General features: G+C 63.6%; 382 protein-coding genes, 4 tRNA genes and 1 pseudogene (2 of these 387 only partly in view). 229 read left to right on the top strand and 158 right to left on the bottom strand.

Annotated features, from left to right (window positions below; translation table 11 throughout):
• The 8 genes from GEV02_RS03715 to GEV02_RS03680 form a co-directional block, all read right to left on the bottom strand.
• Positions 1-71, bottom strand: the 5' portion of a protein-coding gene (locus GEV02_RS03715) for a DUF3526 domain-containing protein (RefSeq protein WP_174998946.1). 1,420 nt of this gene lie to the left of the window's left edge; only the first 71 of its 1,491 coding nucleotides appear in the window; the start codon lies at positions 69-71; its stop codon lies beyond the left edge, outside the window.
• Positions 31-735, bottom strand: a complete 705-nt coding sequence (locus GEV02_RS03710; RefSeq protein WP_152836576.1) for an ABC transporter ATP-binding protein — start codon at positions 733-735, stop codon at positions 31-33. Before GEV02_RS03710 ends, GEV02_RS03715 begins: the two co-directional genes overlap by 41 nt.
• Before the next feature lie 9 nt (positions 736-744).
• Positions 745-3,039, bottom strand: coding sequence for a TonB-dependent receptor (locus GEV02_RS03705; protein WP_152836574.1), 2,295 nt, complete (start codon positions 3,037-3,039; stop codon positions 745-747).
• A gap of 9 nt (positions 3,040-3,048) precedes the next feature.
• Positions 3,049-4,296, bottom strand: a complete 1,248-nt coding sequence (locus GEV02_RS03700; protein WP_152836572.1) for a GTP-binding protein — start codon at positions 4,294-4,296, stop codon at positions 3,049-3,051.
• Between the two features lie 209 nt (positions 4,297-4,505).
• On the bottom strand, positions 4,506-4,931 hold the full coding sequence (locus GEV02_RS03695) for a Fur family transcriptional regulator (RefSeq protein ID WP_070266572.1): 426 nt from the start codon (positions 4,929-4,931) through the stop codon (positions 4,506-4,508).
• 50 nt (positions 4,932-4,981) lie between these two features.
• Positions 4,982-6,163 (bottom strand): NO-inducible flavohemoprotein, encoded by a 1,182-nt coding sequence (gene hmpA / locus GEV02_RS03690; RefSeq protein ID WP_152836742.1) that lies wholly within the window; start codon positions 6,161-6,163, stop codon positions 4,982-4,984.
• Positions 6,164-6,270: 107 nt separating this feature from the next.
• The gene (locus GEV02_RS03685; RefSeq protein WP_152836570.1) at positions 6,271-8,535 is read right to left on the bottom strand and encodes a TonB-dependent receptor; all 2,265 of its coding nucleotides are present in this window, start codon (positions 8,533-8,535) and stop codon (positions 6,271-6,273) included.
• Between the two features lie 74 nt (positions 8,536-8,609).
• Positions 8,610-8,918, bottom strand: a complete 309-nt coding sequence (locus GEV02_RS03680) for a DUF2946 family protein (protein WP_235922634.1) — start codon at positions 8,916-8,918, stop codon at positions 8,610-8,612.
• 137 nt (positions 8,919-9,055) lie between these two features.
• Between GEV02_RS03680 and GEV02_RS03675 the strand changes: the two genes are divergently transcribed.
• Positions 9,056-11,125 carry a TonB-dependent receptor family protein gene (locus GEV02_RS03675; RefSeq protein WP_152836566.1) on the top strand — a complete coding sequence of 690 codons (2,070 nt, stop codon included), beginning with the start codon at positions 9,056-9,058 and terminating at the stop codon, positions 11,123-11,125.
• A 187-nt stretch (positions 11,126-11,312) separates the two neighbouring features.
• Positions 11,313-12,059, top strand: a complete 747-nt coding sequence (locus GEV02_RS03670; RefSeq protein ID WP_152836564.1) for a Crp/Fnr family transcriptional regulator — start codon at positions 11,313-11,315, stop codon at positions 12,057-12,059.
• A gap of 3 nt (positions 12,060-12,062) precedes the next feature.
• Here GEV02_RS03670 and GEV02_RS03665 read toward each other — a convergent pair whose 3' ends face one another.
• The gene (locus GEV02_RS03665) at positions 12,063-12,290 is read right to left on the bottom strand and encodes a hypothetical protein (protein WP_008448261.1); all 228 of its coding nucleotides are present in this window, start codon (positions 12,288-12,290) and stop codon (positions 12,063-12,065) included.
• A gap of 169 nt (positions 12,291-12,459) precedes the next feature.
• On the opposite strand from GEV02_RS03665, the gene GEV02_RS03660 reads away from it, so the two are divergent.
• On the top strand, positions 12,460-13,908 hold the full coding sequence (locus GEV02_RS03660; RefSeq protein ID WP_152836562.1) for a SulP family inorganic anion transporter: 1,449 nt from the start codon (positions 12,460-12,462) through the stop codon (positions 13,906-13,908).
• Here GEV02_RS03660 and GEV02_RS03655 read toward each other — a convergent pair.
• The 7 genes from GEV02_RS03655 to GEV02_RS03625 all read right to left on the bottom strand — a co-directional run bounded on the left by GEV02_RS03655 (position 13,898) and on the right by GEV02_RS03625 (position 23,122).
• The gene (locus GEV02_RS03655; protein ID WP_152836560.1) at positions 13,898-14,350 is read right to left on the bottom strand and encodes a DUF29 domain-containing protein; all 453 of its coding nucleotides are present in this window, start codon (positions 14,348-14,350) and stop codon (positions 13,898-13,900) included. The two genes, GEV02_RS03660 and GEV02_RS03655, sit on opposite strands and share 11 nt — an antisense overlap.
• Positions 14,351-14,407: 57 nt before the next feature.
• Positions 14,408-16,786: a hypothetical protein gene (locus GEV02_RS03650; RefSeq protein WP_152836558.1), complete on the bottom strand. Its 2,379-nt coding sequence runs from the start codon at positions 16,784-16,786 to the stop codon at positions 14,408-14,410.
• Complete coding sequence (locus GEV02_RS03645) at positions 16,783-17,514, bottom strand: hypothetical protein (RefSeq protein ID WP_152836556.1); 732 nt, start codon at positions 17,512-17,514, stop codon at positions 16,783-16,785. Before GEV02_RS03645 ends, GEV02_RS03650 begins: the two co-directional genes overlap by 4 nt.
• Positions 17,515-17,576: 62 nt before the next feature.
• Positions 17,577-19,016 (bottom strand): catalase, encoded by a 1,440-nt coding sequence (locus GEV02_RS03640; RefSeq protein ID WP_152836555.1) that lies wholly within the window; start codon positions 19,014-19,016, stop codon positions 17,577-17,579.
• A gap of 169 nt (positions 19,017-19,185) precedes the next feature.
• Positions 19,186-19,713, bottom strand: a complete 528-nt coding sequence (locus GEV02_RS03635) for an OmpA family protein (RefSeq protein WP_152836553.1) — start codon at positions 19,711-19,713, stop codon at positions 19,186-19,188.
• Positions 19,714-19,822: 109 nt separating this feature from the next.
• Positions 19,823-21,985: a UvrD-helicase domain-containing protein gene (locus GEV02_RS03630; RefSeq protein WP_152836551.1), complete on the bottom strand. Its 2,163-nt coding sequence runs from the start codon at positions 21,983-21,985 to the stop codon at positions 19,823-19,825.
• A gap of 3 nt (positions 21,986-21,988) precedes the next feature.
• On the bottom strand, positions 21,989-23,122 hold the full coding sequence (locus tag GEV02_RS03625; protein WP_152836550.1) for a LacI family DNA-binding transcriptional regulator: 1,134 nt from the start codon (positions 23,120-23,122) through the stop codon (positions 21,989-21,991).
• Positions 23,123-23,314: 192 nt separating this feature from the next.
• On the opposite strand from GEV02_RS03625, the gene GEV02_RS03620 reads away from it, so the two are divergent.
• From GEV02_RS03620 to GEV02_RS03590, 7 genes are all read left to right on the top strand, one after another.
• Positions 23,315-24,565, top strand: coding sequence for an Hsp70 family protein (locus GEV02_RS03620; RefSeq protein ID WP_152836548.1), 1,251 nt, complete (start codon positions 23,315-23,317; stop codon positions 24,563-24,565).
• Between the two features lie 15 nt (positions 24,566-24,580).
• A complete protein-coding gene (locus GEV02_RS03615; RefSeq protein ID WP_070266585.1) occupies positions 24,581-25,201 on the top strand; it encodes a 3'-5' exonuclease in 621 nt (206 codons plus the stop codon).
• 55 nt (positions 25,202-25,256) lie between these two features.
• A complete protein-coding gene (locus tag GEV02_RS03610) occupies positions 25,257-25,607 on the top strand; it encodes a hypothetical protein (protein WP_328595706.1) in 351 nt (116 codons plus the stop codon).
• A gap of 76 nt (positions 25,608-25,683) precedes the next feature.
• A complete protein-coding gene (locus tag GEV02_RS03605; RefSeq protein WP_152836546.1) occupies positions 25,684-27,165 on the top strand; it encodes a porin family protein in 1,482 nt (493 codons plus the stop codon).
• Between the two features lie 10 nt (positions 27,166-27,175).
• Entirely contained in the window at positions 27,176-28,081 is a 906-nt protein-coding gene (locus tag GEV02_RS03600; RefSeq protein WP_152836545.1) for a metal ABC transporter substrate-binding protein, read from the top strand.
• Positions 28,078-28,860 carry a metal ABC transporter permease gene (locus GEV02_RS03595; protein WP_152836543.1) on the top strand — a complete coding sequence of 261 codons (783 nt, stop codon included), beginning with the start codon at positions 28,078-28,080 and terminating at the stop codon, positions 28,858-28,860. Before GEV02_RS03600 ends, GEV02_RS03595 begins: the two co-directional genes overlap by 4 nt.
• A gap of 104 nt (positions 28,861-28,964) precedes the next feature.
• Positions 28,965-30,350 (top strand): tetratricopeptide repeat protein, encoded by a 1,386-nt coding sequence (locus GEV02_RS03590; RefSeq protein ID WP_152836541.1) that lies wholly within the window; start codon positions 28,965-28,967, stop codon positions 30,348-30,350.
• Positions 30,351-30,378: 28 nt separating this feature from the next.
• Here GEV02_RS03590 and GEV02_RS03585 read toward each other — a convergent pair whose 3' ends face one another.
• Complete coding sequence (locus GEV02_RS03585) at positions 30,379-32,199, bottom strand: GGDEF domain-containing protein (RefSeq protein WP_328595705.1); 1,821 nt, start codon at positions 32,197-32,199, stop codon at positions 30,379-30,381.
• 161 nt (positions 32,200-32,360) lie between these two features.
• Between GEV02_RS03585 and GEV02_RS03580 the strand changes: the two genes are divergently transcribed.
• From GEV02_RS03580 to GEV02_RS03555, 6 genes are all read left to right on the top strand, one after another.
• Entirely contained in the window at positions 32,361-33,005 is a 645-nt protein-coding gene (locus GEV02_RS03580; protein ID WP_152836540.1) for a methylamine utilization protein, read from the top strand.
• Positions 33,006-33,019: 14 nt separating this feature from the next.
• On the top strand, positions 33,020-35,437 hold the full coding sequence (locus tag GEV02_RS03575) for a putative bifunctional diguanylate cyclase/phosphodiesterase (protein WP_152836538.1): 2,418 nt from the start codon (positions 33,020-33,022) through the stop codon (positions 35,435-35,437).
• 138 nt (positions 35,438-35,575) lie between these two features.
• Complete coding sequence (locus GEV02_RS03570) at positions 35,576-36,658, top strand: DUF5694 domain-containing protein (RefSeq protein ID WP_152836537.1); 1,083 nt, start codon at positions 35,576-35,578, stop codon at positions 36,656-36,658.
• Between the two features lie 157 nt (positions 36,659-36,815).
• Positions 36,816-38,987 carry a prolyl oligopeptidase family serine peptidase gene (locus GEV02_RS03565; protein ID WP_152836535.1) on the top strand — a complete coding sequence of 724 codons (2,172 nt, stop codon included), beginning with the start codon at positions 36,816-36,818 and terminating at the stop codon, positions 38,985-38,987.
• A complete protein-coding gene (locus GEV02_RS03560) occupies positions 38,984-41,500 on the top strand; it encodes a zinc-dependent metalloprotease (protein WP_328595704.1) in 2,517 nt (838 codons plus the stop codon). The genes GEV02_RS03565 and GEV02_RS03560 overlap by 4 nt, the downstream gene beginning before the upstream one ends.
• A 182-nt stretch (positions 41,501-41,682) precedes the next feature.
• Positions 41,683-42,885 (top strand): ammonium transporter, encoded by a 1,203-nt coding sequence (locus GEV02_RS03555; protein WP_152836534.1) that lies wholly within the window; start codon positions 41,683-41,685, stop codon positions 42,883-42,885.
• Between the two features lie 10 nt (positions 42,886-42,895).
• On the opposite strand, the gene GEV02_RS03550 is transcribed toward GEV02_RS03555, so the two are convergent.
• The gene (locus GEV02_RS03550) at positions 42,896-43,471 is read right to left on the bottom strand and encodes a helix-turn-helix domain-containing protein (protein ID WP_008448302.1); all 576 of its coding nucleotides are present in this window, start codon (positions 43,469-43,471) and stop codon (positions 42,896-42,898) included.
• A 160-nt stretch (positions 43,472-43,631) separates the two neighbouring features.
• Between GEV02_RS03550 and kbl the strand changes: the two genes are divergently transcribed.
• The 6 genes from kbl (at position 43,632) to moaD (ending at position 50,439) form a co-directional block, all read left to right on the top strand.
• Positions 43,632-44,837 (top strand): glycine C-acetyltransferase, encoded by a 1,206-nt coding sequence (gene kbl, locus GEV02_RS03545; protein ID WP_152836532.1) that lies wholly within the window; start codon positions 43,632-43,634, stop codon positions 44,835-44,837.
• A gap of 26 nt (positions 44,838-44,863) precedes the next feature.
• Positions 44,864-45,835 carry an NAD-dependent epimerase/dehydratase family protein gene (locus tag GEV02_RS03540; RefSeq protein WP_152836530.1) on the top strand — a complete coding sequence of 324 codons (972 nt, stop codon included), beginning with the start codon at positions 44,864-44,866 and terminating at the stop codon, positions 45,833-45,835.
• A 31-nt stretch (positions 45,836-45,866) separates the two neighbouring features.
• On the top strand, positions 45,867-47,270 hold the full coding sequence (locus GEV02_RS03535) for an L-serine ammonia-lyase (protein WP_152836528.1): 1,404 nt from the start codon (positions 45,867-45,869) through the stop codon (positions 47,268-47,270).
• Between the two features lie 212 nt (positions 47,271-47,482).
• Positions 47,483-48,961, top strand: a complete 1,479-nt coding sequence (gene thrC, locus GEV02_RS03530) for a threonine synthase (RefSeq protein ID WP_152836527.1) — start codon at positions 47,483-47,485, stop codon at positions 48,959-48,961.
• A gap of 3 nt (positions 48,962-48,964) precedes the next feature.
• Positions 48,965-50,185 carry a molybdopterin molybdotransferase MoeA gene (locus tag GEV02_RS03525; RefSeq protein WP_152836526.1) on the top strand — a complete coding sequence of 407 codons (1,221 nt, stop codon included), beginning with the start codon at positions 48,965-48,967 and terminating at the stop codon, positions 50,183-50,185.
• Entirely contained in the window at positions 50,185-50,439 is a 255-nt protein-coding gene (gene moaD, locus GEV02_RS03520; RefSeq protein ID WP_152836524.1) for a molybdopterin converting factor subunit 1, read from the top strand. The genes GEV02_RS03525 and moaD overlap by 1 nt, the downstream gene beginning before the upstream one ends.
• Positions 50,440-50,466: 27 nt before the next feature.
• Here the strand turns inward: moaD and GEV02_RS03515 are convergent, their stop codons facing one another.
• The gene (locus GEV02_RS03515; protein ID WP_235922633.1) at positions 50,467-50,700 is read right to left on the bottom strand and encodes a hypothetical protein; all 234 of its coding nucleotides are present in this window, start codon (positions 50,698-50,700) and stop codon (positions 50,467-50,469) included.
• Between the two features lie 57 nt (positions 50,701-50,757).
• Between GEV02_RS03515 and GEV02_RS03510 the strand changes: the two genes are divergently transcribed.
• Complete coding sequence (locus GEV02_RS03510) at positions 50,758-51,993, top strand: TIGR03862 family flavoprotein (RefSeq protein ID WP_152836523.1); 1,236 nt, start codon at positions 50,758-50,760, stop codon at positions 51,991-51,993.
• A 4-nt stretch (positions 51,994-51,997) separates the two neighbouring features.
• Here GEV02_RS03510 and GEV02_RS03505 read toward each other — a convergent pair whose 3' ends face one another.
• The 5 genes from GEV02_RS03505 to hpnD form a co-directional block, all read right to left on the bottom strand.
• Positions 51,998-52,804, bottom strand: coding sequence for a head GIN domain-containing protein (locus GEV02_RS03505; RefSeq protein ID WP_152836521.1), 807 nt, complete (start codon positions 52,802-52,804; stop codon positions 51,998-52,000).
• A gap of 12 nt (positions 52,805-52,816) precedes the next feature.
• Positions 52,817-53,617 (bottom strand): DUF1700 domain-containing protein, encoded by an 801-nt coding sequence (locus GEV02_RS03500; RefSeq protein ID WP_152836520.1) that lies wholly within the window; start codon positions 53,615-53,617, stop codon positions 52,817-52,819.
• Between the two features lie 4 nt (positions 53,618-53,621).
• Positions 53,622-53,759, bottom strand: coding sequence for a hypothetical protein (locus tag GEV02_RS32765; RefSeq protein ID WP_008448316.1), 138 nt, complete (start codon positions 53,757-53,759; stop codon positions 53,622-53,624).
• 116 nt (positions 53,760-53,875) lie between these two features.
• Positions 53,876-55,282, bottom strand: coding sequence for a hydroxysqualene dehydroxylase HpnE (gene hpnE, locus GEV02_RS03495; RefSeq protein ID WP_328595703.1), 1,407 nt, complete (start codon positions 55,280-55,282; stop codon positions 53,876-53,878).
• Positions 55,275-56,108 (bottom strand): presqualene diphosphate synthase HpnD, encoded by an 834-nt coding sequence (gene hpnD, locus GEV02_RS03490; protein ID WP_152836519.1) that lies wholly within the window; start codon positions 56,106-56,108, stop codon positions 55,275-55,277. Before hpnD ends, hpnE begins: the two co-directional genes overlap by 8 nt.
• Before the next feature lie 88 nt (positions 56,109-56,196).
• Here hpnD and GEV02_RS03485 point away from each other — a divergent pair, with 88 nt between their 5' ends.
• The gene (locus tag GEV02_RS03485; protein ID WP_152836517.1) at positions 56,197-56,607 is read left to right on the top strand and encodes a VOC family protein; all 411 of its coding nucleotides are present in this window, start codon (positions 56,197-56,199) and stop codon (positions 56,605-56,607) included.
• Between the two features lie 57 nt (positions 56,608-56,664).
• Complete coding sequence (locus GEV02_RS03480) at positions 56,665-57,003, top strand: hypothetical protein (RefSeq protein WP_152836516.1); 339 nt, start codon at positions 56,665-56,667, stop codon at positions 57,001-57,003.
• Here GEV02_RS03480 and GEV02_RS03475 read toward each other — a convergent pair.
• Complete coding sequence (locus tag GEV02_RS03475; RefSeq protein ID WP_152836515.1) at positions 56,992-57,189, bottom strand: hypothetical protein; 198 nt, start codon at positions 57,187-57,189, stop codon at positions 56,992-56,994. The two genes, GEV02_RS03480 and GEV02_RS03475, sit on opposite strands and share 12 nt — an antisense overlap.
• 94 nt (positions 57,190-57,283) lie before the next feature.
• Complete coding sequence (gene hpnC, locus GEV02_RS03470) at positions 57,284-58,126, bottom strand: squalene synthase HpnC (RefSeq protein WP_008448327.1); 843 nt, start codon at positions 58,124-58,126, stop codon at positions 57,284-57,286.
• A gap of 156 nt (positions 58,127-58,282) precedes the next feature.
• Here hpnC and GEV02_RS03465 point away from each other — a divergent pair, with 156 nt between their 5' ends.
• From GEV02_RS03465 to GEV02_RS03400, 14 genes are all read left to right on the top strand, one after another.
• Positions 58,283-59,407, top strand: coding sequence for an efflux RND transporter periplasmic adaptor subunit (locus tag GEV02_RS03465; RefSeq protein WP_328595702.1), 1,125 nt, complete (start codon positions 58,283-58,285; stop codon positions 59,405-59,407).
• Positions 59,404-62,493, top strand: coding sequence for an efflux RND transporter permease subunit (locus GEV02_RS03460; RefSeq protein WP_152836514.1), 3,090 nt, complete (start codon positions 59,404-59,406; stop codon positions 62,491-62,493). Before GEV02_RS03465 ends, GEV02_RS03460 begins: the two co-directional genes overlap by 4 nt.
• A gap of 163 nt (positions 62,494-62,656) precedes the next feature.
• Positions 62,657-62,743: transfer RNA gene (locus GEV02_RS03455), tRNA-Leu, on the top strand.
• A gap of 32 nt (positions 62,744-62,775) precedes the next feature.
• Complete coding sequence (tig, locus tag GEV02_RS03450; RefSeq protein WP_008448335.1) at positions 62,776-64,116, top strand: trigger factor; 1,341 nt, start codon at positions 62,776-62,778, stop codon at positions 64,114-64,116.
• A 74-nt stretch (positions 64,117-64,190) separates the two neighbouring features.
• Positions 64,191-64,808, top strand: coding sequence for an ATP-dependent Clp endopeptidase proteolytic subunit ClpP (gene clpP / locus GEV02_RS03445; RefSeq protein ID WP_020703301.1), 618 nt, complete (start codon positions 64,191-64,193; stop codon positions 64,806-64,808).
• Between the two features lie 173 nt (positions 64,809-64,981).
• On the top strand, positions 64,982-66,250 hold the full coding sequence (gene clpX, locus GEV02_RS03440; RefSeq protein ID WP_008448338.1) for an ATP-dependent Clp protease ATP-binding subunit ClpX: 1,269 nt from the start codon (positions 64,982-64,984) through the stop codon (positions 66,248-66,250).
• Between the two features lie 283 nt (positions 66,251-66,533).
• The gene (lon, locus tag GEV02_RS03435; RefSeq protein WP_152836513.1) at positions 66,534-68,945 is read left to right on the top strand and encodes an endopeptidase La; all 2,412 of its coding nucleotides are present in this window, start codon (positions 66,534-66,536) and stop codon (positions 68,943-68,945) included.
• Positions 68,946-69,157: 212 nt separating this feature from the next.
• Complete coding sequence (locus GEV02_RS03430; protein ID WP_008448340.1) at positions 69,158-69,430, top strand: HU family DNA-binding protein; 273 nt, start codon at positions 69,158-69,160, stop codon at positions 69,428-69,430.
• Positions 69,431-69,479: 49 nt separating this feature from the next.
• Positions 69,480-69,555: transfer RNA gene (locus tag GEV02_RS03425), tRNA-Val, on the top strand.
• A gap of 38 nt (positions 69,556-69,593) precedes the next feature.
• Positions 69,594-69,670, top strand: a tRNA-Asp gene (locus GEV02_RS03420).
• Between the two features lie 27 nt (positions 69,671-69,697).
• Positions 69,698-69,774: transfer RNA gene (locus GEV02_RS03415), tRNA-Asp, on the top strand.
• A 235-nt stretch (positions 69,775-70,009) separates the two neighbouring features.
• Positions 70,010-70,600 (top strand): PEP-CTERM sorting domain-containing protein, encoded by a 591-nt coding sequence (locus tag GEV02_RS03410; protein WP_152836512.1) that lies wholly within the window; start codon positions 70,010-70,012, stop codon positions 70,598-70,600.
• A gap of 192 nt (positions 70,601-70,792) precedes the next feature.
• On the top strand, positions 70,793-72,703 hold the full coding sequence (locus GEV02_RS03405; RefSeq protein WP_152836510.1) for a SurA N-terminal domain-containing protein: 1,911 nt from the start codon (positions 70,793-70,795) through the stop codon (positions 72,701-72,703).
• A 231-nt stretch (positions 72,704-72,934) separates the two neighbouring features.
• The gene (locus tag GEV02_RS03400) at positions 72,935-73,444 is read left to right on the top strand and encodes an FxDxF family PEP-CTERM protein (protein WP_152836509.1); all 510 of its coding nucleotides are present in this window, start codon (positions 72,935-72,937) and stop codon (positions 73,442-73,444) included.
• Positions 73,445-73,526: 82 nt separating this feature from the next.
• On the opposite strand, the gene mnmH is transcribed toward GEV02_RS03400, so the two are convergent.
• Entirely contained in the window at positions 73,527-74,579 is a 1,053-nt protein-coding gene (mnmH, locus tag GEV02_RS03395; protein WP_152836508.1) for a tRNA 2-selenouridine(34) synthase MnmH, read from the bottom strand.
• Positions 74,576-75,238, bottom strand: a complete 663-nt coding sequence (locus tag GEV02_RS03390; RefSeq protein WP_152836507.1) for an arylesterase — start codon at positions 75,236-75,238, stop codon at positions 74,576-74,578. The genes mnmH and GEV02_RS03390 overlap by 4 nt, the downstream gene beginning before the upstream one ends.
• Positions 75,239-75,269: 31 nt before the next feature.
• Here GEV02_RS03390 and GEV02_RS03385 point away from each other — a divergent pair, with 31 nt between their 5' ends.
• Positions 75,270-75,989, top strand: coding sequence for an ABC transporter ATP-binding protein (locus GEV02_RS03385; RefSeq protein ID WP_152836506.1), 720 nt, complete (start codon positions 75,270-75,272; stop codon positions 75,987-75,989).
• A 61-nt stretch (positions 75,990-76,050) separates the two neighbouring features.
• Positions 76,051-77,592: a S41 family peptidase gene (locus GEV02_RS03380; RefSeq protein WP_152836504.1), complete on the top strand. Its 1,542-nt coding sequence runs from the start codon at positions 76,051-76,053 to the stop codon at positions 77,590-77,592.
• Positions 77,593-77,595: 3 nt separating this feature from the next.
• Here GEV02_RS03380 and GEV02_RS03375 read toward each other — a convergent pair whose 3' ends face one another.
• Positions 77,596-79,101, bottom strand: a complete 1,506-nt coding sequence (locus tag GEV02_RS03375; protein ID WP_152836503.1) for an NAD(P)H-hydrate dehydratase — start codon at positions 79,099-79,101, stop codon at positions 77,596-77,598.
• Positions 79,102-79,198: 97 nt separating this feature from the next.
• Here GEV02_RS03375 and GEV02_RS03370 point away from each other — a divergent pair, with 97 nt between their 5' ends.
• From GEV02_RS03370 to GEV02_RS32760, 3 genes are all read left to right on the top strand, one after another.
• Positions 79,199-82,831, top strand: a complete 3,633-nt coding sequence (locus tag GEV02_RS03370) for a hydantoinase B/oxoprolinase family protein (protein WP_152836502.1) — start codon at positions 79,199-79,201, stop codon at positions 82,829-82,831.
• Positions 82,828-83,361, top strand: coding sequence for a GNAT family N-acetyltransferase (locus tag GEV02_RS03365; RefSeq protein WP_152836501.1), 534 nt, complete (start codon positions 82,828-82,830; stop codon positions 83,359-83,361). The genes GEV02_RS03370 and GEV02_RS03365 overlap by 4 nt, the downstream gene beginning before the upstream one ends.
• A 128-nt stretch (positions 83,362-83,489) precedes the next feature.
• Positions 83,490-83,633, top strand: coding sequence for a hypothetical protein (locus GEV02_RS32760; RefSeq protein ID WP_168167389.1), 144 nt, complete (start codon positions 83,490-83,492; stop codon positions 83,631-83,633).
• On the opposite strand, the gene GEV02_RS03360 is transcribed toward GEV02_RS32760, so the two are convergent.
• Complete coding sequence (locus tag GEV02_RS03360) at positions 83,634-85,274, bottom strand: response regulator (protein WP_152836500.1); 1,641 nt, start codon at positions 85,272-85,274, stop codon at positions 83,634-83,636.
• A gap of 268 nt (positions 85,275-85,542) precedes the next feature.
• Here GEV02_RS03360 and purL point away from each other — a divergent pair, with 268 nt between their 5' ends.
• Positions 85,543-89,592: a phosphoribosylformylglycinamidine synthase gene (gene purL / locus GEV02_RS03355; RefSeq protein WP_152836499.1), complete on the top strand. Its 4,050-nt coding sequence runs from the start codon at positions 85,543-85,545 to the stop codon at positions 89,590-89,592.
• 42 nt (positions 89,593-89,634) lie between these two features.
• Here the strand turns inward: purL and GEV02_RS03350 are convergent, their stop codons facing one another.
• Positions 89,635-90,270: a hypothetical protein gene (locus GEV02_RS03350; protein ID WP_152836498.1), complete on the bottom strand. Its 636-nt coding sequence runs from the start codon at positions 90,268-90,270 to the stop codon at positions 89,635-89,637.
• A 77-nt stretch (positions 90,271-90,347) separates the two neighbouring features.
• Here GEV02_RS03350 and GEV02_RS03345 point away from each other — a divergent pair, with 77 nt between their 5' ends.
• Positions 90,348-91,385: an AraC family transcriptional regulator gene (locus tag GEV02_RS03345; RefSeq protein WP_152836497.1), complete on the top strand. Its 1,038-nt coding sequence runs from the start codon at positions 90,348-90,350 to the stop codon at positions 91,383-91,385.
• On the opposite strand, the gene GEV02_RS03340 is transcribed toward GEV02_RS03345, so the two are convergent.
• From GEV02_RS03340 to GEV02_RS03310, 7 genes are all read right to left on the bottom strand, one after another.
• On the bottom strand, positions 91,338-92,006 hold the full coding sequence (locus GEV02_RS03340; RefSeq protein ID WP_152836735.1) for a DNA alkylation repair protein: 669 nt from the start codon (positions 92,004-92,006) through the stop codon (positions 91,338-91,340). The genes GEV02_RS03345 and GEV02_RS03340 overlap by 48 nt on opposite strands.
• Positions 92,007-92,179: 173 nt before the next feature.
• Positions 92,180-92,956, bottom strand: a complete 777-nt coding sequence (locus tag GEV02_RS03335; protein WP_152836496.1) for a peptidylprolyl isomerase — start codon at positions 92,954-92,956, stop codon at positions 92,180-92,182.
• A 102-nt stretch (positions 92,957-93,058) separates the two neighbouring features.
• Positions 93,059-93,838 (bottom strand): peptidylprolyl isomerase, encoded by a 780-nt coding sequence (locus GEV02_RS03330; protein WP_152836495.1) that lies wholly within the window; start codon positions 93,836-93,838, stop codon positions 93,059-93,061.
• A gap of 122 nt (positions 93,839-93,960) precedes the next feature.
• The gene (locus tag GEV02_RS03325) at positions 93,961-94,245 is read right to left on the bottom strand and encodes a BolA family protein (RefSeq protein ID WP_152836494.1); all 285 of its coding nucleotides are present in this window, start codon (positions 94,243-94,245) and stop codon (positions 93,961-93,963) included.
• Positions 94,242-94,871 carry a septation protein A gene (locus GEV02_RS03320; RefSeq protein WP_152836493.1) on the bottom strand — a complete coding sequence of 210 codons (630 nt, stop codon included), beginning with the start codon at positions 94,869-94,871 and terminating at the stop codon, positions 94,242-94,244. Before GEV02_RS03320 ends, GEV02_RS03325 begins: the two co-directional genes overlap by 4 nt.
• A 13-nt stretch (positions 94,872-94,884) precedes the next feature.
• Positions 94,885-95,280, bottom strand: a complete 396-nt coding sequence (gene msrB / locus GEV02_RS03315) for a peptide-methionine (R)-S-oxide reductase MsrB (protein ID WP_152836492.1) — start codon at positions 95,278-95,280, stop codon at positions 94,885-94,887.
• Positions 95,281-95,294: 14 nt separating this feature from the next.
• Positions 95,295-96,692 carry a protein adenylyltransferase SelO gene (locus GEV02_RS03310; protein WP_235922629.1) on the bottom strand — a complete coding sequence of 466 codons (1,398 nt, stop codon included), beginning with the start codon at positions 96,690-96,692 and terminating at the stop codon, positions 95,295-95,297.
• A 223-nt stretch (positions 96,693-96,915) separates the two neighbouring features.
• Here GEV02_RS03310 and GEV02_RS03305 point away from each other — a divergent pair, with 223 nt between their 5' ends.
• Positions 96,916-98,562 carry a 3-(methylthio)propionyl-CoA ligase gene (locus GEV02_RS03305; RefSeq protein WP_152836490.1) on the top strand — a complete coding sequence of 549 codons (1,647 nt, stop codon included), beginning with the start codon at positions 96,916-96,918 and terminating at the stop codon, positions 98,560-98,562.
• A 10-nt stretch (positions 98,563-98,572) separates the two neighbouring features.
• Here the strand turns inward: GEV02_RS03305 and GEV02_RS03300 are convergent, their stop codons facing one another.
• The 7 genes from GEV02_RS03300 to GEV02_RS03270 form a co-directional block, all read right to left on the bottom strand.
• Positions 98,573-100,006 carry an MDR family MFS transporter gene (locus GEV02_RS03300; protein ID WP_152836489.1) on the bottom strand — a complete coding sequence of 478 codons (1,434 nt, stop codon included), beginning with the start codon at positions 100,004-100,006 and terminating at the stop codon, positions 98,573-98,575.
• Complete coding sequence (locus GEV02_RS03295; protein ID WP_152836488.1) at positions 100,003-100,452, bottom strand: MarR family winged helix-turn-helix transcriptional regulator; 450 nt, start codon at positions 100,450-100,452, stop codon at positions 100,003-100,005. The genes GEV02_RS03300 and GEV02_RS03295 overlap by 4 nt, the downstream gene beginning before the upstream one ends.
• A gap of 119 nt (positions 100,453-100,571) precedes the next feature.
• Positions 100,572-101,264 (bottom strand): DUF4197 domain-containing protein, encoded by a 693-nt coding sequence (locus GEV02_RS03290; protein WP_152836487.1) that lies wholly within the window; start codon positions 101,262-101,264, stop codon positions 100,572-100,574.
• A gap of 64 nt (positions 101,265-101,328) precedes the next feature.
• The gene (locus tag GEV02_RS03285; RefSeq protein ID WP_152836486.1) at positions 101,329-102,858 is read right to left on the bottom strand and encodes a chemotaxis protein CheW; all 1,530 of its coding nucleotides are present in this window, start codon (positions 102,856-102,858) and stop codon (positions 101,329-101,331) included.
• The gene (locus GEV02_RS03280; protein ID WP_152836485.1) at positions 102,845-103,411 is read right to left on the bottom strand and encodes a chemotaxis protein CheD; all 567 of its coding nucleotides are present in this window, start codon (positions 103,409-103,411) and stop codon (positions 102,845-102,847) included. Before GEV02_RS03280 ends, GEV02_RS03285 begins: the two co-directional genes overlap by 14 nt.
• A 7-nt stretch (positions 103,412-103,418) precedes the next feature.
• A complete protein-coding gene (locus tag GEV02_RS03275; protein WP_152836484.1) occupies positions 103,419-104,246 on the bottom strand; it encodes a CheR family methyltransferase in 828 nt (275 codons plus the stop codon).
• A 2-nt stretch (positions 104,247-104,248) separates the two neighbouring features.
• Positions 104,249-105,946, bottom strand: coding sequence for a methyl-accepting chemotaxis protein (locus tag GEV02_RS03270; RefSeq protein WP_152836483.1), 1,698 nt, complete (start codon positions 105,944-105,946; stop codon positions 104,249-104,251).
• A 391-nt stretch (positions 105,947-106,337) separates the two neighbouring features.
• Between GEV02_RS03270 and GEV02_RS03265 the strand changes: the two genes are divergently transcribed.
• Both GEV02_RS03265 and GEV02_RS03260 read left to right on the top strand, forming a co-directional pair.
• A complete protein-coding gene (locus GEV02_RS03265) occupies positions 106,338-108,425 on the top strand; it encodes a 3-hydroxyacyl-CoA dehydrogenase NAD-binding domain-containing protein (RefSeq protein ID WP_152836482.1) in 2,088 nt (695 codons plus the stop codon).
• A 179-nt stretch (positions 108,426-108,604) separates the two neighbouring features.
• Positions 108,605-109,255, top strand: a complete 651-nt coding sequence (locus tag GEV02_RS03260) for a PEP-CTERM sorting domain-containing protein (protein WP_152836481.1) — start codon at positions 108,605-108,607, stop codon at positions 109,253-109,255.
• 158 nt (positions 109,256-109,413) lie between these two features.
• On the opposite strand, the gene GEV02_RS03255 is transcribed toward GEV02_RS03260, so the two are convergent.
• Positions 109,414-111,111, bottom strand: a complete 1,698-nt coding sequence (locus tag GEV02_RS03255; protein ID WP_152836480.1) for an MFS transporter — start codon at positions 111,109-111,111, stop codon at positions 109,414-109,416.
• A 196-nt stretch (positions 111,112-111,307) separates the two neighbouring features.
• Here GEV02_RS03255 and GEV02_RS03250 point away from each other — a divergent pair, with 196 nt between their 5' ends.
• The 7 genes from GEV02_RS03250 to GEV02_RS03220 all read left to right on the top strand — a co-directional run bounded on the left by GEV02_RS03250 (position 111,308) and on the right by GEV02_RS03220 (position 118,386).
• Positions 111,308-112,486 (top strand): acetyl-CoA C-acyltransferase, encoded by a 1,179-nt coding sequence (locus tag GEV02_RS03250; protein ID WP_070266649.1) that lies wholly within the window; start codon positions 111,308-111,310, stop codon positions 112,484-112,486.
• 3 nt (positions 112,487-112,489) lie between these two features.
• On the top strand, positions 112,490-114,391 hold the full coding sequence (locus GEV02_RS03245; RefSeq protein WP_152836479.1) for an acyl-CoA dehydrogenase: 1,902 nt from the start codon (positions 112,490-112,492) through the stop codon (positions 114,389-114,391).
• A 26-nt stretch (positions 114,392-114,417) separates the two neighbouring features.
• Entirely contained in the window at positions 114,418-114,720 is a 303-nt protein-coding gene (locus GEV02_RS03240; RefSeq protein WP_152836478.1) for a Dabb family protein, read from the top strand.
• Positions 114,721-114,819: 99 nt separating this feature from the next.
• Positions 114,820-115,602 (top strand): SDR family oxidoreductase, encoded by a 783-nt coding sequence (locus tag GEV02_RS03235; protein WP_152836477.1) that lies wholly within the window; start codon positions 114,820-114,822, stop codon positions 115,600-115,602.
• Positions 115,603-115,604: 2 nt separating this feature from the next.
• A complete protein-coding gene (locus tag GEV02_RS03230; RefSeq protein ID WP_152836476.1) occupies positions 115,605-116,612 on the top strand; it encodes an NADP-dependent oxidoreductase in 1,008 nt (335 codons plus the stop codon).
• A complete protein-coding gene (locus tag GEV02_RS03225) occupies positions 116,612-117,517 on the top strand; it encodes an SDR family oxidoreductase (protein WP_152836475.1) in 906 nt (301 codons plus the stop codon). Before GEV02_RS03230 ends, GEV02_RS03225 begins: the two co-directional genes overlap by 1 nt.
• Positions 117,517-118,386: a hypothetical protein gene (locus GEV02_RS03220; RefSeq protein WP_152836474.1), complete on the top strand. Its 870-nt coding sequence runs from the start codon at positions 117,517-117,519 to the stop codon at positions 118,384-118,386. Before GEV02_RS03225 ends, GEV02_RS03220 begins: the two co-directional genes overlap by 1 nt.
• 32 nt (positions 118,387-118,418) lie before the next feature.
• Here the strand turns inward: GEV02_RS03220 and GEV02_RS03215 are convergent, their stop codons facing one another.
• A complete protein-coding gene (locus tag GEV02_RS03215; RefSeq protein WP_152836473.1) occupies positions 118,419-119,495 on the bottom strand; it encodes a tartrate dehydrogenase in 1,077 nt (358 codons plus the stop codon).
• Between the two features lie 81 nt (positions 119,496-119,576).
• Between GEV02_RS03215 and GEV02_RS03210 the strand changes: the two genes are divergently transcribed.
• From GEV02_RS03210 to GEV02_RS03200, 3 genes are read left to right on the top strand one after another with little or no spacing between them, the layout of a single operon-like run.
• Positions 119,577-120,509 (top strand): LysR substrate-binding domain-containing protein, encoded by a 933-nt coding sequence (locus GEV02_RS03210; protein WP_328595701.1) that lies wholly within the window; start codon positions 119,577-119,579, stop codon positions 120,507-120,509.
• Positions 120,506-120,940, top strand: coding sequence for a GNAT family N-acetyltransferase (locus GEV02_RS03205; protein ID WP_152836472.1), 435 nt, complete (start codon positions 120,506-120,508; stop codon positions 120,938-120,940). The genes GEV02_RS03210 and GEV02_RS03205 overlap by 4 nt, the downstream gene beginning before the upstream one ends.
• Positions 120,941-120,951: 11 nt before the next feature.
• Entirely contained in the window at positions 120,952-121,434 is a 483-nt protein-coding gene (locus GEV02_RS03200) for an SRPBCC family protein (RefSeq protein WP_152836471.1), read from the top strand.
• On the opposite strand, the gene GEV02_RS03195 is transcribed toward GEV02_RS03200, so the two are convergent.
• The 5 genes from GEV02_RS03195 to ygfZ all read right to left on the bottom strand — a co-directional run bounded on the left by GEV02_RS03195 (position 121,431) and on the right by ygfZ (position 127,371).
• Positions 121,431-124,337: a TonB-dependent receptor domain-containing protein gene (locus tag GEV02_RS03195; protein WP_152836470.1), complete on the bottom strand. Its 2,907-nt coding sequence runs from the start codon at positions 124,335-124,337 to the stop codon at positions 121,431-121,433. The two genes, GEV02_RS03200 and GEV02_RS03195, sit on opposite strands and share 4 nt — an antisense overlap.
• Before the next feature lie 131 nt (positions 124,338-124,468).
• The gene (locus tag GEV02_RS03190) at positions 124,469-125,272 is read right to left on the bottom strand and encodes a type 2 periplasmic-binding domain-containing protein (RefSeq protein WP_152836469.1); all 804 of its coding nucleotides are present in this window, start codon (positions 125,270-125,272) and stop codon (positions 124,469-124,471) included.
• 59 nt (positions 125,273-125,331) lie between these two features.
• The gene (locus GEV02_RS03185; protein ID WP_152836468.1) at positions 125,332-126,075 is read right to left on the bottom strand and encodes an NRDE family protein; all 744 of its coding nucleotides are present in this window, start codon (positions 126,073-126,075) and stop codon (positions 125,332-125,334) included.
• Complete coding sequence (locus GEV02_RS03180) at positions 126,066-126,353, bottom strand: DUF4936 family protein (RefSeq protein ID WP_152836467.1); 288 nt, start codon at positions 126,351-126,353, stop codon at positions 126,066-126,068. The genes GEV02_RS03185 and GEV02_RS03180 overlap by 10 nt, the downstream gene beginning before the upstream one ends.
• A gap of 1 nt (position 126,354) precedes the next feature.
• Positions 126,355-127,371, bottom strand: coding sequence for a CAF17-like 4Fe-4S cluster assembly/insertion protein YgfZ (gene ygfZ, locus GEV02_RS03175; RefSeq protein WP_152836466.1), 1,017 nt, complete (start codon positions 127,369-127,371; stop codon positions 126,355-126,357).
• Positions 127,372-127,528: 157 nt separating this feature from the next.
• Here ygfZ and mltG point away from each other — a divergent pair, with 157 nt between their 5' ends.
• The 5 genes from mltG to GEV02_RS03150 are packed head-to-tail and all read left to right on the top strand — an operon-like array spanning position 127,529 to position 131,169.
• On the top strand, positions 127,529-128,518 hold the full coding sequence (mltG, locus tag GEV02_RS03170; RefSeq protein WP_152836465.1) for an endolytic transglycosylase MltG: 990 nt from the start codon (positions 127,529-127,531) through the stop codon (positions 128,516-128,518).
• A gap of 3 nt (positions 128,519-128,521) precedes the next feature.
• Positions 128,522-129,145 carry a dTMP kinase gene (gene tmk / locus GEV02_RS03165; protein WP_152836464.1) on the top strand — a complete coding sequence of 208 codons (624 nt, stop codon included), beginning with the start codon at positions 128,522-128,524 and terminating at the stop codon, positions 129,143-129,145.
• A gap of 42 nt (positions 129,146-129,187) precedes the next feature.
• A complete protein-coding gene (locus GEV02_RS03160) occupies positions 129,188-130,219 on the top strand; it encodes a DNA polymerase III subunit delta' (RefSeq protein WP_152801698.1) in 1,032 nt (343 codons plus the stop codon).
• A 10-nt stretch (positions 130,220-130,229) separates the two neighbouring features.
• On the top strand, positions 130,230-130,613 hold the full coding sequence (locus GEV02_RS03155) for a PilZ domain-containing protein (RefSeq protein ID WP_008448417.1): 384 nt from the start codon (positions 130,230-130,232) through the stop codon (positions 130,611-130,613).
• A 34-nt stretch (positions 130,614-130,647) separates the two neighbouring features.
• Positions 130,648-131,169, top strand: a complete 522-nt coding sequence (locus tag GEV02_RS03150) for a GNAT family N-acetyltransferase (RefSeq protein WP_152836463.1) — start codon at positions 130,648-130,650, stop codon at positions 131,167-131,169.
• A gap of 3 nt (positions 131,170-131,172) precedes the next feature.
• Here the strand turns inward: GEV02_RS03150 and GEV02_RS03145 are convergent, their stop codons facing one another.
• Positions 131,173-132,177, bottom strand: coding sequence for an alpha/beta fold hydrolase (locus GEV02_RS03145; protein ID WP_152836462.1), 1,005 nt, complete (start codon positions 132,175-132,177; stop codon positions 131,173-131,175).
• A 68-nt stretch (positions 132,178-132,245) separates the two neighbouring features.
• Here GEV02_RS03145 and GEV02_RS03140 point away from each other — a divergent pair, with 68 nt between their 5' ends.
• From GEV02_RS03140 to GEV02_RS03120, 5 genes are all read left to right on the top strand, one after another.
• A complete protein-coding gene (locus GEV02_RS03140; RefSeq protein ID WP_152836461.1) occupies positions 132,246-133,025 on the top strand; it encodes a TatD family hydrolase in 780 nt (259 codons plus the stop codon).
• A 7-nt stretch (positions 133,026-133,032) separates the two neighbouring features.
• Complete coding sequence (locus GEV02_RS03135; RefSeq protein ID WP_152836460.1) at positions 133,033-133,704, top strand: ankyrin repeat domain-containing protein; 672 nt, start codon at positions 133,033-133,035, stop codon at positions 133,702-133,704.
• 135 nt (positions 133,705-133,839) lie between these two features.
• A complete protein-coding gene (locus GEV02_RS03130) occupies positions 133,840-134,763 on the top strand; it encodes a methyltransferase domain-containing protein (RefSeq protein WP_070266671.1) in 924 nt (307 codons plus the stop codon).
• Positions 134,764-134,822: 59 nt separating this feature from the next.
• Positions 134,823-135,071: a hypothetical protein gene (locus GEV02_RS03125; RefSeq protein WP_152836459.1), complete on the top strand. Its 249-nt coding sequence runs from the start codon at positions 134,823-134,825 to the stop codon at positions 135,069-135,071.
• A 132-nt stretch (positions 135,072-135,203) separates the two neighbouring features.
• Positions 135,204-135,404: a hypothetical protein gene (locus GEV02_RS03120; RefSeq protein WP_152836458.1), complete on the top strand. Its 201-nt coding sequence runs from the start codon at positions 135,204-135,206 to the stop codon at positions 135,402-135,404.
• A gap of 1 nt (position 135,405) precedes the next feature.
• On the opposite strand, the gene GEV02_RS03115 is transcribed toward GEV02_RS03120, so the two are convergent.
• From GEV02_RS03115 to GEV02_RS03100, 4 genes are read right to left on the bottom strand one after another with little or no spacing between them, the layout of a single operon-like run.
• Positions 135,406-136,065, bottom strand: coding sequence for a glutathione S-transferase family protein (locus GEV02_RS03115; protein ID WP_152836457.1), 660 nt, complete (start codon positions 136,063-136,065; stop codon positions 135,406-135,408).
• An 18-nt stretch (positions 136,066-136,083) separates the two neighbouring features.
• Positions 136,084-136,542, bottom strand: a complete 459-nt coding sequence (locus tag GEV02_RS03110) for an SRPBCC family protein (RefSeq protein ID WP_174998944.1) — start codon at positions 136,540-136,542, stop codon at positions 136,084-136,086.
• Positions 136,529-136,885, bottom strand: a complete 357-nt coding sequence (locus GEV02_RS03105; protein WP_152836455.1) for an ArsR/SmtB family transcription factor — start codon at positions 136,883-136,885, stop codon at positions 136,529-136,531. The genes GEV02_RS03110 and GEV02_RS03105 overlap by 14 nt, the downstream gene beginning before the upstream one ends.
• A gap of 60 nt (positions 136,886-136,945) precedes the next feature.
• The gene (locus GEV02_RS03100; protein ID WP_152836454.1) at positions 136,946-138,019 is read right to left on the bottom strand and encodes a phospholipase A; all 1,074 of its coding nucleotides are present in this window, start codon (positions 138,017-138,019) and stop codon (positions 136,946-136,948) included.
• 195 nt (positions 138,020-138,214) lie between these two features.
• On the opposite strand from GEV02_RS03100, the gene fusA reads away from it, so the two are divergent.
• The gene (fusA, locus tag GEV02_RS03095) at positions 138,215-140,326 is read left to right on the top strand and encodes an elongation factor G (protein WP_152836733.1); all 2,112 of its coding nucleotides are present in this window, start codon (positions 138,215-138,217) and stop codon (positions 140,324-140,326) included.
• Here fusA and GEV02_RS03090 read toward each other — a convergent pair whose 3' ends face one another.
• Positions 140,327-140,818, bottom strand: a complete 492-nt coding sequence (locus GEV02_RS03090) for a hypothetical protein (RefSeq protein ID WP_152836453.1) — start codon at positions 140,816-140,818, stop codon at positions 140,327-140,329. It abuts the gene before it with no gap.
• Between the two features lie 144 nt (positions 140,819-140,962).
• Between GEV02_RS03090 and GEV02_RS03085 the strand changes: the two genes are divergently transcribed.
• Positions 140,963-142,087 (top strand): NAD(P)-dependent alcohol dehydrogenase, encoded by a 1,125-nt coding sequence (locus tag GEV02_RS03085; protein WP_152836452.1) that lies wholly within the window; start codon positions 140,963-140,965, stop codon positions 142,085-142,087.
• A gap of 7 nt (positions 142,088-142,094) precedes the next feature.
• Positions 142,095-143,633 (top strand): GMC family oxidoreductase, encoded by a 1,539-nt coding sequence (locus GEV02_RS03080; protein WP_152836451.1) that lies wholly within the window; start codon positions 142,095-142,097, stop codon positions 143,631-143,633.
• Here the strand turns inward: GEV02_RS03080 and GEV02_RS03075 are convergent.
• The 5 genes from GEV02_RS03075 to GEV02_RS03055 form a co-directional block, all read right to left on the bottom strand.
• Complete coding sequence (locus GEV02_RS03075; protein ID WP_235922627.1) at positions 143,617-144,426, bottom strand: sterol desaturase family protein; 810 nt, start codon at positions 144,424-144,426, stop codon at positions 143,617-143,619. The two genes, GEV02_RS03080 and GEV02_RS03075, sit on opposite strands and share 17 nt — an antisense overlap.
• Before the next feature lie 69 nt (positions 144,427-144,495).
• On the bottom strand, positions 144,496-145,218 hold the full coding sequence (locus GEV02_RS03070) for a PEPxxWA-CTERM sorting domain-containing protein (protein WP_152836449.1): 723 nt from the start codon (positions 145,216-145,218) through the stop codon (positions 144,496-144,498).
• A gap of 216 nt (positions 145,219-145,434) precedes the next feature.
• Positions 145,435-146,496 (bottom strand): acyltransferase family protein, encoded by a 1,062-nt coding sequence (locus GEV02_RS03065; RefSeq protein WP_152836448.1) that lies wholly within the window; start codon positions 146,494-146,496, stop codon positions 145,435-145,437.
• An 11-nt stretch (positions 146,497-146,507) separates the two neighbouring features.
• Positions 146,508-147,653 (bottom strand): DUF5009 domain-containing protein, encoded by a 1,146-nt coding sequence (locus GEV02_RS03060; RefSeq protein WP_152836447.1) that lies wholly within the window; start codon positions 147,651-147,653, stop codon positions 146,508-146,510.
• The gene (locus tag GEV02_RS03055) at positions 147,640-150,378 is read right to left on the bottom strand and encodes a TonB-dependent receptor (protein WP_152836446.1); all 2,739 of its coding nucleotides are present in this window, start codon (positions 150,376-150,378) and stop codon (positions 147,640-147,642) included. Before GEV02_RS03055 ends, GEV02_RS03060 begins: the two co-directional genes overlap by 14 nt.
• A gap of 169 nt (positions 150,379-150,547) precedes the next feature.
• Between GEV02_RS03055 and GEV02_RS03050 the strand changes: the two genes are divergently transcribed.
• The 3 genes from GEV02_RS03050 (at position 150,548) to GEV02_RS03040 (ending at position 154,033) form a co-directional block, all read left to right on the top strand.
• Complete coding sequence (locus tag GEV02_RS03050) at positions 150,548-151,204, top strand: response regulator transcription factor (protein ID WP_152801662.1); 657 nt, start codon at positions 150,548-150,550, stop codon at positions 151,202-151,204.
• On the top strand, positions 151,201-152,577 hold the full coding sequence (locus GEV02_RS03045) for a sensor histidine kinase (RefSeq protein WP_152836445.1): 1,377 nt from the start codon (positions 151,201-151,203) through the stop codon (positions 152,575-152,577). The genes GEV02_RS03050 and GEV02_RS03045 overlap by 4 nt, the downstream gene beginning before the upstream one ends.
• A gap of 61 nt (positions 152,578-152,638) precedes the next feature.
• Positions 152,639-154,033, top strand: coding sequence for a DUF2799 domain-containing protein (locus GEV02_RS03040; RefSeq protein WP_152836444.1), 1,395 nt, complete (start codon positions 152,639-152,641; stop codon positions 154,031-154,033).
• A 3-nt stretch (positions 154,034-154,036) separates the two neighbouring features.
• Here GEV02_RS03040 and GEV02_RS03035 read toward each other — a convergent pair whose 3' ends face one another.
• A complete protein-coding gene (locus GEV02_RS03035) occupies positions 154,037-156,217 on the bottom strand; it encodes a TonB-dependent receptor (protein WP_152836443.1) in 2,181 nt (726 codons plus the stop codon).
• A gap of 122 nt (positions 156,218-156,339) precedes the next feature.
• Here GEV02_RS03035 and GEV02_RS03030 point away from each other — a divergent pair, with 122 nt between their 5' ends.
• Positions 156,340-157,452, top strand: coding sequence for a PepSY-associated TM helix domain-containing protein (locus GEV02_RS03030; protein ID WP_152836442.1), 1,113 nt, complete (start codon positions 156,340-156,342; stop codon positions 157,450-157,452).
• On the top strand, positions 157,449-157,622 hold the full coding sequence (locus GEV02_RS32755) for a hypothetical protein (protein WP_174998941.1): 174 nt from the start codon (positions 157,449-157,451) through the stop codon (positions 157,620-157,622). Before GEV02_RS03030 ends, GEV02_RS32755 begins: the two co-directional genes overlap by 4 nt.
• Here GEV02_RS32755 and GEV02_RS03025 read toward each other — a convergent pair.
• Entirely contained in the window at positions 157,619-159,295 is a 1,677-nt protein-coding gene (locus GEV02_RS03025; RefSeq protein WP_152836441.1) for a S53 family peptidase, read from the bottom strand. The genes GEV02_RS32755 and GEV02_RS03025 overlap by 4 nt on opposite strands.
• A 168-nt stretch (positions 159,296-159,463) precedes the next feature.
• Here GEV02_RS03025 and GEV02_RS03020 point away from each other — a divergent pair, with 168 nt between their 5' ends.
• On the top strand, positions 159,464-160,048 hold the full coding sequence (locus GEV02_RS03020; RefSeq protein ID WP_235922626.1) for a sigma-70 family RNA polymerase sigma factor: 585 nt from the start codon (positions 159,464-159,466) through the stop codon (positions 160,046-160,048).
• On the top strand, positions 160,045-160,983 hold the full coding sequence (locus GEV02_RS32750; protein WP_174998939.1) for a hypothetical protein: 939 nt from the start codon (positions 160,045-160,047) through the stop codon (positions 160,981-160,983). The genes GEV02_RS03020 and GEV02_RS32750 overlap by 4 nt, the downstream gene beginning before the upstream one ends.
• Here the strand turns inward: GEV02_RS32750 and GEV02_RS03005 are convergent.
• Positions 160,976-163,879, bottom strand: a complete 2,904-nt coding sequence (locus GEV02_RS03005; RefSeq protein ID WP_152836438.1) for a VIT domain-containing protein — start codon at positions 163,877-163,879, stop codon at positions 160,976-160,978. The genes GEV02_RS32750 and GEV02_RS03005 overlap by 8 nt on opposite strands.
• 164 nt (positions 163,880-164,043) lie before the next feature.
• Here GEV02_RS03005 and GEV02_RS03000 point away from each other — a divergent pair, with 164 nt between their 5' ends.
• Genes GEV02_RS03000 through GEV02_RS02980 form a run of 5 tightly spaced genes read left to right on the top strand, consistent with a single transcriptional unit; the run spans position 164,044 to position 167,749 of the window.
• Entirely contained in the window at positions 164,044-164,994 is a 951-nt protein-coding gene (locus GEV02_RS03000) for a phosphate acetyltransferase (RefSeq protein ID WP_174998937.1), read from the top strand.
• 4 nt (positions 164,995-164,998) lie between these two features.
• Complete coding sequence (locus tag GEV02_RS02995; RefSeq protein WP_152836437.1) at positions 164,999-166,192, top strand: acetate/propionate family kinase; 1,194 nt, start codon at positions 164,999-165,001, stop codon at positions 166,190-166,192.
• A complete protein-coding gene (gene fabI / locus GEV02_RS02990) occupies positions 166,189-166,965 on the top strand; it encodes an enoyl-ACP reductase FabI (protein ID WP_152836436.1) in 777 nt (258 codons plus the stop codon). Before GEV02_RS02995 ends, fabI begins: the two co-directional genes overlap by 4 nt.
• A gap of 23 nt (positions 166,966-166,988) precedes the next feature.
• Entirely contained in the window at positions 166,989-167,276 is a 288-nt protein-coding gene (locus GEV02_RS02985) for an RNA-binding protein (protein ID WP_152801644.1), read from the top strand.
• Entirely contained in the window at positions 167,276-167,749 is a 474-nt protein-coding gene (locus GEV02_RS02980; RefSeq protein ID WP_152836435.1) for a GNAT family N-acetyltransferase, read from the top strand. The genes GEV02_RS02985 and GEV02_RS02980 overlap by 1 nt, the downstream gene beginning before the upstream one ends.
• On the opposite strand, the gene GEV02_RS02975 is transcribed toward GEV02_RS02980, so the two are convergent.
• Positions 167,723-169,912, bottom strand: coding sequence for a patatin-like phospholipase family protein (locus GEV02_RS02975; protein ID WP_152836434.1), 2,190 nt, complete (start codon positions 169,910-169,912; stop codon positions 167,723-167,725). The two genes, GEV02_RS02980 and GEV02_RS02975, sit on opposite strands and share 27 nt — an antisense overlap.
• A 66-nt stretch (positions 169,913-169,978) precedes the next feature.
• On the opposite strand from GEV02_RS02975, the gene GEV02_RS02970 reads away from it, so the two are divergent.
• Genes GEV02_RS02970 through GEV02_RS02945 form a run of 6 tightly spaced genes read left to right on the top strand, consistent with a single transcriptional unit; the run spans position 169,979 to position 174,718 of the window.
• A complete protein-coding gene (locus GEV02_RS02970) occupies positions 169,979-170,323 on the top strand; it encodes a hypothetical protein (protein ID WP_152836433.1) in 345 nt (114 codons plus the stop codon).
• 53 nt (positions 170,324-170,376) lie between these two features.
• Entirely contained in the window at positions 170,377-170,673 is a 297-nt protein-coding gene (locus tag GEV02_RS02965) for a hypothetical protein (protein ID WP_152836432.1), read from the top strand.
• Position 170,674: 1 nt separating this feature from the next.
• Positions 170,675-172,033 (top strand): TolC family protein, encoded by a 1,359-nt coding sequence (locus tag GEV02_RS02960; protein WP_152836431.1) that lies wholly within the window; start codon positions 170,675-170,677, stop codon positions 172,031-172,033.
• On the top strand, positions 172,030-173,421 hold the full coding sequence (locus GEV02_RS02955) for a multicopper oxidase family protein (RefSeq protein ID WP_152836430.1): 1,392 nt from the start codon (positions 172,030-172,032) through the stop codon (positions 173,419-173,421). Before GEV02_RS02960 ends, GEV02_RS02955 begins: the two co-directional genes overlap by 4 nt.
• Before the next feature lie 11 nt (positions 173,422-173,432).
• Complete coding sequence (locus GEV02_RS02950; RefSeq protein ID WP_152836429.1) at positions 173,433-173,816, top strand: copper resistance protein CopC; 384 nt, start codon at positions 173,433-173,435, stop codon at positions 173,814-173,816.
• A complete protein-coding gene (locus tag GEV02_RS02945) occupies positions 173,816-174,718 on the top strand; it encodes a CopD family protein (protein ID WP_328595700.1) in 903 nt (300 codons plus the stop codon). Before GEV02_RS02950 ends, GEV02_RS02945 begins: the two co-directional genes overlap by 1 nt.
• 15 nt (positions 174,719-174,733) lie before the next feature.
• Here GEV02_RS02945 and GEV02_RS02940 read toward each other — a convergent pair whose 3' ends face one another.
• The 3 genes from GEV02_RS02940 to GEV02_RS02930 all read right to left on the bottom strand — a co-directional run bounded on the left by GEV02_RS02940 (position 174,734) and on the right by GEV02_RS02930 (position 180,369).
• A complete protein-coding gene (locus GEV02_RS02940) occupies positions 174,734-177,952 on the bottom strand; it encodes a di-heme oxidoredictase family protein (RefSeq protein WP_152836428.1) in 3,219 nt (1,072 codons plus the stop codon).
• A gap of 248 nt (positions 177,953-178,200) precedes the next feature.
• A complete protein-coding gene (locus GEV02_RS02935; protein ID WP_152836427.1) occupies positions 178,201-178,629 on the bottom strand; it encodes a TOBE domain-containing protein in 429 nt (142 codons plus the stop codon).
• A gap of 111 nt (positions 178,630-178,740) precedes the next feature.
• Positions 178,741-180,369, bottom strand: a complete 1,629-nt coding sequence (locus tag GEV02_RS02930) for a methyl-accepting chemotaxis protein (RefSeq protein ID WP_328595699.1) — start codon at positions 180,367-180,369, stop codon at positions 178,741-178,743.
• A gap of 184 nt (positions 180,370-180,553) precedes the next feature.
• Here GEV02_RS02930 and GEV02_RS02925 point away from each other — a divergent pair, with 184 nt between their 5' ends.
• The 5 genes from GEV02_RS02925 to GEV02_RS02905 all read left to right on the top strand — a co-directional run bounded on the left by GEV02_RS02925 (position 180,554) and on the right by GEV02_RS02905 (position 188,086).
• Positions 180,554-184,345 carry a response regulator gene (locus GEV02_RS02925; protein ID WP_152836425.1) on the top strand — a complete coding sequence of 1,264 codons (3,792 nt, stop codon included), beginning with the start codon at positions 180,554-180,556 and terminating at the stop codon, positions 184,343-184,345.
• Positions 184,342-186,036 carry a chemotaxis protein CheB gene (locus tag GEV02_RS02920; protein ID WP_152836424.1) on the top strand — a complete coding sequence of 565 codons (1,695 nt, stop codon included), beginning with the start codon at positions 184,342-184,344 and terminating at the stop codon, positions 186,034-186,036. The genes GEV02_RS02925 and GEV02_RS02920 overlap by 4 nt, the downstream gene beginning before the upstream one ends.
• Positions 186,029-187,273, top strand: a complete 1,245-nt coding sequence (locus GEV02_RS02915; protein WP_152836423.1) for a hybrid sensor histidine kinase/response regulator — start codon at positions 186,029-186,031, stop codon at positions 187,271-187,273. The genes GEV02_RS02920 and GEV02_RS02915 overlap by 8 nt, the downstream gene beginning before the upstream one ends.
• Before the next feature lie 79 nt (positions 187,274-187,352).
• A complete protein-coding gene (locus GEV02_RS02910) occupies positions 187,353-187,676 on the top strand; it encodes an ArsR/SmtB family transcription factor (RefSeq protein WP_152836729.1) in 324 nt (107 codons plus the stop codon).
• Positions 187,673-188,086: an SRPBCC family protein gene (locus tag GEV02_RS02905; RefSeq protein ID WP_152836422.1), complete on the top strand. Its 414-nt coding sequence runs from the start codon at positions 187,673-187,675 to the stop codon at positions 188,084-188,086. Before GEV02_RS02910 ends, GEV02_RS02905 begins: the two co-directional genes overlap by 4 nt.
• A 52-nt stretch (positions 188,087-188,138) precedes the next feature.
• Here GEV02_RS02905 and GEV02_RS02900 read toward each other — a convergent pair whose 3' ends face one another.
• Complete coding sequence (locus GEV02_RS02900; RefSeq protein WP_152836421.1) at positions 188,139-188,630, bottom strand: hypothetical protein; 492 nt, start codon at positions 188,628-188,630, stop codon at positions 188,139-188,141.
• A gap of 33 nt (positions 188,631-188,663) precedes the next feature.
• On the bottom strand, positions 188,664-189,581 hold the full coding sequence (locus GEV02_RS02895; RefSeq protein ID WP_174998935.1) for a hypothetical protein: 918 nt from the start codon (positions 189,579-189,581) through the stop codon (positions 188,664-188,666).
• Between the two features lie 467 nt (positions 189,582-190,048).
• Between GEV02_RS02895 and GEV02_RS02890 the strand changes: the two genes are divergently transcribed.
• The gene (locus tag GEV02_RS02890) at positions 190,049-192,247 is read left to right on the top strand and encodes an OsmC domain/YcaO domain-containing protein (protein WP_152836419.1); all 2,199 of its coding nucleotides are present in this window, start codon (positions 190,049-190,051) and stop codon (positions 192,245-192,247) included.
• Here GEV02_RS02890 and GEV02_RS02885 read toward each other — a convergent pair.
• The gene (locus tag GEV02_RS02885) at positions 192,244-193,434 is read right to left on the bottom strand and encodes a serine hydrolase domain-containing protein (RefSeq protein WP_152836418.1); all 1,191 of its coding nucleotides are present in this window, start codon (positions 193,432-193,434) and stop codon (positions 192,244-192,246) included. The genes GEV02_RS02890 and GEV02_RS02885 overlap by 4 nt on opposite strands.
• Between GEV02_RS02885 and GEV02_RS02880 the strand changes: the two genes are divergently transcribed.
• The 3 genes from GEV02_RS02880 (at position 193,341) to GEV02_RS02870 (ending at position 195,386) form a co-directional block, all read left to right on the top strand.
• Positions 193,341-194,000: a MarR family winged helix-turn-helix transcriptional regulator gene (locus tag GEV02_RS02880; protein ID WP_235922623.1), complete on the top strand. Its 660-nt coding sequence runs from the start codon at positions 193,341-193,343 to the stop codon at positions 193,998-194,000. The two genes, GEV02_RS02885 and GEV02_RS02880, sit on opposite strands and share 94 nt — an antisense overlap.
• Positions 194,001-194,085: 85 nt before the next feature.
• Positions 194,086-194,340 (top strand): nuclear transport factor 2 family protein, encoded by a 255-nt coding sequence (locus GEV02_RS02875; protein ID WP_235922620.1) that lies wholly within the window; start codon positions 194,086-194,088, stop codon positions 194,338-194,340.
• 482 nt (positions 194,341-194,822) lie between these two features.
• On the top strand, positions 194,823-195,386 hold the full coding sequence (locus GEV02_RS02870) for a hypothetical protein (RefSeq protein WP_152836417.1): 564 nt from the start codon (positions 194,823-194,825) through the stop codon (positions 195,384-195,386).
• A 98-nt stretch (positions 195,387-195,484) separates the two neighbouring features.
• Here the strand turns inward: GEV02_RS02870 and GEV02_RS02865 are convergent, their stop codons facing one another.
• The 3 genes from GEV02_RS02865 to GEV02_RS02855 all read right to left on the bottom strand — a co-directional run bounded on the left by GEV02_RS02865 (position 195,485) and on the right by GEV02_RS02855 (position 197,907).
• Complete coding sequence (locus tag GEV02_RS02865) at positions 195,485-195,934, bottom strand: GNAT family N-acetyltransferase (RefSeq protein WP_152836416.1); 450 nt, start codon at positions 195,932-195,934, stop codon at positions 195,485-195,487.
• Between the two features lie 162 nt (positions 195,935-196,096).
• Complete coding sequence (locus tag GEV02_RS02860) at positions 196,097-196,795, bottom strand: hypothetical protein (RefSeq protein ID WP_152836415.1); 699 nt, start codon at positions 196,793-196,795, stop codon at positions 196,097-196,099.
• Between the two features lie 68 nt (positions 196,796-196,863).
• Positions 196,864-197,907, bottom strand: a complete 1,044-nt coding sequence (locus tag GEV02_RS02855; protein WP_152836414.1) for a DNA-binding protein — start codon at positions 197,905-197,907, stop codon at positions 196,864-196,866.
• Between the two features lie 212 nt (positions 197,908-198,119).
• Between GEV02_RS02855 and GEV02_RS02850 the strand changes: the two genes are divergently transcribed.
• From GEV02_RS02850 to GEV02_RS02840, 3 genes are read left to right on the top strand one after another with little or no spacing between them, the layout of a single operon-like run.
• Positions 198,120-198,890, top strand: coding sequence for an abortive infection family protein (locus GEV02_RS02850; RefSeq protein WP_328595698.1), 771 nt, complete (start codon positions 198,120-198,122; stop codon positions 198,888-198,890).
• Positions 198,891-198,894: 4 nt separating this feature from the next.
• A complete protein-coding gene (locus GEV02_RS02845) occupies positions 198,895-199,857 on the top strand; it encodes a site-specific integrase (protein WP_152836413.1) in 963 nt (320 codons plus the stop codon).
• A 48-nt stretch (positions 199,858-199,905) separates the two neighbouring features.
• Entirely contained in the window at positions 199,906-200,451 is a 546-nt protein-coding gene (locus tag GEV02_RS02840) for a hypothetical protein (protein WP_152836412.1), read from the top strand.
• A gap of 11 nt (positions 200,452-200,462) precedes the next feature.
• Here GEV02_RS02840 and GEV02_RS02835 read toward each other — a convergent pair whose 3' ends face one another.
• Entirely contained in the window at positions 200,463-201,245 is a 783-nt protein-coding gene (locus GEV02_RS02835; protein ID WP_152836411.1) for a hypothetical protein, read from the bottom strand.
• 180 nt (positions 201,246-201,425) lie between these two features.
• Here GEV02_RS02835 and GEV02_RS02830 point away from each other — a divergent pair, with 180 nt between their 5' ends.
• The 5 genes from GEV02_RS02830 to modC all read left to right on the top strand — a co-directional run bounded on the left by GEV02_RS02830 (position 201,426) and on the right by modC (position 205,282).
• Positions 201,426-201,794 carry a winged helix-turn-helix domain-containing protein gene (locus GEV02_RS02830; RefSeq protein ID WP_152836410.1) on the top strand — a complete coding sequence of 123 codons (369 nt, stop codon included), beginning with the start codon at positions 201,426-201,428 and terminating at the stop codon, positions 201,792-201,794.
• A gap of 142 nt (positions 201,795-201,936) precedes the next feature.
• Positions 201,937-202,707 carry a molybdate ABC transporter substrate-binding protein gene (gene modA, locus GEV02_RS02825; protein WP_152836409.1) on the top strand — a complete coding sequence of 257 codons (771 nt, stop codon included), beginning with the start codon at positions 201,937-201,939 and terminating at the stop codon, positions 202,705-202,707.
• Between the two features lie 12 nt (positions 202,708-202,719).
• The gene (locus tag GEV02_RS02820) at positions 202,720-203,529 is read left to right on the top strand and encodes a sulfite exporter TauE/SafE family protein (RefSeq protein ID WP_152836408.1); all 810 of its coding nucleotides are present in this window, start codon (positions 202,720-202,722) and stop codon (positions 203,527-203,529) included.
• A 2-nt stretch (positions 203,530-203,531) separates the two neighbouring features.
• Complete coding sequence (gene modB / locus GEV02_RS02815; RefSeq protein WP_152836407.1) at positions 203,532-204,215, top strand: molybdate ABC transporter permease subunit; 684 nt, start codon at positions 203,532-203,534, stop codon at positions 204,213-204,215.
• Positions 204,212-205,282 (top strand): molybdenum ABC transporter ATP-binding protein, encoded by a 1,071-nt coding sequence (modC, locus tag GEV02_RS02810; RefSeq protein WP_152836406.1) that lies wholly within the window; start codon positions 204,212-204,214, stop codon positions 205,280-205,282. Before modB ends, modC begins: the two co-directional genes overlap by 4 nt.
• A 159-nt stretch (positions 205,283-205,441) precedes the next feature.
• Here modC and GEV02_RS02805 read toward each other — a convergent pair whose 3' ends face one another.
• Positions 205,442-206,071, bottom strand: a complete 630-nt coding sequence (locus GEV02_RS02805) for a hypothetical protein (RefSeq protein ID WP_152836405.1) — start codon at positions 206,069-206,071, stop codon at positions 205,442-205,444.
• A 94-nt stretch (positions 206,072-206,165) separates the two neighbouring features.
• On the opposite strand from GEV02_RS02805, the gene GEV02_RS02800 reads away from it, so the two are divergent.
• The 3 genes from GEV02_RS02800 to GEV02_RS02790 are packed head-to-tail and all read left to right on the top strand — an operon-like array spanning position 206,166 to position 207,361.
• Positions 206,166-206,672, top strand: coding sequence for a MerR family transcriptional regulator (locus GEV02_RS02800; protein WP_152836404.1), 507 nt, complete (start codon positions 206,166-206,168; stop codon positions 206,670-206,672).
• Positions 206,669-207,016 carry a YnfA family protein gene (locus GEV02_RS02795; RefSeq protein ID WP_408014841.1) on the top strand — a complete coding sequence of 116 codons (348 nt, stop codon included), beginning with the start codon at positions 206,669-206,671 and terminating at the stop codon, positions 207,014-207,016. The genes GEV02_RS02800 and GEV02_RS02795 overlap by 4 nt, the downstream gene beginning before the upstream one ends.
• 39 nt (positions 207,017-207,055) lie before the next feature.
• Complete coding sequence (locus GEV02_RS02790; protein WP_152836403.1) at positions 207,056-207,361, top strand: hypothetical protein; 306 nt, start codon at positions 207,056-207,058, stop codon at positions 207,359-207,361.
• 110 nt (positions 207,362-207,471) lie between these two features.
• Here the strand turns inward: GEV02_RS02790 and GEV02_RS02785 are convergent, their stop codons facing one another.
• Together GEV02_RS02785 and GEV02_RS02780 are read right to left on the bottom strand one after the other, a co-directional pair.
• The gene (locus GEV02_RS02785) at positions 207,472-208,554 is read right to left on the bottom strand and encodes a cation transporter (protein ID WP_235922617.1); all 1,083 of its coding nucleotides are present in this window, start codon (positions 208,552-208,554) and stop codon (positions 207,472-207,474) included.
• A 56-nt stretch (positions 208,555-208,610) separates the two neighbouring features.
• Complete coding sequence (locus GEV02_RS02780; RefSeq protein WP_152836402.1) at positions 208,611-209,015, bottom strand: MerR family transcriptional regulator; 405 nt, start codon at positions 209,013-209,015, stop codon at positions 208,611-208,613.
• A gap of 148 nt (positions 209,016-209,163) precedes the next feature.
• Between GEV02_RS02780 and GEV02_RS02775 the strand changes: the two genes are divergently transcribed.
• The 6 genes from GEV02_RS02775 (at position 209,164) to GEV02_RS02750 (ending at position 217,716) form a co-directional block, all read left to right on the top strand.
• On the top strand, positions 209,164-209,499 hold the full coding sequence (locus GEV02_RS02775) for a hypothetical protein (RefSeq protein ID WP_152836401.1): 336 nt from the start codon (positions 209,164-209,166) through the stop codon (positions 209,497-209,499).
• Positions 209,500-209,570: 71 nt separating this feature from the next.
• Positions 209,571-210,929 carry a TolC family protein gene (locus GEV02_RS02770; protein ID WP_152836400.1) on the top strand — a complete coding sequence of 453 codons (1,359 nt, stop codon included), beginning with the start codon at positions 209,571-209,573 and terminating at the stop codon, positions 210,927-210,929.
• Positions 210,926-212,161 carry an efflux RND transporter periplasmic adaptor subunit gene (locus GEV02_RS02765; protein ID WP_328595697.1) on the top strand — a complete coding sequence of 412 codons (1,236 nt, stop codon included), beginning with the start codon at positions 210,926-210,928 and terminating at the stop codon, positions 212,159-212,161. The genes GEV02_RS02770 and GEV02_RS02765 overlap by 4 nt, the downstream gene beginning before the upstream one ends.
• Before the next feature lie 9 nt (positions 212,162-212,170).
• Positions 212,171-215,368 (top strand): efflux RND transporter permease subunit, encoded by a 3,198-nt coding sequence (locus GEV02_RS02760; RefSeq protein WP_152836399.1) that lies wholly within the window; start codon positions 212,171-212,173, stop codon positions 215,366-215,368.
• Between the two features lie 28 nt (positions 215,369-215,396).
• Positions 215,397-216,605, top strand: a complete 1,209-nt coding sequence (locus GEV02_RS02755; RefSeq protein ID WP_152836398.1) for an MFS transporter — start codon at positions 215,397-215,399, stop codon at positions 216,603-216,605.
• A 340-nt stretch (positions 216,606-216,945) separates the two neighbouring features.
• Positions 216,946-217,716, top strand: coding sequence for a DUF4158 domain-containing protein (locus GEV02_RS02750; protein WP_152836397.1), 771 nt, complete (start codon positions 216,946-216,948; stop codon positions 217,714-217,716).
• 89 nt (positions 217,717-217,805) lie between these two features.
• Here GEV02_RS02750 and GEV02_RS02745 read toward each other — a convergent pair whose 3' ends face one another.
• The 8 genes from GEV02_RS02745 to GEV02_RS02710 all read right to left on the bottom strand — a co-directional run bounded on the left by GEV02_RS02745 (position 217,806) and on the right by GEV02_RS02710 (position 229,688).
• Entirely contained in the window at positions 217,806-220,967 is a 3,162-nt protein-coding gene (locus tag GEV02_RS02745; RefSeq protein ID WP_152836396.1) for an efflux RND transporter permease subunit, read from the bottom strand.
• Positions 220,964-222,526, bottom strand: coding sequence for an efflux RND transporter periplasmic adaptor subunit (locus tag GEV02_RS02740; protein ID WP_152836395.1), 1,563 nt, complete (start codon positions 222,524-222,526; stop codon positions 220,964-220,966). Before GEV02_RS02740 ends, GEV02_RS02745 begins: the two co-directional genes overlap by 4 nt.
• Positions 222,523-223,845, bottom strand: coding sequence for a TolC family protein (locus GEV02_RS02735; protein ID WP_235922614.1), 1,323 nt, complete (start codon positions 223,843-223,845; stop codon positions 222,523-222,525). Before GEV02_RS02735 ends, GEV02_RS02740 begins: the two co-directional genes overlap by 4 nt.
• 77 nt (positions 223,846-223,922) lie before the next feature.
• Positions 223,923-224,318 (bottom strand): hypothetical protein, encoded by a 396-nt coding sequence (locus tag GEV02_RS02730; protein WP_152836394.1) that lies wholly within the window; start codon positions 224,316-224,318, stop codon positions 223,923-223,925.
• A gap of 141 nt (positions 224,319-224,459) precedes the next feature.
• The gene (locus tag GEV02_RS02725) at positions 224,460-225,986 is read right to left on the bottom strand and encodes a TniQ family protein (RefSeq protein WP_152836393.1); all 1,527 of its coding nucleotides are present in this window, start codon (positions 225,984-225,986) and stop codon (positions 224,460-224,462) included.
• Positions 225,983-226,996 carry an AAA family ATPase gene (locus GEV02_RS02720; RefSeq protein WP_152836392.1) on the bottom strand — a complete coding sequence of 338 codons (1,014 nt, stop codon included), beginning with the start codon at positions 226,994-226,996 and terminating at the stop codon, positions 225,983-225,985. The genes GEV02_RS02725 and GEV02_RS02720 overlap by 4 nt, the downstream gene beginning before the upstream one ends.
• A 14-nt stretch (positions 226,997-227,010) precedes the next feature.
• Positions 227,011-228,981 carry a hypothetical protein gene (locus GEV02_RS02715; protein ID WP_152836391.1) on the bottom strand — a complete coding sequence of 657 codons (1,971 nt, stop codon included), beginning with the start codon at positions 228,979-228,981 and terminating at the stop codon, positions 227,011-227,013.
• A complete protein-coding gene (locus GEV02_RS02710; protein ID WP_152836390.1) occupies positions 228,978-229,688 on the bottom strand; it encodes a hypothetical protein in 711 nt (236 codons plus the stop codon). Before GEV02_RS02710 ends, GEV02_RS02715 begins: the two co-directional genes overlap by 4 nt.
• An 845-nt stretch (positions 229,689-230,533) precedes the next feature.
• On the opposite strand from GEV02_RS02710, the gene GEV02_RS02705 reads away from it, so the two are divergent.
• The 17 genes from GEV02_RS02705 (at position 230,534) to GEV02_RS02625 (ending at position 260,601) form a co-directional block, all read left to right on the top strand.
• The gene (locus GEV02_RS02705; protein ID WP_152836389.1) at positions 230,534-232,126 is read left to right on the top strand and encodes a hypothetical protein; all 1,593 of its coding nucleotides are present in this window, start codon (positions 230,534-230,536) and stop codon (positions 232,124-232,126) included.
• Positions 232,127-232,776: 650 nt separating this feature from the next.
• Complete coding sequence (locus tag GEV02_RS02700) at positions 232,777-234,954, top strand: phosphocholine-specific phospholipase C (RefSeq protein ID WP_152836388.1); 2,178 nt, start codon at positions 232,777-232,779, stop codon at positions 234,952-234,954.
• A 19-nt stretch (positions 234,955-234,973) separates the two neighbouring features.
• Positions 234,974-235,654: a PEP-CTERM sorting domain-containing protein gene (locus tag GEV02_RS02695; protein WP_152836387.1), complete on the top strand. Its 681-nt coding sequence runs from the start codon at positions 234,974-234,976 to the stop codon at positions 235,652-235,654.
• 141 nt (positions 235,655-235,795) lie between these two features.
• Positions 235,796-237,025, top strand: a complete 1,230-nt coding sequence (locus GEV02_RS02690) for a hypothetical protein (RefSeq protein WP_152836386.1) — start codon at positions 235,796-235,798, stop codon at positions 237,023-237,025.
• Positions 237,015-238,973 (top strand): hypothetical protein, encoded by a 1,959-nt coding sequence (locus GEV02_RS02685; protein WP_152836385.1) that lies wholly within the window; start codon positions 237,015-237,017, stop codon positions 238,971-238,973. Before GEV02_RS02690 ends, GEV02_RS02685 begins: the two co-directional genes overlap by 11 nt.
• A complete protein-coding gene (locus tag GEV02_RS02680) occupies positions 238,970-241,600 on the top strand; it encodes an SNF2-related protein (protein WP_152836384.1) in 2,631 nt (876 codons plus the stop codon). The genes GEV02_RS02685 and GEV02_RS02680 overlap by 4 nt, the downstream gene beginning before the upstream one ends.
• Positions 241,601-241,787: 187 nt before the next feature.
• Entirely contained in the window at positions 241,788-243,185 is a 1,398-nt protein-coding gene (locus GEV02_RS02675; RefSeq protein ID WP_152836383.1) for a hypothetical protein, read from the top strand.
• Between the two features lie 84 nt (positions 243,186-243,269).
• Positions 243,270-244,652, top strand: coding sequence for a hypothetical protein (locus GEV02_RS02670; RefSeq protein ID WP_152836382.1), 1,383 nt, complete (start codon positions 243,270-243,272; stop codon positions 244,650-244,652).
• A gap of 274 nt (positions 244,653-244,926) precedes the next feature.
• The gene (locus GEV02_RS02665; protein WP_152836381.1) at positions 244,927-247,257 is read left to right on the top strand and encodes a sigma-54-dependent transcriptional regulator; all 2,331 of its coding nucleotides are present in this window, start codon (positions 244,927-244,929) and stop codon (positions 247,255-247,257) included.
• Positions 247,247-248,452, top strand: coding sequence for a DUF917 domain-containing protein (locus tag GEV02_RS02660; protein WP_152836380.1), 1,206 nt, complete (start codon positions 247,247-247,249; stop codon positions 248,450-248,452). The genes GEV02_RS02665 and GEV02_RS02660 overlap by 11 nt, the downstream gene beginning before the upstream one ends.
• On the top strand, positions 248,449-249,168 hold the full coding sequence (locus GEV02_RS02655; protein WP_152836379.1) for an aspartate/glutamate racemase family protein: 720 nt from the start codon (positions 248,449-248,451) through the stop codon (positions 249,166-249,168). The genes GEV02_RS02660 and GEV02_RS02655 overlap by 4 nt, the downstream gene beginning before the upstream one ends.
• Positions 249,169-249,427: 259 nt before the next feature.
• A complete protein-coding gene (locus GEV02_RS02650) occupies positions 249,428-250,981 on the top strand; it encodes a hypothetical protein (RefSeq protein ID WP_152836378.1) in 1,554 nt (517 codons plus the stop codon).
• Positions 250,982-251,162: 181 nt separating this feature from the next.
• Positions 251,163-252,878: a flavin monoamine oxidase family protein gene (locus GEV02_RS02645; RefSeq protein WP_174998933.1), complete on the top strand. Its 1,716-nt coding sequence runs from the start codon at positions 251,163-251,165 to the stop codon at positions 252,876-252,878.
• 43 nt (positions 252,879-252,921) lie between these two features.
• Positions 252,922-254,916, top strand: coding sequence for a lipoxygenase family protein (locus tag GEV02_RS02640; protein WP_152836376.1), 1,995 nt, complete (start codon positions 252,922-252,924; stop codon positions 254,914-254,916).
• Positions 254,917-254,960: 44 nt separating this feature from the next.
• Positions 254,961-257,069 carry a thiamine pyrophosphate-binding protein gene (locus GEV02_RS02635; protein ID WP_152836375.1) on the top strand — a complete coding sequence of 703 codons (2,109 nt, stop codon included), beginning with the start codon at positions 254,961-254,963 and terminating at the stop codon, positions 257,067-257,069.
• 19 nt (positions 257,070-257,088) lie between these two features.
• Positions 257,089-258,780 (top strand): flavin monoamine oxidase family protein, encoded by a 1,692-nt coding sequence (locus GEV02_RS02630; RefSeq protein WP_152836374.1) that lies wholly within the window; start codon positions 257,089-257,091, stop codon positions 258,778-258,780.
• A 12-nt stretch (positions 258,781-258,792) separates the two neighbouring features.
• The gene (locus GEV02_RS02625) at positions 258,793-260,601 is read left to right on the top strand and encodes a M61 family metallopeptidase (RefSeq protein ID WP_152836373.1); all 1,809 of its coding nucleotides are present in this window, start codon (positions 258,793-258,795) and stop codon (positions 260,599-260,601) included.
• Between the two features lie 16 nt (positions 260,602-260,617).
• Here the strand turns inward: GEV02_RS02625 and GEV02_RS02620 are convergent, their stop codons facing one another.
• Positions 260,618-261,784 carry an FAD-dependent oxidoreductase gene (locus tag GEV02_RS02620; RefSeq protein WP_152836372.1) on the bottom strand — a complete coding sequence of 389 codons (1,167 nt, stop codon included), beginning with the start codon at positions 261,782-261,784 and terminating at the stop codon, positions 260,618-260,620.
• A 98-nt stretch (positions 261,785-261,882) separates the two neighbouring features.
• Here GEV02_RS02620 and GEV02_RS02615 point away from each other — a divergent pair, with 98 nt between their 5' ends.
• Entirely contained in the window at positions 261,883-262,674 is a 792-nt protein-coding gene (locus GEV02_RS02615) for an AraC family transcriptional regulator (RefSeq protein ID WP_152836371.1), read from the top strand.
• On the opposite strand, the gene GEV02_RS02610 is transcribed toward GEV02_RS02615, so the two are convergent.
• Positions 262,619-263,920: a PepSY-associated TM helix domain-containing protein gene (locus tag GEV02_RS02610; RefSeq protein WP_152836370.1), complete on the bottom strand. Its 1,302-nt coding sequence runs from the start codon at positions 263,918-263,920 to the stop codon at positions 262,619-262,621. The two genes, GEV02_RS02615 and GEV02_RS02610, sit on opposite strands and share 56 nt — an antisense overlap.
• Positions 263,920-266,052, bottom strand: a complete 2,133-nt coding sequence (locus tag GEV02_RS02605; RefSeq protein WP_152836369.1) for a TonB-dependent siderophore receptor — start codon at positions 266,050-266,052, stop codon at positions 263,920-263,922. Before GEV02_RS02605 ends, GEV02_RS02610 begins: the two co-directional genes overlap by 1 nt.
• A gap of 289 nt (positions 266,053-266,341) precedes the next feature.
• On the opposite strand from GEV02_RS02605, the gene GEV02_RS02600 reads away from it, so the two are divergent.
• On the top strand, positions 266,342-267,103 hold the full coding sequence (locus GEV02_RS02600; protein WP_235922606.1) for a substrate-binding periplasmic protein: 762 nt from the start codon (positions 266,342-266,344) through the stop codon (positions 267,101-267,103).
• A gap of 31 nt (positions 267,104-267,134) precedes the next feature.
• Positions 267,135-269,408 (top strand): TonB-dependent receptor, encoded by a 2,274-nt coding sequence (locus GEV02_RS02595; RefSeq protein WP_152836367.1) that lies wholly within the window; start codon positions 267,135-267,137, stop codon positions 269,406-269,408.
• Here the strand turns inward: GEV02_RS02595 and paoC are convergent.
• From paoC to GEV02_RS02575, 4 genes are all read right to left on the bottom strand, one after another.
• Positions 269,405-271,609, bottom strand: a complete 2,205-nt coding sequence (gene paoC, locus GEV02_RS02590) for an aldehyde oxidoreductase molybdenum-binding subunit PaoC (protein WP_152836366.1) — start codon at positions 271,607-271,609, stop codon at positions 269,405-269,407. The genes GEV02_RS02595 and paoC overlap by 4 nt on opposite strands.
• A gap of 4 nt (positions 271,610-271,613) precedes the next feature.
• Complete coding sequence (locus tag GEV02_RS02585; protein ID WP_152836365.1) at positions 271,614-272,567, bottom strand: FAD binding domain-containing protein; 954 nt, start codon at positions 272,565-272,567, stop codon at positions 271,614-271,616.
• Positions 272,564-273,205, bottom strand: coding sequence for an aldehyde dehydrogenase iron-sulfur subunit PaoA (gene paoA, locus GEV02_RS02580; protein WP_152836364.1), 642 nt, complete (start codon positions 273,203-273,205; stop codon positions 272,564-272,566). The genes GEV02_RS02585 and paoA overlap by 4 nt, the downstream gene beginning before the upstream one ends.
• Before the next feature lie 109 nt (positions 273,206-273,314).
• Positions 273,315-274,127, bottom strand: coding sequence for a ferritin-like domain-containing protein (locus tag GEV02_RS02575; protein WP_152836363.1), 813 nt, complete (start codon positions 274,125-274,127; stop codon positions 273,315-273,317).
• Between the two features lie 129 nt (positions 274,128-274,256).
• On the opposite strand from GEV02_RS02575, the gene GEV02_RS02570 reads away from it, so the two are divergent.
• From GEV02_RS02570 to GEV02_RS02540, 7 genes are all read left to right on the top strand, one after another.
• The gene (locus tag GEV02_RS02570; protein WP_152836362.1) at positions 274,257-274,784 is read left to right on the top strand and encodes a sigma-70 family RNA polymerase sigma factor; all 528 of its coding nucleotides are present in this window, start codon (positions 274,257-274,259) and stop codon (positions 274,782-274,784) included.
• A complete protein-coding gene (locus GEV02_RS02565; RefSeq protein ID WP_328595696.1) occupies positions 274,775-275,764 on the top strand; it encodes a FecR family protein in 990 nt (329 codons plus the stop codon). Before GEV02_RS02570 ends, GEV02_RS02565 begins: the two co-directional genes overlap by 10 nt.
• Before the next feature lie 93 nt (positions 275,765-275,857).
• Complete coding sequence (locus GEV02_RS02560) at positions 275,858-278,287, top strand: TonB-dependent receptor (protein WP_152836361.1); 2,430 nt, start codon at positions 275,858-275,860, stop codon at positions 278,285-278,287.
• Positions 278,287-279,207, top strand: a complete 921-nt coding sequence (locus GEV02_RS02555; protein WP_152836360.1) for an alpha/beta hydrolase — start codon at positions 278,287-278,289, stop codon at positions 279,205-279,207. Before GEV02_RS02560 ends, GEV02_RS02555 begins: the two co-directional genes overlap by 1 nt.
• Positions 279,207-279,482, top strand: a complete 276-nt coding sequence (locus GEV02_RS02550) for a hypothetical protein (RefSeq protein ID WP_152836359.1) — start codon at positions 279,207-279,209, stop codon at positions 279,480-279,482. The genes GEV02_RS02555 and GEV02_RS02550 overlap by 1 nt, the downstream gene beginning before the upstream one ends.
• Positions 279,479-279,772 carry a hypothetical protein gene (locus GEV02_RS02545; RefSeq protein WP_152836358.1) on the top strand — a complete coding sequence of 98 codons (294 nt, stop codon included), beginning with the start codon at positions 279,479-279,481 and terminating at the stop codon, positions 279,770-279,772. The genes GEV02_RS02550 and GEV02_RS02545 overlap by 4 nt, the downstream gene beginning before the upstream one ends.
• 9 nt (positions 279,773-279,781) lie before the next feature.
• Positions 279,782-281,338 carry a PepSY-associated TM helix domain-containing protein gene (locus tag GEV02_RS02540; RefSeq protein WP_152836357.1) on the top strand — a complete coding sequence of 519 codons (1,557 nt, stop codon included), beginning with the start codon at positions 279,782-279,784 and terminating at the stop codon, positions 281,336-281,338.
• Positions 281,339-281,345: 7 nt separating this feature from the next.
• Here the strand turns inward: GEV02_RS02540 and GEV02_RS02535 are convergent, their stop codons facing one another.
• From GEV02_RS02535 to GEV02_RS02515, 5 genes are all read right to left on the bottom strand, one after another.
• Positions 281,346-281,693, bottom strand: coding sequence for a hypothetical protein (locus tag GEV02_RS02535; protein ID WP_152836356.1), 348 nt, complete (start codon positions 281,691-281,693; stop codon positions 281,346-281,348).
• Between the two features lie 27 nt (positions 281,694-281,720).
• Positions 281,721-282,749 (bottom strand): S66 peptidase family protein, encoded by a 1,029-nt coding sequence (locus GEV02_RS02530; protein ID WP_152836355.1) that lies wholly within the window; start codon positions 282,747-282,749, stop codon positions 281,721-281,723.
• Positions 282,749-285,505 carry a TonB-dependent receptor gene (locus GEV02_RS02525; protein WP_328595695.1) on the bottom strand — a complete coding sequence of 919 codons (2,757 nt, stop codon included), beginning with the start codon at positions 285,503-285,505 and terminating at the stop codon, positions 282,749-282,751. The genes GEV02_RS02530 and GEV02_RS02525 overlap by 1 nt, the downstream gene beginning before the upstream one ends.
• Positions 285,506-285,700: 195 nt before the next feature.
• A complete protein-coding gene (locus tag GEV02_RS02520; RefSeq protein ID WP_152836354.1) occupies positions 285,701-286,591 on the bottom strand; it encodes a LysR family transcriptional regulator in 891 nt (296 codons plus the stop codon).
• Between the two features lie 25 nt (positions 286,592-286,616).
• On the bottom strand, positions 286,617-287,501 hold the full coding sequence (locus GEV02_RS02515) for an N-acetylmuramic acid 6-phosphate etherase (protein ID WP_152836353.1): 885 nt from the start codon (positions 287,499-287,501) through the stop codon (positions 286,617-286,619).
• 149 nt (positions 287,502-287,650) lie between these two features.
• On the opposite strand from GEV02_RS02515, the gene GEV02_RS02510 reads away from it, so the two are divergent.
• Positions 287,651-288,919 carry a serine hydrolase domain-containing protein gene (locus GEV02_RS02510; protein WP_152836352.1) on the top strand — a complete coding sequence of 423 codons (1,269 nt, stop codon included), beginning with the start codon at positions 287,651-287,653 and terminating at the stop codon, positions 288,917-288,919.
• Between the two features lie 4 nt (positions 288,920-288,923).
• On the top strand, positions 288,924-290,162 hold the full coding sequence (locus GEV02_RS02505; protein ID WP_152836351.1) for a D-amino acid dehydrogenase: 1,239 nt from the start codon (positions 288,924-288,926) through the stop codon (positions 290,160-290,162).
• A 3-nt stretch (positions 290,163-290,165) separates the two neighbouring features.
• Here GEV02_RS02505 and mmsB read toward each other — a convergent pair whose 3' ends face one another.
• From mmsB to GEV02_RS02480, 5 genes are read right to left on the bottom strand one after another with little or no spacing between them, the layout of a single operon-like run.
• Positions 290,166-291,053 (bottom strand): 3-hydroxyisobutyrate dehydrogenase, encoded by an 888-nt coding sequence (gene mmsB, locus GEV02_RS02500; protein ID WP_152836350.1) that lies wholly within the window; start codon positions 291,051-291,053, stop codon positions 290,166-290,168.
• A 14-nt stretch (positions 291,054-291,067) separates the two neighbouring features.
• Positions 291,068-292,180 (bottom strand): enoyl-CoA hydratase/isomerase family protein, encoded by a 1,113-nt coding sequence (locus GEV02_RS02495; protein ID WP_152836349.1) that lies wholly within the window; start codon positions 292,178-292,180, stop codon positions 291,068-291,070.
• Positions 292,173-292,958 (bottom strand): enoyl-CoA hydratase, encoded by a 786-nt coding sequence (locus GEV02_RS02490; protein WP_152836348.1) that lies wholly within the window; start codon positions 292,956-292,958, stop codon positions 292,173-292,175. The genes GEV02_RS02495 and GEV02_RS02490 overlap by 8 nt, the downstream gene beginning before the upstream one ends.
• Entirely contained in the window at positions 292,955-294,115 is a 1,161-nt protein-coding gene (locus GEV02_RS02485) for an acyl-CoA dehydrogenase family protein (protein WP_152836347.1), read from the bottom strand. The genes GEV02_RS02490 and GEV02_RS02485 overlap by 4 nt, the downstream gene beginning before the upstream one ends.
• A 5-nt stretch (positions 294,116-294,120) precedes the next feature.
• Complete coding sequence (locus GEV02_RS02480) at positions 294,121-295,623, bottom strand: CoA-acylating methylmalonate-semialdehyde dehydrogenase (RefSeq protein ID WP_152836346.1); 1,503 nt, start codon at positions 295,621-295,623, stop codon at positions 294,121-294,123.
• Between the two features lie 140 nt (positions 295,624-295,763).
• Between GEV02_RS02480 and GEV02_RS02475 the strand changes: the two genes are divergently transcribed.
• The 15 genes from GEV02_RS02475 (at position 295,764) to GEV02_RS02405 (ending at position 312,586) form a co-directional block, all read left to right on the top strand.
• Positions 295,764-297,134: a short-chain fatty acyl-CoA regulator family protein gene (locus GEV02_RS02475; RefSeq protein ID WP_152836345.1), complete on the top strand. Its 1,371-nt coding sequence runs from the start codon at positions 295,764-295,766 to the stop codon at positions 297,132-297,134.
• A 51-nt stretch (positions 297,135-297,185) separates the two neighbouring features.
• A complete protein-coding gene (locus tag GEV02_RS02470; RefSeq protein ID WP_152836344.1) occupies positions 297,186-298,664 on the top strand; it encodes a sensor domain-containing diguanylate cyclase in 1,479 nt (492 codons plus the stop codon).
• Positions 298,665-298,804: 140 nt separating this feature from the next.
• Positions 298,805-299,326, top strand: coding sequence for a PRC-barrel domain-containing protein (locus GEV02_RS02465; RefSeq protein WP_152836343.1), 522 nt, complete (start codon positions 298,805-298,807; stop codon positions 299,324-299,326).
• 108 nt (positions 299,327-299,434) lie between these two features.
• Positions 299,435-300,511 (top strand): ABC transporter substrate-binding protein, encoded by a 1,077-nt coding sequence (locus GEV02_RS02460; RefSeq protein WP_152836342.1) that lies wholly within the window; start codon positions 299,435-299,437, stop codon positions 300,509-300,511.
• 70 nt (positions 300,512-300,581) lie between these two features.
• Positions 300,582-301,298 carry a type 2 periplasmic-binding domain-containing protein gene (locus tag GEV02_RS02455; RefSeq protein WP_152836341.1) on the top strand — a complete coding sequence of 239 codons (717 nt, stop codon included), beginning with the start codon at positions 300,582-300,584 and terminating at the stop codon, positions 301,296-301,298.
• A 74-nt stretch (positions 301,299-301,372) separates the two neighbouring features.
• Positions 301,373-302,803: a circularly permuted type 2 ATP-grasp protein gene (locus tag GEV02_RS02450; protein ID WP_152836340.1), complete on the top strand. Its 1,431-nt coding sequence runs from the start codon at positions 301,373-301,375 to the stop codon at positions 302,801-302,803.
• A gap of 10 nt (positions 302,804-302,813) precedes the next feature.
• Positions 302,814-303,767, top strand: a complete 954-nt coding sequence (locus GEV02_RS02445) for an alpha-E domain-containing protein (RefSeq protein ID WP_152836339.1) — start codon at positions 302,814-302,816, stop codon at positions 303,765-303,767.
• Positions 303,768-303,784: 17 nt separating this feature from the next.
• Complete coding sequence (locus tag GEV02_RS02440; protein ID WP_152836338.1) at positions 303,785-304,588, top strand: transglutaminase family protein; 804 nt, start codon at positions 303,785-303,787, stop codon at positions 304,586-304,588.
• Between the two features lie 42 nt (positions 304,589-304,630).
• On the top strand, positions 304,631-305,506 hold the full coding sequence (locus GEV02_RS02435; protein ID WP_152836337.1) for a proteasome-type protease: 876 nt from the start codon (positions 304,631-304,633) through the stop codon (positions 305,504-305,506).
• A 95-nt stretch (positions 305,507-305,601) separates the two neighbouring features.
• On the top strand, positions 305,602-306,012 hold the full coding sequence (locus GEV02_RS02430) for an Hpt domain-containing protein (RefSeq protein ID WP_152836336.1): 411 nt from the start codon (positions 305,602-305,604) through the stop codon (positions 306,010-306,012).
• Positions 306,013-306,577: 565 nt separating this feature from the next.
• Positions 306,578-306,997: a hypothetical protein gene (locus GEV02_RS02425; RefSeq protein WP_152836335.1), complete on the top strand. Its 420-nt coding sequence runs from the start codon at positions 306,578-306,580 to the stop codon at positions 306,995-306,997.
• A gap of 103 nt (positions 306,998-307,100) precedes the next feature.
• Positions 307,101-308,012 carry a LysR family transcriptional regulator gene (locus GEV02_RS02420; protein ID WP_152836334.1) on the top strand — a complete coding sequence of 304 codons (912 nt, stop codon included), beginning with the start codon at positions 307,101-307,103 and terminating at the stop codon, positions 308,010-308,012.
• Positions 308,013-308,117: 105 nt separating this feature from the next.
• On the top strand, positions 308,118-310,046 hold the full coding sequence (locus GEV02_RS02415) for a serine protein kinase (protein ID WP_152836333.1): 1,929 nt from the start codon (positions 308,118-308,120) through the stop codon (positions 310,044-310,046).
• 9 nt (positions 310,047-310,055) lie between these two features.
• On the top strand, positions 310,056-311,201 hold the full coding sequence (locus GEV02_RS02410) for a DUF444 family protein (RefSeq protein WP_152836332.1): 1,146 nt from the start codon (positions 310,056-310,058) through the stop codon (positions 311,199-311,201).
• Positions 311,198-312,586: a SpoVR family protein gene (locus GEV02_RS02405; protein WP_152836331.1), complete on the top strand. Its 1,389-nt coding sequence runs from the start codon at positions 311,198-311,200 to the stop codon at positions 312,584-312,586. The genes GEV02_RS02410 and GEV02_RS02405 overlap by 4 nt, the downstream gene beginning before the upstream one ends.
• Here the strand turns inward: GEV02_RS02405 and GEV02_RS02400 are convergent.
• Both GEV02_RS02400 and GEV02_RS02395 read right to left on the bottom strand, forming a co-directional pair.
• A complete protein-coding gene (locus tag GEV02_RS02400; protein WP_152836330.1) occupies positions 312,543-313,604 on the bottom strand; it encodes an SDR family oxidoreductase in 1,062 nt (353 codons plus the stop codon). The genes GEV02_RS02405 and GEV02_RS02400 overlap by 44 nt on opposite strands.
• On the bottom strand, positions 313,604-314,884 hold the full coding sequence (locus tag GEV02_RS02395) for a nucleotide sugar dehydrogenase (RefSeq protein ID WP_152836329.1): 1,281 nt from the start codon (positions 314,882-314,884) through the stop codon (positions 313,604-313,606). The genes GEV02_RS02400 and GEV02_RS02395 overlap by 1 nt, the downstream gene beginning before the upstream one ends.
• A gap of 185 nt (positions 314,885-315,069) precedes the next feature.
• Between GEV02_RS02395 and prsT the strand changes: the two genes are divergently transcribed.
• The 3 genes from prsT to GEV02_RS02380 are packed head-to-tail and all read left to right on the top strand — an operon-like array spanning position 315,070 to position 320,871.
• Positions 315,070-317,730 (top strand): XrtA/PEP-CTERM system TPR-repeat protein PrsT, encoded by a 2,661-nt coding sequence (gene prsT / locus GEV02_RS02390; RefSeq protein ID WP_174998931.1) that lies wholly within the window; start codon positions 315,070-315,072, stop codon positions 317,728-317,730.
• A 7-nt stretch (positions 317,731-317,737) separates the two neighbouring features.
• Positions 317,738-320,137: a hypothetical protein gene (locus tag GEV02_RS02385; RefSeq protein WP_152836327.1), complete on the top strand. Its 2,400-nt coding sequence runs from the start codon at positions 317,738-317,740 to the stop codon at positions 320,135-320,137.
• The gene (locus GEV02_RS02380) at positions 320,119-320,871 is read left to right on the top strand and encodes a S1 family peptidase (protein WP_152836326.1); all 753 of its coding nucleotides are present in this window, start codon (positions 320,119-320,121) and stop codon (positions 320,869-320,871) included. The genes GEV02_RS02385 and GEV02_RS02380 overlap by 19 nt, the downstream gene beginning before the upstream one ends.
• 5 nt (positions 320,872-320,876) lie before the next feature.
• Here GEV02_RS02380 and GEV02_RS02375 read toward each other — a convergent pair whose 3' ends face one another.
• A complete protein-coding gene (locus tag GEV02_RS02375) occupies positions 320,877-321,533 on the bottom strand; it encodes an N-acyl amino acid synthase FeeM domain-containing protein (RefSeq protein ID WP_235922600.1) in 657 nt (218 codons plus the stop codon).
• Between the two features lie 206 nt (positions 321,534-321,739).
• The gene (locus tag GEV02_RS02370) at positions 321,740-322,345 is read right to left on the bottom strand and encodes an XrtA/PEP-CTERM system exopolysaccharide export protein (RefSeq protein WP_152836324.1); all 606 of its coding nucleotides are present in this window, start codon (positions 322,343-322,345) and stop codon (positions 321,740-321,742) included.
• A 155-nt stretch (positions 322,346-322,500) separates the two neighbouring features.
• On the opposite strand from GEV02_RS02370, the gene GEV02_RS02365 reads away from it, so the two are divergent.
• From GEV02_RS02365 to GEV02_RS02305, 13 genes are read left to right on the top strand one after another with little or no spacing between them, the layout of a single operon-like run.
• Complete coding sequence (locus GEV02_RS02365; RefSeq protein ID WP_152836323.1) at positions 322,501-324,027, top strand: XrtA system polysaccharide chain length determinant; 1,527 nt, start codon at positions 322,501-322,503, stop codon at positions 324,025-324,027.
• 9 nt (positions 324,028-324,036) lie between these two features.
• Entirely contained in the window at positions 324,037-324,801 is a 765-nt protein-coding gene (locus tag GEV02_RS02360) for an XrtA-associated tyrosine autokinase (protein ID WP_152836322.1), read from the top strand.
• Entirely contained in the window at positions 324,785-326,314 is a 1,530-nt protein-coding gene (locus tag GEV02_RS02355; protein ID WP_152836321.1) for a TIGR03016 family PEP-CTERM system-associated outer membrane protein, read from the top strand. The genes GEV02_RS02360 and GEV02_RS02355 overlap by 17 nt, the downstream gene beginning before the upstream one ends.
• Before the next feature lie 12 nt (positions 326,315-326,326).
• On the top strand, positions 326,327-327,445 hold the full coding sequence (gene wecB / locus GEV02_RS02350) for a non-hydrolyzing UDP-N-acetylglucosamine 2-epimerase (protein WP_152836320.1): 1,119 nt from the start codon (positions 326,327-326,329) through the stop codon (positions 327,443-327,445).
• A complete protein-coding gene (locus GEV02_RS02345) occupies positions 327,445-328,278 on the top strand; it encodes an XrtA system polysaccharide deacetylase (RefSeq protein WP_152836319.1) in 834 nt (277 codons plus the stop codon). The genes wecB and GEV02_RS02345 overlap by 1 nt, the downstream gene beginning before the upstream one ends.
• Positions 328,275-329,306 carry a FemAB family XrtA/PEP-CTERM system-associated protein gene (locus tag GEV02_RS02340; protein ID WP_328595694.1) on the top strand — a complete coding sequence of 344 codons (1,032 nt, stop codon included), beginning with the start codon at positions 328,275-328,277 and terminating at the stop codon, positions 329,304-329,306. The genes GEV02_RS02345 and GEV02_RS02340 overlap by 4 nt, the downstream gene beginning before the upstream one ends.
• A gap of 4 nt (positions 329,307-329,310) precedes the next feature.
• Positions 329,311-330,531, top strand: coding sequence for a TIGR03087 family PEP-CTERM/XrtA system glycosyltransferase (locus GEV02_RS02335; RefSeq protein WP_152836318.1), 1,221 nt, complete (start codon positions 329,311-329,313; stop codon positions 330,529-330,531).
• The gene (gene xrtA, locus GEV02_RS02330) at positions 330,528-332,102 is read left to right on the top strand and encodes an exosortase A (RefSeq protein ID WP_328595693.1); all 1,575 of its coding nucleotides are present in this window, start codon (positions 330,528-330,530) and stop codon (positions 332,100-332,102) included. Before GEV02_RS02335 ends, xrtA begins: the two co-directional genes overlap by 4 nt.
• Complete coding sequence (locus GEV02_RS02325) at positions 332,086-333,258, top strand: TIGR03088 family PEP-CTERM/XrtA system glycosyltransferase (protein ID WP_152836317.1); 1,173 nt, start codon at positions 332,086-332,088, stop codon at positions 333,256-333,258. Before xrtA ends, GEV02_RS02325 begins: the two co-directional genes overlap by 17 nt.
• A gap of 10 nt (positions 333,259-333,268) precedes the next feature.
• On the top strand, positions 333,269-335,194 hold the full coding sequence (locus GEV02_RS02320) for an XrtA/PEP-CTERM system amidotransferase (protein WP_152836316.1): 1,926 nt from the start codon (positions 333,269-333,271) through the stop codon (positions 335,192-335,194).
• Positions 335,195-335,196: 2 nt separating this feature from the next.
• On the top strand, positions 335,197-336,405 hold the full coding sequence (locus GEV02_RS02315; RefSeq protein ID WP_152836315.1) for a TIGR04063 family PEP-CTERM/XrtA system glycosyltransferase: 1,209 nt from the start codon (positions 335,197-335,199) through the stop codon (positions 336,403-336,405).
• A complete protein-coding gene (locus GEV02_RS02310; protein ID WP_152836314.1) occupies positions 336,402-338,873 on the top strand; it encodes a glycosyltransferase in 2,472 nt (823 codons plus the stop codon). Before GEV02_RS02315 ends, GEV02_RS02310 begins: the two co-directional genes overlap by 4 nt.
• A 13-nt stretch (positions 338,874-338,886) precedes the next feature.
• Positions 338,887-339,633 carry a class I SAM-dependent methyltransferase gene (locus tag GEV02_RS02305; protein WP_152836313.1) on the top strand — a complete coding sequence of 249 codons (747 nt, stop codon included), beginning with the start codon at positions 338,887-338,889 and terminating at the stop codon, positions 339,631-339,633.
• Here GEV02_RS02305 and GEV02_RS02300 read toward each other — a convergent pair.
• From GEV02_RS02300 to GEV02_RS02280, 5 genes are read right to left on the bottom strand one after another with little or no spacing between them, the layout of a single operon-like run.
• A complete protein-coding gene (locus GEV02_RS02300; protein WP_152836312.1) occupies positions 339,630-340,811 on the bottom strand; it encodes a hypothetical protein in 1,182 nt (393 codons plus the stop codon). The genes GEV02_RS02305 and GEV02_RS02300 overlap by 4 nt on opposite strands.
• Positions 340,812-340,813: 2 nt before the next feature.
• A complete protein-coding gene (locus GEV02_RS02295; RefSeq protein WP_408014843.1) occupies positions 340,814-342,298 on the bottom strand; it encodes an MBOAT family O-acyltransferase in 1,485 nt (494 codons plus the stop codon).
• Entirely contained in the window at positions 342,288-343,361 is a 1,074-nt protein-coding gene (locus tag GEV02_RS02290) for a glycosyltransferase (RefSeq protein WP_235922598.1), read from the bottom strand. The genes GEV02_RS02295 and GEV02_RS02290 overlap by 11 nt, the downstream gene beginning before the upstream one ends.
• Before the next feature lie 10 nt (positions 343,362-343,371).
• On the bottom strand, positions 343,372-344,817 hold the full coding sequence (locus GEV02_RS02285; protein ID WP_152836311.1) for a lipopolysaccharide biosynthesis protein: 1,446 nt from the start codon (positions 344,815-344,817) through the stop codon (positions 343,372-343,374).
• Between the two features lie 9 nt (positions 344,818-344,826).
• Positions 344,827-346,908 (bottom strand): glycosyltransferase, encoded by a 2,082-nt coding sequence (locus tag GEV02_RS02280; RefSeq protein ID WP_235922594.1) that lies wholly within the window; start codon positions 346,906-346,908, stop codon positions 344,827-344,829.
• Between the two features lie 99 nt (positions 346,909-347,007).
• Between GEV02_RS02280 and GEV02_RS02275 the strand changes: the two genes are divergently transcribed.
• Together GEV02_RS02275 and GEV02_RS02270 are read left to right on the top strand one after the other, a co-directional pair.
• Complete coding sequence (locus GEV02_RS02275; protein WP_152836310.1) at positions 347,008-348,303, top strand: putative O-glycosylation ligase, exosortase A system-associated; 1,296 nt, start codon at positions 347,008-347,010, stop codon at positions 348,301-348,303.
• Positions 348,300-349,190: a polysaccharide deacetylase family protein gene (locus GEV02_RS02270; protein ID WP_152836309.1), complete on the top strand. Its 891-nt coding sequence runs from the start codon at positions 348,300-348,302 to the stop codon at positions 349,188-349,190. The genes GEV02_RS02275 and GEV02_RS02270 overlap by 4 nt, the downstream gene beginning before the upstream one ends.
• Here GEV02_RS02270 and GEV02_RS02265 read toward each other — a convergent pair.
• The 3 genes from GEV02_RS02265 to GEV02_RS02255 are packed head-to-tail and all read right to left on the bottom strand — an operon-like array spanning position 349,167 to position 353,814.
• A complete protein-coding gene (locus GEV02_RS02265; RefSeq protein ID WP_152836308.1) occupies positions 349,167-350,999 on the bottom strand; it encodes an asparagine synthetase B family protein in 1,833 nt (610 codons plus the stop codon). The two genes, GEV02_RS02270 and GEV02_RS02265, sit on opposite strands and share 24 nt — an antisense overlap.
• The gene (locus GEV02_RS02260) at positions 350,996-352,234 is read right to left on the bottom strand and encodes a pyridoxal-dependent decarboxylase, exosortase A system-associated (RefSeq protein ID WP_152836715.1); all 1,239 of its coding nucleotides are present in this window, start codon (positions 352,232-352,234) and stop codon (positions 350,996-350,998) included. The genes GEV02_RS02265 and GEV02_RS02260 overlap by 4 nt, the downstream gene beginning before the upstream one ends.
• The gene (locus GEV02_RS02255) at positions 352,234-353,814 is read right to left on the bottom strand and encodes an acyl-CoA ligase (AMP-forming), exosortase A system-associated (protein WP_152836307.1); all 1,581 of its coding nucleotides are present in this window, start codon (positions 353,812-353,814) and stop codon (positions 352,234-352,236) included. Before GEV02_RS02255 ends, GEV02_RS02260 begins: the two co-directional genes overlap by 1 nt.
• A 157-nt stretch (positions 353,815-353,971) precedes the next feature.
• Between GEV02_RS02255 and GEV02_RS02250 the strand changes: the two genes are divergently transcribed.
• Genes GEV02_RS02250 through GEV02_RS02225 form a run of 6 tightly spaced genes read left to right on the top strand, consistent with a single transcriptional unit; the run spans position 353,972 to position 358,460 of the window.
• Complete coding sequence (locus GEV02_RS02250; RefSeq protein WP_152836306.1) at positions 353,972-354,691, top strand: GNAT family N-acetyltransferase; 720 nt, start codon at positions 353,972-353,974, stop codon at positions 354,689-354,691.
• On the top strand, positions 354,682-354,924 hold the full coding sequence (locus GEV02_RS02245) for an acyl carrier protein (protein WP_152836305.1): 243 nt from the start codon (positions 354,682-354,684) through the stop codon (positions 354,922-354,924). The genes GEV02_RS02250 and GEV02_RS02245 overlap by 10 nt, the downstream gene beginning before the upstream one ends.
• The gene (locus tag GEV02_RS02240; protein ID WP_328595692.1) at positions 354,921-355,742 is read left to right on the top strand and encodes a hydrolase 2, exosortase A system-associated; all 822 of its coding nucleotides are present in this window, start codon (positions 354,921-354,923) and stop codon (positions 355,740-355,742) included. Before GEV02_RS02245 ends, GEV02_RS02240 begins: the two co-directional genes overlap by 4 nt.
• A complete protein-coding gene (locus GEV02_RS02235; protein WP_152836304.1) occupies positions 355,739-356,572 on the top strand; it encodes a hydrolase 1, exosortase A system-associated in 834 nt (277 codons plus the stop codon). The genes GEV02_RS02240 and GEV02_RS02235 overlap by 4 nt, the downstream gene beginning before the upstream one ends.
• Complete coding sequence (locus tag GEV02_RS02230; protein ID WP_152836303.1) at positions 356,566-357,816, top strand: glycosyltransferase; 1,251 nt, start codon at positions 356,566-356,568, stop codon at positions 357,814-357,816. The genes GEV02_RS02235 and GEV02_RS02230 overlap by 7 nt, the downstream gene beginning before the upstream one ends.
• Entirely contained in the window at positions 357,813-358,460 is a 648-nt protein-coding gene (locus tag GEV02_RS02225; protein WP_152836302.1) for a tetratricopeptide repeat protein, read from the top strand. Before GEV02_RS02230 ends, GEV02_RS02225 begins: the two co-directional genes overlap by 4 nt.
• Positions 358,461-358,463: 3 nt before the next feature.
• Here the strand turns inward: GEV02_RS02225 and prsR are convergent, their stop codons facing one another.
• The 3 genes from prsR to GEV02_RS02210 are packed head-to-tail and all read right to left on the bottom strand — an operon-like array spanning position 358,464 to position 363,248.
• A complete protein-coding gene (gene prsR / locus GEV02_RS02220; protein ID WP_152836713.1) occupies positions 358,464-359,810 on the bottom strand; it encodes a PEP-CTERM-box response regulator transcription factor in 1,347 nt (448 codons plus the stop codon).
• Between the two features lie 16 nt (positions 359,811-359,826).
• Entirely contained in the window at positions 359,827-361,866 is a 2,040-nt protein-coding gene (gene prsK, locus GEV02_RS02215) for an XrtA/PEP-CTERM system histidine kinase PrsK (protein WP_174998929.1), read from the bottom strand.
• Positions 361,866-363,248 carry a TIGR03013 family XrtA/PEP-CTERM system glycosyltransferase gene (locus tag GEV02_RS02210; protein WP_328595691.1) on the bottom strand — a complete coding sequence of 461 codons (1,383 nt, stop codon included), beginning with the start codon at positions 363,246-363,248 and terminating at the stop codon, positions 361,866-361,868. The genes prsK and GEV02_RS02210 overlap by 1 nt, the downstream gene beginning before the upstream one ends.
• Positions 363,249-363,432: 184 nt before the next feature.
• On the opposite strand from GEV02_RS02210, the gene nadB reads away from it, so the two are divergent.
• Both nadB and GEV02_RS02200 read left to right on the top strand, forming a co-directional pair.
• The gene (gene nadB, locus GEV02_RS02205) at positions 363,433-365,046 is read left to right on the top strand and encodes an L-aspartate oxidase (RefSeq protein ID WP_152836301.1); all 1,614 of its coding nucleotides are present in this window, start codon (positions 363,433-363,435) and stop codon (positions 365,044-365,046) included.
• A gap of 10 nt (positions 365,047-365,056) precedes the next feature.
• Positions 365,057-365,593: a GNAT family N-acetyltransferase gene (locus GEV02_RS02200; RefSeq protein ID WP_152836300.1), complete on the top strand. Its 537-nt coding sequence runs from the start codon at positions 365,057-365,059 to the stop codon at positions 365,591-365,593.
• Positions 365,594-365,641: 48 nt separating this feature from the next.
• Here GEV02_RS02200 and GEV02_RS33225 read toward each other — a convergent pair whose 3' ends face one another.
• Positions 365,642-366,424, bottom strand: coding sequence for a PEP-CTERM sorting domain-containing protein (locus GEV02_RS33225; protein WP_235922592.1), 783 nt, complete (start codon positions 366,422-366,424; stop codon positions 365,642-365,644).
• 105 nt (positions 366,425-366,529) lie between these two features.
• On the opposite strand from GEV02_RS33225, the gene GEV02_RS02190 reads away from it, so the two are divergent.
• Positions 366,530-366,694 carry a hypothetical protein gene (locus tag GEV02_RS02190; protein ID WP_235922590.1) on the top strand — a complete coding sequence of 55 codons (165 nt, stop codon included), beginning with the start codon at positions 366,530-366,532 and terminating at the stop codon, positions 366,692-366,694.
• On the opposite strand, the gene nadC is transcribed toward GEV02_RS02190, so the two are convergent.
• The 8 genes from nadC to queE all read right to left on the bottom strand — a co-directional run bounded on the left by nadC (position 366,691) and on the right by queE (position 374,035).
• Positions 366,691-367,557, bottom strand: a complete 867-nt coding sequence (gene nadC, locus GEV02_RS02185) for a carboxylating nicotinate-nucleotide diphosphorylase (protein ID WP_152836299.1) — start codon at positions 367,555-367,557, stop codon at positions 366,691-366,693. The two genes, GEV02_RS02190 and nadC, sit on opposite strands and share 4 nt — an antisense overlap.
• Complete coding sequence (gene nadA, locus GEV02_RS02180) at positions 367,554-368,699, bottom strand: quinolinate synthase NadA (RefSeq protein ID WP_152836298.1); 1,146 nt, start codon at positions 368,697-368,699, stop codon at positions 367,554-367,556. Before nadA ends, nadC begins: the two co-directional genes overlap by 4 nt.
• Positions 368,700-368,783: 84 nt before the next feature.
• Positions 368,784-370,385 carry an ABC-F family ATPase gene (locus GEV02_RS02175; RefSeq protein WP_152801288.1) on the bottom strand — a complete coding sequence of 534 codons (1,602 nt, stop codon included), beginning with the start codon at positions 370,383-370,385 and terminating at the stop codon, positions 368,784-368,786.
• Between the two features lie 121 nt (positions 370,386-370,506).
• A complete protein-coding gene (ldcA, locus tag GEV02_RS02170; protein ID WP_152836297.1) occupies positions 370,507-371,427 on the bottom strand; it encodes a muramoyltetrapeptide carboxypeptidase in 921 nt (306 codons plus the stop codon).
• A gap of 10 nt (positions 371,428-371,437) precedes the next feature.
• Positions 371,438-372,382, bottom strand: a complete 945-nt coding sequence (locus GEV02_RS02165; RefSeq protein ID WP_152836296.1) for an alpha/beta fold hydrolase — start codon at positions 372,380-372,382, stop codon at positions 371,438-371,440.
• 72 nt (positions 372,383-372,454) lie between these two features.
• On the bottom strand, positions 372,455-372,958 hold the full coding sequence (gene tadA, locus GEV02_RS02160; protein WP_152836295.1) for a tRNA adenosine(34) deaminase TadA: 504 nt from the start codon (positions 372,956-372,958) through the stop codon (positions 372,455-372,457).
• Entirely contained in the window at positions 372,951-373,397 is a 447-nt protein-coding gene (gene queD / locus GEV02_RS02155) for a 6-carboxytetrahydropterin synthase QueD (protein WP_008448718.1), read from the bottom strand. The genes tadA and queD overlap by 8 nt, the downstream gene beginning before the upstream one ends.
• Before the next feature lie 2 nt (positions 373,398-373,399).
• Positions 373,400-374,035, bottom strand: coding sequence for a 7-carboxy-7-deazaguanine synthase (gene queE / locus GEV02_RS02150; protein WP_328595690.1), 636 nt, complete (start codon positions 374,033-374,035; stop codon positions 373,400-373,402).
• 144 nt (positions 374,036-374,179) lie between these two features.
• Here queE and GEV02_RS02145 point away from each other — a divergent pair, with 144 nt between their 5' ends.
• Positions 374,180-375,001 carry a sensor histidine kinase gene (locus tag GEV02_RS02145; protein WP_235922588.1) on the top strand — a complete coding sequence of 274 codons (822 nt, stop codon included), beginning with the start codon at positions 374,180-374,182 and terminating at the stop codon, positions 374,999-375,001.
• A 19-nt stretch (positions 375,002-375,020) separates the two neighbouring features.
• Entirely contained in the window at positions 375,021-376,013 is a 993-nt protein-coding gene (locus GEV02_RS02140) for a sensor domain-containing diguanylate cyclase (RefSeq protein WP_152836292.1), read from the top strand.
• Here the strand turns inward: GEV02_RS02140 and GEV02_RS02135 are convergent.
• From GEV02_RS02135 to GEV02_RS02120, 4 genes are read right to left on the bottom strand one after another with little or no spacing between them, the layout of a single operon-like run.
• Positions 376,010-377,734, bottom strand: a complete 1,725-nt coding sequence (locus GEV02_RS02135) for a DUF4214 domain-containing protein (RefSeq protein WP_152836291.1) — start codon at positions 377,732-377,734, stop codon at positions 376,010-376,012. The genes GEV02_RS02140 and GEV02_RS02135 overlap by 4 nt on opposite strands.
• A gap of 47 nt (positions 377,735-377,781) precedes the next feature.
• Positions 377,782-378,030, bottom strand: coding sequence for a hypothetical protein (locus GEV02_RS02130; protein ID WP_152836290.1), 249 nt, complete (start codon positions 378,028-378,030; stop codon positions 377,782-377,784).
• Positions 378,031-378,032: 2 nt separating this feature from the next.
• The gene (locus tag GEV02_RS02125; RefSeq protein WP_152836289.1) at positions 378,033-378,815 is read right to left on the bottom strand and encodes a DNA/RNA non-specific endonuclease; all 783 of its coding nucleotides are present in this window, start codon (positions 378,813-378,815) and stop codon (positions 378,033-378,035) included.
• 32 nt (positions 378,816-378,847) lie between these two features.
• Positions 378,848-379,810, bottom strand: coding sequence for a helix-turn-helix transcriptional regulator (locus GEV02_RS02120; protein WP_152836288.1), 963 nt, complete (start codon positions 379,808-379,810; stop codon positions 378,848-378,850).
• Positions 379,811-379,894: 84 nt separating this feature from the next.
• Here GEV02_RS02120 and GEV02_RS02115 point away from each other — a divergent pair, with 84 nt between their 5' ends.
• Complete coding sequence (locus tag GEV02_RS02115) at positions 379,895-380,530, top strand: LysE family translocator (protein ID WP_070357233.1); 636 nt, start codon at positions 379,895-379,897, stop codon at positions 380,528-380,530.
• 189 nt (positions 380,531-380,719) lie between these two features.
• Entirely contained in the window at positions 380,720-382,150 is a 1,431-nt protein-coding gene (locus GEV02_RS02110; protein ID WP_152836287.1) for an aldehyde dehydrogenase family protein, read from the top strand.
• Here GEV02_RS02110 and GEV02_RS02105 read toward each other — a convergent pair.
• Positions 382,125-382,358 carry a hypothetical protein gene (locus tag GEV02_RS02105; RefSeq protein ID WP_152836286.1) on the bottom strand — a complete coding sequence of 78 codons (234 nt, stop codon included), beginning with the start codon at positions 382,356-382,358 and terminating at the stop codon, positions 382,125-382,127. The genes GEV02_RS02110 and GEV02_RS02105 overlap by 26 nt on opposite strands.
• A gap of 336 nt (positions 382,359-382,694) precedes the next feature.
• Between GEV02_RS02105 and GEV02_RS02100 the strand changes: the two are divergent.
• Positions 382,695-383,789 (top strand): annotated as a pseudogene (locus tag GEV02_RS02100) (methyl-accepting chemotaxis protein); the annotation flags it as partial.
• On the opposite strand, the gene GEV02_RS02095 reads toward GEV02_RS02100, so the two are convergent.
• Positions 383,786-384,436, bottom strand: a complete 651-nt coding sequence (locus GEV02_RS02095) for an HAD family hydrolase (RefSeq protein ID WP_152836284.1) — start codon at positions 384,434-384,436, stop codon at positions 383,786-383,788. The pseudogene GEV02_RS02100 and the gene GEV02_RS02095 sit on opposite strands and share 4 nt — an antisense overlap.
• A gap of 93 nt (positions 384,437-384,529) precedes the next feature.
• Between GEV02_RS02095 and GEV02_RS02090 the strand changes: the two genes are divergently transcribed.
• Positions 384,530-386,896 carry a diguanylate cyclase domain-containing protein gene (locus GEV02_RS02090; RefSeq protein ID WP_152836283.1) on the top strand — a complete coding sequence of 789 codons (2,367 nt, stop codon included), beginning with the start codon at positions 384,530-384,532 and terminating at the stop codon, positions 386,894-386,896.
• A gap of 8 nt (positions 386,897-386,904) precedes the next feature.
• Here GEV02_RS02090 and GEV02_RS02085 read toward each other — a convergent pair whose 3' ends face one another.
• Positions 386,905-387,546: an FABP family protein gene (locus tag GEV02_RS02085; protein WP_152836282.1), complete on the bottom strand. Its 642-nt coding sequence runs from the start codon at positions 387,544-387,546 to the stop codon at positions 386,905-386,907.
• A 29-nt stretch (positions 387,547-387,575) separates the two neighbouring features.
• The gene (locus GEV02_RS02080; protein WP_152836281.1) at positions 387,576-387,995 is read right to left on the bottom strand and encodes an ATP-binding protein; all 420 of its coding nucleotides are present in this window, start codon (positions 387,993-387,995) and stop codon (positions 387,576-387,578) included.
• Between the two features lie 40 nt (positions 387,996-388,035).
• Between GEV02_RS02080 and GEV02_RS02075 the strand changes: the two genes are divergently transcribed.
• Together GEV02_RS02075 and GEV02_RS02070 are read left to right on the top strand one after the other, a co-directional pair.
• Positions 388,036-388,488 carry a FecR family protein gene (locus tag GEV02_RS02075; protein WP_152836280.1) on the top strand — a complete coding sequence of 151 codons (453 nt, stop codon included), beginning with the start codon at positions 388,036-388,038 and terminating at the stop codon, positions 388,486-388,488.
• A gap of 3 nt (positions 388,489-388,491) precedes the next feature.
• Complete coding sequence (locus GEV02_RS02070; protein ID WP_152836279.1) at positions 388,492-389,079, top strand: OmpA family protein; 588 nt, start codon at positions 388,492-388,494, stop codon at positions 389,077-389,079.
• Here the strand turns inward: GEV02_RS02070 and GEV02_RS02065 are convergent, their stop codons facing one another.
• The 3 genes from GEV02_RS02065 to GEV02_RS02055 are packed head-to-tail and all read right to left on the bottom strand — an operon-like array spanning position 389,080 to position 392,533.
• Positions 389,080-391,206, bottom strand: a complete 2,127-nt coding sequence (locus GEV02_RS02065; RefSeq protein WP_152836278.1) for a CHASE2 domain-containing protein — start codon at positions 391,204-391,206, stop codon at positions 389,080-389,082.
• A gap of 8 nt (positions 391,207-391,214) precedes the next feature.
• A complete protein-coding gene (locus GEV02_RS02060) occupies positions 391,215-392,183 on the bottom strand; it encodes an MBL fold metallo-hydrolase (protein ID WP_152836277.1) in 969 nt (322 codons plus the stop codon).
• Positions 392,180-392,533: an STAS domain-containing protein gene (locus tag GEV02_RS02055; RefSeq protein ID WP_152836276.1), complete on the bottom strand. Its 354-nt coding sequence runs from the start codon at positions 392,531-392,533 to the stop codon at positions 392,180-392,182. The genes GEV02_RS02060 and GEV02_RS02055 overlap by 4 nt, the downstream gene beginning before the upstream one ends.
• A 156-nt stretch (positions 392,534-392,689) precedes the next feature.
• On the opposite strand from GEV02_RS02055, the gene GEV02_RS02050 reads away from it, so the two are divergent.
• Entirely contained in the window at positions 392,690-393,988 is a 1,299-nt protein-coding gene (locus GEV02_RS02050) for an NCS2 family permease (protein ID WP_152836275.1), read from the top strand.
• Here the strand turns inward: GEV02_RS02050 and GEV02_RS02045 are convergent.
• Positions 393,978-394,262, bottom strand: a complete 285-nt coding sequence (locus GEV02_RS02045; RefSeq protein WP_152836274.1) for an ACT domain-containing protein — start codon at positions 394,260-394,262, stop codon at positions 393,978-393,980. The genes GEV02_RS02050 and GEV02_RS02045 overlap by 11 nt on opposite strands.
• Positions 394,263-394,388: 126 nt before the next feature.
• Here GEV02_RS02045 and GEV02_RS02040 point away from each other — a divergent pair, with 126 nt between their 5' ends.
• The 6 genes from GEV02_RS02040 to GEV02_RS02015 all read left to right on the top strand — a co-directional run bounded on the left by GEV02_RS02040 (position 394,389) and on the right by GEV02_RS02015 (position 400,943).
• Positions 394,389-394,847, top strand: coding sequence for an Lrp/AsnC family transcriptional regulator (locus GEV02_RS02040; protein WP_008448759.1), 459 nt, complete (start codon positions 394,389-394,391; stop codon positions 394,845-394,847).
• 341 nt (positions 394,848-395,188) lie between these two features.
• Positions 395,189-396,130: a hypothetical protein gene (locus GEV02_RS02035; RefSeq protein ID WP_328595689.1), complete on the top strand. Its 942-nt coding sequence runs from the start codon at positions 395,189-395,191 to the stop codon at positions 396,128-396,130.
• A gap of 15 nt (positions 396,131-396,145) precedes the next feature.
• A complete protein-coding gene (locus GEV02_RS02030) occupies positions 396,146-396,556 on the top strand; it encodes a type 2 periplasmic-binding domain-containing protein (RefSeq protein ID WP_152836272.1) in 411 nt (136 codons plus the stop codon).
• A 93-nt stretch (positions 396,557-396,649) separates the two neighbouring features.
• On the top strand, positions 396,650-397,462 hold the full coding sequence (locus tag GEV02_RS33660; protein WP_152836271.1) for a beta/gamma crystallin-related protein: 813 nt from the start codon (positions 396,650-396,652) through the stop codon (positions 397,460-397,462).
• Between the two features lie 95 nt (positions 397,463-397,557).
• A complete protein-coding gene (locus tag GEV02_RS02020) occupies positions 397,558-398,613 on the top strand; it encodes a GGDEF domain-containing protein (protein WP_152836270.1) in 1,056 nt (351 codons plus the stop codon).
• A 128-nt stretch (positions 398,614-398,741) separates the two neighbouring features.
• Complete coding sequence (locus GEV02_RS02015) at positions 398,742-400,943, top strand: putative bifunctional diguanylate cyclase/phosphodiesterase (RefSeq protein ID WP_152836269.1); 2,202 nt, start codon at positions 398,742-398,744, stop codon at positions 400,941-400,943.
• Here the strand turns inward: GEV02_RS02015 and GEV02_RS02010 are convergent.
• A complete protein-coding gene (locus tag GEV02_RS02010; protein WP_217433109.1) occupies positions 400,917-401,792 on the bottom strand; it encodes a PEP-CTERM sorting domain-containing protein in 876 nt (291 codons plus the stop codon). The two genes, GEV02_RS02015 and GEV02_RS02010, sit on opposite strands and share 27 nt — an antisense overlap.
• 274 nt (positions 401,793-402,066) lie before the next feature.
• Between GEV02_RS02010 and GEV02_RS02005 the strand changes: the two genes are divergently transcribed.
• Positions 402,067-402,993, top strand: coding sequence for a hypothetical protein (locus GEV02_RS02005; RefSeq protein ID WP_152836268.1), 927 nt, complete (start codon positions 402,067-402,069; stop codon positions 402,991-402,993).
• A gap of 63 nt (positions 402,994-403,056) precedes the next feature.
• On the opposite strand, the gene GEV02_RS02000 is transcribed toward GEV02_RS02005, so the two are convergent.
• The 4 genes from GEV02_RS02000 to GEV02_RS01985 all read right to left on the bottom strand — a co-directional run bounded on the left by GEV02_RS02000 (position 403,057) and on the right by GEV02_RS01985 (position 408,404).
• Positions 403,057-403,920, bottom strand: coding sequence for an outer envelope protein (locus tag GEV02_RS02000; protein ID WP_152836267.1), 864 nt, complete (start codon positions 403,918-403,920; stop codon positions 403,057-403,059).
• A 90-nt stretch (positions 403,921-404,010) separates the two neighbouring features.
• On the bottom strand, positions 404,011-405,312 hold the full coding sequence (locus tag GEV02_RS01995; protein WP_152836266.1) for an NCS2 family permease: 1,302 nt from the start codon (positions 405,310-405,312) through the stop codon (positions 404,011-404,013).
• Positions 405,313-405,525: 213 nt separating this feature from the next.
• On the bottom strand, positions 405,526-407,151 hold the full coding sequence (locus GEV02_RS01990) for an HAL/PAL/TAL family ammonia-lyase (protein ID WP_152801226.1): 1,626 nt from the start codon (positions 407,149-407,151) through the stop codon (positions 405,526-405,528).
• Between the two features lie 14 nt (positions 407,152-407,165).
• Complete coding sequence (locus tag GEV02_RS01985; protein ID WP_152836265.1) at positions 407,166-408,404, bottom strand: urate hydroxylase PuuD; 1,239 nt, start codon at positions 408,402-408,404, stop codon at positions 407,166-407,168.
• Between the two features lie 222 nt (positions 408,405-408,626).
• On the opposite strand from GEV02_RS01985, the gene GEV02_RS01980 reads away from it, so the two are divergent.
• From GEV02_RS01980 to GEV02_RS01945, 8 genes are all read left to right on the top strand, one after another.
• On the top strand, positions 408,627-409,565 hold the full coding sequence (locus tag GEV02_RS01980) for a LysR family transcriptional regulator (RefSeq protein WP_152836264.1): 939 nt from the start codon (positions 408,627-408,629) through the stop codon (positions 409,563-409,565).
• Between the two features lie 142 nt (positions 409,566-409,707).
• A complete protein-coding gene (locus GEV02_RS01975) occupies positions 409,708-411,462 on the top strand; it encodes an allantoate amidohydrolase (protein WP_152836263.1) in 1,755 nt (584 codons plus the stop codon).
• Between the two features lie 11 nt (positions 411,463-411,473).
• On the top strand, positions 411,474-412,964 hold the full coding sequence (gene xdhA, locus GEV02_RS01970; RefSeq protein WP_152836262.1) for a xanthine dehydrogenase small subunit: 1,491 nt from the start codon (positions 411,474-411,476) through the stop codon (positions 412,962-412,964).
• Positions 412,961-415,348: a xanthine dehydrogenase molybdopterin binding subunit gene (gene xdhB / locus GEV02_RS01965; protein WP_152836261.1), complete on the top strand. Its 2,388-nt coding sequence runs from the start codon at positions 412,961-412,963 to the stop codon at positions 415,346-415,348. Before xdhA ends, xdhB begins: the two co-directional genes overlap by 4 nt.
• Positions 415,349-415,350: 2 nt before the next feature.
• Entirely contained in the window at positions 415,351-416,451 is a 1,101-nt protein-coding gene (xdhC, locus tag GEV02_RS01960; RefSeq protein ID WP_152836260.1) for a xanthine dehydrogenase accessory protein XdhC, read from the top strand.
• Between the two features lie 228 nt (positions 416,452-416,679).
• On the top strand, positions 416,680-418,002 hold the full coding sequence (gene guaD / locus GEV02_RS01955) for a guanine deaminase (RefSeq protein ID WP_152836259.1): 1,323 nt from the start codon (positions 416,680-416,682) through the stop codon (positions 418,000-418,002).
• A gap of 35 nt (positions 418,003-418,037) precedes the next feature.
• Positions 418,038-418,226, top strand: a complete 189-nt coding sequence (locus GEV02_RS01950; protein ID WP_152836258.1) for a 4-oxalocrotonate tautomerase — start codon at positions 418,038-418,040, stop codon at positions 418,224-418,226.
• A gap of 115 nt (positions 418,227-418,341) precedes the next feature.
• A complete protein-coding gene (locus GEV02_RS01945) occupies positions 418,342-419,022 on the top strand; it encodes a substrate-binding periplasmic protein (RefSeq protein WP_328595713.1) in 681 nt (226 codons plus the stop codon).
• On the opposite strand, the gene GEV02_RS01940 is transcribed toward GEV02_RS01945, so the two are convergent.
• A complete protein-coding gene (locus tag GEV02_RS01940) occupies positions 419,019-419,969 on the bottom strand; it encodes an NAD(P)H-binding protein (protein ID WP_152836256.1) in 951 nt (316 codons plus the stop codon). The two genes, GEV02_RS01945 and GEV02_RS01940, sit on opposite strands and share 4 nt — an antisense overlap.
• A 95-nt stretch (positions 419,970-420,064) precedes the next feature.
• On the opposite strand from GEV02_RS01940, the gene GEV02_RS01935 reads away from it, so the two are divergent.
• Positions 420,065-420,964 carry a LysR family transcriptional regulator gene (locus tag GEV02_RS01935; RefSeq protein WP_152836255.1) on the top strand — a complete coding sequence of 300 codons (900 nt, stop codon included), beginning with the start codon at positions 420,065-420,067 and terminating at the stop codon, positions 420,962-420,964.
• Positions 420,965-420,972: 8 nt separating this feature from the next.
• On the opposite strand, the gene GEV02_RS01930 is transcribed toward GEV02_RS01935, so the two are convergent.
• Genes GEV02_RS01930 through gcl form a run of 7 tightly spaced genes read right to left on the bottom strand, consistent with a single transcriptional unit; the run spans position 420,973 to position 428,767 of the window.
• Positions 420,973-421,719, bottom strand: a complete 747-nt coding sequence (locus tag GEV02_RS01930) for a 4'-phosphopantetheinyl transferase family protein (RefSeq protein WP_152836254.1) — start codon at positions 421,717-421,719, stop codon at positions 420,973-420,975.
• Positions 421,703-422,557 carry an urea transporter gene (locus GEV02_RS01925; protein WP_152836253.1) on the bottom strand — a complete coding sequence of 285 codons (855 nt, stop codon included), beginning with the start codon at positions 422,555-422,557 and terminating at the stop codon, positions 421,703-421,705. The genes GEV02_RS01930 and GEV02_RS01925 overlap by 17 nt, the downstream gene beginning before the upstream one ends.
• Complete coding sequence (gene pyk / locus GEV02_RS01920) at positions 422,554-423,993, bottom strand: pyruvate kinase (RefSeq protein WP_152836252.1); 1,440 nt, start codon at positions 423,991-423,993, stop codon at positions 422,554-422,556. The genes GEV02_RS01925 and pyk overlap by 4 nt, the downstream gene beginning before the upstream one ends.
• A gap of 14 nt (positions 423,994-424,007) precedes the next feature.
• Positions 424,008-425,276 carry a glycerate kinase type-2 family protein gene (locus GEV02_RS01915; protein WP_152801198.1) on the bottom strand — a complete coding sequence of 423 codons (1,269 nt, stop codon included), beginning with the start codon at positions 425,274-425,276 and terminating at the stop codon, positions 424,008-424,010.
• Positions 425,276-426,163 (bottom strand): 2-hydroxy-3-oxopropionate reductase, encoded by an 888-nt coding sequence (locus GEV02_RS01910; protein WP_152836251.1) that lies wholly within the window; start codon positions 426,161-426,163, stop codon positions 425,276-425,278. Before GEV02_RS01910 ends, GEV02_RS01915 begins: the two co-directional genes overlap by 1 nt.
• A 37-nt stretch (positions 426,164-426,200) precedes the next feature.
• Positions 426,201-426,980 carry a hydroxypyruvate isomerase gene (gene hyi, locus GEV02_RS01905; protein ID WP_152836250.1) on the bottom strand — a complete coding sequence of 260 codons (780 nt, stop codon included), beginning with the start codon at positions 426,978-426,980 and terminating at the stop codon, positions 426,201-426,203.
• An 11-nt stretch (positions 426,981-426,991) separates the two neighbouring features.
• A complete protein-coding gene (gcl, locus tag GEV02_RS01900; protein WP_152836249.1) occupies positions 426,992-428,767 on the bottom strand; it encodes a glyoxylate carboligase in 1,776 nt (591 codons plus the stop codon).
• 131 nt (positions 428,768-428,898) lie between these two features.
• Between gcl and GEV02_RS01895 the strand changes: the two genes are divergently transcribed.
• From GEV02_RS01895 to GEV02_RS01820, 16 genes are all read left to right on the top strand, one after another.
• Positions 428,899-429,807 carry a LysR family transcriptional regulator gene (locus tag GEV02_RS01895; protein ID WP_152836248.1) on the top strand — a complete coding sequence of 303 codons (909 nt, stop codon included), beginning with the start codon at positions 428,899-428,901 and terminating at the stop codon, positions 429,805-429,807.
• A 475-nt stretch (positions 429,808-430,282) separates the two neighbouring features.
• Positions 430,283-435,391, top strand: coding sequence for a non-ribosomal peptide synthetase (locus GEV02_RS01890; protein WP_174998927.1), 5,109 nt, complete (start codon positions 430,283-430,285; stop codon positions 435,389-435,391).
• 30 nt (positions 435,392-435,421) lie between these two features.
• Positions 435,422-438,772 (top strand): non-ribosomal peptide synthetase, encoded by a 3,351-nt coding sequence (locus tag GEV02_RS01885; protein ID WP_152836246.1) that lies wholly within the window; start codon positions 435,422-435,424, stop codon positions 438,770-438,772.
• Complete coding sequence (locus GEV02_RS01880; protein ID WP_152836245.1) at positions 438,769-443,340, top strand: non-ribosomal peptide synthetase; 4,572 nt, start codon at positions 438,769-438,771, stop codon at positions 443,338-443,340. Before GEV02_RS01885 ends, GEV02_RS01880 begins: the two co-directional genes overlap by 4 nt.
• Entirely contained in the window at positions 443,337-444,683 is a 1,347-nt protein-coding gene (locus GEV02_RS01875; protein ID WP_152836244.1) for an MFS transporter, read from the top strand. The genes GEV02_RS01880 and GEV02_RS01875 overlap by 4 nt, the downstream gene beginning before the upstream one ends.
• A 45-nt stretch (positions 444,684-444,728) precedes the next feature.
• Positions 444,729-445,598 carry a DUF6875 domain-containing protein gene (locus tag GEV02_RS01870; protein ID WP_152836243.1) on the top strand — a complete coding sequence of 290 codons (870 nt, stop codon included), beginning with the start codon at positions 444,729-444,731 and terminating at the stop codon, positions 445,596-445,598.
• Positions 445,595-446,953 (top strand): FAD-dependent oxidoreductase, encoded by a 1,359-nt coding sequence (locus tag GEV02_RS01865; protein WP_152836242.1) that lies wholly within the window; start codon positions 445,595-445,597, stop codon positions 446,951-446,953. The genes GEV02_RS01870 and GEV02_RS01865 overlap by 4 nt, the downstream gene beginning before the upstream one ends.
• Positions 446,950-448,512, top strand: coding sequence for a glycosyltransferase family 87 protein (locus tag GEV02_RS01860; RefSeq protein WP_152836241.1), 1,563 nt, complete (start codon positions 446,950-446,952; stop codon positions 448,510-448,512). The genes GEV02_RS01865 and GEV02_RS01860 overlap by 4 nt, the downstream gene beginning before the upstream one ends.
• Positions 448,513-448,522: 10 nt before the next feature.
• On the top strand, positions 448,523-450,763 hold the full coding sequence (locus GEV02_RS01855; protein ID WP_174998925.1) for a carbohydrate binding family 9 domain-containing protein: 2,241 nt from the start codon (positions 448,523-448,525) through the stop codon (positions 450,761-450,763).
• 12 nt (positions 450,764-450,775) lie between these two features.
• Complete coding sequence (locus GEV02_RS01850; RefSeq protein ID WP_152836239.1) at positions 450,776-452,449, top strand: NTP transferase domain-containing protein; 1,674 nt, start codon at positions 450,776-450,778, stop codon at positions 452,447-452,449.
• Complete coding sequence (locus GEV02_RS01845; RefSeq protein ID WP_152836238.1) at positions 452,446-452,856, top strand: GtrA family protein; 411 nt, start codon at positions 452,446-452,448, stop codon at positions 452,854-452,856. The genes GEV02_RS01850 and GEV02_RS01845 overlap by 4 nt, the downstream gene beginning before the upstream one ends.
• Positions 452,853-453,551 (top strand): glycosyltransferase family 2 protein, encoded by a 699-nt coding sequence (locus GEV02_RS01840; RefSeq protein WP_152836237.1) that lies wholly within the window; start codon positions 452,853-452,855, stop codon positions 453,549-453,551. The genes GEV02_RS01845 and GEV02_RS01840 overlap by 4 nt, the downstream gene beginning before the upstream one ends.
• A complete protein-coding gene (locus tag GEV02_RS01835) occupies positions 453,548-454,159 on the top strand; it encodes a phosphatidylinositol-specific phospholipase C/glycerophosphodiester phosphodiesterase family protein (RefSeq protein WP_152836236.1) in 612 nt (203 codons plus the stop codon). The genes GEV02_RS01840 and GEV02_RS01835 overlap by 4 nt, the downstream gene beginning before the upstream one ends.
• Entirely contained in the window at positions 454,156-456,162 is a 2,007-nt protein-coding gene (locus GEV02_RS01830; RefSeq protein WP_152836235.1) for a DUF2029 domain-containing protein, read from the top strand. The genes GEV02_RS01835 and GEV02_RS01830 overlap by 4 nt, the downstream gene beginning before the upstream one ends.
• A gap of 6 nt (positions 456,163-456,168) precedes the next feature.
• Positions 456,169-456,921, top strand: a complete 753-nt coding sequence (locus GEV02_RS01825) for an HAD family hydrolase (RefSeq protein ID WP_152836234.1) — start codon at positions 456,169-456,171, stop codon at positions 456,919-456,921.
• Complete coding sequence (locus tag GEV02_RS01820; protein WP_152836233.1) at positions 456,918-457,913, top strand: class II aldolase/adducin family protein; 996 nt, start codon at positions 456,918-456,920, stop codon at positions 457,911-457,913. Before GEV02_RS01825 ends, GEV02_RS01820 begins: the two co-directional genes overlap by 4 nt.
• Here GEV02_RS01820 and GEV02_RS01815 read toward each other — a convergent pair.
• Together GEV02_RS01815 and GEV02_RS01810 are read right to left on the bottom strand one after the other, a co-directional pair.
• Entirely contained in the window at positions 457,889-458,536 is a 648-nt protein-coding gene (locus tag GEV02_RS01815) for a PEP-CTERM sorting domain-containing protein (RefSeq protein WP_152836232.1), read from the bottom strand. The two genes, GEV02_RS01820 and GEV02_RS01815, sit on opposite strands and share 25 nt — an antisense overlap.
• A 12-nt stretch (positions 458,537-458,548) precedes the next feature.
• Positions 458,549-458,953 (bottom strand): hypothetical protein, encoded by a 405-nt coding sequence (locus tag GEV02_RS01810; RefSeq protein ID WP_152836231.1) that lies wholly within the window; start codon positions 458,951-458,953, stop codon positions 458,549-458,551.
• Between the two features lie 126 nt (positions 458,954-459,079).
• Here GEV02_RS01810 and GEV02_RS01805 point away from each other — a divergent pair, with 126 nt between their 5' ends.
• The gene (locus GEV02_RS01805; protein WP_152836230.1) at positions 459,080-459,826 is read left to right on the top strand and encodes a DUF481 domain-containing protein; all 747 of its coding nucleotides are present in this window, start codon (positions 459,080-459,082) and stop codon (positions 459,824-459,826) included.
• 2 nt (positions 459,827-459,828) lie between these two features.
• On the opposite strand, the gene GEV02_RS01800 is transcribed toward GEV02_RS01805, so the two are convergent.
• Positions 459,829-460,584 carry a LytR/AlgR family response regulator transcription factor gene (locus tag GEV02_RS01800; RefSeq protein ID WP_152836229.1) on the bottom strand — a complete coding sequence of 252 codons (756 nt, stop codon included), beginning with the start codon at positions 460,582-460,584 and terminating at the stop codon, positions 459,829-459,831.
• Positions 460,584-461,373: the 3' portion of a sensor histidine kinase gene (locus GEV02_RS01795; protein WP_152836228.1), read on the bottom strand. It continues 245 nt past the right edge of the window; only the last 790 of its 1,035 coding nucleotides appear in the window; its start codon lies beyond the right edge, outside the window; its stop codon occupies positions 460,584-460,586. Before GEV02_RS01795 ends, GEV02_RS01800 begins: the two co-directional genes overlap by 1 nt.

Below are 461,373 nucleotides of genomic sequence, written 5' to 3'. Positions count from 1 at the left end.
CAGGCCCGCCAGCCGGCGTGGCCGGCCCGCTCAGTTGCGGCGGGCGAGGATGTCAAGGTAGTTACGTTCAAGTTCGCCTGCATTCAATTCTCCCAGTCTCCATTCACCGGCCAGTCGGCCACCCACCAGCATGCCGCAACGATCCGCCAGCTCCTGCGCGCGGAACAGATCGTGCGTTGCCATCAGCACCGCCGCGCCGTCTTTCGCCAGCGAGCGCACCAGCTCCCCGAAACTCACACTGGCCTCGGGATCGAGCCCGGATGTCGGTTCGTCCAGCACCAGCACCTGCGCGCCCTTGGCCAGCGCCATGACGATGCCGACTTTCTGACGCATGCCTTTCGAATAGCCGGAGGCCATGCGGTGCCATGTATGTTCCGGCAGGCCGGCACGTTCCAGCAGCGCCTCGATCTGTTTGCGGCTTGGACGCTTGCCCAGCAGCCGCATGAAGAACTCGACGTTCTCCACGCCGGTCAGGCGTTCGTACAGCGCGATGTTCTCGGCGATGTAGGCGGCATGTTCGACGGCGGCACGCGCTGGCGGAAGGCTGGAACCTGCCAGGCGGATGCTGCCGCCGTCGGCCTCCACAAAGCCCAGCAGGCAGCCGATGGTGGTGGATTTGCCAGCGCCGTTGGGGCCCAGCAGCGCGTAGATCTCGCCGCCATGCACGTGCAGGTCCAGCGCGTCGACCACAGTGCGGCCGTCGTAGCGCTTACTCAGTTGTTCGATGCGTATCATTCAGGCTCCCTAGAAGGCGTAGCGCACTTCGGCTGACAGCGTGCGTCCCGGATAGGGATGCAGCTGGTAGGCGCGGTTGTTGTTGAGGTTATCGATGCCGATGGCGACTTCCGTGCCTTTGGCGGGTTTAAGCAGCAGCCGCACATCCAGCTGGCTGACGCGGGATACGCCGCCGTAGACATCGGAGTTGTAGTCGCTGTTATTGATCTCGTTGAACTGCGCGCCTGCATAGCGGTAGGTCGCGGAGGCGCTCCAGGTGTCGGCCGGCGCATAGGTCAGCGTGGTGGCCGAACGCACACGCGGCACGCGCGCCCAGTTCTTGCCGACCGAAGGCAGATAGTTGTCGTTCTCCAGGATGGTGGATTTGCTGAACGCGATATTGGCGTCCGCGCTCAGGCCCTGGATACCCAGCCTGTCGATCTGGCCGACCAGCTCCAGTCCGCGCGTGCGTACGCGTCCGACGTTCTGCACATTGGTCACATTGGGGAAGACGTTGAGGTTCAACTGGCTCCAGATGGTGTTGCGCACGTCGTCCTGGAACAGCGAGGCGCGCAGGCTGCCGATTGCGTAGCGCTGTTCCGCCATTAGCTCCAGCGCGTTGGAACGTTCGGGCTTCAGGTTCGGATCGTTGACGATGATGCTGCTGCCAGCAGTCGTTCCCTGGAATAGTTCGGCCACGGTGGCGAAGCGGGTTCCGCGCGCGGCGGACAAACGTACGGTGGTGTCGTCCGATGCGTCCCAGGCCAGTGAGAATTTCGGCGACCACGCTTGTTCGCTGCGGCGCGGGTACGGTGGCGCGGCGGCACCCATGCGCTGCACGCCGTTGGTGGCTTCCCACGATTCGGCGCGCAGGCCGAAGGTGGCTTGCCAGTGCGGCGCGAAACGCCAGGCATCCTGTCCGTACGCCGCCAGCACCTGAGTCTCGCCGCCGACAAACTGCGCTTCCGGGCCGTTGGCGTTGCGCCAGTCGGCGGTGGTGCGGGTTGTCTGTTTGAGTTTATAGTCGTCCGCGTGCAGGCCGAAGGTGAGGGCGTGTGCGCCGCCGGTCCAGTCGCCCGGTGTCGGCGTGTAGGTCGATTGCAGGTCGATGGAGCCGAAGCCGCTGCCGTCGCGGACCACCGCGTTGCCGGCGCCGCCGCTGGCCGCAAGCGGATCGGCGCTGCCGGCGTTGCGCTGCACGTCGTCGAGAATCCGATAGACGCTGGCGGAAACGCTGGCGTTCCAGCCGGTCTTGTTGCGGCTCTTGACCGTCAGGCCAGCCTGGCCGTGATGCTCGTCGCGGGTGTACGGCGCAAAGGTGGATGCCGGCAACACGAAGACGTTGGCGCCGTCGGTGACGCGGCCCGACCATACGCTGCCGCCGGATGCGTCGCGCAGGAAGGTCTGGTTGCGCGTTACGCTCTGGTTGCCCCACCAGGCTATGAAACCTTCAGCGCCCAGCACCGGCGAGAAGTCATAGCCGAAGGTGGCCTTGACGGTGTTCTGCTGCGTGTGGTCGATGGCGCCGGTGTTGGCGCCGAATATGGCGCGCCTGGTGCCGAAAGGCCCGGTGTCGTAGCGTATGCCTGTCACTGGCGTGGCCGCGCCGCCGCCGGCCGGCGTCGGGAAGTCGCCCGCTGCGTTGGCGGTGACGGTGTAGTAGCCCATCGGCTGGCTGGTCGAGTCCTGATGGTTGAGCATCAGCTTGTACCACAGGCCGGAAGCCAGCCTGTCGCCGATCAGCGCCGAGCCCTGATAGTTGCGGTAGTGGCCCTTGTCGCCGTACTGGTCGAAGCTCTGGTCCTGCATCGCCAGCCGCACCGCGCCGCCGAACTGCGTCGGGCGGCTGGTGCTGACGGCGATGGTGGTGCCGATTGCGTTGCCGGGATAGAGCGCGGAGAAGGGGCCGTACAGCACATCGATGCGGGTGATCTCTTCCGGCGCGATCATGTTCCAGCGCGGCGCGTCGAAGCGGCCCAGGAAGTTCGACAGCAGATAGCCGTCCATCGTCACCAGTGCGCGCGGCGCCTGCGTTGTGGAGAAGCTGCGGCCGCCGACCAGCGCATTGCGGTCGCCGCTATAGCGCTTGCGGATCGTCATGCTGGGCAGGTTGCGCAGCGCGTCTTCCGGGTTGAAGATGTTCTGCTGCTGGCGCAGTTCTTCCTGCGTTTTGGTGACGCTGGTGGTCGGCAGGTCGGGATCGAGTCCGCTGCGGGCGCTGTTGATGGTCACGGTGGGCATGGTGGCGTCGTCCGCGCAGGCGTAGCCGCCGGTGGCCAGTGCCAGCGAGATCGCTGCGGCCAATGGTCGTATGGTCAGGTTCATAGTTGGGTCTTAGTTGGATAGTGCTTGTGGTTCGTCTTCTTCACGGCTCCAGTCCGGGAAGGGATCGTTGTAGCTGCGCCATGCGGCGGGGCCTGCGGCGAGTTCCGCCTCGGTCAGTACGCAGGCGTCGAACGCGGCTTCGATGGCGCCTGCTTCCATGTGGCGGCCGATGAATACCAGTTCGTTGAGGCGGTCGCCATACGGTTCGGCCCATACGGCGTCAATCGCCTGGCGGTCTGGATCGCCCTTGGGCGGCCAGTTCTCCTTGCCGCTGGCAGCCCACCATTGGCCGACCGGCTCCACCGAAGCGATCTTGCCGGCGCGCGAATACGCCACCGCCCATTCGGGACGGCTGGCCAGCCAGACGTAGCCCTTTGCGCGTATCAGGCCTGGGAAAGCCTGGTCGAGGAACTGGTCGAAGCGCTGCGGGTGCAGGGGCCGGCGATCGCGCAGCACGAAGCTGTCTATGCCGTATTCCTCGGTTTCCGGTGTGTGGATGCCGGCCAGTTCGCGCGCCCATCCCGCCATCTGGCTGGCGCGCTCCAGGTTGAATTTACCGGTGCCGAGTATCTTGTCGAGCGCCACGCGGCCTTGCTCGGCGTAGGTGATCGCGGCGGTGGGATTGAGCGCCTTGATGACGGCACGGACTTCGCCCAACTGCTCCAGCGTGACCAGATCGGTCTTGCTGACGACGATGACGTCGGCGAACTCGATCTGCTCCGACAGCAGCGCGGCCAGTGTGCGGTCGTCGCCTTCGCCGGCGGTTTCGCCGCGCTGCGCCAGAAAGTCGGTGCTGTGGTAGTCGTTCAGCAGATTGAGGGCGTCCACCACCGTCACCATGGTGTCGATGCGGGCGATGTGGTTGAGCGAGTCGCCGTGTTCGTCCTCGAAATCGAAAGTGGCGGCGATCGGCATCGGCTCGCCGACGCCGGTCGATTCGATCAGCAGGTAGTCGAAGCGCTGGCTGGCGGCCAGCTTGCGCACCTCCAGCAGCAGGTCTTCGCGCAGCGTGCAGCAGATGCAGCCGTTGCTCATCTCGACCATTTTTTCTTCGGTGCGGGACAGCGCGGCTCCGGCGTTCTCTGCGCCCTTGCGCAGCAGCGAGGCGTCGATATTCACCTCGCTCATGTCGTTGACGATGACGGCGACGCGCAGGCCTTCGCGGTTGGCCAGCACGTGGTTGAGGAGGGTGGTCTTGCCGGCGCCTAAAAAGCCGGAAAGGACGGTGACCGGCAGCCGGGTATCGAGCTTGGACATGAGATTCTCGCGGTGGATGCGCGCTTGCGCAGGGATTGATGGGATACTCGCTAATGCAATTGACTTGCATAATCGAGTTGCATCATAGTTGGTCTGGATTGTTAATGCAATACAGTTGCATTAAAATTTCTGCGATGGGAATGGACGTGACGATGCGGCAGGCCGCCCTTGCCGGGGCCTTTCGCTATGAGGGCGAACGATTGCGGGAGTTAGCGCTTGGCGCAGTGCGGGCAGGTGCCCTTGATGAGGAAGTCCATTTCCTGGCTCTGGAAGCCTTCAGGAAGTTTGATCTTGCGCGGCAGTGCGACTTCGGTAAAGCAGGTGACTTCCTCGCAGCTGGTGCATTGGAAGTGGGCGTGTTCGTGCGAGTGGTGGCCGGCGCCTGCGCTGAAGCGCCAGACGGTGTCGGCGCCTGCGATGCGGTGTACCAGTTCGTTCTCGGTCAGCCACTCCAGCACGCGGTACAACGTGACCGGGTCGAGCGCGGCGTCGGACAGCTGGGCGTGGATCTCGTGGTGCGTCAGCGACTTGTGCTGGGCCAGCAGAAACTCCAGCACCGTGACGCGCGGGCGCGTTACGCGGGCGCCGGTGGCACGTATCAGGGTTTCTGCTTGGTCTGCTACTGGGGTATGCATGATGTCGGTGTTAGTGGATGAAGCACCGACATCTTATCACGCCCAGGGAATCAGCCCAGTGCCTCGGCCGGGCCGAAGAACTCGTAGTAGGTTTGCGACTGCGGCACGCCCAGTTCCAGCAGGTGCGACTTGATGGCCTTCATGAACGGCGTCGGGCCGAGGAAGTAGGCTTCAACATCGCGCGTCTCCGGCAGCCAGGCGCCCAGTTTCTGCTGGTCGATGTAGCCGGTGGCGTGCGGCTGAGGGCCGCTGTCGTTGGCCGCTTCGTAGCAGTAGAAGCGTTGCAGTTGCGGGTGCTGCGCCGCCAGCGCGTCGATGTGGTCGCGGAAGGCGTGCACGTTGGCGTGGCGTGCCGCGTGGATGAAGTGGATGCGGCGGCCGGAAGTCAGCGCCGCCGTCAGCATCGCCAGCGTTGGCGTGATACCGACGCCGCCGCTGATCAGCACCAGCGGCTTGTCGCTATCCGCCAGCGTGAAGTCGCCCGACGGCGGGAACAGTTGCAGGCTGTCGCCAACGCCAACGTGGTCGTGCAGGTAGTTGGACACCGCGCCGCCCGGCTCGCGCTTGACGCTGATGCGGTAGCTGCTGCCGTTGCCCACTGCGGAAAGCGAGTACTGGCGGCGCTGCTCTTCGCCGTTCACTACTGCCAGCAGGCCGATATACTGGCCCGGAGCATGCGCCACCACCTTGCCGCCGTCCGCAGGCTGCATGACGAAGGAGGTGACTTCGTCGCTCTCCGCCGTCTTCGATACGACCTTGAACTCGCGCGCGCCGCTCCAGCCGCCTTCCGCCGCAGCGTTCTTTTCGTAGATGCTTTGCTCGGCGCCGGCCAGGATGTCTGCCAGTTGGCCGTATGCCGCGCCCCATGCGTCCAGCACCGCGTCGGTGGCGGTGTCCGCGCCCAGTACTTCGCGGATCGCCTTCAGCAGCGAGGCGCCGACCATCGGATAGTGCTCGCGCTGGATCTGCAGCGACACGTGCTTGTTGATGATGGTGGAAACCAGTGGGCCCAGTTGCTCCAGCCGCTCGATATTCTTCGCGTACATCAGCACCGCGTTGGCCAGCGCGCGCTGTTGATTGCCGTCCGCCTGGTTGGCCTGGTTGAAGATGGGCTTCACTTGCGGGAAGTCGCGGAACAGCGTCAGGTAGAAGTGGCGCGTCAGCGCCTCGCCGCCTTGTTCGAGAATCGGGACGGTGGCGCTGATGATGGCTTTTTGTTCGGTGCTGAGCATTTTACGGTCCATGTGTGGTTTCGACGTAAAGAAGTATATCACATGAATGTTTAAATGTTAGAGCAGGCGCAATCGAAAAAATCCGATTGCGCCTGCGGGTTTGCTGCTTACAGGTCGAACTTCAGTTCCGCCACGTAGGTCCGTTGCGGATATGGATGGAAGTTCCAGTACTTGTAGTTGTTCAGGTTATCGATGCCGACTGCTGCGCTCCACTGGCGGTTGATGCGGTAGCGCGCGCGCACATCGGTGGTGAAGTACTTGCTGGCGCCCATGTAGGCGAAGCCATTGACGTCGGTGTTGTCCAACGTCGAGTACTGACGGCCGCTGTAGCGCGCCGCCAGCGTCAGCGATAGCTGATCGTTCACGTCGTAGTTGGCGACGCCGGTGGCGCGCCATTCGGGTATGCGCGGCTGCCACATGCCCACGCTGGCGGCGAACTTGTCGTTGCGGGCGATCTTGGAATCGGTCCAGGTCAGGCTGGAGCTCAGGCCCAGGCCGCGCACCCACACATCGTCCGCCGTGTAGGAGGCTTCCAGTCCTTTGGTGTTGATGCGGTCGACGTTCTGCACGGTGCTGACCGAGGCGCCGGCCAGCACATTCACTTGCGAGTACAGCGCGTCCTTGGTGCGCTCGCCGAATGCGGTCAGGCGCAGCTGGCCGTTGGCGAAGCGGCGTTCCGCCGTCAGCTCGGTGGTCCAGGACTTTTCCGGTTTCAGATTCGGATCGTTGTTGATAAGCTGACCGCTCGCGTTGATACCGCCCTGGTACAACTCGGACACTGTCGGCATGCGAACGGCGCGGCCCAGCGAGGCTTTCAGCACCCACGCATCGCTGGCCTGATACGCCAGCGCGGCTTTCGGCGACAGGTAGTTTTCGCTGCGCTCCGGATGCGGCTTGGTCGTCGTGCGGTTGGAGGTGGCGCCGTCATGCGCGGTCCAGCGCTCGTAGCGCATGCCCAGAACCGTCTTCCACGCGGGCGCGAACTTCCAGCTGTCCTGCGCATACAGGCTGTTGGTTTCGGTCTTGCCGGCGAAGGCGGAGTTGCGGTCGCCCGGAGCGCCGTCGATCCAGTTGCTGGTGGCGTTCTCGATGCTGGCCAGTTTGTAGGCCTCTCGTTGATAGCCGAATTCCGCCACGTGTGCTGCATCCGGGCGCCATACGCCCTTGCCGGATAAGGTGTTCCAGCCGGTGCCGCCCTGGTTGACGATGCGGCCCGCGCCTCCGGTCAATGCGCCGGGTAGTTCGACGGTGGCGGCGCGCAGGCGGTCCTTGTCGTAGTCGTACAGGCTGGCGGCCAGCTCCCAGTCGAACACTCCCTTGGTGTTGGACTTGACGGTCAGGCCGTGCATCAAGTGCTGCAGCTTTTCATTCGACACGTTGAAGTCCGTCGCGCCCAGCGTGTAGCTGCTGCCGGCGATGTTGACGGTGCCGAAGTAGACCGGGCGTCCCGCCGCATCGCGCAGATACGTTTCGGGACGGCCTTCGGAATCGTTGCGCCACAGGCCGAAGGTGTAGGTGGCGCGCACCGTCGGCGAGAAGTCGTAGGCCAGCTTGGCCTTGAACTGGTCCTGCACCGTGTGGTACTGGGTGCCGGCGCCGAGCAGCAGCCAGTTGCTGTTGGTGCGGTCCAGGCCTGCAACGGCGCCGGTGACGGGGATGCCCGCGCTGCTTGGTTTGCCGACGTTCTTGGCGGGGAAGGTCAGCGGCTGGCCTTCGCTGTCGGTGCGGCTCAGGTCCACGTACCACGACCAGGCGCCCTGGCGGTCGCCCAGCGCGATGCTGGCGCGCTTGCCGTCGTAGCTGTCGCTGGTGCCATACAGCTCGAAGGGCTGGTGCGTCAGTGTCAACTTGGCGTGGGCTTCGAATTTGGCCGGCATGCGGGTGACGTAATCGACCACGGCGCCGACCGAGTTGCCGCCGTAGGCAGCTGAGAAGGGACCGTACAGCACATCGACGCGGTCGATCTGCTCCGGGCTGACCATGCCCCAGCGCGGCGCGAAGCTGGCGCCGTTGCCCAGGTAGTTGGACAGCAGGATGCCGTCGGCGTACACCATCGAGCGCGCGCTGTTGCCGGTGCCGGAAGCGCGGGTGGACAGCACGGCGTGGTTGTAGTCGCCGATGTAGCGCTTGCGCACCAGCAGGCTGGGGAGGTATTTCAACGCGTCTTCCGAGTCGGTGGCGTTGATGGTCTTTTCGATTTCGGCCTGGGTGATGCCTTCAATCGTGGTCGGGATTTGCGTCGGCAGCGAGGTCGGACGGTTGCCGGTGATGGTGACGGTGCCCAGTTGATGGATGGGCGCGTCCTCCGCGCAGGCGAAGGTGGAGAAGGCGGCAAGCAGCGCCAGCGCCAGTGGAGACATGGTCGTTTTCATGGTGTTCCTGATGTTGGGATGATGACCGCTACCCGCGCACGATGGCGGCGGGCGGCAGCGGATACGGCAGACGATCAGGAACGGGCGGGTGGTCCGCGCGGTTTGGCGGCGCTCCAGCTGTGCAGCGGGCGCGGCGCGCTGTAGAACAGCGGTGGGTAGTAGTCGTGGCCGCCGATGACGGCGAAGCTGGCCATGGCTGGCGGCAGCAGCGCGTGCGTGCCGCCGTGGGTGGCGCTGTACGGGCAATGCTCTGCGGTGTGATCGTACGGGGCGGGGGACTTCTTGTCCTGGCCGACCGAGCAGATCTCGGCGTAGCCGTAGGGCGAAGACGGCGTCATGGCGCGTGAAACCGCAGGCGCGAGTGCACTGAACAGGACGGCCATGATGGCGATCCAGAGATACAGTGTTCGGCGTTTCACGAATTTGAGCATGGCCGCAATTATAACAAATTCCCACGTATTTACATTTGAGAATGAGAAGTGTTATCATTTACGTCGTTGAAACATAACTACACTTATCCATGTCGCTGACCACCCTCCCATTCAAACGTTCGCTGATCGCCGCCGCCGTGTCCTTGCTGGCCTTGTCCTCCCATGCGCAGGAAGCCGCCGCGCCCATCGAATCGATCCAGGTGTCGGGCAGCTGGCTGGGGTCGGGTTTGCAGAACAGTGTGAAGAATTTCGCCGGCGCCCGCACCGTGATGAAGAAGGAAGACATCGACAACACCGGCGCCGCCGACATCGGCGACGTGATGCGCCGCATCCCGGGTGTGCAGGCCACCGACAATTCCGGCACCGCCGGCAGCGCGGTCTCGCTCAACATCGGCGTGCGCGGCTTGACGGGGCGCTACTCGCCGCGCTCGACCGTGCTGCTCGACGGCATTCCGCTGGCGGTCGCGCCTTACGGTCAGCCGCAACTGTCGTTCGCGCCGGTCAGCCTGAACAACATCGAATCGATCGACGTCGTGCGTGGCGGCGGCGCGGTGCGCTACGGCCCGCAGAACGTCGGCGGCGTCATCAACTTCCGCAGCCGTTCGATTCCGGAAACGGCGGGCGTGAGCGGCGACGCCAGCTTCCGCTACAACGACTTCGGCCAGGGCGGCCAGAACCGTCAATACAGCGCCTTCGTCGGCACGCAGCAGGAGAGCGGGCTGGGCGTGGCGGTGCTGTACTCGGGCATGGCCGGCAGCGAATGGCGCGCGGGCAGCGACGAGAAGGTCAACGACCTGGCGCTGAAGTTCCGCTATCAGCTGACGCCGCACAGCGAGGTGAACGCCAAGCTGTCCTACTACGAAGTCAACTCGCGCACGCCGGGCGGCCTGACGGTGGCGCAGTACAACGCCGATCCGTTCCAGAACACGCGGCCTACCGACTTCTGGAGCGGCGACCGCCGCAGCGCCGATGTCGGCTACCTGAACACCTTGTCGGCCACGCAGGAGCTGGAGGTCAAGGCTTACTACAGCGACAGCTTCCGTCAGAGCTCGCTGATCAACGCGGCCAAGACCCAGCTGACCTGGCAGCCTCGCAACTACGAAGTGCTGGGCGTTGAGCCGCGTTACACGCAGCGCTTCGCCGGAGGCGGCCTGACGCATGACGTCACGGTCGGCTATCGCTATCTGCGCGAGCGCGGCGACGACAACAACTACATCCAGACGGTGTCGACCGGCGCCAAGGGTGCGATCTCGACCTTCGTCAACAGCACCGATGCGCATGCCGTGTACATCGATGACCGCATCGCCGTGGGCGCATGGCGCATCACGCCGGGCGTGCGATACGAGCACATCAAGTCCGAGCGCAACGACCTGAGCGCCAAGTCGACCTTCGAGACCGAGAACAGCAAGGCGCTGCCTTCGCTGAACGTGGCCTATCTGGTGAACCGCGCGCTGACCGTGTTCGCCAACTACACCACGTCCTTCGGGCCGGTGCAAAACACGCAGCTGAACTCGCAGACGCCGACCAATCCGCTGGTGCCTGAGCTGGCCAAGACGGCCGAGCTGGGCGCACGCTGGAAGAGCGGGGCGGTCAATGCCGAAGTGACGGCCTTCAAGCTGAAGTTCGACAACCAGATCCTGCAGGTGCCTGGCACCACGCCGGCCGTGTTCCGCAACCTGGGCGCCACCAACCACGACGGCATCGAAACGGCGGCCGACTACAGCTTCGACGACGCCGGCGCGCTGGCCGGGTTGAACGTGTACGCCAACTACACCTACACCCGGGCGATCCAGGATTCAGGCTCGACCGCGGGCATGGACGTGCCGTTCTACTCGCGCAATACCGATACGCTGGGCGCGCGCTATCACGTGGGTGCATGGACGGCCAACCTGTCGACCACGCATCAAAGCAAGCAGTACTCGGACGCCGCGAACACCGTGGCCGAAGCGGCCAACGGCAGCAATGGCGCGGTACCGGGCTTCCGCCTGTGGAATGCACAGCTGAGCTGGAAGCTGCCGGGCAAGCCAGGCTACGAAGTCATGGCAGGCGTCAACAACATCGCAGACAAGCGCTACTACACCCGCAACGTCGACGGCAACGCCGGCCGCATGGTGGGCGCCCCGCGCATGGCCTACGTCCAGCTGCGCGCCACCTTTTAAATAGGCTGGCTCGGGGCGTAGGACAAAGATGACATTTTGCAATGTTCATAGCCTACATAGGACTACAGGGTGCTCCTATACCCGCTGATTGGTTGCGCGGATACAGTGTCTACATCGGCAAGGCGAATTCGCCGCTGTGATCCACACGACATGATTCGAAGGATCAATCAGACACTAGAGGCGCATCATGAACAGCACCCAAATCAAGGCAGCTCCAGCCCAAACCATCAGCCTGATCGGCGCGCAACAGAACGATTTGCTGCGCGCCCTGTCACGCGAAGATCTGATAGCACTGTTTGCCGACCTCGAACTGGTCACACTGCCCGCAGGTAAACATCTGTTCGACTTCGGCGATCAGGTCGACTACTCCTACTTCCCGACCAACGCCATCGTCTCCCTGCAATATGTGATGGAAGACGGCGCCAGCACCGAGATCGCCGTCGTCGGTAGCGAGGGCGTGGTGGGCGTGGCGCTGTATCCGGCCGAACGCGCCAGCTACTCGGCTGTGGTGCAATGCGCCGGTTACGGCTACCGCCTGCGCACCGACGTGCTGCGCGAAGCTTTCTACAGCGGCGGTCCTCTGGCCCAGCTGTTGATGCGCTACACCAGCGCGATGTTTGCCCAGTTGGCGCAGAGCGTCGCCGGCAGCCGCCACACCAGCATCGAACAAAAACTGTGCCGCTGGCTGCTGGAACGTCTGGACCGCTCGACGACTAACGAGTTGAAGGTAACGCAGGAAATGATCGCCAATATGCTGGGCGTGCGCCGCGAAAGCATCACCGGTGCGGCGGGTAAATTGTCGGAGGAAGGTTTGATCGCATATCGCCGCGGCTGCGTCACGGTGCTGGACCGTGAACTGATGGAGCGCCGCGCCGGCAGCTGCTATCAGGCAGCGCGCACCGGTGCGGCGATGGTTATGCAATACGCAGCGTAAGGATTAGTGCAGCACCCGGGAACGGGGCTGCATGCTGAAGCCGGCATAGTCCATGCGCGGTTCAAGATGGATGGCCTGGGCCTGGTCGAGCTTGCGCTGCACCAGTTTATGCCAGGCGCTGGCCCAGCGGGCCGCCAGTTGCGATTCCTCCGCAGAACGCGCATACAGCGTCCTCTCCACGGCGATTTTCTGTCTTTGCAGGGCGTAGGTGGCAGATATCAGAGTAGTCATGGCGGTGGCGTAGCTGGCTAGGGTTAAGTAGTATGCGATGCCATTGTGCCCGGCTCGCCCCCATTCTGAATGTGCGCCAGTTCACCCATGGCGATGAGAAAGCGAATATAGGCGTGTAAAATGCTGCCTCTGTTGTGTTTTCACATCACCTTCCGCTCCAAATATTTCCATGCCGTCAACTAATTTTTCCAGGAACGCTTTGGCGGGCTTGACCACGTCCTTCGCTCTGGTTCCCGAATGCATAGCTTTTGCGCTGGTCGCGCAGCTTAATCCGCTGGCCGGGCTGTATGGTGCGTTCTTCATTTGTACGATGACTGCGCTGTTCGGTGGCCGTCCGGGCATGATTTCCGGCGCCGCCGGGTCGATGGCGGTGGTGATCGTGGCGCTGGTCGCGCAGCATGGCCTGCAGTACTTTCTTGCGACGGTCGTGTTGAGCGGACTCATCATGCTGATGTTCGGCTTGCTGCGGCTGGGTAAGCTCATCAGCATGGTGCCGCATCCGGTGATGCTGGGTTTCGTCAACGGTCTTGCAATTGTCATTGCGTGGTCGCAGTTGCAGCACTTTAAAGTCGGCGGCGCGTGGATGCAGGGCGATGCGTTGATGTGGATGTGCGGCCTGGTCGCGCTGACCATGGCGGTCGTCTATCTGCTGCCGCGTTTGACCAAGGCGGTGCCGCCAGCCCTTGTGGCGATCGTCGGCGTGGGCTTGTTGTCGCAGCTGCTGCACCTGCCGGCGCGCACGCTGGGCGACATGGCGCATATCGCCGGTGGCCTGCCGGTCTGGCAGATCCCCATGGTGCCGATGACGGTCGAGACGCTGCATATTGTGCTGCCGTATGCGCTGCTGATGGCGGTGGTCGGCCTGCTGGAGACGCTGCTGACCTTCAATCTCACCGATGAAATCACGGAAACGCGCGGCTTGCCGGACCGCGAATGCGTGGCGCTGGGCGCGGCGAATATGGTGTCCGGCCTGTTCGGCGGCATGGGCGGTTGCGCGATGATCGGCCAGACCATGATTAACCTGGGCTCGGGCGGTCGTACGCGCGTGTCCGGCGCTGTGGCCGGGATAATGATTTTACTGTTTATACTGTTTCTGTCGCCGTTGATCGAACGCATACCGCTGGCGGCGCTGGTGGGCGTGATGTTCGTGGTGGCGCAGCAGACCTTTGCTTGGGGTTCGCTGGGGGTGCTGGGCAAGGTGCCGCGTCATGACGCCTTGCTGATCGTGGTGGTTACGGCCATCACCGTGGCGACTGATCTGGCGGTGGCGGTGCTGTGCGGGATCGTGATCGCGGCGCTCAGTTTCGCCTGGCGCCATGCGCGCGAGATTCGCGCCGATGTGGCGCAAGGCGCCGACGGCGTCAAGCACTACACGCCGCATGGCACCTTGTTCTTCGCCTCGGTCGCGCACTTTAACGACTTGTTCGACGTGCAGGGCGATCCGTCTGCGGTGACGCTGGATTGCCGCCATCTGCGGCTGGCCGATCATTCCGCGGTGGTGGCGGTATCGGCCCTGCATGAGCGCTACGCCAAGGCTGGCAAGGCTTTGCAGGTCCGGAATTTGTCGAAGCGCTGCGAACTGCTGCTGGAACGCGCCGGTGCCGCCGTTACGGCATGAAGTCCTGATCCATCAGCTGCGCCACGGAATAGGGTAGGCGCAGGGGGAAGGTTTCTTCGTCTAGCCCCGTCTCTTTTGCTGCTCGGCGGCGGGCGATGGGGTAGCACTCCACAGCAAACTGCGGCACTTTTGCGCGTGTGCTCGGGCTATCTTTCAGCAGCCGCGCGATGCGGTAGCGTTGCTCTATCAACGTTGATTGCCATTTATTCTGCGGATAGTCTTTTTGAAACTGGCATTTGAGCAGGTGCATAATCAGCACCGTCAGGCGGCTATCGAGTTCGTGCTCATATTGTTTTTTCATGCCGTCGAGCTCCGCTACCAGGTTCTCTGTATCCAGTTCGGAGAACCTCCGATGCAGCAGCAGTTGGATTTGCGCATCTATCCACAGCGCCAGATCGTCGTCGTAGCTCGGGTATTTACGGGATTGGACCAGGGTTTGCATGGCGCACCTCCAGAGGCGCCATGCTAATCCTTCATCTTTGCGCGCGTTTGATTCCGCTCAATAGAAAAAGGGTGTCTTACGCGCCCACTCGTTGTTCTTGTAACGCTTGTGCAATAGCGTGAAAGCGTTCTTCGACAAGGTCTTGGAATCGGCATCCAGACAGCCGCCGCGCGTCGATTGCACGGTGACGAACAACAACCACGGCAACTCCGGATCGTTCGGCACGGCGCTGGCGCGCTGCAGGATCTGGTCGCCGATGTAGCCGGTCGCCGTCTTCAACGTGGACAGTTGCGCCAGCTCCTTGTCGCGGGCCGCGCCGTTGCCCAGGTCCGGCATCGGCAGCGTATGTTCGGCGTCGGTATTCTCGCCGTAGCTGTCGCCTGCCTTGGCCGGTACCTTGCACCACATGTCGGCCAGCGTATCGTCCGGCGCGCGCACGGCCAGCTCGCCGGCGTAGCCGTTATACATCGGCGACAGGCCGTACTTCAGCGCATTCACCAGCATCCAGTAGCGATGCTCCGGCGTACCCGCCAGCTTGCGGTACTTCTGCATCACAGGCGTCAGCAGCGGCGCGTTCTGTTCGATCTGCTGGGTTGCGCCCAGCGCCGCCTCGTCCAGACCCAGCAGGTCGGCACGCATCCACGCGGCGACGGCGATGCGCGCGCGCAGGGCTTTTGGCAGCTTCGGGTTCGCGGCCAGCGCCGACAGGTCGGCCGTGGACAGGCCGCTGTTCAGCCAGCGGATGCCGTCGGCGGCGACGTCCACCCGCGCTGCGGCCGGCGTGGCGCCAGGTTCCTCGCTGGCCTTGGCCAACTCGCCGGTGTCGGGATCGAGATCGTGGCTCTCCGTGCGCAGCAGATAGTTGGCGGCGTCCGCCGGCGACGACGCCACCGCGAAGCGCTCCTGCAGGAACTGGTTGCGCGCGCTGATCGAACGATTGGCCGCCAGTGTTGGGCCGCTCAGAATCGCGTCGCCCAGCGTGCGCGCCTTGTCGGCCTGTTTGCTCAGACGGTAGTGGCGCACCAGCGCATAACGCAGCGTCAGATACTCAGGCGCGGACACCGGCGCCTGCTGCGCTGCCTTTTCCAACTCCGGCGTCAGCGTATCGGACAGCAAGAGCGCAGCCAGCATCCACACGCGCGCCTGCGCCTTGTTGCCTTGCTTGGCGTAGCGGTTCCACTGGTCGATCGCGTGCGTACGCTCGACCGCGCAACTGCGCTTGGCCTGATACTCCTGGCAGGCCTGGATGGTCTGCATCCAGTCGATAAAGCCTGCCGCGCCGCGCAGGGCGGGGCGTGTGTCGGCCTGTTCGGCGACGGGTGGTTGCAGCAGGTCGTTAGCCAGCACGCGCCAGTCGCCAAGGTGATCGTCCAGGTAAGGATTGGCGCGTGGATCGTCCAGCTGCTTGCTCAGTTCCGCAAAGCGCAGCGTCGGCGTCAACCGCACCTGCATGCTGCGCACGATGGCGCGGCTGGCTTCATGCAGTGACGACAGCTCCGGATTGGCGAGGATATGATCGGCGCTGGCCTGGATCACGGCCAGCTTCTTCTGCGCCGCCGCCAGCCGCACCGCTGCGGCGGCCGGGCCTTCGCGGCGGGCATCGAGCCGCTCCTGCCACATCGTCTGGTCGGCGTTCGGCCCCGGCACGAACACGGCGGCGCGCGCCTGCGAGCGCAGGTTCAGATACTCGCCCCACTGGCGCAGCGGATGCTTGTCGGTGGCGCCGATCTTGGCGAACAGGCTTCCGCTCAGCGCATAGTTCTCGCCGTAGAAGGCGGCCGACGCCAGCTGGTACTGCTGCATCTGGCGCCAGTACAGCGCCTCCGTAGCCGGCAGCTCGACCGGCGCCGGTATCACGCGCTTCACGCCATCGTAGCGGTTGCGTTGCGCTTCCGCGTCGTCGCCGCAGAACTTGAAGACCTGGCGCTGCGTCGTGATCCACGCGTTCAGGCGGGCCGGCGTCGCATCGCTGCGGCGTGCCAGGTCGTTCAGCGTGGCGGTGGCGAAGGTGTAGCTGCCCAGCGGACAAGTGAGGTAGCCGTTGGCCATGCTGTCGTCGTCCTTGGGCGCGACCGGCGCCTGCTTCAGCGCCGTGCTGATGGCGGCCTGCCAGGCAGCATAGACTTTCTTGCCGTCGCCAGCATCGACCCAGCCGCCGTTGCGGCTGCCGATAGCGCGCAGCAGGCCTCCCTGCGGATTCGGTGCGGCTTTCATCTCGTCCGCGCCGAGCAGCACGCTGCGCCAGGCGGTGTACAGGTACATCCGCTCATAGGTCGGCATCAGCACACCCAGCTCGCCGCTTTGATAGCGGCCCAGCGCGATATCCGGCCCGCTGCGGGTGACGTAGGAATCCCACGAGCCGCCGCCGCTGGCGCCGGCGTTGGCGCAGGCCAGCAGCGCCGCAGCGATGATGAGTGGACGAAGACGATGTGTCATGGAGTGCTCCTTGAAAGCGGCGACAGGTCCGCGCCGGCACGCTTCCATGCGTAGCGGTCGAACCAGTAGGTTTTATGATATCGCGCCGCGACTTGCGGTGCGAACGGTTCCTGAGGCGAGAATCCTGCGCTGCCGGCGCGGCAGCTGGCGTGCAGCGTCGCGGGCGATTGTTCGACAATGGCGCGCATGTCGGCGCTGTCGCGGCCCATGCGGAAGAACATCGGCACAACTTCGTCGGCGGCCAGTCCATCCAGCCAGGCCGGCGAGCGGCACCACCAGGCCAGCGCGGTCACGCTCAACTTGATGTGCGGCGGCAGCGCGGCGCGTAGTTGCTTGACCAGCGAGCGATAGAACTCGCGCTGCGAAGGCTTGGCCTCCATATCCAGCTGCACCCAGCCGGACGTGCTGATCGCAGCCGCGTCGAGCAGCGCCTGCACGATCATCGCGCGGCTGGCTTCTATATTCTGGGGCGGATTGACGGTGCTCACTTCCACATGCAGCACCGGCGTCACCCGCGTGGCGGCGGGCACCGCGGGCTGGCGCATGCGCGGACGGGTGCGCGCGGTGTCGCCGGTCAGCAGGATGTGGCGATGCAGGATGGCCGCTTCAGGCGCCGACCATGCGGGCAGCAGCGCCTCGTCCCACAGCCAAGCGACGGCCTGCGCGCGGGCGGCGCAAGGACATAGCAGCAGGGCGCAGAGGGCCAGGCGAATGAGTAGGGAGGGCATCGGTAAAACGGAGCGGCAAGGTGCTCCATTTTACCGGCATTTACTATTTGTACAAGGTTGATTTATTTGCCTTCAAGTGCGGCGATCGCCGCCGCCACGCCCGCACCGTAGGCCGGATCTGCCTGCGTACAGTTATGGATATGGCGTTCCTGCACCGGCTTCGATACACCATGGATGGCGCGCGCCGTGTTCTCGAACAGCAGCTGCTTCTTCTCGGCGGTCAGGAGGCGGAACAGATTGCCCGGCTGCGAGTAGTAGTCGGTGTCGACGCGGTGATCCCAGTGGCCGGCCGCTCCTTCCAGCGACAGCGGCGGTTCGGCGAACTGCGGCTGCTGCAGCCACTCTCCACGGCTGTTCGGCTCATACGACGTGCCGGCGCCGTGATTGCCGTCGGTGCGCATGGCGCCGTCGCGATGGTAGCTGTGGAACGGGCACTTGGGCGCATTGACCGGAATCGCATGGTGATTCACGCCCAGGCGGTAGCGCGCTGCGTCGCCGTACGAGAACAGGCGCGATTGCAGCATCTTGTCCGGCGAGAAGCTCACGCCCGGCACCACGTTGGCCGGCGAGAAGGCCGACTGCTCGACTTCCGCGAAGTAGTTCTCCGGATTGCGGTTCAGTTCCAGCAGGCCGACGTCGATCAGCGGATAGTCCTTGTGCGGCCAGATCTTGGTCAGGTCGAACGGGTTGTACGGCACCTTGGATGCTTCGTTCTCCGGCATGATCTGCACCGCCAGCTTCCAGCGCGGGAAGTCCTTGCTCTCGATGGCGTCGAACAGATCGCGCTGCGAGCTTTCGCGGTCGCGGCCCACCACCTCGGTGGCTTCGGCGTCGCTGAAGTTCTGGATGCCCTGCTGGCAGACGAAGTGGAACTTCACCCAGAAGCGCTCGTTCTGCGGGCTGATGAAGCTGAAGGTATGGCTGCCGAAACCGTGCATGTGGCGGTAGCCTTTCGGGATGCCGCGATCGCTCATGACGATGGTGATCTGGTGCAGCGCTTCCGGCAGCAGGGTCCAGAAGTCCCAGTTGTTTTCAGGGCTGCGCAGATTGGTCTTCGGGTCGCGCTTGACGACGTGGTTCAGGTCCGGGAACTTGAGCGGATCGCGGAAGAAGAACACCGGCGTGTTGTTGCCGACCACGTCCCAGTTGCCTTGCTCGGTGTAGAACTTGACGGCGAAGCCGCGGATATCGCGCTCGGCATCGGCGGCGCCGCGTTCACCGGCCACGGTGGAGAAGCGCATGAAGATGTCGGTCTTCTTGCCGATCTCGGAGAACAGTGCGGCGCGCGTGTACTTGCTGATGTCGTGGGTGACGGTGAAGGTGCCGAAGGCGCCGGAGCCCTTGGCGTGCATACGGCGTTCCGGGATCACCTCGCGCGCGAAGTGGGCCAGCTTTTCCAGGTGCCACACATCTTGCAGCAGGACCGGGCCGTGCGGGCCGGCGGTCTGGGTGTTTTGGTTATCGACGACCGGCGCGCCGGCTGCGGTAGTGAGGTTCTTCATGAAACTTCCTTCAACAGTTTTGAGGGTGAATGGAAACTTCCAGCATAACGAACACATTGCTCTTGCACAGCTCCCTTAGGAGAGAGCCCCAAAACAAAAACGCCCGACTGTTGAGCCGGGCGTTCGATACTACCTGATGTCGCGGAAAACTGCCGCGTATTACAGCGTATTACTTGGTAGGGTAGACGATGTCTGCACGACGGTTTTGTGCGCGGGCTGCGTCGTCGCTGCCGGTGGCTTTTTCTTTACCGTAGCTGATGGCTTCCATCTGGGTGTCTTTCACGCCTTGTACTTTCAGGGCGGTGATGACGGCTTGTGCGCGCTTCTGGCCCAGGGCCAGGTTGTATTCTGCGCCGCCGCGTTCGTCGGTGTTGCCTTCGACTTTGATCGACACGTTAGGGTTAGCCGACAGGAATTTGCCGTGGTCTGCTACCAGAGCGGTGAACTCAGGCTTGACGGTGTACTTGTCGAAGTCGAAGAAAACGCTGCGGTTTTTGTAGATCGAGCTGTTTGGGTCCAGGTAGGCTGGCAGGGACACGGCGACTGGCGCGGCCACTGGTGCCGGTGCCGGTGCGGCCGGTGCGGCTTTGACTGGCTCTGGAGCCGGTGCTGGGGCGACGACTGGGGCTGGGGTGCTGCAAGCGCTCAGAACAGCCAGCGCGCAGGCTGCCAGCAGAATTTTTTGTTGTGCTTTCATTGTAATGCTCCCGAATTGGTTTTTGGACATGCATTGGGTGTGAGGCTAGCTATTCCAGCCGCGAGCGACATTATATAAGGGTTTCCCTCAGAAAAATTGACTTACTGCATTATTTTTTTATCCAAGGGGCAAACGGGGCCAAATCCTTGCCCGCCTCGACGTACCAGGCGCGGCGGGCGATGTCGAACTGGGCGCCCAGCGCCTTGACCTGGTCCTTTTCCTGATAGCTGGCGACGAGGTACTGGCGCGACGGCGCGGCGGCCGGCCTGGCCTCATTGCGGACGATGGCGGCATCGGCCGCGGCGGCCGATTTGGGCAGGCGCATTTGCGCGATGAAGGCGCTGCGCAGCGAGGCGTCTGCCGGCGAGAGCAGCGTCAGGCGCGCGCGGGCGCGGGTGGCGCCGACGTAGAACAGGTTTTCTTCCTCGGCCCTGGATTGCGTCGGATGCGGGAATTCGTCGGACTGTAGGAAGGGCAGGATCACGTGGTCGAACTCCTTGCCCTTGGCGTTGGCCACGCATTCGATCAGCACCGCCTTGCGTTCACGCTTGCGGCGCACGAAGGCTTCGCGCGCGTTCATCGCGGCCCAGAATTCGGCCAGGGTTTGCCCCGAGGCGGCCGCCGCTTCCAGCAGACCTGCCACCGATTTGTTGACCACGCCCGCTTCGTACGGACGCACGAAGATGCGGCGCGCGGTCGCCACCAGCTTCACGCGTTCGCACACTTCGGTCAGCACGGCCGCCGCCGGCGTGGCCGGGTCTACGCTGGACAGCCAGCCGATGGTGTCGATGACGGCCTTCTTGGTGGCCGTGCTGGCGACATCGCGGTAGTTGAGCTCTTCGCCGTCGCGCTGCTCGTCTTCGATCAGGAACAGCTCACCCAGCAGCGCCGGATCCTTGACGATTTGCGCCTTCAGGTTGTCCAGGCGGCGCGTCGAGAAACGCATCTCGCTGAAAGCGATCATGGCGTCGACCACGGCGCCGCGCACTTGCTCCGACTTGACGGCGGCGAAGTCCTTCAGGCCAATCGCCAGCAGGCCGCGCAGGAACAGGATCTCGTCGCGCTGCAGGTAGCCGGCCATGGCGGGCGTGCGGTAGTCGATGTCGGCTTCGATCAGCGCGTTCTCGATGGCCATCGATTGATGGCGGTCGCGTATCAGGATGGCGCAGCCGTCGAGCGGATAGCCGTCGGCCTTCCACTGCTGGACTGCGGCCACGGCCTGCTGCGCGCAGGCGGCGCTGTTGTCGTAGTGGGCCTGGCGGATGTCGGTACGCAGCGGCAGGCTTGATTCCACCGCCTTCTGCTTGAACTCCGCCATCGCATAGGCCAGGTGCGGGCCGTGGCGGTAGGTGGCCGTGAGCGGGTAGCGCACCAGGTTCGGATAGTTCTGGGCGAAGCGGCGGTTCAGGTATTCGTCGCTGGCGCCGAGCTTGGCGTGGATCACCTGGTCCTTGTCGCCAGCGCCGACGAAGTAGCAATGCGGCTTGGAGACCAGCGCGTCGAGGATCTGGAAGGCCGCCTCGTTCAAGTCGTGCAGCTCGTCGCACAGCACGATCCGGTAGTCCGGGAAGTGCTCGGCCAGGCGCGCGCCCGCTTGCAGATTGCTGGCCAGGTCGTAGGTGGCGTCGAACGGGCCGCGGAACACGGCGCCCGCGCCGCCGTCCAGGCGAAGTGTTTCGTATTCGACGGTGGTGAGATAGTCGGTCAGCGGCACGCCCATCAACTCGGCGATTTCTTCAAGGCCCATGTATTCAACATCGGCCGCCAGCGCCATCGTGGCCTTCAGTTGCAGCTGCACGTCGAGGAACTGGGCCAGCGCGATGCTGTGGGTTTGCAGATCGAGGCCTTCCATGCGCCCCGCATGACGCTCGGCGGCGCGGTCGATCGCGGCCAGCGCATAGGCCTTCAACTGGCGCGCTTCGGCGCACTGGCGCAGATTGTCGCCGTCGATGCGGTCCAGCTGCTGGCCGGCGAAATCCTCGAAGGTCAGCACGGCGACGCGATGCGCTTGTGCGGCCGGCACGCCCACGTCCAGCAGGCGCTGACGCAGGACGTCACGCGCTTCCGGCGTGAAGGTCAGCGCCAGGATCTGTTCCGGCGGCAGCTTGCGCGCCAGCGCCTCGCCGATGCGGATCGCCAGCGTGGTGGTTTTGGCGGCGCCGGCGTTGGCGTCCACCAGCACGACCTTGTTCCTGGCCAGCTGGATAGCGGTCTGCTCGGGTGTCGGGATCAGGCCTTGCGGGGTGAAGCGGGGAGGGTTGGCATCGTTCATCCGTCACATTATAGCGACCGGCACGCGCGGGCCGGTGGCGGATGCTGTTTCCAGCGTGGGCGCATGCGTCAACGGGTGCAGGCGCGCGGTGGCGCCTTCGATGAACTGGGCGCTGAAGACGCGCCGTTCGACCTGGCTTTCGTGGCTGTCGATGACGGCGCACAGCAGGCTGGCGGCGGCGCACGCCATCTTCGGCATGGGCTGGCGCAGCGTGGTCAGGTTGTAGCTGAGCCAGTTGGACGGCTCGACGGCGTCGAAGCCGGCCACCGACAACTGGCCCGGCACGTCGATGCCCAGCTCATGGCGGGCGCAATCGAGGCAGCCGATGGCCATCACGTCGCTGCCGCAGATGATGGCGTCCGGGACGCCGCCCATTTGCGCGATCAGCGCTTTGAGGCCGGCGGCGCCGCTGTTGTAGTCGTACTCGCCCGGCACCACCACCGGCGGCGGCAGGCCCAGTTCGGCCAGCCGTTCGACGGCGCCGCGACGGCGCTCGTTGGCGACGGTGGAATCCTCGGTGCCGGCGATGATGCCGAAGCGCCGATGGCCGGCGGCGGCCAGGCGCGACACCAGCATGCGGCCCGCTTCCAGATGGTCGCAGGTGACGGTGTTGACCGACTGGTCGCGCAGCGTGCGGTTGAACAGCACCAGCGGCATGCGGCGGCGCTCGAATTCGGCCACGTGTTCGGCGGACAGGCGGGCGGCGGCGATCACGCCGTCGACCTGGAATTGCCAGACATCGGCCAGCACGCGGTCGACATCGGCCTCGCGCGCCAGCGGGAACAGCAGCACGCGCTTGCCCAGGCCGCTCAGTTGCTTGCTCAGTTCTGCCAGCAATTCGGGGTAGTAGAGATTGGCCAGGTTGGTGACCAGCACCGCCACCATGTTGGAGCGGCGCGTAATCAGGCTGCGGGCGGCGGCGTTGGGGATGTAGTCCAGCAGCGCGGCGGCCTTCATCACCCGCGCATGGGTGGACTTGGAGACGCTGGCGCCCGGCTTGAAGCAGCGCGACACCGCCGATTGCGACACGCCGGCCACCAGCGCCACGTCATACGAGGTGACGCGGCGGGCTTCCCGTGCAATGCTGGCTTTGTGTTCGGTGGCGCAGACTTCAATGGTCGGCTTGGATTTGGTCATCGTCTCGTGGCCTGCGTACAGCGGCTTGCATATTTGTCAGTTAATTCAGCATAATCAAAATCTTACTCAATGGCAACAATAATCGATTTTCTCTAAAGAAATATTGAGGCAGGTGTGGTTCGGCTGCAATTTTTCCATGAGGACGGGGTTTTCTGATAACATAACGCCCCTTTATTCACGTGAAGGGTCGACATGGCCATTGCTTGCGGCGTCGATTTTGGCACGTCAAATTCCACGGTGGGCTGGGTGCGTCCCGGACATCCGGTGATGTTGGGACTGGAAGAGGGCAAGACCACCTTGCCGTCGGTGGTTTTCTTCAACGCCGAGGACGAAGAAGTTACCTTCGGACGTGCAGCGCTGGCCGAATATCTGGCCGGCTACGAGGGGCGCCTGATGCGCTCCATGAAAAGTTTGCTCGGTACCAGCCTGATCGACGGCCAGACCGAGGTGGGCGGCCGCGCGCTGCCGTTCCGCGCCTTGCTGGCGCAGTTCATCGGCGAGGTCAAACGCCGCGCTGAACAATCGGCCGGGCGCCAGTTCACGTCGGCCGTGTTCGGCCGTCCCGTGCATTTCATCGATGACAGCAAGGAAAACGACCAGCTGGCCGAGGATACCCTAGCCGAGGTGGCCCGTTCCGTCGGCTTCAAGGATATCGCTTTCCAGTTTGAACCGATCGCTGCGGCGTTCGACTACGAGTCGCAAATCGACCGCGAAGAGCTGGTGCTGATCGCCGACATCGGCGGCGGTACGTCGGACTTTTCGCTGGTGCGCCTGTCGCCCGAGCGGGCGAAGAAGGCCGAGCGCCGCGACGACATCCTGGCCAACGGCGGTGTGCACATCGGCGGTACCGATTTCGATAAATACCTGAGCCTGTCTTCTGTGATGCCGCTGCTGGGCTACGGCAGCCGCCTGCGCAACAACAGCGAAGTGCCGTCCAGTTACTTCTTCAACCTGGCGACCTGGCACACCATCAACCAGGCTTACACCAAGAAGATGTGGACCCAGCTGTCCGACCTGCTGCGCGATGCGGCGGAGCAGGAAAAGCTCGGCCGTCTGCAAAAGCTGATCGACCAGCGCGCCGGCCACTGGCTGGCGATGAAGGTGGAAGAGGGCAAGATCGCTCTGTCCGATGCCGCCAAGGTGCAGCTGTCGCTGGAGCGCCTGTCGCCGGCGGTGACGCTGGAGCTGGACCGCGCGCAGTTTGATGACGCCATCGGCCACCTGGTCGGCTCGGTGGAGAACACCGTGCTGTCGCTGCTGCGCGACGCGGGTGTGTCGCCTGCCGATGTGGACACGGTGTTCTTCACCGGCGGTTCCAGCGGCGTGCGCATGCTGCGCGAACGCATCGGCGCGCTGGTGCCATCCGCGCGCAAGGTCGAAGGCGATCTGTTCGGCAGCATCGGCGCCGGGCTGGCGCTGGATGCCGTCCGCAAGTTCGGCTAAATAAAAGGGAACATCATGCTCGACCAACCTATCGTCATGCTCGACTTCGAGACCACCGGCCTGTCGCCCGACATGGGCGACCGCATCACCGAGGTGGCGGCCTTGCGCATCGTCGGCGGCAAGGTGGTCGAGCGCTATGTTTCCCTGATCAACTGCAATGTGCGGATACCGTCGTTCATCACCGGCCTGACCGGCATCACGCAGGCTATGGTGGACGGTGCGCCGCCGGTGTCGCAGGTGGTGCCGGAGCTGCTGGACTTCATCGGCGGTGACGCCTTGTCGGCCCACAACGCCAGCTTCGATGACAAATTCCTGCGCGCCGAGGCGGCGCGGCTGGGTCTTACGCCCGGCTATCAATCGCTGGTGTGTTCGCTGAAATTGTCGCGCCGCGTGTTTCCCAATTTGTCGAGCTACAAGCTGGGCAATCTGTCCGGCGAGCTGGGCATTCGCTTCAAGAGCGCGGCCCACAGGGCCGAGTCCGATGCGGAAGTGGCGGCCGAGGTGCTGATACATATCGGCAAGCACATCGGTTCGACCTATGGCATCGCCGGCGTCGATCCGTCGCTGCTGGTGGCGATCAACAAGCTGGCCGCCGCCAAGGTGCACCAGTTCCTCGAAAAACAAAAAGTACGCTAAAAATGCGCGGCTCGCATTACAATACCCGCACTGATGCATCGTTAGTTGGTATTTCGTGAACATACGCCGCAACTTCTTCCATGTACTGCTGTCGCTTCTGCTGGTGTTCTCCCAGCAGATGGGGTACGCGCACGCGCTGTCGCACACTGCGGCCGCGACCGGCATCGTGCAGGCGGCCGAGCAGGCGGATGATGAGGTTAGCACCAGCATTACCAAGCTGGGCCTGGATCACAGTTGCGCGCAATGTATGGCGTTCGCGCAGATCGCCTCGGCGGTGGACAGCCGTTTCCATTCTTTCCCGCTGGCTGCCAATACCTCGGTGGCCGTCGCCTTCACGCCGGTGCCGCTCGATTGCCAGCGCACCATTTGCGGCTTCAGGTCGCGAGCGCCGCCCGTCCTGTCTTGATTGTCTCCCGTTGATCCGTCACCGCTGCCGTTTGAGCAGGGGTGCGGTTTGTCGTAGTCATCTACAGGAATAAAAAATGTTGAAACACAGCGTAATCGCGGCCGCACTGAGCGCCGCCGTGGCAGCCCCACAAGTGTATGCCGCCGATAAAAAAGAACAGAAAGAACTGGCTGAAATCCGCGCGGAAATCCGTCAGATGAAGCAAGCGTATGAAGCCCGCCTGCAAGCCATGGAGCAGCGCTTGCAGCAGGCGCAGACGGACAGCGCAGCCGCCAAGGCGCAGTTGGCTGCGATCAACGCGGGCGCCGGCACCGGCACGCCGGCCTCGGCCGCAACGCCGGTTGTGGCGGACACCGCAGCCCCGGCCGTTGTCGCCGCAGCGCCGGCAGCAGCTGCGCCGGCCGCCGCCGGCAGCGCCAACACCGCCAGCAATCTGTTCAACCCCAACATCTCGATGATCTTGGGCGGCACGCTGCAAAATCTGAAACAGGACCCAGGCCAGTACCGCCTGCAAGGCTTCGCGCCGAGCGGCGGCGAGACCGGTCCCGGCAAGCGCGGCTTCAGCCTCGGCGAATCCGAGCTGACCATGGCCGCCAACATCGATCCGCAATTCGCCGGCCAGCTGACCTTCTCGCTGAGCGGCGAGAACGAAATCTCGGTGGAGGAAGCCTTCATCCAGACCCGCGCCATGACGAACGGACTGAACGTCAAGGCCGGCCGCTTCCTGTCATCGATCGGCTACCTGAACGGCCAGCATGCCCACACCTGGGATTTCGTCGATGCGCCGCTGGCGTATCAAGCCTTCCTCGGCGGCCAGTACAAGCCGGACGGCGTGCAGGCCAAGTGGCTGGCGCCGCTCGACCAGTTCGTCGAGATCGGCGCGGAAGCCGGCAGCGGCAGCGCCTTCCCAGGCAATGACCGCAACAAGAACGGCGCCGGCGCGGTCAGCGTCTTCGCCCACATCGGCGACGACATCGGCGCCTCGTCGAGCTACCGTGCCGGTGTGTCCTACCTGCATACCGGCGCCGACAAGCGCGCGTATGAAGACGACGGCCTGACCAACAACTTCAGCGGCAAATCCAACACCTGGATCGCCGACGCCATCTACAAATGGGCGCCGAACGGCAACCCGGTCAACACCAACTTCAAGCTGCAGGGCGAGTACTTCCGCCGCAAGGAAACCGGTACGCTGAACTACGCGATCGATACCGATGCGGCCGCCAGCGGCGATTACCGCAGCGTGCAGTCGGGCTGGTATCTGCAGGGCGTCTACCAGTTCATGCCGACGTGGCGCGCGGGCTTGCGTTACGACCGTCTGTCGTCCGGTTCGCAGCGGATCGGCCTGATCGACAACGGCACGCTGGCCTGGGCCAACCTGCCTATCCTGGAAGCCTACAATCCTTCGCGCAGCAGCTTCATGATCGATTACAGCCCGTCCGAGTTCTCGCGCCTGCGCCTGCAAGTAGCGCGCGATAAATCGCGTCCTGGCGTCACCGATAACCAGATCTTCCTTCAATACATCATGAGCCTGGGCACGCACGCGGCCCACGCTTTCTAAAGGAGCAGGCATGAAACGCACACTCAAATCCCTGTTGCTCGCAGCAACCCTTATGGCGCTTGGCTCGGCGCATGCCGCCATCAATGTGCTGGCTTGCGAGCCGGAATGGGAAGCGCTGGCCAACGAGCTCGGCGGCGACAAGGTCAAAGTCTCCAGCGCCACCAACGCGCTGCAAGACCCGCACCGCATCGAAGCGCGCCCGAGCCTGATCGCGCGCACCCGCAATGCCAACCTGCTGGTCTGCACCGGACTGGAGCTGGAGGTGGGCTGGCTGCCGGTGCTGATCCAGCAATCGGGCAACAGCAAGATCGCCGCCGGCCAGCCGGGCAACTTCGAAGCGGGCGCCTTCGTGCCGCGTCTCGACGTGCCAAGCAAGGTCGACCGCAGCGAAGGCGATGTGCATGCCGCCGGCAATCCGCACATCCAGCAGAACCCGCACAATATCGCGCTGGTCGGCGTGGCGTTGTCCAAGCGCCTGGCCGAGCTGGACCCGGCCAACGCCGCTTACTATCAGGCTCGCCAGAAAGACTTCGCGGCGCGCTGGGATGCGGCCATGCTCAAGTGGGAGAAGCAGGCGGCGCCGCTGAAAGGCGTGGCCGTGGTCGAGCACCACAAGAACATGGAGTACCTGATGGGCTGGCTGGGCTTGCGCCAGGTCGGCACACTGGAGCCCAAGCCGGGCGTGGAGCCGAGCGCTGCGCATCTGTCGGAACTGCTGTCGCAGTTGCAGCGGGCGCCGGCCAGGATGGTGATACGCGCGGCCTACCAGGACGGCCGCGCTTCGCAATGGCTGTCCGAACATGCGAAGATTCCTGCCGTCGTGCTGCCGTTCTCGGTGGGTGGCGACGACAAGAGTAAAGACCTGTTCGGCCTGTTCGACTCGACTGTACAACGCCTGGTGGATGCCAATAAATGAATGCTGAATCGCTCGATCTGATGATCATCCTGCCGGCGCTGCTGGCAGGTCTGTTGGTGCTGCTGACCCACGTGCCCCTGGGCGCGCAGGTGCTGAAACGCGGCATCGTGTTTATCGATCTGGCGATTGCACAGATTGCCGCGCTGGGCGTCATCATTGCCGGCGCGGCTGAGCTGGATCCGCAAAGCTGGGCGGTGCAAGCCGCCGCCGCGGCCGCCGCCGTGCTTGGCGCGCTGCTGCTGACGTGGACCGAGAAACGCTGGCCGGAAGTGCAGGAAGCGCAGATCGGCGTGATGTTCATCCTGGCCGCGACGGCGGGGCTGCTGCTGGTGGCCCACAATCCGCACGGCGGCGAGCATTTACAGGATTTGTTGGCCGGCCAGATTTTATGGGTGCGCTATGAACAGTTGCTGTTGCCGGCCGTCGGCACGGTGCTGATCTGCGGGCTGCTGTATTTCCTGCGCGACCGTCTGAGCCGCCTGGGGTTCTACCTGATCTTTGCGCTGGCCGTGACGGCCTCGGTGCAACTGGTCGGCGTCTACCTGGTGTTCACCAGCCTGATCGTGCCCGGCCTGGCCGTACGTCACTATGTTGGCAAGAAGCGGCTGGTGTTGGCCTATTTGATCGGTGCGGCGGGCTATGCAAGCGGGCTGGTGTTGTCCACGCTGTATGACTTGCCATCCGGCGCATTGATCGTTTGGTGCCTGACGGTATTGGCGATGGGCGTGTACGCGCTCGGCCCCAAGCCCGATCCGTCGCAGCGGGTGGCCCATCACTAAACGATAACATTTCATCATGACTCGTTTGAGCGCGCTCAAACTCAAGCCGGGACTGCGTTTTACACTTTAACCAACATTGCGACGGTGTTGGTCAGAGGTGTACCATGAAAAATCATAGCTCGGCGAGGGCAGGATACGACACCTTTTTATGGTACCGGGAGGCGGCCGAACGCGGCGATCCTTATGCCCAGTTCAATCTGGGCCTGGTCTATAAAAAAGGGCAGGATGTGGCGCGCGACGATGCGCGCGCGTTCTACTGGATGCTCAAGGCGGCCCAGCAGGGGCTGGCCTTTGCCCAGAATCACCTGGGCGTGATGTACTACAACGGCCGCGGCGTCGCCAACAACGACAAGGAAGCCGTGCGCTGGTTCCGCGCCGCAGCCCTGCAGGGCGAAGTATCGGCACAGCAAAATCTCGGACAGATGTATAAAAAAGGGCGCGGCGTGGCGCGCAACGACGAGACCGCCTTGTCGTGGTTTTATCGCGCCTCCGAGCAAGGCGTCGCCAGCGCGCAGACCTTGCTGGGCGAGGCTTATGTGCATGGCCGGGGCGTGCGCCGCAACTATCCACTGGCGCTGGCCTGGTTTCGCAAGGCCGCACTGCAAAACGACGCCAGCGCCCAGCTCAATCTAGGTTTGATGTACCGGAACGGCCACGGCGTGGCGCGCAACGATGCGCAGGCGCTGGCCTGGTACCGGCAAGCCGCCGCCCAGGGCTGCGCTGTGGCCCAGCGCATGGTGGGCGTGGCCTACGCCGAAGGGCTGGGCGTGGCGCCCGACTTGCTGCGCGCTTACGCCTGGCTGCTGCGGGCGGCCGAGCAGGAAGACGCGGATGCACAATTCAATCTCGGCATCATGCTGGCCAACGGCAAGGGCGTGGACCGCGACGACGAACTGGCGTTCACCTGGTATCGCCGTGCGGCCGAGTCCGGCCATGCGCTGGCGCAGTACAACCTTGGCGGCATGTACGCGCGCGGGCGCGGCGTGCCGCGCGACGACCAGCGCGCGCTGGAATGGTACCGGATGGCGGCGGAGCAGGGCGCGCCCAACGCCCAGTTCAATGTCGGCGTGATGTACGCCAACGGTCAGGGCGTCGCCAAGGACGAGGCGCGGGCGGTGGCGTGGTACCGCTGCGCGGCGGAGCAGGGCGACGCCAGCGCGCAAAACAATCTGGGCGTGATGTATGCCCACGGCCTGGGCGTGGCCTGCGACGAGGAAGTGGCCGTGAGCTGGTATCGCCGGGCGGCCGAGCAAGGCCATGCGCTGGCGCAGTTCAACCTGGCCGGCATGTACGGCAGCGGCCGTGGCGTGGCGCGCGACGATCAGGCGTCGTGCATGTGGCTGACGCTGGCGGCGGAAGCCAGCGAACTGACGGTGGCCAGCCAGCGCAAGAAAACCGAACTGGGCTTGACGCCGATGGCGATGGCCGCCGCCGGCGAAGCGGCCCGCCGCTGGCGCGTGGCGCATGCCACGCAGGCGCGGCCTGCATGAGCCTGGGCGGTGCCGTTCGCTGCGCCGCTCAGGCCGGCTGCTGGCGGCGATCCATGAACAGACTGTTGCCGTGGATTTTCTTGGCCTGCTTCTTAGACTCGGCCGCTGCGGTGGCGATCTGGTGATGGGTGTAGTACTGGTGCGGTTCGACGCGGATCGCGCCTATCGACAGGCTCATCAGCGAGTAAAACACTTTCTTTCCCTGCCGGTCTTCGCTGAGGTAGCCGCCACGGTCGCGGTCGTCGATGCTGTAGAAGTCCAGCACATGGCGGCTGAACTCGTCCAGGATGGCGCGGCAGCGCGCTTCCCAATCCTCGCTCTGGAACAGGATCATGAAATCGTCGCCGCCGATGTGGCCGATGAAGTCGCGGTCGGCATCGCTGTGCTCGCTGAGCAGCTTGCCGGTCAGCTGGATGACATCGTCGCCCCGGCGGTAGCCATACACATCGTTGAAGGGCTTGAAGTGGTCGAGGTCGACGTAGCAGACCCAGAACCGTGAGCCGCTTTCCAGCAGCCGGTCGATATGCTCGTTGATCGGCACGTTGCCCGGCAACTGCGTCAGCGGATTGGCGTAGCGCGCGGCGTTGATCTGCATCTGCGTGATCTCGCGCATCAGGTCGTGGCCGGTGCCCATGCCCAGGTAGCGGCCCTGGTCGGTGATGATGAAGCCGTTGAACAGATGGTGGGCGTCGGCCTGCACCATGCGGAAGCTCAGGTCTTGCAGGCTGGTGTCCTTGTCGGCGATCAGCGCGTTGGCGTCCATGAACTGCTTGCAGGATTTTTTGCCGTACAGCTCGCGCTGGTAGGGGCGGGCGAAGTGGTCGATCATGTCGAAGCGGCTGATCAGGCCCAGCGGCACACCATCATCCACCACCGGGATAATCAGCAGCTTGGGCTGCTTGACGAAGATTTCATACACCTCGTTGTTGTTCATGCTGGACGGCACGGCGTCGACCTGGTGCAGCAGCTTGTAGATGCTGGCGCCGTGCTTGTCGCCGGCGCGCTGCGGATACACCGCCACGCCATTGCGGGCCAGCGCCTTGACCACCTCGGCCGGCGCGGCCCGGGCCGGCTGTGCGTGCGGACGGCCCAGGTGGTAGCCCTGGCCGAAGGCGACGCCGACATCGCGCAGCACCAGCAGTTCGGCCTGGGTTTCGATGCCCTCGGCGATGACCAGCGTGTCCGACTTGTCGGCGATTTCCTGGATCGAACGCACGAACTGCAGCTTGACCGGATCGTGGTTGATGCCCTGGATGAAGTGCATATCGATCTTGACGTACTCGGGCCGCAGCTCCGACCACAGCCGCAGACTGGAGAAGCCTTCGCCCAGATCGTCGATGGCGATCTGGAAGCCCATAGTGCGGTAGTGCAGCACCGCCTCGCGCATCAGTTCGTAGTCGTAGGTCGGCTGGTTTTCGGTCAGTTCGATGATGACGCGGTCCGGGTTGATGCCGATCTGGTGGATGTATTCCAGCGTCTCGCCGTGGCGGGCATCGCGCTGCAGCAGGCATTCCGGGCTGACGTTGAGGAACAGCTTGCCCGGCAAATCCAGCTCGGCGAAACGTTCCAGCACCACGCGCCGGCACAGGTGTTCGACCTCCACCGTCAAACCGTTGGCCCGCGCCACCTTGAACAGATTCATTGGCGCATGCAGCGGGCTGTCGGACGGCCCGCGTATCAAGCCTTCGTAGGCGATGATCTCGCCGGTCTGCATGTGCACGATGGGCTGGAACAGCGCGCTGAGCTGGCGGCGGGCCAGGATGTCGTACAGGTGCGCGCGCAACACCGCCTCTTCGTCCTCGGCCGGCGGCTGCAGATAAATGATGTTGGAGTTGAGGACGGGATTCACGATGTACTTGCCAAAAGTCTGTTTAACTGTACGATCCTATAGAGATTTTGTGACCGCTTAATGACTTGTGGAAACAATTTGCGACAAACGGTAAAAAACAGCTCCGTGGATTATTGCCCAGGCGCTACAATCGCAGCTACGTCTTCAAAATCAGGCTACCCATGCATCGTCACACCTTACGCCAGACGCTTTTTCTTCCGCTATTGCTGAGCATGGCGAGCGCCGGCGCCACCGGCATCGCCGTGCAGGTGCAGGATGCCGCCGGCAAGGTACTGCCCGATACCATCATTTATGTCGAATCGGAAAGTGGTCCGGCCACCGGCCGCGCCGCGCCCACGGCGGAGATCGAACAAAAAGGCTTGAAATTCGTGCCTCTGGTCAGCGTGGTCCAGACCGGCGCCAAGGTGTTCTTCCCGAACAACGACAAAGTCCGACACCACATCTACTCATTCTCGCCCGCCCACAAGTTCGACCAGAAGTTGTATTCCGGCCAGTCGGCGGCGCCGCAGGTCTTCGATAAAGCGGGTACCGTTGTACTCGGTTGTAATATCCATGACAAAATGGTGGCGTATGTCAAAGTCGTCGATACGCCGTATTTCGCCAAGACCGATGGCGCCGGCGCCGCCCGCATCGAACTGCCGGCCGGCGGCAAGTACGTGGTCAAGGCCTGGCACTACAACACCGTCGGCGGCGCCACGCCCGAGCAGGTGTTGACCGTCAAGGCGGGCGACGCGTTGGCAACCGCCGTGTTCAAGCTGCCGATGAAACCGCCGGCGGCCGACGACGCGGCGTCGTCCACTCTTTAAGGGATAGTCCGAGCATGCGTATGCGCTTCCGTAGCCTGGAAAGCCGGATCGTCACACTGTTCCTGGTGTTGGTCGTGGCTGTGCAGTTGATCGGCCTGCTGGTGATCCAGCGCGGCATCGACAACAATGCGCGGCTCGCCATCAGCAGCGAGCTCAACAACGGCTCCAAGGTATTCCGCCGCCTGCTGGACCAGAACGCCCAAAGCCTGCGCTTCGGTGCGCGCCTGCTGGCGCGCGACACCGCCTTCGTCGCCGCCATCGGCAACAACGACGAGAGCGACCGCGCCACCATCGAATCGGCGCTGGTCAACAGCGGCCGCCGCATCAAGGCCGCGCTGACGATGCTCATCAGCTCCGAACGCAAGGTCAGCGTATCGACCAACAACAGCCAGGCTGCCGCGCTGGAAAAACAAGTCATCAGCATGCTGGATGCCGCCGAAGCGTCGGACGGCGCCAACGGCATCGCCATCGTCGATCATCGGCCTTACCAGATCGTCGTCATGCCGATCAAGGCGCCGATCACCATCGGCTGGATCGTCATGACTTTCCCGATCGACCGCCAACTGGCGACCGACATGCGCGAGATCAGCTCGCTCGACACCACGGTGCTGACCCGCGATCCGCAAGGCCAATGGCTGTCCGTCGGCTCGACCTTCGGCGGCCTGACCGCGCAATTCGTCATCAACCAGCTGCAAGCCATGCCCGCCGTGCCGGCCGGCCCGTTCGACCTGATGCTGGAATCCGGGAAGTACAGCGCGCGCCTGCTGGCCATCGGCCAGTACGGCGACCAGACCGCCAACGTGCTGCTGGCGCGCTCCATCGACGAGGCGACCGCCGAGTACAGCCGCCTGGAACGCTGGCTGATCGGCCTGACGCTGGGCGGTATCTTCCTGTCGGCGCTGGCCATCGTGTTCACGGCCAAGCGCATCGCGCAGCCGATCAGCCAACTGGCCGACACCGCCAAGCGCCTGGAGCAGGGCGACTACAAAGGCCAGATCGACACCAGCCGCGAAGACGAAATTGGCGCACTGGCGCACGCCTTCGACGCCATGCGCGAAGGGATCGCCAAACGCGAACAGGAAATCCGCCGTCTGGCGTACTGGGACACGCTGACCAATCTGCCGAACCGCGCGCAGTTCGTGCTGCTGCTGGACGACGCCCTGGCCGAAGCGGCCAAGCGCGAGGAATCCGTGTTCGTGCTGATGATGGACCTGGACCGCTTCAAGCACGTCAACGACGTCATGGGCCACAGCTTCGGCGACGCCTTGCTGCGCCAGGTGGCGGGGCGCTTGCAGCTGCTGCTGGCCAACCGCCGCCAATCGTCGGCGCAGGTGGCGCGGCTGGGCGGCGACGAATTCGCCGTGCTGCTGCCGGACTCCGACCTCGATTCCGCACAGCGCATGGCGGCCGAGATCCTGCAGGCGCTGGAGACGCCGCTGTCGCTGGAAGACCAGATGGTCGACATCGGCGCCGGCCTGGGCATCGCTGGCTATCCCGAACACGGCAACCACGGCGAGGCCTTGCTGAGCATGGCCGAGGTGGCGATGTACGCGGCCAAGCAGCGCAACGACGGCGCCGTGGTCTACGACGCGGCCATGGACAAATCCAGCGAGAAGAGCCTGTCGCTGCTGACGGAGCTGCGCAACGCCATCGAGCGCAACGAGTTCCGCCTGCACGTGCAGCCGAAGATCATGCTCGATACCGGCAAGGTGGTGGGCATGGAGTCGCTGGTGCGCTGGGTGCACCCGGAGCGGGGCAATGTGTTCCCCGACGAGTTCATACCGTTCGCCGAGCAGACCGGCTTTATCCGCGTCCTGACGCGCTGGGTGATGGAGAAGTCGGCGGAGCTGTGCCACGAACTGGCGGCCAAGGGTTATCCGTTGAAGGTGTCGGTCAACCTGTCCACGCGCGACCTGCTGGATCAGGACTTGCCGGCCAAGTTTGCCGAGACGCTGGCCCGCCACAAGCTGGCGCCAAGCTCGTTCTGCCTGGAGATCACCGAGAGCGCGATCATGGACGATCCGGTGCGCGCCCAGCACACGCTGGAGCGTCTGAGCGCGATGGGCGTCGATTTGTCGATCGACGATTTCGGCACCGGCTACTCGTCGCTGGCCTACCTGAAACGGCTGCCGGTGAATGAACTCAAGATCGACAAGTCCTTCGTGCTGAACATGGAGAACGATGTCGGCGACACCAAGATCGTCCGCTCGACGATCGACCTTGGCCACAACATGGGCCTGCGCGTGGTGGCGGAGGGCATCGAGAGCGAAGCCGTATGGCGGCTGCTGGCGGAGCTGGGCTGCGACCAGGGCCAGGGCTACTTCATGAGCCGTCCCATCCCCGGCGACCAGTTGATCGCCTGGCTGGAGAAGTGGCGGGCGCCGATCGCCGTCTCCGTGCCGGAGCGCCGCGAAATCGAAATCGACAGCTGAATCCCTGGGGCGCGGCATCGCGTCCAATCCGGGAAATCTGCATTTTGATACGCTGAATCTGCAGTACATCGCATCGCGGACCACATCGTCCGGCAGCCTGTTTATGCTCGCGTGATTCCATTTATTCCAGGAGTCTCCATGCAGCGACTGCTCGCAGCCATCACGATTACTGCCGTGGTTCACGGCCACGTTTGCGCCGCCGAGGCGCCTGGCGCGGAATTCAACCCGGGCGCCTTCAAGCTGCAGCGCGGGCCTGCGAACGAGTTGCTGGTGCTCGGCACGGCCCACCTGTCGCAACTGCCGAAGACCTTCGATCCCGCCAATCTGAGTTTGCTGATGGACCGCCTCGCGAGCTGGCAGCCCAAGGCCATCGCCATCGAAGCGCTATCCGGGCCGCAGTGCGCCTTCCTGCGCGGCTACCGCGAGCGCTACGCCGATACGGTCAAGAGCTATTGTTGGGATCCGGCGCCGGCCGCCATCGCCACCGGCCTCGATGTACCCGGCGCCACCGCGCAAGTGGATCGCCTGCTGGCCGCATGGCCGTCGGCGCCATCGGCAGGCCAGCGCCGCAAGCTGGCGTCGTTGTTCCTGGCGGCCGGCGAACCCGCGTCCGCAACGGTGCAATGGCTGCGCCTACCGGCCGACGAACGGCACGCCGGCGACGGCCTGAATGACCAACTGGTGGAGATCCTCAACGGCCTGCGGGAAAAGCGCAATGAAGATTATCTGATTGCCGCGCAACTGGCCGCCCGTTGCGGGCATGAGCGCGTGTACCCGATGGATGACCACACGTCCGACTTCGATGTCGCCGATGAAAAGGGCTATGGCGAGGCGATCATGAAAGCGTGGAATAACCCGTTTTCGGCAGCCCGCAAACGCGACGACGAGACCTTGCGCGGCGGCCTGGCGACACCGGCCGGCGTGCTGGCGATGTACCGCGCATATAACGCCGGCAGCGCCGCAGAGCGGGTCTTCCGCGCCGACTTCGGCGCGGCGCTGGAAGAGCCGTCGCCCCAGCATTTCGGCCGCAGCTACGTCGGCTACTGGGAAACGCGCAATCTGCGGATGGCGTCCAATATCCGCGAGGCGGTGTCCTTGCGGCCCGGCAGCCGCACCCTGGTCATCGTCGGCGCCTCGCACAAAGGCTATCTGGAATCCTATCTGAACCAGATGCACGACGTGCGCGTCGTCAGCACCGACACCCTGCTGCGCGCCGAATAAAACACGCCGATAACGCTTTCCTATCATTGCTTATTTGTCACAAAGCAAGCTATGATTATCAGCGGCAGCCGTTGTAGCAGCGGTAGCCGTTGAGCCTTGGCGGCGCCGCAACGCGGTTCGCCGCTTCCGAATATTCTTCGATCTTACGGACTTTCGCATGAAGCATTTGAAGCGCGCCGCCCTGGTGGCTGCCGTACTGCTGGCGCACAGCGCCTCCGCCCAAACCTGCGCCGTTGCCGGCCCTGGCGTGACCTATCCCGCCACCCGCACCGTCGACCAGACCGATGACTATCACGGCGTCAAAGTGGCGGACCCTTACCGCTGGCTGGAAGACGCCAACAGCGACGAGACCCACGCCTGGGTCGTCGAACAGAACAAGCTGACGCAGAACTACCTGTCGCAGATTCCCGGCCGCGACGCGATCAAGAGCCGCTTGACCAAGCTGTGGAACTTCGAGCGCTTCAGCGTGCCGTTCAAGGAAGGCGGCCGCTATTTCTACAGCCGTAACGACGGCCTGCAGAATCAATCGGTGCTGTACACGATGAAGACGCTGGCCGACGTGCCACGCCTGCTGCTCGACCCGAACACGCTGGCCGCCGACGGCACTGTGGCGCTGGCCGGCCTGGCGGTGAGCCCGAACGGCAAATACCTCGCCTACAGCACCGCCGCTTCCGGCTCCGACTGGAACGAGATCAAGGTGCGCGATATCGACAGCGGCAAGGACATCGAAGACCACATCAAGTGGGTGAAGTTCTCCAGCACCGCATGGCTGCACGACGGTTCCGGCTTCTTCTACAGCCGCTACGACGAACCGAAGGAAGCGACCAAGCTGGCCGACGTGAACTACTTCCAGAAGCTGTACTTCCACAAGATCGGCACGCCGCAAAGCGCGGACACGCTGGTCTACGACCGCCCGGACCACAAGGACTGGGGCTTCGGCGGCGAAGTCACCGAAGATGGCCGCTTCCTCATCATCACCGCGTCGCAAGGCACGGAGAACAAGAACCGCGTCTACTACAAAGACCTGTCGCGCAAGGACGCCAAGGTGGTGCCGTTGCTGGAGGACTTCGACGCGTCGTATAACTTCATCGGCAATGACGGCCTGGTGTTCTGGTTCCGCACCGAGCGCAATGCGCCGCGCGGCCGCATCGTCGCCATCGACACTCGCAAGCCCGGTGTGCTGAACTGGAAGCAGATCGTGCCGGAGAGCGCCAACACCATGGTGTCCGCATCCGTCGTCAACAACCAGCTGCTGGTGGACTACCTGAGCGACGCCCACAGCCTGGTCAAGGTATTCGACCTGAAAGGCAAGCCGCTGCACGATGTCGAACTGCCTGGCCTGGGTTCGGCCGGCGGCTTCGGCGGCAAGCGCACCGACAGCGAGACCTTCTACTCGTACACCAGCTTCACGACGCCAAGCACCATCTACCGCTACGACCTGAAGTCCAACAAGAGCAGCGTGTATCGCCAGCCCAAGGTGGACTTCGACCCGGCCGCGTTTGAAACCCGCCAAGAGTTCTTCACCAGCCGCGATGGCACCAAGGTACCGATGTTCATCGTGTCGAAAAAAGGCCTGAAGCTGGACGGCAGCAATCCGACTTACCTGTACGGCTACGGCGGCTTCAACGTCTCGCTGACGCCTTCGTTCTCGGTCGCCAACCTGGCGTGGCTGGAAATGGGCGGCGTCTACGTGATGGCCAACCTGCGCGGCGGCGGCGAGTACGGCGAATCGTGGCACGCGGCAGGCACCAAGCTGCAGAAGCAGAACGTGTTCGATGACTTCATCGGCGCGGCCGAATGGCTGATCGCCAACAAGGTGACGTCGCCGGCCAAGCTGTCCATCGGCGGCGGCAGCAACGGCGGCCTGCTGGTCGGCGCGACGATGACGCAACGTCCGGATCTGTTCGCGGCCGCGATTCCGCAAGTGGGCGTGCTGGATATGCTGCGCTTCCACAAGTTCACCATCGGCTGGGCGTGGACTTCGGACTACGGTTCGTCCGACAACGCCGACGAGTTCAAGGCGCTGATCAAGTACTCGCCGCTGCACAACCTGAAGAAGGGCACCTGCTACCCGGCCACCATGATTACCACGGCCGACCATGACGACCGCGTAGTGCCGGCGCACAGCTTCAAGTTCGCCGCCACCGCTCAGGCCGACCAGGGCGGCGCAGCGCCTATCCTGATCCGCATCGACAGCAAGGCCGGCCACGGCGCAGGCAAGCCGACCACCAAGCAGATCGAGGAAGTGGCTGATCGCTGGGGCTTCCTGAGCCGCGCGCTGAAGATGGATGGCGTCGCCGACGCTGTCAAAGCCGCAGGCCAGCAGTGAGGCCCGCGCCGGCCACCGGGCCGCTGCTGCTCGCCATCCTGATGCTGGGCGTGGCGCCAGCGGCGCCGGGGCTGGCAATCGCCGCCGACAGTGCGGCCGCCGTGCCGGCGTCTGCGCCGGCATCGGCGAAGAAGATCGCCGATGCCACGCGCGGCCTGCAATCGCAGCCGGGCTTCATCGACGTCTGGCGCGACACGGACAAGGGCAGGGTGCTGCTCTCCGTGTCGTCGCTGGACCAGCCCTTTCTGCTGCTAAGCTCCTTGCCCTATGCGCTGGGCTCGAACGACGTTGGTCTCGATCGCGGCCAGCCGGGCGAGATGCGCATGGTGCATTTTGAAAAACACGGCGCCCGCCTGTTCCTGGTGCAGGAGAACACCAGCTTCATCGCCGCGTCGGCGGACAAGGACGAACGCGCCGCCGTCACCGAATCGTTCGCCAGCGGCGTGCTGTGGTCTGGCGAGATCGTCGCCAGCGAGGGCGAGCGCCATCTGGTCGATTTCTCCAGCTTCCTGCTGGCCGACCGCCATGGCATCGCCGCGCGACTGGCCGCCGCCAAGCAGGGCGGATATCAGGTCGATGCGGCGCGCAGCGCCGTGCTGGCTGAACAGGCCAAGGCCTTCCCCGACAACGTTGAACTGGAAGCGCTGCTGACCTTTGCAGGCCCCGGACAAGCCGACTACGTGCGCCAGGTGGCCGCAGACGCCAGCAGCCTGTCGCTGCGCCAGCATATCAGCATGGTGCGCCTGCCCGCTGTCGGCGCGCAGGCGGGCGGCTGGCTGCCGCGCAGCTACCATCCGTATTCCGGCGGCTTCGACGTCAACTACTACGACTTCGCCACCCCGCTCGCCAGCAGCATCGACGTGCACTGGCAGGTGCGGCATCGCCTTGAAAAGACCGATCCGTCGGCGGCGGTCAGCACCGTCAAGAAACCCATCGTCTACTACGTCGATCGCGGCGCGCCGGAACCGGTACGCTCGGCCTTGATCGCGGGTGCTTCGTGGTGGGCCAGCGCCTTCGAAAAGGCCGGCTTCAAGGACGCCTACCGCGTCGAGCTGCTGCCTGAAGGCGTGGACGCGATGGACATCCGCTACAACGTGATCCACTGGGTACACCGCGCCACGCGCGGTTGGTCCTACGGGAACGCGCTGACCGATCCGCGCACCGGGCAAATCATCCGTGGCGCCGTCACGCTGGGTTCGCAGCGCGTGCGCCAGGACATCCTGATCGCTGAAAGCCTGCTTGCGCCGTACGGCAAGAACGCCCCGGCCGACAAGCAGAAGCTGGCCGAGGCGATGGCCCTGGCGCGCTTGCGCCAACTGGCCGCGCACGAAGTCGGGCATACACTCGGCTTCGCCCACAACTTCGCCGCCAGCCGCATGGGCAATGGCTCGGTGATGGATTACCCGCACCCCATCCTCAAGCTGGACGCCAAGGGCAACGTCGATATCGCCGATGCCTACGGTGTCGGCGTCGGGCCGTGGGACGACTACATCGTCAAGTACATCTACGGCGACTTCGGCGGCGGCGCGCAGGAACAGGCGGCGTTGGCCAGGCTGCGCGCCGATGCGCGCGCGGCCGGCATGCTGTACTCCAGCGACCAGGATGACCGCTCGCCCAGCTCCAGCCATCCCGACGGCCTGCTGTGGGACTTCGGCCCGGACTCGATCAAGACCTGGGACCAGCTGGGCGCAGTGCGCCAGCGGGCGCTGCAAACCTTCTCGGTCGATGTGCTGCCGGATGCGCGCCAGATCGGTGAGCTGGAAGCGCGGCTGGTGCCAGTCTATCTGCTGCAACGCTATCAGGGCGAGGCCGTTGCGCGCTTGATCGGCGGCGGCGATTTCGACTACACCAGCAGCGGCGACGTCAAAGCCGGCATCGCCAAGGCAGGCGTCAAGGCCACGCCGGCGGCGGTGCAGCGCCAGGCCTTGAGTCGTCTGGTGGACAGCCTGCGCGCCGAGTACCTGGCGCTGCCGGCCGGCGTGCTCGATATCCTGACGCCACCAGCCATGGGCCATGAACGCAGCCGTGAGTACTTCGCCACCCGCATGGATTCGGTGTTCGACGCCTTCTCGATCGCCGAGGCGGGGGCGGCGCAAACGGCCGGCTTCCTGCTCGACCCAGCCCGCATCAACCGTGTCGCATGGCAGCACGCGCGCGACGCGCAGCAGCCGGGCGTGCAGGAGGTGCTAGGACTGCTGCTGCAAAAGACGTGGAAGCGCGAAGCGGTGCCTGCCTCGGTCGCAGGCGGCGAAGCGGTGCAGCTGGCCTCCAACTGGGTAGTGGTCGACGCCACGCTCAACCTGCTCGACGGCGGCAGGCTGCATCCGCAGGTGGCGGCGGAAGTGCGCCAATCCGCGCGCGAGCTGGCGCAATGGCTGCAAAAGAATCCCGGCAAAGGCGTCACCGCCGACAGCCGCAAGCAGGCCGCCGAGCTGATAACGGCCTACCTGAGCGATCCGCGCAGCGTCAAACTGCGCGCCATGCCTGCCATCCCGCCGGGCGCTCCGATCTGATCCGCAAGGCCGGGCGCACCAAAATGACGCCTTATTTCGGTGCGCCCAGCCTTGGTGCAGATTCATGCACAAAATAAAAACACCATGAAATCAAGCACTTAAAATTTGCACCAAATTGGAACGAATATTGCTTTTATCGATACTCGTTGTCAATTTTTGCATTATTTTGGGGAGAGATTTTGATGGGTGGATACAAAGACGGCGCCGATGCATTGTTCATACTGCTCGGCGCCATCATGATTTTGGCCATGCACGCCGGATTCGCATTTCTGGAATTGGGCACGGTGCGCAAGAAAAACCAGGTCAACGCGCTGGTCAAGATCCTGGTGGATTTCGCCGTGTCGACGATTGCGTATTTCTTCGTCGGCTACAGCATTGCCTATGGCGTCAACTTCTTCTCCTCGGCCGAGGTGCTGGCCGCCAAGAACGGCTATGAGCTGGTCAAATTCTTCTTCCTGCTGACCTTTGCCGCCGCCATCCCGGCGATTATCTCGGGCGGCATCGCCGAGCGGGCCCGCTTCCATCCGCAATTGATCGCCACCGCGCTGCTGGTGGGGCTGGTCTATCCATTCTTTGAAGGGATAGTCTGGAACCACCGCTTCGGCGTGCAGGAGTGGCTGGCGTCGGCCTTCGGCGCCGAGTTCCACGACTTCGCCGGCTCGGTGGTGGTGCACGCGGTGGGCGGCTGGATCGCGCTGCCGGCGGTGCTGCTGCTCGGCGCGCGCCGTGGACGCTACATGAAGAACGGCGCCATCGCCGCCCATCCGCCGTCGTCGATTCCCTTCCTGGCGCTGGGCGCGTGGATTTTGACGGTGGGCTGGTTCGGCTTCAACGTGATGAGCGCGCAGGCGCTGGACAAGATGAACGGCCTGGTCGCCGTCAACTCGCTGATGGCGATGGTCGGCGGCACGCTGGTCGCGCTGCTGATGGGTAAAAACGATCCAGGCTTCGCCTACAACGGCCCGCTGGCCGGGCTGGTGGCGGTGTGCGCCGGCTCGGACCTGATGCACCCGCTGGGCGCACTGGCCACCGGCTGCATCGCCGGCGCGGTATTTGTCTGGATGTTCACCTTGGCACAAAATAAATGGAAGATCGACGACGTGCTGGGCGTGTGGCCGCTGCACGGCCTGTGCGGCGCCTGGGGCGGCGTCGCGGCGGGGATCTTCGGCCAGAAGGCGCTGGGCGGCATCGGCGGTGTGTCCTTCGCCGCGCAGTTGGGCGGCACCGTGCTGGGCGTGGCGATTGCGCTGGTGGGCGGCTTTGCCATCTACGGCGTGTTGAAAGCCACGCTGGGCCTGCGCCTGGATCCGGAAGAAGAGTTCCAGGGCGCAGACCTGTCGATTCACCGCATCAGCTCCACGCCGGAGCGTGAATCGAACTGGTAAATAGTTAAGCTTAACGGTGTATCACCACCAGCAGCGCCTTCGCCTCGGTCTTGCCGACGTTGCGGATGATGTGCTGCTGGTCTCCCGGGTAGCGCGCCGTGCTGCCCAGCTTTACCTTCTTCTTGTCCGGGCCGACCTCCACCTCCACCGAGCCGTGCAGCAGCGTCAGGTGCTCCTGCGCGCCGGGATCATGGCCCTGCGAGGCCAGTTCGCCACCCGGCACCAGCGTCAGTTCATACCACTCATATTTGCTGGCCAGCTCCAGCGGACCCAAAATGCGCAGCACATAGCCGGCGTGATGGCCGGGCAGGGTTGGGATCTCGTGCGCCTCGATCACGCGCACAGTCTCGGTCTGCCGCTCCGCCGTCGCCAGCAGTTCGCCGATCTGCACGCCCAGCGCGTTGGCCAGCCGCCAGGTGATGGCGATGGTCGGATTCGCCTTTTCCCGCTCGATCTGGGACAGCATCGATTTGGAGACGCCGGCGATGCGGGACAAATCCTCCAGTGTCAGGCCACGGGCCAGGCGCAGCCGCTGTAGGGCGGCGCCGACTTCTGGAGGTGCATTCGTCGAAACGGGAGTATTCATTGTTTTATTCGGCAGATGGGCTAAATTTCAAGTGAATCGCTGCGCGTTGATGGCTTGCGCAGTTCACTGGTGTTCTGTAATATTCGATATATTGAATTTGAGTTCGACATAACGGATTTCGTATAACGCAGTGAAATCGTACCACAGACAGGGACCCATCATGACCATTCCAGCAAAATCCACCTTCTTCAGCGGCCTGCAGCAGAACCTCGACCAATTGCGCGAGCAGGGCCTCTACAAGCCAGAGCGCGTGCTGGCTTCGCGCCAGGGCGCGGAAGTGACGAGCGAGGATGGTCGAATGCTGATCAATATGTGCGCCAATAACTACCTGGGCCTGTCCGGCCAGGAGTGGGTGGCGCAGGCGTCCATCGATGCGACCGAAAAGTATGGCTACGGCCTGTCGTCGGTACGATTCATCTGCGGCACCCAGACCGTGCACAAGCAGCTGGAGCAGGCGATTTCCAAGTTCCTCGGTACCGAAGACACCATCCTGTACGCGGCCGCCTTCGACGCCAACGGCGGCGTGTTCGAGCCGCTGTTCGACGAAAACGACGCCATCATCTCGGACGCGCTGAACCACGCGTCGATCATCGACGGCATCCGCCTGTGCAAAGCCGCGCGCTTCCGCTATGCCCATAACGATATGGCAGACCTGGAAGTACAGCTGCAAGCCGCGGCCGGCAAGCGTCATAAAGTCATCGTCACCGACGGCGTGTTCTCGATGGACGGCACCATCGCTCAACTGGACAAGATCTGCGACCTGGCCGACAAATACGGCGCGCTGGTGATGATCGACGAATGCCACGCCTCAGGCTTCATGGGCGCGACCGGCCGCGGCACGCATGAGCACCACAACGTCATGGGCCGCGTCGACATCATCACCGGCACCCTGGGCAAGGCCCTGGGCGGCGCGATGGGCGGCTTCACCTCGGCGCGCAAGGAAGTGATCGACATGCTGCGCCAGAAATCGCGTCCTTACCTGTTCTCGAACACGCTGGCGCCGTCGATCGCCGGCGCCTCGCTGGCGGTGCTGCAAAAGCTGTCGGAATCGACCGAACTGCGCGACCGCCTGCATGAAAACACCGCTTTCTTCCGCAAGGAGATTGAGCGTATCGGCTTCACCATCAAGCCGGGTACGCACCCTGTCGTTCCTGTCATGTTGTTCGATGCGCCCGTCGCGCAGAAATTCGCGGCACGAATGTATGAGCTGGGCGTTCTGCTCAGCGGCTTCTTCTACCCGGTGGTCCCGATGGGCCAGGCGCGTGTGCGTGTCCAGCTGTCGGCGGCCCACACCCGGGCGCAGCTGGAAACCGTGCTCAAAGCATTCGAACAGGCAGGCCATGAACTCGGCCTGCTGAAGAACTAAACATGAAAATCGTCAGGAACAATAATATGAACACTCAAGAACGCATCCTCGTTATCGGCGCCAATGGCCAGATCGGCAGCGAGCTGGTAGAAGCGCTGGCCGCTCAACACGGCGCACAGAACGTCATCGCCGCCGACATCAGCCCGACCAATCTGTACAACGCGGCGCGCTACACCACGCTCAACGTACTGGATAAGGTCGCGCTGTCGGCGCTGGTCACCGACGAGGGCATCACCCAGGTCTACCAGCTGGCGGCGATGCTGTCGGCCACCGGCGAAGCGGCGCCGTTGAAAGCCTGGACGCTGAACATGGATGGCCTGCTTAACATCCTGGAAGTGGCGCGCGAACGCGGCGCCATCGGCAAGCCGCTGCGCATCTTCTGGCCTTCGTCGATCGCCGCCTTCGGCCCGAACACCCCGGCCGTCAACACGCCGCAAACCACGGTGATGGACCCGACCACGATCTACGGCATCAGCAAGCTGGCCGGCGAGCGCCTGTGCGAGTATTACTTCATCAAATACGGCGTGGATGTGCGCTCGATCCGCTACCCAGGCATCATCAGCTTCAAGTCGCCTCCGGGCGGCGGCACCACCGACTACGCCATCGCCATCTTCCACTCGGCGCTGCGAGGCGAACGCTATGAATGCTTCCTCGGCCCGCAGACCACGCTGCCGATGATCTACATGCCCGATGCGATCCGCGCCACCATCGAATTAATGGACGCTCCGGCAGCACAAGTGAAGGTCCGTTCCGCGTACAATGTGGCCGGCGTGTCGTTCAACCCGGAGCAGCTGGCCGCCGCGATCACCCGCGCACTGCCGGACTTCAAGATCGGCTACAAGCCGGATAGCCGTCAGGCCATCGCCGACACCTGGCCGCAAAGCCTGGACGACGCCACCGCGACTGCGGACTGGGGCTGGAAAGCCCGCATCGGCGTCGACGAAATGGTGACCGACATGCTGGCCAACGTCGACGTCCACCTGGGCAAAGCGGCGTAATTCAACACACTATAAAAAAGAGAGACATCTGATGGACATGAGCGTATTCGACCTGTTTAAAATCGGCATTGGGCCGTCGAGTTCCCACACCGTGGGACCGATGGTGGCGGCACGCCGTTTTCTGCTCGATAGCGCTCCGCTCGATGATGTCACCGGCGTCACCGCCGAGCTGTATGGTTCACTGGCGCTGACCGGCGTTGGCCACGCGACCGACAAGGCGGTGATCCTCGGCCTGATGGGCGAAACCCCGCAGGACGTGGTGCCGACCAGCGTCGACGTCCAGCTGGCGCAGGCCGAGCAGGCCGGCGAGCTGCGTCTGCTGGGCACTCACAAAGTGCCGTTCAAACGCGGCATCAACCTGGTGTTCCACATGGCCGAATCGCTGGCCGAGCACCCGAACGGCATGCGCTTCACGCTGACGCGCACCGACGGCAGCACCTTCAGCAAGGTGTACTACTCGGTGGGCGGCGGCTTCATTAAAGAGGAAGGCGAGGCTCACCAGGCCGCGCCGACGGTGGGCAGCGCTCCCGCCGCCGAGATTCCATTTGCCTTCGACACCATGGACCAGTTGCTGGCCCACGGCGAGCGCACCGGCCTGACCATTCCGCAGATGCTGCGCACGAACGAAAACGTCAAGCGCACCGACGAGGAAGTCAACGCCGGCATCGACAAGATCTGGCATGTGATGCGCGACTGTATCGCTCACGGTCTGGATATGCCTGGCCAACTGCCGGGTGGCTTGAACGTCAAGCGCCGCGCCGCCAACTTGTGGAAGCAGGCCAGCGACGCCAAGGCTTCCGACAACCGCGCCAACGACCTGCCGCACGATGCGCTGCACCAGGTCAGCCTGTATGCGATGGCGGTCAACGAGGAAAACGCGGCCGGCGGCCGTGTCGTCACCGCGCCGACCAATGGTGCGGCCGGCATCATCCCGGCGGTGCTGCGCTACTATGCGGAAGACTGTAAACCCAGCGATCCTGTCACCGGCGTGCGCAGTTTCATGCTGACGGCTGCCGCCATCGGCATGCTGTGCAAGCGTAACGCGTCGATCTCCGGCGCGGAAATCGGCTGCCAGGGCGAAGTGGGCGTGGCCTGCGCGATGGCTGCGGCCGGACTGGTGGCGGCACTGGGCGGCACCAACGCCCAGATCGAGAACGCTGCCGAAATCGGCATCGAACACCACTTGGGCATGACCTGTGACCCGATCGGCGGTCTGGTACAGATTCCGTGCATCGAGCGTAACGGCATGGGTGCGGTCAAGGCCATCACCGCCGCGTCGCTGGCGCTGAAGGGCGACGGCACCCACTTCGTCAGCCTCGACGAAGTGATCGAAACCATGCGCCAGACCGGCGCCGACATGCAGGCCAAGTACAAGGAAACGTCGCTGGGCGGCCTGGCGATCCACGTCATTACGGTGAACCACGCAGCCTGCTGATTAGATCCGGGGTCAGGTCTGACATTCGGACACGAGCTCTGCCGTAAGCGACCGCTATGGCAGAGCTCGTGTCCGAATGTCAGACCTGACCCCGGAGTTGAGTGATGGCAAAACAACAGGATTTTACGGGAATCGGCCGGGCGCACTATAATATCCGCTCGCTTCGTACCGTTCTGCCTTTTAGCCGTTAGCTCAACCGGACTTTCTAATCTATGCAATACGTGTCTACCCGCGCCGCCGCATCGGCCGCCGCTTCGTCTTCCCAACAATTCTCCGACATCCTTCTGGGTGGTCTGGCCGTCGACGGCGGCCTGTTCCTGCCGACCGCCTATCCGCAAGTGACCGGCGCCGAGCTGGATGCCTGGCGCCAGCTGTCCTATGCCGATCTGGCATTCGAGATTCTGAAGAAGTTCGCGACCGATATTCCTGAAGCCGACCTGCGCGCGCTGACCGCCAAGACCTACACCAAGGAAGTCTACAAGAACGCCCGTAAAGGCGAAAAAGCATCCCAGATCACGCCGCTGCGCGTGCTGGAAGAGGGCGAAAACGGCACCAAGCTGGTATTGCAGGCGCTGTCCAACGGCCCGACCCTGGCCTTCAAGGACATGGCAATGCAGTTGCTGGGCAATCTGTTCGAGTACACGCTGGCCAAGCAGAACGCGCAGCTGAACATCTTCGGCGCCACCTCCGGCGATACCGGCAGCGCTGCCGAATACGCGATGCGCGGCAAGCAGGGCATCCGCGTGTTCATGCTGTCGCCGCACAAGAAGATGAGCGCCTTCCAGACCGCGCAGATGTTCTCGCTGCAGGATCCGAACATCTTCAACATCGCCATCGAAGGCGTGTTCGATGATGCGCAGGACATGGTCAAGGCGGTCTCCAACGACCTGCCGTTCAAGGCCAAGCAGAAGATCGGCACCGTCAATTCGATCAACTGGGCGCGCGTGGTGGCGCAGGTGGTGTACTACTTCCGTGGCTACCTGTCGGCGACTACCTCCAACGACCAGAAGGTGTCGTTCACCGTCCCGTCGGGGAACTTCGGCAATATCTGCGCCGGCCACATCGCCCGCATGATGGGCCTGCCGATCGACAAACTGGTCGCCGCCACCAACGAAAACGACGTGCTCGATGAATTCTTCCGCACCGGCGTGTACCGCGTGCGCAAGTCGTCCGAGACCTACCACACCAGCAGCCCGTCGATGGACATCTCCAAGGCGTCCAACTTCGAGCGCTTCATCTACGACCTGGTGGGCCGCGACGGCGACCGCACCCGCGCGCTGTTCCAGAAAGTGGAAACCCACGGCGGTTTCGACCTGTCCGGCAAACCGGGCGCCGACGGCGACGAGTTCAAACTGGTGGCGAAGTACGGCTTCAAGTCCGGCAAGTCCACCCATGACGACCGCCTGAACACCATCCGCGACGTGGCCGATGACTACGGCATCGTCATCGACACCCACACCGCCGACGGCATCAAGGTCGCGCGCGAGAACCTGGAACCAGGCGTGACGATGATCGTGCTGGAAACCGCGCTGGCCGCCAAGTTCAACGAAACCATCCTCGATGCGCTGGGCGAGGACGCAGAACGTCCGGAAGGCTTCGAGAACATCGAAGACCTGCCGCAGAAGTTCGTCGTCATGCCGCCGGACGTGGAGAAGATGAAAGCCTACATCGCCGCGAATACCGGCCTGTAAAAGATGAGCGACTACAAGCCCAAGCCCCTGCTGGCGGTCAGCGAAGCGCTGGCCCTGATGGCCGCCGCCGTGCGTCCGCTGACCGATGTGGAAGTGGTGCCTACGCTGGCGGCCAATGGCCGCGTGCTGGCGAAGGCGCAGGTGTCGGAGATGAACGTACCGGGCCGCGACAATACGCAGATGGACGGCTACGCGGTACGCGCCGCCGATTGCGTCAGCGGCAATGCGGCGCTGACGGTGTCGCAGCGCATTCCGGCCGGCCATGTCGGCCAGCCTTTGCTGCCGGGGACCGCTGCGCGCATCTTCACGGGCGCGCTGATACCCGAGGGCGCGGATGCGGTCGTGATGCAGGAGCAGTGCGAGTTGGTGGGCAATCTGGTGACGATACGCCATGCGCCGAAGTCCGGCGAATGGATACGCCGCGCCGGCGAGGACATCACCAACGGCAGCGTGATCCTGCCATCCGGTACGCGCCTGCGCAGTCAGGAGCTGGGGCTGGCGGCATCGGTCGGACTGGCCGAACTGCCGGTCAAGCGCAAGCTGCGCGTGGCCGTGTTCTTCACCGGTGATGAGTTGACGATGCCGGGCGAGCCGCTGGCGCCTGGCGCCATCTACAATTCCAACCGCTTCACGCTGCGCGCGCTGCTGGAAAACCTGGGCTGCGAGATCACCGACTTCGGCATCGTGCCCGATTCGTTGGACGCTACGCGTTCGGTGCTGCGCGAATGCGCGCAGGCGCATGATTTGATTATCACTTCCGGCGGCGTCTCGGTCGGCGAGGAGGATCACATCAAGCCAGCCGTCGAGGCGGAAGGCAAGCTGAATATGTGGCAGATCGCCGTCAAGCCGGGCAAGCCGCTGGCGTTCGGTGAGGTGGGCAAGGCTTTCTTTGTCGGCTTGCCGGGCAATCCGGTGTCGAGCTTTATCACCTTCCTGATGTTTGTGCGTCCATTCCTCCTGCGCCTGCAAGGCGTGACGGAAGGGCTGGCGCCGCGCGCGTTCCCGATGCGCGCCGATTTCAACTGGCCTAAGGCGGACAAGCGCAATGAGTTCCTGCGCGCCCGCATCAATGCCACCGGCGGCCTGGAACTGTTCACCAACCAGAGTTCCGGCGTTCTGACGTCGACCGTATGGGGCGATGGCGTGATCGATAATCCGCCAGGCCAGACCATCGCCGCAGGGGACATGGTTCGATTTATACCGTTTAGCGAGTTAATGTACTGATGGCTGTTACTGTTAAATTTTTTGCCAGCGTGCGCGAGGCGCTGGGTGCGTCGTCCGAGACGCTGGAGCTGCCGGCTGGTGTCGGTACGGTGGGTGACTTGCGCGCCCATCTGGCCGCACGCGGCGACGTTTGGCAGCAGGCGCTGGGCAATCCGGCTCTGCGCATGGCTTGCAACCAGGTGATGTGCGGCGCCGATGCGGCGCTGGCCGATGGCGCCGAGGTGGCGTTCTTCCCGCCGGTTACCGGCGGTTGAAGTAGAGCTTAAGCAGCGGCCTGGCGTTCAGGGCTTCTTGGCCTTGGCGCTGGCGTTGCGCGCGGCGGCCAGGTCGTCGCACATGCCGCAGGCCTTGGCGCTGCGGTAGCGCCGCCATGCGGCATAGGTGAAAATGCCTGCCGCGGCCAGCGCCCAGACGGCGGCGCTCACATAGTCTTCGCGCGTGGTCGAGCCTTTGACCCATTCCACCGCCGCCAGTATCGCAAACAAGGGCACCGCGGCCTGTAAATAGCGTTTCATCCAGAATGTCGCGCCCATCATGTCTCCTGTAACAATGTCTCATATCGGACCTAATGCATGCAGTCTAGTTTGACACCTTTTCGCGTTGCCGTCATCGGCGGCGGTCCCGCCGGCCTGATGGCCGCCCAAACCCTGGCGCAGGGCGGGGCGCGTGTCGACGTTTATGACGCGATGCCGTCGGTCGGCCGCAAATTCCTGTTGGCCGGGCGTGGCGGCATGAACATCACGCACGCCGAGCCGTATGCGGACTTCGTTACGCGCTACGGCAAGGGCTCGGCGCCGCTGCGCTCCATGCTGGACGCGTTCGGCCCGCAGGATGTGCGGGATTGGGTGCATGGTTTGGGCGTGGATACGTTTGTCGGCACGTCCGGCCGCGTGTTCCCGACCGATATGAAGGCGGCGCCGCTGCTGCGCGCCTGGCTGCACCGGCTGCGCGAGAGCGGCGTGCAGTTCCATATGCGCCACCGCTGGCTGGGCTGGCGCGACGACGCGCTGGTGCTGGACACGCCGGACGGCGAGCTGCTGGTGCAGGCTGACGCGGTCGTACTGGCTTTGGGCGGCGGCAGCTGGGCGCGATTGGGTTCCGACGGCGCCTGGGTGCCTTTGCTGGCCGCACGCGGCGCGGCGGTGACGCCGCTGGTGCCAGCGAACTGCGGCTTCGATGTCGCCTGGAGCGAGCATTTCAGCAGCCGCAACGCGGGCGAGCCATTGACCACCGTCGCCATCATCTCGACCGGCGCCGACGGCAAGGCCTTCCGCAAGCAGGGCCAGTTCGTCGTCACCCAGGGCGGCATCGAAGGTAGTTTGATCTACGCCTTGTCGGCCGCCTTGCGCGACCAGATTGCCGCCGACGGCTCCACCACCATCTATCTCGACCTGCTGCCCGACTTGACGGCGCAGCGAGTGGCGGACGAAGTGGCGCGACCACGCGGCGCGCGCTCGATGGCCAGCCATCTGCAAAGCCGTTTGGGTATCAAGGGCGTGAAGGCCGGCCTGCTGCGCGAATGCCTGAGCAAGGACCAATACGCGGACGAGGATCAGCTGGCGCGGGCGATCAAGCATCTGCCGGTGCGGCTGCTGCGTCCACGCCCGATCGACGAAGCGATCAGCAGCGCTGGCGGCGTGCGTTGGGATGCGTTGGAAGGAACGATGTTGAAATCCGCGCCGGGCGTGTTCGTGGCGGGCGAGATGGTCGACTGGGAAGCACCAACCGGCGGCTATCTGCTGACGGCTTGCCTGGCCAGCGGCCAAGCGGCAGGACGCGATGTCCTGGCCTGGCTGGCGCGCAGCTAGATCGTTATTCCCAGGTCACGTCGCCCGAACCGGTGCGGCTGACGTTGCGGTTGTCTGGGTTGCCCATCACGCGGATATCGCCGCTGCCGCGCAGGGTCAGGTCGGCCGAGTGCTTGGCGAAGACCTGGCTGGTGCCCGAGCCCTTCAGGTTGACCGTCACTTTTTCCGACGCCAAGTGGCGCGCATCGAGGTCGCCGGAGCCGGTCAGCTCCGCAGTCAGTGTTTTGCAGCTGCCCGACGAAGTGATCTGGCCCGAACCCACCATCTCCAGTTCCACATCCTCGCTGCTGCCCGCATTCAGGTTCAGATGGCCGCTGCCGTGGGCGCTGGCGGTCAGCTCGCGATAGCGGCCGGTGAAGTTCACATTGCCCGAGCCATGCAGTTGCAATTCCAGCTTGTCGCCGGTGAAGCCGGAGACCTTGGTGTCGCCACTGCTGCGTACCACCAGCTCTTCCAGCTGCGGCAGTATCAGTTCCACCTGCAGCGGATGGCGCGGATTGAGCAGCATGCCCTTGGTGCCGATGTGCAGGTCGCGGCCATCCTGGATGGTCTCGATATTGGCCAGCGAGCGCTGTTCGCCGCGTACCTTCAGCGAGGCGACGGGGCCCTGGATCAGGATCAGGTCTATCGGGCCGCTGAGTTCAATGGCAGTGGCCATGGCGTCAATCTTGCGGGTCTCGCTGCCCAGTGAACGCCCGGCCGAACTGGTCGGGCTGGTGCTGCCGTAGGCCTTGAGCATGCTGTAGCTGATGCCGATCAGGACGAAGGACAGCAGCAGCAGGCTGGTACCGATTTTTAATAAAGCGCGCATGTTCATGACTCCTTAGCGTCCGCGAAGCAGGGACACATTCATTGCGATATACCTTCGCAGGCCGATCATGGTGTAGCGGGTGGCGACGATGCTGATCAGGCACAGGCCTATCCCGCCCAGTATCAGGCCGAAGCCGATCAGCGACTGGCTGGTGCGGGCGCCGCTGTCGAAATCCGTGGTGATGCGCAGGTCGCCGGTGGCCACCGCCTCGGCGCGGTTCAGCAGGCGTCCGCTGCGGCTCAGGTTTTCGTCGCCGGAGCTGCTGTTGTCCTGGGCATCCGGCTCCTTGTTGATCTGGACGCCCATGCTGTTGATCGCCATGCGCCAGCCTTCGGTCTCCTGTTGCTGCTCCGGCGAGTCGAAGTGGGCGTTGGTGAACTCCATCACGTGACGCAGCGGGCCTTCCAGCGCCAGTTCGTTCTGGCCAGACAGGCCGCTCGCCACCAGGGCCACGCCGCCGATGTAGAAGCCGAAGGCGCTGATGTAGACGGCGGCCAGCAGCGAGGCGTACACCATCGCCGGGATCACCATGAAGAGGTTGAAGATCGCCAGGCCGATGAAGGAGACCATCACGCGGGCCAGGTTGACCGGGGTTTTCTTCTGTTCGAAGGCGTTCAGGTGGACGTTGGCGCGCAGCGTCATGGCCACTTTGCGCGGCTCGTCGAGTTCCTTGTAGACCTCAGCCTCGCTGCGGCCGGCCACCAGGCCGTCGATGAAGCGCTGCTCGTAGTAGGCCAGGGTCTTGGCCACCGTTTCCGGGGGCAGTCCCTGCATGGCCTGTTTGAGCGCGTCGAGGTATGCCTGCTTGTTCATGATATCAAATACCTAATGTTGCGCTGTTGTGAGCCACAGCCATCGCGCTCTCCGCCACCGGCTTGGTCTGCACGATGGCGACCGTGCTGGCCGCAACAAAGGCGACCAGGGCGAGGGTTTTCAGGCTGAGGGCGAGGTTCATGTTGATTCCAATTATTGTCTTTTGTCGATGATGCTACTGTACGCAAGCGCTCGCCCGGATGCCATCGGCATGTGACAGGCTGCATAAATAGCGGAGCAGGCGACAAAAACGGGGGACTAGATGGTAGCTCCCTTGAGCAGCGCTGCTGCGGCGACGCCGCTGCGGACCGCCGATTCCAGCGTGGCCGGGTAGTCACCGGCGGTGTAGTCGCCGGCGATGGCCAGGCCGGGCAGGCCGCTGTCGTTGGACGGACGGAGCAGCCCCGGCGTGCAGGCGTAGGTGGCGCGCTTTTCGGTGATGACCTTGAACCACTGCGGGCGCCCCAGCTCCGGGCGCTGGAAGGCCACCGCCAGCTGGACCGCGACCGCTTCAGCCAGCAAGTCCTGGCTTTGAGCGGCGGCGCTGCCGGAGGCGCTGATGACCACCGCCAGCAAACCGGCCTGGCCGGCGTCCAGCTGGCCGCGGTCGAACACGAACTGGCCCCATTGGTGGTTGTCCGGGTCGTCCAGCAGGGCGAAGAAAGGCAGGTCCAGCCGCGTGGCCGTATCGTATTGCAGGTAGCAGGTGGTGATGGCTTCCGATTCGAAGGCGATCAGCTGGCTGCAGACGGTGCTGGTGTCGCAATCCGGTATCTCGTGCAGCAGAGCGGCCGCCTGGCTGGCGCCGGTGGCCAGCACCACGCCGCTGAAATAGGTACTCCAGTTGCCGCCCACGGCCGCGCCGCTGATGTCGAGCTGCCACAGGCGGCCTTCGATGGAGCGCAGTGCGCGCACCTTGGCGCCGGTGCGGATCGAGCCGCCGTGCGCTTCGACAAGCGCGCCCGCCGCCTCGGGCAGCAGGGCCGACAGGTCGGCGCGCGGCAGCAGCATGTCCGAGGCGCTGCGTTTGGCGCCCAGGCTGTCGCGCAGCACGTTGAGGAAGATCTGCGCGGAGGCGCGCTCCGGCGGCGTGTTCAGCGCGGCCAGGCATAGCGGGCGCCACATCAGCTGGATCAGGCGCGGGGTCTGGTCGAAGCGTTCCAGCAGTTCGGAGACGGTGCAATCGGTATGCAGGCGCCAGCCCATCCAGCGCGCGGTGGTGGAGAAGCGCGCCAGGCTGAGTTTATCGGCGCGCTCCAGGCCTTGCGCGCGCAGCAGCGCCAGCGCCAGATGCAGCGGCGCGGGCAGGCGCGGCGCCAGGAAATCCATGCCGCCGGTGCCGGGCGGGTAGCGCATTTGCAGCGGCAGCGACAGCAAGGCTTGGTCGCGGTCGACGCCGGCCAGCTTCATCAGCCGCAGGGTTGCGCTGTAGGCGCCCAGCAGGATGTGCTGGCCATTGTCCAAGTGCCGTTGGTCGGTCTCGATGCGGCGTGCGCGGCCGCCCAGTGTGCGCGCCGCTTCGAACAGCGTGACCTTGTAGCCGGCCCGCGCCAGCTCGACGGCCGCCGCGCAACCGGCCCAGCCGCCGCCGATCACCGCGACCGAACGCGAAGTCAGTCCCGGTTCACATTTGCCGGCGCGCTTGTCCTGCACTTGCTCAGCCACGAATGTAGGTCTTCCACGCCAGCCAGAGCTTGCGGATAGGCGTCAGCGAGATGCGCTGGGTGAGCACGTGGAAGCCGTCGGCCTCCACCTCGGTCAGCAGCGTGCGGTAGATGGCGGACATCATCAGGCCAGGGCGCTGCGCGCGGCGGTCTTCCTTCGGCAGCAGTGCGAACGCTTCGTCGTAGACCTTTTGCGCGCGGGCGGCCTGGAAAGCCATCAGCTTTTCGAAGTTCTCGGTGTGACGCGCGTTGAGCAGGTCGGCGGCGGTGACGTTGAACTGCTGCAGCTCGTTGACCGGCAGGTAGATGCGACCCTTGCGCGCATCTTCGCCGACGTCGCGGATGATGTTGGTCAGCTGGAAGGCGTGGCCTAGTTTTTCCGCGTACTGCAGCGTCTCCTGCTTGGTCGCGCCGAAGATGCTGGCCGACAGGATGCCCACCACGCTGGCCACGTGCCAGCAGTACTTGCTCAGTGCCGTGTAGTCGAGGTAGCGGGTCTGGTTCAGATCCATTTCCATGCCGTCGATGATGGCTTGCAGGTGCTGCTGTTGCAAGTTGTACGGCGCCAGGTGCGGCTGCAATGCCTGCGTTACCGGGTGGGTCTGCTGGCCTTCGTACATATTGGCGATTTCCTTGCGCCACCAGGCCAGCTTGATGCGGGCGATCGATTCGTCCGTGCACTCGTCCACGGTGTCGTCGACTTCGCGGCAAAAGGCATACAGGGCGGTGATGGCACGGCGACGCTCCGGCGGCAGGAACAGGAAGCTGTAGTAGAAACTGGAGCCGCTCTGGGCGGTCTTTTGCTGGCAGTAGTCGTCGGGAGACATGGATAAAAAAGCAAGGATGACATCGAAGCCGCTATTCTATAGGTTAAGTGTCACAATGTGGGCTAGAGTCGATATGGAGGAGGGATGCATGATACGTATTCGTGAAATTGACCATCTGGTGCTGCGCATCGTCGATCTGGAGCGCATGCTGGCTTTTTACTGCGGCGCGCTGGGCTGTACGGTCGAGCGGCGGCAGGATGCCATCGGGCTGGTGCAACTGCGCGCCGGCAGTTCGTTGATAGATCTGGTGCCGGTCGACGGCAAGCTGGGCAGCATGGGCGGGGCGGCGCCCGGCGCCGGCGGCCGCAATATGGACCACTTCTGCCTGCGCGTGGAACCGTTCGACGAGGCGGCGATCCGCTCCCATCTGGCGGCGCACGGGGTGACGGCCGGCCAGGTGGAGTCCCGCTACGGGGCGGAAGGCGAGGGGCCGTCGATCTATCTCACCGATCCGGAAGGCAATGTAGTCGAGCTGAAAGGTGCTCCGGCGCAACCGTAATGACGGAAACTCATCATCAAGGATACAATATGTTACGTTTCCCTGGAGATGATCTGTATGAAGCCTTCGTATGCCGCTGTTCTGATGCTTGCCCCCGCCTTGTGGGGATGCGGGCGCGCGCCGGCGGAAATCGACGTGCAGATGAAGTCCGCGACGTACTACGCCAAGCATTTGCAGGAGGCCACGCAGGTGGCTAACCGCTGCAACCAGCTCAATGAGCAGGAACAGCGCCGGCTGAGCGCGCGCGACTATCAGGAATGGCAGATGTCCAATGAGTGGGTGAATTGCCAGACGGCGATCTCAGTGACGGACGCGGCCGCGCTGCGCGATTCGGTGCTGAAGCAATCGCACACGCCGCCGGCGCCGCTGGGCGCCAATGCGGCGCTAGCGCCTTAGGCTGCCGGCGCGGCGGTGTCCCGGCGGGTCCGACAACACGCGGACGATGACGCTGAACGGAATATTCCTGCGTACCAAAAACTCCGACGCAAAAGCGCGGCCCCGGCTCTGCAGCAGGTTGACGCCCAATTCCACCACCTTTGATGTTTCCAAATCCGGTCGCGACGACCGGTCTATCGTTTCCATGATGCCACCTCTCCATTTTCTGCGAAGGTAGCACGGCGTGATGGAATTGTGCAGAGGCAACGATTTAATCGTGCGCGGCTATTCTATCTCTGCCTCAGGCGGCGCTGAATACCGCTTTCATCTGCTTTTTCATGCGTACGGCGGCCCAGAAGATGGCCAGCCAGTCGCGCTTGTTCAACTTGGGGCGGTGCAGGAAGACGTCGTACTCTGCGGCCTCGATCGCATCGAGGATGCGCAGCCCGCCTTGCACCACCATGCGCAGCTCGAAACCAATGCGGCCCTTGAGCCGCAGCGCTAGCGGCGCGCCGCTCAGCATCAGCGCGCGGGCGCGGTCCACCTCGAACTTCATCATCGAACGCCAGCGGGGGCGGGCGCTGGCGTGGTCCAGCGCCGCCGGCGAGATCGCGTAACGGTTCAGATCCTCCAGCGGAATGTAGATGCGCTCCTTGTGGATGTCGATCGCCACGTCCTGCAGGAAATTGATCAGTTGCAGCGCGGTGCAGATGGCGTCCGAGTCGCGGATGTTTTCCTCGTCGGCCTGGCCGTACAGGTGCAGCATCAGGAAGCCGACCGGATTGGCCGAGCGCGCGCAATAGTCCAGCAGCGCGTCGTAGGTCGCGTAGCGGCTCACCAGCACATCCTGTTTGAACGCCGACAGCAGCTCGTACAGCGGTTTGAGCGGCAGGTCATACGCGCGCACCACCTGGGCCAGCCGCTCGAACATCGGCTCGTGGCCGGTGGCGCCGGCTTCGATGCGGGCCAGCGCGGCCTCGTAGGCGTTCAGCGCGGCCAGGCGCTGCTCGGGCGTGGCGTCGCCTTCATCGGCCAGATCGTCGGCGCTGCGGGCGAAGGCGTAGATCGCTTCCACCGCCGGGCGCAAGCGGCTCGGCAGCAAAATTGATGCAACAGGGAAATTTTCGTAGTGATCTACCGACATAAAACAGGGCCCAAAGCAAAATTTTAAAAATTAATGACGCGAAAGTCATTTGCAAACGGATTTGCTCGGCATATAATAAATTAACGGAAAGTCATTAATTTCCGAGCCGTAATAGTAGTGCCATCTACACTCCAGAGCAAGCTAAAGGAATACACCGTGGTCGCCTTTAAAAATCAGCGTCAGATTTCCCCCTTCATACTTAGCGTGCTGGCCGCCGCCGTGCTGGCCGGCTGTTCCAAACCCGCCGAGAAAACCGAAGACATCCGCCCGGTGCGCGCCATCGTGCTCGCCAGCAGCGACGTCGATGTCAACGCCGAGTTTTCCGGCGAAGTGCGCGCCCGCGTGGAATCGCGCCTGGGCTTCCGCGTCGGCGGCAAGATCGTCGCCCGCAAGGTCGATGTCGGCACCCTCGTCAAGCACGGCCAGGTGCTGATGCAGCTCGATCCGCAGGACTTGCAGCTGTCCCAGGCCCAGGCGCTGGCCGGCCTGCGCGCCGCCGAGACCAACCGCGACCTGGCCAAAGCCGAACTCAAGCGTTACCAGGAACTGCGCAGCAAGAACTTTGTCAGCCAGGCCGTGCTGGACGCCAAGGATTCCACCTACAAGGCGGCGCAAGCCAATGTGGACGCCGCGCAGGCGGCTTATCGCGGCCAATCCAACCAGGCCGGCTACGCCAGTCTAGTGTCCGATGTTGACGGCGTGGTGACAGCGGTGGATGCCGAAGTTGGCCAAGTGGTGCAGCCGGGTACGCCGGTGGTGCGCGTGGCCCGCCAGGGCGAGAAGGAAATCGTCATCGGCCTGCCGGAAGACAAGGTCGAAACGCTGCGCCGCGTGCCGGACGTGCAGGTGCGCCTGTGGGCCGATCCGAAAAACACCGTGGCCGGCAAGATCCGCGAGATCTCGCCGGTGGCCGATCCATCCACCCGTACTTACACCGTCAAGGTGTCGATACCCGACTCGCTGGCCGAAGCCAAGCTGGGCATGACGGCCGTGGTGCAATTCGCCTCCAAGACCGCGACCCCGCAGATCAAGGTGCCGCTGACGGCGCTGTACTATGAGAAATCGGCCTCGTCCGTGTGGGTGGTCGATGGCGGCGTGGTCAAGCTGGTGCCGGTGACGATCGCCGGCGCGGCCGGCAACGATATCGTGCTGGCCAGCGGCGTCAAGGCCGGCCAGACCGTGGTGACGGCAGGCGTCAACCTGCTCAAGCCGGGCCAGAAGGTCAAGATCCTCGGTAACGATTTGCCGGCGGCTCCGGTTGTTGCGGGGACCGCCAAATGAAGGACGGATTCAATCTCTCACGCTGGGCGCTGGAGCACATCCCGCTGACGCGCTATCTGATCGCCGTGCTGCTGATCGGCGGCATGCTCAGCTATTCCAACCTGGGCCAGGACGAAGATCCGCCGTTCACCTTCCGCGCGATGGTGGTGCGGGCCAACTGGCCGGGCGCGACCTCGCTGCAGATGGCCGAGCAGGTCACGGACAAGCTGGAGAAAAAGCTGCAGGAAACGCCGGACATCGACGAGATCAGCAGCTACTCCAAGCCGGGCGAAACCACCATCATCCTGAAGCTGCGCGAATCGGCGCCGCCCAAGGAAGTGGCGCAATCGTGGTACCAGGTGCGCAAGAAGATCGGCGATATCCGCGGCACCTTGCCGCCGGGCGTGCAGGGGCCGTTCTTCAACGATGAATTCGGCGATACCTACGGCTCGATCTTCGCGCTGTCCGGCGACGGCTTCACTTACGCCGAGATGAAGGACTACGCCGACTTCGTGCGCCAGCAACTGCTGGGCGTGCCGTTGGTGTCCAAGGTCGAGCTGTTCGGCGTGCAGGATGAGAAGATCAACATCGAGTTCTCGCACAAGAAGTTTGCCCAGCTGGGCATACCGATCGAAGCCATCGCCAACCAGATCGCCACCCAGAACACGGTGGAAGCCACCGGCGTGCTGGTGACGCCGACCGACAATCTGCAAGTGCGCGTGACCGGCGCGCTGAAGACCGTCAAGGATCTGGAAGAGCTGGAGCTGCGCGCCAACGGCACCACCTTCCGCCTGGGCGACTTCGCCACTATCAAGCGCCTGTACCAGGATCCTCCGGGTAACAAGATGCGCTTCAACGGCAAGGAAGTGATCGGCCTGGGCGTGTCGATGGAAAAGGGCGGCAACATCATCCAGCTCGGCAAGCACATGGAGAAGACCGTGGCCGCGATGAAGGCCAAGCTGCCCGTCGGTATTGAGCTGGAGCGCGTTTCCGACCAGCCTGAAGCCGTCAAGGCCTCGGTGGGCGAGTTCGTGCATACGCTGATCGAAGCGGTGCTGATCGTACTGGCCGTCAGCTTCGTCGCGCTGGGCATGCACAGCAAGCCCAAGCTGCGCCTGGATGTGCGCCCAGGCCTGGTGGTGGCGCTGACCATTCCGCTGGTGCTGTCCGTGACCTTCCTGTGCATGCGCATGCTGGACATCGACCTGCACAAGATTTCGCTGGGCGCGCTGATTATCGCGCTGGGTCTGCTGGTGGATGACGCCATCATCGCCGTCGAAATGATGGTGCGCAAGATGGAGGAGGGCATGTCGCGCTTCGACGCCGCTACCTTCGCCTACACCTCGACCGCGATCCCGATGCTGACCGGCACGCTGATCACGGTGGCGGGCTTCCTGCCGATCGGCCTGGCCAAATCGGCGGCCGGCGAATACACCTTCTCGCTATTCTCGGTCAACGCGCTGGCGCTGGTGATCTCGTGGGTGGTGGCGGTGGTGTTCACGCCCTACATCGGCTACGTACTGCTGAAGGTCAAGCCGCACGCCGATGGCGGCGGCGAGCACGACCTGTTCGACACGCCGGGCTTCCGCAAGTTCCGCGCCGTGGTCAACTGGTGCGTCGAGTACCGCAAGACCACCATCGTCGCCACGCTGGTGATCTTCGCGCTGGGCGTGTACGGCTTTAAGTTCATCGAGAAGCAATTCTTCCCGGATTCAAGCCGCCCCGAACTGATGGTAGAGCTGTGGACGCCGGAAGGCACGACCTTCGCGGCCAACGAGGCGCAGGTCAAGAAGTTCGAAGCCTTCATCCGCAAGCAGGAGGGCGTGGTCAGCGTGACCAGCTACGTCGGCACTGGTTCGCCGCGCTTCTACCTGCCGCTGGACCAGATCTTCCCGCAGACTAACGTGTCGCAGATCGTCGTGCTGCCGAAAGACCTGCATGCCCGCTCGGCGCTGCGCGACAAGATCGTCGACGTCTTCAAGCATGACTTCCCGGAAGTGCGCGGCCGCGTCAAGCTGCTGCCGAACGGGCCGCCGGTGCCGTATCCGGTGCAGTTCCGCGTGACCGGCGGCGAAGTGGACAAGGTGCGCGCCATCGCCGACCAGGTGAAGGACATCATGCGCGCCAATCCGAACACGCTGGGCGTCAACGACAACTGGAATGAGTCGATCAAGGTGCTGCGCCTCGACCTGGACCAGGACAAGATGCGCGCGCTGGGCGTGACCTCGCAGACCGTGATGCGGGCCGCGAACACCATCCTGTCGGGCACGACTATCGGCCAGTTCCGCGAGGACATCAAGCTGATCGACATTCAAATCCGCCAGCCCATCGAGGAGCGCAACACTATCTCGATCCTGAACGATACGAATATCCCGACCGCCAGCGGCAAGTCGGTGCCGATCAGCCAGCTGGCCCGCGCCCACTTCGTGTGGGAGCCGGGCGTGGTGTGGCGCGAAGGGCGCGAATGGGCGATCACCGTGCAGTCCGACGTGGCCGACAATATCCAGGGCCCGACCGTGTCCGGCCAGATCGATCCCAAGCTGAAGGAGCTGCGCGACCAGCTGCCGGCCGGCTACGCGATCACCGTCAAAGGCGCGGCGGCCGACAGCGGCACGGCGGAAGCGTCGATCGCGGCCAATCTGCCGTTGGCGATCTTCATCATCTTCACCCTGCTGATGCTGCAGCTGCACAGCTTCTCGCGGGCGCTGCTGGTGTTCCTGACCGGCCCGCTGGGCGTGGCAGGGGCGGCGATGGCGCTGCTGGTGCTGGGCCGTCCGCTGGGCTTCGTGGCCAATCTGGGCATCATCGCGCTGTTCGGCATGATCATCCGCAACTCGGTGATTCTGGTCGATCAGATCGAGCAGGACATCAAGGCCGGCCATGATCCGTGGACAGCAATCGTCGAATCGGCGGTGCGTCGCTGCCGCCCCATCATCCTGACGGCTGCCGCGGCGGCGCTGGCGATGATCCCGTTGTCGCGCTCGGTATTCTGGGGACCGATGGCGGTGGCCATCATGGGCGGCCTGATATTGGCCACGGCATTGACATTATTATTCCTGCCGGCCTTGTATGCGGCGTGGTTTAGAGTGAAAAAGCCGGTGAAATAACGAAAAAACAGCGGAATGTTGGCGACATATTAAAAATCGTCACATTTCGCTGAAAAACCCGTTAGAATATCGCGTTGAAGTTGAAAGCTCCTGCGGAATTCAGCGGGAATAGGGGCGACCGTTTTCACTTACGGGTCGCCCTTTGCTTTTGTGCAAACATGCCGCGAGGATGGCGAAATTGGTAGACGCACCAGGTTTAGGTCCTGACGCCAGCAATGGTGTGGGGGTTCGAGTCCCCCTCCTCGCACCAACTGTATTACTATTTTTTTGGACGATTTTTACATGGCAACTGCAGTCGAAACCTTAGGCAAACTCGAACGTCGTATCACGATCTCCTTCCCGCTGACTGAGGTCCGCGCTGAAGTTGAGAAGCGTCTGAAAGTGCAAGCCAAATCGGCTAAGGCACCAGGCTTCCGTCCGGGTAAAGTTCCTATGAAAATGGTCGCAGCACAGTACGGTTATCAGATCGAAACCGAAGTGCTGAACGATAAAGTTGGCCGCGCCTTCAACGATGCCGCCAACGCAGCCGAACTGCGCGTAGCAGGCTACCCGCGCATCGAGCCTAAGGAAGAGTCGCCAGAAGGCGTGCTGACCTTCGACGCGACCTTCGAAATCTACCCGGAAGTCGTCGTTGGCGACCTGACCACCGTGGAAATCGAAACCGTCAAGGCTGACGTGTCGGAAACCGAAATCGACAAAACCATTGAAATCCTGCGCAAACAGCGCGTGCACTTCCACACCAAAGGCGAAGCTGGCGAGCACGGCGACGGCGGCGCAGCAATCGCAGCCAACGGCGACCGCGTGACCGTGGACTTCGTCGGCTCGATCGACGGCGTTGAATTCCCAGGCGGCAAAGCTGAAGACTACGCTTTCGTGCTGGGCGAAGGCCGCATGCTGCCAGAATTCGAAGCAGCCACCGTCGGCCTGAAAGTCGGCGAAGCCAAGACCTTCCCACTGGCTTTCCCAGAGGACTACCATGGTAAAGACGTTGCCGGCAAAACCGCATCGTTCACCATCACCCTGAAAAAACTGGAATGGGCGCACCTGCCGGAAGTTGACGGCGAATTCGCCAAGTCGCTGGGTGTGGCCGATGGCGACGTCGCTAAAATGCGCGAAGACATCAAAGTCAACCTGGAACGCGAAGTCGCTGGCCGTGTCAAAGCCCGCAACAAGGAAGCCGTAATGGAAGCGCTGGTGAAAACCGCGACCCTGGACGTGCCACAAGCCCTGATCGCCCAAGACACCGAGCGCCTGGCTGAAATGACCCGTCAAGACATGGCTCAGCGCGGCATGAACGTCAAGGACATCCCGTTCCCACCAGAACTGTTCGCAGAAAAAGCCGAGCGTCGCGTACGCCTGGGCCTGATCCTGTCGCAACTGGTCGGCGAGAACAAGCTGCAAGCCCAGCCTGAACAAGTCAAAGCCCAAGTCGAAGACTTCGCACAGAGCTACGAAGACCCACGCGAAGTGCTGAAGTACTACTACAGCGACCGTCGTCGTCTGGCTGAAGTCGAAGCCCTTGTATTGGAAGAAAACGTCGTCAACTACGTCCTGGGCCTGTCGAAAACGTCGTCCAAGGTTGTGGCCTTCGACGAACTGATGGGAAGCAACGCACAAGCGTAATCCAGCACGGGCCGGATGATGTAAGATTCAATCTCCGGCCTCTAGCTGCTTCACAAGGAAATGGAATGACTGGTATGAACCGTAATCCGGCGCTGGACACTGAAATGCTCGGCCTGGTGCCGATGGTGGTCGAACAGAGCGGCCGCGGCGAACGCTCCTATGATATTTACTCGCGCCTGCTGAAGGAACGCGTAATCTTCATGGTCGGTCCCGTCAACGACCAGATGGCGAACCTGATCGTCGCCCAGTTGCTGTTCCTGGAAAGCGAAAATCCGGACAAGGATATCTCGCTGTACATCAACTCCCCAGGCGGTTCGGTTTCGGCCGGCCTGGCGATCTTCGATACGATGCAGTTCATCAAACCCGACGTGTCGACGCTGTGCACCGGTATGGCCGCCTCCATGGGCGCCTTCCTGCTGGCAGCCGGCGCCAAGGGCAAGCGTTTCTCGCTGCCGAACTCGCGCATCATGATCCATCAACCTTCGGGCGGTTCGCAGGGTATGGCTTCGGATATCGAAATCCAGGCCAAGGAAATCCTGTACCTGCGCCACCGTCTGAACTCGATCATGGCCGAGCGCACGGGTCAAACCGTCGAGCAGATCGCCAAAGACACGGATCGTGATCGTTTCATGTCGGCGGAAGAGGCGGTAGAGTACGGTTTGATCGACAAAATGTTGTCCAACCGGGCTTGATGCTTCCTTCGCAGCATTGCTGAAAAAACGCCCGGGCGATCAATCGTTCGGGCGTTTCGTTTTTATTTCGGGTAGCATGTAGTCAAAGGCGGACTTTTCCGGACGCTGTTTGTTCGATTCACGTGCTTCCTGGCAACAGCCAAGCCATTCTGTAACCCAAAGAAAACTGCCCCATGTCAGACAAAAAATCCTCCAGCGGCGAAAAATTACTGTACTGCTCGTTTTGCGGCAAGAGCCAGCACGAGGTAAAGAAACTCATCGCCGGCCCGTCGGTCTTCATCTGTGACGAATGCATCGACCTGTGCAACGACATCATCCGCGATGAAACCTCGGCCATCGAGTCGGTCACGGGCGCCAAGTCGGACCTGCCGACCCCGCACGAAATCAAGGACTTGCTGGACCAGTACGTCATTGGCCAGCAAACGGCCAAGCGCATCCTGTCGGTGGCGGTGTACAACCACTACAAGCGCCTCAAGCACCTGGGCAAGAAAGACGACATCGAACTGGCCAAGAGCAACATCCTGCTGGTCGGTCCTACCGGCTCCGGCAAGACCCTGCTGGCCCAGACCCTGGCGCGCATGCTGAACGTGCCGTTCGTCATCGCCGACGCCACCACGCTGACCGAAGCGGGCTACGTGGGTGAAGACGTCGAGAATATCATCCAGAAACTGTTGCAGAGTTGTAACTACGATGTGGAAAAAGCCCAGCGCGGCATCGTCTACATCGATGAGATCGACAAGATCTCGCGCAAATCGGACAACCCATCGATCACCCGCGACGTATCGGGCGAGGGTGTGCAGCAGGCGCTGTTGAAACTGATCGAAGGCACGATGGCGTCGGTGCCACCGCAAGGCGGCCGCAAGCATCCTAACCAGGACTTCGTGCAGATCGACACCACCAACATCATGTTCATCTGCGGCGGCGCCTTCGACGGCCTGGCCAAAGTGATTTCCAACCGTTCGGAAAAATCCGGCATCGGTTTCTCGGCCAGCGTGAAGAGCAAGAAAGAACGCAGCGCCAGCGACGTCCTGCTGGAAGCGGAACCGGAAGATCTGATCAAGTTCGGCCTGATTCCCGAGCTGGTGGGCCGCCTGCCGGTGGTCGCCACGCTGTCGGAACTGACCGAGGAAGCGCTGATCCAGATCCTGGTCGAGCCGAAGAACGCACTGGTCAAACAGTACGCCAAGCTGCTGGACATGGAAGGCGCCGAGCTGGAAATCCGTCCTGCCGCACTGCATGCGATCGCCAAGAAGGCGCTGGCCCGCAAGACCGGCGCGCGCGGCCTGCGTTCTATCCTGGAGCACGCGCTGCTCGATACGATGTACGAGCTGCCGAATGAAACCAATGTCACCAAAGTGGTCATTGATGAAAATACGATCACCAGCGGCGCGAAACCTTTGTTGATTTATCAGGATCAGGCAAAAGCGTCTGGTGAGAATTAAATAACTTGTGCACACTTGCCTCGCTCAGCAGCAAAATTCATTTCGCATCTGTCAGGCAAGGCGGTACAATTTAAATCAATAAAAGAATGCAGGCTTCATTCGGAAAGCCACACGTGACAGCACCGTTTGTCACGCGTGGCTTTTTTATTTGACGCGTTTTTTTAGAACATGATTGGCTTCGTTGAAAATACTCTTTTTTAGGAGAATTATTTCTTGCAGGTCGGTCTTGTGATTCGGCGGAATAGCGCCCACATCATAATCACGCTTTCACATAAGGTACGCCATGACAACTTCCAAATTAACTGAGCAAACTCAACTGCCGTTATTGCCGCTGCGGGACGTTGTAGTTTTCCCGCATATGGTGATACCGCTGTTCGTAGGGCGCCCAAAATCGATCAAGGCGCTGGAAGCGGCTATGGAGCAGGGCAAGAGCATCATGCTTGCCGCGCAAAAAGCTGCAGCCAAGGACGAACCTTCTGCTTCCGATATCTATGAAATCGGCTGCGTGGCCAATATTCTGCAAATGCTGAAACTGCCGGACGGCACCGTGAAGGTGCTGGTCGAGGGCGCTCAGCGCGCACGCATCAACCGCATCACCGACGCACCGACGCACTTCATCGCCGATCTGACGCCGCTCGATTCCGAGCTGGGCGACGATTCGGAGATCGAAGCCATGCGCCGCGCCATCGTTCAGCAGTTCGACCAGTACGTCAAGCTGAACAAAAAGATCCCGCCTGAAATCCTCGCCTCGCTGTCGGGCATCGACGACGCCGGCCGCCTGGCCGACACCGTCGCCGCGCACCTGCCGCTGAAGCTTGAGCAGAAACAGGTGATTCTGGAAATCTTCAGCGTCGCCAAGCGCCTGGAGCACCTGCTGGGCCAGCTGGAAGGAGAACTCGACATTCTGCAAGTCGAGAAGCGCATCCGTGGCCGCGTCAAGCGCCAGATGGAAAAGTCGCAGCGCGAGTATTACCTGAACGAGCAAGTCAAAGCCATCCAGAAGGAACTGGGCGAGGGCGAAGACGGCGCCGACCTGGACGAGCTGGAGAAGAAGGTCGCGCTGGCCAAGATGCCGAAAGAGGCACTGGACAAGGCCACCGCCGAGCTGAAAAAACTCAAGCTGATGTCGCCGATGTCGGCCGAAGCCACCGTCGTGCGCAACTACATCGACACGCTGGTCAGCCTGCCATGGAAGAAAAAATCCAAGGTCAACAACGACCTGTCGAACGCCGAGAAAGTGCTGGAAGGCGATCACTACGGCCTGGACAAGGTTAAAGAACGCATCCTGGAATACCTCGCGGTGCAACAACGCGTCGACAAGCTGAAAGCGCCTATCCTGTGCTTCGTCGGTCCTCCGGGCGTGGGTAAGACCTCGCTGGGCCAGTCCATCGCCCGCGCCACGAACCGCAAGTTCGTGCGCATGGCGCTGGGCGGCGTGCGCGACGAAGCCGAGATCCGCGGCCACCGCCGTACCTACATCGGCTCGATGCCGGGCAAGGTGCTGCAATCGCTGGCCAAGGTCGGCGTGCGCAATCCGCTGTTCCTGCTGGACGAGATCGACAAGATGGGCGCGGACTTCCGCGGCGATCCGTCGTCGGCCCTGCTGGAGGTTCTGGATCCTGAACAGAACCACACGTTCTCAGACCACTACATCGAGGTCGACTTCGACCTGTCCGATGTGATGTTCGTGGCGACGTCGAACTCGTACAACATCCCGCCAGCGCTGCTGGACCGCATGGAAGTGATCCGCCTGTCCGGCTACACGGAAGACGAGAAGACCAGTATCGCCCAGCGCTACCTGCTGCCTAAACAGATCAAGAACAACGGTCTGAAGGAAGATGAGATTTCGGTGGCCGAGTCGGCGCTGCGCGACATCATCCGCTACTACACCCGCGAAGCCGGCGTACGTTCGCTGGAACGCGAAGTGTCGAAGATCTGCCGCAAGGTAGTGAAGATGCTGCTGCTGAAAAAGTCGGACAAGAAAGTGGCGGTCACCAACAAGAACCTCGACAAGTTCCTGGGCGTGCGCCGCTACGACTTCGGCGTGGCCGAGAAGGAAAACCAGATCGGCCAGGTGGTCGGCCTGGCATGGACCGAAGTGGGCGGCGATCTGCTGACCATCGAAGCCGTGCAGATGCCGGGCAAGGGCGGTGTGATCCGCACCGGTACGCTGGGCGACGTGATGAAGGAGTCGATCGAGGCAGCCCGCACCGTGGTGCGCAGCCGCGCCAATCGTCTCGGCATCAAGAACGAGGTGTTTGAGAAGAGCGACATCCACATCCACGTGCCGGAAGGCGCAACGCCGAAAGACGGTCCTTCGGCCGGCGCGGCGATGACGGTGGCGATGGTGTCGGTGTTCACGGGCATTCCGGTCCGCGCCGACGTGGCGATGACGGGCGAAATCACGCTGCGCGGCGAAGTGCTGCCGATCGGTGGCCTGAAAGAGAAACTGCTGGCGGCCCAGCGCGGTGGCATCAAGACCGTGCTGATCCCTGAGCAGAACGTCAAGGACCTGGCAGACATTCCGGACAACGTTAAAAACAAACTGGAAATCGTGCCGGTGCGTTGGATCGACAAAGTGCTGGAAATCGCTCTGGAACGCATGCCGGAAGCGCTGACGGAGACTGCCCCGGTGGAAGCCGTGGCCGCCGCAGCCGCCAAGGCCGACGGCCAAACGGAAGTGGTAAAACATTAATTTTTACTAGCGATTAGTAGAGTTGATGCTCAAACAGGCGCTTTTATAGCGCCTGTTTGTTATTTCACCCCGATTTTCTATGGTGCAGCGCTTGACACAGGGGCGGGCTGGCTTGTTTAATACGGCCTGAGATTTTTCTCGGCCTGGATACGGTATTCAACTGCCGTTATCTGCGAGCTAAAACGATATAACCTTTGTGACGGGGAATTGCTTTGAATAAGACTGAATTGATCGACCATATTGCTACCACCGCTGATATCTCGAAAGCGGCTGCTGCACGCGCACTCGACGCGGTGATCGACGGCGTTACCACCACCCTGCAAAAGAACGACAGCGTCACCCTGGTCGGCTTTGGTACCTTCTCCGTGAGCGAACGCGCTGCCCGTACCGGCCGCAATCCGCGCACCAAAGAAGAGATCATCATCGACGCAGCTAAAGTTCCTAAATTTAAAGCTGGTAAAGCTTTGAAAGATGCTGTAAACTAACGGACTTCAGTGAGCAGCAAGCAGTAAAGCTGCTCTCTAAAGGCAAAACGGGCGGTTAGCTCAGTTGGTAGAGCGGAGCCCTTACAAGGCTTAGGTCGGGAGTTCGAGCCTCTCACCGCCCACCAGTTTTGCAAGTAGTAAAAGTAGTGCCCAGTGTTTTGTTGGAGCGGTAGTTCAGTTGGTTAGAATACCGGCCTGTCACGCCGGGGGTCGCGGGTTCGAGTCCCGTCCGCTCCGCCAACAAAATACGATATTGAGTTTGACCAAGGAGCGGTAGTTCAGTTGGTTAGAATACCGGCCTGTCACGCCGGGGGTCGCGGGTTCGAGTCCCGTCCGCTCCGCCAAGAACAAGATACCCTGCAGCTAATATTAGCTGCGGGGTTTTTCTTTTTCCGGCCTATATTAATTCCAGTTCCCTCCTTAAAATATCGCGCCTCGCGGATATATCTCCTTTAGAAACAAATATTTACCAGTGGTATCGTGCGCCGCGAGCGGATTCGGCAATAGTAGAATGCGCGCCGCCGTACTGAATCTATATTCATTAAATTATTTGTTTTATAACTTGTTGAGGGGTACATTATGCTTCTGAAAAAAATTGGCATAGCCGCGGCCTTGTTGTGCGCGTCGGCGGCGCAGGCGTCGACGATTTTTTCCGATAATTTCGACAGCGACGCGCTGGGCTTGAATGTCGTCAGTTTCAACGGCGGCTGGTCGGTGAGCGACGGGGCGGTGGATGTCATCGGTGCGCCGAATTATTTCGATCTGCAGCCCGGCAACGGCCACTACATCGATCTGGACGGTTCAAGCGCCAAGGCCGGCGTCTTTGCCAACTCGGTGGCCGTCACCGGCGGCGTCACTTATACGCTGAGCTTTGATTTGGCGGGCAACAACCGCAACGCCGGCAACGACACCGTGGTGGTCAATTTCGGCGGCAACAGCCAGACGTTCACCCGCCTGGCCGGCGACAGTTTTCAGACGTTCACGCTTAACTACACGGCGACCGTCAGCGGCAACGCCACGTTCAGTTTTGCGGACCAGGGCACGGACAGGCAGGGCGCGCTGCTGGACCGCGTGACGGTGACGGCCGTGCCTGAACCGGAAACTTATGGCATGCTGCTGGGCGGTTTGGCGGTGCTGGGCGCGCTGGCGCGCCGTCGGCGCCAGGCTTGACACCCAGGCCGGGAATGTCCCGCGCCCGCTCCGGCGGGCGTTTTGTTGCGGGCTTGTCGATGTGACCGTTTTGCCAAGGATTTACTCTTGCTATAGAGGGGTGTGCACTGTAAAATCCGGCAACCGGAATTGGCGAACGCGAGTTCGCCTTTTTTGTATGTGCAAGTTCCACTCAATCCGAATTGGCAGACCATGTTTGAATTTATTCGTACTCATCAACGTTTGATGCAGATTCTCCTGGCGATTATTATCGTCCCGTCTTTCGCATTTGTCGGTCTCGGTAGTTACAAGGGTTTTGGCGAAGACGCCAATACGATCGCCAAGATCGACGGCAAGCCGCTGACCCAGCAGGAGTTCGACAATGCCGTGCGTAACCAGCTGGATACTTATCGCCAGCGTCTGGGCGCACAGTTCGACCAGAAGATGTTCGACACTCCTGAATTCAAGCAAAACATCCTCGACCAGCTGATCGCCGAGCGCGCTGTGGCCGCGGAAGTTGTGCATGCGAATCTGAACGTCAGCGATGTCCAGCTGCAGAAAGTCATCAAGGAACAGTTCGGCGGCGAAGGCGCCTTCGACATGGAGCGCTACAAGGCCATCCTGTCCGCGCAAGGCATGACGCCGAGCATGTACGACCAGCGCCTGCGCCATGACCTGTCGCTGCAACAACTGGGCAACGCCATCCAGGCCACCGGCTTCGCGCCGCACGCCGTGGCCAAGACCCTGTCCGACATCGGCGCGCAGGAGCGCGAGGTGCAGGAACTGCTGCTGCCGGTCGCCGATTTCGTGCCGCAGGTGAAGATCACCGACGACATGGTCAAAGCCTACTACGACAAGAACGCCAAGTTCTTCGAAGTGCCTGAGCAGGCCAAGATCGAATACGTGGTCTTCAACAGCGACGCCGTCATGAGCCAGGTGTCCGTCACCGACGCCGACGTGACCGCCTACTACGAAGCCAACAAAGCCGGTTTCGCCACGGCTGAAAGCCGCCGCGCAGCGCACATCCTGATCGCGCTGAAGAAGGGCGCCAACGCCGCCGAAACCGCCGCCGCCAAGGCCAAGGCCGACGCCATCGTCGCCGAACTGCGCAAGGCCCCTGGCGATTTCGCCAAGGTCGCCAAAGCCAAGTCGGAAGACCCGGTATCGGGCGAGCAGGGCGGCGATCTGGACATCGTCACCAAGGGTACGCTGCCGGCTCCGGTCGAAGCGGCCGTGCTGAAGCTGAAGCAGGGCGAGATCAGCGATGCCGTGCAGTCGGACTTCGGCTTCCACGTGCTGACCGTGACCGCGCTGAAACCAGCCGTCGTCAAGCCGCTGGACGAAGTGAAAACCGAAGTGGCTGAAACGCTGAAAAAGCAAAAGGCCGCCAAGAAGTATTCGGAAATGGCTGAAGCCTTCACCAACACCGTCTACGAGCAGTCCGACAGCCTGAAACCGGTTGCCGACAAGCTGGGCCTGAAGATCGAAAGCGCCGCCAACGTCTCGCGCCTGCCGTCGCCGATGGCCGGTCCTGCGCCGTACAACAACGCCAAGTTCCTGGCCGCGCTGTTCTCCAACGAGTCGATCAGCAGCAAGCGCAACACCGAAGCGGTCGAGACCGCGCCGAGCACGCTGGTCGCCGGCCGTATCGTCGAGTTCAAGGCCGCCAGCAAGCGTCCTCTGGCCGAAGTCGATGCCGCCATCCGCCAGCGCGTGACGATGGAAGAAGCCGCCAAGCTGGCCGCCAAGACCGGCGCCGAGAAACTGGCCGCGTTCAAGAAATCCGGCGACGCTACCGGTTTCGCCGCTGCCAAGCTGGTGTCCCGCGCCAAGCCTGAAGGCGTGAACGGCCTGGCCATGCAGGAAGTGATGAAAGCCGACACCGCCAAGCTGCCAGCCTACGTCGGCGTGGATGTGCCTGGCATGGGCTACGGCATCTACCGCATCGGCAAGGTGCAGCAGCCTGCGGTGCAGGACGAAGCGCGCCGTAAATCGGAAGCGGAACAGATCAGCAACATCGTTGCCCAGCAAGAGATGCATGACTACATCGAACTGCTGAAGCAAAAAGCCAAGGTCAAGATTCTGAAACCGATCACAAAAACCACAGTTGTTGAAGTGAAGTAAATTGGTCTTCCGGGAAGCGCGCCGCGCTTCCCGGCTCTGCAGTGCCCCTTCCTCCTATGGCGCGTCCGCGCCGTTCCCCGCCTGGTTCCCGCACCCCTGTGTCTTCATTATTGCTAGTAAGTTAGTAATTTTGAATAATTAATTGACATCTAAATTTGGCAGGTGTAACTTTGCTTGGCGTACCTAGCTCATCAGTGCGTGTTCGGTTTCCACTTTCTTACCGGGGAAAAAATGAAACTAAAATCGCTCTTAATCGGGACTGTGCTGGCGGCCACCTCGATGACAAGTTATGCCGCCGTCGGCGATAGCCAGAATAAAAACATCACGTTAAGCGGCAACCCAGCAATTGGTTATAGCGCGAACTTCGGGCTGGATCATTTGGTGGCTGGCTCGTTTACCGACGTCTTTACCTTCAGCCCGTCCGTCGGGCCGAGCCTGCTGAACGCCTGGGTGCAAAGCATGAACCTGGGTGGCAACCACGATATCGACTTTGTGTCGGCGGACTTGAACGGCAACGCGTTGACGTTCACGCCCAACGGTGTGTTCGAGAGTGGCATACTGAACGCCACCTGGGTCAGTGGTCCGCTGGTCTTGACGGTGTATGGGATTTCCAACAGTGCTACCGCCAGCTATTCCGGCACACTGAACATCGATCCCGTGCCGGAACCTGAAACCTACCTGATGATGCTGGGTGGCTTGGGTATCCTGTCCTACATCGGTCGTCGCCGAAAACAAAGCTAAAAAAATAGCAGTCAAGCGCGCTAAAAACGCAATTCAAGCGAAGCCCCGACAGTTGGAAGCCGACTCTCGGGGCTTGGTGTTTTCAGGGAGCGAGGCGCAGCGCGGCGGCCTGGAAGGCGGCAGCGTCGATGTCTTCGAGTTCCAGCGGCAGCGCCTGGCCGTAGCGGACGAAATTGCGGTCGATCGAGCGCAGATAGGCCGGATCGTAATGGTCGGCCAGCAGTTCCTCCACCAGTGCCGGCATCGCACCTTCCACAGCCATGGCTTGCCAGCGCTTGATCTTGTCGCGGCCGTGCAACGGCGCCAGGAATTCCAGCTGCTCGTTGAGCGAGGCCGGGCTCTCGGTGAAGTGCGCGTAGTCCGCCATCAGCAGGCGCACGCGGTTGGCGCGCGACAGCGTCAGCGCGACGCAGTCGGAGGCGCGCATGGCCTCCATCAGCGCGGCCGGCACGCGCAGGTTGCCGACCTTCTTGCTCTCCGATTCAACGAACACCGGCAGCGCCGGATCGAAGCGGCGCAGCGTGTTCCAGATCGCGCTCTCGAAGGCTTTCTGGCTGGGCTGCGGATGGCTGGGCAGGTGGCCCAGCACCGAGCCGCGGTGTGCGGCCAGCTGTTCCAGGTCCAGCACCTGCGCGCCGTTCGCATGCAGCACTTCCAGCAGGCGGCTCTTGCCGCTGCCGGTGGTGCCGCAGATGACTTTGAAGTTCAGCGCCGGTGCCTGTTCCAGCGCGGCGTTGACGTGGGCGCGGAAGGCCTTGTAGCCGCCGTCCAGCTGCACCACCGGCCAGCCTATCTTGGCCAGGATGTGGGCCATCGAACCGCTGCGGTTGCCGCCGCGCCAGCAGTAGATCAGCGGCCGCCACTCGCGCGGCTTGTCCAGCCACAGCGCCTCGATATGGGCGGCGATATTCTTCGCCACCAGCGCGGCGCCGACCTTCTTCGCTTCGAAGGAGTTGATCTGCTTGTACATGGTGCCGACGCGGATGCGCTGCTCGTCGTCCAGCACCGGCGCGTTGATGGCGCCGGGCAGGTGGTCCAGCGCGTACTCCGCGGGACTGCGGGCATCGATGATGGCGTCGAAGCTGTCGAGCTGCTGGAGCACGTCATCGAAACTCAGGATTTCTGGATACTTCATTTTGCCTTGATACTTTTTTGCAGGACTGGCCAGATATTGGACAGGATGGTGGTGTGGGCTTCGGCCAGCGGATGCAGGCGGTCGGGCTGGAACATCTGCGGCTTGTCGGCGATCCCGTCGAGCATGAACGGCACCAATGGCGCCTTGATCTCCTTGCTCAAGCTGCCGTACATGGCGAAGAATTTATCGGCGTAGTCGCGGCCGTAGTTGGGCGGCATGCGCATGCCGATCAACATGACGCGGGCGTCGGCCTTGGTGGCGGCATTGGCCATCGCGCGCAGATTGGTTTCGGCGGCGGCCACCGGCAGGCCGCGCAGGCCGTCGTTGGCGCCCAGCTCGATCACCACCAGCGCCGGCTTGTATTTTTGCAGCAGCGCCGGCAGGCGCGAACGGCCGCCGCTGGTGGTCTCGCCGCTGACGCTGGCGTTGATCACGGTGGCGTCGATTTTCTGCTCCTTGAGCTTTTGTTCGGCCAGCGCGACCCAGCCGGCGCCGCGCGCCAGGCCGTATTCGGCCGACAGGCTATCGCCGAGCACCAGCACGGTTTTTGGTGCAGAATAGGCGCTCGCCGCCGCCGATAACAGCAGCAGCGCCGACAAAGCCTGTACACTCAGTTTTTTTGATAAACCGTTTTTTAAATCACCTAACACATTCAGCATGCCTGATTTCCCTAAAGCGTCTTCCAATTTTATGCCGGATGGTCCGGGCTTGACGGTCAGCGCCGCAGCCGCGCCGCAGTCCGGCACGCAGCCGGCCATCGCCGTCCAGGGCCTGGCCAAGCGCGTGGCTGACGCCAGCGGCGAGCTGACGATTTTGCACGAGGTCGATTTTACCGTGCAAAAAGCCGAGACGCTCGCCATTGTAGGCGCATCCGGCTCCGGCAAGTCGACTTTGCTCGGCCTGCTCGCCGGGCTGGATACGCCCAGCGCGGGCAAGGTGATGCTCGATGGCGTGGATATCTACGCGCTGGACGAGGATGGCCGCGCCGCGCTGCGCAAGGAAAAGCTGGGCTTCGTGTTCCAGTCCTTCCAGCTGCTGGCGCATTTGACGGCGCTGGAGAACGTCATGCTGCCGCTGGAGCTGCGCGGCGCCCACCATGCGCGCGAACAGGCGGAGTTCATGCTGGAGCGGGTGGGGCTGTCCAGCCGCTTGAAGCACTATCCCAAATACCTGTCCGGCGGCGAGCAGCAGCGCGTGGCGCTGGCGCGTGCCTTCGTCACCGAACCGCCGCTGCTGTTCGCCGACGAGCCGACCGGCAGCCTGGACGCCGCCACCGGCGAAGCCGTCATCAAGCTGATGTTCGACCTGAATCGCCAGCACGGCTCGACGCTGGTGCTGGTCACGCACGACCAGGCCATGGCGCAGCGCTGCGGCCGCACCATCACCATCGCGGCGGGCCGGCTGGTCTGAGTTGACGGCTAATTGTTTATATCGTAAGTTCTAGCCTTTCTTGCAAGCTGATATAAACGATATGTTCAATTTCATTTGCCGTGCCGGCATCGCAGGCATGATGCTGGCTGGCGGCGCGATGGCCGCAACCTCCGCTCCACAAACGGCCGATCAGTGGCGCCAGGCCGCCATCGCCGACATCGAAACGGCCTACCGGATCACGCTGGACAATCATCCCGGCACCCACGATCCCGCCAATCCCGCATTCGCATCCAATCTGGCCAAGGCCCGCGCTGAAGGCCTGGCGCTGGCGGCAAAGGTGGCCGACGGCGGCGGCTACCAGGCCGCCTTAAAACGCTTCAGTACCCAGATCCATGACGGCCACGCGGGCGTCTCCGTGCTGAGCGGGGCAAGCAAAAAGGATCTGCTCTGGCCCGGCTTCGTCGCCGTATGGCGCGGGGACAGCATGCTGGTCTACGCCTCGGAAGCGGGCGGGCCGCCGGCCGGCGCGCGCATCGATGATTGCGATGGCAGGAACATGACCGAGCTGGCGGAGACCAACTTCTTCGCTTTCGATGGCCTCAGCGAAGAGCGCGGGAACTGGTGGGCCTATGCCGGCGACACCTTCATCGACTTCGGCAATCCCTTCGTGGCGCGCCCCGTGCAATGCCGCTTTACCTTCAACGGCAAGCAGATCGCCCACACCCTCAACTGGCGCCCGCTCAGCGAGCAGGGCACCAAATGGAGTGAAGCCAGCTTCAACGGCCCCTTGCTGCCGGTCGGCTTGAGCGAACCGCGCGCAAAGCTGTACTGGGCGGCGATGCCGACCTTCCATCCCGACGAAGCGCAGCGCGCCGCCTACCGCGCAATGACGGCGGAGATACAGGAACACCGCCAGCGCTACCTCGATGCCGACGCCATCGTCATCGACCTGCGCGGCAACCATGGCGGCTCCTCGTTGTGGAGCCGCGATTTCTCCCGCGCGCTGTGGGGCGAAAGCCGCGTGAACCGCTTGCGCAAGATGTACTCCGCGCAGCAGCAGATATGGTGGCGCGCTTCGGCGGACAACAGCGCCTACGTGCGCCGCATGGCCGCGACGCTGCGCGACGAAAAGCAGGAAGCGTTTGCCGCCGAAATGGACCGCGTGGCGGACGGCATGAAGGAGTCGCTGCAGCGCGGCGAAAAATTCTATGTGCCGCCTACGAGCGCGGCGAACATCGGCGCCGACGACCGCGCTCTGAATCTGGCCGACGACCGCGCTCTGAATCTGGCCGACGACCGCGCTCTGAATCTGGCCGGCGATCTGCCGCCGTTTACCAAGCCGGTGTACGTGGTGGTGCCGGGCCAGTGCGCCAGCGCGTGCTTGGATGCGCTGGACTATTTCACGCTGTTCCCGAACACGAAGCTGATCGGCGCACCCAGTTCGGCCGACTCCACCTACATGGAAGTCCGCAGCCAGAAACTCGATTCCGGACTGGCCAAGGTCATCATCCCGAACAAGGTGTACGTGGGCCGGCCGCGCGCGGCGGGGCAGTTCTACTCGCCGGCGATCTACGTTCCCGACCTGGATTGGACGCAGCAGGCCTTCCTGAAAGTGATCGAGGCCGACCTGGCCAAGCGTTAAACGCTAGCGCCCGTGGTGCTGGACCATGCGGTTGAGCGCCACGCGGATGGCCGGTATCAGCTCGCCGGCGGTCAGGCCTATCGGGCCGGCGCCCTCCGTCACCAGCACATCGGCCGCCATGCCGTGCAGCCAGACCCCGGCCAGTGCGGCTTCCCACATCGGCCAGCCTTGCGCCATCAGGCTGCCGCACAGGCCGGACAACACATCGCCCGTGCCGGCCGTGGCCAGCGCCGGATTGCCGGTGGTGTTGATGACGGCATCGCCATTGGGCGCGGCGATCACCGTGCCGGAACCCTTCAGCACCACGCAGGCGTTCAATTTCGCCGCCAGTTTGCGGGCGGCGCCGACGCGGTCGGCTTGCACCTCGGCGATGGAGCAGTCCAGCAGCCGCGCCGCTTCCAGCGGATGCGGCGTCAGCACGCTGCCGCCGGGGCGCTGCGCCAGCGCTGCTTGCAGCCGGGGATAAGCCGCCAGCAGATTGAGGGCGTCGGCATCGGCCAGCAGCGCGCTGCCGCTGGCGATGGCGCTGGCCAGCACGTCCGACGCATGCGGCGACGCGCCCAGGCCAGGGCCGATCACCAGCGTGGCCTGCTCCAGGTCGAAACCGGCCGCCACGCGGCACATCAGCTCCGGCTGGCCGAAGTCGCAGGGCAGCGCATCCTCCACAAACAAGGTGTAGACGCGGCCTGCGCCGCTGTTGAGCGCCGTGCGCGACGCCAGCAGCGGTGCGCCCGTCATGCCTTGCGCGCCGCCGATCACCGCCACGTTGCCGTAGCTGCCCTTGTGTGTATTGTGGCGCCGTGCGCGCAGGCGGCGCGAGAAGAACTTGACGTCGTTCAGGTGCAGCCGCGCCGGTGCGAAGTGGACGGCGTCGATATCGAGGCGCGACACCTCCACCAGGCCGGCGTAATCGCGGCCGTCGCAGGTATGCAGGCCGGGCTTGTTGCCGATGAAGGTGACGGTGTGGGTGGCGTGTACCGCGACGCCGTCCGGGCCGACGATGGCGCCGGTGTCGGCATCGAGCCCGCTCGGCAGGTCCAGCGCCAGCACAGAGCATTTGAGGCCGTTGACCGTTTCCGCCAGCGCGCGCAACGCGCCGGCCAGCGGACGTTGCAGGCCTATGCCGAACAGGCCGTCGACCACCAGCGCCCATTCGGTGCCGGTGATCGCTGCCGCGTCCAGGTCGTCGAAGCGGGCGTCGCTGGTTTGCGCGCGCTGCATCGCGGCCGCGCGCTCGGCGGACGGCTCGGACTGCGGCGGGAAGTGCAGGATCGTCACCTGGGCGCCGGCATAGGCCAGATGGGCCGCCGTCTCCAGCGCGTCGCCGCCGTTGTTGCCCGGGCCCGCCAGCACCAGCACCTTGGCATTGGCGGTGGCGAAAGGCAGCAAGTCCAGCGCGGCATTGGCGCCGGCCTGGCCGGCGCGCTGCATCAGTACACCATCCGGCAGCGCAGCGGCGGCGGCTTGTTCGATGGCGCGTATCTCCGCGCTGGAGTAGAGTGGGTTCATGGTGTAATTTTAGCATCTAAATTATGTTGTAAGCTCGCTGTCCCGTGCGCGGCCGAGCTACTACAATATACGCTTCAGTCATCGTAACGAGGCAGGCATGGATTGGCAATTCTGGATAGACCGGGGCGGTACGTTCACCGACATCGTGGCGCGTCCGCCCGATGGACGCCTGCGTACGCTCAAGCTGCTGTCCGAGAATCCCGAACACTATCCCGATGCGGCCATCGCCGGCATCCGCCAGCTGATGGGCGTGGCCAAGGGCAAGCCGATTCCGGTGGCGCAGATCGGCGCCGTCAAGATGGGCACTACCGTTGCCACCAACGCGCTGCTGGAGCGCAAAGGCGAGCCGACCGCGCTGGCCATCACGCGCGGTTTCCGCGATGCGCTGCGCATCGCCTACCAGAACCGTCCGCGCCTGTTCGACCGCCACATCCTGCTGCCTGAGCTGCTGTACAGCCATGTGATCGAAATCGACGAGCGCATGGGTGCGCATGGCGATACCGTGCTCGATCTCGACATGGAAACCGCCCGCGCCGGCCTGGCCGCAGCCTATGACATGGGCCTGCGTTCGCTGGCCATCATCTTCATGCACGGCTACCGCTATCATGCGCACGAGGTCAAGGTGGCCGAGATGGCGCGCATGATGGGTTTTACCCAGGTCTCGGTTTCGCATGAGGTGAGTCCGATGATGAAGCTGGTGGCGCGCGGCGACACCACCGTGGTTGACGCCTACCTGTCGCCCATCCTGCGCCGCTACGTCGACCAGGTGGCGAAGGAGATGCCGGGCGTGAACCTGCAATTCATGCAGTCCAGCGGCGGCTTGAGCGACGCGCGCGCCTTCCACGGCAAGGACAGCATCCTGAGCGGCCCGGCGGGCGGCATCGTCGGCATGGTCCGCGCCAGCAAGCTGGCGGGCTTCGACAAGGTGATCGGCTTCGACATGGGCGGCACCTCGACCGACGTGTCGCATTTCTCCGGCGAGTTCGAGCGCGTGTTCGAAACCCAGGTGGCTGGCGTACGTATGCGCGCGCCGATGATGAGCATACACACGGTGGCGGCGGGCGGCGGCTCCATCCTGCATTTCGACGGCAGCCGCTATCGCGTCGGCCCGGACAGCGCGGGCGCCAATCCGGGGCCGGCCAGTTACCGGCGCGGCGGGCCGCTGGCGGTCACGGACTGCAATGTCATGCTCGGCAAAATCCAACCGCATCACTTCCCGCAGCTGTTCGGCGCAGAAGGCCGGCAGGCGCTCGATGCGCAGGCCGTGCGCAACCACTTCACCGAACTGGCGGCGCAGATCACGGCCGCCACCGGCAAGGAAAGCACGCCCGAGCAGGTGGCCGAGGGTTTTATCGAAATCGCCGTCGGCAATATGGCCAATGCGATCAAGCAGATTTCCGTGCAGCGCGGGCACGACGTGACCGAATACACGCTGACCAGCTTTGGCGGCGCGGGCGGGCAGCACGCCTGCCTGGTGGCCGATGCGCTGGGTATGACGACGGTGTTCGTGCATTCGCTGGCGGGCGTCATGTCGGCCTACGGCATGGGGCTGGCCGACCAGACCGTGATGCGCGAGGCTGCGGTGGAAGTGCGTCTGAGCGTTGAAGCGCTGGTGGACCTCGATGCGCGCCTGCACGCGCTGGGCCGCCAGGCGCGCGCCGACCTGCATCACCAGGGCGTTGAGGATGAGCGCATCGTGCTGATACGGCGCGCGCATCTGCGCTACGAGGGCACCGATTCGGCGCTGATCGTGCTGTTCGATACCGCCGACAGCATGCAGGCGCAGTTCGAAGCGGCATATCGCAAGCGCTATTCCTTCCTGATGCCTTCCAAGGCGCTGATCGTCGAGGCGGTGTCGGTGGAGGCGGTCGGCAAGTCCGATGCGCCGTCGGAGACGGTGGAGCCGGCCGCGCGCCGCGTGTCCGGCCTGATGCCGCATGCGGTGGTGCCGATGTACACCGGCGGCAAATGGCGCCAGACCAATCTGTATCAGCGCGGCGCCACGCGCATCGGCGATATCGTCAAAGGCCCGGCCATCATCGCCGAGGCGAATGCGACCACCATCGTGGAAGCTGGCTGGCAGGCCGAGGTGACGCTGCACGACCATCTGGTGCTCAAGCGCGTGACCGCGCTGCCGGAGCGCCGCGCCATCGGCACCAGCGCAGATCCGGTGATGCTGGAGATCTTCAATAACCTGTTCATGTCGATCGCCGAGCAAATGGGGCTGCGCCTGCAGAACACAGCCTACTCGGTCAACATCAAGGAGCGGCTGGACTTCAGCTGTGCCATCTTCGACGCCGACGGCAACCTGATCGCCAACGCGCCGCACATGCCGGTGCACCTGGGCTCCATGGGCGAGAGCATCAAGACGGTGATGCGCGAGAACGCGGGGCGGATGCGCGCAGGCGATGTCTTCATGCTCAACGATCCGTACAACGGCGGCACCCATCTGCCGGATGTGACGGTGATCTCGCCGGTGTTCGACGAAGCGGGCGTGGACATCCTGTTCTACGTCGGCTCGCGTGGGCACCATGCGGACATCGGCGGCACCACGCCTGGTTCGATGCCGCCGGATTCCCGCGTGATCGAGGAAGAGGGCGTATTAATCAACAACTTCAAGCTGGTGGATGGCGCCAATGCGGGCGTCGCCGGCGGCCAGCTGCGCGAGGCCGAGACGCGCGCCTTGCTGGCGGGCGCGCGCTACCCTGCACGCAATCCCGACCAGAACATGGCCGACCTGCGCGCGCAGGTGGCCGCCAACCAGAAAGGCGTGGACGAGCTGCGCAAGATGGTCGCGCACTTCGGGCTGGCGGTGGTGCAGGCCTACATGGGGCACGTGCAGGACAACGCCGAGGAATCCGTGCGACGCGTCATCAGTGCACTGAAGGACGGCAGCTACACGCTGCCGCTGGATAACGGCGCGCAGATACAGGTGGCGGTGCGGGTCGACCAGGCCAGCCGCAGCGCGGAGATCGACTTCGCCGGCACCTCGCCGCAGCTGGAGAACAACTTCAATGCGCCGTCGGCGGTGTGCATGGCGGCGGTGCTGTACGTGTTCCGCACGCTGGTCAACGACGAGATTCCGCTCAACGCCGGCTGCCTGAAGCCGTTGAAGGTGCTGATACCGCCGGGCTCCATGCTTAATCCGCACTATCCGGCATCGGTGGTGTCGGGGAATGTGGAGACGTCGACCTGCATCACCAACGCGCTGTACGGCGCGCTGGGCGTGATGGCGGCGGCGCAGGGCACGATGAACAATTTCACGTTCGGGAATGCGCGCTACCAGTATTACGAGACCATCAGCGGTGGCTCCGGCGCAGGCCCGGGCTTCGACGGCACCAGCGTGGTCCAGACCAATATGACCAACTCGCGCCTGACCGATCCCGAAATCCTGGAGTTCCGCTTCCCGGTGCGGCTGGAGAGTTACGCCATCCGCGAAGGCAGCGGCGGAGCGGGGCAGTGGCGTGGCGGGAATGGCGGCACGCGCAAGGTGCGCTTCCTCGAACCGATGACGGCGGCGATCCTGTCCAACAACCGTATCTACGCGCCGTTCGGCATGGCGGGCGGCGAGCCCGGTGCGCTGGGCCGCAACACGGTGGTGCGCGCGGACGGGCGCGTCGAAGAACTGGCGCACATCGGCAAGACTGATATGCAGGTGGGCGATATGTTTGTCATCGATACGCCGGGCGGCGGCGGCTACGGTCCGGCCGGCGGCGAGGGCGGACAATGACGCCGCTGCCGGCCGGTAGCTTCCTGCTGCGTCCCTTCATCGCCGCCGACGCGCCGGCCTTCGCGGCAGGCGTGCGCGAGTCGATGGACAGCGTGGGCATGTGGATGACCTGGGCGCACGCCGAGTACTCGGAGGAGCAGGCGCTGTCCTGGTTCGACTGGTGCGACGCCAGCCGCGCCGATGGCAGCGCGCACGAATTCGGCATCTTCCTGGCAGACGGCACAACGCTGGTCGGCGGCGGTGGATTGAACCAGCTGAACGCGGTGAACGGCTTCTGCAACCTGGGCTACTGGGTGCGCGCCTCGGCGCAAAGGCAGGGCGCGGCGGCCGCCGCGGTGGGCGCACTGTCGCGCTACGCCTTCGAGCAGCTGAATCAATCGCGGGTGGAAATCGTGATCGCGGCGGGTAATGAACCCAGCGCCGCAGTGGCCCGCAAGGCCGGCGCCACGCATGAATGCCTGGCCCGCAACCGCCTCAAGCTGCGCGGCCTATGCGTGGATGCCCACGTCTTCTCCATGATACCGGCCTAAGCTCGCAGGCCGGTGCGCCTGCCGATACCGTCGGCATCGAAAAACAGTACCAGCGATTCCCGGCTTGTCCATGGCAGGGAGGCGGCGTACAGTTTTGGTTCGATGAACAGACAGGAAGGGAGGACACAGTGCGTACGCTACTCAAGCTCCTGCGCGGACGAGGCTCGGCGAACCGCGCGATCCGGTCGGCCTTCCTGCTCTGCGCCCTGTACTTCGTGACGTGGTACCTGATTTCCCACCTGTCGAACTTCCCCGGCTCGCTGATGTTCTGATTACGCCGTCGTCGCGATACCGTACTTGCGCTGGGTGTGCGAATACTGCGCCTGCAGCGCCTCCAGTGAAGGATGGGCCGGATCGATCTTGCGCATGCGCTCCAGCAGGAAGGAGCATTGCTCGGCCAGCGGCACTTCCCAACCCAGATCGTCCAGCTGTTTGAGTATCGCCGACGTCGCCGCCGGCAGTAGCGACATATTGGCCGGCGCCTTGCGCAAGGCTGCGTTCAGCGTATCGACCGCCGCCCGCAGATCGCCCTGGCCGCGCTGCTCGGCCGCGTGGGCGATCAGCTCTTCCACGTGATGCTTGATCTGTTCACCCATGCCTGCCGCCAGATCGTGGCGGCCCGCCTTTTCGAACACCTGCACCGCATCGTCCATCGACACGCCGCTTTCGGTATCGTTCATCAGGTTGAGCATCAGGTCGGACGCCTGCTGGTCCAGCTTCACATTCAGACAGCTGTGCACCAGACCGATTTTCAGCCCGGTCGACAGGCCACGGCTGGCGCCGACGGCATTGACGGCGGTGGTCAGCTCGGCCGCCGCCGCGGTGATATTGCCGCTCATTTCCTGCAGCAGGCCGGCGGCGATGGCCCGGCAGGCCTCGACGTTGGCGCTGGCGCGCAGTGAGCGTTCCATATCGCGTATCACGCCGCTGGCCTGATTGGCGTCGCCTTTCTTGACCAGCGTCTTGACCAGCTTGACGTGGTCTTCCGGGTCGCGGAATTCGGAGTACTTGGCCTTGGCCACCACCTGCTTGAACGCCTTCTCGGCGACGCCGACATCGCCGGTCTCGAACGCCACTTCGCCCAGGTGGCGCAGGCGGTGCACCATGTTGGGCGAGATCGCCACCGCGTCTTCCAGGATCTTCTTGGCCGATTCCTGCTGGCCCAGCGCCTCGTGCGTGCGCGCGAGCAGGTCGTAGGCCGCCATGAATTTGGGATTGTGGGTCAGCAGATCCTGCAGCGTGTCCTGCGCCTCGATGTACTTCTGCTGCCCGAACTGGCAACGCGCCATGCCCAGGTGCGCCCAGGCGATGGGGCGGGTCATCAGGATCACCTGGTACACCACCTCGGCCTCGGCCAATTCTTCCAGCCTTACCAGCAGCTCGGCGCGCAGGCGCGCGAAGTCGATCGCGTAGCGGGGATTCTTTTCTTCGGCTATCCCGCATTCGCCGATGGCCTTGCGGATGCTGCCCATTTCCACCAGCTGGTGGATCGGCAGGAATACGTCGCGCCGCTCGACCGCCTTGCGGATGCGCTGCAGCAGCGCGTCCACGGTGAACGGCTTGAGCACGTAATCGGTCGGCGTCAGCTCGGCCGCGCCTATCACCTTGCTGTAGACGCCTTCGGAAGTGAGCATGATGAAGATGGTCGATGGCAGTATCAGTTTGTGCAGGCGCAGGTCTTCCAGCAGTTGCTGGCCGTCCTGGCCATTGTTCTCGCCGCTGCCGTTGCCCAGGTCGTACTCGCACAGCACGATGTCGAACGGTTTCTTGCCCAGCTGGCGGATGGCCGTGCCGGAACTGACCGCGTAATCGATCTTGGTGATGCCGGCCTGGTTCAGCATATTGTGCAGGCTGCCGCGCATCCCTGGGTTGGGGTCGACGATCAGCACTGACAAATCACTATATTCCGCCATGTTACGCATCCTAGCTAAAGTTAAATCTAGCATACTCCATGGCAAGTCAAAATGTTATGAAAACCCGGCGCTTTGCCCCGGGCATGGGCATAAACCGGCCAAAAAGGGCTGAAAATGTTGCTTTGGCGGCAGTTTTTGGCCCGAATTGGCGCTGTATAGACGAGGGCGTAAAGGGTATAATGCGCGCAAAGGAAATTATGCATTACAAGTATCTCGTGCTCCATCTACCTTTAAACCGCAGCCACGCTGCATCAACCATCCTCCAACCATGTTGATTCTGCCGGGCTCCAACGCCCTGTCCGCATTCCGTAGCCAACGCCTGTTAACTCAACTGCAAGCCGCGCTGCCTGCCGTCGCCGCCGTCCAGGCGCGCTATGTCCACTTCATCGATGCCGCCGCGCCGCTATCGGCCGACGACACCAGCCGCCTCGGCGCGCTGCTGACCTACGGTGAGCCGGCCCACGCCGACAACACCGACGGTGCAGTCGAAGAGTTCTTCGTCATTCCGCGCTTCGGCACGATCTCGCCGTGGGCTTCGAAAGCCACCGACATCGTCCATAACTGCGGCATGGCGCACATCAAGCGCGTCGAGCGCGGTATCGCCTTCCGCATCAATCTGAAGACCGGCATTTTGGGCAGCAGCATCGGCGCCGCCAAGAAGCTGTCGGACGAAGAAGTGCAGGCCGTCGCCGCGCTGCTGCATGACCGCATGACGGAATCGGTGCTGCGCCATCCTGACGAAGCCGCAGGCCTGTTCCGCACGCTGGAAGCGAAGCCGCTGGAATCGGTGGACGTGATCGGCATGGGCAAGGCAGCGCTGGAAAAGGCCAACACGGACCTGGGCCTGGCGATGTCGGACGACGAGATCGAGTACCTGGACGCCGCCTTCACCAAGGCCGGCCGCAATCCGACCGACGTTGAGCTGATGATGTTCGCGCAGGCGAACTCGGAGCACTGCCGCCACAAGATCTTCAACGCCGATTGGACCATCGACGGCGAAGCGCAGACCAAGTCGCTGTTCGGCATGATTAAGAACACCCACCAGCTGCAGCCGAAAGGCACCATCGTCGCCTACAGCGACAACTCGTCGATCATGGAAGGCGCGGAAGTGATGCGCTTCTTCCCGCAGGGTGACGCGCACCAGTACTCGCCGACCACCGAGTTGACGCACACGCTGATGAAAGTGGAAACCCACAATCACCCGACCGCGATCTCCCCATTCCCTGGCGCCTCCACCGGCGCCGGCGGCGAGATCCGCGATGAAGGCGCGACCGGCCGTGGCGCCAAGCCCAAGGCTGGCCTGACCGGCTTCACCGTGTCGAACCTGATGCTGCCGGGCGCCGTGCAGGCATGGGAAAACGACGCCGACGTGACCGCGCCGGTGGCCGACTACCGCAACAGCGGCAAGGCCTACGGCAAACCAGACCGCATCGCTTCGGCGCTGCAGATCATGATCGAAGGCCCGCTGGGCGGCGCTGCGTTCAGCAATGAATTCGGCCGTCCGGTACTGGGCGGTTACTTCCGTACCTACGAACAGAATATCGGCAAGCAGTTCGCCGGCGCGCACGACACCGTGTTCGGCTACCACAAGCCGATCATGATCGCGGGCGGCATCGGTAACATCTCCGGCCAGCACACGCACAAGAACGACATCCCGGTCGGCAGCCTGCTGGTGCAGCTGGGCGGTCCTGGCATGCGCATCGGCATGGGCGGTTCGGCCGCTTCGTCGATGGCGACCGGCACCAACACTGCGGACCTGGACTTCGACTCGGTCCAGCGCGGCAATCCAGAGATGGAGCGCCGTGCGCAGGAAGTCATCAACGGCTGCTGGCAGCTGGGCGCCAACAATCCGATCATCTCGATCCACGACGTGGGCGCCGGCGGTCTGTCGAACGCCTTCCCGGAGATCACCAACGACGCCAAGCGCGGCGCGATCTTCGATCTGCGCAAGATCCCGCTGGAAGAAAGCGGCATGGCGCCGAAAGAGATCTGGTCCAACGAGTCGCAAGAGCGCTACGTGCTGGCGATCGCGCCGGACAGCCTGCCGATGTTCAAGGCGCTGTGCGAGCGTGAGCGCTGTCTGTTCGCCGTCGTTGGCACCGCGACCGAAGAACGTCAACTGAAGCTGATCGATCCTGAGCTGGGCAACGAGCCGGTCGACATGCCGATGGACGTCCTGCTGGGCAAACCGCCGAAGATGCAGCGCGACGTGCATCACGTGCAAAACGAATTCCCTGCGATCGACCTGACCGGCATGGACCTGGAAGAAGCCGCCAAGCGCGTGCTGCTGCTGCCTACCGTGGGCGACAAGTCCTTCCTGATTACCATCGGTGACCGTACTGTGGGCGGCATGTCCGTGCGCGACCAGATGGTCGGTCCATGGCAGGTGCCGGTGGCCGATTGCGCCGTCACCGCGATGAGCTTCGAGGGCTACCTGGGCGAAGCGATGGCGATGGGCGAGCGTACCCCGCTGGCCGTGATTAACGCCGCAGCGTCGGGCCGCATGGCCGTCGCCGAGGCGATCACCAACATCGCCGCCGCGCCGATCAAGGATATCTCCGACATCAAACTGTCCGCCAACTGGATGGCCGCCTGCGGCCAGCCTGGCCAGGATGCAGCACTGTTCGACACCGTCAAGGCAGTCGGCATGGAGCTGTGCCCGGCGCTGGGCATCAGTATCCCGGTAGGTAAGGATTCGCTGTCGATGCGCACCACCTGGAAGGACGAGGGCGACGCCAAGGCTGTCACTTCGCCAGTTTCGCTGATCGTCTCGGCCTTCGCGCCGGTGCACGACGTGCGTAAATCGCTGACTCCTCAGATCAAGACCGATGCCGGCGACACCGCCATCATCCTGATCGACCTGGGTCGCGGCAAGAACCGTCTGGGCGCATCCGCGCTGTCGCTGGTCATGGGCCAGCTGGGCAACGAAGCACCTGACGTGGACAGCCCTGAAGACCTGAAAGCCTTCTTCACCGCGATCCAGCAACTGAACAACGACGGCAAACTGCTGGCATACCACGACCGTTCCGACGGCGGCCTGTATGGCACGCTGACCGAGATGGCCTTTGCCGGCCGCGCAGGCCTGTCGATCAATCTCGACATCCTGACCTTGGAACAGGGCCACGGCGCCGACCAGGGTGACGCCAAGAACTGGGCCGGCCAGATCGCCGAACGCCGCAACGAGCAAACACTGCGCGCGCTGTTCTCCGAAGAGCTGGGCGCTGTGATCCAGGTTCGCGCCGAAGAGAAGTCGCTGGTGATGGACGTGCTGCGCACCTTCAACCTGGGCGCATGCAGCCATATCATCGGCAAGCCGAACGACCGTGGCGTGATCGAGTTCACCCGCGACGCTAAGATCATCTACGCCAAGCCGCGCTCGGAACTGCACCGCCTGTGGAGCGAGACCAGCTGGCGCATCGCCCGCCTGCGCGACAACCCGGCCTGCGCCGATGCCGAATACGACCGCATCCTGGACGAAACCGATCCTGGCATCACGCCGAAGATCACCTTCGACCTGACCGAGAATGTGGCCGCGCCGTTCCTGGCGACCGGCGTGCGTCCACGCGTGGCGATCCTGCGCGAGCAGGGCGTCAACTCGCACATCGAGACTGCATACGTGATGCACCAGGCGGGTTTCAACGCCGTCGACGTGCACATGAGCGATCTGATTGCGGGCCGCGTCAAGCTGGATGACTTCCAGGGCATCATCGCCGTCGGCGGCTTCTCGTACGGCGACGTGCTGGGCGCCGGCGAAGGCTGGGCCAAGACGATTCTGTTCAACGCCGCGCTGGCCGATCAGTTTGCCCGCTTCTTCGCGCGCACCGACAGCTTCGGTCTGGGTGTCTGCAACGGTTGCCAGATGATGAGCAATCTGAAGTCCATCATCCCTGGCGCGCATGCGTGGCCTAAGTTCACCACCAACAAATCGGAGAAATTCGAAGCGCGCTTCGCGATGGTGGAAGTGCTGGACTCGCCGTCGATCTTCTTCAACGGCATGGCCGGCACGCAGACCGCGATCGCCATCGCTCACGGCGAAGGCTATGCGGACTTCACGCAGACCGGCAACATCAGCGAGGCTGTGGCAGCGATGCGCTTCGTCGACAACCGTGGCGCCGCTACCGAAGCCTATCCGTACAACCCGAACGGCTCGCCGCAAGGCCTGACATCGGTGACCACGGCCGACGGCCGCTTCACCGTGATGATGCCGCACGCCGAACGCGTATTCCGCTCGGTGCAGCAGTCGTGGCACCCTGAATCGTGGGGCGAGGATTCGCCTTGGATGCGTATGTTCCGCAACGCGCGCAAGTTCGTTGGCTAAGTAACAGTAGGGTAAGCGAAGGCCGGAGCGATCCGGCCTTTTTTATATCCAGCCCAGCAGCCCGCCGAAGACTGCGAGCGCTACGCTGACGCCAGCGGCAAGCGTACCCACCACGGCGATCTGCCGCTTCAGCGACGTCATGTCGTGCACCCAGTAGGCGACGACGAAGAAGGGCAGGTAGCCGATCAGCCAGATCAGCCAGGGCGCGCCCAGGTTCCACGCCGGCCATTCCCAGACCAGCGCGCCGATGTGGTTCAGCCAGACTTCCACGCACACGCACAGCACTGAATTGACGGCGGCCAGCAGCCAGCGGTTGTTGATGCCGGCGATCTTCAACTTGCGGTCCGCGGGCAGCGTGCGCGCCGCATACAGCCCCATGATGGCAAACATGAAGCTGATTTCGATGTTCAGGCCGATCAGCAAGACGTAGGCTGAACCGTTCGGTGTGCTCCAGGCCGGCGCAAAGCCGGAGAAGTGAAATAGCAGGCCGTTCCAGATCTCGTTGACCCAATCCATCAGCCAGAACGCCAGGCCCGCCAGCACCACATTCCAGCGCCTGGCGGCGGCCTGTTCGCCGTAGGCGTGGATCACCAGCAAAAGCAGCGGAATGATGTACCACTGAAAATGCGATGCGTTGCGGACCAGTTCCTGGGCTTGTGCTGCGGATGCTGCGATCATGGTTTGCTCCCGTGGTGAAGATGAAACGATTCTAGGCAAGGGGAGCATTGCTGGCTTGACAAGGCAGGACATAATTTTTGACAATTCAGGCCATGCAGAAAACTCCACCGGCCATTCCTGGGACCTACGTCCGCATGCTGTTCGATTATCTCGAAGGGCAGGGCTGCGCCGCCGAGGCGGTCCTGGGGGAGCCTGCGCCTGCGGCGGATGCCGGTGGGTTGTCCTATTCCGTGGGGCGCTGGCAGACGTTGCTGGAGCGTGCCGCGCAGCACCTGGACGACCCCGCGCTGGGTCTGCGGGTTGGCGCGACCATCTCTCCGGCGCATTTAGGGGCGTTAGGCTACGTTCTGCTGGCATCCAGCGGGGTTCCGGCGGCATTGGAGCGCTACGTGCGCTATCAGCGACTGGTGCACGATGTCAGCCCGGTCGGCTATCGGCTCGACGGCAATGCGCTGGTGCTGGAGTGGAGCGCCGAGTCGCGCGGCGTGGGATTGCTGGTGAATCAATGCGGCATGGCGGCGCTGGTGCAGTTCGCCCGGGATATCACCGGCAGCGGTGTGACGCCTCTGGCGGTGCACTTCGTTGAGCCGCAACCGGCGGACATGGCGCCGTATGCCGCGCTGTTCCGCTGCCCGCTGGTTTTTGCTGCGGACGCCACCAGAATCGACTTTGCGGTTAGCTTGCTGAGCTTGCCGCTGCGCCAGCCTGATCCAGCTTTGGTGGCGATGCTGGAGTCTCAGGTGCAGCATCGTCTGGCGTCGCTGCCGCAGAAAGACGACCTGGCGCAGCTGGTTCGGCGCCATATTGCCAGCAGCTTGATTCAAGGCGAACCGCTGCTGGATCAAATCGCGGGCGAATTGAATATGTCCGGCCGCACGCTGCGCCGGAAACTGGAGCAGGGCGGTAACACGTTCCGAATGTTATTGGACGAAACTCGCCTACAGATGGCGCAAGGCTATTTACGGGATAAACGTCTGGCATTGCCCGAGGTCGCATTGTTATTGGGCTATTCCGAGCAGAGTGCTTTTAATCGCGCTTTTTTACGATGGAGTGGCGATACGCCCAGTTCATGGCGTAGAAAGATGTTTATTGGCCTCGCGATAACTGAGCGCTGAAAGCCGATGTTTTTCTTTTGATGTGAAGGCGCGGACTGCATCGGGATCATGACGGGCATAATCCCGTAATGCCCAGCCGATTGCCTTTTGTATGAAAAACTCTTTTTCGTGCGCGAGCGAGAGGGAATAATTAAACAGCCTTTCAACATCCATCTTGTCGCGCCATCCTAATTGATGCAATAAGGCGATACGGCGTACCCACATATCGTGTTGCTTGAGAGCCTGGTCCATTCCATCATGGCGATAACGCAAAACATCGCCGATTACCGAAGCCAGTGCATCGACCGTATCCCACCACGATTTATTCTGGACCAGTTCCAGTAGAACGGGAATATGTGCCAATTCCAATTGTTTGCTATGCATCGCCAGCATATCGATTGCGACGTATTGATACTCCCTTTGCGGCAACTCCCATAATGCCCTGGCGTAAAGAATCAAATTATCCGCGCCTATGCCTTTTAATTGCTGGAGCAATGGCTTGGCGGCAAGCCGTCGTTGCGGCGTGCCGATGCCCAGAAAATCGAACTGGCCGCGCATGTACGCGCGCATGGCGGGCGCACGCTCGGGCGTGGCGACGTGGGTGAGGGCGGCATCGAGCGCGGTGCGGAATTCAGGAGTCATCGCCTGCAAGTATAGATGATTTTGCGTGTAGCCCCTTGGGTAAGCCAGAACCTGGCACGTATTTGCCAGCTTCTGGCTTAGGATGGACAAAAGAAACGGCGAGTGCCACGTCGTCGCCGATCAAATAAAAAAAGCGCCTCAAGAGGCGCTTTTTAGCAGAACTGCAGTCCGGCTTATTGGACTTTGGCTTTCTTGGTCAGCTCGTCGCGGAAGGCGGCGATTTTACGCTGTTGCAGTGCTTCAGCGATCTGGCCTTTAACTTCTTCAACCGCTGGCAGCTTGGTGGCACGGGATTCTTCCAGTTTGATAACGTGATAACCGAATTCCGATTTAACTGGAGTCTGGGTGATTTCACCGTTTTTCAGGGCAACCATCGCATCAGCGAAAGGTTTTACCAGTTTGCCTGGAGCCATCCAGCCCAGGTCGCCGCCATTATTTGCGGAACCGTCTTTCGATACTTTGGCCAGTTCTTCGAACTTGCCGCCGGCTTTCAGCTTGGCGATAATGTCCTTGGCTTCCTGTTCGGTTGCAACCAGGATATGACGCGAGTGATATTCTTTCTCGCCCATGGCAGCTTTATACTTGTCGTATTCAGCCTTGATTTCGGTGTCTTTGATCGGATTCTTTTTAACGTAGTCAGCCAGCATCGCGTTGATGATAATGCTTTGACGTGCGTTTTCGATAGCCGCCTTAACTTCAGGCTTGGTGCCGAAACCTTGTTTATCCGCTTCCTGGATCATGACTTCGCGGCCGATCAATTCTTTCTTGACCATTTCACGCAGTTGCGGGCTGTCAGGCTGCTGACCTTGTGCTACTACTTGCTTGACCATCTGGTCTACTTTAGCGGCAGGAATAGCCTTGCCATTTACGGTCGCGACGTTTTGCGCGAATACCGGAGCTGCAACGACAGCGATCAGTGCTAACAACAGGCGGGTTGGCTTCAACATCATTATTAAATCCTATAAAAAAACAAGAAATCGCACTCGGGCGGTGCATTGTACCAACGCAAAATCAAAAACGGCGCCCCGCAGGGCGCCGCCTCATTCATAACATTACTGCACTTTTGCTTTCTTGACCAGTTCTTCCTGGTAGGCTTGCAATTTCTTCTGGGCCAGTGCTTCCGCTACTTGCGGTTTTACTTCTTCCAGGGTCGGCAGTTTGGCTGCGCGGATGTCGTCAACTTTGATCACGTGGAAGCCGTTCGGGGTTTGAACTGGCTTCTCGGTGACTTGGCCTTTTTGCAGGCCAACGAAGGCTGCCGAGAATGCTGGTGGGAAGGACGAAGGAACTGCCCAATCCAGATCGCCGCCGTTTGCTGCGGAACCGGTGTCTTTCGAGGCTTTTGCCAGCTCTTCGAACTTGGCGCCGCCTTTGATCTTGGCGATGACGTCGTTGGCTTCAGCTTCGGTTGCCATCATGATGTGGCGGACGTGGTATTCCTTGTCGCCGTTCTGGGCTACGAAGCGGTCGTATTCAGCCTTGATGTCGGCATCCGAAACCGGGTTCTTCTTCATGTAGTCACCGACCAGGGCGTTGACGATGATGGCCTGGCGAGCGTTTTCGATTTGCGTCTTGACCGCTGCATCTTTACCGAAACCTTGTTTTTCCGCTTCCTGCATCATCACTTCGCGGCCGATCAGGTCTTTCTTGATCAGTTCGCGCAGTTGTGGCGAATCCGGCTGCTGGCCTTGGGCTACGACCTGCTTGACCACGGCGTCAACGCGCGAGGTTGGGATGGCTTTGCCATTAACTACGGCAACGTTTTGAGCGAAAGCAGGTACGGCGGCAACGGCGAGAAGTGCAATCAGCAAACTGGCTGGCTTGAAAGTCATTATTAATTCCTGTAAGGGGAAAGTTTTAGCGAAATTGCCTGGGCAGGAGTTGGATCGGCTATCTGTCTTTGTGTTCAATTATTTTGAAACCGATAGCGACCGTTCCCCGACCAAGCGCTACATCATACTTCGGACGGAGCCAATGCGGTAATGGCCAATGCATGAATTTCTTTATGCATCATATCGTGCACGGAATCATACACGAGTCGATGTCTTGTGACGAGTTTGAGGCCTTCGAATTGTAACGAAACAATTCGAACGTTGTAATGACCCCCACCGGAAGCGGCACCGGCATGGCCGGCGTGCAGGGCGGAGTCGTCGTCCAGCGTCAGTTCCAGCGGCGCCAAGGTGGCCTGGAAGCGGCTGCGCATGCGCTCCATGCGGTCGTCCGTATTGATTCCGCTCATGCTTCATCCTTCATGTGACGCGACAGGTAGATGGTTTGACCGACGATAAACACAAACATGATGCCGGTCGCGCCAAACGCCTTAAAGCTGACCCAGGAACTGGTGTCGCCTTTAAACCAAACGAAGGCGACATACCAATTCAGGAATCCCATTGCCGTATGGAAGCAGATCCAGGCCCAATTCAGACGGCTCCAAACCGGATCCGGCAATTGAATGATTTCTTCCATCGACTTGCGCATCAGATTCTTTTTAAAGACGAACTCGCTAATGAACAGGCCCAGTGCGAATGCCCAATAGAAAATGCTGAGTTTCCATTTGATGAAATCTTCGTCGTGCAGGTAGATCGTCATGCCGCCGAAGACGACAAACATGAACAGCGAGAACCACAGCACCGAATCAACCTTACCGTTTCGTAATTTGGCGTAGGTGATTTGCAACGCGGTGGCGAAAATGCCGACCAGCGTCGCGATGACGATAGGGGACTGGTCCGCCGTCACCGAACCGCCGGAGACGATGCCGCTGAGATAGGTGTTAATGAAGTGCTGGGCCGCTTCCGCATTCCAGCCCGACAGCTTGTAAGCGACAAAGAACAGCAGCAGCGGGATCAGGTCGAACAGAAATTTCATGTTGTCTCAGGCGTTATTGTGGGTTGAAGCGCAGCGAGGCCGAATTGATGCAATAGCGCAATCCGGTTGGAGGAGGACCGTCCGGGAACACATGGCCCAGATGGGCGTCGCACACCGCGCAAATGATTTCGGTGCGCAGCATACCATGGGTGCGGTCGGTTTTTTCGATGACATTGGCCGGATCGAGCGCTTCGAAGTAGCTCGGCCAGCCGCAGCCGGAATCGAATTTGGCGTCGGAACGGAACAGCGGCGTGTCGCAGCACACGCAGGTGTAGATGCCGTGTTCGTGATGATCCCAGAACTTGCCGGTAAAAGCGCGTTCGGTGGCGGCGTGGCGCGTGACTTGATATTCCATAGGATCCAGCATGGCGCGCCATTCGGCGTCGGATTTGGTGACTTTATTGGTCATGGCTTAGTGCTCACTTAAGAAGAACAGCTTACTTCAAGATGGCTTGCCCAGTCTGGCGGCAAGGCTGCGTATTGATCGTGCTCAGGCTGTTCGTCGTATGGGCGCTGCAAAACTGACAGTAATCGCTCCACCTCAGTAAAGTCCTTATTTTGCGCTTTTTCAATGGCAATTTGCGCCAGGTAATTACGCAGCACGTATTTGGGGTTGACCTTGTTCATCGCAAGCTTGCGGGCGGCATCGTTGCTGGCTTCGGCTTGCAGGCGGGCGCGGTACTGCACGGCCCAGGCGTCGAAGGCCGGACGGTCGATGAACAAGTCGCGCAACGGTTCGTCGCCGCTGGCGTCGGCCGCTTTCAACCCGCTCAGGCGGCGGAAGAAGAGCGTGAAATCGACGTGGTTGGCGTCCATTAGAGCGAACATGGCGTCGAACAGCGCACGGTCGGCGTCGGTATGCTGCTCCAACTGGGACAAGCCCAGCTTGGCACGCAGCAGTTCATCCATCTTGGCGGCGAATGCCGGCTGATAGACATCCAATGCAGCCTGCGTGGCCTCGACCTCGCCGATCAGCGGCAGCAGCGCCTGGCCCAGGGCGTAGCAGTTCCAGTGGCCGACCTGCGGCTGGTTGGCGTACGAGTAGCGGCCCTGCTGGTCGGTGTGATTGCAGATGTGGTCGGAGTCGAAGGCCTCCATGAAGCCGAACGGGCCGTAGTCCAGCGTCAGGCCGAGGATGGACATATTGTCGGTGTTCATCACGCCATGCATGAAGCCGACGGCTTGCCAATGGGCGATCATGTGCGCCGTACGGCGCGTCACTTCGGCCAGCAAGGCCTGGTATGGATTCTCTTCTTCGCGCAACGCCGGATAAAAACGGTCGATAACGTAGTCGGCCAGGATTTTCAGCTCATCGTTCTTGTTGCGGTAGAACCAGTGTTCGAACGAGCCGAAGCGCACGAAGGTGGGCGCCATGCGCACCACCACGGCCGAGGTTTCCACGGTTTCGCGCATCACGCCCTGGTCCGAGCCCGCCACCGACAGCGCGCGCGAGGTGGGGATGCCCAGCCCATGCATGGCTTCCGAGCACAGGAATTCACGGATCGATGAACGCAGCACCGCGCGGCCATCGCCCATACGCGAGTACGGCGTCAGGCCGGCGCCTTTCCATTGCAGCTCCATCGGCCCTTCGGCGGTGGCGACATCGCCGAACAGCATGGCGCGGCCGTCGCCCAACTGGCCGGCCCACACGCCGAACTGGTGGCCGGAATACACGGCGGCCAGCGGCAGCGCTCGCTCCGGCGCGGCGTTGCCGATCAAAACGTCGAGGCTGTCGGCGACTTGCGCAGGCGTCAGGCCGACCAGTTCGGCGGCCGGCGCGCTGACGGCGACCAGATACGGCGCCGGCAGCGGCGTTGGCATCAGGCGGGTGTAAAAGGCAGGCGGCAGGGACGCGAAGGAATTGTCCAGCGGCAGTTTAGAGGCAGTAATGGCAGTTCCCGTTTCTGAATAAGCCCCATAGGGCGCAAGCCTGCGATTTTACCGCAGCAAGGCGATGCCGCAGTGCAGCATCGAAATGCATTGACGCTCCTTGCCCGGGCATTCCAAACTCGTTCATATAAAATCAACTTTTCCTGGAGTTTGAATGTATCCCCAGAGTCCGCTGATGGGCCAGATGATGAATCAGCCCTTGCTCGTTTCCAGCATACTGGACTTCGCCGCCCGGCACTACGCCAATAGCGAGATCGTTTCGCAGCGGGTCGAAGGCGACCTGCACCGCTACACACTGCGCGAATGCCAGCAGCGCAGCAAGCGCCTGGCCAACGCCTTGCACGGACTCGGCGTGCGCATGGGCGAGCGCGTCGCCACGCTGGCCTGGAACGGCTATCGCCATCTGGAAGCCTACTACGGCGTGTCCGGCTCGGGCGCCGTGCTGCACACGATGAATCCGCGCCTGCATCCCGAGCAGCTGGCCTACATTTGCAACCACGCCGAAGACCAGTACCTGATGTTCGATTTCTGCTTCCTGCCGCTGGTGGAAGCGTTCGCACCGATGTGCAAGACCATCAAGGGCTACATCCTGCTGGGCGCGGCGGACCGCATGCCGGCCGAGACCAAGATACCGAACCTGCTGTGCTACGAAGACTTGATCAACGCCCATTCCCCCGATTACGAATGGCCGTTGTTCGACGAGAACGCCGCCTGCACGCTGTGCTACACCTCGGGTACCACCGGCAATCCCAAGGGCGCCTTGTACTCGCACCGCTCGACGGTGCTGCATGCTTACGCGTCGGCGTTGCCGAACGTGCTCAACGTATCCTCGCGCGATACGGTGATGCCGGTCGTGCCGATGTTCCACGTCAACGCGTGGGGGCTGCCGTATTCGGTGCCGCTGTCGGGCGCGAAGATGGTGTTCCCCGGCCCGGCGCTGGACGGCAAGTCGGTCTACGAGCTGATGGAGAAGGAACAGGTCACGTTCTCGGCCGGCGTGCCAACCGTGTGGCTGGGCCTGATCAACTACGCGATGCAGAACAAGCTGAAGTTCTCGACCTTCCGCCGCACGGTGATCGGCGGCTCAGCCTGTCCGCCGGCGATGATGAACGCGCTGATCGACGAGTTCGGCGTGGAGGTGATCCACGCCTGGGGCATGACGGAAATGTCGCCGCTGGGCACGGCCGGCGGCCTGCTGACCAAGCACCTGGACTTGAGCAAGGAAGAACAGCGCAAGATCCTGCAAAAGCAGGGGCACGGCATCTACGGCGTCGACATGAAGATCACCGACGACGACGGCAAGGAACTGCCGTGGGATGGCGTCAGCTACGGCCATCTGCTGGTCAAGGGGCCGTGGATCATCTCGCGCTACTTCAAGGACGAAGGTGGCGATGTGTTGCAGGATGGCTGGTTCCCGACCGGCGATGTCGCCACTATCGATGCCGACGGCTACATGCAGATCACCGACCGCAGCAAGGATGTCATCAAGTCCGGCGGCGAATGGATAGGCACCATCGACCTGGAGAACGTCGCCATGTCACATCCGGCGGTGATGCAGGCCGCCTGCATCGGCGTTGCCCATCCGAAGTGGGACGAGCGGCCATTGCTGGTGGTGGTGCTGCGGCCGGGGCAGGAAGTCAGCCGCGAGGACTTGCTGGCCCACTTCCACGGCAAGGTCGCCAAATGGTGGCTGCCGGACGACGTGGTGTTCACCGATGCCTTGCCGGTGGGCGGCACCGGCAAGATCCAGAAAAACAAATTACGCGAGCAGTACAGGAACTACCGCCTGCCCGGCGCATAAGAGCGCGGCCTTATTTGCCGGCGGCGGGATGCGGCGCCATCGGCAGTTCCGGCAACAGCAGCAGCACCAGCAATCCCAGCCCGACCAGCAAAGTGCCGGCACCGAAGATATTGCCGATGGCATGGCGGTAGACTTGCGCCGTCGCCGCCTGGCCGTGCAACTGATGGGCCAGGATGGCGCCGGAGCCGGTCACGCCGACCAGCCCGCCCAGCGAACGGAAGAAGGCCAGCATCGCCGTGCCAACGCCGCGCCGCGAGGCGGGCAGGGCGTTCTGCACCGCCATCGTCATGTTCGGCATCACCAGGCCGAGGCCGGCGCCGAGCACGAACATGGCCGGCTCCATCACCAGATAGCCCGCCGATCCGGCGATGCCCCAGGCCAGCACGCCGAACGACGCGGTCGCCAGGCTCAGGCCCAGCAACTGCGCGGGCTTGTAGCGTCCGCCTGACCTGGCCAGCACACGCCCGTTCAGCGACGACGAAATCACCAGGCCCACCATCAGCGGCACCGTCAGCAGGCCGGAATTGGCCGGGCTGGCGCCCATCACCATCTGGAACAGCAGCGGGAAAAACACGCTGGAGCCCATCATGCCGACGAAGGTCAGCGCCAGCACCACGCTGGCGACGTTGAACACGCGGTTCTGGAACAGGTCCGGCGGCAGCACCGGCTCCGGCACGCGGCGCACATGCCACAGCAGCGCGGCCGTCAGCACCGCCGCCAGCGCGCCCAGGTATTTCACTGCGCTGCCGTCCCACGGCCACTCGGTACCGCCCAGCGCCAGCACCAGCAGCGCGGCCGTCACCGCGCCGGTCATCAGCACCGACCCCAGGTAGTCGATCTTGTGCTCGCGGTGCGGGCTGCTGTGATGCATGGACTTGGAAATCACATACAGCGCCGTCGCGCCCACCGGCACGTTGACGTAAAAAATCCAGTGCCACGACAGCCAGTCTGTCAGCAGGCCGCCCAGCACCGGCCCCAGCACGCTGGTGGCCGCATACACGGCGGCGATGCTGCCCTGGCGCTTGCCGCGCTCGGCCGGCGGTATCAGGTCGCCGATGACGATCTGCGCCAGCGGCAGGAAGCCGCCCGCGCCCAGGCCCTGGATGGCGCGGAAGACGATCAGCTCCATCATGTTCTGCGCCAGGCCGCACAAGGCCGAGCCGAGCAGGAAGATGACGATGGCCGTGTATAGCAGTGGCTTGCGACCGTACTGGTCGCTCAGCTTGCCGTACAGCGGCATGGTGGCGGTCGATGCCAGCACATAGGCCGTCACCACCCACGACAGGTGGGCCATGCCGCCCAGGTCGGAGACGATGCGCGGCAGCGCGGTGGCAACGATGCTCTGGTCCAGCGCGGCCAGGCCGATCATGATGACCAGGCCCATGTAGATGGCGCGGATTTCCTTGGCCGTGGCCGGCGCGCCGCTTGCGGTATGGGCGCTCATTCGCCGACCTCATTCAGGTATTGGATGGCGTGGCGCAGCGCTTGCGCGCCTTCCGGCGGCAGCTGCGCCAGCTTGCGGGCCAGCCAGTCCAGGCGGCGGCTGCGGATGTCTTGTAGTACCGCCGTGCCTTGCTCGGTCAGCAGCAGGCCGACGCGGCGGCGGTCCTCGGGATTGGGCGTATCGCGTCGCACCAGGCCGGCGTTTTCCAGCGCCTTGATGTGGCCGCTCATGGTGGGGCCGCGCAGCTTTTCCATGCGCGCCAGCTCGGCCACGCCTATGCCGGGTGTGGTGTGGATAGCGGACAGCAGCAGCTTGTGCTGCAGCGACAGGCCGTGCGGATCGCTGTCGCCTTCCTGGCGGATGCGGCGGAACACATGGTGCAGGGCGGTGCGCAAATCGTCGGCCAGGGCGATGGCGTGCTTGGGGATGGGCGGTTCGGCGGGCATGGATATCTCATAAAATAGGTAGGCTACCTATCTATATTAAACCACGGCCTGCCGGTTTTCAAGGCAAAAAAAAGCCCGGCGAACCGGGCTGAGGGAGGAAACGTCTGTTAAATCGTCTGTTACTTGAGGGCGCCGAATACCTTGCCGATCAACTTGCTGCCAGCGCCGAGCGGATCGGCGCGGATGGCTTTTTCTTCCTCGCCTATCATCGTGTACAGGCCATCCAGCGCGCGCTGGGTCACATAGCCTTCGACCGTGGCCTGGTCCTTGGCCAGCACGCCCAGCTTGGGCGCCATAGCCATCGCGGTGTTGTACTTGTTGGCCAGGTCTGAGCGGTCGGTGACTTTCTTCACGATCGGCAGGAACTGCACCGCCAGTTTCGGCGACGTCTTCTCGCGGAAGAAGTCCGTCACCGAGGTGTCGCCGCCGGTCAGGATATTCTTGGCGTCGGTGATGCTCATCGATTTGACGGCATCCATCAGCAGCGGCTTGGCCATCGGCACAGCGGCCTCGGCCGCGTGGTTCATCTGCACCACCAGATCGTCGAGCTGCTGGCCCTTGCCGGTCATCTTCAGCAGAGGCCGCGCCTGCTCAAGGATCTTAGGCAGCGGGATCCGCACCTTTTCATTGTTCAGGAAACCATTTTCCGCACCCAGCTTGGAAACGGCCAGCGACGAGCCTTTTTCCAGCGCCGCCTTGAGGCCGCCGGATGCATCCTGATTGCTCAGATCGGCCAGCGATAGCGCATAGGCGCTGGCCGCGGCCAGTGTCAGGGGAAGCAGCAGGGCGACGGCGCGGCGGGAAATGGGCATGGCGGACCTCCAGGTTGGCACGGCCGGCGGTCGCCGGCATGATGCTACTGTACCCCAGCGCCGCTCATGCCGCCAGTGCCGGCAGCTCCCGCGCCAGCCGTTGCAGCAGACGGTCGCACTCGAAAACGCTGAGCGTCTTGTGGCTGCCGCCTTCGTCTTCGATGTCGATCACCTCGTCCATTTCGCCGCGCGGATCGCCTTCCACGTTCGGGTTGCGCAGCATCTTGGGTGCTGCGAAGCGGCGGCTGTCGTTGACCGTCATGATGTTTTCGACCGCGTCCACCATCAGGCCGTACAAGTCCTCGCCGCGCTCGACGATCAGGATCTTGGCCTGCTCCAATTTTTCCAGCACCGGCATCTGGTACAGCTGACGCAGGTCGATCACGCTGATCATCTGCTGGCGCAGATTCAGCATGCCGCGCATGAAGGCCGGCATGCCGGGCGGCCGCGTGATGTCGCCGGAAAAATCGATGATCTCGCGCACCTGCTTGATCTCCAGCGCATAGGTGTTCTCCAGCGCGAAGGTGATGTAGACCTTGCGCTGACCCTGTTTCGGATCGCGCTCCGCCTTCACGCCCTCGTCCTTCGGATACAGGTTGGCGTGGCCTTGGCGCATCTCCTTGATCTCGTTGCTGCTGAAGATTTCACGGTGGTTGAGGAAGATGATGTCGCCCAGTTCCGGCTTGGCGATGCAGCCGCCGAACATGCCGGCGCGCGCCTTGCTCAGCAGCGGAATGGCCATCACTTCCTCGCTGTAGAAGTTGACGATGTTGTCGACCGAATCGACCAGGAAGCCGATGGTGGCGTCGTCGATGCGGGCGATGACGATGCGCTGATCCGGCAGGAACTGGCGCTCTGCCGGCGCCGCCTCCTGCACCGGCGCGGCGTTCAGCAGCGTGTTGAAATCGACCACGGCCACCTGGCTGCCGCGGAAGTTGATGCGGCCCAGGCACAGCGCGCTGTTGAGCACCGAGGCTTGCAGCTCGGGCACGCGGATGATCTCCTGGATCGCGCTCATCTCGAACGCAAACGACGAGCCGGCCACGCGGAAGCCGACGCACTGGCGCCGCTCGCCCTGGTTGCGCCGCGCCGTCTGCCGGTGCGCGCCTTGCAGCGCCAGCACCTGCGGCACGTTCTCGATCCGTACCAGCGCCGCCGGATCCAGCACCTGCACCAGCCGTGCACCCTCATCAAGCAGGATGGTGCCGGCCACCACGCCGTGGGCGTCGCCGTTGGCATAGCTCAGCGTGCTGCGCTGTTCGGGGCGCACGCGCAGGATCTCGCCGGTCGCATCGAACAGTATGCCGACCAGCACGCCCTGGAAATCGAGGATGGCGATCTTGTCGCTGGCTTCGGCCGCGCGCGCGTCGGGCCGGAACACGCGGCCCAGGTTGACCACCGGGATCACCGTGCCGCGCAGCGTGAACACGCCTTCCAGGAAGGCCGGCGACAAGGGCAGGGCGCTGATCCTGGCGGGGAAGTTGACCACTTCGCGGATGCAGATTGCGGGCAGCGCGAACTCCTCGCCGCCGAGCACGAAGGAACCGAACAGTTCGGTGACGGAGGTGGCGGCGCTGCTGCTAGTGGCGGGCATGGAGCTGGTCCTCTGCGGTGGCGATGATGTCGGTGACGGCGTAGCTCTGGGTGGCGCAATCGATGGTCAGCGTGCGGCCGCACTTGCCGCCCAGCCGGCAGTAGCTGACGTTGAGGCCGCACTGGCGCAGGTATTTGTGGGCGGCGGCGGCGTTCTGCTGGCCCACCTGCAGCCGCGACGAATGGCGCTGGAACATATGGGCGCCGCCGGCCACCACCACTTCGATATCGGGATAATCGGCTTCGGTCGCGCCCATCAGGCGCAGCAGCGACGGCACGGCCTGACTGACATAGCGGGCGCCGATCTCGCAGTCCTGCTCCGGCGCTTCCGGCAGCAGGCAGTGGGCCAGGCCGCAGCAGCCGCGCTTCTTCCACAGGAAGGCGATGCCGACGCAAGAGCCCAGCAGCGCCTGCAACTGGTCGGTGCGGACGCCGATCTTCAGCTTGCCCATCGGGACTTGCAGGCACTGCGGCGCGGCGGCGGCCGCATTCAAGGTGCCGAATGCACCGGCCTGAGCGATGCCGTTGCCGACGATTGTTGTTGTAACTTCCATGGTCGCACTACCCCGATTTTTCCATCGTATAAATCATCGGCCGGTCGAAGTGGTAGGCGGTATTGAGGCCACCGATCGACTCGGATTCACCCAGGATCAACCTGGAATGGGGCGCCATGCTGTGGCGGGCTTGCTTCAGTACGGTCTCCTGGTGTTCCTGATCGAAGTAGATCAGCACGTTACGCAGGAACACGAGATCGAACTGCTTGTGCGGCTTCAGCGGAGTCAGCAGGTTATGCTGGGCCAGCTCCACGTTTTTTTTCAATGCATCGACCACCTGCAAGCCTTTGGCGCTGGGCTTGAAGTACTTCTTCACCCAGTCCGGATGCGAGACGTTGATGCGTTCGACGGAGCGGCCGGTGTATTCGCCGGCGCGCGCCACCGCCAGGATCTGCTGCGAGATATCGGTCGCGTGGATCTGGTAGCTGAAGCCGGGATGCGCTTCCTGGAACTCTTCGCACAACATCGCCATCGAGTACAGCTCCTCGCCGCTGGCGGCGGCGGCCGACCACACCTTGAGGCGCTTGCCCTGATGCGTTTGCCACCACTGCGGCAGGAATTCCTGCTCCACGTAATCCCAGACTTGCGGCGTACGGAAGAACAGCGTGTCGTTGGTCGTCACCAGGTCGATAAAGTGCGGAATCTCGGCCCGGTCCTGTTCCACCTTGTCGAGATAAGCCTGGTAGCTGCCGATCTCCAGCGCCTGCATGCGCGGCCGCAGGCGCCGCTCCAGCAAGATGCTTTTGCGCTCCGTCATCGCGATGCCCGTGTGCTTGCGCACCAGGGCGATGAGGGCGCTCAGCGTCGCTGGGCTCAGTCCGGCGCTGACGCTCATCGTCACACCACGAAGCCGGCCACGGTTTTGTTCAGGTCGCCGGCGCGCTGGTTCAAGCCTTCCGTCGAGCGGGCGATGCTGTCGCAGGCGGCGGCCGATTTCTCGGCTTCCTCGGCGATGTACTGCACGGCGGTGCTGACTTCGCGCGCCGTTAGCAGCTGCTCGTTGGTGGCGGTGGAAATGTCCGAGATCGCGACCGTGGTCTTGGCGACGCCGGCGACGATCTTGTCGAAGGCATCGCTGGCCTGGCGCGAAATCTCGCTGCCGGCCGAGACCCGCTTGACCGATTCGTTAATCAACTTGGAGATTTCCTTGGTGGCCTGCGACGAGCGCTCGGCCAGCTTGCGCACCTCGTCGGCGACCACCGAGAAGCCCAGGCCGTGCTCGCCGGCGCGGGCGGCCTCGATGGCGGCGTTGAAGGCCAGCATATTGGTCTGGTTGGCGATCTCGCTGATGACTTTGACGATTTCGCCGATGTCCTCGGACGAACGGTTAATCAAGTCCATCGCCTCGATCGACTTGGCCACCGCCTTGGCGCCGGCTTCGGCTTCGTGCTGGGTGGCCTTGGCCAGGGAGTCGGCGTCGTTGGTGTTCTGGGCGATGGTGTTGATCGAATTGGTCAGGCCGTCGATGGAGGCGTTCATTTCCTCCACGGTGGCGCCCAGCGCCTGGGTGCCCACGGCGACGCCATTGGAGCGCTCGGCGATGGTGGTCGAGGCGTCGGCAAAGCCGTTGGCCGAGGCGACGACATCGCTGATGACCTTGCGCAGGTCGGTGATCATCTTGCTGATACCTTCTGCCAGATGGTCCAGCGCTTCGTCGCCATCGACGACGATCTTGCTGGTCAGGTCGCCCGCTGCGGCGCGCTCGACCGATTCCAGCAGGCGCTTGATCTTGGCGCCGTCCGACTCGGCCTTGGCCGCCACCGAGTTTTCCAGGTTGACCTGGTCGGTGATGTCGCTGGCGAACTTGACGACTTTATACGGTTTGCCGTTCAGATCGAGCACGGGGTTGTAGGTGGCCTGTATCCATATGGTTTTGCCATTATTTCCAACGCGCTTATAGCGGCCGCCATCGAATTCGCCGCGGTTTAATTTTTGCCAGAAACGTTTATATTCAGAACTGTTCGCATATTCCGGTTCGCAAAACATGCGGTGATGCTCGCCCTTGATATCCTCCATGGTATAACCCATGGTATTCAGGAAATTATCGTTAGCATTCAGGACATGACCGTTCATATCGAATTCGATCACCGCCTGGGCCTTGGAAATGGCGGCCACCTTGCTTTCGTACTCGGCGTTCTTGATCTTGCTGTCGGTGATGACGGTGGCGAACTTGATCACCTTGTAGGCCTTGCCGTCGGCGTCGATGATGGGGTTGTAGGAAGCGTTGATCCACACCTCGCGGCCGCCCTTGGCGACCCGCTTGTAGTCGCCGCGGTCGTACTCGCCGCGCCCCAGTCGTGCCCATAAGTCCTTGTATTCAGGGCTTTTTGCGTATTCCGGATCGCAGAAGATAGAGTGGTGCTTGCCCTGGACTTCCTCCAGCGTGTAGTCCACGGTCTTCAGGAAGTTTTCGTTGGCGTGCAGGATGGTGCCGTCGAGGTCGAACTCGATCAGCGCCTGCACCCGGTTCAACGCGGTGTTAATGGCTTGAATATCAAGATCTTGTGATTTGATTACCTGGCTGTGCGCATCCATATTAAGTCCTGTTATATTTTGAGAGAATTAATCGAAGGTAAATATTAATCGGAATTCAATTGACCGCATTTTTTTTCGCTGCCTGGGAATCTGCAACCATTATTTATCCGGATTCGAATCGAACACAAGCATCCTATTTACTATTTCTTCGTTCATGTACTTAATTTGCCACGAGGAATTAATATGAGCGTGAATATTGGTGAGAATCTCGCTTATTTAAAAAGCGCTATCGCGGCTTTCAAAAGCAGTGGGCGAAACGGCAAGTTTGCCAGGCTGCCCATCGCACCTTCCTGTACCATGCCGTAACGCCCTTCAAAAAAATAATACGACCGTTCTTTTATGCGGTATAGTAGGCGGGCTGAGATTCCCACCAAAAACATAAGGAAGAGACATGACTGCTGAATATCAAGTCCACGGCACCGTTGCCGTCATCACGCTGAACAATCCGCCGGTCAACGGCCTGGGCCTGGCCACCCGCACGGCGGCGGTCAAGGGCATCCAGCAGGCGCTGGCGGACGACGCCGTCAAAGCCATCGTCATCACCGGCGCCGGCAAGGCCTTTTCCGGCGGCGCCGACATCAAGGAATTCAACTCGCCGAAAGCGCTGACCGAACCCAGCCTGCACACGCTGATCGCCACCGCCGAAAGCTCGACCAAGCCGGTGGTTGCGGCCATCCACACCGTCTGCATGGGCGGCGGGCTGGAGCTGTCGCTGGGTTGCCACTACCGCGTGGCGATGCCGGGCGCGCAGATCGCGCTGCCGGAAGTCAAGCTGGGCCTGCTGCCGGGCGCAGGCGGCACGCAGCGCCTGCCGCGCGTGCTGGGCCTGGAAATGGCGCTGAACATGATCGTCTCCGGCACGCCGGTGCTGTCCGACAAGCTGGCCGGCACCGCGCTGTTCGACCAGGTGTTCGCCGCCGATGCCGACCTGGTCAGCTCCGCCGTGGCGTTTGCCGAGAAGATCGCCGATGCGCGTCCGCTGCCGAAAGTGCGCGACCGCAAGGTGGACTATCCTAACCACGAAGCCTTCCTGCAATTCTCGCGCAACACCGTCAAGGCCATGTCCGGCCCGTTCCCGGCGCCGCTGGAATGCGTGGAAACCGTGGCCGCTTCGGTGACGATGAAATTCGAAGACGGCATGAAGTTCGAACGCGAGCGCTTCCTGCACCTGATCCAGACCACCGAATCGAAAGCGCTGCGCCACGCCTTCTTCGCCGAACGCGTCGCCAGCAAGGTGCCGGACGTGCCGGCCGATACGCCGACCCGCGCCATCAAGCAGGCCGCCGTGATCGGCGCCGGCACCATGGGCGGCGGCATCGCCATGAACTTCCTGAACGCCGGCATCCCGGTCGTCATGCTCGAAACCAAACAGGAAGCGCTGGACAAGGGTCTGGCCACGATACGCAAGAACTACGAAAACACCATGAAGAAGGGCAAGCTGACGCAGGAAAAGTTCGACCAGCGCATGGCCCTGGTCAGCGGCACGCTGGCCTACGAGGATATCGGCCAGGCCGACATCGTGGTCGAGGCCGTGTTCGAGGACATGGGCGTCAAGGAGACCGTGTTCCGCAAGCTCGACGAGGTGATGAAGCCGGGCGCCATCCTGGCCTCCAACACGTCGACGCTGGACTTGAACCAGATCGCCGGCTTCACCAAGCGTCCGCAGGACGTGATCGGCACCCACTTCTTCTCGCCAGCCAACGTGATGAAGCTGCTGGAAATCGTGCGTGGCGCGCAAACCGGCAAGGACGTGCTGGCCACGGCGCTGGCGCTGTCCAAAAAACTGAAGAAGACCGGCGTGGTGTCGGGCGTGTGCGACGGCTTCATCGGCAACCGCATGATCGAGCAGTACAGCCGCCAGGCCGGCTTCCTGCTGGAAGAGGGCGCGCTGCCGGAGCAGGTTGACAAGGCGGTCGAGAAGTTCGGCTTCGCCATGGGCCCGTTCCGCATGGGCGACCTGGCCGGCAACGATATCGGCTGGGCCATTCGCAAGCGCCGCTACGTGGAGAAGCCGGAAATCAGCTACTCCAGGACCGCCGACCTGCTGTGCGAAATGGGCCGCTTTGGCCAGAAGACCGGCGCCGGCTGGTACGACTACAAGGCGGGCGACCGCAAGGCGTATTCGAACGAGCAGGTCAACGCCATGATCGTGCAGCACTCGGCCGACATCGGCGTGGCGCGCCGCAAGATCAGCGACCAGGAGATCGTCGAGCGCCTGGTGTACTCGATGGTCAATGAAGCGGCGCACATCCTGGAAGAGGGCATCGCCCTGCGCGCGTCCGACATCGACATGGTCTACCTGACCGGCTACGGCTTCCCGCTGTTCCGCGGCGGCCCGATGTTCTATGCCGACACGGTGGGCCTGCCGAACGTGCTGGCGGCGATCAACAAGTACGCGCTGGGCCATCAGGGTGGCGCGTGGAAGCCGGCGCCGCTGCTGGTCAAGCTGGCCGAAGAAGGCAAAGGCTTCAATAGCTGATCGACAACAGATGTCGGGAAAAGCTCACACGCCGAAAAAATTTTCGTTGCGTGTGAGCATTTCTCTCCAAATGTCGCTATAATTTCTTAAAAGTAGCACCCATCTTCGAAGCCCTAAAAAACGGTTCGAGTCGCAGCGTGAAGTACACGTTACAACCCAACTAATTTTTAGAGGCGCACATGAAACGCATCATCCTTGCCGGCGCGTTGGCATTCGCAGCAGTCTCCTCCGCACACGCAGTCCGCATCAACGACCTGTACAACACGGGCATCGGCGCGAACGGCGCTGGCGACACCCACTACAGTTTGAACGCGGCCAGCAGCGATACCGTCATCGGCAACACCGTGCCGGTAATCACGCTCGACAATGTGTGGCCGATCAGCCCATGGCTGGCCAACGATGGCACATCGAAATGGATCACGCCGACCGCCTCGCAAGGCCAGAGCTTTGACGCCTTCAGCGCCGGCACTTACACCTACACTCTGTCGTTCGACCTGACCGGCTACAACGCGGGCAGCGCAGGCTTCACCGGCCGCTTCGCCGCCGACAACGACGCCGTCGTCAAACTGAACAATCAAGTCATCGCCAGCGGCAGCGGCTTCACCGCGTGGAACGGCTTTGCGGCCAACAGCGGCTTCCAGGCTGGCGTCAATACGTTGCAATTCGTGGTTGGCAACTGGGCGCAGAACGGCGGCAATCCGACCGGCCTGCGTGTGGAATTTCTGACTTCCAGCGTAACGGCAGTTCCTGAACCGTCAAGCTACGCCATGTTGTTGGCCGGACTGGTCCTGGTGGGGGTAGTGGGTAGTCGTCGTAAACAAGTTCGATAAATATTCCGCTTTCACGTTTAAGCGCTTCGGCCGCCTCTCCAGGCGGCCTTTTTTTTAGCGGCGCCGCGTGACGGTCAGCAGCGGCGCGTCCGGCGTCGCGACGTAGACAAAAAAATAGCCGCCATCGCTGGCGGCTATTTTGCACTGCTCAAGCAGGCTTAGTCGTTGGCGTAGATGTTGTTATTCTTGGTCTCGCCGACGAACAGCGCGCCGATGACAGCCGTGATGACGGCGATGACGATCGGGTACCACAGGCCGTAGTAGATGTCGCCCTTGAACGCCACCAGCGCGAACGAGATGGTCGGCAGCAGGCCGCCGAACCAGCCGTTACCGATGTGGTAAGGCAGGGACATCGAGGTGTAGCGGATGCGGGTCGGGAACATCTCCACCAGCATGGCGGCGATCGGGCCATACACCATGGTCACGTACAGCACCAGGATGAACAGCACCAGCACCATCATCGGCTTGTTGATCTGCGTGTCGTCAGCCTTGGCTGGATAGCCTGCGGCCTTGATGGCGCCGCCGACTTCCTTCTTCAGCGCGGCTTCGGCATCCTTGCTGGCCTTGTCGAAGTTCAGGCCGTCAGGCGTCATGGTGGCGTTGAAGGCGGTGATTTCCTTTTCGCCCACCTTGATCTTGGCGACGCTGCCGGCCGGCGCTTCCTGCGTCGTGTAGTTCACCGACGCGTTCGACAACATGCCGGAGGCGATGTCGCATGACGAAGGGAACTTCTTGGTGGCGGTCGGGTTGAACAGGAAGTGGCACGATGCAGGATCGGCGACCACCACCACTGGCGAGTTCTTCAGCGCGGTTTCCAGCGCTGGATTGCCGTAGTGGGTCAGGGCGCCGAACAGCGGGAAGTAGGTCGCCGCAGCCAGCACGCAGCCGCCCAGGATGATCCACTTGCGGCCGATCTTGTCCGACAGGATGCCGAAGAAGATGAAGAACGGCGTGGCCAAAGCCAGCGACAGGGCGGTCATGATGTTGGCGCTGGCGCCGTCGATCTTCAGCACCTGGGTCATGAAGAACAGCGCGTAGAACTGGCCGGTGTACCAGACCACCGCCTGGCCCATGGTCAGGCCCAGCAGCGCCAGGATCACGACTTTCAGGTTGCGCCACTGGCCGAATGCTTCGCTCAGCGGTGCTTTCGAGGTCTTGCCTTCTGCTTTCATCTTGGCGAAGGCCGGCGATTCATTCATCGACAGACGAATCCACACCGAAACACCCAGCAGCAGCACCGACACCAGGAACGGCACGCGCCAGCCCCAGGCCGCGAAGTCTTCCTCGCCGACGGCGGTACGGGTGCCCAGGATCACCAGCAGCGACAGGAACAGGCCCAGCGTCGCAGTGGTCTGGATCCACGAGGTGAACGAGCCGCGCTTGTCGTGCGGCGCATGTTCGGCCACGTAGGTGGCCGCGCCGCCGTACTCGCCGCCCAGCGCCAGGCCTTGCAGGATGCGCAGCGAGACCAGGATGATGGGCGCGGCGATGCCGATGGCCGCATACCCGGGCAGCAGGCCGACAATGAAGGTGGAGGCGCCCATGATCAGGATGGTGATCAGGAAGGTGTACTTACGGCCGATCATGTCGCCGAGGCGGCCGAACACCAGCGCGCCGAATGGGCGCACAATGAAACCGGCGGCAAACGCCAGCAGTGCGAAAATAAAGGTGGTGGTCGGCTCGCCGATGAAGAACTGCTTGGCGATGATGGGTGCGAGCGAACCGTACAGATAGAAATCGTACCATTCGAAAACCGTACCCAGCGAGGATGCAAAGATCACCTTGCGTTCTTCCGGCGTGATGCTGCCGGACTTGGGCAGGTTGCGCTGGTCGGCGGTGCCTGATGCTGTCGTCATTTTCGTCTCCTATAATTTTTTGGATTTCCCCAGCCGAGATAGTTACAACTTCGTCAGCTTGCTCGCAGTGTGGACCGTGAACCTTACGTCAGGCTTGCTTCAAACTTACGCGAAACTTACATAAATAATTTGCGAACGACCGTACTAAAATATGCTATTCTGATTCCACTAAAACACCAACCTACAGGAGACATTCATGATCGACGCCGTCATCGTTTCAACCGCCCGCACGGGTTTGGCCAAATCGTGGAAAGGCGCGTTCAACATGACGCACGGCGCCACGCTCGGCGGCCACGCGCTGCAGGCGGCGATCAGCCGCGCCGGCATCGAAGCGGGCGAGGTTGAGGACGTGCTGATCGGCTGCGCCAATCCCGAAGGCGCCACCGGCGGCAATATCGCGCGCCAGATCGCCATCCGCGGCGGCTGCCCGGTGACGACCGCCGGCATGACCATCAACCGTTTCTGCTCGTCGGGCCTGCAGACCATCGCCACCGCCGCCCAGCGCATCATCGCCGGCGAAGGCGACATCTACGCTGCCGGCGGCGTGGAATCGATCTCCTGCGTGCAGCAGGAAATGAATATGCACATGTACAAGGAAGTCTGGCTGTCGCAGCACAAGCCGGAAATCTACTGGCCGATGCTGCAGACGGCGGAAACCGTGGCCAAGCGCTACAACATCAGCCGCGAGCGCCAGGATGAATACGGCGTGCAAAGCCAGCAGCGCGCCGCCGCCGCCCAGGCCGCCGGCCTGTTCGACGCCGAGATCGTGCCGATGACCACCACCATGGGCGTGGCCGACAAGGCCAGCGGCATGCTGCTGACGCGCGAAGTGACGATTTCCGCCGACGAAGGCATCCGCGCCGATACGACCTATGAGGCCGTCTCCAAGATTCGCAGCGCCGTGCCGGGCGGCGTCATCAGCGCCGGCAATGCCAGCCAGTTCTCGGATGGCGCTTCGATGTCCATCGTCATGAGCGCGCAGGCCGCGGCCGCCAAGGGCTTGCAGCCGCTGGGCATCTTCCGCGGCTTCGCGGTCGCCGGTTGCGAGCCGGACGAGATGGGCATCGGCCCGGTGTTCGCGATTCCTAAACTGCTGAAAAAAGCCGGCTTGAAAGTCGAAGACATCGGCCTGTGGGAATTGAACGAAGCCTTCGCCGTACAGGTTCTGTACTGCGCCGACACGCTGGGCATCCCGATGGACCGCCTGAACGTGAATGGCGGCGCGATCGCCGTCGGCCATCCGTACGGCGTGTCGGGCGCGCGCCTGACCGGCCATGCGCTGCTGGAAGGCAAGCGCCGTGGCGTCAAATATGTGGTTGTCACCATGTGCATCGGTGGCGGCCAGGGGGCGGCGGGCCTGTTCGAAGTGGTGTAAGCCATGCAGTCGCTATTGCTGTCGCGGCGCGATATCGCCTTCATGCTGTACGAATGGCTGGATGCGGAGGCGCTGACCCGGCGCGCCCGCTTCCAGGACCACAACCGCGAAACCTTCGACGCCGCCCTCGACACGGCCGAGCAGCTCGCCACCGAGCTGTTCGCGCCGCACAACAAGAAGAGCGACAACGAGGAACCGCAGGCCGTGCCAGGCGAGCGCTGCCTCGACGTGCGCATCATCGATGAGGTCAAGACGGCGCTGAACGCGTTCTCGGCCGCCGGCCTGATGGCGGCGGGCCAGGACTACGAGCGCGGCGGCATGCAGTTGCCGGTGGTGGTGGAAAAGGCGCTGGCCGCCTATTTCACGGCGGCCAACGTCGCCACCAGCGCCTACACCTTCCTGACGATGAGCAATGCCAACACCCTGCTCAAGTGCGGCACGGCGGAACAGGTGCGGCGCTACGTCGACCCGATGTTCGCGGGCCGCTACTTCGGCACGATGTGTTTGTCCGAACCGCAGGCCGGTTCCAGCCTGTCCGACATCGCCAGCCGCGCCGTGCCCGACCCGCAGCCCGGCGTGGACGGCGAGCGCCAGTTCCGCCTGAGCGGCAACAAGATGTGGATCTCGGCCGGCGAGCACGATCTGTCGGAGAACATCGTGCACCTGGTGCTGGCCAAGATACCCGGTCCGGACGGCAAGCTGATCCCCGGCGTCAAAGGCATTTCGCTGTTCATCGTGCCCAAGTTCCTGGTCAACGAAGACGGCAGCCTCGGCGAACGCAACGACGTCGTACTGGCCGGCCTCAACCACAAGATGGGCAATCGCGGCACCACCAACTGCCTGCTCAACTTCGGCGAAGGCAAGTTCCAGCCGCAAGGCAAGGGCGGCGCCATCGCTTACCTGGTCGGCAATCCGCACCAGGGCCTGGCCCAGATGTTCCACATGATGAACGAAGCGCGCATCGGCGTCGGCCTGGGCGCGGCGGTGCTGGGCTACACCGGCTATCTGCACGCGCTGGACTATGCGCGCAACCGTCCGCAAGGCCGCCATCCCGCGCAGAAAGATCCGGCCCAGCCGCAACTGCCCATCATCGAACACACCGACGTGCGGCGCATGCTGCTGGCGCAGAAGGCCTATGTTGAAGGCGGCCTGGGCTTGGTGCTGTACAGCGCCCGCCTGGTCGACGAGCAGCACAGCGCGGAAACGCCCGAAGCCCGCGAACATGCGGCGCGCCTGCTGGACTTCCTGACGCCGATCACCAAATCATGGCCATCTCAGTGGTGCGTTGAAGCCAACAACCTGGCGATCCAGGTGCACGGCGGCTACGGCTATACGCGGGAATACAATGTCGAACAGTTCTATCGAGACAATCGCCTGAACGCCATCCACGAAGGCACGCACGGCATCCACGGCCTAGACCTGTTGGGCCGCAAGGCCAGCATGCAGGACGGTGCGCTGTTCAAGGCCTTCGGCGCCGAGTTGCACAAGACGGTGCGCAAAGTGCGCGGCAGCGTCGGCGCGCCGGACGCGCTGCCGGCCGAACTGGCCGAGCTGGCCAACATCAGCCGGGAGCTGCTGGCCCACGCCGCCGCGCTCGACGCCGCGTGGCAGGCAGTGGAACTCGTCACGCAAAAGCTGTATGCTGCCGGCGACATGAACAAAACCCTGGCCAACGCCAGCCTGTACCTGGAAGCTGTCGGCCACGTGGTGGTCGCCTGGATCTGGTTGCAGCAGGCCTTGCTGGCCGCTGCGGCGCTGGACGGAGGTGATGCCGATTTCTATCGCGGCAAGCTGCAGGCCTGCCGCTACTTCTTCCGCTGGGAATTGCCGAAAGTCGAACAACAGCTGGAACTGCTGGCCAGCATAGACACCACCACGCTCGACATGCGCGACGCGTGGTTCTAAACAAGCGATAACTAAAGCGAGACACAATGATCAAGCACATCGTAATGTGGAAACTGAAAGACCATGCCGAAGGCGCCGACCGCGCCGCCAACGCGGCCAGGATGAAAGCGCTGCTGGACGGCTGCATCGGCCTGGTGCCGGGCTTGCTGAAGCTGGAGGCGGTCATCGCCCAGCCCGGCCTGGAGGCGACCTACGACGTGATGCTGTACTCGGAATTCACCGACAAGGCCGCGCTGGACGAATACCAGAACCATCCCGATCACGTGGCGATGAAGCCATTCTTCGTCGCGGTGCGCGATGCGCGCCAGTGCATGGACTACGAAATCTAACCCCGTCATTCCCGCGCGCGCGGGAATCCATACCGAGCATCCTGGCCGGCGAAGTATGGGCTCCCGCCTGCGCGGGAGCGACGCTTTATAGGAATCTCTATGCGTACCACTCAAGAATTGTTTTCCCTGGCCGGCAAGACCGCGCTGATCACCGGCGGTTCGCGCGGCCTGGGCCTGCAAATGGCGCTGGCGCTGGGCGAGCAGGGCGCCAAGGTCGTTATCTCCTCGCGCAAGCAGGCCGATCTCGATGAGGCCGTGGCCTTCCTGACCAGCCACGGCATCAACGCCCACGCCGTCGCCGCCGACCTGTCGCAGGATGCGCATGCGGATGCGCTGGTGACGGCCGCGCTGGCCCACCTCGGCCACATCGACATCCTCATCAACAACGCCGGCGCCAGCTGGGGCGCGCCCGCCGAAGATCATCCAGTCGAAGCGTGGGACAAGGTGATGAACCTGAACATCCGCAGCATCTTCGTGGTGTCGCAGCTGGTCGGCAAGCGTTCGATGATCCCGCGCCGCTACGGCCGCATCATCAACATCGCCTCGATCGCCGGCCTGGCCGGCAACCCGCCGGGCACCATGCAGACCATCGCCTACAACACGTCGAAAGGCGCGCTGGTCAACTTCACGCGCACGCTGGCGGGTGAGTGGGGCCGTCACGGCATCACCGTCAACGCGCTGGCGCCGGGCTTCTTCCCATCCAAGATGACCAAGGGCTTGCTGGAAAAACTGGGCCCGGACGAATTGTCCAAGGACGCACCGCTGGGCCGCCTCGGCGACGACGAGGACTTGAAAGGTGCGGCCGTACTGTTCGCTTCCGACGCGGGCAAGCACATCACCGGCCAGATCCTGGCGGTCGACGGCGGCGTGTCGGCAGTCTGACCATGGTGCAGATTCCCAAGACTTACCAGCGCATCGTGCTGGCGGCGCGTCCGCGCGGCCCGGTGGCGCCGGAAAACTTTCGACTGGAGACGCTGGACGTGCCCCAGCTGGCCGACGGCGAAGTCCTGATACGCAACCACTATCTGTCGCTGGACCCCTACATGCGCGGCCGCATGAGCTCGGCCAAGAGCTACGCCAGCTCGCAGCCGCTGGACCAGACCATGATAGGCGGCACGGCCGGCCAGGTCGTGGCCTCGCGCAACGACTATTACGAGGTCGGCGAGTTCGTCGGCGGCATACTGGGCTGGGCCGAGATGGGCGTGTCGGACGGCGTCCTGCTGCGCAAGCTGGACACCACGCGCATCCCGCTGTCGGCCTACCTGGGCGTGGTCGGCATGCCGGGCATGGCGGCGTGGTATGGCTTCAACCAGATCCTCGAAGCTGGCGCTGGCGATACCGTGGTGGTGTCGGCCGCCGCCGGCGCGGTCGGCAGCGTGGTCGGGCAACTGGCGCGGCTGCGCGGCTGCCATGTGGTCGGCATCGCCGGCGGGCCGGAGAAGTGCGAGTACGTGGTCAAGCAACTGGGCTTTCATGCCTGCGTCGATTACAAGGCCGGCAATCTGGAGGTCGATCTGGCCGCCGCCACGCCGGACGGCGTCGACGCCATCTTTGAAAACGTCGGCGGCGCCTGCCTGGATGCCTCGCTGGCGCGCACCAACGCGTTTGCCCGTGTGGCCCTGTGCGGCCTGATCGCCGGCTTCAACGGCCAGGAAATGCCGATCAAGAATTCGCGCCCGCTGCTGCTCAACCGCCTGACGGTGCGCGGCTTCATCATCACCGAACACATGGAATTCTGGCAGCAGGGCTTGCAGGAGTTGGCCGTGCTGGTCGCCAATCATCAGATCAAATACCGCGAAACGGTAGCGGAAGGCCTTGCGGCCGCGCCGCAAGCGTTCATGGGCCTGCTGCAAGGGCATAACTTCGGCAAACAACTGGTCAAGCTCATCTAATGAAAACATTCAGAGGCAAGGTCGTCGTCATCACCGGCGGCGCAAGTGGTTTGGGTCGCGAATTCGCCAACGTGGCGGCGCGTGAAGGCATGAAGCTGGTGCTGGCCGATGTGCAGGCCGATGCGCTGCAACGTGCGGCCGACGAGCTGAAGGCGCAGGGCGCCAGCGTCATCGCGCAGCTGTGCGATGTGCGCAAGGGCGAGCAGGTGCAGGCGCTCGCCGATGCGGCAATCGCCGAGTTCGGCGCCGTGCATCTGGTGTTCAACAATGCCGGCGTCGGTTCGGGCGGACTGATCTGGGAAAACACCGAGGCCGACTGGGAATGGGTGATGGGCGTGAACGTGTGGGGCGTGATCCACGGCGTGCGTATCTTCACCAGACTGATGCTGGAATCGGCCAAGAGCGACGCGTCGTTCGAAGGCCACATCGTCAACACGGCGTCGATGGCGGGTTTGCTGAACGCGCCGGCGATGGGGGTGTACAACGTGTCCAAGCATGCGGTGGTGTCGCTGTCGGAGACTTTGTATCAGGACCTGCAGCTGGTTGACGCGCCGATCGGTGCGTCGGTACTGTGTCCGTATTTTGTGCCGACCGGGATCAGCCAGTCGCACCGCAACCGTCCTGAGGATGTGCGGATGACGCAAGGACCGACCGCTAGCCAGCTGGCGGCGCAAGCCATGACGGACAAGGCTGTATCGTCCGGCAAGGTGTCGGCTCAGGATGTGGCTGAGATGACTTTCAAGGCCATCGCCAACGGCGACTTTTACATCTACTCGCATCCAGGCGCGCTGGCCGGTGTGCAGGAACGCATGCAGCACATCGTCGCCGGCACCAATCCGGGCGATCCGTATGCGGCCACGCCGCATGTGCGCGAAGCTTTGCGCGCGAAAATGAAGCTGGGTTAATGACTGCGAAAAGATTGCTGTTGCTGCTGTCGGTGGTCGTTGCCGCCATGGGCGTCTGGCGCGGCGTCGATTTACTGACGCGGCCACCGGAGCAGCTTGTGCCGGCTTTCAGTGCCCAGCCTGACAAGCGGATGGCCGCGGCTGCCGCTGCGGCAGGCCATGTGCCGGCAGCCGCACCGCTGCCGGCCGGCACGTCTATCGAAGACCAGGTCCGCGATGCGGCAGGCGATCCGGAAAAGTCGTTCGCAGCGTTCCAGAAAATCCAGCAATGCCTGACGCTGGAAAGCGACAAGGAAATTGTCGACAACCAGGAGGTCAAGGTCACCAAGGAGGCGGACGGCATGCAGATTCAGCTGCTTCAGCACAAGGCGGACGAACCCACCTTGCGGCTGCTCCGCCAATCTTGCGCAGGCTTGACGGGCCGAACCCGCATGGACCGTTTCCAGCTCCTCAGCTACGCGGTCGACCACTACGTTGATGGCTCTTTGTCCGTCTACATACTCGCCGGCCCGAACGGCGACCGCGAAGCGCTGGCGAACGGGCAGAACGATCCGGCGGTCGCCGAATGGCGCAGCGATGCGTTGAAACGCCTGGAAGAACGCGTCGCGTTGGGATATGCGGATGCATTGCTGTTCAGTCCTCTTGGCCATCATGAACTGGGCAAGACGCAAACCTCGGCGGAGTTGTACGCGGAACATTTGGCCGTCAATAAAGTGATCGGCCCGATCAATGGCAATGACACCATCTATCCGCAAGCGCTGTTGGATGGGTGGGCGAAAGACCTCAACGGTCAACAGAAAAGCGATGCCGATGCGCAGGCCAACCGCATCTTCCTGGCCTGGAAGCAGCGCCAGCCAATCAGCCGCTAAGCAGCCGCTAAGCTGATCGGCCGGCCCATCGGCTACAGCTTCGCGGCGATGGCCAAGCCGGCCTCCGTGGTGCTGGCCGTGCCGCCCATGTCCGGCGTGCGCTGGCCGTCCAACAGCCAGGCTTCGATCGCGGTGACGATGGCGTCGTGCGCTGCGCGATAGTTGGCGTCGCCGTTGCCGAGGAAGTCCAGCATCATCGCACCGGACCAGATCATGGCGACCGGATTGGCGATGTTCTTGCCGTAGATATCGGGCGCCGAGCCGTGTACCGGCTCGAACAGGGACGGCCATTGCCGATCCGGATTCAGGTTGGCCGACGGCGCGATGCCGATGGTGCCGGTGCAGGCCGGGCCGAGGTCGGACAGTATGTCGCCGAACAGGTTGGACGCCACCACCACATCAAAACGCTCTGGCGACAACACGAAACGCGCGGCCAGGATATCGATGTGGTACTGGTCCCATGTCACGTCTGGATAGTCCCTGGCCATGTTGGCCACGCGTTCGTCCCAGTAGGGCATGCTGATCGAGATGCCGTTCGATTTGGTGGCCGAGGTCAGGTGCTTGCGCAGCCGGCTCTGCGCCAGGTCGAAGGCGTATTGCAGCACGCGGTCCACGCCGGTGCGGGTGAAGATGGCTTCCTGTAGCACGAACTCGCGCTCCGTCCCTTCGAACATGCGGCCGCCGACGGAGGAATATTCGCCCTCGGTGTTTTCGCGCACGATGTAGAAGTCGATGTCGCCGGGCTGTTTGTTGGCCAGCGGGCAGGGCACGCCGGGCATCAGACGCACCGGGCGCAGGTTGACGTACTGGTCGAACTGGCGGCGGAACTTCAGCAGCGAGCCCCACAGCGAAACATGGTCGGGCACCAGCGCCGGCCAGCCGACAGCGCCGAAGAAGATGGCTTCGTAGCCTTTCAGCTGCTCGAACCAGTCGTCCGGCATCATCTTGCCGTGTGCGGCGTAGTAGTCGCAGCTGGCCCATTCGAAGTGGGTCCATTCGATCCGGATGTTGAAGCGGCGGGCTGCGGCTTCAACCACTCGTATGCCTTCGGGCATGACTTCCTTGCCGATGCCGTCTCCGGCGATGACGGCGATTTTGTGCGTTTTCATGGGCGTTCTCCTTGGTGGCTAGGATAGCGCGATCCGCTTCGTTTAGAATGTGTTGAAATGTGATGTTATGGAACACGTATCGTGAATAATCGGATAGAAAACGACGACCTGCGCGTGCTAGTGGCGGTGGTGCGCGCATCCAGCTTTGCCGGTGCGGCGCAGGCGCTGGGCATGTCGCCCGCCTATGTCAGCAAGCGCGTCGGGATACTGGAGGAGGCGCTGGGTGTGCGGCTGTTCCACCGCACCACGCGCCGGGTCGTGCTCAGCGAGGATGGCGAGCAGGTCTATGCCCGCGCGCTGACGATACTGGAAAGCCTGGCCAGCCTGTTCGACGATGTCGCCGAACGCAAGGGTGTGCCGCGTGGATTGCTGCGGGTCAGCAGCAGTTTCGGCTTCGGTCGCAACGTGGTGGCGCCGGCGATTGCCGGACTGCTCAAAGCCCACCCGGCGCTGGAAGTCCGGCTGGAAGTGTTCGACCGGCTGGTCGATATCGTCAGCGAGGGCTTCGACCTGGACATCCGCGTCGGCGACGACATTGCGCCGCACCTGATCGCACGCCGGCTGATGGACAACCACCGCATCCTGTGCGCCGCGCCGGCTTATCTCAAGCGGCGCGGAACGCCGCGCACGCTGCAGGAGCTGGCCGGCCATGACTGCCTGGCGATCAAGGAGCGCGACATGCCGTTCGGCGTGTGGCGCCTGCGCAGCGGCGCGCAGGAGGAGATCGCGGTCAAGGTGACGGGGCCGCTGTCGTCCAACCATGGCGAGATCGCGCTGCAATGGGCGGTGGCGGGGGCCGGCATCGTGCTGCGCTCGCGCTGGGATGCGCAGCCGCTGCTGGACCGTGGCGAGCTGGTGCAGGTGCTGCCGGAGTACACGCAGGCCGCCAACGTCTGGGCGGTGTATCCGCAACGGCTGGCGGGTTCGGCCAAGGTTCGCGTGTGTGTGGACTTCCTTGAGCGGCATCTGGCGTGCGACAATCGCCCATCCCCAACTAAGCCTGCACGCCGATGAGCCACACCGCCAAGCATGACATCCGTATCGGAGACTGGACCGCACTCCAGGCCGACGCCAAACTGATACGCTTTGAAGTCTTCGTCGAAGAACAGAAAGTCCCCGCCGAACTGGAAATGGACCACATGGACGCGGTCTGCCTGCACGCGGTGGCCTACGATGCGGACGGCAAGCCGGTCGGCACCGGCCGACTGCTGCCGGATGGCCACATCGGCCGCATGGCGGTGCGCCAGGCCGGGCGCGGCACCGGCATCGGCGGCGCCTTGCTGCAAGTGCTGATGGCGCAGGCGCGCGCGCGTGGCGACAAGCAAGTGGTGTTGAGCGCGCAATCGCACGCCGCCCCGTTCTACGAGCGCCACGGCTTCGCCATCGATGGCGATGAGTTCTACGAGGCCGGCATCGCCCACATCAACATGCAGCACACCTTTTAAGGAGCATGACCATGACGCACATCGTAGAGAACTTCGATCCCAAGCTGGACCTGGTGTTTGAACGCGACATCGACATCGCGCCGGAACTGGTGTGGGCCGCGTGGACCAAACCCGAGCATCTGGTGCACTGGTTCACGCCGTCGCCATGGAAAACCCTGGAGGCGCAAAGCGACCTGCGTCCGGGCGGTCTGTTCAGCTCGGTGATGGCTGGCCCGAACGGCGAGCGCCACGACAATCACGGCTGCTACCTGGAGGTGGTGGAAAACCGTCGACTGACCTGGACCGACGCGCTGGGCCCCGGCTACCGTCCGACCGGCAATTCTTTCATCACCGCCGTGGTGTCGATGGAGCCGCTGCCCAACGGCGGCACACGCTACATCGCCTGCGCCCGCCACAAGGACGAGGCCACCGTCGAAGCGCACAAGCAGATGGGCTTCCAGGAGGGCTGGGGCAAGGCCCTCGACCAGTTGGTCGCCTATATGAAGCAACGTTAAAGACTGCCGCGCACGCCCAGGTAGTAGCGGCGGCCGATCGGATCGTAGACGCTGGCGTTGGTTTCGGTGCCTATGGTGTCGCCGGTCAGGCCGCTGATGACAGGCGCGGGCTTGGTGTTGAAGGCGTTGTCGATGCCCAGATAAAGCGACAGCGTCTTGCGCAGCGCGTAGCTGAACTGGAAATCGTTGACGATCTTGGAGCCCACCTTGACGCTGCCGGCCGGCAGCTTGAACTGTGCCAGCAACTGGTCGTCCAGCGCCGAGGCGCCGATGTAGCTGGTGGTCGAGCTGATGGTCCATTCCCGCCATTGATAACCCAGGTTGAGCATGGCCTTGTTGCGCGGGTAGCCCACTTCACCGGCGGCCTGGTCGGCCGGCGTGGTCGGCAGCGGTATGTTGTAGAACTCCCTCAGATACGTGTAGGCGAGGCGCGCGGCCAGGCGGCCCGGTCCCAGCTGGCCGGTCCAGGCGCCGGTCAGATCGACGCCCGAGGTGCCGGTGCCGCCGCTGTTGGTGACGGCGCTGTCGATATAGGTCAGCGCACCCGCGCTGAAGGCGCCGGAATTGCTGGCGCGGCGCGTGATGAATTGGCAGAAGCTGCTGTTGCCGCCGTTGTAGCACTGGTCGAGCGCGTACTGGCGCGGCGTGGTGACGATGGCGTCGGCGATCTTGATGTTGAAGTAGTCGACCGTGAAAGTGAACCTGGCCGGCGTGTACACTATGCCGACCGTGCTGGAGCGGCCTTTCTCCGCTTTCAAGCCGGGGTTGCCGCGATTGAAGCCGCTGAGCGCCTGGATGTCCGGCTGGCTCAGCGTGAACTTGCCGTTGGCGTTAATGTTTGCCATCACGCCGGCGTCGGCGCGGCAGGCGGTGTCGCGTGCACCGCTCGAACTGGCCGTGACGCCGCTGCACGGATCGACGATACCGGTCGGGAAAACCTGGCTGGGCGGCAGGTACAGCTCGTTGATATTGGGCGCCCGTGTCGACAGTGCGCGGGTGGCGCGCAGCTTGAGCGTATCCGCCGCGCGCCATTCGAGGCCGGCGTTCCAGCTGTTGGCGGTGCCGACGGTGGAGTAGTGGCCGGAGCGGAAGGCGCCCAGGAAGCTCAGGTCTTTGGCAAATGCGCGGTCCTTGAGCAGCGGCACCCGCGCCTCGGCAAAGAACTCGCGCACCGAGAAGCTGCCCTCCGTGGCGGGCAAGGCTGCGCTGGAATTGAGGCCGCCCTGGGTCAGCGCATCGGGCACGCTGGACGAGCTTTCCTTGCGCCATTCGAAGCCGGCCGCCACGCCGACCTTGCCGGCCGGAAGCGTGAACGCTTCGCCGCTCATCGAAGCGCCGGCCAGTTTCTGCGTGATGTCCACGGCCAGCGTGCTGGGCACCGTCACATAAGCCAGCGCGGCCGGCGAGATGGTGTTGTAGCCGAACAGGTTGAGCGGCGAGCAGCCCTGCGCCCGCGCCGTCGCATCGGCGCAGATGGCGGCGCCGCCGGCATCGGGGATGGCTTGCATGGCGTTGCGGAATTTTTGCAGATCGACCTGGCCGTCGGCCCGCTGGCGTTCGCGGGTCTTGCCGTAGACCAGATAGCTGTCGTAGCGCCAGCCGTCCAGCGTGCCTTTCAGACCGGTGGCCAGGCGCGAGGTGTCGCGGTCGATGCCGGCCTGGCGGTTGCCGATCTCGGATAGGCGGCGGCTGAAGCTGTAATCGCGCAGGCCGTCGCCGGTGGTGTCGGCAATGCGGTCGAACAGGTATTGCGGCACCAGCGGATTGCGCACCGGCAGGCCGTTGACCATGGTTTCTGCCGGCACCTGGCCGTTGCTGCTTTTGTAGAAGTCCGCCGAGGACAAGGCCAGCGGCTCGATGATGGTACGGACCTTGGCGCTGCTGTAATTGCCTTCGACGAAGCCGGTGACGGCTGGCGTGAATGCGTGCTCGCCATTCAACGCCAGCAGATAGCGCTCGGTCGGTACGGCGATGGTGCGGAAGGCTGAGCGGTTGAAGCCGGTCGCGGCCAGGCCGAGCGCGGCGTCGCCGTTGGTGGACCAGGGGATCACATTGCCTTGCGCATCGTAGGTGTAGTTGCCCGCCTTGCCGGCCGCGTCCTTGTTGTAGAAGAAGCGGCCCTGCGGCGCGGCCACCGAGTAGTTGCGCACGGGGACAAAGGCATCGGCCGCCAGTCCGGTGCTGAGCATCTTTGAAATCTGGTCCTGCGCCGAAATGTCGCGGTCGCGCGAAGACACGGCGCCCTGGCGCGAGTAAGCCAGATGGCCCATCAGGCTGGTGCGGCCGTCGGCGCTGTCGTAGCCGTAGCTGAGCGCCATTTTCTTCTTGAAGTCGTCGCCGTGGCTGCTGCGGCCGGTACTGGCGTCGAAACTGAACCCGCTCAGATTGCGCTTGAGGATGATGTTGATGACGCCGGCCACGGCATCCGATCCATACGTGGCGGAGGCGCCGCCGGTCAGCAGTTCGATGCGGTCGATGAAGTCGGTGGGGATGGCGTTGAGGTCGACCGCGCTGCTGCCGGACACGCCCGCCACGAAGCGCCGGCCGTTGACCAGCACCAGCGTGCGGGCATCGCCGAGGTTGCGCAGGTTGACGCTGGTGACGCCGCCGCCGGTCGGCAAAAAGTTGGAATTGCTGCGGCTGAACGCGGGCGTGCCCAGCGTTGGGTTCTTTTGCAGCAGTTCCTGCAGATTGGCGGCGCCGGAGGCGGCGATGTCGGCCGCGCTGATGATCTGCAGCGGCGAGGGCGATTCCGCGCCGGGCGCGGCCAGCCGGGTGCCGGTCACGTGCACGGTCGTCATGTCCGCCGCGCCGTCCTGGGCCCAGCCTGCCTGGCTGCCGAGCGCCATGCCGCAGGCCCCCAAGGCGCGCCATGCATTGTGGCGCGAGATCGTTCTTGTCATGGCTACCCCTCCTGAATGGATGAAAACAGGATTGCTGGTTGCTAGCGTTCTATTTCTAACAGAACACTTTACGCAACAAGGTGGGAGGGTGTAAACAATTTACGTTGTTCTCGCCCATAAACACAACAGGCTTACTGCCCGTATTTTTTGAGCAGGGCGCTCAGGCGCGCGGGGCCGTGCGTGCCATACCATTGCCAGATGGCCTCGGCCTGCTTGGGGTTCTGGTCGTAATATGTCTTGCTCAGGGCCAGCCAGGCGTTGGAGGTGAACAGCGGCTTGTCGAGGCGGGTGAACTCCTTGCCGTAGCGCGCGGCCACGGTGGCGTCCATATCATCCTGCGAAGCCAGCGACACGGCAAAGCCATCGATGCGGTGGCGCCGCAGCTTTTCGAAGTTGGTGTCGGGATTGGCGGCGCCCTGGTCGACCTGCACGCCGCGCTCGCGCAGCACCTTGATGTGCGGCGCGCCGTGCGACAGGCCGATGATGCGGCCGCGCATCACCACGGACGGATCGCCGTTCTTGGGCAAGCCGTCGGCGGTGCGGACGAACACCACGCTGTACAAGGCCATGCCGCGCGTCGGGTCGGGCTTGCCGTGTTTGTCGAGCGGATAAACGATTTGCGGCGATGAGCCGATCACTTCAGGCGAAAACAGCGAGGTGGCGTCGATCTTGCCCGCTTCCATGCTCATGCGCAGGCGCGGCGGCGGCATGCGCACCATCACCGTCTTGCAGCCGGCGCTGGCGGCGGCGTCGCGGGTCAGTTCGGCCAGTGCGCCGGCGGCCGGCTTGGCTTCTTCGGGGCCGGAGCCGAGGTAATAGGGTGGGACGGCCTGGTCGGTGTAGCCGAAACGCAGTGGCGCGCAGGCCGCTGCGGCCTGGCCGGCCAGCAAGGTCAACATCGGTAGGGACAGCAGCAGCGTTACACGCATAGGCATGGTACAAGTAGCAAGTCCTGCGGCGGGCCGGGATGGCCGGACGCAGACGGGTCTGTTCGCTAGTGTATCAGCATCTCTTGCAAGGTCGCCGGTGCATCGGCGTAGAGCTTCACCACGGTGGAAGTGCGCGTGCCGTAGCTCGGGCTTTCGATGCGTACCGCCGACAGCATGCGTTCGAGGTCCAGCGGCACGCCGGTTTCCGGCAGGCGCTGGTCGGGCGCGGGCGTGGTGTCGGCCAGCATTTCGAAGAAGGCGTCGTCCGGCGCGCCCAGGCACAGCAGGCTGGCGAACTGGGCTTTGGTCTTGACCACCTTCGGCCACGGCGCATCCAGCAGCGCGTTGGACAGGCCGTACACGCCCGGCTCCAGCGGCCGGCCGTTGCGCGGGTCGGCGTCGCCGCGGTTGGAGAACCAGATCAGCGTGTCGCCATCGCTTAGCACCAGGTTGAAGCCGTTGTAGGCGGCGGCATCGGCGCGGATGGTGTTAACGTATTCCTGCGGCGTCATGCTGCCGGCCAGGAAGTCGGCGACCAGGTGGCCGCGCGAGGGCGCGTCGTCGCGGTGTTCGGACGGCGCGCGGATGTTGGTGATGGCGGCAAAGCGCGAGGCGTTGCGGCCCGCTGCCGGTTGGGTGATGCCCATCCAGCTGCCGCCGGCTTGCAGGTCGCGGCCGGCATAGATTTGCGGATGTTCCGGCCATGCGGCGGCCGGCGCGGTGGCGCGCTGGTAGAACTCATCACGGTTGGCCGCGGCCACCAGCGGTACTGCCGGTATGACCCGCCAGGCAAAAACGATCAGGCACATGTGACTAAATCCGTAAAAACTTCGGTGTGACGCGGGCCGGCGATCAAGGCTGGCAATCCGGCCTGTTCGACGGCGCGCTCCAGCGTGGTAGCAAAACCGTCGGGCGTGGCGGCATAGACTTCCATCCATGTCTGCTTGCCGTCGGTCGCTTGCGGCCTGCGCTTGAGCTGGCAGGCGACGCCATGCTGCGCGCCCAGCGCGGCCTGCATGGCGACGACCGCCGCCAGCAAGGATGGCGCGTCGCCGTCCTTGACCTGATAGTAGATGTAGAGATCCATGCTAGAGATCGAGTGGGTCCAGCACGTATGGCATGTCGAGGAAGATCAGCGGTGCACCGTCTGCCGAGCCCAGGCGGACCGAAGCCGCGTCGATGGCGGCCAGTTTCATTTCGACCAGCGCGTCGATGCCGCCCTTGCCGTTGGGCGCGGCGTTGACCACCATGCCGCATGGCTGCTCAGGATCGGCGGTGGCGAACACTTCGACACCGGCCGCAGCGGCCGCGTCGGAAATGCTGACCAGGGTGGTGCGCCGCTTGAGCTTGCCCAGGTACTGGCTGCGGGCGACGATTTCCTGGCCCGGATAGCAACCCTTCTTGAAGTTGACGCCGCCCAGCAGTTCGAAGTTGACCATCTGCGGCACGAACTGTTCCTGCGTGGCCTTGGTAATCTGCGGAATGCCGGCATGGATTTCCGACAGGTGCCAGGCGTCCGTGCGGCCGACCGACAGCTTGGCCGCCAGCTCGGGCACCACGGTTTGCGCGACCTCGGCCGACATCAGCCACTGGTAGCGCGCCGCGCCAAACGCATCGGCCACGCGCAGCAGCGTGCCGAGCGGATGGTCGAGCTTGGTGAACGGTTTAGCCGGCAGCGGGTCGAACCAGTTTTGCAGCACGTCTTCGGCCATGCCGCCGCCCAGGCCCAGCACGACCTGGTTGCCCGGCAGCTCGCCAGCGTCGCTGAGCTTGGTCTTGGCGCGCAGCACGAACATCGACAGGCGCTTCTGCACCGGCGCCTGGATCTCGCGCGGCAGTTGCAGGAAGATAGTGGTTTCGTTACGCCACATCAGGAACGAGGCCAGCAGCCGGCCTTTGGGCGAGCAGTAACCGGCCAGGCGGACTTCGCCAGGGCTCAGGTGCTCGACGTCGTTGGTCAGCTGGTTGTGCAGGAAACCGGCCGATTCCTCGCCGTCCAGCGCGATCAGGCCCTGGTCGCCGATCGGCGCGACAAAGCCCACGGCCAGCTGGGTGGTGGTCAGCGGCTGGGCTTGCTGTGCTAAAAGTTCATTCCAAGAAGACATAATTTCCAATAATTTGACGATTAAAGCATTATCATTACGGGCTCATTATAGTGATGTCGGACGGATCGCGTCGGATGCCGCGCAAAACGCGGCACTGGCGGACTGTGCCAAGAAGTGGCAAGCTGTGCGACTTGATCCAACCCAACGGCTTTAAACAATGGCTTTTATAAAAAAAATCATCACCCTTTGCATCATGCTGGCCATCGCCGGCGGCGGCTATTTTGTCTACTGGTCCCAGCATCCGATCATCGGGGATGAGATCGAAGCCATCGAATTCACCATCGCGCCCGGCAGCGGCGCCCATGCCGCCGGCCAGCAGATCGCCGAAGCGGGCGTGCCCATCGAGCCGCTGCTGTTCAACCTGCTGGCGCGCGTCACCAATAAAAGCAGCAAACTGAAGGCCGGCGCCTATGAACTGAAGCCGGGCACCACGCCGCTGCGCCTGATCGACCAGCTGGTGCGCGGCGAGTTCGCGCAGGAGCAGCTGACCATCATCGAAGGCTGGACCTTCCGCCAGATGCGGGCGGCCATCGCCGCCCACAAGGGCTTGAAGCACGATACGGTGGCGCTGTCGGACAAGGAAGTGATGAGCGCGATCGGCTCGGAATACAAGCTGCCGGAGGGGATGTTCTTCCCCGATACCTATCTGTTCGCCAAGGGCGCCAGCGATTTGCAGATCTACAAGCAGGCGCACGCCATGCTGCTCAGCCGCCTGAACGAGGCCTGGGACAAGCGCGACCCGGCGCTGCCGTACAAGACTCCGTATGAGGCGCTGACCATGGCGTCGATTGTCGAAAAGGAAACGGGCCAGAAGTCCGAGCGCGGCATGATCGCCGGCGTGTTCGTCAACCGCCTGAAGCTGGGCATGCTGCTGCAGACCGACCCGACCGTGATCTACGGCATGGGCAACCGCTACGACGGCAAGATCCGCAAATCGGATCTGGAGACCGACACCCCGTACAATACCTATACCCGCACCGGCCTGCCGCCGACGCCGATCGCCTTGCCGGGCGTGCAGTCGCTGGCAGCGGCGCTGGCGCCGGCGAAGACGCCGGCGCTGTATTTCGTTTCCAAGGGCAACGGCACCAGCCAGTTCTCCGATAATTTGACCGACCACAACCGGGCGGTCAACAAGTACCAAAGATAATTCATGACTCAACACCGCGGTAAATTCATCACCTTTGAAGGCATAGACGGCGCCGGCAAATCGACCCACATCGCCTTTGTCGGCGACTATCTGAAGAACAAGGGCATCAAGCTGATCAGCTCGCGCGAACCGGGCGGCACGCCGCTGGGTGAAAAACTGCGCGACCTGGTGCTGCACGAAAAAATGCATCTGGAAACCGAGGCGCTGCTGATGTTCGCCAGCCGCCGCGAGCACATCGCCCAGGTGATCGAGCCTGCGCTGCACAGCGGCGCCTGGGCCATCTCCGACCGCTTCACCGACGCCAGCTTCGCCTACCAGGGCGGCGGCCGGGGCATGGACCTGGCCAAGCTGGAGGCGCTGGAGCAGTGGGTGCACCCGCATCTGCAGCCGGACCTTACGCTGCTGTTCGACGTGCCGCTGGAAGTGGCGCGCGCGCGCCTGGACGCCACCCGCTCGCTGGACAAGTTCGAGCAAGAAAAGGCCGACTTCTTCGCCGCCACCCGCAACGAGTACCTGCGCCGCGCCACCCAGTTCGCGGCCCGCTTCCGCGTGATCGACTCGACCCAGTCGATTCCGGACATTCAGGTGCGGATCGCGGCCATCCTCGATGAAATGCTTGCACTTTAAAAGTATTGCATAAGCGATTGTTTTAAAACAGAATACCAAACAATGAGCAATTCCATATATCCGTGGCAAGAATCGTCCTGGCAGCAGCTGCAACTGCTGCGCCAGCGCATGCCGCACGCCATCCTGTTCCATGGCGCCGCCGGGATAGGCAAGTCCGACTTCATCGAACGCTTCGCCCAGGGCCTGTTGTGCGAGGCCGTGCTGCCGGACGGCCATGCCTGCGGCCAGTGCGCGTCCTGCGGCTGGTTCTCCCAGCAAAACCACCCTGACTACCGCCGCGTGCGGCCGGAAGCGCTGGAAGACGAGCCCGCCGAGAGCGAAGAGGGTGAGGGCGAGGCCAAGAAGACCGCCAAGTCGACCAAGGCGCCGTCCAAAGAGATCAAGATCGAGCAAATCCGCAACCTGTCGGATTTCATGAACATTTCCACTCACCGCCAGGGGCTGCGGGTGGTGGTGCTGTATCCGGCCGAGGCGCTGAACATGCCGGCCTCCAACGCCTTGCTGAAGACGCTGGAAGAGCCGCCGCCGGGCACGGTGTTCCTGCTGGCCTCCAACAGCCTGGACCGGCTGCTGCCGACGATTCTGTCGCGCTGCCGCAAGTTCGCGCTGCCCATGCCCAGCCACGCCGAGGCGCTGGCCTGGTTGAAGGCCCAGGGTGTGCCGGACGCCGACAGCTGGCTGCGCGAGCAGGGCGGCGCGCCGCTGGCCGCGATGACGCAGGCGGAAACCGGCAACCGCGACGATCTGGAAGTGTTGCTGCAACTGCTGGCCCATCCCAGCGTCGAGGGCGCGTTAAAAGTTGCCGACAAACTGCAAAAAGTGCCGCTCAGTGCACAGGTTTCCTGGTTGCAGCGCTGGCTTTATGACCTGTTTTCCTACAAACTGGCAGGTAACATCCGGTACTATCCGCGCTACCAGAAGGAACTGGCCAGCCTGGCTGGCAAGATCCACGTCAGCCGCCTGATGGCAGCGATCAAGGGAGCGAACGAACGCCGGGCGACCGCAGATCATCCGCTGTCGCCGAAGCTGTTCCTGGAGGATATGTTGCTCGATTACGCCGCCTGCTGCGCCTGAAAGGGAGTCCATGTCCGCTGCCAGCCCTCTCGACCCGACCGCCGCGCCAGCCGTTGCGCGGCCGACGGTATTGTCGCTGGCCATCAAGGAAAAAGCCGCGCTGTACGCGGCCTATATGCCTTTCCTGAAAAACGGCGGCATGTTCGTGCCGACCCAGAAGCCGTACAAGATCGGCGACGAGATCTACCTGATCCTAGCGCTGATGGACGACCCCAACAAATATCCGATCGCGGGCAAGGTCGCCTGGATCACGCCGGCCGGCGCGCACAACAACAAGGCGCAGGGCATCGGTGTGCATTTCCCGGAAGACGAGAGCGGCCAGCGCGCCCGTCTGCGCATCGAAGAAATACTCGGCGCGGCGCTGCGTTCATCGCGCGCCACCCACACGCTTTAAAGCACGCTTTAACTTCCCCACTGTTCCGAACGACATGACCACAGCTTTCCGCCACCGCCTTGCCACGCTCGACGATTTGCCGACCATCGTTGCCATCTACAACACCACCATCGCTTCGCGCGAAGTGACGGCTGATACCGAGCCGGTATCGGTGGAGTCGCGCTTGGGCTGGTTCCACGAGCACACGCCGGACAAGCGCCCGCTGTGGATCATCGAGCGGGCTTACGATACGGCGGCCCAACCGGAAACGCTGGGCTGGATGTCGTACTCGAACTTCTACGGCCGTCCGGCCTACTCGGGCACGTCGGAGATTTCGATCTACATCGCCGAGGCCTGGCGCGGAAAGGGCGTGGGCGGCTACTGCATCGCGCAGGCCATCGCTCACGCACCCTCGATCAAGGTGCACACCTTGCTGGGCTTTATCTTCGGCCACAACCAGCCTAGCCTGGGCCTGTTCGCCAAGTTCGGCTTTGCCACTTGGGCCAACCTGCCCAAGGTAGCCAATTTGGACGGCATCGAGCGCGACCTGATCATCCTGGGCAAGCGCGTAGCCTGATCGTTACTTCAGCGCGCGGTCGACGGCTGCACGTATCTGGTCGGTGGCGCACACCACCGCTGAATGGCCACAATCGCCTTCCAGCACCGTGGTCGTGGCCCGCACCTTGCGGGCGAACGCCAGCGCCGGTTCAGGATTGACGATCAAGTCTTGGCGCGGGTTGATGATGTGCACCCGCGCCTTCACCTTGCCGGCGGCATCGTCGCCGATATCCTGAGTCAGGAAGGCGCGGATTTGCCAGCGCGAGTCGTTGGCATCGGCCGCATCCGGATCTGGCTCCACTGTCTTTGCGATGAACTTCTCCACCTCGGCCGGCTTGGTCTTGGCGCTGCGGTAGGTAGGCGTATCGAAATGCATGGCGAAGATCTGGTGGTAGAGCGGCAGCCTTGGGTTCTGCTTGTATTCGCCATTGGCGTATTCGGGGTCGACCAGCATCGCCGCTTCCTCGGTGCGCCAGAACAGCAGGTCGTAGCTGGTCTGGCGCGGCGTGCCGGCAATAGGCACGGCCACGTCCATGTAGCCGGGATGACTGACCAACCACTGGAAGGTCTGCGTGCCGCCCATCGAATAGCCGACGATCGCATGCACATGCTTGATGCCGAGCTTGTCGTTCAACAGGCGGAACTCGGACTCCACCATGTCGCGCACGGTGAAGACCGGGAAGGCCGTGCCATGCTGCGTCGCGCTGTTGGACGGCGAGCAAGCCACGCCGTTGCCGATCGCATCGATCACGATCACGTAATGCCCGGCCGTGTTGAGCAAGCCTTTGGGGCCCAGCAGCTCGACCGCCTCGGCACTGGTGCCGGTGTGCCAGGGCAGGAACACGACCGCGTTGGAACGGGCCGCGTTCAATGTGCCGATGGTGCGGTAGCCGAGCTTGCAGTCCTTGATGACGGCGCCGCTTTCCAGGTGCACGTCGCCGAGGTCGGCGAATTGCTGGGGTGGCGCATCGGCGGTGGCGGCCAGGGGCAGGGAGAGTACAAGTGCGGGCACAAGACGGCTGAACATCAGGCGAACTCCGGCAGTGATTAGGAACGCCGATTCTAGGCCAGGCGCGCTTGAGTTACAATCACGCCATGTTTATCGATTCCCATTGCCACATTAATTTCCCCGAGCTGGCTGCTCGCATGCCCGAAATCCTGGCCAAGATGGCCGACAACAAAGTGACCCACGCGCTGTGCGTGTCGGTCGATTTGCCGGATTTCCCCCAAGTGCTGGCGCTGGCCCACGAATATCCGCACATCTACGCCTCAGTTGGCGTGCACCCGGATTATGAAGACACGCCTGAGCCCAGCGTCGAACAGCTGGTCGAGCTGGCCAACGATCCCAAGATCATCGCCATCGGCGAGACCGGGCTTGACTACTTCCGCCTGCAAGGCGACCTGGAGTGGCAGCGCGAGCGCTTCCGCACGCACATCAAGGCATCGTGCATCACGCGCAAGCCGCTGATTATCCACACCCGCAACGCCAGCGAAGACACCATCCGCATCATGCGCGAAGAGGGCGCAGGTACCGAAGCGGGCGGCGTGGCCGGCGTCATGCACTGCTTTACCGAGTCGCTGGAGGTGGCGCGCGCGGCGATCGAGATGGGCTTCTACATTTCCTTCTCCGGCATCGTCACCTTCAAGAGCGCCAAGGATTTGCAGGCGGTGGCGCTGGAAGTGCCGCTGGAACGCATCCTGATCGAAACCGATTCGCCTTACCTGGCGCCGATGCCGCACCGTGGCAAGATGAACGAGCCGGGCTTCGTCGCCCATGTCGGCGAGTACATCGCCAAGCTCAAGGGCGTGCCGGTGGAGCTGGTCGCCGAACAGACGACCGCCAATTTCTTCAAACTATTCAACGTGACGGCGTGAGCTTCCTATGCTGAATCTATCGAAACGCCGCGCGCTGTTGGCGGCCCTGGCGCTGGCTGTGGCCGTGCCGGTCCTCGCCGCCGAGCAGACCGAAGACGAAGTCGACCTGTTCCGCGCTATACAACTGGATAACCTGTCCGCCGTGAAGAAGCTGCTGGCGCGCGGCCTGAGTCCGAATGTGCGCGAACCGGGCGGCGAGACGGCGTTGATCGTCGCGATGCGCTACGAAGCCTACCGGGTGGCCCAATTCCTGATGGACCAGCCCGGCATCGACCTGGAAGCGAAAGCACCCAACGGCAATACCGCGCTGATGATGGCGGCCTTCCGCCAAAACAAGGAAACCGTGCTGGACATGATAAAGCGCGGCGCCCAGGTCAACCAGAAGGGCTGGTGCGCCTTGCATTACTCGGCGGCGGCCGGCAGCACCGAGATCACCACCATCCTGCTCGACAAGCACGCCTACATTGACGCCGAATCGCCGTCCGGCATGACGCCGCTGATGATCGCCGCGCGCGAAGGCCAGGAGAAAGTGGTGGAGTTATTGCTGGAGCAAGGCGCCGACGCTACCCTGAAGGATGGCGGCTTCCACCTGACCGCCGCCGAATTCGCGACCAAGGCGGACAAGCCCTGGATCGCGAAAACCATCAACGCTCATCTGGCAGCAAAGACCGCACGCTAGCGGCATGCTCAATTGACAACGCCGGAATTGGTGGGTTTTTGGCGCGCAGTTCCAAGCTTGGATCGTCGACATTGTTAACGATAATGGTTCCAGTGCATTGCCTCCAGACACAATGCTCATTAACCAAGGATACCCATGCTGAACGAACGCGAGATTGAAAGCTGCTATCTGGGGCAATTCATTCCAGTCCACTACCATCACAATATGCTGATGGATCAAAACCGTATGCACGGCTTCAAGTCGGCCATCGACTACGCGGTCAAGCCCGGCGCCAAGGTGCTGGAGCTGGGTGGGGGCACCGGCGTGCTGTCGTGGTTCGCGGCGGCCAAGGCGTCCAAGGTCTACTGCGTCGAGTTCAATCCCGACATGGTCAAGGAAGCCCGCAAGATGCTGGCTCTCAATCCCAACGGCGAGAAAGTCGAAGTCGTCCACGCCGACGCCTTCGAATACCTGCCGCCGGAGCCGGTCGATGTCGTCATCTGCGAGATGATCCATGTCGGCATGCTGCGCGAGAAGCAGGTGGAGGTGATCGAATCGTTCAAGCGCCGCTATACCGAGCGTTTCGGCGGCCCGCTGCCGGTGTTCCTGCCGGAAGCCGTCATCATGGCCGTGCAGCCGCTGCAGCAGGAATACGATTTCGAAGGTTTCTATGCGCCTATCGTGCAGTTCCAGGAAACCACCGTGATCTACCCGGGCACCGTGGAAATGTCCCAGCCTGCGGTCTACAGCATCATCGATTTCAACCAGCCTAACGAGCTGACCTATTCGTGGCAGGGCAAGTTCGTGGTCGAGCGCAACGGCGAGATCAACGCCATGCGCTTCGTCACCAAGAACATCCTGGCCGTGGTGGCCGAGCGCTCGACCACCATCGACTGGCTCAACCACTACATGACGCTGCCGCTGGCCACGCCGGTCAAGGCACGCGAGGGCGATGTGCTGCAGGTGAGCTTTCAGTACCGCGCCGGCGGCTCGATTCCATCGCTGCAAGCCTCGCTGCGCGCTGAAATCCTCTACGAAGCCGCACTGCAACCGGCCAGCTACGTCCCGGCCTACGCTTAAAAAGCCCTTCACGCAGGTCGTTCTGAAGCGTATATTTCGTCTTTTGCAGAAAGAAATATATGGAACAGAACGACCAACGCTACCTCATCCAGCAGAACAAGATCGCCGACGGCGACCAGAAACCCCCTGTCTTTGCCAAAGTCATGCGCAGCAAGGAAGGCGTGTTTGAAGGCGTTTCCTTCATCAAGTCGAAGGAAAAAGCCTCGGTGTTGACCATCGAGCAGGCCAACGAGGCCATCGCCTGGGCCGCCAAGAAGAAACCGAACGCCCACGAGTACGTCACCAAGATCATCTGCGTCGGCCAGTAATCCCCATTCATCCGCCGTTTCATGCGCTTGACCGCAGTGTTTCTGCAGTTGGTCGCATGAGAATTGCCGCCGGAGACCAGCCGCACTAAAGTGACAGCATTGACAACGCATCAACTGCATCGGGAGCATCTCATGTTCGGATTTGTGCTGTGGCTGGTTTTGCTGTTCCTTTGCTGGCCGCTGGCTTTGCTGGCGCTTGTACTCTATCCGCTGTTCTGGCTGATTACGTTGCCGTTCCGCCTGATCGGCATCGGCGTTGACGGCTTGTTCGAAGTGCTGCGCGCCATCGTCATGCTGCCGGCGCGCATCCTGGGCGGCTCGCCAGGCCGCTGAATCAGTCGCGGTCTGGCGCACCGAGCGGAAAGTAGGGCCGGAAGTACCGTGCCTCGTCCACCGCGCGGGCGAACGATGGCCGCGCCAGCAAGCGCGCACGGTAGGCGCGCAGCAGCGGATATTGCTCCGAAATCGGAAACGTCCAGTCAGCGTAGAACAGCGCCGGCGCAGCGGCACAGTCGGCCATGGAGAAATCCCGGCCTGTGGCCCAAGTCCGGTCGACAAGATATCCTTCCAGCCACGCATACGCGGTCTCCAGCTTGCTTGCCGCGTAGGCGAGTCCTTCCTCCTTTTTGGTTGCAATCCCTGTCAGCGCCTCGCCCACGGCGTGCTGCACGGGACTCATCACATGCAGATCGAAGAAGCGGTCGAGAAAACGCGTTTCGAGCGCATCCTCGGCATCCGCAGGGAGCAGGCGCACCGGCCCGGGATGCCTGAGCTGCAGGTGCTCGATGATGATGCTGGTTTCGACGACGTTGCGCTCGCCGTCCACCAGCAGCGGGAATTTGCTCAATGGCCAGCGCCGCTGCCATTCGGCCGAGTGCTGCGGCGTATCCGGCCCCAGGCTGCGGAATTCGAATGGAGTGTCATTTTCGTATAGCGCGATCAGCACCTTCTGCGTGTATGACGAAAATGCGTGCCCGTAAAGTGCGAGTGTCATGTTGAAGTCTCCGTTTGTTCAGGCCAGGTTGGCTTTGAGATAGGCTTCCAGCTTGGCCAGGTGTTGTTTGCCGCCTTCGATGGCGCCGTACTTCTCGACCACCTCGTCGCGCGATTCCTTGTTGGGGTAGAGCTGGCGCATGGTGAGCAGGGTGCCGCCGGCGGTTTCCTGCAGCGTGATGCTGGCCTCGAACCAGATCCGCTCGCCGTCGCCGTGGTCGTACACCAGCTTGGACGGCGGCGTGATTTCCTTGAATATCGAGCGGTTGGGGTAGCGGGTGCCGTCCGGCGCAACCATGTCGAAGGTCCACGCGCCGCCGACGCGGAAGTCCATGCTCACTTTTTCGTTGCTGAAGCCGTCCGGGCCCCACCAGCGGTTCACGTGCTCAGGCACGGTCATGGCTTTCCAGATCAGCTCGCGGGTAAAAGGCAATTCTCGCTGCAACACTAATTCGCGTTCGTGTTCACTCGTTGTCATTGCTTGGTCCTTTCTCTTTTTCCAAGGTATGCAGGTAGTCTTCCAGGCGGTCCAGACGGGACTCCCAGATGCTGCGCTGCTCATCAATCCAACCCGATGCCGTTTCAAAAGGCGCTTTCTCCAGACGGCAGGGCCGCCATTGGGCGTTTTTGCCGCGGCTTATCAACTTGGCTCTTTCCAGCACTTTCAGGTGCTTGGTCACGGCCGGCATGGACATGTCGAACGGCTGGGCAAGCTCGCCCACCGTCGCATCGCCCGTGCCCAGGCGCGCCAGCATGGCCCGCCGGACAGGGTGGGCCAGCGCCGTGAAAATCGCATCCAGCTGAGTTTCGTATTTAACCATAAGGTTAAATTAAACTGAAAAAACATCCCTGTCAATGGGTGACAGGGACTGTGTGCGGGGTTAGAAGTCGACCAGGAAGCCGGCGCCCACGGACTTTTGCGAGTAGTTGTAGTCGATCAGGCTTTGGCCGTAGCCGCTGAAGGCTTGCACATAGCCTTTCAGATTCGCCACTACCGGGAAGGCCCAGCCGGCTTGCAGCGCGCCGTGGCGCTTGGAGAAATTACGCCGCGCCATCAGCGAGAATTCATGGCCGTTGTTGCGGTAGCTGAGGTTGAGATCGCCATGGCCCAGGTAGTCGGTGATGTCGATGTTGTCGTTGTCCGAGCGGGCGTTGTCCAGCCGCTTCCACAGGCGGAACTGCGCGGCGAACTTGCCGTGCTCCGCGCCCACCTCCGCATACACCCGGTTCCAGCTGCGCGACAGCGTCGAGGTCTGGCCGTTGGACTGGTGCACCATCCCCAGCGTCAGGTAACGCACGTCGAGCGCGCTGCCGAGGTCGATGTTCAGCGGCGTGGTCAGCATCAGCTCGGGCTGGTAGTTGGTCTCGCGGAAGGGGCTCGATGCCGCGCGGTTGTAGGCTTGCCAGAAGCTGTTCTGCGTGTAGCCGAACCACAGATCGACCGGCGATTTAAGCACCTGTTCGATCAGTTTCATCTTGAAGCTGAGCTGATACGTCAACTCCACGTGTTTCGACTTGATGCCGGCAGGCGTGAAGTCCTCAAAAGGCGCATCATTGGAACTTGTGCTGTAATTACCCAGCAGCAGATAAGTGTCGCGGTGCGGGCGGAAGTTGAACACGCCGCGCTTGGCCGAGCGGTCCAGCTCCCACCATTGCACCATGCGCGAGACGGTGTCTTCCGGCGGGATCGTGGTCAGCGCCGCGACCTTGGCCGGCAGCACCGGCGGCGTGGGCGGCTCCGCAGGCTGGGTGCTCGACGGCAGCGTCAGGGCGACGGCGAGCTTGCTGTCCTTGCCGACGTCGGGTACGCCGACCGCGGCGCCGCCAGCGGCTTGCAGCGCGGGGCCGGCCTTGGCCAGGCTGTCGTAGCAGGCCAGGCGGGCGCTGGCGTCGCCCAGGACGGAGCAGCGTTCGATGCGCAGTTCCAGATCGGATGCCTGCTGGGCCCATGCCATAGCCGGCGCTATGCCTAAGGAGAGGAGAAGAACGGTTTTTGTCGGCACGGTCATGTGGAACTTTCAGGTAAACTTAGTAATTATTCTACAGACTACAGTAATTGCCGTCAGTCATGTCGCACGGCTGGGCTTGAATTCCATCGCATGCGCCATATCTACGACTTCCTGCATGACAACTGCAACAAGGAGAGAATGATGACCCGCAAGACACCTATCGAGCGTTACCGCAACATTGGCATCAGCGCCCACATTGACGCTGGCAAGACCACGACCACGGAGCGCATCCTGTTTTACACCGGCGTCAACCACAAAATCGGCGAGGTGCACAATGGCGCCGCGACGATGGACTGGATGGAGCAGGAACAGGAACGCGGGATCACCATCACCTCCGCCGCCACCACCGCCTTCTGGAAAGGCATGGCGGGCAACTTCGCCGAGCACCGCATCAACATCATCGACACGCCGGGCCACGTCGACTTCACCATCGAAGTCGAGCGCTCGATGCGCGTGCTCGACGGCGCCGTCATGGTGTATGACGCGGTCGGCGGCGTGCAGCCGCAATCGGAAACCGTGTGGCGCCAGGCGAACAAGTACGCCGTGCCGCGCATCGCCTTCATCAACAAGATGGACCGCGTCGGCGCGGACTTCTTCCGCGTGCGCGAGCAGATCGCCACGCGGCTGAAGGGCGTCGCCATTCCGATCCAGATTCCGCTGGGCGCCGAGGATAACTTCCATGGCGTGGTGGACCTGGTCAAGATGCGCGCGATTAACTGGGACGACGAGAGCCTCGGCGTCAAGTTCACCTACGAGGACATCCCGGAGAACCTGAAGGCGCTGGCGCAGGAGTGGCACGACAAGATGGTCGAGGCCGCCGCTGAAGGCACGCCCGAGCTGTTGGAAAAATACCTGGACGGCGGCGTGCTGAGCGAGGAAGAGATCAAGGCCGGCCTGCGCCTGCGCACCATCCGCAACGAGATCGTGCCGATGCTGGCGGGCAGCGCCTTCAAGAACCGCGGCGTGCAAGCGATGCTGGACGCGGTGGTTGAGTATCTGCCGTCGCCGGTGGATGTGCCCGCTATCGCCGGTCACGACGAGGACGACAATCCGATCGAGCGTCATCCGACCGACAGCGATCCGTTCTCGGCGCTGGCGTTCAAGATCATGACCGATCCGTTTGTCGGCCAGCTGACCTTCTTCCGCGTGTATTCAGGCGTGGTCAATTCCGGCGACACGGTCTACAACCCGACCAAGAGCCAGAAGGAGCGCCTGGGCCGCATCCTGCAGATGCACGCCAACGAGCGCAAGGAGATCAAGGAAGTCTACGCCGGCGACATCGCGGCGGCAGTCGGCCTGAAGGGGGTGACCACCGGCGATACCTTGAGCTCGCCGGATCACGTGATCGTGCTGGAAAAGATGATCTTCCCGGAACCGGTGATCTCGCAGGCGGTCGAACCGAAGACCAAGGCCGACCAGGAAAAGATGGGCATCGCCCTGAACCGGCTGGCGCAGGAAGACCCGTCGTTCCGCGTGCATACGGACGAGGAGTCGGGCCAGACCATCATGTCCGGCATGGGCGAGCTGCACCTGGAGATCCTGGTGGACCGCATGCGCCGCGAGTTCAGCGTCGAAGCGACGGTGGGCAAGCCGCAGGTGGCTTATCGCGAAACCATCCAACGCGCGGCCAGCGATGTCGAAGGCAAGTTCGTCAAGCAGTCCGGCGGACGCGGCCAGTACGGCCATGTGGTGCTGACGCTGGAGCCGCTGGAGGCGGGCAAGGGCTATGAGTTCGTCGACGCCATCAAGGGCGGCGTGGTGCCGCGCGAGTTCATTCCTGCGGTCGACAAGGGCGTGCAGGAAACCTTGCGCAGCGGCGTGCTGGCCGGCTATCCGGTGGTCGACGTCAAGGTGACGCTGACTTTCGGCTCGTACCACGATGTCGACTCGAACGAGAACGCCTTCCGCATGGCCGGTTCGATGGCCTTCAAGGACGGCATGAAGCGCGCCGATCCTGTGCTGCTGGAACCGATGATGCAGGTGGAAGTGGAAACGCCGGAAGAGTTCATGGGCAACGCCATGGGCGACCTGACGGCGCGGCGCGGCATGGTGCAGGGCATGGACGAGATTCCTGGCGGCGGAGGCAAGATCATCCGCGCGCTGGTGCCGCTGGCCGAGATGTTCGGCTACTCCACCACGCTACGTTCGCTGACGCAAGGCCGGGCGACGTACACGATGGAGTTCAAGCACTACGCCGCCGTGCCCAAGCACATCCTCGACCAGATCGCTGTCTCGTCGAAGGCGCGTCACTGATCAGTCGAAGACTTTCAGTTTGAGCTGAACGGAAATGGCGCCATAGAGCCGGTCCTTATAGGTCGGCACTATGGCGACATTGACGCCTACGCTCTTGTATTCGAAGCTGGCGGTCGGGATGGCCGCCAGAAACCATCCGCCATCGCGCATCTTGGGGTAGCCGCTGAAGCCGCCCGCCACCGCGCCCAACCTCACCGGCCCGACCTTCCACGGCTGGTAGTACACGCCCACATAGTTCGAGTAAGCCCGGTCGCTATTGTAGAAACGGCCCGCCGTGGCCGACGCCACCGTCGAGAAACGGTACTCGCCGCCCAGGCCGGGGTTGCTGTCGTTCAGGCCCTTGTCGCGCTGGAAGTGGTAGGAGTAGAAACCGCCGTTCAGCCACACTTCCTTCAGCGGCGCCGATTCGATGGTCTCGAAGGTGTCGGCCATCGCTCCAGCCGACAGGCCGGCCAGCAGCAGGGCGCCGGCTATACGCAAACTTTTTATCATCCGAAGCTTTCTTCGTCATGTTGGGACGATGGATTATAGCGAAGGTTGGTGCTGGTTCGCAGGATGGGAAGGTGCTGCCCGTTTTCATGGTCTAGTTGTGTGCCTTGCCGGATCGTAGACTGCGGTTTTTTTCGGGGGACTGACATGAAAATTACCGCAGCACTGGCACGCGGCGCCAAACAGGCGCTGGCCGTGACGGCGTTGGAACTGGACGAGCCGCGCGATGACGAAGTGCTGGTTCGCGTTGTGGCCAGCGGCATCTGCCGCACCGATATCGATGTGCGCGACGGCTACCTGCCCACGCCCACGCCGGTCGTGCTGGGCCATGAGGGCAGCGGCGTGGTTGTGCGCGCGGGCCGGCTGGTGCGCCAGTTCGCGCCGGGCGACCACGTGGTGATGTCGATGGGTTCGTGCGGCGTGTGCCCGTCCTGCCAGGTCGGGCTGCCGGCCTATTGCGTGCAGCACGTGCCGCTGAACTTCATGGGCTCGCGCCCGGACGGCTCGGTCTGCATGCATGAGCGCGGCGAGCATGTGCACAGCCATTTCTTCTCGCAATCGTCGCACGCCAGCTTCACGGTGGCGCACCAGAGTTCGCTGGTCAAGGTGGCGGATGATGTGGATCTCCGTTGGCTGGGGCCGCTTGCCTGCGGTGTGATGACCGGCGCGGGCGGCGTCATCAACACGCTGAAGCCGGAGGCCGGCACCAGCATCGTGATCTTCGGCGCCGGCACGGTGGGCTTGAGCGCGCTGATGGCCAGCAAGATCGTCGGGTGCAGCCGCCGCATCGTGGTCGACAACAAGCCGGAGCGGCTGGCGCTGGCGCGCGAACTGGGCGCTACCGACACCATCCTGGCTGCCGCCGGTGTCGACGTGGCCGCTGAAGTCCGTTCCTTGACGGACGGCCTGGGCGCGCACAACGCCTTCGAATCGAGCGGCGTGAAAAGCGTAATCAGTACCGCGCTGACGGCGATACGCGAACGCGGCACCTGTGTGATGACCGGCGTGCTGCCGCAGGGCAGCGTGGTGGAATTCGACGCCTGGCAGCTGCTGCGCGGCCGCACGGTGCGGGGCAGCGTGATGGGCGATTGCCTGCCGTCGCAGTTCATCCCGCGCCTGGTCGAGTTCTATCGCCAGGGCTTGCTGCCGCTGGAAAAGATCTCCCGCCTGTATCCGCTGGCCGACATCAATCAGGCTATCGAGGACGGCATCTCTGGCGCCGTCGTGAAAGCCATCGTCGTCATGCCGCACCCGGACGCCACATCAACCTAGGAATACCATGACCGTACACAGCAAAGTTTTTGATTTTCTTATCTTGGGCGGCGGCTCGGCCGGCGCCGTGCTGGCCAACCGTTTGTCCGAAGACGGACGGCATCAGGTTCTGCTGGTCGAAGCCGGCCGCGCCTTCGATCCCGATGCCTATCCGGAAGAGATCTACAGCAGCAACATCATCGCCGCCAAGGGCGACCCGCGCTATGAATGGGGCTACCACGCGCAGCCGGTGGAGCAGGCCGAACCGGTCTATGCGCCGCGCGGCAAGGTACTCGGCGGCAGCTCCGCCATCAATGGTGCGGTCGCATGCCGGGCCTTGCCTTTCGACTTCGCCCGCTACGCCGCCAAAGGCTTGAAGGGCTGGAGCTTCGAAGAGGTGCTGCCGTACTACAAAAAAATGGAAAGCGCGCCGCATGGCGACGAGCGCTGGCATGGCCGCAGCGGCCCGCTGCCTATCCACCAGATGAGCATGGACTACATCACGCCGGTGCAGCGGGCGATGGTGGAGGCGTGCTGGGAGCTGGGCGCGAATCGCGTCGACGACTTCAACAACCCGGAGGCCAACAACGGCGCCGGTCCCAATCCGATGAACATCGTCAACGGCGTGCGCGTCAACACCGGCATGGTGTACTTGAGCCGCGCCGTGCGCGCCCGCTCCAATCTCAGCATACTGGACGGCAGCCTGATCGACCGGCTGCTGATCGAAGACGGCAAGGTGCAATCGGTGCTGCTGGCCGACGGCCGCGTGGTGCGGGGCAGGGAAGTCATCCTCAGCGCGGGTTCGTACGGCTCGGCGGCGCTCCTGCTGCGCTCGGGCATTGGGCCGAAAGCCGATCTGGAAGCCTTGGATATTCCCGTGGTGAAGGATGCGCCGGTAGGCGTGCGCCTGCTCGACCATGCGTTCTACTGGATGAACTTCAGCGGGAAGGAAGCGCTGAAAGGCCAGGAACATCCGGTGGTCGGCGCCCAGTTGTGGACCAACTCGTCGCTGGCGGGATCGAAGCAGGAACTCGATATCGGCATCTCGCCATCGCACCTGCTCGATCCGGCCAGCAGCCCGACGGGCGTGGCGTTTTCGCTGGGGCTGGAGCTGATGCACTGCACGTCCGAGGGCTGCATCCGCCTGCAAAGCCGCGATCCGCTGGCCGCACCGCTGATCGAGCTGAACCATCTGACCAGCGAGGACGACATGGCGCGCATGGTGGAGTGCTTCCGCCTGGCCCGCAAGCTGGCCGCGACGGAACCGCTGAAGAGCATGATCGTGGAGGAAATATATCCCGGTCCCGCCGTCGGCGACAGCGACGCCGAGATACGAAGCGCGCTGGCGCAAGGCGTCGGTACGCTGCAGCACCCGTGCTCGACCGCGCCGATGGGCTTGCCGGACGACCCGCGCGCCGTGGTGGATGAGCAGGGCCGCGTCTACGGCGTGCAGGGCTTGCGGGTGATCGATGCGTCGATCTTCCCCGAGATCCCGCTGATTAACCTGAACCCGACCGTCATCATGATGGCCGAGAAGCTGGCCGACACCATCAAGGCGTCGTTGTAGCCGGCTGGGGCGGCGCGCTGGCGGCTGGTTCGGCGAGTCCGTACGCCGCCGGCCAGCTGTCCGGCAGATGCCAGGTGCCGAATACCCGGTCGAAGAAGGGCAGCGTCGACGAAAAATTGCGGTCCAGCGGTGCGACACTGGTGTGATGCCAGTGATGGAAGGCCGGCGTGGCGATGATCGATTCCAGCGGACCAAGGCGTACGCGCAGATTCGAATGGATGAAGAATCCCCATATCGTGCCGATGACGATCACCAGCGCCGGCGTGGCGCTGCCGCCCGCACTGGCGCCGGCCAAGCCCAGGATGTACAGCGGCGTCATGCCGAACAAGCGGGTGACGACCATGTCGACCGGATGTGCATGCGTGTTAATCAGGAAGTACAGGTGCTCCGGCTTGTGGTGCACCGAATGGAAGTGCCACAGCCACGGCCACTGGTGGCTCAGCCGGTGGCCCCAGTAGAAACCGATCTCCGCGATCAGCAGCGACAGCGGCAGCTTGACCGCCAGCGGCAACGCGCTCATTGCGGCAGGCAGGGCGGCCGGCAGCACCGCCTGCGCTGCGGCGGCCACCACCGCCATCAGCATGCCGACGATGACCGCAGGCAGCAGGCTGTTGAGAAAATACAGGCCGAGATTGGCGGCCAGCGCGCGGCGCGGCAGATGCGCCTTGCGCACGGCCAGCCAGCGCTCCAGCGGCACAAACACCAGCGACAGCAGCACCAGCCATACGCACAGCCGCGCCACGTTGACGGCGAAGGTAGGCAGGTAGGCGAGCAGGTCGTTTATCAGTGTCATGGCGTGCATCATAGCGGAAATGAAAATGCCGGACGCGAAGGTCCGGCACCGATCAACAGCAGCTGCGAATTAAGCAGCCTTGGCCTTGCGGCGACGGGCGGCGAAGCCGACCAGGCCCAGGCCCAGACCCAGCATGGCCCAGGTTTGCGGTTCAGGCACGGCGGCGGTCATTGACACGCCATCCAGCAGCGAGAACGGTGGAACGCCGGTTGGGGTGCCGATGGCCAGGAAGCTCAGCACTTCGCTTGCGCTGGACGCGGTGAAGGTGAAGGTCTCTTTCTGCCAGCCGGTGAAGCCGTGATCGACATTGTTCTTGACGACGGTCGACTGGGTTTCATTGCCCAGCGATACTTTCCATTGCTCGGTGGTCGCACCGTTGAAGCCGGACTGCTGAGCGCCAGCCCAGTAGAAGGTCAGGTTGTATTGCTGACCGGCGACCAGGCCGTGGACGGTCTGTTGCAGCGGGGCGATTTCAAACGCGCCATCGGCTGCGACGAAGTTGCCGCCGACAGGGCTGGCTTGCAGGCCGTTCGAGGAACCATTTTTCGGGCCCCACAGCTGCAGGTTGCCGTAGCTGCCGGTGACGCCGCCGTTGTCGACGTTCGAGCCGTTGAACAGGAAGTTGTAGCCATTGGTGCTCCAGCCGGCCAGCTGATGACCGCCCCAGCCGATCTGGCCGTAGTCGCCGGCTTCGAAACCGCCGTTGACGATCAGTTCGGTGGAGGCGCTGGCCGCGCCGGTGCTCAGGGCAGCTGCGGCGGTGATGGCCAGCAGCAGGTTTTTGATACGCATAATGTAGCTCCAGAATTCGCATTTCGGACGGGCATCCGGCCGCCGGCGGTGAGGAAAGTTCACTGGTTAAAAAGCAACGAACTTGTTCGGAAAGCATTATGCTTAAAAATAGTTTAAAAAGGAATATTTTTAATTTGTAAAGCAAGTTGCATTTAACTTAATGCCTGTGCTAGATAGTGGGAGCGGTCCCATAGCAAGGTAAAAGTAAGCGGGCCGTCAAATCGTCATCCGCCAGCCACGCCGGTCGGCGCCCGCCATAGCCAGCCAGAATAGCGCGGTAAAGGCCAGCGCGAACGCCATCGACGCCACCCAGGGACCAAAAACCGGGGTCAGCGGCTGGCTGAAAACATGGGTGTACAACGGCCCCATGATGCCGCTGCCTTCAATCACGCAAGTCGCAATCCACGATCCCGCGTACGCGGCGATGGCGTTGATGCCCATCGCCCGGCCCAATGGCGGCCAGCCGCGCACGTCGATCAGCTGGTGCGCCAGCGCGATCGCCAGCATGCCGAAGCCGCCGGTCCACAGCACGAAGGACGAGGTCCACAACTGTTTGTTAAGCGGCAGCGCCAGCGACCATAGGCCGCCGGCCAGCATCGCCGCCGCGCCGGCCAGCACCAGTTTGCGGGTCCGGCCCGAGCGCAGCCAGTCGCCGGCGCGCAGGCCGAGGATGACCGTGGCCAGCGAAGGCAGCGTGCCCAGGATGCCCTCGGGATCGTGGCCGATGCCGGTGGCGGCATCGTATTGATAGGCCAGGCGGCCCAGCAGCGCGCTGTCGATGCGGTCGGACAGGTTCAAGCCAGGTTCCAGCGTTCCGCCGGCGGCCAGCAATCCCCAGTGCGCCAGCAGGATGGCGGCGAAGATCGCCCATTGCGCACGGGCGTTGCGTACATGGATCGCCAGCAGGCCGGCTGCCGCGAAGCAGATGCCCGTCCTTTGCAGCACGCCGAACAGGCGGAAGCCGCGCCCGTTCAGCAGCAACATCGCCACCACGTGCAGCGCAAGCCCCAGCAGCACGATGCGGACGGCGCGCAGCAGCACGGAGCGCGTCAGCGGCGCGGCCGCCGCGCCGGCGTCCAGGCGTGGGCTCAGCGCCAGATTGATCGATATGCCGACGATCAGCATGAAGATGGGGAAGATGAAATCCGGCGGCGTGCAGCCGTGCCACTCGGCGTGTTCGAGCCAGGGGTAGACGTGGGACCAGTCGCCGGCGTCGTTCACCAGCAGCATGGCGGCAACGGTCAGGCCGCGCACCGCGTCGATAGAATTGATACGCATAGTTTTGTGTTTTAAAGCTGCAGTTTGATGTGCAAGCGGTTGAGGCCAGCGGCCAGCGCCATGACGATCATGGCGTAGCAGATGGCCCAGAAAAATCCGGGCAGGCCGGAACCCAGCACGCCCGGGAACGCGAGGTGCAGGTACTGCATCAGCGCGTAGACGATGTAGGGAATGAGGTAGACCAGCAGCGGGTTGGCCGCCGCAGGCCTGAACAGCGCGGTCCAGCCGCTGCAGCGCTTCAGGTCGACCACCCAGTACAGTGCGGCGAACAGCAGCACGCAGATGGCGGAGCTGTACAGCGCCCAGCTGGGCGTGGCGTAGATCTTCGATATTTTGAAGTAGGGCTGGAGCACAAAGGCCAGCACCGCCAGTCCGGCCGCCAGCAGCAGCGCAGCGCGGAACGGCCGGCCGCGCTGGCCGCTGAAGAAGATCTGCGCCGTCAGCACGCCGCACAGCGCGATCGACGTGTGCACCGCATTCTCCACCTGTGAGGAAGCCCCATGGGTAGCGCAGTACAGGCCTGTGCAGGCCAGCACCAGTACGGCGAGCGGCAGCAGACGCCCACGTGTCAGCTCCCATGCCACGGCACAGTACAGATACGCCCAGCCTATCAGTCCCAGTATGCCCCACCATTGCGGCGCCAGACGCAGGCTGCCATCGGGGCCGCCGCGAAACGCCAGCGCCAGTGCCAGCAGACCGGCGGCGCCGACCGCGCGCAAGGCCCAGGCCAGCGCCTTGTTCTCGAACCGGTAGACCATCCACACCAGCATGGCGCAGCCGTAGAACAGCAGCGACCACAAATGGATGGACATGCCCATCGCCGCTTCGTTGTAGCCGTCTTCCGCGTTGACCATGAAAACACCGAGCACCAGCAGCCCGGCGGCGCGCGCCAGCACGTGCAGCCAGCGGGCCGCCGCCGTGTCGCCCGCCGCCTGCCGCTGCGCCATGGCGAACGGTATCGACATGCCGACGATGAACAGGAAGGCAGGGAACACCACGTCCGGGAAGGTCATGGCGTCGGCGTCGGCCGCGGCATGCTCCATCCAGGCGGGCATGCCGCGCACGCCCGCCAGCGTGTTCACGAAGATCATGACCAGGATGGTGATGCCGCGGAAGGCGTCGATCGCCAGTATCCGCGCGGGTTTAGAGTTTGCCACGCAGTCCCAGGTAGTATTGGCGGCCGTTCGAATACGAGGCGATAGGCTGGTCCTTGTTCTCGCCGTAGTAGCGCAGCACGGCGTTGTTCAGGTTCAGCGCATCGAAGGTGATCGACAGGTTCTCGTTGATCTTGTAGCTGACCGACGCCGCCAGGTTGCCGGTTCCCGCCATCACCTGCGGGAAGCTGTTGTACAAGCCGCCGGAGAAGCTGGAACGGTAGGTGTAGGCCAGGCGCGCGCTCAAGCGGTCGTCCTCGTAGTAGGTCTCGGCATTGTAGGTGTTTTTCGAATTGCCCACCACCGGCTTGCCGTCGGCCGCGCTGCCGTCGGTGTAGGTGTAGTTGGCCACCACGCCGACGCCGCCGAACAAGTGCTGCTGGTAAGCCAGCTCGATGCCCTTGTTCTTGGCGCTGATGTTGGTCGGCGACGAAATCGAATAGCTGTCGAAGCGCTTGAACGAGTTGTTGAAGTAGGTGAGGTTGGCGGTGCCGTAGGTGACGTAGGACGACATGTCCATGTAGAACACGCCGGCCGACAGCAGCGACTTCGGCGAGAAGTACCATTCCAGCGCCAGGTCGTAGTTGGTCGAACGCACCGGCTTCAGGTTGGAGTTGCCACTGCTGCCGGTGAGGTTGGTGTCGTTCAGCGTCACCGCGCCGACCATCGCGCTGAAGTCGGGACGCGCCATGGTCTTGGCGACTGCGGCGCGTGCCACCAGCGTTGGCGACAGGTCGATCTTGAAGTTCGCGCTAGGCAGCACGTCGTTGTAGCCGTTCTGGTTCAGCGTTGGCGTGTAAGGGCCGTTGGTGTTGTCCAGGCCAATTGGATGGTCGCCGCCGGGGATGTTGGTGATGGTGGCCTGGTTGGTGTGCACATAGCGCACGCCCACGTTGCCACGCCAGCCGTCGCCGGCCAGGTTGACCATGCCGTAGATGGCGCTGGATTTTTCCTTCACATCCATCTCGCCGGCCCAGTTCTGGGTGGTCGGGCCGCCGGCAAGGTCGTACTTGGCCGCCCACGCGGCGATATTGTCAGGACTGATCTGCCAGACGTTGCGCAGGAAGTCCGCGGCGCTGCTGATGCCGCTGCCGAAGTTCGATGGATAGGTGGTGCCGCTCCACGCGGGCAGCGGCGCCGAGGTGGTGCCGTCGCAGGCCTTGCAGCTGCGGTTCTCCGGCTGGCTCACGCTGCGATGGTGCTCGGCATAGCGCACGCCGAACTTGGCCGATTCGAGTACGCCGCGATCGAGCCGCAGTTCGCCGTCGGCCTGCGCGTATTTTTCGCTGTCCTTGGTGATGACGTGCGATCCCCACGCGGAAGCGGTGACGTAGTTGGTGAACTTGGAAGTGTCCGCGCCGGGGAAGGACATGGTGGCAGGCGACATGCCGTTCAGCGTGTAGCTGGAACCGGCGCCGGTCAGGCCAGCCTCGTAGCCGATATCGGCCGGGGTCTTGCCCTCGCCGCGCGTGTAGCCCACCGTGCCGGTGATGCGCAGGTCCTGATTGACCTTGTAGCTGCCGTCGAGATCGATGTAGGCCGACGAGGACGACGAACCAGGGCGGTAAATCTGGTCGCCGAAGGCCGAGTACAGCTGCGAGTTGTAGGTCTGCGTGGCGCTGACGCCCGGGTATTGCGAAGCCGGTATGGTCGCCGCCACCAGCGTGCCGCTCTTGATGGTGTAGGTGGACGGGATCACGCCCACGGAAGCGCCGGTGTCGGGATTGGTGGCGTTGATGTTGGCAGCGATGTTGTTGTAGAAGCTGCGGTTGTAGTTGGCCGCGTCCAGCGTGGAGCTGAAGCCGTTGATGTCGAAGCTCAGATCCTTGCTCGGCTTGAACTGCAGGTCGAAGGCGCCGCCGGTGCGCTTGCGGGTCTGCTCGAACAGCGAAGCGCTGATGCCGGCCGGCGCCAGGATGCCCGCCAGTTCGGGATGCGCCTTGGCGGCGTTGCTGTCTGCCGCGATGGGGGTGTAGCCGTAGAACTCCTGGCCGTCGCGGCGCTCGTGGCGTTTTTCCGAGAATAGCTGCACCAGCACGCCGAAGGTTTTGGCGTCATTCTTCCAGCCCAGCAGCGCGTTCAGTTGCGGATCGGTCTTCTTCGGCAGATCGGTGTAGATGGCTTGGGCCGAGGCTTCCAATGTCAGCTGCTTCTTGAAGTCCAGCGGCTTGCGGGTCTCGATATTGACCGAGCCGGCCACGCCGCCTTCGACCATGTCGGCCTGCTGGCTTTTCTGCACCGTGACGGCGCTGACGATCTCCGACGGCAGCAGCGCGTAGCTGACGCTGCGCCCAACGGCTCCGGCCTGGTCCAGTACGAACCAGTCGCCGGTGCCGATGGAGTGGCCGTTGACCAGGGTTTGCGTCAGGCTGGAGCTGGTGCCGCGGATGCTCACGCGGTCGTTTTCCGCGAAGCCGCCTTCGCCGCCGGCGGAGGAGGAGATGTTCACGCCCGGTACGCGCTGGATGGCGTCGGCCACGTTCTTGTCCGGCATTTTGCCGATGTCCTCGGCCGATACCACTTCGGACAGCGTATCGCTGTTGCGCTTGCGGGTCAGCGCCTGCTGCAGGGAGGCGCGGATGCCGGTCACTACCACCTGTTCGAGCGGCTGGCCGCTGTCGCCGGCCGCCTGCTGCGCCATTGCCGGCGCCGCGCATGCCAGCAGCATCAATGCCACTGCCGACGCGATCGGCGTTGGCGCCGTTTTCATCCCTGCTTTGCTGTCCATCTAGTCTCCCTCGTTTGAAGATTGTTTTAGTGTGGGCAGATTGTCCGCAGTCTTCCTTAACGAAATCCAAAAGGAACCTTAAGGTTTTCCTAACGTTGTGGCGCGCACGCGATTGACAGTTCGCTAAGAAGATGCGTAGATACGGGCTTCACGAAAGAGGTAGCGACACATGAAGATATGCCTGGTCGAAGACGACCTGGAATTGGGCAAGGCCTTGCAAGCGGCCTTGCAGGACGCGGGACAGGAAGTGGTATGGGTGCGCCGCGCCAGCGATGCGCGCCATTGGGTCGAGACGGAGCCGTTCGACGCCGTGCTGCTGGACCTGGGCCTGCCCGACGGGAACGGCATCGACGTGCTGCGCGAACTGCGCGCCGCCGGCCATACATTGCCCATTTTGGTCATCACGGCGCGCGACAGCCTGGAAGACCGCCTGAACGGCCTCGATCGCGGCGCCGACGATTACCTGGTCAAGCCCTTCGTCGTCACGGAGCTGCTGGCGCGCCTGCGCGCGGTGATGCGCCGCGCGACCGGCTGGAGCGAATCCGGCGAACCGGTATGGAAGGTCAAGGATCTGGTGCTGGACGATAAACGCATGCTGCTTACGCGCAGCGGCGTCAACGTGGTGCTGTCGAAGACCGAGTTCGCGCTGCTGCACGCGCTGATGCGCTATCCGGACCGGGTGCTGACGCGCCGCGAGCTGGAATCGCGCGCGCTGCCGCACAGCGAGGGCGCGGCGCTGGACGTGCACATGTCGCACCTGCGGCAGAAAATCGGCGAAGGCTATATCCGCACCGTGCGCGGCGTCGGCTACGTGGTCGACAAATGACGCGGCATAACCGCTCGCTGTTCAAGCGCCTGCTGTATGGCTTCATTTCGGTGATGATGCTGATCTGGCTCGCCAACCTGGCGCTGGATGTCTACGAGACGCGCACCAGCAAGCGGCGCGACATGCAGCGCGAGCTGCGCGCCAGCGCTCTGCGCATCATGGTGTTGATGCAGACCGTCGGCGAGCGGCCGCCGGAGCAGATCAAGCCTCTGGTGCACAAGATGGAGCAGCTGCACTACGCGCTGTACACGGAACTGGGCTGGTACATCCCGGCCCTGCAAACGCAGGTATGGCGGCACGGCGCGCTGGTATATGCGTCGGCGGACCAGGGCCTGCCGCCGACCGACGCCGCCGCCGGGCCGTACGGCCAGCCGCTCAGGGATGGCTGGGTGGTCTCGGTCGAAACCGATGCCGCCACCGGCGTCACGGTGCGGATGGCGACGGAGGTGATCGGCGAATGGATGTTGCAGGTGTCCAGCATCGGCTACTATTTCGCGCCGCTGCTGTTCAGCATACCGTTCCTGCTGCTGCCGGCGTGGCTCATCATCCGCGTCGGGCTGCGGCCGTTGAAATCCATCGTCGGCGAGATCGAGGAGCGCTCGGCCACCGATCTGTCGCCGCTGGCGCCTTCACCATATCTGGAGCTGTCGCCGCTGGTCGGCTCGGTCAACCGGCTGATGGAGCGCCTCACCGAGCGGCTGGAGCGCGAGCAGGAATTCCTGATCGATGCGGCGCATGAACTCAAGACGCCGCTGTCCATCATCCAGATCAACGCTGATACGCTGACCACGACACGCACGGCGCAGCGGGTGGAAGACGCGGGGCAGGGCTTGCGCACAGGGGTGGAGCGCGCCACGCACACCGTGCATCAGTTGCTGGCCCTGGCCCGATCCGGCGGCGACCGCGATCACACCAGCCTGATGCCGCGCGACCTGGTCGAGCTGGTGGCGGACCGGCTGGCGCAGGCCGGACAGATCGCCGCCACCCGCCATGTGGAGATCGAACTACAGGCGCCGGAGCGCTGCATGCTGGCCATGCATCTGGAGAGCATGGCCTCGCTGATCGACAACCTGGTCAGCAACGCCGTCAAGTATTCGCCGGAGGGCGGCCGCGTGACGGTTGCCATCGCCGAGGCGGAGGGCCGCATTGTGCTGTCGGTTGCCGACCAGGGGCCGGGCATCGCGCCGGAGATGCAGCGCAAGGTGTTCGAGCGCTTCTTCCGCCTGCCGGACCAGGACCAGGCGGGAAGCGGATTGGGGCTGGCCATCGCCGAGCGGGCGGCGGCGCGCAATCAGGGCCGCATCCGGCTGGACAACCGCGGCGATGGTCCCGGCTTGCAGGTGGAGGTCAGCTTCGACGGCGTAAGGGAGTGACGTATATTTTCTTTGCTATTTATGCCATATAATCTGGCCGCTTAGACTCTCATACGCCGCCATGAATTATCTGACCCGCTTTCGCCCCCTGATCCTCGCCTTGTCGCTGCTGCTGGCCGGCTGCCAATCCACCATGCAGCGCATCGCCGATTGCAAAGTCGGCGACTGGGCCGCCATCGGCCACAAGGACGGCGTGGCCGGCGAACCGGCCGACTACGCCGAGCGCAAGGAGTTCTGCGACGATCACGCGGACGACAAGAAGCCAGCCGCCATTGGCGCCGAGGCGCAGTACGTCGCCGGCTGGGCGCAGGGGAACTGGGATCTGTGGTCGCAGCTCGGCCAGAGTGACGGTGGCAAGGGACTGCAGGCGCAGTACGAAGCGCATGCCGCCAGCGATGAGGTCCGCAAACACAAGACACCGCTGAACCGTCCCGCCTACGATGCCGGCTGGGCGATCGGCAATTCGGAATACTGGAAAAACCAGGGCAAGCACGCCGGCACCGACGGTCAGCCGCTGGCCGCGCAGAAGGAAGCCGCGCGCGCCCGCGCAGCCGGCATGCAGCTGCGTTTTGATGAAGCGGCATACACCGGCGGCTGGCAGGTCGGCAACCGCACCTTCTGGCAGGATGCAGGCTACACCGATGCCCGCAACGGCACGCCGGACAGCGAGTTCCGCCAACGCGCCTCGGCCGCCCGCAGCGCCGGGGTGCAGGTGCAGGAAGACGCCTACCGCGCCGCCTGGAACGCGGAGATCGTCAACTACTGGCGCAATCTCGGCACGCAGGATGCCGTCAGCGGCAAGGACTTCGCCATGCGCAGCAAGGAGGCGCGCGCCAAGGGATTGAAGATTTTCGAATCGGAGTACCGCCAGGCCTGGGAAGCGCGCCTGACCGATTACTGGCGCCAGGCTGGCGCCGATGACGGCTACGGCAAACCGTTCATGCTCGACGACCGCATCGCCAACGCCGGCCGCAACGGCGTGTTCGTGATCGCCGCCACGCGTGAGCTGTACACGGCCGCATGGGACGATCAGAACGCCAAGTACTGCGTGCCGGAGAACGCCTTTGAACGCGGCCGCACCAACAGCGGCATGGCGGTCGATGTCTGCCGCGCCGAACTGCGCAACCAGTTGAAGCATGCCTATGTCAGCGGCCAGGATTACGAGATCACGGCCGCCAAGCGTCAGCAGGCGATCAACGATGTCAACGAGATCTCAGGGCGCCTGAGCGACATCCATCATCGCCTGAACCGCCTGGAGCGCGAGATCCGCTCCAACCTGGAAGCCAAGGACCGCGTGATTACCGACGAAACCAGGAAGCAGGACGCCCGCCGCGAGCAGGAGCGCCGTGACCTGTCGGACTATGCCCAGCGTCTGGAGCGCCAGCTGGATGACGCCCGCCGCTGGGTGGAGCGCCATGACCAGCAAATGCAGCGCCTGCGGCGCGACATCTACTAAGACTTAGAAGTCCACCGACGCCGACACGACCACCGTGCGCGGCGCACCCAGCACCAGATAGCCGGCGTTTGGATAACCGCCGGCCGAGGCCCAGTAGTTTTTGTCGGCTACATTGTCGACGCGCGCGCGGAAGGTCACGTTGCGGTCGGCGATGCGGGTGGCGTAGCTGGCGCCGAGGTCCAGGCGAGTCCATGCCGGCAGCTGCTGCTTGTTGGCGGCGTCCGCGTACTGCGCAGAGGTGTAGAGCACGCGGGCGTTCAGGTTCAGGCCATGTACGCCCGGCACATCCCATTCCGTGCCGATGTTCAGCTGCGTATCCGGCACGCCGATCACGTCCTTGCCCTGATTCTTGGCGCCCTGCGTCACGCGCTGGCTTGCGTCCAGCAGCGTCAGGCCGCCCAGCACGCGCAGGCCGCGCATCGGCACGCCGTACACGGTCAGTTCCAGGCCCTGGTTGCGCTGCTCGCCGTACACGCCGAAACGGTTGTTCTCCACATAGGCCGAAGGCTGGTTGGTGCTGAACAGCGCGGCGCTGGCGCCCAGCGTGCCGCCGTCATATTTGACGCCGACTTCCTTCTGCTTCGAGACATACGGTGCGAACAGCTCGTTCAAATTGGTGACGCCGGCGCCGGATGGGGTAGGGCCTTGCTGCAGGCCTTCGATATAGTTCGCGTACAGGGACAGGTTCTTCGCGGCCTTGTACACGATGCCTGCCACCGGCGTCACTTTGCTTTGATTGTAGTGGTCCGTGCCCGCGCCGGTATCGTAGTCGTAGCTGTTGGACTTGATGGTCTGGTTGCGCGCACCCACCGTCACCAGCAGCTTATCGTCCAGCAGCGACAGCGTGTCCGCCACGGCGTAGCTGGAGAGGATGGTCTTGCTGGTCAATTTAGGATCGCTCAGCACACCGCCTTTGTAGAAGTCGGCGGCCGGCGCGGCCACGTCCACCGGCGAGTAGATATTGGTGGCGAAACCGGCGAAGCTGCTGAACGCGTAGGCGTTGCGCGACTCCTGCCAGTAGACCGATGCGGTCGCGCTCAGGCTATGGCCGATGCTGCCGGTGCGCAGCTTGGCGCGCACGCCGATCTCGCCGGTGCGTACGCTGTCGTGGCGCTCATTGTCGAAGCGGTACATGCTGGCGCTGCCGTCGGTCTTGCTGACGGTCGGTGCGGCCAGGATGTTGGATTCGTCGCCGCTGCGCGCGCCGAATGCGGCCCACGCCACCGCGTCCTTGGCCAGATCGACCTCGCCACGCAGGGTGCCGAAGGTATCGCGTTCGTTCGAGTGCGTCCATTTCTGCGACCAGTTGCTGCCTGCATCAGGTGCGGCGGGCAGGGCGATGTCGGTGTTGACGGTCACGCTGGGGCGCGCACCTTTCAGCTTGTGCTCCTGGTAGCCGACATCGGCGGACAGGCGGAAATCGCGCGCCTGGAAATCGACGCCGACCGAGGCCACGTTCAGTTCGCGGTGTTCGCGGTCGATGCCGGTGTCGCCATCGCGGCGGGCGGCGTTGACGCGGATGCCGGTATTGCCGCCGGGGCCGAAGCGGCGTCCGATGTCGGCGGCGAAGTAGCCTTGTCCGCCCGATTCCACGCCCACGGTCAACTGCGTTAACGGGTTGTTGCTGGCGCGCTTGGGCAGCAGGTTGATCGAGCCGCCGATGCCGCCGCCACCCGGCGCCGCACCGTTGAGGAAGGAGTTCGCGCCACGGAAGACTTCCACGCGCTCCAGCAGTTCCGACGCCACGAACTGGCGCGGCAGCAGGCCGTACAAGCCGTTGTAGGCCAGGTCGTCCGAGTTGACGGGGAAGCCGCGGATCACATACAGCTCCTGGTAGTTGCCGAAGCCTCGCGCCACGCGCACTGACGGATCGTTTTGCAGCACGTCGGCCACGCTGCGTGCCTGCTGGTCCTGGATCAGCGCCTGCGTGAAGTTCAGCGTGTTGAAAGGCGTGTCCATGATGTCCACATTGCCCAGCAGGCCCAGACGGCCGCCGCGCGCGATCTGCCCGCCCGCATAGTCCTTCGACAGGCCATCGGCCGAAGCGTCGGCGGAGGCGCTGATGACGACGGTCTGGATCTTGGCGTCGCCGGCGGCCGGCGCGGTTTGCGCGTGGGCGGAGGCGGCGGCCAGCAACATGGCGGCAAGGGCGAACGGCGACAGGGGCAGGTTAGGCATTTGCATGGTTACGCTTTTATTAAGTAAATGAGAGTGATTCTCAATTATATCCATGCAAGTCGATTATTGCCACTAAATGAGAGTGATTTGCATTATCATTGTAGTTCTAGTACTGAATTGATTTCAAAATGACACCGATTACCGTCCGCCGCTGGGCGTGGATACACAAATGGAGCAGCCTGGTCTGCACCGTGTTCATGCTCCTGCTTTGCCTGACCGGCCTGCCGCTCATCTATCACCACGAGATCGACCATCTTCTTGGCAACGGCATTGAAGCGCCGCAGATGCCGCACGCCACGCCGAAGGCCGACCTGGACACGGTGATCGCGGCCGGCAAAGCCCTGTACCCCGGCAAAATGATGATGTATATGTCGCAGGAGGCGGATGAGCCGAACATCTGGAACCTGACGCTGGGCGACAATCCGACCGACGAGGGCTACAAGTCCATCGCCGTCGACGCGCGCACCGCCAAGGTGCTGGCGCAGCCCAGCTTCGAGGGCAGCTTTATCGGCGTGATGTTCCACCTGCACGTGGATCTGTACGCGGGCTTGTGGGGCAAGCTGTTCCTGGGTTTGATGGGGCTGTTGCTGGTGATCGCCATCATCTCCGGCGTGGTGCTGTACGCGCCCTTCATGCGCAAGCTGGATTTCGGCGAAGTGCGACGCGAGCGTGGTCCGCGCGTGAAGTGGCTGGACCTGCACAACCTGCTGGGCATCGTCACGCTGACGTGGGCGCTGGTGGTCGGCGCCACCGGCATGATTAACACCTGGGCCGATCTGCTGTTGAAGTACTGGCAGTTCACCGAGATGGCGGAGATGATCGCGCCGTACAAAGGGCAGTCGCCGCCGGCGGTGCTGGGATCGATGCAGAAGTCGCTGGCCAACGTCGTCGCCGCGGAGCCGGGCATGAAGATCGGCTTCGTCGCCTTCCCGGGTACGCCGTTCGCCAGTCCGCATCACTACGGCGTCTTCATGCGCGGCGACACGGCGCTGACTTCGCGCCTGTACAAGCCGGTGCTGATCGATGCGCAAACCACCGCCATCACCGACCGCCGCGCGCTGCCCTGGTATCTGACGGTGCTGCTGATATCGCAACCGCTGCATTTCGGCGACTACGGCGGCGGATGGATGCAGCTGCTGTGGGCCTTGCTGGACGTGGCCACCATCATCGTGCTGGGTAGCGGCCTGTATCTGTGGCTGAAGCGCGGCGTCAACGCGAAACCTGCGGGAGCCGCACAATGAAAAGTCCATTCATGCGCCTGTGGGGCGCACCGATCCTGCTGGCCGTGCTGACCATCGCCGGCCTGGTTTGCGCGCTGGTCGGCGACGGCGTCTGGGACTTGGCGTCCGCCGTCGCGCTGGGCATTCCGGTGCTGACCGGCGCCTGGTATGGCCTGCGCCGGCGCGCCTAGAATCCGCCGCTGGAAGTGACGAAGGCCGCGAAGCTGCCGACATTCAGGCTGCCGAAGCCCGTGGTGTAGTCCCAGCCTTTGGCGGCGGTGTAGCCGCCGTTGGTGCCGGAAACGACGTCATGGAACAGCGCGGTCTGCGCCACGCCGTATTTGTACAGCGCCGGTGCGGGGAAGGCCAGGCGGTTGTTGTTGGCCGACTGTATGCGCGCCCAGAATCCGGCGAAGATAGGCGCGGACAGGCTGGTGCCGCCGTACTGCGCATTCTTGCCGTTGACGATGGTGATCGCGCCAGTAGCCGGATCGCCGGCGAAGGCGATGTCCGGCACGCCGCGCCGCGTGGATGTGCCGAGCACCTTCGAGGACAACTGCCATGCGGGCGCCGCTTCAATCAGGCTGGCGCCGCCGCCGGTGCCGCCGCTGCTGGCGCAGGTGCTGTAGTTGGAGCATGCCCAAACCGTTTCGCCGGTCCAGGCGCCCGTGCTGCTGGTGGTCACCGAGGTGCCGCCGACCGCGATCACGTACGGCGACACGGCCGGGTAGCTTTGAGCATTGGTCTTGCCGCCGCATTCGTAGGAACCGGAATCGCCGCTGGCGACGACGAAGGTCTGGCCTTGCGCAATGGCGGCCAGGAAGATCTGGTCGTCGGTGGCTTGCGTGCCGGTCAGGCGCGCATTGCTTTCGCATTCGCCCAGCGACACGCTGATGACCTTCGCGACGTTGGCCGCAACCGCGGCGTTGTAAGCCGCCGTCAGGTCCGCCTCGCTCATCGAATTGGCCGCGTAGAACACGATGGATTTGACCGCGCCGCCGGCCGCGCCCAGCGCGTTCTGGCTGTCGATATTCCATTCCGCCGTGCCGTCCGAGCTGGATGTTGTGCTCTGGCGCCTGCTGGTGCCGGCGACGTTGACCACACTGACGGCTGGCTGCGCGTAGCCTGCGGTGCGGGCAAAGGTGCTCAAGTCAGTCAACGTCTGTGTCATGCTGCCGGCGGTGATGATGCCGATGGTGGTCTTGGCGGCTGTCGGCAAGGTGGTGGCGTTGTAGATGGTCGGCCAGGCGGTCGGGCTGTGGCCCACTTTGCCGGCCGTGGCGTAAGTGGAGGCCTGTGCCTGCACTTGCGCGGTGTGCGCCAGGTGCACGGTTTGCAGGCCGTGCACGCCCAGTACGATGCCGCTTAGCGCGCTGGGTACGACCGGATCGTTGGTGTTGGCGTAGGCCTCACGTTCGCCGCGCGAGTAGTGGCGCATCTGGACATTGAAGGCGGAGCGCGCCGTGCCCACCGAACCGTCGGCGCTGACCAGCATGTTATTCGGGCTGACTTCGATGTTGACAAAGCCGCTCTGGCTCAGGTGCTTGACCACGGCGGCGACATCGGCGGCCGTCGGCGCGTACCGGGACAGGAACTGTTCGCTCGTCAGCGGTGTACTGGCCTGGCCGGATGCCAGGCTGGCGGCAAAGGCGTCCAGCTGTTCGCGGTTGCGCAGCTGCAGCGAGACGGCGACGTGCAGCGTGTCGCCCGACCGCATTTCCGCACCTGGTGTGTAGTCGCTGGCGTCCGGCGCGTGCGAGTGGGTGGCGCGCCAGTTCTGCGGCTGCGCCATCGCCGGAAGGGCTAGCGCCAGTGCGAGGCCGCAGGCTGCAGCGGAAAGGGAGGGGCGGGGTAGTGTACGCATGATGTGCTCCTGATCTTTAGCGATTAAAGTTTATCTCAGGAAACATCCCGGGCGGTGAAATTTACACGTCTTTACAGCCCGCCGTTGCGGGAAAGCCTTTATGACGCGGCAATATTTTGTAACAACACATAGGCCTGTGGCACACGGGCCATGCGTTATCATGATGGTATGTCCGCCCTCCGATCCGATGAAGTACTGATGCTCAGCTATCGCGATGGCGACCTGGCTGCGTTCGCGGAACTGTATCGACGGCACAGCCAGGGCTTGTATCTGTTCCTGACGTGGCGTTCGCCGCGGCGGGAGTGGGTCAACGACATCATGCAGGACAGCTGGGCCAATCTGCATCAGGCCCGCGCGCGTTATGAACCGGGCGCCAGCTTCCGTACTTATCTCTTTCAAATCGCGCGCAACCGTTTGATCGACCTGATACGCTTGAATGAACGCGTGCTGCTGGCCAGCGATGGCGGCGAGGATGACTGGTTCGAACACGTCGCCGATGCGGCGCACGAAGGGCTGGCGCCGGACGGCGAGCTGGAACGCAAGCAGCAGGCCAGCCATTTGCATGCGATGATACGTCAGCTGCCTGTCGATCAGCGCGAGGCGCTGGTGCTGCAGCAGTTTAACGGCATGAGCCTGGAGGAGATCGCGGAGCTGGTGGCGGCGCCGGTGGAGACGGTGAAGAGTCGTCTGCGCTATGCGATGCGCAAACTGCGCCAGGAATTGGCGCCTGCGGCCGAAGAGGCGAGAGCATGAATCCACACGATCACATTGAAGACGCGGAGTTCGAAGACTTCCTCAAGGGCCAGGGGGATCTGTCGCGCCAGCTGCAAGGCTTGCCGCAGCCGTCGGTGCCGGAGGCTTTGTCGGCGGCGATTCTGGCGCGTGCTGCCGCCGACCTGGCCGACGGTGCGCGGCCGGGTGTGTCTGCCAATGATGCGGTGCATGACGGCGCGCCTGCTGCTCCGCCGGCGCGGCACTATCTGCGGCGCGCGCGGATGCCGTTAGGACTTGCGGCTAGCGTGGTGTTGGCTTTGTTTGTGGTGCGCGGGTTGATGCCACAGGCGTTTGCGCCCGAGGTTCGGCAGGCAGGCGTTATTCAGGAGTCTCCGTCGCCGGCTGCGAAGATGGCGGAAGTTGCGCCGCCTGCCGGGGAAGCGGCCGCCGTTGCCGCGACGGTGGCGGCGGCCGAACCTGCCCCCCCGCCGCCGCCATCTGCCGCTTCGGCCCCTGTTCGCGCCGCGAAGCCTGCTGTCGCCATGCGGCCTGCGGCGCGGTCCGCGCCGATGGCGGACATCGCCGCCGCACCGGCGCCGGCAATGCCGGAGGCGCCGGTGCTCGGACTGGAGGCTGCGGAAGTCAAGGCCCTCCCGCCGAAAATGCTGAGCTACGCCGGTGTACCGTCGCTGGCGCTGCGCTCCGCTCCGCCGCCAGCGCCGGTGCCATCTCCATCTGTGCCTGCAGCGGTGTTTGCACGCGCCCCCATCCCTGCGCATGCGGCCTTGCCTGGGCCTGAAGTGATGTCCGTGTCCGCAGCGATGACCGCATCCGCATGGCTGGCTCGCCTGGAGGGCATGCTGAGGGATGGCCAAACGAAAGAAGCGCACGCGGAATGGCTCAAGTTCCGCATGCGCTATCCTGACACCGAGGTGCCGCCAGAACTCCAGCGGCAGCTCGAAACCGTCAATTAACTTCGAACTCTCCCACCAGCGCCGTGCTGCCGGTATCGCGCAAACGCAGGGTCACCATCTGATCGCGCTGTTTCGCCGTACCGAAGCCTATACTTAAACGCAGCTGCACAGTGGTGGCGCCGGCCACGATCTGCTGGCGATGGCCGAATGAATTGACCTCCACCCGATACTTGCCCGGCTTGGCCACCCGCAGCGAAAACTCTTCCGGCCCATACCCGCCGGTGAAGTCGCGCGACATGCGCCCGCCCTGGTAGGTGTAGCGGTTCGCGTAGTAGCACTTCTCGCCATTCGGATCGGTGATCCACAAATCGATGTCGGTATTGTCCGCATCCCAGGTCAGCACCGCGCGCAAGGCCAGCGGCAGATTGCGCAGCAGGCGCGGATCGACACGGCTGGTGTCCGGCTTGACCGCAGCCTTGGCGACGATGGCGTTCAACTCCGCCAGCGTCACCAGCTCGATCTCCGCAAAGCGTGCATCCCATGGGCGGTTCAACACCTCGGCCAACTGGTCGACGGCAGGCTGCACCTGCCCGGCGGCCGCATACGCCAGGCCCAGATCGCGATACGATTGCGGCTCTTCCTCGGCCAGACGCAGCACCTGCTTGAAGACTGGAATAGCCAGTGCCGGCTCGCCCGCTTGCAGCAAACGGTAGCCGAGTATCCGCAAGACCTGGCGATTTTCCAGATCCATCTCCGCCAGATTCGATAGCACGCGCAAGGCCAGATCGCGTTGTCCTTGTTCCAGCAGCATGTCCGCGCTGTCCAGGAAGAAGGCGCTGCTGTTGGTGTAGTTCGGCTTTTCGTCCAGATAGACGGCATACAGGTCGGCGCCCCTGGCCGCTTTCATGCGCGCCCGGTATGGTTCGTTCGGCGACCATTTCTTGAGCTGGATGCCGGCGTTTGGCATCTCGTCACCCTGCGAAGGGGAAGGCGTGGCGGCCGACCCTGACCTGCGCAGGTCGGCGCGGCCGTAGGCGAGGGGCACCGGTGTTGGCGGTGGCGAGGCCATGGCTTTTGCCGATGCGACCGGTGCGGACACCGTGCGTGCAAATTCCATCAGCACAGGAGCTGCCTCCACTTGCGGGTCGTCCATGGGCTTGAGGTCGGCCCGCTTGGGCAGGCCGGACTTCGGATAGCTCTTTTCCCACCACGCGACTTTCTGCTCGAACTCGCGCACGATCTGCTCACTGTGCTGTGTGGTGATGAGGCGCCGTTGGGTCCAGCGGTTTTGTTTGAGGTTGGCGTAGGCTTCCTTGTAGGCCGCAGGCGGCTCGATATCATAGCGCAGATAGTCTTCCAGCCTGTCCAGCACCAGCAGCGATGTCTCGCGGGTCGGCATGCCGAAGCGCTGGCCCAGGCGGCGGATTTCTCCGCGCTTCAAATCGTAGTCCGCTTCCAGCGCGTGCAGGCGGTAGCTGGCCCACATGCCGGCGGCCAGCGGGTGATAGGGCGCGCTTCCACTCACGGGAACTGTCATCGTGCGGCTCTTGCCCTGCTGGGTCAAGGTCAGCGTCAGCTCGGCCGAGGGGTGTGTCAGGCGGCCGGCGACGCGCAGTATGCCGTCCTGCGGCTCGCGCGCTTCGAACGAGATGTCCTTGGCGCCGGTCGCAGAGATGTCGCTCAATTGCAGCTCATCGGCCAGCAAGGCTTGCGCGGCAAGCGCCGGCTGGCTCGCCTGCAACTGCACCAGCCGCCCGCCGTTGCGCTCCGCCAGTGCGGACAGCCGTGCGCTGTCCGACACCAGCGCCGAGTTCAATGCATACAGACGCTGGCCCTTGGCCAGGGTCGGGAAGGGCGCATCGCCATAATTGGACAGTCCGTCGCTGACCATCAGATATTCGTTGATATCCGACTCCGGTTTCCACGCGCCCAGGGCGCTGGCGCCGTCGTAGGTCGTGGCAGCCAGCGCGGCCCGCAAAGCGCTCCAGTTACCGTTGACGACGCGGAACCGCTGGCTGGCCTCGGCGCGGTCGCGCAGGCGGAACAGGCGCACGTCCACATTGCGCACTGTCTTGAAGTACTGATCCAGTACGGCCAGTTCGGCATCGGTCTGGCGTTGCGCGCCCGAACCGGAGCTGTCCCATAACAGTCCCAGTACGGCCGGCGGCAAGCGCACCGGATGCGTGTTGTCGCCGGCGACAGCGATCTCGCTCAGGAAGAAGGTATCGCCGTCGAACTCCTGCACAAAGGTCTGCGGCTGCCCGGTGGTGGGCAGCGCCAGTTCCAGCGTGCCGTCGGTGCGGAAGCTGGTTTTGGTGATGCGGGCGCGATAGCCGTCCTGCTGCCGTTCGAATTGCACGCCGCCCAGCGCGCCGCGTGTTTGCGGCGACGCGCTCGCACCGTGGACATTCAGCGCCAGATCAAATTCGTCGACGCCGCCGCCGTAAGCCAGCGGCAGGCGATACACGCGCTGGGCATCGCTGCGTGGCAGTGGCTCCGCATATTTCAGCTGCACCGTGCGGGTGCCGTGTGGCGGTATCGGATAGACCCGCAGCTTGAAGTTATTCCCCTGCGTGGTCTCCAGCAGGGCCGGATCGACACGGGTGCGCTCGACCTGTTCGAAGATCAAACGCCCCTTGGCTTTTTCGACCGGCACCGCCGGCCGCAGCGCGCCGTCGATATCGAGCGCGAAGGCGGTCACGCGCTGTGCGGGCAGCAGCGGGAATTGCAGCTCGCCCTCCAGCTGGACCGCGTTGGGATTGTAGAACACCATCTCCACGGTGGTCTGCGCCAGGCCGCCGCTGATGTCGGCGGTGATGTGCAGGCTTTGCAGGCGCACCGGCGTCTGCGCGCGCGGGACGATCAGCCGTGGCGGCATGACGGGCGGCAGGGGTGTAAGCGCCTGCGCCATCATCGAAACACTTAATAGGAAAACCGCAAACAGTGGGCGCAACATGACATCTCCTTTGCCGGAAAAGCCCGGCGTCATGCATGTAACGGTGCGGGGCGGCGGACGGGGTTAAACCGGCAAAAAAAATGTATGCGGCACCGCAGCAATATTCAATTGCTTTATTTGTATTTGTTGCTATCATTTCCCAGGCTTACTGCTGAGGAGAGTAGATGACTGCCATGAATACGCCGCACCCGTACTACGAAATCCTGATTGCCGCAGCGCGCAAAGTCGGCCCCGTGAAGGTCGCCGTGGCGCATGCGTGCGATCGTCATGCACTGGAGGCCGCGCTGGATGCGGCCAGCATGGGGTTGATACTCCCCATCCTGGTCGGCCCACAGGCGCGCATCCGCCAGGCGGCGGACGAGGCGAAGCTGGATATTTCGGCGCTGCCGCTGGTCGATACCGAGCATAGTCACGCCTCGGCGTTCCGCGCGGTGGAGCTGATACGCGAAGGCCAGGCAGCGGTACTGATGAAGGGCAGTTTGCACACCGACGAGTTGATGAGCGCCGTGGTGGCGGGCGATACGGGCTTGCGCACCGGGCGCCGCCTCAGTCACTGCTTCGTGATGGACGTGCCGGGCCGCAGCGAACCATTGATTATCACCGACGCCGCAGTCAACATCAATCCCACGCTGGACGACAAGGCCGACATCATCCAGAACGCCATCGACCTGGCGCATGTGCTCAAGTTCGATCCGGTCAAGGTGGCGATACTGGCGGCCGTGGAAACGGTCAGCGCCAAGATGCCGTCCACGATCGACGCGGCGGCGCTGTGCAAAATGGCGGACCGCGGCCAGATCACCGGCGGCATCCTCGACGGCCCGCTGGCGATGGACAACGCCATCGACCCGGAAGCGGCCGAGATCAAGCACCTGGTGTCGCCGGTTGCGGGCAGGGCGAACATCCTCGTGGCGCCCGATCTGGAGGCGGGCAATATGCTGGCCAAAAGCCTGACCTTCATGGCCGGCGCGGCGGCGGCAGGCATTGTGCTCGGCGCGCGCGTGCCGATCATCCTGACCAGCCGCGCCGATTCCGTGGCCGCGCGCCTGGCCTCCTGCGCCGTGGCGGTGCTGGTGGCACACAATAAGCTGGCTGGCAATCGCATTCTGGGAGGCTGAGCGCATGGCACCCAACGATAGCATCGTCGTCATCAACGCCGGCTCGTCGAGCATCAAGTTCTCCTTGTTCAGCGGCGCCGCGCTGGCGCTGACGTTCAAGGGCAAGATCGAGAATCTTTACAGCGGCGTGACGCGTTTCAGCGCGCAGGACGCGCAAGGACACTCCATCGGTGAACGCAGCTGGCCCGCCGCACCGCTGGACCACGAAGCGGGCATGCGCTTCCTGATCGACTTCGCACAGACGCATCTGGAAGGCCACCGCGTGGTGGCGGTCGGACATCGCATCGTCCACGGCGGCGTGGCCTACAGCGGCCCGCAGCGGCTGGACGCGCAGGTGCTGGCGGCGCTGGAAAAACTGATTCCATTGGCGCCGCTGCATCTGCCGCACAACCTGGCGCCGGTGCGCGCCGTGATGGCGATGGCGCCGGATGTACCGCAGATGGGCTGCTTCGACACCGCCTTCCACGTCGGCCAGCCGGCGGAGGCGCAGGCGTTCGCGCTGCCGGCGCGGATCACGGAGCAGGGCGTGCGGCGCTACGGTTTCCACGGCCTGTCGTACGAATATATCGCCAGCCGCTTGCCGGAGGCCGATCCGGCGCTGGCCGGCGCCAAGGTGGTGGCCGCGCACCTGGGCAATGGCGCCAGCATGTGCGCGATGGCGGCCGGGCGCAGCATGGCCAGCTCGATGGGCTTTACCGCTGTCGATGGCCTGCCGATGGGCACCCGCTGCGGCGCGCTCGATCCCGGCGTGGTGCTGTACCTGATCGATGAACTGGGCATGGACGTCGGCGCTGTGCAGAAGCTGCTGTACCAGGAGTCCGGCCTGCTCGGCGTTTCCGGCATTTCGTCGGACATGCGTACGCTGGAACAAAGCGACGATCCACGCGCCAGGGAGGCCATAGCCCTGATGGTGTACCGCATCGGCCGTGAACTGGGTTCGCTGGCGGCCGCGTTGGGCGGGCTGGATGCGCTGGTCTTCTCCGGCGGCATAGGCGAGAACAGCGTCGCCTTGCGCGCCGCCGTCTGCCGCGACGCGGCCTGGCTGGGCGTGGAGCTGGACGCCGCCGCCAACGCCGCCAATCCGCGCGGCGTCGCACGCATCAGCGCTGCCGGCAGCAGAGTGCCCGTGTGGGTAGTGCCGGCCAACGAAGAGCTGATGATCGCCCGCCACACCCTGGCCTTGCTGGAGGCGGCATGAATACGGAAACGGTATATCCCATTTTGACCGGCAAGCGGGCGCTGGTCGTCGGCGTCGCCAACGAGCATTCAATCGCGTGGGGTTGCGCGCTGGCCTTCCGTAAGCTGGGTGCGGAAGTCGTGCTCACGTATCTGAACGAGAAGGCCTTGCCCCACGTCGCTCCGCTGGCCGCGGAGATCGATGCGCAGCTGCTGCCGCTGGACGTTACGCAAGCGGGCCAGCTGGAGGCCTTGTTTGCGGCGCTGGCGGAACACGGCAAGCTCGATATCCTGGTGCATTCGATAGCCTACGCACCGAAAGCTGATCTGCAAGGCGGGCTGCTGGACTGTTCGCTGGACGGCTTCCTGCAGGCGATGGATGTGTCCTGCCATTCCTTCGTCCGCATGGCCAAACTGGCCGCGCCGCTGATGACGGATGGCGGCAGCATGTTCGCCATGAGCTACCACGGCGCCGAGAAGGTCGTCCCGAACTACAACGTCATGGGACCGGTGAAGGCTGCGCTGGAGGCGTCGTGCCGCTACCTCGCCTACGAGCTGGGTCCACACGGCATTCGTGTCCACGCGATTTCGCCGGGGCCGCTGCAAACGCGGGCCGCCTCCGGCCTGAAGGACTTCGACCTGCTGCTGAGCGATGCCGTGGCGCGCGCGCCGCTGGGTCAATTGGTGGACATTCTCGATGTCGGCAATACCTGCGCTTATCTGGCCTCGCCGTACGCGCATCGTTTAACGGGTAGCACGGTGTATGTTGATGGCGGCCTGAATATCATCGCCTGACGGCGAACTGAAAGGAGCGGCAGATGCAAATCATTTTATCCGGCCTGCATGGCGATGCAACTGAAACCACGGTGGCTGAAGGCCTGGCGCGCTTCTTCCACGTCACCCACGTCAACATGGTGCGCGAGGGGATGGACGACAACCCATGGGCGCTGATCGACGTGGCCGATTCCTATGAACGGGTATGGGGCGTCTGCAACCAGCTGCGCGGCGTCTTCCATCGCGGTAAAGCGCTCAAGTTCTACATTCCGCTGCACCAGGAGGACGTGTATCATGACCTCGAACCTCACGAACGACTGGACTTCAATTAATGGCAACAAGCGTCACACTGCAGGACATCACCATCGATAATTTTGAGCGCTTCATGGACATGGAGCTGCCAGAACACCAGCGCGACTACCTCGATAGCAATGCCGTATCGATCGCACAGTCCAAGTTCTACGATGATTTCGTCACGCGCGGGATTTACTGCGACGGCGAACCGGCCGGCTTCCTGCTGTACGACGTGCGCGCCGAGGACGTTGACGGCCTGTATGGCATCTACCGCTTCATGGTCGACTTTCCGCAGCAGGGCAAGGGCATAGGCCGCAAAGCCATGGCGCTGCTGCTCGACGAGCTGCACAACAAGCCGGATGTTCATCGCATCATCATCTACTACAAGCCGGGCAACGCCGTGGCGCAGGCGTTCTATCGCAGCTTCGGCTTCAGCGAATGCGGGATCGATGACAATGGCGAGATGATCGCCGAGATCATCCCGTCACGGCTTCCCGATCAGCAGGTATAAGGCGGTCTGGTTGCGTGAGGCGCGGCCGGCGCCGAAGTAGAGCGGTCCCAGAGGCGTATCGATGGCGAGATACAGCGCATTGCTGCGCACCGTCTGCTCGCCGTTCAGGGAGTCGACGGTGTTGCCGACGCGGCCCAGCTCCGCCGACGCGCCGATGTAGGCCCCGTCCAGCAGGCCGGGCGCGGAGATGCGGTAGTTGTAGACCAGCCGGCCGAAGTGCAGGCTGTTGCCCACCAATTCGCCGGTGCGGTATCCCGACATGCGTAAAAATCCGCCGAAGGATAGGATCTCGTGGTCGGGCAGGGCGTTCTCTCCCAGCTTGTGCTGAACCTCCAGCGCCCCTTGCAGCGAGTGCGGGCCGGTCGCCAGCGCCGTCTGCGCGGAGAAGGACAGCTTGTTGTAGTTGGTGTCCGCGCCCAGCGCGGTGCGGGAAGCGAACACCCGCAGATCCGCCTCCACGCCGGAGCGCGGGAACGAGCGGTTGTCCAGCGTATCGGCCCGCAGGCGCAGTTGTACGCCGCCTGTGCGCGCCTTGGGGAAAAATTCGGACGGCGGCAGGAAACTGGTGTCCAGCAGCAGATTGACGTGGCCGCGCGTAACGCCGACGCGCGCCTCGCCCCATTCAGCCAACGGCACGCCGAGGTCCAGGCCCGCCGCGATCGACTCGTAGCGGTAGCGCGCCAGCCGGCTGCCTTGGGAGTAGATGTCCAGCGGCGTGCGCTCGCCCGATAGGTAGGCGCTGGCGAACAGGCGCTGCGCCGGCGTCAGTGGTTGCAGCCATTCGGTGCTGAGACGGTCGGTGTGGCCGATCTCCAGGTCGTTGCGCCACTCCGCGCCCAGCGCGTTGAGCCAGGTCCAGCGGTGCATGGCGCGCAGCGTGAAGAAGGAGTCGCCTTCGAAGTCGGTCGATACGCCCAGGCCCAGGCGCAGGTATTGCGGTCCCCATGATTTCTCATTGACCGTGGTGGTCAGCTCATGGCGTCCGTCCGGCAGTGGCGTGAGCGTATAGCTGACGTGTTCGAAGTCGCCGCGTCCGAACAGGCGCCGCATGTCGCGTTCGGCCTTGGCTGCGTCGAACTGCTCGCCGGCCCGGGTCTCCATCATGCCGCGCAGGGATTCTTCCGGCACCCGCTGCGTGCCGTCGATGCGCACCGACGATAGCAGAACACCTTGCGGCGCCTGGGCGTAGCGGCGGCGCGCGCTCAGTACCGCATAGTCCTCGGTCGACAGCGCGTAGCGCTGCAGCCGCTCGGCGGCCTGGTGGCCGGCCTGTTCGCCCAAGGCTGCGGCCTCCTTCAGCAGATCGAAGTTTCTGGATTCGATAGTCGCCAGGTTGGGGGCGATCAGCACGTCCACCTGTGGATTGAGCTCGGCCAGGGAAGTACGCAGGTTGCTGGCGGTGAGCATGCGCGCCATCTGGTCCGACATCGACAGCACGGATTTGATCTCGTCGCGCTTGAGCAGCGGCGTGCCGATATTGACGGCGATGATGATGTCCGCGCCCATCTTGCGCGCCACATCGACCGGCAGGTTGCGGGCAATGCCGCCGTCGATCAGCAACTGGCCGTCGATTTCCACCGGCGTGATGACGGCGGGGATGGCCATGCTGGCGCGTATGGCCTGCGCCAGGTTGCCGTGTTCGAGCACCACCATCTCGCCGCTGCTGACATCCGTGGCGACCGCGCGGAAAGGAATCGGCAGGTGATCGAAGTCGGGAACGGACTGGCGCACGGTCAGGCGGCGCAGCAGCGCCTCAAGCGCCACGCCGGACACCGCGCCTTTCGGCAGCGACAGGCCGCCCGGTCCGATGCCGATCTCCGGCCCGACAAAGCTGTCCGCGTCGTCGGTCTTGCGGGCGATGGACAAGTCGCGCCGGGCGACGTCGTGGAACAGGTTGGCGGTGCTGAGTGTCTGCATTTCGCGCTCGATCTCGGCCAGCGGCATGCCGCTGGCGTAGGCCCCGCCGACGATGGCGCCGGCGCTGGTGCCGACGATGATATCGACCGGCACCCGCAGTTCCTCCAGCACCTTCAGCACGCCGATATGGGCGCCGCCGCGGGCGCCACCGCCTGACAGCACTACGGCTATCTTGGGCCGCGTGGCGGCATGGGCGAGCTGGCAGCTCAGGCAGGAAAAGAGGATAAGCGCATGGAGTTTTCGCATGCGGGGACTCTAGCACAAAAGTCGCTTGACCTTACCTCTGTGGGAAGGTGTAAGATTCAGGCCACTATGCGTCCATTCATCCGCTTCCTGCTCTGGATTTTGATAACAGCCTTGCCGCTGCAAGGGGTAGCTGTTGCCTTGGTTCCGTGCGATACGGTGACGGCGCCCATGCGTTTGGTCAGCCAGCCGGCTGTCCAAACGGAGCACTGCGCGCCGGCCAAGCCTGACCAGGCGTCGGGCGCGCATGGAAAATGCAGCCATTGCGCCAGTTGCGTGGGCGCGTCCGCGCCACCCGGCGTGCCCGCCGTCGTGCTGCCTGCGGGGTTTTCCGGCGCGGGCTTCAGCGCGCCAGAACCCGCGATGACCGCGTACATTCCCGCCACGCTGGAGCGTCCGCCCCGCCTTTCCTGAGATTTGCCGAAGCTGCGGGCTTGCCCGCGTATCCGCCATTTTTAAGGAATTCCATGAATCGCTTTCGCATACTGCTGCTGGCAGTAGCCTGCGCGCCTGTGTATGCATTCGCCCAATCCGCGCCCAAAGCGCAGGACGCGGATGCCAAGGTGCCATCGCCAGCATACCGTTCGGCTTTTGCCGATGTTCGTCCCACCCAGGAAGCCGCCGCCACGCCGGACAAGGTCTGGCTGCAGGCCAACCGCGAGCTTGCCGCCCAGCCGGGCCACGCCATGCAGATGGATATGCCCAAGGCCGAGACCAGCGAAGACCCGCACAAGGGTCATCACCAGCACATGAAAGGCCAATAACATGGCACGATTACCCAAGACGGCTGCGGCAGGATTGTCCGCCATGCTGCTGGCAGGCTGCGCCAGCCTGTCCAACGACGGCGGCCTGGCCGCTGTCTCCCGCTTGACGCAGGAACGCATCGGCCAGCCGGCCAGCTTGTCCCGCGACGCTGACAACAGCCAGCAAGTCCGCGCGCTGCTGGCGCAGCCTTTGACCCCGGAAAGCGCAGTCCAGATAGCGCTGCTGAACAGCCCCGCGCTGAAGGCCTCGCTGGCGGAGCTGGGCGTGTCGGAGGCGGAGTTCGTTCAATCGGGCCGCATGCGCAATCCCAGCCTGGGCTTTGGCCGCATCCGTGGAGGCAGCGAGACCGAAATCGACCGCAGCGTCACGTTCGATATCGCCGGCTTGCTGACTTTACCCGCGCGCTCGCGCATCGAAGGACGCCGTTTCGAACAGGCCAAGCTGCAGGCCGCAGCCCAGGCGGTTCAACTGGCGGCCGACACGCGCCGTGCTTACTTCACCGCCGTGGCTGCGGCCCAATCGGCGGCCTTCGCCGAGCAGGTGCGCGTGGCCGTAGACGCCTCGTCCGAACTGGCGGAAAAAATGGCTAAGGTGGGCAACTGGAGCAAACTGGATCAGGCCCGCGAGCGCGCCTTCTACCAGGATGCGTTGACGCAGCTGGCCCGCAGCCGCCATGAAGCTACCGCCTCGCGCGAGCAGCTGATACGTCTTCTCGGCCTCTGGGGCGAGCAGCAGAACTTTGCGCTGCCGGACCGGCTGCCCGATCTGCCGCCGCAGCCGCAGGAAATGAACGACGCCGAAGCACAAGCGCTGACGCAGCGCCTGGACATGCAGGCCGCGCGCCGCGATACCGAAGCCACGGCCGACGCCCTCGGCCTGACCAAAGCCACCGGCTTTATCAATGTGTTCGACGCCGGCTACGCCAACAAGAGCAGCACCGGCAAGCCGCGTGAGAACGGCTATCAGGTCTCGTTCGAACTGCCGATCTTCGACTGGGGCAGCGCCAAGGTCGCACGGGCGCAGGCGCAGTACATGCAGTCCGTGCACCGCACCACCGACACGGCGGTGCGGGCCCGTTCGGAAGTGCGCGAGGCGTATTCGTCCTACCGTACCACCTACGACATCGCCCGCCATTACCGCGACGACGTGGTACCGCTGCGTAAAAAGATCTCGGACGAGGTACTGCTGCGCTACAACGGCATGCTGGCCAGCGTCTTCGAGCTGCTGGCCGACTCGCGCGAACAGCTCAACAGCGTCAACACCGCCATCGAAACACAGCGCGATTTCTGGATCGCGGAAACCCGGCTGCACACCGCCGTCAACGGCGGCAGCGCCAACGAAACAAGGACCACCCCATGATTTCACGTAGAGACTTCTTCAAGGGCGCTGGCGCCGTCGCGGTCAGCGCGGCCGCCGTCAGCAAGGCCGGTGCGGCCACGCTGCCGGAGGCGATGACCATGGATAACGCCGACACCCACGTGCCGCCGCTGCCGTCCAACGGCCGTCCGTTCAACCCTGTGGTGACGCTGAACGGCTGGTCGCTGCCGTGGCGGATGAATAACGGCGTCAAGGAATTCCACCTGATCGCCGAGCCGGTGGTGCGCGAAATGGCGCCCGGCATGAAGGCCAATCTGTGGGGCTACAACGGGCAATCGCCCGGCCCGACCATCGAGGTGGTCGAGGGCGACCGCGTGCGCATCTTCGTCACCAACAAGCTGCCGGAACACACCAGCGTGCACTGGCACGGCCAGCGCCTGCCGAACGGCATGGACGGCGTCACCGGCCTGACGCAGCCCGGCATCGCACCCGGCAAGACCTTCGTCTACGAATTCGTCGCCAGGCGTCCCGGCACCTTCATGTACCACCCCCATGCGGATGAGATGACGCAGATGGCGATGGGCATGATGGGCTTCTGGGTCACGCATCCCAAGGATCACACGCAGTTCGCGGTGGACCGCGACTTCGTCTTCCTGCTGAATGCCTACGACATCGACCCGGGCAGCTACACGCCGAAGACCAATACCATGCTGGACTTTAACCTGTGGACCTTCAACAGCCGCGTCTTCCCCGGCATCGACTCCATGCCGGTGCGGCAGGGCGACAAGGTGCGTATCCGCGTCGGCAACCTGACGATGACCAACCATCCGGTGCACATCCACGGCCACGAGTTCTTCGTCACCGGCACCGATGGCGGCTGGACGCCACCGGCGTCGCGCTGGCCGGAGGTGACGACCGATATCGCCGTCGGCCAGATGCGGGCGATTGAATTCGTCGCCACCGATCCGGGCGACTGGGCCTTCCACTGCCACAAATCGCACCACACGATGAACGCCATGGGCCACAACGTGCCGACCATGATAGGCGTGGACCATCGCGGCATCGCCGAGAAGATCAACAAGATCGTGCCGGACTATATGACCATGGGTGACAAGGGCGGCGCCATGGGCGGCATGCAGATGGCGCTGCCGGAGAACACGCTGCCGATGATGACGGGCGAAGGCCCGTTTGGCGGCGTGGACATGGGCGGCATGTTCACCGTGGTCAAAGTGCGCAAGGAGCAGAAGCGCGGCGACTACACGGACCCTGGCTGGTACAAGCATCCACCCGGCACGCTGGCCTATGAGTGGACCGGCGCCTTGCCCGAACCGGCGCGCAAGTACACCGCCGGTGGCCAGTCCATGCCGGCCGTGAACCCGCCGGACGTTGAACTCACGGTGCGCAAACCCAGCGGGCATAGCGGCCATTAAGGAGAACACACATGAAGACTTTGCATACCTTGGTCGCCGCCGCCGTTGTCGCGGTGGCGACGCTGTCGGCACCCATCGCCGCCGCACACGCCAGCTTGAAGAGCTCCAACCCGGCGGCCAACGCCGTGCTGGACGCGGCACCGAAAGAGATCGCACTAACGTTCAATGAGAAGGTCGAACCGGCGTTCAGCAGCATTACGCTGACAGGCGCCGCCGGCCATGTGCTTGCGGGAGCCTTGTCCGACAAGGTCAAGGCCACCGTGGACGCGGGCAATCCCGCGATCCTGCGGCTGGTCGTGCCACCGTTGTCTGCCGGTGTGTACACGGTAGGCTGGGCGGTGGCCGGCCCTGACGGACATCGCCGCAAGGGCGGATTCACCTTCACGGTCAAATAGTGGAAGCGGATGTCGATGCCGTCTGGCTGCTGCAAGTCGGCTCGGCGTTCCTGCTCAACTGCGGCTTTAGCTGGCTGGCCGGCTCCTGGTGCGCGCGGCTTTGGCTGCCGGCTGGCGCAGGCCGTCCGGCTGCTTTCGAAGCGCGGATGCGCATGCTGGATATGCTGGCGGCCGGCGTCGCCATCGCTGCCGGCGGGTTGTCGCTGCTGGCCGCCACCGCCGTCATGGGCGGTACCGGCCTGCGCGAGGCTTGCGGCATGTTCTGGATGATGGCGACAACCACCGCCTACGGTTGGTCCGGTTGCGTCGCCATCGCGGCGCTGGCGGTGGCGATGGCCCTGCGCAGCGTTCGGCGACGCCTGCCTCTGGCTGGCGAACTGGCGGTGCTGCTGGCCATGGGCATGTTTGCCGTCACCCGTTCATCAATGGGCCACGCGGGCGAGCAGGGGCTTTGGTCGCTGCCCATGGCGGCGGAGGCCATCCATCTGTCGGCCATCTCCGTCTGGGCGGGCGTGGTGGCGGTTTCGGGCTGGCTGGTGTTGCCGGTGCGCTGGGAGGCGGATGCGCTGAATCGCTACCTGGGCTGGATGTCGCATGCCGCAACGGCAGCGCTGGCGGCCATCGCGATCACGGGGATGTACAGCGGCTGGCACCGCGTCGGCACCGCCGGGAATTTGATTTATACCGTTTACGGCATTACCTTGCTGAGCAAAGTGGCATTGGTGCTGGTAGCCGTCGGCATTGGCGGCTACAACAAATTCATCGGTTTGCCGGCCGCGTCGCGATCGCCGGCAGGCGTCGCGGTGGTGCGGCTGGCGTTGAAGATAGAGACGGTGCTGCTGCTCGGCGCCATACTGGCCGCCGCCATCCTGACATCGCAACAGCCGCCGACAGCGATCTGACGGCGGCTGCCGCCATTACAGGGACTTCAGGAACGCCAGCAGCGCTTCGCGGTCGGCCTTCGACAGATTCTCGAAGCGCTGGCGCGATTTGTCGGCCTCGCCGGCGTGCCACATGATGGCTTCCGTGAGATTGCGCGCGCGGCCGTCGTGCAGGTAGCCGACCTTGCTGCTATTGCCCATCACCTTGTCCGTGTAGCCCAGGCCCCACAGCGGCGAGGTGCGCCACATGCCGCCCTTGGCCTGGCCTTCGGCGAACTTGTCCGCCAGGCCTGCGCCCATGTCGTGCAGCAGCAGGTCGGAGTAGGGACGGATGGTCTGGTTGCGCAGTTCCGCGAACAGATGGCCCGAACCGGTCTTCATCTCGGCGGTGTGGCAGGCCACGCAGCGCATACCCTGGAACAGCTTGGAACCTGCGGCGACCTGCTGCGCATCGACGCGATGCTCATCCAGTGGCGCCACGCCTTTCGGGAAGCCGCTAGGAATGCTGCGCTGGGCCGGAACGGCCACCAGCGACAGATAGCGCGAGATCGATTGCAGGTCCGCTTCCGTGATGCCTTTCTGCGTGCCGCCGGCCGCGCACCCCGCAGGGCCGGTGGCGCAGGCGCGGTTGGGATAGACCGGCGACGTCACCGACATATCCAGCAGCAGTGCTTCGCTGGCCTGGTGGCGCAGCGTGGCCTTGGCCGCCTTCCAGCCGAAGCGGCCCAGGCGCACGGCGCCGGTCTCCGGTTCGTACACATAGTTGGCGACGCCGATCACGCCGTCCGCATCGGGCGCGGTGCGGGCGCGGGCGATGATGTCCGCTTCCGGCACGGCTTCCAGCAGGCCGGTGCCGATCATCGGTTGGGCGGCGCGCAGCGACCAGATGTCCGGCACCGGGCCTTCGAAGGCCAGCGTCGGCTTGCGCAGTTCGACGGCGCCGCCATCGGCCAGCTTGACGGTGCGGGATTCGAAGCCGCCCACGCTGACCGTGTTGCCCCAGTTTTGCGGTGCGCCACCGGCCGAGAAGGCGTTCATCTGCACCGCTGTGCCGTACTGCGCGTGCGGCACTTGCTGGCCTTGCGCGTTGGTGCTCGCCACCCGGATCGACATGGCGTCGAGCTTCTGGTTGACGGCGATCGGCGCCGGGCTGCGGCCGTTGTTGACGTGGCAGGCGATACAGGCGGACTGGTTGAAGCGTTGTCCCTGCAAGCCCACGGCCGCTGCGTAGCGGTCGTTGCCCGGTTCATTGTGGTCGCCGGTGGTGAAGTTGGTGTGCACCAGGCGGCGGCCTTCGACGAAGCGCTGCATGTTCTGCATGCCGATGTTGTTGTGCGGCTGCTGGAACATGAAGGCGCCGTTGTCCGAGTAGTTGTACGACACGGAGCCCTGGCCGCCGGACAGCGTCTCCTCCGGCAGCGGCACGGAGTTCAAACGCGGCTGCACGCCGTACCAAGGCTTGAGGCCTGCGCCGACCACGTAAGTCCACTCGTAGGAGTAGTAGCGGATGCCGCCGGTGTCGCCGTTGGCCGTCATCGATGCGGTGGTGGAGAACATCGACGGCGAGACTTCGATGATGTCGCCTGCGACCAGCGGACGCGCTTTCACGTCCTTACCGTTCGGCATACCGTTGGCATCGAGGTCGCCGTGGCCCGGGTATTCCTTGATGCGCAGCGTGCAGGCGTTGTTCAAGCCGTCCGCGCTGGCCAGCTTGCCGGCGGCGGGGTAGGCCACCGGTTTGCAGATCGAGACGTTGCGGTCCACCAGTTCGCCCGGCGCCATCCAGCCATAGCCGGTCACGCCCGGACGGTCGAAGGCGCGGAAGAAGGCGATGCCGCCCGGCAGGAAGTCGACCGTGGTGTACTGGTTGACGATCAGCGTGGGCTTGGTCACGCCCGGCACGCGGCTGTTGTCGATGATCTCCACGCCCCAGCTGCGGTTCTTGAAGTAGTTCGAGACGAAGGTCAGGTAGTTGCCCGGGCCTTTGTCGACCGGCAGGCCGGTGGCGGGATCGACCGTCTCGTTGGGGCCGTAGCCGATCTCGTTCCAGTCCTCGCCCCGTTCGCGGCCGTGGCGGGCCAGGCCGCGCGCGCCGAAGCGCGTCACCAGCGTGCCGTCGGGCAGGGTGAACTGCAGCGTTTCCAGCGGCTGCGCGGCGGCGGGCAAGGGCGCCCAGCCGGCGCCGCTGGCCGGATACTTCAGTGGCGAGGTGGCGCTGCCGGCCAGCGTGTTGTCGCTGCCCGGCGTCTTGAATTCCACTTCGAACAGCGAGTAGCCGTACTGGGTGGCGCGGGCCACGCCTTGCAGGCGGATGTAGCGGGCGTTGATGCCGAGGTTGTAGAACTCCTCGGTGCCGCCCTGGCCGGCGCTGACGTAGCGCACTTGCGACCAGTTCTGGCCGTCGTCGGACACGCGCAGCGAGTATTGCTTGCCGTAGGCGTTCTCCCACTGCAGCTTCATGTAGCCGACCTGGGTCTTGGCGCCGAAGTCGAACTGTATCCAGGCGCCGTCGTCGGCGACGCTGGCCCAGCGCGTGGCGGCCTTGCCGTCGATCGCCATCGCTGCCGACAGGCCGCCGTTTTCCACCGGCGACGAGGTCGCGGCGACGGGCTTGATCGCCACGCCTGGCTGGTTGGGGTTGACGACCACCGGCGGCGGATTGTCCACCGGCGGCGTGACGGGCGGCGCCGTCACCGGTGTGCCGGAGAAGGCCTGGATCTCGAAAATCGAATAACCGTAGTTGGTCGAACGTTTGATGCCTTTCATGCGCAGGTAGCGGCCCTGGCCGCTCAGGCCGGTCCAGTCTTCGCTGCCGCCCTGGCTGTTGTCCACGGTCTTGATCGTGGTCCAGGTCGCGTTATCGTCCGAGACTTGCAGCAGGTACTGGGTGGCGTGGGCGTTTTCCCATTCGATGTGGACGCGGGTAATCGGCTGCGATTTGCCGAAGTCCAGCGTCAGATACTGGTCGTCGGCGAAGCCGCTGCCCCAGCGGGTCGTGTCGTTGTGGTCGATGGCGGCGGCGGCCGAGAGGTCGCCCCGTTCGGAAGAACTGGCGGTGGCGCTGAGCGGAGTCAGCGCGACCTCGGCAGACTGCGCCGCCGACTGCGCGGCGCCGCCCTGGACCTTCATCGCGCTGAGCATGCGCGCGCTTTGCGGCGCGGCGGCCTGATCGCCTCCGCCGCCGCATGCGGCCAGCGCGAGCGTCAAGGCCAGGGGCAAGGCCTGCGCCGTGAGATTCCTGCTACGTTTGTTCATGGTACGTCCTTGTTCGTGATGGCGGGATGCTGGACATGGAAGCGTTTCCATATCCAGCCGTGGCTTTCCGATCGGGGTGTTACGGTTCAAATCAGGTACTGGGGTGTTGGAGCGGTGAACTATTGCCCGGATTGAGTTTTATGAAAACTTTCGATGGGGCAATAGTTGTGAAGATATCTTGAGTCGTCAGACATGTCAAGCGTGCGTGTGCGCACGCTTGAAAGGTGGGGGGGGCGCGATTTTTTGGACTATGCCTTGACGCCGACGATGACGCTGGACGCCTTGAAGGCCGCGGTGGCGGTCTTGCCTGCGGCCAGGCCGAGGTTTTGCACGCTGTCGTTGGTGATGATGGCGGTGATCAGGGTGCCGCTGCCGACGGTCAGCTTGACTTCCGAGTTGACCGCGCCCTTGACGACCTCGCTCACCGTGCCGGTCAGCTGATTGCGGGTGGACAGGCGGACGCCGGCGGTGTCGGTCAGCAGAATGACGGACGATGCCTTGATCAGCGCAAAGGCTTCCGAACCGGCTTGCAGGCCCAGGGATTCGGTGCTGCTGTGGGTCAGGATGGCGACGATGACCTGGCCGTCGGGCAGGGTGATGGCGACTTCGTCATTCACGGCGCCGCGCTGAATGGACGAGACTTTGCCGCTCAACTGGTTGCGAGCACTGGTAAACATGTTTTCTCCTTGACGGTGGTGGATAGATCAAAGGAGCTATGTTAACCGACTGGCCGGTGAACCGGCCAGTGTCGCTTTGAGAATCGATATATACGGTTTTGCATATATTCGTCAGCCATGCGCCGGCAAGGCCAGCCGTTGCGCGGAAGGACGGGCCAGCCTGGCCGCCGGCCGGTGCGCCTGGTCGAGTTTGAAGACGCTGACCACTTCGGACAAGCCGGCGGCCTGTTCCTGCAGCGAGGCCGCCGCTGCGGCAGCCTGTTCCACCAGCGCGGCGTTCTGCTGCGTCACGGTATCCATCTGCGCGACCGCCTGGTTGATCTGCTCGATGCCCACTTCCTGTTCCTGGCTGGCGGCGGTGATTTCGCCCATGATGTCGGTCACGCTGCGGATGCTGGCGACGATCTCGTCCATCGTAACGCCGGCCTGGTTGACCAGTCTGGCGCCGACATCGACTTTTTCGACGGAATCGTTGATCAGCGCCTTGATTTCCTTGGCGGCGGCGGCCGACCGTTGGGCCAGGTTGCGCACCTCCGAAGCCACGACCGCGAAGCCCCGGCCCTGCTCGCCGGCGCGCGCCGCTTCCACCGCCGCGTTCAGCGCCAGGATGTTGGTCTGGAACGCGATGCCGTCGATGACCCCGATGATGTCGACGATCTTCTTGGACGAATCGTTGATCGAATTCATCGTCACCACCACCTCGGCCACCACCGAGCCGCCGCGGCCGGCCACGTCCGAGGCGGACGCCGCCAGCTGGTTGGCCTGGCGGGCGTTGTCGGCATTTTGCTTGACGGTCGAGGTCAGCTCTTCCATCGACGAGGCGGTCTCTTCCAGCGAGCTGGCTTGTTCCTCGGTGCGCTGCGACAGGTCCAGGTTGCCGCTGGCGATCTGGCTCGACGCGGTGGCGATGGTGTCGGTGCCGCCGCGCACCTGGCCGACGATGTCTTGCAAATGGTTGTTCATGTCCAGCAGGGCTTGCAGCAGCATGCCGGTTTCGTCGGTGGTGCGGACCTCGATCTTGCTGGTCAGGTCGCCGGCCGCGACGGTCTGCGCCACGCGCACCGCCTGCTGCATCGGCAGCGTGATCGAACGCGTCGCCAGCCAGGCGATCAGCACCCCCATGCCGATGGCGGCAGCCGACAGCAGTATCATCATCAGGCGCGCGCTGCTGTAGGCGACGGCGGCATCGTTGCCCGCTTCGGTATTGAGCGTGGTTTCCAGTTCGGACAGCTGGGTCAGCAGGTCCAGCCATTTTCTCTGCACCGGACGCAGCTCGCCGATCAGCACCTTGGTCGCCTCGTCGGCCTTGTTGTCCAGGCCCAGTTTGGCGGCCTTGGCCATCAGCGGCAGCGCCGCCGCTTCGGCTTCCTTAATCTTCGGCATCAGCGCCAGTTCGCGGTCGGTGGTGCTGGGCAGCGCGGCAAACATCTGGTTCAGCTTTTTTTCGGCCTCGGCGTACTTTTGTTCGTTGACGCGGATGCGGTCGGCCTCGGGCTGCATGTCCTTCATGTCGGTGAGCAGGGCCAGGTTGCGCAAGGCGATGGAACGATCGGTCACGGTGGATAGCATCAGGTCGGCCAGCTTGCCCTCAGGGTTGTTGACGTTGGCGATTTCGTCCAGCCGCTCCTGTACCTGGGACATGCGGGTGATGCCCAGCACGGTAACAGCCAGCAGCAATGCGAGCACGATGCCAAAGCCCACGCTGAGGCGGGTTCCAATGTTCCAGTTCGAGACATTCACGTTGCTCTCCTTGTCGAGGATGCAGATCAGATACGTAACGGTAGGCTGGGGCGAGGATTAGGCCCCGAACGGGATGGACAGCTGCGAGTGTTGCTACTTTGATCCCGATAGCCGCCACTTGTCAACGTCGATCTTGTTGTAAAAGGAACTCAAATTGTTCCGTAGTGTATTTTTTGGAGGCACAATGAAAGCATCCGCTATGCTTGGGGGGATGGACATGATGCGCACGGTGGCCGCCAAGATGGCGGCGTTGACCCTGACCGCCTTGCTGGGACTGGCGACGGTGACGGCGGTAAATCACTTTCAAACGGAGCGGGTCTATGACGGCGCCAACTTCGGCAACGTCAACGCGGCGCCCAGCCTGGTGGTGCTCGACGAAATGCGCAGAAGTTTTTTGCAGCTCGCCGTGCACCTCAGCCGGCATGTTCACAGCTATGCGGGCGAATCCACGCAAGAGTCGGAGCGGCAGCTGAAGGCCGGCCGCCAGGCGGTGTTCGACGCCATCAACAAGTACGACATCGACGGCTGCCTGGGCACCAACTGCTACGCGGACAACACCGACAAGGCTTTCCTGGAGAAGGAAAAAGTCGTCTGGGCCAAGTATGACTCCATCGTCGACGACATCCTGAAAGCGGCGCGCGGCGGCAAGGCCGAAGAGGCCACGGCGCGCAGCCTGATGCTGGAGGCCGATCCGCTGGCCAACGAGCTGCATGAACTCATCACCAAACATATCGCCTACAACGTCGACGTCGCCCGGGATTTCACGGCCAAGGCCGTGGTCGTCAAGAGCGACGCGCTGTACATCACGCTGGGCATAGGCGCCGCCATGGTGCTGCTGATCGGCGGCATGGGCTTTGGCACGGCGCGCTCCATCATCCGCCAGCTGGGCGGCGATCCCGAAGTGGCGGCCGGCGTAGCGGCCCGCTTTGCCACCGGCGACCTGACCGAGCGCATCGAGCTGCGGCCGGGCGACACCGACAGCGTGATGGCCAGGATCAAGACCATGATCGCCGCCATGGAACGCCTGGCCAGCCGCGCCGAGGCCATCGGCAAGGGCGACCTGGAGCAGGAAGTGCAGCTGTCGTCCGAGCACGACAGGCTGGGCAAGGCATTGAATGAAATGATACGGCTGTTGCGGGCAGGTAAGCTAGAGGACGAGCGCCGCAACTGGCTCAAGGATGGCTACGCACAACTGTCCAGCTCGCTAAGCGGCGACCTCAGCTCGGAACAGCTGGCCGACAGCGCCGTCGCCATGATAGGCCGCTACCTGGGCGCGGGGCGGGGCGTGTTCTACCGCTACGTCGAAGCGAGCGAGCAGCTGGAGCTGATCGGCAGCTATATGTACACCGAGCGCAACCGCATCGGCGCCCGCTATGCGCTGGGCGAGGGCGCGGTCGGCCAGGTCGCGCGCGAACGCAAGCCCATCATCCTGGCGGTGGCCGACGACGGGCCCGCGCCCATCGTCACCGGCACCGTGCAGCAAACGCCGCGCTACACCTACACCTACCCGCTGGTGCACGAGAAGGAACTGGTCGGCGTGCTGGAACTGGCTAGCATGGTCGGCTTCGACGAGCGCCGCGTCGAGTTTCTCAACAATGTGACGACGCTGCTGTCGTCGCTGCTGTTCGTGGCCGACCAGCGGGCCCATATCCGCAAGCTGCTGCTGGCCAGCGAGGCCGGCGAGAAGGAGATGCGCGCCCAGAGCGAGCAACTGCGCGCGGCCAACGACCAGATGCTGGAACAGCAGCGGCAACTGCAACAGCGCACCGAGCAGCTGCAGGAAAACAATGCGCGCATGGAAGAGCAACAGCAGCAGTTGCAGCAGCAGACCGAGGAGCTCCAGCAAAGCAATGCGCAGATGGAAGAACAGCAGCAGCAATTGCAGCAGCAGGCCGAGGAAATGCAGCAGACCAACGCGCAGATGGAAGAACAACAGCAGCAGTTGCAGCAGCAGAATGCCGACCTGCAGGAATCGCGGCGCCTGCAGGAGATCCGCACGCAGCAGCTGGACCAGGCCAGCAAATACAAATCCGAATTCCTGTCGAATATGTCGCACGAACTGCGCACGCCGCTCAATTCCATCATCCTGCTGTCGAAGATGATGTGCAGCGACGATTCGGTCGGCGTCAGCGGCGAGGCCCACAAATGGGCGCAGGTGATACACCGCTCGGGCCAGGACTTGCTGCGGCTGATAAACGACGTGCTGGACTTGTCCAAGGTCGAAGCGGGCCGCATGGACGTGCATCTGGCGCCGGTGGCCAGCGCCCAGGTCTGCGCGGATCTGCAAGGCATGTTCGAACACATGGCGCGCGACAAGGGCCTGAGCCTGACCGTCACCGACCAGTTGCAAGGCGACTTCGTCAGCGACTGGGACAAGCTGTCGCAGGTGCTGCGCAATCTGCTGGCCAATGCCGTCAAGTTCACGCGGGAGGGCGGCGTCAGCTTCACCATCAACCGGCGGCCGGGCGCGGCGCTGCCGCTGTGCCTGAGCGTGCGCGATACCGGCATCGGCATCGCCGTCGACAAGCGGGCCGTGATCTTCGAAGCGTTCCAGCAAGCCGACGGCTCGACCTCGCGCGAGTTCGGCGGAACCGGACTGGGCTTGACCATCAGCCAGCGCTTCGTGCAGATGCTGGGCGGCGTCATCGAACTGAACAGCGAGCCGGGGCAGGGGAGCGAGTTTATGGTATTGCTGCCGGAAGTCGCGGCCGGCGCCGGCGCGGAGGCGCTGCCGGTGTCCGCGCCGGCGCCTGCCGTCGCGCCGCAGGCCGACGACCGCGCTCAACTGGGGCCCGACGATCTGGTGATCCTGCTGGTCGACGACGACGAGGCTTTCTGCCTGAGCGTGCTGACCATGAACCGGCGGCTGGGCTACAAGACCGTGCTGGCGCGCACCGGCGCCGAGGGCCTGACGCTGGCGGCGCGCCACAAGCCGCGCGGCATCCTGCTGGACCTGTCGCTGCCGGACATGGATGGCAGCGAGGTGCTGCATCAACTCAAGAGCCGGCCGGAGCTGGCGCCGATTCCAGTCCACATCGTTTCCTCGCGCGACCGCGACGACGCCTTGCTGTTGCAGGGCGCGATAGGCTTCCTGCAAAAGCCGGCGAATGACATGCTGCTTGAGCGGGCCGAAGTGGCGTTGCTCGGCGCGGTGGCGCGTGTGGCCGCGGGCGGCAGCGGCATCCTGGTGATCGAGAACGGCGGCATCACCGGCGCCGAAGTCGGCGCCATCATCGGCAGCGGCCATGGGCCGGTGCAGGCGGCCGCGCCCGGCCCGGCGCTGGACGCCTTGCTGCAACAGCAGCGCTGGCCTTTGGCCGTGATCGACCTGGGCCGCGCGCCGCTGCAATCGAGCCTGGACCTGGCCGCCAGACTGCGCGACGCCAACCCCGGCATCGCGCTGGTGTTCTACGCCATCGACAACCCCGGCGACGTGGACAGCGCTGCGCTGCGCCGCTGGTCCGAATGCGTGATCGTCAAGACCGGCCAGGCCGACCGCCGCCTGCTGGAAAACGTCGAGCGCTTCCTGCGCGCCGTGCCGCAGCAGCGCAGCACGCCAGCGGCCAAGATAGCCTCGGGCCGCGACGGCAAGCCGCTCAACGGCAAGCACATCCTGGTGGTCGACGACGATCCGCGCAATCTGTTCGTCATGACGGCCGCGCTGGAGCGCCACGGCGCCAAGATCAGCAACGCCGTCAACGGCCGCCGCGCGCTGGATTTGCTGCGCGAGCAGCGCGTCGACCTGATCCTGATGGACATCATGATGCCGGAGATGGATGGCATGCAAGCCATCGCCGCGCTGCGCGCCGACAGCACCTTGAGCAGCATCCCGGTCGTGGCCATCTCGGCCAAGGCGTCGCCGGCCGACATGGCCGACATCCTGGCCAGCGGCGCCGACGATTACCTGTCCAAGCCGGTGGACTACGACGTGCTGGTAGCCAAGGCCGTCAAGTGGTGCGGCGGCCGCGTGTCATGAGTGTGGCGGCGCAGGAGCAGGGCGGCAAATGGCGCATCGCGGTGCTGGGCCGCGAGCTGGAGGCCGACGGCGACCGGCTGGCCGCCGCGCTGGACGCGCCGGCCGAACAGGAGATCGAACTGATCTTCTACGACGCCGACCAGCTGCCGCGCGCCATCCTCGATCTGCTGGCGGCGCGGCTGGAGCGCGGCGGGCTGCTGAAGATCGTCGCCTATCACGTGCTGCTGGCGCGCAGCCTGATGCGTCTGTCGCTGCCGGTGCGCCACGTGGCGCCGCAGCCGGTGCGCGCCGCCGCCGTGCGCTGCCGCGCGCTGGCCCTGTGCGGATCGGCCGAAAGCCTGGACAAGATCCTGCACCTGGTCGGCCACTTGCCGCTGGCCGACGTGGCCGTGTTCGTCGTGCAGCATGTCGATGAAAACCAGCAGAACCTGCTGGACCAGCTGCTGAAGACGCGCACCAACTACCTGGTCGTCATGCCGCAGCAGCTGATGCCGGTGAAGCCGGGCACCATCCACGTAGCGCCGCCCGGCTACCACATGAAGGTGGCGCACGGCCTGGTGTATCTGACGCGCGACCGCAAGGTGCAATACTCACGGCCATCGATCGACCTGCTGCTGGAGTCGATGGCTTACGAATACGGCGAGGCGGCGCTGGCGGTGGTGCTGTGCGGCTATGGCTGCGACGGCGTCGACGGTTGTGCCGCCTTGCGCGCGGCCGGCGCCAGCGTGCTGGTCGAGGATGGCGCCGAATGCGGCGATGCCCGCGTCATGCCGGATGCGGTCCACGTCGCCGGCCACGCCGACCACGTGCTGGCGCTGGCGCCGCTGACCAGCGTGGTCGCCGCCACCGTGGCCGGCCCGGACGCGGCGCCGGAAGGCAAGCTGCTCAACCTGTTCCTGGATGCGCTGGCCCAGCAATACGGCCACGACTTCCGCCACTACCAGCGCGCCAGCCTGCAGCGCCGCATCCAGCTGCTGATGGGGCAGTGCGGCCACGCCGGCTTCGACCAGTTCCAGCGCGCGCTGCTGTCCGACGCCGCGCTGTTCGAGCGGCTGGAGGCCGAGCTGCCGGTGGGCGTCACCAGCTTCTTCCGGCACCCGGCCCAGCTGCGGCAGCTGCGCGAGGACGTGCTGCCTTACCTGGCCAGCTTCCCGCTGATTAAACTGTGGTCGGCCGGCTGCTCCAGCGGCGAGGAAGCCTATTCGCTGGCCATCATGCTGGAGGAGCTGGGCCTGCTTGAACGCAGCCACCTGTTCGCCACCGACATGAATCCCTACCTGCTGGACCAGGCCAAGAGCGGTCTGTTCCCGGCCGGATCGCTTGCGCTCAACCGCAGCCAGTACCAGGCCAGCGGCGGCCGCGGCGGCTTCGACGACTACCTCTCGCCGGGACGGCGTTTCCTGGAAATCGTGCCGCGCCTGTGCCAGAAAGTGCTGTTCCACCGGCACTCGCTGACCGGAGACGGCAGTTTCAATGAGTTTCAGCTGATCGTATGTCGCAATGTGCTAATCTATTTCGACGTCGAGCTACAGCGTCAGGTCTTGCAGCGCTTTGCCCGTTCGCTGCATGTGGACGGCTTTCTGGTGCTGGGCCCGCAGGACGGCTTGAACCTGGTCGCGCTGGAGCAGGGGTTTGTGCCTCACCCGGGCGGCAACTACGTGTATCGGCGTGCGGAGGGGCATCATGCCTGAATGCTTCAACATCCTGGTGGTCGACGACAACGTCAACAACCGCCTGACCTTGCGCGCCTTGCTCGGGCGCCTGCCCGGCTGTGCCGTCATGGAGGCGGCGTCCGGCGCGGCCTGCCTGCTGCTGACCGTCGAACAGGATGTGCACCTGATCCTGCTCGATGTGCAAATGCCGGAGATGGATGGCTTCGAAACGGCCTTGCATCTGCAAATGACCGAGCGCACCCGCAATATCCCTATCGTGTTCGTCACCGCTACCCTGAAGGCCGAGGAGTTCAGCAAGCGCGGCTACGGCCTGGGCGCGGTCGATTACCTGGCCAAGCCGCTCGACGACAATTTGCTGCTGAACCGCGTGCGCCTGTACCAGAGCCTGCACGAGCGCGAGGCCGCGCTGGAAAAGCATGCGCTTGATTTGCAGGCGTCCAACGGGCAATTGCAGGAAGCGCTGGACCGCCTGCGCATGACGCAGGATAAGCTGGTGCAATCGGAAAAGCTGGCGGCGCTCAGCCCCATCGTGGCCGCCGTCGCGCACGAGCTCAATACGCCGATCGGCAACTGCATGACGGTGGCTTCGACGCTGGATGTCGACATCGCCGAAATGGAGCAGATGTTCAACAGCGGCCAGCCTTTGAAGCGCTCGCTGTTGCTGGAGCATCTGGGCCGCGCGCGCACCGCGTCCCAGTTGATGCTGCGCGGGATGTTCCGCACGGCCGAGCTGGTGTCCAACTTCAAGCAGGTGGCGGTCGATCACGCCAGCTCGCAGCGCCGCACCTTCGACCTCAAGGATATCGTCAGCGGCGTCGTCATCCTGATGAACACCACCTTGCGCAAGACGCCGTACAAAATCGCCGTCAACATCCCGGGCGGGCTGTGGATGGACAGCTATCCGGGGCCGCTGGACCAGATCCTGTCCAACCTGATCGGCAACTCGGTGCTGCACGGCTTCGATGGCCGCAGCGAGGGCGTGATCTCGCTGGAGGCCCGCGCCGAGGGCGACAATGTTCGGCTGATCTACCGCGACGACGGCAACGGCATGACGGATGAAGTCAAGCAGCATGTGTTCGATCCCTTCTTCACCACGCGCCTGGGCAAGGGCGGGAGCGGGCTGGGCATGAGCATCTGCTACAACCTGGTCACCGGCCTGCTGGGCGGCACCATCGAGGTGGCCGACGGCGTGCCTTGCGGCGCCGTCTTCAACATCCTGCTGGCCGCCAAGGCCCCTCTGGTCACGCCGACCTGACTACACACACATTTTTCGCTTGACGATCGATAACCGCAGGGTTATGATTCAATTAATCACCACACGGTTATGGATTGAAATGACAAATTCTCACGACGCGATTTTCCGGGCACTGGCCGATCCAACGCGGCGGGCGATCTTCGAGCGTCTGTGCGCCGATGGCGAGCAGACGGTCGGGGGGCTCACCGCGCAGGCCGAGGTTTCGCAGCCCGCCGTATCCAAGCATTTGGCCGTGTTGAAGCAAGCCGGGCTCGTATTCGACCGGCACGAAGGGCGCCAGACCCACTACAGCGCGCAAGTCAAGGCGCTGGCTCCGCTGCTCGACTGGACCAACCAGATGGCTCGCTTCTGGGACGACCGGTTCGACGATCTTGAAAACTTACTGCAAAGGATGGACCAATGAACGCTATCGCACCTGAACTCCGTACCGTCGTTGTTGAACGGGAGTTTGCGCATCCGCCGGAAAAACTCTGGCGCGCGCTGACCCAGCCGCACCTGATCGAAGCCTGGCTGATGAAGAGCGATTTCCTGCCTGTGGCGGGACATCACTTCAATTTCAAGGCTGACTGGGGCACGGTCGATTGCCGCGTGACGGAGATCGAGCCGATCAAGACGCTGGCCTACACATGGTCGGCCATGGGCCTGGAGAGCGTCGTCACCTGGACGCTGGAAGCCAGCGGCAAAGGCACGCACTTGAGGATGGAACAGTCGGGATTCCGCGCCGATCAGGAGCAGGCCTATCAAGGCGCCAAGTTCGGCTGGCAGAAATTCTTCGGCGCACTGGAACAGCTGGTGGAGAAAGAGGCCGCGTAACCTGGAGGGAGATGGAGCGCCAGCTGTGGCGCTCCATCGGACTTACGAGGGATTACTTGGAGTTCTCAATAAACTCCAGCAGCTTGTCATCGACCGCGCCGGTTTTCTGGCCTTGCGCGAGCAGCTTGTTTTCCAGCGCGCTGTCCGCATCGACGGCGGCAGCCTGCACGACGGCGGACTTGCCGGCTTCCTTGGCGCCCGTCACCAGCGCCAGATGCACATTCGAACCATGCACCGCGAACGACTTGATGTCGGACGACACATCCGAATTGTTGGTGACGATAAAGCCCTGGTAGCCGAGTTTAGGTTCAGGCTGGTCGGTGTCGCTTGCGCTGACGCCTTTTTTCTTCGGCAGGTTTTTCGCCAGCGCCAGGATCTCCTTGATCTGGACTGGGTCGGTCACGACGAAAGTCGGGTTGGGGCGGCCGGAGAAGACCAGCAGTTCAACTTTCAACGCCTTCACGATTTCCCCCGCCTGCGCGCCCGTCAGAGCGCAAAATGTGCCGACCACCAGTAGCGCGTGCTTGATAAAAGATTGCTTCATATGGATATGTCCTGTCTGTGTGGAGTGATCGGATTAGCGGATGTCCGCTTTGCCCTGTCCCTGGACTGCGTCCGACGGCGTGAAGAAGTAGCCTACGAACTGCGTGTAGACGCCGCGATTGGCCGTTTCGGGATTGGAGATCGTTACGCCGCTGTTGTCGACGTCGGTAGCGCGGGTTTGGCCCGGCTTGTGGGTCCAACGGCCATCGCTGTCTTGACGATACCAATGGTAGTCGTATCCAGGGGCGACCACCAGCGCGATTTTGGTTTTGCCGTCCGGCGAAGTGCCGCTGGCGGTGGTCGGCACCAGACCGTCGGCAACGGCTGCGTTGTACACGGCCGATCCCGTCATCGGATAGCCGCTCACGCCGTGCGCGCGGCCAGGCTGGGCGAAGGTGTCGGTACGCTTGTTGTTGGCGTAGTTGTAGCAGTTGTTATTGTGCTGGGCGGTGCCGTTATCGTTCCAGTAAGTCGGCTGGTACGAAGGCGTGGAGTACGTAGGAACAGGCTGAACCGACGTATTGCTGGCCCACAGCACGGTGTTGTTGGCCGATTTCACCACCAGGTTGCCGCTGGAGAGCAAATGCAGGTAGGAGCCGGGATTGTTCCAGGTATTGGTGTGGAACAGCACCTCGTTATTGGGACCGTAGACTACCAGATTGCCGTCGCCCTGCATCACGGTAGTCGCGCCCGGATGGCCCCAGCTATTGGCGTGCCACAGAGGCACGTTGTCCGATCGGCGATACAGCACCAGATTGCCGTCGCCCTGCATGACCAGATAGACGAGGTTGTTATCGATAGGTTTGATGGATTCGTTGGCTTGCAGAGTCTCGCCGGCGACCAGCTTGTCGGTGTAGCTGTGCGCCGCCGAGGCTTGCAGCGCAACCGAGCACGCCAGAAGGGCCGCCGCGACGCGTAGCGGTTTGAAGCTTTGAGAAAGTGTTGATGCCATTATTTTTCCTATTTTTTGTGGATTAATTTGCGAGATGTAAATCAGCATTTCACCAAAAATACGGCCATGGTCATTACGTTCCTGAATGCCTCCGTCGCTGGCTTCCGGCTGCGATCGTCAGCACCGAAAAAGTATATGGATTAAATATTTTTTTGTAAACGTTATGTTTGATGCAATATTACAACGGAATATGACGGTTTATTGCGCTGCGGTGAACGTGTAACGCAGTATCGCAATAGTTGTTGATCGGCGTCATGGCAGGGCGTAAAACTATGAGGTAGGGAAACGAACACGTCGCGCGATAGCGACTAACGATCCATTGGGCGCCGAATGGCTGGACGAGGCTCAATCAGAAATACCTGGGCGACAAGGACAAGAACTGGCGGCAGTCTTCAACCTATGCTGTGCGGCTAAAAGAACGGATAATAGCGGCTACATCAATTTTGAGCGCTATTTGGGATTCTTTCATGGAAATTAAGGTCAACTTTCTCGACAAGCTTCGTCTCGAAGCCAAGTTCGATGACTTCACGGTGGTCGCCGACCAGCCTATTCGCTACAAAGGCGATGGCTCGGCGCCCGGACCGTTCGATTACTTTCTCGCGTCATCGGCCTTGTGCGCAGCTTATTTCGTGAAGTTGTATTGCAATACCCGCAATATTCCAACCGAAAATATCCGCCTGTCCCAGAACAATATCGTTGACCCGGAAAACCGCTACAAGCAGATTTTCAAGATTCAGGTGGAGTTGCCGGCGGATATCTCCGACAAGGATCGCCAGGGGATTTTGCGTTCCATCGACCGCTGCACCGTGAAAAAAGTAGTGCAAGAAGGCCCTGATTTTGTCATCGAAGAAGTCGAGAACCTGGATGCCGACGCCCAGGGCTTGCTGGTGCTGAATCCGGATTCGGCAGTGCGCACCTACATCCCGGGCAAGGATCTGCCACTGGAACAGACCATCGCCAACATGTCGGGCCTGCTGGCAGGTTTAGGCATCAAGATTGAAATCGCGTCATGGCGCAATATCGTTCCCAACGTATGGTCGCTGCACATCCGCGACGCGCACTCGCCGATGTGCTTCACCAACGGCAAGGGTTCGACCAAGGAAAGCGCGCTGGCGTCGGCGCTGGGCGAGTATATCGAGCGGTTGAACAACAACCACTTCTACGCCGGTGCATTCTGGGGCGAAGACCTCGCCAACGCCGAATTTGTCCACTACCCGAACGAGCGCTGGTTCAAGCCAGGCCGCAAAGATGCGTTGCCGGCTGAAATCCTCGATGAATACTGCCTCGAAATCTACAACCCGGACGGCGAGCTGCGCGGCTCGCATCTGTACGACACCAACTCCGGCAATGTGGAGCGCGGCATCTGCTCGCTGCCGTTCGTGCGGCAGTCGGACGGCGAGGTCGTGTATTTCCCGTCCAACCTGGTTGAAAACCTCTACGTCAGCAATGGCATGAGTGCGGGTAACACGCTGGTCGAAGCGCAGGTGCAGTGCCTGTCGGAGATTTTCGAAAGGGCGGTCAAGCGCGAAATCCTGGAGGGCGAAATCGCCTTGCCGGACGTGCCGCAAGAAGTGCTGGCGAAGTACCCGGGCATCGTGGCCGGCATCCAGGGCCTGGAAGAGCAGGGCTTCCCGGTGCTGGTGAAGGATGCATCGCTGGGCGGACAGTACCCGCTGATGTGCGTGACCCTGATGAACCCGCGTACCGGCGGCGTGTTCGCCTCGTTCGGCGCGCATCCAAGCTTCGAAGTCGCGCTGGAGCGCAGCCTGACCGAATTGCTGCAAGGCCGCAGCTTCGAAGGCTTGAACGATTTGCCGCGTCCTACCTTTGTCAGCAACGCCGTCACCGAGCCGAACAATTTCGTCGAACACTTCATCGATTCCAGCGGCGTGGTGTCGTGGCGCTTCTTCAGCGCCAAGGCCGATTACGATTTCGTCGAGTGGGATTTCTCCGGCCAAGGCGAAAATTCCAACGCCGAAGAAGCAGCGACGCTGTTCGGCATTCTGGAAGCCATGGGCAAAGAGTCTTACATGGCGGTGTACGAGCATCTTGGCGCCGCGGCCTGCCGCATTCTGGTGCCGGGCTATTCGGAAGTCTATCCGGTAGAAGACCTGATCTGGGATAACACCAACAAAGCGCTGTCGTTCCGCGCCGATATCCTGAACCTGCATCGCCTGGACGACAAGCAACTGGAAGCGCTGCTCGACCGTCTGGAGAACAGCGAGCTGGACGAGTACGGCGACATCGCCACCCTGATCGGCATCGAGTTCGACGAGAACACGGTGTGGGGCCAGCTGACGGTGCTGGAGCTGAAGCTGTTGATTCAACTGGCCTTGCAGCAGTTTGAAGAGGCGCAGGAGCTGGTCGAAGCCTTCCTGCAATACAACGACAACTCGGTCGAGCGCGGCTTGTTCTACCAGGCGTTGAATGCGGTGCTGGAAGTGGAGCTGGATGACGACATGGAACTGGACGAGTACGAGGTCAACTTCCGCCGCATGTTTGGCGACGCCAGGATGGACGCGGTCATCGGCTCGGTGGGCGGCAGCGTGCGCTTCTCCGGCCTGACGCCAACCAGCATGAAGCTGGAAGGGCTCGACCGTCACGAACGCCTGATCGACAGCTACAAAAAGCTGCACAAGGCGCGCGCCAACGCGGCGAGTGCTTAGGCCGCTGCCTGAAAAAGGCGATCGGCGATATTTTTGACGGCGGTTCTGTTTTCCGCCGACGCGTCAACGTTGGTGAATATAGCCACGCCGCTGCGCGTGGCGGGCGCAAGGTAGACGGCGGTAAACACCCCGGGGTCGCCACCCCAATGGTTGGGCCGCGCCTGTCCGGCCAGCGCGGACTCCATCCAGCCAAGACCTTGGCCGCTAAGCCATTCAGGCAGCCCGGCCGGTGTTCGCATGTCCAGCATCTGCGCCATGGCAGCCGCCCCCAATAACTCGACGCCGCCGGATCTGCCACCGTTCGCCGACGCGGCGACGAACTTCATGAAGTCGCTGATCGATGAGCGCAACATGCCGGCCGGCCAATCTGGAAAGCCTACCGGTTTCAAGGCGACCGGCGCCCCGTCTACGAGGTCATACGGCACGGCGCTGTGTGATTGAGGGGTGTCTTTGATGGTCCAGCTCGTATGACCCATGGCGAGCGGGGCGAATATATCCCTGCGCGTTTGTTCGCGCATGTCCATCCCTCCGATGCGCCCCGCAAGAAGCCCCAGCAGGCCGAAGCCCACGTTGCTGTAGCCCCAGGCCGCACCTGGACGCGCGGCCGAGAAGCATGCCGCGTCCGAATAATTGACACCGCCGGGCGCGAGATACTGCTTGAGGAAGTCGGGCAGGGCGAGCTCGGCATCGCGACCGTTTTGCCGGAAATCGATCTCGTAATACCGTGCGTCGGAAATGCTTGATGTGTGCGTCAGCAGTTGCCGGAACGTGATTGCCGTATCGCGGAATCGCGGATTCACAACGGCGAAGTCCAGATGGCGCGCGATGGGTTCGTCCAGCGTGAGCTTGCCGCGTTCCGCCAAACGCATAATCATGGTTGCGGTGACTGTCTTGGTTACCGACGCGATGTGAAACATCGTGTTGGCGGACACGGCCTTTTGCTGGGCAATATCGGCCATGCCGTAACCTTGGGCAAAACGCACAACGCCGTCGCGGGCGTAGCCGGCGGCCAGCCCTGGGATGTTCGCCTTGCGCATTTCGCTCCGGATAAAGGACTCCAGATCCGGGGAGGGCGCCGCCAGGCGATCCGCCGATGCAACACCCGGCAGCAGGAGCGCTGACAGTCCCGCGCCAAGAAACGCACGACGGGAAATCGGAAATGCTGGGGCAGGAGCAGGGACTGGCATGGTTTCGCTTTCTCAAGGTCGATGTGCTAGTATGCGTAGGTGCCTACATAAATGTCAACCTGAAAAATATAGAAGTCATGAGCAAGCAAGATTATTCGCGCGTTGCCGGCGGGGCGGCTATTGGCGCCAGGCTAAGGCGCTTGTCGGAAAGCCTCGATGGCGATTCGGCGCGGGTGTACGCAGCGCTGGGAATTTCGTTCGAGCAGCGCTGGTTCGGCGTGCTGAATCAATTGGCCATCAAGGGCTCCGCCACTGTGGGGGAACTGGCGACGACGCTGAGGATCACCCATGTTTCTGTGAGCCAGACACGGCAATCGCTTGAGAAGTCCGGGATCGTGACATCGGAGTCCGATCCCGAGGACGCCCGCAAGAAAAAGATCAAGCTCACCGCCGCCGGCAAGAAACTGGTCGCAAAGCTGCAGCCGGTCTGGGCGGCATTTGATGAAGCGGCGCTTGAGCTGAACGCCGAGGCGGGCAATGTCGTCGCGTCATTGAACAAGCTCGACGACGCTTTGGAGCGGCAATCCATCTTTGATCGCATCATGAATCGTATCGGCGAGCAGTAGGCAGCGCCTGGCGGAGTTTCGAATGGTTGCCTGAGTCCGGGGTTTATGCTTACATGCTGGAGCTATCCACGAGATAAGGTTTTCCATGAAACGCTCATTAATGCTGCTTTTGTTCGCAGTCTCGCCACTGGTGGTTCAGGCCGCCGATGCTACCGACAACCAGTTGATCGAACGCGCAGTGCGCGACTATATCGAGTCGCAACACAAGACCGACCCAGCGCGCATGGAGCGCGGAATCGACCCCAAGCTCGCCAAGCGTACATATTGGCAAGCGGCCGACGGCTCCGAGTTCATCATGTCATGTTACCGTGTAGGAGGCCGGACATTTGAGGTTTGCTAGAACCGGACATTACATCTTAGCTCCTACAGGGCCAATTTCGCATAATTTATATTATGTAAAATACAGTCAGCCTTAAAATTCTCTCCAAAATACACCTCGTAGTGCTCTTACCTAAATCTGAATACATCCGTTACCTAAACCTGAATACATGGAGCTTTTGAGTCGTTTTCACTTCTCGTATGCATGTTTAGGTAAAGATTTGCACTCGTTTTCCGAGTATGCAGATTGACGTAATCCCGGAACCACGGTGTCGTCGATGCGGTAGCACGCAGCCAGGTGTTGCGGCAATGTCGTCTCTGGCAGAAATGCGAAGTTCTCATACAGATAGTACTCAAGCCCCTAGCCAGACCCGCTGGGACTGCTGTAATCAACGCCCCGATGGAAACATTGTTCGTAAATCCCCCGTTTCGACAATCCGTCGTGAAGTGAGTATCATTCGAGTATCCACATGGCGACAAAGACGCCGTTTAAGCTGCCCCTTCATGCTCATGACAATTCCCTCCCTGAGTACGTGCCAGTTAGCCAAGCAATTGCTGTCTCCTGGGCCGCTCGATAACGGACTGGCTTCTGGCGTGTTTGTTCAAGTACGCTCCAACGAAGAGTCCGCTCAATTTTTTTGGGACCTGGCCCCAATGCTGCAGGCCGGTGGGATGTGCGTTGCAGTCGTTGATGCCGCACATCTCATGGTTGAAGATGGGCTACCGCACCTCGTTCAAGTGCTTCGCGCGCAATGCGGGATTGAATGCCCCCCTGTAGAAAGGATGGGCGAATTGACGCTGGCAGACGTTCTGGCGGACGTCACGCACCGCCGATCATCTACCGTCACGTTGCTCCTCGGCGGTGCGCAACGACTCCCTGCCGAGCCAGGCGAGCGCGTTATGAAAGCCATGAAGTCAGCTAGAGATCGCGTAAATCTCGATCCTGCTTGCACGGGACGGTTTTTACTGGTGGCGACCTGGATTCTTCCTGCAAATCCAAGCCAGTACGTTGAGAATGCCAGCAGCGCGTTCTATGGTGCGACTGCAGTGACCTTAGCGCACACCTAATCATCGCAGCACACAAGTACCCTTTTCATCTTGACGCCAGCAAGGCTTCAGTCACGCACTTGTCGGCCGGATCCGTCCACTCAACATTTGATGCGAATTCAAATCACGCCCCCTTCTTTTGCCTTACGCAACATCTCGCTCTGGTACGGCGCAAAGCCAAGCTGAGCGTACATATCTACTGCGTCGTCCGTCGCAGCCAGGCTGAAGGTGTTGATTCCTTGAGTTTCCGCCATGTCGATCAAGGCCGTTACGAGTTGCTTGGCAATGCCATGGCGGCGCCAAGCCGGCGCGGTAAAGACGTTCACGACCCTCCCCCGCTCAGTGCAGCTATCGCCCCTTGTCGGCCCCCAATCGAGCACGGTAATTCCCGCCCCCGCAATCGTATTGCCGTCTTGTTCAACGAGCAGTCCGATATAGCGCCCTGCTTCAATTGCTTCGGCGACCCAAGCCGAATAGGCATCGAGATCCGTTTCCTTCTCTGCATCACCAAATAGCGATGGCGGGCAATAGCGTGCCGGTCCTCCGGCGTCGCGGGACGAATGATCCAGAGTGGTTTTATGATTTTCTTCCTAATTCTCAACTGAACGTATCGAGATAAATTTAGCTGCTGGCTTGCTGAGGTAGGCGCGGACGCAGAATGCGTGGACACGGGACAGGTATCGGGTCCGTGATCACCCTTTGACCATGAGCAGGCTTATCGAAACGTCGAACTACGATCGCGGCGTAACAATGCAGCCAAGGCCTGTCGATTTTTCGGAAGGCACTGATACACACGCAAACGCGGCGCCGTGATTGAAGGATGCAACCGGCTGCCCAATGGACGCGTCATCATCGCCTCTCATGAGGTTTAGAGATTCGATGAAGTTCATGTTGGTTTTCTCGTCTTGGCCAGGATTCAGCATAGTGTTGATCATACCCACTGCGCCGATGAACCGCATGAGATTGATTGGATCAGATCGATCACCCACTACCCTGATTTCCGTTACCTTGCGCGCCCCGTTGACGGACAGCCGAATTCCAAGCTTGCTCTCGAACCGGCCATTCGCCAGATCGAGCCTTTTCATTTCAGCTATCGCGATTTGAAAACGCTCGTCATTGAGCGTCACCACAACCCCTTCCTTTGTCTTGTTCATCCGTTTGATCGTATCGCTGCCGTCAGTCTTCGCCAGCTCATCGTACTGTCTTCGAAAGGTTTCTGGGTTAAGGTCGGCCCACACGTCAACTGAGGCTGCCTGCGGGATAACGTCCGCGACTGTGGTGGCACTGGGGCTGGATGCTGCCAGTGCTCCCGCCACTTGAACTGTTGGGGCAATGGAAGTGGTTTTTGCCGATGATGCCGTAGAGCGCTCCGTTTCCCCGCACCCAGTTAAGGCGACTACTGCCGAACACGTCAATATCAGTGTTTTCATAACCATCCTCGCTGCTTTCTCAAAAAACAATTATAAGCTTGCCCTTGTTGCATCAAGTGAAGAATGGATTACTTGCCGTCCTCTGACGCGGTGGAAGTGGCGGCGATCTTGTCGAGATAGGCTCGCAGCTGCTCTCCGATTTGCTCCTGTGCCTGCGCCTTCGCATTGGCCTGGGCCAGCAAGAGCTCCAACTCCCGGACCTGTACCTTGATCGGCGCGATCTGGTCGTTGGCATTGTTCAGCTGTTCGTTCAGTAGTTCAGCTTCAGCGATTTTACTGACCAGTTGGCGCTCGGTATCGGAGGCGTGCATATGCAGCGATTGCAGCGAATCGACTTTTTGCTCCAGCTTGCGGACCTGCGTCAGCTGCTCGTAAAGGTTCTGCTTGGTGTGCGACAACTCCAACACCAACTTCGCCCCCTCCTGGTTTAGACGGGTCGTTTCCTCCTGTTTCACGACGACCGTCTGTTGTGCCTGCCGCAGTTCGGCGTGCACTTGCTGGATCTGCTGTTCGTGGCGACGGATGTCGGCCTCGCGCTGCTCTTTTACCGACTGGCGATAGTGCTCCAGGGCCTGGCGCGCGTGCTGGTGCTTTTCCTCTAGCGATTGGCGGTGCGCCTCGTTCTCGGCAAGCCGTTGCTGCAGGTCGGTCACTTGCTGTTCTGTGACCTGACGCGCAGTCGATTCCCTTTGAAGGTCGCTACGGCTGGCCGCCAATGCCGCCGCCTGCTCCTGGACGGTCGCTTGCAGTTCCAGCACGCGTGCCCGTTGTTGCGCATTTTCGTTCTGGGCCGCCTGCAGCAGCGCCGCCTGTTCGACCGCCTTCGCATCGGATGCGACGCGGGCCGCCGCTATCCGTTCCTGGGCCTCATCCTCCAGCCGCACGGCCAGCCGTTCGACTAGGTCCTGTAACGTCTCACTGATCGAGCTGCGCCTGCGGCCGGCACCGCCATCCTCTTCCTCCAACTCCTTGAGGTACTTGTGGATCGTGGTTTTGGAGCCCGTGTTCCCCAGCGCCACGCGAACGGCGTCCACCGACGGGTTTACACCCTGGGCAATGAGGGCGTCACGCGCCTTTTGTACGTCCGATTTGTATAGCCCGCTGCGTGCCATGGGGTCTCCCGAGGATGAAATAAGATAATATATTACGTACCACGTTATTACATACTATATTTCAACTGCTTTCAAGCTGATTGCGTTTGGATTTCACATCGGATAAAGTGGGTTTATCCGGTGTGATGCTATAAAACGGCGTCTTTTCAGCCCAAGGTTTCGTAATCCGGCGTTTGGCCGCGACATCCGGTCGCGCTCTTCCTGGAGGCACAGTGGAAACAATCGACGATTTCATGTTCGACCCAAAAAAACGCGGCAAGCTCATGCTCTCGTTACAGCGTGCCATCGGTTCAGAGTTCAAGGCCGACGACTGGAAGGAATTCGGCTACGAGTCGGGCCAGCACGAATACATCCAAGGCCACGACCGACTTCTGCGCAGCTTGTATTTCGGGGATGACGACTACCGCGACTGCGTATTCAAGGCGCTTGAATTCTTCGCCAGCACCGATCCTGCCGTCATCGAATTGCTGATCAATCATCCGAAGCTCACCAGGCATCTGATCACGGCGATCCCGGAGATTTCGGCGTTTGTTTTGATGGAGGCCGGAAACGTGCAGGCTGCGGCGCCGGCAGGCATGTCGAGCGAGGATGTGGTGGTTCGGGCCTTGGCCGATGCCGAGCACCTGTTGCAACTGAGTGGCCCTGTCAGCACGGTCGACCGCCTGCATACCGCTCTGCACGGCTACTTTCGCAGCCTGTGCGCCGAAAACGCGCTCCCAGTCGCGGAGGACGCTTCGATCACCGCGTTGTTCAAGTCGTTACGCACGGCTCACCCGATACTCAAGGACCTGGGCTCCTATGACAAGGATCTGGTGCGCGTGCTGTACGGGTTTGCGAACACGATCGACGCCATCAACTCCCTGCGTAACAACGGCAGCGTTGCGCATCCTTCCGAGGACCTGCTGGGCGAACCGGAAGCCCACCTGGCCGCCAATGCAACCCGAACAATTTTTAACTATATCCGGGTCAAGGTCGGACACTGATCCCATGTCAAAACTCGATCAATACATCGAAGCTGCGACGCGGGACAACACTCGTCAGAGTTACCGCGCCGCCATCGAGCACTTCGAAGTGCAATGGAAAGGCATGTTGCCCGCCACAGCCGATGGCGTGGCGCGCTACCTAGCGGAATATGCCGATACGCTGGCTGTCGGTACGCTGCGGCAGCGTCTAGCGGCGCTCGCCCAGTGGCACACCGCCCAAGGTTTTCCTGATCCAACCAAGGCGCCGATTGTCCGCCAGGCCATGCGCGGGATCAGGGCCCTGCATCCGGCGCAGGAGAAACAGGCAAAACCCCTGCAACTCGATGAACTGGAGCGCGTCGTTGGCACGCTCGATCGCGCTGTCGATGCCGCCCGGCGTGGAAGCGATCGCGCCGGCGAGCTGCGCAATCTGCGCGACAAGTCGCTGATCCTGCTCGGCTTCTGGCGTGGATTTCGCAGCGACGAGCTGAGCCGTCTCCGTGTCGAGCATGTCGAGGCCAGCGCCGGCGAAGGCATCAGCTGCTTTCTCGGTCGAACCAAGGGCGATCGACAAAATCTCGGCACCACTTTCCGGGCGCCCGCATTGTCGCGCCTGTGTCCGGTCGATGCCTACCTGGACTGGGTCGGTGCCGCGCAACTGACCTCCGGCCCCGTCTATCGCGCGATTGATCGCTGGGGGCATGTCGGAGAAAATGGCCTACATATCGACAGCATCGCGCCGCTGTTGCGGGCAATGCTGAAAAATGCGGGACTGGCCGCGGCTGGCGCATACAGCGGCCATTCGCTGCGGCGGGGATTCGCGAATTGGGCGGCGTCCGATGGCTGGGACGTGAAGAGCCTCATGGAATATGTGGGTTGGCGGGACATCAAGTCGGCGTTACGATATCTCGATGCCTCAGTCTCGTTCGCGAAGGACCGGATGGAGCATGGAGTACTTCGTCGTGTGCACGAATTAGATAGGCTGTAGCCTTAGTGCTCCTGGTACCAATAACATCGCATTTTGAGGAGGTCGCCCATGCCACCCGCTGATCACAATGCCCGCACCTTTTCCCTGCAAACGCCAGCGGACTTGTTCCGCAAAATGCGGTATGAAGCCGGCGTACTTCACCAGAACCCGCCTGACGATTTGACGCAGCGCGCCTATGCCGTGATGAACACCGTGACAAGTGCATGGCAGATGAAAGACTGGGTGTACGAGGCCCTTGGTCGGGCTTGCCAGCTCGATTTTCTCCATCAGGTCGCCGGTCGCAAAATTGCCGGCTCACGGGATTTTGGCAATTTCCTGACAGCGAACAACCCGTGGATGAACATGAGTTTTCAGCTTGCCACTGCCGCCAAGCATTTCGTGGTGAATGCCGACGCGGGCCCCGAAGTGATCACCATGATCGACTTTCAAATCGATCCGGCCACAGCTGGACAGCAGCCTACAGCCGTTCAGGAAATCATGGTCAGGACGCGAAACAACAGTATCTCCGGCCCCGATCTTGTTTGCATGCTGGTATTCGTCTGGGGGCAGTTGCTCGTGGATCTTGGGCTGATCTCGGCAGAGGAAATAGCCTAGCCCGTCGGACTCTAGAACAGACCATCCAGGATGCCGTGTTTGAGGATCGGGCAGCGCGTGATGTCCCGGGCAAAATAATAGCGGCGGCAGCCGTGGACCGCCTGGCCGTTGATGTCTGCGACCTGTTTGAAGCCGATCCGCTGGTCGGCGTGCCCCTCCACAAGTGCAATCGTCGGCGACAATGGCAGCACGGAATATGCCGAAAAATTGTCCGGCACCAGGAATTCGGCCTCGGTCGACGTCAATATGCCCCATCGCTTGCCAGCCATTCTTTGCCGCTCCCTGTCCATCTCGATGACAAAGCGAATGCCGGTCATGAAACGGCTCGGGATGGTGTTGTCTTGCGCGGCGAACAGATACCCATTCGACTCCAGGATCTCCTGCGTGTCGACCGACATTTCACGCTCCGGCGCCACCATGTTTATTCTAATGTCGGGAAGCGGATTGAGGTAACGCTGGTGCCGGAGCGTCCACAGCAGATACAGGTCGGTGACGGCCTCAGTCATTTCGACATCGAGCGTGGTCACGGTGCCGGCGACGATGTTTCTTGCGACGTCCTGATATCGATCCTCGATCGCCTTCATGAAGACGGCTTCGGCCTTCTGATCCCACAGCCGGCGCGCACAAAAATAAGAGTTCTTCGGCGTGAGCCACAGATCTGGTTCGCCACTTTTTCGGCGTACCTGCACCGTTCCATTCTCGCCGGCGAAGCGGGATATGCAGGCATTGGGAAAGATATGCTGGTCGATCGTCAGCTTGTGCGGGTTGCCTTTTTGCGGCTTGGGATAACGCATCAGGGGCCTGGCGCGGCCGGCGCGTCATTAAGAATATTAAAGATTATAGCGCCAAATACCGCCATTCCACTCGTATCCACCACCACGTCGCTTCGCTGCGTGGCCGGCCAAGGTCGCGGCATGCGGCGGGCCTGTTCGGGTGACCTTGCCGCTGCACCGGTTTTCCGCTAGGCTCGGCCCATGAACATCGCCGACTCGCCGCAACAAGCTATCCTGGTTCGCCCTCGCATCTACATCGGCGACCACATCTCCATCGGTCCCGGAAAGGTCGACCTGCTACGACGCATCGGCGAGACGCGCTCGATCGCGGCGGCGGCCAGATCGCTGGAGATACCCTACAAGCGGGCGTGGCTGCTGCTCGACGCACTGAACCAAGCGCTGGGCCGCCCAGTCGTCGAGACCTCCAGCGGCGGTAAAGGCGGCGGCGGGGCCACGCTTACGCCGCTCGGTCGGCAACTGGTCATCTGCTATGGCGCGCTTGAAGAGCGCCTCAACGCCGAATCGACCGCAGAACTCGAGGCGCTGCGCGCGTTGGTCGCCACGCCATAACCGCTATCATCGACGATGGATGAAATTTGACGCCGGGAATACTTTATACTTCGTTATGTCATTTTTGACCTAACGAAGCATGGGCCGGCTAGCGGGCCGAATCCGCCCGATCATAGCCCCCCGACAAGAAAGCCAAGACCCGATGAAACTGTTCAGCTCCCTCCTGCTTGCCTGCGCACTGGCGCTGCCGGTGGCCGCCCACGCGGAAAAGATCACCATTGCGGCCGCCGCCGATCTGAAATTCGCCATGGATGACATTGTCGCGACCTTCAAGAAAAGCAACCCCAGCGACGAAGTGAGTGTCGTCTATGGATCGTCGGGCAACTTCAACACGCAGATCCAGCAAGGCGCCCCCTACGATCTGTTTTTCTCCGCCGATATCGGCTTCCCACGCGAGCTGGCCAAGAACGGCGCCGCCTCCTCGGAGGTAAGACCCTACGCGATCGGCCGCATCGTGTTGTGGAGCGCGACCATGGATGCCAGCAAAATGACGCTGGCCAGCCTGACCGACGCCAAGATCACCCGCATCGCGATCGCCAATCCCAAGCACGCGCCATACGGCAAGCGCGCCGAGGAAGCGCTGCGTGCGGCCGGCCTGTGGGACAAGGTCGAGCCGAAACTGGTCTACGGCGAGAACATCGCGCAGACCGCACAGTACGCTCAAAGCGGCAATGCCCAAGTCGGCATCATCGCCTTGTCGCTGGCCCTCAACGCCGAGCTGTCCAGCAAGGGAGGTTACGCCTTGATCCCGGACACACTGCACGAGCCGCTGGAGCAAGGCTACATCATTACCAAACGCGCCGCCGGCAATGCGCTGGCCACACGCTTCGCCGACTACATGGAAAGCAAGCCGGCCCGGACGCTGATGACGCGCTACGGCTTTGTGCTGCCCGCAGCCCCGGCAGCCAAGTAGGGAGGGACCGCAATGACGACAAGTACGGCCGCGCGCAGCGGCAAAGGATTCGCCGCCGGCACCCTCATCGGCATCCTGGGTGGTCTGGTGGGACTGGGCGGCGCGGAATTTCGCCTGCCGGTGCTGATCGGCATGTTCAAACTACCCACCCTCGAAGCGATCATTTTTAACAAGGCGATGAGCCTGGTCGTGGTGATGGCGGCGCTGGTCTTCCGCGTCAAGACCATCCCCGTCGACGTCCTAGCGACGCACCTCGACGTGGTGCTCAACCTGCTTGCCGGCAGCTTGATCGGCGCATGGTGGGCCGCCGGGCACGCCATGACGATGTCGCGGGTGTGGCTCAACCGGGTCATCCTGTTGCTGCTAGCCGGACTTTCCATCGTCATGCTGTCGGAGGCTTGGTTCGGTATGCAACACGGTGCTGCGCCGCTGTTTGAGGCCGGCATGGTTCGTATGGTCGTCGGTGTGGCGGCCGGATTCGGTATCGGCGTCGTCGCCGCGCTGCTGGGGGTGGCCGGCGGGGAGCTGCTCATTCCCACCATCGTGCTGCTGTTCGGCCAAGACATCAAGGTGGCCGGCAGCCTGTCGCTGATGGTCAGCCTGCCGACGATGATCGTTGGCTTCCTGCGCTACACCGGCGCCGACGCCTTCGCGGTGCTTCGACGCGAGAAGCCGATGTTCCTGTCGATGGCGGGCGGATCGGTGGTCGGCGCGGCGCTGGGCGGACTGATGCTCGGCCTGGTTCCGACGCAGATCCTGATGACGTTGTTGGGCGTGATCCTACTCATTTCCGCCATCAAGACCTATCAGCATTCGCACTGACCATGATGCTGTTCGACGAGGACTGGCAGGCACTCTGGCTGACGGCGCGTCTCGCCGGCGTCGTGACGCTGATTTTGCTGGTGGTGGGCACGCCGATCGCCTGGTGGCTGGCCCGCTCCAGAGGCCCATGGCGAGGGCCGGTCAGCGCGGTCGTCGCTCTGCCGCTGGTGCTTCCACCCTCGGTGCTTGGTTTCTATCTGCTGTTGGCGATGGGGCCGGCCGGGCCGATAGGCCAGCTCACGGCAGCGCTGGGATTGACCCCACTGCCATTCAGCTTTGCCGGACTGGTGGTCGCGTCGGTATTCTATTCGCTCCCCTTCATGGTGCAGCCGCTGCAGGCATCGTTTGAGGCGATCGGCGAGCGGCCGCTGGAAGTGGCAGCGACCCTGCGCGCGTCGCCGGTCGACGCCTTCGTCACAGTTGCCGTCCCATTGGCTCTGCCCGGGTTCCTGACGGCCGGTATTTTGACATTCGCCCATACCGTTGGCGAGTTCGGCGTCGTGCTTCTGATCGGCGGCAACCTGCCTGGCGTGACGCGCGTGGCGTCGGTGCAGGTCTACGACCACGTGCAGGCGCTGGAGTACGGTGCCGCGCATCGGATGGCCGCCGTCATGCTGGTCTTCTCCTTCCTGGTGCTGCTCGCAACCTACGCCTGGCGGCCAGGCAAACGAGGCGACAAGACATGACCGAACTCCAGGCAAGGTTCCGGCACGGATGGCCGGGGTTTACCCTCGACGTCGACCTGTCAATGCCCGCGCGCGGCGTGACGGCGCTGTTCGGTAGTTCGGGTTCCGGCAAGACCACGCTGCTGCGGTGCATCGCTGGATTGGAGCGCGCGCCGCTCGGACGCCTCTCGGTCGTTGGTGAGGTCTGGCAGGACGACCGGGTCTGGGTTCCAACCCATAGACGGCCGCTAGGATATGTGTTCCAGGAGGCGAGCCTGTTCCCGCACCTGAGCGTGATGGGCAACCTGCGCTATGGCATCCGGCGCTCAAGTGACGGCTCGGCGGCGGCATTGGAACAAGCGATCGAGCTGCTTGGCATAGGCCACCTGCTGGAGCGCAAACCCGCGCACCTCTCCGGCGGCGAACGCAGCAGGGTTGGTATCGCGCGGGCGTTGGCCGTCAATCCGCGTGTGCTGCTGATGGATGAGCCGCTGGCCGCGCTGGACCTGAAGCGCAAACAGGAGATTCTGCCGTATCTGAAACGCTTGCACGAAGAGCTGGCGATTCCCGTGCTGTACGTCAGCCACTCCCCGGACGAGGTCGCGCAGCTGGCCGATCACCTAGTCGTGCTCGACGGTGGGAAGGTCGCGGCGCACGGTCCATTGAATGACGTGCTCTCGCGCATCGACCTGCCGATCCGCCTGGGCGAGGATGTCGGCGTGGCGATCGACGGCACGATCGGCGCCATCGATGCAAGCTGGAGCCTCGCACGCGTCGATTTCGTCGGCGGCCAGATGTGGATGCGCGATCATGGGCTACCGGTGCGCAAGCGCGTCAGGATGCGCGTACTGGCCCGTGATGTCAGCCTCGCGACGGCGCAGCCGGAAGGCAGCAGTATCCAGAACGCGCTGTCGGGGCGGGTCGATGCGATCGCGCCGGACGAGCATCCGGGATTGGTGCTCGCCCGCGTCGCGGTCGGCGACACCATTGTCATCTCCCGCCTCACAAAACGCGCACTGGACACGCTTGGCATCGCCGTTGGACTGAACGTGTGGGTGCAAATCAAATCGGCAGCGATTCTGGAGTAAGGACAATCGGTGCCGATGGACGTAACTGACAGGGGCACGGCAGGCAGGAACCGACGGTGCCACTATGGGGCATGGCGTTATCCGACGCAGTGTCCGATGGCATCGCCGCCCTTGATGGCAGGCTGTCCAGGGTACTGCCATCACCGACGGCTTCTACTCTTACTCCGGGATCAGATGCGAAAACAAGGCCTGGGCATCGGTGCCGGCGTTAGCCGGTGCTGTGACGGTCACTTCGATCGATGTTGCGGTGCGGCGTACCTTGTAGTTCAGGAAGCCGCAGCATTCCCGTTCCTGACTCACCATTTTCTCCACCTCCACCTTCGCATCCAACCGGTATGACAAGCTCAGGCGTGATCCATCCAGCTGATGGGTCAGTAGCGCGCGCGACGTCAACTCACGCAGCCAAGCTGCGCGTTCTTTGAAATTGGCGGCCGACAAAGTGCATGTGATCGGGGCGGGCTTGCCTGCATCCATCACGGACTCATCTGGTGATGCCGGATCAGTGCCGCAGCCACCTTGACAACCACAGGCGTTTTCATCCGCGCCCATACGTGATCGGCGGCGGTGCAGCAGCCAAAGGAATGTCGCCGCGAAAGCGATTGCGGCAGCCCCAACGATGTACCACGGATTGATAACCTCGTCGAGGCAATACGCGCCGACACCGGCAAACAAGGAAGCGACAACGGGCCCGACCAAGGGAAGACAGCAAACCGTACAGGCCACGACGGCCGTGAGCGCGACGCCAGCGCCGGTCGTCGCGGTGCCGCGCCATTTATTGGTCAATGTCATAGGGTGATCCTCTCAGGTGGTTGAAATACTGCTTGCCTACACCATAAGACCTCAAGTAACTTTAGGTGCAAGCACTATTTGAGGAAATCCTGTCATGCCAGATCCGAATCTCACCATCGGCACAATGTCGGCGCAAACGCGCTGCAGCGTGCCAACCATCCGTTACTACGAGAAAATTGGGTTGTTGCCCAGTCCCGATCGCGCCTCGAATGGTCATCGCTACTACCGTGAGGTCGACCTCAAGCGCCTGACATTCATCAAGCGCTGCAGGGATTTTGGTTTTCCGATCGAGCAAGTGCGCGAACTCACCGATCTGTTCGAGGATGGAGACCGCGCCTGCGTCGAAGTGCGCGACCTGGCGAAGGTCCATCTCGATGAGGTGCGGGCCAAGTTGGCGGAAATGCGCGAGCTGGAAGCGAGCCTGGCGGCCTTCGTCTGCAGTTGCGACACCGCTTGCAGCGGCGGGCGGACGAAGGATTGTGTGATCATCGACGACCTGGCGACGCCGGCCTCCAGCATCGCCTCCGCTGGCGTATCATGCTGCGTCGTTCCGGCCGCGCCCAGTTCGGCATTGATCACCAAGGAGTTGAAACGCAAATGACTATGGATTCGATCGCGCTTGCACGTGCTTTTGGTTTGTTCTTCGCCACCGCCATTACCGAGCTGCTCGGCTGCTATCTTCCGCTACTGTGGTTGACCGGCCGGGGTTCGGCGTGGCTAGCGCTGCCGGCGGCGTTGAGTTTAATGGTGTTCGTCTGGCTGTTGACGCTACACCCTGAGGCAAGTGGCCGCGTGTACGCCACCTATGGCGCCATCTATATTGCGACGGCCATAGGATGGCTGTATTTTGTTGATGGTGTGGCTCCGACGTGGAATGACTATCTCGGCGTCGGTTTGGCACTCGCGGGGGCGGGCGTTATCGCGCTGGGCCACCGGCCGGCGTGATTGGCCCAATGGCGCCTGAACTTTGGAGAGATGCTTCTCATGCAAAATGACTTCGAATGGTTCGGCACACCGTTAGAGAATATCGAGTCCGCGAAAAAATGGGCTGATAGTTATCACGGGCGGCACAAATTCCATGTGCGCGTGCCGACTCGAAAAGAGGTATTGTCCATGCCGGCGAACGAATTGTCGCCCCTACTGATCGGCTGGATGGTGCATAGTCCCACCGAAATCATTCCTAGCAAAGTCCAAATCGAGCTTGTGCTTGAGTTGCTATACCAAAGGTCGGACACCAACGAGTTGGCGGCTGTTATAGCAATGTGCAAGCAATACTCCCGTAATCACTAAATTCGCATACCGCAATTGTGTCGCGAGAGACTGCCTTCAAACAGCGCCTGCTTTCCTCCCGCCGATTCCAGATACCTTCGGGTGTTGACATAGCGCGACCGGCCTCGCTATCACTGCAAACGTAAAATACGGCGTGCACCGATGAGGACGATCAGGCTGATGACAAAGCCCACCATCAGGTCCGGATATGGTGAGCCTGTCCATGTCACCAGGGCGCCAGCGATGACCACGCCCAGGTTGGCAATCACGTCGTTCGCCGAGAAGATATAGCTCGCCTTCATGTGGGCGCCGTGATGGCGTTTCCTGGCGATGAGCATCAGACAGATCACGTTAGCGACCAGCGCGACAGCGCCAATTCCGATCATGGCGACCGATTCGGGCGCGCTGCCGGTCACGCCACGGTGAAGCACTTCACCCATTGCCCCCAGCGCGAGGATCACCTGAAGCCACCCAGCCAAATGAGCAGCGCGGCGCTTCAATGCCACGGAGCGGCCCACTGCATACAGGGCCAGGATGTAGACCGCGGCATCGGCAAACATGTCAAGCGAGTCGGCTATGAGGCCTGTCGATTCGGACAAAAGCCCCCAGGCCATCTCGACCAGGAACATCAGGCCATTGATCGCCAGCAGCCAGCGCAGTGTCCGCGCTTCGTCGGCGTCGTCGACCGATTCATTTTCCGGCCAGGCGTCGTCGGTGGCAGGTTTGGAATGAATCAACTGGGCGCCGAGGCCAAACGGCGCGAGGCGGGCAAGAATTGTTTGGGCGTTGCCTTGGTGTGTCACCCTCAGCGTATGTGCGGCAAGGTCAAAATCCAGCAAGCCGACTCCAGCCACACCCCCAAGCGCCATGCGAATGAGATTTTCCTCCGATGGGCAGTCCATCTTTGGAATAAGCAGCGTGGTAACTACATTGCCTTGAGCAGTGCCGATTGGAACGCTTTCGCGCAACTGCGCCCCCAGATTTAAGGGCAATAACGCGTCTAACAACATCTGTGCATCGCCAGCGTGATCGATGGTGACGGTACGTTCGTTGAGATCAAATTTAACCGCACGAATACCGCGCACCGGCTCCAAGGCCATGCGGACGAGGCTTTCCTCCGATGGGCAGTCCATCTTGGGTACATGCAGGATACTCGCGCGACAGGGTGTGGCTGCTGTGGACGGTTCCTGGGCAAAGCCGGTATCTATATTCATCCGTCAAGCGTAAACCTTAAAGCTACTCTAACGTCAAGCTCAATACGCCGGTGGGTTCATTGCCTTGGCTGCAATGTGTCGATGATGCTGCAGTTGGCCACCGTTCCGCCTTGGCAGGACGCCAACATGTTCGCCAATTGCTCCTTGAGCACCAGCAAATCGGCAATTTTTTGCTCAACCGCATGCAGGTGCTCGGACGTCATGGTCATCACCGTGCAGCAGTCGGCATCGCGCTGGTCAGAGAACGCCAGCAGGCTGCGCACCTGGTCGATGGTAAATCCGATTTCTCGGGCTCGCCGCACGAAGGCGAGCCGATCCAAGTCCTCCTCGTCGTATTGCCGGTAGTTGCTGCCAGTGCGCGACGGCGTAGAAAGAAGTCCAATTTTTTCGTAATACCGGATGGTCGCCGAAGGCGTCTGTGCGGCACTGGCCAGTTGGCCGATTGAAAAAGATATCGTCATGATGCTTGACCTTAAAGTGACTACAAGGTTTATAAACGTTGCATGTCAACCCGTCAAGCGTCCGATTATGCACCTTCGAATACGCCATCCCCTCACAAGAGGACTCCTCTTAGCCAGCCTACCTCTGACCTATGTTAGTCTTTGCACTATGTTGAAATTCTTCCGGGCCGCCAGCTATTTTGTTTTGCTCACCTTCGTCTTGAACCTGGGTGATTGGCCGTTTCTGGATGAAGTTTTGGAAGAACAGTCACAGGTTCAACATGAATCGGTGGTCGCGCCCCAGACCAATCCGGTCGCCAAGCCCGAGAGAACCCAAGTCAGTCATGCGGCAGGTCTTTACGCGTCGCTGTCAAATTTGGCAGATATGCCCGTGCACGATTATTTTGTTGGCGCTGCCGAGCCGGACATTCATCTGGCGATAGTGGTCTCAGGTTTTACATCCGCAAACCCCATCCCTCTGGATCGACCTCCTATATGTTCCTGAACTAAACCATTTCTTGATCCGGCGCGCTTGCGCCTGTTTTGTCACGTCATCAGGTTTTACAGGAATCATTCATGGCCCATGTTTATACAAGGGTCGTTCGGATATTGCGCTTGCCGCAAACTGTCCGCGCGACCGTCATTTTTATCGTCTGCTTGTCAGGTAGCTACGCGCCCGCATCCAGCGCCTGGAGTGCCGCTACTGACGCGGAATTTACTGGCACTCCGGCGCCATTGCCCGACGGGGAATTCGTTCCGACTTTGTCGCTCGATGCAGCCATCCAGTTGGCCACACGGCGTAACAGCGATATTCGCGCCGCCACAGGCGAGGTCGCTGCCACGGAGGCGGCACTGGTGCAGTCGGGAGCACGGCCCAATCCGGAACTCGCGTATTCACTGGAAGATCTCAAAAAGGCGACCAGGACCACGACGGTGCAGCTCAACCAGATAGTCGAACTGGGAGGAAAGCGGAATGCGCGAATCGTCGCCGGCGAGCGCGCGCGGGACGCCGCTGCTGCCGACCGTGTTGTCAAGGTGGCCGATATTCGCGCCAGCGTGATCGCCGCATTTTTCGATGTGCTCGTCGCCCAGGAAAGACTTGTGCTCGCGGATGCCGCGGTGGTCCTGGCGCAGCGAGGGAGCGAGATCGCCGGCAAGCGTGTTACTGCTGGCAAGATTTCTCCTGTCGAAGAAACCAAGGCGCGGGTCGGCCAGGCGAACGCCATGCTGGAACGGTCCCAGGCGAACACAGATGTAGTCGCCGCTCGCGGCCGCTTATGCGCGATGTGGAATGGAGATGTGCAGTGTTTTGGCGTTGCCAATGGGGTACTTGGGGATATGCCGGATGTTCCCAAGTTTGGGGACATCGCAACGTTGATCGCCGCGTCGCCGTCGGTGCGCCGCGCTGCCCTGGAGGTAGATCGCCGGAGCGCGCTGGCCGAGGTCGAGAAGACTCGGCGGACCATGGACGTGACAGTTAGCGTCGGCGTCAAGCGGGCCGAGGACATCGGACGCAATCAAGCGCTCATCGGCTTATCCGTGCCGCTGCCGCTGTTCGACCGGAACCATGGCAATGTATTGGAGGCACTACGCCGAACCGACAAGGCGAGCGATGAGTTGAGCGCCACCGAAAGCCGTGTGCGCGCCGACCTGTTGCAGTTCCATCAGCAATGGACCGCTGCGCGTGACGCTGTCGTGCTCTTGCGTAACGACATCCTGCCCGGCGCTCAGAGCGCCTACGACGCGGCGGTAAAGGGCTTCGAGTTCGGGAAATTCACCTTCCTCGACGTGCTCGACGCTCAACGCACCCTGCTGCAGGCAAAAACGCAGTATCTGAACGCGGTCGCATCCTTGCATCGCGCGCATGCCGAGATAGATCGCCTGACCGGCGCACCTATTGCCACCAATTCGCTCAATGGAAAGACCTCCCCGTGAACAAGCCCACCGGAAAACAATTGCGCTACATATCCGCCATGCTCGCCGTTGGCGTGCTGATCGGCGGTCTCATTCTGGGGATGGAACGCGGCGGTCAACGCGACGATGACGACAAGCCTGCCAGCGGCCCATCGGCGAGCACGGTCGCGGCCCCTGTATCCGCCGTCGCCGGCACGGCGGCGGAATCGGATCGTACTGGCGGCGACAGCGTCGTTACCCTGTCCGATGCGCAGGCCCGCCAGGCGGGTGTCACGATCGAGATGTCACAGGCGGACACCATCCGTACGATGCTGACCTTGTCGGGTGAAATCCGGGCAAACGGCGACAAAACCGCCATCGTGGTCCCACGGGTGGCCGGCATCATCGAATCCGTTACCGGAACACTGGGGCAACATGTCAAGCGTGGCGACGTGCTGGCGACCATCGCCAGCGCCACGATCTCCGACCTACGCAGCGAGTTGAACGTCGCCCAGCATCGACTGGCGCTGGCCAAAACCTCCTATGAGCGGGAACGTGTGCTCTGGAAGGAGCGTATCTCGGCCGAGCAGGATTTTCTGCTGGCTGAGCAGGCTTTCACCGAAGCGACGGTCGTGAAAGAAAATGTCCAGCAAAAACTGGCGGCGCTAGGCGCGGCTGGAACGAATGGGACGGCTTTGAACCGATATGAGGTACGCGCCCCGTTCGATGGCATGCTGACGGAGAAGCATCTGGTGGTAGGAAACGCCGTCAAGGAAGACACGCCCCTGTTTCAGGTCTCCGACCTGACCACGGTGTGGGCGGACATCAACGTCCCTGCGAATAATCTTGGCGCCGTGCGCGTGGGCGATAGCGTCACGGTACGGGTCCGGCAACAGGATACTTCCGCTATCGGGAAGATTACCTACGTGAGTGCGCTGGTCGGCGACCAGTCTCGCAGCGCGCTCGCGCGCGTCGTCCTACCCAATCCGAACACACAATGGCGCCCCGGACTGTTCGCGGACTTCGACGTCGCCGACGGGGAAGTCAAGGTTCCGGTCGCCGTGCGCGCCGACGCGCTACAGGACCTGGCGGGCAAGCCAACCATATTCGTGCGTACGAAGAATGGTTTTCGTACTCAGGTTGTGACGGTCGGTCGCTCAGATGGCCGGCACAGCGAAATTGTCAACGGGCTGAAAACGGGCGTGCCATACGCCGCCAACAGCTTCATCTTGAAGGCCGAACTCGGCAAGAGCAGCGCCAAAGATAACGACTAGGACACCATCATGTTTGAACGCATCATACGCATCGCCGTCGAGCTGCGCTGGCTGGTCCTGCTCGCGGTCCTGGGCACGGCGGGACTAGGCATCTACAGCTATCAAAAATTGCCGATCGACGCCGTTCCCGACATCACCAATGTTCAGGTGCAGGTCAACACCGCGGTGCCGGGTTACTCGCCCCTGGAGACCGAGCAGCGCATTACCTACCCGATAGAGACAGCCATGGCCGGGCTGCCGCAGCTGGAGCAGACGCGCTCGATGTCGCGCTATGGATTGTCCCAGGTCACCATCATCTTCAAGGAGGGGACCGACATCTACTTTGCACGGCAACTCGTCAACCAGCGCATCCAGGAGGCAAAAGACAGCCTGCCACCCAATGTCAGCCCGACGCTGGGACCGATCTCCACCGGTTTGGGAGAGATTTATCTATGGACGGTCAAGGCCGATGCCAAGGCCAGGAAGGTCGACGGCACCGCTTACTCGTCGATGGACTTGAGGGAGATCCAGGACTGGGTCATTAAGCCGCAATTGCGCAATGTGACGGGGGTGACGGAGGTCAATTCGATCGGCGGCTATACCAAGGAATATGAGGTGGCACCGTCGCCCGAGAAGCTGGCCGCCTATGGTTTGAGCTTGCAGGATGTGGTCAGCGCGCTGGAGCGCAACAACGGCAACATGGGTGCCGGATATATCGAGAAGCTGGGCGAGCAGCTTTTACTCCGGCTGCCCGGACAGGTGTTGTCGCTGTCGGACATCGGCAACATCGCGCTGACCAATATTCAAGGCGTAACGGTTCGCATGCGCGATGTTGGCAGCGTCAGCCTCGGCCGCGAGCTCCGTAACGGGGCAGCGACGGAAAACGGCGAGGAAGTGGTGCTTGGCACCGTGTTCATGCTCATCGGTGAAAACAGCCGCGCTGTGTCCCAGGCCGTCGATGCTAAGCTGGCGCAGATCAACCGCACGTTGCCTCGGGGCGTGCGCGCCGAGCCTGTGTATGACCGCACCGTGCTGGTCGACAAGGCGATTCACACGGTCAAGCAGAACCTGTTGGAAGGCGCGGTGCTGGTGATTGCAGTCTTGTTCCTGTTTCTGGGCAATCTGCGCGCGGCGTTGATCACGGCGCTCGTGATTCCGTTGGCGATGCTGTTCACCTTCACCGGCATGGTCACTTACAAGATCAGTGCCAATCTGCTCAGCCTTGGTGCGCTCGACTTCGGCATCATCATCGACGGCGCTGTCGTCATCGTGGAAAATTGCGTTCGGCGCCTAGCCCATGCCCAAGCGGTGAAGGGCCGGCCATTGAGTCGAAGCGAGCGACTACATGAAGTGTTCCGCGCATCGAATGAGGCGAAGCGGCCTCTGCTGTTCGGGCAACTGATCATCATCGTCGTGTATTTTCCCATCTTCGCACTTACCGGCGTGGAGGGAAAAATGTTTCATCCGATGGCGTTCACGGTGGTCATCGCTCTCGTGGCGGCGATGGTCCTGTCGATCACCTTCATTCCCGCAGCGGTTGCGTTGTTTATCGGCAGCAAAGTCAGCGAGTCCGAAAACCGCTTGATGGGCGTAGCGCGGCGTGCCTACGTCCCCCTGCTGGGCAAGAGCATGCGCAACAAGCCGGTCGTGCTCACAGGCGTGGCAATCGTCGTCGTGCTATGCGGTCTGCTTTCTACGCGGCTGGGTAGCGAATTCATTCCGAGTCTGAACGAAGGCGACTTCGCGATCCTGGCCCTACGCATCCCCGGAACAAGCCTGACACAGGCGGTGCTGATGCAGCAGCAGGTCGAGCACACCCTAAAACAGGGCTTCCCTGAAATTGAACGTGTGTTTACCCGCCTGGGAACAGCGGAAGTTGCAACTGACGCCCAAGGCCCGAATATCTCTGACGGTTACATCATGCTCAAGCCAGAGGCTCAATGGCCGACTCCGCGACGCTCCAGACCGGAGTTGCTGGCGGCGATGCAGTCCGCTGTTGAGAAAATCCCCGGCAGCAACTACGAGTTCTCTCAACCGATCCAGTTGCGTTTCAACGAATTGATCTCCGGTGTGCGCAGCGACGTGGCCGTCAAGGTCTTCGGCGATGACATGACGGTCCTGAACGATGTCGCGGCCAAGGTGGCGGCCATTCTTGAGAAGACGGCTGGCGCAGCTGACGTGAAGGTCGAACAAACGGCCGGGCTCCCCATGCTGACCATCGACATCGACCGAGACAAGATCGCCGGCTACGGCATCAGCCTCGCCGATGTCCAGGAAACCGTCGCCACCGCCGTCAACGGCAAGTCGGCTGGTATTGTCTTCCAGGGAGACCGGCGGTTCAATCTGGTGGTCAGGTTGCCCGAACAGGTTCGCAGCGACCTGGATGCGCTGCGCCGCCTGCCGGTGGCGTTGCCAAAAACTGCAGCACCGGATGGAAAAAATAGCTTTGTGCCACTCGCGGCGGTGGCGACACTGAACCTCACGCCGGGGCCGAATCAGATCAGCCGCGAGGACGGCAAGCGGCTGGTGGTGGTCAGCGCCAACGTGCGGGGCCGTGATATCGGCTCGTTTGTGTCCGAATCGCAGCAGGCCATCGATCGGCAGGTGGCGCTACCCGCCGGCTACTGGCTGCGCTGGGGTGGACAATTTGAGCAATTGCAGTCGGCTCTCGGCACGATCAAAATCATCGTGCCGGTCGCTTTGCTGCTGGTATTGGCGCTGCTCTATCTGATGTTCGGCAACCTGACCGACGGCCTGCTGGTGTTTAGCGGAATTCCGTTTGCCTTGACCGGCGGCGTCATCGCCTTGTGGGCGCGCGGCATCCCGATCTCAATTTCGGCAGCGGTTGGTTTCATCGCCTTATCCGGTGTCGCTGTGCTGAACGGGCTGGTCATGGTCGCGTTCATCCGATCGCTACGTGAAGGTGGCACCGACCTCGACACCGCCGTCGAGGAAGGCGCCATCGCACGGCTGCGTCCCGTCCTGATGACAGCGCTGGTCGCTTCCCTTGGTTTTATCCCGATGGCGATCGCGACGGGTACCGGGGCCGAAGTGCAGCGGCCGCTGGCCACCGTGGTCATTGGCGGTATCCTGTCGTCGACGGCGTTGACGTTGCTCGTGCTACCGTTGCTGTATCGTCTGTTCCACGGCGCAAATGAGGACGAATTCGATTCCGTGTCGACCGCGCAGAGGTCGGTCGTCGATTCCGACGGTCCTGCAAGCGCATGACCCCGCACAATCATCAATAGGAAGCGCGATGGGCATAAAAGCAACCGGCGGAATATTGAACCAGATCCCGGCCGGCGTCTGGGTGCTGGGCTTTGTCAGCATGCTGATGGATATTTCCTCCGAAATGGTCCATAGCTTGCTGCCGATGTTCATGGTGGGAACGCTGGGAACCAGCGTCCTCACTGTGGGCGTCATTGAAGGCATGGCGGAATCCACCGCGCTGATCGTCAAGGTGTTTTCAGGCACGTTGAGCGACTATCTCGGCAGGCGTAAAGGGCTGGCGGTGCTTGGTTACGCCCTGGGGGCGCTGACCAAGCCGCTGTTTGCCATCGCCAGCACGAGCGGCATGGTGCTATCCGCCAGGCTGCTCGATCGGGTTGGCAAAGGCATCAGGGGAGCGCCGCGCGACGCGCTGGTCGCTGATATCGCTCCGCCACACTTACGGGGCGCCGCCTTTGGCCTGCGCCAGTCCCTCGACACAGTCGGCGCGTTCCTCGGCCCACTGCTTGCGGTCGGACTGATGCTGCTATGGGCCAACGATTTCAGGAAAGTGTTTTGGGTGGCGGTCGTTCCTGGCATGCTGGCAGTGGCTTTGCTTTTCTTGGGTGTACGCGAGCCAGAGCGGCACCATACGGCCAAACGTACCAACCCCATTCGCAGGGAAAACCTGAAACGCCTCGGCAGTGCATACTGGTGGGTGGTCGCAATCGGCGCGGTGTTCACGATGGCCCGCTTCAGCGAAGCGTTTCTGGTCCTACGTGCCCAGCAAGGCGGCGTGCCTGTCGCGCTGGTGCCGCTGGTCATGGTGGCGATGAACGTGGTCTATTCCGTCTCCGCATATCCGTTTGGAAAGCTCTCAGACCGCATGAGTCATACCCGCCTGCTGGCAATCGGGCTGATCGTGCTGATCGCCGCCGATCTGGTGCTGGCCCAGACCGATCATTGGGCGGTCGTGCTTCCGGGCGTCGCGCTTTGGGGTATTCACATGGGTATTACGCAGGGGTTGCTGGCGACGATGGTGGCGGACACGGCACCTGCAGATCTGCGTGGCACGGCCTATGGCTTTTTCAACTTGGTGAGCGGTATCGCAATGCTGATCGCCAGTATCGTGGCAGGGCTGCTATGGGATAGCGTTGGGGCTGCCTGGACGTTCCGTGCCGGCGCCGGCTTTTGTGTCGTAGCGCTGATCGGGCTGTCGGTGTATCCACACCGACCAGAGTCGAAGCAAGTCAAGTAACGAGCATCCACCATTGGGAGCCGGCGTGAATTTTTGACGTCGGCTAACTTGCATCGCCTCGACCGTCATCGTCATTTTTTTACCTACCGAAGGTCAGGCATGACCTTCGATGGGTCAAATTTGAACTGTATTCGGGTCATCTGTTCTGGCGGCCGTATCGATTACGGTAATGGCGCATAAATAATTTTTCAGTAGTTGCTGCACTGCCTGATTCTGCATATAGAATTGTCGACGTTTTAAGTTCTGCATTGTGCTTTTTGTCCAGCCGCGCATTGACTGTTGCCCGCATGCTGCCGGGTGTGCATGAAGTACGTGGTTCAACCACATAGGAGCCTGAGCCTTGAGCAGCATTCATGAAACTGCGTATCCGCGTTTCAAACCGGAGCTGACGCAGCGCGAACTGGAAGACGTATATAGCCCTAGTGACGAGGACCACAAATTTATTCGTCGCAATGCCCGCACTGAGCCGGCCCGGCTGTATCTCGCACTGTTATTGAAAACGGTGCAGAAGTTGGGCTACTTTCCCTTGTTAGACGAGGTTCCGGCCGCAATTGTGTCGTTTCTCGGAAAGGCGATCGGCGCGCGGTCGATCGCGGCAAGGGATCTTCAAGCCGAAGAGAAACGACCTAATTCACGCCAGCGCTGGATGGAGGCCATCAGGGCATACCTGAAAATCAGGCCAATCAACGACGATACTTATTCCGCCATTCAGAACGCGGCCACCGAGGCGGCCCAAACCAAGCACGAACTGGCTGATATCATCAATGTGGTCATTGAAGAATTGGTGCGTCAGCGCTTCGAGCTGCCTGCATTTAGTACGCTCCATCGACGGGCATTGACTGCGCGCAGCGAAGTTAACGACGGCTTTTTCAAGGGCCTCGTCGAACCACTTGCGTCGCCTGTCATCGCCCGGTTTGACGCGATGCTGGTTCCGGCCGCGCCGCCAGGTGTCAGCGGCTGGCAGCAGCTCAAGCAAGATCCCAAGAAACCGACCAACACGGAAGTGCGGCAGTATCTTGAGCACCTCCAATGGCTCAAGAGCTGGGCGACGCAGCTGCCGGCCATCGCTCATACCCCGGTTGTGAAACGCAGCCAATTCGTGACGGTGTGACGCCGACGTGGAACGACTATCTCAGCGTGGGCCTGGCGCTCGCCGGCGCCGGCTCCATCGCGCTCGGACACCGGGCAGCGTGACGGGTTTCATGGACGATCGCTCCGTGGTGTCGAGGCGACCGCTGCGCGGATAGACCTGCGCCGTAGCAGCAAATACACTGCGGGCACGACGAACATCGACAGCAGCGGCGCGGTGATCATGCCGCCGACCATCGGCGCGGCGATACGCTGCATCACCTCGGAACCCGTACCCGATCCGATCATGACCGGAACCAGCCCGGCGATGATCACGGCGACCGTCATCGCCTTCGGCCTGACACGCAGCACGGCGCCCTCGCGTATGGCGTCAAGGAGGTCGGCCTCGCCTGGAGTGCCTTGCGCCAGCCGGGCTTCCCACGCGTGCTTCAGATACAGCAGCATGATCACGCCGAATTCGGCCGACACGCCCGACAGCGCGATGAAGCCGACGCCGCTTGCGACCGACAGATTATGTCCCAGCGCCCACAGCAGCCAGATGCCTCCTGCCAGCGCGAACGGCAACGTTGCCATGATCAATGCCGCCTCGTCGACGCGTTTGAAGGTCAGATACAGCAACACAAAGATGATGAGCAAAGTCATGGGGACGACGACCTTGAGCTTGGCGGTCGCGCGCTCCAGGTATTCGAATTGGCCGGACCAGGACACCGAGTAGCCTGCCGGAAGAACGACCTCTTTGGCGACAAGCTGCTGCATTTCATGCACGGCGGAGCTCAGATCCCGGCCCCGGATATCGACGTACACCCAGCCCGACAGGCGTGCGTTCTCGCTCTTGAGCATCGGCGGGCCATCATTGATACGGATCGTTGCCACGTCACCGAGCCGTATCTGCGCGCCGCGCTCGGTCAGCACCGGCAGCTCCCGCAATTTCTCGACCGAGTCGCGTATTTCGCGCGGATAACGCACATTGATTGGAAAGCGCTGCAGACCCTCAACCGTCTCGCCGACGTTGTCGCCGCCGATGGCGCTGGCCACGATGCTTTGCACGTCGGCGATGTTCAGGCCATAGCGCGCCGCCGCGTCGCGGTCGATATGGATATCGACGTAGCGCCCACCGTTGAGCCGTTCGGCGAGAGCCGACGACACGCCGGGCACGCGCTTGACGACCCGCTCAATCTCCCCGGTGATGCGGTCGATCTCCTTCAGGCTCGCGCCGGCCACCTTGACGCCGACCGGGCTCTTGATCCCGGTGGCCAGCATGTCGATGCGGTTGCGGATGGGCGGCACCCAGATGTTGGACAGCCCCGGCACTTTGACAATGCGGTCGAGTTCTTCGACCAGCTTATCGGTGGTCATGCCCGGTCGCCACTGGTCGCGCGGCTTGAACTGGATGGTTGTTTCGAACATTTCCAGCGGCGCCGGATCGGTGGCCGACTCGGCCCGGCCTGCCTTGCCGAACACGGATTGCACCTCGGGTACCGTCTTGATCAGGCGGTCGGTTTGCTGCAGCAGTTGCGCCACCTTGCCAGCGCCGATGCCCGGCAAGGCGGATGGCATGTACAACAGGTCGCCCTCGTCCAAAGGAGGCATAAATTCGCCGCCCAGGCGCGACATCGGCCAGATCGTCGCCAGCGCGATCACGCCCGCGGCGACCAGGGTTGTCTTCGGGCGACGCAGCACGATTTCCAGCAAGGGACGGTAGAGCGCGATCAACCACCGGTTCAGCGGGTTTTTCTGTTCGTCGGGGATGCGGCCCCGGATCAGGTAGCCCATCAGCACCGGAATCAGCGTGACCGCCAAGCCGGCCGCCGCCGCCATCGCGTAGGTTTTCGTGAAGGCCAGCGGCGCGAACAACCGCCCCTCCTGCGCCTCCAGCGTGAACACTGGAATGAAGGAGAGCACGATGATTAGTAGCGAGAAGAACAGCGCTGGGCCGACCTCGGCCGCTGCGTCGCCGATCACCGTCCATTGTGCGTCGCCGGCCAGCTTTTGGCCCGGATGGGCATGATTCCAGGCCTCGATATGCTTGTGGGCGTTCTCGATCATCACAACCGCGGCATCGACCATGGCGCCGATGGCGATCGCGATGCCGCCCAAGGACATGATGTTGGCGTTCACACCTTGATAGGACATGACGATGTAGGCGATCAATATCCCCAGCGGCAGCGATACGATCGCCACCAGCGCCGAGCGGATATGAAACAGGAAGATCGCGCAGACTACCGCGACGACGATGAATTCCTCGATCAGTTTGTGCTGCAGATTGTCGACCGCGCGCTTGATCAAATTGGAGCGGTCGTACACCGGAACGATCTCCACGCCGGCTGGCAGACTGGATTTCAGTTTGGCGAGCTTGGCCTTGACGGCCTCGATGGTCTCCAGCGCGTTCTTCCCGGAGCGCATGACAATCACGCCACCCGCGACTTCGCCTTCGCCATTCAGGTCGGCGATCCCGCGCCGCATTTCCGGCCCCAGTTGTATGCGCGCCACATCGCCCAGGAGCACCGACACCCCAGCATCCGTGGTCGTCAAGGGAATTTTCCGGAAGTCGTCCAGTGACTGAAGGTAGCCGGACGCGCGCACCATGTACTCCGCCTCCCCCAGCTCCATCACCGAGCCGCCGCTTTCTTGGTTGGCGCGCTGCACGGCCTCGATCACCTTTCCGTGCGGGATGGAATAGGCGCGCAGCTTGTCGGGATCAAGCACGATCTGGTATTGACGCACCATGCCGCCCACGCTGGCGACCTCGGAGACGTTCGGCACCGCCTTCAGCTCGAACTTCAGGAACCAGTCCTGGAAGGCGCGCAGCTGTGACAAGTCGAGCTTGCCGCTGCGGTCGACCAGCGCGTACTCGTAGATCCAGCCCACGCCGGTCGCATCCGGGCCGAGCGCCGTCTTCGCCTGTGTCGGCAGGCGCGATTGCACCTGGTTCAGGTATTCCAGCACCCGGGACCTGGCCCAGTAGGGATCGGTGTCGTCCTCGAACAGGATGTAGACGAAGGAGTCGCCGAAGAAGGAATAGCCCCGCACCGTCTTGGCGCCGGGCACCGACAACATGGTGGTAGTGAGCGGATATGTCACCTGGTTCTCGACGATTTGCGGCGCCTGGCCCGGATAGGTCGTGCGGATGATGACTTGCACATCGGATAGGTCAGGGATCGCGTCGAGCGGCGTGCGCGCCAGCGACCATACTCCCCATCCGGCGATGAACACCGTCGCCAGCAAGACCAGGAAGCGGTTGGCGATCGACCAGCGTATCAGTTTCGCGATCATTTCTTCACTCCCGCCGGCACTGGAGGCATTTTCATGGTGCCCATGGACTTATCATTGGCGACGGGCGCGTCCGCGACTGGCGAAATCGTGGCGATCTCGAAGGTGCCGTCCTGGCGTGGTTTGATGTCGAAAGCCACACGGTCGCCCACGCCGACATTGCGCGGCAGGCCCGCTGGCGGTGTCTTGAACCCCATGGTCATCGCACCCCACTGCAAGGTTGGGATCGGACCATGGGAAATGGTGATCTCGTCCTTGCCGATACGTTCGACCTTGCCTTGGCCGTGATGAAGCGGCGCCTCAGGAGCTGATCCGGAGGACTGGGCGTCACCCATGCGGGTAGTCGTTCCCTTCAGGCTGGCTTCGGAATCGAGCAGGAACTGGCCTGACAGGACGATCTTCTGTCCGACGGTCAAACCCTTGCGGATCTCTGTTTGACCATTGGCTTCTCCACCGAGTTCGACATCGACCGGCAGGAACTTTCCACCGTCCTGAGCAAGTATGACAACGCTGCGCGTACCGGTCTGGATCACCGCCTCGGACGGCACCAGCAGCACGTCGGCGTCGCGACTGGAAGCGAAGGTGATCGTGGCAAACATGCCGGGGACCAGCTGCCCTCCCCTGTTCGCCAGCTCAATCCTTGCTTTGAGCGTGCGCGTGGCGGCGCTCACCTCCGGCAAGACCGCGCCGACCTTGCCCTTGAAGACGCTTCCCGGCAGTGCCGGCGAGCGAGCTTCGACGGCGTCGCCAGGCCGCACTTTGGCCGCAAGGTTCTCGGGCACGTCCGCATTCACCCAAACCGTGGAAAGGCCGTTGATCCGGAACAGCTGCGCGCCCGACGCCACGGTCATACCTTCGCGGGCGCCAAGCTCCGCGACCACGCCGCTGATGGGAGCGGAAATGGTGATGCGCGGATGGACCTTGCCGGTCGATTCGACCAGCCGGATCTGCCCATCGGTCATGCCGGCCAAGCGCATGCGCTGGCGGGCGCCGTCGACCAACGACGCCGTGTCGCCGCCCTGCATGCGACGGGCGGCCAGGTATTCCTCCTGTGCCGCGATCCAGTCGGGGACATACAGTTCGGCCAGCGGCTGTCCTTGCTTGACCGGATCGAGTATGGCGCGCACATACAGGCGCTCGATAAAACCGTTGCTGCGAGCCTGGACCAGCGCCACGTCGCGGTCGTTGTACGCGACGCTGCCGACCGCGACGATACCGGAGGGTAGCCTGCCGGCAGTGACAATGGCCGTCCGCACGCCCAGGTTCTGCTGGACGCGCGGGTTGACGGTGACGGAGCCGTCGTCGCCATCGGCGCCGGCATAGACTGGCACGAGCTGCATGTCCATGAACGGCGACTTGCCGGGTTTGTCGAATTTCTGCCCGGGCACCATCGGGTCGTGCCAGTAGAGCGGCTTCTTGCCGGTGCCGCCGGCGACGGTCGCAGCTTCGCCCGTTGCGGGCGTGAGCTGCATGCCCTGATGCACGCCAAGCCGGTAGGCGCTGTATCCGCCGGCCGCGATGGCAACGGCGACGATTGCCGCGAGAATATTATTGTTTTTCATTTGGATTCCTGGGTGCTGTTGGCGGCGGAATGCTGGGCGGCTCCGCCGTCGGGAAAGAGGAAGTTCAGTTGCGCCCACAGGCGCGCGGTCTCCAGTTCAAGCTCCAGCGCTTGCAGACGGAGCTCAACCTCGCCACGCCTGGCGGCCAGCACTTCGGCCAAGGTCGCTTTCCCGCCCCGGTAGGCGGCCAGCACCGTTTGACTACGCTCGGCAGCGAGCGGCAACGATTCGCGGGTGTAGCGGGAAATTCGCTCCCGGCCACTCTGCCACGCGATGATCAGGGTGCGGGTCGCGGCGACATGTTCACGCAGCATTTCGTCGCGCTCCGCCTTGGTCTGCTCGACCAGGGCGAGTTTGGCGGCCAGCTCACGGTCCTGGCGGTTCTTCCGGTCCCATTGCAGCGGCACCGAGATACCGACCGACACCATGTTCGAGTAGGCAGATCCGCGCTGCTGGAACGCGACTTCGACGCTCCAGTCGGTGTGCTGATTTGCCCTTGCCAAGTTGGCGTCGGCTTGCGCGATATCTTCCTGCTTGTTCAAGACAGCGATCTCAGGGTGGTGGGCGAGATCGGTGTCGAGGGAGGTTGGGTTCAGGCGAATACGGTCGATATTCGGCGCACCCGCCACCGAGGTCTCTTCGCCAGTCCACCGGGCCAGCATGACGTGGGCGGCGCGTTGGCGGCGCCGGATCTCGCTGGCGCGGTCATCGAGCGCGAGCAATGCGGACCTGGCCGCGAGGATATCGGCCGAGCTGCCGCGCCCACCGCGGTAGGCTGCTTCGGCCGCTTCGATTTCCTGGCGCGATACGGCCGCCTGGGCGGAGACAGCGCTGGCCATTTGCTCCGTGTAGAAGACCTCCAGCCAGGCGGCGGCGGTATCGCGCTGGATGGCTGCCAGCGCCACGTCCTTTTGCGCCTGGGCCTTGTCGCCTTCGATCTGATAGCGCGCGGAACGCCAGTGCAGCTTGTCGGAGCGCGTCAGCTCCTGCGACAGCCCGATCCGACGCATGGTCATGAAGTCGTTACCGAGGCTAAGGCGGTCAGCACCGCTGACAGGTAAATTGTCGATGCCGACCTTCAGCACAGGATCGGGGCGCTGGCCGGCGGCGACCGCCATGTCATTGGCTGCGGCGACAGCCTGGTCTTGGGCGCCGAGTTGGCGCGAGCGGGCGGCGGCCCGCAGTTGCGCTTCGCCGAGTGTCAGCGGCTGCGCCGCCAGTCCGCCATGGATGACGGCGAGGAACGCGAGCGCTGCCTTCGGTACGAACCGAAGACGGAAAATGCGCGCATTGGAATGCACGGAAAACGGGGATGACATGGTATCTCCAGAATGCGATGGACAACACCGCGCGCGCCAAGGAGGCGAGGCGGCGGAGAACTAGGCGCTCTGGAAGATTAAATGCGGAAACAGCAATGCCGAATGGCCAGTGGGGGCGCAGTGGCACGCGTCAGCGGAACAGATTCGAGTGAGGAAGCAAGCGGTAGAGCGGATCGTTCGATGTTAGGAAGGACGACTTCCAGGCTGCAGGCCATGAACGGCTGGACAGCTGGTGTGCCAGAAATGTCTGCCGACTGATGGCCTGTATCACAGTGCGCCCCGCACAGCGCAGGACTGCTCTTGTCCATGCTCATGTCGGTGCAACCGGGCATGTTTGCCATGCCAACCGCCTCTACCGTCTGCGCCTTGTCCAACACCGGGCAGGCATATGCGGATACAGCCAGCTGAGCAAACAGCAAGCTGAACAGCATAATGATGGCCGCGATCATGCGCGTAGGTTGTGACAGTTTCATGATCTGCAAATGTTAGCACAACATAGAGCGACTCGCCCCTTCATCACTGCAAACGTAAAATTCGGCGTGCGCCGAAAGGACGATCAAGCTGATGACAAAGCCCATCACCAGGTTCGGATACCGAGAGCCTGTCCATGACGCTTAATAAGCTTGAGGAGGCGGCCAAGAACCGGCTGGAATAAACTTGCGGACATTTTTAACGTACCAATGCCCACTGGGATTGGAAATATGTTTCTCCTGGAGATAATCGGATGGAAAACGGCGATCAGCGTGAAAATGGTGCTGCTCCCGGGCTGCCTTGTCTTTCCTACTCCAAGGCCATAGCGACATTCCCTCGACCTTCAAAAAGCTGACTTCTCCTTCGAACCACGCCTGACGATTCTCGTATGCGAAGCTAGGTTGGCCATATTTGAATTCCGGTTCAATGTCGTAACTTTGGAAGAACCTGCTATAGGCGCAGAGATGTTTTTCATAAAACGGAGCCTCCTCCCATACGGAATGGAGATCGCTCTCCATTCCGTGTGCCATGCGGGCATGCCAGGATGCGTACAAGGCTAGGAACGTCGCCAGCCACTCCAGGCGCGCGGTGCGACTTCCGTAACTCGCGACGTTTTGAAAGAGCCCTGCGTTCAACACAGCATTGTCCTGCGAGACGAGATTATTGGCGCCTCCCAGAACAAAGCGGCTTTCCATATGACAGCGAAACGCTACAAAAGCTCGCAGTCGCACCGAGCAGGTTGAGCGTTCCGAAAAATTATGTCGCACAACCAGGTCGTTGAACTCCTTGGCCGATAGTCCATCTTCGCGCGTGATCCATCGTCTGAGCCTAGCCAGTGTGAACCGGTACATGGCTTCGCCATAGCTGGAAGCGGATGAGGTTGCAGAGTATGCTGGAACGTGATCGGCGTACCGGCAAACCCAATTGATAGTCACTACTTGCTCTTCGGGGTATCGGGACGGTGGGACGAATTCACGCCGGGGAGTTTGTTTGTACACAACGGCCTTGGCGAACTCTGTCGAATTCCACCATCGCCTTTTCTGTGTTTCAGACGCGTCGTAGTAGTCGACACTTAAATGTCGGTGGGCGGTTTTGACAGCAAGCCACCAACTGCTGTAAGGCTGCAACGCGCTCTGCACTTGGGCGAATATGCTACGAAAATCCGTATGAGTCTCAAGGCTAGGAATTACGCCGCCCAAAGGATTTTTACAGCGATCACAACAATAAGGTTTGATGAATATTCTTGCGTCGCGGATGTCTGGAGTGTTGGCATCGCAACAGTGGCATCGATCTGATAAGGGAACGCGGTGAAATGGACAGCAGGTCAGCGGAAGAATCTGAAACAGCACGCTGTGATATCCCGCCTCTAGGCACAAGGGACAATACCGAAAGCGCGAGCTGATCCAGCAGCGATCAACCTCTGGAATGCCGAACTCCAGAGGGTAGACGCTCCTGCTATCTATGATAGGAAATCCGGCTTCGTCTTTTACACGAAAGCCGCCGGCATTAAACATCAGCTTGCGCAGTTCGGGATATTGCCGCATTGTTTTAAAGGTCATCACGTTGATCCATGCAAAAAGCAATGTGGCGCTTGATGTTGATTCAAACGGTAGCGGTATGAGATCGGCTCCCGCCCATCGACGTCGTTGGCCCGCTACTTGGGCGGTCATCGTTTTCCCCTTTTCGCCCTGCGGACCGGACTGCTATTCATGCGGGCGATCGCCTCCTGCAACAACGAGTCACGTACTGCCGCATGCCAGATGTCATCCGGCAATTTGATGTTGAACGCGTCGTATGCTGCGGCACTAAGCAAGAATTTTCGGATAGCAAGAAACGTCGCTCCGGCTGGAAAAGCGACTTGCTGAGGTGCGAGTCCACTCACGTTCGCCAGGATCGCATCCATGAAATGCTGGGATTGGTCGATCAGTCGAAAGCCTTTTTGGTAAGCCTGTGGCAGGAAAAACGCCGTCCATGAAATTGCCGACCCAACGGGGTGTTCGCGGGTGTCGATGCCGCTTAAAATGGTCCAGATATCGTCGATACAATTGAATGCTCGGAATTCAATTACCCGATTCGTAAACCGCGCAACCAAGTCTCCGCGGCCGCGAGCGATCAGGTCGTCAATGACATGCTGCATGTCTGGTGCCTGCCCCATCAATATCGTTATTAACTGCACCCTCTGACGTGACAGGTCGTTGAAGACATCCTTGAGGAACAGGAAGTCAGCCAGCAACATGGCGCTCGCTTCATCGATGAACATGACCACCAAGCCCGATCCGGATGTCCGAGCGTCGTCCACCAGCACATTGACCAGTCGCTCGCGCAGGTCATACGTCTCGCCTTTTTTCTCGGCGTGACCTACTGTCGAAAGGAAATGTTTGAAGAATGCGCGGACTGAGGGGAGCTGCTGATTATGCGCGTCATGCGAGTAGATGCACAGCGACGGATATTGTTGGTGCAGCATCGCCTTTACGCGATCTAGCGCATCCGTCTTGCCGATGCGGTGCGCCCCCGTGAATACGCAGCCCGTCTCACGGACGATAATGATGCGCTTAATCGCAAGATAGAGTTCGTCACTTGGATTTGTCCGCAAAAGCACCGTATGGTCAAACAGAGGATGGGATAGCAAACCCTTGCTCTCTTGCGTGCCGGCTGATTGGTCGGGCATTTCATTAAGCATGGCATGCTCCTTCACTAATCAATTTTTGGGATGTCATTTAGGCCGAAGCGGTCTATGGGGGATACGTTAACTGTGGCCGCCGCCGGTTTGGGCAGGGGCTGTGCGGGGGCTGGATTCTCGACGGGGATCTTGGCAACTTTGCGTTGGTGAGCTTCGATCCGCTCGATGTCGAGCGCTGTGCGTGAAGACTTTTTTCGCTGTGACTTCTTCCGCTGCTTTAGGTCTTCTTCTTTACCCTGCTTGATACGGTCGAGTGGATCGCCCCCTACTGAACCGTACCTCAACGCCAACCCAGAATTGATCATGAGTTTGCGGTCTCGCCAGGAACAGTTACTCTTGGCCCATGGACCGGATAACCTCATCTGCCCCAAGTCTTGTCCGGTATCCTTTACGGTCGCGTAGACTACTCGCGCAAGGCGCCGATCTAAGTAGACGACGAGCTTCTTGCCTATAAGGTGAAAAGAATTTGCAAGCATTTCATTGGTATGCCTGTGCCGGCTAAGCGTAAAGTAAGGACGAACACCTTTTTCGATGTTGCCTCGTACGGTCGCTTCCTCAATGTGCATCATCAACTTGGCATGCGCCTGCACAGTCTTTGGCAGCGGCTGACGGAAAAATCCACTCGCCGGCTTAGCAAGCGCGTTCTGAAGAACCTGCACAGGAGCACTGAACTGACGCCCCTCCGTATCAGATATATTTTGTTCTTGGATACAGCGTTGAAAGATATCGACAAGGTCCCGGAGTGTGATCCGAAATTTCGCTGCCTGCTCGTTGGGATGATCTATGCGCGTATCTTTCGGCCCGCTTCCATGCGTGGACGGAAGTCGCTGCAAGCCGCGCCGGGTTAGTTCTCCTAGAATTTTTTCGATCAGGTCGCGTCGGAACCAGGCACGCACCGGACCAAAATTGACGGCGCAACCGATCGTATCAATGATATTGTTCACCACCTCGTGCGCTGCGTTTGACCAAGCGTTGTCCACCTTGAGAGCCGCGAACGCCTGATACTGCAGTTCAGGCATCAATTGATTAATGACGAAGCTGCCGTTATCCGACGAAAAGGCGGGAATGAATTCTGGCTGACAGGACGACAATGCGTTGCTGACTATCTCAAGCGTGCTGTCGGCACTCGGTGTCAATTCCAGTACCACCGCATAGCCGAGGATAGCGCGGGAAAACTCTTCAACCAATAGTCCGAAATGCCAGCGGGATAAAGGTACCTCCATTACTTTGCCATAGTCATTGGTGATTAAGATGACCGACGCTGCGTCCACTTTATGGAAGTCGAGCTGCACTGCGCCATAGGGGCGCAGCTTGGGAAAGATGCTCCTATTGCCATTGCCGACCGGATCACGCAATGCAGCTTCAACGCCAGCTCGCGCACCTGTAGTCTCGTGCCGCTTGGTAAGGCGCAAGGTCTGGCAATACTTAAACAAAGTTTTATAGCCGCAGTTGCTGGTACTAAATGGCCAGTCGGAGTCCGTAAACCCCAACTCCCTCAATTTGCACTTGAATTGATCATGGATGCTGCTGATACTAATACGCGATTCATTCATCGTTTCCTTTGCACCTTGTTTGCAAAACAGGTCGACAACAAGCTCCTCGATTTCTGGAAAGCGGTCGAAGAGTTTTGACAGCGCTCCCGCGCAGCCGCCCGAGCCACTTCCTTTGACGTGATCGACCTCGGCCCTACGGTTGTATCCCTTGACCCGAGTTCGAGGGACGAGCGCCCTATAACCGAAGATTTGCCCGTCGCTGGCGAGTGCCAGGCAGCGACGGATGAGACGATGCACCTCATTTCGCTGAATGCCGGTCTCGGTAGTGATCTGATCCAGGCTAGCGCCTTCGCCATATAAGACGAGCGCCTGCCTTTTTTTATCGAAGGAGTCTTGCGCCCTTCTCTCCCACGCCGATGTATCGGGTTTCGGCCACAGCGTCATATCCTGATATGCCGTCGGTATCCGGATGCGATGTCGGCGGGCGTTCATTGGTTGCCTCTTCGAAGGATCGAGTGCGGACCATATAGCTGAGTAGTAAGATTTGTACTGACAATTCCCTGCTGCAGGCTCAAGGCGACAACGGCATTCATGTAGGCGGCATCGATGTCTTGAATGTCCAGCAGAGTGGATAAGGTCATTGTTTCGTGCTGAGTTAAGTACCGGGAAAGATGTTGCCTTTCCCGGACAAGTAGATGACCGCGGCACCTGGTGATCGCCGCGCATAGCAACAACCAGTTATCGAACGCGGTTTCTTGGCCGCGGAAATCGATGTCGGTCTTGATGTGATACTCGACGCCCACGCTTTGGGCGAGCGCAGATTTTCCCTCGTTCTTAAGAGCCGCCTTCCTTTTCGCTGCCGATAGTCCTTCCAGGCGTCTGAAGTCCCACCACTGGCTGGTCCTATTGATCAGTTGAACGCGCGCGCCCACTGCGACGAGCGTACTTGCTCCTCCCGCCTGGACGATAAACGGTTCGGGAGAGACCTGATAGGACGCGACGCTAACATCTCCCTCAAGAAGGACCGCATAGAGGAATGGTAGATCGCCTTCTATGATGCTTCGGCAGTTGTTCTTTGGAGAGTCAAAGAACCATATATTGGACTTTGGCTGACGCTCGTTTCGTAAAACCGGCCTGGTCGATACTCGGCGCTGGTATTGATCAACAATGTGTTGCGACTCCGTCATTTCGTGTGTCATGGCGTATCCTCCGACAGGCGTACTGCTCCCGCTGCATGCGGTTCAGTTTTTTATGGGTCTATTTGCTGGCCTGTATTTGCAAGAGGCCGCCATCTTGCCTTGGCCAAGTCACATCATCCAACCTAGCACTCCTCGTTCGACATACGCTGATGTATATCCAGAGTTCTGTGAAAAATGGCATCTCGCCATAGCTTTCGACATCATTGATATTGCGCCGCCAGCATCTGCTGGCTGTCTCCGCTACTGTGGCGGGAGACACAATAAATTCACTGAGCAGCGGATATGAGTAATCGTGCTGGTGCAGTCGCCAGTGAATTGCGGAGTGCACAATGGTGGTGAGCCCTGTCGATGACAGCGTGTTCTGGCATAAGTGCACGCATGCGAGGCGTATGCCGTGATGAAGGCTGAACCGGTGCAATTTAGGGCGGTAGAACAACCAGCGCTTATTCGGGGCACGTACATTTACGTAATCAAAAAAGCTACTGCTTGACGTATTCATATTTAGGTAAAGGACGACTCGCCAAGACTATTCTGGGAAAAGCGCCGTTACGTAAAATTGGTTACGAAATTTGAGCGGCACCCACACCTCCCTAGGATGGCACCTAATACCTATGTATCACTTTTAGGTAAGAGCGCTCTCGTGTCTTTACTCATAGCCTGTTGAGCTTCTCTGCATAGTAAGCATGTCACCGCTAAACGGTGGCACAGCCCTGCACCCGGGGCCCGATCTAATGACTGTTGTATTTTTTATACAATATTGAAAATAGATAAATATTCATTAAGTTGTGACATAAAATTCTCACATACTCGCATGCCTTTCCCTTCCTTTCCTTAACCTTTCCCTCATGAAAATTTCGATCCCCAAATCACTAGTCGCTGCACTCGCAGTGGCCTTTGCGATGACAGCCCATGCCGATGAAACCAAGTCCACATTTGATTTGGGCGCCATGATCAAGAACGGTGTCAACAAGGCCTTGAACAAGAATGGGATCGGCGCCAAGGAGGGTGAGCAAGGCAATGCAGCTACGTCCGCCAATTATCAAAAATTGACTGATACCAAACTCAAGGATATTTTGAAGGCCTATCCGGTCAAGGACGATATGAATCCGCCCGCGTTTCCCAAGTTGGCCATTCGTATTACCGGGTACGCCAAGACGCTGGATCAGTGGTCAAATCGGACCAATACGCCAAACGAATGTGTGAACTACAACGTGACGCTGTGGACCAGCGAACGCAAGAGTGAAAAGTTCGACAATCTGCGCATGTGCGCCAACGATCTGGCCTATAACATCAGTTTTGTCAGCGTGCGCAGTCCGTGGCCGGCCAAGATGAATTACAACAAAAGTTCCGGCCAGGTGCGCGACGATGGACCGGTAGCACCGTCCAAGCCGTATCCGAACGATCCGGTGGCCCGCAGTTTCATGGCCGGCGGCGGCGTCTATTACATTGGTTCCATGTTTATCCAGATGGGTTACGACTGGGATTATCCTCACGACACTATGCGCGTGTGGGTGTCTGGCGTTTCCAGTAATGGCGAGGGCGGCGTTTCGACCGCCAATAATGCAGGGGCGGCAGTCGTGACGACCACCGCGCAGCCGCCGGCAGAGACGGGTTACAAAGGCGCAGTTGGCGCCTACCCTGCCGCAGGCGTTTATGATGCTTCCGACCGCAATTTTGAACGCACTTTCACCGTCTCGGCGGAGGGAAAGTTTGAGCTGGAGGTGCAGCAAAAAGGCAAGGCAGGCAATCTGCGTTCCGGTATCGGAGAAGGCCAGTTGGCCGACGGCCCCGGCGGCTGGCAGTTCAATGCCGGAAACTGCAAATTGACGGTGAGACGCGGCAGTGGCAGTGTTCAACTGCATGCCGAACATTGTGCTAGCGACTGGGGCGATGTGCCCTTCGATGGCCGCTACCAGTTCAAGGCGACGCCGGCAGAAGCGAAGGATGCCACAGGCAAGGTTGCGGCAAATGGGAACGCGGCTGAAATGGCACAGGCTGACAGTATCCCCACGCGCAAAGAGCTGAAAAACAATTGGGATGCCGTGTCCAGTGCCACGATAGCGGGCAAGGCCTTGACGGTGTTCACCAAGCGTGCTCCGTCGATAGACGGGAGTCCCTATTCCCATACGGATGCCGCCGTGTTTGTGATCGACAATCCGGTCCAAGGCAATATGAATGCGTCTGAATTGGCAAAGTCGCCGCTGAAAGTGGTGGATATTCCCTTGCCTCCGCGTGCGCCTAACCAAGGTTACGCGATTCAGGGAAACTGCTCGCAAGGCAAGAACAAGAACGTCGTGTTGATCCTGATTGCTAACGAAACCCCATATGGCACCCCTCCTAAGCCTGTCAGCGCATGGGCGCTGGATGCCAACCAACGGGCGGTCCAGGTGAATCCTGCAAAGTCCGTTAAATGTCCTGTTGCGGAAACAGACATATAACTTCGCGGGAGTGAATGCTCAGGACATCGACATCGTGGGCGGCAATAAAGCATCATACGAAGAACCCGCCGCCGAATACGAACGAGTAGCGCTGTTCGCCTATCGCCGCTGCTGCCGTTGTGGCTAGTAAGCTATGGTGCGCGCTTTATCACCACAGGATTGCGCGGTTCGAGGATGCAAATCAGCCTCCGGCTTGGACGCCCTTCTCTGCCAATTTCCCACGGCATTGACCAAATTCCGGGGCTCGATCCCATCTTTCAGATATAACTTGGCGAAGATCAAGTAATCGTACGAGGATGGCTCTTCGCGCACCGTCATCCAGCTACGCGTGTAGGCACCAGCAGAGTCGTTATCCAATAAGCTCGGGATAAAAGAACGCATAGGGAGTTTATTCCAGGCTCACCGCCATAGTTGATTGAGTGAACATTGTACCGAGACTTATATTCTCAGCGGTCTCCGGAGGCGCCTCGCCAGGATTGTTACCGAAATATGTGAAATGCTATCAATTGCATGCCATGTCATCAACATTTCATCGTTGTTACGTAAATTGTTGCCTGCATGACTTCAGTTTTCATGTTTCCCTGACAATCGACCTGGATCAATCAAATGCATATTTTCAAATTCGCGCTCGCACGCACGCAGGTGCATGCATGAGCCGACGTGACTTCCTCCGCAAGATGGGCAAGTCGGCCGGCGCAAGTGCCGTGCTTGCGACCTTTCCACCGTCCATCCAAAAAGCGCTGGCCCTCCCCGCCAACCAGCGCACCCGCAGCCTGCAGGACGTTGAGCATATCGTCGTGCTGACGCAGGAGAACCGCAGTTTCGACCACTACTTCGGCACCCTGGAAGGAGTAAGGGGATTCGGTGATCCCTTTCCGATTCCTGTGATGGACCGGCAAAATCTCTTCAATCGCAAATCGGTCTTCGTGCAGCGCTCTGTCGGAGGGGCGCCCGTGCCTGGCCGGCCCAACTGGCCCCAGGGCAGCGCCATCGCGCCATTCCGCCTCAACACGGTGCAGGACTTTCCCGTCATGCGCGTGGCCGGGACGCCTCATGCCTGGCTCGACGCCCAGCTGGCGTGGGACCACGGACGCATGAATGACTGGTGCACGGTCAAGCAGAACCACGCGATGGGCTATTACGCCGACGCCGACATTCCCTTCCAGTTCGCGCTCGCGCGTGCCTTTACCATCTGCGACCACTATCACTGCGCAACCCAGACCGGTACCAACACAAACCGGCTGTTTCTGTTCAGCGGTCACAACGATCCCCTGGCGGCTGCAGGCGGTCCCTCGACCGACAACAGCCGCGACGACTTCAATCCGGACATGTCCACCGACTACTTGTGGACCACCTATCCGGAGCGACTCGAAGCGGCAGGTATCAGCTGGCAGGTTTACCAGAACATGGCGGACAACTTCACCGATAACTCGCTGGCGGGATTCCGCTCTTTCCGCAACGCGTGGTATCGCCGGCCTGGCTATTCGCAATCCCTGCGCGATCGCGGCACCACCACGCGTGACATCGACCTGCTCAAGGCCGACGTGCTTGCCAACCGCCTGCCGCAGGTCAGCTGGGTCGTCGCGACCGCCGAAGGTTCCGAACACCCGGGTCCCTCCAGTCCTGCGTCGGGCGCCGACTACATCGCGCGCGTGCTGGACGCCCTGACCGCCAATCCCGACAGCTGGAGCAAGACGGTCCTGCTCATCAACTTCGACGAGAATGACGGCTTCTTCGACCACATGCCCCCGCCGGCGGTCCCTGCGTACACGAGTTACGCCAGCAATCCGGCGCAGTCGCAGCTCGCCGGTGCGTCGACCGTCGACACGACCGGCGAGTACCATCACGTGCTCAACGGCGCCGATGCACGGACGCACCATCGCCCCTACGGTCTCGGGCCGCGCGTTCCGATGTATGTCATCTCGCCATGGACCAAGGGCGGCTGGGTGAACTCGCAAGTCTTCGACCACACCTCGGTGGTGCGTTTCATCGAGGCGCGTTTCGGTGTGCGCGAGCCGCTGATCAGCCCGTGGCGCCGCGCGGTGAGCGGCAACCTGTTGTCCTGTTTCGACTTCGCCAACCCGAACGACAACGGCTTCAAGCAGCTGCTGCCGGAAACGGCTGCGCGCCGTTCGATGGCGCTGAGCCTGCCAAACACCAAGGTACCCGCAACGCCGACCACTCTGACGGCACCCGTCCAGGCTGCCGGCGTGCGTCCGGCGCGCGCCCTGCCCTACGAACTCCAGGTGCAGGCACAGGTGCCGGTCGGAGGCGGCCAGGTGGAACTCAGTTTCGACAACCTGGGCGAAGCCGGGGCGGTGTTTCATGTGTATGACCGCCTGGCGCTGGAGCAGGTCCCGCGCCGCTATACGGTCGAACCTGGCAAACAGCTCAAGGGCCGCTGGAACACTACATCCGCCTACGATCTCTGGGTACTGGGACCGAACGGCTTTCATCGCCACATCGTCGGCGACGTGCGCGGTGACGGCAACGCTGCATGGCCGGAAATGAGCCTGCGCGCCGAACGCAGCGCCGGCGAGCTGGTCATTGACCTGGTCAACAATGGCGCACAGCCATGCACCTTCTTACTCACCGCGAACAAGTATTACGCGAGCAAGCCGTTGGAAGTGCGCGTCGTCGCACGTTCGAGGAGCGCGGTCCGGCTTCCCCTGGCATCGAGTTCCAACTGGTACGACTACAGCCTGCGTGTGGCTGGCTTGCCGGGCTGGATGCGCCGCTTTGCCGGCCATCTGGAAAACGGCTTGCCGTCTATCAGCGACCCCGCGATGCGCGGGGCAGCGCAACTTGACCAGTACCGCGTCATTTGACTTTTATAAGGAGCTTTTCATGAAGTGCAGATTTTTCCTTGCCGCGGCCTTGTTCGCCGTGGCGTGTAGTGGCAAGGCTGACGTCATCTACGGTCAGAACCTCATAGTCAACGGCGATGCCGAGGCAGGCCTGAGCGGCTGGAGCGACTACCCGGGTTACAACATGGTCCAGTCGGTGGACTATGGCAGCAACTGGGTGCTGCCCACCCAGCCTGGCCCGGTCAATCGCGGAAAGAAGATGTTCGCCGGCCTCGGACAGTACGCCGTGGGCACTCAGACCCTGGACTTCGGCGTGCCGACGGCCCAGAACAGTTCCTATTCCCTGAGCGGATGGCTCGGCGGCTGGGCCGCCCAGGGCGACAACGCCCTGTTCTATGTGCAGTTTCTCGATGCGGCGAACAATGCGATAGGAAACGCCGCAATCGGTCCCGTCACCCCGCAGGATCGCGGCAACCAGACCGGCCTGTTCTACCGGGAGGCCGTGGGGATCATGCCTGCTGGCACCAGCAAGCTGTCGTTCTGGCTGTCGATGGAACGTCTCGCTTCGAACGACAACGATGGCTACGCGGATAACCTGTCCTTCATCGCGCGGGAGATAGCCAGCCCGGTACCGGAACCGGGCATGGCGTCGATGTACTTGCTGGGCTTGGGCATGCTGGTCGGGGTGCTCCGCCGCAATACGCGCGCGCATATATCGTAATTGGGGTCATTTCAAACCACCCGTGGTTGTTTGCTGAAATTTCGAGCAAACAACCACGGGGACTGCGTTCCCCCCAATTTCTTTCTCCTTGCAAATGTTTCTCATGAGATACTAGAGCAACAGCAATAGCGAAGGAGAACCATGGCAAATTGGGGAGTGATCGAGCCGGCGGAACTACCGCAAACCCGCCTGCGGCTGGACTTTGGACTGAGGGCGGCAATTCTTGCCTTCAACGACTGGGCCGTGCCCGGATTGGGGGGCGCATCATTTGTCCGCCAGCTGTCTTGGGCCTGTCTGGGAATCAGTTTCGCGGAAGAATTCGAACAACCTGCAATGGCGGCAAAAATTGCCGAAGCCATGGAGGCCTTTGCCGGGTGGATCGCCGTCAAACGGGAAAGTAAGCTCTACGAAAAAGACCAGCGCATCCAGGGCCGACGCAAATTCGCGCAAGTGAACCAGTTGTCCTTCGGCGCCGTCACTGATGCTGGCGCCTATGTCACAGTTCCGTTTAGGCGCGCGGCGACGGCCGCCCTGCCCGGTTTGGGCTTTTGCGTGCAAGCCGAATTCCGCTTTAATGCGCTTCAGTTGTCCGAGCCAGGCCGGTTGCTGGCGCGGGCCGCGCTGGACCACAGCCAGGGCGGCGATCGCATGCGCAGGCTCATCAGTAATCCGAATGAGGCGCTAACGAAAGTCACCGAAGAGATCAAGCGCTTGCTGTTGCCCGGCATGGCAAGTCCGTCCGAAATAAGCATCGTCAAGGATCAGCTTATGCAGGATGCCCGCCGCGCGCAACTTCTGACACTTTTCGCCGCATCCGGCTTCGACATCGCAGAACTGCAGACGTCGGAAGGCCAGCTTACGCTGCTCCGGCAGATGACCGATGATGTGCATCGCAGCCAGCTCGACGCCTGTTTTGCCTTTGAAAGGCTACGCGCCGCCGCCCTGAAGGCTGCACAAAACTTGACCAACGCCTGCAAGACCACACGCCAAAGTTGGGACGATCTGACTGCGGCGGCGTCCGTGCAAGCCGACTTTACTCACTTGGAGTCATGTTGCAGAACGTTGGAAGCCAAGCTCGCCAGTCTGCCCGATGTGCCGGCTGAAGTTCTGACGTTCTGCGCGGAGCAAAGTGGCGGCACTACGCTCGAAAAACGGATCCGCGCACTGGCTCAGCGGGTGCCTACCGTACTGTACGTCTACGCCTACGGACTGGAGCGAGTGCCCGGCGCAAGCTCCAATCTGCTCGCGGCAGTCGCGGACGACAGCACCGAAGGCGAGACATTGCAAGAGAGCGGCACGATACCGCGCCCCCTGCTGCGCCTGCAGCGCTTGCATCACGATATTTTGGCGGGAGCGCATCATGCAGCATAAACCTAGCAACCTGGAAGCCCTGTTTACGCCGCCCGCCGGGCAATATGGCACGCACATGCTCGTCTGCGGCCTCTCGGCCGACATCGATGTGCTGGAGCGCATGATGTGCGCCTTCACTGCCGAACCGCAAACGCAGCGCGCCGCTTCCGGCGTCGTGCGTGCCCTGCTCATGCTCGATGCGTCCAGCGGCATGAGCGCCCTGCCCGTCCCCGGCATGCTGAAGTTGCGCCATTGTCCGCTGCCTGAATGGTCCGCACAAACGACGTTGATGCACGCGAAAGTGGCGCTATTGGGCTTTTCCAGTGCGCCGTTTGCCGCGCCAGAAATGTTCCGGCTGTTGGTCTCCAGCGGAAACTGGACCGGCGAAAGCTGGGGCAACGGCGCGCAGATCGACATGTATTGGTCCTGTGAATACGACATCACCACGTCACCAAGTCAAATGCGGGACGAGCGCGCCGATATAGCCGCCGCATTCTCCTTCTTCACCAGCATGACGTCTGCCCTCTATCCCGGCAATGCCGAAGTGTTGAGCGGCGAAGGCGCCGCCACCGCCTGGCTGAAGCAATGGCGCGAGCGAATCGGAGACGTTCCTGCACGCCAAACGCCGCGTTTCATCCATAGCCTGAAACATGCCCTGTTCGACCAGATTGCGCAGCGCTTCCCCTCGTCCGGCATCACGACGCTGGTGGCTGGATCGGGATTCTATGAGCAACCGTCCGCCAGTCAGGCCAAGCCCGAAGTTCTGCGCAGGCTGGAAGAACTGGGCAATCCCGGCAGCCGCTACCTGGTCGCAAATCCCCAGCAGGCCGGAGCCCTGGCCAGCTGGGTAGTCGGCAATCTGACACCGCGCGGCAAAGCCGATCTGGACGGCTGGAGCCTGTGCTATCCAAGCGATCCCTTGCTGAACGACGGCCAGGCTGGCGGCCGCGTGCGCCTGCACGCGAAATATATTGCCGGCCTCCGCCGGGTCCAACATAGCAACAGCGATACCGCCACCGTGGCGGCGATCTATATCGGCTCCGGCAACCTGTCGAAAATGGGGCTGCTGTCGAGCGCGGCGTTGGCGCCCTCGACACGCCGGCAGGCCGGCAACGTCGAGGCCGGGATCGTCGTCAGCGAGGACCAGTCGGTGCCGCATATCTGGCGCGCGCTGGCCTGCGGCGAGCAGTTCGATAGTGAGGCGCTGAAGAACATCAGCAGCGGCGAGAACGAGGCGCTGCTGCGCCCGCTGGCTCCGCCGCCCATCCTGTTTGTCCGACTCGCCCAGGGACAGATGACTTTCCTCGGCGTGTCGGAACCTTACCAGCCGTTCCAGCTGCGCATAAGCCATCTGTCGGACTGGGTCGACATTTCCGCCGACTGTGCGGCGCATGGCCTGCCCTGCAACGCATCCCCCGCGCTGGTGCAGGTCCGATTGGCGCCAACGTTGGAAAATCCGGACCCCATCATCCACGAAGTCGCCGTGCTAGGCGAGCATGGATTGCTCAGCCGGCAGCCGCCTCCACCGCTCAGCGTGGACGATATTCTGAGTGCCCTGATGGTCTTCCCCGCCGTGCTGCCGGAGGAATCCGACGCGCCCCCAAAGAAGCGGACAAGCACGCCGCGCAGCGCTTCGCTCGATCCCACATCCGGCTATCCATTGCGGATGCAGGCCAGCATGGTGGAGGCGATCGCCGAGCGCAATAACAAGCTGGACCAGAACCAGTTTCCATATTGGCTCAATCAACTGCGCATGCTGTTGCTGGAACAGTTCTCGGAGCCCGACCGGCAAGCCATGCGCAGCACCGGCGTCAACCTGTTTTCCGCGCTCACCGAAACTGGATTCGCGCCCCCATGGCTGGCGGAGAGCCCCGTGCTGAAGGCGGAATATGAAGTCCTTCTGGCGGAGATAGCGTCGCTTTGGACGGAAGCCGCCGAATATCCACACAACGACAGGAGAACCGCTTGAAGCATCCATTCGACTGGGACCCGGTATGGGAACATATGCGGCAACTGGCTGCGATCGATACGCTCTGGCGCGCCGATCAACAGCATTCCCTGGCCTGGATGACAGGTCGGCTACAGCAGCAAAATGGCGTCCTGATTGCCGATGAAGTCGGCCTCGGCAAGACCAGGTTGGCGATCGCCCTGGCGGTCTGCGTCGTTGCCTGCGGCGGCCGTGCCGCCATCATGGTGCCGCCAGGACTGACCTATCAGTGGTGCGAAGAGGAGCTTCGCGGCTTTCTCCGCCAGATGCAAGAATTGAAGCTGGCATGGGCGCCCGCCGACATCCGGCCAAAAATTCTCCGCACCTATCCTGATCTGTTCAGCGCAGAGAATGCCGACGAGCCCTATCCCTTCTCCAACAAGAACAAGATTGTGTTCATGTCGCACCGTTTCGGCTTGCCGCAGCGTTTGGGCGCAGTCAAGAAAGACGATCTCTGGGCCTTGCCATTCCTGCTGAAAAATGACATCTCGAAAGACGAACGCAGAGGCTATGGCACCGGCAAACTGGGCGTCTCGGATCAGCAGTACGATGCAATCGCGTGGCTTGCCAAGAACCTGCCCGGCCCATTGCGCAAGCGACTGCGCGGCTCGGAACTGGGTCGCGCATCGACGGCGACGCTGACGGAGGACGAAAACAGCATCCTGTTCCGCAACCTGATCGGTGAACTGGTCGGCGACTTTGAATTGCTCGTCATCGACGAGGCCCACAAGAACCGGGCCGGTACCGAATACAGCAGCACCGAAAAAGCGCTCAGCACCACACTGCAGTCGCGTCTGAGCGCCTGCATCAGGGATATTCTGCTCCGTCCCGGCTCCGTCACCGCAGACGCCAAACGCGTCGCCCTGACCGCCACGCCGATGGAAATGGACGTCTCGCAGTGGACCAGCATACTAAACCGGATCGGCATCCAGCACGAAACGATAGGCAAGCTGAAGACGGCCGTTGAGGCATTTGCCACGGCAGTCGACAACGTGCACACCGGCGGTGCGCAGGAACTGAAGCAGCTTAGCGACGCGGCGGCTGCCTTCCAGTCCGGCCTGCAGCCATACGTGACGCGCCGGCTATGGCGGGACCATCCCTGCGTCCAGAAGTTTGCCCGGCACGGCGGGCAGGACAACAAGGCCCATCCGCATCGCCGCATGCGGAACCACGTCGTGCCGCTGACCAGCCTCCAGGCCGAGGAGCGGGAACTGCTCGCGTATATGGAAGGACTCGCTGTGGCATCCAAAGGGCTGGCGACGGAGCACCGGCTGAAAAGTGCCGGCTCCCGCCATTCGCAAGCCCTGCCGCTGATCTCCGAGCAAGCCCGCATGGCGACCAAGCCTGCCGGTCCGGCCGAGGACATGTCGCCGGTCGAGCAGGCGAAGCGACAGCGGCAAGCCTATTGGCTGGAGAAAGTGCAGGCACTGACGGCCAGCCAGGGCGATGTTGCCGCCAAGCCCGAATGGAGCCTCCAATGGCACCCCAAGGTCCGCCGCGCCATCGGCTTGATCGAAGAAATGACCCAGACGGGGAAAAAGATCCTCGTGTTCGGAGAGTTCATCGCCCCCATGCTTGCGCTCGACCGGGCGCTGAACATACGCCATTACCTGCGCCATATACGCAAGGATATTCCCATTCCGCTGCCGGCCGGAATACACCTGGATGATCCCGACATGCTCCGCTGGCTGCGGAGCGAGGACATGGAATTCTCCAGGCAGCAGATCGCGGCATTTGAAGAGGATGCGAAACGCCTCGGCGCACGCTACACGCTGGAACGCGCCAGCCTGCGCAATGCCTGCCGCGATAGCGTGGACGCCTACTTCAACGAAACAAGCCAGTTCAATTCGCCCCTGCCGCCGGAACTCAGCGCAATCCTGGTCACCTGGCTGGTCCAACAGCTTTGCACCAGCGATGCACTGGGCGCATTTTCCGGCAGTGGCCGCCGCAACGATGTCCGCGCCGCCGTTGAGATGTTGCTGCTGGATCTCAAGGACGCTGACCCTGCAGGCAAAGATGCCGGCGACGAAGACGCCGCGCAAAAACCTTTTAACTGGCGCAACGCCGTACAGACGGTGGAACAGGAACTGGAAAAAGACAGCAGCGGAAAATACCAGTTCCGCATGAGCCCGCATTCTCGGGTGTTGTATGGAGAAGTCAAGGCTTCCACCCGTCGTGTGCGCCAAAGCACCTTCAACAATCGCCAGCTGAACCCTCAAGTACTGATCGCCCAGTCGGCGATCGCCAGCGAGGGACTCAACCTGCATCGGGCCTGCCGTACCGTAGTGCTATTCCATCTGGACTGGAATCCTGGCCGTATCGAGCAGCAGATCGGTCGTGTCGACCGTCAGGACAGCGCCTGGATGCATGAGTTCGCGGACTGGCGTGGAAGCGGCGAAGCGCCTGCCATCGAAATTCATACGATCGCGCTGGCCGGGACTTACGACGCCGCCCGCAGCAGAGTCGTACAGCAGCGGGCCAAGGTACTGCGTTCTCAGTTGTTTGGCGAAGTGCTGCCGCTGGAGCAACTGAGCCTCCTCAGTGAAGAGGCGCGAGCGGCCATAGGTGAAATCAATATCGACTTTCGACCTCCTAAGCAAAGGCAATAAGCAAATCGATTCGGCGGTGACAAAGTGTGTATGTCTGGCAGTTTTTGCTGACTATATTGTTCAGACCACCACGTCATTTCGCAGATCATCTGCGCCGCCCCGGCTGGAACTAAGCCTTGTTCCAGCTGGTCCAATTCGAAATGACCCCAGGCCTGGTCTTGTTGTTGCATCTAAAAGGAGCGTTAACATGACACAAGCAGAAGTCTCAAAACTCATTCAAGGAATCTTCGACAATATCTTCAATTCCGTCACGCAGGCCGAGCCTGGTGGCAAGCCAGTTCTGCAAGCGTCGAGCACCGTATTGTCGATGATGAAGCCTGGCCTGGCGATCAATTCCGCCGACTTCCGCAATCCTTGGACCCCGGGCAACAGCGGCGGCAGCCAGGATGCCGCGATCAACACCACCGAGCTGGTCGATGTCGCGCCCAAGATGTCCACCATCTACACGGACAGCACGCGCAAGATCAGCGGCATGTACAAGCAGATGCTCGATGGCGTCCACATCCCAGCCCAAGCGCCCAACCCCGCCATTGAAAAGCAGCTGCAAGACGCTGAGAACTATCTGTTCCGCATGGTCTCCGTGACCGATCCCGATACCGGTGAAGTGACCCAGAAGAAAATCGAATCGCAGGTGTATCGCGACTACCTGGACAATCAGGCCGCCTACAACAACGCGCGCATCGCCTATATCGGCGCCTTCCTGGAAGCGCAGAAAACCGCCACCGGCAAAAACACCTGGCCGATGATCGCCACCACGCTGCAGATTCCGGTCAAAACATCCTACGACCGCTGGCGTGCGGAAGACGCCAGCAAGGTCGAGCAGAACCTGGCGATCAAGACCACCTCCGTGCAGAACGCATTGCAGCTGGCATGGAAGCACGCGCAGGATCTGTTCGAAGGTTATGGCGTGGTGCTCAACGACACCGGCAGCGGCCTGTCGCCCAAGGTCTATCGCGTGTCGCTGCTGCCTTCGGACTGGTACAGCAGCTCCAGCAAATCCAGCGGCTGGACCACCTTCGACTCAGCATCGAGCAGCGCGGCGAACAGCTCGTCGTCCGACTTCACGTCCTATGGCGGCTCGGCCGGCTTCAGCCTGGGGCTGTTCAGCATAGGCGGCTCGGCCGGCCATGCCGATTCGCATCAACATGCCAGTTCCGAAACCAACGGCCTGCGCATCAGCTTCGAGTACACGCTGGTGACGATACGGCGTCCATGGTTTGAAGCGAGCCTGCTGTCCACCAAGGGCTGGGACCTCGGCAACCTGTACAAGAAAGGCGTGCTGTCCAACGGCACCAAGGCGCATCAGGACGGCGAGCTGATGCCGCTGATCCCTACTTCGTTTGTGGTCGTGCGCAAGCTGAAAATTTCCGCCAACTGGGCCAAGGCGGACTGGGACTTGATGACGTCCAAAACCAGCGGTGGCGGCGGCTTCGGTATCGGGCCGTTCTCCATCTCCGGCAGCTACGCGCATTCCAGCACCAACCAGACGTTCACGTCGGCCATGGCGGCAGGAACGATTACGGTGCCGGGCGTGCAGATCATCGGCTTTATCAGCCAAGTGGTGCCCTACTCCCCACCGGCCTGATCGCGCGCTTCAGTTGAAACCTGCAACGGCGGCTCCCCAGCGGGGCCGCCAACCATACACGATGCTTTGAGCAAGGGAGGCTCTATGTCCAATACCGTCGACTTCATCGGAGCGGTGTACGACGAACTATCCAAACTGCTCAACATCACGGACGCCAATCCCTCCATCGCCATGCAGATGGCTTGGCCGGGGTTCTCCCTTTCTCCGCAAGACTTCAAGCCGGCCAGTGCGCCCGACGGGCCATACGATCCGCAAGTGGCCAAGGAGACTTTCTCGCATCTGGCGAACATCGCGCCGACGCTCACGAAGGCCTACTTCCAGAACTCCGGGCTGGAGGTGGACGATCTGTACGAAATCCTGGTCACCGGCGCGATCCCGAACGGCGCCGGTCCGGCGGATGTCGGCACCAACCCGATGTTCAAGCTGTTCGGTGATTCGCAATACGAATTCCTGCAGGCCAGGACTGGCAGTTCGACCGATCCCAATGCGTTCTACTATCCCTGCATCGCCACGCCCGCCAACTGGTATGACGAAACGGCGGCGCAGTTCTGGCCGACCTTCAATATGCAGTCGGGCGCCGTCAAGCCTGCAGCGCCGGACTCGCGCTTTGTCAGGGCCGGCGGTCCGACGCTGGTGAATCAGGGCGTATGGAAGCTGCGGCCCAACGATGCCGTCAAGGCCGATTCAGTCAAGTCGGGCGTGAAGCTGATGGTGGCGAAGATACAGCAGATCCCGCTGGTCAAGCCGGCGCTGCCGCTGACGGTGCTGCACAAACCGCTGAATCTGCAAGCCGCGGCGGCACTCAAGGCAACGCCGACGGCGGCTCACATCGCCGGCGGCATACACGCCAGCCCCGCGCTGATCAACACCCCGGTCTTTGCGGCCAACCTCGCCAACGTCAAGGCGCAGACGCTGTTCGACCACAAGATCGTGCCCGAGAGTTCCTACAGCCGCTACAAGCTCGTCAACCAGATCCAGGCGCTGGACCTGACCAGGAAGGATCTGAACCTTGGTCGCATCGACCTGGCCAACCGCTACCATCTGACCAGTCTGATCAACGCGGAACTGCCGACCAAGCCGGCCGGCACCAGCGACAACTTCAGCATCTCGTTCAAGTACTGCCGTGTGAACATCGACCGCAGCTGGTTCAAGCTCGCTTTGCTGAAGATGAAAAACTGGTATATGTACGGCACCAGGCTGGGCGAATATTCGAACGGCTCCGCCACCGACAACCCCGGCATGTTCCCCCTGTTGCCGACATCGTTCATCGTGATCCGCGATCTCAGGATCACCGCCAACTGGTCGAACGACGACCGCCAGAATCTGGGCCAGGCAACGGCGTTGGGCTTCTTCGATATCCGCGATTCGACGCTGAACCAGAACACCCTGGAGGTGAAAGGCTTGCAGGTGCTCTGCTGGCTTTCCACCGTGATGCCGCAGCTACCGCCGATGTCGTCACCGCCGTGACAACCGGCTGGCGCCTGAGCCACCCATCGGGCAATTTACCCCGATGGCCCCGCGCCTTTGAACCGGCCAACGCCGAACGCGCCACAGTACCCGCCGCGCCCGCGCGCGGCCGTTCCCTCCCTGCGCAAAAGGTATTTTCTACATCAAAATCCCTTGATTATTGTCATTTATTTATTTTCCAAAAAACATTTATTTTGAGCTAAGATTCAAAGGATAGCCATGCGGTTTTTAGACGTTCTAACGCCTCAACCAACAATTTCATCATGCAACCATCATGACTGCGCACCTTGGGCATGCGGGCTCCCCCGCTGTACTCCATGCCGAACCTCCCCTCCGTGCAGTTGGCCATTCCCCCGCGTTTCAAAAGATCCTGCGGCTGGTGGCCCGCATCGCGCCGACTGAGCACACTTTGCTCATCACCGGCCCCACCGGCGCCGGCAAGGAAATCGTTGCGCAGCTGGTACATCAACAAGGAAGTCGCGCCGCCGCTGGCCGCTTTATCGACATCAACTGCGGCGCGATTCCCGAGCAGCTGGTCGAGTCCGAGTTGTTCGGCCACACCCGCGGCGCGTTCACCGGCGCCGCCGCCGAGCGGCAAGGGTATTTCGAGATGGCGGCGCAGGGCACGCTGTTTCTCGACGAGATAGGCGAGTTCCCGCTGTCGCTCCAGGCCAAGCTGCTGCGCGTGCTGGAGACGCGGACCTTTCGCCCGGTCGGCGGCCAGGAGCACCGGCCGTTCACCGGCCGCATCGTGGCCGCCACCCATCGCAACCTGGAAGAACTGGTCCGCAGCGGCCGCTTCCGTGAGGACTTGTACTACCGCCTGGCCGTGTTCTCCATCGACGTGCCCGGGTTGGACCAGCGCCGGGACGACATCCCTGCCCTGGTCCATCATTTTGCCGCGCGCGAAACCACGCCGCCGCGCTTCACCGCCGAGGCGCTGGAGCGGCTCAAGGCCCAGCCCTGGCCGGGCAATGTGCGCGAGCTGCGCAGCCTGGTCAGCCGCATCGCCGTACTCAGCGATGAAACCGAGATCAGCCTGGGCATCCTGGAATCCTTCCTCGCGCCCACCGTCGAGCAGACCTTGCCGTCCGACGCGCTGATCGACGCCGTGCTGCGCCTGGACGAACCGGACAAGATGGCCCTGGTCGAACGCCTGCTGATCGACCGCGCGCTGAGCCTGAACGGCGGCAGCAAGACCGCCGCCGCCGCCATGCTTGGCGTGAATCGCAAGGTGGTCGAGCGGCGCCTGCTGGCGCGCGACAAGAACCGTTCGGCCGTCGACGAATGCATGATCGCCGGCCGCCGCATGCTGGAACGGGGCGAGTTCCGCGAGTCGGCGGCGACCCTGCGCCGCGCCCTCGGCTTGCTCGACGGCGGCAACGAGAATCTGCCCACCCGCAAGCTGCGCTTCGAACTGCACCGCATGCTGGCCGTGTGCTATCGCGGCATCTACGGCTGGCACAGTCCGCAGGCCCAGGCCGAACACGAGGCGGCGCTGCGGGCCGGCCAGGGCGTGGTCGATTCGATCGAACTCAATTCGCTGATGTTCGGCATCTGGAGCGTGCAGCTGATGATGATGCAGCTGTTCGCCGCCCGCGCCACCGCGCAGGACATGCTCAAGCTGGCGCACACGACGGCGCATCCGGCGATCCACGCGGAAGCGCAGTTCGCGCTGGCCAACACCCTGTTCTGGCTGGGCGACAGCGAGGAAGCGCTGGCCTGCCTGGCGCTCAGCAAGCTGCTCGACGCCGAACAGTCCGAACGCCACAGCGCCCAGGGCATCGATCTGGTCGCGCTGGCCCAGACCTTTGCCGGCCTGGCCTCGTTCCAGACCGGCGCGCTGGCGCGGGCGCAATGGATGCGGGAGCGGCTGACGCTGCGCTGCACCGACCCCGAGGCCAGCGTCTTCGACCGCGCCATCGCCTTGCAAGGCGCGGCCTGGCTGGCCTGCCTGTTCGAGGATACGCAAACGCTGGGGCCGATGGCGAGCGAACTGGCGCAACTGGCCCGCGACCACGAGTTCGGCTTTTACCGGGGTGTCGGCGAGATCTTTTGCGGCTGCCACATGGCGGCGCTGGGCGATCCGGAGCCGGCCGAGCAGCGCATGCGTGTAGCCTATGCGGCTTATTTCGTCGAGCAAGGCGGCGCGCTATTCCATTCCTTCCAGGCCTGGAAGCGCGCCGAAGCGCTGCTGGCCGCCGGCCGCGCCGCCGACTGCACCGCGCTGATCGATCAGGCGCTGGAGATCGCGCTATCCCACCACGAGCGCGCCTACCTGAGCGAGTTGATGTGCGTAGGCGGCCTGGCGAAACAAATGCTGGGCGATCTGGACGGCGCCGAAGACGGCCTGCGCAACGCGCTGTCGACCGCGCAGGCGCTGGGCTCGGTGCCGGGCCGCATCCGCGCCGCCACCCATCTGGCCGAACTGCTGCATCAGGACGGCCGCCGCCGCCAGGCGGTCACGCTGCTCGAAAAAAGTATTCAGGATGTAGAACGTGTGGTTCCGTACCCGGGCTTGGCGCGCGCATTGCAGCTGATGGAGCAACTCAAGACCCGGGATCTCAGTGTTTCAACTGTAGGGGAGGTCCAGCATGGCATTTGAACTGAAACAATCCGATATGGAGGCTTTGCTGCAAGGCGGCTGCTTCTTTGGCAGCGGCGGCGGCGGCACCATCACGTCGGCGCGGCACCTGGCGCAAAACTTTATCGCGGGCGACTACTATCCAACGGCGAGCGTGCGTGTGGTCGACGTGGCGGAAGCAATCAATGGCGATGCGGTCATGGTGGCCTACCTGGGCGCGCCGGTCGCCATCAACCAGGTCCAGTATCCGGACGGTCCAGTCAAGGCCGTGGCCATGATTAAGGAGCACCTGGAGAAACAAGGCCGCAAACTCGCCTACATCGTTCCGCCGGAAAGCGGTGCGCTGGGCTTCGTCGTCGCCTGCCTGGTGGCGGCGCACTTCGGCCTGGAAGTGGTCGACGCCGACGGCGCCGGCCGCGCCGTGCCGTCGCTGCCGATGCTGACCTTCGCGGCCGAGGGCCTCAATCCCCGGCCGACCATGCTGGTCAGCCAGCAAGGCCTGCAAGTAGAACTGGATGTCACGCCGCGCGGCGACGTCAACGGCTGCAGCCGGCACCAGCAGGATGTCGCAGCCATCATCGAACAGATGGTGCGCCCCATCGTCGCCGAGCAGGAGTTCGGGCAGTTTGGCGGCCTGGCCATGTGGATCATGGACACCGAGACTCTGGCGCGCGGCTTGCCGATACGCGGCACATTGAACCGCGCCCTGCGCCTGGGCCGCATGCTGCAACAGCGCGAGCTGGGCAGCGCGGCCGAGATGGTCCGGTACCTGGAAGAGAAAGCCGGCCTGGGCGCGCGCACCTTGTTCGGACCGGGCAGCATCACCGCCGTGAAAGAAGATACGTCGGGCGGCTTCGACGTGGGCAAGGTCACGCTTGAAAGCGAAGACGGCCTGTGCACGGTGGTGTACCAGAACGAATCGCTGCTGGCCTGGAACAGCGCGCAAGGCCAGCCCATCGGCATGGCGCCGGACAGCCTGACCTATTTTGTCGAAGGTGAAGGACAGCAGGTGTTTTCCAACGGCGACCTGTTGCAGGCCGACGGCACGCTCAACCCGCAGGTCCAGGGACGGCCGGTCAGCGTGATCGGCATCGGCGCGGCCGCGCCCTTGCGCGTACCAGGGGGCCTGATCCTGGACAGCTTCATGGAACAAGTCGCCCAGCTCGGCTATCTGGGCCCTTATCTGCCACTGTTCGAACAAGGAGCCGTCAAATGAAAAAACAATTCCGCATCTGCATACTGGCGCCGGTCAACACCGACCAATACAACCAGATGCTGCTGAAGGCCGTGCAGCCGGTGATACCGGACGATGTCACGGTGACGGTGCGTAATCTGTCGTCCGGCCACGACTGCATCGAAAGCCGCATCGACCTGCTGCACAACGGCTATCCGGTGGTGGAAGCCGCGCGCGAGATCGCCAGGGAAGGCTTTGACGGCATCTGGCTCAGCGACTTCGACATGTGCGGCGTGGAAGCGGCGCGCGAAGCCATCGACATTCCCATCATCGGCGGCTTCCCGACCTCGGCCTTCACCGCCCTCGCCCTCAGCGAGCGCTTTTCCATCATCACCATCCTGGAAAGCACGCTGGCCATGCAGCGCGGCCACGTGCCGGCCTATGGCCTGAGCGAATCGTTCGCCTCCATTCGTGCCATCAACATCCCGGTCGACAAGCTGGGCGACCTGGACCTGGTGGTCAAGGCGACGCTGGAGCAAGCCACGCTGGCCGTGCAGCAGGACGGCGCGCAATCCATCCTGCTCGGCTGCACCGGCTTCGTCGGCGTGGCCGCCGAGGTCACGGCCCGCCTGCAGACGGCCGTCGGCATGTATGTGCCGGTGATCGACCCCAACCAGGCCGGCTTCAGCTTCCTGGTGTCGCTGGTACGCATGGGCTTGCGCCCCAGCCGCGCCAGCTACAGCAAATACGCCGGCTAGTCCTTCCCGGATTCGTCCGCCTCCGCGTCCCGCAATGGACGAATCCGACCGCGCGGTTTGCGCTGCGCCGCCGCGCTCCCTCTGAGCGCGGCGCCATCGACGATGGCACGCCGCTTGCTGTAGATCCTCCTGTGTCCGTTACGTCGCCGCCCTGGCGGCGGCCGGCGCCTGAGGTTCTCACAGCGAGGTTATCCTGGAAAGCACACTACAGACAGATCCGACCGCGGCCGTCGTCACGCTGTGGTCCGAGATCAACCCGGTGGCCGCCTACCTGTGCGGCTGCCTGCCCACGCTGTCCACGCTGTTCAAGCCCACGGCCCTCAATGTCAAGGAAATGCGCTGCCGCATCCACGCGCTGCGCCAGCAATTGCCGGCCGTGGCCGACGCCCACCTGCGCGCCACCGCCGACGCGCTGCTCAGTTGCCTGCAAGCGCAACTGGACCTGCCCCATCCCAGCGGCGCGGGCCCGTCCGGCGCCGGCATGGGCGGCGTGCGCGCCGCCGCCGACGGCCTGATCCGCGTCTTCCTCGAACGCGACACGCAATTGCCCTGCCTGGCCGACTATCTGGATGCGGTGCACGAGCTGGTCAACTTCGAAGCCTTGCGCTGGTGGGGCCATGACTTCAACGTGATGGTGCGGCGCGAGTGCCTGAACGCGGCGCAGCAGCTGCGGACCGCGCTGGCGCGGCTGCAGCAGGCGTGGCCGGAATTCAGCGGCCGCGTCAACGCCATCCTGGCCGCGCTGCGCGAGTACCAGATGCTGTTCGATGTCGAAGGCCTGGGTTCCGACAGCTTCAGCGTCTACTGGCCGGTACTGGGCGCCTGGGACGCCATCGCCGGACCGGTGCGCGCGCCAGGCTTCCCGGCCTGCCTGCGAGCCTGCTACCAGCTGCAGGAAAGCCCGCGCGAGATCGCCGCCCTGGCCCAGGCCTGGCTGGAGCAGGAACTGCCGCTGGCGCAGAACGTCGCCCGCAAGATCGCCGCCCTGCCCTTCGCCGCCGGGGCCGGCAGCCTGCAGGCCGTCTGGTGCCGCGTCAACACGCACTACGCGGTCGATTGCCATGCGTGGATGGCGCGGGTCACGCGCGCCTGCGACGACTACGGCGCCCGCTACCTGGCGATCCGCGACCCCGGCGCGCTCTTCGGCGACGATGCCTGGCGCTGCCCGCCCGCGCCGAGGCAGACATCGATGTTCGCCATGATTAACGCCATGGCGCGCGGCGCCGCGCGCGGCCAGCGGCTCGCCATCTCGCCGCGCCTGGCCGCATCGCCGCTGCTGGGCCTGCAAACGGCGCTGGCCGTGCCGATGAGCGAAGGCATGGCCTTCTGCCTGGAGTTCGAATACTGGGACGCCGCCCGCCAATTGCTGGCCGTGGCCGCGCCCGATCCGGTGCAGGCGGCCTACCTGTCGCTGTACGGCGCCATCCCGGAAACCCAGGCCGAAGGCGTGCTGTGCGCCCAGCTGGAAACCTATATCCGCCGCCTGATCCGCTACGTGCGCGCGCTGTGCGATGTCCGCGTTCACAACGGCGAGATGACCTATACCGAGTTCATCGCCTGGGCCGCCGGCACCACCGGCCTGTCCATGGAAACGCTGCACAACGAATGCTTCGGCCTGATGGCTTCGCCGGGCCGCGCCGCCAGCCACGCGGTCGGCGCGGCCGCCTACGCGCTGCTGCGCCAGCAAAACCAGGCGCGCGGCGTCAGCGCGCAAGCCTTCCACACGGCGGCGTCGCGCCAGCGCGTCTACCCCTGGCCGATCGGCAAGGCCTTGCTGGCGCAAGGCGCGACCTTCCAATCCGGCGCCGGCTAGCCACGACGGCGCCACCATCGGCCGCCGACGGGCGGCGCGATTTCACATAGACCATTCCGGCGACGGCCGGGACTTGGAGAGTGCCATGCCCGCAGCAAAAAATGGAAGCGACCTCGATGCACAGTCCCGGGAATTGAAAGGCCGGTACAGAAGGCAGTTGTTCGAGGCCATGGAAAGGCACATGAAACAGCAGGAACGCGACCGCGACCAGGCAGGTCCGCACCACCGCGTGGCCGCCAACGCCAAACTGGCGGCGCCGTCCGGTCCGCTGCGCGTGGGCATAGTCGGCGGCGGCATGGCCGGCATGTACACCGCGCTGCTGCTCGAACAGCTGGGCATAGGCTACCACCTGTTCGAAGCGTCCGGCGAGCGCATGGGCGGCCGGGTCAAAACCCATTACTTCAACGACGGCCCGCACCAGTACGCCGAAATGGGCGCCATGCGTTTCCCGCACACGTGGATGCAGACCCGCTTGTTCAACTTCTGGGACTACCTCAACAAGACCAGCAGCGAGGTGCCGGGCGCCCGCACCATTGCCCGCATTCCCTACATTCTGTACGACCACAGCACGGCCGCCGACGCCGGCAACCTGCTGTGCTTCAACGGCCGCCCGCCGGCCACCCGCAACGCGGTCGCCGAGGATAACTCGCTGCTCGGCTTCGACGACTTCTTCAAGGCCGATGAATACGCCTACTTCAAGGACAGCCGTGGCCGCCTGAAGCCGGCCCAGACGCTGCTGTCGGCCGCGCTGGCGCCGTTCATGGAGCTGCTCGACGACGGCCAGATCGATGCCGCTTGGGACCGCATGCTGCGCTTCGATGCCTACTCCGGCCGCAGCTATCTGCAGGAAATCGGCGACGGCGAGCGCCCATACCCGGCCACCATCGTCGACTACATGGAGACCGTGCTCAGCTACACCGGCGTGTACGACCTGGCCTTCACTGAAATGCTGCTCGATAATTTCTCGTTCGAAGAAAAGACCTGGTCGGCGATGGAAGGCGGCACCGACCGCGTCACCCAGGAAATGGTCAAGCGCATTCCGGCCGAGCGCGTGCAGATGGGCGCGCAAATCTCCCGCGTCGAAGAGCGCGGCGGCCGCACGGTGCTGCACTACCAGCGCGGCGACGGCGCGCTGCCCCAGCAGGCCGAGTTCGACCACGTCGTCATGACCTTGCCGTTCAGCGCGCTGCGCTTCGTCGATACGCCGGCCAGCTGGTCGCCCGCCAAGTACGACGCCATCCGCACGCTGAAGATGACCAACGCCGTCAAGATCGCGCTGGGCTTCAAGACCCGCTTCTGGGAAAGCGCCGGCCCCCACAGCGCCCACATGGCTGGCGGCCAGAGCAACACCGACCTGCCGGTGCGCAGCGTGGTCTATCCCTCGTTCGGCATCGGCGAGGCCGGCCCGGCCTATCTGCTGGCCAGCTACTGCTGGCAGAACGACGCCGACAAGTTCGCCCACCTCACCGAGCAGCAGATGTTCGACGCCTGCCTGCGCCACCTGGTCACGCTGCATGGCGAAGTCGCGCGCGAGCAGTACCTGGGCCATGGCGCCGCGGTGGCCTGGAACCAGGAACCGCTGGCCGGCGGCGGCTTCGAATTCTTCGGCCCCGGCCAGTTCACCCGCAAATTCCTGGCCGCGCGCGAACCGCAGGGCGGCGTCCACTTCGCCGGCGAGCATCTGGACATGGTGCACTACTGGATCGCCGGCGCCTACGACTCGGCCTTCCGCTGCGTCTGGGAAGTGCTGGTGCAGGAAGGCTTGATGGACCGCGCCATGATGATACGCCTGCGCGATGCGCTGGGCGGCGGCCTGATCCTGCCGACCATGATTCCCTACTTCGGCGACGCCGGGCTCGAAGCGCTGGCCCGCGACGTCTTTTTCGACCAGGCCTAGCCTGATCCCGTCACATCCATCCCACCTTGAACAGGAGCATGCCATGAACCATCACGACAATTCCTACGGCGGCGCACTCGCCTACACCGCCGGCCTGCGCGGCCCCATCCACAGCCTGCACCGCACCGCCAGCGCGCCGGCAGCGCTGGCGCGCGCCAGCGACGTGGCCGCGCCGCAATTCGTCTTCAGCGGCCTGAACGCGACCGACCTGAATTACGACACCAGCCAGTATCCGGTGGCCGGCACCTTCGCCGGCGTGCTGCCGCCGTGGCTGAACGACATCGCCACCATCCCGAAGAACTGGCAGCGCACTGACGACGACGCCGCGGACGCCAACGCGCGCACCGAGCAGCTGAAAACTGCGATGGCCTACATCAACAAGAATGTGCCGGGCCAGAAGTACCCTGGCCCGAGCACCGCGCAGATCATCGCCCAGCGCTACACCCAGGGCATGTGGACCGGCGACACCGGCGTCTTCAGCCCGGCGCAGATCACCGCGCTGACCACGCACTGGATCGCGGACGACGCCGAACTGGCCCGCCAACGCCTGGGCGGCGCCAATCCCAACGTCATCAAGCTGGCCGATTCGTCCCACTACGACATCGCCGCGTGGATCGCCAAGGCCGGCAACGGCGCCGCGCTGGCCGGCCTGCAAACGACGCTGAGCAACGCCCAGCGCGACGGCTGCCTGTTCGTCTGCGACTACCGGCCGGTGCTGGGCGCCGCCGTCACCGGGCAACTGGTGCTCAAGGGCCGCTACCTGGCCGCGCCGCTGTGCTTCTTCACCATCGGCAACGACAACACGCTGATGCCGCAGGCGATACAGATCTCCGCCACCGATCCCGGCGCCTACATCTTCACGCCGACCGATCCCGCCGACACCAAGGGCGACGCCTGGCTGCTGGCCAAGCTCTGGCTGGCCTCGGCCGACCAGCAATGGTGGTTCAGCGGCTCGCATCTGTTCAACACCCACACCGTCGACATGCTGTTCGGCACCGCCGCCCTGAACCAGATCCAGACCGGCGCCCTGGACGAGCAGCATCCGCTGGTGATCCTGGCCAAGCCCTATCTGGAAAAATCGTTCAACGTCAACAGCGGCGTAATCAGCATGCCTGGCACGCTGGCCAAAGGCATTTATCAAAAAGGCGGCTTCTGCGATAACGTCTTGCCGACCGGCCGCGTCGGCCTGTACCAGGTCATCAACAGCCTGTACCAGAACTACCGCTTCGACCAGAACGCCTTCCCGGCGCAGATGGATAGCCGCGGCCTGAACGCCGGCGCCATCACCAAGGTCGCCTTCCCCTACCGCGACGACGGCCAGCGCTGGTGGACTGCGGTGAACGGCTTCGTCGCCGCCATCGTCGCCGCCAGCTATGCCAGCGACGACGCGGTAGCCGCCGACACCGGCCTGAACTCGTGGATGCGTACCGTGCAAGGCGCCTTCAACCAAGACGGCACGGCCCGCTTCAGCTGGACGCCGACCAAGGCCTACCTGACCAGCGTGTTCAGCAATCTGCTGTTCACCTGCTCGGTGCAGCACACGGCCGTCAACAACACCATGTTCAACGGCTGGGCCTTCACGCCCAACGGCGCATTCGCGATGCAGTCCGCGCCGCCCGCCAACGCCGCCGCCGTGTCGTCCCAGACCGTGCTCGATGCGCTGCCGGACCCGCAATCGCCGACGGCACTGGCGAATGTCATCCAGCCGCAGATCTCCTTCGTGATGGGCGGCACCTCGATTGTCACCGAAACGCTGGGCGTCAACCCCGCCAGCCAGACCGACATGCTGGCCATCTATCCCTACGCGGCCGGTTCGCCGCAGCAGGCGGCGGTGATCGGCTTCTGGAACGCGATCTGGGAAGGCAAGTCCTCGGTGGCGGCCACGATAGGCGCCAACCAGCAGGCCCGCATCGCGTCCTGGCATGGCGCGCTGCCGGTGCCTAACAGCCTGGCCTACTACTACCTGAGCGCAGAGCTGGTGTCCTGGCAGTCGCCGCAATACCTGAACGCGGCAACCACCAACGCCATCCAGATCTGAACGGGGCCCGCCCCTTCTGCCCCATCGACCAACGAGGATACGCCATGCCGAACAATTATCTGCTGTCGCAAAAACAATACCGCCGCCAGTTTGGCGCCCCTGAAACCGTGGTCGATGCCAAGCCGGCGGATGTCGCCGGCGCCAGCCTGTTGCGCGTGCAGCAGGCCGGCGCCGGTGAAACCGTCGCCACCTACCTGAACAAACGGCTGGCCGAAATCGGCGTGCGCCATGTGATGGCCATCCCCGGCGATTACATCAGCGAGTGGGTGGAAACCCTGGACACCGAAGACAACGCCGGCCTGATCCGCGTCCACCCGAACAACGAGATGTGCGCCACCTACGCCGCCGACGGCTGCGGCCGCGCCACGCCCGGCTCGGTGGGCTGCGTCGCCACCACCTACGGCGTCGGCGCGCTGAACGCCGTGCAGGCGGTGGCCGGCGCCTTCGTCGAAAACGTGCCCATGGTGCTGATCAACGGTTCGCCGTCGGCCGCCCAGTTCAACTCGCAGCGCGACCAGGGCGTGCTGTGGCACCACATGTTCGACGGCGCCTACACCGACCTGCGCGTGCTGCGCGAGGTCACGCGCATGGCCGTGCGTATCGACAATCCCGCCTACGCGGCCGACCTGATCGATGCCGCCCTGACCGCCTGCATCACCGATTCCAAGCCGGTCTACATCGAAATCGGCAACCAGATGGAATCGCTGCCGGTGGCCGCCTTCGCCACGCGTCCCAAGCTGGTCAAGGCGCCGGTGCCGCAGTCGCAAGTGTCGTTGAACGAAGCCATCGCGGCGACCCTGACCGCGCTGATGGAGGCCGAGCGGCTGGTGGTGCTGGGCGGCGTGGAAATCGCGCGCTTCGGCCAGCAGGCGGCCTTTACCGACCTGCTCAAGACGCTGAAGGCGCCGTATCTGACCAGCCTGCTCGGCAAGGGCATCCTCAGCGAGTACGACGCGCCCTTCTTCGCCGGCACCTACAACGGCAAGAACTCGCAGCAAAATGTGCAGAAGCTGGTGCTTGGCGCCGACCTGATCCTGAGCCTGGGCGTGCACGAGACCGATTTCAACTTCTCCGGCCTGGCCAACGCTGACTACGATCCAAGCAAGCCGTCGAAGTTGCCGATGAGCGCAGCCATTGAAGTGCGCATGGGTGCGGCGCGCCTGAACGGCGGCGAGCCCGGCGGCATGTACTGGGGCGATGTCGCCATCGGCCCGTTCATCCTCGCGCTCAACGAGTCGATCGCCCATCCCGAGGGCGAGTTCATGCGGCGGCTGTGCGTCGTCTATCCCAGCCTTGTGGAAATTCAGCAGAAGCTGATTGAAGCCAAGGGCAAACTGCCGTACGCGCCCTTCCCCGGCATTGAAGGCCCGGTGTGGGATATTCCGGTGCCGTCCACCTACGCGCCCGACGCGCAGATCACCTGGGACAGCTTCAAGTCGCTGCTGCACCACGGCTATCTGAACACCTTCGGCAACGACGAGAAAGGCGAAGCCCCGGTCGTGCTGGCCGACACCGGCCTGACTTTCTACAACCTGAACAACATCAAGTCGCCGCAGAACGGCTATATCGCCCAACTGGCTTGGGGCGCGATCGGTTATTCGCCGGCCGCGAGCTGCGGCGTCAAGCTGGCGCTGCAGGCCAACGGCAGCAAGCGCCGCGTGATTTCCGTCTCCGGCGACGGCGCCTTCGCCGAAAGCTGCAACGCCATCGGCACGCTGGCCGAAATGGGACTGGACAATGTGGTGTTCGTGATGGCCAACGGCGTGTTCGCGATCGAACAGTTCCTGATTAACCCCAAAGCCTTCGGCAGCGGCCCGCAGGCGCCCGCCTTCGCGGCGCTGACGCGGGTGCCGCAGACCGCGCTGTGGGACTGGGTCGCCCTGGCCAAGGGCTTCGGCGGCGTCGGCTACGAAGTGACCAGCAATGCCGAACTGGCGGAAGTGATCGGCAAGATCAAGGCCGCTTCGCCTCCGCCGCAGCAGGCAGGCGGCGCATGCGCAACCGGCAGCTGCACCTTCGACGACGGCACGCCGCCGGCGCCGCGCTCCACCTTCACGCTGGTGGCGGTGCGCAACGTCTGCAAAGACCTGCCCAGCAACACGCGCTGGAAGCTCGGCGGCGACGCTCCCGACTCGCCACACGCCATCGTTTGATTTTTAAAGGACGCCATCCATGAGCAAGAGCATCCAGGACCTGCTGGCGGAGCAGGACGATCCTGTCATCACCGAGTATCTGGCCATCATCAAGAACGGCCTGCCGAAGACCAAACAGCCGAAGAAGATCGCCATCGTCGGCGCCGGCATGGCCGGCCTGGTGTCGGCACAACTGCTGGCCGAGGCCGGGCACGAGGTGACGATCTTCGAAGGCGACAGCCGCATCGGCGGCCGCATCCTGACGCTGAGGGGCGAACGCTACTTCGGCCGCAAGGACTTGTACGGCGAGGCCGGGCCGATGCGGTTGCCGCTGCAGATCCACCATCTGCTGCGCACCTACATCTGCAAGTACTCGGTGCCGGTCAACTTCTTCTACCAGGTGGACGTGAAGCGCGACACCATCAAGCCGCAGGACCAGCAAGCGGTGTTGTGCGGCAGCGCCGTGGCGACGCCGCCGGTCAAGGCTTACCAGTCGTGGACCTATGTGAACGGCGTCAAGCTGCGCACCGGCGACTACCTGAACCAGGAGTATCCGGCCAAGGCGCTGGGCTACGACCTGTCCGACCTGCCGGAAGCGCAGCAGCGCATGAACGGCCCGGCGCTGCTGGCCAGCGTGACCGATTTCGTCAAGGACTACGTCAACGCCGCGCCGCGCGCCAACTGGCCGGAAGCGATCTCCCGCTACGACAGCTATTCGATCAACGGCTTCCTGCGCGAATACTCGCTGCTGTCGACCGAAGGCGTGGAGTTCGTCGAAGTGATGCAGAACCTGGAAAGCCGGCGCGCGCTGTCCTTCGTGCAGAACCTGATCGAAATGTCGCTGATTAACTCCGACAATATGTACTGGGAGATCACCAACGGCACCGACAACCTGGTGCGCGCCTGGATAGCGCCGCTCAAGGCCGCCGGCGTGCAGGTGTGCTTCAACCAGTGGCTGAAAGGCGTGGAGTGGTCGGACAGCGGCGAACGCGCGCACCTGGCCTTCCAACCCTACGACGCCAAATGGGACGGCGCCGTCACGCTGGGCGCCGAACTGGCCGCACCGGGCCAACCGGCCCGCATCAGCGCCGACCACGTGATCCTGACCGTACCTACGCCCTGCCTGCGCACGGTCGACTTCAGCCCCATGCTGCCGCATAACAAACGCAAGATGATCCGTGAGCTGTACTACGACTCCGCCTCCAAAGTCCTGATGAGCTTTGACGAACGGTTCTGGGAAACCCGCGACAACATCTGGGGCGGCGGCTCGCTGACCGACCTGGCCAACCGCACCATCTACTACCCCAGCCACGGTTTCGGCGAAGCGACGGGCGTGCTGCTGGCCAGCTACACCTGGGAAACCGAAGCGCGCGGCTGGGGTTCGCTCAACAACGCGCAGCGCATCCAGTTCGCGCTGGACGGCGTGGCGCAGGTGCACGGCGACTACGTGCGCAAGCACTTCATCGCCGGCCACTCGGTCAACTGGGACGAAAGCCCGCTGGCGATGGGCGAAGCGGCGATGTTCGCACCGGGCCAGCTCAGCGAGCTGCAGGCCGACGTCGCGCCGCCGGTCGGCAATCTGCATTTCGCCGGCGACTGGACCACGTTGCGCCACGCCTGGATCGAAGGCGCAATCGAATCCGGCATCCGCGTGGCGCTGGAGATCGAACCGACGCCCGCAGCCAAAGCCGAGCCGCTGATGTTCGCGGCGATACCACCCACCATACTCTGATCGGAATCCATCATGGTTAAGCAAGCCACAGCACCGAACGTGCACTACCAGGTCGCCGTTCACCCCGAACGCCACGAGCTCACGGTGAACATGCGCCTGAACGGCGACTTCGCCCACGGCGCCATGCGCCTGGCAATCCCCACCTGGGTACCGGGCGACTACAGCTTCGCGCCGCTGGCGCGCGACCTGTTCGAGCTGCGGGCCCACGACACCGCCACCGGCAAGCCGCTGGTCGTACGGCGCGACGGCTGGCAAGCCTTCGTGGTCGATGGCTGCGAGGGCGATGTCAGCGTCAGCTACCGCGCCACGGCCTATGCGCCGGAAATCGGCGAGCAGTCCGGCATCCTCGATAACGAATACGGTGTGCTGATGGGGGGCCGCTATCTGCACAACGCCAACCACACCGGCACATGCACCGTCAGCTACGAGCTGCCTCAGGCCTGGCAAGGGACCATCCACCATCCGTCCGGCGCGGAGCAGCTGGACGCGCACAGCTGGCGCTATCCGAGCTATGAAATCCTGCTCGACACGCCCGTGGTCATGGGCCGCTATCGTCTGTTGCAACGCAATGTACAGGGCACGCCGTTCTACTTCGCGTTTGTCGATGGCGGTGTCGGCATGGAGGAAAGCGTGGATGCCTTCGTCGACCGCGTCGCCACGGTGTCGGCGGGCTTCGGCCGCATGTTCGGCGGCTTCCCCTTCGAGGACTACACCTTTGTGCTGAGCCTCAACCCGGACAACGAATGGGGACTGGAGCACCTGACCAGCACCATGTGCGGCCTGGGACCGGATGTCTTCGTCGATCCCGACCAGAACGCCATTGGCGTGCGCGTCTGCGCCCATGAGCTGTTCCACGCCTGGAACGTGCGGCGCCTGCGTCCTGCACCGTTGATGAAACTGGAGCACGCGCTGACCTGCGGCAGCTTCAGCGAAGGCCTGTGGATGGCCGAAGGCTTTACGCGCTACTACGAGTTCCTGTCCTGCGCACGGGCCGGCGTCTACAGCCCCGAGCAATTCTTCAGCTGCGTGGTCGGCTACCTGGAACACCTGCGCGCCGTGCCGGCGTATGAGCGCGTCAGCGCGGCGGATTCGTCGCTGTCCACCTACCTCAATCACAGCCCGAAATTCCCGGGGCGGACGGCAAGCTGCATCGACTACTACGACAAGGGCATGCTGATCGCCTTCGACATCGACGCCACGCTGCGCCTGGGCCCGCGCCAGCAGACGCTGGACGGCACCTTCCGCGGCTTCTTCGAAGAATATCTCAGCGGCGGCCCGCAATACGAAGGCTACACCAACGCCGACGTCATCACCTACTTCAATGGCCAGCGCGATGGCCTGGGCAAGTTGATCGAGGCGGCGGTCTGCCATCCCGCCGGTTTGACGACGGATACGCTGCTCCCGCAGCTGGGGTTCACCCTGCTGCACACAACGGTGCGGCAGTTGGGCATCGTGTTCCTGAACCAGAACGCACCGGCGATTTACAACGTGCTGGACGACACGCCGGCAGGCGCCAGCGGGCTGGCGGCGGGCGACGTCATCTTCGCCGTCAATGGTTTCCCGTACACGCAGGCGGCTTTGTCGTGGGCCGCCGGCCATACGGAGCCGGTGACGCTAGAGGTGCGGCGCGGCCACCGGCAGCTGTCGTTCACGGTTGTGCCGGCGCCGCAGCGCAAGATCGGCGGCCTGGTATGGGAAGGCGACGCGGCGCAGGCCGCCCGCATCGGCACCTGGCTGGAAAGCCACTTCGAACCGACGCCGGGCCAGCGTTTCGCTACCGATTTCTACGAGAACTTCCACGGTATCGAAACGGTCGTGTGACAGCGCCCCCTGGCTATCAATCGGCGCCGGCTTTACCGCCATAGAGCTGCACTGCGCTGCGTTCGGAAGAACGCAGCGCCGTTCCCGCATGTTCGCGCATGCCTTGCTCGTAGCGGGCGATGGCGTGGTCCAGCGTCTGCGCACCGGCGGCCGCCATGGATAGCTGGCGAACCAGCAGGTCCGCATCCAGCAGCGCGGTATTGCAACCCAGGCCGCTGGCTGGACTCATCACATGCGCTGCGTCGCCAAGCAAGGTCACCCTGTCCTGCAGCCAGACCTGCGGCGGCGGGGCTTGGCGCACCGGCAGCATCGCGCTCATGCCGGCGGGCGTCGCGGCAAACAAGGCGCGCAGCCCAGGCGCCCAATCGGCGCTGACATCGGCGATGCACTGCCGGATGTTCGCGTCGCTGGCGGCCGGGCCGAAACGCTCGCGCATGCCGATCATGGCCCAGTACAGATAGTCCTTGGCGGGCGTGAGGCCGTACTCCGCGCTGCCGGCGGCCGGCGAGAACCGCATCGCATCGATCACCACCGCCAGCCCGGCAGCGAAAATCACCGTGGTTCCGCCGTACAGCACCGGCGCGATCTGGTGGTGGTCGCAGACATCCAGCGGCACTTTGCCGTAGATGCATACCGCGCCGGTATCGCGGCCCTGCGCCTCCGGGAAGCACTGCGCCGCCAAACGGGAGCCGCTGCCGTCGGCGCCGATCAGCAGATTGCTCCGGTAGCTGCTGCCGTCCGCAAAATCGAAGGCCACTTCGTCATCGCCCAACTGCCGCACTTCGCGCAGCTCCTTGTTGAAGTGTACGCGATCGGCGATACCGCACATCAGCACTTCGCGCAGCGTCTGGCGGTGCACCTTGAGCTCCGCGGCCTCGTCGTCATTCCATGCTTTGAGCCACTGGCCGGTATCGTTCAGCTGCGTATCGAGCGCATGGACGTCTGGCAGGTCGTCGGCGCAGGTGGCCTTGAACAATTCGAACAGCTGCGGCGGCAGGCAATGCCGCAGCGCCGCCTGGCCGTCAGCGTTGATACGGATGCGGAAGCCTTGCGAGCGGCTGTCCAGCGCGGGATCGCGCTCGAACACATCGAAGGCAATGCCTTGCTGCTTCAGTCCCTGCGCCAGGCACAAGCCGCCCAGCCCACCGCCGATGATCGCAACGTGAAACGTATTTTTCTGCATGAGTGATATGCCCTTTCCTGTTTTGACAGTCGCCAGTATTGGACAAAGAGGCCATGCGGTGATAACGTTGTTTGGTCTATAAATAATGAATTTGAGCCATGGCCGGAAATTTGAGCGAACGGCGCGATGGACCTGCCCTGATTGCGCTGTGGGGCGATACCCGCGAGGACCAGGAATTCCAGCTCGGCACGCGGGAGTACGACTGGCACCATCACCATCGGGGCCAGGTGTTTTGCGTGGAGAGCGGTTTGATACGTGTGCGTACAGCCAGCGGATCGTGGCTGCTGCCGCCGCATCGCGCCGGCTGGATACCGCCCGGCGAGCCGCACCAGGTCAGCATCACCGGCGCGATGAGCGGATGGAGCCTGTTGCTGACGCCCGCCGCCAGCGCGCAGCTGCCGCGTCATCCTACCGTCATCGGCGTCACCGAAATCATGCGCGCGCTGGTGCGGCAGGCAGTCAGCTGGGCAGGACAGAAGGCGCTGACTCCGCCGCAGGAGCGCATCATGGCCGTGCTGCTGGATGAATTGCAGCAGCAGCCGCAAGCCGCCCTGCACCTGCCGATGCCGCAAGACCGCCGCCTGCTGCGCATCACCGCCGCGCTAGCGGCCGCGCCCGCGGATGAGCGCAGCCTGGAGGAGTGGGCGGCGTGGGCCGGGCTGTCCGCGCGCAGCATGAGCCGCCTGTTTCGCAGCGAGACTGGATGCAGCTTCGGCCAATGGCGGCAGCAGTTGCTGCTGTCGATAGCGCTGGAGCGGCTGGCCCAGGGCGAGTCAGTGAACGCGGTGTCCGATGCGCTGGGCTACGCGACGACCAGCAACTTCATCGTCATGTTCAGGCGCCATTTCGGCGACTCCCCTGGACGCTACTTCCGGACTGCTGCGCCGTAATCTTGGCCGCCGCGATGATGCGTGCGCTGCGCTTGCGCCACCACACCAGCACGCCCGTCACCGACAGCGTCGCCACGATCACGCCCATCAGCGAAATCAGCACCCGCCCCGGTATGCCGAGGATGCGGCCCGAATGCAGCGGGAACTGCGCCTGCACGAAGATGTCGGCCGCCGTACCCTTCCACGGCTGACGGTCGCCGAGCAGCGCGCCGCTGCGGCCATCGTAGTACAGCTGCCGGTGGCCCACGCCGCCCGCGCCCTGCTCGTCCTGCGGCTGGAAGAACGCCACCGTGTAGATGCCGTACTCCCGTGAATACGTCAGATTCCCCGCAGGTTCACGCCAACCGCGCCGCGCAGCTTCCGGTTCGGCCTGCGCCAGCACCTGTCCGAACGTCAGCCCGGCCGCCAATGGCTTGTTCGGCGCGTTCGGGTTGCGCACATCGAACGGCGAAGGCGTCACGTTCGACACCAGCGACATCACTGGGAAGAACACCTCCCGATAAAGGTTCAGCGAAAACGCGGTGAAAGCGATGGTGAACAACAGCAGCCAGGTCCACAGGCTCAACGCCCGATGCAGATCGAAATTGAGCTTGGTGCTGCCCGCGCCGAAGCGTATCAGCCATGCTGGCTGCCAGCGCTTCCACCAGCTCTTGGGTTTCGGGCCGCCCACCACCAATGTCAGCGCCGACGCGCGCCTGCGCACCGGTAGCGTCAGATAAAAGCCGACGAAGCTGTCCACAGTCCAGATCATCGCGATGCCGCCCATCAGCCACAGGCCCCATTGTTCGATGCCCCACATCTGCGGGATATGCAGCGTGTAGTGCAGCTGGTAGAGGAAGGACACGAAGGTCTCACGCGTGATCGGCCACGCCGCGCCCCACTTGCGCGTGCCCAGCTCCGCTCCGGTAGCTGGATCGACGAACACCTGGTTGTACGGCGCCGGATACAGCTCGCCGGTGGCCGGGTTCACGCGAGGCTCGACGTAGAAGTCGAGCGAATGGCCCGCTTCAGCCGCCATCGGCACTGACAGCACCTGCATCTGCGGGTGCCGCGCCTCCACGGCCTGCACCAGTTGCAGCACAGGCAGCGCCGGGCCACTGCCTGGCGCCTTGGTCAGGTGCGGGTTAAGCAGTTCATCAAGCTCGTGATCCCAGGAGATCACCGCGCCGGTGACGCCGCTGACAAACAGGAAGCCGGCGATCAGCAAACCCGCCCAGCGGTGCAGCAATGTAGCCAGGCGCCGCATCACCAGACGTAGCGCGCTGTGACCTGGGCCTGGCGACGGGCGGCGAAGTTGCAGGTGCCTTCGGTCGAGCAGTTACCCAGGTAGACCTTGTCGGTCAGGTTGTTGACGTTGAGCGCGAAGTCCCAGTGGCCGTAGCGATAGCCGAGCGCCGCATCGGCCAGCGTCACGCCCGGATTCTCGAAGGTATTGGCGTCGTCGCCGAAGGTCACGCCGATGCGGCGCACACCCAGGCCGGCGCGCCAGCCTTCGGTGAAGCTGCGTTCCACCCAGCCGGCCAGGTTCACGCGCGGCACCAGCGATGGACGCTTGCCTTCATTGCCGTCGTTGTTGCGGATGATCTTCGCATCCAGTCCGGTAAAGGAGCCGTTGACTTTCCATTGCTTGTCCAGCTTGGCTTCCGCTTCCAGCTCCAGGCCGCGCACGCGCACTTCGCCGCGCTGGATCTGGGCGCCGACGCCCAGGTGATCCTGGTCGGCGGTCAGCACGTTGCTCTTGCGCAGATCGAACACTGCGGCGGTCAGCAGCGCCTGGCGGTCCAGCGGCGCCCATTTAACGCCCAGCTCCACCTGCTTGCCCTTCTCCGGCACGAAGTTGCGGCCTTCGAAGGTCTGGCCCATCACCGGACGGAACGAGGTTGCATAGCTCAGGTAAGGCGACACGCCGTTCGGGCCCAGCCAGGTCAGGCCCAGGCGGCCGGTGGTGGCATTGTCCTTCTGGCTGTTCTTCGCGGCGTTGAAGTAGTCGTCGTTGTCGATGTTGCTGCGGTCGCGGCGCAGGCCTGCCGTCAGCAGGTATTGGCCGTCGAACTTCATCTGGTTTTGCGCATAGATGCCGGTTTGCGTCAGCGTGCTGCGCTTGTCTTCGTACTTGTCGGCCACGCCCACCGGTTGGCCGTAGACCGGCGCGATCACGTCCAGCGTTGGCGCTTCGCCGAGGTAGTTCTGGCCTTCCTGCACGGCGCGGCTGTAGTCGATGCCGGCCACGAAGGTGTTATCGATATTGCCGAAGCGGCTGTTCCATTCGACGTTCTGGTCGGCCGCGAACACACGCGCCTTCTGCTGCGCCGAGAAGTTGGCGCGGTCTATGGTGCGCTGGTCTTCGTGCAGGGCAGTCATGTACAGGCTGTGGTAGTCGACCTTCTCCGTCGCGTAGCGCAGGTTCTGGCGTACCTTCCACGCTGGCGAGAAGCGTTTTTCGAACACATAGCCCACGCTGCGCTGTTCCGTCTTGAAATGGTCCAGCCCAGGCTCGCCGACGAAGCGGTTGGCTGGAATCTGGCCATACGGGCCTGGCGTCAGCGTGCCCACCGCAGGCACGTAGAAGTTGGGCGGCACGTTGTCGTTTTGCAGATAGGCCAGCAGCGTCAGCGTGGTGTCCGCATCGGGATGCCAGGTCAGCGACGGCGCGAAGTACTGGCGGTTGTCCTTGGTGTAGTCGATAGCGCTCTTGGCTTCGCGCGCCAGCATGGTCAGGCGGTACAGCCACACGCCCTGCTCGTCCACCGGCCCGCCGACATCGGCAGCCACCTGCTTGCGGTCGTAGCTGCCGTAAGTCACTTCGATTTCACCCAGCCGGCCCGCGGTCGGACGCTTGCTGACGGCGTTGACCATGCCGCCCACCTCGGCCTGGCCGTATATGACCGAGCTTGGGCCGCGCAGCACTTCCAGGCTTTCCAGGCCGTACGGCTCCATCGTGAACGCGGTGAAGCCGCGCGTCGGCAGATTCAGGCCGTCGCGGAAGACGCCGTTCGAGCCGGTTTCGAAGCCGCGTATCATGTACTGGTCGAAGCGCGGATCGACGCCGAAGCTCTCGGTCTGCATGCCGGCCGTGTAGCGCAGCGCCTGCGGGATGCCGGGCGCTTTTTGCGCATCCAGGCGTTCGCGGTTCAGCACCGAGATCGATTGCGGCACCTCAACGATGGATGTATCGCCCTTGCTGCCTACGCTGCTGCGCTTTGCAACACCATCAGCCTGGCCTTGCACGACGACCGTGGCCATCGTGGCCTCGGCCGGAGCAGCGGTTTCCACCTCGCTCGCGCCGCCGTTCATGTGATAACCGCCCATCAGCAGGATGGCGCTGGCTACGGCGCGGGCTAAAGGTGTCAGGCCTTGCTTGTTCAACTGATGTTGCATCGAGTGGAGCTTTCTGTTTAAAAGTGGTCAAGATTAACAATAAGTTAATCGCCACGGATGATAATGACTCTCATTTCGATTTGCAAGTATATTTCGTAGTAACACTGCGATGAGAAGGGGCTTGCCGCACAAAAAATATGCTCGCGCTTGCCGGTTGGTCGTAAGATGAAGGAAAGATCATTTCCCGTATCAACTTATGCATATGCGCCTTCCGTGTCGTGCAATTGGCTACGGTTCTCCGGTCCCTCCCCGGCGCCGCGCGTATCTGCTTACGCTGTTGTTCTTCGCGTTGGCGACTCCGATAGCCCGTGCCGACGCCCCGCTCTCCGTCACGCTCACCATCCACGACTACCCTCCCTTTATCGGCCTCGACCTGCCCTACGGCGGCCTGCTGACGCGCGTGGTGGTGGAAGCGTTCAAGGCCAGCAACGTCACCGTCAAATTCGAGCGCGTATCCAGCAACCGCGCGATCACCGGCGTGATGATGGGTTTGTACGACGGCGGCTTCGGCTGGGCGCACACGCCGGAACGCGACCGCAAGTTGTTGTATTCGGACACGTCGATCTACACCTTCCGCATGGTGTTCTTCCAGCGCCGCGATATGCAGCTGAACTGGAATTCGCTGGCCGAACTGGGCAAGTACCAGATCGGCACCACCCTGGGCGATCACTATTCGGACGAGTTCTCGGCCCTGCATGCGCAACGCAAGCTGCAAGTGCAGGAGGCCGCGGGCGACTTGAACAATATGCGTAAGCTGCTGCTTGGCCGCATCGACCTGTTCCCGATGGAGGAAGAAGCCGGCAAGATGCTGATGCAGACCTCGCTCACCGAGGCCGAGCAAGCGCGCCTCAGCTACCAGTCCAAACCGATAGCGGCGGTGCCCACCTATGTCGTGCTGCGGCGCGATCTGCCTAACGCGCGCGAGCTGCTGGACCGTTTCGAGCAAGGCTACCGGCAACTGCAGGACAGCGGCCAGTTGCTGCGCCTGCAGAACGAAACGCGCAAAGCCCTGTTGGCCACGATGCCGCAGAAGCGCATACCACCACCCTAGCTGTCTGTTATCCGATCCGAGGAGAAGCACGATGCGTCCACCTTCGATACGAACCATACCGTCAACCGTGGCGCTGGCTTGCGGCGCGCTGGGCGCGGCCGCAGCGCATGCACAGGTTCAGAGTGGTCCCATCGAACAAGTGCTGGTGACGGCGCAGAAGCGCTCGGAAGCTTTGCAAAGCGTGCCGCTCAGCGTGACGGCGCTGGACCAGCGGGATCTTGAGCATATGGGCGTCGAACACGTGTCGGACATCGCCCGGCAGACACCGGGGCTGACGGTGGTATCGTCCGGTCCAGGCCAGAATATCCTCATCATTCGCGGCATTTCGTCGGTGGCAGGGACTGCCGGTACGGTCGGCTACTATCTGGACGACACGCCCATCGCCGCCTCCAGCAACGCGGCGCTGCTGTCGCTGCGCGGCTTGATCGATCCGGCCATTTTCGATATCGCCCGCGTCGAGGTGCTGCGCGGCCCGCAGGGTACTCTGTACGGGTCCAGCTCCATGGGCGGCACCGTCAAGTACGTCAGCACGCAGCCGGACCTGAATCGTTTGGGCGGCAAGGCCAGCGCCGTGCTGTCGCACACCCAAGGCGGCTGGAACGAGGAAGGCAATGCCAGCATCAACGTCCCGCTGGGCGATGGCGCGGCGGCGGTGCGCGTGGGTGTCTACTACCGCAACCAGGATGGCTATATCGACCGCTACCCGGTCGCCCTCAACGACATCCTGGCCATTGCGCCCGGCGGCGCGCGCCTGGACAACGTCAACACCGAGCGGACCAAGGGTGCGCGGCTCGCGCTGCGCCTGAACCTGGGCGCAGGCCTGGTGGCGAATGCGTCGCTGTACTACCAGCACATGCTGCTCGGCGCGCCGTTCCAGATCGATGTGCCGCCCGGCAGCCTGGACCGCCTGATCCAGACACGGCTGGTGGCGGAGCCCAGCGTGCAGAACTCCACGCTGTCCAACCTGACGATACGCAAGAACTTTGCGCGCTACGAGTTGGTATCGTCCACCTCCTACTACAACCGGCGCGTGTCGGTCGACGAGGATGCGTCCAAGGTGCTGTACTACTTCTTCTCGCCCACGCCGCAAAGCTCGGTCTACCCCGGCGGCATGCATGGCGATTACATCAACCGCGAGTTCACGCAGGAAGTGCGGATGGTGTCCGACTTCAGCGGGCCGCTGCAAATGATCGCCGGCGCCTACTACCACCACGTCGATGCGCCGCTGGCTTCGGAGATCCCTGTGCCGGCGGGCTACAACAGCAAGTTCGGCACCGACTACGGCAGCTTCTTCAAAGGTGCGCGCCAGGCTACGGTGCGCGAGACGGCCGTGTTCGCAGAGGGCAGCTATCAACTGGCGCCGGCGTGGATAGCGCGGCTAGGCGTGCGCGCCTTCCGCGTCAGCCAGGGCTTTGCGCAGCAAGGCGACGGCTTGTTCAACGGCGGGCCGTCCGCCATTACCGGCAGCTCCCGCGACCACGGCTACAATCCCAAGCTCAACCTTTCCTGGCAGGCGACGCCGGATGCGATGCTGTATGCGACTGCATCCAAGGGCTATCGCCCCGGCGGCCCCAACAATCCGGCGCCCGCCGCGCTGTGCGCCAGCGAAGTCGCCAAGCTGGGCCTGAGTCCAAGCGCACTGCAAACCTTCTCGCCCGACAGTTTGTGGAACTACGAAGTCGGCGCCAAGACGCAGTGGCTGAACCGCCGGCTCACCGTCAACGGCTCGGTCTACTCGATAGACTGGAGCAAGGTGCAGCAGCAGATCGTGCTGCAATGCGGCTTCAACATCACGGCCAATTTCGGCTCGGCGCGCAGCAAGGGTGGCGAGTTGGAGGCGTCCTTCCAGGCCACGCCGCGCCTGATGCTGCGCGCCACGGCGGGCTACGTCAACGCCACGCTCAACAACGACGTGCCAGGCACCGGCGCCAAACAAGGCGATGCGTTGCTGGACGTGCCGCGCTGGAGCGGCAGCGCGGCGGCCGAGTACAACTGGAACATCGGCGAACGCCACGCGGCATTCGGCAGGCTGGACGCCACCTACACCGGCGGCGCGAATTCGCTGTACGACCGCAGCAGCCCCTTCTATCGCCGCGCCGGTTTTTCGCAGCTGAATTTCAAGCTGGGCTGGCAACCGGCCGGCAAGAACCCGAGCTGGAACGCCACCTTCTTTGTCGACAACCTGCTCGACAAGATCGGCCAGACCGGCCTGCCCGTGGCCATCTCGGCCGACCTGCCCAACACGCGCCGCGTCGCGATCAGCCGGCCGCGCACCATTGGCCTACGGTTGGGCAAGACGTTCTAGCCGGCCTCCGGCAGTTTTTCGATCAGCTTGTCCAGCGTGATCGGGTAGTCGCGCACGCGCACGCCGGTCGCGTTGTAGACCGCATTGGCGATCGCGGCGCCAACGCCGCAAATACCCAGCTCGCCCACGCCCTTGGCCTTCATCGGCGAGGAGATGGGATCGGTTTCGTCGAGGAAGATCACGTCCTGGTGCGGGATGTCGGCATGCACCGGCACTTCGTAGCCGGCCAGGTCGTGGTTGACGAAGAAGCCGCCGCGCTGGTCCACCACCAGATCCTCCATCAACGCCGCGCCAGCGCCCATGGTCATCGCGCCTATCACCTGGCTGCGCGCCGACTTGGGGTTGAGGATGCGGCCGGCCGCGCACACCGCCAGCATGCGCCGGATGCGCGTCTCGCCGGTGGCGGCATCGACGGCCACTTCGACAAAGTGCGCGCCGAAGGTCGATTGCTGGAACTTCTTGTCCAGGTCGCCGTATTCCATCATGTCTTCTGCCACCAGTTCGCCATCGACGGCGGCCTGGACCAATGGCAAGGAGCGCCCGCCCGCGCTGACGCGGCCCTCGGCAAACGCGGCATCGACCGGATCAAGGCCCAGCTTCTGCGCCGCCGCTTCGCGCAATTTGACGCAGGCGGCGTACACGCCGGCCGTCGAACTGTTGGCGCCCCACTGCCCTCCCGAACCGGCCGACACCGGGAACGAGGAATCGCCCAGCTTCACCACCACCCTGGACAGCTGCACGCCCATCATCTCGGCGGCGGTCTGCGCGATGATGGTGTAGCTGCCGGTGCCGATGTCGGTCATGTCGGTTTCCACCGTGACGATGCCGTTGCGGTCCAATCGCACGCGTGCCGCGGACTTCATCACCAGGTTGTTGCGGAAGGCGGCGGCCACGCCCATGCCGATCAGCCAGCGGCCTTCGCGCAGCTTGCCGGGCTGGGCGCTGCGCCGGCTCCAACCGAACTTGTCGGCGCCCGTGCGCAGGCATTCGACCAGGCGACGCTGCGAGAACTTGCGCTCCTTCTTCTCGGGATCGGAACTGGTGTCGTTGATGACGCGGAACGTGACCGGATCCATTTTCAGTTTCTCGGCCATTTCGTCCATGGCGATTTCCAACGCCATCAGACCCGGCGCCTCGCCCGGCGCACGCATCGCATTGCCCTCGGGCAGATCGAGCACGGCCAGCCGCATCTTCGTCATGCGGTGCGGGGCCGCGTAAAGCAGCCGGGTTTGCTGGACGGCGGTTTCGGGTCCGCCGCCGGGCAGGTCGCCGGACCAGCTCTCGTGGCCGATGGCGACGATCTTGCCTTCGCGGCTGGCGCCGATGCGGATGCGCTGTATCGTCGCGGGCCGGTGCGTGGTGTTGTTGAACATCAGCGGCCGTTGCAGGGCTACCTTCACCGGCCGCTTCGCCGCTTTCGCGCCCAGCGCGGCCAGCAAGGCCTCGGCCCGCACGAACAGTTTGCCGCCGAAGCCGCCGCCGATGTAGGGAGAAATCAGGCGCACGTTTTCCTTCGGGATGCCCAGCGTTTTGGCCAGGTCGCTCTTGCCCCAGTCGATCATCTGGTTCGCGGTCCAGACGGTGAGCTTGCCGCTTGCATCCCAGGCGGCGATGGTGGCGTGCGGCTCCATCATCGCGTGCGACTGGTCGGGCGTGGTGTAGCTGGAATCGAGCCGCACCGGCGCACCGGCGTAAGCGCCGTCGAAGTCGCCGGTGATGCTGTCCTTGTTGTTCTTGCCTTCGGGCTGGACCGCCTGATCCTTGGCGGCCGCCAGGTGGTAGGCGCCCTTTTGCGGCGTGTATTTAATCTGCACCAGCTGGGCGGCGGCGCGGGCTTGTTCGAAGGTCTCGGCCACCACCAAGGCAACGGCCTGGTGGTAATGCTGGATCTCCGGCCCGGCCAGCAGCTTGGCTGTGTTCATCTTACCTTTGCCCAGCTTGCCGGCGCTGTCGGCCGTGACGATGGCGATCACGCCGGGCGCGCGCGCGGCCTTGTCCAGCGAGATTGATGCGATGCGCCCCTTGGCGATGCCGGCGCCGACGATGTAGCCATACGCGGCATTCGGTGCGGCGGCGTGCTGTTCGTAGGCATAAATTGCTGCGCCGGTAGTCTTGAGCGGGCCGTCGATACGATCGACCGGCTTGCCGATGATCTTCAACTGGTCGATGGGATTGGTGGTGGCGGGCGTGGTGAATTTCATGGGATCAGCCTTTCTTCGCTTCCGCCAGCACAGCGTTGAGCGTGCGTTGGACCAGGGTGAGCTTGAATGCATTGTCGGCCGTGGTCCTGGCGCCGGCCAGCAGCTGTTCGGCCACGGCTTTGCCGCCGTTGGGCATGCTGGCATCGGCGGCCGGCATGCGCCACGGCTTGTGGGCGACGCCGCCCAGCGCGACCTTGCCGCTGCCGTCAGCCTGCACGATGGCCGCCACCGAGATCAGCGCGAATGCATACGAGGCACGATCGCGCACCTTGCGGTAGATGTGCGTTCCACCCGTAGGCGTGGGCAGCGTGACGGCGGTAATCAGCTCGCCGGCCTGCAGCGCGTGCTCGATATGCGGCGTGTTGCCGGGCAGCTTGTGGAAGTCGGCTATCGGTATCGTTCGGGACGAGCCATCCGGTCGCACCGTTTCCACAATGGCGTCCAGCAGATGCATGGCGACCGCCATGTCGCTGGGATGGGTGGCGATGCAGGCATCGCTCGCGCCCAGCACCGCATGGTTGCGGCTGTAGCCACCGATGGCCGCACAACCGCTGCCAGGCGCGCGCTTGTTGCAGGCCTGGTTGGTGTCGTAGAAGTACGGGCAGCGCGTGCGCTGCAACAGATTGCCTGCGGTGGAGGCCTTGTTGCGCAACTGGGCCGAGGCCCCGGCCAGCAAGGCCCGCGACAGCACGGCGTAATCGCGCCGCACGCGCAGGTCGGCGGCCAGGTCGGTGTTGCGCACCAGCGCGCCGATCCGCAGGCCGCCCTGCGCGGTGGCTTCGATCTTGTCCAGCCCGAGGCCGTTGACGTCGATGAGGTGGGTCGGCGCTTCGATCTCCAGCTTCATCAGGTCGAGCAGATTGGTGCCGCCGGCGATGAACTTGGCGCCCGGCACGCGCAGCGCTGCGGCGGCTGCCTCGGCGGGCGAATGCGCGCGTTGATAGCTGAAGACCTTCATGCTGGCCTCCCGGCGACTTCGGTGATGGCGTCGATGATGTTGGAATAGGCGCCGCAGCGGCAGATATTGCCGCTCATGCGCTCGCGCAGCTCTTCCGCGCTGAGCAATGGTTTCGCGTTCAGGTCGGCGCTGACGTGGCTGGGTATGCCCTGCTTGATTTCATCGAGCGCGGACACGGCGGAGCAGATCTGCCCCGGCGTGCAGTAGCCGCACTGGTAGCCGTCATGCTTGATGAAGGCGGCCTGCATGGGATGCAGCTTGTCCTGGCTGCCCAGCCCTTCGATGGTGGTGACTTTGGCGCCTTCATGCATCACCGCCAGCGTCAGGCAGGAATTGATGCGGCGGCCGTCGACGATGACCGTGCAGGCGCCGCACTGGCCGTGATCGCAACCCTTCTTGGTGCCGGTGAGGTGCAGATGCTCGCGCAAGGCGTCCAGCAACGTGGTGCGGGTGTCCAGACTCAGGTGCTCGGTCTTGCCGTTGATCTGGATGGCGTAACGGGCCATGATCGGGTCTGGATTGGGTGGCATGGCCTGCTGGGCGGAGGCCAGCGGCGGCACCGCTGCGGCGGTGGCGGACAAGGCGCCTGCAATCAGCAGATCGCGCCTGGCCTGGTTGATGTCGCTGAAGTCGTTCATGGAATCGCATCCTCTGGCTGGTATCGGCGATCTCCATGGTAAACGTTTTCCGGCGCAAGAGTGTTCGATTGCTCACACAACGGCTGCAAAGCAGCGGTGTTGGCGGTATCTAGGTCGCTTCGCCGTGCAGGGCGCGCACTTCCGCCTCGCTGAATCCGGCTTTCAGGCGGGCTTCGATATTGAACGGGCCGCGCGGAGTGGGCGCCTTGTAGCGCACCGCCAGCTCGGCGTAGGTGACCCGCGGTTCCAGGCCGCGCTGCTGGCACAGGTAGTTGTACCAGCGGTTGCCGATCTCCACGTGGCCGACCTCGTCGCGCAGGATGATGTCCAGGATGGCCGCCGCCTCGCGGTCGCCGGCCTGGGCCAGTTTGGCGCGCAGCGGCGGGATCGCATCCAGGCCGCGCGCCTCCAGTGTGCGCGGCACCAGCGCCATGCGGGCCAGCACGTCTTCCGTGGTCTTGCCGACCATTTCCCACAGACTGTCGTGGGCCGGGAAGTCGCCGTAGCTGTAGCCCAGCGTTTGCAGGTGGGCGGCCAGCATCGCGAAGTGCGTGGCTTCCTCTGCCGACACGCGCAGCCAGTCGATGTAGTACTCCATCGGCAGATCGGGGAAGCGCCACAAGGCATCGAGCGCCAGGTTGACGGCGTTGAATTCGATATGGGCCAGCGCGTGGATCAGCATGGCGCGGCCTTCCACCGTGGCCATCGAGCGGCGGCCTACCGACAGCGGCGGCACCAGTTCCGGTTTCTCTGGCCGGCCGGGGATGGCACCGTGCGCCTCGATCGAGATAGCCGGCTCCAGTCCGCACTGCCCCTCATGCGAGGCCGCCGCCATGGCCGCGACCGCCGCGACTTTGACGCCGGGGTCGCTCTCCAGCAGGCAATGCAACGCGTAGGCACGCAACTCAGTAGGGCTGGACATGGCTTTCCTTGAACCTTAAAAAAGGACGCAGTATATACGCTCAATCGTCGATGGGCTTGGCCCGCCAATTGCATCAACGCAAAGAATCGGGTTAGAATGAGAATAATTCTTATTCACATCTAGTCCAGCATGACGATTGCTCAGTACCCGATCCGGCAAGACATGGCGTCGCTTTACGGCGAGCACCATGCGTGGTTGCTGGGCTGGCTGCGCAAGCGTCTCGGTTGCGCCCATTATGCGGCGGATGTGGCGCAGGATACTTTCTTGCGACTGATCGCCGCCAGCGACAATCTCCCCCAACTGGCCGAACCGCGCGCTTTTCTGACCACCACCGCCAAGCGCCTGCTGGTCGACCGCAGCCGCCGTCACGCCATCGAGCAGGCCTACATGCTGGAGCTGGAAGCGCTGGCCGGACAATTGCCCTGCTTCCCGTCGCCCGAGGAAATCCTGCAGGCCGTGCAATCGCTGGAGCGCATCGCCTGCGCGCTGGAGCAACTGTCGTCGCGCGCCCGCGAGGCTTTCCTGATGCACTATCTGGACGGCGAGAGCCACGCAGTCATCGCCGATCGGCTGGGCGTGTCGACCCGCATGGTCCACAAATACCTGGTGCAGGCGCTGCTGGGCTGCGACGAAGCGATCGGTCAACCGTGCCTCTGAGTACCGAACAAGGCCGCATCGCCGCCCAGGCCGCAGACTGGATCATTTCCCTGACCGGCGACGACCCCGCCGCCCGTGCCGCAGCGCGCTCCGGCTTCGACGCATGGAAACAGGCCGATCCGCGCCATGCCGCCGCAGCGCTGCGCATGGAAGCGATGCTGGGCCAGATCGATGCCTTCAACGGCCGCCCTGCCCGCGTCGCGCTGGCAGCGTCGGATACGCGCCGCCGGGCCGGCAGGAAGACCGTCGCTGCGGCCGGTGTGGCATTGGCCGTGGCGTTGCTGACTGGCCTGACTGCACTCGGCGTGCCGTCCCTGGAACCATCTGTGCTGATGGCCGACGTTCGCACCGGCACCGGCGAGTGGAAGACCAGCACCCTGGCCGATGGCAGCCGCATCACGCTCAACAGCGGCAGCGCGGTCGATCTGCGATTCAGCCAGGGGCAGCGCGTGATCCGACTGCTGCGGGGCGAAGTGCTGGTCGACGTGGCGCGCGATCCCGCTCGGCCGTTCCTGGTGCAGACCGCTGAAGGCAGCATCCGCGCGCTCGGCACCCGCTTCGTGGTGGAACGCAGCGGCGGCGCCACCGATCTGGCGATGCTGGAATCGAAAACCGAAGTGCGCGACAAAGACCTGCAGTCCCCGGCCACAGTGGTAACGGCCGGCGAAAAAGTCCGCATCACCGCACACGGCGTCGGCCTGGTCCAGACCGTCGATCCCGGCAGCGTGGCCGACGCCTGGCGCGATCATCAACTGGTGGTGCGGAATCGCCCGCTGTCCGAAGTGCTGGACGAGCTGGCCCGCCACCGCCGCGGCTTCATCCAGTACGACAGCCGGCAGATCGCCGCCATGCGCGTCAGCGCCGTGCTGCCGCTGGACGACACCGACCGCGCACTGCATCTGCTGCTGAGCAGCTTCCCGGCGCTGCGCATACGCACCGTCACGCCCTACGTGGTGATGGTGGACGCGCCGGCCTCCTGAAAATATTTTTGCGAAACTGGTTCCGGTTGGCGTTTTTCGCGCGTCAAGGTCTGTGTAAGCAAGTTCATTCAGACCAACAGGAATCCGAAACTCATGTTCAAGCACCAACACGCTCCACTCCGCACCGCGCTGGCCCCGCTGACACTGGCCCTGCGACTCGCCTTCAGCGGCGCGCTCGCCATCGCCGCAAGCAACGCCGCCATGGCGCAAAACGCCAATCCGCAATACGACATCCCCGCCGGCCCGCTGGCCGACGCCCTGAACCGTTACGCCCAGCAGGCCGGCGTCTCCGTGGCGCTCGACGCCGACAAGGTGCAAGGCCTGCGCAGCCCCGGCCTCAAAGGCAACTACAGCGTGGGCGATGGTTTCAACGCCCTGCTGCGCGACAGCCCCTACGTGATTGGCAAGACCAGTGCTGGCTATGTGCTGCAACCCAAGCCTGCCGTGCCGGCGGCGACGCCACAGCGCAACGATCAGGCGCTGGCGCCGGTGACGGTCAATTCCTCGCTGCTGGCCGATGAGCTGCCGCGTGTGTACGCCGGCGGCCAGGTCGCGCGCGGCGCGCAACTCGGCATCCTGGGCAGCACCAGCACCATGGACGCGCCCTTCAACCTGACCGCCTACACGGCCGGCCTGATCGAAGACCAGCAAGCCTCGACCGTGGCGGCCGTGCTGCTGAACGATCCATCGGTGCGTTTCACCACGTCCGAAGGCCATATCTACGAGAACTTCAGCATACGCGGCTTCGAAATCAATGGTGAAGACCTGGCCTTCAACGGCTTGTACGGCCTGTCGCCATACGGCCACGCGCCAACCGAGTTCATCGAGCGTGTCGAAGTGTTGAAAGGACCGGGCGCGCTGCTGGGCGGCATGTCGCCGCAGGGCGGCGTGGGCGGCGTCATCAACCTGATACCGAAACGCGCCGCCGACAAGCCGCTGCTGCGCCTGACCACCGACTACACCTCCGATTCGCAATATGGCGTGCACCTGGATGCGGGTCAGCGCTTTGGCGAAGGCGGCCGTTACGGCGTGCGTTTCAACGGCGGCTACCGCGACGGCAAGGTCGGCGTGGACGATCAGAAGAAGCAACGCACGCTGGCCGCCATCGCGCTGGACTATCGCGGCACGCAGCTGAACCTGGCGTTCGACGCCTACACCAACCGCGAGAATATCGATAACGGCAGTTCCTGGATGGCGTCGTTTCCGACCACCGGCGTGATCGCGCCGCCAAAGACCGGCACTAATCTGCTGCACGGCATCTACGGCAAGCTGGAGAACGACGCCGTCGCCGTGCGCGCCAGCTACGATTTCAACGATACCCTGACCGCGTACGCCGCGCTGGGCCAGCTGCGCTATCGCTACTCCGGCTACATCAACGGCACCCGTGCGGCGATACGCAACGCTGCCGGTGATTATGTCGGCAACACCTTCCACCAGCGCGGCTCGGTCGATACGACCTCCGGCGAAGTGGGCCTGCGCGGACGCTTCGTCACCGGCCCGGTACGCCATCAGGCGGTGGTCAGCGTGACTTCGCTGGAATTCGACACCGGTCGCGCCGCGCCGCGCACCAGCGCCGACTACAAATCCAACATCTACAACCCGACCACGCCGGCGCTGGGCGCCGATCCCGGTCCGGCGCCGAAGACCGGCGATACCGCGCTGCGCAGCCTGGCGCTGGCAGACACGCTGGCATTTGCCGACGACAAGGTGCTATTGACCATAGGCGCGCGTGAGCAACAGGTCAAGACCCGTACGCTGAACCCGTCCAACGGCGCCGTCACCTCCGACTACGACAAACGCGCGCTGACGCCGGCCGTGGGCATCGTCGTCAAGCCGTGGTCGCCGGCGATTTCGCTGTACGCCAACTACATCGAAGGCCTGAGCCAGGGCGGCACCGTCACCGACACTGCCGCCAGCAACTACGGCACCGTCTTCGCGCCATACAAGAGCAAACAGGTCGAGGGCGGCGTGAAGTGGGATCAGGGCGAGTACGGCAACACCATCAGCGTGTTCCAGATCGACCGTCCAAGCATGGTCAAGGACACTGCCAGCAACACCTACAACGCCGACGGCAAGCAGCGTAATCGCGGCGTGGAGTGGAACACCTTCGGCCAGATCGGCTCGCTACGCATCCTGGGCGGCGCCGCCTACACGGACAGCAAGATGACGCGCGCATCCGCTGCGGCGCTGACCGGCAAGACCATCTACGGCACGCCGAAATGGAAAGCCAACCTGGGCGGCGACTGGACCGTGCCGGGCGCCAATGGCCTGAGCCTGAATGCGCGCCTGGTCTACACCGGCAGCCAGTACGTCAACAGCGCCAACACGCAGCAGATCGACAGCTGGACCCGCATCGACCTGGGCGCCCGCCACAGCGTGCGCTGGCTGGACCATACGCTGCAACTGCGCGCCAACGTCGAGAACGTCGCCAACAAGAGCTATTGGGCTGGTTCGTTCAACGACGGCTACGTGACGCAGGGCGCGGGCCGCGTGTATAAATTGTCGGCCTCGGTGGACTTCTGATGCGCCGCGCCTTCCTCTCCGGCGCGGCCGGTTTGCTGGCTGGCGTGTTGATGCCGGCCCGCGCCGTGCAGACGGCCAGCGTGCCGGCGCCGGCGTGGCACGCTGCCAGTCTGCCGCAGGCGCAGCAGCTGGACCTGCCGTCCGCACGCACGGGTCATCGCTATCGCATCTTCATCAGCGTGCCGGAGACGGCGGTGCCGGCCGGCGGCCATCCGGTGATGTACGTCCTCGACGGCAACGCCGCCTTCCCCAGCGTAGCGCTGATGGCGCGCACGGTAGCCCGGCGCAGTAAGGTAACGGGCCTGCACGCTCCGGTGGTGGTGGGCATCGGCTACGCCAGCGGCGAGGATTTCGACGCAACGGCGCGCGCACGCGACTACACGCCGGCAGCGGCAGGCAAGGCGGCCAAAGGCGAAGGCGGCGCCGACCTGTTCCTCGACTTTATCGAGCAGGAGCTGAAGCCTTTGATACAGGCCACCGTGCCGATCGACCCGCAGCGGCAAGCGCTGTTCGGCCATTCGTACGGCGGCCTGTTCGCATTGCACGCGCTGTTCACGCGGCCTGCGGCGTTCCAGACTTACATCGCGGCCAGTCCATCGATCTGGTTCAGCGAGCGTTTTGTGCTGAGCGAAGTCGCGGGCCTGGCTGACAACCGCAAACAGAAACCACAGGTACTGCTGACCGTCGGCGAGTTGGAACAAACGGCCAGTCCGCCAACAGCCAAGCCCAGCGAGCGCACCGCCGCGCTGGCGCAAAAGAAGATGGTCGATGAAGCGCGCGACCTGGCGGCGCAGCTGGATGCGCAGAAGCAGGCGCTTGGACTGGCGCGCGTCGGCTTCATCGAGCTGCCGCGCGAGAACCACGGTTCGGCCTTGTTCCCCGCCCTGTCGCGCGGGTTGGAATTCTTCCTGGAGCGATGATGCATCCATTGCTAATCGGGCTGGCGGTGGCGCTGAATCTGGTCTCGGCCGTGCTGTTTTATCTGTCGGCGCCGCGTCAGCAATGGGCGTCGCAGGCGCTGCCCGCCAAGCCTGCGCGCTGGGCAGCCAGCCTGGCGTTGGCGGCTGCCTTGCTGTTGTGGCTGTCGCAAGCGCAGGTGGCGACGGCGCTGTTCGCGGTGCTGACCTTGACCATGATCCTGTTTGCCGTGCTGCCCTATCTGGCGGCCTGGCGCACTTTGAGGAGAGCACGTTGAACAAACCTGCCGCCATCCAGCCGGACTGGTTGAGCAAATCCCTGGCCGGTTTCGTTCTGGGCCTGGCCTTGTGCCTGCTGGCCAGCGGGCTGTTCGCCTGGTTGACGCCGGGCGGTCCCGGCGCTCCGAACAAGTTCCAGGCCACGATGTGGATCACCGCGCCGGTCTGGGCGGGCGTGATGTCGTCGGTATATTTCTTCCGTAGCGGCGCGCAGGCCTGGCGCTGGCTGGGTGGCGCCACGGTGCTGGCTGCGGCCGCGCTGCTGGCTTGTCGTCAATTCCTTTGCTGAAGCTACACGATGCGCGCCGATATCATCCGAGTCTACAAATCCGTCCATACCTGGACCGGCATCGTCTGCGGGTTCCTGCTGTTCATCGCCTTCTACGCCGGGGCGCTGACCATGTTCGAGGAACCGCTGTCGCGCTGGTCGTCGCCACCGTCACGGCCGGCGTTGTCGTCGCTGGACCGCAGCGCGGCGCTGATCGGCGATACGCTGGCGGCATGTCCCGATGCCCGCAAGGACTTCACGCTGCATCTGCGCGATGACGAACAGGTGCCGGCCCGCATCACCTGGACCAAGGGTCGCGGCGATCGCCAGCCCTGGACTGCCGACTACGGAGCGGACGACGCACTGCGCATCGAGCAGGCGGCGCCGTCCGGCATGGCGCAGTTCATCGACCATCTGCACCGCACCGGCGGACTGCCGGGCAACGCGGAGGTGGCCGAGTTCATCATGGGCCTGATCAGCTTGCTGTATGCGGTGGCGCTGGTATCGGGCACCATCATCGTGCTGCCTTCGCTGGTGAAGGACTTCTTTGCGCTCAGGGTCGGCAAGAATCTCAAGCGCATGTGGCTGGACGCGCACAATGCGATCGGCATCGCCAGCCTGCCTTTCCATATCGTCATTGCCGTGACGGCCATTATCTTCGGGCTGCACGACAAGATCTACGATATTCAGGAAAAGCTGGTCTACAACGGCAACATGGCCGAGATCATGAAGGCATCCAGCCCCAACAGCGCGGTCAAGCCGGACAAGCATCCAGCGCCCATGCTGCCGCCGCAAGTGCTGCTGGCGCGCTTGCACGACTATGCGCCGCATTTCGAACCGGCGGCCATGCAGTACCGCGCGCCGGGCACGGCTGGCGCCACGGTGCGTATCTCCGGCGCCGACCCGCGCTTCATGTTGCGGCGCGAAGGTTTTCTGTTGATGAGCCCGGTCAGCGGCGAGATCGTCGACACCAGCTACTTCCCCGGCACGCAGAACAGCTGGACGGCGCCGGTATCGGCCGCGTTCTCGCTGCACTTCGGCACCTTTGGAGGCGAGCCGGTGCGCTGGGCGTATTTTGCCTTGGGCTTGGGCGGCGCGGTGCTGTTCTACACCGGCAATCTGCTGTGGATAGAAACCCGCCGCAAGAACGCGCGCGGCGATGGCCCCGTGTTGCAGCGGCGCGCGGCCTATTGGTTGTCGGCGGCGACGGTGGGCGTTTGCGTCGGCAGCATCGCCGGCATGTCGGTGACGATAGCGGCGGCCAAGCTGCTGCATGGCCACGTCGAACGTTTAAACGATTGGCATATGCCCTTGTATTACGCGACGTTTGTGCTGTGCTGCGGTTGGGCGTTCTGGCGCGGCGCAGCCAGGGCCGGCGCGGAACTGTCATGGTTCGCCGCCGCAGCGACGCTGGCGATACCGGCGGCGACGCTGTGGCGCTTGATGGGATCAGGCCCGGCTTGGGACCATGCTGCGGGCATCGACATTGCGGCAGTCTGCGGCGCGTTGGCGCTGGCCGTGATCGCTATGGCTGCGCGGCGCCGGCAACGTGAAGGTATTGTTGCGAGCGTCTGGGCGCCGACGTAGATTGTGGCTATCGACGGATCGTGGAGTCTTTGACGGCCACGACTCTATCGACGGTAATCTCGGTGGCTAGTGTTCCGCCATAGCCATACTCCAGATAGCAGTCGACCTTTAGTCGGGGATGATCGGTGAAGGCGAGTTCAACGTGCGAATCGGACGTCGGATGTAGCACCACCGACTTGCTGGCGCCTGCTTCAATATCGCCAATGGCATAGGAATTTCCAGTGACGTGGACGACCATGGAGCGGAGTGGCTCCGTGCTGACGTTCTTCACGATAAACGTTACGCCATCGCTGGAGGAGCGGGAGCAAGCAACGAAGGCACAAACGATAAGCAGGAGAAGTAAGCGTTTTTTCATTCGTCCTATTCTATCGCACCAACGGTCTTACATAACGGCGGACTCCAGCAAAGTTAGCGTGTGCCGCTGCGTGTCCAGCCTGGCGCGCAGACCGACGGGGATGGTGAACTGATTGCGGATATGGCCGAAGGAATAGCCCGCCACGGCCGGACGGGTCAGCGGCAGCAGGTGCTGGTCGACCGTGTCCTCCAGCGACAGCGCGCTTTCACCATCGGCGCCCTCGCAATTCTCGAAGATGCCTAGCACGACGGCTGCGGCATTGCGATAGCCTTGGCTGAGCTGAAGTTGCGTCATCATGCGGTCGATGCGGTACGGTTCCTCATTGACTTCTTCCAGGTAAAGTATGCAGTCCTTGAAGTCGGCCGCATACGGCGTGCCGGCCAGCGCGCTAACCAGCGACAGGTTGCCACCGATGAGCCGGCCCGTTGCGACACCCGCGTGCACGGTGCGTGGCGGCGGGTTGTCCGCGCACATGGTGATGGTGTAGTTGTCTTGCGGTGTCATCAGCACGCTGCGCATCTGCGCCACCGAATACTCCGAAAACGTGGACGAGCCCACTGGGCCGTGAAACGTCACCAGCCCCGCCTTCTTCAGCAACGCCAGATGCAGGCAGGTGATGTCCGAATAGCCGATCAGCACTTTGGGATGCGCGCGGATCAGCCGGTAGTCGATATGCTCCAGCAGCGAGATGCAGCCGGAGCCACCGCGCACCGCCCACACGGCCCTGATCTCGGGATCGAGGAACATGGCATGCAGATCCGCCAGCCGCTGCTCGACCGTACCGCCGTAATTGCCATAGACGTAGTTGATGTTATCGCCCAGTCTCACCCGCAGCCCCAACGATTCGATGTTGGCGACGGCCTGCGCCAGCGCGGCGTCATTGGTATGGCCGCTGGGCGCGATCAGGCCGACCAGATCGCCTTCCCGCAGGCGCGCTGGCTTAATCAATCGCATGCTTTTCCTCCCGACAGGCGCGGCGGCGGCAGGCAATGCGCCCGCCCCCAGCACGGCGGCCAGCGCGTTGCCGAACTGCCGCCGGCTGTAGGCTCCCGGCATTACAGGAACTTGTACTTGAGCAGGATGTTCAGCGAACGTCCGCGCGGATCCGCCACCCGTGGATCCCAGCCCGCGCCCACCACTTCATCCACATTGTGTGCGGTGAACGGCGGATCGGTGTCGAGCAGGTTCTGGATGCCGAGCGTGATCGTGACGTTCTTGAAGCCGGTGTAGGTGGCCGACAGGTCGTACTTGGTGTAAGCCTTAACGTCTGGATTGAAGCCGGCCGGTGGCGCGGACTTTCCGCCATTGGGCAGCTGGTCCTTGTAACCGGAACTGTAGTTCTGGATCAGCATGCCGCTCCAGTCGCCGCGAGACAGGTTGATGCTGGCGTTGTGCTTCCAGCGCAGGTACAGGTCGCGGGTGTAGAAGTTGCCGACGTATTCCTTGTACGGCTGGCCTTCGATCTCGGCGAACTTGAAGCTCTGCGTGTAGGTGCCGTCGAGGCTGACCGCCCACTTGTAGCTGTCGATCTTGCCTTCGCCGCGCAGGCTGAGGTCGGCGCCGCGCGTCTTGGTGCCGGCCGCGTTGATCCAGCCTGCGTTGACATAGGCGATCGTGTTGTCCGGGTTGCGGATAATGTTTTGCGACAGCAGCGCGGCGTTGGCCAGCACGATTTGCGGCGTGCGGTTCAGGATGCGGTTCTGCGAGTTGATCGCCCAGTAGTCGATCGACGCCGAATAGCCGCGCACCGGCTCGATCACCATGCCCAGGCTGCCCTGCTTCGAGGTCTCCGGCTTCAGGCCCGGATTGCCGCCGCTGAAGTACGGCAGCCGCGCGATCGCGCAAAACGCCGGATCGCCGGGATGCTGCGGGCAGAAGATCGGATCGATGGTGCCGTTCGGCAGTTCCTGCGACAGACGGCCGGAATACAGCTGCGTGAAGCTCGGCGCCAGGAAGCCCTTGTTGGCCGAGCCACGGAACAGCAGCGCGTTGTTCGGCTGGTAGCGGAACGAGATCTTGGGATTGGTGGTCGCGCCGAACACGCTGTAGTGATCGCGGCGCACGGCCAGCTGGGTTTCAAGTTCCCTGGTGATGGGAACGATCAATTCGGTGTAGACCGCCTTGATGTTGCGGCTGGCGTTGTTCAGCGCGGCATTCCCCGGGGACAGCAGGATCTGCGTGGCGTCCACGTCCTGCCCGAAGTCGTAGCCTTCGCGGCGCAGGTCGAAGCCGACCGCCATCGACAGCGGGCCGGACGGCATTTGCCAGATCTCGCCGGACAGGTTGCCGTCCAGCTGGGTCAGGCTGGTTTTGCCGTGCTGGAAGGCGCCACGGAATTTGGTCGACTCGACCAGGTCCATGGCTTCCTGCGTCTGCGTCTGGCCGGCGGTCAGCCAGGGGTTGATCTTGCCGCCGCCCAGCGCCGAGTAGATCTTGCTGGTGTAGCCGTAGCCGTCCAGCAGCGCGGTCTTGGTGGTGCTCTCGCCGTGCGACAGCCCGGCGCGGTAGTCCCATTTGCCGAGCAGTACACCCTCGGCGCCGATCAGCAGGCGCGCGTTGTCGGTGACGTTTTCCTGAACGCGGTTGCCCCAGGCGTTGGCCCGCCATTTGTAGATGATGGGCTTGGTCTTGTCGAAGCTCGGAATGAGGGCCGACAAGTCCTGGTAGTAGGCGCCGCCCACCGGATAGGCGTTGCCGGCTGCCAGCGAGGTCTGGATCTGCACCGGCGTGAACTCGGCGATGGCCTTGTTGTGGCCGAACAGCGCTTCGACAAACAGCTTGTGGTCGCCGTTAAGCTTGAGCGTGCCGCGCGATACCGCATTCAGGCGCTCGACGGGAACGGTGATGATGTAGTCGGCGCCGTAATCGTAGGCGCAGGAATAGGTGCTGCGCGTGGCGGCGGTAACGTCCTTCCACAGCGCGGTCTGGTACTGCGACATGCCGGGGATGGAGTCGCACTTGCCCTGCAAGCTCAGGGGATTGGCTTGCAAATAGGTGGTGCTGTCGCCCGGCACCTTGAAGCCGGTGCCCAGCGCAGTGCCGGCGCCGCTCAACTGGTTGGCGTATGGCGTACCGGTGGTGTCCGGCGACAGGCCGCGTGCCGGCTGGAAGCCGTTGGCAAACACGCGGTCGCGCGAGCTGAGCTTTGCGTTGTTGTCATAGGTGATGCTGCCCATGACGTTGTAGCCCTCGTTCTCCAGAGAGCCGATGCCGCCCAGCAGCGACAGGCGCCGCGTCGCGCCGCCGCCATGCTGGGTGAAATTGTCGTTGAGCGAGACTTCAACGCCGTGATAGTCGGTGCGCAGGATGAAGTTGATGACGCCGCCGATGGCGTCCGTGCCGTAGATGGCCGAGGCGCCGTCCTTGAGGATCTCCACGCGCTGGATGGCGCCCAGCGGGATCGCATTGAGGTCGACGGCCTTGGCGCTGGCGCCGAAGGTGGCGATGCGGCGGCCGTTGAGCAGCACCAGTGTGCTGTTCGGTCCCAGCCCGCGCAGCGATGCGTACGAAGCGCCGCCGCTGACGCGGTCTGCATCCGCGCCGAAGACGTTGTTCCCCGAAGTCATATTGTCGGCGCCGGTGCCGTTGGCGGACAGGCTGCGGATCAGCTGTTCAGTGCTGGTGATGCCGGATTTTTCGATGGTGTCGATGCCGATCACCTGGACCGGCAACGCGCCCTCCTTCGCCAGACGCTTGATGCTACTGCCGGTAATTTCCACGCGCTGCATGACCTCCTGCGCAAACACGGTACCCGCAGCCGGGACGAACACGCCCATCAGCGCAATCATATGCGCCAGTTTTTTAACCTTCACGGTCTCTCCCTGTGGTGAATCTGACTAGTTATCTGTTCAGATTAGCGCCTTGCTTCATTCGCCAGCCAATGAAAATAGCTTTTGCGGCCATAACTTTTGGTAATGAATTGGCGCTCTTACCCGCAGCATGCCAGTGACGGCGGGTTTCAGGAATGGCACTTGTATCATTTGTGCCACATTTCTCGGGAATAAAGACTAGCCGAGCAAGGCGCGGGCGGCGTCGGCGATGCTGCGGGCCAGCTGGCTGGCGCCGTGGGACAGCGGCGCGTGGGCCGGCGTGAGCAGGTAGAGCTGGATCGGAATCTCCGGCGCCCACGGCCGGCTCTGCAGGCGGCCGCGCCCGGAAGCTGCCGTGAACGGATCGACCACCGCCATGCCGCCGCCGGTTTCAACCAGCGAACGGGCGATCTGGTAGGTCTGCACGACGGTGTGGAAATGCGGCTGTATGCCCTGCGCTTCGCAGGCGGCCAGCACCAGGTCGCCGAGCGGGTCGTTGTCGGCGTAGCCTATCAGTTCTCCCTCCAGCTGCGGCGCGGAGAATGGCTGGGCCTCTTGCGCGGCGGACCAGCGGCCAGGCCGTGCGATCACCGTCATCACGCCCTGCGCGATGGGCTCGGCGACGATGCCGGGATGACGCGGGTCTTGCAACGACAGGCCGAGGTCGGCCTCGCCCAGGCGCAGGGTGTTGACGATCTCGCTGGTGTGGTGGGTGGCCAGTTCGCAGCGGGTGTCGGCGAAGGCGCGGCGCCAGTTGCTCATCGCTTGCGGCAGCACGCTGGCGGCCACGGTCGGCGTCGAGACCAGGCGGATGGTTTCCACCGTGCGGCCCTTGAGGCTGGCGGCCAGGCGGCGTATGCCTTGCAGGTCGCGGTTGAGTTTTTCGGTTTCGGCGAACAGGCGATGCGCTTCCGGCTTGGGATACAGCTTGCCGCGCACGCGTTCGAACAGCGGCATGCCCAGTTGCAGTTCGCAGTGCTGCAGCACCTTGGTGACGGCCGGCTGCGAAATGTGCAGCACCTGGGCGGCGCCGCTGATGGTACCGACTTGCATGATCGCGTGGAAAACTTCAATGTGACGCAGCCGCATCTTCCTCTTTCGCTATGACGATGCGCTACTGTAGCAGGAGTGCCGCCCTTACGCTGCCTTCCGCTTGGGCGAGCAAGGCGCGCGCCCGCGCGATCGGCACCTGGCATTTCAGCACGACGATCGCGACCTTGACGTGGAAGTCGCATTGCTCCAGCACGAAATGGGCGCTGGCCTCGTCGGCGCCGGTGGCGTGGCGGGTCAGCGCGACGGCGCGGCGCACCAGCTTGGCGTTGGTGGCCTTCATGTCGACCATCAGATTGCCGTAGACCTTGTTGAGCCGGACCATGATGGCGCTGGAGATGGTGTTCAGTACGATCTTTTGCGACGTGCCGGCCTTCAGGCGGGTGCTGCCCGAGATGACTTCCGGCCCGGTGTCCAGCGTGATGCCGATTTCGGCGCGCATGGCGACGGGCGCGTCGGGATTGTTGGCGATGCCGATGGTCAGCGCGCCGGCGGTACGGGCCGCGTCCAGCGCGCCCAGCACGTAGGGCGTGCTGCCGGAGGCGGCCAGCAGCAAGACCACGTCGTTCGTTTGCGGCAGCAAGGCGGCCAGGTCCAGGAAACCTTGCTTGCTGTCGTCCTCGGCGCCCTCCACGGCCTGAAACATGGCGCCCTTGCCGCCAGCAAGCAGGGACAAGGCACGCTCATGCGGCCACGAGAAAGTCGGGTGCAGCTCCACGCCGTCCAGCACGCCGAGCCGGCCGGAGGTACCCGCGCCGACGTAGATCAGGCGGCCGCCAGCGGCGATGCGCGGTGCGGCCTCGTCCACCGCTGCGGTAATGGACGCCGCCGCCGCGTGAACCGCGGCGATGGCGTTGAACTGGTCGGCGATCAGCGTGTCGACCAGTTCGGCAACCGGATACTGGTCCAGGCCGGCGTGTTCCTGGCTGGGGGTTTCGGTGTTGAGCATATGGCCAGTTTAATCTTGAAGCTCAGCTCGCGGCCATGAAAGCTTGCCGGGAGGGCATTCCGAAAAGTTATACGGCAAGAGCCGGTTTTCATTGGCGACGGCCCGTCACCCACAGTATTCTTGCTCCCATCGAGAACAAGAGGGCCAACATGAAACGTGAAATGCAGGCCTTGATGGGGATGTTGCTGATGGCGGGTGTCAGCGGCGGCGGTCTGGCCGCCACTTTGGATCAGGAACTGGCGGCCATCGCGGCCGACCGGGCGATGCCGCTGGCGAGCCTGTCGGTGCTGGCTGTGCGCGGCGGCAAGGTGCAATACCAGTTTCAAACCGGCCAGCGCCGCATCGGCGCTCATGCTGCGCCGGCCACGGCCGACACGCTGTATCGCATCGCATCGATCTCCAAGATGATGACGACCTTCGGCGTGATGAGGCTGGTGGAGCAGCACAAGCTGGCGCTGGATACGGACGTGGGCGAGTATCTCGGCTATCCTCTGCGCAATCCGCACTTCCCGGACCAGGCGATTACCTTGCGCATGCTGCTCACGCATACCTCGTCGCTGCGGGATGATGCAGGCTATTTCTGGGGAGCTGAGGTGGCCATCCGCGACAAGCTGACCGGCGGCGATGTCGGCATGTGGGCCGGCAATGCCCGGCCCGGCGCCTACTTCACGTACACCAACCTGAACTGGGGCGTGATCGGCACCATCATGGAAAAAGTCAGCGGCGAGCGTTTCGACCGGCTGATGAAGCGGCTGCTGCTGGAGCCGATGGGCCTGCGCGGCGGCTACAATCCCGCCGAATTTTCCGCCACCGAGCTTGACGATGTGGCGACGCTGTACCGCAAGCGCACCGTCGATACCGAGGTCTGGAATGCCGATGGCCCCTGGATCGCGCAGGTGGACGACTACAGCGTGCGCCCTCCCTCCGCGCCCGCCAATATCGGCAGCTACGTCGTCGGCAGCAACGGCACGTTGTTCAGTCCGACCGGTGGCCTGCGCATCTCGGCCTCCGACCTGGGCAAGATCATGCTGATGTTGATCCATCAGGGCCGGCATCAGGGGCAGCAGATCCTGCAAGCGGAATCGGTGGCGCTGATGTTCAGCCAGCAGTGGAAGTACGACGGCGGCAACGGCGATACGTATCGCGGCCTGTATCAGAGCTGGGGTCTGGGCAGCCAGCGTTTCGGCGGCGACAGCCTGGTCGAAGGTGGCGGCTTCAGCGCGGCCGGGCATCTGGGCGAGGCGTATGGTTTGATCTCCACGTTCGTCGTCGATCTGGAGCGCGGCAACGGCATGGTGTCGCTGATCGGCGGCACTGGCGCCGACCCGGAAGCCAATCCCGGCCGCTATTCTGCAATGACGCGCAGCGAAGAGCGCATCCTGACGGCGCTGTATCGCCGCGCCATACTCGGCCAGTGAGATCATGAGCGAGATCATCGTCATCGGCGGCGGCGTGGTGGGCCTGACCTCCGCGTGGTGGCTGGCCGAGGCCGGCTATCGCGTGACGCTGGTCGAGCGCGAGGCAGAAGTGGGCAGCATGGCCAGCTTCCGCAACGGCGGGCAGCTCAGCTATCGCTACGTGGCGCCGCTGGCCGATGCGGGCGTGCCGCTGAAGGCGCTGCATTGGCTGCTTCAGGCAGACGGCCCGCTGCGTTTTCGGCCGGAGGCGGATCTGCGGCAATGGCGTTGGCTGGTCCAGTTTCTACGCAACTGCAATGCCGGCGCCAACCGGCGCACCACCGCAACGCTGCTGCAACTGGGGGAACTCAGCCGCCAGGCGATGCGCGAGCTGTCGCTGCAATTGCCTATGTCCGAGTTTGGCTGGCGCGATCCTGGCAAGCTGGTGGTGTACCGCAGCGCACGGCTGTTCGAGCGCGCCGCAAAGCTGGCCGCCAGCGATGCCGAGGTGCTGACGCCCGCCGGCACGGTCTTGCGCGAGCCGGCGCTGGCGGCATTGCAAGGCGAGCTGGCCGGAGGGATCTTCAATGCCGGCGAGGCGGTGGCGGATTGCCATGCTTTCTGCGTGGCGCTGGCGCGGCGCTTGCAAACGCACCGTAACTTTGGCGGCGTTCTGCATTGCGATGTGACGGCGATACGAACCGAAGGCGGAAAGGTGACGGGGTTGGAGACGACATCCGGCCCGTTGCGGGCAGATCAGTTCGTGCTGGCGGCAGGCATCCAGAGCCGCGACCTGGCGGCGACGGCGGGAATTCAACTGCCGCTGTATCCGCTCAAAGGCTATAGCTTGAGCGCGCCTATCCGTCCCCGCGATGTGGCGCCCGCGATCAGCGTGACGGACTTCGAACGCAAGGTGCTGTATGCGCGCATCGGCAAGCAATTGCGCGTGGCGGCGATGGTGGACATGGTGGGCGCGGACAACCGCATCGACCAGCGCCGCGTGCAAAGCTTGCTGCGGCTGTCGAAGGAAGCCATGCCGAACGCCGCCGACTACGAGCGCGCCGAGGCTTGGGCGGGACTGCGTCCGGCCACGCCCAACAGCGCACCCATCATCGGCGCGACCCGTTACGACAATCTGTGGCTGAACGTCGGCCACGGGCCGCTGGGTTTTACCTTCGCCTGCGGCACCGCCAGCCTGCTGGCGGGTATGCTGCGCGGCGCCGATGCGCCCATCGCGCTGGATGGGCTGACGCTGCGCCGCTGACGATCAGGACTTCTGCTGAAACAAGCGCAGGATGCTGGAGAAGTCCTGCTGCCCATGTCCCTGCTGCGTGTGCAGTTGATACAGCTGCCGCGCCAGGCTGCCCAGCGGCGTGGCCGCCTGCGCCGATTGCGCGGCTTGCTGCGCCAGGCCCAGATCCTTCAGCATCAACGAGCTGCCGAAGCCGCCCACATAGTCGCGCGAGGCCGGCACATTGTCCATCACGCCGGGCCAGGGGTTGTACAACTCCAGCGCCCAGTTGCGGCCCGAGCTTTTGGCCATGATCTCCGACAGCACTTTCGGATCGAGACCATGGGCAACGCCCAGGTTCAACGCTTCCGAAGTGCCCGCCATCAGTATCCCCAGCAGCATGTTGTTGCAGATCTTGGCGACCTGCCCGGCGCCGGGACCGCCCGCGTGGAAGATGTTCTTGCCCATCTGTTCCAATACCGGACGGGCGCGCTCCAATGCGGCAGTCTCGCCGCCGACGATGAAGGTCAGCGTGCCCGCTGCGGCGCCGGCGGTGCCGCCCGAGACCGGCGCATCGATCATCGCCAGGCCACGCTCGGCTGCGGCGGCCGCCACTTCGCGCGCGGCATCGGCGGCGATGGTGCTGCAATCGATGAACAGCGCATTGCCGGTGGCGTGCGCCAGGATGCCCTGCTCGCCCAAATACAGCTCACGGACGTGGCGGTCAGCTGGCAGCATGGTAACGACCACGTCCGCCTCGCGCACCGCGGCCAGCGCCGACGATGCGGCGCGGGCGCCGGCACTGTGCAGGCTCTCCATGGCCGACGCCGACAAGTCGAAGACCGACACGGTACGGCCAGCACGCAGCAGGTTGTGCGCCATCGGCGCGCCCATATTGCCCAGTCCGATAAAAGCGATATGCATATAGTCTCCTTGTTTTAGTTCAGATCGGCCAGCGGATGCTGCGGGCCGGGAGCCTGGAAAAATTCATCCACAGCGGCGATGGCCGCGTCCAGCGTGCGCGGCGACCATTGCGGGGCGTTGTCCTTGTCCACCAGCAGTGCGCGCACGCCTTCCGGGAAGTCCGGGTGAGCGCAGCATTGCAGGGCGACCACCAGTTCCATCCTGAACACGTCCGCCAGGCTCAGGTGGCGACTGCGTTTTTGCAGCTCCCACACCAGCGCCGCCGACGACGGCGCGCCCTTCGCCAACGAGGCCGCAGCACGCTGCAACCAGACCACATCGCCCTGATAAGCTGTGATGGCGGCCACCACTTCCCCCAGCTCGCGACCGGCGGTCAGCGTGTTGATGGTATCCCAGTTCTGGCGCACTTCCGATACCGGCAGCGCGTCAGTGGCCAGGCTCAGCGAGCGCAGCACGCGGTCCACCACGGCGCCGGCGTCGCCCTGCCATTCGGCAGCGGCCAGCGCGGCGATGCTTGCCTCGCGTTGTTCCTGCGGCAGGAAGTAATCGCCGAGGCCGGTGAACAGCGCGTCATGCGCGTTCAGCGCGGCGCCGGTCAGGCCGAGGAACAGGCCGCTGCGGCCCGGCATGCGCGGCAGGAACCAGCTGCCGCCCACATCCGGGAACAGGCCGATAGTAATTTCCGGCATGGCGATGCGCGTGGTCGGCGTGACGACGCGGTGGCTGGCGCCCGCCAGCAAGCCCAGTCCGCCGCCCATGACGATGCCGCCGCCCCACACCACCACAGGTTTCGGATAGGTGTGGATCAGGTGGTCGAGCCGGTATTCCTCGCTGAAGAAGGACTGCGCCAGCAGATTGGGCATGGCGCTGGGCTCGGCCAGGATGGCGTTGCGCAGCGTGCGCACGTCGCCGCCGGCGCAGAAGGCCTTGTCGGTGCTCGATTGCAGCACCACGCAGGCGATCGCGTCGTTCGCGGCCCAGTCCTGCAAGGCCTGGTAGACCATGCGTATCATGTTCAGCGTCAGCGCGTGCAGCGAGCCCGGCGCGTTCAGCGTGATGATGCCGACGGCTTCGCGGGTTTCAACCAGCACGGCTGGTGCGTAGTCCTGGTTGGCCGATTCACGCATTGGACCACCGTGCGGTACGTTTTTCGAGGAAGGCTTGCACGCCCTCTTTCTGGTCCTGGGTGTCGAACAGGTCGACGAAGCGCTCGCGTTCCTGCGGCAGCATGTGCTGCGGCGGCAGGCTGCGCGCGCCCTGAATCAGCGCCTTGCAAGCGGTGACGCTGCTCGGGCTCTGGCGCCATGATTTTTCAGCCAGGGCCAGCGCCGCGTCCAGCGCGGTGCCGCTGGCGACGACTTCTTCAACCAGTCCGATGGACAAGGCGCGCTGTGCATCGATACGCTCGCCACACAAGATCATGCGCTTGGCCCAGCCTTCGCCAACCAGCCACGACAGCAGTTGCGAGCCGCCGGCGCATGGCAGCAGGCCGACCGCCGCTTCCGGCAAAGCCATCTGCGCGTGCTCTTCGGCGATGCGGATGTCGCAGGCCAGCGCGCACTCCAGGCCGCCGCCCATGGCGTAGCCGTTGATGGCGGCAATGCTGACGCCACGGAAACCGGACAGCGCTTCGAACGCGGCGCCAAAGCGTTGCGCCATGGCGCGGGCCACGGCCTTGTCGCCGTCGGCAAACAGTTTCAGGTCGGCGCCGGCCGAGAAGAACTTGGCGCCGCCGCCGGTGATGACCAGCGCGTAGATATCGCGCTCGTTGTTCAGGTCGGCCACCAGTTCGGCCAGGGCTGACAGGCTGTCCAGCGTCCAGGTGTGGGCTGGCGGGTTGTCGAGCGTGACCACGGCCGTGTGCTGGCGCCGTTCCACTTGCAGATTTGCGTAGGTTTTGTTCATTTGATGTTCTCCGTGGCGCCCTCGCGCAGGATAGCCCTGCCGACGATGAGACGCATGATTTCGTTGGTACCTTCAAGAATTTGATGCACCCGCGTGTCGCGCACGTGGCGCTCCAGCGGATACTCGCGGATGTAGCCGTAGCCGCCGTGCAGTTGCAGCGCATCGTTGGCGACGGTGAAGCCGGCGTCGGTGGCAAACCGTTTCGCCATGGCGCAGTAGACGCTGGCGTCCGGGCTTTCCTGATCCAGCTTCCACGCGGCCAGCCGCACCATCTGGCGCGCGGCCACCAGTTCCGTCACCATGTCGGCCAGCTTGAACTGCAAGGCCTGGAACTGCGCCAGCTCGCGACCGAACTGGATGCGCTCCTTGATGTGGCTGCCCGCCCGTGCCAGTGCCGCCTGCGCCGTGCCGACCGAACAGGCGGCGATGTTGATGCGGCCGCCGTCCAGTCCCTTCATCGCAATCGCAAAGCCCTGGCCTTCCTCGCCCAGCAGGTTGGCGGCCGGGACGACGACGTTGTCGAAGTGGATGGCGCAGGTGGGCTGGCTTTTCCAGCCCATCTTCTCTTCGTTCTTGCCGAAGCTGATACCCGGCGTGTCGGCCGGGATCGCGAAGGCGGAGATGCCGGACGCGCCATCGATGCCGGTGCGCGCCATCACCACCAGCAGGTCGGTGCTGCCGGCGCCGGAGATGAAGGCCTTGCTGCCGTTGAGCACGTAACGTTCGCCCTGGCGTTCGGCGCGGGTGCGCAGCGAGGCTGCGTCCGAACCGGCTTGGGCTTCGGTCAGGCAGTAGCTGGCCAGCGCCTGGCCGCTTGCCAAACGCGGCACCCATTGCTCGCACAGGGCCTGGCTGCCCCAGCGCGCCACCATCCAGGTCGCCATGTTGTGGATGGACAGGTAGGCGGTGGTGGAGGTGCAGCCTGCGGCCAGTTCCTCGAAGATGATGGCTGCCTCCAGCCGCGACAGGCCCAGCCCGCCCAGGTGCTGCGGCGTGTACAGGCCGCAGAAGCCCAGCTCGCCGGCCTTGGCGAGTGCGTCGCGGCAGAAGTAGCCGTCGGCGTCCCAGCGGGCGGCGTTGGGGGTGAGTTCGCCCTCGGCAAACTCGCGCGCCGCCTGCTGGAATGCCCGCTGCTCTTCGTTGAGCGCGAAGTCCATGATCGTTACTTCAGGCTGATGGTGGTGTTGACCTGACCGACCGACGCCGCATCCGCGAACCAGCGCTGGGTGATGGTCTGGGTCTGGGTGTAGAACAGCACCACCTGCTTGCCGTACGGGCCCAGGTCGCCCAGCTTGGAGCCGCGCGAGCCGGTAAAGCTGAACAGCGGGACTGGCACCGGAATCGGCACGTTGATGCCGACCTGGCCGACATCGATGTCTTCCTGGAACTTGCGAGCTGCCGCGCCGCTTTGCGTGAACAGCGCGGTGCCGTTGCCGTTGGGGTTGGAATTGACCAAGGCGATGGCCTCGTCCAGCGTGTCGGCCTCGACCACGATCAGCACGGGGCCAAAGATCTCCTGGTCGTACACCGCCATGCCTGGCTTGACGCCGGACAGGATGGTTGGTGCGATGAAGTTGCCTTTCGGGTAGCCGTCGACCTGGACGTTGCGGCCGTCCAGCGCCAGCGTGGCGCCCTGCTCCAGGCCCTTGGCCACCAGCGCCAGCACGCGTTCCTTGGCGGCGCAGGAGATGACCGGACCCAGGTCGGGATTGTCCTTGCCGGCGCCGACCGACAGCGCGGCGGCTTTTTCCACCAGCTCCGGCAGCCAGGCGCGGGCCTCGCCCACCAGCACCGCGACCGAAGCCGCCATGCAGCGCTGGCCGGCGGCGCCGAAGCCTGCGCCCAGCAGCTGGTTCAGGGTTTGTTCCTTGTTGGCGTCCGGCAGTACCACGGCGTGGTTCTTGGCGCCCATCATGCATTGGGCGCGTTTGCCGGCCAGCGTTGCGCGCTGGTACACATGCTTGCCCACGTGGCTGGAGCCGACGAAGGAGACAGCGCGGATATCGGGATGGTCGCACAGGGCGTTGACCACGTCCTCGCCGCCGTGCACCACGTTCAGCACGCCGGCCGGTACGCCGGCTTCCAGCGCCAGCTTGACCAGCTTGACCGTCACCAGCGGGTCTTGCTCGGACGGTTTCAACACGAAGGTGTTGCCGCAGGCGATGGCCATCGGGAACATCCACAGCGGTATCATCGCCGGGAAGTTGAACGGGGTGATGCCGGCGCACACGCCCAGCGGTTGCAGCACGCTGTAGGTGTCGACGCCGCCGGCCACGTTCTGCGCGAACTCGCCCATTTGCAGGGTGCCGATGTTGGCGGCGTGTTCGACCACTTCCAGGCCGCGGAAGACGTCGCCTTCGGCGTCCAGCAGAGTCTTGCCCTGTTCGGCGGTCAGCGTGGCGGCCAGGTCGCCCATATTTTCGCGGATCAGCTGCTGGTATTTGAGGAAGATGCGGGCGCGGGCGCCGATCGGCGTCTTGCGCCAGGTTTTGAAGGCGCGCTGGCCGGCGGAGACCGCCTGGGCGACTTCCTCGGCGGTGGCGAAAGGCACGCGTGCCAGCACTTCCTGGGTGGCCGGATTGACGACGTCGCGCCATACGGTGGTGCGGGATTCTACCCATTCGCCATTGATCAGCAGGGGTACGGTAGGAATAGCTTGTGTCATCGTCGGTCTCCTCTTGGTTTATCGTAAGCTTGCTTATTTTGCTAATTATTTGCATTATTCGCTTATTGAAAACGTGAGTAAAGACGTAAAAATGCGAGGAATTGCGAAGTCTTTGCCGCAAAATTGCGAAGGTTGCGAAGATGTCTAAAGTATTCATGGGCGTGCGCTTGCAACGCCTGCGCGAGGAACGCAAGCTGACCCAGGCCGCGCTGGCCAAGATGCTCGACATTTCGCCGAGCTATCTGAACCAGATCGAGCGCAACCAGCGGCCATTGACCGTGTCCATCCTGTTGCGCGTAGGCGCGGTGCTGGGCGTCGACCCGCAGATTTTCTCGGAGCACGACAGCGCCGGGCTGGTGGCCGACCTGCGCGATGCCTTCAGCGAGTTGCCCGATGCCGATACCTCGCTGGCCGAGCTGAAGACGCTGGTGGAAAACATGCCGGGCGTGGCGCGCGCCGTCGTGCAGATGCAAAGCCGCTACCGCATGGCTGCCGAGCGGGCGGCGGCGCTGGAATCGCAGTTTGACGACGGCAACCGCGGCATCAGCGTGGCGCCGCCCTCGGTGGACGAGGAAGTACGCGATTATCTGAACCAGCGGCAGAACTATATCGACGAACTGGACCAGGCAGCCGAGCTGATCGTCGACGCCAGCGCGGCTGCCTTGCAGCAACGGCTGGCGGAGCGGCACGGCGTGACGGTGCTGGCTTCGCATCAATCAGGCCCAGCGCTGGCGCGGCGCCGCTACGACGCCGTTCAAAAACTGCTGTGGCTGCCCGATACGATCAGCGAAAGCCAGCGGGCGTTTCAAATGGCGGCTCAGCTAGGCTTGCTGGAACTGCCGGGCGTGATCGAGTCGCTGGTGCAGGCCGCGTCGTTTTCCAGCGACGCCACGCGCGACGGCGCCCGGCTGGCCCTGTCCAACTATTTCGCCGGGGCTGTGCGCCTGCCCTACCGGCGTTTTCTACAGGCGGCCGAGGCCTGCGCCTACGATATCGAGCTGCTGGCCGGACAGTTCGGCGTGGGCTTCGAGGCGGTTTGCCATCGGCTGAGCACGATGCAGCGGCCGGGGTTTGCGGGCTTGCCGGTGTTCTTCGTGCGCGTGGACCGGGCCGGCAATATCTCCAAACGGCAGTCGGCGGCGGCTTTCCACTTTTCCCGCGCGGGCGGCACTTGTCCGCTGTGGGTGGTGTATGAGGCCTTCAGTCTGCCCGGCCAGGTGCTGCGCCAGGTCGCCCGCATGCCGGACGGCAGCACGCATTTGTGGATCGCGCGCCAGGTCAGCAGCGGCCCGGCCGGATTCATGGCGCCGGGCAAGTCCTTTGCCATCGCCCTTGGCTGCGATATCAGCCAGGCGCATCGCATGGTGTATGCCAAGGGTCTGGATCTGGCCAATCCCGATGTCGCCACGCCGATTGGCAACGGATGTAAGGTTTGCGAGCGGAATGACTGCCCGCAACGCGCTTTTCCGTCCATTTTGCGACAGAAAGCTGCTATCTCCGGTCAAACGTAGCGGCTGGACATTTCCTCGCGGTACAATCCTGTATGCAACTAGGATTTCCCCATGAGAAACACCCAGCCGTCCATTGACCTCCCACAGATGGCGCGCGCGGTGTCGATACGGCGGTTGTTCCGTCACGGCGATCGGCGCGAGAAGCTGTCCATTACGGCATTGTGGCTGGCGTCGCTGGCCGCCAGTATCGGGCTGGGGCTGGCTTCGGTGATCTACAAGTGGTCGGGCCTGCCGGTACAGCTTGGCGGGGCTGAGCTGTACATCACCGTCTATCCGCCGCTGGTGATCTGCCTGCTGTGGACGCTGACCTGCGGCTGGTGGTGGGGCGCGATTCCCGCCTACCTTGCGACCCTGACGCTGTCCCTGTACGGCGGCATGCCGTTGCCGTGGGCGCTGATGTTCAGCGCGGCCAATCCGCTTGGTTTCGCCGTCATGGGCCTGGGCTACCGGGCGATCGCCATCAGCCGCAACCTGACCAGTATCGGCGCGATGCTGTTCTACGTGCAGCTTTCATTCGTGGCCGCCATCTTCAGTTCCAGCGGTGCGCTGGTCTGGTGCTACACCAATCGCATCGATTCGACCGCCCTGCTGCCGATCTGGCAAGGCTGGTGGCTGGGCGCCTTCCTGCAAAGCGTGTTCCTCAGTGCGCCGGTGATGGCCGTATTGTGGCCGCGCCTGGAGCGCTGGCAGCACGCGCGGCCGCAATTGCTGGTCGATGCCGGCGCCGATCCGCGCGGCTCGGTGCTGCGGCTGCTGGGCTGTGTCGCCATCGGCGTGCTGGTCTACGGTTTCGTCACGCTGAAACTGGCCGACAATCTGCTGCAAGTGCAGGCGGCCGGCATTCCTGCGGCGTTGGCGCGCTCGCTGGACGTGGCGCGGGACACGACCTGGGCTTTCTATTGGGTGTTCGCGCTGATTATCGTGTTCATCGCCTTCTTCGGCTACCACATGTTCATCCACTGGCAGACGCTGACCAACAAGCTGCTGAGCGACCTGCGCCATGCCAACCAGCGGCTGTACCTGCTGGCCGGCACCGACAGCCTGACCGGCCTGCACAACCGCCGCGTGGCGGACGAACGTATCGCTTCGGAATGGCAGCGGGCCCAGCGGCTGGGCCTGCAGGCGGCGCTGGTGATGATAGACATCGACCATTTCAAGCAGATCAACGACCGCCACGGCCATCCGACCGGCGACGAGGCGATCCGCATCCTGGCGTCGGAGATCCGCGCCCTGTCACGCGAGATCGACAGCGCCTGCCGGTATGGCGGCGAAGAGTTCCTCATCATCCTGCCGCAAGCCGATGCCGAAGGCGCCTACACCTTTGCCGAACGGCTGCGCACCAGCGTGGCGGCCATCCCGGTGCCGAGCGAGCATGGCCCCTTCCACTTCACGGTCAGCGTGGGCATCGCGCTGTTTGATGCGGAGGAAAGCTCGCATGACGCGTGGATCGAACGCAGCGACAGCGCGCTCTATCAGGCCAAGCGCGAAGGCCGCAACCGCGTGGTGTCCCCGGCGGCCGTGGCTGTCTGAGTTTGGTTCCCCAGGAACTCAGCACTGTCCTACACCGACACCGCACGCGCACCTATACCTGTACGGCAGCGCTCCAAGCATGATGAGCCTTGTCACCGCGTTATCGAACGCGGGACCAAACTCACCATCTGGAGACCACCATGAGCTATCTAGACCGCGATACGTATGGCATTTACAGCGACACCTCCGACAACAGCGGCCCCGGCCCGCGCCTGATGGGCGCCGACACGCTGATCGGTGAAGACGTCTACAACCACCAGGACGAAGACCTGGGCGACATCAAGGAAATCATGCTGGACATGCGCCAGGGCCAGGTGGCCTATGCGGTGCTGTCCTTCGGCGGCTGGCTGGGCATGGGCGACAAGCTGTTCGCCGTGCCGTGGCAGGCGCTGCAACTGGACACCGTCAACAAGCGTTTCCTGCTGGATGTATCCAAGGACCACCTGAAAAACGCGCCCGGCTTCAACAAGGACAACTGGCCGGACATGGCCAGCACCGAGTTCAGCACCCAGATCCACGACTTCTACGGCACCCAGCAGAACGTGCCGGGCGCCCGCACCGCCAGCGGCAGCGTGATGGGCAGCAGCAGCGGCAACCTGCAAAGCGACCCGGGCTACAGCGGCAGCCGTTCCAATCCCGGCAGCGGCAGTGGCAACCTGTAGCAACTGGCCCACAGAACGCGCACATTGGCTCGTCAAGGCATGCGAAAGCGGGCATGCCTGACGGGCATCTCTGGTCTAATTATTGCATCGACAGCAATTAGACCCACCATGCAAAAATCCCTCGCCATTCCCCTGCTCGCGCTGGCCCTGTGTGCCGGCAACTCCCTCGCATTTGAACCGCTGCCGCCGGAAACCATGGACGATACCCGCGTCTTCAAGGTCGAAGTGCTGCAGGTGACGGACATCGAACCCTATCAGGAAGCCTACAACGGTTTCCTCAAATCGCTGCAAACCAGCGGCCTGGTGGCCGGCAAGAACCTGAGCATCAACCGCGTGGCCATCGATTTCGATGTCGAGAAAGGCGGCTTCTGGAGCAAGCTGGGCGTGCTGCTGCGCATCCGCCAGGAGACCGGCCGCATCGTCAACGCCAAGCCGGACCTGGTGCTGACCATCGGTACGCCGGCCACCAAGTATGCGCGCGGCATGCTGGCCGACGCGCATATTCCGCTGGTGTTCACGGCGGTGGCCAATCCCGAGGATGCCGGCTGCGTGTCGCTGGTCGACGCCGGCGAAGGCGTGACCGGCTCCACCTTGTACACCGACATGTCGGACTCGCTGAAACTGGTCAAGGATGTGTTCCCCAATGTGCACCGCATCGGCATGGTGCACACCGACGACGAGAACGGCGTCGCCAACGTGGCGGCGGCGACCCGCAACGGCAAGCCGCTGGGCCTGGATGTCAGCGCCCGGCTGGTGAACAAGACCGACCACATCGCGCCGTCGCTGAAGGAACTGTACAGCGCCGGCCGCGGCGTCGAGATGTTCGCCGTGCCGCTGGACACCTACTACGGCCTGCACCGCTACGAGGCGGCCATCGACCTGGGCGAATTCGGCATCGAGAACAAGGTGCCGGTGGTGACGCTGGCGATGGTGCGCGTACCCGGTGCGGCGCTGTACGTAGGCGCCGACTTCACCCAGGTCGGCCGGCTGGCCGGCAACCAGGCCGCCAAGATCCTGCAGCGCCACACCAAGCCGGACGTGATGCCCATCCTGCGCCAGGAAACACCGACGGTGATGGTCGACCCGGCCCGCATGGCGGCGCTCAACGTCAGCCTGCCGCCGGCCATGGCCGCCCGCAAGACCGAGACCAGCAGCGGCTTCTGGCAGATCGACCTGGCCAAATAACAAGTTATACTGCCCCATCGGTCGATAGCTGACAGGGGCGTATATGCGGTGCAGGCGCGTCATTACCGTAATGTTGCTGGCGGGTCTGGCGGCCGGCCAGGCTGAGGCCGGCGGTGAGACTGCACGCATCGTCATGGCAAGCATACTGGAGCAGAACAACAGCTATGCCGCCCGCTGGTTGCGGCTGATCTACACGGAAGCGTTCCAGCAGTTGGGCGTGGAGCTGGAGATCCGCAGCTTTCCTGCCGCGCGCGCCAGCGTGGAGGCGATCGCCGGCAACATCGACGGCGAACTGACGCGCGCCTATGAATACGGCGACCTGCAATCTGTGCTGATGCGGGTACCGGAGGCGCCGTTGTCGTCGACCACCGCGGCCTATGCCCGCACACCTACGCTCCATCTGGACAACGGCTGGGAGTCGCTGCGCGGCAGCAGCTACCGGGTCGAGTACCGCTTCGGCTATCTGGTGGTACAGCAACGGCTGGCCGAGGTGTTGCCTCAGGGCGGCTATACGGCGGTACACAGCAGCGAAATGGGCTTGCGCAAGCTGTCCATCGGCCGTACCGACGTGTACATCGATAACGTCGAGGTGGTCGATTCCCTGCTGGAAAGCGCAGAGTTCAGGCATTCCGGCATCCACCAGGCCGGCACGCTGGAGCGCAAACCCGTCTACGCCTACCTCAATAAAAAGCATGAAAAGCTGGCCCTGCGCCTGTCCGCCGTGCTCAAGAAGATGCGCGACAGCGGCGAGGTCGAGCGCCTGCGCCTGCAAGCCCTGAAGGAATAACGCACCAGGATAGGGCATTTCCTCTGGCACGTTTCTTGATAGAAGTTAAACGTGTTCAACAGGGAATGTCCGACATGGCTAACTTCTTCAACGAAATGACCGCCGACGGCCTGGCCCATCACGCCAGCGCCGAGGTCCGCGAACACTACCGCGAGTTTTGCGGCTGGCTGCAGCGCCAACCGGCCGAGACCATCGAGCGCAAGCGCGCCGAGGCCGACCTGACCTTCCGCCGGGTCGGCATCACCTTCGCCGTCTATGGCGACGATGCCGGCACCGAACGCCTGATCCCCTTCGATACGATACCGCGCATCATTCCGGCGGCCGAGTGGAAGCAGCTACAGACCGGGCTGGTGCAACGCGTGCGCGCGCTGAACATGTTCATCCACGATATCTATCACGACCAGAACATCATCAAGGCGGGCATCATCCCCGCCGAGCAGATCTACCGGAACGCGCAGTACCGGCCGGAGATGCAGGGCATCAAGGTGGCGTCGGACATCTATGCCCACATCGCCGGAGTCGACATCGTGCGCGCCGGCCAGGGCGAGTTCTACGTGCTGGAGGATAATCTGCGGGTGCCGTCCGGCGTTTCCTACATGCTGGAAGACCGCAAGATGATGATGCGGCTGTTCCCCGAACTGTTCGCCCGCAACAAGATCGCCCCGGTCGACCACTATCCCGATTTGCTGCTCGATAACCTGCGCTCCGTCGCGCCCATGGGCATCAACGACCCGACCGTGGTGGTGATGACGCCGGGCATGTACAACTCGGCCTACTTCGAACACGCCTTCCTGGCGCAGCAGATGGGCGTGGAGCTGGTCGAGGGCAAGGACTTGTTTGTCAGCGATAACACCGTGTTCATGCGCACCACGCGCGGCCCCAAGCGGGTGGACGTGATTTATCGCCGGCTGGACGACGATTTCCTCGATCCGCTGGCGTTCCGGCCGGATTCCTCGCTGGGCGTGCCGGGGTTGCTGTCGGTGTATCGCGCAGGCCGCGTCACGCTGGCCAACGCCATCGGCACCGGCGTGGCGGACGACAAGTCGATCTACCCGTTCGTGCCGGACATGATCAAGTTCTACCTGTCCGAGGAGCCAGTGCTGAACAATGTGCCGACCTACCAATGCCGCAAGCAAGAGGATCTGGCCTACACGCTGGCCCATCTGCCGGAGCTGGTGGTGAAGGAAGTGCACGGCGCGGGCGGCTACGGCATGCTGGTCGGGCCGGCTTCGAGCAAGCAGCAGATCGAAGACTTCCGCCAGCGCCTGCTGGCCCGGCCGCACGGCTACATCGCCCAGCCGACGCTGGCGTTGTCGGCCTGCCCTACCTACGTCGAGAACGGCATCGCGCCGCGCCATATCGACTTGCGCCCCTTTGTACTGTCGGGCAAGACCATTTCCATGGTGCCGGGCGGCCTGACCCGCGTGGCGCTGCAGGAAGGCTCGCTGGTGGTGAACTCGTCGCAAGGCGGCGGCACCAAGGATACCTGGATTTTGGAACGCTAAGGAGACCCCCATGTTAAGCCGCACCGCCGATCATCTGTTCTGGATGGCGCGCTACACCGAGCGCGCCGAAAACACTGCCCGCATGCTGGACGTCAATGTGCAAACGTCGATGCTGCCGCAGTCCGACGAGGAAAACCTTCAGGGCTGGCGGGCCATGCTCGGCATCTCCGAGCTGCAGTCCGCCTTCGACCGCAAGTACGATACGCTGGAGGCGCGCGCCGTCATCGATTTCATGGTGCGCGATCCGGACAATCCCTCGTCCATCGTGGCCTGCCTGACCGAGGCGCGCGAGAACGCCCGCGCGGTGCGCGGCACGCTGACCACGGAGGTGTGGGAAATCCAGAACCAGACCTGGCTGGACATGCAGAAGCGCTTGAACAGCGATCTGCTGGAAACCGATCCCAGCAAGTTCTTCGAATGGGTCAAGTTCCGCTCCCACCTGTCGCGCGGCGTCACCGTCGGCACCATGTTGCGCGACGAGGCCGTGCATTTCATCCGCCTGGGCACCTTCCTGGAGCGCGCCGACAACACCGCCCGCATCCTCGACGTAAAGTTCCACGGCGGCGGCAGTGCCGACAGCACCGGCGAGGCCATGACGCAGCGCGACTTCTACTACTGGGGCGCGTTGCTGCGTTCGGTATCCGGCTTCGAGATTTACCGCAAGGTGTATCGCGACGTTATCACCCCGGCGCGCATCGCCGAGCTGCTGATGCTGCGCGCGGACATGCCGCGCTCGCTGCTGGCCTGCATGGACGAGGTGGTGCAGAACCTGCGCGAGGTGCGCAACGATGTCTCCGCCGATACCGAACGCTGCGCCGGCAAGCTGCACGCCGAGCTCCAGTTCGGCAAGATCGACGACATCCTCGCGGCCGGCCTGCACGACACCCTGACAGGCTTCCTGTCGGACATCTATCAATTGGGCAATCGCGTCAGCCGCGATTTCCTGGTGCCGCTGGCGGCTTGACGACACGAGGCCCTGTTATGCAACTGACGATACGTCACGAAACCCGCTACACCTACAGCACGCCGCTGGCCTACACCATCCAGCAGCTGCACCTGACGCCGCGCGTGGAGGCGCAGCAACACGTGCTGTCCTGGCATATCGCCATGCCCGGCCATGTGCATGGTTATACCGACGCCTACGGCAACCTGTCGCACATGATGACGATGAATTTGCCGCACCAGGGGCTGGCCATCGTGGCCGGCGGCGTGGTCGAGACCAGCAGCCCGAAACAGGGCCGCATTCCCAACGGCGACAGCCTGTCGCCGCTGATCTACACGGTGTCGACGCGGCTGACGGAGCAGACGCCGGGCATCCTGGAACTGGCGGCCTCCTGCCTGCCGGACGGCAAGGCCCAGACCAGGGACTTGATGTGCCTGGCCGAGCACATCTTTGGTGCGGTCCGGTATCAAAGCGGTGCGACCGCCGTCACCACCACGGCCAGCGACGCGCTCGCGCTCGGCGAAGGCGTGTGCCAGGACCACGCCCACCTGTTTCTGGCTTGCTGCCACGCGCACGGGATACCGGCGCGCTATGTGTCCGGCTACATCGACCCGGAAACCAGCGACCACGCGGCCAGCCACGCCTGGGTGGACGCCTGGGCCGAGGACCGCGACTACAGCGGCTGGGTCAGCATCGACGTGACCCATGCGCGCCTGATGACGGACGCGTATTGCCGCCTGGCCATCGGGCGCGACTACGAGGCGGCGGCGCCGGTGCGCGGCGTGCGGCGCGGCGGCGGCCTGGAGTCGATGAGCGTGGATGTGCAGATCGTGCCCCAATGAGGGGTGTACAATATTTATTCCTTTAATCAATAACTTGCAACGATGACCTATTGTGTGGGCATGCGCCTGGATGCCGGGCTGGTGTTTTTATCGGATTCGCGCACCAATGCCGGGGTGGACCAGGTGGGCACCTTCCGCAAGATGAGCGTGTTCGAGATTCCCGGCGAGCGCATGATGGTGATGATGACCGCCGGTAATCTGTCGATCTCGCAATCGATACGCCAGCTGGTGGCAGAGCAGCAAAACGCCGACGGCCGCAGCATCTGGACCGCCACCAACATGTACGAGGCCGCCCGCATCCTCGGCGACGCCGTGCGCCAGGTGCACGAACGCGACGCCAAGGCGCTGGCCGAGTTCGGCATCGACTTCAATGTCAGCATCATTTTCGGCGGCCAGATCAAGGGCGAGCGCTGCCGCTTGTTCCAGATTTATTCGGCCGGCAATTTCATCGAATCGCACGACGAAAGCACGTATTTCCAGATCGGCGAGGCCAAGTACGGCAAGCCCATCATCGACCGCGTGGTGACGCCCGCCACCAGCCTCGACGACGCCGCCAAGTGCGCGCTGATTTCCATGGATTCCACCTTGCGCTCCAACGTGTCGGTGGGACTGCCGCTGGATTTGCTGGTCTACGGCAACGAACAGCTGGCCGTGACCCATTTCGTCACCATCGACGAGCGCAATCAATACTTCCAGATGATACGCAACACCTGGGGCCATCAACTGAAGAGCGTGTTCGAAGGACTGGACAAGCCGGTCTGGGATGCCGCGCCTGAAGCGACGGCCAACGTCTTGCATTCGACCGCCACCGGCAGCAAGCCGGTGCGCGTGGCGCCGCCGGCCGGCGTGACGCTGCCGCCGCCGTCCAACACGCCTCTGCAAACGCTGGCACAGCAATTCCATGACGGACAACAATAGCGGGCCGACATACTGCATAATTGCAACACGCCACAACGTGGTGCACGCATGAAAAGAGTATGATCGATAAAAAATCCACTTTCATGGAGCGATGCATGTCTGACGCAACCCCGCCGGCATCCGAAGAGACTATTTTTTCGGTCGATACTTTGCTCAAATACATGGGCAATGACGGCAAGGCATTGGCCATCGTCTCGAAAATCGTGCGCGACGCCTGTGCGCCCGGCATGGCGCCGATGCAGCAAGCCGCCACCGCGCTGCGCGAGGAGCGCTACACCGACGCCGGCAAGACACTGCACAGCCTGCGCGGTTCAATCGGCACGCTGGGCGCCAAGCGGCTGGTGGAAGCCTCGCTCAAGCTGGAGCAAGCCGTGGCCGAGCGCCAGCTGGACCAGATCCCGCCTCTGTTTGCGACGCTGGAGTCCGAATACCAGCTGGTACTGCAGTCTGCCGACGCATGGCTGCAACGTAACGCGCCTCAAAACGGACAGACGACCCAGGCTTAGTCGGGCTGGTTCCATACCACTATTACCAGCGGTAGCAGTGCTGTTTTGTCTGCCACTGTCGATTCCTGCGCCACACTCAACGATTTATCCCGACGCAAAGATTGCGCTCAACTAAATTCGGGCATATTGTTCAGTAAATATGAATTTTTATTTGTGTTGCATTGCAACCAAAGACACCGTTCCGCGGCTTTTCGCCGCACCTTAACGAATGGTTACAATTGTTACCCCGATTATCGGCTTGCAATCAGGAGCCGTAAAAGCTTCGTGATAATATCCCCTCCGGACTGGCAAGTAACAGCAGACTAGCAAGGCGGTACCTAGTGTGCGCCATGTTTTTTTGCAAGTTTGTACAATAGAAAGAGGAAATTATTGCGCCATGGCATCTTGCGCAATTGATAATTTGTCTCAGTGCAAGTATAATGGTGCAATGCGACGGAGCGTGGAAGACGCGTCCGCCGGACCTGAAGTGCCGCAGCAGACGGTCTCAGGTTTTAGCCTTGGACAGAATTGTAGGAAGGCTTTCCTCGCCGACAGTGGTATTGCTTTAACCAAGGGTAACTAAAATATGGAATTATTCAACAAGTCTGGCGTGCTGGTATCGTCGGTACTGGTTCTGGTGGGCGCGCTGATCGCCTGCCAGGCGCAGGAAGACGCGGTACCCTCGCCGACCGTGATTGAAGCCATCGCTACACAAGCGGGCCCGCAAGGCCAAGCCGCCGCCGAGCGCCGCTTGCAGGAATGGGCCGACCAGGGCTCGCCGGTAGCCCAGCGCGAACTGGCGCTGCGTTATCTGTCCAACCCGGCCAAGCGCAACGAAGCCATACAACTGTTCGAGCGTGCCGCCAATGCGGGCGATGCCCAGGCGGCAGTGGGATTGGTTGGCATGTATCACGGCAACACCGCGGCTGTCCAGGGCGGTAACACCGCCATCAGCGCCGGCCGCGTGATCAAGGAAGCCGCCAACGTGAACTACATTCCGCGCTGAGCGAATTTCCTGCCCGCCATCGAGCCGCAACACCCTTCAGGTGCTGCGGCTTTTTTATTGTGTTGCTGATTTATACTTTATAAAACATGAATGGGAGTGGTGTATGGACAGGTTGCGCGCGCTGGAAGTATTCGTCGAGGTGGTGCGCAGGGAGGGTTTCGCGCGCGCGGCCGATGCGCTCGATACTTCGCCCGCCAATGTCACCCGCTACATCAGCGACCTGGAAGCGCATCTGCAAACCCGGCTGCTGAACCGCAGTTCGCGCAAGATGTCGCTGACCTCCAGCGGCGAGGCGCTGTTCGAGCGCGCCAAGTCCATCCTGGACGATGTGGCCGAGGCCGAAGCGATCGTTTCCTCGGCCACCATGCAGCCGCAAGGCGTGCTGCGCATCAACGCGCCGCTCAGTTTCGGCGTGCTGCATCTGGCGCCGCTGTGGGCCAAATTCATGAAGAAATATCCCGACGTGCAGCTGGACGTGGCGCTGATCGACCGCGTGGTCGACATTGTCGAGGAAGGCTATGACATGGCGATCCGCATCTCGCGCGCCGGCTCGGCGTCCAACGTGGCGCGCAAGCTGGCCACGTCGCACAACATCCTGTGCGCCGCGCCCTCCTACATCGCCCGGCACGGCATGCCGCTGCAGCCGTCCGACCTGCTGCGGCACCGCTGCATCGGCTACAGCTACGCCGCCACCGCCGACGAATGGCAGATGCTCGATGCGCAAAACCAGCCGCACACGGTCAAGGTGGCGTGCGTCATGCACACCAACAACGGCGACACCGCGCGCAGCGCCGCCCTCGGCGGCCTGGGCGTGATCTGGCAACCCAGCTTCCTGGTCGGCGCCGACCTGCGCGCAGGCGATCTGGTGCGGGTGCTGCCGGATTTCCACATGCCCGATATCGATGTGCTGGCGGTCTACCCCAGCCGCCGTCACCTGAGCGCCAAGGTGCGGGTGATGATCGATTTCCTGGTCGAGGAATTCGCCGGCACGCCGCCATGGGACCGCGTTGACTGATTTTCAGCCATAAAAATCCCCGATTCCGTTTGACGCGGATCATACGACCAGCCTGCGCCAGCGCAGATACTCGAATGTGCTGACCACACAGGAGGGAATGCGGCGATGGATCAACGCGAACTATACAGGGAGCAATTGCACGCCTTCACGCGTCAGCACCGGGCGGGGCATTGGAGCGGCAGCTTCGCGCAGTTCATGGAACAGGTGCTGCCGGCGGCGCCCTGCCAGTTCGCGCGCAGCTCGCATCAATACATCTGGGACATGTTGTGCTGGAGCGGCCAGCAAGGCGAGGACGGCAAGCTGCGCTGTACGCTGTTCGCGGACGAGCTGTTCGGCATCGACGATGCGCTGGCCCGCGTGGCCGACTACTTCAAGGCGGCAGCCGCCGGGTCCGAGGTGGGCCGGCGGCTGTTGTTGTTGCTGGGACCGCCGTCGGGCGGCAAGTCCACGCTGGTGATACGCCTCAAGCGCGGGTTGGAGGAATACAGTTACACCGATGCCGGCGCCCTGTTCGGCATCGCCGGCTGTCCGGTGCATGAATCGCCGCTGCATCTGGTGCCGCACACCATGCGCTCCGGCTTCCGCGAAACCTACGGCGTGGAGGTGGCCGGTGAATTGTGTCCGCACTGCCGCGCCAGGCTTGAGCACGAGTTGAACGGTGATTTCCTGCGCATGCCGGTCGAGCGCATCTTCATTTCCGAAGCCGGGCGCAGCGGCGTCGGCACTTACGCACCGCATGACCCGAACACCGCCGACATCGCCGACCTGGTCGGCTCGGTCGACCTGTCCAAGGTGGCCGAGTTCGGCGACGAAGGCGATCCGCGCGCGTGGTCCTGGTCCGGCGCCGTGTACGCCGCCAGCCGCGGCATGCTGGAGATGATAGAAATCCTCAAGGTCAAGCGCGAGTTCCTGTATCTGCTGCTGACGCTGACGCAGGAAAAAAACGTCAAGGTGGCGCGCTTTCCGTTGATCTATCTCGACGAGACCATCCTCGCCCACACCAATCTGGCGGAGTTCCGCAAGTTCCTGCAGGAGAGCGAGAACGAAGGCTTGCTGGACCGCATGGTGATTGTGCAAGTGCCCTATACGCTGAACTATCGCGAGGAGGCGCGCATCTATCACAAGCTGATCCTGGCGGCGGCGCCGGCCTTCCGCAGCGTGCATCTGGACCCGCATGTGCTGCACGCAGCGGCCGTGTTCGCCGTACTGACCCGGCTGCATGAAGGCGAGGAGCGCGACGGCGAACTGGCCAAGCGGGTGCGCATCCACGCGGGCGAGGACGTGGACGGCGTCCACCAGGCCGAGGCGCAAAGGATACGCGGCAAGGACCGGGCGCCGGACGAAGGCCTGTCCGGGGTTTCGCCGCGCTTCGTCATCAATGCCCTGTCGAATGCCATCATCCAGTCGCACCGCAGCAGCCTGACCACCATGGACCTGCTGCTGGCGCTGAAGGATGGCATCGAGAGCGACGCCCGCATCGAATCGGCGCGCAAACGCAAATGGGTGGACTACCTGGTGTTGACCCGCAAGGATTTCTACAATCGCTGGGTCAAGGAGGATGTGCACAAGGCCTTGTTTGTCTCGTTCGAACAAGAGGTGGAAGAGTTGCTGGGCAAGTACCTGGACGAGGTGGAGGCCATGCTGGACAACCGGCAAGTGAAAGACCCCATCACCTGCGAGGAGCGGCGGCCGGACGAACGCTTTCTGCGTGCGGTCGAGGAAAAGATCGCGATCTCCGATTCCGGCAAGCAGTCGTTCCGGCAGGAAGTGGTGCGCAAGGCCATGAGCGCCTACAAGCGCGGCCAGCCCTTCGGCCTGGGCAGTCATGCGCAGCTGCGCGACGCCCTGCAACAATATCTGTTCGAACAGCGGCGCGACGTGCTGCGGCTGGTCAGTTCCAGCAAACGTCCCGATGACGATGTGCGCGCCAAGATATCCGCCGTCGAAGACCGCCTGGTCGACGAATATGGCTACGACAGCCATGGCGCCCGCGAGGCGCTGAACTATGTCACCACGCTACTGGCGCAGGAATGAGGTCCGACGATGCAGAGCCGCCAACGCGACTGGTACGAATTGTTCTCTCGCGGCGCGCGCGACTGGTTGCGGCATAACGACAAGGTCCGCAGCGCCGTCCGCGACCATCTGCCGAATATCATTTCCTCGCCCGATCTGATGAGCGATGCGGGCCAACGCAGCGTGCAGGTACCGCTGCGCCTGCTCGAACACGCGCGCTTTCGCCTGGCCGAGGGCAATAGCAACACGGGCGCCGGCCAGGGGCCGGGGCAGCCGGGCGACCTGCTGTTGCCAGCGGACGAACAGTCCACCGATGGTGGCGGTGCAGGACAGGCGCCGGGCGAGGTGACGTTGATGATGGAGTTCGCCATCGACGACCTGCTGGACTGGTTGTGGCAGGAGTTTCAGCTACCGTCACTCCAGCCGCGCGGCCGGGCGACGCTGGACCAGCCCGAGATTGTGCATCGCGGCTGGGACAAGCACGGCGCCCGCTCGCGGCTCGATCGGCGCCGCACTGTCAAGGAGGCGATCAAACGGCGTGCCGTGCAGGGCGCGCCGGCGCCGTTCACCAACGACGATCTGCGTTTCCGTCAACTGGTGGAGCGGCCGCGTCCGAGCAGCAGCGCCGTGGTGCTCTTCATGCTCGATGTGTCCACCAGCATGACGCAGCCCGAGCGGCGTCTGGCCAAGACCTTTTTCTTCCTGGCGCTGCAAGGCTTGCGGCGCAGCTACCGCCATGTGGAGCTGCGCTTTCTTGCCCATGCGGCGCGCGCGTGGGAATTCAACGAACGCGATTTTTTCGAGGTCAGCGGCATGGGGGGCACCATGGCGTCCACCGGCTTCCGCCTCGCGCAATCGCTGCTGGACGAGCACTATGACGCGGCCAGCTACAACAGTTATCTGTTCTACGCCTCGGACGGGGATAACTTCTCGGAAGACCGGATGGCCGCCAGCCAGCTGCTGGGGCAATTGGCCGGCCGCATGAACTATCTCGGCTATGTAGAAACCCTGCCCGGCATGCCGCGCATGCTGGAGACCGAAATGGGCCGGCTGTGGAAGGAGCGTGAACGCCAGGGCTTGCCGCTATCGAGCGTGGTGCTGACGCAAGCTGAAGACGTGGTCTCCGCGCTGAAACAATTCCTGGTGCGGCAGGCGGCCGCCGAGGACAAGGCATGAGCACGCTGGAAGACTACACCGCGCGCATCGAACAACTGGCCGCCGAGCTCGGGCTGGAATACTACCCGGTCGATTTCGAACTGGTGCCGCAGAACTTCATGCTGGAAATTGCAGTCTACGGCGTGCCGGTACGCATGCATCACTGGTCGTTCGGGCTGCGCTATATCCACCAGCTGCTGCATCAGAACATGGGGCATTCGCGCATCTTTGAAGTGATGTTCCCCGGCGATCCCTGCCGGGCCTACCTGATGAATCAAAACAGTCTGGCCGAAAACACACTCGTGGCGGCCCATGTCATCGGCCACGCGGACTTTGTGCGCCGCAACGCCTTGTTCGAACGCTTCATGACGATGGCCGGCGGCCATATCCTGGAACAGAGTGCCGCGAGGGCGCACCGGCTGGAGCACGCGCTGACGCGCCACGGACGCCCCGCCGTCGAAGCCGTGCTCGACGCGGCGCTCGCGTTGGAACCGCACATCGACATCCAGCAGGAGCTGTATCGCCCGCCCTACCCCATCGGCACGCCGGCGCAGCCTCCGCAGCCCGGACCATTTCAGCAGCGCTACTCGTCCTTGCCTGGCGGGGAAGCGGCAGGCACCGCGCCGGTGGAGCGTCCGCGCCAGCCGCCGCACCCGGAATACGATCTGCTGTGGTTCATTGCCCGCCACGCGCCGGAACTGCAGGATTGGGAGCGCGATATCCTGCTGGCGGTGCGTGAGGAATCGTTCTACTTCTATCCGGTGCATGCCTGCCAGATCATGAATGAAGGCTGGGCATGCTACTGGCACGCCCGCCTGCTGCGCGAAGCGGACTTCCTGCCGCATCAGTTGTACCTGCAGGCGCTCAAGGTGCATTCCGATGTCGTGCGTCCGTATGCGGGGGAGCATCAGCTGGCCCTGGCGATCAATCCCTACCATCTGGGCTTCAGCATGTGGGAGCACATCGTCGAACGGGAGGGAATCGAGGCGGCCCGCCGCATTTGCGCTGAAGAGGACGATTTCGGCTTCATCCGCAACTACCTGGATGCGCCGCTGGCGGACCATCTGGATCTGTTCAGCTACCAGGTACGCAAGGATGGCGAAGCACGCGTACTCAGCCGAGACATACAGGCGGTGCGGGAAGCTATCTTGCGTCCCAGGTACAACTACGGCGCGCCGCGCATCGCTGTCGAGCGCGTGCATGACGATCGAAGCCTGGTGTTAAGGCACGACCATGCGAGCGACGGCCGCGGCCTGGACCTGACGGCGGCAGAACAGGTGCTCAATTACGTGGCGCGCATCTGGCGCAAACCGGTCACGCTGCACACCGTGGATTTTCGGGGCGCGCACCGGGTGCTGACAGTCAGCCACCCAGATAGTGGACATACCAGCGCAAAGCCTGCCTGAGTCCGCGCCGCAAGTCGTGAGTCGGCATATAGCCCAGCAGCTCCCTGGCCTTGGCGATGTCCGCCTGCGAATGCCGGACATCGCCAGCACGGAACTCTCCGTACTCTGGCTGGAAGTCACGCAGATGGGGATAGCGTTCCACCAGCAGACCGTGGAGCATCAAGTAGAGTTCGTTCAGGCTGGTGCGGGAATTGAGCGCGACATTGTAGACCTGGTTGACGGCGTCCTTGCGGTCGGTCAGCGCGGCCAGCAGATTGGCCTGCACGGCGTTGGCCACATAGCAGAAATCCCGGCTGCTTTCGCCATCGCCGTTTATCACCAGCCGGTGTCGTCCTATCATCGCCGCGATCCATTGCGGAATAACCGCGGCATAAGCGCCGGACGGATCCTGGCGCGGACCGAACACGTTGAAATATCTGAGACCTATCGTTTCGGTGGCGTAGCAGCGCGCGTAGACATCCGCGTACAGTTCGTTGACGTACTTAGTCAGCGCATACGGCGACAAGGCCCTGCCGATATGAGCCTCCTGCTTGGGCAAGGCCGGGTGGTCGCCGTAGCTGGCGCTGGAGGCTGCGTACACAATGCGCCGTACGCCGGCCAGCCGCGCGGCGTCCAGCACATTGAGCCAGCCGCCGATATTGATGTCGTTGCACAGCAACGGCTGGCGCAGGGAGCGCGTCACCGAGCCGAGCGCGGCCTGGTGCAGCACGAAATCGGCCCGGTCGCAGGCATGGGCGCAGGTTGCCACGTCGCGAACGTCGCCTTCGATCAGCTCGAACCGGCGCCAGGCTTCCGCGCCGACGGCATCCCTGACCTGGTCCAGATTGTGGCGATAGCCGGTCAGGAAGTTGTCGACGCCGGCGACGCGCTGGCCAAGTTCCAGCAGCGCCTGCAACAAATTCGAACCGATGAAGCCCGCCACGCCGGTAATCACCCAGCGGTACTGCCGCAGCAGCAGATGCTCGCGCGCATCCTGGTAGCTTGAGGTGGCTGGTGTGCCGTTTTCATAGTCGGCCATCACAACCTCCAGACGCTGAGCCCGCTCTCGCGCAAAGCCCGTTCGTCGAACTGGGATTTGAGGTCGATGAAACAACCGTCCTGGACTATCTTGGCACGGATCTGATGCAACGGCCTTTCGGTGAGCTCGCGATGCGCCACCGCGCTGATCAAGGCCTCGGCGCAAGGTAGCGCATCCCAGGATTGCAGCTGCACGCCGTACTCATGGTGGGCCTCGTCCGGATCCGCCACCGGGTCGTGGACGTGGACTTGCAGGCCGTAGGACTCCAGTTCGGCAATCAGGTCGGCCACCTTGGAATTGCGCAGATCCGGGCAATTCTCCTTGAACGTCAACCCCAGCACGTTGACATGACAGCCCTTGAGCTTGAACCCTGCGCGCACCATGTGCTTGACGGTTTTTTCGGCTACGAACTTGGCCATGCCGTCATTGATGCGACGCCCGGCCAGGATCACGTGCGGATGATAGCCCAGCATCTCGGCCTTGTGCGTCAGATAATAGGGGTCGACGCCGATACAGTGGCCGCCCACCAGTCCGGGACGGAATGGCAGGAAATTCCACTTGGTGCCGGCGGCCTGCAGGACTTCCAGCGTATCGATATCGAGCCGGTCGAAGATGATCGCCAGCTCGTTCATCAGCGCGATGTTGAGGTCGCGCTGGGTGTTTTCGATGACCTTGGCCGCCTCCGCGACCATGATGCTGGAGGCGCGGTGCACGCCGGCGGACACCACTTCCTCGTACAATGCGGCGACGCGTTGCAGCGTGGCGTCGTCGTCCGCCGCGACGATCTTGCGCACCGTTGCCAGCGTGTGCTCGCTGTCGCCGGGATTGATGCGTTCGGGCGAGAAGCCGACGTGGAAATCACGTTGCCACCGCAGGCCCGAGCATTGCTCCAGCACGGGGATGCAGACTTCCTCGGTCGCGCCGGGGTAGACGGTGGACTCGTAAATCACCACGGCGCCGGCCTTCATGTAGCGGCCCACCGACTGGCTGGCGCCGATCAGCGCGGAGAAATCCGGATTGTGCGCGGCGTCGACCGGCGTTGGCACCGCGACCACGATGTAGTCGGCCTCGCTCAACGCTGCGGCATTGCAACCCATTTCCAGCCAGCTTGCCGCGCCGAACTGTTCAGCGGAGACTTCGCCGCCCGGATCGATCCCGCGCCGGTAGCTCGCGACCTTGCGCGCCGACAAGTCCACACCGATGGTGCGGCGGCGCGAACCGAAAGCGACCGCCAGCGACAAGCCCACATATCCCAGTCCCACCACGGCTACGACTTCCATAAGCCACCTCGCGTCTAAGCGTTGGACACACGTCTCGGCCGATTCTACGGAGCGGGCCCGCCCTGCTGTTGAGGTGGCGCAAACGGGTGCCGATTGCAGCGCAAGGCGTGTCCGTTTGCGATCGATCAAAGGGCCGCGCGATGAGACTTCCTACTCTAGTCATACCGTTCGTCAGGGAGAGCCTCATGTTGCGTGTCTTGTGGATAGTGCTGCTGCTTGCCGGTTGCGGCCGCATACATAGCGACGAGCAACTGATGTCGGAGGCCAGGCAATACCTGTCCAGTGGCGATACACGCGCCGCCGTGATCCAGCTCAAGAATGTCCTGCAACGCACCCCTTCCAGCGGCCCCGCGCGGGTGATGCTGGGACAGCTGTATCTGGGCGCCGGCGACGTGCTGTCGGCAGACAAGGAATTGCGCCGCGCCCTGGACTTGGGCATGCCGCCCGCCACGGTGTTGCCGCTGCTGGGCAAGAGCTTGCTGCAGCAGGGCCAGTACGCCAAGCTGCTGGAAGACATCAAGGCTGATCCGCAGCAGCCGCAATTACAAGTTCTGCGTGGCCACGCCCTGGTCGGCCTGGGCCGCGTGAACGAAGGGCGCGCGGTCTTCGAGCAAGTGCTGGCCGGACATCCCAGGCAGCCAGGCGCCCTGCTGGGTCTGGCGAGGCTGGCGCTGGAGGCACGCGATCGGGAGACGGCCTTGCGTCTGACTACCCAGGCAGTGCAAGCGGCGCCCGACGACATCGACGCCCTGCGTCTGCAAGGCGACCTGCTGCGCGCGCTGGGACAGACCGCAGGCGCATTGACGGCATATCAGCATGTGCTCAAGCTGGGGCCGGAGCTGGTGCAGCCGCATATCGATATCGCCAGCCTGTACATTCAAACCGGAAAACTGAACGAGGCCAGAGCCGAGCTCGCTGTAGCGCGCAAGATCTCGCCGAACAGCCTGATGGCCGCGTATACCCAGGCCTTGCTCGACTTCAGGGAAGGCAGGCTGGCGGCCGCGCAGGAGCGTCTGCAACTCGTATTGCGCGCCGCCCCCGATCACTTGCCCGGCAATCTGTTGATGGGAACGGTACTTCGCGGTCTCGCCAGCTATCCGCAAGCCGAACAGCACCTGAGAAAATTTCTGGAGGCGCATCCCGGCCATGCCTACGCGAGCAAGCAGCTGGCCGCGGTGCTGATGGCCACCGGCAATCCCGCGCAAGCGCTGGCCATCGTCGAGCCGCTGTTCGACGGCAATCAGCAGGATCTGGAAATGATGTCGCTGGCCGGCGAACTCTATATGCGGCTGAGGGAGTATCCCAAGTCCGCCAGCTATTTCGAGAAAGCCAGCGCGCTGGCGCCACAGACTTCGATGCTGCATGCGGCGATCGCCGTCAGCCACATCGGCATGGGCGACACCGCGCGCGCCGTCACCGAGCTGGAGCGTGCAACCACACTGGACGGCAAATCGTCGCGCGCCGGCGTGCTGCTGGCCCTGACCCACTTGCGTAACAAGGACTATGCCAAGGCGCTTGCCGCCGTCAAGCAGCTGGAAAGCCAGAACGGCGACAATCCCATGGTGCAAAACCTGAAAGGCGGCGTGCTGCTGATGAACCGCGACCGTACCGGCGCCCGGGCCGCCTTCGAGCGCGCACTGGCGCTCGACCCCGTGTACCTGCCGGCGCTGGATAATCTGACGCAAATGGACCTGGCCGACAAACGGCCTGAGCCAGCCAGACTGCGACTGGAAGCAGCGCTGGCCAAGGATGGCAAGAACGCCGACATCATGACGGCGCTGGCCAATCTGGCGATCTCGCAGGGGCATGCGGCACAGGCCGGCGTCTGGCTGGAACGCGCAGTCCGCGAGCATCCGGACGCGCTGGAGCTGAACCTGATGCTGGCGCAATTCCATGTGCGTAACAAGCAGTTGCCCAAGGCGCTGGTGCTGATGCAAAAGCTGCTGGCGACCAACCCGGCCAATGCGGAAGCGCTTTCCTTCATGGCTGAACTGCAACTTCGCAGCCGCAACAACGATGCCGCGCTGGACAATCTGACCAAGCTGGCGGTGGTCCAGCCCAGCTCGCCTCAGGTGCAAGTGCGTATCGCGGTCCTGCGCAGCGCCACCGGCGACAACGACGGCGCGCTGCAAGCGCTGAACAAGGCCCTGGCGTTGCAGGCGAACTATCCCCCCGCGCAAATCGGCCTGATCAGGCTGCTGTTGGATCAGCGCGCTTACGCCAAGGCCATGCAGGCTGTGCGTGGTTTCCAGAAGATCGCCAACAATACCGCGCTGCCCTACAAGCTGGAAGCCGATGTACAGATGGCGCAAAAGAACGTGCAACCGGCATTGGCGCTGTACCGCAAGGCGTACGACATGCAGCCATCCGGCGAGCTGCTGATACCGCTGCACAGCGCCATGCTGCAGGCCGGCCAGGCGCGCGAAGCCCGCAGCCGCGTGCTGCAATGGCTGGACGCCCATCCGGGAGACCAGACGACGCGCCTGTATCTGTCCAGCAGCATGATGGCACAGAAGGATTTTGCCGGCAGCCAGACCCAACTGGAGCTGATTCTCAAGCAGTCGCCACGCCACGCGATGGCGCTCAACAACCTGGCGTGGTTGTATCAGCAGAAAAAAGATCCGCGCGCGCTGGCGCTTGCCGAGCAGGCATATCAGTTGGCGCCGGCGGATGCGTCGGTGATGGATACGCTGGGCTGGCTGCTGGCCGAACAGGGTCGGCTGGACCGCGCATTGCCATTGCTGAAGTCGGCCGCCGCCATCGCTCCCGCCAACAGCGACATCCGCGATCATCTGAGCGCCGCGCTGGCAAAGTCCGGCGAACAACCTGCGGCTCGCCCGCGCTGAGGGTTTCATGCGCCGGTCTCTGTGGTACAGCCGTTTGCTGTCGCTGGTTTTTTTTGGCGCCGCGATCGCGATCCTGAGTGCCTATCCCCTGCACGGGAGCTGGCTGCCGGCCATCGTGATTGGCTATGGCGCGCTGCTGTGGCGGCGGCCCGCGCTGTGGCTGCTGGTGCTGCCGGCTTTGCTCCCGGTGGTGGACCTGGCGCCGCATACCGGCTGGTTCTTCGTCGAAGAAATCGACGTGCTGCTGTGTTTGACAGCTGGCTTCTGCTACTGGCATCTCGACCGCTCAGTCGTGTTGCCGCATTTTCCGCCATTGTTCCGTTTAGGCTTGTGGGGAATGGCTATCGCCTGTTGTATCGGCTTGTGGCGCGGCGTGCAGCCATTGCCGGCCATCGACGCGAATTCCTTCAACAACTATCTCAGCCCCTACAACGCGCTGCGGGTTGGCAAGGCCTGGTTCTGGGGCTTCGTGTTGCTGCCGCCGCTAAAGCAGGCGGCCGGGCCGGCACTCGACGGCGTGCGCAGACTGTTCTTTCCCGGCATGCTGCTCGGCTTGCTAGGCGTACTCGCCGCCGCCATCTATGAGCGCTGGCAGTTTCCGGGCTTGCTCAACTTCGCCAGCGACTACCGCATCACCGCGCCCTTCTCTGCCATGCATACTGGCGGCGCGGCCCTGGATGGCTATTTCGCGATAAGCGTTCCGCTGCTGGCAGCCTGGCTGTTCGGGACACCTTCCATCGCCCGCCAGGCCGTAGCAATGACGCTGTTGCCCCTGTCCCTGTACGCAGGCCTCGCCACGTTTTCACGCGGGCTCTATCTCGCATATATTGTGGCACTCGTCATGCTGGCGGGCTTTCCACTGGCGGCATGGTCGAGAACTGGCCGGCTCTGGCGCCACCGGTGGGCGGCGGTGGCCGTTCTGGCTGCGGTCGTGCTGCTCACCTGCGTGCTCGACCTGGTGTTTGCGAGCAGTGGCTATCGTGGCTACGCAGCGGCGCTCGGGCTGCTGGCGATGACCCTGGCACTCTCAGCCCACCCTTTGCCCGCTCCGCTCTTGCTCAGCAGTCTGATATGCGGCCTGGGCTTGGCAGGCATGCTGGCATGGATGCTGCCGGTTGGCACACCTGCTGTCGCTGTTCTGAAAGCACCCTACCTGATGTTTCTCTGCTCGGGTCTGCTTTTCGCATTGAGCTTGCGACCTTCCCGGATGCTATTGCCCCCAGCCGTGCTCGCGCTGACGGGGCTGATGGTCAGCACGATCTGGATCGCCTACCATCACGCGGGCGCATCAACGCTGGCGCCCAGCGGCGGATTGGTACTGCTGGCCATGTCGCCGATCACGTTCAATGTGCTGAGGCGGCGCCCCTTGTGGCGGCCAAACCGTCGCAACGTGACGGCGCTTCTGGCGGGTGCCGCCGTGCTGGCCGCCGCCATTCCAACCTATCATGGCTACTTCGTCGCCGAGCGTTTTTCCACCACAGCCAGCGACCTGTCCGCCCGCCTGATGCACTGGAGCCGGACATTGGCCTTGATGGATGACGGCCCGGATACCGCCCTGCTGGGCGCGGGACTGGGCAAATTCCCTTCATATTATTTCTGGCGCAACCAGCAACACGAGGTACCGCCCACCTGCCGCTATCTTGACCAGGCCGGCAACCGCTACCTGCGCCTGACAGGAGGCGAATATACGGCCGGCTACGGGGAAATGCTGCGCATGCTGCATATCGTGCCTGTGCAGCCGGAGACCGCTTACGTGCTCGCATTGGATGCACGCAACAGCGGCCCGCCTGCCTTTTTGCATGTGAATTTATGCGAGCGGCAGCTGCTGTACCCGCAGGGTTGCATCGCTCTGCCTTTACGTCAGATTTTGCGGGCGCCCAATTGGCAGCGGCTGCAATTCCCACTGTCGTCCGGCCCGCTCGGCGCTTCCGGACGGCCGGTACAACTGGAGATATCCATGGAAGGCGAGCATGCCGCCCTGGATATCGACAATGTCAGCCTGCGCAGCCCCCCCGGTCAGCAGGAACTGGTGCGCAACGGCGAATTTTCCGACGCAAATGATTACTGGTTTTTCAGTAGCGATCACCACCACCTGCCCTGGCACGTCAAGAATCTCGGATTGAACCTGTATTTCGAGATGGGCTGGCCGGGTTTGCTGGCCTACGCGGGTCTGCTCTGCAGCGCCGGCGCCGAACTGCTGCGGCGCGCGCAGGACGCCGCCGAGCGCGCCGAAGCCACGGCCTTGCTTGCCGCGCTGGCAGCGTTCCAGACAGTCGGCCTGTTCGACAGCCTGTTCGACGTACCCCGCATCACCTTGCTTTTCATGTTGCTGCTGTGTGCCGCCACCTTACGGCCGGCATACCCCACTTCTTTCACCGCGAGGACATCATGCCAAAACCACGCCTAAGCCTCCTGTTGTTAGCGCTGAGTCTGCTTTTACCAGCTGCCGCAGACGAACTCAGCCGTACCATCGAGCTGGTCAAGCCGTCTGTCGTCGGCATCGGCAGTTACCTGAAAACCCGCAGCCCCGCCTTGTCCTTCATCGGCTCCGGCTTCGTCGTCGAAGACGGCTTGACCATCGTCACGGCTGCTCACGTCGTCAACGATCTGCTGCGAACGGAGTCGGGAGACACGATGGGCGTACTCGTGCGTGACGGCGACAGCGCACAATTCCGCGCCGCCACCGTCACGATGATCGACAAGGAACACGACCTCGCCCGCCTGCGCGTGCGCGGCGCACCGCTTCCGGCCCTCAAGCTGGGCAATTCCGCCTCCATCCAGGAGGGAAAGTCCCTGGCCTTCATGGGCTTCCCGCTAGGCATGGTGCTCGGACTGCGCCAGGTCACGCATCGCTGCACGGTATCGGCAATCACGCCGGTGGCCACGCCGACGATCAGTTCCAGCAAGCTCGACACCAAGGTGCTGAGCCAGCTACAGAAATCATCCTATGTCGTATTCCAGCTTGACGGCACCGCCTATCCGGGCAACAGCGGCAGTCCGCTGTTCGATCCCGATACTGGCGAAGTCATCGGCGTGGTCAACATGGTGTTCGTCAAAGGCGTCAAAGAAACGGCTATCAGCGCACCAAGCGGTATCGCCTACGCCATCCCCGCCAGCTTTCTCGCGCCGGCAACGAAATAGCAGGCTCAGGTTTTGCCCGCGATCAGACGTCCGGTGATACCCGGCTCGTCCCAGGTCGGGAAGAAGTACGGATAGAAAGAGCGCTCCGTGGTCTGCTGCTCCATCAACCCACCGAATTGACGGATCTGCTCCCCCATGTACTCCAGCTCCAGCCGCAACAGCACGGCCGGAGCTCCCACCCGCGTGCAGGGCCGCTCTCCACCGAAGTCACGGAAGCCCAGCATGCGCTTGTAGAACATCACGTGGCGCGGATTCACCTCGATCACGTAATCGGTGTAGCCGTGGATGTTGCGCGCATAGATGTACGAGATGTGGATCAGCGCGGCGAACACACGCTTGGACACCCCCTTGTCGATCGCAAGCTTCGAAGGTTCGCACAGGCGGCGCTGTTGTTCGCGCAGTTCGTCCAGCTTGTCGCGAAAAATTTCGTCGGCGGGCAGGCCGACTTCGTCGTTGTCCAGGCACAGGGACATCGTTCCCACCGTCTGGCCGCCAGTCTCGGCGAACAGTGTGATCTTGTTCGGCGCGTGAATGGCGTTGGGATCGACCGAATAACCTCGCCATCCGTACATCTTCTTGAGCAACAAGCTGGCCGCTTCGCGGCGGCCTTGCGAGTTGGCCATGCGGATATGGAAGATCTGCTGGTCTAAGGTATGGTCCAATTCCTGATTCGCTACGCCTTCGCCGACCACGAGGTCGCGCAGGCCTGGACCGGCTTCAAAAGAAACTATCGCGTCGTCATATTGCACGGTTGGCATCCTGTCAGGTCTGTCGGCCAGCTGCCGAAAACGGACAAACTGGGCTCATGCTCTTCAGACCTGCCTTTTGGATGAAAAGTTCCCCAAGAATCAAAATATTTTTTTGCGTTTCAGAACCAGCTCTCCGGAATCACCAGCACATCGCCCGGCAGCACCGCCACATTGGCAGAAATATCGCCATCGCGCAACAAGTCCTGCAGGCGCACCGGTATGCTTTGCCGCGCGCCGTTCACCGTGCGGATAATATTGGCCTTATTCCCTGCGGCAAAGTCCGTGATGCCGCCCACCGCGATCAACACATCCATCAGCGACATGCCCTGCCGGTAAGCCAGCGCCTGCGGCTTGGCCGCCTGGCCGATGACCCGGATCTGCTGATTGTAAGGCCCGACGAAACTGGTGACGGTGACCGTCGCCATCGGTTGCTGTATGTATTTTTCCAGCGCCTTCTCGACATCGCGCGCCAACTGCGTCGACGTTTTCCCGGCCGCCTGCAGATCCTCCACCAGCGGCGTGGTGATCTTGCCATCCGGCCTGACAGGCACGCTGGCCGATACCTCGGGATTGCGCCAGACATTGATGTTGATGACATCGCCGGCGCCGATCAGATAATCGCCCTGCGGAACGGCTACTTCCTCCGGCACCGGCACGGGACGATGCGCGCATCCGGCCAGCAACACCAGCCCGGCCGACAAGGTCATACGCAAAATTGGATGCATGACGTATCTCGCTTGAATAGTCTGGCTTCCATGATTCAGAAAAGACGCCCGCCTCTGCTTGATCTGCCTCAATTACTGCCCAGTTAAGAAAATTCCGCATTTTTCGAGCCATATAATTTAGCTTCACTTCCCCAGATTACTGGAGCAATCGGACCATGGAGCAGATGATTAGCCAGTTGTTAATCAGCTTGCAGGGGATATGGAAATATCGCTGGCACGCGATCGCCGTCATGTGGCTGGTAGCCATCGCCGGCTGGGCCAAGGTTGCCACGCTGCCGGACGATTACCAGACTTCGGCGCGGGTGTTTGTCGATACGCAGAGCATCCTGAAGCCGCTGCTGTCGGGCATGACCAGCGTTCCCAATGTCGAACAGCAAGTCTCCATCATGAGCCGCACCCTGCTGAGCCGTCCCAACGTCGAACGCGTCATGCGTATGGTCGACCTGGATTTGAACGCCAAGACCCCGCGCGATCACGAACAGCAACTGGACGAATTGATGAGCAAGATAAAAATCGGCGGTACCGGCACTTACGACATCTACACCATCACCTACAACAACCGCAATCCCAAGCTGGTGCGCGACGTCGTGCAATCGCTGTTGACCATATTTGTCGAAGGCAGTTTCAAAGGGAAAAATGGTGAAACCAAGAAAGCCGTGCAATTCATCGACGACCAGATCAAAACCTACGAAGACAAGCTGATCGCAGCGGAAAACTCGGTCAAGGAATTCAAGCTCAGGAACAACGGCCTGCTGCCCCGGCAAGGTATCGACTACAGCAATCAGCTGATGCAATCGTCCGACACGCTCAATACCGCCAAGCTGGAACTGGTCGAAGCCGAACAGGCGCGCAACGCCATCCGCAACCAGATCAGCGGCGACGAGCCGGTGCTGGGCGCCGACCTGAATCCGGCCAGCATCGACAATCCAGAACTGGACGGCCGCATCTCCGCGCTCAACAAAAACCTCGACGCCCTGCGCATGCAATACACCGAGCTGCATCCGGACATCGTTGCCGCCAAACGGCTGGTGGCCCAGCTGGAGGCGCGCAAGGTCGAGGAAAGCAAACTCAAGCCTGCGGGAGATCCCGGCAAAAACTACAGTCCGATGTTGCAGCAACTCAAAGTGGCGCAGACCGAGGCCGACGCCAAGGTCGCGGCCATCAGCGCCCGCGTGCAGGAATATGCCGCCCGCCATCAGCGCCTGCTGGCGCAAGCCAACGCCGTGCCGGAAGTCGAATCCGAACTGGCTCAGCTGAACCGCGACTACCTGATCAACAAGGATAACTACGAGAAGCTGATCGGCCGCCGCGAGGCCGCCAAGCTCTCCGGCGAGCTCAGTTCCGCCACCGACATGATGACCTTCCGCATCATCGACCCACCCACCGTTCCACTGACGCCGGTGGGGCCCAACCGGATTCTGCTTTCCAGCCTGGTGCTTGGCGGCGCCTTGCTGACGGGTGTGGCCGCTGCCTTGCTGATCAGCCAGGTGCGCCCCACCTTCCTCAGCCCCAGCGAATTGCGCGAACGCACCGGACTGCCCGTGCTCGGCACGGTGTCGATGAACTGGACCGAAAGCCAGAAAATCAAGCGCCGGCGCGGCCGTTATGCCTTCGGCACTGCCCTGTCCTGCCTGTTTGTGGCTTATGGCGCCGTCCTCGCGGTGGCCGCGTTGCGATACTAGGAGTAACGTATGGAGCAATCGACCGAGCAAGCGATGCACCGGGGCGGCGTCCCGCGCCATATCGAGATCAACCTCGAACGCCTGAACCAGCTGGGCATGGTGACGCATGATGGCGGACGCACGGCCGTGGCCGAGGACTTCCGCATCATCAAACGGCCGCTGCTGCGCAACGCGCGCGGCGACCACGACATCGCCGCGCTACGGCACGGCAACCTGATCGTCGTCACCAGCGCCTTGCCCGGCGAAGGAAAAACCTATTGCGCGGTCAACCTGGCGATGAGTATCGCGATGGAAATGGACATCACCGTGCTGCTGGTCGATGCCGATGTGGCGCGGCCGTCGGTGCTCAAGGTGCTGGGCTTGCCGGCCGAGCCCGGCCTGATGGATATCCTGCTGCGTGAACAGACCGAGCTGTCCGACGTGATCCTGCGCACCAATGTCGCCACCCTGAGCATCCTGCCGGCCGGCCGCGCCAACAAGCATGCCACCGAACTGCTGGCCAGCCGCAGCATGAGCCGGCTGCTGACCGAGATCGCCGAACGCTATGCCGACCGCATCGTCATCTTCGATTCGCCGCCATTGCTGATGACCACGGAAGCCAGCGTGCTGGCCGCGCAGATGGGGCAGATCGTCATGGTGGTCGAATCCGAAACGACCAGCCAGCACGCCGTCAAGGAGGCGCTGCGCCACATCGAGCAGTGCCCGCACGTCAGTCTGATCTACAACAAAAGCAAGGCCTTCCCCGGCGGCGAATACTATGGTTATTATGATTAATCTCGCTCCGCGCGGCGCCCCATATCGCTTGAGCATATTGGTGTTGCTGTCGCTGCCGGGCTGCGCCATACCGGCCGAATGGACCATCGTGCCATCGGTACGCACGCGCGTATCCTATTCCGACAATATGAACCTGGCGCCGCCAGGCCAGGCGCGCGGCGAATTCACCACCGAAGTCTCGCCCGGCATTGCCATCGACACCAACAGTCCCGGCCTCAAGCTGAGGATGGACTACACGCTGCAAAAACTCTTCTATACCCGCCAGGCGGACCGCAGCAGCCAGCAACTCGACGCCAGCGGCCATGCCGACCTCGCGCGCGACTGGCTGTCGATCGATGCCCGCGCCAGCATCAGCCAACAAAATATGTCGGCCTTCGGCCCGCAATTGCTGGATCCAACCCAGACGACCGGCAACAACAGTACCGTGCGGACCGTCAGCATCAGCCCAGTGATGCACCACTATTTCCGCGGGTTGGCGAACGCGCAATTGCGCTACGATTACCAACGAGTGAGCAGCGGCCGCCTTCTCGGCGTGCGCAGCGACGACGTCAATCTGCAGCTGACAGGCGACAACGGCGGCCAGGGTTGGAACTGGGATGTGCGCGCCGACCGGAAAAACATCGAAGATCCCGTGCTGCCGCCCGTGACCATGAGCGACACGGCATTGACGCTGAGCTACCCCATCAACAGCCGCCTGTCCGCCTTCGCCACCGGGGGGTACGAAAAAAACGACTATCACTCCACCGGCAAGCAACCGGAGGGCCGCTACGGCTCGGTGGGCGCCAACTGGACGCCGTCGCCGCGCACCCGGGTCTCTGCCAGCGTAGGCCGCCGCTTCTTCGGCAACACTTACAATCTGGACGCCGAATACCGCCTGCGCAGCATGGCCTGGACGCTCAACTACAACGAAAACATCACCACCACGCACGGCGAATTTCTCAGCATCCCGCCCACCGGCCTCAGCGATTTCCTCTACCAGTTGTGGGCTACCCGCATCCCCGATCCGCAGACACGGCTGCAAACCATCAAAGTCTTCCTGCTGATTTCGCAGATGCTCGGCCCCGACGGCAACGTCAACTTCTTCAGCCACCGCTACTATCTGCAAAAAGACTGGCGGATGGCCACCGTCTACAGCGGCCCACGCAGCGCGCTGTCGTTCAATCTGTCGACCACGCAGCGCACCGCCCAGACCAGCAGCGCCATCGACAGCCCCTTGCTGGGCCCGGATCAACTGGCGCTGGAAGACCGCACCCGACAGAGCGCCGCCCAAGCCGGCTGGAACTGGCGCATGTCACCCCGCAGCAACCTCACCATCGGCGCCAGCCACAGCCGTGCCGAATCGCTGAGCACCGGACGCAGCGACCGCAACACCGCGCTGACGCTGGTCCTGACCCACCAACTGCAACCCAAGGTCAGCGCCAGCGTCGATGTGCGGCATGTCCGCCACACCAGCAATACCGGCGGCAACTACCGGGAAAACGGTGTCGGTGCGGTCTTGACGGTCGCGTTCTGAACGGAGTCATCCATGTCACGCATCGTTTGCGTCGCCGCCGCCCGGTCCAGCCTGATGAAGATGGCGCCCGTCCTGCGCGCACTGACGCGCGCTCTTCCAGACCTGGAAACCGTCCTGGTGCACTGCGACGACTACATGGATGGCCAATTCTTCACCTCGCTGGAAATGCGGTTGCCGGACTTCCACCTGCAAGTCGATCGCGGCAACCACGCCTTGCAGACCGCGCAGGCCATGCAAGGCTTCGAGCCGGTATTGGAACAGACTGCGCCAGCCGCCGTGCTGGTGGTTGGCGATGACACCTCGTCCCTGGCCTGCGCGCTGACAGCCGCCAAGCAACAGACACCGCTGTTCCACCTCGATGCCGGCCTGCGCAGCCATGACCGCGCGATGCCGGAAGAAATCAACCGCCTGCTCATCGACCAGCTGTCGACGCTGCTGTTCACGAGCGAGGCCAGCGCCACGAGCAATTTGCTGCGCGAAGGCATATCGCAGGCGCGCATCCACTTTGTCGGCAACGTCATGGTCGACACGCTGCAGCACGAACTGCCTCACGCCCCGTCGCCCAAAGACGTGCTGAGGCAGGCACATCTGGCCGGCTTCGTCGACCACAGCGGCAGCTACGCGCTGCTGACGCTGCATCGCCCGTCGAACATCGACGATCCGCGCCGCCTGCGCACGCTGATCGAAACCACCGTCAAGCTCAGCGACGAGGTGCCCATTCTTTTTCCGCTGCATCCGCGCACCCGCGCGATGCTGCAGCAGCACGAACTCGGCGCCCTGCTGGACACACCACGCGTCGCCTGCCTGCCGCCGCAGTCCTATCGCAACATGCTGGGGCTGATGAAGCACGCGCGCGTCGTGCTGACCGACTCCGACGGCGTGCAAGCGGAGACCACCGCGCTCGCCATCCCCTGCCTCACCTTGCGCGAGAACACCGAACGCCCCGTCACCGTCACCGAAGGCAGCAACGCCATTGCCGGGCGTGACCCGTCGGTCATCCTCGCGCTCAGCCGCGACATCCTGCGTTACGGCGGCAAGGCCGGCCGCATGCCGCCGCTGTGGGATGGCCACGCCGCCGAACGCATCGCCGACCACATCGGCCTGTGGCTGGCCGGGCAGGACGACCGCTGATGCGCAACGCCCTGTCCATCGATGTCGAGGACTACTTCCAGGTGTCCGCCTTCGCCGGCCATATCCGGCGCGCCGACTGGGCCACGCTGCCCTGCCGCGTCGAACCCAACATCGAGCGCATACTCGGTCTGCTGGCGCAGCGGCAAACCCGCGCCACCTTCTTCACGCTGGGCTGGATCGCCGAACGCTATCCCGCGCTGGTGCGCCGCATAGCCGACGCCGGCCATGAAATCGCCAGCCACGGCTACGCCCACCTGCGCGCCAGCGAGCAATCACCCGAGCAATTTCTGGAGGACATCAGCCGCAGCAAGCACCTGTTGGAACAGCTGACCGGACAAGCCGTGCTCGGCTATCGCGCACCCAGCTTCTCCATCGGCGCCGCCAATCTGTGGGCCTTGGACAGCCTGCTGACGGCGGGCTACCGCTACAGCTCCAGCATCTATCCGATCCGCCACGACCACTATGGCATGCCGGACGGCGCGCGCTTCGCCTGGCGGCCACGCGGCGCCAACGGCATACTGGAACTGCCGGTCAGCACCGTACGCCTGCTCGGACGCAACTGGCCGGCCGGTGGCGGCGGCTACTTCCGCCTGCTGCCCTACGCGGCCTCGCGCTGGGCCTTGCGACGCATCAACTCGGCCGATCGCCAGGCTGGCATATTCTATTTTCATCCGTGGGAACTCGATCCCGGTCAACCCCGGCAGCGCGGCATCGCGCTCAAGACCAGGTTTCGGCACTACCTCAACCTGCACAGGATGGAAGCTCGCATCGCCCGCCTGCTGCACGATTTTTCGTGGGACCGGATCGACCGCATCTTTCTGGGGAGTGCATGATGCAATGGAGCGTCGCACAGCTGGAAACGCATGACCACGCACGCTGGGATGCTTTCGTTCAACGCTGCCCCAGCGCCACCTTCTTTCACCGCGCCGGCTGGCAGCAGGTGATCGAGAACGTCTTGGGCCATCCCACCTGGTACCTGTACGCGGAATCGGCCGGCCAGATCCAGGCCGTTCTGCCCTTGGCCCAGGTCAACAGCCGCCTGTTCGGCAACACCTTGTGCTCGCTGCCGTTCTGCGTCTACGGTGGCATCGCCGCATTGGAGGATGGCGCGGCGGCCGAACTCGACCTGGCCGCCCAGCAACTCGCCCACCGCCTGCGGGTCGATCACCTGGAATACCGGCATCGGCAATCCATCCACGCGGACTGGTTGCACAAAGACTTGTACGCGACCTTCCGCAAACCGCTGCACGCCGACCACGACCAGAACCTGCTCGCCATACCGCGCAAGCAGCGCGCCATGGTCCGCAAAGGCATGGCTGCCGGGCTCGACAGCGTGATCGACAACGAAGCCGACCGCTTCTACGACAACTACGCCGCCAGCGTGCATCGACTTGGCACGCCGGTTTTCAGCCGCCGCTACTTCCGCGCGCTGCAGCAAGCCTTCGGCGACGACTGCGAAATCCTCAGCGTGCAGCAAAACGGCAAGGCCATCTGCTCGGTCATGAGTTTTCACTTCCGCGATGAAATCCTGCCCTACTACGGCGGTGGCGGCGACGCCGCCCGCGCGCTTGCCGGCAACGACTTCATGTACTGGGAAGTGATGCGCCGCGCCGTCGAGCGCGGCCGCCGGCTGTTCGACTTCGGCCGCAGCAAATACGGCACCGGCGCGTTCGCATTCAAGAAGAATTGGGGCTTCGCGCCGCAACCCTTGCATTACGACTATCAACTACACCGCGGCAAAAAGCTGGCCGACGTGCAGCCGCTGAACCCGCGCCTGCAACTGCTGATACGGGCCTGGCGCCTGCTGCCGCTGCCGGTGGCGAACGCGCTCGGGCCGCACATCGTGCGCCAGCTGGGGTAGCGCCATGCGCGACTTGCTGTATCTGACCCACCGTATCCCATTCCCGCCCAACAAGGGCGACAAGATACGCGCCTATCACGTGCTGCGCTACCTGCAGCGCCACTTCCGCGTCCACCTGGGCAGCTTCATCGACGACGCCGCCGACCAGGTCCACGCCGCGCACCTGGCGGCCGATTGCGCCAGCAGCTGTTTCGTCCGCCTGCACCCGCGCGTGGCCCGGCTTGCGAGTCTGCCGGCGTTGTGGCGTGGCGAAGCGCTCAGCATCGCCTACTATCGCCATCCGGCGCTGCGCGACTGGGTTGGCGGCACGCTGAGCCGGCATCGCATCGACATCGCCATGGCCTTCTCCGGCCCCATGGCGCAATACCTGCCCGCCCGCACGCCGCGCGGCCCGCTGCATCGCGTGCTGGACCTGGTCGATGTGGATTCGGAAAAATGGCAGAACTACGCCGACCAGCGCCGCTGGCCGCTGGCCGCGCTGTACCGGCGCGAGGGCCGCAGCCTGCTGGAATTCGAACGCGCCGCCGCCCGGGCCTTCGACCAGGTGCTGCTGGTCTCCCGCGCCGAGGCCGCCTTGTTCCGGCTGCGCGCGCCCGAATCGGCCCACAAGACCGGCTACTTCAATAACGGCGTCGACAGCAGCTATTTCTCCCCGCAACCCGCTTGTCCCGATCCCTACGGCCAAGCCCGCGTGCTGGTGTTCACCGGCGCCATGGACTACCCGCCGAACGTGGAAGCGGTGATCTGGATGGCCGAACGCGTCATGCCGGTATTGCTGCAGGAATTTCCCGATCTTCAATTCCACATCGTCGGCTCCCGGCCCGGTCCTGCCGTACAAGCGCTGGCGCGGCAACCGGGCATCCACGTCAGCGGCACCGTACCCGACATCCGGCCCTACCTGCATCATGCGGCGCTGGCCGTCGCCCCGTTGCAGATCGCGCGCGGCATCCAAAACAAAGTGCTGGAGGCGATGGCGATGGGCAAAACGGTGATCGCAACGCCGCAAGCGCTGGAAGGCATTTCCGCCGTGCCGGGACGGGACTTGATCAGCGCCACCGGTGCGGCCGAATTCATCCATCACATCGGCAAGCAGTTGCGCAATCCCGACGGTCTCGGCGCCGAAGCCCGCCAACGCGTGCTGAACGACTACCAGTGGGGCAAAAACCTGCAACGCCTGGGAGTCGTACTGGGCGTGAGCGAATCCCAAGCGGAGCCTGCGCCGTGACTGCCGCCCTGTCGCCCGCAACGGCGCCGGCGCCGATTCCGCCGGCGCATCCGGCACACCACTGGGCGCACGCCTGCCTGTTGCTCGCGCTCAGCGGCCTGGTCGCTACCCACTGGGCCACAACCGCCGCCATGGCTGACCTGTGGTGGCATTCCCAAACCTTCGCCCACGGCCTGCTGGTGGCGCCGGTCTGCGTCTGGCTGGTGTGGCGGCAGCGTGCCGGACTCAGCGCTTGCCCGCGCCATCCCGCGCCGCTCATGCTGTTGCCCCTTGCCATGCTGGGCGCGCTCTGGCTACTCGCGACGGTGGCCAACGTGCCGGTATTGCAGCAATACTGCCTGGTCTTCATGGTCGCCGCGACGGTCGTGCTGGTGCAAGGCCCGCGCTACGCCCGCGCCATCGCGTTTCCGCTCACCTACCTGCTGCTTGCCGTGCCCTTCGGCGAAGTCTTCATTCCACCGCTGATCGAATTCACCTCGGCCTTCACGGTGGGCGCGCTGCAGCTGACAGGCATACCCGTCTTCCAGGAAAACAACCTGCTGATTCTGCCGAGCGGCAACTGGTCCGTCGTTGAAGCGTGCAGCGGCTTGCGCTATCTGATCGCATCGGTCGCGCTCGGCACACTGTATGCCCACCTGAGCTATCGTAGCCGCCTGCGGCAGGTAGCCTTCATCGGCGTCGCACTGGTGCTGCCCATCATCGCCAACGGCCTGCGCGCCTTCCTGATCGTCCTGATCGGCCACTGCAGCAACATGACGCTGGCCGTCGGCATCGACCATCTGATTTATGGCTGGCTGTTCTTCGGCCTGGTCTCGGCGCTGATGTTCTGGGTCGGCGCCCGCTGGCGCGACGACATCGCGCGCCAGCCGCCACACAAAAGCGCGCCCGTGGCGCCTCAAGCGCCTGCAAGCCGGCCGTCCACCCTGGCCTGGGCGGCACTGGCCGGCATGGCCGTGACGGCGATATGGCCGCCGCTCGCCTATCTTGCGCTGCGCGCGCCGCCGACGGAGCAAGAAAAGAAAGTGCAGCTGTCGCTGGCGCCACCGCCCGCGCCATGGCGAGCCAGCGAGTTGACCGCCGGCGATTGGCATATCCCTCACGCGGGCCAGCCGCAACGGTGGAGCGCCAACTACAGCGACGGCGTCCATCAAGTCGCGCTGCAACTGACCTGGTACCGCCACCAATCGAAGGGCAATGAAATGCTGGCGCAGGTGTGGAGCGCCCAACCGCCCGCAAGCCCGCATTGGAAAGAACTCGCCGACACCACCCGTCAGATCGACCTCATTCACCGCCACGTCAGCGTACGGCAAACCATCGTGCAGGCCGGTGAAATCAAATTGCTGGTGTGGCGCTGGTACCGCACAGCCGGCCACGACACGGCCAGCCCGCTGCTGGTCAAGCTGCTGCTGGCCCGCAGCAAGTTGCTGGGCACGGCCGACGACGGCGCCGAGATCGCTCTCGTCGCCCGCTACGACGAACAACCGGCGCAGGCCGCCATTCTCATGCAACGCCTGCTATCGGACATGCTGCCCGCCGTCGATCAAGGACTCGCCCATGTTACCGGACACTGAGATGGCCGCCGCGCCGCTGATCGTGCACCTGATCCACCGCCTGGACGTGGGCGGTCTCGAAAACGGCCTGATTAACCTGATCAACCATCTGCCGCCGGGCCGCTACCGCCACGCCATCGTCTGCCTGCGCGACTACACCGACTACCATCTGCGCATCGAGCGGCCCGGCGTGGAAATCATCAGCATCAACAAGCGCGACGGCAAGGACTGGGGCCACTATCTGCGCCTGTTCCAGACGCTCAAGCGCCTGCAGCCGCTGCTGATCCACACCCGCAACCTGTCCGGCATCGAAGGCCAGCTGCTGGCCGCCTGCGCCGGCGTGCGCCTGCGCGTGCACGGCGAACACGGCCGCGACATCGACGACCTGCACGGCCTGAGCCTCAAATACCGCTGCCTGCGCAAATTGCTGCGCCCGCTGATCGGCCACTTCATCGCCGTCAGCAAAGACCTGGAAGCCTGGCTGATCGGCACCATCGGCGCGCGGCCGCATCGCGTCACCCACATCGGCAACGGCGTCGACAGCCTGCAATTCCATCCCCGGCTCGGGCCGCCCGCCGCCATCGGCCCCGCCGGCTTCCTGTGCGAGGACGCCTACGTCATCGGCAGCGTCGGCCGCATGGCCGAGGTCAAGGATCATCTGTCGCTGGTGCAAGCCTTCGTGCTATTGATCGCCGAGCACGCCTTGCCGCGCGACCGCCTGCGCCTGCTCATCGCCGGCGACGGCCCCTGCCGGCAAGCCTGCCTGGACCTGCTGCGCCAGGCAGGCTTGGAAGAGTTGGCCTGGCTGCCCGGCACCCGCGACGACATCCCGCAACTGATGCGGGCGATGGACGTGTTCGTCCTGCCCTCGCTGACCGAAGGCATGTCCAACACCATTCTGGAGGCGATGGCCACCGGACTGCCGGTGGTGGCCACGGCCGTCGGCGGCAACCCCGACCTGGTGCACAGCGGCTGGACCGGCACGCTGGTGCCCGCCCGCTCGCCGGCCATGCTGGCCGACGCCATCAACGACTACTACCGTTTGCCCGCGCTGGCGGCCAGCCACGGCCAGCGCGGCCGCCGCCGCGTGCTGGCCGAGTACAGCCTGATCGCCATGGCCGACGCCTACCTGGCCGTCTACGACGCCCTCGCCGCCCCACCGCAACGCGACCGATGAAAGGACAGCCATGTGCGCCATCGCCGGGATCTACGACCTTCACCAGCACGCTGACATCGACGCCGGCGCGCTGCGCGCCATGACCGACATCCAGTTCCATCGCGGCCCCGACCAGGGCGGCGTCCACCTGGAACCGGGCGTCGCGCTCGGCCACCGGCGCCTGTCCATCATCGACCTGAGCGGCGGCCAGCAACCCTTGTTCAACGAAGACCACAGCGTGGCCGTGGTCTACAACGGCGAGATCTACAACTACCGCGAACTGATGCGCGAGCTGCAGCACTACGGCCACACCTTCCGCACCCAGTGCGACACCGAGGTCATCGTCCACGCCTGGGAGCAATGGGGCGAGCGCTGCGTCGACCGCTTCCGCGGCATGTTCGCCTTCGCGCTGTGGGACCGCCGGCAACAAAGCCTGTTCCTCGCGCGCGACCGGCTCGGCGTCAAGCCCCTGCACTACGCCGTGCTCGCCGACGGCCAATTCCTGTTCGCCTCCGAACTCAAGGCGCTGCTGACGCACGGCGGCCTGCGGCGCGAGCTCGACCCGTTGGCGGTCGAAGAATATTTTTCCTACGGCTACATCCCCGAGCCGCGCACCATCTTCCGCCAGATCCGCAAGCTGGAGCCCGGCCACACGCTGTTGCTGCGCAAAGGCCAACCTCTGGCGCAGCCCCGCCGCTACTGGGACATCCCCTTCGCCACGCAGACACAGTACACCGAGGCCCAGGCCACAGATGAATTGCTGGAACGCCTGCGCGAAGCCGTCCGCATCCGGCTGGTGGCCGAGGTGCCGCTGGGGGCTTTCCTGTCCGGCGGCGTCGATTCCAGCGCCGTGGTGGCGATGATGGCGCAGGAATCGACGAAGTCGGTCAACACCTGCTCGATTGCCTTCGGCGACCCGCAATTCGACGAGACCTCCTATGCGCAGCTGGTGTCCGACCGCTACGCCACACGCCATCATATGCAGGCCGTGGAGCAGCACGACATCGACCTGGTCGACCGCCTGGCCGGCCTGTACGACGAACCCTACGCCGACAGCTCCGCGCTGCCGACTTACCGCGTCTGCCAGCTGGCGCGGCAGCGCGTGACGGTGGCGCTGTCCGGCGATGGCGGCGATGAAAACCTGGCCGGCTACCGGCGCTACCGCTGGCACCTGCACGAGGAACGCTGGCGCACCATGCTGCCGCTGGGCCTGCGCAAGCCGCTGTTTGGCACGCTGGGCCGGCTGTACCCGAAAGCCGACTGGGCGCCACGCCCGCTGCGCGCCAAAACCACCTTCGAAGCGCTGGCCCGCGACACCGTATCGGCCTATTTCCACAGTGTCAGCATCATGGGCGACACCCTGCGCAAGGCCTTGTTCAGCGACCGGCTCAAGCGCGACCTGGACGGCTACCACGCGGCCGAAGTGCTGCGCCGCCACGCGCGCAACTGTCCCGCCGAGCATGCCTTGTCGCGCGTCCAGTACCTGGACTTGAAAACCTATCTGCCTGGCGACATCCTCACCAAGGTCGACCGGGCCAGCATGGCGCATGGCCTGGAGGTGCGCGTACCGTTGCTCGATCACACGCTGGTGGAGTGGCTGTCCGGCCTGCCGCCGGAACTGAAGCTGCGCGGCAGCACCGGCAAATACCTGTTCAAGCGCGGCCTGGAGCGGCATCTGCCGAAGGAACTGCTGTACCGGAACAAAATGGGCTTCTCGGTACCGCTGGCGACCTGGTTTCGCGGACCGCTGCACGCCCACCTGGAACGCAGCCTCGCCAGCCCCGTGCTGGCCGACTGCGGCCTGTTCGATCTCGACCAGGTCCGGCAACTGCTGACTCAGCACCTGTCCGGCCGCTCCGATCACAGCGCCCCGCTCTGGTCTTTGCTGATGTTCGAATCGTTCCTGCGACAGCTGCCCGCCGCCGCGCCGCACGACCTGGCCCGGAAGGCGGCGTGACCATGCGCGTGCTCCACATTCTCGACCATTCGCTGCCACTGCACAGCGGATACACCTTCCGCACGCTGGCGATCCTGCGCCAGCAGCGCGCGCTGGGCTGGCACACCACCCACCTGACCAGCGCCAAACAGGGTGGCACCCAGGCCGAGCAGGAAATCGACGGCTGGCATTTCTACCGCACACCGCCGCTGCGCAACTGGTGGTCGCGCCTGCCGCTGCTGCGCCAGTGGAGCGTGGCGGCGGGATTGCACCGGCGTCTGCTGCAGATAGTGCCGAGGATACGTCCCCACATCCTGCACGCACACTCGCCCGCGCTGACCGCCCTGGCCGCGCTGCGCGCCGGGCGCGCACTGGGCATCCCCGTCGTCTACGAAATCCGCGCCTTCTGGGAAGACGCCGCCGCCGACCATGGCACCAGCCGCGCCGGCGGCATCCGCTACCGGCTCACGCGCGCGCTGGAAAACTACGTGCTGCACCGCGCCGACGCCGTCACCACCATCTGCGAAGGCCTGCGCAGCGACCTCGTTGCCAGGGGCATACCCGCCGCAAAAATCACGGTGATACCGAACGCGGTCGAAAGCAGCCGCCTGCCGTCGGCGCCACCCGCCCCGCGCACCTTGGTGCCCGGCCTGGGCCTGGGCGACGGCCCAGTACTCGGCTTCATCGGCTCGTTCTACGCCTACGAAGGGCTGGCCCTGCTGATCGCCGCACTGCCACGGCTGTTGGACGATGCGCCGCGCCTGCAGTTGCTGCTGGTCGGCGGCGGGCCGCAGGAAGCCGAGCTGCGGGCGCTGGTCGACACGCTGGACCTGCGCGCCACCGTCAAATTCGCCGGCCGCGTGCCGCACGAGCGCATCGCCGACTACTACCAGCTCACCGACATCCTGGTCTACCCGCGCCTGCCAATGCGGTTGACCGAGCTGGTCACGCCGCTCAAACCGCTCGAAGCGATGGCCCAGGGCAGGCTGGTGCTGGCCTCGGATGTCGGCGGCCACCGCGAGCTCATCGAACACGGCAAGACCGGCATGCTGTTCAAGGCCGGCGACCCGCAATCGCTGGCGATTCAACTGCTGCAGTTGCTACGCCATGCGGAAACCTGGCCCGCGCTGCGCAGGCAGGCCCGCGCCTACGTCGAGAACGAGCGCAACTGGCCCGCCAGCGTCGCGCGCTACGGCCCCATCTACCAGCGCCTGTGCGCGCAGTCCCCATGAGTACACCGCACAAACCCGACGCCGATGCCAGTCCGGCCGGCATCGCCGGTCTGCGGATAGCGCTGGTCGGCCCGCTGCCGCCTCCCGCCGGCGGCATGGCCAACCAGACCGCACAGCTGGCCGGCCTGCTGCGCGACACAGGCGCCGAGGTCGCTCTCGTGCAGGTCAACCCACCGTGGTGGCCGGCCTGGAGCGCTTCCGTGCGCGGACTGCGCGCCGCGCTGCGCCTCCCGCCCTACCTGTGGCGCTTATGGCGTGCTGCCGACCGGGCGCAAGTGTTCCACGTGATGGCCAACTCCGGCTGGTCGTGGCATCTGTACGCGGCGCCGGCCATCTGGATCGCCCGCCTGCGCGGCAGAGGCGTCTTGCTCAACTATCGCGGCGGCGAAGCCGAATCCTTTCTGGCCCGCCGCGCCGCACTGGTACGCTTCAGCATGCGGCGCGCGCACGCGGTCGTCGTGCCGTCCTCCTTTCTGGCCGAAGTCTTCGCCCGCCACGGCGTCACCGCCCACATCGTCCCCAACATCGTCGACCTGACGCGATTCAGGCCGTCGGACTGTGCCGCGCCGCATGCGTCCATCCTGATCGCCCGCCACCTTGAACCGCTTTACGACCATGCAACGGCCTTGCGCGCCTTTGCCATCGTCCGCCGCAGTCTGCCACACGCCCACCTGACCATCTGCGGCGAAGGCCCCGAACTGGAACGCCTGCAGCAATTGGCGCAGACACTGGCCGTCAACGACGCCGTCCACTTCGCGGGCAAGCTCGACAATGCAGCCATGGCCGGACAGTACCGTCTCTGCGACCTCGCGCTCAACCCCAGCCTGGCCGACAACCAGCCGATTTCCATCCTGGAGGCGTGGGCCAGCGGCGTGCCGGTCGTCAGCACCAACGTCGGCGGCGTTCCGCATCTGGTGCGCGACCAGGTCAACGCCGTGCTCGTCGCGCCGCAAGACCCGGCGGCGATGGCGCAGGCCATGCTGTCCGTGCTCCAGCATCCCTCCCGCGCTTGGTCGCTGGCCAGCGCAGGCAGGCAAGCGTCCCGCCGCTACACCTGGTCCCACGTCGCTCCGTTGCTGATGGCGCAATACCGGCGCGTATTGAAACGCCCGCCCGCGTTGGGCTACACGGCGCTGGTCTCCACACTGCTGTTTCCCCTGCATGAAATGCTCAAGCGGCACCGCAGCGTCATGCTGCGGCGGCGCATGGAGCAAAGCCAATGGTGGTCGTCCCAGCAACTGGAAGCGCAGCAACTGCAGCGCCTGCGCGCTCTGCTGCTGCACGCGTCCGAACACGTGCCGTACTTCCGCCAGCTGTATGCCCGCCTCAACTTCGACGCCACCCGCGTGCACGATCTGCGCGACCTGCGCTGCCTGCCCGTGTTGAACAAGGCAGAGATCAACCGTTATCGCGACGACTTGGTCGCCGAAAACGCCGGCCCGCTGCAACGCTTCAACACCGGCGGCTCCAGCGGCGAACCGTTGATTTTCTTCCAGGGCAAGGAACGCGTCAGCCACGATGTTGCCGCCAAGTGGCGGGCCACGCGCTGGTGGGGTGTCGATATCGGCGACCGTGAAGCGCTGATGTGGGGCTCGCCCATCGAGCTGAACGCGCAGGACCGGTGGCGCATGCGGCGCGACCGTCTGCTGCGCAGCCTGCTCCTGCCAGCCTTCGACCTGTCAACCGCCCGTCTGGACGACTACCTGGGCCGGCTGCAACGCCTGCGGCCCGCCATGTTGTTCGGCTACCCATCGGCCATGTGCCTGCTCGCCAGCCATGCACACAGCCGAGGGATCGCACTCGACGGCCTGGGCGTCAAAGTGGTGTTCGTCACCGCAGAACGCCTGTACGACGAACAGCGCGCGCTACTGGAGCGCGCCTTCGCCGCACCGGTTGCCAACGGCTACGGCGGACGGGACGCGGGCTTCCTCGCCCACGAATGCCCGGAAGGCGGCCTGCACATCACTGCCGAAGACGTCATCATCGAAATCCTTGATCCCCAGGGCATGCCTGTGGCAGCGGGCGACAGCGGCTCCATCGTCGTCACGCACCTGGCCAGCCGCGACTTCCCCTTCATCCGCTACGCCACCGGCGACGTGGGAGCGCTCGACACCCGCCCCTGCCCCTGCGGACGCGGTCTGCCGCTGCTGAAGCGGGTCGAAGGCCGTGTCACCGATTTTGTCGTCGCCCGCGACGGCACCGTCATGCACGGCCTGGCGCTGATCTACGTGCTGCGCGACCTGCCCGAAGTGCGCGCCTTCAAGATCATCCAGGAAAGCCTGGACACCACCCGCGTGCTGCTGGTCAGCGTGAGCGGACTGCCATCGGCACTGCGGCTGAGCATCATCAGCCAGTTCCGCGCCAGGCTGGGAACGTCTGTAGAAATACTGATCGAAGAGGTGGCGGACATACCGGCGGAAGCGTCGGGCAAGCACCGCTACGTCATCAGCAAAGTTGCGACCCACTGACACCGGAGACCTCATGCCCATCCTTGCCTACACCGGACTGACCTTGCTGCTGGCGATCTCGTTCTACATATTGCACAAACTACGGCACGTGCACATCCTGCTGTACGACGTACGCGATCAGACCCACCACGACCAGGCCGGCCTGTTCCGGCAGCTGGAAGCCTTGCAGGGCCTCTACATCGAACTCGACCTCAAACACAGCCTGCCGCCGACACGCGGCTGGGCCGCCTCGCCCGACTTTCTGCTGGAAGTGGCCCGCCATGCACGCACCCTGAAGCAGGCGACCGTTCTGGAATGCAGCAGCGGCATCTCCACCCTGGTGCTGGCCCGCTGCATGCAATTGAACGGCGGAGGCAAAGTCTACAGCCTGGAGCACGACGTGCACTTCGCCGCCCAGACCCGCGCCCAACTGCGCCGCCACGGCTTGCAGGATTTCGCTACCGTGATCGACGCACCGCTGACGCCTTACGATTTCGACGGCCAGTCCTGGCCCTGGTACGACCTGGCGCAGCTGCCGGAGTTGCCGAGCTTCGACCTGCTGGTGATCGACGGGCCGCCGCAGGCCACGCGTGCGCAGGCGCGCTACCCGGCCGGCCCGCTGCTGTTCCCGCGCCTGACCGCCGGCGCCACCGTCTACCTCGATGACGCCTCGCGTCCGGACGAGCAGGCTATCCTGCGGCGCTGGCGACAGGAATTTCCAGCACTGGCGCAATCCTCTCCCGGCTGTGAAAAAGGCTGCGCCTTGCTGCGCGTGGGCTAGGGGTTGGGCTCGCGAGCCGTCTCCGCCACAGTACGCGCAATGCGGGTTTCCTCGGGATGCGCGCCATGATAGCGGTCACGCGCCGCGCGCATCTTCGCCAGATGATCGGCCACGTTGTCGCTCCGCAGTTCGACGCCGAAATCCTCCGGCTGACCACCGCGCTCGAATATCCGCGCCAGGATCATGGCGCCGACATTGATGCGATAATGCGACGTTTCCCAGTAATACCGCATATCGGACTGCTTGCTGACCTGGGGAACGGCCTCCGTCGTCACACTATTAAAACCGGAAAAGTCATGGATGCGTAGATCGCAGCCCGTCGAACGATGCCGTTGTCCCAGGTCCGCCAGACCGGTTTGCCAGGCTTCCATCGACGGCCATTTCCCAGCCCAGTACAAGCCGTCGACCGTCATCGCGTGGGTCGGGTTGATGTACAAGCGAATGACGGTTCCAGCCTTGCATAGTTCGGCCACGCTGCGGTCCAACGCTGCCGTCGCCTCGGCGGACGGACCGGCGCCACGGATGAATTCGCGGACTCTGGGTAAAATGGCCGCGCCGGTTCCACCGCGGCTATCGATGCGCTCGCGCACACATGCACCGTCGCGCTGCCCGTAAAGCGCCAGGCTGGAATGGCAAGCGCCACCGAAGGTGCCACGCAGCAAACGAATCGAATCAGCCATCATGTCGAAACTCAACGCCCGCCTGGCGTTGAGCAATCCGCGCCGCCACAAATACAGCGGGCCGTCCGCGACCAGCTCGCGGTCGAAGTCCGTGTTGCCTATCTCCATGGAAAACGACGGCGCATCGATGCCCCACACCACGGTTTTCAACTGCCCGACCTGGGCCGCGTGGCGCACCATGGCGATCGCGTCCCCCAGCGACGCGCCCGACAGCGCGCCGTTGAACACATCCTGACCGGCAAAGGCTATCGTGCGCGTCGGCAAACCCAACTCGGTGCGGGAATTGCCGACGTACAGCACGGTGGGCTTGAACCTGGCCAACGCGTACGTTTTGCCCCAGGCGCTCAATTTCTCCTGTCCCGGTTGCAGCCTTTGGACTTGTGGTGTCTGCCACTGGTGGATCAGATACGGGTCGACCAGATAGTTCAACGTCGTCACCATGCCGATCACCAGCGCACTGCTGCCACAAAAGACGGTAACGTAGTTGCGCGGGTCCATGACTAAAATTGGAAATAAAGAAATTCACTGACCCTGTTCATGCTGAACACGCAGGCAAGAAACAGCATGGACAACGCCAGACTCCAGTAGTTGTGAGGATGCCAGCTCCACAGCAAACGACGTGGCGTGCTCAGCATCTGTTCGATACCCGGAGCGTAGTGACGGAAAATCTGCTGCGTGTTCGGCGCGGCAAAAGCCAGGACCATGGCAAGCAACAGCACCGGCACGGCCACGCCGCTGAAGTCGATCCAGCGGATGCCCTCGACACTCCAGCCGGCAGGGAGATACGATGCGTACGGCGCCAATCCTCGCGGCAAGGCCACGCCATTGCCGCCCACCATGGCGAGCAAGATGTCGCCGCCAGTGGACAACTCCGGCGCACGGAATACCACCCAGGCCGCCAACACCGCAAAAAAAGTCAACATCCGCCCCCACCAACGCGATGGCCCCTGCCCCGCCAGCGCGATCCAGCCGTGATGCGCCACCAGATACAGGCCATGCAAACCGCCCCACACCACGAACGTCCAGCCAGCCCCGTGCCACAGGCCGCCCAGCAGCATCGTCAACATCAGGTTGCGATAACGGTCGTGGCGATTGCCGCCCAGCGGCACGTACAGATAGTCGCGCAGAAAACGCGACAAGGTCATGTGCCAGCGCCGCCAGAATTCGGCGATGTTCGCCGCCTGATACGGGGAGTTGAAGTTGAGCGGCAGCTTCACGCCAAACAGGCGCGACAAACCGGTCGCCATGTCCGAATAGCCGGAGAAGTCGAAATACAACTGGAAGGTGTAAGCCAGCGTGCCTATCCAGGCCTCCAGCAGTTGCGGGTGAGCGTCCACGGCAAACACCGGCGCAACCAGCGTCGACAAGGGATCCGCCAGCAATACCTTCTTGGCCAGGCCCACGACAAAAATCGACAGCCCCACCGCCACATCGGCCGCGTTCAAGCCAGGCGTCCGCTCGAACTGCGGCATCATTTCCTTGTGATGCAGCACCGGTCCCGCGATCAGGTGCGGGAAATAGCTGACGAACAAGGCGTAGTTCACCAGGCGATACTCCCCAGCCAGACCGCGATAGCAATCGACCAGGAATGCAATCTGCGTAAAAGTAAAGAACGAGATGCCGATCGGCAGCACAACCTCCCAGCCATGCAGATGCGCGCCCGCCAGCGCGTTGACGCTGGCGATAAAGAAATTCGCGTACTTGAAATATCCGAGCAAAGCCAGATTGGCCGCCAGCGCAAACACCAGCCAACTTCTGCGCCAGGCTGCGGAGGCAGCCACCATGCGTCCCGCCGCCCAGTAGTTGAAGAGTATCGACGCCATCAGCAGCGGCAGATAGCGCACATTCCAATAGCCATAGAAAAACAGCGACACCGCCGCCAGCCACCCGGTCGTCCATCGCGGCCGCGCGTGGGCCAGCAATGCATATCCAGACAGCACGACCGGCAGGTACAGAAACAGGAAACCCGAGGAATTAAACAGCACGGCGCGTCCCCTGTTCCCGCCGCGTACGGTGATAGAGCTCGGTATAACAGGCCACCATTTGTTCGGCAACGCGTTGCCAGCAGAAGCGTTCGACCAGCGCCCGCACAGCCGCGCGCTCCGGCGGGCTGGCCAGTAGCTCGCCGATGGCTTGCCGCAAACCCGCCGCATCGTCCCAATGCAACTGGCGCAAGGCAAAGCTGCTGTCGGGCAACCTGAGCGCGCTCTCGTCGGTCATCACCACCGGCGTGCCTGCCGCCAGCGCCTCCAGCACCGACAATGGAAACACCTCGCCGTGGCTCGGCAAGGCCAGCACCGAGGCGCTGGCATAGGCGCTGGCCAGCAAGGGGTCGTCATGCTCCAGCTGCCCCAGCCAACGCACCCGTGGCGCCGCGAGCAACTGCTGCAGGTAATTCTGATGCTGGCGTTGCGCGCGGCCTATCAGTACCACCGGCAACTCGGTCGATGCCAGCGCTTGCACCAGACCCAGCTGGTTCTTGTAGGGCGAGATCGCCCCCACCATCAGCACGAACGGCCCGGCCAGGCCCGTGCAGCGCCGGAACTCGTCCTGCCGCGCGCTGAAGAAGTGCGGACTGATGCCGTTGGGAAGCAGCCGTATCTTGTTCTCCGGCGTATGAAACGCGCTGACGATGGCGTCACGTTCCGCCGGCCCCAAGGCAATCACCAACTGCGCCAATTGCAAGGCGCGCTTGGTTTGCGCGTAGCTGGTTTGCACTGCCCAGCCCGTCAGGCGACCGGTCAGGCGATCCGCCAGTCTGGCGCGCATGCCGTCCAGCCGGCTCCAGCCTGGGGACAGCAAGGCAGACAGCACGACCGGCACGCCCAGGTCGGCGGCCAACTCCACCAGACGGTGATTGCCGTTGATCGCAGAAAATACGTGGATCAGGTCGAACTGGTCGAGGCGCTGGCGATTGGCATCGACCAACTCCACCTCCAGCCCCGGCGCGGACTGCGCCTGCAAGGCATCCAGCGTCGACCGGACCTGCACCTGAAGGCCGCCCTCGCGCTGAAACAACATGGGATAAGAAAGGATACCTACGCGCATATGCCGTCCTTTATTTTCCGAGCAGTGCCCAGGCCTTGCGTCCGGCCAGCGTGCATTCGGCGGCCAGTTCATGCCGGAAGCACAGTACCGCCGCCAGCCATGGCAACAGAGCGGACAACGCGGCGATCAGCAGTTCATTCAAGGCATACGCCGGCCGCATCGGATACCACACGACCAGCAACAACGGCCCGCACAGGCTGGCGAAAGCCACCAGCGCGCTGCGTCTGACGGCAGCGAGCAGCGCCCACCACTGCAAGCCCGCCAGGCGCCGCAGATACAGAAACGTCCAGCAACTCCTGAACACCGCGCCGACAACCACCGCCCAGGCCACCCACTCCAGGCCGAATGGCGCCGCCAGCAGCACCGCAACCACCCGCACCGGAACCGACAGCGCGTCGAGCTTGGCTTGCGTACGCACCGCCCCCATCGCCACGAACAGATAGCGCGCCATGCTGAACATGCTATACAAGGCACTCGACACGCATATGATGCGTATCAATGGGACGCATGCGTCCCACTGGTCGCCATACAGCACCCGCACCACCGCCGGCGCCATGATCGCCACAAAGCCGAAGAACGGCCAGGCCAGCACCGTCATATAGCTCGCGGTGGTCAGGTAGGCAGGCCGCAGATCGCCGCCCGCGCGCGCCTGTTCGGAAAACAGCGGAAAAATGACCGGTGAGATGGCGCCCGTCACCATCTGGTTGAACACGTTCACCACGCCTTGAGCCTTGCCGAAAATGCCGACCTCGGCAACGCCCATCATCTTGCCAACGATCAGGTCCGGCGCCGCGACGCCGAGTTCATCGATAACACTGCCCGTGGTGGAGATGGCGCCAAACGACAATATCGCCTTCATCCCGCGCCGCGCCGGCAGCCACGGCAAGCCGCGCGGCCAGCAGCAGACACTCGCCGCCAGCGCAGCGACGGTGCCGGCGACCGCCCCCCACACCAGGCTCAGATAGCCATGGCCCAGCCACGCACAGCCGACGGAAACCAGCAACTGCGTCGCGCTGCTGGTGAAGTTGACCGCAAAGATAGCCGAAAACCGCATCTGCCGCCGCAGATATGGCAGTGCCAGCGAACTGAATGGGATCAACAGAAAATTGATCGACAGCAGTTGCAATACCGTGCTCAAACGCGGATCGCGGTAGAGGCGCGCCGCCAGGCCGCTGCCGAGCAGCACCACCAACGCCAGCGACCAGGCGACGCACAGGCTGGTGCCCAGCGCCGCCCGCAATTTTTCTTCGGTCAACTGTTTTTCCTGGATCACGTACGATCCCACGCCGAAATCCCGCACCGCCTGCGCCAAGCCTGCCAGCACCGCGCCAACCGCGTAGACGCCGATCTCGGCGGGCGTCAGCAGCCGCGCCAGCATCATCGTTCCGGCCGTGTTCAGCACCAGCAAGGTGTATTTCTCGGCGAAAGAAATCAGCAAGGACCAGCGCGCCTGCATCGCCGCTCCTCAGATCAGCTGATCGTAAAAGGCAAGCACCTGCTTGCCCACGACCACGCAACTGTAGCGGGCCACCGCCTCGTTCCGCGCCAGCCGGCCCATATGGTGCCGCCGGCCCGGGTCATCCAGCAGGCCGGCGACGATGGCGGCCGCCGCCTCGATGTCGTGCGCCGGCACCAGCACACCACCCTGGCTGTCGCGCAGGATATCCGCACTGCCCGGCACGTCCGTCGCCACGACCGGCACGCCGCAGGCCATGGCTTCGATGGTCGCAATGCCGAAGCCCTCGTTCCGGCTCATCAGGATGTGCAGGTCCAGCGCCGGCAGCACCGTTTCTATCGCCGCGACAAAGCCGGTGAAAACCACGAACGGCTCCAGGCCGGCCTGCCGGACTGTTTCCTTCAGCGACGCTTCCAGCGGCCCGCTGCCGGCCATCAGCAGATACAGATGCGGGTAGCGCTGACGCAGCGACATGAACAGTTCCAGCAACGCCATCGGCCGCTTTTGCTCGGAAAGACGCGCCACGGCACCGATCACCAGCGCATCTTCCGGCAGCCCCAGCGCCGAACGCGTGGCGACGCGCAAGACCGCGTCCGGCTTGAAGCGATCCGTGTCGACGCAATTCGGTATCACCGCCACGCGCGTGGAGGCCAGCAGATATGGCTTATAGATCGCCATAAAATGTTCCAGCGCGGACTGCGAGACCGCATACACACCGCGCACGCCATCGAAGGCCTGTCGCAGCAGCGGACGATGCCAGGCGCTGATCTCCACCGCAGGAAAGGCGTTGTGCACGCTGACGACCGCGGGCAAACCGCAATGCCGCGCCAGCCACAACACGGAAGCGCCATAGTTCGTCCAGCACCACGCCACATGCACCAGATCCGCTCGAAACGCCCGCAGCCGCCGGGCGGCCCACAGCCGCGCCCGCAGCAAATTCCAGCGCCGCCACGCCCATTGCTCGAAAAACCTGGGCGGATCGAACTCCGCCACTGTGATCTGTTCGCGCGCCAGCTGCCTTGCCCAGGCGTCGATGCCGGCGAAGCGCCGCAGCGCCAGGCTGCCATCCGCACCGGCCTGCCGCAGGTAGCGCACCTCCTGCGCCATACGCATCTCCATTCCGCCAAGCTCGCCCGAGTAGCTGGTGATTAAGACCTGCCTGCCGGTGTCGCGCCGTCCCAGCCTGGCCTCGGAAAAATAGCCGCGCAGATAGGCCAGCTCCCAGCGCCGCCGAAACAGCCGGTCCTCACTGCCCGACAGGCGAGCCCACAGGTAGCCGACGCATTCCTGTGCGTAGCGCAGCAGCATCCAACGCGGCACGCCCAGCCATTCGGGGAAGGTGCCCGGACGGTCCTGCCGGTACTTGCCCCGTCCGAAACGCCACGCCTTGTCGAGCACGTACCCGACTTTCAGTTGATGCCTGCGTATGTAATGGCCCACCCGCGCCCGGGGACAGAACCACGCCGGATAGCCGGCCAGCGCAAGCCGACGGGTCAGTTCGGTCTCGCCGCCCATGGCGTAGGCGTCGCCATTGGGGCCTATCGTCGTGTCGTAGCGATAGCCAGCCGCGAACACCGTCCCGCGCACCGCCATGTTGGCGCCCCAGACCAGCCCGGGAAAGACTGGCCCATCAGGCAAGTCGGTGGCGGTCAGGCCGAACGTCAACCCGGTCGGCGCCAGTCGCGGCAGCCATGCGGGCGGAGGTTCGGCCCAGTCCGGCTCTATGGCGCCGCCGAAGACGGCGTACTCGGGGTGGGCGGCGGCGCAGCTTTCCCACTGCAGCAGCCAGTCCGGCGCCGGTGTCGCGTCATCGTCGCTGAAAATGAACAGGCTGTCGCCACCGTGGTGGCGCAATGCCCATTCCACTCCCAGGTTCAGCGCCGCATTCTTGCCCGGATGGGGAGTGCGCAGCAGATGCAGCGGCAGCCTGTCCTGATAAGCCGCGACCAGCGCACCGGTGCTGTCGCTGCTGCCGTTCTCGACGACCAGCAACTGCCAGGCCTGGCGCGGCGCCTGCAGGCGGCAGTATCCATCCAGCACCCTGGGCAGGGTCTGCTCGCCATTGCAAGTCGCCATGAGAACGGTCAACAAGGGCGCATCCTCCCTATCCTATGATTGCAGAACGTGACAATCCAGTGTAGTGACAGGCTCAGTAGCATCGTTGAGCCGCATCAACGAGTTCCCCCGGCCATGCGCGACATCCTGATCACCCTCATCGTCTTCGGCAGCCTGCCCATGATCTTGCGCAATCCCGTCAACGGCGTGCTGATGTGGGTGTGGATCAGCGTGATGAATCCGCACACCCAGGGCTGGGGCTTCGCCACCACCTTCCCCTTCGCCTTCATCATCGCCATCGCCACCCTGTTCAGCGTTGCCATCTCGCGCCTGCCCAAGGCGCTGCCGATGTCCGGCATCACGTTCACGCTGATTACGCTGGTGTTGTGGATGAACGTCACCACCCTGTTCGCCTTGTTTCCCGAGTCGGCCTATGCGCAATGGAGCAAGGTTATGAAGATCATGCTGATGAGCCTGGTGACGATGACGGTGATACGCAGCCGCGACGATATTCAACGCCTGATGTGGGTGTTGACCATGTCGATCGCCTACTACGGGGTCAAAGGCGGCATCTTCACGATACGCAGCGGCGGCGTCGACCGCGTCTGGGGGCCGGAAGGCACTTTTATCGGCGACAACAACGCCATCGCGCTGGCCCTGATCATGACCATTCCGTTGATGCGCTACCTGCAACAGCGCAGCGAACAGCGCTGGCTGCGGCACGGCCTGAGCGCGACGATGCTGCTCAGCGCGCTGGCCGCCTTGGGGTCCTACTCGCGCGGCGCCCTGCTGGCGATCGGCGCGATGATCGTCTTCATGTGGCTGAAAAGCCGGCACAAGCTGGCCGCCGGCGCACTGATCGCCCTGCTGACGCCGCTGGCCTTCCTGTTCATGCCAGACCGCTGGAGCGAGCGCATGGACAGCATCGGCACCTACCAGGAAGACGAATCCGCGATGGGCCGCATCAACGCCTGGTACATGGCCTGGAATCTGGCCAGGGACCGCTTCTTCGGCGGCGGCTTCGAGATCGCCGAGCCCGGCACCTTCTTCCTGTACGCGCCCAATCCCACCGACATCCACGCCGCCCACAGCATCTACTTCCAGGCGCTGGGCGAGCATGGATTCATCGGCCTGGGGCTGTACCTGCTGCTGCTGGGCATGACCTGGCGATCGGCGGCCTGGATAGTCCGGCACAGCCGGAACCAGCCGGAACTGGAATGGGCACAGCAGCTTGCGACGATGATACAAGCGAGCTTCGCCGGCTTTGCCGTCGGTGGCGCCTTCCTGAGCTTGCTGTATTTCGACGTTCCGTATTACCTGATGGGCGTTATCGTCGCCACCCGCCTGCTGGTCGCGGGCCAGCAGACCGCTGTCAGCCCAGCCATGCTGGCTCAAGTCGGCGGCAGACGCCAGGCCATCGGGCAGCCATGAGCCGGCGCCTGTCGATACTGGTCTATCACCGGGTGCTGGCGCAACCCGATGCGCTGCTGCCCGAACTACCGGACGCGCGCCTGTTCGACCGCCACATGGCCTTGCTGAAGCGCTGCTTCAACGTCCTGCCCGTCAGCGAGGCTGTCGCCCGCCTGCGCCAGGGGAGATTACCGGCGCGCGCCGCCTGCATCACCTTTGACGACGGCTACGCCGACAACGCCGAATGGGCGCTGCCGATCCTGCAACGCCATGGCCTGCGCGCCGCTTTTTTCATCGCCAGCGATTACCTGAACGGTGGCCGGATGTGGAACGACGACGTGATCGCCGCCGTGCGCCACGCACAGCAACCGGTGCTGGAGATCCAAGCCCCAGGCTGCGCCTCCATGCCAGTGCAGACGCTGCGCGAGAAGCAGCGCGCCGTCGAATACTTGCTCGATACGCTGAAATACCTGCCCGCACACCAACGCCGGGAACTGGCGCGCAGCATGGCCCCGAAGCCGGCCGAAGAGTTGATGATGTGCACGCATCAACTTCAGAAATTACAGGCGGCCGGCATGGAGGTCGGCGCGCATACGGCATCGCACCCCATCCTGGCCAAACTGCCGGATGCCGACGCTCTGGCCGATATCGCGCGCGGCAAGGCTGCGCTGGAAGCCATCACACAAACCCCGGTCAAGCTGTTCGCCTATCCCAACGGCAAACCCGGCATGGACTACGACCAGCGCCATGTCGGCATGGTCCACGCCCTCGGTTTCGAGGCCGCGTTCAGCACGCTACCCGGCGCCGCCCACGCCGCCAGCGACCCACTGCAACTGCCGCGCTACACACCGTGGGAGCAGGACCGCCCACGCTTTCTGCTGCGCCTACTTGCGAATCGGCGCATCTGACCGGGCCAGCCACTGCTCCAGCATCATCAGCACCCACACCATGGTGCCGTGATAGGCCGGATGCTCGGCGATCAGCGTACGCATCAGGCGTTCGATGAAATCGGCGCGGATGATCTGCCGCTTCTTCAGGTCGCTCAAGCTATCAAGCACCAGCCCTTGCAGAGCGGCGTCATGCTGCAACCAGTGGCCGAACGGCAAGCCGAAGCCATGCTTCTTCTTGCGCAGTATCGCCGGCGGCAGGTAGCCGCGCAGCGCCCGCTTGAAGAAATAGCGCAAACGCGTGCCGTTCAACTTGTCCTTGGGCGACAGGCGCGCCGAAAACGCCAGCATCTCGTCGCAAAGAAAGGGAAACGCCACCTCCACGCCGCCCAGCTCGCACGCTAGGCTCACCTTGCGCAAATCGTTGTCGGCCAGCGTGTAGCGCAGATCCAGGGTTTGCATGCGGTTAATCTGGCTCAAGCCCTTTTCCTGCCAATAGCAGTCGCTTAGTTGGCCGATGGGGGCGCTCTCATCCACACCCGCGAGGAAGTCGGCATGCAACACCTCCGCCGGGCCGTAGCGCTGCAGCAAGTTGTAGGTTTCCAGACGCGCAGGCATCGGCACCAGCGCCTGTTCGACATAGCTGCGCGCCTTGCGCAGCATCGTCAGGTCCAGCTTGCCCGCCAGACCGAACAGCAATGGCTCCAGCGCCACCTGGCGCAATGCCGACGGCAGTTGTTCGTAGCGCGACAGCACAGCCTGGTGTGCATAGCGTTCGTTGCCGCCAAACAGTTCGTCGCCGCCATCGCCGCCCAGCAGCCGCGTCACGCCATCGGCGCGGGCCATATTCGCACAATAATAGGCGGGTACGGCGGAAGAGTTACCGAAAGGCTGATCCGAAGCGGCGGCGATGCGCGGAATCGCGCTGGCAACGTCGCCGGCCGTCACGTACAGCTCATGATGATCGGCGCCGAAATGACGGGCCGCAATGCGGGCGTAGCGCATTTCGTCATAGCCAGCGACATCGAAACCTATCGAATACGTACGGGGCGCCGTGCCGCTGACGCTGGCCAACATGCCGGCCAGCGTGGAGCTATCCGTTCCCCCGCTCAAGAAAGCGCCGGTCCTGGCGCCGCCGGACGAGCGCCGCACCGAGCCCTCCAGCGTGCTCAGGAACTGCCGCTTGAGCTCCCCAAACGACATATTGGATTCTTCCTGATACTCCATCTTCCAATACTGGCCGGTCTCCAGGTGACCGTGCCTGTACTGCACGAACTCGCCGGGCTGCAACCGGCGTTGGCCACGAAACACGGTGCGTGGCCCGGGAACCGTGTGAAAATACAGATAGTTGTAGATGGACTGCGGGTCCAGCGTCTTCAAGGCCATCGGGTGGGCCTGCAGCGCAGCCGCCGATGACCCGAACAACACGCCCTGCGTCAGCTGCTGATAGTGCATGGTGTGCACGCCGCTGCGATCGATGGCCAGCAGCAACTGGCCGCCCGGCTCGGCCATCGCACAGACCGCGAACGGACCAGACAGGGCCGCGCAAGCCTTCGCACCATGGATCTGCCATAAGGCGGCAAACCGTTCAGCAAGATTCTCGGCACAACCATTCAGCAACGGCCGCCCCCACACCGCCACCAGCACGCCGCCGCTGCCGTGCACGCTGGCGCTGCCTGCGGCCGCGGCCACGGCGATGCCTCCCCGCTGCGCGGCAGCGATGCGGATCGGGCTATCGTCGAAGCGCACCAGCGGCGCCGCCATGCCGGCCAGCAGATGCTGGACCGCCGTGCCTTCGGCCGTGTCGAGATAGCCGCACAGGCCGCTCATACCAGCACCTCCATTGGCGCGGGATGGCCGAGAAACGCGGTCGGACTCGCCGTCAATCCGTACGCGCCGGACTGCAGCACCACCACCAGGTCGCCGGCCTCGGCGCGCCCCAGTTCCATGCGGTCGGCCAGCAGATCAAGCGGCGTGCACAGCGGGCCAACCACCGACACCGTTTCACGCGGCCCGCCATACACCCGGTTGCCGATGACGACCGGATAATTCTTGCGGATCACCTGACCGAAATTTCCCGACGCCGCCAGATGCTGGTGCAGTCCACCATCGGTAATCAGGAAAGTCTGTCCATGCGAACGCTTGCGTTCCAGCACGCGGCATACGTAGACGCCCCCCTCCGCCACCAGATAGCGGCCCAGTTCCAGGATCAGGGCGGTCTGTGGCGAAGCTTGGCTCAACTGGCGCAAGCACTGATCCATGCCATCGGCTACAGCCGGCAAGTCCAGCGCGCGCTCACCGGGGAAGTACGGCACGCCGAAGCCGCCGCCGATATTCAACATGCGCAACGGCGCGGGCGCGTGCTCTGCCAGCCGCAGCGCCAGCTGCACGCTGAGCCGCTGCGCCTCGCAGATCGCCTCGGCGGAAAGATTCTGCGCACCGCAAAAAAGATGGAAGCCATGAAAGTCCAGACCCAGCGCCGCCAGATGCTGCAACATAGCGGGCACCCGCGCCGCATCGACGCCGAATTGGCGCGGGCCGCCGCCCATCTTCATGCCCGCCAGCTTCAATTCGAAGTCCGGATTCACGCGCACCGCCACGCGCGGCGTCATGCCCAGCTCGCCGCCTATGCGGGCGGCGCGTTCCATCTCGCACTCGGACTCCAGGTGCAACAGCACGCCTGCCGCCACGGCGCAGCGCAACTCCTGGTCGCTCTTCCCGGGGCCGGCAAAACTGATGCGATCAGCCGCCATGCCCGCGTCCAGCGCCACCTTCATCTCGCCACCGGAAGCGACATCAAAGCCATCCACCAGTCCCGCCATCATCTGCACCAGCGCCGGCATGGGGTTGGCCTTGACGGCGTAGTGCAGCTGCACACCTTCCGGCAGCGTCTGCCGCAGCGTCGCGATGCGACTGATGATATGGCTGCGCTCATACGCGTAGAATGGCGTGCGGCCGACACGCTCCACCAGCCGCGTCAGGCGGATGCCGCCGAGATGCAGTACATCCTCCAGCACGGGGAACTGGCTCAACGCGATGTGCTGTGGTACATCCAGCGGCGTCATCACGGCTCGCACCGTGAGCCGGCAAGTTGGTCGGCCAACAGCTTGCGGTCGATCTTGCCGTTTGGATTGCGCGGCAAAGGCGCTTGACGGATCTCGACCGTCGCCGGCACCATGTAGGCAGGCAAGGCCTGGCGGCAGGCCGCCAGCAAGGCCGCGCTATCGACTGCCCCCTGCGGCATGGCGGCCACAATCAGGGCAATGGACTGCCCCAGTGTTGCATGCGGCACGCCAAGTGCGGCCGCCTCCGCCACCAGCCCGGTCGCGTACACCACCTCCTCCACCTCCGTCGGACTGACGCGATAACCTGAGGTCTTGATCATGTCGTCACTGCGGCCGATAAAGTACAGATAGCCTTCGTCGTCGCAACGCACGGTATCGCCGGACCAGACCGCCAGCTCAGGCACCGGCAAGCCGCCCAGGCGATCGGGCAAAGGGCGGAAACGCTCGGCGGTGCGCTGCGCATCGTTCCAGTAGCCCATCGCCACCAGGGCGCCGCGATGCACGAGTTCACCCGGCTCGTTCGGCGCGCAGGTGGAGCCGTCGCCGCGCAGCACCAGGATTTCAGCGTTCGGAATCGCCTTGCCGATGGAATCGGGCCGCCGGTCCAGCTGCTCGGGCGCCAGAAAAGTGGAACGGAACGCCTCGGTCAAGCCGTACATCAAATAGATCTGCGTGTACGGCAAACCCTTGCGCAGCGCCGCCAGCGTATGGCGCTGCATGGCGCCGCCGGAATTAGTGATGTAGCGCAGCCGCTGTGCATGGCGCCAGTCCAGTTCCGCCAGCTGCATCCACAACGGCGGCACGGCGGCCAGGCCGGTGATGCGCTCATGTTGGACGGCATCGAGGATATCGCGCTGAAGCAGATGATTCAGCAGCACCGCGCAGGCGCCGACGGCAAACGCCGTGGTCAGCTGACTCAAACCGTAGTCAAAGCTAAGCGGCAGCACGCACAGGATGCGGTCTTCCGGCGTATTGCTCAGGTAGGAAGAAACGCTCAACGCCCCGGCCACCAGATTGCGATGCGACAGCACCACGCCCTTCGGCTTGCCCGTGCTGCCCGAGGTGTACAGTATCGCCGCGACATCGGTATCGATGCATGCGTGCGGCGGCAGTTGCGGCGCGTCGCGCATGCAGTCGCGCCACGCCAGCAATTGCAACCCGTCCTGCGCCGGCAGGGATTCCATCGGGCCGATGACGATCACCTTGCGCAGCGCCGGGCACGTCGCCAGCGCCGGTGCCAGAAGATTATAGCGTTCGCGCGTGGTCACCAGTATGCGCACATCGCAATCGGCGAGGATGTGCGCGACCTGGTCCGGCTTCAGCACGGGATTGACCGGCACGAACACCGCGCCGGCGGCCGCCGCGCCGAACATGGCCACCACCGCCTCTTCGCGCTTTTCCATGAACACAGCCAGGCGCTCGCCGCGCCCCAGTCCGTTGTGCACCCAGGCCGCCGCCGCCACCTGCACCATCTGCGCCAGCGCCACATAATTCAACCCGACACCTTGATAGGACAGCGCCTGCCGCCTGGGCTCGCGCTGCGCCGACTGAAAAATTAATTGGTGAACTAGCTGCGTCATGGCGACACCCCATAGTAGGACTGCCCTCTATGATTGAGATAAATCGCCCCGCGGTTCTTGATATCGCTCAAGCATGACGTTCGCTTGTGCTGGCTCAAACTCGCCGCGTCGAGGGGGGAGTCTAATTCGAATTCCGCTCACACTCGGACCCGCCGCCATGACTACCGGCCTGCGTCACACGTATGCAGAACTAGGTTGGCTCAACGCCATCCTGTACTGGCTAGGCCACCTGCTGGCGGCGGCCAGCGCGGGTTCCTGGGCGCTGCATCGCTACCATTTTGTCGCCCAGTACGTCGGCGACATTCCGCTGTGCGACGGACGCGGGCTGGACATCGATATCCGCGAACAGACCGCCGCCGACGCCAGGCCGGCCGACTACCCCCGTCCGGGCAGCGTGGTGAACCAGCGCTACGCCCAGGGTGCGAGCAGCCTGGCGGCCTGGCGCAAAGGCCGGCTGGCTGGCTTCCTGTGGCTGATCTCCGATGCCTATCTGGAAGACGAGGTGCGCGTGCGCTACCGGCTGGCATCGTCGCGCGCGGCATGGGATTTCGATGTCTGGGTGCGGCCGGAAGAGCGTGCCGGCTGGGTCTTCCCGCGCTTGTGGGAGGCCGCCCGCCGCCACCTGCGACAGCGTGGCGTGCGCTGGACCTGCAGCCGGATTTCCGCCTTCAACCCGGCCTCGATGCGGGCGCATGCGCGCATCGGCGTGGTCCGGCTGGGCGGCGCGGTCTTCCTGCGCTGCGGCCGCTGGCAATGGATGGGGGCAACCCTGGCGCCGTATTTCCACCTCTCGCGCCATCCATCCGACTACGCGCAATTGACGCTCGACACCAGTTCACTGTCAGACACTCTACCCCAGGAGTCCACATGTCCGTAACCGATCAAGTTTGCCAGATTCTGCGCTCCACGCTGGGTCTGGGCGCCAGGCCGCTGGAACAGCAAACCCTGTTGCTCGGCAGCCTGCCCGAGCTCGACTCGATGGCGGTCGTCAACCTGATCGTCGCGTTGGAGGAGCGATTCGGCTTCATCGTGGAAGACGACGAGATCAGCGCCGCCCACTTCGCCACGGTCGGCACCCTGAGCTCCTTCGTGCAAGGAAAGCTGGCGTGAGCCCCCATCTTCAGCGGCCCCACGCGGAACCCTTCTTTCTCGCGGCGGATGTGGGCGAGCGCTTTTGTCTGTACCATCCGCCCCACCCGGATGTGCCGTTGCGCGGTTCCGTGCTGTATGTGCATCCATTCGCGGAAGAACTCAACAAAAGCCGGCGCATGGCTGCTCTGCAGGCGCGCGCCTATGCCCGCGCCGGCTACGGCGTGCTGCAACTGGACCTCTACGGCTGCGGCGACAGCAGCGGCGATTTCTCGGATGCTCGCTGGCATCTGTGGCTGGCGGACCTCGCACTGGGCTGGCAGTGGCTGACGCAGCGCTGCACCGCGCCCGCCTACCTGTGGGGCCTGCGGCTGGGCGCCTTGCTGGCCCTGCAGTTCGCCGCGCAGGCGCGGCCGCTGCCGGCGGGACTGGTGATGTGGCAGGCGGTCGTCAGCGGACGCGCACATCTGCATCAATTCATGCGTCTGCACAGTGCCGCCAGGATGTTGGGCACCTCCCAGCCCGAGTCGTCGCTGCCGGCCAGGGCCAGCGAAGTGGCAGGCTACATGCTCGCTGCCGAACTGGCCGACGCCATCCGGCAGGCCGAAGCCTCCGGCGCGCCGCCCTGCGCGGTGCAATGGCTGGAGTTATCTCCCCCGGAGCAAGCCGTCGCGTTGCAGCCGGCTTCGGCCCTGCTGCTGGAGCGCTGGGAGCACGCCGGCGCCGAGGTGGACGCCTATCCGCTGCCCGGCGCCCCCTTCTGGACTACGCCGGAAATCGCCGAAGTCCCCGCGCTGATCCAGACCACGCTGGCCGCCATGCCGGTGCCCAGGCCATGAATGCTAAACGCCGGGCCGTGTATTTTTCCTGCAGCGGCTGCTGGCTGGTCGGCATCGTAGATTTCCCGGCGGCGCCCAAGCCGCGCGGCGTGCTCATCGTCACGGGTGGGCCGCAATACCGCGTCGGCAGCCACCGCCACTTCGTCTTGATGGCACAGGAGCTGGCCGCGTCCGGCACTCCGGTGATGCGCTTCGACTATCGCGGCATGGGAGACAGCGAAGGCGAACCGCGCAACTTCGAACAATTGGACGACGATCTCGATGCCGCCATCGCCGAGTTCTTCAGGCTGCTGCCGGCCATGAAAGAGCTGGTCCTGTGGGGTCTGTGCGACGGCGCCACCGCCGCCGCCTGCCACGCGGTACGCGATCCCCGCGTTACCGGGCTCGTCATGCTCAATCCCTGGGTACGTACCGAACAGGGCCACGCCCGCGCAACGCTGCGCCATTACTACGTGCAGCGCCTGCAGGAGCGTGGTTTCTGGCACAAGCTTGCCAGCGGCACGCTGCACATCGGACGCACACTGAATTCCGTCATCGAATTGGCGGCCGCAGCCAAACAACGCCCAGCGGCAGACCCGCCATCCTTGCCGCAGCGCCTGTATCGCGCCCTGTCCGGATTTCAGGGCCGCATCCTCATCGTGCTCAGCGGTGCGGACCTGGGCGCCAGGGAATTCTCGGCACTGCCGGAACACTACGCGTACTGGCGCAAGCTGCTTGACGGCCCGCGCGTGCATCTGCGCCAAGTGCAGCATGCCAACCACACCTTCTCAAGCAAACACTGGCGTGCCGACGTTTCTACCGCCTGTCTCGACTGGATCGCATCATGGTAAAACGCGTACTGATGATCGCCTACCACTACCCGCCGATGTGCGGCGGCAGCGGCATCCACCGCACGCTGGCGTTCACCCGCTATCTGCCGCAGCACGGCTGGCAGCCGCTGGTATTGACGGTCCACCCGCGTGCCTATGAAGACATCGGCATCGCGGACGATTCGCCCCATGTGCCCGTGCACCGCAGCTTCGCGCTGGACAGTTCCCGCCACCTCGCGCTGCGGGGGCGCTACCTCGAACTGCTGGCCCAGCCAGACCGCTGGATATCCTGGTGGCTGGGCGCGGTACCCGCCGGCCTGCGGCTGATCCGAAAATATCAGCCGGACGCCATCTGGTCCAGCTATCCCATCGCCACCGCCCACCTGATCGCGCTCAGCCTGCACCGGCTCAGCGGCATCCCGTGGATAGCCGACCAGCGCGATCCCATGATCGACACCGGCTATCCACCCGATCCCCGCCGCCGCCGCATCCACGGCTGGATCGAGCAGCAAGCCGTGCGCCGCGCGGCCGCCGTCGTATGCGCCACGCCGGGATCCTTGCACCGTCTGGGCCTGCGCCATGGGCCTGCCCACGCACAGCGCATGGTACTGATCGAAAACGGTTACGACGAATCGAGTTTCATCGGCGCCGAAACCGCACCGGCCCCGGCCGCAGCGCCCAACTGCCCGTTCACGCTGCTGCACAGTGGCGTCATCTATCCGTCCGAGCGCGACCCCGGCCCGCTGTTTGCAGCCCTGGCCAAGCTGCGCGACGAAGCCCGCCTCCTGCCCGAGGATTTCCGCCTGCGCCTGCGCGCCAGCGCGCACGACGATCATCTGCGCGCGCTGCTGCGACGCTACCCTGGCGCCGCCGACCTGATCGAACTGGCCCCGCCGCTCCCACACCGCGAGGCACTGGCGGAAATGCTGTGCGCCGATGGCTTGCTGCTACTCCAGGCCGCCAACTGCAACGACCAGATTCCAGCCAAGCTGTACGAATACCTGCGCGCCGGCCGCCCGCTGCTGGCCCTGGCCGACGCTGCCGGCGACACCGCAGCCGCCCTGCGCCACGCAGGCATCCACACCGTGGGCCAGCTCGACAACGCCGGCGATATCGCCACCCAATTGATGCGCTTTCTGCAGCTGTGCCGAACAAACCGGGCGCCGCGCGCCGCGCCCGCCCTGATCCTCAGCCATTCGCGCGCCGCCCGCACCCGCCAGCTGGCCGCATTGCTGGACCGCGCCAGCGCCCAGGAGCCGATATGAACCCCAGCACCCGTCTGATTCTTCCAGCCCTGCTGATCCTCGCCGTCGGCGCCGCCAACGCCATGCCGCCGCAGGCGGCCGGCGAAGACTGCGGCAGCTACGTGCGCCACGACCCCGGCGGCGATTACACCAATCCCACCGACCGCGAAGGCCTGAGCGTGGTCGAGAGCTACCACTTCACCCCCGAGGTCGAACGGCTGGTGCGCGGCGCGACCGGCTCGCTGGGCGCCGACATCAGCTACACCCTGGAACACTTTCCCAATCACCACCGCGCACTGGCGGCCATGACCAAACTGGCGCTGCGCGACAAGAACCGCAAGCCGGTCGGCGCCCGCTATTCCATCGATTGTTTTTTCGACCGCGCCATGCGCTTTCGTCCCGACGACGCCCGCGTCCACGCCTTGTACGGCGCCTACCTGCTGGGACTGGGCCAAGCCGTCGCCGCACTGGATCAGTTGAAGGAGGCGGCCAGGCTGGAGCCGGAAAACCCCACCACCCACTACAACCTCGGCCTGCTCTACGTGAAGCGCAAGGACTACGAACAAGCGCGCGCCAGCGCCCACAAGGCCTACTCCATGGGTTTCCCGCTGCCGGGGCTGAAGAACCAGCTGATGGCGGCCGGTCAGTGGCGCGAATCGGACTAGCCGCTACTTCAAGCCATGGTGGTTCATCAGGTCGTACAAGGTGGGACGGCTCACACCCAGCAGCTCGGCCGCCTTGACGATGTTGCCATCGACCCGCGCCAGCGCCTGCACCATCACCCTGTACTCGGCCGCCTCGCGGGCCTGACGCAGGTTGACGCTGGCCTCGCCCTCGGCGCTGTCCGGCAACCCCAGATCCGGCGGCGTGATCTGCGGACCATCGGCCATGATGACGGCACGCCGTATGCAGTTCTCCATCTCGCGAACATTGCCCGGCCAGGGATAGGCCTCGATCGCCGCCAGCGCCTCGGGACTGAAATGCAGCGCCGACCGCGACTCGCTGGCGCAGAACTTGTTCTTGAAGTGATGCGCCAGCAAGGCGCAGTCGCCCACCCGCTCCCGCAACGGCGGTATCGACAGCACGATCTCGCTCAGCCGATAAAATAGATCCTCACGGAAGCGCCCGCTATCGGCCAGCGACTTCAAATTCTGATGCGTGGCGCAGACGATGCGGACGTCGATGCTGATCTCGTGGCGCCCGCCCACCCGCTCGATCACCCGCTCCTGCAGGAAACGCAACAACTTGGCTTGCAGCGGCAACGCCATGTCGCCGATCTCGTCGAGGAAGAAGGTGCCGCCGTGCGCCAGCTCCAGCTTGCCCAGCGTCTGCCGCTGGGCGCCGGTGAACGCGCCTTTCTCGTAGCCGAACAATTCGCTTTCCAGCAACTGCTCGGGGATGGCCGCGCAGTTGATGGCGATAAAGCGCTTGTCATGACGCGCGCTCAGGCGATGCAAGCCGCGCGCGATCAACTCCTTGCCGCTGCCCGAATCGCCCAGCAACATCACCGACGCCGAAGACGGCGCCACCCGTTCCACGCTGCGGCACACCTTCAGCATGCCCGGATCGCGGCTGATGATGCCCGCCAGCGGCGAATCCGACTGAATTTGCAGCATGCGCCGGTTTTCCTGCTGCATCGTGTGCAGATAGAAAGCCCGCGCCACGACCAGCGACAGTGTGTCCGCATCCAGCGGCTTCTGGTGGAAATCATAGGCGCCCATGGCGATCGCCTTCAACGCATGTTCGCGCACCTGGTTGCCGGACAGGACGATCACCTTGGTATCCGGCGCCGCCGCCAGCATCTGCTGCAACAGGGCCAGCCCCTCGCGCGCACCGTCGGGATCGGGTGGCAAGCCCAGGTCCATGGTGACGACCGCCGGCTGATGCCGGCGCAGCTGCGCCATCGCCGACTCGCGATCGTCGGCCACCACGACTTCGTAGGCGTCCAGGCTCCAGCGCAGCTGCTTTTGCAAGCCCGTATCGTCTTCCACCACCAGCAATTTACTCTTCCCCATCATCTCGCTCCGAAGTTCAGGCCGCCGCCGCATCGGCATGCAGAGGTAGCACGAGACGGAAAGTGGTGCCGCGCGACGGCGCGCTGCTCACCTCCAACCGCCCGCCGATTTCCCGTGCATACTCGCGGCTCTCGAACACACCTATGCCCATGCCCGCGCTCTTGGTCGATTCGAACGGCTGGAACAGACGCTCGCGAATGAACTGCTCGCTCATGCCATGGCCGGTATCGCTGAGCTCGATCACGGCGGCGGCGCCGCTGCGCAACAGGCGCAAGGCCACGCGGCCATTGCGCGGCGTGGCCTCCACAGCGTTCTGGATCAGATGGCCGATCACCCGCTCCAGCCGCTGGCGATTGGCCAGCACCACCAGCTCAGTCCCACCTGGTTCCAGCACGGGCCGAGGCTCAAGCTGCGCGCAATCACGCACCACCTGCGCCAGCAAAGGCGCCAGCGGCAGCGGCTCCGAACGTTCGGGCAGCTCGTCGCGGCGCAGCTTCAACAGCAGCGTCTTCATCTTCGCCAGCGAATGCGCCAGCGTTTCCAGCATGTCTTCCTGAAACGCCGGATTGCTCTTGTGCCGTTCCGCGTTCACCAGCAGCAGCGACAGTTGCGACACCAGATTCTTCAAGTCATGCACGACAAAGGTGGACATGCGGTTGAACGATTCGAATTGCCTGGCCACCGCCAGACTGTCGGCCGACGCCTGATGCGCCAGGTAGCTGGCGGCTTGGCGGCCGGCGATCTTGAGCACGTCCCGCACCTCCCAGTTCAGCAGCAGCCTGGCGCGCGGCGGCGCCAGGCAAATGAAACCGAGCAGGCTACGCTCCAACATCAGCGGCACCACCAGCCACACGCCGTCGTCGCCGGCCAGCCAGTCCGGCAACACCAGTCCGCCGTAGCGATGCGGATCGGCCCGCCATTCAGGCATCTCGATCACCCATCCGCGTGCAGCCAGAAAGCTGCACAAGACGCCATCGGCCGCTTCGGCGGCCAACGGCAGCGGCATGTTCCAGCGCGCCACGGAGTGAAAAGCGGCGTCCTCGCGACGCAGCCACAGCAACCCGGCGGGACTTTCCACCAACTCCGCCACCGCCTGTATCGCCCGCTGCGCCAGCGGCGCGCTGTCCTCGGCCATCGCATGGGTGATACGTTGCCATTCCTGCCGGTAGTCGTAGCGTCCCTGATAGAAATGCTTGCTGATTAACACCTTCAACTGCGAGCGTACGGTGCCGGAAAACAGAACGCCCGACAGCAGCAGCCCGGCGCCGAACAGGCAGGCCAGCTGCATCAGCGTTCCCCACTCGCCGCCGATGTAGCGCAGATACCAGGCACTGCCCGCCATCGCCAGCAAGTACAGCGCTGAACCGAGCAGCGCCGCCGAACGAAACATCATCTGCCTCGACAGCAATAAGCCCTCGGCCCACACCGGGTTGCGCGCCACCGCCAGCCCCAACAGCGGCACGCTCAGCGCGTTGACAGCGCCGCGCGCGGCCCAGATTTCCTCATTAATGCGGCGGAACAGCAGCGCCTCGCTGTACAGATAGAAATCGTAGGCAAACAAGGCGCCCATGCCCAGGCAGGCGAACTTGATGCCCCAGCGCTCGCCCGGCGGCGTGCCCCGGTACAGGTGTTCGACCAGCAGCATGCCCAGCACCGCCAACCCCAGCCGGATAGCCACCAGCAACAGCAGACGCTGTTCAGCCGCAGCCAGCCAGGACGCCGCCGCCAGTCCGCAGACAGTCGCCAGCCAGGCGCGCCGGCCTCGGCTGCCACTGGTGTCGCCGCCGCTCCCGCCGCCGGCCAGCATCAGCAGCAAAGCCAGCCACGCGGCGGTGCGCAGCGCCTCCAACCCGTCCACCGCCGCCAGCAATGCCGGCCAGCGGACAGCGCCACCGGCCGCGACCGCCGCCCAGACCGCCGTCGCGAGGCAGGCGCCGCCGAACAGTCCGGCCCGTCCGCGCCGACGCCGGCCGGCGCGCAGCAGCAACACGGCCAGCAGAAAATAAGCCAGCGCCGCCAGGCCATAACTGATGCCGGCCACCAGCGGCCAGGACATCAGCGTCCGCCCTTGCCGAACAACACCACCTGCACCGTGTCGATCAGGATCAGCAGATCGAGGAACAGGCTGTTGTTCTTCACGTAATACAAATCGTATTGCAGCTTGCGCAGCGCATCGTCGACCGAGGCGCCATAGCTGTAGCGCACCTGCGCCAGGCCGGTGATGCCGGGCTTGATGCTGTGCCGTACGTTGTAATAGGCGATCTGCCCGCACAGCTGGTCGACAAAATACGCCCGCTCCGGACGCGGCCCGACAAAACTCATCTCGCCCTTGAACACATTGAGCATCTGCGGCAACTCATCGATACGCAGCTTGCGTATCCAGTGGCCGACGGCGGTCACGCGCGGATCGTTCAGCACCGCCCATTGCGGCTTGCCATCCTGCTCCGCGTCCAGCCGCATGCTGCGGAACTTCAGCACCTTGAACAAGCGGTTGTCGCGCCCCACCCGCTCCTGCTGGTAGAACACCGGCCCGCCATCCTCGATGCGGATCGCCAGCGCAGTCAACAGCATCACCGGCAGCGCCGCCAAGCAGATCGCTCCGCTGGCCAGCAAATCGAAGGCACGCTTGACCGCCGCCCGCAACATGCTCTGATCGAATCCGCCGCCGAAAATCAAATAGCTCGGCTGCAGGGAATCGACCCGGATCTGACAAGCCTCGCGCTCGAAGAAGCTGGCCGCGTCCGTGACCGGCACGCCACCCAGCGCGCACTCCAGCAGCTGACGCACCGGAAACGCGCCATTCCGGCGGTCGCCAACGGACACAACAATTTCATCAGCCGCATAGCGCCGCGCCAAGGCCAGCAACGACAGATCGGCCGGCAGCAGCATCGTACTCGGCACGCAAGACAGCTCGCCCGCCACCGGCACAAAGCCCACCACCTTGAACGCATGGAAGCCGACGCTGCTGGCCGCCAGCTCCAGGCAATCGCGCGCCGTGGCGCCGTCGCCGATGACGATCAAGCGCTGTTCCATCATGCTCGACTGTGCCGACGTGAACACCACCAGCCGCGCCAGCAGCACCGCAGCGGCGCCCAGCACGAACACCACGCTGCCCAGCCGGCCGAACTGCACGCCCGGGATCATATTGGCCAGCAGGTTCATCAAGCAAAAACCCAGCACAAACGACGGCAGAATGCGCAGCAAGGTACTCTTGATATCTTCGCGGGATTGATCGTGCTGGTACATGCCGAGCGTGCCCATGCTCAGCACCATCACCAGCGCGAACGCCAGCGCCGGCAGGTACAGCTGGTCGGCGCCATGCCGGCCCTTGAGCCACAACGGCGCGCTGGCCACCGCCGCCGTCAACAGCACCAGCAACTCCAGCAGCAACAGCATGAAGGCTATCTTGGACACATAGTGGTGGAATATCCTGATCACAATCCGCTCCCCGGCACCAAATAGCGGTGTAATGCCGATCATCGCCAACACTCAGCGGCGACGTCTTGAGCGGCCACAATCGGCTCGCCGGTTCCGGCCCGAAAACAGCGAAAAACGGCAGAATATGACGCGTTCATGACAAATGGTCTATAGTCATGGTTCTCTACCGCATCCAAACGTAATCATGAAATTTGATGTTGCAATTGTCGGCAGCGGACTGGCCGGCCTGTCGGTCGCCCTCCACCTGGCCGAAACGCGCACAGTCGCGATCATTTCCAAACGTGCCCTGAAGGATGGCGCCAGCAACTGGGCCCAGGGCGGCATTGCCGCCGTGCTCGATTCCGGCGACAGCCACAACCAGCACATCGACGACACCCTGATCGCCGGCGGCGGCCTGTGCGACGAAAGCGCCACGCGCTACATCGTCGAACACGGCCGCGAAGCGATCGAATGGCTGATCGAGCAAGGCGTGCCCTTCACCAAGGACGAGTCGGCGGAACTGGGCTTCCACCTGACCCGAGAAGGCGGCCACAGCCAGCGCCGCATCATCCACGCGGCCGACGCCACCGGCCACGCGGTGCAGGTGACGCTGGAAGAAAAAGTCCGCGCCCACCCGAACATCACGCTGTTCGAACACCATTGCGCGATCGACCTGATTACTTCAGACAAGCTGCATCCCGGCAAAAAAGGCAGCGGCCAGCCCAAGTGCTACGGCCTCTACGTGCAGGACGAGAAGACCGGCCAGGTGCTGACCTTCGCCGCCGAACACACGGTCATGGCCACCGGCGGCGCCGGCAAGGTCTACCTGTACACCACCAATCCCGACACCGCCAGCGGCGACGGCATCGCCATGGCCTGGCGCGCCGGCTGCCGCGTGTCGAACATGGAATTCATCCAGTTCCACCCGACCTGCTTGTACCACCCGTACGCCAAGTCCTTCCTGATCACCGAAGCGATACGCGGCGAAGGCGGCCTGCTGAAGCTGCCGCCTGAAGCCGGCGCGGCCGCAGGCACGCGCTTCATGCTGGCCCACGACGAGCGCGCCGAACTGGCCCCGCGCGACGTGGTCGCCCGCGCCATCGACTTCGAGATCAAGAAACGCGGCCTCGACTACGTGCACCTGGACATCAGCCACAAGCCGGCCGAATTCCTGATCGAACACTTCCCGACCATCTACGCGCGCTGCCTGGAACTGGGCATCGACATCACCAAGCAGCCGATTCCCATCGTGCCGGCCGCGCACTACACCTGTGGTGGCGTGGTGACGGACCTGCAAGGCCGCACCGACCTGCCGGGCCTGTACGCGGTCGGCGAGACCGCCTGCACAGGCCTGCACGGCGCCAACCGCCTGGCCAGCAACTCGCTGCTCGAATGCGTGGTCATCGGCCGCGCCTGCGCCACCGACATCGCCTCCAAGGACGTCGGCGAAGTACCCTATCTGCCGGACTGGGACGAGAGCCGCGTCACCGACGCCGACGAGGAAGTCGTCATCGCCCACAACTGGGACGAGCTGCGCCGCTTCATGTGGAACTACGTCGGCATCGTCCGCACCACCAAGCGGCTGGAGCGCGCCCAGCACCGCATCGCGCTGCTGAAGGAAGAAATCGACGAGTACTACCGCAACTTCCGCATCACGCACGACTTGCTGGAGCTGCGCAACCTGGTCGACGTCGCCAACCTGATCGTCAACAGCGCCCTGCAGCGGCACGAAAGCCGCGGCCTGCACTTCAGCCGCGACTATCCGGAAACGCTGCCGAAGGCGCTGCCCAGCATCATGACGCCGTCCCGCCGCAAATAAGGAGTCCTGCATGATCGCCGTGCGCGCCGCCCTGCCTGACGACATCCCCGCGATGGAAGCGTTGATCGCCCGCTCGGGTATCGAGCTCAGCGACGGCTTCTACAGCGAGGAGCAGGCGGCGGCCGTGACACGCCATGTGTTCGGCGTCGACACCCAGCTGGTTGCCGACCGCACGTATTTTTTGATCGAAAAGCATGGCGAACTGGTGGCCTGCGGCGGCTGGAGCAAGCGCAGCACGCTGTTCGGCGCCGACCGCACCAAGCAAGGCGCCGATCCGCTGCTCGACCCGGCGACCGAGGCGGCGCGCATCCGTGCCTTCTTCGTCGAACCGTCCGCGGCCCGCCAGGGACTGGGCCGGTTGCTGCTGAGCCATTGCACCGACGCAGCCGCAGCCGGTGGCTTCCGCACGCTGGAGCTGGCCGCGACGATGCCCGGCGTGCCGCTGTACCTGGCCTGTGGTTTCACTGTGGTGGAACGATTCGAGATCAACTTGCCGGGCAACGTCAGCGTGCCGCTGGCAAAAATGCGCAAAACCATAGGCGCATAAAAAAACGCCGGCCGGCATCTCTGCCGCCGGCGCTCTTCCTTCAGGCGCTTAAGCCGATTTCTTGCGGCGAGCCATAAAGCCCAGCAGGCCCAGGCCACCCAGCAGCATGCCATAGGTAGTTGGCTCTGGTACCGGTGGCGCTACCGAGCCGAAGCCATCCAGGTAAGCATAGCCGGTGTGGCCGGTAGGGCTGCAATCGGCAGCCAGCAGCGACAGCGTGAAGCTGTGACCGGACAGCGACTGATCTATGCTCAACTGTTCGAGCTGCCAGTTTGCGGTGTAGAACAGTTCACCGTTGGTGCTGAAGCGGCTATCCACGCCCGAACCGTCGAAACCGGCGTTGTAGCTGCGGCTGATCAGCAGCTGGCCGGTGGTGTCGTCGGTCAAGGTCAGCTTCATCAGCGCCGATTCGTCTTCCACGTGGCCGCCGTTTTCCAGCACGGCCTTCCAGGCGAAATAGATCTTCGATTCGGTGTAGTTGCTGACCTTCTGGCTGATCACCGTGGCGTTGCCGCCGTTGGTGGTGTCTTCCGCGCGATAGGCGTATTGGCCGCTGAGCACGGTCGTGCCCAGCAGAGCACCCAGGTTAGGGTCAACGTAGCTGGTGTCGATCACCGAACCACGGGTACCGTTGTCGCCGTTACGGCTGCCGCCTGGCAGGAACTGCGCTGGCAACAGGCTGGAGTTCGGAACACTACCGCGATAGCCGCCACCGGTGGTCCAGCCTGCAGTGGTGCCGGTTTCGAAGCCACCGTTACTAAAACCATCTGCATGGGCCAGACCCGTCAGGCCGACCATGGCTACGACACCTGCTAAAAATTGCAATTTCATCTAATTCGCTCCATTTGTTAATAGTATTAAAAAAACAAGCGAGATTATATTGCATTTAAATTATCTATAATTAATATTTTTTACATGCATGTATGACAAATTTTCATGGCATGTCCGCCGATGCCGCTGTACATGCTGGCCTCCTCGGGCAGCGCCGTGCTGGCGAACGGCCAGCGCCTGCTGCAACTGGCATGCCTGGTGCTGGTCGCGCCATTTCGAGCGCGGCCCGGTGGAAGCGCTGATGCGCAAGCTGGCCGGTTGAAGCCTTAGCCGACGATGCGCAGCGAGTAGTCCGTGGCGCGCACGTCCTTGGTCAGGCTGCCGATGGAGATGCGGTCGACGCCGGTTTCCGCGATCGCCCGCACGGTATCGAAGTTGATGCCGCCGGACGCTTCCAGCAAGGCGCGGCCGGCATTGCGCTGCACCGCTTCACGCATCATGTCGAGGCTGAAGTTATCGAGCAGGATGGAGCCGGCGTCCGCCTCCAGCGCCTCATCCAGCTCGTCGATACTCTCCACCTCGACCTGGATACTGACGCCCTTCTCCAGGCGCTTGGCGGCCAGCACCGCAGCGGTGATGCCGCCGGCCGCCGCGATATGGTTTTCCTTGATCAGGATGCCGTCATACAGCGCCAGCCGCTGATTCTGCCCGCCGCCCACGCGCACCGCGTACTTCTGCGCCAGGCGCAGGCCCGGCATGGTCTTGCGCGTATCGAGGATGGCGGCGCGGGTGCCGGCAATCACATCGACATACTTGCGCGTCGCCGTCGCCACGCCGGACAGCAATTGCAGGAAGTTCAGCGCCGCGCGTTCCGCCGTCAACAGCGCGCGCGCCGGGCCCTGGATGGTGCAGACCAGGCTGTCGGCCTTCATCAGATCGCCTTCGGCATACTGCCAGTCGATCTCGATGCCGGCCTGCATGCAATTCATGATGCCTTCGAACCACGGCGCGCCGCACAGCACCGCGTCTTCGCGCACGATCACGCGCGCGGTGGCGCGGCCGCCGTCCGGCACCAGCAGGCCGGTCAGGTCGCCCGCACCCACGTCTTCCAGCAGGGCCGCCAGCAGATTGCCTTCGAAGGCAGATTTCAGCGCATCGTCAAACGGCGCAAAGGAATTAACTAAAGTACTCATGCCGGACCGATTCCCGAAAACAGTTTAGCTTCTTTCGCCAGATCAGCGCCCGGCTGAACCTTGGCTTTCTTGGCAGCCGCGAAATCCAGCATGCGGTTGATCGACGTCACCGCCTGGCGACCGATCTCCGGATCGACGTGGATCTCGTTGGCCGAATTGTTGTCCATATTCTCCAGCACGTCGGCCAGATTCTGCAGGCCGTTCATCGCCATCCACGGGCAATGCGCGCAGCTCTTGCAGCTGGCGCTGTTGCCGGCGGTCGGCGCTTCGATGAAACGCTTGCCTGGTGCGGCGGCGCGCATCTTGTGCAGGATGCCGTTGTCGGTGGCGACGATGAAGGTATCGGCGTCCGACTCCACGGCGGCGTTGATGATCTGCGTGGTCGAGCCGACCACGTCCGCCAGCGCCACCACATTGGCCGGCGATTCCGGGTGCACCAGCACCTTGGCGTTCGGATATTCGGCCTTCAGCAGGTCCAGTTCGATGCCCTTGAATTCATCGTGCACCAGGCAGGAGCCCTGCCACAGCAGCATGTCCGCACCGGTCTGCTTCTGGATGTAGGACCCCAGATGCTTGTCCGGCGCCCACAGGATTTTCTTGCCCTGCTCGTGCAGGTGCTTGACGATGTCCAGGCCGATCGACGACGTCACCATCCAGTCGGCGCGCGCCTTGACGGCGGCGCTGGTGTTGGCGTACACCACCACCGTGCGGTCCGGATGGGCATCGCAGAAGGCGGTGAATTCATCGACCGGGCAGCCCAGGTCCAGCGAGCAGGTCGCGTCCAGGTCCGGCATCAGGATGCGTTTTTCCGGGCTGAGGATCTTGGCGGTCTCGCCCATGAAGCGCACGCCGGCCACCACCAGGGTCTTGGCCGGATGGTCGCGGCCGAAGCGCGCCATCTCCAGCGAATCGGACACACAGCCGCCGGTTTCCTCGGCCAGGTCTTGCAGGTCGGCGTCGACATAGTAGTGCGACACCAGCACGGCTTGCTTCTCTTTCAGCAGGCGCTTGATGCGCTCCTTGAGTTCGACACGTTGTTCAGGCGATGGAGTCGCTGGCGTGCGCGCCCAGGCGTGGGCGGTGCAGCTGGCTCCGTCTTGTGGATGCTCGTACTCGACGGGTTTGATTTCTATGGTTTGCATGGTGTTCTGTGAACGTAAAGCGGGAAGCAATAACTATGGCACATTGCAAAGAATCCCGCTTGGAGCGGGATTCTTTTAGCATGATCAGTCGATACCCTGGCTGGTCAGATAGTCTTCGTAGTTGCCGCGGAAATCGACGATTTCGTTTTCCTTGATCTCGATGACGCGGTTGGCCAGCGAGGAGACGAACTCGCGATCGTGCGAGACGAAGATCAGCGTGCCGGCATATTTTTCCAGCGCGATGTTGAGCGACTCGATCGATTCCATGTCCATGTGGTTGGTCGGCTCATCGAGCAGCAGCACGTTGTGGCGGCCCAGCATCAGCTTGCCGTACATCATGCGGCCCTTCTCGCCGCCGGACAGCACCTTGACGGATTTCTTCACCTCGTCGCCGCCGAACAGCAGACGGCCCAGGATCGAACGCACGGCCTGGTCGTCGTCGCCTTCCTTGGTCCAGTTGCCCATCCAGTCGGTCAGCGTTTCGCCGGCTGCGAATTCTTCGGTCGGATCTTGCGGCATGTAGCCAACGTTGGCGTTCTCGGCCCACTTGACCATGCCGTGATCGGCGTGCAGGCCGGCGATATCGTCGCCGCCGATGCAACGCAGCAGCGTGGTCTTGCCGGCGCCGTTGGCGCCGATGATGGCGATGCGCTCGCCGGCCTCAACCATGATGCTGAAGTTGTTGAACAGCTGACGGTCGTACTTCTTCGCGATCGAATCGACTTCGACAGCCAGACGGTGCAGCTTCTTCTCGCCGTCGAAACGCACGAACGGATAGGCGCGCGACGATGGCTTGATGTCGTCGACCTTGATCTTCTCGATCTGCTTGGCGCGCGAGGTTGCCTGGCGGGCCTTGGATTTGTTCGCAGCGAAGCGGCGCACGAAGTCTTGCAGCTCGGCGACCTTCTCTTTCGCTTTCGCGTTGTTGGCCAGTTGCTGGTTGCGGGCCTGGGTCGACGCGAACATGTACTCGTCGTAGTTGCCCGGGTAGATCTTCAACGTGCCGTAGTCCATGTCGGCCACGTGGGTGCAGACCTGGTTCAGGAAGTGGCGATCGTGGGAAATGATAATCATGGTGGAGTTGCGCTCGTTGAGCACGTCTTCCAGCCAGCGAATCGTGTTGATATCCAGGTTATTGGTCGGTTCGTCGAGCAGCAGGATGTCCGGATTGGAGAACAGCGCCTGCGCCAGCAGCACGCGCAGCTTCCAGCCTGGCGACACATTGCTCATCGGACCCTGGTGCAGGTCGATGCTCACGCCCGCGCCCAGCAGCAGCTCGCCCGCGCGCGATTCGGCGGTGTAGCCGTCGTACTCGGAGACTTTGCCTTCCAGATCGGCGGCCTTCATGTAATCGTCGTCGGTGGCTTCCGGATTGGCGTAGATCGCATCGCGTTCCTGCATCGCGGCCCACATCTCGGTGTGGCCCATCATCACAACATCCAGCACGCGCATTTCTTCGTACGCGAACTGGTCCTGGCGCAGCTTACCCAGGCGCTCGTTCGTATCCAGCATCACGTTGCCGCCCGACGGCTCCAGGTCGCCGCCCAGGATTTTCATGAAGGTCGACTTGCCGCAGCCGTTGGCGCCGATCAGGCCATAGCGGTTGCCATCGCCAAATTTAACGGAAATGTTTTCGAACAGCGGCTTGGCGCCGAATTGCATGGTGATGTTAGCTGTAGATAGCACGAATAAAGCCCTTAAAGCGGTGAATTTAGCAATGAAGCTGGATAACCGGGCATTTTACCATTGTTAAGCCCCCACCGGAATGGCAGCAGCGAAATTGCCCCCGCTTTGGGGAGTCGCTATTTCATAACGTGGGATAGTCGCTGATGGTCAGGTCAAAGCCACGCTCACTCGACACCAGATGCGCCATGCCGCCGTAAGGCAGCGTCGCGCGCTCCTTGATATGGCCGAACGGCAGGCCGGTCAGCACGGGGATCGGCAGGCGTTCGCGCAGATAGGCCAGCATGGCCTCGAAATCGTAGCCATTGTCGAAGGCGCTGAGCTTGTAGCCGGAGAAGTCGCCCAGCACCAGCGCCCGCTGGCCTTCCAGCGCACCGGCGTACAGCAGCTGCAACACCATGCGCTCGACGCGGTAGGGATGCTCGCTGATATCTTCCAGGAACAGGATGCCGTCGGCTTGCGCCGCGAAATACGGCGTGCCCAGCAGGCTCACCATCATCGCCAGATTGCCGCCCCACAGCTTGCCGCTGACATCGACCAGCGGATTGTCCGAACCGCCCTCCGCCACCGTGCCGCGCACCGTGTGCACCGGCCCGCGCAGGCAGTCCCAGAATTGCCGCATGGTGTAGTCGAGCGGCGTCTCGCGGTTGAAATCGTCGCACATCATCGGGCCGCCGAAGCTGATGCGGCCGGTTTGCTTCATCAGCGCCATCTGGAACGCCGTGAAATCGCTGTAGCCGACAAACAGCTTGCCGCTATCGGCCATCGCGTGGAAGTCGATCATCGGCAGCAGGCGGCTCATGCCGTAGGAACCGCGCAGCGCGATCACCACCCGCACATCCGGATCGGCGGCGGCGGCGTTCAGCTGCGCCAGGCGGCCGGCATCGGTGCCGGCGAAACGCTGGAATTTTTTATCGTCGTCGTAGTAGTTGTGTACCCGGTGGCCCTGCTGGCGCAGGCGTTCGATGCCGTTTTGCAGCGCCGCGTGGTCGGGCGCGTAGCCGCCCGTCGCGGCAATCGCGATGCCGATAGTCGATGTGCTCAAAGTGTCTCTGTCAATGATGGGTGCCACTGCCCGCCCGATGCGGCGTCAGCGGAGGAATGTCCGGCGTCATATTACCGCGCAGGTGCAGCTCTAGCAAGGAAAGCAGGCGCTCGATCAACTGCGGCGGCAGGTCGTGGCCCATGCCTTCGATCACATGCAGCCTGGCGTCCGGAATCGCGGCGGCCGTGTCGACGCCGCAGGCCAGCGGCACCAGCGGATCGGCGGCGCCGTGGATCACCATGGTCCGGCAGCGGATCTTGCGCAGCAGCGCCGTGCGGTCGCCGGAAGCGACGATGGCCACCATCTGCCGCGCCATGCCGGCCGGGTAGATGCTGCGGTCCAGCGCCCGCTCGATGTTATCGCGCAGCCTGGGCTCCGGCGTGGGGAAGGATGGACTGCCGATGATGCGGTACACCTGCACCATGCGGTCGACCACCTCGCGCCGGTTGTGCGGCGAAGCAGGCGCGCGCATCAACGCATTGCGCGCGGCAGGCGTCGGGCCAGGCAAACCGCGCCGCCCGCTGCTGGACATGATGGAACTGAGGCTCAGCGCGCGATGGCCGAAACGGGCCGCGAAGATCTGCGCGATCATGCCGCCCATCGACACACCGACCACATGTGCTCCGCCTATGCCCAGCGCGTCGAGCAGGCCGAGCGCGTCGTCCGCCATGTCGTTCAGCGTGTAGGCAGGCGCCTGATTCCAGCCGACCAGCGATTTCAGGTAGGCCAGGATCAGATTGGGTCGCTTGAAATGTTCGAACTTGCTGGACAAGCCGATATCCCGGTTGTCGTAGCGGATCACGTAATAGCCCTGCTCGACCAGGCCGTCCACCAGGTCTTGCGGCCAGGCGACCAGCTGCATGCCCAGGCCCATAATCAGCAGCACCGCAGGGTCGTGCGGATTGCCGCTGGCTTCATACGCGATCGTAATGCCGTTTGCTTGTGCGGTAGCCAACGCGGCCTCCCTCGATGGTGCGGTAACAGTAGCTTCAGCATACCATTTTTGCCGCACCGGGGAAAACCGCGGCTATTCTGTGGTGTTGCGCTTGGCGGCCGCGCGACGGGCGGCAAAGAAGGACTTCAGCATGGCGCCGCATTCCTCGGCCATGACGCCGCCGGCAACGTCGGTGTGATGGTTGAGCTGCTCCTGCCCGAACAGGTCGAGCACCGAGCCACAGGCGCCGGTCTTGGGGTCGGTGGCGCCGTACACCACCTTGGCCAGGCGCGCGTGCATCATCGCGCCCGAGCACATCACGCAAGGCTCCAGGGTCACGTACAGTTCGCAACCCGGCAGGCGATAGTTGCCCAGTGCCTCAGCCGCGGCCCGCAGCGCGACGATCTCCGCGTGCGCGGTCGGATCGTGCTTGCCGATAGGCTGGTTGTAGCCGCGCGCGATCACCACGCCATCCTTGACGACGACGGCGCCGACCGGTACTTCGCCCTCATCCCACGCGTGCTGCGCCTGTTCGAGCGCCTGCCGCATGAAATCGAGCTGTTCCGGCGCGAGCTGTTGCGGCACGTCGTCAGGCATCGGTGATTTCTGCCCAGCAGTTAGGGGTTTCATGCAGCACCAGCTTATGCAGGTGCAGGCCGGTGCCATAGCGGTCCTTGTAGGCCGACTTCAGGATGCCAAACGCCACGTGGGCCAGGTTTTCCACGGTAGGAATGCGGTCGATCACCACGGTCTTGTGGCCCGGCAGCGTGGCCAGGAATTCGCGTACCGCGGCATCCTTCTCGTAGACGATGAAAGCATGGTCCCAGACATCGACCAGGTGTTCCTTGGCCAGCGCCTTGATGTCGGAAAAGTCCATAATCATGCCGTTGTCGGAATTGCCTTCGGCCGTGATGATGTTGCCGGTCAGCGTGATTTCCAGCGTGTAGCGGTGGCCGTGCAGGTTGCGGCACTGGCTCTTGTGGTCGGGGATGCGGTGGCCGGCGTCGAATTCCAGCTTGCGGGTAATGGTCAGCATGATTAGGGTATCTGTAAAAGTTTATGGGTTTGCAAGCTCAGCTTCCATTTCGGATTGCGCTTGCAGGTTTCGATCGCCAGTTTGGTATTGAACTCGGCCAGCGGGCCGTCCATCGCCTGCACGAAGAAGTGCTCGAAGTCCAGATGTTCGTAGGCACTCAGGTCCTGCCCGGCCTGCGGGATCACGACCTTGATTTCGCTGCCCTTGGACACCACCAGCTGGGAACCCATCTTCGGGCTGACGCAGATCCAGTCCACGCCTTCGGGCACTGGCAAGGTACCGTTGGTTTCAATCGCGATGGTGAAGCCGACCGCGTGCATTGCCTCGATCAGCGCGGTGTCGAGCTGCAACAGCGGTTCGCCGCCGGTGAACACCACGTACTTGCTGGCGGCGTAGCTGGCAGGCCACAGCGCATCGATGGTGGCAGCCAGCTCTTGCGCGGTCTTGAACTTGCCGCCGCCTTCGCCATCGGTGCCGACAAAGTCGGTATCGCAGAACTGGCAGACGGCGCTAGCGCGGTCGATCTCGCGCCCGGTCCACAGATTGCAACCCGAAAAGCGGCAGAACACGGCGGGACGCCCGGCGTGGGCGCCCTCGCCTTGCAGCGTGTAAAAAATCTCTTTGATGCTGTAAGTCACGGCAGTTCCTGAAAGGACAACCCTCAATTATATCCCACGCCACACTTTTCGGTCTATGCCGGGGAATATTGATATTCCACAATGCTACCGCGAGGCAACCACGATATGTTGGTCCGGTGGACGCTTACCCGGGGAAGACAAATCATGCGCTACGCTCAACCGCTCCTGGAAATCGATATCATCGTCGGCGGCGCCGTGATGCTGGCCGGCATAGCCCTGCTGTTGCTGTGGCGGCAACGCTACCTGCGCCACGCGCTGGCCGACCTGGAGCAGCAGCTGGCGCAGGAACTGGAGCGGCGCCAGCTCGCCGAGCAAGCGCTGGCCGACACCCGCCATCAAGTCGGCCGGCTAGGCGCCAGCCAGCAGTCGCTGCGGGATGCCGAGCGCCGCCGCATCGCCCGCGACCTGCACGACGATCTCGGCCAACACCTGCTGGCCCTGACCTTCGACATCACCCAGCTCGCGCAACACCACGACACGCTGGCCAAGCCGCTAGCCCAGATCGAATCCCGGCTGCAAGCCGCCAGCCGCGCCATGCACACCATTGTGCGCGATTTGCAGCCGGAACAGCTGGAAAGCGGACTGCAAGGGGCGGTTCAGCAACAGGTGGAGCAGTTTTCCCGCCTCAGCGGCATTCCCTGCCGGCTGGAGGCCGAACCGGCCGCCTTCAGCGCGCCCACCGACGAGCGCATGGATGCGGTGGTGTTCCGCGTGCTGCAGGAATCGCTGAGCAATATCGCGCGCCACGCGCAGGCGTCCGAGGTGTGCATCGGCCTGTGCCGCGCAGCGGGCAGTTTGAGCCTGACGGTGCGCGACAACGGCGTCGGCCTGCCCGATCCGCCGGCCCGGCGCGGCTGCGGCCTGCGCGGCATCGCCCAACGGGTGGCCGAGGCCGGCGGCCGGTTCGACATCGCCAGCCAACCCGGCCTGGGCACGGCCTTGACCATGTCCTTCCCGATTCAATAAATCACAGCGGGGCACGTCCATGCACAAGCAAAAAATCCAGCACATGATGGAGTACTCGCAGGCCGACATGCAGCACGGTTTCGCGCTCAAACTGATGGAGTTGCTGGTCATCCCGACCTTCGTGATCGACGTCCACGGCAAGGTCATCATCTGGAACCGCGCCTGCGAGCGCCTGACCGGCGTCGAGGCCTGGGAAGTGCTGGGCACGACCGATCACTGGAAGAGTTTTTATCACGAACAGCGCCCCACCCTGGCCGACCTGGTGATCCAGGGCCGCGACGCCGATGTCCAGTCCTTGTACTACCAGCACGCCCGCCGCAACGACAGCGAGAGTGGCCTGAGCGCGGAAAACTGGTGCGACATGCCGCGCGTGGGGCGCCGCCGCTATCTGGCGGCCGACGCCAGCCCGATCTTCGACACCGACGGCAAGCTGGTGGCGGTGGCCGAAACGCTGCGCGACGTCACCGACGAAAAACGCGCCCAGGTGGCGCTGGAGCAGCTGGCCACGCGCGACGGCCTGACCGGCCTGGCCAACCGCCGCTGCTTCGACGACACCCTGCTGGCGGAATGGCAACGCGCGCAGCGCCACCAGCAGCCGCTATCGCTGCTAATGGTCGACGTCGACAACTTCAAGCAGTACAACGACGCCTACGGCCACCTGGGCGGCGACGAATGCCTGCAACGCATCGCCTGCGCGGTGTCGAGCGAGATGCGCGCCAACGACCTGGTGGCGCGCTATGGCGGCGAAGAGTTCGGGGTGATCCTGCCCAACCAGTCGCTGAAGGGGGCGGCCATCGTGGCCGAACGCATCCGCTGCCGCGTCGAGCAACTGCACCTGCCCAACCTGGGCAGCCAGCAACATGTGGTGACGGTGAGCATAGGCGCGGCGACCGCGCTGGCGGCGCCGGGCACCGATCCCAGCCAGCTGGTGGCCACGGCCGACTCGGCGCTGTACCGCGCCAAACACATGGGCCGCAACCGCATCAGCCTGCCGGAGCCGGACCCGTCCTAGCCGGTGTAGACCTTGTAACCGATACCGTTGGTGATCGAGCCCACCACCCCAAGCTGGTTCTCCGGCGACTCGGAAATCGAGCCCAGCACCACCGCCCGGCTTTCGCCGAGGGACAGCGCGTTCAGATAATAAGCCTCGCCGCCGGCGTCCGGATCGCGGTGCAGAATGTTGTGATACAGCAGATCGACAAATTGCTTGTCGCTCAGATTGGAGCCGTAGGTCTTGGCAAACTCGGAGCTGATGAGGAAGTTCTGCGCCACAGCGTAGAAGGCGAAGCCGGAATCCAGCGCGCGTATCCAGAATCCCAACCCCTCCTGGTCCGGCACCCGGTTGAAGGCCGCCTGATACAGCCGGTAAGCCTCGCCAGCCGAATTGTGGTCGCCGATATCGAACGCCACCGCGTCGCCGTTGGCAAACACCAGGCGTTCCACGCCGGACAAAATATCCTGCCCACCCACGCCGCTCTTGTCGGTGGCGAGGTAGACGCTGCCGCTGGCCGTCACCGCGTAGTTGCTGCGCACGCCGCCGACGTTCACGTAGTCCAGGCCGGCGCCACCGGTGAACACCTCGTTGCCGGCCCCGGCCGTCAACACGTCATTCCCGGCGCCGCCGCTGACAAAGCGGCTGATGCTGGACGCGTCGATGCTGGTGTCGCCGAACTGCAAGGTCTTCACGCCGGACAAGCTGTCCGTGCCGTCGCCCACCACCGTCAACGCCGCGCCACTGCCGGACAGCAGATACTTGGACAACGCGCCGCTGAACACCACGGTATCGTTGCCGCCGCTGCCCAGGATGGTATCGTTGCCCGCGCCTTCGTAGATGATGTCCACGCCGGCGCCGCCGGTGATGCGGTCGCCGCTGCCGTTGGCATAGATGGTCGAGCCGCCGGAGCCGGCCACGGCAGCCTCGATCGTCACGTTGTAGGCGATGGAGATATTGTTGTACCCCGGCGCGGTCGAGCTGAACGTGCCCGCGTTGAGGTTGATGGTCACGGCATCGGTGCAGCCGGAGAAGTTGAAGGTATCGCTGCCGCCCGCATCCCAGATGCATTGCAGCGGCGAGTTCTGCACGAAGTCGTAGCTGTCGTTGCCCGTGTGATAAGTCATGTTGGCGCCGTACAGATACTGCATCGCCTGGATGTCATACAGCATCGGCGTGATGCCGTACTGGTGGTTCAGCTGGTAGCCGGCGCTGGTGTTGTACGACATCTGGCTGTAATCGATATTATCGGTGGCCGACGGCAGGAACGGCCCGTCGATGGAACCACCGGTGGAATCGTAGTTGCCCGGATGCTTGAGCCCCAGCGTGTGCCCCAGCTCGTGGATCAACACCGACGGGCCGAAAGTACCCGGCGTGAACACCGTATTGAACGTGTCCACATTGTTGGTGAACAGATAAGTAGGGTCATTGCCGTTCGGCAGATAAGCGTAGCCGCTGCTCTGGCTGCCCTGGTTATTGGTCCCCAGCTGGATATCGCCACCTGAGAACACCTCGGTGAACTTGATATTGGCCACGGCCGACCAGGTCGCCAGCGCAGTACGCACCGCCTGCCTCTGGAACGTGCTCATCGCCAGGAAACCGTTCACATCGTCCACCGTGCCATCGCTGGGCGCCGTCGTCATGAAACTGTAGGTCAACGACACGGCCGTACCGGGGCGGCTGGCCCAGCTGCTGTACACCAGCGCGTCGATCGAATTATTACCGGTCGTGAAAAAAGTCATGATGATGCCTATGAAGACGATTGCACGATAGTAACATCAGAACGGCTTTAATCGAAGGGGTTGGCCACCGTTTGCGTGGCTGGCGGCGGCAAGCGCGCCGGCAGTTTCTGCGCCTCCAGCCGCGCCACCACTTCGCCCAGCAGCTGATGCAGCGCGCGCGCGTCGGCCAGACCCGCCTGATCGGCCGTCAGGTCGACATCGCCGCTGATGGTGATGCGGTCCAGCCGGTTTTCTATCGACAGCTGGCCGATATTCAGCACATCGGCCTCGTTGGCGTAGGGTTTGAACTTGCTCATGATTAGCTCCTGGATTTACGTGGTTTTACCTTCGGCAGACGCAACATCGTCTCTTTTTGGCCGTCCGCCAGCGTCGGCAGCAGGTTGATGCCGACGCGCGCCTCCAGCTGCGCCACGCTCAGCGTTTCATATTCCGCGTCGGCCCGGTTCTCGATGAAAAAGGCGGCGCCGGCGCGCTGGCGCGGGCTGTAGACCAGCTTGTACAAATGCGTGGGCACCAGCACATTGCCGGCCTTTTGCAGATTGCCACCGATGAAGGCCGGGCCGGTAATCACGTACAGATCGCCCTCCTTCTGCGCCAGCTTGCGCACCGCGCCCTCGATGCCGGCCCATACATGACGGTTATTATCCGCATCCTGCGGCACCATGTTCGCCAGCGTGAAACTTTCGTGCTGGGTCTCGCGGTCCGGCATGTCACCGTTCGGCGCCATGTGGCCACGGTCGAAACCGCTGCGGGCGTAGTCCGACAGCTCGGCGCGGCGGCCGGGCGGCAGCTGCGATTCGGTGTGGAAGGAATTCTCGCGGGACAGGTTCTTGGCCGCCTCGATATTGTCGGCGGTCAGATGCTCGGCCGACCACAGCGGCGTGCGCGTGATCCCGGAGTGCATGACGCCGAACACACCGTAGCACAGCTCGGTGGTGGCGCTATTCATCTTGGCGTTGCGGATTTCCGGCAGGCGGCCATCGACGTAATGCGCGGGACAGTTGCCGGCCCAGGCCAGGCTGGCGCCCAGCAGTCCGCAGGCCAGCGCCGCCGCTGCCACGGATCGTTGAATCAGATACATAGTTCCTTCGAATTAATTTGCGTGGCGGCATTCTAGCGGAGGCCGGCGGCGCGCACCAAGCGTTCGGCAACGGTGCGCAGTTCGGCGCGCAGCGAATCCGGCTCCAGCACGGTGAATTCGAACGGCGCCGCCGCCAGTTGCCGCGCCAGCCAGCCCAGTTCGTCGGACTGGTTGTGCAACAGCACGCCATCCTCCGTTTGCTCGAACAGGCCGAAGGTGTCGATGAAGGCGCGGCGGGCGGCAGCCAGATCGGTCTTCAGCAGTATCCTGGCGGCGAACCTGCGCGGCAGCGTCGCCACCGATTGCCGCAGATGCGCCAGCGCGTCGAAGCCGGGCGGCAGCTGGAAGCCGCCCTCGGCCGGCGCCACCTCCAGCACGCGATCCAGCCGGAAGGTGCGGATGCCGCCCCGCAGATGGCAATGTCCGACCGCGTACCAGTAGCCGCTGTAATAAACCAGGCCGTAAGTATCGACATCGCGCTCGCTGTCGGTGTCGCCCGCGCGGTAGCGCAAGTGCACGCGCCGGCGCGACTTGGCCGCCAGACTGAGCGCGGTCAGCGCCGTATTGTCCTGCGCCGCGCCACCAGGCTGCGTGGCCGAGCGCAAATCCAGCCGCACCGTGGCGTCGATCGCGTCCACGCGCTGGCGCAGGCCGTCCGGCATGATGCGGCCCAGCTTGGCCTGCGCGCTGGCCACCGCCGGCGCCGCCTCGGCCAGGCCCAGGCTGCGGGCCGCCAGCAGGCCCAGCGACAAGGCCAGCGCCTCGTCGTCGGTGAACATCATCGGCGGCAGCTTAAAACCCGGCATCAGCGCATAGCCGCCATGACGGCCGCGCTCGGTCGTGATCGGGATGCCGATCTGCTCCAGCATGACGATGTAGCGGCGCAGCGTGCGGCCGTCCACGCCGAGGCGGCCGGCCATCTCGGCGCCGCTCAGGCGGCCATGGGTTTGCAGCAGTTCCAGCACTGCCAGAACGCGGGTGGTTGGATGGTACATGCCGCAAAGATAACAGATTAACAGGGCCGAATCCGTCCTATTTAGTCGTTAAGCTACCGCAAACAACTTCTACCAGGAGCAAACATGAGCCAGACCGCCAACCTGTGGCTGTACTTTGTCGTCGTCTTCGGGGTGATCGCCCTGCCCGGCCTGGACATGGCCTTCGTCATGGGCAGCTCCATGCTGGGCGGGCGCCGCTCGGGCATGGCGGCGGTGGGCGGCATCATCGCCGGAGGCTTCTGCCACCTGTGCATGGGCGCCGTGGGCGTGGCCGTGGTACTGCAATACTGGCCGCCGCTGTTCAAGATCATGCTGCTGGGCGGCGCCGCCTACATCGCCTGGATGGGCTACAGCCTGCTGCGCAGCGACAGCATCTTCCACCCGACGCCCGGCGCCGAGGCGATGGCCGACGCCGTCATCTTCCGCCGCGCGCTGACCACCAGCCTGCTCAACCCCAAGGCCTACATCTTCATGCTGGCGATCTTCCCGCAGTTCCTCAAGCCGGGCCAGGGGCCGCTGTGGGTGCAGTCCGGCGTGCTGGGCGGCATCACCGCACTGACTCAGCTGGGCGTCTACGGCGCGCTGGCCTACGCGGCCAGCGGCGCCAGCGGCTGGTTCGCCGCCCATCCGGCCGCCGCCACCGTGGCCGCCCGGCTGATGGGCGCGCTGCTGATACTGACCGCCATCCTCAGCGCCAGCCAGGCCTGGACCACGCCGTAAAAACAAAAAAGGGCTGGAACCTCGACGGTTCCAACCCTTTCGAAACATCCGCCCTACCAGAGGCTTAGTTTTATTTCAATTGCGACAACACTGGTTACTATTTTACATCGTTTACGGCCAAATAGGTGAAAATTGTGATAACCAGCGATAATGTCGGCTTCCCCACCTCTCAGGCCTAAAGCGGAAATAATGAAACAACTCTACATCAACGGCGCCTGGCTCGACGGCGCCAGCAGCTCTGCCAACATCAACCCTTCCAACACCAACGACATCATCGGCCACTACGCGCTGGCCGACGCGCAACAGACCGAGCTGGCGATTGCCGCCGCCGCTGCCGCCGCGCCCGGCTGGGCGCTGTCGAATATCCAGCAGCGCGCCGACGCGCTGGACAAGATCGGCAACGAAATCCTGGCCCGCCGCGAAGAGCTGGGCACGCTGCTGTCGCGCGAGGAAGGCAAGACCAGGCCCGAAGGCATAGGCGAAGTCGTCCGCGCCGGCAACATCTTCAAATTCTACGCCGCCGAATGCCTGCGCCTGCGCGGCGACAAGCTGCCATCCGTGCGCCCCAACCTCGACGTCGAAGTCACGCGCGAGCCGGTCGGCGTGGTCGGCATCATCGCACCGTGGAACTTCCCCATCGCCATCCCGTCGTGGAAGATCGCCCCGGCCCTGGCCTACGGCAATTGCGTGGCCATGAAACCGGCCGAACTGGTGCCGGCCAGCACCTGGGCGCTGACCGAGATCATCAGCCGCGCCGGCCTGCCGCCGGGCGTGTTCAACCTGGTGATGGGTCACGGCAGCGTGGTCGGCCAGGCGCTGCTGAACGACCGCCGCGTCAACGCCATCAGTTTCACCGGCTCGGTCGCCACCGGCAAGAAAGTCGCCATCGCCGCCATGGGCCGCCTGGCCAAGGTGCAGATCGAAATGGGCGGCAAGAATCCGCTGATCGTGCTGGACGACGCCGACCTGGCCACCGCCGTGTTCTGCGCCGTGCAGGGCTCGTACTTCTCCACCGGCCAGCGCTGCACCGCGTCCAGCCGCCTGATCGTCGGCAAGAACATCTACCCGCGCTTCGTCGCCGCCGTCAAGGAAGAGCTGGCCAAGCTGAACGTGGGCGACGCCCTGACCGCCGGCACCGACATCGGCCCCGTGGTCGACGCCAACCAGCTGGAGCAGGACATGAACTACATCCGCATCGGCAAGGATGAAGGCGCCACGCTGGCCTTCGGCGGCGAGCGCCTGGACGGCCCGACGCCCGGCTTCTACCTGCGCCCCGCCCTGCTGACCGACGCCAGCAACGACATGCGCATCAGCCGCGAGGAAATCTTCGGCCCGGTCGCCAGCGTGATCCCGGCCGATAGCTACGAGCACGCGCTGGCCCTGGCCAACGACACCGAGTTCGGCCTGTCGAGCGGCATCGTCACCACCTCGCTCAAGCACGCCACCCACTTCAAGCGCCACGCCCAGGCCGGCATGGTGATGGTCAACGTGCCGACCGCCGGTGTCGACTACCACGTGCCGTTCGGCGGCACCAAGGCCTCCAGCTACGGCTCGCGCGAACAGGGCAGCTACGCCGCCGAGTTCTTCACCACCGTCAAGACGGCTTACTGCGGCGTGTAGCCCGCGTTGTATTGGCGCGCCGGTGCCCGGTGCCGCCACGGGGGGGCGCGGGCTTGCTGTCCTTGGTCTCCCCGGCCTCGGCCCGCTGCTTGTTGACGATGCGGGCCGCCACCTCTTCCTCCCGGCCCGGATAGCGGCCTTCCTTCTCGAATTTCTGTTCCAGCTCCTGGTATTCGCGCTCGCGCTTGGGACTCGCTCCTCGGGGCATGATGCTCTCCTTCACTCTGGTTTGCAGGTCCATGCTACGCAAAGCGCAACACCTTCGTCGCACGGAAGCGAAATATTGCTAAAAGTAATAGATTCGCACGACCGTTCGCTGATACACTTTCCGTTCCCCGGAGCAAATACCGGTTCTTACAAACATAATAAAAGACGAGACATGAAGATTGCCGATATCAAGATAGGCCAGCGCCTGACAATTGCTTTTTCATTAACAACGTTGATGCTTGCCGTGGTGGTGACGGTGGGCGCCATGGGCTTGCGGGCCACCAGCGCGGAACATGCGTCCGGCACGGCCGCCAACATCGCTTCGTTCTACACCACGCTGATGATCGCCCTGGGCGTGGCCGGCGGCCTGATGAGCCTGTTCACCGCCTGGTACATCACGCGCGGCATCGTCAGCCCGATCCGCCACGCGGTGCGGGTGGCGCGCACCGTCGCCGGCGGCGACCTCAGTTCCAACATCGAAGTGCGCTCGCGCGACGAGATCGGCCAGCTGTCGGCCGCGCTCAAGGACATGAACGCCAGCCTGATTAACATCGTTTCCGAGGTGCGCGGCGGCACGGAAGCCATCGGCACCGCCTCGGCCGAAATCGCCGCCGGCAATATGGACCTGTCCGAGCGCACCGAGCGCCAAGCCGGCTCGCTGGAGGAAACCGCGTCGTCGATGGAGGAGCTGACCTCCACCGTCAAGCAGAACGCCGCCAACGCCAACCAGGCCAACCAGCTGGCGGTGTCGGCGTCCGCCGTTGCCGGCCAGGGCGGCGCCGTGGTGGCGCAGGTGGTCGACACGATGGCATCGATCAACGCCTCGGCGCGCAAGATCGTCGACATCATCGCCGTCATCGACGGCATAGCCTTCCAGACCAACATCCTGGCCCTGAACGCCGCCGTCGAAGCTGCGCGCGCGGGCGAGCAAGGACGCGGCTTCGCCGTGGTGGCCAACGAGGTGCGCAACCTGGCGCAGCGCTCCGCCGCCGCCGCCCGCGAAATCAAGGGCTTGATCGGCGACTCGGTCGAGCAGGTCGATGCCGGTGCGCGGCTGGTCGACCAGGCCGGCGTGACGATGACGGAGATCGTCGCCAGCGTGCGCCGCTTCACCGACATCATGAGCGACATCGCCGCCGCCAGCCAGGAGCAGCTGTCCGGCATTGAGCACATCAACGGCGCCATCGCCGAGATGGACCAGACCACGCAGCAGAACGCCGCGCTGGTCGAACAGGCATCGGCGGCGGCGGCCACCATGCGCGACCAGGCCGCGCATCTGCAAGCCGCGGTGGGCGTGTTCAAGCTCAGTGGCGATGGGCTTGCGCGCCGCAGCGCCAGCGTCAAGCCGATCAAGTCGGCGCGGCGCGGAGCCGCACGGCCGCAGAAGGAGTCGCAGCAGGAGTTCGCCGAGCTGGTGTCGTCGGCGCGTTAAGCGGCGATCAGCAGTTCGATCTCGGCCAGCAGTTCGGGCATGGTGTCCACCACGCGCCAGGCGCCTGGGAAGTCATGGCCGCGCGTCAGCGCATTGCGCAGGATGATGCAGCGCATGCCGGCCGCCTTTGCGGCCTGCAGGCCGCGCGGAGAGTCTTCCACCACCAGGCAATCGGCGGCAGGCACGCCAAGCCGCTCAAGGCCCAGCAGATAAGGTTCCGGCGACGGTTTGCTATTCGCATAGGATTCATGCGTCAGCACGAATTCGAAGTGCGGCAGCAGATCCAGCCGCTGGTGGATGATCTCGAAGTGGTCGCGGTTGGAGCTGGTGACGACGCCCATGCGCAGGCGCGGCGACAGGCTGGCCAGCACCGCGCCGACGCCCTCGATTGCGGGGATATGCTCGGACGCCAGCGTGGCCGCATAACGGCGATTGCGCTCGCTGCGCCATGCGTCCATGTCGCCCATGCTCAATTGCGGTTCCAGCAGATGCCACGCGCCGCAGTTATCGGCCAGGTACCAGTCGAAGAAGTGCTGCTCGCTCAGCTCCAGCCCGAGGGGCCGGAACAACTCGCGGTTAGCCTCGTAAAACAGGCGCTCCGTGTCCACCAGAACGCCATCGTTATCCCACAAAATCGCCCGCAGCATAGTAACTGTCCCGAGTAAAGAGCACATTGTACCCGCTGGCCTTGGCGGGCCGGGTATGTAATACTCCGTCCAATATTCCAAGAACAGAGCGAAATGGCCGTTTTAGCACTGCTGCCGCGCAGCCTCAAATTCCGCATGACGGCGGTAGTCGTCATGCTGGTGCTGGCTGCGACGGTCATCGTCACATGGGTAGCGCTGGTGCTGGCCGAACGCGATATGAAAAGCGTGATCGGCGACCAGCAATATGCCCTGCTCTCCTCGGCAGCCGCCCAGGTGGACGCCCAGATCACTGCCAAGAAAGCGCTGCTGGCCAGCCTGGCCGACGCCATGCCGCCGGATGCGGGCCTCGACCCCGAGCGCATGAGCGCCTTCGTCGCCCGCCACCCCGCCGCGCGCAAGGAATTCCTCAACCTGCACATCTTCAACCAGGCCGGCGTGCTGATACACACCGAAGGCGCAGGCGCCGCCGTGCTGGCGCTGGACGAGCGCCCGCGCGCCTACCTGCGGAAGGTGCTGGCGGAAGGCCGCGTGGCGGTCTCGCCGCCGTTCAAAAGCCTGCTGTCCGGCCGCCCCGCCATCATGATCCTCCATCCGATGCTCAATGCCCAGGGCAAGGCCGTGATGCTCCTGGGCGGCAGCATCGACCTGACCAACTCCGACTTCCTGGCGCAGATCGCGGCGCAAAAACCGGGCAAGACCGGCTACATGTTCATCATGACCAGCGAAGGCATCCTGCTGCACCATCCTAACCCCAAGCGGCTGCTGGAGCACATCAACGCGCGCCCGGGCTACAACCGCGCCACCGAAATGGCGCTGCGCGGCTTTGAAGGCTGGACCGAAGCGGCCAATAAGGAAGGCAGCGAAGGCATCTACTCATACAAGCACCTGGCCACCACCAACTGGGTCATCGGCGCCCGCTTCCCGGTCGACGAAGCCTTCGCGCCGATGATCGAGATGCGCCGCCACGCGATGCTGGCGGCCGGCGCCTTCGCCGCACTGGCGGGCTTGATGGCCTGGCTGGCGATCCAGACGCTGCTCAAGCCCCTGGGCCGGCTGCGCCGCAACATCAACGACATCCGCAACGGCGATGTCAGCATCGGCGTGCTGCAACGGCGGCGCCCCGACGAGATCGGCGAATTGAGCGGCGCCTTCCACGAGCTGATGGCGGAGCGCGAACAGGCGCAGGAAGCGATACGCGGCAGCGAATCGCTGATCGCCGCCAGCGAGAAGCGGCTGCGCATGATCGCCGACAGCATCCCCGCGCTGGTGGCCTACATCGACCGCGACAACCGCTACCACTTCACCAACGAATACTTCCGCACCATGCTGGGCCTCGATCCGCAGTCCATGCTGGGCCGGACCATGACGGAGGTGCTGGGCGAGGAATTCGTCGCCTCCATCGCGCCCTACCACGCGGCGGCGGCGCGCGGCGACCGCGTGCACTACGAGCGCGAAGGCCGCAAGGACGGCCAGCTGCAACAGGTGATGGGCGACCTGATACCGGACATCGCCGCCGACGGCAGCGTGGCCGGCGTCTACCTGATGGCGGTCGATATCACGGAGCGCAAGAACGCCGAGCTGCGCCAGGCCGCCAGCGAAAAGCGCCTGAAGCTGCTGACCGATAACCTGCCGGTGCTGATCTCCTACCTGGACCAGAAGCGCCGCTTCCAGTTCGTCAATGCGACCTTCTTCCAGTGGTTCGGCATCGCGCCGGAAAAGCTGATCGGCCGCCACCTCGTCGACGGCATAGGCCGCGACCACTACGAGCACGCCGAGTCCTATCTCGAACAAGCCTATCACGGCCAGATCGCCACCTACGAATTGAAGGCCCAGATCGACGGCAGCCTGCATACGCTGGAAACCACCTTCGTGCCGGAGATCGACGCGGCCGGCCAGGTGGTCGGCATCTACTCGCTGACGCACGACACCACGCGCATGAAGGAGATCGAGGAGCGCCTGACGCAGTTGGCCCGCATCGATACGCTGACCGGCATCGCCAACCGACTGATGTTCGAAGAGATCCTGCAACTGGCGCTGGTGCGGGCCAAGCGCAATCGCAGGCCGCTGGCGCTGGCCTACCTGGATGTCGACCACTTCAAGAGCATCAACGACACGCTGGGCCACGGCGCCGGCGACTGTGTGCTGAAGGAATTCGCCTCGCGGCTGGCGGGCAATGTGCGCGCCTCGGACACGGTGGCGCGGCTGGCGGGCGACGAATTCGTGATCGTGCTCGAACAGGTGGACGGCCCGGACGAAGCCGCGCGGCTGGCGGCCAAGTTCGTTGAAGCAGTGCGCCGGCCGTTCAATGTGGGCGGCAAGGCGATGCACATCACCACCAGCATCGGCATCGCGCTGCACCAGCGCGACGGCGAGACGCCGGCCGAACTGGTGGCGCGCGCCGACACCGCGCTGTACGCGGCCAAACGCAAGGGCCGCGACGGTTACGCCATCGCCGACTAGCCGACCGATTACGCCGGGATGCCGGTCGCCATTGGATTGGCCACCGGCTCGGCGACCTTGAACAGCAGATTGCGGTCGACGTGGTGGAAGGGTTCATCCTGGCCGCGTATCATCATCACCGTGTCTTCCTCGTAGCCCCAGGTGCCGTCGTCATTGATCGTTACCTTGATGCGGTACTCGACGGTCTTGAAGCCGTACTCCAGGAAGGGGTTGGAACGGATGCCGTAGGTATCGGACTCCAGCCGCGCCACCAGTTCGAACTCCTTCGCATCCGGCGCCACCACGGCCGATGCCATGGCGATCTGCCCGCGCGGAATACCCAGCGTCTGGATCACGGTGCTGGTGGCCGGCTCCCACAGCCAGTAGCCCACCTGCTCGTGATAAGTCTTGGCCTGGCCCGGCTTGTTGATGATGATGAGGTAACGCAGGCCGTAGAACAGCTGCGGGCCGTTGGTCACGGGGTCGATCGGATAGAGCTCGATACGCTCGACGTAAGCCTGCTTGCGCGGGCCATCCGCCTTCGGCTTGATATCGAGGCCGCGCTCACCCTTCCAGATGCCAGCCATCGGCGCCAGCGGGCCGAGGTTGTCGAGAGTGTTGACGTCAATGGCGGACGGTTCGGTGTAGATATCGCTGGAAAACTCGCTCATGCATGAATCCTGGTGGTTGGTGACAGCCGCTATTGTAAGGCGATCTCGATGCGGTTGCGTCCCCCGGAATGGCGATACGCCACCGCGCTGCCCAACTGCCGTATCAGTAGCAGGCCGACGCCGCCCACTTGCTGATCCTCGATAGGCCGCGCCGGATCGGGCGGCGGCGGTCCCTGGGTCAGCGGATCGAAGGCAGGCGCCTCGTCCTCGTACACCAGCAGCGCGCCTTCGACGCCGACCCAGACCGAATGGGCGCTGTCGCCGCCATGGCCGTGCAGGATGCTGTTACGCAGCAGCTCCTCCAGTATCAGCTCGGCGCGCGCGACCACACCCGGCCCCAGGCCAGCCTGTTGCAGCGCCATCGCCGCAAACGACATCGCGCCGGGCACCGCATCCAGCCGTGCGGGAAACCGCAGCAGATGCGCAACACCGGTTTCTTTTCTGTCCATTCAAGCATATTATCGGAATGCTCATCTCAGGAGAAGCAACATGCGAAACTTAAAAGTCGCCGCTGCCACAGCGGCCCTGACCCTCCTCATGGCCGGCGCCGGCGCGGCCGAACAGCCGGCCGGCATGGTCAAGACCACCAAGGGCGCCGCCTCCATAGAGCGAGCGGGCAAACAGACGCCGGCGGCGGCAGGCGCCGCGCTGATGGCCAGCGACCGCGTCGTCACCGGCGCCGACGGCAGCGTGGGCATCACGCTGCGCGACGAAACGCTGCTGGCGGTGGGACCGAACAGCAACGTGTGGCTGGAAAAATACGCTTTCGATCCGACCTCGCATGAAGGCGTGCTGAATGCAACCGTCAAGCGCGGCACGCTGGGCGTCATCTCGGGCAAGCTGTCCAAGCAGTCGCCGGGCGCGGTGCAGTTCCGCACACCGACGTCCATCCTGGGCGTGCGCGGCACCGAGTTCCTCATCGACGTCAAGGACGGAGAATAAAGCATGACCATGCTGATCTGGATCGTCTGCCTGCTGGCCGCCGTGTCGCAGCAGCGCACGCCGACCGAGCAAATCACCCTGCTGCCCAGCCAGGACGGCAAGGCCAGTGCGCTCATCATCACCACCGCCGGTGTCGACACGGTGCTCGACAAGCCCTACCAGATCGCCGCCATCGATAGCAAAGGCGCGACCACCACTGCAGGCGACAGCGCCGCCATCGCCAAACAATACGACGCCACGCTGTCGGCGCTGCCGCAGCGGGCCGCCGTGTTCACCGTCTACTTCGTCACCGATACCGATACGCTGGTGCCGGAATCGGCGGCCAGGCTGGTGGACATCAAGGCGCAGCTGGCCTCGCGCCCCGCGCCGGAGATCATCGTCATCGGCCACACCGACACCGTCGCCAAGCGCGAATACAACGACGAGCTGTCGCTGCGCCGCGCCGCCACCGTCAAGCGCCTGCTGGTGGAAGTGGGCATCGCGGAGGAGCGCATCGCCGTGCAGGGACGCGGCGAGCGTGAGCTGCTGGTGCCGACGGCCGACGGCGTCGACGAACCGCGCAACCGCCGCGTGGAAATCCGCGTACGCTGATCAGGCCACGCCGTCCCAGCGCAGCACCAGCAAGGTCAGGTCGTCCGAAGGTTCGGCTTGACCGACATGCAGACGCACGTCATCGCGCACCGCCTGCACCACCGCCGCCGGCGTGGCGGCCGCCGTTGCGGGCAGCGCCGCCAGCAGGCGATCTAGCCGCTCGTTGCCATACAAATTCCCCGCTTCATCCATGGCCTCGTTGATGCCGTCGGTGGTCAGGCACAGGCACTCGCCGGGCCGCAGCTGGTAGTGCTGCACCGGATATTCGAAATCGTCCAGCACGCACAACGGCGGGCCGTCCGCCGCCTGCAGATGTTCGACGCGACCGTCCACCATCAGCCGGCGCGGCGCATCGTGGCCGGCGTTGCACAGGAAGACCTGGCCGCTGACGGCGTCCAGTATGCCGGCCACGCTGGTAACGAACAACATCTCGGGATTCTCGCGCGTCAGCTCGCGATTGGCGGCGTTCATGATGGCAGCCATTTCCGAGGGACCGCGCAGCGCAATGCTTTTCGATAGCGCCTTCGCCACTACCATGAACAGGCTGGCCGGCAGCCCTTTGCCGGATACGTCGCCGACCATGAAGAACACGCGGTCGCGGTCCAGCATGAAGAAGTCATACAGGTCGCCGCCCACTTCGCGCGCGGGCTCCAGCAAGGCCTCCAATGCGAAGCGCGTCTCGCCGGGGAAGGACAGCGCGGCCTGCGGCAAGGTCGCCATCTGGATGCGGCGCGCGGCGCCCAGTTCACCGGCCGTCTTGGCGGCCGACACGCGCGCTACCTGCAAGGCGCGCTCGCTTTGTTTGCGGTCGCGAACGGCCGCCGTCAGCATGCTGGTCAACAGGCTCAATCCCACCAGGCCAAAGGCGCAGGACACGGCGGCCGCATCGAACAGCAGACCGGCGCGGGCGAACAGCAAGGCGCCGCCACCGAACAGGCCCGCCACGATGGCGCCGCCCAGTGGCACCGCCACCAGCATGCGCAGCTTGGGCAGCAGCCAGACCAGCAGCAGGCTGAAGGCGCCGAACACCGCCACCTCGGCCCAGCGCATCGACGGCGGCCGGCGCAGGAAGGCGCCGTCGAAGAAGCTTTCTATCATCTGCGCATGCGTGTCCACGCCGGGCATGAAGTCGCCGCGCGCATTGGTCTTGTAGTCGGTCAGGCCCAGTCCCGTCATGGCGACGATGACGATCTTGTTCTGCAGCGCCGACGCGTCGAGACGGCCGCGCATCACATCCAGCGCGGAGACGTAGCGGTCCATTGCCGGCGCGGAGAAGTTGACCCACACCGCGCCGTCCGGCGAAGTCGGCACATGCAGGTCGCCGACCGACACGCTGCGCACGCCGTCGGCATCGGCGTCAACCTCCAGCGCGGAGCTGCCGGTGGCCACGCGCAGCAATTCCATCGACAGCGCCGGCACCAGCGTATCGCCCACTGCGCCCAGCAGCGGCGCGCGCCGCACGATGCCCTTCTCCAGGTTCACCGACAACAAGCCCTGCCCGTGAGCGGCCGCCTGCAACAGCGGCAGGCTGGACATCGCCTGCGGAAAGCGCATCACCGGCAGCGGCGACGCCGGCGCCGCGGACGGCGGCGTCTTCACATGCACCGGCCACACGCGCAGCGCATCGCTGGTGCCGGGTTCGGGATGCGCAAAGCCGGCCGCGCCCAGCACCACGGGCGCGCGCCGCATGGCCGCCGCCAGCACGTCATCGTAGGCGGGCAACGCCGCCAGGCTGTCGCGCAGAGGCCCGGGCGGCAGGCGCGAGGCCAGCGCTTCGGGCGAAGTGGTGTCCGGTTCCGGCATCAGGATATCGAGGCCGATGGCCAGCGGCTGCTGGGCGTTGATGTGTTCTATCAGCTCGGTGAGGCGCGTGCGCGGCCAGGGCCACTGGCCGAACTCCTTGAGCGAGGCTTCGTCGATGGCGATGATCTGCACCGGTCCCGATGCGCGCTGGCGCGGCAGATGCAGCTGGTAGGCGTTGAACAGCGCCAGGCGCAGCGACGGCAGCGGACCATCGCCGCCCATGGCCAGGGCCAGCGCCAGTAAACACGCCAGCACCAGCGCCAGCGGCCTGCCCTGGCCTGCGCGCACGCCGCCCAGCGCCTGGGTTTGCAAGCGAAGCAGCATGGCCGCGCTTACAGTTCGATTTCCATGCCGTCGTAGGCGGAGACGATGTCCAGCGGCGCTTCGCCGGTGATCTCGGCATAGCGCCTCGTCTCGGCCAGCACGCGGGCGATTTGCGCGTCGTCGTAGATCGGCTCGTGGTGGAACAGGCAAAGCTGGTGCACGCCCGCCAGCTGGCACAGCTCCACGCCGACCACGTTGCTGGAGTGGCCCCAGTCGGCCTTGACCGAGATCGAATCGGCCAGCGAGTACATGGCGTCGAAGATCACCAGATCGGCGTCGCGGAAGAAGTCGACGAAGGCCACGCGTTCGGCGGCGTTATCGAGTTTGTGTTCGGAGTCGGTGCTGTAGACCATGGCCTTGCAGCCCTGCTCCAGGCGATAGCCGTAGGAATCGCCGGCGTGCAGCTGCAGCTTGGCGGTGATGGTAACGTCGCGCAGTTGCAGCGGTACGCCGGGTTCCATCTGCACGAACTCGATGGTCGCGCCCAGTTGGTGGAAGCCGACCGGGAAGCTGATCGGCTCCTGCTGGCGGCGAAACGCCGTCTCCAGCTCCTGGTGGCAGCCGTAGATGATGATGCGGTTGCCAGGTATGTAGGCCGGCGTGAAGAACGGGAAGCCCATGATGTGGTCCCAGTGCAGATGGGACATGAACACATGATAGGTCTGCGGCTTGGCCGGGCCGTAGCGCGCCAGCTTGGCGCCGGCCAGCGCGCGCACGCCCGAGCCCAGGTCCAGGATGATGTGCTCGTGCACCGTGTCCGGGTTCCAGGCCTCCACTTCCACGCAGCTGGAATTGCCGCCGTAAGTGCCGTGCACTTCGAAGCCTAAATCGTTGTCGATATACGACGCCACCTTTTCCGGCGTATCGAGCTCTCTGCCGATGGCGCCTTCGAGCGCCGTCACCAGCTTGGCGCGAATCTGCTTGTGGTTCAGCGCCACCGGCAGCGAGCCGCGCGCGCCCCAGATGCGCGCCTTCATGAGGCGCCGCCGACGGCCGCCAGCGCCGCAGCGCGGTCGGGGAAAATTTCAAACAGCAGATCGAAGCGGCTGATGGTGAACACCTCCAGCACCAGCGGCTGCAAGGCCGCCAGCACCATGCGCCCGCCCTGCGGCTTGACCTGCTTGATCGCCACCATCAAGGCGCGCAAGCCTATGCTGCTGATGTAGTTGACGCCGCTGAAATCGATCACCAGCGCCACGCCATCCTTGGTACAGTCGCGCAGGTGCGGGTCCAGCGCGAGTTTGAAGGCATCGGCATGGGTATGGTCGATGCGCCCGGCGGGGCTCAGCACCAGAGTGCGGCCCGATTGCTGCGGCTGAAGTTCCATAATGGTGGCCTGTACGCTGTGCTGGGGAAGAAAGCGAAAGATGGCGTTTTATTCTGGTTTTTTTCATTTTTACATCTTTCCGTGCAAGAAGCAATTCCGCGAAGAATCCCCACCCCGTGATATTCTTCGGCCTCGACGCAATCAGGGAGAACGCACATGTCGCCAGTCGACAAATTTTTCAAGCTCACTGAGCACGGCAGCAACGTCCGCACCGAAGTCGTAGCGGGCATCACCACCTTCCTGACGATGGCGTACATCATCTTCGTCAACCCGGCCATCCTGGGCGACGCCGGCGTGCCGAAGGACGCCGTGTTCGTCGCCACCTGCCTGGCGGCCGCGCTGGGCACCATCATCATGGGCCTGTACGCCAACTACCCGATCGGCATGGCGCCGGGCATGGGCCTGAACGCCTACTTCGCCTACGCCGTGGTGCTGGGCATGGGCGTGCCATGGCAGTCGGCGCTGGGCGCCGTGTTCATTTCGGGCTGCCTGTTCATCCTGGTCAGCGTGTTCAAGGTGCGGGAATTGATCGTCAACGGCATACCACACTCGCTGCGGGTCGCCATCACCGTGGGCCTGGGTCTGTTCCTGGCGCTGATCGCCATGAAGAGCGCCGGCCTGGTGGTCGCCAGCCCGGAGACGCTGGTGCGCGTGGGCGATATGCACAAGCCGCAAACCATCATGGCCGTGTTCGGCTTCCTGCTGATCGTCACGCTGGACCGCCTGCGCGTGCCGGGCGCGCTGCTGATCGGCATCGTGGTGGTGACGATCATGAGCTTCTTCTTCGGCGGGAATACCTTCCACGGCTTCATGTCGCTGCCGCCTTCGCTGGCGCCGACCTTGTTCCAGTTCGATCTGAAAGGCGCCGCCTCGCTGGGCTTGTTCAATGTGGTGCTGGTGTTCTTCCTGGTCGAACTGTTCGATGCAACGGGCACGCTGATGGGCGTGGCCAGCCGTGGCGGCCTGCTGGTCGATGGCAAGATGAAGCGCCTGAACAAGGCGCTACTGGCCGACAGCTGCGCCATCGTCGCCGGCTCCGTGCTGGGCACGTCCAGCACCACGGCCTACCTGGAAAGCGCGGCCGGCGTGCAGGCCGGCGGCCGCACCGGCTTGACGGCGCTGGTGGTGGCGCTGCTGTTCCTGGCGGCGCTGTTCTTCGCCCCGATCGCCGGCGTGGTGCCGGCCTACGCCACGGCGCCGGCCTTGCTGTTCGTCGCCTGCCTGATGCTGCGCGACCTGGTCGACGTGGACTGGAGCGACACCACAGAGAGCGTGCCGGCCGCGATCACCGCGCTGGTGATCCCGTTCACCTACTCCATCGCCCACGGCATCGCCTTCGGCTTCATCACCTACGCGGGCCTCAAGCTGCTGACCGGCCAGGCGCGCCAGGTCAAGCCTGTGGTGTGGGTGATCGCCGCGCTGTTCCTGTTCAAGTACACCTACATCACCGGCTAGCCGCCATCCGTTCGGGGGATGCCACCAGCGACGGCATCTCCCGCACCGCCAATATCCCCACCACGTTGTTGAGCCGCATGCGGCAGAGCGTCAGCGGTTCCTCATCGTCCGCGGCCAGCCGGATCTGCACGTCCATGCCCTGCGGATGCAAGGTGGTGCGCAAGCTGCGCAGTTCCAATCCGAGCCGGCGCACAATCGCCAGCACCGCTTCCAGCGTGGCGATGGGGGCGTCCTGCTCGACGCAAAATCGGTAGCTTTTTTGTGTGGTATTCATGCAACCAGAATATCCGGGAAGCTGCAAAATAGGCTTCCTTGTTTTGCTCGATTCATGGGATATGCCAGTAGATTCTTCCACTCACTGTAAAATATGAAGAATATTCATCTTTTACAGGTACATCCCATGGAAATCGACGAACTCGACCGCAAGATCTTGCGCGAACTGCGCCGCGACGGCCGCCTCAGCAACACCAAGCTGGCGGAGAAAGTCGGCCTGTCCACCACGCCGTGCTGGAACCGCGTGCGGGCGCTGGAGGACGGCGGCATGATCGAAGGCTACACCGCGCTGCTCAGCCAGACCGCGCTGGGCTACCCGGACACGGTCATCATCGAAGTCACGCTGGACCGCCATGACGACGACATCTTCGAGAAATTCGGCCAGGCGCTGGCCGACCTGCCGGAAGTGATGGAAGCCTACCTGCTGACCGGCGAATACGACTACCTCATCAAGGTGGCGGTGGCCGGCACGGCGGGCTACGAGGAGTTCCTGCGCCGCAAGCTGTACAAGCTGCCGGGCCTGCGTCACAGCCGTTCGACCTTCGTGCTGCGCTGCCTGAAACGCGCCCATTCGGTCGAACCGTGAAAACCATATAAATAGTTAATATTAATAACTGCTCAATACCTAAATAAGACACTCCAGTCAATATTCTTGCCCTTTTATTTTTTCAATAGTAAATTAAAAAGCAGAAAATCTAACAAAGGGGAAGCACGATGCGATTTGCAAAATTTCCTGCATTAACCATATTGACCATCCTTTCATCTCCGGCGTTCGCCGTCGACAGCAGTTTCAGCGGATTCGCACAATTGACCGTCGGCCGGGTTTTAAGCGGCAGTGCTTCCGGTCCCACTCCCTATCAATTAAATGCCCAGCCGGGATACAGCTACCAGTGTCCCTGCTTTGCCGGCAATTATGAATATGCCGGCGTGTACGAATACCGCAAGACCGATGTCAAACCCGAATCCCTGGCCGGGGTACAGGGCAATTTCAAATTCACGCCCGAGCTGTCGGCCACGGTGCAGGTGGTCGCGCGCGGCGCCGACAGCTCGGTCAACGCCGACTGGGCCTACGGCAGCTACAAGATCTCGGAAAACCTGACCCTGCAGGCCGGCCGCAAGCGGCTGCCGCTGTACTACTACTCGGACTACATGTACGTCGGCTACGCCTATCCCTGGGTGCGGCCGTCGCAGGACTTGTACGCCTGGCAGATCTATTCCTACGACGGCGCCAACCTGCTGTACACCAACAACGTCGGCGACTGGACCTACACCGCCAACGCCTGGGTGGGCCGCCGCAAAAGCACCGACAACGAACTGCTCGGCAACCTGTACTACAGCAGCCGCATCGACGAGAGCTGGAAGAAAATGATCGGCGGCTACGTCGACGCCAGCAACGACATCTTCAGCATACGCGGCGTCTACATGCACACGGTGGTCGAGCGCTATGCCGTCGTCAACGGCGTGCGCTCGCTGGTCATGACGGGCCAGAACGGCGACTTCGTCAACGACGTGGGCCAGGCGTTTTACGGCATTTCCCTGAATATGGATTATAAAAACTGGCTGGTCCGCAGCGAGATTAACTATATCAACCGGCCGTCGGTCAAAAACACCTACACCGCCCAGTCTTATTCGGGCGGATATAAGATGGATAAACACACATGGATGCTTTCCTGGTCGCAATTCCAGGAACGTGCCGAGTATTGGCCGACCGGCACCGAAAAACACGCCACCACGTCGCTCAGCTATCGCTGGGATTACACCACCTCGCAAGCCTTGAAGGTTCAATTCGACAAGATCAAGGATAAATCCAAATTCCAGTTCACCGGCGACGCCAATCTGCTGGCCGCTTCCTGGCAGATCGTCTTTTAATACGGAGGGATTTTTATGCGCAAAATTATTGTCCCGGCGGCCTTCGTCTGCGCCGCGCTCCTGAGCGCCACGGCCGCCAGCACCGAGATCGTGGTGGTGGTCAATCCCAAGAACCCGGCCAGCCGCATGTTCTCCGACCAGGCCTCGCAATTCTTCCTGGGCAAGTCGAATATGTTCGTGCCGCTGGACCAGGCGGAAAAGTCGCCGATCCGGGCCGAGTTCTACCAAAAGCTGTCCGGCAAGGATGTCTCCCAGGTCAAGGCGGCCTGGGCCAAGATCATCTTCACCGGCAAGGGCGTCATGCCGGCCGAGTTGCATTCGACGGCCGAAGTCAAGAAAGCCATCGCCGCCGATCCCAACGCCATCGGCTACATTGAAAAGTCCGCCGTGGACGACAGCGTCAAGGTGATCCTCACCCTGCCGTGATAGTCACTATCCTCTTATGTTGTCGACCGCACAGATAGCCCGCCGCAAAGGGGGCATTGTGCAGGTGCTCGAATAACTATAAAAGGATGAAACATGAACAAGCCCCTCAACATCGCAATGGCCATCGCCACCCTGACGCTGGCGTCGCAAGCCATGGCCCAGATCACGTTTTACGAACATGACGGCTGGCGCGGCCGCACCTTCACCGCCAACCAGCAGGTGCGCGACTTCACACGCAACGGCTTCAACGACCGCGCCTCGTCCGTCGTGGTCGACCGCGGCCAGTGGGAAGTCTGCGACGACGCCAACTTCCGCGGCAACTGCATGGTGCTGCGCCACGGCAGCTACGAGTCGCTGGCCGGCATGGGCATGAACGACCGCATCTCGTCGGTTCGCCCGGTGGGCAAGCGCGACAGCTACGCCAACGAAGCGCCGGCGCCGCTGCCGCAGCCGACCTATGAATACCGCCGCCGTCCAAGGGAGCGCCTGGTCGATGTGCCTGTGACCTCGGTACGCGCCGTGGTCGGCACGCCGGAACAACGCTGCTGGGTCGAACGCCAGCAGGTGACCGAACCTGCCCGTAGCGGCAACAATGTCGGCGGCGTCATCGCCGGCGCCCTGATCGGCGGCATCCTGGGCCACCAGGTGGGCGGCGGCACGGGACGCGATGTGGCCACGGCCGGCGGCGCGGTGGCGGGTGCGGCCATCGGCAACAACATGGCCAACAACAGTAACCAGCAAAGCTATGCACGCGACGTGCGCCGCTGCGAAAACGTCAGCAATCCCAAGCCTGAGTACTGGGATGTGACGTACAACTACCGGGGCCAGGAACACCGTGTGCAGATGAGCACGCCTCCGGGCCAGTCCATCGCCGTCAATAGCAATACCGGCGAACCACGCATGTAATGCTTAAATATTTGCCCACATTTCCGGAATTCGCTGGGATGTGGGCAAACTAACAAGTATACTCAATGCCCTCCACGGGACGGCCTTGAGACTGCATGCGCAAACTACTACCCTATTCCTACTACGGCGGCGACCACGACGAACAGCAACTGTTCTTCTCGGAATTGCGGCCGGTCGCCATCATTTCCCAGAGCGTAGGCTTGCTGAGCTGGTTCGTGGCGGCGCTGATGCTTGCGGCCAGCGGCCAGACGCTGCAGGCCGGCGTGCTGTTCGGCCTGCCGGGTATGCTGCTCAGCCTGCTGATCTCGCTGCGCGCCCCGTCCGTCAAGGCGCTGGTCATCTCCGGCATCATCGGCACCACGTCCACCGCCTTCGCCTTCCGCCTGCTGACCGCCTATTGCCCCGACCCGACGTTCTGGGTGCTGCCGGTGGGCACCGTGCTGACGCTGTCGGCCGCGCCCATCTTCGGCGGCATGCTGAACTACATCGGCGCCGCCGTCGGCGTGTGGGCCATTCTCACCATCGGCAATTTCCCGGCCCGGCCTGGCGAGCTCAGCTTCAATCTGTCACTGCTGGTCATGGGCAGCAGCTTCGCCATGGCGATCTATCTGCACGCCTACTTCCTCAATCTGCGCGTGCGCAGCCACCGCGCGCGGCGCGAGCTGGCGGAGATCGCCTACAAGGATGTCGTCACCGGCTTGTTCAACCGCCGCAAATTCACGCTGGAAGCACGCCGCGCGCAACAACTGCCGTCGAACAAACCGTTGTTCTTCCTGATGATAGACATCGACGACTTCAAGAAGATCAACGACACGCTGGGCCACGACGCCGGCGACGAGGTCTTGATCCACACGGCTGCGGTGATCGACAGCTTGGGCATGGGCCACCTGTCGGGACGGCTGGGAGGCGAGGAATTCGGCGTGCTGTTCCACGGCGAGGCGGCCGACGCGCTGGACTTCGCCACGGCGTTACTGGACGGCGTGCGCGCCGCCGCCCATCCGCCACGCACCGTCAGCATAGGCATAGCCGAATTTGACAAGGACTGCGACCTGTCGGTCAGCTACAAACGGGCCGACGAGGCGCTCTACCTCGCCAAGCGGCACGGCAAGAACCGCTACGTGCTGGCCGGCGCCATACAGGCCGCCGCCTGACGCTTACCATTTGCAAGCGTTTGCCTCAAGCAACTTTAACGCCTCTTCTTTGATCTACATCAATTTTTTTCTTGATGTAAATCGATACGCTGCATGTCATCTTCAAATCACATCGGCAAGGCGGCTACATGGAACACCCCCACTCCCACCCACTGCATGCGGACCGGCCGGCATGCCCATGGCACAACGGCGCGCCGCGCGGCGCACTGCCTGACTCCGTCCCCAGCCCGCTGCCGCAGGCTTGCCATCACTTCGCCTGCGCCATCCTGGATGCGCTGCCGGCCCAGGTGGTGGTGCTGGGCCGGGACGGCACCATCCTGGCCATCAACGAAGCCTGGCGCAACTTTGCCCGCGACAACACCGGCCACCTGGGCTGCGCCGACATCGGCAGCAACTATCTGGCCGTCTGCCGCGCGACGACCGGCGACGACGCCGATTGCGCACAACGGGCTTGCACCGGCATCGAACAGGTGCTGAGCGGCGAGGTGCCCAGTTTCGAACTCGAATACGCCTGCCACACGCCGCGCCAGCAGCGCTGGTTCAGCATGAGCGTCACGCCGCTGCGCTACGGCGCGGCCGGCGTGGTCATCGCCCACAGCGACATCACCGAACGCCGCCAGCACGAAGCCCGGCTGCGCATCGCCGCCATCGCCTTCGAATCCACCGAAGGCATGATGGTGACCGACGCCAACAGCAACATCGTGCAGGTGAATCACGCGTTCACCAACATCACCGGCTACGCCAGCGACGAGGTCATCGGCCGCCGCCCCAATATGCTCAGTTCCGGCCGCCACGACGCCGCCTTCTACCAGGCCATGCACAAGGCCATCGCCACCACCGGTACCTGGGAGGGTGAAATCTGGAATCGCCGCAAGAACGGCGAAATCTACCCCGAGCGCCTGCACATCGCCGCCGTGCGGGACGAGGATGGCCGCACCACCCACTACGTCGGCGCGCTGACCGATATCACGCTGAGCAAGGCGGCCAACGATGAAATCAAGAACCTGGCCTTCTACGATCCGCTGACCCGCCTGCCCAACCGCCGCCTGCTGATGGACCGGCTGCGCCAGGTGCTGGCCGCCAGCGCGCTGAGCGGCAACTACGGCGCCCTGATGTTCATCGACCTCGACAACTTCAAGACGCTCAACGACACGCTGGGTCACAACACCGGCGACCTGCTGCTGCAACAGGTGGCGTCGCGCCTGCGCACCTGCCTGCGCCAGGCCGACACCGTGGCGCGGCTGGGCGGCGACGAATTCGTGGTGCTGATCGACGGCATGAGCCGTCACCCGCTGGAAGCGGCGGCGCAGACCGAAGCGCTGGGCAGCAAGATCCTGGCGACGCTGAACCAGCCCTACCAGCTGGGCCCGCACCATTGCCACAGCACGCCCAGCATCGGCGCCACGCTGTTCCACGACGAGCAGCGCCAACACCCCGACGAGCTGCTGATGCAGGCCGACATCGCCATGTACCAGGCCAAGCAGGCCGGCCGCAACGGCATGCGCTTCTTCGACCAGCGCATGCAGGACACCCTCAGCGCCCGCGCCCAGCTGGAGAACGAGTTGCGGACGGCGTTCGACCATCAGCAGTTCGAGCTGTTCTACCAGGGCCAGGTCGACGCCGACGGCCGCGCCACCGGAGCCGAGGCCTTGATACGCTGGATCAAGCCTGACGGCAGCTCGATCTCGCCGGCGCAGTTCATCCCGCTGGCCGAGGAAACCGGACTGATACTGCTGCTGGGCGACTGGGTGCTGGAACAGGCTTGCAGGCAGCTGCGCGACTGGCAGCGCGACGAGGCCACGCGCGAGCTGGTGCTGTCGATCAACGTCAGCGCCAAGCAGTTCCGCCAGCCCGATTTCTGCGCCCGCGTGCGCAGCGCGATCGAGCGCTACGGCATCGTCCCCGCGCGCCTGAAGCTGGAGCTGACCGAAGGCCTGCTGCTGGAAAACATCGAGGACACCATCGCCAGCATGACCGCGCTGAAGGCGATCGGCATCAAGTTCTCGCTCGACGATTTCGGCACCGGCTATTCGTCGCTGCAGTACCTGAAGCGGCTGCCGCTCGACCAGTTGAAGATCGACCAGTCCTTCGTGCGCGACCTGGCCAGCGATCCCAACGACCAGGCCATCGTGCTGACCATCATCGCGATGGCGCGCAGCCTGCGGCTCGATGTCATCGCCGAGGGAGTGGAGACGCCGGCCCAGCGCCAACTGCTGGCTGAGCTGGGCTGCGACGCCTACCAGGGCTATCTGTACAGCCGGCCGCAACCGCTGCCGGCCTTCCAGTCCTGGCTGGCCGAGACGTCACAGGCGGCGACGGCCGACGCCTAACAGGCCAAGCAGTCCCGCGCCCAGCAACAGCAAGGTGTCCGGCTCCGGTATCGGCTGCAGCGCAGGCAGCCCTCCGGGGCCAAGCACCGGCGTCACCGCCGTCGTGCCATTGGCGTGAAGCTGGAAGATCGCCGACCCCACCACGATGGTTGGACGCCCCGCCCCACCCAGGGAGCCGGACCAGAACGACGGCGCCGGGCTATACAAGCCGTCCGGCGGCAAGGCCGCCAGTGTGGCGCCGGCGCTGGTGTCCACGCTAAGGTCGAATTCAACGATGAGGTGCGGAGCGGAATAGTTCGGACTGGAGCCGATGCTGCTTCCGGCGTGGAACTTCGCCAACGCCAGATCGTCGGCGTCGAGCGCGGACCACACCGGCGAACTCAGGTCGAATCCGCCCGCAGCATTGACCGGCGACCGCACACCGCTGCTCTTTTCAAACGACTGGATGCCGCTGCCGGTGATATGCACGACATAGTCTGCGCTACCGTTCTGGAAGAACACGTCAAAGAACAATCCGCTGCTGCCGCTGGCGCCCGGGGTGAAGCTGCCGAGGTCGTACATCAGGTTCAGCGTGTGTCCCAGCGTGGAAACCGGCGCGCCGCCGGTCGATTGCTCCACGTAGAAACGAGTGCCGCCCGGCCCGCCCACGTTGAAGCTGGACGAGCTCACGGTGGGCCGGGCCGGCGCTCCGCTGGTTGACGACGCCGTCCACTCTGCCGGACCGAACAGCCCGTCGCTCACATGCAGCGGATCGGCTTGCGCCGCACCGGCAAGGCCTAGCGCCAATAACAAGGCGCCGTACATCGCGCCCCGCCTCAGGTAAAACACGTTCGTTGGGGAATGTTTCATAGCGATCTCCTGGTTGGTGTGCCGCCCCGCAGAAGAAGCAAATTCAGTTCCAAGCCTGCTGGACAAGGCTACGGCTTGGCTGGCCAGGCACGCGGCAAGGCTTTACTGTAAGCGCAGCCGACAGAATGACTTTCTTTTTGAAATATTAGTGTCACAGCATGGTTATTTTAATTACTAGCAATTTTCACAATTAATTAATATACTCATTCCATTTCGCACAGGACGGCGACTACCCGCTCAGTGTTTAGTGACAACTCAATCTTTGGAGGTATGCATGCCTTTAGACAACGCTGGCTGGACTACGGTTGTCAAAAAAAAATACCGCACAACCGCCTTATTTGATGCGCTTGACACTGCCGTCAAAGCCTACCTGAAAAGTGGAAGCAATCCGACTCAATTACCTCAGCTCGCAGCGAAGTGGCATGCTTGGGAAAAAAAATTTGTATCTAAAGGGCAGGACTACAGAAGTAGCGATCGCTACGAGGCAGGCGGCGCCCTCGCGGATGTTGCGGCGCTGGTCGCATCGACACCTCCTATGATTTCGTCTGTGGCAACTCCGGTCCATGGACGAACCTCCGTGGCGCCAAAGGCTTGGGTGAAAGCACATCTCGACAGCTTAATGAAGTGCGAAAACTACGCATGTAACGATGTCGGCACTTTTTCAGCATGCATTGCGCCGGATATTGCAGTAGACAAGGCATCCGAAGAATACCTGCGGATAAGGTATCCGACAATCCAGTCGATCGGGCCGCCCATCACCTCCCTCGATCGCAGTTGGCGCCCCAAAGAGCTCGCACGGGCTTATTCTGCAGTCGACGCAAAAAAAGCGGCTGAATGCACCAATTACGCTTATTACGCCGCCCATGTCCTTACCCATGGCAAGAACCATCCACGCGTAGAGATCGTTACATGGGAGGGAGAAGGCACGGCAAAGCATCTTTTTTGTCTGGTCGGAAGATCAGGTGGGACGCTCCCAGGGTTTGTGGTTCCATCGGCAGAAACATGGAATGACGATACGGTGATTGTTGACTGCTGGGCGCTGTCTCTCGGCTGGGGCGAGTGCCTCTATACCCGGCATAACTATTGTTTTGACGGGATGATGTCGCCGCTTACCGTCAGCATGGATTCAGACATACCGTGGGATGGTGAAGCTGACCTCGTTCAGTCGACACTTAAATCGACGGGCCAAAGGCTGTGGTGAGCCACGCCAGGCAAAGACGAAAGGCGCCCGCCGCCCGTCTTTGCCCGCGTGGTGCAGATAGTTTTAGAAGTGGTACTCAGCCCGTATCATCGGCGTCTTGGCGACGTAGCCCTGGCCGCCGGTGGTGGCCGAGGTGTTGCCGAACTTGTTGCGCCAGTACTGGTACTCAACGCCGATGCGGAAGGTGTTCTTCGCCTTGCCCATCGCTGCACCCGCATCGAACATCAGCTGCATGTCGATATTCGTCTCGGCGCCGGTATCGTTGCCCACTTCGTCCTTGCCCTTGGCCGCGATAAAGTTCGCATAACCCTCGAAGGCCCACAGCGAACCCACCGGGATGCCCCATTCCGACGACAGCATCGCATGCGTCTTGTAGGTATAGCGCCCAGTGACGGTGGAGATCGGCGGGAAGGCGCCGCTCGGCGCGTTGCTCTCGTTGAGCAGGAACAGGCTGGTGTTGAAGTGACCGGCCGGCACATCCCACATAAAAGTCGGCCCCAGCACGAACATGCGCTTGCGCGAGTTGTAGCCGACATCGTTCTTGGTGTTGACGTCGAAGCCGCCCGTGATGCCCAGCCCGCGCACCGGGCCGAACTTGTATTCACTGCCCGTCACCTTGCTCAGGTCCACCGTGTTGCGGTACAGGATGTAGGCTTCGTTGGCGCCGGACTTCTGCGTCAGCGAGGCCGGATCGTTTTTATCGGACATCAGGAAGTCGGCGTTGAAGTAGTTGGTGCCGTGCTTGTAGCCGCTGACGTGGGTCAGCGCCAGGATGTTCTTGGCGATATCGTTCGGGTTGAACGGCTCGCGGTAGTCGCTGCCGTAGCGCCAGCTGACCGAGGTGTCGCTCCAGTCGGCGGCGTGGACCGAACCGGCCAGGCTCATAAAGGCGATGCAGAACAGTTGCGGAATTTGTCTCGTTTTCATTTTAGTTTTTTTCCAAAGTATGCGGACGTGACTGTCCCCGCCGGCGCCGTGGAAGGCGCCGGCAGGTATCAGCCGTTAGGAGTTAGAGCCTCAGCCTGCGCCGAGGTAGACGAACTTGAAGGTGAACACGCAAGCGATCGCCCAGATCACTGGACGCACTTCGCGCACACGGCCGGTCAACAGCTTCAGCACCGCATAGGAGATGAAGCCGAACGCCACGCCGAGCGCGATCGAGTACGTGAACGGCATGGTCAGCGCCGCGATGGCGGCTGGCACGCTTTCGGTGGTGTCGGACCAGTCGATGTCGACCAGTTCGCGCAGCATCAGGCAGGAGACGTACAGCAGCGCGGGCGCCGTCGCATAGTTGGGCACCACGCCGGCCAGCGGCGAGATGAACAGGCAGGCCAGGAACAGCACGCCGACAGCAACGGCGGTCAGGCCGGTGCGGCCGCCCGCTTGCACGCCGGCCGCGCTTTCGATGTAGGCCGTGGTGCTCGAAGTACCCAGCAGCGAACCGGTGAGGATGGCGGTACTGTCAGCCATCAGCGCCTTGTTCAGGCGTTCCATCTTGCCGTTGACCAGCAGGCCTGCGCGGTTGGCCACGCCCATCAGCGTACCGGTGGCGTCGAACAGCTCCACCAGGAAGAACACCAGCACCACGTTCAGCAGGCCGACCGAGATCGCGCCCATCAGATCAAGCTTGAACAGCGTCGGCGCCAGCGAAGGCGGCATGTCGACTACGCCATTGAACTTGTTACCGGCGACGAAGAAGCTCAGCACCGTCACGGCCAGGATGCCGATCAGGATCGCGCCCTTGACCTTCAGGCGGTCCAGCGCGACGATGATGAAGAAGCCGGCGATGGCCAGCAGCGTCGGCGCCGAATGCAGGTCGCCGACCTTGACCAGCGTCTCAGGGCTGCTGACGACGATGCCCGCGCTCTTCAGCGAGATCAAGCCCAGGAACAGGCCGATGCCGACGGTGATCGAAGTGCGTATCGAATGCGGGATGCCATTGACGATCATCTCCCGCAGCTTGAACACGCTGACAAACAGGAACAGGCAACCCGAGATGAAGACCGCGCCCAGCGCCATCTCCCACGGCATGCCCATGCCCTTGACCACCACATACGCGAAGTAAGCGTTCAACCCCATGCCCGGCGCCATAGCAATCGGATAGTTTGCGTACAGGCCCATAATCAGACAGCCCAATGCGGCCGCGATACAGGTGGCGACAAACACGGCGCCCTTGGGCATGCCGGCGTCGCCGAGGATGGAGGGGTTGACGAAGATGATGTAAGCCATCGTCAGGAAGGTGGTCAGACCTGCGACCAATTCGGTGCGCACGTCGGTCCCATTCTCTTTCAGCTTGAAGTACTTCTCTAGAAATAACATAACGTCTCCGTGTTCTATTTTTAACTGCTTATGTGTGTCATCCGCCGATTAAACATGGGAACAATCGGCATCGACCTTATCTCAGGGGCCACTGCGTGAAATTAGTCTGGTGGCATACCTGCTATCTGTTATGGCCTATAACAGTCGGGACGCGCCGTCTGCAATGACGGCGTAGCCCCTTGAAGATCCTCCCCTTAGCTGTGTGCCGCCGGTTTAAACGAATTCGCCGATTTTCGATACCACTGCCTTGCGCACCGAGCCGCTCACAATGAAGGAGCGCGCTACTTCAAGGTCGTTGTGCAGCCAGCGGTCGCCATCGAGGCAGGCCGGAATCTGGCTGCGCACCGATTCGTAGGCCGCCTGCGTGCCTTTGCCGAGCACAAAACCGGGCAGCAGGTTTTCTGTCATGGTCAGTGCCTGGGAGGCCAATAACATTTCTACGCCGACAATGTACTGTGTGTTCGATACCACAGTTGCGGCTTTGCGCGCGCACCAGGTGGAGTTGGAGACGTGGTCTTCGCTGTTGCCCTTGGCCGGAATCGAGTCGACGCTGCCCGGCATGCACAGCGTGCGGTTCTCCATCACCAGGGAGCTGAGCGAGCATTGCATCACCGGATAACCGGTGTTCACGCCGCGCACGCCGGACATCAGATTGCGCGGCAGGCCCCACGACAGCGTCGGGTCGATCAGGCGCGCGACGCGGCGTTCGACGATGCTGCCCAGGTCCGCGACGGCCATCGCCAGCAGGTCCATGGCCTGCGCCAGGTACTGGCCGTGGAAGTTACCGCCCGAGATGATCTCGAAGCCGCCGCCGTCCTTGCCGAAGATGAGCGGGTTGTCGGTGGCGGAGTTCACTTCCTTGTCGAGGATGGTGTCGATGTAGTCCAGCGCGTCGAACACCGGGCCGTAGACCTGCGGCGCGCAGCGCAGCGAGTACACGTCCTGGATGCGGGCGGTGTATGGGATGTCGGTGCGGCGCAGCTCTTCCGGGAACTGCACCGCGCGCGCTTCGTGGGTGGTGCGGGTCGAGCCATCCAGCAGGTCGCGGATGATGGCGGCGGTCTTGATCTGGCCCGCATGCGGGCGCGCTTCGTGAATACGCGGATCGAAGGCCGACATCTCGGCGCGCATCGCCTCCAGCGTCAGGCCCAGCGACAGGCAGGCGTCGGACAGCATGTTGCGCGCATCGGAAGCGGCCAGCAGCGCCACCGCCAGCGAGACGGTGCAGCCGTTGATCAGCGCCGACGCATCCTTGGCCTTCAGTTCGAAGACGACCGGGCCAACCTTGGATTCGCGGATCGCATCGGGCGCCGACATGCGGCGGCCCTTGTACATCACTTCCGCTTCGTCGAAGCCGGCGATGGCGGCCGCCAGGTAGGCCAGCGGCGCCAGGTCGCCGGACGCGCCGACGGAACCCTTCTGCGGCATGATCGGATGGATGCCGGCGTTGACGAAGGCCAGCAGGCGGTCGACCACCTCCACGCGCGGCGCCGAGTAGTTGCTGGCGAAGGCATTGGCGCGCAACAGCATGGTGGCGCGGCTGACTTCTTCGGAGAACGGCTCGCCCATGCCGCAGGCGTGGGCTTTGATGAGCTGCGTCTGGAACAGCACAATGTCCTGCACCTTGACGCGGGTGTCCTTCAGCATGCCGACGCCGGTGTTAAAGCTGTACATCATCGGCGCTTCATCGTGCATCCAGGTGGATTCGATGTAGTCGCGGCTTTCCTTCAGCGCGGCGCGCGACGAAGCGGCCAGGTTCACTTCGATGCTGTGGTCGCGGGCGACGGCGACCACTTGGGCGGCGGTCAGGTTGAAACCATTGATGGTGGTAGTAGTCATGATCTGTCTTCTTGTCAGTTGGCGCCGGCGGCGAACCACGCACCGAGTTCGGAGCGTTCTTCAGGCGTGATGTTGGTCATATTCCCGATCGGCATAGCCTTCAGCACCACGGCCTGCTGGTTGATCTTGGCCGCGTTCTGGTGGATCAGCTCTGGCGTGTGCAGCATGATGCCGGCCGGTGCGGTAGCGAAGCCTGGTTGCGTAGGCTGCGCGGCGTGGCAGCTGACGCAGCGCTGGTTGACGATAGCTTGCACACGGTTGAAGTCTGGCGCCGACACGCTGGCGTGGGCCGCACCGGCAGTTTCGCCGGCGATAGCTGGCGCAGGAGCAGCCGCAGGACGCGGGGCAATCACCACCGCCACCGCAGCCAGGATCGCCACACCGGCAGCAGGGAACTGCCACGCCGTGCGGCCATGATGGCGCAGGTTGAAGAAGTGGCGGATCAGCACACCGGCCGCGATGATCGCGCCCAGCAGCGCCCAGCTGTATGCGTGGCTGTAGGTCATCGCATAGTGGTTGCTAATCATGATGAGCAGCACCGGCAGCGTGAAGTAGTTGTTATGAACAGAGCGCTGCTTGGCTTTCTTGCCGTGGATAGGATCGGGCGACTTGCCCTGTTCCATAGCCTCCACCAGCTTGCGCTGGCCCGGAATAATCAGCATCAGCACATTCCCGACCATCATGGTGCCGATCATGGCGCCGACGTGGATGTAGGCAGCGCGGCCGCTCAGGAACTTGGTCAGCACATAAGCCATCGCGACGATAAACACGAACATGATGATACCCAGCAGACCATCCTTCTGGCCCAGCGGCGAGCGGCACAGCGCGTCGTAGAACAACCAGCCCACCAGCAGCGAGCCAAGGCCCACGCCGATCGCCTGGAACTGCGTCAGGTCCGCGACCGACTTATCGATCATCATCGCCTGGGCGTTGAAGTAGTAGACGATGAACAGCAGCGAGAAGCCCGAAATCCAGGTGGCGTAAGCCTCCCATTTAAACCAGTGCAGGTCCGACGGCAGCTCGGCCGGCGACACCAGGTACTTCTGCGGGTTGTAGAAGCCGCCGCCGTGCACGGCCCACAACTCGCCGGACACGCCCTTCTTCGCCAGGTCGGAGCCGGGCTTTGGTGGGCGTATGCTGTTGTCCAGCCAAACGAAATAGAAGGATGCGCCGATCCACGCTATCCCCGTGATGAGATGCAGCCAGCGCACCAATAGATTGAGCCAGTCCACGCCGTAAGCGAGCAATTCCATGTTGTCCCCATGATTGGATTAAGCTCGTCTGCCACCGCGGGCGCTCCAGACGATTGGGATGATTTCCCTTTTGGCCGCGAACTGTTGAAAGCTCCGCTGCGACCGATTGAAAACCACGCGCAGATCACGCATGGTGTGGAACGAACGATAAAACTAATTCTGGCTTTTCTTATGGCAGTAGCCGTATATTAAAAATAGGCTCACCGTTATAGATAGACCAACATGGCACAACTACCCGACCACCTAGACCTGCATCTCATTCGTATTCTGTACATGCTCCTCTGCGAGAAAAACGTTTCGCGCGTCGCGATGAAACTGGATCAAACGCAGCCCTCCATCTCAGCCTCGCTGCAAAAACTGCGCGAGCTCACAGGCGATCCGCTGCTGGTGCGCGGCGGCCGCGGCATGGTGCCGACCCAGCACGGCGAGAGCCTGAAGGAGCCGGCCAAACGCATCCTCGACGAGGTGGGACAGCTATTCCTGCACAAAACGCCGTTCGCCTCCAAGGAGGAAGGCCGCACCTTCCGCATCGGCGCGCCGGACTACCTCGATATTCAATTTTTGCCCAACGTTGTGGCGCGCTTGCGACGCGAATCACCCAAAAGCCGCGTCATCATCCATAGCCTGGGCGCGGAGGTGGACGCAATCCGCATGCTGTCCGACGGCGAACTCGATCTGCTGATCGGTAACTGGGAGCAGCCGCCAGAGCACCTGCACCTGTCGCGGCTATTCGAAGACCCCATCATCTGCGCCATGCGCGCCGACGCGCCCTATGCCAAGCGCACCGGCGCCAACGACATGACCCTGGACGATTACCTAAGCCTGCCCCACGTGGCGCCCTCGCCCACGCTGCCCGGCTTCCACGGCGTGATCGACACCTTCCTCGCGCAGCAGGGCTACCAGCGCAACGTGGTGGTCGAATCGGCCTATTTCAGCCTGATTCCGTACATGCTGACGCAGACCGACATGGTGCTCACCACGGGGCGTCAGTACCTGCGCTTCTATGAGCGCAACCTGCCGATCAAGACCTTCACCGTGCCGGTGCGCTTCCCCACGATGCGCTTCTACCAGCTGTGGCACGAACGCGTGCACCACGCGCCGGAACACAAGTGGCTGCGCGACCAGGTCACGCAAGCCGCCCAGGCCCTCATCGCCAAATAAACCGCCGTGGGCGTGGCACGCCCACAACACTCTCCATAAGCCCGCGCTGAATGCGGTTATGGCCGCGAGCGTATATAACAGCCTCCCCCGCCATATATCATTCCCCTTATATCAAGAGGAGACTGGCTACGCCTGCACAACAATGACAATCACACTAGATCACCTGAACCGCAGCACCGCCGAAGAATTCACCGCCCTGCTGCACGGCCTCTACGAACACTCGCCATGGATACCGAAGCGCGCCGCCGCGCAGCGCCCATTCGCCACCATCTCCGCGCTGAAGCAGGCGTTGCAAGGCGTGGTCCGCGCAGCGACCGAGGAAGAACAACTGGGCCTGGTCCGCGCCCACCCGGAGTTGGCCGGCAAGGCGGCACTGGCAGGCGAACTGACCGCCGAATCGACCGGCGAACAGGCGCAGGCCGGCCTGACCCACTGCTCCGCCGATGAACTGGCGACGCTGCACAAGCTCAACGCCGACTACAACAGCAAGTTCGGCTTCCCCTTCATCCTCGCCGTCAAAGGCCCGACCGGCAACGGCCTGTCGCGCCAGGAGATCATCGCCGCCTTCAGCCGCCGGCTGCGCTCGCAGCGCGACGACGAACTGGCCGAGTGCCTGCGCCAGATCGGCCGCATCGCCGAGATGCGCCTGAGCGTGCTGCTGCAAGTGGAGCTGCAATTCGGCGCCACCATCATGCAATGGGCGGAAACCATCGGCGCCTGGAGCGACGATGCCGACAACCTCACCTGCGCCTACATGACCGACGCCCATCGCAAAACCGCCGCCCAACTGGCGACGTGGATGAAGGAAGCCGGCATGGAAGTGGCTATCGACCCGGTCGGCAACGTCGTCGGCCGCTACAAGTCGGACAAGCCGGGTGCCAAGGCACTGCTGACCGGCTCCCACTACGACACCGTTCGCAACGGCGGCAAGTACGACGGCCGCGAAGGCATCCTGCTGCCTATCGCCGTGGTCAAGCACCTGCACGAACGCGGCGAGCGCCTGCCTTTCGACCTGGAGATCATCGGCTTCTCTGAAGAAGAAGGCGTGCGCTATCAAAGCACCTTCCTCGGTTCCAACGCCGTCATCGGCCAGTTCGACATGGCCTTGCTGGACAAGGCCGACGCCCAAGGCATCACCATGCGCGACGCGCTGACCGCAGCCGGGCATGACGTCAGCAAGATCGCCTCGGTGGCGCGCAAGCCGGAAGACGTGCTGGCCTTCGTCGAAGTCCATATCGAACAAGGCCCGGTATTGCTGGGCAAAGGCCTGCCGACCGGCGTCGTCACCTCCATCGCCGGCAGCTGCCGCTACCAGGTCGAGCTGACCGGCCTGGCCAGCCACGCCGGCACCACGCCGATGATCATGCGTAAGGACGCCGCCGCTGCCGCCGCCGAAATCGTGCTGTACGTGGAAGACCGCTGCGGCCGCGAACGTTCGCTGGTCGGCACCGTCGGCCAGCTGCACGTGCCGGAAGGTTCGGTCAACGTGATCCCAGGCGCGTGCAAACTGTCGCTGGACATCCGCGCCGCCGACGACGCCACGCGCGACGCCGCCGTCACCGACATCCTCAATCAGGCCGAAGCCGTGTGTGCGCGCCGCCAGATCGGCCTCAAGATCACCAAGATCATGCAGGCCCCCGCCGCGCCTTGCGCGCCGTGGCTGGTCAAGCAGTTTGCCGCGGCCACCGAGCGCGCCGGCGTCGAAGTATTCGAACTGCCCTCGGGCGCCGGCCACGACGCCATGGCGCTGGCCCGCATGACCGACGTCGCCATGCTGTTCACGCGCTGCGGCAACGGCGGCATCAGCCACAACCCGCTGGAAACCATGACGGCGGACGACGCCGAAGTATCGGCACAGATCTTCCTGGACTTCCTGCGCCAGTTCCAAACCAAGTAAGCGGAGCAATCATGTCTGAACCAATTCGATTCTTCTATCGCGGCGAAGTCCGCTCCGTTGAAAGTGGCGCCCCAACCCGCACCCTGCTCCAGCACCTGCGCGAAGACCTGCACTGCACCGGCACCAAGGAAGGCTGCGCCGAAGGCGATTGCGGCGCTTGCACCGTGGTGGTAGCGGAGCTGCAGCCGGACGGCGAAGTGGCCATGAAGTCGGTCAACTCCTGCATCCAGTTCGTGCCCACGCTGGACGGCAAGGCCGTCTTCACCATCGAAGACCTCAAACAGGCCGACGGCAAGATGCATCCGGTGCAGGAAGCGCTGGTCGAATGCCACGGATCGCAATGCGGCTTCTGCACGCCGGGCTTCGCGATGTCGCTGTGGAGCCTTTACCTGAAGCAGGACGGCCAGATCACGCCGCCATGCCGCAAGACCGTCGACGAAACCCTGTCCGGAAATCTGTGCCGCTGCACCGGCTATCGCCCCATCATCGACGCCGCGCGCCGCATGGGCGAGCTGCCGCACGTCGGCTTCGACCGCGAGGCGCTGAAAGCCTCGCTGCAATCCATCCAGCGAACCGAAATGTACAGCTACACCCACGACGGCCAGACCTTCTACGCACCGCGCACGCTGGCCGAACTGGCCGCGCTGCGGGCGGAAAAACCCACCGCCACCATCGTCGCCGGCTCCACCGACGTCGGCCTGTGGGTCACCAAGCAAATGCGCAACCTGGGCGACATGATCTACGTGCGCCTGGTGCAGGAGCTGCACCGCATGGAAGAGGAAGACGACATGCTGTACATCGGCGCCGCGGTCTCCCTCAACGACGCCTACGAGGCGGTCTGCAAGCACTACAAGGAAGAGCTGCATGAGATGTGGCAGCGCTTCGCTTCGCAGCCTATCCGCAACACCGGTACCCTGGGCGGCAGCGTCGCCAACGGTTCGCCGATCGGCGACTCGGCGCCATGGATGATCGCGCTGGGCGCGGAAATCGTCATCCGCAGCGATAAGGGCCAGCGCTCCATGCTGCTGGAGAAGTTCTACCTCGATTACATGAAGAAGGATTGGCAGCCGGGCGAATTCGTCGAAGCCGTGCGCATTCCGCTGCCGCGCAAGGACATCCACTTCCGCACCTACAAGCTGGCCAAGCGCTACGACCAGGACATCTCCGCCGTCTGCGCCGCCTTCGCCTTCACGCTGAAGGACGGCGTGGTCAGCGACGCCCACATCGCCTACGGTGGCATGGCCGCGACCTCGCGCCGCGCGCCGTTGGCCGAAGCCGCCGTCAATGGCAAACGCTGGGACGAAGCCACGCTGAAGCTGGCGATGGCCGAACTGGCGAAGGACTACACGCCGCTGAGCGATATGCGCGCCACCGCCGCCTACCGCATGAAGACCGCGCAGAACCTGCTGCATCGCTACTGGCTGGAGACCAATCCGGATTCCGCCGAGCCGGTGCAATCGATCAACGCCTATCACTACGCAGAGGGAGCCGTCGCAGCATGAACAGCAAATCCGAAGCATTCCTGACGCAGCCCGCCACGCCCGCAGTGCCGATGGCGTGGGCCGAAGTCGGCCAGTCGCATCCGCACGAATCGGCGGTGCTGCACGTCCTCGGCGAGGCCACCTACACCGACGACATCCCCGAAGCCGCCGGCACGCTGCACGCCGCGCTGGGCATCTCGTCCAAGGCGCACGCCAACATCCTGTCGATGAATTTCGACGCCGTCAAAGCCATGCCGGGCGTGGTGGCCGTGTACACCCACAGGGACATCCCCGGCACCAACGACTGCGGTCCCATCATCCACGACGATCCGATTCTGTCGGAAGGCCTGGTGGAATACGTCGGCCAGCCGATCTTCATCGTGGTGGCGACCTCGCACGACAACGCCCGTCGCGCCGTGAAGAAGGCGGTCATCGAATATGAAGAGCTGCCGGCCATCCTGACGCCGCAGGCAGCACGCGACGCCAAGTCCTTCGTCGTGCCGCCGATGCACCTGGCGCGAGGCGATGCGCAGGCGGCGTTCGAACGCTCCCCGCACAAGCTGCAAGGCTCGCTGCATGTAGGCGGCCAGGAGCAGTTCTACCTGGAAGGCCAGATCTCGTATGCCATCCCCAAGGAAGGCAAAGGCATGCTGATCTACTGCTCGACCCAGCACCCTACCGAAATGCAGCACGTGGTCGCACACGCCCTGCACCGCCATTCGCACGACATCGTGGTTGAATGCCGCCGCATGGGCGGTGGCTTCGGCGGCAAGGAATCGCAGTCAGCTCTGTGGGCCGCTTGCGCCGCCATCTCGGCCGCGCACCTGCGCCGTCCCGTCAAGCTGCGCGCCGACCGCGACGACGACATGATGGTAACGGGCAAACGCCACTGCTTCTACTACGAGTACGAAATGGGCTACGGCGACGACGGCCGCATCATCGCCGCCAAGGTGGATATGGTTTCGCGCGCCGGCTTCTCGGCCGACCTGTCGGCACCGGTCGCCACGCGAGCTGTCTGCCACTTCGACAATGCCTACTACCTGGGCGATGTCGACATCCGCGCCATGGCGGGCAAGACCAACACCCAGTCGAACACCGCCTTCCGTGGCTTCGGCGGTCCGCAGGGCGCGATCGCCATCGAATACATCGTCGATGAAATCGCCCGCAACCTGGGCATGGATGCGCTGGACGTCCGCAAGATCAACTTCTACGGCCGCAACGACGAGGAAGGCCGCAACGTCACCCAGTACAACCAGAAGGTGGTCGACAACGTCATTCACGACCTGGTCGCGCAACTGGAAGCAGAAAGCAGCTACCGCAAGCGCCGCGAAGAGATCAACGCCTTCAACGCCAGCAGCCGGGTACTCAAGCGCGGCCTGGCGCTGACGCCTGTAAAATTCGGCATCGCCTTCAACGTCACGCACTTCAACCAGGCGGGCGCGCTGGTGCACATCTACACGGACGGCTCTGTGCTGGTCAACCACGGCGGCACCGAAATGGGCCAGGGCATCAACACCAAGGTATGCCAGGTGGTCGCACATGAACTGGGCATCGACCTGGCCATGGTGCGCGCCACCGCCACCGACACCAGCAAGGTCGCCAACACGTCGGCCACCGCCGCATCCACCGGTGCGGACTTGAACGGCAAAGCGGCGCAGGACGCGGCCAACACCATCCGCAAGCGCCTGGCCGAATTCGCCGCCAAGCGCCACGACGGCGATCCGGCCACCGTGCGCTTCGAGGCCAACTTCGTCCACGTCGGCGATCAGGCGATTCCGTTCGCGGAGCTGGTGCAGAAGGCCTACATGGCGCGCATCCAGTTGTGGTCCGACGGCTTCTACGCCACGCCTGGCCTGCACTGGGATCCGAAAACCATGAGCGGCAATCCGTTCTCCTACTATGCCTACGGCGCCTCGGTGTCGGAAGTGGTGGTCGATACGCTGACCGGCGAATGGAAGCTGCTGCAAGCCGACGCGCTGTACGACGCCGGCAATTCGCTGAACCCGGCCATCGACGTCGGCCAGGTCGAAGGCGCTTTCATACAAGGCATGGGCTGGCTGACCACCGAGGAACTGTGGTGGAACCCGGCGGGCAAGCTGATGACGCACGCGCCATCCACGTACAAGATTCCCGGCGTCTCGGATTGTCCGGAGAATTTCAACGTTCGCCTGTTCAAGAACCGCAACGTCATGGACAGCATCCACCGCTCCAAGGCCGTTGGCGAACCGCCGCTGCTGCTGCCGTTCTCGGTGTTCCTGGCGATCCGCGACGCCTGCTCCAGCGTCGGCGGCCACCGCTTCAATCCACCGTTGCGCGCTCCGGCCACCAGCGAGGCTATTCTCAACGCCATCGGCGCGGTGCAGGAACGCGCTGCGGTACAGGATACGGCGGAAGCGGCGAACTAATCATGTCCACTCCTTTCAATCTCACCGCCCTCACGGCGGCCGCCAGCAAAGCTGTTCCACGCGTGCTGGTGACGGTGGCGCAGGTCGCCGGCTCCGCGCCACGCGAACCGGGCGCCAAGATGCTCATCACCCAGTATCACGCCTTCGACACCATCGGCGGCGGCCACCTTGAAATGGTCGCCACCGACATCGCCCGCGAAATGCTCACATTGCCGCCCGGCGACCTGCGCGCCGAGCGCAGGCTGGAACGCTTCCCACTCGGCCCCAGCCTGGGCCAATGCTGCGGCGGCGTGGTGCACCTGGCTTTCGAGCGCATCATGCCGGAAGCCGGCGAACATTTCGGCGCACTGGCCCGCCGCTGGCGCGAAGGCCAGGACAGCTGGCGCCTGGTGCCGCTGGACTGCGCCGAACCGGCCGCCATCTACGACGCCGCAGGCCTGCACCTGAGCGGTCCCGGACCCGCGATGCTGGCCCGCCCCGGCCCCGGCATCGACTGCAAGGTACGCATCGACGACCACGGCAAGCGCTGGCTGATCGACTCCTGCCTGCCCTACCGTCCGCGCCTGTACCTGTTCGGCGCAGGCCACGTGGGCGCGGCCATCGTGCGCGCGCTGGCCGAGCTGCCATGCCAGGTGGTATGGGTGGACGAGCGCGACGACATGTTCCCGTCGGTCCTGCCGGCCAACGTGCGCGTCGAAGCGACCGACACGCCGGAAGCGGTGGTCGAGGAAGCACCGGCCGGCGCCTCCTTCCTGGTGCTGACGCACAGCCATGCACTGGACCAGCAACTGTCCGAACACATCCTGCGCCGCACCGACTTCACCTGGTTTGGCCTGATCGGCTCCGCGACCAAGCGCGTCTCCTTCGAACGCCGCCTGCAGGAACGGGGCATTCCGGCCGCCCGCATGGCCGACATGACCTGTCCTATCGGCCTGCCCGGCATCCGCGACAAGGCGCCGGCGGTGATCGCCGTGTCGGTCGCGGCGCAGCTGATGCAGGTGTGGGAATCGGCCGCACTCGCCGCGCCGGTGGAAATCGGTGCTAAAATGAGCGTATCTGCACCTGCCGTATTATCGGAAACGCAAACAATATGCACCAATTGATGTCCTTCCAACTGCCTGCACGCCAGGCGCCTTCACTCTCCGGCAGCGCCGGGGCGGGAGCGCGCCATCGCCTCTCATTAGTCTAGCCAACGCGCTAGCAACACCCCAACACGCATAGAACCGGCGTGGCGCCGCGCGCCCGCTTTCATCGCCGACGACCATGTCAGTCGCGCCGCATCGCCGCGCGCGTCAACTGGCGTCCGCACTACGGAACAAGGAATCAATATCATGGCAAGCATCATCACTCCGACCGGCACTTTCCAGGCGTACCGCGCCAGCCTGCTGCACTTCAGCGACGACCCGGCCTTCGCCAGCAACGCCTGCTGGTGGCACGAAGACGGCCTGTTGATCGTCAACGACGGCAAGGTCCACCTGGCCGGCGATTTCAGCCAGCTGATCGCCTTCCTGCCGCAAGGTACGCCGCTGCACGACTATCGCGGCAAGATCATCATGCCGGGCTTTATCGACACCCACGTGCACTACCCGCAGACCGACATGATCGCCTCGCCGGCGCCAGGCCTGCTGCCATGGCTGGAGAAGTACACCTTCCCGACCGAGCGCAAATTCGCGGATCCGGAGCACGCGGCCAACGTCGCCAGCTTCTTCCTCGACGAGTTGACACGCTGCGGCACCACCACCGCCATGGTCTACTGCACCGTGCACCCGCAATCGGTGGACGCCTTCTTCACCGAAAGCGAGAAGCGCAATCTGCGCATGGTCGCCGGCAAGGTGCTGATGGACCGTAACTGCCCGGACTTCCTGCAAGACACCGCAGAAAGCGGCGCGCGCGAAAGCGAAGAGCTCATCAAGAAGTGGCACAAGCGCGGCCGCCAGCTGTACGCGATCACCCCGCGCTTCGCGCCGACGTCCACCGAAGCCCAGCTGGAACTGGCCGGCGCATTGGCCAAAGCCTATCCTGACACCTTCCTGCAAACCCACGTGGCCGAGAACACCGACGAAGTGGCGTGGGTCAAATCGCTGTTCCCGAATGCTCGCAGCTACATGGACGTGTACGATCATTTCGGCATGATGCGTCCGCGCTCGATGTACGCGCACTGCATCTGGCTGGACGATACCGACCGCGCACGCATGGGCGAAACGCAATCCGCCATCTCGATCTGCCCCACCTCGAATCTGTTCCTCGGCAGCGGCCTGTTCGACTTCGAACGCGCGGACGCGAGCAAAGTACCGCTGTCGCTGGCCACCGACGTGGGGGGCGGCACCTCGTTCTCCATGCTGCAGACGATGAATGAAGCCTACAAGGTGGCGCGCATGGGCGGCACCTACCTGCAGGCGATGCGTATGTTCTACCTCGCCACGCTGGGCGGCGCGCGCGCCATGCAGCTGGAAGGCACGATCGGCAATTTCGTGCCGGGCGCAGAAGCGGACTTCATCGTCCTAGATCCGAAGGCCACGCCGTTGCTGGCTCGCCGTACGGAACGCACCGATTCGGTGGAAGAGCTGCTATTCGCCATCGCCATGCTGGGCGACGACCGCTCCATCTTCGCCACCTACGCCGCCGGCAACGCCGTACACCAGCGCCCGAACTGACCTGACCCTGACCATCGATCTTGAAAGGGGCCGCTATGCCAACTATCAACGTACAACTGTTCGAGGGCCGCACGCTGGAGCAAAAGCGCGCATTTGTCAAAGCCGTCACCGATGTCACCGTTCAGACGCTGGGGGCGTCGGCGGAGTCGGTCGACATCATCATCCATGAGTGCAAGCGCGAAAACTGGGCCACGGCGGGCAAGCTGTGGTCCGAACGAGCCTGACGGCGGAAATCGGATACGATATCGGTAGCGCAGTTCGCGCTGATCCGCTTATCGTCATATGAAACGAAGAACTCTACTTGGTCTGGCTGCGGCGCTCGGAAGCGGCGCAGGCTTGGTGCACGCCGCACAAGGGCGGCAACTGCGGGTCGTCACAACGCACTTGCCGCCTCTGGTCATCGAAAACGACGACAAGAATCCGGGCGTTCTGCGTGAACTGGTCGATGAATTGTGCAAACGGACGCTGACCTCCCTCAAGCTCGAATTCGTGCCCTGGAAGCGCGCGCTGTTCCTCGCCACATCGATGCCCGCCACCGCGATTTTTCCGCTTACCCGCCTGGCGGAACGGGAAGCCAAGTTCCGCTGGCTGGCACCGCTGTATGAAGAACACTATATGTTTTTGGCCGCTCGCAACGGCCGCTTCGATGTCCAGCACCCAGAAGAGATGAAAGCCCGCCACATAGCGCTGCTGCGTGGTGCGGCGCAGGCGGCGATTCTTCAAGATCTGGGCTATCGGAATATCGTCGAAGCGAATTCGATAGAAGAGATACACCGCTATCTGCTCAAAGGCATGGCCGATGCCGCCTTCGGCGAGCGGAACATCATTCAAAGCTCGCTCCAGAGCCGTTCGGCGCAAACCGACTTCCAGGTCAGCGCACCGGTGCGCACCACCACCGCCTGGCTGGCCGGCTCGCTGGATTTCGACGACGCCACCGTGCAGCTGTTCCAGCGCGCGAAGGCCGCCATGGACGCTGACGGCACTTCGCGGCGGCTACTGGCCAAGTACAACCTGCTTTAAATAGCGCCCAATCCGGCCAGCGTGCGCTTCACGGCCACGTCCAGCGGCGTGCGTGGCTCGGCGCCAAGGACCTGCACCAGGCGTTTGTTCGACATCAGCACCGGCTGCTGCCACAGGTAGCGCATCTCGCGCAGTTCACGGAACACGGCCACGAATGGCGAGGCCAAAGCCATGAGCCACCATGGGAAGGCGCCAGCCTTCAGCTCCGGCTTGCCGGCCGCGTTGGCGATGGCAGCGACCATCCGGGTGCCGTCGGCGTCCCAGTGTCCTTCCATCTGGAAGCGGGCGAAGGTCTCCAACTTGTCCTCATTCTCGACCAGACGCACCATGGTCTCGGCGACATCCGGCAGATAGGCCCATTGGTGGCCTATGCCTGCGCTGCCCGGATAGCTGATCGCCGTCAGCGGCTTGCCCGGTTTGACCAGCCCCTGAGCGAACCAGCTGTTACCGACCTTGGGACCGAAGAAGTCGCCGGCCCGCACGATCAGCGTACGCACTCCATCTGCAGCGGCGGCTTGCAGGCGTGCTTCCAGTTCGACGCGGATCGCCCCTTTGCGTGTTACAGGGCGTTGCGGCGATTCCTCGTCGATGATCGGGAACGCATCCGGGCCGTAGTTGTAGACGGTGCCAGGCAACAGGATGCGGGCGCCGCTGGCGCGGGCGGCGGCGATGCTGTTGTCGATCATCGGCACCACCAGCGCGCCCCAGTTGCGGTAACCGGGAGGGTTCACGGCGTGGACGATCAATTGAGTGCCCTGCGCTGCGCTGACAACGTCGTCGCGATTCATGGCGTCGCCGGCCAGCCATTGCATGCCGTCGCCGGACTTGGCGGCGCGTTGCGGATCGCGGTGCAGCGCCTTCACATTCCAGCCGCGCGCCACCAGAAGACGAGCCACTTCGCCGCCGATGCCGCCCGTCGCGCCCAGTACCAATGCTGTTTTTTTCATGATGATCTCCGTTTGGTGAGTTGATGGAGTCAGTGTCGCCCAAACCGGACTAAAAGAAAATTGGCGAAAACAGCATAGTAGCTATACAATTTCGTATGGCCATGAATGAACCTAACTGGGACTTGTACCGATCCTTTCTGTCCGTATTGACGGAGGGCTCGCTGTCGGGCGCCGCCCGCGCGCTGGGCTTGACCCAGCCGACGGTCGGCCGCCATATCGACGCGCTGGAGCAATCGCTATCACTGTCGCTGTTCACGCGCTCGCAGTCCGGCTTTATCCCGACCGACGCTGCTTACGCGCTCCAGTCGTACGCGGAGACGCTGGCCGCCACCTCTTCCGCTCTGTTGCGGGCGGCTTCAGGCCTGGGTCATGGGGAGATCAAGGGAACCGTCAGGATCACGGCGAGTGAAGTCGTCAGTGTTGAAGTGCTGCCGCCTATCCTGGCGCGGCTGACGCGCGCGCATCCCGGCATCACCATCGAGCTGGCCACGTCCAACCGCATCGAAAACCTGCTGCGGCGCGACGCCGATATCGCCGTGCGCATGCAGCGTCCGGAGCAGGATGTGCTGGTCGCGCGCCGCATCGGCAATATCGAACTGGGTTTCCACGCAAGGAAGGATTACCTGAAGCGCCGTGGCACGCCGCAAACGTGGGAGCAGATGGCGGAACATGCACTGATCGGCATCGACCGCGAAACCGCATTCACTCGCAAGCTGCAGCATCTGATGGGAGGCCTGCAAAACGCCTCTTTCGCGCTGCGCAGCGACAGCGACCTGGTACATCTGGCGTCAATCCGCGCTGGGCTTGGAATCGGCATCTGCCAGGTCAAGCTGGCCGAGCGCGATGCGCGGCTGGTGCGCGTAATACCCGACCTGTTGACCATCCCGATGGACACATGGCTGGCAATGCACGAAAACCTGCGCAGCAACCCGGCCTGCGCCACCACTTTCACAGCCCTGGCCGAGGGTCTCACCGAATATGCAAACGGTGGCTAGAACGCCAGTCACCAGAAAAAGCTGGTCAATGCTGAGCCATCCGGCAGGAACTCAAAAGCGATAGTACCCTGTCGCCCCTGCTGCCATTCAGGGCTCAGCGCGGCCTGGCAAACGAAGTGCAGTTCGCCGCGCCCGATATCCAGGCCAGTCAGCTCGATGGCCTCGAAACCAAAAAAACGACCTACGCGATAGAAGAGTGCCTTGTAAAAGGACTCCTTCCCCGAGAACGCAAGTGCCAACAGGACCGGATCGGGCAGCGCGCCTTCGCTTCGCAGCGTATCAAGCTCAGTTGCAGTCACGGCCAGCTTCACCACAGCTTCCCTTGCGTCGTCCGGAATTGGGGCTTCGATGTCGATGCCGATCCCGTTAGCCGCGCTGGTGGGCATGACCGCAGCACCCGCGTACCGCCCCTGGTGGGTAATGGAGCCTGTCATACCGGCCGGCCACACCGGTTCGCGCTGCGCTCCGGTCGTGACGTCGGCATCAACGGCGCCAGCGGCGCGCAAGGCGATACGCGCGGCCAGCCGTCCATGGAAGTATTCCGCTTGCCGTTTGGGCACGCTGTGCGAAATCGAAGGGGGCAACAACAGACCGGCTTGACGGAATGCGTCAACGCTGAAGTCCTCCGGAGAATACTCCAGAAGACACATGTCGATACCGCCTTGCAGTTTGCGCCACGTCGTCCGTGAAGTGTTCAATTTGATGGGAGTTGAGGATGGTGTGGCGAGAATATCCGATTCAACGACACCGTGCAAGCCAGGTCGCCAGGATGAATGGCAGCGTAAAGTATGCAAGGCCCGCGTCCCCCAGGCCAACGGACAGCGCGATGCTAAGCGCCGCTCCCGCAAACCGCAGCGGCCAGCGGGTTTGACTAGCGCTCAACGCAAGCATGGCCAGCGTGCCGTTGATGCCTGCGCCGGCGGCATGGGCTTCGATGCCGGAACCAGGCCAAAGCTGACCGGCCAGCGCAATCGCCAGCCATGACAACGCGGCGCCGGATAGCCCCCACATCGCCATATGCCAACGCCGGCGGGCCATGGCAGCCCACAGCAGCATGCCCAGCGGCGCGACGCCGATGAAGGCAGCCTGCCCCATCGAGCAAAACAAGTAGTTGACAACGCCGGTGCCGCAAGCGCCCACAGGCGGCGCCAATCCCTGCAGGCCGCTGCCCGCACCCAGCGCACCGGCGAGCCACATCATCAGCACGAACGGCAGCGTCAACGGCGGAATGCGCGCACGTTCGGCTGCGTAGGTCAGCACGGCCGTCAGCGCGCCCGCCGCCGCGATCCACAACAGCAGCGCTCCGCCCAACTGATAGCTGGCGCACAAACCGATGCCGGCCAGCGCGCCGTTATAACTGTATAAACCGTTATCACGGTGTTCTTGAGGAAGCTTCAGCGCCCATGCCGCCAGCGTGGCGCTGCTTACGCCAAGCACGCAACCCAATGCCAGCACCGGCCCGCTCAGGTACAGGCAAAGCAGCAGCACAGTGCCGAATATCGGCGAATCCTGGAAGTAGATCTGCCCGATCGCCGTCAACTGGCGTTGCAGCACCAAAGGCACTGCAACGCGAGGCACCGACGACAGGATCATGCCGCTGCAGGTTCGTCGGTCGGCCAGATCTGTGCGATGCGCAGCAGGTTGGTGCTGCCCGGCTGGCCGAACGGCACACCTGCCGTGATTGCGATCTGGTCGCCGGGCTGGCCGAAACCTTCACGCAGGGCTGCCTGGCAAGCCGCAGCCACCATGCGGTCCACATTGCGCACGTCCGGGCTGACCGTCGAATGCACGCCCCACGCCAACGCCAGACGACGCGCCGTTGACAAGTTGGGCGTGATGCTCAGGATAGGCGCCATCGGCCGCTCCCGCGCTGCGCGCAGGCTGGTGTGGCCGGAGCTGGTGTAAGTCACCGTCGCCACCGCGCCGACAATCTGCGTTACTTCGCGCAGCGCCGAGCAGATCGCATCGCCGCTATTGGGCATGGGCGCCTGGTTCTGAGCATCGATCATCTGGCGGTACAGCGGATCCTTCTCCACCTCGCAGATGATGCGGTTCATGATGGATACCGCTTCCGTCGGATAAGCGCCGCTGGCCGATTCCGCCGACAGCATCACCGCGTCCGCGCCGTCGTAAATGGCGCTGGCGACATCAGAGGCCTCCGCCCGCGTTGGCACCGGTGCGGAAATCATCGACTCAAGCATCTGCGTGGCGATCACAATCGGCTTGCCTTGCAGGCGGCAGGCGCGCAGGATGCGTTTCTGCACGCCGGGAACCCGCTCCGGCGGCACTTCCACACCCAGGTCGCCACGGGCTACCATGATGGCGTCGGATACGGCGACGATGGCGTCCAGCGCATCGAGCGCCGCGGGCTTTTCCAGCTTGGCCAGCAAGGCCGCGCGGTTGCCGACGATGGCGCGGGCCTGCACCAGATCCTCCGGCCGCTGCACGAAGGACAGCGCTATCCAGTCCGCGCCCATCTCCAGCGCGAAGTCCAGATCGCGCAAGTCTTTCTCCGTCAGCGCGGGGATCGGCAGCACCACATCCGGCACGTTGACGCCTTTGCGGTCCGACAGCACGCCGCCGTTGACGACGCGGGTGCGGATAACGCGGCCTTCGTTGCCCAGCACCGCGAGCCGCAGCTTGCCGTCATCCAGCAGCAGCGATTGGCCGGCGCCGATTACTTCGAACAGCTCCGGGTGCGGCAGGCATACCCGCTGCGCCGTGCCAGGCGCTGGGTCGCGGTCGAGTGAAAACTCCTGGCCCGCGACCAGCGTTACCTTGCCCTCGGCGAACTGGCCCACGCGCAGCTTGGGGCCCTGCAGGTCGGCCAGGATGGCGATCGGCCGTCCGACACTACGTTCAATCTCGCGCACGATATTGCAGCGCGCCTGATGGTCCTGGTGGGTGCCGTGGCTGAAATTGAAGCGGAACACATCGGCGCCCGCTTCGAACAGTGCCTGAATGGATTCCTTGCTGCTGCTGGCCGGGCCGAGCGTGGCCACGATTTTGGCCTGACGTTGACGTCGCATTGGGTGTTCCTTTTTTACAGAATTAAGACGGCGCGGAAGTCATTGACGTTGGTGCGGGTCGGGCCGCTGACCACCAGATCGTTCAAGGCGCTGAAGTAGCCGTAGCCGTCGTTGTTTTCCAGCAGAGTCTTGGCGCGCAGTTTCTGCGTCAGGCCGCGCTCCAGCGAATCGGGGCTGTACAGCGCACCTGCGTTATCCTCCGAGCCATCGATGCCGTCGGTATCGCAAGCCACGGCGTGGATGCCTGGATGGCCGTCCAGCGCCACCGCAAGGCTGAGCAGGAATTCGGCGTTGCGCCCGCCCCGCCCCGAACCGCGTACAGTGACTGTGGTCTCCCCGCCGGAGATGATGACGCAGGGCCGCTGGAACGGCTGGCCACGAGCAGCCACCTGCTTCGCCATCGCCGCATGGACGATGGCGACATCGCGTGACTCGCCCTCGATTCCGTCGGACAGAATGTAGGGCGTGATGCCGACCGCGCTTGCATGTGCGGCCGCAGCCTCCAGCGCGTCCTGCGCGATGGCGATGACGTGATGGCTGTTGCGGGCGAAGCGCGGGTCGCCCGGCTTGGGCGTCTCGCCGGCGCCGGATTCCAGGTGCTCGCGGATGCTGTCCGGGATGGCGATGTCGTACTTGCGCAGCACCGCCAGCGCGTCGGCGCAGGTGGTCGGATCGGGCAGCGTCGGACCGCTGGCGATGATGCCAGGGTCGTCGCCGGGTACGTCGGAGATCAGCAGCGTGACCACGCGCGCCGGTGCGCAGGCCAGCGCCAGCCGGCCGCCCTTGATGGCTGACAGATGCTTGCGCACGCAGTTCATCTCGGAGATGGCGGCGCCGCTCTTCAGCAAGGCCTTGTTCAGCGCCTGCTTCTGTTCCAGCGTGATGCCGGGCGCGGGCAACGCCAGCAGCGATGAGCCGCCGCCGGAAATCAGGCACAACACCAGATCGTTCTCGCTCAGGCCTTTAACCATCTCCATCATGCGGCCCGCAGCTGCGCGGCCGGCTTCGTCCGGCACCGGATGGGCCGCTTCGATCACTTCGATGCGCTCGCAGTCCACGCCATGCTCGTAGCGCGTGACGACCAGGCCGGAGATGTCACCCTTCCAGTGACGCTCGACGGCGCGCGCCATGGCGGCGGCGCCCTTGCCTGCGCCGATCACCAGCGTGCGGCCGTTCTTCGGCGGCTCCGGCAGAAACGCCGGCAGGCATTTCTCCGCGCTGACAGCGTCCACCGCGCTGCCGTACAGATCGAGCAGGAATTGGCGTGGATTCAGCGTGCTCATTATGCCTCGGCGATCTGGTGGTTGGACATCAGTTCGATCGCGCGGCACAGGGCCGAGTGGTCCATGCCGCCCAGGCCATTGGCCGCGCAGGCATTCATCAGCTCCTGCGCCATCGCGGTATTCGGCAGCGACACGCCCATCGCCTTGGCGCCTTGCAGCGCCAGGTTCAAGTCCTTCTGGTGCAGTTCGATGCGGAAGCCCGGGTTGAAGGTGCGCTTGACCATGCGCTCGCCGTGCACTTCCAGAATGCGCGAGTTGGCGAAGCCACCCATCAGCGCCGAGCGTACCTTGGCAGGATCTGCGCCGGCCTTCGATGCGAACAGCAGCGCTTCAGCCACGGCCTGGATGTTCAGCGCCACGATGATCTGGTTGGCGACCTTGGTGGTCTGGCCGTCGCCGTTGCCGCCGACCAGGGTGATGTTCTTGCCCATCAGTTCAAACAGCGGCTTGACGATGTCGAACGCCGCTTCCGAGCCGCCGACCATGATGGTCAACGAGCCTGCCTTGGCGCCCACTTCGCCGCCGGAGACCGGCGCATCCAGGTATTCGCAACCGAGGGCGTTGATCCTCTTGGCGAACTTCTTGGTTTCGATAGGCGAAATCGAGCTCATGTCGACCACGATGGTGTTCGGACGCAGGCCTTTGGCTACGCCTTCTTCGCCGAACAGCGCTGCTTCAACGTGCGGCGTATCCGGCACCATGACGATGATGATGTCGGCGCGGGCGGCCACTTCGGCGGCCGAGGTGCAGACGGTGGCGCCGGCTTCGATCAGCGGGAACGGCGGGTTCTTGATGTCGTGCAGGTACAGTTTGTGGCCGCCGTTGAGCAGGTGCTGCGCCATCGGAGCGCCCATGATACCCAGACCAATAAATCCAACTCGAGACATGATATTTTCCTTGTAAATATGTGGTTCAAACGTCTAATCAAACGCCGTGGGCGGCGCGCCAGCCCAGGCCTGCTTCCGTTGTGGTGCGCGGCTTGTATTCGCAGCCGATCCAGCCGCCGTAGCCCGCAGCATCCAGCTGCTCGAACAGGTAGCGGTAGTTGATCTCGCCGGTGCCCGGTTCGTTGCGGCCCGGGTTGTCCGCCAGCTGCACGTGGCCGATCAATTGCAGGTGCTTCTTGATCGTGTTCGTCAGCTCACCCTCCATGCGCTGCATGTGATAGATGTCGTACTGGATGAACAGGTTGTCCGAGCCCACCGCCGCGATCAGCGACGCCGCCTGCGCCGTATTGGTCAGGAAGAAGCCGGGAATGTCGTAGCTGTTGATCGGCTCAATCAGCAGGCGGATGCCTTCGTCCTTCAAGGCCTCGGCGGCGAAGCGCAGGTTGTCCACCAGCGTGACCTGCGCGTCCTGCCGCGTCACGCCTTGCGGCACGATGCCGACCAGGCAGTTCAGCTGCTTGACGCCCAGCTCCTTGGCGTAGGCGATGGCAGTCCACACGCCGTCGCGGAACTCTGCCACGCGGTCCGGATGACAGGCGATGCCGCGCTCGCCCGCTTCCCAATGGCCGGCCGGCAGATTGTGGAGCACCAGTTCCAGCTTGTTGGCCTTCAGGCGCTCGGACAGGTCGCGGGCGCTATACGCATACGGGAACAGGAATTCCACCGCCTGGAAACCGGTACGGGCCGCCGCTTCGAAGCGGTCGATGAACGGCACCTCGGTGAACAGCATGGTCAGGTTGGCTGCAAGTTTGGTCATGTCGTTTCCTCTCAATCCAGCAGGGAGATCGCGGTTGGAGCGTCGGCGCCGCGCAGCGCCAGCTCTTCGAACTCGTTGATCTTGTCGATGTCGGTCCCCATGGCGATGTTGGTCACGCGCTCCAGGATCACTTCCACCACCACCGGCACCTTGAACTCTTCCATCCACTTGTTGGCCTGTTCGAAGGCGGCCGGCAGATCGTCGGCGTTGGTGACGCGGATGGCTTTGCAGCCCAGGCCTTCCACCACGGCGATGTGATCGACGCCGTAGCCGTTCAGTTCCGGCGCGTTGATGTTCTCGAACGACAGCTGTACGCAGAAGTCCATGTCGAAGCCGCGCTGCGACTGGCGGATCAAGCCGAGGTAGGAGTTGTTGACCACCACATGCAGGTAAGGCAGCTTGAATTGCGCACCCACTGCCAGCTCTTCGATCATGAACTGGAAGTCGTAGTCGCCGGAGATCGCCACGACCTTGCGCTGCGGGTCGGCGGCCACCACACCCAGCGCGGCGGAGATGGTCCAGCCCAGCGGGCCTGCCTGGCCGCAGTTGATCCAGTGGCGCGCGTTGTACACGTGCAGGAACTGCGCGGCGGCGATCTGCGACAGGCCGATGGTGCTGACGTAGCAGGTGTCGCGGCCGAAGGCCTTGTTCATCTCTTCGTACACGCGCTGCGGCTTGACGGGCACCTGTTCGAAGTGGGTCTTACGGTGCATGGTGCGCTTGCGTTCATTGCACTGCGCTACCCATGCGGAACGGTCTTTCAGCTTGCCGGCGGCCTTCCACTCGGTCGCCACTTCGATCATCAGTTTCAGCGCGGCGCCGGCGTCGGAGACGATGCCGAAGTCCGGACCGAAGACGCGGCCGATCTGGGTCGGTTCGATATCGATGTGGACGAATTTACGGTCCTTGGTGTACACCTCGATGGTGCCGGTATGGCGGTTGGCCCAGCGGTTGCCGATGCCGAACACGAAGTCCGAGGCCAGCAGCGTGGCATTGCCGTAGCGGTGGCTGGTCTGCAGGCCGACCATGCCGACCATCAGCTTGTGGTCATCCGGGATCGCGCCCCATGCCATCAGCGTCGGGATCACCGGCACGCCGGTCAGCTCCGCGAACTGCACCAGCAGGTCGGAGGCATCGGCGTTGATGACGCCACCGCCGGCCGTAATCAGCGGGTGCTCGGAGTCGTTCAACATCGTCAGCGCTTTTTCGATCTGGGCGCGGGTGGCCTTCGGCTTGTAGGCTTCCAGCGGCTGATAGGTGTCCGGGTCGAATTCGATTTCAGCCATCTGCACGTCGAACGGCAGATCAACCAGCACCGGGCCTGGACGGCCGGAGCGCATGATGTGGAAGGCCTGCTGGAATACCATCGGCACCAGCGCAGGCTCGCGCACGGTCACCGCCCACTTGGTCACCGGTTTGGCGATGGATTCGATATCGACCGCCTGGAAGTCTTCCTTGTACAACCGGGCACGCGGAGCCTGGCCGGTAATGCAGAGGATAGGTATGGAATCTGCCTGAGCCGAATACAGGCCGGTAATCATGTCGGTGCCGGCGGGGCCGGAGGTGCCGATGCACACGCCGATATTGCCTGCCTTGGCGCGGGTGTAGCCCTCGGCCATGTGCGAAGCGCCTTCGACGTGGCGCGCCAGTATGTGCTTGGCGCTGCCCTGCTTCTTCAATGCCGCGTAAAATGGGTTGATCGCGGCGCCCGGAACTCCGAACACCTGATTCACGCCCTCTTTTTCCAAAACGATTGCTGCTGCCTGCGCTGCTGTCATCCGTGCCATGATTGTCCCCTGATGGTTAAGTACTGAACTTGATGGGATCATCGTAGCGGGAAAGGCCGGCTGTGATAAGAAGACAAACTCTCGCTTTATTCGATACTCAAAATATGGAATAAGTGTGGAATAATCGGGTTATGGATAAACTGACGCAAATCGAGGCCTTCGTCGACGTGGCCGAAAAGGGCAGCCTGGTACGCGCCGCGATGGGGCAGCACATCACGCCCGTCATGCTGGGCAGGCGTATCGATGCGCTGGAAAAGCGCCTGGGTGTAAAGCTGATGCACCGCACGACGCGGCACCTGACGCTGACCGAACAAGGCACGCTCTATCTGGACCATTGCCGCAAATTGCTCGCGGATCTGGGCCATGCGGACCGCATGGTGTCTGAAGGACGGCACCGCGCCACCGGCCACCTGATTGTGTCGGCGCCGGCGGCGTTCGGCCGCAAGCACGTGGCGCCCCATGCGGCAGGCTTTGTGCGCGCGCATCCCGACGTGCAGATCTCCTTTAATCTCACCGACCGCGTGGTGGACCTGGTACGTGATGGCTACGATGTCGGCATCCGCATCGGCGGCGTGATCGATCCGAGCTTCGTCGCCGTCAAACTGGCCAGCAACCGCCGCGTGGTCTGCGGCACGCCGGACTACTTTGAACGCCACGGCATACCGCGCACGCTGGACGACCTCTCCCACCACAACTGCCTGGCCTTCAACCTGCAGGGCGGCCAGCAGCGCGGCTGGTATTTCCAGCATCAAGGCAAGCAGGTGACGGTGCGCGCGGACGGCAATTTGAACTGCAATGACGGCGAACTGCTGCACCGCTGGGCCACCGAGGGACTGGGCCTGGCGTGGCGGTCTTCATGGGAGATCGAATCGCAGCTGGCGTCGGGCGAACTGATCACGGTGCTGGACGATTTCGCATTGCCTCACTACGACATCATGGCTGTCTATCCGCAACAACGACACTTGCCTGCCAAGGTGCGTTTCTTCATCGACATGCTCAAGGAAATTTACGCCCGGCCGGATTATTGGCTGCGGCGCTAGCGTTTTTGTAGTCAATTTGTCACGCAAAGGCGGCCAATGGCCGCCTTTTTTTATTTTCGATAAAAAAAATATCGTTCGCGCTGACAACATCTCAGCTTTTTTTGACAATTTTGTGAGTTTTGTTACTTTTTGGCACTCTTTTTGTTAAATATTTGATATTAAAATGGCACTTACTTTTAACTTGATAGCTAGATTATTTTTATAACAACTTGCATAAGGCAAGCAAATCGTGCAAAAGCGCGCCTTATACGGATTATAAAACGTACGCGGTATACCACAAATTGACAGAAAAGATTATCTGTTGGATAAAAGTGACGGAAAGGCATTTACGTAAAAAAGTGTAACAACGGTGCTATATTTTCGTTGGTAAATAGACATCGACTATCAATCGTATGTCTATGAAGAAAGATGGTCACAACCCATCTCGCCCCAACTTTTTTTGCGACGTGCCGACATGGTTTTGAGCAACTCAGTTTTGGAAGTCCCCGCTTTTCAGCCGGTTCCCTCCGATTACAACGCCACCACCCGCCCCTATCCGCGGGATGGATTGGTCCACCAGGTTTTTGAGCAAGCCGCCGCCGCCACGCCGGATCGCATCGCGATCGACTGCGCCGGCCGCACCTTCAGCTACGATGACGTCAACCGCCGCGCCAACCAGCTGGCCCGCCGCCTGATCGCGCTCGGCGTGCAGCCGGACCAGCGCATCGCACTGGTCCTCGATCGCAGCGCCGAGATGGTCATCGCCACCCTCGCCGTGCTGAAGGCCGGCGCCGCCTACCTGCCGCTCGACCCGGCCACGCCGGCCGAGCGCCTGGCCGCCATCCTGGCCGACGCCACGCCGGCGGCGATCCTGTGCGACGCCCCCATCGCCGGGCAGCCGTCCACCGTGGTTCAGCTGTCGCTGCGTAGCGAGGCGGAGCACATCGGCCGGCTGCCGACGCATAATCCCGACGCCGCCGCGCTGGGACTGCACGCGCGCCACCTGGCGTACGTGATGTACACCTCCGGCTCCACCGGCATGCCCAAGGGCGTGATGATCGAACACCGCAACGTGTTGCGGCTGGCCGTCAACGCCGGCTTTGCACCGCTGACCGAGGCCGATTGCGTGGCGCACTGCGCCAACCCGGCCTTCGACGCCGCCACCTGGGAGATCTGGGGCGCGCTGCTCAACGGCGCTCGCGTGCTGGTGATCGCAGCGGACACGCTGCTGCGGCCGCGCGACTTCTGCCAGGCGCTGATCGACGGCGGCGCCACAGCGCTGTGGATGACCGCAGGCCTGTTCAACGAATACGCCGACGAGCTGGAACCTGCCTTCGCCCGTCTGACCTGGCTGCTGGCCGGCGGCGACGTGCTCGATGCGCGCCGGGTGGCGCAGGTGCTGTCCAAGCCCGGACGCCCGCGCCATCTGCTCAACGGCTACGGCCCGACCGAGACCACCACCTTCGCCACCACCTTCGCGATCGACGCGGCGGCGGCACAAGCAGGCAGCATTCCCATCGGCCGCCCGATCGGCAACACCCAGATCCACATCCTCGACGAACAGGGCAAGCCGGTAGCGCTGGGCGTCACCGGCGAAATCCACATCGGCGGCGACGGCGTGGGTCGCGGCTACCTCAATCGTCCGGAACTGAGCGCGGAGCGCTTCATCGCCGATCCGTTCAGCGACGATCCGGCCGCACGGCTGTACCGCAGCGGCGATCTGGGACGCTGGCGCAAAGACGGCGTGGTCGAATTCGTCGGGCGTAACGATTTTCAGGTCAAGCTGCGCGGCTTCCGCATCGAGCTGGGTGAAATCGAAGCCCGCCTCGCAGCATGCGACGGCGTGCGCGAAGCGCTGGTGCTGCTGCGCGGGGACAGCCCCGGCGACAAGCACCTGATCGGCTACCTGGTCGGCGCCGGCATCGACAAACAGGCGGTGCGCGAACGCATCAAGGCCGAACTGCCGGCATACATGCTGCCTGCGAGCCTGGTGGTGCTGGAGCGCTTCCCGCTGACGGTCAACGGCAAGGTCGATCGCAAGGCCCTGCCTGCGCCGGAACGCGAAGACGCGGCGGCCGGTGATTTCGAAGCGCCGCAGGGCGAACACGAAACCGCGCTGGCGGCGATCTGGCAGGATCTGCTGGCGCTGCGGCAGGTAGGCCGCCACGACAACTTCTTCGAACTTGGCGGGCATTCGCTGATGGTGCTTCGGCTGGTGGCGAGGCTGCGCCAGGACCTCGGCGTCGAACTGTCGCCGCGCGCGCTGTTCGAGCAGGCCAGCCTGTCCGGCATGGCGGGCCTGCTGGCCAGCGCCGGGCGGGCCAGTTGGACGCCGATGAACGCCAGTACGCATGACGGCGAAGCGCCGCTGTCGCATGCCCAGCAGCGCCTGTGGTTCCTCAACCAGCTCGATCCGGCCGCCGGTCTGGCTTATAACATGCCCGTCTGCTACCGCCTGAGCGGGCCGCTGAACGAGGATGCGCTGAAGGCCGCGCTGTCGCGCATCGTTGCGCGCCACGACAGCCTGCGCACCAGCTTTGCGGCGGCCGACGGCGTGCCGGTGCAGCGCGTCGCCGCGCCCGGACAGGCGGCGCCTTTGCTGGAGCAGGACCTGAGCTATCTGCCACCCGAAGACCAGGCCGCGGCGCGCGGCGCACTGTACGCCGCCGAAATCGCCCGTCCCTTCGACCTGGCGTCCGGCCCGCTGTTCCGCGCACTGCTGCTGCGCCTCGCGCCCGAAAACCACGAACTGCTGCTGATCCAGCATCACATCATCTCCGATGGCTGGTCCATGGGCGTAATCAAGGAGGAACTGGCGACGCTGTACGGCGCCTATCTTGAAGGCCGGGCCGATCCGCTGCCGCCGCTGCCCCTGCAGTATGCCGACTACGCCGCCTGGCAACGCCGTCCCGAACAAACCGCCGCGCTGCAACGCCAGCTGGCGTACTGGCGCAGCCACCTGGAAGGCGCACCGGCACTGCTGGAACTGCCGGGCGATCGTCCGCGCCCCGAACGGCAAAGCTATCGCGGCAGCCGCGTCGCCTTCGCGCTCGATGCGGATGCCGCTTCGGCGTTGCGCAGCCTGGCGCTGCGCCACAACGCCACGCTGTTCATGGTGCTGCTGGCCGGCTGGTCCTGTCTGCTGTCCCGCATGAGCGGCCAGTTCGACATCGTCGTCGGCACGCCGGTCGCCAACCGCTCGCGCCCCGAACTGGAAGCGATGATCGGCTTCTTCGTCAACACGCTGGCGCTGCGCGTACGGCTGGATGACAATCCGACGGTCGCCCAGATCCTGTCAGGCGTCCGCAGCGCCACGCTCTCCGCCTACGAGCATCAGGAACTGCCCTTCGACCATCTGGTGGAAGCCCTCAATCCGCCACGCAGCATGGCATACGGCCCGCTGTTCCAGACCGTTGTCGCATTGGACAACACTGCACGCGACAATGGCGCCCCGCTATCAGGCCTGAACCTGGAGCCTGCCCCCCTGCCACATAGCACCACGCACTTCGACCTGTCGCTGCTGGTCGCCGACAATGGCGTGGGCGTCGCCGGCTACCTGGAATACGCCAGCGATTTGTTCAACCACACCAGCGTCCAGCAGCTGGGCGACAGCCTGAAGTCGATGCTGGCGGCGATGGCGGCCGGCGACACGCAGACGCTCAGCCGCCTGCCGCTGCTGTCGGCGCCGGCGCGCGCGAGGCTGCTGAAGGCGTTCAACCCCGCACCCACCGCCTATCCACACGACGCACTAGTCCACCAGCTGTTCGAGCAAGCCGCCGCAGCCAATCCGGATGCCATCGCCATCGAACACGCCGGCCAGCGCATCGCCTATGGTGATCTGGACCGCCGCGCCAACCAGCTGGCGCACGAGTTGCTGGCTCGCGGCCTGCAACCCGAGGACCGCGTGGCGCTGGTGTTCGAACGCAGCCCGCTGCTGATCGTCGCCATGCTGGCGGTGCTGAAGGCCGGCGGCGCCTACGTGCCGCTGGAAGCGGACACCCCGCCTCCACGCATCGTCCAGATCCTCGGCGACTCGGCGACACGGCTGGTGCTGTGCGCGCAGCCATTGGACGGTCTTGATTCCGGCTGCCCGCAACTGGCGCTGGCTGGCGCGGACGATGCCGCCCGCGTATCGGCACGGCCGGTGCACAATCCCTGCGTAACGGGACTGCACGCCCGCAATCTGGCCTATGTCATGTACACCTCCGGCTCCACCGGTGTGCCGAAAGGCGTGATGATCGAGCACCGCAACATCTTGCGCCTGGTCGTCAACAGCGGCTACGCACCGCTGGCCGCGCACGACCGCGTGGCTCACTGCGCCAATCCCGCCTTCGACGCAGCCACCTGGGAAATCTGGGGCGCCCTGCTCAACGGCGCCCGCGTGGTGGTGATCGACAGCGCCACGGTGCTGCGGCCGCAGGCCTTCAACCAGGCCTTGCTGGATGGCGGCGTCACGGCGCTGTGGCTGACGGTCGGCCTGTTCAATCAATACGCGGACGATCTGGAACCGGCTTTCGCCGCACTTGCTTGCCTGCTGGTCGGCGGCGATGTACTCGACGCACGGCGCATCGCCCACGTATTGGGCAAGGCACGGCGGCCCAAGCGTCTGCTCAACGGCTACGGCCCGACCGAGACCACCACCTTCGCCACCACTTTCGAGATCGGCGCGGCGGCGGCCAATGCGCGCTCCATCCCGATCGGCAAACCGATCGCCAACACCACCGTGTACATCCTCGACCAGGAAAGCCAGCCGGTGCCGCCCGGTGTCGCAGGCGAGATCTGGATCGGCGGCGACGGCGTGGCGCGCGGCTACATGAACCGCCCGGAGCAAACCGCCGAACGCTTCATCCGCGATCCATTCAGCACCGATCCGGAAGCACGACTGTATCGCAGCGGCGACCTCGGACGCTGGAAGGCCGACGGCAATATCGAATTCATCGGCCGCAACGACAGCCAGGTCAAGCTGCGCGGTTTCCGCATCGAGCTGGGTGAGATCGAAGCCAGGCTGGCTGGCTGCGCCGGCGTGCGCGAAGCGCTGGTGCTGCTGCGCGAGGACAGCCCCGGCGACAAACGCCTGGTGGCCTACCTCACCGCCACCCAAGGCGCGATACTCGACACGGCCGCCATCCGCGACCAGGTCAGAGCCGTGCTGCCGGCCTACATGGTACCGGCCATCCTGCTGCCGCTGGAGCGTCTGCCGCTGACGCCGAATGGAAAAGTGGACCGCCGCGCACTGCCTGCGCCACAGGCCACGCCCATGCGCAACGATACCTCCACGCCGCTCAACGACGAGGAAGCGGCGCTGGCCGAGCACTGGCGCGAACTGCTGCGCCAGCCGCATATCAACGCCGAGGACAGCTTCTTCGACCTCGGTGGCCACTCGCTACTGGCCGCCCGGCTGGTGGCGCGCATCGAACAGCAGCACGGCATCGAGTTCCCGCTCGGCGCCGTGTTCGAAGCGCCGCAGTTGCGGCAGATGGCGGCGCGCATCGCCATCGAACGCGCCAACTGCCAACCCGACGTCCTGCATCAACTGCTGCAACAGCTCGACAACCTGAGCGACGCACAAGCCAGCGCACAGCTTCATCGCACAGCCAGCCAGTGACGCGCTCTCACAACCACCACGGATAATCACATGAACGATCTGAATCAACGCCTGGCGGGCCTCTCGCCAGAGAAACGCGCATTGCTGATGCAACAGCTGAGCAAGCAGGCCGCCCCCGCCGTCAGCAAGGCGATCGGCCGCAGGGCGCGGCCGCAACGGCTGCCGCTGTCGTTCGCCCAGCAGCGGTTGTGGTTTCTCGACCAGCTCGAACCCGGCTCGCCCGCCTACAACGTGCCAAGCGCGATGTGGCTGCGCGGCCGCACCGAACGCCACCTCCTGGAACGTGCGCTGAGCGAGATCGTCGCCCGCCACGAAGTCCTGCGCACCGTGATGGCGCGCGACGAGCAAGGGCCGTATCAGAAGGTGCTGCCGGCCGCTCCGTTCGCGCTGGCCTTGCACGATGTCGGCGCACTGCCGCCCGCAGAGCGGCGCGACGCCGCCTTGCACCTTGCGCGGCAGGAGGCGCGCACCCCGTTCAAGCTGGATGCCGGCCCGCTGCTGCGCGCCACGCTGATCCGGCTGGACGACGCCGAACACCTGTTTGTGCTTAACGCCCACCATATCGCGTTTGACGGCTGGTCCAACGGTGTGCTGTACGGAGAACTGTGTGCGTTGTATGAAGCATTCCAGGCCGGCCAGCCCTCGCCGCTGCCGGAACTGCCGGTCCAGTATGCCGACTACACCCTGTGGCAGAACGAGCTGCTGGCCGAGGACAGCGAAGCGCTGGCCAAGCAGCTGGCGTACTGGCATGAGCGCCTGTCTGGCCAGTTGCCGGTGCTGGAACTGCCGGGCGACCGCGCCCGTCCCGCCGTGCAAAGCAAGCGTGGCGCGGCGCGCTGCCACCGCATCAGCGCGCAGCAGTACGAAGACATCAAACGCTTCGGCCGTGACGAAGGCGCTACGCCTTTCATGGTGGTGGCGGCCGCGTTCCAGACTTTGTTGGCCCGCTACACCGGCCAGCAGGACCAGATCGTCGGCGTCGGCGTGGCCAACCGCCGCCGCCAGGAACTGGAGCCGCTGGTCGGCTTCTTCGTCAACACGCTGGCGCTGCGCACCGACCTGTCGGGCGATCCAAGCTTCCGCGAGCTGCTGGCGCGGGTCAAGGAAGGCACGCTCGGCGCCTATTCGCACCAGGACCTGCCGATCGAGCGCCTGCTGGAAGAGCTGGAACTCGAACGCTCGATGAGCCACTCGCCGCTGTTCCAGGTGATGCTGTTCTTCCAGAACTTCCCAGCGCAGGAAGTACAACTGCCCGGCCTGACCCTGCATCCGACCGAACATGGCGCCCTCGACGCCGGCACCAGCCGCTCGGACCTGACGCTGTTCGCCGGCGAGGAACACGGCGGTCTGACGCTCTACATCGAATACGCCACCGATTTGTTCGAAGCCGCGACCATCGACGCTTTCGCCGGCCATTTGACACAGCTGCTGCGCAGCGCCGTCGGCGCACCGCAGCAACACCTGTCCGTGCTGGAGATTCTGGCGCCGCAAGAGCGCCGCCAACTGCTGCTCGACTGGAACGACAGCGCCTGCGACACTCAGGCCTACTCCAGCGTCCACGCGATGATCGAAGCACAAGCGGCGAGCACGCCGGATGCCGAGGCGCTGCGTCACCTGGGTCGCAGCATGTCCTACGGTGAACTGGACCAGCGCGCCAACGCACTGGCGGGGCAGTTGGTGGCGCGCGGTGTGGTCGCGGGCGATCTGGTCGGCCTGTTCATGCGGCGCTCGCCGGAAATGCTGGTCGCGCTGCTGGGCATCCTGAAGGCCGGTGCGGCCTATGTTCCGCTAGACCCTGCGTATCCCGCCGACCGCATCGCCTTCATGCTGGATGACAGCGCCGCCAAACTGGTCGTCTCCGAACAGGTGCTGAGGGCGGAACTGCCGCAAACAGCGCGGCAAGTGTTGATGATCGACGACCTGCCGGCCGGCGCGCCCGCAGTCGACGTGGCGCAGGACGGCGATGCCATCGCCTACGTCATCTACACCTCCGGCTCCACCGGCCGCCCGAAAGGCGTGCGGCTGCCGCACCACGCCGTGGTCAATTTCCTGGTCTCGATGGCGCAGCGCCCCGGCATGACGGCGGCCGACCGGATCTGCGCCGTCACCACGCTGTCGTTCGACATCGCGGTGCTGGAACTGCTGCTGCCGCTGACGCTGGGCGCCAGCATCGAGATCGCCGATCCAGCCACCGCCGCCGACGGCGCGGCCCTGGCCCGCCTGCTCGACAGCTCCAACGCCACCATCATGCAGGCCACGCCGGCGACCTGGCGCATGCTGCTCGGCGCCGGCTGGTCCGGCCGCCCCGGCCTGACTGCGCTGAGCGGCGGCGAGCCGCTGACACGCGACCTGGCGGACAGCCTGCTGGCCTGCACCGGTGCGCTGTGGAATATGTACGGTCCTACCGAAACCACCATCTGGTCCACGTTGGAGAAGGTCCAACCGGGCGTGGAGCCGATCACCATCGGCCAACCGATCGCCAATACGCAGATCTATATCGTCGACGCCAACATGCAGCTGCTGCCGGCCGGCGTGCCGGGCGAAATGCTGATCGGCGGCGCCGGCGTCGCCAGCGGCTACCTGCACCGCCCCGAGCTGACGGCGGAAAAATTCATCGCCGATCCATTCGTCCCGGGGGGCACGCTGTACCGCAGCGGCGACCTCGCCCGCCGCACCCGCGACGGCCGCATCGAAGTGCTGGGCCGGATCGACAACCAGGTCAAGCTGCGCGGCTACCGCATCGAACTGGGCGAGATCGAGTCCGTGCTGCAGGAACATGCCGCCGTCGGCCAGGCCGTGGTGATCTGCCGCGAAGACCGTCCCGGCGACAAGCGCCTGGTCGCCTACCTGGTGAACACCAGTGACGATGCTGCACGCCCGTCCGCCGCCGACCTGCGCAACCACGCGGCTGCGCACCTGCCGGAGTACATGCTGCCATCGGCCTACGTGCACCTGGATCAGCTGCCGCTGACACCGAACGGCAAGATCGACCGCCGCGCACTGCCCCAGCCCGACGCCTCGGCCAGCGCGGCCGCAGGCTATCGCGCGCCGCGCAACGCTGAAGAAGAAGTGCTCTGCGGGCTGTGGGCGGAAGTACTGGGCCTGCCGCAAGTCGGCATCGACGACGACTTCTTCAAGCTGGGCGGCCACTCGCTGCTCGCCACGCGCCTGATGATGCGGATCCAGCAAAGCCTGGGCGCCGAACTGGCCTTGCGCACGCTGTTCGAAGCACCCAGCGTAGCGGCCTTCGCCGACCTGCTGATGCGCGACCGGCTGGATGGAATCGATGACAGCGCATTGAACGGCATGCTCGACCAACTCGAAGGCCTCTCCGATGAACATATCGAAGCGCTGCTGAACGGCGCACTGGAAACCCCATGACTCACGATCGAGCAAGCGGCGGCGCAGCGGCGCCGCTCGATGCGCGCCTGGCGCGCCTGACCCCGCAGCAACGCGAACTGCTGCGCAAGCGGCTGAGCGGCGCGGCCCCCGCCGCCGCGCTGCCAGCAAGCATCGTCGACGCGGTAGGCCGGCTTGCGCCGGTGCCGGACGGCGTACCGTTCCCACAGGCTCCGGCGCAGCAACGCATCTGGTTCTTCGAGCGTCTGCAGCCTGGCAGCGGCGCCTACAACCTCTATCAGCACTACCGCCTGCGTGGCCCGCTGAGTGAATCGGCGCTGGCGGCCGCCTTCGACGCGATCGTCGCCCGCCACGCGGCGCTGCGCACCAGCTTTGGCGAAGAGAATGGCAAGCCGGTGCAGACCGTCCATGCGTCAGCCACGCTGGAAATCGAACGTCACGACCTGTCGATGCTGGCGCCGGACCAGCGGGAACTGCGTATCACGCAATTGCTGGCGCTGGAGAATACGCGCCCCATCGACCTGTCGCGCGCGCCGCTGCTGCGCGTCGGCCTGGCGCACGTGGGCGATGAAGACCATGTGCTAATGGTCGTCATACACCACATCGTCGGCGACGCCTGGTCCTGCGGCGTGCTCCACGAAGAACTGCAAGCGTGCTACAACGCCTCCATCTGCCGCCAGCCGCTGGACGGCCTGCTGCCAGCTTTGCCTGTGCGCTATCCGGACATCGTTCAATGGCAAAGCGACCAGCTGCACCAGCAAAAACTGGCCGGCCAGGTCGAGTTCTGGCGCGGCGCCATGAATGGCGTCAGCGGCCTGCTGGCGCTGCCGACCGACAAACCGCGTCCGGATATATTGGGCACGCGGGGTGCATCTCTGGTATCGCTGCTGCCGCAAACCCTGGTCGACCGCCTCGAACAGACGGCGCGCACCGAAAACGCCACGCTGTTCATGGCGCTGCTGGCCGCGTTCCAATCGCTGCTCAGCCGCCACGCCGGGCAGGAAGACGTGGTGCTCGGCACGCCATTCGCCAATCGCGGCGCCGAGGAATTCGAACCGGTGATCGGCCTGTTCGCCAACACGCTGCCGCTGCGTGGCGACTTGTCCGGCGATCCGTCCCTGCGCCAGTTGCTGGCGCGCACCCGCAGCCACTGCCTCGATGCCTTCAGCAACGCCGATGCCCCGCTTGAACGCATCGTCGATGCGCTCGCGCTGGAGCGGGTGCCGGGACGCAGCGCGCTGTTCCAGGCCATGTTCGTTCTGCAGCCGGGCAAGGAGCCGGAGTTGCAGCTGCATGGACTCGCCTCCACCTCCGTGCGCACCGGCATCGATACGGCGCGCTTCGAGCTGACGCTGTCGCTGTCGGCCCATGACGACGGCATGCTGGCCACCTTCGACTACAACACCGATCTGTTCGACCACGCCACCATCGAGCGGCTGAGCGAACAATATAAGGCGCTGCTGGAGCAGGCGCTGGAGAATCCGGATAGCCCGATGTCGCAGCTTCCGCTGCTGAATGAAGCACAGCGCATGGAGCTGCTGGCACTGGCCGACGGCGGCCCCGCCGCGGCCGTGCTGGCGCCGCCCGACGGTGGCAACCTGTATGGCTGGATCGCGGCGCAGGCCGCGCGCACTCCGCAGGCCGTCGCCGTCGCCGCCGATGGCCGCAGCCTGACCTACGCCGAACTGACGCAGCGCGCCGGCGACGCCGCCCGGCACTTGCTGACGCTCGGCGCAGCCCCCGGCAAGCGCGTCGCGCTGATGGCCGACCGATCCGCCGAAGCGATGATCGGCCTGCTGGCCATCGTCGCCACCGGCGCGGCTTACGTGCCGCTGGATCCATCGCATCCCGACGAACGGCTGCGCTTCATGCTGGACGACTCGCAAGCACTGGCGTTGCTGACGCCGGACACGCTGCACCAGCGCGCCACCACACTGGCCGCGTCGTCCGGCCTGCCCGTGGCGTCCACTATACAGCCGGCCGGTCAGCAGTTCGCGGCTGTCGCAGTCGCGCCGACGGATGCCGCCTATGTCATCTACACATCCGGCTCCACAGGCACGCCGAAGGGCGTCGCGGTCAGCCACGCCAACGCCATCAACCTGACGCAGGCCTTCCTGCAACGCCATGAATTTTCCGGCCAACGCCTGCTGATGCTGCCGTCGTTACAGTTCGACGCTTCCGTCGGCGATATCTTCCCCGCCCTGGCTTGCGGCGCCGCGCTGGTGCTGCATCCATCGCCGAACGAACTGGGACCGCACGAGCTGGAACGCTACTGCGAGCAGCACGCCATCACCGCCATCGACGCCCCGGCAGCCCTATGGCGACGCTGGACCGACGGCTACGCGCAGGTGCGGCACGACGACGACCTGCTGCCCGGACTGCGCATGATGATGTTCGGCGGCGAAGCCGTTCCGCTGTCGCAGGTGCGCCGCTTTGCGCGCTTGACCGGCGGGCGCGTCACCTTGAGTAACCACTATGGCCCGACCGAGGCGACCGTCTGCGCGGCCATGCTCAACACCCGTGACGGCGCCGGTTTCGATGGCGCCGAACTGCCCATCGGCCGTCCGCTGCCCGGAGTACAGGTGCATATCCTGGACAGCCATGGCCAACTGGCGCCACGCGGCGTCATCGGCGAGCTTTGCATCGGCGGCGCGGGGGTCGCGCTGGGCTACCTGAACGCACCGCAGATGAACGAGACGCGCTTCGTAGCGGACACCTTCGCCACCGCCCATGCGGATGGCTCGGAAGCGCCGCGCCTTTACCGCAGCGGCGACCTGGCACGCTGGAACGCCGACGGCACGCTGCATTTCGTCGGCCGCCGCGACCACCAGGTCAAGCTGCGGGGATTCCGCATCGAACTGGGCGAAGTGGAAAGCGCCATCTGCGAATGTCCCGGCGTCAGCGCTGCAGTGGCGACCGTGCATGAACTGGCGCCGGGAGACCGCAGACTGCTGGCCTACTTTGTCGCCGGACCGGAACTAAGCGTCGCCGACCTGCGCAGCTACCTGGCCAGTCGTCTGCCGGACGCCATGCAGCCATCGCTGTACCAACGGCTTGACGCGCTGCCGTTGACCGTCAACGGCAAGATCGACCGTCGCGCCCTGCCGTCGCCATCGGCACAGCAAACGACAGCGCGCGTGCTCAAGCCTGCGGCAACCGACACCGAAGCCGCCATCATGCAGCTGTGGCGCGAACTGCTGGGCCGCGAAGAAATGAGCGTGGACGATGAATTCTTCAACGTCGGCGGCGACTCGCTACTCACATTGCCGCTGGTATTCCGGCTCGGTCAGGCGTTTGGCGTCACGGTGCCACTGAGCGCAGTGTTTTCCGCGCCCACCATCGAAGCCATGGCCAAGCTGGTCGACGACCTGCGCGCCGGCGTGGCTGCGCCGGTATTGGACCTGGCGGCGCAAGCCGCCTTGCCAGACGATATAGTGCCAGCCCGTGCCGCGCCGCCAACCGCGCCACGCGCCGCGCCTCGTTCGGTACTGATCACCGGTGCGACAGGTTTCCTCGGCGCCTATCTGCTGCGCGACCTGCTCGACACGACCGATGCCGAAATGGTGTGCCTAGTGCGTGCCGCCACGCCGTCGGAATGCGTGCAGCGCATCCGCGCCAACCTGCAAAGCTACGGCTTGTGGCATGACGGCGACGAGCGGCGCATCTTACCGCTGCAAGGCGATCTCGCCGCGCCGGACCTCGGGCTGGATGCCGCGACCTTCTCCGCGATGGCGGCCCGTGTCGATGTGATCTTCCACAATGGCGGCCAGGTCAACTTCCTGGCGCCATACGAAAGCCTGGCGGCGGCCAACGCCGGCGGCACGCTGGCTGTATTGCGGCTGGCCTCCAGCGTCCGACTCAAGCCGGTGCATCTGGTCTCCACGCTGGGCGTGTACGTCACGGAGGACCAACTGGATGCGACCGTCCGCGAACGCTCCGCGCCACCGAAGGCGGAAACCCAGCAAGGCGGCTACAACCAAAGCAAATGGGTGGCCGAACAGTTGGCGCTGGCGGCACGTGCACGCGGCCTGCCTGTCGCCGTCTACCGGCCGGCACGCATTACCGGCGACAGCCGCACCGGCGGCTGCAATCTGGGCGACTACTTCAGCTCCTGGATCAAGGGCTGCGTGCAACTGGGCCTGGCGCCGCGCATGGACGGCGAAGGCTTCGACATGGCGCCGGTGGACTATGTCAGCCGCGCCATCGTCCAGCTGGCGCTCGGCGCCGGGGACCAGAATGGCAATTTCCACTTCCTCAACCCGCATCGCATGACGCTGGACGAACTGGTGGCGACATTGCGCGCGTCCGGCTACGCGGTGGACCAGGCGGACTACGGCGCCTGGAGGACCGCACTGCAGGAAGCCGCCGCCCGGTCTCGCGACAATGCGCTGGCAACGTTCGCGCCGCTGTTCCCGGAGCAGGTGGACGCGCGCGAGCCCAGCTTCGATTGCAGCGCGACGATGGACGCGGTAGCGCCGCTGGGCACCGTCTGCCCGCCGGCCGACCGCGCGCTGCTGGAGACCTACATCGCCTTCATGCAGCAGCGCGGATTCCTGCCGGCGCCACGCCGTAACGAGGCAGCAGCATGAGCCGCTACTCTGGACTGCGCAACTTCCTGCTGATCTGGTTCGGTCAGCTGATCTCCGGCGTCGGCTCGCGCCTGTCGGCTTTCGCACTGGGCATCTGGGTCTTGCAGGATACCGGTTCAACGACACGCTTCGCGCTGATCTTCGTCGCCATGTCGGTACCTGCGCTGCTGGTGTCGCCGCTGGCCGGCGCGCTGGTGGACCGCTGGGACAGGCGGCGCACGATGCTGTGCTGCGAGCTGCTGTCGGCCGCCACCATGCTGTCGCTGGCGGCACTGCTGGCCGCCGGCCGCCTGGAACTCTGGCATATCTACGCCGCCGTCGCCGTCACGGCGGTGGCCAATGCCTTCCTTGCGCCGGCCTACTCGGCCAGCATTCCTCTGCTTGCCAGCCGCGACCAGCTGACCCGCGTCAACGGCCTGGTACAAACCGGCGCCGCCGTCGCCCAGGTGGCAGGACCGCTGCTGGCAGGCGTGCTCGTGACCACCTTCAGCCTGCATGGCGTACTGATGATCGACGCCGCCAGCTTCCTCGCCGGCGCCATCGCATTGGCGCTGGCCCGTGTACCAAGGCCGGAACGCAGCGAAGGAGGCGAGAGCCTTTGGCGCGAGGCCGGCGACGGCTTCCGCTACGTACGTCAGCGCGGCGGCCTGCTTGGCTTGCTGTCGGTCTTCGGCGTCAATAACTTCCTGTTCGGGATCGCCAGCATCGCCATCACCCCGCTGGTGTTGTCGTTCGCCGATCCGGCGCGACTGGGGCTGCAGATGGGCATAGGCGGCGCCGGCCTGCTGCTCGGCGGACTGGCGATGACCGTGACCGGCGGTCCACGCCGCCGCATCCATGGAATGCTGGGCTGTTCGGTGCTGGCCGGATTGGCGATCGCCGTGCACGGGCTGGCGCCGTCGTTCGTACTGGTGACTGCAGCGGGCTTCGCGATGTTCGCCGTGCTGCCTGCCATCAGCGCTTCCAACGACAGCATCTGGCAGAGCAAAGTGCCGGCCGAACTGCAGGGCCGCTGCTTCGCGATCCAGCGGCTGCTGTCGGAAGCCGCCATGCCGCTCGGTTACTGCCTCGCCGGGCCGCTGGCCGAGCACCTGTTCGAACCGATGCTGGCACCAGGCGGCGCGCTGGCCGGCTCGGTCGGACTGCTAATCGGCACCGGGCCCGGTCGCGGAATAGGCCTGATGTTCATCGTCCTCGGTCTGCTGATGGCGGCGGTCGCCATGGCGGCCTACTGCATCAAGGCGATACGCCAGGTCGAACAACTGCCGGACGCGATCAGCGGCCCGGCGCAAACAGAAACGGCGCGGACGCCGGCAACCACAACGTATCGCGAGCCGGCATGAACTTAACTCCGACAAGCGTGCATAACAACTTCCCACGATGGTGACATGATGACTCAAAAAGATCCTCAATCCACGCTGCCGCAGGCGACCTGCCCGATGGCTGCGGCCCGCGCGGAGACCGCAGCCCATCCTGCTGCATCCCCACGTCTGATGCGCGTTTCCGAAGTCGACCGCGAATACCCGGGAGGCACGCCACTGGCCCAGGTGATGGACTGGGTGCGCGCCTTCCTGGCCCGCCCCCATCCAGATCTGGGACGCAAGGGCGCGGTATGCCCCTTCGTGCCTGTCTCGCTGCTACAGGACAGCATCTGGCTGGCGGAAATCACCGACCGTGACCTGAGCCTCGACAAGATCAGCGCGATCATCAGCGAATACCGCGATCTGTTCCTGGCCACCGAGCCAACCCGCGGACCGGATGCGATCAACAAAGCGTTCATGGTGGTCTTTCCCAACCTGGGCGCGGAAGGCGCCGCCGTGGTCGACGAAGTGCAGTACCGGCTCAAGCGCGACTTCGTCGACATGGGCCTGATGCTGGGCGAATTCCACGCGGCCAATGAGAGCGAAGGCCTGCGCAATCCCGAGTTCCGGCCGCTGCGCAGCCCGATCCCCATGCTCGCCATCCGGCACATGGTCGATTCCGATCTGCCCTTCCTGCTGCGAGCCGGCTATCCGGCCAGCGTGCGCGCCGCCTTCCTTCGATCCTACCTGTACCGCATGGCCGGCACGCTGCCGAGCACCAAGCTGGAACAGGCATTGGACGGCGTCATCGAGGCCGAAGTCGAACAGCGCATCGACGTCAGGCTGGCGCTGCTGCCCGCCGCCGTTGATGCCGCCGCAGGCGCAGGCGCCGGCCCCGCTGGCGTGGCCAGCGTCGCAACGGACGCCGGCGCAACCTTGCTGGGAGGCCGCCCATGACTACAGCGATGAAGCCCGCGCAGGAAGCCGACAGCGCCCGCATCGCCATCGTCGGCGGCGGCCTGGCCGGCTCGCTGCTGGCACTGGCGCTGGCGCGACAAGGGCATGGCGTGGACCTCTACGAACGCCGCCCGGACCCGCGCCGCCAATCGGCCGGCGCCGGCCGCTCCATCAACCTGGGCCTGTCCAAGCGCGGCATGCAGGGCTTGCGCATGGTCGGCCTGCTGGACGATGTGCTGGCCCGCTCGGTGGTGATGAGCGGCCGCGTGATCCACGCACCCGACGGCAACACCCGCTACCAGGCCTACGGCAAGGATGCCGGCGAGGTACTGCATTCCATCGACCGCAACGAACTCAATCACCTGCTGCTTGACCGCGCGCAGCAGCATCCTCAAGTCAGGCTGCACTTCGAACACCGGCTGGTACACGCCGACAAAGCCGCCCGCCAGCTTGAATTCGACACCCCCGATGGCAACGTCGTTGTGCAGCCGCTGTGGGTGGCCGGCGCCGACGGCGCCTTCTCCGCCATGCGCCGCGAACTGCAGCACGGCGAACGCGCCGACTACCATCAGGAATACCTGGAATGGGGTTACAAGGAACTCACGCTGGCGGCCCGCCCGGACGGCAGTTCTGTGATCGAACTGACCGCGCTGCATGTATGGCCCCGCAGCCACTGCCTGTTCGTCTCGCATCCGAACCTGGATGGATCGCACACACTGACCTTATTCCTGCCGTTCGAGGGCGAGGAAAGCTTCGCCACCGTGCGCACGCCGGACCAGGTCAGCGCGCTGTTCGCCAAGTACTTCCCCGATCTTCTGCCCCTGCTGCCAGGCCTGCTGGATCAATGGGAGCGCCATCCGACCGGTTCCCTTATCACCACCCGCACCGCGCCGTGGCGCTTCGGCGACTGGGCCGTGCTGCTGGGCGACGCCTGCCACGCCGTCTATCCGTTCTACGGCCAGGGCATGAATTCCGCCTTTGAAGACTGTTGCGTGCTGATGGCGGCATTGGCGGACCACCCGAAGGATCTGGCCGCAGCCTTCACCCGCTACGAACAGCAGCGCCGCCCCCACACCGACGTACTGGCCGAGCTGTCGAAGGCCAACTTCGTCGAGCTGCGGCAGAAAGTGCAATCGCCCTGGTTCATCGCCCGCAAGCGGCTGGACCTGGCGCTGAACCGTTTGTGGCCGCGCAGCTGGCTGCCGCTGTACACCATGATCGCCCATTCCACCATGCCTTACGGCGAGGCGCTGGAACGGTCGCACCGCCAGGAACGCCTGCTGCGCACCGCGCTGGCCGGCATCGCCGCGCTGTGCTGCGCCGGACTGGCCTACGCCATCGGAGTCAAACCATGAATCGACCTGTTTCCATCTCCATAGAACGGCGCGTGATCGCGCTCTTGCTGGCGGCGCTGTTCGGCATGTTCGCCGCCGTCGGTTGCAGCGCGCTGTTCGCGCCATCGTCGCCGCAGTCCTTGCTGGCGCTGCTGCCGCTGGTCGTCGCGCTGCTGCTCAGCCCCCGGCTGGCGCGCCGGCTGCCGATACAGTTCGACGGCATTTCCAACGGCCGCCGTCTGCTGTCCGTCCTGTGGCTGTTGCTGGCGCTGACCGCACTGGCGCGCACCGCCGGCCTCGGGGTCTACATGGCCGATCCGCAGCGCCCCCAGGCCTCGACGATCTGGTTCGATCAGTTCTACGTCAATCACAGCTGCCTGTCCGGCTACTGGAAAGCCTCGGAACTGTCCAAGCAGGGAGGCGTGAACATTTTCGAAGAGACTCCGTACGACGGCCACGAAGGCCGCTTCAAGCTGGACGCCTACCTGTATCCGCCGCAGTTCCTGCTACTGCCGCGCGCCATCGATGCATTTGGCGGCGGCTTCCTGCAACTGCGGGCAGTATGGTTCGCGCTGGATGCCGCGCTGGTGGCCGGCGCCATGCTGGCCCTGTGCGGCTGGATCGGCGGCCAGGCAGGACGCCGCGCCGCCCTGCTGCTACCCGCCGCATGGCTCGCGCTGCCCACTCTGATAACGCTACAAACCGGGAACTTCCAACTGCCGGCGTTGGCCCTGTCGGTGCTGGCCATGCTGCAGTTCCAGCGCGGCCGAGACCTGTCGGGCGGCGCGCTGCTCAGCGTCGCCATGATAAAAATCTTCCCGGGCATCCTGTGCGTCTATCTGCTCTTCTGCCGCCGCTGGCGCGCGCTGGGCTGGAGCGTGGCGTGGTCGCTGGTCTACGTGGGTCTTGGCCTGGCGCTGCTGGGCGCCGCGCCGTTCCGGGACTTCATCGGCTACGAACTGCCACGCATCGCCAGCGGCGAGTTATGGAGCTGGCTGGCGCTCGACGGGCTGGAAGGCGTCGCCGCCATCAACGACTCGGTTCCAGGGCTGGTATTCAAACTGCGCCTGCTTGGCCTGTCCGGCATGGATCATCACATGGTAGGCGGCGCGGCGTGGGTCTGGTCGTTGCTGCTGGTGGCGATCGCCGTGGTGGCAGCCCGGCGCGCACAGGGCGCATCGCACCAGCGCCAGGCCGCAGTCTGGATTTCCCTGCTCGGACTGGCGGCGCTGCGCAGCCCCTTCGTACCCGACGACTACGGCCTGTTCCCGGCGATATGGCTCTGGTGCCTGCTGGCGGGCTCGGTCACCGTCAACGCCGCACGCGTCGCCGGACTGGCCGTGCTCTGGCTGGCGTTCGCGCTGGTCATGCCATTCAGCCTGGCCACGCCTGAGCAACTGCCCCTGCTGCTGACCGTATCGACGGCCAGCCAGGTGCTGGCACTGGGCCTGTGGTTGTGGATCTCGCTGCGTCCACGCGACGGCGCTGCGCGCGACCAGGCCGCCCAACGCCGCAATACCGCTTCCACCACCGCTACCGCGCCGGTTATGGCGAAGGTGCGTTCCGATTCCTACCAATGAAAGCCATGTGATGCAATTGACTACCTCTTCCCACCTGCGCCGCTCCCTGTTGTCTGCGCTGATATTCGTCACCGCTTCGGCCGCCGCTGAGGACAAACTGCGCATTCCTCGCGCCGCGCATGCGCCGGTGCTGGCGGATTACGTCACCGGCATCCCGGCCGATGCCGGTGTCGAAGTCAAGGGATTCCGCCAGTTCCAGCCGGGCGACGGCCAGCCGGCGTCGCTGGAGACGCGCGCCTACCTGTCCTATGACGACCAGAATTTCTACGCCGTCTTCGTCTGCAAGGATGATCCGAAACTGGTGCGCGCCCGCATCGCCCGCCGCGAAGACCTGCCCGGCGACGACGCCGTGCAGCTGGACCTGGACACCTTCCATGACAAGCAGCGCTCATTCCGCTTCTACGCCAACCCGTACGGCGTGCAGATGGACGCCAAGCACACCGAGGGCCTGGGCGACGATTTCAATTTCGACACCCAGTGGACATCCGACGGCAAACTGACCGCCGACGGCTACGTCGTCATGATGGCGATTCCGTTCAAGAGCCTGCGCTTCCGCAGCGCCGACGTGCAGGACTGGGGCGTCTCGGTGGGCCGCATCGTGCCGCGCCTGAACGAGTTCTCGTACTGGCCCTACATCACCCAACGCCAGGAAGCCTTTGTGCCGCAGATGGCGGCCGCGGAAATCGCCGCCCCGGTCTCGGCGGGCCGCAATATCCAGCTCAATCCCTACGCCTACCTGGGCCGCAGCCGCGCACTCGACCAGCGCGATCCGACGCGTCCCGGCTGGCAGCACGACAACAAGAACCAGGCCGGCCTGGATGCCAAGTTCGTGCTGGCCGACGCCTTCGCGGTCGACCTGACCTTTAATCCAGACTTCAGCGAAGTCGAATCGGATGAACCGCAGGTCATCATCGATCAGCGCTACGAAGTGCAGTTCCCGGAAAAGCGTCCGTTCTTCCTGGAGAATTCGGGCTTCTTCGCCACGCCGCAGCAGCTGTTCTTCTCGCGCCGCATCATCGACCCGCAGCTTGGCGCGCGCATCACCGGCCGCACCGGCAACTGGTCGCTGGGCGGCCTGCTGATGAACGACGAGGCGGCGGGCAAGCTGGCGGCGCCGGGCGACGCGGCCTACGGCAAGAAAGCCAGCATCACCGTGGCGCGCGGCCAGCGCGATTTCGACACTGACTCCAACCTCGGCGCGATGGTGACCGACCGCCGCATCGCCGGCCACGCCAACACCGTCGCGGGTGTCGACCTGCGCTGGAAGCTGGACGAAAACTGGGTCGCCAGCGGCCAGGCGGCCAGCAGCCGCACCAGCGACAACGGCGCGCCGGACAGCACCGGCAGCCTGGCCTACGCTGAACTGCGCCGCACCGACCGCAACTTCAACTACGCGGCCACCTATCTCGACGTGTCGCGCCGCTTCGACAGCGAACTGGCCTTCATCCCCCGCACGGATATCCGTCAACTGGGCCAGGAAGCGAGCTACATGTGGAACTTCACCGACGCCCCGTGGCTGGTCAGCACGGGGCCTAGCATCAAAGCGCTCTACACCAAGGACCACGACGGCCAGTTGCAAGACTGGTCGAGCGACGCCTGGTACACGGTCAAGGGTCTGCGCGCCACCACCTTCGAGGCCCACAAGCTCGATGCCCACGAATTGTATGCCGGCCAGCGCTTCCACAAGAACGGCTACCAGCTGGCCGCCAGCACCGAATGGTTCGATTGGCTGAATGGCTGGATCAAGGTCGGCCAGAACGACGTAATCAACTATGTGCCGGCGGCCGGCACGCAGGCCGCCCTCGGCGACGCCCGCAGCGTCTCGGCCAACATCAAGTTCACGCCGCATCCGCAGTTCAGGGTCGAACAGACGCTGTTCTGGAACGACCTGCGCACCAAGGGCGGCATGGCAGGCGTCGGCGCTGGCACAGGCGTATATCGCGAGCTGCTGTCGCGCACCAAGTTCAACTACCAGTACAGCCGCTTCCTGTCGGCCCACCTGATCCTGGACTACACCAACCTGCGCACCAACAGCCAGCTGACCGCGCTCTCCGGCGGCAAACAGCTGACCGCCGATCTGCTGTTCAGCTATCTGCTCAGCCCCGGCACGTCGCTGTTCGCCGGCTATACGGATCGTCAGGAGAACCTGCAACTGGTGGGTAATCCGGCACTGCTGGAACGCACACGCGGGCTGGAGCTGCACACCGGCCGCAAGGCTTTCATCAAGCTCAATTACCTGTTCCAGCTCTGAACCATGCGATCCATGCAGATCATCGTACCGATGTCCGGCTTCGGCGAGCGTTTTCGCCGTGCCGGCTACGAACTCCCCAAGCCCTTGACCGAGATCGACGGCAAGCCGATCATCGCCCATGTCATCGAGATGTTCGATGCGGATGCCGACTTCCTCTTCATCTGCAACGAAGAGCATTTGCGCGAGCCGGCGTATCGCATGGAGGAAGTTCTGCGCCACTGGTGTCCGCAGGGCCGCATCGCCGCAATCGCGCCGCATAAACTCGGCCCGGTGCATGCGGTACTCCAGGTCGGACACCTGATCGACCCGGAACGCCCGGTGCTGGTGAACTACTGCGATTTCAGCTGCTACTGGGACTGGAAGCACTTCAAGCAGTTCGTCGCGATCAACGAATGCGACGGGGCGATTCCGGCCTATCGCGGCTTCCACCCGCACACGCTCGGCAGCACCAACTATGCCTACATGCGCGAGCAGAACGGATGGGTGCAGGCTATCCAGGAGAAGCAGCCTTACACCGACAACCGCATGGAAGAATACGCGTCCAGCGGCAGCTACTACTTTGCGTCGGGACGGCTGATGGAGGAAGCCTTCAAGGCCACGATGGAGCAGCAGCTGACGGTTGGCGGGGAATACTACGTCAGTCTGGCCTACCGTCCGATGCTGGCGGCCGGCCGGCGCGTGGCCGTCTATCCGCTACAGCACTTCATGCAGTGGGGGACGCCGGAAGACGTGGCCGAATATCGTGGCTGGTCGTCCGCCTTCACTCGCCTGGCGCAGCGGCACGCGCCTGCGGCAGCACCAGCGGCGGGCGCGCTGGTGCTGCCGATGGCCGGGATGGGCCAGCGTTTCGCCGACCAAGGCTACGCGCTGACCAAACCGCTGATCGGCGTCTCCGGGCAGCCCATGGTGGCGCAAGCCGTGCATGATCTGCCCCCGGCGTTGCAGCATTGCTTCGTGCTGCGCGCCGATATGCCCGGCCATGCCGCGATCGCCGAGGAGCTGCGGAAGCGTCATCCCGGCGCCGTGATCGCCACCCTGCCCCAGGTCAGCGAAGGCCAGGCCTGCACCGCGCTGGCCGGCGTCGACGCGCTGGCCGAATCGGCCCCGGAGACGCAAGGACCGTTGACGGTGGGCGCATGCGATTTCGGCATGCTGTACGACCAGGCGGCGTTCCGCAAGCTGGCCGACGATCCGCAGGTAGACGTGATCGTATGGGGCGTGCGCGGCAACGCCAACGCCATGCGCAGGCCGCAGATGTTCGGCTGGATCGACGAGGAACAGGGCCGCATCCGCCGCATCTCGGTCAAGGCGCCGTTGGCGCATCCCGCTACCGACGCCATCGTACTGGGCGCTTTCACCTTCCGCCGCGCCGCCGACCTGCGCCGCCTGGTAGACGCGCTGATCGCCCGCGACGGCCGCGTCAACGGCGAGTACTACCTGGACTCCTGCATCAACGACGCCATCGCCATGGGGCTGAACTGCCGCCTGTTCGAAGTGGACCACTATCTGTCCTGGGGCACGCCGGACGATCTGCGCACCTTCGAGTACTGGCAATCCTGCTTCCACAAATGGGACGGTCATCCGTACACGCTTGAGCAGGACGCCCGCATTCCCGCCGACGCCGTGGCGACGCTGGCGCAGCGCTACCGCGCCATCACGCCAGCCGATCCCGGGAGGATGCCATGATGCGCCGCGAACTGCCGGTATTCCTGGTGGTCGGCGCGCTGACGGTGCTGGTGGACCTTCTGGTCTATCGCGCATTGATGGCATCCGGGCTGGCGGCAACCGCACCGGCCAAGGCGATCGGCTTCCTGGCGGGCACCGTGTTCGCCTACTGCGCCAACCGCCGCTGGACCTTCAGCCACCGCCGCGCCGCTCCGGGCAGCGCGGCGCGCTTCGCCCTCCTGTACGGCGCGACGCTGGCCGCAAACGTCGCGGTCAACGCTGCCGTGCTGCGGATGCTGGACGCGGCCGGCCCCGCACTTGCAGTGCCAATGGCCTTCCTGGCGGCGACTGGTGTATCCGCCACGCTGAACTTCATCGGCATGAAAACGCTGGTGTTTTCCCACGCACGCCGCACGGAGCTGCCATGAGATTCTCGCTGGTGATCCCGTGTTATAACGAAGCCGCCAATCTGCCGCTGCTGCTCAAACGCTGTTATCCGCTGGCGCTGCGGGATGACGTTGAAATCATCCTCGTCGATAACGGCTCGACCGACGACAGCCCGCAGGTGCTGGCCGCGCTGCTGCCGGCCTGCCCCGGCTGCCGCAGCATCCGTGTCGAGATCAACCAGGGCTATGGCCACGGCATCCTGGCGGGACTGGCGGCGGCCACCGGCGAGATCGTCGGCTGGACACACGCCGACCTCCAGACCGATCCGCAGGACGCCTTGCACGGGCTGGCCCTGTTCGAGCGCCATGGCGACGACATCTTCGTCAAGGGCCGCCGCTACGGAAGGCCGCTGGCCGATGTGCTGTTCACCGCCGGCATGAGCGCCTTCGAGACGCTGTTGCTGCGTACCCCGCTGTGGGACATCAACGCCCAGCCGACCATGTTCTCGAAGCGCTTCTTCGACACCTGGCGCAACGCTCCCCACGACTTCTCGCTCGACCTGTACGCCTACTACCAGGCACGCCGCGCCGAACTGGCGGTGCACCGGTTTCCCGTGCACTTCGGCCAGCGCGCGCACGGCGTCTCGCACTGGAACGTCAATTGGGCGGCCAAGCGGAAATTCATCCGGCGCACCGTCGACTTCAGCCTGCAATTGAAAGACTCCCTGAAACCATGAACCTGATCTCACACCGCCGCAACACCCTGGCCCAGCTGGCCGACACGCCCGAACACTTCGGCGTGGAAGTCGATATCCGCAGCGACGGCGGACGGCTCATCATCCATCATGATGCGTTGACACCCGGCGAGGCTTTCGAACCATGGCTGGCGGCCTACCGCCACGGCACGCTGATCCTCAACGTCAAGGAGGAAGGCCTGGAGGCGCCGCTGATCGCGCTGCTGCGCCAGCATGGCATCGACGACTATTTTTTCCTCGACCAGTCCTTTCCCTTCCTGGTCAAGTGGGCCAGGGCCGGTGAGCGGCGCTGCGCGGTGCGGGTGTCGGAGTTCGAATCGATCGACACGGCGCTGACGCTGGCCGGTCAGATAGACTGGGTATGGGTCGACTGCTTTACCCGCTTCCCGCTCAGCGGCGGGGACGCAGCGCGCCTGCGCGGCGCCGGCTTCAAGCTATGTCTGGTGTCGCCCGAACTGCAAGGACGCGGCGCCGAGGAAATCGCCGAACTGGCGGCGCTGCTGGCCGAACGCGGCATCGTCGCCGACGCGGTCTGCACCAAGCGGCCGGACCTGTGGCAAAAGCTGGTGCCAAATCAGGCGGGTGCATGATGCGCCTGTTCCGCCATCCGCTGTTCGCATTCGGGCTGGCGTTGCGGGTCGCCATGCTGGCGTTGATCGTGCCCCACGCAGTCACCGAATGGTATGTGCCCTTCCTGTCCGCCAGCGCCAGCCAGCTGTCGCTTGATCCCTGGGCAGTGTTCCTCGCCCATGGCGGCGCGCCTGAGGCTTTCCCTTATGGCTACGTCATGTGGCTGGCGCTAATGCCTTTGACCTTGTTGGCCAAGGCCGCCGGCATCGGCATCGGCCATGCCTACGGTGTCGGCTTGCTCGGCGCGGACTTGCTGTTGCTGCGGGTGTTGAGCAGGATGCTGCCAGGACGCGACACGCTGCTGCTGGCGTTGTACTGGCTGTCGCCCGTCATGCTGCTGGCCACCTATGGCTTCGGCCTGAACGACGTGGTGCCGATGCTGCTGCTGGTAGCGGCGCTGTACTGCACACGGCGGCAGCAACTCGCGCAAGCAGGCGCATTATGCGCGGCGGCGGTATCGGCAAAACTGAGCATGGCGCTGGCGCTGCCGTTTTTCCTGATCTACCTGACCCGCAACCGCGCCTTGCAGCAGCAGTTGCCAGCCTTCGCGCGCGGCGCGGCGCTGGCCGGTGCCTTGTTCGGCCTTCCCTTCCTGTGCTCGGACGCGGCGCTGCGGATGCTGCTCAATAATCCGGAGATGGGCAAGGTCTATCAGTTCTCGCTGCACGTTGGCACCGACACCGACATCTATGTCATGCCGTTGGCCTACCTTGTCACCCTGTACCTGGCCTGGCGCGTGCGGCGCATGAACTTCGAACTGTTCAGCGCCTTGCTGGGACTGGGCTTCCTGCTGGTCGTGCTGTTGACGCCTGCCTCGCCGGGCTGGTTCGTGTGGATCGTGCCGACGCTGGTGTTCTACCAGGCCGCCAGCGACAGGCTGGCCATCCTGTTGGCGGCGGGATTCTCGGCGTTGTACGTGCTGGACAACCTGCCGCAGGATGTCATGGCGACGCTGCCGCTGGCTTCATTGACACCGGTACTGCATACCATGATGACCGCGGTGGGCATCGTGCTGGTGCTGCGGATGTGGCGCGAAACGGTCAGTTCGAACGATTACTTCCGTTTCAGCCGCAAACCCTTCGTGATCGGCATCGCCGGCGACTCCGGCGCAGGCAAGGATACGCTGGCCGAATCGCTGCGCGGCCTGTTCGGCGGCCATTCGGTGGCGCATCTGTCCGGCGACGACTACCACCTGTGGGACCGCGCCAAGCCGATGTGGCAGGTGATGACCCATCTGAGCCCGATGGCCAACGACCTGGAATCCTACGCCAACGATCTGCTGGCCCTTACCGATGGCAAGGCCATCCTGTCGCGCCACTACGACCATGGCAGCGGCAAGATGAGCCGCCCGCAGCGCGTGCGCAGCAACGACTTCATCATCGCCAGCGGCCTGCACGCGCTGTACCTGCCGGTGCTGCGCGAATGCTATGACCTGAGCATCTATCTCGATATCGACGAGGGGCTGCGGCGCTACTACAAGCTGCAGCGCGACGTGCTGGAACGCGGCCACAGCGCCGAACGGGTGCGCTCGTCGCTGGACAAGCGGGAACCCGATTCGATCCGCTTCGTGCGTCCGCAGGCGCGCCACGCCAGCCTGGTGCTGTCGCTGCGCCCCCTCCATCCGGATTTGCTGGAGCACCCCGTCGGCAGCGAGGCGCCGCGCGTCAAGCTGCTGGTGCGGTCGCGCAATGGTCTGAATGAGCTGTCGTTGCGACGGGTGCTGGTCGGCGTGTGCGGCCTGCATGTCGACCTGGCGATGGACGACGACGCCAGCGAGATCGCCCTGACCATCGAAGGCGAAGCCACCAGCGAGGATATCGCCATGGCCGCGGCCACGCTGTTCCCACGCATTACCGAGTTTCTCGACACCGTACCGCAATGGCGCAACGGTGCGCTGGGACTGATGCAGCTGATCGCATTGGCGCACATACACCAAGCCTTGAACAAACGCTTAATCTGGTAAATCATTATGATAAAAATATCCAACGACGATCGTTTCACGCAGATTCCGGACGCCATCCTGTTCGACACGGACAACACGCTGTACCACTACGATCCGGCCCACGCGCTGGCCATGAACGCGGTGCGCGGCAAGGTGGCCGCGACCTTCTCGCTCGACCCGGACGATTTCGACAAGGCCTATGCCAGCGCCCGCAGCGAAGTCAAACTGCGCTTGAAGGATACGGCCGCCTCGCACAGCCGCCTGCTGTACCTTCAGCGCATGCTGGAGATCATCGGACTCGGCTCGCAGGTGCTGGTGGCGTTGGATCTGGAGCAGACCTATTGGCGCACCTTCCTGAGCAATGCGGTGCTGTTCGACGACGTGAAGGAACTGCTGGACGACATCCGCCTGCTCGGCATCCCCACCGCCATCGTCACCGATTTGACAGCGCAGATCCAGTTCCGCAAGATCGTCTACTTCGGTCTGGACCGCTACTTCGACTACATCGTCACCAGCGAGGAAGCCGGCTACGACAAGCCTCATGGCGCGCAGTTCGAACTGGCGCTGAAAAAGGTACGCCCCAGCGGCAACTGCATATGGATGATCGGCGATAACCCGGTCAACGACATAGGCGGCGCGCGGCGCAGGATAGACGCGGTCACGCTGCAAAAACTGCACAACGGGGTGGAGCAAGGCCAAGGCGAGAATGCCGCCGATGCGGTGTTCCAGGAATTCGGCCAGGTGCGCAAGCTGCTCGAACGGCTGGGGGCTGCGCATTGAACGCGCGCGGCGACCGGCAGGACGGCCTGCGCGCGGCGGTCGACGCCTACTGCGCGCGGATCGGCGCCGATCCGCTGCTGGTTCAGGGTGCGGGCGGCAACGCGTCGTGGAAGGATGGCGACACCATGTGGGTCAAGGCCTCCGGCACATGGCTTGCTGAGGCACAGCGTGCGGACATCTTCGTGCCGGTCGACCTGGCCCATTTGCGGGATGCCATCGCCGTGGGCGATTTCGATGTCGCGCCGCGAGCGTGTGCGGGCAGCGCGCTGCGGCCGTCGATCGAGACGCTGATGCATGCGCTGATGCCGCAAACGGTGGTACTGCATCTGCACGCGGTCGAAGTCCTGGCGCATCTGGTGCGTCCGGACTTCGCCGGCCCAGCGCCGGCGCCGTGGTGCTGGGTGGACTACCATAAACCAGGATCGGCGCTGGCCGGCGCGATTGCGGCGCGATTGCGCGAGCAGCCGGACGCGCAGATTGTCTTCCTGCAGAATCACGGCGTGGTGATAGGAGGCGCCAATGCCGCCGAAGTCGATGCGACACTTGCGGCACTGTTGGCCTGCCTGCGCACCGAACCGGTCGCACCGGTAGCCGCCGTGACAGCCGACATGGCGCAGCTGACGATCATTCCTGACGCGGGCATACAGCAGTTGGCCCTCGATCCGCGTCTGTACAAGCGGCTCAGGAATGAATGGGCTTTGTGCCCGGACCATGTGGTGTTCCTCGGCGCGGAGGCGGCATGTTATGCGGATGCCGATTCATTCATCGCCGCGCAGGCTGCGGGCGCGGAGACCAGTCTGGCCTTCATCGCCGGCGTGGGTGTCTTTGCGGACAAGGACTTCGGCGCGGCACGAACGGCGCAGCTGCGGTGCTACTACGACGTGCTGGCCCGCCAGCCATCCGGTGCGGCGCTGACCGTGCTGTCGGCGCCGCAGTTGGCCGAATTGCTGGACTGGGATGCCGAACGCTATCGCCTGGCGATGGCCAGGTAGGCGAGCTGCATGCGGCGGGCGGCCAGCAGCGCCAGGCCGGCGGCCATCATCAGCAAACTTGAAGGTTCGGGAACCGGCGATGTCGGCACAACCGGGCCGCCGGGTGGCGTATCGTCGACCACCACTTCGCCGAAGGCCTGGAACTCGGCCACCGAATAATGGTTGTCGCCGCGGGCCGTGATGCGGAAGGCCTTGGCCACAACCGGCGTGAGTAGCGGTCCGCCGAACAGGTTCTGGCCCGCCGGGGACTGGTCGGTATTGACCGTGGTGGCCGATTGCCAGACATTGGCGCGGTCGAGGAATTCGATGCGGTAGTTGTCGCCGTTGTCGGCTTCCAGTATCAGGCGATTGACCGACGCGGTGTGCGCCAGCGTGATGGTCAGGCCGGTGTCCAGGCCTGACCAGTACACGGAACCATAATTCCACTGCTGGCCGACAGGATTGAATTCGCCGTCGGTTACGCTGTCCAGCCGCGCGATGCCGCCTCCCCACATGGCGCCGGCCGAATCGCCCATGCCGGAGCCAAAAGAGGCGACATCGGCGAGATAGGCGACGTTGTCGTCGGCATATGCAGAACTGGAGAAGAGTATCGCGGCCATGGCCGCAGCGGTCGTGGTTTTCATCTGGAGTCCTGGTTAGCGCAGCATGGCGACATGGCGTTGACGACGTATTTCGTCCTGCATCTGCATGGTGATATAGGCTGCCTGGAGGGTGCCCGCGTCTTGGCCTATGGTCTTGCGCGCGAGTGGGCGCGGCAGATCGGCCCAAGGGCTGCGCGGCAGCTGCGCGACCGCCACGCCCGTCGCCACGCGCTCAAAGCCGTTGCCGGAATTCGGTGCAGGCCCGCCGCTGTTGATGGCGATGCCCGCCGCGCCGTCGTCGCTGGCGCCGGATTGGCTGCCCGACGGGCAATCGGCGTCGGTCAGCAGCACTTTGCCGTCGGGCGAAACGCAGCGATTGACGCCGGCGGCGGCATAGGCGGTGCTGGCAACGAGGCCAACGCATAACAGGCACTGAGCGACGCGGAGAGAGGCGTACATGATTGATATCCTTTTAGAAAGTATATTAATTTTCTCGCAATCTTGGATATCTATCTGTACGACGCCGCACGCACGGGCAGAGCTCGCTTGAATGCGTTGTTTTTTGGCCTAAGGTACAATATCGGCATGAAAGCGATATTCCTCATCCCCGCCCTTACCCTCTCCCAGGTGCACGGTTACGCCGCCGCGGAGTCCGTCCCCGATCATGGCTGGAACAACTCCGCCGAGCTGGGCGCCATCTCCACTTCCGGTAACACGGTCGGTACTTCCGTCACCGGCAAGCTGGATGCGAAACAGGAGCTGCCCGACTGGAGCAACGAGTACATCCTGGCCGGCTACTTCAAGGACGAGCAGGTAACGAAGGCTGACGGCGAAAAGGTGCGCGAGCGTTCGGCGCAGCGCTATTCGTTCTCCGCCAAGTCGGCGTACAAGCTGCTGCAGGATCACGACAAACTGTTCGCGCTGGCCACCCACGTCAACGACAAATTCGGCGCTTACACGCGCTACTCCACCGTGGGCGTCGGTTACGGCACCCAGACTTACACCACGCCGGAACACAGCATGGACGTGGAAATCGGTCCTGGCTATTTCAACGGCACGCGTTCGACCGGCGAAGCGGAGAGCGGCCTGACCGTGCGCGGCGCGGCCAACCTGAAATGGAAACTGAGCGACACCGCCCTGTTCACGCAGAACCTGAGCGTGGAGCGCGGCACCTCCAACATCCACTCGCTGGCCGAGACGGCGCTGCGCACCAAAATCAACAGCACCATGCAGATGAAGGCCGCGTTCAGCGTCCGCAACGACACCAACGTGCCGGAAGATAAAAAGAACACCGATACCCAGACGTCGGTGACGCTGGTCTACTCGTTCTGACCCTACATGCCCTTGAACCGGTGCTGAAAGCGCTGGCTTACGGGCAGCTTGTCTGCGTGATCGCGCAGGCTTAGCCACAAGGCCCCGTCGGCATCCCGGCTGACGGCGGCGATGCGCTTGGCCGCCACCACATATCCCCTGTGTATCTGCCAGAATCCTGCGTCCTCCAGTTCGGAGGCCAGGTCTTTCAACGGCGTGCGGATATGGGCTTCGGCCAGCTGCGGCGTGACCACCCTCGTGTATTTGAACTCCGAACAGAAGTAGATCACATCGCTCAAGTCGATGAAGTGGATCGCGTTGCCGACGCTCGCCTGCAGCCATGAAGGCGCGGCCGGCTTGGGCGACAGCTGCTGCATCAGCCGCGCCAGATCGGGCGGCGGCGTGCCGAGGCGCGCGCGTACCCGCTCGATGGCGCGCACCAGCCGCACCGGATCGGTGGGCTTGAGCACATAGTCGATCGCGCCTTCATCGAAAGCGGCCAGCGCGTGCTCCTGATAGGCGGTGACGAACACCACATGCGTGCGCGCGCCGAAAGTGCGTGCCACTTCCAGGCCGCTCAGGCCCGGCATGCGGATGTCGAGGAAAGCGACATCCGGCTCCATCGCGCGGGCCAGGCGCAGCGCTTCGTAGCCGTCGGCCGCTTCGGCCACCAGCTCGGCCTCCGGCCACAGGGCCGCCAGCGATTGCCGCAGCTCCGCGCGCAGCAAGGGCTCGTCGTCCGCAATCAGTATGCGTGGGCGATGCGAGGACAGGGACATTATGCGGTCTCCAACGGTAAGGTGATTTCGGCTTCGGTCCAGCCGTCCGCCGCTACTTGCAGGCGGAACGCGGCGGCGCCGCCATGCAGGGCCGCCAGCCGCTCGCGCAGATTGCGCAGGCCGACGCCGCTGCCCAGCACGGATTTCGCGGGACCGGCGCCGTTGTCGCGCACAGCCACCACCAGTGCGCCTTCGCGGCTGCGCACCTGCATCCGCACAGTCACGTTGCCGGGGTGCGGCTCGACACCGTGCTGCACGGCGTTCTCCACCAGCGGCATCAGCATCAGCGGCGGCAGTGCGAACGTGCCCAGTTCGGGCGGGCAGTCGATTTCGAACTGCAGGCGGTCGCCGAAGCGTATGCCCATCAGCGCGAGGTAGTGCCCCGCCAGCTCGCATTCGCGTGCCATGTTGGACATCGGGCTGCGCAAATCCGGCAAGGCGGTGTGCAGGTAGCCGATCAGGTGATCGAGCATCTCGACCGCGCGCTCCGGATCGTGGCGAGCAAGGTAGCGCGTGTTGGCCAGCGTGTTGTACAGGAAGTGCGGCTCGATCTGCGCCTGCAAGGCCTTCAGGTCGGCGGACAAGGCAGCCTGCTTCAGCTGCGCCACCAGCAAGGCGCGCGACTGCTGCTGTGCGACCCACAGGCGCGGCGCCAGCAGCAGCAAGGCCAGCGCCGCTACAGCCAGCTGCACCAGCAAGTCGTTGTGCGTGATGACGCCGACCGTCGCCAGTCCGCCGTGATAGAGCAGACCGGCCAGCCAGCTGGACAAGCCGACCATCGCCAGCAAG

This window comes from Rugamonas aquatica, from assembly GCF_009380215.1.
GTDB lineage: Bacteria > Pseudomonadota > Gammaproteobacteria > Burkholderiales > Burkholderiaceae_D > Rugamonas > Rugamonas aquatica_B.
The sequence above is the reverse complement of the archived record's forward strand: the minus strand, read 5'-3'. Positions and strand labels throughout refer to the sequence as shown.

Bases quoted from the DNA above. Each gene is read 5' to 3' on its own strand.
- GEV02_RS03710 (WP_152836576.1), bottom strand. From the start codon at position 735: ATGATACGCATCGAACAACTGAGTAAGCGCTACGACGGCCGCACTGTG.
- GEV02_RS03705 (WP_152836574.1), bottom strand. From the start codon at position 3,039: ATGAACCTGACCATACGACCATTGGCCGCAGCGATCTCGCTGGCACTG.
- GEV02_RS03700 (WP_152836572.1), bottom strand. From the start codon at position 4,296: ATGTCCAAGCTCGATACCCGGCTGCCGGTCACCGTCCTTTCCGGCTTT.
- GEV02_RS03695 (WP_070266572.1), bottom strand. From the start codon at position 4,931: ATGCATACCCCAGTAGCAGACCAAGCAGAAACCCTGATACGTGCCACC.
- hmpA (WP_152836742.1), bottom strand. From the start codon at position 6,163: ATGCTCAGCACCGAACAAAAAGCCATCATCAGCGCCACCGTCCCGATT.
- GEV02_RS03685 (WP_152836570.1), bottom strand. From the start codon at position 8,535: ATGAAAACGACCATGTCTCCACTGGCGCTGGCGCTGCTTGCCGCCTTC.
- GEV02_RS03680 (WP_235922634.1), bottom strand. From the start codon at position 8,918: ATGGCCGTCCTGTTCAGTGCACTCGCGCCTGCGGTTTCACGCGCCATG.
- GEV02_RS03675 (WP_152836566.1), top strand. From the start codon at position 9,056: ATGTCGCTGACCACCCTCCCATTCAAACGTTCGCTGATCGCCGCCGCC.
- GEV02_RS03670 (WP_152836564.1), top strand. From the start codon at position 11,313: ATGAACAGCACCCAAATCAAGGCAGCTCCAGCCCAAACCATCAGCCTG.
- GEV02_RS03665 (WP_008448261.1), bottom strand. From the start codon at position 12,290: ATGACTACTCTGATATCTGCCACCTACGCCCTGCAAAGACAGAAAATC.
- GEV02_RS03660 (WP_152836562.1), top strand. From the start codon at position 12,460: ATGCCGTCAACTAATTTTTCCAGGAACGCTTTGGCGGGCTTGACCACG.
- GEV02_RS03655 (WP_152836560.1), bottom strand. From the start codon at position 14,350: ATGCAAACCCTGGTCCAATCCCGTAAATACCCGAGCTACGACGACGAT.
- GEV02_RS03650 (WP_152836558.1), bottom strand. From the start codon at position 16,786: ATGACACATCGTCTTCGTCCACTCATCATCGCTGCGGCGCTGCTGGCC.
- GEV02_RS03645 (WP_152836556.1), bottom strand. From the start codon at position 17,514: ATGCCCTCCCTACTCATTCGCCTGGCCCTCTGCGCCCTGCTGCTATGT.
- GEV02_RS03640 (WP_152836555.1), bottom strand. From the start codon at position 19,016: ATGAAGAACCTCACTACCGCAGCCGGCGCGCCGGTCGTCGATAACCAA.
- GEV02_RS03635 (WP_152836553.1), bottom strand. From the start codon at position 19,713: ATGAAAGCACAACAAAAAATTCTGCTGGCAGCCTGCGCGCTGGCTGTT.
- GEV02_RS03630 (WP_152836551.1), bottom strand. From the start codon at position 21,985: ATGAACGATGCCAACCCTCCCCGCTTCACCCCGCAAGGCCTGATCCCG.
- GEV02_RS03625 (WP_152836550.1), bottom strand. From the start codon at position 23,122: ATGACCAAATCCAAGCCGACCATTGAAGTCTGCGCCACCGAACACAAA.
- GEV02_RS03620 (WP_152836548.1), top strand. From the start codon at position 23,315: ATGGCCATTGCTTGCGGCGTCGATTTTGGCACGTCAAATTCCACGGTG.
- GEV02_RS03615 (WP_070266585.1), top strand. From the start codon at position 24,581: ATGCTCGACCAACCTATCGTCATGCTCGACTTCGAGACCACCGGCCTG.
- GEV02_RS03605 (WP_152836546.1), top strand. From the start codon at position 25,684: ATGTTGAAACACAGCGTAATCGCGGCCGCACTGAGCGCCGCCGTGGCA.
- GEV02_RS03600 (WP_152836545.1), top strand. From the start codon at position 27,176: ATGAAACGCACACTCAAATCCCTGTTGCTCGCAGCAACCCTTATGGCG.
- GEV02_RS03595 (WP_152836543.1), top strand. From the start codon at position 28,078: ATGAATGCTGAATCGCTCGATCTGATGATCATCCTGCCGGCGCTGCTG.
- GEV02_RS03590 (WP_152836541.1), top strand. From the start codon at position 28,965: ATGAAAAATCATAGCTCGGCGAGGGCAGGATACGACACCTTTTTATGG.
- GEV02_RS03580 (WP_152836540.1), top strand. From the start codon at position 32,361: ATGCATCGTCACACCTTACGCCAGACGCTTTTTCTTCCGCTATTGCTG.
- GEV02_RS03575 (WP_152836538.1), top strand. From the start codon at position 33,020: ATGCGTATGCGCTTCCGTAGCCTGGAAAGCCGGATCGTCACACTGTTC.
- GEV02_RS03570 (WP_152836537.1), top strand. From the start codon at position 35,576: ATGCAGCGACTGCTCGCAGCCATCACGATTACTGCCGTGGTTCACGGC.
- GEV02_RS03565 (WP_152836535.1), top strand. From the start codon at position 36,816: ATGAAGCATTTGAAGCGCGCCGCCCTGGTGGCTGCCGTACTGCTGGCG.
- GEV02_RS03555 (WP_152836534.1), top strand. From the start codon at position 41,683: ATGGGTGGATACAAAGACGGCGCCGATGCATTGTTCATACTGCTCGGC.
- GEV02_RS03550 (WP_008448302.1), bottom strand. From the start codon at position 43,471: ATGAATACTCCCGTTTCGACGAATGCACCTCCAGAAGTCGGCGCCGCC.
- kbl (WP_152836532.1), top strand. From the start codon at position 43,632: ATGACCATTCCAGCAAAATCCACCTTCTTCAGCGGCCTGCAGCAGAAC.
- GEV02_RS03540 (WP_152836530.1), top strand. From the start codon at position 44,864: ATGAACACTCAAGAACGCATCCTCGTTATCGGCGCCAATGGCCAGATC.
- GEV02_RS03535 (WP_152836528.1), top strand. From the start codon at position 45,867: ATGGACATGAGCGTATTCGACCTGTTTAAAATCGGCATTGGGCCGTCG.
- thrC (WP_152836527.1), top strand. From the start codon at position 47,483: ATGCAATACGTGTCTACCCGCGCCGCCGCATCGGCCGCCGCTTCGTCT.
- GEV02_RS03525 (WP_152836526.1), top strand. From the start codon at position 48,965: ATGAGCGACTACAAGCCCAAGCCCCTGCTGGCGGTCAGCGAAGCGCTG.
- moaD (WP_152836524.1), top strand. From the start codon at position 50,185: ATGGCTGTTACTGTTAAATTTTTTGCCAGCGTGCGCGAGGCGCTGGGT.
- GEV02_RS03515 (WP_235922633.1), bottom strand. From the start codon at position 50,700: ATGAAACGCTATTTACAGGCCGCGGTGCCCTTGTTTGCGATACTGGCG.
- GEV02_RS03510 (WP_152836523.1), top strand. From the start codon at position 50,758: ATGCAGTCTAGTTTGACACCTTTTCGCGTTGCCGTCATCGGCGGCGGT.
- GEV02_RS03505 (WP_152836521.1), bottom strand. From the start codon at position 52,804: ATGCGCGCTTTATTAAAAATCGGTACCAGCCTGCTGCTGCTGTCCTTC.
- GEV02_RS03500 (WP_152836520.1), bottom strand. From the start codon at position 53,617: ATGAACAAGCAGGCATACCTCGACGCGCTCAAACAGGCCATGCAGGGA.
- GEV02_RS32765 (WP_008448316.1), bottom strand. From the start codon at position 53,759: ATGAACCTCGCCCTCAGCCTGAAAACCCTCGCCCTGGTCGCCTTTGTT.
- hpnD (WP_152836519.1), bottom strand. From the start codon at position 56,108: ATGTCTCCCGACGACTACTGCCAGCAAAAGACCGCCCAGAGCGGCTCC.
- GEV02_RS03485 (WP_152836517.1), top strand. From the start codon at position 56,197: ATGATACGTATTCGTGAAATTGACCATCTGGTGCTGCGCATCGTCGAT.
- GEV02_RS03480 (WP_152836516.1), top strand. From the start codon at position 56,665: ATGAAGCCTTCGTATGCCGCTGTTCTGATGCTTGCCCCCGCCTTGTGG.
- GEV02_RS03475 (WP_152836515.1), bottom strand. From the start codon at position 57,189: ATGGAAACGATAGACCGGTCGTCGCGACCGGATTTGGAAACATCAAAG.
- hpnC (WP_008448327.1), bottom strand. From the start codon at position 58,126: ATGTCGGTAGATCACTACGAAAATTTCCCTGTTGCATCAATTTTGCTG.
- GEV02_RS03460 (WP_152836514.1), top strand. From the start codon at position 59,404: ATGAAGGACGGATTCAATCTCTCACGCTGGGCGCTGGAGCACATCCCG.
- tig (WP_008448335.1), top strand. From the start codon at position 62,776: ATGGCAACTGCAGTCGAAACCTTAGGCAAACTCGAACGTCGTATCACG.
- clpP (WP_020703301.1), top strand. From the start codon at position 64,191: ATGAACCGTAATCCGGCGCTGGACACTGAAATGCTCGGCCTGGTGCCG.
- clpX (WP_008448338.1), top strand. From the start codon at position 64,982: ATGTCAGACAAAAAATCCTCCAGCGGCGAAAAATTACTGTACTGCTCG.
- lon (WP_152836513.1), top strand. From the start codon at position 66,534: ATGACAACTTCCAAATTAACTGAGCAAACTCAACTGCCGTTATTGCCG.
- GEV02_RS03410 (WP_152836512.1), top strand. From the start codon at position 70,010: ATGCTTCTGAAAAAAATTGGCATAGCCGCGGCCTTGTTGTGCGCGTCG.
- GEV02_RS03405 (WP_152836510.1), top strand. From the start codon at position 70,793: ATGTTTGAATTTATTCGTACTCATCAACGTTTGATGCAGATTCTCCTG.
- GEV02_RS03400 (WP_152836509.1), top strand. From the start codon at position 72,935: ATGAAACTAAAATCGCTCTTAATCGGGACTGTGCTGGCGGCCACCTCG.
- mnmH (WP_152836508.1), bottom strand. From the start codon at position 74,579: ATGAAGTATCCAGAAATCCTGAGTTTCGATGACGTGCTCCAGCAGCTC.
- GEV02_RS03390 (WP_152836507.1), bottom strand. From the start codon at position 75,238: ATGCTGAATGTGTTAGGTGATTTAAAAAACGGTTTATCAAAAAAACTG.
- GEV02_RS03385 (WP_152836506.1), top strand. From the start codon at position 75,270: ATGCCGGATGGTCCGGGCTTGACGGTCAGCGCCGCAGCCGCGCCGCAG.
- GEV02_RS03380 (WP_152836504.1), top strand. From the start codon at position 76,051: ATGTTCAATTTCATTTGCCGTGCCGGCATCGCAGGCATGATGCTGGCT.
- GEV02_RS03375 (WP_152836503.1), bottom strand. From the start codon at position 79,101: ATGAACCCACTCTACTCCAGCGCGGAGATACGCGCCATCGAACAAGCC.
- GEV02_RS03370 (WP_152836502.1), top strand. From the start codon at position 79,199: ATGGATTGGCAATTCTGGATAGACCGGGGCGGTACGTTCACCGACATC.
- GEV02_RS03365 (WP_152836501.1), top strand. From the start codon at position 82,828: ATGACGCCGCTGCCGGCCGGTAGCTTCCTGCTGCGTCCCTTCATCGCC.
- GEV02_RS03360 (WP_152836500.1), bottom strand. From the start codon at position 85,274: ATGGCGGAATATAGTGATTTGTCAGTGCTGATCGTCGACCCCAACCCA.
- purL (WP_152836499.1), top strand. From the start codon at position 85,543: ATGTTGATTCTGCCGGGCTCCAACGCCCTGTCCGCATTCCGTAGCCAA.
- GEV02_RS03350 (WP_152836498.1), bottom strand. From the start codon at position 90,270: ATGATCGCAGCATCCGCAGCACAAGCCCAGGAACTGGTCCGCAACGCA.
- GEV02_RS03340 (WP_152836735.1), bottom strand. From the start codon at position 92,006: ATGACTCCTGAATTCCGCACCGCGCTCGATGCCGCCCTCACCCACGTC.
- GEV02_RS03335 (WP_152836496.1), bottom strand. From the start codon at position 92,956: ATGATGTTGAAGCCAACCCGCCTGTTGTTAGCACTGATCGCTGTCGTT.
- GEV02_RS03330 (WP_152836495.1), bottom strand. From the start codon at position 93,838: ATGACTTTCAAGCCAGCCAGTTTGCTGATTGCACTTCTCGCCGTTGCC.
- GEV02_RS03325 (WP_152836494.1), bottom strand. From the start codon at position 94,245: ATGAGCGGAATCAATACGGACGACCGCATGGAGCGCATGCGCAGCCGC.
- GEV02_RS03320 (WP_152836493.1), bottom strand. From the start codon at position 94,871: ATGAAATTTCTGTTCGACCTGATCCCGCTGCTGCTGTTCTTTGTCGCT.
- msrB (WP_152836492.1), bottom strand. From the start codon at position 95,280: ATGACCAATAAAGTCACCAAATCCGACGCCGAATGGCGCGCCATGCTG.
- GEV02_RS03310 (WP_235922629.1), bottom strand. From the start codon at position 96,692: ATGCCAACGCCGCTGCCGGCGCCGTATCTGGTCGCCGTCAGCGCGCCG.
- GEV02_RS03305 (WP_152836490.1), top strand. From the start codon at position 96,916: ATGTATCCCCAGAGTCCGCTGATGGGCCAGATGATGAATCAGCCCTTG.
- GEV02_RS03300 (WP_152836489.1), bottom strand. From the start codon at position 100,006: ATGAGCGCCCATACCGCAAGCGGCGCGCCGGCCACGGCCAAGGAAATC.
- GEV02_RS03295 (WP_152836488.1), bottom strand. From the start codon at position 100,452: ATGCCCGCCGAACCGCCCATCCCCAAGCACGCCATCGCCCTGGCCGAC.
- GEV02_RS03290 (WP_152836487.1), bottom strand. From the start codon at position 101,264: ATGCCCATTTCCCGCCGCGCCGTCGCCCTGCTGCTTCCCCTGACACTG.
- GEV02_RS03285 (WP_152836486.1), bottom strand. From the start codon at position 102,858: ATGCCCGCCACTAGCAGCAGCGCCGCCACCTCCGTCACCGAACTGTTC.
- GEV02_RS03280 (WP_152836485.1), bottom strand. From the start codon at position 103,411: ATGGAAGTTACAACAACAATCGTCGGCAACGGCATCGCTCAGGCCGGT.
- GEV02_RS03275 (WP_152836484.1), bottom strand. From the start codon at position 104,246: ATGAGCGTCAGCGCCGGACTGAGCCCAGCGACGCTGAGCGCCCTCATC.
- GEV02_RS03270 (WP_152836483.1), bottom strand. From the start codon at position 105,946: ATGGATGCGCACAGCCAGGTAATCAAATCACAAGATCTTGATATTCAA.
- GEV02_RS03265 (WP_152836482.1), top strand. From the start codon at position 106,338: ATGACTGCTGAATATCAAGTCCACGGCACCGTTGCCGTCATCACGCTG.
- GEV02_RS03260 (WP_152836481.1), top strand. From the start codon at position 108,605: ATGAAACGCATCATCCTTGCCGGCGCGTTGGCATTCGCAGCAGTCTCC.
- GEV02_RS03255 (WP_152836480.1), bottom strand. From the start codon at position 111,111: ATGACGACAGCATCAGGCACCGCCGACCAGCGCAACCTGCCCAAGTCC.
- GEV02_RS03250 (WP_070266649.1), top strand. From the start codon at position 111,308: ATGATCGACGCCGTCATCGTTTCAACCGCCCGCACGGGTTTGGCCAAA.
- GEV02_RS03245 (WP_152836479.1), top strand. From the start codon at position 112,490: ATGCAGTCGCTATTGCTGTCGCGGCGCGATATCGCCTTCATGCTGTAC.
- GEV02_RS03240 (WP_152836478.1), top strand. From the start codon at position 114,418: ATGATCAAGCACATCGTAATGTGGAAACTGAAAGACCATGCCGAAGGC.
- GEV02_RS03235 (WP_152836477.1), top strand. From the start codon at position 114,820: ATGCGTACCACTCAAGAATTGTTTTCCCTGGCCGGCAAGACCGCGCTG.
- GEV02_RS03230 (WP_152836476.1), top strand. From the start codon at position 115,605: ATGGTGCAGATTCCCAAGACTTACCAGCGCATCGTGCTGGCGGCGCGT.
- GEV02_RS03225 (WP_152836475.1), top strand. From the start codon at position 116,612: ATGAAAACATTCAGAGGCAAGGTCGTCGTCATCACCGGCGGCGCAAGT.
- GEV02_RS03220 (WP_152836474.1), top strand. From the start codon at position 117,517: ATGACTGCGAAAAGATTGCTGTTGCTGCTGTCGGTGGTCGTTGCCGCC.
- GEV02_RS03215 (WP_152836473.1), bottom strand. From the start codon at position 119,495: ATGAAAACGCACAAAATCGCCGTCATCGCCGGAGACGGCATCGGCAAG.
- GEV02_RS03205 (WP_152836472.1), top strand. From the start codon at position 120,506: ATGAGCCACACCGCCAAGCATGACATCCGTATCGGAGACTGGACCGCA.
- GEV02_RS03200 (WP_152836471.1), top strand. From the start codon at position 120,952: ATGACGCACATCGTAGAGAACTTCGATCCCAAGCTGGACCTGGTGTTT.
- GEV02_RS03195 (WP_152836470.1), bottom strand. From the start codon at position 124,337: ATGACAAGAACGATCTCGCGCCACAATGCATGGCGCGCCTTGGGGGCC.
- GEV02_RS03190 (WP_152836469.1), bottom strand. From the start codon at position 125,272: ATGCCTATGCGTGTAACGCTGCTGCTGTCCCTACCGATGTTGACCTTG.
- GEV02_RS03185 (WP_152836468.1), bottom strand. From the start codon at position 126,075: ATGTGCCTGATCGTTTTTGCCTGGCGGGTCATACCGGCAGTACCGCTG.
- GEV02_RS03180 (WP_152836467.1), bottom strand. From the start codon at position 126,353: ATGGATCTCTACATCTACTATCAGGTCAAGGACGGCGACGCGCCATCC.
- ygfZ (WP_152836466.1), bottom strand. From the start codon at position 127,371: ATGTCTTCTTGGAATGAACTTTTAGCACAGCAAGCCCAGCCGCTGACC.
- mltG (WP_152836465.1), top strand. From the start codon at position 127,529: ATGGCTTTTATAAAAAAAATCATCACCCTTTGCATCATGCTGGCCATC.
- tmk (WP_152836464.1), top strand. From the start codon at position 128,522: ATGACTCAACACCGCGGTAAATTCATCACCTTTGAAGGCATAGACGGC.
- GEV02_RS03160 (WP_152801698.1), top strand. From the start codon at position 129,188: ATGAGCAATTCCATATATCCGTGGCAAGAATCGTCCTGGCAGCAGCTG.
- GEV02_RS03155 (WP_008448417.1), top strand. From the start codon at position 130,230: ATGTCCGCTGCCAGCCCTCTCGACCCGACCGCCGCGCCAGCCGTTGCG.
- GEV02_RS03150 (WP_152836463.1), top strand. From the start codon at position 130,648: ATGACCACAGCTTTCCGCCACCGCCTTGCCACGCTCGACGATTTGCCG.
- GEV02_RS03145 (WP_152836462.1), bottom strand. From the start codon at position 132,177: ATGTTCAGCCGTCTTGTGCCCGCACTTGTACTCTCCCTGCCCCTGGCC.
- GEV02_RS03140 (WP_152836461.1), top strand. From the start codon at position 132,246: ATGTTTATCGATTCCCATTGCCACATTAATTTCCCCGAGCTGGCTGCT.
- GEV02_RS03135 (WP_152836460.1), top strand. From the start codon at position 133,033: ATGCTGAATCTATCGAAACGCCGCGCGCTGTTGGCGGCCCTGGCGCTG.
- GEV02_RS03130 (WP_070266671.1), top strand. From the start codon at position 133,840: ATGCTGAACGAACGCGAGATTGAAAGCTGCTATCTGGGGCAATTCATT.
- GEV02_RS03125 (WP_152836459.1), top strand. From the start codon at position 134,823: ATGGAACAGAACGACCAACGCTACCTCATCCAGCAGAACAAGATCGCC.
- GEV02_RS03120 (WP_152836458.1), top strand. From the start codon at position 135,204: ATGTTCGGATTTGTGCTGTGGCTGGTTTTGCTGTTCCTTTGCTGGCCG.
- GEV02_RS03115 (WP_152836457.1), bottom strand. From the start codon at position 136,065: ATGACACTCGCACTTTACGGGCACGCATTTTCGTCATACACGCAGAAG.
- GEV02_RS03110 (WP_174998944.1), bottom strand. From the start codon at position 136,542: ATGACAACGAGTGAACACGAACGCGAATTAGTGTTGCAGCGAGAATTG.
- GEV02_RS03105 (WP_152836455.1), bottom strand. From the start codon at position 136,885: ATGGTTAAATACGAAACTCAGCTGGATGCGATTTTCACGGCGCTGGCC.
- GEV02_RS03100 (WP_152836454.1), bottom strand. From the start codon at position 138,019: ATGGCATGGGCCCAGCAGGCATCCGATCTGGAACTGCGCATCGAACGC.
- fusA (WP_152836733.1), top strand. From the start codon at position 138,215: ATGACCCGCAAGACACCTATCGAGCGTTACCGCAACATTGGCATCAGC.
- GEV02_RS03090 (WP_152836453.1), bottom strand. From the start codon at position 140,818: ATGATAAAAAGTTTGCGTATAGCCGGCGCCCTGCTGCTGGCCGGCCTG.
- GEV02_RS03085 (WP_152836452.1), top strand. From the start codon at position 140,963: ATGAAAATTACCGCAGCACTGGCACGCGGCGCCAAACAGGCGCTGGCC.
- GEV02_RS03080 (WP_152836451.1), top strand. From the start codon at position 142,095: ATGACCGTACACAGCAAAGTTTTTGATTTTCTTATCTTGGGCGGCGGC.
- GEV02_RS03075 (WP_235922627.1), bottom strand. From the start codon at position 144,426: ATGACACTGATAAACGACCTGCTCGCCTACCTGCCTACCTTCGCCGTC.
- GEV02_RS03070 (WP_152836449.1), bottom strand. From the start codon at position 145,218: ATGCGTATCAAAAACCTGCTGCTGGCCATCACCGCCGCAGCTGCCCTG.
- GEV02_RS03065 (WP_152836448.1), bottom strand. From the start codon at position 146,496: ATGCGTATCAATTCTATCGACGCGGTGCGCGGCCTGACCGTTGCCGCC.
- GEV02_RS03055 (WP_152836446.1), bottom strand. From the start codon at position 150,378: ATGGACAGCAAAGCAGGGATGAAAACGGCGCCAACGCCGATCGCGTCG.
- GEV02_RS03050 (WP_152801662.1), top strand. From the start codon at position 150,548: ATGAAGATATGCCTGGTCGAAGACGACCTGGAATTGGGCAAGGCCTTG.
- GEV02_RS03045 (WP_152836445.1), top strand. From the start codon at position 151,201: ATGACGCGGCATAACCGCTCGCTGTTCAAGCGCCTGCTGTATGGCTTC.
- GEV02_RS03040 (WP_152836444.1), top strand. From the start codon at position 152,639: ATGAATTATCTGACCCGCTTTCGCCCCCTGATCCTCGCCTTGTCGCTG.
- GEV02_RS03035 (WP_152836443.1), bottom strand. From the start codon at position 156,217: ATGCAAATGCCTAACCTGCCCCTGTCGCCGTTCGCCCTTGCCGCCATG.
- GEV02_RS03030 (WP_152836442.1), top strand. From the start codon at position 156,340: ATGACACCGATTACCGTCCGCCGCTGGGCGTGGATACACAAATGGAGC.
- GEV02_RS32755 (WP_174998941.1), top strand. From the start codon at position 157,449: ATGAAAAGTCCATTCATGCGCCTGTGGGGCGCACCGATCCTGCTGGCC.
- GEV02_RS03025 (WP_152836441.1), bottom strand. From the start codon at position 159,295: ATGCGTACACTACCCCGCCCCTCCCTTTCCGCTGCAGCCTGCGGCCTC.
- GEV02_RS03020 (WP_235922626.1), top strand. From the start codon at position 159,464: ATGTCCGCCCTCCGATCCGATGAAGTACTGATGCTCAGCTATCGCGAT.
- GEV02_RS32750 (WP_174998939.1), top strand. From the start codon at position 160,045: ATGAATCCACACGATCACATTGAAGACGCGGAGTTCGAAGACTTCCTC.
- GEV02_RS03005 (WP_152836438.1), bottom strand. From the start codon at position 163,879: ATGTTGCGCCCACTGTTTGCGGTTTTCCTATTAAGTGTTTCGATGATG.
- GEV02_RS03000 (WP_174998937.1), top strand. From the start codon at position 164,044: ATGACTGCCATGAATACGCCGCACCCGTACTACGAAATCCTGATTGCC.
- GEV02_RS02995 (WP_152836437.1), top strand. From the start codon at position 164,999: ATGGCACCCAACGATAGCATCGTCGTCATCAACGCCGGCTCGTCGAGC.
- fabI (WP_152836436.1), top strand. From the start codon at position 166,189: ATGAATACGGAAACGGTATATCCCATTTTGACCGGCAAGCGGGCGCTG.
- GEV02_RS02985 (WP_152801644.1), top strand. From the start codon at position 166,989: ATGCAAATCATTTTATCCGGCCTGCATGGCGATGCAACTGAAACCACG.
- GEV02_RS02980 (WP_152836435.1), top strand. From the start codon at position 167,276: ATGGCAACAAGCGTCACACTGCAGGACATCACCATCGATAATTTTGAG.
- GEV02_RS02975 (WP_152836434.1), bottom strand. From the start codon at position 169,912: ATGCGAAAACTCCATGCGCTTATCCTCTTTTCCTGCCTGAGCTGCCAG.
- GEV02_RS02970 (WP_152836433.1), top strand. From the start codon at position 169,979: ATGCGTCCATTCATCCGCTTCCTGCTCTGGATTTTGATAACAGCCTTG.
- GEV02_RS02965 (WP_152836432.1), top strand. From the start codon at position 170,377: ATGAATCGCTTTCGCATACTGCTGCTGGCAGTAGCCTGCGCGCCTGTG.
- GEV02_RS02960 (WP_152836431.1), top strand. From the start codon at position 170,675: ATGGCACGATTACCCAAGACGGCTGCGGCAGGATTGTCCGCCATGCTG.
- GEV02_RS02955 (WP_152836430.1), top strand. From the start codon at position 172,030: ATGATTTCACGTAGAGACTTCTTCAAGGGCGCTGGCGCCGTCGCGGTC.
- GEV02_RS02950 (WP_152836429.1), top strand. From the start codon at position 173,433: ATGAAGACTTTGCATACCTTGGTCGCCGCCGCCGTTGTCGCGGTGGCG.
- GEV02_RS02940 (WP_152836428.1), bottom strand. From the start codon at position 177,952: ATGAACAAACGTAGCAGGAATCTCACGGCGCAGGCCTTGCCCCTGGCC.
- GEV02_RS02935 (WP_152836427.1), bottom strand. From the start codon at position 178,629: ATGTTTACCAGTGCTCGCAACCAGTTGAGCGGCAAAGTCTCGTCCATT.
- GEV02_RS02925 (WP_152836425.1), top strand. From the start codon at position 180,554: ATGAAAGCATCCGCTATGCTTGGGGGGATGGACATGATGCGCACGGTG.
- GEV02_RS02920 (WP_152836424.1), top strand. From the start codon at position 184,342: ATGAGTGTGGCGGCGCAGGAGCAGGGCGGCAAATGGCGCATCGCGGTG.
- GEV02_RS02915 (WP_152836423.1), top strand. From the start codon at position 186,029: ATGCCTGAATGCTTCAACATCCTGGTGGTCGACGACAACGTCAACAAC.
- GEV02_RS02910 (WP_152836729.1), top strand. From the start codon at position 187,353: ATGACAAATTCTCACGACGCGATTTTCCGGGCACTGGCCGATCCAACG.
- GEV02_RS02905 (WP_152836422.1), top strand. From the start codon at position 187,673: ATGAACGCTATCGCACCTGAACTCCGTACCGTCGTTGTTGAACGGGAG.
- GEV02_RS02900 (WP_152836421.1), bottom strand. From the start codon at position 188,630: ATGAAGCAATCTTTTATCAAGCACGCGCTACTGGTGGTCGGCACATTT.
- GEV02_RS02895 (WP_174998935.1), bottom strand. From the start codon at position 189,581: ATGGCATCAACACTTTCTCAAAGCTTCAAACCGCTACGCGTCGCGGCG.
- GEV02_RS02890 (WP_152836419.1), top strand. From the start codon at position 190,049: ATGGAAATTAAGGTCAACTTTCTCGACAAGCTTCGTCTCGAAGCCAAG.
- GEV02_RS02880 (WP_235922623.1), top strand. From the start codon at position 193,341: ATGCAACACCCGGCAGCAGGAGCGCTGACAGTCCCGCGCCAAGAAACG.
- GEV02_RS02885 (WP_152836418.1), bottom strand. From the start codon at position 193,434: ATGCCAGTCCCTGCTCCTGCCCCAGCATTTCCGATTTCCCGTCGTGCG.
- GEV02_RS02875 (WP_235922620.1), top strand. From the start codon at position 194,086: ATGAAACGCTCATTAATGCTGCTTTTGTTCGCAGTCTCGCCACTGGTG.
- GEV02_RS02870 (WP_152836417.1), top strand. From the start codon at position 194,823: ATGCTCATGACAATTCCCTCCCTGAGTACGTGCCAGTTAGCCAAGCAA.
- GEV02_RS02860 (WP_152836415.1), bottom strand. From the start codon at position 196,795: ATGAAAACACTGATATTGACGTGTTCGGCAGTAGTCGCCTTAACTGGG.
- GEV02_RS02855 (WP_152836414.1), bottom strand. From the start codon at position 197,907: ATGGCACGCAGCGGGCTATACAAATCGGACGTACAAAAGGCGCGTGAC.
- GEV02_RS02845 (WP_152836413.1), top strand. From the start codon at position 198,895: ATGTCAAAACTCGATCAATACATCGAAGCTGCGACGCGGGACAACACT.
- GEV02_RS02840 (WP_152836412.1), top strand. From the start codon at position 199,906: ATGCCACCCGCTGATCACAATGCCCGCACCTTTTCCCTGCAAACGCCA.
- GEV02_RS02835 (WP_152836411.1), bottom strand. From the start codon at position 201,245: ATGCGTTATCCCAAGCCGCAAAAAGGCAACCCGCACAAGCTGACGATC.
- GEV02_RS02830 (WP_152836410.1), top strand. From the start codon at position 201,426: ATGAACATCGCCGACTCGCCGCAACAAGCTATCCTGGTTCGCCCTCGC.
- modA (WP_152836409.1), top strand. From the start codon at position 201,937: ATGAAACTGTTCAGCTCCCTCCTGCTTGCCTGCGCACTGGCGCTGCCG.
- GEV02_RS02820 (WP_152836408.1), top strand. From the start codon at position 202,720: ATGACGACAAGTACGGCCGCGCGCAGCGGCAAAGGATTCGCCGCCGGC.
- modB (WP_152836407.1), top strand. From the start codon at position 203,532: ATGATGCTGTTCGACGAGGACTGGCAGGCACTCTGGCTGACGGCGCGT.
- modC (WP_152836406.1), top strand. From the start codon at position 204,212: ATGACCGAACTCCAGGCAAGGTTCCGGCACGGATGGCCGGGGTTTACC.
- GEV02_RS02805 (WP_152836405.1), bottom strand. From the start codon at position 206,071: ATGACATTGACCAATAAATGGCGCGGCACCGCGACGACCGGCGCTGGC.
- GEV02_RS02800 (WP_152836404.1), top strand. From the start codon at position 206,166: ATGCCAGATCCGAATCTCACCATCGGCACAATGTCGGCGCAAACGCGC.
- GEV02_RS02795 (WP_408014841.1), top strand. From the start codon at position 206,669: ATGACTATGGATTCGATCGCGCTTGCACGTGCTTTTGGTTTGTTCTTC.
- GEV02_RS02790 (WP_152836403.1), top strand. From the start codon at position 207,056: ATGCAAAATGACTTCGAATGGTTCGGCACACCGTTAGAGAATATCGAG.
- GEV02_RS02785 (WP_235922617.1), bottom strand. From the start codon at position 208,554: ATGAATATAGATACCGGCTTTGCCCAGGAACCGTCCACAGCAGCCACA.
- GEV02_RS02780 (WP_152836402.1), bottom strand. From the start codon at position 209,015: ATGACGATATCTTTTTCAATCGGCCAACTGGCCAGTGCCGCACAGACG.
- GEV02_RS02775 (WP_152836401.1), top strand. From the start codon at position 209,164: ATGTTGAAATTCTTCCGGGCCGCCAGCTATTTTGTTTTGCTCACCTTC.
- GEV02_RS02770 (WP_152836400.1), top strand. From the start codon at position 209,571: ATGGCCCATGTTTATACAAGGGTCGTTCGGATATTGCGCTTGCCGCAA.
- GEV02_RS02760 (WP_152836399.1), top strand. From the start codon at position 212,171: ATGTTTGAACGCATCATACGCATCGCCGTCGAGCTGCGCTGGCTGGTC.
- GEV02_RS02755 (WP_152836398.1), top strand. From the start codon at position 215,397: ATGGGCATAAAAGCAACCGGCGGAATATTGAACCAGATCCCGGCCGGC.
- GEV02_RS02745 (WP_152836396.1), bottom strand. From the start codon at position 220,967: ATGATCGCGAAACTGATACGCTGGTCGATCGCCAACCGCTTCCTGGTC.
- GEV02_RS02740 (WP_152836395.1), bottom strand. From the start codon at position 222,526: ATGAAAAACAATAATATTCTCGCGGCAATCGTCGCCGTTGCCATCGCG.
- GEV02_RS02735 (WP_235922614.1), bottom strand. From the start codon at position 223,845: ATGTCATCCCCGTTTTCCGTGCATTCCAATGCGCGCATTTTCCGTCTT.
- GEV02_RS02730 (WP_152836394.1), bottom strand. From the start codon at position 224,318: ATGAAACTGTCACAACCTACGCGCATGATCGCGGCCATCATTATGCTG.
- GEV02_RS02725 (WP_152836393.1), bottom strand. From the start codon at position 225,986: ATGACCGCCCAAGTAGCGGGCCAACGACGTCGATGGGCGGGAGCCGAT.
- GEV02_RS02720 (WP_152836392.1), bottom strand. From the start codon at position 226,996: ATGCTTAATGAAATGCCCGACCAATCAGCCGGCACGCAAGAGAGCAAG.
- GEV02_RS02715 (WP_152836391.1), bottom strand. From the start codon at position 228,981: ATGAACGCCCGCCGACATCGCATCCGGATACCGACGGCATATCAGGAT.
- GEV02_RS02710 (WP_152836390.1), bottom strand. From the start codon at position 229,688: ATGACACACGAAATGACGGAGTCGCAACACATTGTTGATCAATACCAG.
- GEV02_RS02705 (WP_152836389.1), top strand. From the start codon at position 230,534: ATGAAAATTTCGATCCCCAAATCACTAGTCGCTGCACTCGCAGTGGCC.
- GEV02_RS02700 (WP_152836388.1), top strand. From the start codon at position 232,777: ATGAGCCGACGTGACTTCCTCCGCAAGATGGGCAAGTCGGCCGGCGCA.
- GEV02_RS02695 (WP_152836387.1), top strand. From the start codon at position 234,974: ATGAAGTGCAGATTTTTCCTTGCCGCGGCCTTGTTCGCCGTGGCGTGT.
- GEV02_RS02690 (WP_152836386.1), top strand. From the start codon at position 235,796: ATGGCAAATTGGGGAGTGATCGAGCCGGCGGAACTACCGCAAACCCGC.
- GEV02_RS02685 (WP_152836385.1), top strand. From the start codon at position 237,015: ATGCAGCATAAACCTAGCAACCTGGAAGCCCTGTTTACGCCGCCCGCC.
- GEV02_RS02675 (WP_152836383.1), top strand. From the start codon at position 241,788: ATGACACAAGCAGAAGTCTCAAAACTCATTCAAGGAATCTTCGACAAT.
- GEV02_RS02670 (WP_152836382.1), top strand. From the start codon at position 243,270: ATGTCCAATACCGTCGACTTCATCGGAGCGGTGTACGACGAACTATCC.
- GEV02_RS02665 (WP_152836381.1), top strand. From the start codon at position 244,927: ATGACTGCGCACCTTGGGCATGCGGGCTCCCCCGCTGTACTCCATGCC.
- GEV02_RS02660 (WP_152836380.1), top strand. From the start codon at position 247,247: ATGGCATTTGAACTGAAACAATCCGATATGGAGGCTTTGCTGCAAGGC.
- GEV02_RS02655 (WP_152836379.1), top strand. From the start codon at position 248,449: ATGAAAAAACAATTCCGCATCTGCATACTGGCGCCGGTCAACACCGAC.
- GEV02_RS02645 (WP_174998933.1), top strand. From the start codon at position 251,163: ATGAAACAGCAGGAACGCGACCGCGACCAGGCAGGTCCGCACCACCGC.
- GEV02_RS02640 (WP_152836376.1), top strand. From the start codon at position 252,922: ATGAACCATCACGACAATTCCTACGGCGGCGCACTCGCCTACACCGCC.
- GEV02_RS02635 (WP_152836375.1), top strand. From the start codon at position 254,961: ATGCCGAACAATTATCTGCTGTCGCAAAAACAATACCGCCGCCAGTTT.
- GEV02_RS02630 (WP_152836374.1), top strand. From the start codon at position 257,089: ATGAGCAAGAGCATCCAGGACCTGCTGGCGGAGCAGGACGATCCTGTC.
- GEV02_RS02625 (WP_152836373.1), top strand. From the start codon at position 258,793: ATGGTTAAGCAAGCCACAGCACCGAACGTGCACTACCAGGTCGCCGTT.
- GEV02_RS02620 (WP_152836372.1), bottom strand. From the start codon at position 261,784: ATGCAGAAAAATACGTTTCACGTTGCGATCATCGGCGGTGGGCTGGGC.
- GEV02_RS02615 (WP_152836371.1), top strand. From the start codon at position 261,883: ATGGCCGGAAATTTGAGCGAACGGCGCGATGGACCTGCCCTGATTGCG.
- GEV02_RS02610 (WP_152836370.1), bottom strand. From the start codon at position 263,920: ATGCGGCGCCTGGCTACATTGCTGCACCGCTGGGCGGGTTTGCTGATC.
- GEV02_RS02605 (WP_152836369.1), bottom strand. From the start codon at position 266,052: ATGCAACATCAGTTGAACAAGCAAGGCCTGACACCTTTAGCCCGCGCC.
- GEV02_RS02595 (WP_152836367.1), top strand. From the start codon at position 267,135: ATGCGTCCACCTTCGATACGAACCATACCGTCAACCGTGGCGCTGGCT.
- paoC (WP_152836366.1), bottom strand. From the start codon at position 271,609: ATGAAATTCACCACGCCCGCCACCACCAATCCCATCGACCAGTTGAAG.
- GEV02_RS02585 (WP_152836365.1), bottom strand. From the start codon at position 272,567: ATGAAGGTCTTCAGCTATCAACGCGCGCATTCGCCCGCCGAGGCAGCC.
- paoA (WP_152836364.1), bottom strand. From the start codon at position 273,205: ATGAACGACTTCAGCGACATCAACCAGGCCAGGCGCGATCTGCTGATT.
- GEV02_RS02575 (WP_152836363.1), bottom strand. From the start codon at position 274,127: ATGTCCAGCCCTACTGAGTTGCGTGCCTACGCGTTGCATTGCCTGCTG.
- GEV02_RS02570 (WP_152836362.1), top strand. From the start codon at position 274,257: ATGACGATTGCTCAGTACCCGATCCGGCAAGACATGGCGTCGCTTTAC.
- GEV02_RS02560 (WP_152836361.1), top strand. From the start codon at position 275,858: ATGTTCAAGCACCAACACGCTCCACTCCGCACCGCGCTGGCCCCGCTG.
- GEV02_RS02555 (WP_152836360.1), top strand. From the start codon at position 278,287: ATGCGCCGCGCCTTCCTCTCCGGCGCGGCCGGTTTGCTGGCTGGCGTG.
- GEV02_RS02550 (WP_152836359.1), top strand. From the start codon at position 279,207: ATGCATCCATTGCTAATCGGGCTGGCGGTGGCGCTGAATCTGGTCTCG.
- GEV02_RS02540 (WP_152836357.1), top strand. From the start codon at position 279,782: ATGCGCGCCGATATCATCCGAGTCTACAAATCCGTCCATACCTGGACC.
- GEV02_RS02535 (WP_152836356.1), bottom strand. From the start codon at position 281,693: ATGAAAAAACGCTTACTTCTCCTGCTTATCGTTTGTGCCTTCGTTGCT.
- GEV02_RS02530 (WP_152836355.1), bottom strand. From the start codon at position 282,749: ATGCCGGGAGCCTACAGCCGGCGGCAGTTCGGCAACGCGCTGGCCGCC.
- GEV02_RS02520 (WP_152836354.1), bottom strand. From the start codon at position 286,591: ATGCGGCTGCGTCACATTGAAGTTTTCCACGCGATCATGCAAGTCGGT.
- GEV02_RS02515 (WP_152836353.1), bottom strand. From the start codon at position 287,501: ATGCTCAACACCGAAACCCCCAGCCAGGAACACGCCGGCCTGGACCAG.
- GEV02_RS02510 (WP_152836352.1), top strand. From the start codon at position 287,651: ATGAAACGTGAAATGCAGGCCTTGATGGGGATGTTGCTGATGGCGGGT.
- GEV02_RS02505 (WP_152836351.1), top strand. From the start codon at position 288,924: ATGAGCGAGATCATCGTCATCGGCGGCGGCGTGGTGGGCCTGACCTCC.
- mmsB (WP_152836350.1), bottom strand. From the start codon at position 291,053: ATGCATATCGCTTTTATCGGACTGGGCAATATGGGCGCGCCGATGGCG.
- GEV02_RS02495 (WP_152836349.1), bottom strand. From the start codon at position 292,180: ATGCGTGAATCGGCCAACCAGGACTACGCACCAGCCGTGCTGGTTGAA.
- GEV02_RS02490 (WP_152836348.1), bottom strand. From the start codon at position 292,958: ATGAACAAAACCTACGCAAATCTGCAAGTGGAACGGCGCCAGCACACG.
- GEV02_RS02485 (WP_152836347.1), bottom strand. From the start codon at position 294,115: ATGGACTTCGCGCTCAACGAAGAGCAGCGGGCATTCCAGCAGGCGGCG.
- GEV02_RS02480 (WP_152836346.1), bottom strand. From the start codon at position 295,623: ATGACACAAGCTATTCCTACCGTACCCCTGCTGATCAATGGCGAATGG.
- GEV02_RS02475 (WP_152836345.1), top strand. From the start codon at position 295,764: ATGTCTAAAGTATTCATGGGCGTGCGCTTGCAACGCCTGCGCGAGGAA.
- GEV02_RS02470 (WP_152836344.1), top strand. From the start codon at position 297,186: ATGAGAAACACCCAGCCGTCCATTGACCTCCCACAGATGGCGCGCGCG.
- GEV02_RS02465 (WP_152836343.1), top strand. From the start codon at position 298,805: ATGAGCTATCTAGACCGCGATACGTATGGCATTTACAGCGACACCTCC.
- GEV02_RS02460 (WP_152836342.1), top strand. From the start codon at position 299,435: ATGCAAAAATCCCTCGCCATTCCCCTGCTCGCGCTGGCCCTGTGTGCC.
- GEV02_RS02455 (WP_152836341.1), top strand. From the start codon at position 300,582: ATGTTGCTGGCGGGTCTGGCGGCCGGCCAGGCTGAGGCCGGCGGTGAG.
- GEV02_RS02450 (WP_152836340.1), top strand. From the start codon at position 301,373: ATGGCTAACTTCTTCAACGAAATGACCGCCGACGGCCTGGCCCATCAC.
- GEV02_RS02445 (WP_152836339.1), top strand. From the start codon at position 302,814: ATGTTAAGCCGCACCGCCGATCATCTGTTCTGGATGGCGCGCTACACC.
- GEV02_RS02440 (WP_152836338.1), top strand. From the start codon at position 303,785: ATGCAACTGACGATACGTCACGAAACCCGCTACACCTACAGCACGCCG.
- GEV02_RS02435 (WP_152836337.1), top strand. From the start codon at position 304,631: ATGACCTATTGTGTGGGCATGCGCCTGGATGCCGGGCTGGTGTTTTTA.
- GEV02_RS02430 (WP_152836336.1), top strand. From the start codon at position 305,602: ATGTCTGACGCAACCCCGCCGGCATCCGAAGAGACTATTTTTTCGGTC.
- GEV02_RS02425 (WP_152836335.1), top strand. From the start codon at position 306,578: ATGGAATTATTCAACAAGTCTGGCGTGCTGGTATCGTCGGTACTGGTT.
- GEV02_RS02420 (WP_152836334.1), top strand. From the start codon at position 307,101: ATGGACAGGTTGCGCGCGCTGGAAGTATTCGTCGAGGTGGTGCGCAGG.
- GEV02_RS02415 (WP_152836333.1), top strand. From the start codon at position 308,118: ATGGATCAACGCGAACTATACAGGGAGCAATTGCACGCCTTCACGCGT.
- GEV02_RS02410 (WP_152836332.1), top strand. From the start codon at position 310,056: ATGCAGAGCCGCCAACGCGACTGGTACGAATTGTTCTCTCGCGGCGCG.
- GEV02_RS02405 (WP_152836331.1), top strand. From the start codon at position 311,198: ATGAGCACGCTGGAAGACTACACCGCGCGCATCGAACAACTGGCCGCC.
- GEV02_RS02400 (WP_152836330.1), bottom strand. From the start codon at position 313,604: ATGGCCGACTATGAAAACGGCACACCAGCCACCTCAAGCTACCAGGAT.
- GEV02_RS02395 (WP_152836329.1), bottom strand. From the start codon at position 314,884: ATGGAAGTCGTAGCCGTGGTGGGACTGGGATATGTGGGCTTGTCGCTG.
- prsT (WP_174998931.1), top strand. From the start codon at position 315,070: ATGTTGCGTGTCTTGTGGATAGTGCTGCTGCTTGCCGGTTGCGGCCGC.
- GEV02_RS02385 (WP_152836327.1), top strand. From the start codon at position 317,738: ATGCGCCGGTCTCTGTGGTACAGCCGTTTGCTGTCGCTGGTTTTTTTT.
- GEV02_RS02380 (WP_152836326.1), top strand. From the start codon at position 320,119: ATGCCAAAACCACGCCTAAGCCTCCTGTTGTTAGCGCTGAGTCTGCTT.
- GEV02_RS02370 (WP_152836324.1), bottom strand. From the start codon at position 322,345: ATGCATCCAATTTTGCGTATGACCTTGTCGGCCGGGCTGGTGTTGCTG.
- GEV02_RS02365 (WP_152836323.1), top strand. From the start codon at position 322,501: ATGGAGCAGATGATTAGCCAGTTGTTAATCAGCTTGCAGGGGATATGG.
- GEV02_RS02360 (WP_152836322.1), top strand. From the start codon at position 324,037: ATGGAGCAATCGACCGAGCAAGCGATGCACCGGGGCGGCGTCCCGCGC.
- GEV02_RS02355 (WP_152836321.1), top strand. From the start codon at position 324,785: ATGGTTATTATGATTAATCTCGCTCCGCGCGGCGCCCCATATCGCTTG.
- wecB (WP_152836320.1), top strand. From the start codon at position 326,327: ATGTCACGCATCGTTTGCGTCGCCGCCGCCCGGTCCAGCCTGATGAAG.
- GEV02_RS02345 (WP_152836319.1), top strand. From the start codon at position 327,445: ATGCGCAACGCCCTGTCCATCGATGTCGAGGACTACTTCCAGGTGTCC.
- GEV02_RS02340 (WP_328595694.1), top strand. From the start codon at position 328,275: ATGATGCAATGGAGCGTCGCACAGCTGGAAACGCATGACCACGCACGC.
- GEV02_RS02335 (WP_152836318.1), top strand. From the start codon at position 329,311: ATGCGCGACTTGCTGTATCTGACCCACCGTATCCCATTCCCGCCCAAC.
- GEV02_RS02325 (WP_152836317.1), top strand. From the start codon at position 332,086: ATGTTACCGGACACTGAGATGGCCGCCGCGCCGCTGATCGTGCACCTG.
- GEV02_RS02320 (WP_152836316.1), top strand. From the start codon at position 333,269: ATGTGCGCCATCGCCGGGATCTACGACCTTCACCAGCACGCTGACATC.
- GEV02_RS02315 (WP_152836315.1), top strand. From the start codon at position 335,197: ATGCGCGTGCTCCACATTCTCGACCATTCGCTGCCACTGCACAGCGGA.
- GEV02_RS02310 (WP_152836314.1), top strand. From the start codon at position 336,402: ATGAGTACACCGCACAAACCCGACGCCGATGCCAGTCCGGCCGGCATC.
- GEV02_RS02305 (WP_152836313.1), top strand. From the start codon at position 338,887: ATGCCCATCCTTGCCTACACCGGACTGACCTTGCTGCTGGCGATCTCG.
- GEV02_RS02300 (WP_152836312.1), bottom strand. From the start codon at position 340,811: ATGGACCCGCGCAACTACGTTACCGTCTTTTGTGGCAGCAGTGCGCTG.
- GEV02_RS02290 (WP_235922598.1), bottom strand. From the start codon at position 343,361: ATGCGCGTAGGTATCCTTTCTTATCCCATGTTGTTTCAGCGCGAGGGC.
- GEV02_RS02285 (WP_152836311.1), bottom strand. From the start codon at position 344,817: ATGCAGGCGCGCTGGTCCTTGCTGATTTCTTTCGCCGAGAAATACACC.
- GEV02_RS02275 (WP_152836310.1), top strand. From the start codon at position 347,008: ATGCGCGACATCCTGATCACCCTCATCGTCTTCGGCAGCCTGCCCATG.
- GEV02_RS02270 (WP_152836309.1), top strand. From the start codon at position 348,300: ATGAGCCGGCGCCTGTCGATACTGGTCTATCACCGGGTGCTGGCGCAA.
- GEV02_RS02265 (WP_152836308.1), bottom strand. From the start codon at position 350,999: ATGAGCGGCCTGTGCGGCTATCTCGACACGGCCGAAGGCACGGCGGTC.
- GEV02_RS02260 (WP_152836715.1), bottom strand. From the start codon at position 352,234: ATGACGCCGCTGGATGTACCACAGCACATCGCGTTGAGCCAGTTCCCC.
- GEV02_RS02255 (WP_152836307.1), bottom strand. From the start codon at position 353,814: ATGACGCAGCTAGTTCACCAATTAATTTTTCAGTCGGCGCAGCGCGAG.
- GEV02_RS02250 (WP_152836306.1), top strand. From the start codon at position 353,972: ATGACTACCGGCCTGCGTCACACGTATGCAGAACTAGGTTGGCTCAAC.
- GEV02_RS02245 (WP_152836305.1), top strand. From the start codon at position 354,682: ATGTCCGTAACCGATCAAGTTTGCCAGATTCTGCGCTCCACGCTGGGT.
- GEV02_RS02235 (WP_152836304.1), top strand. From the start codon at position 355,739: ATGAATGCTAAACGCCGGGCCGTGTATTTTTCCTGCAGCGGCTGCTGG.
- GEV02_RS02230 (WP_152836303.1), top strand. From the start codon at position 356,566: ATGGTAAAACGCGTACTGATGATCGCCTACCACTACCCGCCGATGTGC.
- GEV02_RS02225 (WP_152836302.1), top strand. From the start codon at position 357,813: ATGAACCCCAGCACCCGTCTGATTCTTCCAGCCCTGCTGATCCTCGCC.
- prsR (WP_152836713.1), bottom strand. From the start codon at position 359,810: ATGGGGAAGAGTAAATTGCTGGTGGTGGAAGACGATACGGGCTTGCAA.
- prsK (WP_174998929.1), bottom strand. From the start codon at position 361,866: ATGTCCTGGCCGCTGGTGGCCGGCATCAGTTATGGCCTGGCGGCGCTG.
- nadB (WP_152836301.1), top strand. From the start codon at position 363,433: ATGAAATTTGATGTTGCAATTGTCGGCAGCGGACTGGCCGGCCTGTCG.
- GEV02_RS02200 (WP_152836300.1), top strand. From the start codon at position 365,057: ATGATCGCCGTGCGCGCCGCCCTGCCTGACGACATCCCCGCGATGGAA.
- GEV02_RS33225 (WP_235922592.1), bottom strand. From the start codon at position 366,424: ATGAAATTGCAATTTTTAGCAGGTGTCGTAGCCATGGTCGGCCTGACG.
- GEV02_RS02190 (WP_235922590.1), top strand. From the start codon at position 366,530: ATGGCATGTCCGCCGATGCCGCTGTACATGCTGGCCTCCTCGGGCAGC.
- nadC (WP_152836299.1), bottom strand. From the start codon at position 367,557: ATGAGTACTTTAGTTAATTCCTTTGCGCCGTTTGACGATGCGCTGAAA.
- nadA (WP_152836298.1), bottom strand. From the start codon at position 368,699: ATGCAAACCATAGAAATCAAACCCGTCGAGTACGAGCATCCACAAGAC.
- tadA (WP_152836295.1), bottom strand. From the start codon at position 372,958: ATGCCTGACGACGTGCCGCAACAGCTCGCGCCGGAACAGCTCGATTTC.
- queD (WP_008448718.1), bottom strand. From the start codon at position 373,397: ATGCTGACCATTACCCGCAAGCTGGAATTCGACGCCGGCCACCGCATC.
- GEV02_RS02145 (WP_235922588.1), top strand. From the start codon at position 374,180: ATGCGCTACGCTCAACCGCTCCTGGAAATCGATATCATCGTCGGCGGC.
- GEV02_RS02140 (WP_152836292.1), top strand. From the start codon at position 375,021: ATGCACAAGCAAAAAATCCAGCACATGATGGAGTACTCGCAGGCCGAC.
- GEV02_RS02135 (WP_152836291.1), bottom strand. From the start codon at position 377,734: ATGACTTTTTTCACGACCGGTAATAATTCGATCGACGCGCTGGTGTAC.
- GEV02_RS02130 (WP_152836290.1), bottom strand. From the start codon at position 378,030: ATGAGCAAGTTCAAACCCTACGCCAACGAGGCCGATGTGCTGAATATC.
- GEV02_RS02125 (WP_152836289.1), bottom strand. From the start codon at position 378,815: ATGTATCTGATTCAACGATCCGTGGCAGCGGCGGCGCTGGCCTGCGGA.
- GEV02_RS02120 (WP_152836288.1), bottom strand. From the start codon at position 379,810: ATGTACCATCCAACCACCCGCGTTCTGGCAGTGCTGGAACTGCTGCAA.
- GEV02_RS02115 (WP_070357233.1), top strand. From the start codon at position 379,895: ATGAGCCAGACCGCCAACCTGTGGCTGTACTTTGTCGTCGTCTTCGGG.
- GEV02_RS02110 (WP_152836287.1), top strand. From the start codon at position 380,720: ATGAAACAACTCTACATCAACGGCGCCTGGCTCGACGGCGCCAGCAGC.
- GEV02_RS02105 (WP_152836286.1), bottom strand. From the start codon at position 382,358: ATGCCCCGAGGAGCGAGTCCCAAGCGCGAGCGCGAATACCAGGAGCTG.
- GEV02_RS02095 (WP_152836284.1), bottom strand. From the start codon at position 384,436: ATGCTGCGGGCGATTTTGTGGGATAACGATGGCGTTCTGGTGGACACG.
- GEV02_RS02090 (WP_152836283.1), top strand. From the start codon at position 384,530: ATGGCCGTTTTAGCACTGCTGCCGCGCAGCCTCAAATTCCGCATGACG.
- GEV02_RS02085 (WP_152836282.1), bottom strand. From the start codon at position 387,546: ATGAGCGAGTTTTCCAGCGATATCTACACCGAACCGTCCGCCATTGAC.
- GEV02_RS02080 (WP_152836281.1), bottom strand. From the start codon at position 387,995: ATGGACAGAAAAGAAACCGGTGTTGCGCATCTGCTGCGGTTTCCCGCA.
- GEV02_RS02075 (WP_152836280.1), top strand. From the start codon at position 388,036: ATGCGAAACTTAAAAGTCGCCGCTGCCACAGCGGCCCTGACCCTCCTC.
- GEV02_RS02070 (WP_152836279.1), top strand. From the start codon at position 388,492: ATGACCATGCTGATCTGGATCGTCTGCCTGCTGGCCGCCGTGTCGCAG.
- GEV02_RS02065 (WP_152836278.1), bottom strand. From the start codon at position 391,206: ATGCTGCTTCGCTTGCAAACCCAGGCGCTGGGCGGCGTGCGCGCAGGC.
- GEV02_RS02060 (WP_152836277.1), bottom strand. From the start codon at position 392,183: ATGAAGGCGCGCATCTGGGGCGCGCGCGGCTCGCTGCCGGTGGCGCTG.
- GEV02_RS02055 (WP_152836276.1), bottom strand. From the start codon at position 392,533: ATGGAACTTCAGCCGCAGCAATCGGGCCGCACTCTGGTGCTGAGCCCC.
- GEV02_RS02050 (WP_152836275.1), top strand. From the start codon at position 392,690: ATGTCGCCAGTCGACAAATTTTTCAAGCTCACTGAGCACGGCAGCAAC.
- GEV02_RS02045 (WP_152836274.1), bottom strand. From the start codon at position 394,262: ATGAATACCACACAAAAAAGCTACCGATTTTGCGTCGAGCAGGACGCC.
- GEV02_RS02040 (WP_008448759.1), top strand. From the start codon at position 394,389: ATGGAAATCGACGAACTCGACCGCAAGATCTTGCGCGAACTGCGCCGC.
- GEV02_RS02030 (WP_152836272.1), top strand. From the start codon at position 396,146: ATGCGCAAAATTATTGTCCCGGCGGCCTTCGTCTGCGCCGCGCTCCTG.
- GEV02_RS33660 (WP_152836271.1), top strand. From the start codon at position 396,650: ATGAACAAGCCCCTCAACATCGCAATGGCCATCGCCACCCTGACGCTG.
- GEV02_RS02020 (WP_152836270.1), top strand. From the start codon at position 397,558: ATGCGCAAACTACTACCCTATTCCTACTACGGCGGCGACCACGACGAA.
- GEV02_RS02015 (WP_152836269.1), top strand. From the start codon at position 398,742: ATGGAACACCCCCACTCCCACCCACTGCATGCGGACCGGCCGGCATGC.
- GEV02_RS02010 (WP_217433109.1), bottom strand. From the start codon at position 401,792: ATGAAACATTCCCCAACGAACGTGTTTTACCTGAGGCGGGGCGCGATG.
- GEV02_RS02005 (WP_152836268.1), top strand. From the start codon at position 402,067: ATGCCTTTAGACAACGCTGGCTGGACTACGGTTGTCAAAAAAAAATAC.
- GEV02_RS02000 (WP_152836267.1), bottom strand. From the start codon at position 403,920: ATGAAAACGAGACAAATTCCGCAACTGTTCTGCATCGCCTTTATGAGC.
- GEV02_RS01995 (WP_152836266.1), bottom strand. From the start codon at position 405,312: ATGTTATTTCTAGAGAAGTACTTCAAGCTGAAAGAGAATGGGACCGAC.
- GEV02_RS01990 (WP_152801226.1), bottom strand. From the start codon at position 407,151: ATGACTACTACCACCATCAATGGTTTCAACCTGACCGCCGCCCAAGTG.
- GEV02_RS01985 (WP_152836265.1), bottom strand. From the start codon at position 408,404: ATGGAATTGCTCGCTTACGGCGTGGACTGGCTCAATCTATTGGTGCGC.
- GEV02_RS01980 (WP_152836264.1), top strand. From the start codon at position 408,627: ATGGCACAACTACCCGACCACCTAGACCTGCATCTCATTCGTATTCTG.
- GEV02_RS01975 (WP_152836263.1), top strand. From the start codon at position 409,708: ATGACAATCACACTAGATCACCTGAACCGCAGCACCGCCGAAGAATTC.
- xdhA (WP_152836262.1), top strand. From the start codon at position 411,474: ATGTCTGAACCAATTCGATTCTTCTATCGCGGCGAAGTCCGCTCCGTT.
- xdhB (WP_152836261.1), top strand. From the start codon at position 412,961: ATGAACAGCAAATCCGAAGCATTCCTGACGCAGCCCGCCACGCCCGCA.
- xdhC (WP_152836260.1), top strand. From the start codon at position 415,351: ATGTCCACTCCTTTCAATCTCACCGCCCTCACGGCGGCCGCCAGCAAA.
- guaD (WP_152836259.1), top strand. From the start codon at position 416,680: ATGGCAAGCATCATCACTCCGACCGGCACTTTCCAGGCGTACCGCGCC.
- GEV02_RS01950 (WP_152836258.1), top strand. From the start codon at position 418,038: ATGCCAACTATCAACGTACAACTGTTCGAGGGCCGCACGCTGGAGCAA.
- GEV02_RS01940 (WP_152836256.1), bottom strand. From the start codon at position 419,969: ATGAAAAAAACAGCATTGGTACTGGGCGCGACGGGCGGCATCGGCGGC.
- GEV02_RS01935 (WP_152836255.1), top strand. From the start codon at position 420,065: ATGGCCATGAATGAACCTAACTGGGACTTGTACCGATCCTTTCTGTCC.
- GEV02_RS01925 (WP_152836253.1), bottom strand. From the start codon at position 422,557: ATGATCCTGTCGTCGGTGCCTCGCGTTGCAGTGCCTTTGGTGCTGCAA.
- pyk (WP_152836252.1), bottom strand. From the start codon at position 423,993: ATGCGACGTCAACGTCAGGCCAAAATCGTGGCCACGCTCGGCCCGGCC.
- GEV02_RS01915 (WP_152801198.1), bottom strand. From the start codon at position 425,276: ATGAGCACGCTGAATCCACGCCAATTCCTGCTCGATCTGTACGGCAGC.
- GEV02_RS01910 (WP_152836251.1), bottom strand. From the start codon at position 426,163: ATGTCTCGAGTTGGATTTATTGGTCTGGGTATCATGGGCGCTCCGATG.
- hyi (WP_152836250.1), bottom strand. From the start codon at position 426,980: ATGACCAAACTTGCAGCCAACCTGACCATGCTGTTCACCGAGGTGCCG.
- gcl (WP_152836249.1), bottom strand. From the start codon at position 428,767: ATGGCACGGATGACAGCAGCGCAGGCAGCAGCAATCGTTTTGGAAAAA.
- GEV02_RS01895 (WP_152836248.1), top strand. From the start codon at position 428,899: ATGGATAAACTGACGCAAATCGAGGCCTTCGTCGACGTGGCCGAAAAG.
- GEV02_RS01885 (WP_152836246.1), top strand. From the start codon at position 435,422: ATGAACGATCTGAATCAACGCCTGGCGGGCCTCTCGCCAGAGAAACGC.
- GEV02_RS01880 (WP_152836245.1), top strand. From the start codon at position 438,769: ATGACTCACGATCGAGCAAGCGGCGGCGCAGCGGCGCCGCTCGATGCG.
- GEV02_RS01875 (WP_152836244.1), top strand. From the start codon at position 443,337: ATGAGCCGCTACTCTGGACTGCGCAACTTCCTGCTGATCTGGTTCGGT.
- GEV02_RS01870 (WP_152836243.1), top strand. From the start codon at position 444,729: ATGATGACTCAAAAAGATCCTCAATCCACGCTGCCGCAGGCGACCTGC.
- GEV02_RS01865 (WP_152836242.1), top strand. From the start codon at position 445,595: ATGACTACAGCGATGAAGCCCGCGCAGGAAGCCGACAGCGCCCGCATC.
- GEV02_RS01860 (WP_152836241.1), top strand. From the start codon at position 446,950: ATGAATCGACCTGTTTCCATCTCCATAGAACGGCGCGTGATCGCGCTC.
- GEV02_RS01855 (WP_174998925.1), top strand. From the start codon at position 448,523: ATGCAATTGACTACCTCTTCCCACCTGCGCCGCTCCCTGTTGTCTGCG.
- GEV02_RS01850 (WP_152836239.1), top strand. From the start codon at position 450,776: ATGCAGATCATCGTACCGATGTCCGGCTTCGGCGAGCGTTTTCGCCGT.
- GEV02_RS01845 (WP_152836238.1), top strand. From the start codon at position 452,446: ATGATGCGCCGCGAACTGCCGGTATTCCTGGTGGTCGGCGCGCTGACG.
- GEV02_RS01840 (WP_152836237.1), top strand. From the start codon at position 452,853: ATGAGATTCTCGCTGGTGATCCCGTGTTATAACGAAGCCGCCAATCTG.
- GEV02_RS01835 (WP_152836236.1), top strand. From the start codon at position 453,548: ATGAACCTGATCTCACACCGCCGCAACACCCTGGCCCAGCTGGCCGAC.
- GEV02_RS01830 (WP_152836235.1), top strand. From the start codon at position 454,156: ATGATGCGCCTGTTCCGCCATCCGCTGTTCGCATTCGGGCTGGCGTTG.
- GEV02_RS01825 (WP_152836234.1), top strand. From the start codon at position 456,169: ATGATAAAAATATCCAACGACGATCGTTTCACGCAGATTCCGGACGCC.
- GEV02_RS01815 (WP_152836232.1), bottom strand. From the start codon at position 458,536: ATGAAAACCACGACCGCTGCGGCCATGGCCGCGATACTCTTCTCCAGT.
- GEV02_RS01810 (WP_152836231.1), bottom strand. From the start codon at position 458,953: ATGTACGCCTCTCTCCGCGTCGCTCAGTGCCTGTTATGCGTTGGCCTC.
- GEV02_RS01805 (WP_152836230.1), top strand. From the start codon at position 459,080: ATGAAAGCGATATTCCTCATCCCCGCCCTTACCCTCTCCCAGGTGCAC.
- GEV02_RS01800 (WP_152836229.1), bottom strand. From the start codon at position 460,584: ATGTCCCTGTCCTCGCATCGCCCACGCATACTGATTGCGGACGACGAG.